Raw genomic sequence first — 451,980 nt, forward strand, 5'->3', positions numbered from 1 at the left:
GTTCGGGCCGGAGCGCGGGTACATCTACGACGTCACGATGATGGCGCACTGGCTCGAACTGCAGATGAAGCCTGGCACGGTGCTCGTGCCGTTCGCCGCTGACGAGCCGTCCGCGCCGCCCGAGATCCCGGCCCTGAACCGCGCGCAGTGGGCGGTGCTGGCCACCAGCGCGACCGTCGACGCGCTGCTCACGCGGCAGCAGATGACCGCGCAGCTCGAGCCCGCGGCCGCGCGGGCGGTGACCGCGTCCAACGCGGCCGAGCTGCAGGTGTTCACCGACGGCATGCTGGCCTCGACCGGCGGGAGGCTCGGCTCGCCGGTGGACGACGGGGTCACGCCGTACCCGGGGCGCACGATCGTCGTCGTCATCAACGGGCACGTGGTGGTCATCCCGATCCCGCCGCACTGGGAGGAGGACGCCGGCGTGCTGGACAAGGCCGGCGTGCTGGACAAGGCCGGCGTGCTGAACAAGCAGGAGTTGGTCAGCGTGGCTGTCCGGCTGCAGGCGGCGGCGCTGTCGCCGGCCGCGGGGGAGCTGCGCGAGGCGTTCGCGGCCGGCGCCGAGCGGGTGTTCGCGGAGGTCGCGGCGCGCGGGTGAATTTGCTTACCGGATGACAAACGGGGTAGTGGGCGCCGGTATGAGAGCAGACGGTTCGAGTCCACTCCAACCTCGGCGCCCCGGCTCCGCACCGCCGTCGCGGCCGCCGGTCGACCCGGCGCCCAGGAAGCCGGTCGCCGAGGAGCAGAAGCCCGACACGGTACGCACGGGCGGCTGAACCGGTCCCGTCCGCTTCGGTACCGATCTCGGCCCGCTCCCGATCCAGGGCCCGTCCGCTCCGCATCGGGTGTGGTGGCCCTTTTCCACCTCGCCCTGCGGACGGGGCCCGTTCCGGGTCGCGTCGCGTCGTTCCGGGTCGCGTCGCGTCGTTCCGGGTCGTGTCGCGTCGTTCCGGGTCGTGTCGCGTCGTTCCGGGTCGTGTCGCGTCGTTCCGGGTCGTGTCGCGTCGTTCCGGGTCGTGTCACGCAACCCCGGGACGTGTCACGCAACCCCGGCTCGTGCGGTCCGGCTCACTGGTGGGTCGTCCCCGGGCAGGTCGCGCGGAGCGCCGTCCGGGCATGGATGTTCTGTCTGCGGGTATGCGTTGTGCATGGCTGCAATCAGGAAGCGCTCCGGCACCCTCGACGCCGCCGAGCGCAACACCATGTCGGACAGCACGTTCGCGTTTCCGCGGCTGCGCAAGGAACCGCTCAACGACGCCTCGCACGTGCGCAACGCGATCGCGCGGTTCGATCAGGTGCGCGACGCCACCGATGCCGAGCGCGACGAGGCGTTCAAGCGCATCAAGCGCGCCGCGAAGCGCCACGGCGTGGAGATGACGGAAACCAGCTGGCGGGAGCTGGGCAAGCCGACCCGCACCATGAAGTCCTCCGAGAAGCCGCGCACCCCGACGAAGTCCGTGCGCAGCCAGCCGCGCGCCGAACGGTCGCGCGACGAGCTGTACGCGGAGGCAAAGCAGCGCAACATCAAGGGTCGTTCGGCAATGAACAAGTCCGAGCTGGTCCAGGCGCTCGGAGGCCGCTGACGTGGCGCGCCCCCGGATCGTCATCGTCGGCGCCGGGTTCGCCGGCTACCAGGCGGCCCGCACGCTGCTGCGCCGGTCCAGGGGCGCGGCCGAGGTCGTGGTGGTCAACCCGACCGACTACTTTCTCTACCTCCCGCTGCTGCCCGAGGTGGCCGGCGGCGCCCTCGACCCGCGCGACGTGAGCGTGCCGTTGCAGGACACGCTCCCGGGTGTACGCCTCGTGCTCGGAGAAGTCGATCGCGTCGACCCGCACGCTCGCATGGTGTCGTACACGGGCCCGGAAGGAAACACCGGAAACCTCGGGTACCACCGGCTGGTTCTCGCCGCCGGCAGCGTCACGAAACTGCTGCCCATCCCGGGTGTGGCCGACCACGCACACGGTTTCCGCGGCGTGCCCGAGGCGCTGTACCTGCGCGACCACCTCATCCGCCAGATCGAGCTCGCCGACGCGGCCATGGCCGAGCGCCGCGCGCGGATGACGTTCGTGGTGGTCGGGGCCGGCTACACCGGCACCGAGGTCGCCGCCCAGGGCCAGCTGCTCACGGCCGCGATCGCCGCCCGCCACCCGCGCCTGCGCGACACGCCGCCGTGCTGGCTGCTGCTGGACACCGCCGAGCAGGTGCTGCCCGGCATGGACGCGACCATGGCCGCCGGCGCCGACAAGGTCCTGCGCGGCCGCGGCATCGACGTGCGTCTCGGCACCTCGGTGCAGGAGGCCACGGCGGACGGCGTGACCCTGACGGACGGCCGCCAGGTGCCCTCGCGCACCCTGATTTGGTGCGTCGGCGTACGCCCGGATCCCGTCGTCGAGAACGCCGGCCTGCCGATGGACGAGGGCCGGGTTCGAGTCGACGCGCACCTGCGGGTGCCCGGATTCCCGGACGTGTACGCGTGCGGGGACGCCGCCGCCGTGCCCGACCTGCACAACCCGGGCCGCTACACCCCGATGACCGCCCAGCACGCCGTGCGGCAGGGGCGGGCGGTGGCGCACAACATCGCGGCGTCCTACGGGATCGGCGAGCTGCGCCGGTACCGCCACCGCGATCTCGGCTTCGTCGTCGACCTCGGCGGCTGGCAGGCGGTGGCCAACCCGCTGCACGTGCCGCTCTCGGGTCCGCTCGCGCGGGCGGTCACCCGCGGCTACCACCTCACGGCACTGCCGTCGAACCGCCTGCGGACGATGGCGGACTGGCTGTTCACGGCGACGACGTCGCGGCCGGGCATCTCGCTGGGGCTGGTGGACAAGAACGCGATCCCGCTGGACACGGACGCCCCGGAACTCGCCGACCGCTCGTAGGGTCGGCTCCCGGCCTTGCCCACCATCCCGGGTGAGGCCGGGGCGACCCGGGCCGAATTAGCGTCGATGGTATGTCGACGACCGCCAACACCATCGCCGTCATCGTGCTCGTGCTCATCGTCGTGGCCGCGATCGCGGTCGCGGTCGGGCGCTTCCGGCGCTCGCGGGAGCTGCGCCGGCGCTTCGGGCCGGAGTACGACCGCGCGGTCGAGGAGCAGCCCTCCCGCCGCGCTGCCGAGCGCGATCTCCGCCACCGGGAGGAACGTCACGACCGGCTGGAGCTCAAGGATCTCGACCCGGGGCAGCGCCAGGTGTACACCGAGCAGTGGCAGCAGACGCAGGCCCACTTCGCCGAGGAACCGCAGGCCGCCACCCGGGAGGCCGACCAGCTCGTGACGCGGGTGATGGCCGAGCGGGGCTACCCGACGGAGGACTTCGACACGCAGGTCCAGGACCTGAGCGTCGAGCACGCCGAGACCATCGGGCATTATCGCGAGGCGCATGAGATCAGCCAGTACAACGAGAAGGGTCTTGCTTCCACCGAGCAGCTGCGGCAGGCGCTGATGCACTATCGAGCTTTGTTCGCCGACCTGCTGGGCGACGGCGGCTCCGGGCGTGGCCGGCCCGCGACCGGGCACTGACGTCCGCTGTGGGCGGCGGCGGCTGCGGGCGCGGCTGGCCCGCGACCGGGCACTGACGTCCGCTGCGGGCGCGGCTGGCCCGCGACCGGGCACTGACGTCCGCTGCGGGCGCGGCTGGCCCGCGACCGGGCACTGACGTCCGCCGTGGGCGGCGGCGGCTCCGGGCGCGGCGGCCCGCGACCGGGTACTGATGTCCGCCGTGGGCGGCGGCCCGCGACTGGGCAGTGAACTCCCGCCTAGGTCGAATGATCTACTGGGGTGCATGAGCGACTTGCGCGGATTGGTCACCAGTTGGGAACAGGGCTGGGCGGCATCGCGCGATCTGCCCGCCGCCTTGCATGTGGGCGGCGGGTTGCGCGTTGACAGTGCGCAGTTGGGCCGTGACACGGAGTACTTCGCGCTGGACGACGACCCGGCCGTCCTGTCCGACCTGGCCGAGCGGGTGTTCGCCGAGCCGCGCGTCACCTGGCTGAGTGTGCCGACCACCGATCCGGACCGAACCGCTCTCGCGCTCACCTCGGCGGGTCTCGTGCTGCTCAGGTCGTCGGAGCAGATGATGACCATCGATCTGCGGACGCATCCCGGGAACGCCGTCCCGCCGCCGTACCGGCTGGTTCTCGAATCCGGCGACGCCTGCGTGTCGGCGGCCGTGTTCGGGCCGGGCGATGCCTGGGCCGCGCGCGGTTACGCGGGTCTGGCCGGACGTGTCGCCGTCGCCGACAAGATCCTCACCGGGCCCGACCACCGCCGGCGGGGGCTGGCCGCCGCGGTGATGGGCGCACTGACCGGCGCGGCCGTTGAGCGGGGCGCCGAGCAGGGCATTCTCGTCGCCAGCGAGGAAGGGCAGCGGTTGTACGCCATGCTGGGCTGGACCCCCGCCGCCCAGGTCCTCATCGCGGCGCGCCCGGGCACCGAGTACCCGGCCTGACACCTGCTCCAGGTGGTGTGGCCGACCGCCCGAAACACCTGATTCGCCGTGGATTGCGACCGCGCCTTCGTATATTGCGACCGAGAGGTCACTCTCGGTGGCGATGTATGGGGCGGGGGAGTCGTGAAGGTACGTCGACAGTCGGTGACGGCCCTGGTCGCCTCCGTGATGACCGGATTGGCGGCCGCGGCCGGTGTGATCTCGCCGGCCGGTGCGGTCGCGCCGGCTGCTGCGGTCACGCCGGGTGGTGCAGTCCCATCGGCTGGTGCGGTCTCGCCGGGTGGTGCAGTCTCATCGGCTGGTGTGGTCTCGCCGGCCGGTCTGGTCGATGGCGGGGCGGACGGTAGTGCGGCGACGATGGCCGCCGCATTCACGCCGGCGTCGCTCAAGAGCGGTGACGTCGCCGACCTGGTGTTCACGCTGCGCCGGAGTCCCGGCACCATCGGTGACATCGGCGTGGGGTTCACCGTCGTGCTGCCCGCTGCGGTCAAGACTGCCGGCGCGGGCACGACGTGGTACGAGAACACCTGTGGCGGCACCGTCACCCGGCCGACCGCGGGTGCGATCCAGCTTTGGGACGCGCTCATGCCGGACGTGGGCTACTGCTCAGTCACGGTGCATGCGACGGCGTTCCAGGCCGGGACGTACGCCGTGAGTTCGAGCGACGTGTCGGAGGTGACCCCTGGCCTGGTGCCGAGCTTCACGGCGACACTCAGCGTGACGGCTCGCCCCTATGTGGTGGCGTTCTATCAGCCGCCGGGCCAGACCGCGGTGAACGTACCGACGGCGCTGGGCATCGCCGTCATCAACCCGACCGGGGTGAGCGTGCCGTTCGCGTTCACCGCGACCTTGCCGCCGCACATGCGGGTGGCGGACCTGGGCCGGGAGATTCCGCAGAGCCCGTGCGTGACCGCGAGCCTGGCGCCGGCCGGCGGCGGCACCGTGAAGGCGGCGGGGACCGCACCTCCGACGCTGGGCCTCGAGGGCTGCGGCGTCCTCGTCCCGGTGGTGGTCGATGCGCCTGGTACGTACCCGGCGACCGGTGTCACCGTCAGCGACGCGACCAACGTCCCGCCCCGGGTCACGGACGTCGGCGGGATCGGCGACTGCGAGCCGTGCGCGCTGCTGGTAACTTCCCTGACGGTGTCGCCGCCCCCGACCCTGCCGGGCCATCCCGCCGGCGCTCGTCGGACCGCCGGTGGACTCGATTTCGGCGATGAGTTTCGGACGCCGCTGGACACGCTCCGTGACTGACGCCGAATTACCGGTATTACGATTATCGGTAATCCAATAATTCGATAATCGGCCGCAGTGCAGTTCGCCGCCTAACCTCGTGCCCAGGCCGGCCCCGGGCGCGGACGGCTCTCATGCGCAGGTGTCCTCCGCCTGGCCTCGTGCCCAGGCCGGCCCGGGCGCGGACGGCTCTCATGCGCAGGTGTCCTCCGCCTGGCCTCGTGCCCAGGCCGGCCCGGGCGCGGACGGCTCTCATGCACAGGTGTCCTCGTGCAGCGATCGCCGTTCGGTGCGGGACGCTCCGGCGGGGTCCGTGGGGTCGCGAAAGTGGCGGAGATCCTGGCCACCGGGCCGGGCGACGCGGCGGCCACAGGGGTTTGGGACAATCGCACGGTGTCCGCGCCTACCACACCCCAGCTCGCGCCGCCGGCAGATCCGCCGCGGCGGCGGCGACGGTGGGTACGGCTCGCGGTCATCGCCGTCATCGTGCTCGTCCTGGCCGCCATCGGGCTGCACGGCCGGCTGCCCGCGCCGCACGAGATCCTGGCCGCGCTGGGCGGGGCCGACTACGGGTGGATTGCCGTTGCCGTCCTGCTCCAGGCCGCCTCGATCGAGTCCTTCGCGCTGCAGCAGCGGCGCCTGCTCAACAGCCTCGGCGCGCACCTGACCCGCGGCCACGTCATGGCGATCACCCTTGCCGGCACCGCCCTGTCCATCTCCATGCCCGCCGGTCCGGCGGTGTCGACGGCGTTCACGATCCGGGAGTACCAGCGCGGGGGCGCCACCCGGGAAGCCTCCGCCGCCGCCGCGATCGTGTCGGGCCTGGCGTCGATCGGTGGGCTCGCGCTGCTGTACGCGGGGCTGGCCTTCGCGCTGCTCGCCCGCAATCCGGACGGGCTGCTCAACTGGCGGCCACTCGCGGTGGTCGTCGCGATGGCGCTGGTCACGACCGCGGCGATCATGGCCGGCCGCCGCTTCGCCCGGCGGCCCGCTCCGACCACCAAGCCGACCACGCTCGCGGACCCGACTCCGAGCGACGGACCGAGCGTCGGAACAAGCGTCGGAACAAGCGTCGGAACAAGCGTCGGAACAAGCGTCGGAACAAGCGTCGGAACAAGCGTCGGACCGAGCGTCGGACCGAGCGTCGGAACAAGCGTCGGCCTGAGGACCGACACGACCACGGGGCCGGGCGGCGCGGAACCGGGTGCGGAGCCGGGCGCGGTCGGTATGGCCGGTAACCGTGTGACCCGGGCGCTGCGGTCGTTGCTCCGCTCGGCCGGCGAGGCGTGGCGGTCCGGCGCGGAGCTGAAGGCCGGCGACTGGGTGTTCGCCCTCGTGTACGCCACCGTCAAATGGCTCACCGACGTCCTGTGCCTGGTCGCGGTCGGCGAGGCCCTCCATCTGCCGGTCAGCGTCGCGGGCATGGCGACCATCTACCTGAGTGTGCAGATCGTCCGCCAGGTCCCGCTGACCCCCGGCGGCGTCGGCGTCGTCGAGGCGGCCCTGATCGCCGGTCTGACCGCCGCCGGTGCCACCGCGGTCGGAGCGGCCGCGGCCGTGCTGGTGTACCGGGTGCTGTCGACGTGGATCCTGATCCCGATCGGGGGCATCGCGGCGGTGGTACTTCGCCGCCAGCGCGAACGCGCCTGAGCCGGCCACGGATCTCCGCATCGCCGGACGCGACCAGGGCAGGTTGACCGCGGCGGCAATGCACAATGCCGGCGCGCGCAAGCGAACTACCCAAGCGGCGGTTGCGACGGTGGGGGTAACGGCGGCAGCGGATCGGCGGCCAAGGTCTCCGCGATGAGCAGGCGCCCGGCGGGGATTTCGAGGACCTTGTGCCAGCCCAGCGCCCGCGCCCGGCGGATCAGGCGTTCGGCCAGGGCCGGCCGGTGCATGACGGACAGCAGCGCCTGATCCGTTCCGCGCCACGGCACGCGGACCCGGAAGAGCGAGCGTTTGTCGCCCTCCGGGTACACGGTGAAGACGAGGGTGTCGCGCGTGCAGCGAACCGAGACGTGGTACGGCGCACCGTCGACGACGACGGTCCGGCCGGGCTTGCCCACGCACTCACGGTACCGATGAAGGGGCCGGTTCGTTCGCGGGGGACGGCGCGGGCGCCGGGAGCTCGGTGCGGCGCAGCACCACCGCGGCGATCACCACCGCGGCGAACAGCAGTCCCGCGCCGAGGGTGAGGCCCAGCGCGTAGCCGTCGTTCAGCGCCGCCGGTGCGACCGAGGAGTCGGTGCGGTCGTGGGCCGCGGTGCCCAGCGCCGCCAGGCCCAGCGAGGCGCCGATCTGCCGGGAGCTGTTGAGCAGCCCCGACGCGGTGCCGGTCTCCGACGGCGCGACGCCGATCGTGGCCACCGAGACGACCGGGCCCAGGCACATGCCGAAGCCGATGCTGGTCACGATGGACGGGCCCAGGATGTCGGCCAGGAAGGTACCGTCGGCGCTGATCAGGCCGAACCACGCGAAGCCGGCCGCGGTCAGCAGGCCGCCGGCGATGAGCAGGGTGCGCGCCGGGAAGCGGTACCCGAGCCGGATCGCCAGCACCGCGCCCACCACGACGCCCAGGGCGAATGGCAGGAACTGCAATCCGGTGAGGGCGGGGCCGGTGCCGAGGACCCGCTGCAGGTACAGCGACGCGAAGTAGAACGCCGAGGCCATCGCCGCGCCGACGAGCAGGTTGTAGGCGTTGGCGCCCGCGACCGAGCGGTTCGCGAGCAGGCCGAGGCGCAGCAGGGGCTCCCGGGTCGTACGCCGCTCGACCAGCACGAACACCGCCAGGAGCAGCAGCGCCGCGGCGAGGGTGGCGAGGGTGGTCGCCGAGGTCCACGGGTGCCGGTCGGTGCGCACGATCCCGAACACCAGCGCGACCATGCCCGCCGTGGCGAGGACCGCGCCGAGCACGTCGGGGCGGCCGGTGCGCACGCCGGGTGAGGTCGCCGCCACGCCACGCCACGCCATGGCGAGTGCGATCGCGGCCATCGGGACGTTGACGAACATGACCCAGCGCCAGCTCGCGTACTCGGTGAGCAGCCCACCGGCCAGCACGCCGAGGGCGCCGCCGGCCGCGTTCATCGCGCTCCAGACGCCGAACGCGCGGATGCGGGCCTTGCCGGACGGGAACGCCGAGGTCAGCAGGGCCAGCGCGGCGGGCGCCAGGGCGGCGGCGCCGACTCCCTGGGCGGCGCGGGCGGCCACCAGCTGGCCGGGTTCCTGGGCGAAGCCGCCGAGCAGCGACGCCACGCCGAACAGGGCCAGGCCGAGCAGCAGGACGCGGCGCCGGCCGTACCGGTCGGCCGCCTTGCCGCCCAGCAACAGCAATCCGCCGAAGGTGAGCGCATATGCGTGGATCACCCACGTCACGCCAAGTGCGCTGAAGCCCAGCCCGGCCGCCATCTGCGGCAGGCCGACGTTCACCACGGACAGGTCCAGCGACACCATGAACTGCACGACGGCGACCGTGGCGAGCAGCAGCCCGGGCCGCGCGGAGGAGTTTTCGTACATGTACCGAAAGTAGCTTCCCCGCGCGCCGCTGTCCAGGCACGGCAGGATGGAGGGGTGCAGGAAGGCAACGCAGAAGGCAGCTCCACGCCGGGGAGGACCGGGCGCCCGCCGCGGACCTCGCGGGCGCAGATCCTGGCCGCCGCGCGTACGGTCATCGATCGAGACGGATGGGAGAAGCTCACCATCCGGCGGCTCGCGGCCGAGGTCGGCGTGGGGACGATGACGCTGTATCACCACGTACGGGATCGCGAGGATCTGCTGGTACAACTGCTGAATGAGCACGTCGAGAACCTGACGCGGCCCGAGCTGCCCGCCGTGCCGCGGGACCGGATCGTCGTGGCGGCATTGGCGATGCGCGAGGCCCTGGCCGCGTGGCCGTGGGGTGCCGAGGTGGTCACCACCGACGGGTTCGTGGCGCGGCTCAGCGACTCGGCACTGTGGATGGTCGAGGCGATCGTGGCCGGCGCGGCCGACCACGGCTGCACGCCGGAGCAGTCCGTCGATGTGTTCCGCCACCTCTGGTACTACACCGTCGGCGAGGTCCTCGTGCGCGCTCGGTCACGGGGCGTGACGCTCGGTACCGGCGGGCTGGCCGCCTCGCAGCACCCGCAGCTGGCTGCGATCGGTGAGCGCTGGGCTTCGATCGCCGCCCGCGACATCTACCCGGAGGGTGTGCGGGCCTTCGTGGACGGCCTGCTGGCGAAGGCCTGAAATCGACGGGAACACGGCCCGGGGGTGCGGGCAGACATCGGTATGTTGCACTTCATGGCCGACTCGCAGGAGCGCCCGCCGGACGTCGCGGACCTCTTCGAGCGGTACGGGGCCGAGCTGCGGCACTACTGCGCGAGCCGGGTCGGGGCGAGCCTCGCCGAGGACATCGTGGCCGAGACGTTCCTCATCGCCTACCAGCGCCGGGATCGGCTGCTCGACGGGCCGGTGCGGGCGTGGCTGTACGGCATCGCGTCCAACCTCCTGCGCCGCCACCGCCGCACCGAGACCCGCGGCCTGCGCCTGCTCGCGCGCACCGGCCGGGATCCTTTTGTACCCGATGTGGCCGACCGCGCCGTCGCCCGCGCCGACGCGTCCGCGGTGAGCCGGGAACTCGCCGCGGTGCTCGCCCGGTTACCGGCGCGGCAGCGGGACGTCCTGCTGCTGTACGCCCTCGCCGACCTCGACTACGACACCATCGCCCGCACGCTCGGCATTCCGCTGGGCACGGTCCAATCGGCACTGTTCCGGGCCCGCACCAAGCTGCGCGCCGCCCTGGCCGCGGCCGGCGACAACGGTGCCAAGGGGGACCGATGACCACCGACGACCGATCCGACCTCGATGCACTGCGCGCACTCGCCGGGCCACGCACCGTGACCACGCCGGAGGAGCTGGCCCGCCTCCGGTACCGCGTACTGCGTGGTGATGCCCCGCGCACGCGCAGTAACGTCCGCGCGTGGCTCGCCCCCGTCGCCGCGGCCGCCGTCGCGCTCGCGGTGCTGGCCGGCGTCGCCATCGCGCTGAACCGCGGCGGTGGCGGCCAGTCACCCGGCCTGAGCCCGGCCCCGTCGGGCAGCCCCACGTTCGGCGAGACGCTGGACCCGCAGGCCACCCTGGCCGAGCTGCAACGCGTCGCCGCCACCACCAGGCCGCTCGCCGCCGGGGACAAGGACCAGCTCCACGTCCGCGCCGACATGATCGTCCCCGCCGGCGGCCCGAACGGCGGAACCGTCCCGCAGGTGAATGACGCCTGGTACGAGGTGCAGGGCTTCATCGCCGTCCGCGCCGTCAGCGACGGCAGGCCGGACAACGCGGGCCCCAAGGGTGAGAGCCTGACCGACCTCGACCGCACGGAGTTCCGCGAGCAGGGCCCCGGCCCGCGGCACCCCACGCCGCAGTGGCTGGCTGGGCTCAAGCCGGAACCCGCCGCACTCGCCCAGCAACTTGGTGTGACCGGGCCGGGCAACGAAAACCTGTGGGGCACGTGCACCCAGCTGTGGGTGCTCGCTGACCCTCTGCTACCGGCCGATGCCCGCGTCGGGCTGCTCGGGTTGCTGGCCAGGCTCGACGGCGTGACCTTCCAGTCGGTGACGATCGGCGGCCAGGAGACCGTCGCCATCACCCACGTCATGGGGCGCGATCTCCAGGTCTTCATGCTCGACCCGAAGACGGCCCACGTGGTCGGGCTCGCCGTCCTGCAGCGCGGCGGCGCCGGACCGTCGCCCACTCCGGGCGTCATCGACACGCGTCCATCGCCCGGCACCAATCGCCTTGAAATGCAGTGGTTGTACTCGTACGAGCTCATCAAGCCATGACGTGACGCCCGGCGGCGCCGGATGGTATGTTCGGCGCCGCCGTGCAGTACTGCGATCCGAGGAGGTGAGACCCATCAACGCTGCGACCGATGACCGGGACTCCCTCCAGCGCATGGCCTAGGGAGCGCCCGGACAGGCATCCGAAAGGCCCTGATCCCCATGCGCTTCACCGATTCGACGTCACTCGAAGGCGTCACCGAGCAGTCATTCACGTGCAACGACGTCCCAGGTGTACTGTTCACGCCTGCGAACGCCACCGGCCCGCGCCCGCTCATCGTCCTGGGCCACGGCGGCGGCCAGCACAAACGAGCCCCCGGCGTCGTCGGCCCGGCCCGGCGCCTCGTCACCGCCGGCGGCTTCGCCGTCGTGGCGATGGACGCACCCGGCCACGGCGACCGCCCGCAGGACGAGACCCTGGCCCGGATGGCGGCCGAGAACCGCGCCGCCATGGCCACCGGTGCCGAGGTGGCACCGCGCCTGGCCGCCCTGCACACCTACGTCGCGACCACGAGCGTTCGCGAGTGGAAATCCGTCGTGAGTGCGGTACAAACGCAGAAAAACGTCGGCGAAGGACCGGTCGGCTATCGCGGACTGTCAATGGGCTGCGGCCTGGGCGTGCCATTCGTGGCGTCCGACCAACGGGTCCGCGCCGCGGTTCTGGGCCTGTGCGGCCCGCTCGGACTCGAGGCGGACGCCGCCCGGATCTCGGTGCCGGTGCAGTTCCTCATGCAGTGGTCGGACCGTTTCGTACCACGCGAAAGCGCCCTGGCCCTGTATGACGCCTTCGCCTCGCCGCTGAAATCCCTGCACGCCAATCAGGGCGACCACGGCGAGGTGCCGCGCGAGGAGATGGACGACGCCCTGCGCTTTTTCCAGCGCCACCTGGTGTAGGTAAGGTCGAGCCGTGATTACGTGCGTCGTCGAGTACGTCATCGACCCCGCGAAGACCGACGCCTTCGAGTCCTTCGCGCGCCGCTGGATGGCCCTCGTGGACCAGCACGGCGGGACGCACCACGGCTACTTCCTGCCCGCCGAGGGCGCCAGCGACAAGGCCCTGGCGTTGTTCAGCTTCCCGAGCCTGGCCGCGTACGAACAGTACCGCCAATTGTTCGGCGTCGATCCCGAGTTTGTGGCCGCCGACCGGATCCGCGACGAGAGCGGCTGCGTCCTGCGCTACGAACGCACGTTCATGCGCCCTCTCCTGCCGGAGCACTAGCCCGCTTCCGCGTGTACGGCAGCACGAACATGTACAGCCCCGTCGCCGCCAGGAAGAACAGCGGCGGCAGCGGCAGATAGAACACCCACGCGGGCGGCTCATCCTGCGCGATGGCCACAAAACACACGACGACGGTCACCACGAAGGTGATGGACAACCAACGATGCGCCTGCCGAATCCACTTCTTCATGCGGTCAACGTAGGTCCGCCGGCTCGCATGGAGCTTCTCGATTCCTGACCGGTTCCAGGGGGTGCCCGAAATAGCAAGGCGACCCGACAGAACGCCGCGGCAGCGATGGTTCGTCGTCCTGGCGGCAGGAGGAGCCGTGGCGATCCTGTGCGGTATCGGCGTCTACTGGGAGATCGGCCGGATCGCGGAGCGGCCTCCGGCGGCGCCCCAACACCCCGTGCTGGGTACGGCCGACGTGTGCTCGCTCTTCGATCGCACCCTGCTCGACCGGGCCGTGCCCGACCCGACCGGCCGCTCCTCGGAGCTGGACCTTTCGGGGCACCCGACGGGTAACAGCGGCCACTGTGCCGTCAGTTCGAGCGCCGGTTCGCTGCGGATCGACGTCGAGGTGGTGCTCGAGGTGGGTGCCGGGCTCGACCCGGCGGAGACGCGGGCGTCGCGTGAGCTCGACGGCTACTGCCGGGATGTCCTTGCGGGCGCCACGGTCCGGCCGGCGATCCAGTCGGCGGACGGGTCGTGCTCGCGGGAGGACGGCACCGCGGACGCCGTTACCGTGGTGCACTTCGCGGCGCGGAAGGGGACGCGCCTGCTCCGGACCGAATACCGCCTCGACCGGCCGATCGCCGGGGACGCGGCGCGCGCCGCCGGGCGGCTGATCGAGGACGTCACGGTGTCGGGCTTTCGGGCCCCGGTCACGGCTGGAAGTACTGCGCCATCACCTCGCTGACCCAGTGCGGCTGCTTGACGTTCGCCGGGAGGAACTCGGTCATCGTCGGCTTCAAATCGATGACGGGGGTGCCGGTGACCGCGTCCAGGCCGAGCACCGTCAACGATCGGCCCTGGACCGACTCGATGGCGCAGCACGTGACGCCGATGCGGTTCGGGCGGCGGGGGCCGCGGCCGGCGAAGATGCCGACCGGCGGGAGGTCCTGGCGGCCGCGGTACGGGCGGGGTTCGCGGTAGTCGCCCGCGTCCTCGAACCGGTCGAAGACGAACAGGACCTCGACGTGGGAGAAGTCCTCGAGGCCCTGCAGGCACGCGTCGCCGAAGCGCTCGTCGACGACGATCGTGCTGCGGACGGCGCCCCAGTTGTCGGTGTGCTGGATGTCCGTGCGGTCATTGTGGACGGTACCGATGGGGGTGATCTCGAAGCTCGCCATGGATGCGAGGCTATCCGCCGAAGCGGTCGGGGCGGCAACCCGCGAGCAGGGGCTCGGCGGTGCCGGTGAGCAGTTCGCGCGCGACGAGGCGGCCCACGGCGGGGGCGAGCGTGATGGCGGAGTGCAGCACCGCCACGTACAGGCCGGGCACCGCGGCGACGGGGCCGACGATCGGCTCGCCGTCGATCGGCATGGGGCGGGCGGCGGTCCGGGTGCTGAGCAGGTCGACGTTTTCGGCGCCGCGGAACGTGGACCGGATGGCGGCGAGGGTCCGTTCCGGCGAGTCGGCGGCGGCGACGAGCCGGTCCGGGGCGACCTGGCGGAGGTCGAAGTCCGCGGTGTTGACAACGGTGTGGACCAGGCCGGGCGGGGCGCCGAACCGCATGAGCGTCGCCGGTGAGGGGCCGACCGGGATGTGCACGCCCAGCTTCGCGGCCAGGGCGGCGGTGGCCACGCCGGCCGCGAGGACCACTGTCGTGCCGTCGCGGGGGATCGCGGTCACCGGCGTGTTCGAGTGCACTTCAGCTCCGTGGGCGCGGGCGCCCTCGACCAGCCGCTCGGTGACGCCGACCGGGTCGACGGCGCCGTCGCCGGGAGCCCAGATCGCCCACTCCGGCGGTTGACGCACGTTGGGTTCGAGCCGCGCCACGGTGGCCGCGTCGACGATTTCCTGGCCCGGCCCCGCTTCCGGCGCGGCGTCCGGCAGGCCCCAGGTCAGCGAGCCGGACCACGTCACCGGGAGGTTCGGCAACTCGGTTTCCAGGCGGTGGTACTCCTCGATGGCACTCGACCGCAGCGCGGCGGCCGCGCCCTTGCGTACGCCGGACGCGCCGATCCACGCGAAGGAGTTCGCGGTCACGCCGGCGCCCGGCCGGTCGGCATCGATCAGGGTCACGGCGGCACCGGCCCGCGCGGCGTGGTAGGCGATCGAGGCGCCGACGATGCCCGCGCCGACGACGGTGATCCTGCTGCGATTCGGCATGGGACCATCCTGCCCGGCGGTGGGCCGTAGAGTCCTGGTGTGGGGGAGGACGAGGAGACCGCGAAGGTACTGCGGGCGTGGAACACCCAGGCGGAGACGTACGACCGGCAGATCGCGCTGCTCGAGCGCATCTGGTTCGGCGGCGGACGCGAATGGCTCACCGGGCGGGCAACGGGGCGGATCCTCGAAGTCGCCGTGGGGACCGGGCTCAATCTGCCGCTCTACGCCGATCCGGGACATGTCACCGGAGTAGAGCTGAGTCCGGCGATGCTCGGCGTTGCGCGGCGGCGCGGTACCGGGGCGCGGCTGGTGCTGGGGAATGCCGAGGCGCTGCCGTTCGGCACCGAACAGTTCGACACCGTGGTGTGTGCGCTTTCGCTGTGCACGATTCCGCGGCCCGCGGTGGCGGTCCGGGAGATGCACCGGGTTCTGGTGCCCGGTGGGCGGTTGTTGCTGCTCGACCACATCGGCAGTTCGTGGCCGCCGGTTCGGGCCGGGCAGTGGGTGCTGGAGCGGTTCACGATCCGGGCGGCCGGCGAGCACTTCACTCGGCGGCAACTGCCGGTGGTCAAGGGCGCGGGATTCGAGATCGTCGAAGCCGAGCGGCTCAAGCTGGGGACCATCGAGCGCCTGCATGCCCGCAAGGGGAGCTGATCGCTCCGGGGAAGTCGGGCTGATGGCGGAGATCATCACGCACCACGGACTACTCAAGGACGTCAAGCTCCACGTCGACGACTACGGCGGGACCGGCCGGCCGCTGTCCGGGGCGTCCTGGGCGCCGCAGATTCCGGTGGTGCAGCAGCACGGTTACCGGCCGATCACGTACGACCGGCGGGGCTTCGGGCGCAGCGACAAGCCGCTCACCGGGTACGGCTACGACTCCCTCGCCGAGGACTTGCACAAGATCCTCAATGAGCTCGACGTGCCGGACGCGACCCTCGTCGGCTTCTCGATGGGCGGCGGCGAGGTGGCCCGGTACCTCGCGACCTACGGCCCCGAGCGGGTGCGCAGCGCGGTGTTCGCGGCCGCCGTCACGCCGTACATGATGAGGACCCCGGACAATCCCGAGGGACCGCTGCAGCCCAGCGAGGCGGCCCGGATGACCGCGGCGCTGACGGCCAACCAGGACAAGTTCTACGACGGCTTCGTCACCGAGTTCTTCTCCGCCGGCGGCCAGTTGCAGGTGTCGGAGCAGCAGCGGCAGGAGGCGCTGGCGCTGACCGGGCAGGCAGGTAAGGTGCCGGCGCTGGAGTGCATGGCCGCATTCGGCAACACCGATTTCCGGGAGGACCTGACGCAGGCTTCCGTGCCGACCCTGGTGCTGCACGGCGACGGCGATGCGACGGTGCCGTTCGAGGGCTCGGGCATGCGCACGCACGCCGCGATCCCGGGCAGCGACCTCGCCGTCCTGCCGGGCGCCCCGCACGGCTGCAACGTGAGCCACGCCGACGCGTTCAACGCCGCCCTGCTCAAGTTCCTGCGGCGCTGACCCGTTCGAACAGCGCCCGCAGTGCGTCGCCCGGCAACGCCGGATTGGCCGCGGCCGCCCCGCCGAGTTCGGGGTCCTCGAGCAACGGCAGGATCCTCGGTACCGGCAGGCGCACGCAACCCGCCATCGCCGCCCGAACCCCGGCGACGGGGTCATCCAACAGCCGCTCGACGAGCGCGGGATCGGCATTCGGATCGTGGGCGACCAGCCGCCGCAGGGCTGGGTCGGGGTCCTCCGCGAACCTGGCCAGCCCCTCGACCGGAAGACGAGGATGCCGGGCGATCAGGGCCCGCACCGCGGGGTCACCGTCCCCGGCGAGCGCCGCGACGACGGCCGCGGGCAGATCGGGTTGGCGCGCGGCCCAGCGCCGCAGCAGCGGGTCGGCCGATCGGGCCCAGCGCAGCGCGTCCTCAAGCGGAGGAACGACGTCGTCGCCGAGCCGCGCGAGCTGCTCGTCGCTGAGCCCGGCCCGCCGCGCGACCCCGTGCCGGACGGCGGCCTCGGGATGCTCCAGCAGCACCGCCACGACGTCGGGCGGCACGGTCGGATTGCGGCCCATCATCGCCATCGCGTTGAGGTCGCCACTGGACATGACGTGGTCGACCAGGGCGCGGGAGAGCGGCCGCTGCAGCACGCTCCAGAAGGCGTGGATGTGCCGCGCCGGGAGGTCCTCGGGCTGCATGATCTCCCGCTCGTACTCAACGGCGTGCTCAGCCGCCGCCCGCACCGCCGGCACCGGGTCGGCGAGCAGTGCCTTGCGGGCCGGTTCGTCGAGGGCCGACCACGACCGCGCGGCGAACTCGCGCACCGCCGGCCGCTCGTGGCCCGCCGCGATCCGCACGAGCCGCCGGTCGTACCCGGTCGACGCGTACAACTCCTCGAACAGCTCAACCGGCGTGAACCGCCACTCGGCGGGCGGCGCGTCGAACTCGGTCAGCAGCCGGTACAGCCGATCGTCGGCCAGCGGCGGCCGGACCTCAGCCGCCACGAGCCGGACCAGCGGCCGGGCGTGCCCGAGCATCACGGCCCGCACGGATGCGGACACCTGCCCGCGGCGGCGAAGTCCCCGGGCCGCCCGGATCGGCCACGCCTCCAGCAGCCGCAGCAGCATGTCGTCGGGCGTGGCCGGGTTGGCCGCCAGCCCCTCCAGCAGCGCATCGCTCATCGCGGGAAGGCTACGCGCGATCGCAGCGAGCGGAACGGAACGGGGCCGCCCCTCGGGAGAAGGGCGGCCCCGGTACTGCGAACACAGGTCAGACGAGCTGCCAGGGGCCCCACGGGTCGCCGGGGGTCTGGTTGCGCGTCCACCACTTGGCGACGTACTTCTTGCCCTGGTACACGACCACGTCACCGGCGGTGAAGACGCGCGACGGCGTCCACAGGGCGGTTCCGTCGGGCGCCGTGGCGATCTGCTGCCACGGGCCGTAGGGGTCGCCCGGCCGCTGGTTCTGGGTCCACCACATCGCCTGCCACACGGAGCCGTTGTAGGACACCGTGTCGCCGTTGTTGTACACCTTCGACGCGTTCCAGGCCGGCACCACGGGGGTCACGGGGGCGTTGATGCCCACGACGACCGGGTCGTGGTCCGAGGCCGCGAACGGGTCGGAGCCGTTGAACAGCAGCGTGGCGTTGTAGTTGTACCGGCTGTAGGAGTACGCGATCGCCTCCTGCGCGTTGATCTGCCAGACGTCGGCACCGGTCACGAGAGCGCGCGCGCCCGCGTTGGCCAGGACGTGGTCCAGCGAGCCCTGCTTGCCGTCGAAGGAGTACGTCTGCTCCGACGGGTCGAGGGCCGAGCCCAGGTCGGTGTAGCCGGCCTGGTACAGCACCTGCATGGGGTCTTCCTGGGTGTACGAGTTGAGGTCGCCGACCAGGAAGATCCGGTTCGTGCCGATGCCCGACGCCGCCGAGTTGGCGAACGCCACGGTGTCCTGCGCCTCCCGGACCCGGGTCGCGTTGTACGCGCCCTGGTCCTTCGCGGGGGACGAGGTGTCCTGGAGGTCGCCGTCGTACAGCGGGTCGCCGGCGCCCTTGGACTTCCAGTGGTTCGTGACGACCAGGAACGCGTCGGCGTCCTGGGCGCCCGCCTTCTTGAAGCCCTGAGCCAGGGGCTCGCGGGCGATCGAGAACGGCTGGCCCGGACCGGACGAGGTGAGCAGGATCTGCGACGTCCCCACGAGCGCGACATCGGCCGGCTTGTAGATGAACGCCGAACGGATCACGTCCTCGTCGCCCAGTGCGGGCAGGGCGCTCGGCGAGGGCACGTACGCCCACACGTTCGCGCCGGCCGCCGCGTTGAGGGCGTCGACGAGCTGGGCCAGGGCCGCGTCACGGCTCTGCCCGAACTTCGCCGAGTTCTCGACCTCTTCCAGCGACACGACACTCGCCCCGAGCCGGTTGATGCCGGTCACGATCTTCGCCTGCTGCCGCTGGAAGCTGACGTCGTTCGCGGCACCGCGCGGACCCGCGGCGTTGTTGGGACCGGTGCAGGTGCGCACGGCGATGTGGTTGCCGGCCCGGTCGTCGTAGTACGAGCAGGTGCCAAGACCCGCCGCGACGTACTTCTCGCCCGTCGTCGGGAAGTAGTTCTCGACGTTGAACGTGGCCAGGCGCAGGTTGCCGCCGACGTTGGCGGGCTGCGCGTTGGCCGTGCGGGTGTCGGAGAACGTCGCCACCGCGGCGCCGTCGTCGGTGACCTGGTGCTGCGGCTGGAAGTTCCACAGCGAGAAGCGGTACTCCAGGACCACCGGCTGGTGGAACGTGACCTTCGAGCCGACGCTGACCGGGTTGGTCGGCGTCAGCCACGGCAGCGGCGTGCCGGCGTTCGCGGCGGAGCTGTAGTTGACGCTGGCTCCGTCGTCGAGGGTCACCATCCGGGCGGCGTTGTCGGCCGCCGCGGCCTCCGCCTCGGCGCTGCCGGCCTTGCCGGCGTCGGTGGGCGTCCGCAGCGGCTTGTCGCCCGCCGCGAGGGTGAACGAGCCGTACCAGTTCGCGTCGTAGTTGTCGGACACGGTGAACGTGCCCTGCGGCGCGAGCAGCTCACCCTCGTGCGCCTCCTTCTCCGCGTCCGTGTCGAGGCTCGTCCACGCGAACGAGCCCGGCACGACCGCCGGAAGGGGGGTGGCGAGCTTGGTCACCGACGGCGAGGAGATCTCGGTCTCGCCCTGGAACTCCTGGACGGTGCCGCTGACCCGCACGCTGTCGCCCACGCTCACCTGCGCGGCCGAGATCGAGCCGAACACGAAGACGGCGTCGGAGGCGCCGGGCGTCCTGTCGTCCGCCTCGGTGCCGCCGGCGCCGCCGGTCTCCAGGAAGAAGCCGTTGAAGCCGCCGGTGGTGTACACCGCGGTCACAACGCCCTCGGTCGTCACGGGCTTGCCGACGTACGGCGAGGTGTCCGTGTTCGTGCCCTGGATCGCGGCGATCGCCAGCACCTCGGCCGCGGCGTTCACGGTCCAGGTGAACGTCGCCGAGGCGCTCGCCCCGCCGGCGTCGGTCGCGGTGACCGTCACCGACGACGAGCCCGCCGCGCTGGGCGTGCCCGTGATCACCCCCGCCGACGAGACCGCGAGGCCATCCGGAAGACCAGAAGCCCCCCAGGTGTACGGTGCGGTGCCTCCCGAAGCCGCCAGCGTCACCGGCGCGATCGCCACGCCCACCGTGGCGCTCTGGGCGCCCGGGTTCGTCACGGCGAGCGTGCTGGTGCCCCCGTCCGACGCCGCGTTCTGCGGGGTCGGCGTCGCCACGGTGAAGTCGGCGGCGTTGTTGTCGGAGTCAGCCCCGGCCGAGTCGCGCTGGTAGCTCAGCACCAGCGAGTTCCCGGACGTCGCGGACCCCTCGGGGGAGTTGCTGGTGCCCCAGCCGATCTTGTCGATGACCGACGCGTCGGTCGGCAGCACACCCGCGGCGCTCGCGGCGATGAACAGCGTGCCGCCGCCCGCGCCCGGGTTGATGCTGGTGCCGGTGTTGAGGTCCGCCGCCGGCAGCGGCGCACCGGGGTTGGTGCTCGCGTTGTTGCTGGGCAGCTGAATCAGGAAGTGACCCTTGGCGGCCACCGTCCCGGACAGCGCGAACACCTGCGCCCCGCTCGGCACGACGGTGCTGGTGGGCGCCCGGTACTGCAGCGTGTCCCCACTCAGCGAGATCGGGCTCGAGCTCGGGTTGTACAACTCGATGAACTTGTTCAGGAAGCTCGCACCCGACGAGCCGCCGTTGACGTATGCCTCGCTGATCACCAGGCCGGTGCCCGCGGGGTTCGCGGCCGCCGGACCGGCGACGAACGGCAGGGCAAGCCCGGCCGTGGACAACGATAATGCGACGGTGACCCGCCGGACGAGCGCACGGGACATAGACCCGGACCTCCGTTGGTCGGTTGGGATGTACCGCCGGCCCGCAGGCCGACCTGCGGACGTTAGGCGCCCGGATGCGACGGTCGGCAGACGAAGCCTGAACGGCGTGTAAACCCTATGGCAGTTCCGGGGAATCGAACCCGGTGATAGGGCTGGTGGTAGGGGTCCTAGAGCTGCCGGACGACCCGATCGGCCAGTGCGGCCGCGTATCCGGGCGTGAGCTCGCCGAGTCCGAGCAGCACCCGGACGTACATCGGCGCGAGAATGTGATCGACGAGGTCGAGTGCGTCGGGGACCGCCTCGCCGCGCGCCGCGGCCCGGTCGAGCATCTCCCGCAGCTGCCGCCCGCGCTCGGCCACGAACCGCTCCCGCGCCGCGAGCCCCTCCGGCCCGGCCGTGGACAGCGCGACGACCAGCCGCAGCACGGCGAGCCCCTCCGGCCCGCCGACGTCGCGCGCGACCCCCTCGGCGTAGGCCCGCAGGTCCCCGGCCAGGCTGCCGGTGTCGGGCATCGGCGAGTTCGCGGTCAGCCGCGTGATCGCCACCTCGGTGACGAGCGCCTCGAGGTTCCCCCAGCGCCGGTACACGCTGGTGTCCGCCACCCCCGCCCGCTCGGCGACATCGCCGACGGTGAACGCCCCGTGTCCCCGCTCGGCGATCAGCTCGGCGACGGCCCGGTGCACCGCCGCCGTGACCCGCGCGCTGCGCCCACCGGTCCGCCTGGCCGTCCCGTCGCCTGTCACACACGACACCTTATCGCAGTCTGAAGCTGCGTTATGCTCCTTAAAGCCGCCACTGACTGCGTTAGGAGTGTGCCATGAGTATCGATCGCATCGACGCCGCCCTCACCACGACCGGTACCGTCGTCGCCGCCCTGGACCCGGCGAAGCTGGACGGCCCGTCCCCCTGCCCCGGCTGGACGCTGCACACCGAGCTCAACCACCTGGTCGGCGGCATGCGCATCTTCGCGGCGGAACTGACCGGCACCGAGCCGGCGGGCGAGCACGAGTCGGACTGGCTCGGCGCCGACCCGCGGCGCGCCTGGACGGAGGCCGCCGCCCTGGACCGCGCCGCCTGGCACCGCCCCGGCGCCCTGGACGGCGTGGTCCGGCTCGGCTTCGGCCCGGTCCCGGCCGGGCTGGCCGCCCTGATCCACCTCACCGAACTCGTCGTGCACGGCGCCGACCTCGCCGTCGCCACCGGCCACGGGCACCTGCTCGACGAGCCGATGTGCGAGGCCATGCTGGCCACCATGCGCGAGGCCGGCTTCGACGCCTTCCGCCGGCCCGGCATGTTCGGCCCCGAACGCCCGGCCCCGGCCGGCGCCCCGGCCCACGCGCGCCTGCTCGCCTACACGGGTCGCGATCTCTGACCGCCGTTTGCCACACCCGTGACATTTGTCCCGCTGATTCCGCTACGGACGGGCCCATGATGAAGGCATGGGGGATGGGATCGTGGAGGGCGTGACGATGACGGCAGATGTGGTCCGGCTGCGGCCGCCCGCGAACAGGGTCAGCCCGCGGGCGCTGTGGTACTGGGCGGCCCGCGCGGTGGTGCTGTGGGTGGTGTTGCTCGTGCCGCAGGCGATCTGGTGGTTCGCCGACGATGGGGGGCGGGCGAAGCACCTGGTCGTGGCGGCGGTGTGGCTGGTGCTGGCCGCGGTGCACCTGGTGGTGATGCCGCAGTGGCGGTACCGGGTGCACCGGTGGGAGGCGACCGAGACCGCGGTGTACACGCAGACCGGGTGGATCAGCCAGGAGCGGCGGATCGCGCCGATCTCGCGGGTGCAGACCGTGGACAGCGAGCGCGGGCCGATCGAGCAGCTGTTCAAGCTGGCCAACGTCACCGTGACCACCGCGTCGGCGGCCGGGCCGATCAAGATCGACGGGCTGGCCAAGGTGGACGCCGACCAGCTGGTGGCCGACCTGACCGAGCGGGTCGGGCGGACCACCGGGGACGCGACGTGACCACGACCGTGGGACCGGCGGCGGTCGACGCCGGGGGCGGCTGGCGGCGGCTGAGTCCGCGGATGCTCGCCGTACACCCGGTGATGGAACTGCGGCGGCTGATCTTCCCGCTGGTCGCGCTGGCGGTCGGGGTGCAGAGCAACAAGGGCGGCGACGGCGGCTGGTGGGCGCTCGGCATCGGCGGCATCGGCATCGTGCTCGGGTTTCTGCGGTACTTCACCACCTCCTTCCGGATCACGCCCGAGTACGTGCAGGTGCGCCGGGGCCTGCTGCGCCGCCGGACGCTGACGGTGCCGCGGGACCGCATCCGCACCGTCGACGTCACCTCGCACGTGCTGCACCGGGTCTTCGGGCTGGCCCGGGTCACCGTCGGCACCGGGCAGACCGACAAGAAGAACGACGGCGTGAAGCTGGACGGGCTCAGCGCCGCCGCGGCCGAGAACCTGCACCGCGAGCTGCTGCACCGCCCGGCCCCCGCGCCGGTCGCCGGCGCCGAGCCGGTGGCGCCGCCGGCCGAGGTTCCCTTGGCGGTACTGGACCCCGCCTGGATCCGCTACGGCCCGTTCACGCTGTCCGGCCTGGTGGCGATCGGTGTGCTGTTCGGCATCGGCTCGCGCCTGGTCAACGAGAGCCACGTGGACCTGACCCGCGTCAGCGTCGTGCGCGCCGTGCTCGACTACCTGCGCGACCGGCCGCTGCCGATCGCGATCCTGCTGGTGGCGGCCGGGGTCATGGTGTTCACCGCGGTCGCCTCGACCATCGGCTACGTGCTGGGCTTCTGGAACTTCCGGCTGAGCCGGCACGGCAGCGGCACCCTGCACGTCCGCCGCGGCCTGCTCACCACCCGCAACACCACCATCGAGGAGCGCCGGCTGCGCGGGGTCGAGCTCAGCGAGCCGCTGCTGCTGCGCTCGGTGCGCGGGGCCCGGGTCCTGGCCATCGCCACCGGCCTGCGCGTGGGCCGCGGCGCCGACCGCGGCGGCTCGATCCTGCTGCCGCCGGCACCCCGGGCCGTCGCGGCGGACGTCGCCGGTACCGTCATCGGCACCGACGAGCCGCTGCACCTCGCCCTGACCCGGCACGGCCCGCGGGCGAGCCGCCGCCGCCTGACCCGCGCCCTGACCGTGGCCACGGTGCTGATCCTCATCGCGCTGGCGTCCGTGCTGTTCGCGGGCGCCCCGTGGTGGGCGTTCTGGACGTCCCTGGCCCTGCTGCCGATCGCCGCCCTGCTGGCCTGGGACCGCGCCCGCTCGCTGGGCCACGCCCTCACGCCGGACTGGCTGGTGACCCGGCACGGCAGCCTGGTCCGCCGCCGGTACGTCCTGCGCACCGACGCCGTCATCGGCTGGAACCTCACCGCGTCCCTGTTCCAGCGCCGTGCCGGCCTGACCACCCTGACGGCGACGACGGCGGGCGGCCGCCAGCGCTACTCCGTCCTCGACGTCCCCGACGCCGAGGCCCTGCGGGTGGCCCGCACCGCCGTCCCGGGCCTGCTGGAGCAGTTCCTGGCGAAGTGACCCTCAGACGCTCCAGATCCGCGCGGACCCGTCCTCGCCCGCCGTCGCGATCCGCTCGCCGTCCGGGCTGATCGCGACGTCGTTGACCGGTCCGTCGTGGCCCAGCCGGGCGAGCTCCTTGCCGGTCTCGACGAGCCAGGCCCGCGCCGTCGCGTCGGTCGCCCCGGACACCAGCCAGGTGCCGTCCGGGGCGAACGCGACGGCGGTGACGAGCCCGTCGTGGCGCATCGCGCCCAGCGGGTCGCCGGTCACCGCGTCCCACAGCTTGATCACGCGGTCGTCGCCGCCGGTGGCCAGGACCGCGTCGTCCGGGCTGAGGGCCACGGCGTGCACGGCCGCGCCGTGGGACACCCGCAGGAGCTCCTCGCCGGCGTCGGTGAAGACGACCGCGTCGCCGTCGGTGCCGCCCACGACCAGCCGGCGGCCGTCGCGGCCGAACGCCACGTCCAGCGCGGCCCGGCTGTTGCCCGTCAGGCTCAGCACGATCTCGGCGTCCTCGTCCACGAGATCCACGCTGCCGTCGGCGCAGGCGACCGCGTACACCGGATCGTCCGCCCGGGGCGCCCAGGCGATCCGGAGCACGTCGGCCTCGTGGTCGGTCTCCTCCTCCTCGTACATGTCGTCGGCGTCCACCCGGCAGGTCAGCTCGTCGTCGAGCGTCACGGCGATGTCGTCGCCGGCCGGGTTCCAGGCCACGGCGCCCCGGCCGCCCCGCAGGTCCAGGCGGTCGAGCTCGGCACCGCTCGCGGCGTCCCAGATCCGGGCGGTGTCGTCGTGGCTGCCGGTCAGCACCCGGGCCCCGTCGGGGCTGAAGGCGACGGCGACGACCGGGCCGTCGTGCGTGAGCCGGATGAAGTCCGGTTCCGTCTCGGACTCCGGGTGCGCCGGCGGGGCGACCGTCGCCAGCCAGTCGCCGGCGAGCACGCGGGCGCCCGGCTGCGCGTGCCGCCGCCGCAGCACCCCGTCCCCGGCCGCGGTGAGCCGCCAGATCGCGCCGTCGCCGGTGCGGACCTCGGCCAGCGCCGTGCCGCCGGAGATCGGGTCGCCGTCGCCGGCGAGCCAGCGCACGAACGTGGCCATGCCGCCGGGAAGGGCCCAGCGCAGCGGGGTCTCGCCCGGCTCGGGCGGGACCGCCGCGCAGCTGCGGGCCGGCGCGGCGGCGGCGAACGCGGCCGCGCCCTGCACGACCGAGAGCTCTCGGGAGCGGCCGAGGCGGATCGGGCGGCCCAGCGCCGCCCGCACCGCCGCCTCGACGGCCGGCATGCGGGTCACCCCGCCGGTGAGCAGCACCTCGTCGACCTCGTCGAGGCGGATCTCGCAGCGGTGCAGCAGCTGCTGGACGCAGCCGACGGTGCGCCGGACGAACGGGGCGACGACCCGGTCGACGACGGCGCGGTCGAGGGCGAGCACCACGTCGGTGTCGCCGAAGTCGTCGTCGGCCGTGGTGGCCTGGCTGAGCTGGTGCTTGAGCGCCACGACCTGGGCGTCGAGCTGCATGCGGGCCCGCGGCGAGGTGAGGTGGCCGGCGAGGCGGGCCTCGGCGTCGAGCAGGGTCTGGATCAGGGCGCGGTCGATGTCGCGGCCGCCGCAGTCCTCCAGGGCGGCGTGGCCCAGGACGCCGGCGCCGGTGCGGACGAGGGCGGTGTCGAAGGTGCCGCCGCCGAAGTCGTACACCAGCAGGAGCGAGCCGTCCGCCGGGGCCGGGCCGGCCATCGGGGCGAGGGCGGCCGCCACGGGCTCGGGCAGCAGTTCGACGGCCTCGAAGCCGGCGTCCGTACCGGCGCGGATCATCAGGGCGTGCCGCGGGTCGTGCCCGGTGTACGACGCGGGCACGGTCAGGGCGGCGCGCGTGACCGGGCGGCCCGCGGCGCGCCCGGCCTCGCGGCGCACGGCGGCGAGCATGGCGGTGACCAGTTCGAGCGGGGAGTACGAGCGCTCGCCGAGCGGGATGGGCACCGTCTCGCCCAGGTCGCGCTTGAACTCGGCCCGGTACTCGGTCGGGCGGCGGCGTTTGCGTACCTCGGCGGCGGTACCGGTGAGGAGCTCGGCACCGTCGAGGCAGACCGCCGAGGGCCAGGCCCGGCTGTGGCTGCTCGGGTCCTCGATGAACTCCTCGGCGCCGTCGGCGATGAGGATGGCCGAGGTCGTCGTCGTGCCGAAGTCGATGGCCAGGACGGGGTCCGGGTTCACCATGTGCTCACCGTGTTCAGCTCGTGGATGAGGTACTCGTAGGCGCGCACGACGATGCGGGCCGCCTCGCGGTCGGGGCCGTACAGGATGCCGGACATCCAGTGCACGCTCCACCAGGCGTGCCGCTCCCGGGCCAGTTTCTGCAGGTGCTCCGGCGGGGTGTCCGGCGGGGCGCCGAGCCGGTCGCACGGGCGCCGGCCGAACTCGCCGAGCACGCGGCGGACCTCCTCGGCCTCCGCCTCGCTGCCCGGGTTCAGGCGTCCCGTGTAGAGGTTGCGCAGTACCGTCAGCTGATCGATCCCCGGCTCGTTGAGCGACAGCCGGGTGAAGACCCCGATCGCCTCGTCCAGGGCGGTGCGCTCGCGCGGGCCGAGGCCGGCCGCCAGCTCGTGCGGCATCCGGCCGATGCGCTCGGTCGCGGCGTGGAACTTCAGCAGCGACGCCCGGTGCCCGAAGTGGTCGACGAGCTTGGCCCGCAGGTCCTCCATCCCGCTGTCGGCCAGCAGGTGCGCGCGCAGCGGCTCCAGGGTGTCGATGCCGTCGCGGATGGCGGTTGTGGCCGCGAAGAGGCCGTACGCCGCGAACTGGTCCCACAGCCGGCGCCGCTGGGCGGGCTCCAGGGGCAGCTCGGCGTTCTCGGCGGTGAACCGGTCGGCCATCACCAGGCGGCCGCGCAGCCGCTCGGGCGGGAGCGCGGCCAGCTCGCGCAGCTGCTCCAGGGCCGGCTCGTCCAGCACGCTGGCGCCGAGGCCGACCAGGCTGCACACCGGCGTGAGGTCGTAGAGGCGGCGGTGCATGTTCGGCGCCTCGCGCAGCGTGCGGTCGGCGAGCCGGCGGCCGATGACGAGCGGGTGCTCCTCGCCGTACCGCCACCGGTGCTCGCACTTCGTCAGCACCCCGAGTGCGTTGAGCGGCGTGGCGTCGGCCCGCTCGCCGCCCAGGAAGTTGTCCAGCAGCTGGGTGTCGGCCTCGGCCGGGCCGCGGATGCCGACGACGAGCAGCAGCGCGTCGGCGGTCGAGGCGTGCTGCAGCGTCGAGGTGCGGATCTCGCCGGGGACCATGCGCAGGAACTCGAGGGTGTTGAGCGAGTCGTCGCCGAACACCGCGTCGAGGCCCGGGGTGTCGATGAGCTCGAAGCTGCGCAGGTACTTCGCCGTGGTCTCCACCACCACCTCGCGGATGCCCTGCAGCTGCTCCATGTGCTCCTCGCGCCGTGCGGTGAGCGACTCCAGCGCCTCCAGGCTGTACGGGACGGGGGGCCGGTTGTCCTTGTAGTGGACCATCAGGCCGGGCTTGGTGCCGTACCGGAGACGGTTGACGTTGTAGGTGAGCTCCTGCGAGCCGGTCGCCACCCGCTGCTCGCCGATAAGCGCGTTGACCAGCGTGGATTTGCCGGAGCTGACCCGCCCGACGACGGCGACGCTCATCAGGGCCCTGGCCCGCTCGCGGATCGCGCCGAGGGCCTGGCGCAGCAGGCGGGTCCGCTCGGCGCCCGGGGCGAGGATGCGGTCGGCCTCGGCGAACGCGTCGGCCAGGCGGCGCTCCAGGGTCTCGGTCACCGGCCGTCCTCGCCGACGCTCGACAGCCGGGTGACCCGCTCGATCAGCGCGGCGCTGCCGTCGCGCAGGTCCAGCAGCGGCGCCTGCTCCACGGCCAGCTCGGCCAGGCGCGCCTCGGCCTGCTCGGCGGTCGCGGCGGCGGCCGCCCGCAGCCGCGGCAGGGTGTCGGTGATCCGCTCCTGCTCCCGGTTGATCCGGCTGTCGAGCTCGGCCGCGATGTCCTTGGTGTAGTCGCCGACCACCCGCTCGACGGCCGCCTCGATGGTGCGGGTCTGGTTGCGCCGCCCGTCGGCGACGGCCGCCCGCAGCTGGTCGCGCCGCTCCGCGAGGACGTGCGCCGGGATCTCCTCGGTCACCTCGACGGTCCAGCGCCGCTCGGCCCGCACCAGCTCCTCGCGCTCCACGACCCGCACCTTCGGCGGGACGAAGGCGTCGTAGCGCTCCTGCCCCTTCGTGCCGAACAGGAACCCGACCACCGACCGCGCGCCGCGGGAGACGACGTTGCGCTCCAGGGTGACGGTCTCGCGGACGGTCCGGTACTCGGCGGGCTCGTACCGCTCCTCCGTGCGCGTCGGGCGCTGCAGCCGGCCCAGCCCGCCGAGGTCGACCAGGCCCGGCGGCGGCAGGGCGCCGAGCGCGCTGTTGCCCAGCTCGAGGCCGATCTCGGCGGCGAGGTCGCGCTGCAGCTGGGCCGCCTGCTTGCCGCCCCACTCGCCGACCGCGGTCATCGCCATGTCCAGGTCGCCGTTGAGCCGGGCGCCGAGCCGGTCGGGGTGCTCCTGGTACTCGCGCTCGTCGACGTACTCGCCCTCGGCCCGCGTCCAGACCCGGTCGAACTCGCCCGCCGCCCGCTCGGCCAGGGTGCGGCGCAGCGCCTCGACGGACTTGTCCAGCCGCAGCCGCCAGGGTGCCGCGCCGGCCGCCAGCTCGGCCAGCCGCGCCGACTCCCGCTCGGTCTCGCGCTCCAGCTCGGCGAGGCGGTCGCGGCTGCTGTCCCGCAGGGCCGCCTCTTCGGACTGCAAGGGCTGCAGCAGTACCCGCAGTGCCGCATCGAGCTCCGCCAGCGCGCCGCCGAGGATGACCTTCGCGCGGTGCCGGGCCAGCTGCGCCCACAGGGCCGCCTCCAGCCGCGGGAACCCGCTCTGCTCGATGAGCTCGGCGTCGTCGATGGCCAGGCCCTCCTGCTTGGCCAGGCTGGACACCGGGAACACCCGCACGGCCGCCCCGTCGCGCCCCGTCGCGTCGGCCACCCGCCGGCGCACCCCGTCGACCCACACGTCGATGTCGGTGACCAGGTCGGCCTTGGTGATCGCGACGAGCAGCGCGTCGGGGTTGTCGCTGCCGCGCACCGCGTGGGCCGCCTCGGTGAGGAAGTCGACCTCGTACCTGCTCAGCGGCTCCTCGGCCGAGGCGACGAACACGATTGCGTCGGCGGCCGGCAGATAGTGCTTGGTCACCCGGGTGTGCTCGTAGAACACGCCGCCGACGCCGGGGGTGTCGACGAGCAGCATGCCGGCCGCGATCCGCTCGTCGGGCAGCGTGATCTCGACCAGCCGGGCCCGGTCGGCGTCCGGGTTGGTGGTGCCCTGGGCGGTGAACTCGCCGATCTGGTCGCGCCGGATGCGCCGCCGCTCGGCCGGGCGCGGCGGGTCCTCGTCGAGCGTGACCCACACCTCCTCGCGGTCCCCGCGCCCGATCGTGGTGACCAGCCGGGTGGCGAAGAACGCGTCGGTGGCCAGCAGGTTGGGCTGGTTCAGCAGCGCGTTGAGCAGGCTGGACTTGCCGCGGTTGAACTCGCCGCAGACGACCACGGTGAGCCGCCCGCCGAGCAGCCGCTCCTGCGCCCCGAACAGCCGGTCCACGGTGACCTCGGCGCCGCGCCCGTGGGCCAGCGGGGTGACCCGCTCGAACTGCGCCAGGATCTCCTGCCGCAGCACGTCGTACTCAGCCACCGAGCCCTCCCAGATTCCATCGCGCCACCGTCCGCTGCGTCGCGAACACGACCGCGGCGCCGTCCGCCGTGAAGGCGAGGTCCTGTGCGGGTGCCAGCGCGATCACCTGGTTCGGGCCGGCCAGTTCGGCGTTGGTGACCGCCTGGTGCAGCATCCGCTCGACCAGCGCGCCGGTGCCGAGGTCCCACACCCAGACCTGCCCTTCGTTCGCGGCCCCGGCGAGCAGGCGGCCGTCGGAACTGACGTGCAGCAGGCCGTAGGTGTGCCCGTTGCCCGGGATCTCCAGGAGCCGCTCGCCGGTGCGCACGTCCCAGATCCGGATCACACCGCTGCCGGCGACCGCCAGCCGCCGGCCGTCCGGGGTCCAGGCGAACGCGTTCACGGACTGGTCGCCGACCGACCCGACGTTCGCCCCGTTGCGCAGCTCGAACAGCTGGCGCTGCCCGTTGATCACGAGCTCGGCGCCGGGCGAGACGACCACGGGGTTGGTGTTGGCCAGGCCGTCCATGCGCCGGCCGGCCGGCGTCGCGCCGTTCACCGGTGACCAGGTCGTCATCTGCTGGTAGTGGGTCAGCGCGACCACGGTCTCCGCGTCGGTGAAGGCGAGCGGGTAGAGGGTGGCGCCGTTCGGCACGCCGAGCGGCTCGAACGCGGTCCGGTGCAGCTCGGTCCCGGACTCGGCATCGAGCACCACGGCAACGTTGCGGACGCCCTTCGCCGGGTCGTGGGCCCAGACCGCGATCCGGGACCCGTCGGGCGCGAAGGTGGCCACGTGGGGCCCCTCCACCTCGGCGCTCCACAGCGGCTCGGCCGTCTCGGCCAGCCGCAGCAGCTGCACCGTCCCGTTCGTGCGTACCACGGCCCGGTCCCCGGCCGGCGACACCCGGACCGCGCCGGACGGGACCTCGAACACCTGGTCCGGCGGGGTGAGCACCGGCCGCGGCCCGGCCGCGCGGTGCGCGGTGCGGCCGGGTGGTCCGGCGGTGACGAGCCAGTCGCCGGTGGCGATGCGCCGACCGGCCGCGGCGTGCAGGCGGTGGACGCGCAGCGGGCGGTCGCCGGTGCGCAGCTGCCACAGGCCGCCGTCGGCCAGGCGGAGCAGGGCGAGTACCGCGCCCGGGGCGACGTCGGCGCCGGGGGCGACCTCCCAGCGCAGGAGGGTACCGCTGCCGCCCGGCAGGTCCCAGGTCAGCGGGCGCAGGTCCGGGCCGGGCGGGGTGGCCACGCTGAAGCGGTCGGTGACGGTGCGGGTCCAGGCGGCGGCGCCCTGGGCGACCGCGAGCTCGGGGTCCTCGACGCGGCGGACGCGGTCGCCGAAGGCCTGGGTGACGGCGGCGAGGATGGCGGGCATCCGGGTGGTGCCGCCGGTGAGGAGCACGGCCGACAGGTCCTCGGCCCGCAGCCCGCAGCGGTCCAGCAGCTCGCGGCACAGGGTGAGGGAGCGGACCACGAGCGGGTCGACGGCCTTGCTGAGCCGGTCCCGCTCGACGTCGAGGAACAGGTCGGCCGGGGCGAAGCGGGCCTCGACCTCCTCCTCGTCGCTGAGCCAGCGCTTGACCGAGGCCGCGAACTCGCCGAACTCGACCTCGTTGCGGGCCCGGGCCGCGACCGAGCCGTCGCCGGTCAGCCAGGTGGTGAGCGGCTCGCCGGCCAGGGCCAGGAGTTCGCGGCGCATGAGCACGTCGACGTCGCGGCCGCCGCAGTCGTCGAGGGCGGCGTGGCCGAGCACCTCGTGGCGGGAGTCGGCGGCCAGCCGGACGAGCGCGGCGTCGAAGGTGCCGCCGCCGAAGTCGTACACCAGCACGGTGTCCCCGGCCGCGAGGGGCGCCCCGGCGACCGGGGCGAGGGCGGCCGCGACCGGCTCGGGCAGCAGGTCCACGACGGCGAACCCGGCCGCCTCGCCCGCCGCGATGAGCAGCTCGCGGCGCGGGTCCCCGGCGCGGTAGCTCGCCGGGCAGGTCAGCACGGCCCGGGTGATCGGCGCGCCGTGCAGCCGCTCCGCCTCGTTGCGGATCGCCGCGGCCAGGGCGGCGATCAGCTCCTCGGGCCGCCGCTCGGCGTCGCCGAGGCGCAGCGGCACGTTCGCCCCGAGGTCGCGCTTGAACTCGATCCGCGCGATGTCGGGGCGGGAGGGCCGGCGCAGCTCGGCGCGCCGGCCGACCAGCAGCTCCCGGCCGTCCCAGGCGGCCACCGACGGCCAGACCCAGGACTCGCCGGAGCGCTCCTTGACCAGCCGTACCGTGTCCCCGACGACCAGCGCCGCGGCCGACGTGGACGTGCCGATGTCGAGAACGAGAACCGCCTCGTCGTTCATGCGTTTTCCTCCACCCGCAGCTGGTCGAGCAGAACCTCGTAGGCGCGCCGGATCACGCCCGCCGCGACCCGGGTGCGTCCACTGTGGACGCGGGTCAGTTCGGTGGTGGCCCAGTGCTCGATCCTGGTCAGCGCCCGTTTCCGCAGCGCGTCCGGGTCGCTGTCCGGCGGCAGGCCGAGCCGTTCGGCCGGGGTGCGGCCGCGCTCGCCGAGCACCCGCAGCAGCTCCTCGGTCTCGGCCGTCCCGAACGCCAACCGCCCCGCGTAGTGGTCGCGCAGCACGGTCAGCTCGGCGAACGCGTGCACGGTCACCGCCAGGCCGGTCACCTCGGCCACCGCCCGGTTCACGGCCCGCCGGCTCGCCGCCTCGGCCGCGATCCCTGCCGCGCCGGCCGCTTGGCCCGACGCCGCCGCGCCGTCGTGTGGCGCACCGTCGTGTGGCGCGCCGTCGTGTGGCGCGCCGTCGTGTGGCGCGCCGCCGTGGGGCGGGGGAGTGACGGGTGTCTGCGCGGGCGGCATCGGGCGCTCGAGGGAGCGGACCTCCTGCACCACGCGGTCGAGGCCGATCACCTCCGCCCGGGCCGCGAAGTGCCCCAGCAGCAGCTCCCGGAAGCCGGTCAGGCCGCTGCGCTCCAGCAGCCCGGCCCGCAGCTCCTCGGCGCTCGTGCAGCCCGCGCGGATGAGCTCCGTGGACAGCCACACGCCCCAGCCGCCGAACCGGTCCAGCAGGGCCGCCCGCCGGTCCCGCCGCACCGGCAGCTCGGGCAGGTCGCGTCCGGCGAACGCGGGGCCGAGGCGCAGGCGGGACTGGAGCAGCTCTGGACGTACCGATGCCAAGGCTTGAAGGTCTGTGCAGTCGTCGGCGGTGAACGTGCCCGCCGCCGCGGCCACGAGGCCCGCGAGCGGGCGCAGCTCGAACAGCAGCCGGTCCGCGCCCGCGTTGCGCATCATCATGTCGGCGACGCGGCGGCCCTGGGCGATCGGGTCGGGGTGCTCCGGCCAGTAGTACTCCACCTTGGTCAGCGCGCCGACCGTCGTCACCGGGCCGGAGCCGCCGAGCCCGGCCCGCGTGAAGTCGGCCAGCAGCTCCGCGTCGGACTTGGCCAGGCCGCGGTCGAAGACCATGATGAGCGCGTCGGCGCGGCTCGCGTGGCGGGCGGACAGGTCGGTGATGTCGTCGCCGCTGCGGCCCAGCCAGCGCAGCGCGTTGGCCGAGTCGTCCTGCAGCGACGAGTCGAGGCCGGGCGTGTCGACCAGGTCGTAGTCGGCCAGCCCGGGGTTGGGCAGGCCGACCTCCAGGTGGTCGATGCGCAGCAGGAACCGGCGCAGGTCCGCGTCGCGCTCCCGGGCCCGCGCGGCCAGCCGGTCGAGGTGCCCGAGGTCGTGCCGCTCCGGCTCGGCCCCGTCGGTGAAGTGCACCGTCAGCGACGGGTGCTCGGCGTGGCGGAACCGGCTGACGTTGAACGTGAGCTCCAGGGCCCCGGTCGGCGCGAGCGGCGCCCGCAGCAGCGCGTTGGCGAGCGTGGACTTGCCGGAGCTGATCCGCCCGACGAGCGCGACGCGCAGCCGCTCGCCCAGCCGCGCCCGGACCTCGCCGAGGATCCGGCGGGCGTGCCCGGCCTCGTCGCCCGGCACCCCGTCGAGGACGGCGCCGGCGCGGGCGAAGGCCGCCTCGGCCGCACTGACGGGCTTGCGGTTCACCGGCCCGCCAGGGTGGCCGCGCTCTTGGTCAGCTCGGCGATGCGGGTCGCGGCCTTCTGCAGCGGCTCCCGCTCGGCGCGCAGCTCGCCGAGGCGGCGCTCGGCCTCCGCGACGCTGCCCTCCCGCTGGCGCTCCAGCCGCTTGACCGTGTCGTCGGCGCTCTCCAGCTCCTGCCTGATGCGGCTGCTCAGCTCGGCCGCGAGGGCCTGGGTCAGGCCGCTCTGCAGCTCGGCCAGCGCCTGCTCGAGGTGGGCCTGCTGGCCCTGGCGCAGCGCGGCCAGCTCCTGGGTGAGGCTGCGCCGGCGGGCCTCGCGGTCGGCCTTGGCCTCCTCGTTGCGGGAGTGCTGCCAGCCCATCGAGGCGCCCCAGAGCGTGCCGATGGCGCCGACGATCCAGGCCCCGAACTGCGCGCCGGCGACGGTGCCGGGCCCGGGCGCGACGAGCGTGCCGATGATCGCCCCGACCGTGTAGCCGACCGCGCCGCCGAGGGTGCCGCCGGTGCTCGACGCCCACCCCATCTCGCGCAGCCGGGCCGGCATCCGGTTGGGCCGGTCGGCCGCGCCCAGGCCGCCGGTGACGGCGAGGGTCGGCACCGGCGGGTTCGGCAGCGTGGCCAGCCGCGGCCGGGTCAGCTGCAGCTCGCTCTGGGCCGCGACCTCGGCCAGGACCCGGGACGCCTCCCGCGCCGCGAGGTCGTTGAGCCCGCCGACGACCATGGACGCGTCCGCGGTGATCTGCCCGACCAGCCGGCTGGTGTCGTCGAGGAACTCGTTGCGGTACACGTAGTCGGTCGCCACCCGCTGCCAGACCTCGTTGAGCCCGGCCGCCGCCCGCCGCTTCAGCAGCCCGCCGAGCTCGGCGACCTTGCGGTGCAGCTCGCCCGTCCACGCGCCCGAGCCCTGCCGCAGCACCTGCAGCCGGCGCTGCTTGGCCGCGATCTGCTCGCGGAGGGCGGCCAGTTCGGCGGTACCGTCCTTGCGCAGCGCCTCGATCGCGATGTCCACCGGCCCGAGCAGCGCCTGCGCGGTCAGATCGAGATCGGCCAGCGCGCCGCCGAGCAGCAGCGTCGTGCGCCGGCGGTGCAGGGTGCTCCAGATGACGGCTTCCAGCCGGTCGAACCCGGCCACCTCGCGGTCGAGCTCGTCGCCGGACTCCAGCCAGTGCAGCTGGGCCCGCGCCGACACCGGCACCACCTCGACGGACCCGGCCGGACGCCCGGTGGCCGCGGCGACCTTGGCCCGCATGTCCTGCAGGTGCGGGGTGACGTCGCCGACGGTGTCGATGCGGGTCAGCACGTACAGCTGGCCGTCGGGGTCGTCGGCGACCTGCGCGGCGGTGGTGGCGCTGCGCAGGAAGGTCAGCTCGCTCTGGGTCAGCGGCTTGGTCGTGTCGGAGACGAACAGCACCGCGTCGGCCGTCGGCAGGTACGCCATCGTGGCCGCCGTGTGCTCCTCGAACATCCCGCCGACCCCGGGCGTGTCGACCCACCGGATGCCGGAGCGCAGCCGCGGGTTCGGGGTGAGGATCTCCAGCAGCAGCGCGCGCTTGACGTTCTGCGGGTTGCCGAGCTCCGTGACGTACTCCGCGATCTGCTCCCGGGTGATCGCCCGGCGCTGCTCGGGGCCGCCGTCGACACCCTCCAGCACGACCGTGATGGACTCGGTCTCGGCGTAGGCCACGGTGGTGACGAGCCGCGTGGCGATCACGGTGTCGACCGGCAGCAGCGGCTCCTGCTCCCCGAGCAGCGCGTTGAGCAGCGTCGACTTGCCGCGCTTGAACTCGCCGCAGACGACCACGGAGAGGCGCCCCTCGGCGAGGCGCTCGCGGGCCGCGCCGAGGCGGCGGATGCTCTCCTCGGCCTTGCTCTCGGCGGCGGTCCCGGCGAGCACCTCGAACAGGCCGAGGGCCTCGTCGCGCAGCAGCTCGAACGCCTCGGCGGCATCGCTCAGCGTCACGTCGTCCGCGCGCTCGTCGTCGGTCATGGCGTTCCCCTTCAGATGAAGTCGTCGTCGGTGCCGCTGGTGGCCGGGAAGGTGACGCGGGGCGCGGGCGTCTCCCGGACGCGCGTGAGGTCCCGCCATCGAGTTGCTGCGAGCGGGCGTTCGGCCCGCAGCGGCGTCGGGGCCAGGTCGACGCTGACGATCCAGTCGCCGGAGGTGAACGCGGCGCCGGGCCGGGCCTGCTGGGCCACGATCCGGCCGGGCTCCTCCGGGCCGCGCAGCCGCCACAGCGCCCCGTCGTCGGAGCGGGCGATCCCGAGCAGCTCGCGCGCTCCGAACGCGGCGCCCTCCGCGACCAGCCAGCGCACCAGCGTCGCCGAGGACCCGTGCAGGTCCCAGCTCAGCGGCAGCCGGTTGGCGACCGGGCGCCCCGCGGTGATGTCGCGCTCGTGGGAGCGGCCGGCGAGGAGGGCTGCCCCCAGTACCACGGCCAGCTCCGGATCCTCGGCCCGGCGCAGCGGCACCCGGAACTCCGCCGCCACCGCCGCGGCGACCAGCGGCATCCGGGTCGTCCCGCCGACGAGCAGGACCGCGCCGGGATCCTCGCCGGCCCGGGCGATCAGCGTCCGGCAGCACGCCAGCGTGCGACGCAGCAGCGGCCCGGCCAGCGCCGCCAGGTCCTCGGTGCGCAGGACCACCGGCGCGGCCGTCGGCGACGGGTAGTCCTCGACCTCGTCGGACGCGCTGAGCTGGTGCTTGAGCCCGCGCGCGAAGTCGGTCAGGTGCAGCCGGGCGCGCAGCGCCGCGTCGCCGGTGAGCCCGAGGTCCTCGCCCGACTCGGTGGCGACCCGGGCCGCGATCAGCCCGTCGATGTCGCGGCCGCCGCAGTCGTCCAGGGCGGCGTGGCCGAGCACGGTGTGGTGGCCGTCGCGGCCGTACCGCACCAGCGCCGCATCGAACGTGCCGCCCCCGAAGTCGTAGACCAGCACCACGTCCCCGTCGCCGAAGGGCGGGCCGGTCAGCGGGCCCAGCCCGGCCGCGACCGGCTCGACGACCAGCTCGACCTCGGCGAAGCCCGCCGCCTCCCCGGCCGCGATCATCTCGGCGGCGCGCGGGTCGTGCCGGCCGTACGCCGCGGGCACGCTCAGCACCAGCCGCTCGACCGGCCCGCCGGCGATCTCCGCGGCCAGTTCGCCGTAGGCGCGCAGGAGGGCGGCGACGAGGTCGCCGGCGCGATAGGGGTGCTCGCCGAGCAGTACCGGCGCGCTCTGCCCCAGGTCGCGTTTGAACTCGGCCCGGAACGCGGCCGGCGCGCCCCGCTTGCGCCCGGCGGCGGCCGAGCCGACCAGGAGCCGGTCGCCCTGCCGGAACACCGCGGACGGCCACGAGTAGAGGCCGCTGGCCGGCTCCTTGATCAGCCGCAGCCGCCCGCCGCCGTCGACGAGCGCGGCCGAGGAGGCCGACGTGCCGAAGTCGACCACCAGCACCGGCCGGTTGTCCTTGTCCAAGCCTCGCTCCGTCCCGGTTCTCGTCGCGTTGTCAGCCGGTGGTGTCGACGGTGACGATCCAGTCCCCGGTGAGCACGGCGTCGCCCTGGTGCGCGTGCTGCACCTGGACCCGCCCGGCGCCGGCCGCGGCCAGGTCGATCAGCGACCCGTCGGCCGCCCGCACCCTTCCCAGGACCTGCCCCGCCGTGTACCGCTGCCCGGGCCCCACCAGCCACTCGACCACGGTCGCCGGACCGGCCGGCAGCGTCCACGACAGCGGCTGGCGCTCCGGCCGCGGCGCCTGCGCGGTGGCCGTCAGCACCGCGCCGCCCGTGGCCCACACCCCGGCGCCCTGCGAGACGGCGACCTCGACGTCCTCGGCCTGGCGGACCGGCAGCGCGAGGGTGCGGGCCAGGTGGTCGGTCACGCCCGGCAGCCGGCTCGACCCGCCGACCAGGACGACCGCCGCGACCGGGCCGGGCCGCACGTCGTCGAGCAGCCGCCGGCAGCAGTCGGTGGTGCGCTCCAGCAGCGGCTGGGCGAGCAGCCGCAGCCGCTGCTGGTCCAGGCGCAGCACCAGCCCGGCCGCGCGGAAGTAGTCGTCGGCCGCGGTCTCGGCGCTGACCCGGTGCTTGAGCTGCCGGGCGAACTCGGCGAACTCCATCGTGTCGCGGGCCGCGGACAGGCGGGCGTCGTCGTCGGCGTCCTCGGCCGCGTCCAGCACCCCGGCGAGGGTCGCGCCGCCGGCCGCGCGCAGGTGGGCGATCACGGCGGCGTCGAGGTCGCGCCCGCCGCAGTCGTCGAGGGCGGCCGCGCCGAGGACGGTGTGCGGGGCCCCGTCGCCCGCCCCGAGGCGGACGAGGGCGGCGTCGAAGGTGCCACCGCCGAAGTCGTACACGAGGACGGTCGCACCCGGCGGCAGCGGCTCGCCGGCGACCGGGGCGAGCGCGGCCGCGACCGGCTCGGCGACGAGCTCGGCGGCGGGCAGCCCGGCGTTGCGGGCCGCCTCGAGCATGTCCCGGGCGCGCAGGTCGTCGGGGCCGTACGAGGCGGGCACGGTGATGACGGCGCGGGCGACCCGGGCGCCGTGGACCCGCTCGGCCTCCTCCCGGATCGCCTGCAGGATGAGCGTGACGAGATCGACGGTGCGCAGTGGGCGCTCGGCGAGGTACAGCGGCGTGCCCTGCCCCAGGTGCCGCTTGAGCTCGTCGCGGAACCCGCCCGGCCGCAGCCGCCGCCGGCTGACCGCGGCGGTGCCGACCACCGGCTTGCGCCCGTCGAAGAAGACCGCCGACGGCCAGGTCCAGCCGCCGCTGCCCGGCTCGCGCAGCTGGACCCGGCGCACGCCGTCGGTCAGCGTCGCCGCCGAGCTGGTCGTGCCGAAGTCGATGGCGAGCACCGCGCCGCCCATGCCGCTCACTCCTCCTGGACCGCGCTGGTGATGGAGTACACGTCGACGGAGCCGCTCTCGCTGCTGCCGACCGCGAGCCGGGAGCCGTCGCGGCTGAACGCGATCGCGTCGACGGAGCCCTCCGTGGCCAGGTTCAGCACGGTCGTTCCGGCGTCGAGCGACCACACGACGATCCTGCGGCGCATGACGACCGCGAGCAGCCGGGCCCCGGGCGCGAGGGCGGACACGACGTCCGGCGCGGGCGGCGGGGTGACGTCCGGCGCCGTGACCTCGGTGACCGCGCCGGCCAGGGCGAGCCCGTCCGGCGTCGGCACGAGGACGCGGAACGCCTTGACGTCCGCGCCGCTCCCGGTGAGCAGGGTCGTGCCGTCGGCTCCGAAGGCCAGCCACTTGGCGATCCCGGCCGCGCGCACGTTCAGCCGGCCCGGCCCGGTCACCGCGAAGAGCATGCAGCCGCCCGTGCCGATGACCGCGAAGTACCGGCCGTCCGGGCTGAACGCGATGGCGCGCAGCCGGTTCGCGCCAATGGTGAACCGCCGCGGCTTGCTGCCGGCGACCAGGCGCGGGGCGGTGGCGACGGCTGACCGGGTGGTGACGAGCCAGTCGCCGCTGAGCACCCGCTGGCCGAGCAGCGCCTGCCAGTGCAGGATGCGGCCGGGGGAGCCGGCCACGAGCTGATGCAGGCTGCCGTCGGCGGCGCGCACCCGGGCCAGCGCCTCGCCGGCCGCGAAGTCGGTGCCCTCCGGGCGGCGCTCGACGACCGTGGCCCGCCCGCCGGGCAGCGTCCACGCCAGGGGGTTGACCCCGGGCCCGGGCGGCGCGCCGGCGATGGTCCGGTGCGGCGTCTGGCGGGCCCACTCGCAGGCCCCGCGCACGGCCGCGTGCTGCGGGTCCTCGGCCTGGCGCACGGGCAGCCCGAGCCCCGCGGCCACGGCGGCGGCGATGACCGGGCTGCGGGTGCTGCCCCCGACCGCGAGCACTCCCGCGATCTCGTCCGGCGCGACCTCGCAGCGCACCAGCAGGGCCCGGCAGCACTCCAAGGTGCGCTCCACCAGCGGTACCGCCAGCTTGCCCAGTTCGTCGCGGGTCATCTCGACCAGCTGGTCGTCCCGGGTGAACTCGCCGGCCGTCGGCCCGTCGGAGAGCTGGTGCTTGAGCTCGACGGCCAGGTCCATGAGGTCGAGCCGGGCCCGCAGCGCCGCGTCCCGCTCCACGTTGCCGGCCCGCAGCGGGTCGGGGCGGCCGAGCTTGTCGAGCACGGCGGCGTACACCGCGGCGTCCAGGTCCCGTCCGCCGCAGTCCTCGACCGCCTCGAACCCCACGATCTCGTGCCGCGCCGCGCCCAGCCGCACCAGCGCCGTGTCGAACGTCCCGCCGCCCAGGTCATAGACGAGGACCAGCTCGCCCGGCTTGAACCCGCTCCCGGCGGCCGGCGCGAGGGCGGCCGCGACCGGCTCGGGCAGCAGCTCGGCGATCCCCAGCCCGGCGTTGCCGCACGCGGTGAGCAGCGCGGCCCGCCGCGGGTCGTCCGGGCCGTACGACGCGGGCATGGTCATGAGCACGGCACCGACCGGCCCGCCGAGCAGCCGCTCGGCCTCGGCGCGCAACGCCCGCAGCAGCACGGTCAGCAGGTGGGTCGCGTCGAACGGCGCCCCGCCGACCACGAGCGCGGCGCTCTGCCCGAGCTCCCGCTTGAACTCGTGCCGGTACGCCCCGGGCCGCACCCGCTTGCGCTTCTCCGCCGCCCGCCCGACGAGCAGCGCGTCGTCGTCGGCGAACACGGCGGTGGGCCAGCTCGTGGAGCCGCTGGCCGGGTCGTGCAGCGGCTGCGCGCCGGCCGCCGTGACGAGGGTGGCCTGGGTGGTGCTGGTCCCGAAGTCGACACAGAGGACCGGTTCGGTCATCGGCAAGTCCCCATGTCCAAGAGGTACCGTGCCGCTGCCACCCCGGGGCACCCCCGGAGATTCCGAACTCGGTGTCCGGTTGGTGCCTTGTTTCCGGCTGTTACTCCCGTTCCACTGTGTGCAGTCCGCCTTCCGGCGTCCACCATTCGACGACGAGCAGCGTCGCCTCCGGGTTGAGATGCGTGTGCACGACCTCGGCGATGTCGGCGCGGAACCGGTCGCCCTCCCCGCCTTCCCCCTCGGCCGCCGCCGGCACGGCCCGCCCGGCGATCTTGGCCTCGCCGGGCCACTGCGCCTCGGCCCCCTCGACGGGGTCGACGGTCGCACTGTGCAACGCGAACCGCGGATCCCGTTTCAGGTCGGCCCCCTTGCGCGCGCCGCTCATCGAGCCGAACGTGAGCTCGCCGCCCTCGAAGGCCGCCTCGATCCCGGAGATGCGCGGCCCGCCGTCGGCCCGTACCGTCGCCATGGTCTTGTGCTTGTGCGCGTCGAACAACGCCTGCACGCGCTGCGCAAACTCGGGCGCCGCCCGCTCAACGTCCCGCCAAGCCGTCATGCGCCCATGATTCCATCCCGGGGGTTTGATACAACATTGACCATGAAACTCGCCGAGGCATTGGCGCTGCGGGCGGACGCGGCGCGGCAGGTGAACCAGCTGCAGGCGCGGATCACGGCGTCCGCGCGGTACCAGGAGGGCGAGGAGCCGGCCGAGGACGCGGCGGCGCTGCTGGCCGAGGCGGGCTCCCGGCTGGGCGAGCTCGAGATGCTCATGCGCCGGATCAACCGCACCAACTCGGCGACCCAGCTCGCCGGCGGCGGCACGCTCACCGACGCCCTGGCGCGCCGCGACGTGCTGCGCTTCCGGCACAAGCTGGTCACGTCGGCGGCCGGCGCGGCGGCCGGGGAGGGCCAGCGCGGGGTGCGGCAGCTGCGGTCGGAGCTGCGGATGATCGCCGCCCTGCCGGTTGCGGAACTGCGCCGCGAGGCCGACGACCTGGCGCGCGAGCTGCGCGAGGTGGACACGCTGATCCAGCGTACGAACTGGGAGGCCGACCTCCTGGACTAGAGGACGCGGAGCAGGTAGTCGTCGTTGGAGGCGCGCACCGACCCGAGGGCCGACGGGTAATTCGGCTCCCTCCTGGTGCGCCTGAGGGCAGGCGCCGGGGTTCGACTCCCCGGTTCACATCGCATGCCCAGCACGGCACACAGGTAACGGGGCACGGTGTACGCCACACAACCAGGTGCGGATCCACGACGGCGAGGGCGGGTACGGGGTACTCCGCGTCACTTCATCGCGCGACACCACGCGAGCACACGGTCGACGTCGCCGCGCCGCGCGCTCGTCCGCCCACCGCCATCCAGGCGGTCGGCCACCACAGCTCCCCGGCATCGGCGAGCTCGCGGATCCAGGCGGCGTGCTGCGGGCAGTACCGGCCGGGCTCCTCGCCCTCGAAGAAGACCCGCTCCTGGTAGCCGTCGGGGCATGCCGCCGCGCCGAAGGGATTGAGCACGCCGTCGAGGTCGAGCAGCAGCATCGGTACCGTCGAATCCACGCCCCTCACCCTGAGCGCGGCGGGATGATCGTGTGGGCCAGGATGAGGCCGTCCTCGCCGGTGTCCGGATAGTGGGCTGGTGAGCGGTACAGCTCGGCGAAGCCCCATTTGCGGTAGAACGCCAGCGCCGGGGTGTTGGTGACGCGGACCTCCAGGGTGAGCAGCTCGGCGCCCTCGTGGGCGGCGGTGTCGAGGGTGTGCCGCAGGAGCCGGTCGCCCACGTGGCGGCGGCGCCAGGCCGGGGCGACGGCGATCTTGGCGAGGTGGGCGCGAGCGTCCGGGGCCAGGAACCAGCCGACGTAACCGGCGATCGAGGACCTGTCCGCGCAGCGGGCGACCCGCCAGCGGGCGGCGGGGTCGGCGAGCACAGCACGGTACACCCGGGGAGGGAACGGTGTCGGAAAGCTCACGCGCTCGATGGCGGACACCGCGGGCACGTCGCGGCGGTGCATGGCGTCGAACACGAGCGTGCTGTCGTCCGGTCGGGGGGATCCGCGGGCCACTCGACCGAGCGTAACCGGGTCGCGCCGGTGACGGACTTCGGTGCGCGCGAGAGCTACGATCGCTGGCACGGTCCACGTCGGCCCGTGCTGGTGGATGTGGGGACCTCGTGGAGTTGTCGGTGCTGCCCGGAGCGGGCGCGACGGTGGTGACGGCGGCCGGGGACCTCGACATCGCCACCTCGGACGAGCTGCGGCGCTACCTGCACGCGGTGCTCGACGAGCACGACGCCGAGCTGTACGTCGATGTCGCGGCGGTCCAGTTCATCGACTCCAGCGGGCTCGGGGTGCTGGTCAGCATCTATCAGCGGCTGGTCGGGCGCGGGCAGCACCTCACGCTGATCAGCCCGCACGAGCGGCTGCTGCGCACGTTCCGGCTGACCGCGCTGGATCAGATCTTCACGATCCTGCCGGCGCTTCCCGCGGGGCCGGCCGCCGCCTAGCGTGCGCGGTGAGCAGGGCGATGTCGTCGTCGTGCCGGTGCGTGTCGGTGTGCGCGACCACGTGGTCGGCGATCCGCCTCGCGCCGTCGCCGGGGCGCTCGCGCAACACCTCGTGCAGCCGGGCCAGGCCCGCGTCGAGGGTGCTCGTGCGCGATTCGATGAGCCCGTCGGTGTACAGCAGAAGCGTCCCGCCCTCCGCCAGCTCCACGGTGTGATCGTGCCGCGGGGTCGCCGGGTCGACGCCGAGCAGCAGGTCGTGCTCGGCGAGCAGGCGGGGGTCCGCACCCGGGGCCAGCAGCGTCGGCGGCGGGTGGCCGGCGTTGGACCAGCGCAGCGTGAACCCGCCACCGGGCGCGGGGTCGAGGCGGGCCAGCACGACGGTGGCGAAGATCTCCTGGCGCAGCGCCCGGCAGGCCGTGTCGAGCCGGCGCAGCGTGGCCGAGGGCGGCTCGTCCCGGTCGGCGACAAAGGCCCGCAGCATGCTGCGCAGCTCGCTCATGGTGGCGGCGGCCTCCAGGCTGTGGCCGCAGACGTCGCCGATGACCAGCGCGAGCCGGCCGCCGGGCAGGACGATCGCGTCGTACCAGTCGCCGCCGACGTGGTCGTCGTCGTGGGCGGGGATGTACCGGGCCGCCAGGTGCAGCCCCGCGACCGCCGGCAGCGGCGTGAGCAGGGCCTGCTGCAGAGTGGCGGCCGCGGTGTGCTCGTGGTGGAGGTGGTCGGCGCGGTCGAGGGCCTGGGTGACGTACCCGGCGATGGTGAGGATCACCGCCTGCTCCTCCAGGTCGACGTCGCGCGGCTCGCGCCAGGCGAAGGTGAGCACGCCCAGCGCGGCGTCGCCGTGCAGCAGCGGAGCGCACGCGACCGCCTGCCAGCCGAGGCGGCCCAGGTCGGTGGCGGGCTGGGGGAAGGCGGCGCGGATCGCCTGCGGGTTCGACAGCACGTACAGCCGGCCCGCCCGCGCCGCGTTCACCGCCGGGCGCAGCGCGGACTCGGCGAACCCGGCCCACCGCACGGCCAGGTCGCCCGGCAGCGGCGCGAACGTGGCCAGCTCCGGGTCCCCGCCGAACAGCGCGATGCCGATGTCGGCGGGCTCCAGGACGCTGCTGACCAGCCGCCCGACGGCCGCGACGACGTCGTCGATCGTCGTGGTGCCCGTGAGCGCCACGCTGGCGTGCAGCAGCACCTGGCTGCGGTCGAACGCCCCGCGCAGCCGGTCGCCGCGGTCGAGCGCCGCGTCCTGCCCCGCCTCGGCCCGGCGGGTCGCGATCCGCAGGCGCAGGCTGTCGGAGCAGGCGGCGCCGAGGTCGGCCAGCAGCCCCAGCTCCGCGCCGGTCCACGCGCGCGGCACGGCGTCGATCGCACAGAGCGTGCCCAGGACGGTACCGTCGGCGTCGGTCAGCGGCACCCCCGCGTACCCGGCGATCCCGAGCCCGCCGGGCACCCGCTCGTCGAACCGCGCGTCGGCGATCGCGAGGGGTTCGTCCGCATCGGCGACGTACCCCTGGGTCCATCGCTCGGTCGCCCACGGCTCGCCGAGTCCGGCCGCGCCCGGAAACACGCGGCCGCCCGGCCCGGGCAGCGAGACGAGGGCGACGGGCGCGCGCAGGACGGTGCGGACCATCGCCGCGAACCGGTCGAACACCGGGTCGGGCGCGGCCCCCAACCCCGTGCGAGCCGCGGCGCCGGGCCCCTCTCCCATGCGGGCCGCGGCACTCGGCCGGCTGGACGAAAGACCGGATGACACGCGCGAACTGTACCGGCCGCGCCCCGCGGTCGCCACGCTTCGCTCCCGGGAGGCGGCGCGACGGCGGCCGGGGTAGCGTTGCACCGCCATGCTCACGCTGACCGGCGACACCGACGGCACCACGCTGACCATCACGGCCAACGGCGACATCGACCTGTCCAACAACCGCCGCCTGGCGGCGACCGTCGCGGAGCACGAGTCCGCCGACCTCACCACCATCGTCCTGGACCTGGCCGGCGTGGACTTCTGCGACTCGGCCGGCCTCGCGGCGATGGTCCGCCTGTACCGCGCGTCCGCCCTGGCCCACCGCACGCTGGTGATCCGCGCCCCGAGCGAGAACCTGACCCGCCTGCTGGAGATCACCGGCCTCGACCGCGTCTTCACGATCGAGCCCGCCCCCGCCTGAGCGTCAGCTCCCGAGCTCGGGGTACCGCGTGGGCGGCCGCTGGAGCACCACCCGCTCCTGCCTGGGCAGGCGCGGGCGGGTCACCAGATACGACACGGCCGCCCCGCCGACGCCGAACACCAGCGCATACGCCGCGAGCGACGGCTGGACGTTGCCGAGGTAGCCGAGGTAGCTGTTGCCCACCTCCTTGATGAGCCCCGCCGCGCTGGTGCCCCCGAGGAGAAAGGTCAGGCTGATGGGTACGCCTGGTGCGGCCCGGCAGAGTTCGCGCGCGTACTCCCGGGCGGCCGCCTGGATCGCCTCCGCTCGCCCCGTGTCGCGCTCGGGAAGCCTGTTCTCGATCCACCGGCGGCGCTTGACGAAGTACTCCTCGGCCAGGCCCGACCGGTAGACGCCCAGCACCCTGTCCGGCGGAGCTTCGAGAATGCTGCACACACTCGGGACGAGGAGCTCCAGCTCCAGGGTCGAGGGCATGAGGAACTCGCGCTCGGCGTCCGCGTCGATGGCGATGGCGATGGGTGTGAGCGCCGCGACCGAGTGGCGGCTGGCGTTGAAGGCGTCGGCCTGGCTGTTGTGGTAAGCGACGTTGACGAGGTCGACCAGGTACTGGACCTGCTCCATGGTGTCCCGGTCCCGGCGGTCCCGCATGGCCTGGAGCAGCTGCCGCGGCTTGTCGAACTTGTCCGCGGCGCCGTGGACGTCGAGCAGCCGGCCCATGACGTTCCACACCTCCCCGCGCCGGACGCCCGGCCGCCCGGACGAGTCGGCGGCCTCGGTCGCCGCCTTCGCCGCGGCAAGGATGCGGTGCCGGAAGCCGGCGGTCGCCGTCCAGAGCTCGGCCTGCCGCTCGGTGACCGGATGGGGAAGCTCGCCCAGCGCGAACAGATCGTCGAGGTACGTCGAGTACGCGGCACCCATGTCGCGCTCCCAGTACGCGCGGCGCGCGTGGGCGGAGCCGACCAGGGCGTCGTCCAATGCCTCGGCCATCTTCTGGGGTGTCGTGCCGGCGCGCTCGTACTGCGCGCGCTCCAGGCCCAGGATGTTCTGCGCGCCGATCGCCTCCAGGCCCTCGGCGAAGGTCTCGGTGGTCTCACTGCGGAAGGACGGCACGACGAGACCGTTGCGCATCGCGTGCTGCAGGAACGACCACTTGCTGTGGCGCTGCGTCACGTGCCGCAGCACGGCTTCGTTGTTGAAGAAGAAGGTGTCCGGGAGGACGATGCCGCCCTGCTGGAACAGGATGCTGTACACCAGGCTGTTGTTGAACGTCGCCGTGCTGTCGGCGATGTTGTGTTCGATGCCGCCGTCGGCCGCGGAGAAGTAATACGGCCGATTCCACGGTGTGAATTCGGTGGTCCGTACGAGCCTCATGATGCATGGGTACCGCTCGCGGGGGCCCTCCCGCATCGACCGAAGGGCCCCCGCGTTCCGCGGTCTACATGTGGGCGGCGGGCGCCGCGTCCGGGTCGACCGAGAGCGGGCCCGAGCGCAGCAGCAGGCCGCTCACCACCGCGCCGACCAGGAAGAAGGCGGCGACGCAGGTGAAGGTCGTGGTGTAGCTGTCGATGGCCGCCGCCAGGGTCGCCTGCGGGGTCGGGGTCTTGCCGGCCAGGGAGTGGGTCAGGGCGCTCGAGGCGATGGTGGACAGCACCGCCGTGCCGACCGAGCCGCCGATCTGCTGGGCGGTGTTGACCAGGGCCGAGGCCACGCCGGCGTCCGCGGCGCGGACGCCCGAGGTGCCGGCGGTCATGGCCGGGGCCATGGCCAGGCCGATGCCGACGCCCGAGACGAGCAGGGGGCCGAGGATGCTGCCCGCGTAGCCGGAGTGCACGGTCAGCTGGGTCAGCCACAGCATGCCGCCGGCGGCGATGAGGAAGCCGGCCGGGACGAGCGGGCGGGGGCCGACGCGCGGGACGACGATGCTGGTGGCGAGCGTGGCGGTGACGGCCAGGGCGCCGATCATGGGCAGGAAGGCGGCGCCGCTGCGGATCGGGCTGAAGCCGAGGTTCTGCTGCAGGTAGTAGGTCAGGAACAGGAACACGGCGAACATGCCGACGCCCAGGGTCAGGACCGTGAGCAGGGCGCCGCCGCGGGTGCGGTCGAGCAGGACGCGCAGCGGGATCAGCGGGTGGGCGACGCGGGTCTCGATGACGACGAACGCGGTCAGCAGCACCACGGCGGCCGCCAGCCAGCCCCACACCGCGGGGTTGCCCCAGGCGTGGGTCTCGGCGTTGCCGAAGCCGTACACGAGGGAGAACAGGCCGGCCGAGACCGTCACGGTGCCGGGGACGTCGAGGCGGTGGCCGGGGCCGTCGGCGCGCTGGTTGTGCAGCAGGCTCAGGGCGCCGAAGGTGGCGAGGACGGCGAAGACGATGTTGACGTACATGCACCAGCGCCAGTCGAGGTACTCGGTCAGCACGCCGCCGAGGAGCAGGCCCATCGCGCCGCCGGCGCCGGCGATCGCGCCGTAGATGCCGAAGGCCTTGGCGCGCTCCTTGGCGTCGGTGAACGTCGTGGTGAGCAGCGACAGCACGGCCGGGGCGAGCAGCGCGCCGAAGGCACCCTGCGCGGCGCGGGCGGTGACCAGCAGGCCGAAGCCCTCCGCGGCGCCGCCGATCGCGGACGCGGCGGCGAAGCCGATGAGGCCGATGAGCAGCGTCGTCTTGCGGCCGATCAGGTCGCCGACGCGGCCGCCGAGGGGGAGCAGGGCGCCGAACGCGAGCGCGTACGCGGTGACGATCCACTGCCGGTTGTCGTTGGAGAAGCCCAGCGCCCGCTGCGCCGAGGGCAGCGCGATGTTCACGATCGTGGCGTCGAGCACCACCATCAGCTGGGCGAGGCCCAGCACGCCGAGGATGGCCCACCGCCGGGCGTGGTGCGGGTGGGTCTCCTGGGCTTCCGCGATGCGGGCTCGTTCCAGGTGGGTGGTGGTCATGGCTGCCTCTCCGGGTCGCTTGCGTGCTTCGCGTCATCCGTTCGGCTGTCGTACCGCCGGAATGAGCGACAGTCCCGCCAGGCACCCGTGCGGCAACCCGATGGATCCCGTGCCCCGGAGTTGTCGAAGCAGCCCGTCGCCGCTCGACGCACAGGCAAACGAGGAAGAGGAGAACGCCATGAAGATCGTCGCCGGGCTGCACGTGTCGCTCGACGGTGTCGTCGAGTCCCCGGAGCGCTGGAGCTTCGACTACTTCTGCCCGGAGGTCGGGGCGTCGATCAAGGCCCGCCGCGACGCCACCGAGCTCCTGCTGCTCGGGCGGAACACCTACCGGGAGTTCGCGGCGATCTGGCCGGGGCAGCAGGGGGAGGTCGCCGACTTCATGAACGGCACCCCGAAGCTCGTGGCCTCCACGACGCTGACCGACCTCGGCTGGGGCGAGGCGGCGCTGACCGACCTCGCCGACCTGCGGGCCCGCAAGGACAAGCCCGGCGGCAACATCACGGTCACCGGCAGCGCCACCCTGGTCCGGTCGCTGGTCCTGGCCGGGCTGGCCGACGAGCTGCACCTGATGGTCTGCCCGGTCGTGCTCGGCGCCGGCAAGCGCCTCTTCGACGACGTGGGCGGCCGGGCGCCGCTGCGGCTGCTCGCGTCGGAGACGTTCCCGACCGGCGTCGCCCACCTCACCTACGGCCCGGCCTGACGCCCCGTCGTGCGGACGCTGAGCAGCGTCGCGCCGAGGTCGCGGAGTCCGGCGAGGATGCCGTACAACTGGGCCTGATCGACGACGGGACCGGCGAGCCTGCTGGTCCCGTCGGGGTCGTGGGCGATGCTGAGCCCGCCGAGCCGCTCCGACCAGTGCCGGTCGAGGTGCCCCGCGACCCGGATCTCGTAAACGTCGCTCATGAGCGCCGCACCACGTACTCGGCGACGGCCAGGTTGATGACCCAGCCCGCGCCCTTCGCCAGGTCGCCGACCAGCACGCCGGGGCCGAGGAGCGCGCCCGCGAACCCCTCGGTGAAGGCCTGCGTACCGGCGGCCAGCCCGATCGCGTACGCCCGGGTCATCCAGGCGCGGTGGGCGGCGACGTCCCCGCGGCGGATCGCGGCCAGGCCCAGGACCAGGCTCGCGGCCATCGCGGTCCCGAACACCAGCCGCAGCGCGAAGAGCAGCGCGCCGGTGCCGGGCTTGGCCGTGTACAGGATCGTCATCCACAGCGCCGACCCGGCCACGAGCAGCCCGGCGGCGGCGAGGACCCGCCCGGCGCGGCGGTGCCAGGCCGGGTGGGTCCGCCGCAGCCGCGGGACGAACTGGAAGGCGCCGGCGAGCGCGTACCCGGCCGCCCCGACGATGTGCACCACCAGCGGGACGGCCAGCAGCGACGGCCGCTGCGCGAGGTCGAGGAGCCGGATCGTCCCGGCGGCGAGCGGGATCGCGCTCAGCGCGACCAGCGCCGCCGGGACCGGCCAGGAGGCGGTCATCGACCGGCGGGCTGCAGGACCGGCGGCGCGTCTTCGAGCGCACTCGAAGCGTGGTTGCGCCACAGCGACACGCCCAGCCCGACGAGCGCGACGCCGACCGGCACGGCGATCGGCCGGTTGAACGACTCCGGCAGCACGGCCAGGGAGGCGGTCCCGGCGGTGCCGGCGGCCAGCAGCGCCGAGGCCCACCGCGCCAGCACCCCGGACCGGAACAGGGCGATGCCGAACAGCAGGCCGCCGAGCATGTAGCCGGCCCCGCTCAGGTTGAACAGCATCTGCAGGCCGCCGATGTCGCCGGCCGGGTGGCCGCCGGCCGCGGCGACGATGACGTCGTTGACGTACGCGGGGTTGGTGCGGGCCAGGCCGGGCAGCACCGTGGCGGCCATGATCTCCACGCCGACCATGCTCAGGTACCCGGCGGCGAAGATCAGGTACCCGGCCAGCCCGAGCAGCCCGACCCGCCGGTACTGGCGCAGGTACATCCCGGTGATGCCGGCCAGCGCGAGCGCCGCCATGACGGCCTTGGCGCAGCTGCGGACGGTCCACTCGGTCAGTTCGGCCGAGGCGGCCACCATCGGCGGGTGGTTGATCTGGACGGCGACGAAGATCGTCCCGGCGGTGGCCGCGGCGAGGGCGGCGGCCCGGAACAGTGCGGAAACTGTGATGGTCATGCCGGAAAATCTAGGAAACCGGCTGGTCGCCGCACATCATCAAGCGATGCGATCCGGGTTGATGATGCCGAGCTCGCGGGCCCGTCGCACCGCCGCCGGCCGGGTCGTCACGTCGAGCTTGGTGAAGATGTGCCGGGTGTGGGTGCGCAGCGTGTTGACCGAGACGAACAGCCGCCGCGCGATGTCCGGGCCGTTCAGGTCGGTCGCGAGCAGGCGCAGCACCTCCACCTCGCGGGCGCTCAGACCATGCTCGGGCCCGGCCTCGGCCAGCAGCTCCCGCACGGCGAGCGCGTCGGCCACACTCGCGCCGCGATCGCCCGCCCGGGCCGCGGCGATGAGAGCATCCAGACCCGGCACGTGTACGGCCTGATCCCCGTCGATCCGCCCCTGCGCCACCAGCAGCCGCGCCAGGGTGAGCTGGTTGAACTCCTGCAGATAGGTCGGCTCGGCGACGGCGCGGACCTGGTGCTCGGCGGCCCAGTCCCAGGCGTCGGCGAGCCGGCCGAGCGCGATGTGCAGGCGGGCCTTGAGCGCGGGAACCGGCCGTACGTCCGGGAAGTAGCCGGGCAGGAAGAGCTCCCCGGCCCGGTCCAGCGCCGCGAGCGCCCCGCCGGCGTCGCCGCGGGCGTGCAGGAGGGCGGCGCTCGTGACGTACCAGCGATGGCGGTTCTCCAGCAGCGAGGCCGCGTCGCCGAGACTTCGAGCGAGCTCCAGGTGCTCGGCCGCGCCGCCGGGGTCGCCCTGCGCGAGCAGCACCTCGGCCAGCCCGACGTGCAGGTCGCCGGTGATCGGCAGGACGCCGGGCCGGCGGTGGGCGTCGGCGAGCGCCCGCTCGTACAGCCGCCGCGCTTCGACGGGTCGGCCGCGGGCCAGCCACATGGCGCCGAGGACCACGGTCATGCCCAGTTCGTCGGCGACGTTGCCGGCCGCGTGCAGGCTGCGCCGCGCCTCGGTGAAGACGGCGATCGCCTCGGGCAGGTCGCCGGCGGCCCAGGTCGCGAGGCCGAGGAACCCGGCGGCCCCGGCGCGGGTCAGGTGATGCCCGGGGCCGGTGAGCTCCAGGGCGCGGCGGGCGTGCGCGGCGGTCCCGGCGAGGTCGCCGTGGGCCTGCGCGAGGGCCGCCCGATACATCTCGATCGTCCCCGGCAGGTCACCGTCGGGCCCGGCGGAGGCGGGCAGCGCGGCCTCGGCGGCGTCGAGCCAGGCGGCCACCCCGGTCAGGTCGCCCTCGGAGAGCCGGGTCCAGGCCAGCCCGGTCGCGAGGGCCGCGCGGCGGCGCACGACGTCCGGCGGCAACGCCTGCAGCCACGCGCGCAACGTGCGGTCCTGGCGCTGCCGGCGCAGGTCGTCCTGGGCCAGCTCGAGCAGCTCGGCCGCGTGCTCGCCGTCGCCGCCGGCCAGGGCGTGCGGGATGGCGTCGGTGCGGCGGGAGCGGCCGGCGTACCAGTGCGCGGCCGCGCGGTGCAGGGTGCGCGCCCGCGCCGGGTCGAGCTGGGCCCGCAGCGCGTCGGCGAACAGGTGGTGGTACCGGTAGCGCGAGCGGCGGTCGTCGAGCGGCACCACGAACAGGTTCGCGCGCTCCAGCCGTTCCAGCGTCGCCTGGCCGTCCGTGCGGCCGGTGATGGCGTCGCACAGCGGGCCGGTCAGCTCGTCGAGCACCGAGGTGTCGAGCAGGAACGCGCGCACGTCGGCCGGCTGGTGGGCGAGCACGTCCTCGACGAGGTAGTCGAGCACGAACCGGTGGCTGCCCGAGAACGCGTCGACGAACGTCTCCACGTCGTCGCCCGCCCGCCCGCGCGCGGCCAGGGCGGCCAGCTGCAGTCCCGCCGCCCAGCCCTCGGTCCGCGTCTCCAGGGCGGCCACCTGCCCCGGCTCCAGGCGAAGGCCCATGATCTGGTTGAGGAACGCGTCCGCCTCGGCGGGCGTGAAGCGCAGGTCGGCCGCGCGCAGCTCGGCCAGCTCGCCCCGGGCCCGCATCCGGGCGAGCGGCAGCGGCGGGTCGGCGCGGGTGGTGATCGCCATGGTGACGTGCGCCGGCAGCCGGTCGAGCAGGAACGTCACCACGTCGTGCACGGCCGCCGTGTCGATCACGTGGTAGTCGTCCAGGGCGATGACGGTCGGCTCGGCGGCCGCCGCGTCGAGCAGCGCCTGGCGGTCGTCGTCCGGTCCGGCGCCGAGGGCCGCGGCGAGGTCGGCCGTGAAGCGGCGCGGGTCGGCGTGGCCCGCGTGCAGCGCCAGCCAGGCGACCCGCGCGGGCGAGCCGGCCAGCCACTGGGTCACGACCGTGGTCTTGCCGAAGCCGGCCGGGGCCGAGACCAGGACCAGCCGCGGCGGCTCGGGGCCGAGCGCGTCGAGGAGCCGCTCGCGCGGGACGAGGGCCCGGCGCGGGCGCGGCCGGTCACCCGGCGTGGGGGTCACGGTGCTCCTCGTCGGCGCGCAGCAGCATCCGCTCGCCGGGCCGGCCGAAGATGCTCAGCACCTCCGCGGGTTCCTCGCCGGTGCTGCCGAACCAGTGCGGCACCCGGGTGTCGAACTCGGCCGCCTCGCCCGCCCCGAGGACCAGGTCGCGGTCGCCGAGGACGAGCCGCATCCGGCCGCTGAGCACGTACAGCCACTCGAACCCGCCGTGCGCCCGCGGGTTCGGGGCCGACTGCGCAGCCGGGATGACGATCTTCCAGGCCTGCACGCCGCCCGGGCGGGTCAGCGGCAGGACCGTGCGCCCGTTGACCCGGCGCGGCTTGATCCGGATGCGGGGATCGCCGACCTCGGGTGCGCCGACGAGGTCGTCCAGCGGCACGCGGTACACCTGAGCCAGGGGAAACAGCAGTTCGAGGCTCGGCCGCCGCTGACCGTTCTCCAGCCGCGACAGGGTGCTCTTGGAGATGCCCGCCTGCTCCGCGGCCACCGTCAGGGTCAGGCCCCGCTGCTCGCGGATCTGCCGCAGCCGCGGTCCGACCAGGTCGAGCAGCTCCTTCATGACGACCATTGCAGCGCCGTTTCCCAGAAATGGCAACGAACGTTGTGGCCGGGCGGGCCGCGGGGGAGATTGCAGGTATGAACGAATTCGACGTGGTCATCATCGGCGGGGGAGCCGCCGGACTGTCCGCCGCGCTGGTCCTGAGCCGGGCCCGGCGCCGGGTCGCGGTGGTCGACGCGGGCCGCCCGCGCAACGCCCCGGCCGCGCACATGCACGGCTTCCTCGGCTCCGACGGCCTGCCGCCCGGCGAGCTGCTGGCGGCGGGGCGCAAGGAGGTCGAGGGGTACGGCGGCGTCATCATCCCCGGCACGGTGCAAGCGGTGTCGGGGGCGGCCCCGGCCTTCACCGTCGGCCTGGCCGACGGGGAGCTGCGCGCCCGGCGGGTGCTCGTCACCACCGGGCTGACCGACGTGATCCCGGACCTCCCCGGCGCCCGCGAGCGGTGGGGCCGGGACCTGCTGCACTGCCCGTACTGCCACGGCTACGAGGTCCGCGACCGCCCGCTCGGCGTGCTCGGCGGCAATCCCGAGGCCGTCGCCCACGCGCTGCTCATCCGGGAGTGGTCGGCCGACCTCGTGTTCTTCACCCACGGCACGGTCCTGGACGAGGCGCAGCGCGAGCGGTTGCGGTCCCGCGGCGTCGCCGTCGTCGACCACGCCGTGACCGACCTGGTCGTGACCGGCGACGAGCTGACCGGCGTGCGGCTCGACACCGGCGAGGTCGTGCCCCGCGCGGCCGTGTTCGTCCGGCCCCGGTTCGTCGCCAACTCCGGCCTGCTCACCGGCCTCGGCTGCGCCACCGACGGCAACGGCTGGGTGACCGTCGACGGCACCGGGCAGACCAGCGTCCCGGGCGTCTTCGCGGCCGGCAACGCGGTCAACCCGCGGGCCACCGTCATCACCGCGGCCGGCGAGGGATCCGCGGCCGCCATCGCCGTCAACACATCACTCGTGGAGGAATCGCTGTGAACCGACCGCCCTCGAAGCACCAGCTGGCCGTCATGATCTGGCTCGCGGTCTTCCCGACGCTCACCGTGCTCAACCTGGCCCTCGGGCCGTGGCTCGCCCACCTCGGGCCGGTCCTGCGCACGTTCGTCCTCGCCACCATCGCCGTGCCCATCGTCATGTACGGCCTGATGCCCCGCCTCCACCAGCTGCGCGCCCGCCTGCTCGCCCGGCGCGCTCTCGCCCGGCGCGCATAGAGCTCGCCAGGCGCGCTCTCGCCAGGCGCGCTCTCGCCAGGCGCGCTCTCGCCAGGCGCGCTCTCGCCAGGCGCGCTCTCGCCAGGCGCGCTCTCGCCCGGCGCGCATGGAGCTCGCTCAGCGCCCGCTGCGCTTGAGCACGCGCATGGTGTGGCTGAAGCCCACCAGCTCGTGCCCGACCACCTCGACGACGGCCGACAGCGCTACTGACGCGATCGCGGCCACAAGTGCGGCCAGGCTCGACGAATCCGCGAGATCGACCGGCCCGGTCGCACCGAGCACGAACGGCACCGCGACCGCCGCCGCCAGGGGCACAAGAGCACAAGCCAGCAGTGGTACGTGCGTCAGGTCGTACGCGTGCAGCAGGACGCTCCAGGTCGCGAAGATGAGCACGAGCAGGACCGCCACCGGAACGGCGAGGGCGAGCGCGACCCGCAGCACCGACAGCTCCTGCTCCTCGACGGCGGTCGTGGCGACGCGCAGCCCGGCCCCGACGGCCGCCACGGCGCCGAAGATCGGCAGGTGGGCGTACCGCCACGCGAACGTACGCCGGGGGAAGCGCTCGAGAATCGACCGGGCGGGGATCAGGAAGTACGTCCACCAGAGCCCCGCCACCAGCACGAGCCCGGACGCGACGATCACCACCGCGGCCGGGCTCCAGCCCCGGGCGTGAATCAGCGCGGCGACGGCGCTGACGGTCGCCGCGATCACCTCGCCCAGCGCGATCAGGGTCAGCAGGCCGAACCGCTCCGCGATGTGCCCGGCGTTCCAGGGCGGGGCCCCCAGCCGCCGCTCCAGGACGACGGGCGCCGCCATCTCCCCGCACGCGAGGACGGCGAGCACCGCGATGGTGACGCCGACCGGCAGCGGCAGGAGCGCGGACAGGACCCACCCGGTCTGGACGACGGCGATCGTGACCGCGTAGGCGCGGGCGATCCGCCGGTGCGCCGGGTCCTGCCGGGCCGCGCGCAGCCACAGCCCGATCTGCGGGACGCGCATGACGACGTACCCGGCGACCAGGAGCAGGTTGTTCGGGCTGTGCCCCGTGGCGGCCGCCGCGAAGCTGACCGGCAGCCCGAAAACCAGGATGACGACCCCGATCATCTGCACCAGCGTGGCCACCCGGAACAGCGCGTCGTCGTTGTCGTAGGCCGAGGCGAACCACGTGAAGTTCAGCCAGGCCCACGACACCGAGAAGATCGCGAAGACGTACGCCCCGAGCCCCGATCCGACCCGCCCGCCGGCGATCGCCTCGGCGAGCTGGTCGGCGGCGGCCGCGAACGCGATGACGTACGTCAGGTCATAGAGCAGCTCGACCGGGGTAGTCGAGCGTCCGCGCTCGCCGGGGTCGCGCCCGGTCATCGGCCGCAGCCGGTGCTCGAGGTCGCTTCGCAGCCGCGCGGCATCCTGACCCACGGCGAGATCCTACGGAGCGCGCGGGTGAGGCCCCGGGGTGAGGCGTGTGGCGGCGCTCACGGCCTGGAATGCATGACATGTCACGTAAGTTGCACCGGCCGGAAGGTACGGCAGCACGAGCAAGGAGCGACGACATGGAACGGCTGCAGGGCAAGACGGCACTGGTCACGGGCGGCACCTCGGGCATCGGCCTGGCGGTCGCCCGCCGCTTCGCCGACGAGGGCGCGCACGTCTTCGTGACCGGGCGGCGCCAGGAGGCCGTCGACGAGGCGGCCGCGCTGATCGGCCATGCCGCCACGGGCGTGGCCGGCGACATCGCCGACCCGGCGGACCTCGACCGGCTGTTCGCGGCGATCGAGCGGCGCGGGGCCGGCCTCGACGTGCTGATGGCCAACGCGGGCGGCGGCTCGTTCGCGACGCTGGAGGAGATCACGCCCGAGGACTACCGGGCCACGTTCGACCGCAACGTCGGCGGCACCCTGTTCACCGTGCAGCGCGCGGTGCCGCTGCTGCGGCCCGGCGCCTCGATCATCCTGACCGGGTCGACGGCGGCATCGAACGGTACCCCCGCGTTCGGGCTCTATGCGGCGACCAAGGCGGCCATCCGCTCCTTCGGGCGCACCTGGGCGGCCGAGCTCGTCGGGCGGGGCGTGCGGGTGAACACGCTGGTGCCGGGGCCGGTGGAGACGCCGGGGCTGGCCGGGCTGGCCGGCGACCCGGCCGGGGTCGAGCCGCTGTTCGCGCAGCTCGTGGCCGGGGTGCCGCTGGGGCGGCTGGGCCGTCCGGAGGAGATCGCGGGGGCCGCGGTGTTCCTGGCCTCGGACGACAGCAGCTTCGTGACCGGCGCCGAGCTGTTCGTGGACGGCGGGGCCGAGCAGCTCTGATTCCGTGACGCTTCACGTAACTCAGCGTTGCGTGCGGCCTTGACGCCTCGCACGGCTGGCACCATGGCGGTATGACCCCCAAGCGGCCCGCCCGGGGCTGGCTCGACGGCGACCAGCAGCGCACCTGGCTCGCGTACATCCGGCTCCAACTCCGGCTCACGTACGAGATCAACCGGCAGTTGCAGGCCGAGCACGACCTCTCGATGCCCGACTACGACGTGCTGACCGCGCTGAGCGTCGCGCCGGCGTCGTGCCTGACGATCACCGCGCTGGCCACCCAGATCGGCTGGGAGCGCAGCCGGGTGTCGCACCACGCCAAACGGATGGCCCAGCGCGGCCTGGTCAGCCTCGATCCGGCCGCACACGACCGGCGGGTGACGGAGGTGTCGCTCGCCCCGGCCGGCCGCCACGCCCTCGAGGCGGCCGCGCCGGGGCACGTCGACCTGATCCACGACCTGTTCTTCGACGGGCTGCCGGCCGAGCTCCAGGAGCCGTTGCGCGCGGCCCTGGAGCACGTCTACGAGAACGTCCTGAACCGTGGCACCCTGCCCCGGCCGTAGCGAAAGGTGCGCGCCGGGGCACGAATGGGTATCAAGGACGGATGCGAGGACACGCCGCTCTGCTGGTCGTGGCCGGGCTCACCGCGGTGAGCGGCTGCGGTACCACCGCGAACCCCATCGCCGAGAGCCCGTCGGCCCCGGCGGCCACCAGTGCCGCCCCGCCGCCGCCCGCCTCGGAACCCGCGTCGGCCGCACCCCGGCCGTCGGTGACCGGGCCCGACGCGCCGATGCTGCTGGGCCAGCGCCGGCTCGTGATCCGCCCCGCCGAGGCCGGCGAGTCGATCCTGGCCGTGGACGACACCGGCCGCCTCAACCTCACCGACGGTCCCACCGACAAGGGCCTGTTCGTGTTGGTACCGCAGGGTGCCCGCCACCAGATCCGCACCGCCACCGGCGACCAGGCCTGTCTCGGGCTGAAGAACAACGGAAGCCGGCCCCTCACCATCGCCGCCACCCAGTGCGACCCGGCGCGCGACGGCCAGCTGTTCACGATCCAGCCGCCGGCGAGCGGCGACCCGGCGACCTACACGATCAGCGTGAGCGGCGCGTACCTGCTGGTGTCCAGGACAAACGGGGTGATCGCCGAGGAGCCGGGCGACGCCACCGCGCTGACCGCCTTCGTCCTGGTCGACAACGGCCCCGTTTGAGGTTGACCGGCCGCAATCGGGGCAGTGCCAGGCCGTGCGCACCCGCCTCGCGGCCCTGTCGCTCGTCCTCCTCGCCGGGCTGATCCACCCCGCGGACGACACGATCCGGGCGCGCCGGCTGCCGGCCGACGGCTTCTATGTGCGGGACGGCCGCCTGTACGACGCCGACCACCACGAGTTCGTCATCCGGGGCGTCGGCCAGAACCACGCCGTGTACCCGGACCGCACGCCGCAGATGTTCCGCGACGTGAAGGCGATGGGCGCGAATGCGGTACGAGTGGAGTTGTCCACAGGCGTGGTCGCCGCGCGCAACGACGCGGCCGACGTCGCCCGGGTGATCGGCCTGTGCCGGCAGAACCGCCTGATCTGCGTGCTGGTCGTGAACGACACCACCGGATGGGGGTACCGCCCGGAGGCCATCCCGCAGGCGAAGGCGGTCGACTACTGGATCAGCATCCGCAAGGCGCTGATCGGCCAGGAGAAGTACGCGATCATCGACGTCGCCAACGAACCGTATGTGCTGGACAACTTCGCCGGCTGGCCCGCCGGCACGAAGGAGTCGATCGCCCGCCTGCGCCGGGCCGGCATCCGGCACACCCTCATGGTCGACGCCCCGGATTGGGGCCAAGATGTGTCCTTCACGATGCGTGACAACGCCGCCTCGGTCTTCGCCGCCGACCCGCAGCACAACACGGTCTTCTCGATCCACGTGTACGGCGCCTTCAGCCGGGCCACCACCGTCCACGACTACCTCGGCCGCTTCCTGCGCGCCCGCCTGCCGATCGCGGTGACCGAGTTCGCGTACACCCACCAGGACGGCGAGGTCGACGAGGACGCCCTGATGTCCGAGGCGCGGACCGACAACGTCGGCTACCTGGCCTGGTCCTGGAGCGGCAACAGCGGCGACGTCAGCAACCTCGACATGGTCCGCGAGTTCGACGCCGCCGCGCTGACGTGGTGGGGCCGGCGGGTGTTCGACGGCCCGGACGGCATCCGCCAGACCTCCCGCCAGGCCACCGTCTACAACTGAACCTCGACGTACGCCGCGACCTTGCGCCCCATGGCGGTCGCCGCCTCGCAGGCGAAGCGGAAGTGGATGCCGCCGAAGACCCGCGCGTCGCTCGTCTGCGCGACGCCGGCGGAGAAGCTGGGTAGCGTCCGCGTGACGCCGGGCATGCCGGGGGACGTCAGCGTGTACCGCGTCCGATCCCCGAACCGGTGCGCCAGCATGGCCGCCGCGGCCTGGCTCACCGCGGGATGCCCGGCCGGATACTCCTGAAATGTTGGCGTGTCCAGCAACGGCCGCCACGCGGGGTCGGCGGCCTGGATCGCGGTGACCGGCCGCCACGTGTCGAAGAAGTTCTTGGCGTTCCAGACCGCGATCACCGTGTCCGCCATGGCCACGTTGACCTTCATCAGCAGCCGCGCCGCCTCGGTCAGCCCCAGGCGGTGCCGGACGATGAGCGCGTCGGCGACCGGGTCCCACAGCGCGATCGGCGTCGCGGACTGCCAGAACTGGGCCGTCTGCGTGTCGAACGCGCCGCGGGTGGCGCTCGTCAGCTGCCCGGCCGCCCGCACCTCGGCGAGGTCCCGCGCGTAGCGGGCGCTGTCCAGGGCCGGCGGTGGCGGCGGCCGGAACTGCGCCGGCGAGCGCAGCGTCCACGGCGTCATGCCCGCGAACTGCCGGAACGAGGGTGCGGCCGGGAACGCCGGCGGGGTGGGCCGCCACCGGCCGGGTGCCGGATCGGGCACGTACGGCGGCAGTACCGCGGAAAAGCCGTCATCGGCCCGTCGCGCGAGCACGCCGTCGGCGACCGACGCGCCCCACGCCACCCCGCGGCCCACGGACCCGCCGCGGTCCGGAAGCCCGGCCAGGGTCGCCGCGAGCCGCGCGTCGAACGCGGCCCGCTGAGCCGGGAACAGCCCGGCGAGGGTCCGGTGCGCGGCTCCGGCGGCGGCGGCCGGCGCGGACGTGCCGCGCGGCCGCTCGAGCGCGACCGCCTGGTACACCGAGACCGCCACGATCGCCCCGGCCCGCATCGCCGGCGGCGGGGGCAGCTGGGCGGCGGTGATGGCCTCGACGAGCGCGCGGTTCCACCCCACGACCACGTCGGCGGGGTGCGCGGCCACCGGCACGCCCGCCGCCATGAGCAGCGGCGCGACGGCGGTCACCACGGTGAGCGAAACATGCGTGAGTCTGGACATGCGCCCACCGTGCGCGCGGTGGCCGTGCGCGCATAGTGCAGCTTCTGCACGCCGGTCGGGGTTCAGAAACAGCACTTGTCGGGTACCGCCCGGCAGGCCGACGATGGCCGCGTGCACACCACGTACGGCCAGTTCTGTCCCGTGGCGCTCGGCGCGGAGATGTTCGCCGAGCGCTGGACCCCGCTGATCCTGCGCGAGCTGCTCGCCGGCAGCCACCGCTTCAACGACCTGCACCGGGGCGTGCCGCGGATCTCGCGGGCGCTGCTCTCCCAGCGCCTGGCCGGCCTCGAGCACATAGGCCTGCTGGAGCGGCGAGCCGGCCCCGAGTACCACCTCACCGCGGCCGGTCTGGCGCTGCGCCCGGTGATCGAGGCCCTGGGCCGCTGGGGCTACGAGTACGCCGCGACCGAGCTGCACGCCGAGCACCTCGACGCGGGCCTGCTCATGTGGTTCCTGCGCCGCCGCCTGCGGGTGGAGCACCTCCCGGCGGGGCGGACCGTGCTGCACTTCCGCTTCCGGCCCCGCAGCCGGCCGCCGGCGTTCTGGCTGGTCGTACAGCCGCCGCTGTGTGATCTTTGCACGTCCGACCCGGGGCACGACGTCGACCTGTTCGTCGAGGCCGACCTGCGCGCGCTGGCGGAGGTGTTCCTCGGCCGGCTCGACGCACGGGCGGCCCTGCGCGACGGCCGCATCGACCTGACCGGCCCGGCTCCGCTGCGCGCCGCGTTTCCGAGCTGGATCGGCCTCAGCCCGTTCGCCCCGGTTGCGTGAACGCGGCCCTGAATGCGGCGATGGCGCTGGTGTCGAGCTGCACGGCGATGCGCACGGCGCCCATGGCCGCGAGCAGCGGATCGGGATCGTGGGTGATGTCGGCCCTCCCGCGGCAGAACTGCGCCGCCCACGCCACCATCGCGCGCTGGCCGTCCGGTCCGGCCTCGGCGATCCGGTCGATCAGATCGCGGCCGTACGGCAGCAGCCCCAGCGCGTTCGCCTGCACCTCGGGCTCGAACAGCCGCCGATCCGCCGGGACCCGCCCGCCCCAGGTCCGCTCGAGATCCTCCCGGCGGTACCGCTCCGTCTCCCGCTGCAACGCCTCCAGCTTGCGCCGGATGTCGGGCCGCTCCGACAGCGGGGGAGCGGGCCCGACGGCGACGGCGTCGAGCTCCGGAAACGCCCGCCGCAGCCCGGCCGCCGGGTGCTGTCCCAGCCAGCTCACGACCCGCTCGCGCAGTTCCCCGGGCGCACAAGCCACCCGCAAAGCCAGAACCCCGTCGTACTGGTGGATGCGCCGACCGGCCTCGCCGAGCGCCATGACCCGCCGATCGAAGATCCCGAAGTCGAACCAGCGCATGGTCCGCTGCCCGTTCCAGTCCTCGGGATCGCCGACCGACGCGGCGAGGGTGTCCCGCACCTCGGCGTGCCAGGGCTCGAACGGCACGCCGGGCCCGGCCACGGCCGCACACCGGAACGCCGCGCGGGCGAGGAAGCCGGCGTCCCACCGTACGCCGGTGAGCCGCTCCAGCAGCGCGAGCGTCCGCTGCAGGTACTCCTCGTCCCCGTCGTGGAACCCCAGCTCCCGCAGCGGCGCGTCGAGGCGGCCGGGGTCGCTGCCCCAGCGCTGCTCGTCCGGGTACCCCGGGTCGAAGCTGACCAGGATCTCGCCCCGGCGCGCCCAGACGAACTGCGGATCGGAGTGCTCGCCGGCGAAGAACGCGAACAGTTCCGCGTCGAGGGCCCGGATCCACTCGGGCCGCGTACAGCCGAATCCGTTGGGCTCGACGACCATCGCCCACTCGCCGGCCTGCGTCACCGCCACGTAGCCGAGCCGGCTGGGCTGGGCAGCTCCGTGCTCGTCGATGCGCTGCTGCACGACCTGCTGCGCCGCGAACGCCTCCGGCCCCGACGCGATCGACACCGGCCGCCCCCCGCCGAGCCGCGCGATGACCTCGTCCGGCGTCCGCCCGCGCACGAAGGTGAAACAGGAGTTGGGCGGCAGCGCATGATCCACGTTCCCAGCCTCCCCCAACCCGCCCGGCCCCGAGATGGCTTTGGCGTACCGGCAGTTTGCCCCTATGCGGCGCGCTGCAGCACGGGGGCGTCGCTGAGCTGGCGGTGGAAGGCGCGGCGCAGCGTCGTGACGTTCTCGCCCTCCTCGGCCAGGGCTCGGGGCAGGGCCTCGGCGAGGGTGTCGACGATGCCGGTGATGTCGGCGTCGGTGTGGTGGGCGGTCAGGGCGATGCGGGCGCCCGAGCGCTTCGGCGGGACGGCCGGGGCCGTGGCGACGTCGGTGAAGTAGCCGGCCTCGCGGAGCTGGGCGGTGAGGTTGTACGCGACCTGCGGGCTCCCGGCGCCCACGCACCTGATCGGGGCCTCGCTGCGGCTGACGACCGGGAGGCCTCGTTCGGCGGCGCGGTGGTTGAAGAGGCGGATGAGGTACGAGAGACGGCTTTGCAGCGTGGCGATCTCGGGGGTGCGGTGCAGGTGGACGGAGGCGAGCACCGCGCCGAGCATGGGGGGCTGGACGGGGCCGGAGAAGATGAGCGGGCCGCCGACGGCGAAGACCAGGCGGCGGGTCTCGGGGTCGGGGAAGGTCAGGGCGCCACCGGCGGCGGCGAAGGACTTGTTGAGGGAGCCGGCCACGATGCTGCGCGACTTGGCCAGGGGGCTGAGCTCCTCCAGCGCGCGGCCGCGGCCGTGGTGGCCGGTCCAGGAGAACGAGTGGGCGTCGTCGACGTACAGCCACAGTTGCTCGTACTCGGCCATGAGCTCGTTGAGTGCCTCGAACGGGGCGAAGTCGGCGTACATGCTGTAGAGGCCGTCGAGGGCGTACCAGATGCGGCGGTGTGAGCGGCCCAGCTCCTCGAGGCGGCGGCGCAGGGTGCGCAGGTCGCTGTGCGGGAGCAGGTCGACCCGGGTGCCCTGGGCCTGCACGAGCTTGGCGGCGGTCTGCACGCTGTGGTGCACCTGGACGTCGAGCAGCAGCACGTCGTCGGCGCCGATGGCGACCGGCATGGCGGCGAGGTGGCCCATGCTGGTGCTGGGCGCGAGAATCGTGGGACGCTCGAACAGGTCGGTGAGCGCGTCCTCGACGAGCGGGTAGGCGGGCGCGGACAGGTACGCGCGGGACGAGGAGAACTGCGTGCCGAACCGCTCGACGGCGTCGATCACGCCGGCCCGCAGCGCCGGGTGGGTCTCCAGGCCGAGGTAGCTGCACGACCCGAAGTTCACCATCGGCCGGCCGCCCACGGTGATCGTGCGCCCGTCGAGGCGGTCGTCCTCGGCGGTGTTGTGCACGAGCCCCCGGCGTACGCCGTCGGAGATGAGCTCGTCGAGCGTCTGCAGCAGATCGTCGGCCTTCGCCACTGGTGCGGCCCCTTTCGTGGATGTCTTGCCGCCGTCAATCGGTACACGACCGAGGCTTGTGAGGCTTTGTGACGTGAGCCGGAACACCGGCCGAATGCTCAGAATCGGTGTGGTGCGGCCCTGGGCCGGTTTGTGGCGCACGCCCGGGTGCCCGGGTGCTCGCGGCGGCGGACTGCTCGGCCGGCCTGTCGGCGTCTGGGCTGTTCGCGAAGTGGGTCGGTTGCTGCCAATCTCCGCGTTTCACCCACAGGTTGGTAGCTGTGCGCTTATGTTCGTGAACACATTGTGAGCGTCTGCGGGGGTTGACGTGGTTGGTGCATTCAGGTTTCGCGGTCGGCACCGGCGGCGGGAGCCGTGGCGCGGCGGTGTGGGGCTGGCGATGGTCCTGGGGCTGCTGTTCGGCCTGATCGGCGCGCCGGCCATCGCGGTTGCGGCCGGGCCGGGCATCCTGGAGAGCGGCGGGCCGACCATCGACTCGATCTACTCGAGCAAGATTGCGACGTCCAACCCAGGGCCGGAGTTCATTCTGCGCGGGTCGAATCTCGCGAGCGTCACCGAAGTGCGCTCGAACGGCGTCGCGATCGCGGGCAACACCTGGGCCATCCAGTCGGGCGAGATTGTCGTGACGCCGACCGGCGCTCAGCCGGCCGGTACCGACGAGGTCTACACGGTGGCCGACGGCAGCAACACGACGGTCGGCAGCGCGGCGTCGACCGTGCACTGGCTGGCCGCACCGGTCGTGAGTGCGGTCAGTCCCTCCAGCGGGTCGGAGCTGGGCGGTACCAGCGTCACGATCACCGGCACCGGCTTCACGCTGGTCGACGACGTCACCTTCGGCGCCGTCTCGGGTTCGAACATCAGCGTCGACAGCAGCACCCAGATCACCGTCACGGCACCGGCCGGCGCCGCGGGCAACGTCGATGTGGTCGTGTCGATCAGCGACGTCAACATGGGTGCCAGCTTCGAGAAGCTGGAGTCGGCGACCTCGCCGGCCAGTCAGTACACGTACGTCGCGGCGCCGACCGTGACCAGCCTGGCGCCCACCAGCGGCACGGACGCCGGCGGCGCGACCGTGATCATCACGGGCAGCGGCTTCACCGGCGTGTCGGGCCCGTCGGGTGTGACCTTCGGCGGCACCAACGCGACGGGGTACACGGTCGACAGTGACACGCAGATCACGGCCACCGCGCCGGCGCACGCGGCCGGGGCGGTGCCGGTGGTCGTGACGTCGTCCGGCGGCGGGTCGAACACGACGGTCCAGTTCACGTACGTCGCCTCGAACACGGCGCCCGCGGTGACCACGCAGCCGCAGTCGCAGACGAAGACCGACGGCCAGCCGGTGAGCTTCACGGCGGCGGCGAGCGGGACCCCGACGCCGACGGTGCAGTGGCAGTCGAAGACGCCCGCCGGCAGCTGGACCAACATCGGCGGCGCGACCAGCACGACCTACATGTCCACCGCGGCGCTGGGCGACGACGGCACGCAGTACCGTGCCGTGTTCAGCAACTCCGTCAGCAGCGCGACGAGCAACGCGGCGACCCTGACCGTGCAGACGCTGCCGAGCGTCACGACGGACCCGCAGTCACAGACGAAGAACGACGGCGACACCGTGACGTTCACGGCGGCGGCGAGCGGCAACCCGGCACCGACCGTGGAGTGGTTCTCGAAGCAGGGCAACAACGCGTGGACCGTCATGCCCGCGGAAACGAGCACGACACTTTCCTTCACGGTTTCCGCGAGCGACGACGGCATGCAGTACCGCGCCGAGTTCACCAACGCCGCCGGCAGCGTGCAGAGCAACGCGGCGACCCTGACCGTGACCGCGGCCCCGGCGGTGGTGCTGCAGCCGCAGGCGCAGACCAAGAACGCCGGCCAGTCGGTGACGTTCACCGCCGCGGCGAGCGGAACGCCGGCGCCGACGGTGAAGTGGCAGTCGAAGGCGGGCACCGGCGCGTGGACCGACATCGCCGGCGCGACGAGCGACAGCTACACGTTCACCACGGCCGCCGCGGACGACGCGAAGCAGTACCGGGCCGTGTACTCCAACGGCATCGGCACCGCGGCGACGAGCAACGCGGTCACCCTGACCGTCCACTTCGCACCGACCGTCACGACCGCCCCGCAGTCGCAGACGAAGAACGCCGGTCAGTCCGCGACCTTCACGGCGGCCGCGACCGGCAACCCGGCGCCGACCGTACAGTGGCAGTCCAAGACGACCGGCGGCAACTGGGCCGACATCAACGGCGAGACCGGCCTCAGCTACACGTTGGCGACGCCGGCCGCGGGTGACGACGGCACGCAATTCAGGGCCGTGTTCACCAACACCGTCGGCACCATCCAGAGCGCCGCGGCCACGCTGACGATCACCGACGCGCCGGTGGTGTCGACCCAGCCGCAGGCGCAGACGGCGAACGCCGGCGACCCGGTGACGTTCACCGCGGCGGCGAGCGGGACCCCGACGCCCACGGTGCAGTGGCAGTCGAAGGTGGGCACGGGAAGCTGGACGAACATCAACGGCGCGACGAACGCGACCTACACGTTCACGGCGGCGGCCGGGGACGACGGCAAGCAGTACCGGGCGACGTTCGACAACGGCATCGGCACCGCGGCGACGACCAGCGCGGTCACCCTGACCGTCCACTTCGGACCGGCCGTGACGACCGACCCGCAGCCGCAGTCGAAGAACGTGGGCCAGCAGGCGAGCTTCACGGCGGCGGCGAGCGGCAACCCGGCACCGACCGTGCAGTGGGAGTCGAAGACCGGCAACGGCGCGTGGACGGCCATCAGCGGCGCGACGAGCCTCACCTACGCGTTCACGGTGACGGCCGGCGACGACGCGAAGCAGTACCGGGCCGTGTTCACCAACACCGTCACGGCCGTCAACAGCGCCGCGGCGACGCTGACCGTGGCCGCCCCGCCGACCGCGCCCGCCTCGGTGAGCGTCGTCGCCGGCACGTCGTCTATCACGGTCAGCTGGCCCGCGGCGACGGCCAACGGCTCGCCAGTGACCGGGTACGTCGCCACCGCCGTCCCCGGCCCCGCCACCTGCACCACCGACGGCGCGCTCACGTGCGTCCTGGGTGCGACGGCCGGCACGACGTACACGGTGACCGTGGTAGCCAAGTCCGCCGCCGGTGACTCGGCCCCGAGCGCGCCCTCGGCCGAGGCGACCCCGACCGCGCCGGAGCCGCCGGCCGCGCCGCCGCAGACCAACCTGCAGCTGACGACCGACCAGGGCGCCATCAGCAGCGCCAGCCCCGGCCAGGAGATCACCTTCATCGGTACCGGCTTCGCGCCCTACTCCACCGCGATCATCACGATCTACTCGACGCCGACCGTGCTCGGCACCGCGGTGACCGACGCGACCGGCAGCTTCAGCAAGCTCGTCACCATCCCGCCGGGCCTGGACACCGGCGACCACACCGCGGTCGCGCAGGGCGTGGCACCCGACGGCACCGTCCGCGCGATGTCGCTCGCCATCACCGTCGCCCCGTCCGTGGGCGGTGACAGCAGCCTGCCGGTCACCGGCCCGGCGTTCGCGATGATGCTGGCGACCGGCCTGGGCCTGACGACGAGCGGCGCCGCCCTGATCGCCGCCACCACCCGCCGCCGTCGCCGCGCATAAGACGCAAACACGCGCGGCGCCCCTGACGCGGGCGCCGCGCGTTCACGCACAGCGCAAGCACGCGCGGTGCCGCCGGACGCGGGCGCCGCGCGGAAACGCACAGCGCGAACACGCGTGGCGCCACCGGACGCGGGCGCCGCGCGTTCACGCAAAGCGCAACAACGCGCGGCGCCGCCTGCAGCCGGCGCCGCGCGTGCAAGCGAAGCGTTCAAGCGCGGAACGCGCCTAGCCCTCAAGCTCCGCGCCGGCACGGAGAATCCACGTGCGGAACTCCACCGCGAAGTGCTCGAGGTGCTGCGAGACCAGCGAGGAGCACGTCGACGGCAGCGTGACCGAGAGCTCCGCGACGAGCCCGTCGGCGGCGTCGGAGAAGGCGGTGGAGACGGAGCCCACGACCGTACCGTCGGCCAGGACGATGTGCGAACTGCGCACGTTCGAAGCCGAGGCCGAAGCCCACGGTCGCATGTAGAACGAGCACACGTACTCGCCGAGGGTCTCGACGATGTTGACGTCGCGGCCGGGCGCCTGGTGGATCGAGTAGTGCTCCGGGTGCCCGGCGAGCAGCACGTCCTCCCGCCCGAACGCCCGCGCGAGCCACCCGCCGAACGCGGCCGCCGTGATGCCGTTCGCCCGCAGCACCGTCGTCCCGGTCAGTTCGGCGCCCGCGGATTGCGTGACCGCGTCACGCAAGTAGGTGTCGCCGGCCTCGATCTCCTCGGCCAGCAGCGCAAGGATCCGCTCCCGGCCGAGCTTGCCCTTCAACAGCGCCAAGGCCCGCCGAGCTGAGAAAAGCTCAAAGCCGTCGATGGTACCGTCGGTGCCCTCGCCATCCAGCCGGACCCACCGCTCCGCTCGCACCGGCGTCCGCACCGGCAGCTGCAGGTACGAGGGCGTCGACCCGCCGGTGTGGATGACGTGCCGCCCGCTGTTCGCACCGCGATACGGGGCGACCCCCGGCATCATCGGCCCGAGCAGGTTGCTGGAGCTCACGACGAACCGCAGCTGCTCGCCCGCCGCGAACCGCAGCCCGACCGGCAGCAGGTCGATCTCGACCTCGACGATCTGCCCCGGCGACAGCTTCTCGACGCGGTCGAACGTGTGCGCCGGCACGTCCTCTGTGGACAGGTCCGGGTCGAGGTGCCGGGCCGAGACGCGCAGCCGCCCGTCGGATCCCTTGTACCGCAGGATGCTCGCCCCGTGATCCGTCACGTCGTGGGCCATCGCGCCGCGGTTGGGGACGGTGAACGCGGACAGCGGCGTGCCGTGCGCGTCGAGCTTCTGCACCAGCACGAACAGGTCCATGTCGTCGGCGTCGCGGGCCTCGACGAACAGGTGCGCCTTGGGGTAGCCGACGAGGACGGTCTCGGTGTCGAAGCGCACGATGAAGGAGACGGCGCTCGGGTTACCGTCCACCGAATACTCCGCTTCGGCCGCTTCCGAAGGCGCCGTCGGGGTGAGCGTGCGGGTGCGGGAGCACAGGAAGTACCGTTGCGGCAGGAAATTCTCGGGTGGGAAGGTGCTCGCGGCGACGTTGGTTTCGTCCCCGCCCCGCAGGTCGAGGACCGAGTAGCGCACGCGCGGGGTCTGCTGCCAGCCGTTGTCGGCGCCCTTGAGGAAGTGGTCGAAGAAGCGGCGGAGGTCCTCGACGTTCGCCGGGTCGTAGTAGTCGGGCCACTCCTGGGTGTTGTGCACGCGCAGCCACTTCTCGGCCGAGGCGATGCGCCGCCAGCCGCGGAACGTTCCGGCCGTGTGCAGCGTGTTGGAGTAGCTCGCGACGATGTAGGCGGGCACGGTGATCCGGTCGAACGCCGGGATCTTCTCCGCCCACAGCTCGTCCATGAGCGGGTGCTGCTCGGCCTCGGCGAGGATGTCCTCCTTGCCGTTGCGGCCGAAGAAGCTGCCGTGCTGGAGAAGTCCCGCAAACCCGGTGTCGGGCATCCCGCCGCGGCGGACCAGGTCGCGGTAGACGTCGCTGACGCCCTCCCACGGGTTGATCGCGGCCAGGTGCGGCGGCTGCTCGGCGGCGGTGAACCACTGCGCGGCCGCGAGGTACGAGGTGCCGCTCATCCCGACCTTGCCGGTGCACCACGGCTGCCCGGCCAGCCATTCGATGAGGTCGTGGCAGTCGCGGCCCTCCTGGCGGTCCCACAGCACGCTGTCGCCCTCGGAGTCGACGACCCCGCGCACGTCGGGGTTGCAGATCGCGTAGCCCTGCGCGCACCAGTACGCCGGGTCGGGCCCCTCGAACTTCGCCAGCCCGGACACGACCTGGTTGGACAGGCCGACCATGCCGAAGACGCCCATGACGCTGGCGGAGGTGCCCTGCCCCTTGCCGTACGGGCTCCAGGCCACGATCACCGGCACCGGTTCGCTGCCGGCCGGGCGGAACACGTCCACGTGGATCGTGACGCCGTCACGCAATCGGACCGCGACGTCCTTTTCCAGGACGATGTCGACCGGCAGCGCCCGGAACGGCGGGGCGATCTGGAAGCCGGCGGGCAGCGTCCGGGTGCCGGGGTCGAACCCGGTCAGCACCCCGGTGCGGGCGGGCGGCAGCGGCTGGGACGGGGTGGAGATGCGCATGGCCCCGACCGTACACCTTTTTCTCAACGTGTGTTGAGAAAAATTTCGGTGCGTTATCGTCGGGCCGTGACCGAACCGCCCAAGGCCGCCCGGCGCGGCCGCCGCTCGGGCCCCGAGACCACGCGGCAGGCCGTGCTGGACGCGGCGCGGGTCCGCTTCGCCACCGACGGTTTCGGCGCGACCACGATCCGCCGCATCGCCGCCGACGCCGGGGTCGACGCCTCCCAGGTGATGCAGTTCTTCGGTTCGAAGGACGACCTCTTCGCCGCGGTACGGGCGATTCCGTCCTCCGCGATCCGCCGGTTCGACACCGCGTTCGAGGGCCCCGACGAGCACCTGGGGGAGCGGGTGGTCCGCGCCTTCCTGGCCGCGTGGGAGGGCCCGGCGGAGGAGTCGGACCCGCTGATGGCGATGCTGCGCGGGGCGATCGTCAACGAGGACGCCGCGGCGCAGCTGCGCGAGTTCATCCAGTCGCGGCTGCTGCACGGTACGGCGGGCCGGGCCGGGGAACAGGACGCGATGCTGCGTGTCGGCCTGGCCGCGGCCATGCTGGTCGGCATCGTGACGAGCCGCCGCATCATCGGCGTGCCGGCCCTTGTCGACGCCGACACCGAGCAGATCGTGGCCACCGTGGGGCCCGCGATCCAGCAGGTCCTGGTCGGGTCCTGAGGCTCAGCCGTCGAGCCGCGCGGCGAGGTACTTCGGGGCCATCTCGCGGTAGCTGTCGGTGAGTAGCTCGCCGATCTCGGCCCAGTCGGTGTCCTCGCCCAGGATGGCGGCGGCGACGTTGTCCCCCCACGGGGCGCGGAAGAACGGGAAGCCGCGCACGGTCAGCCCGTGCAGATCCTCGAGCGGCACCCGGAACGTGATGACCGTCGGCGGCTCGCCGTCGACGACGTACTGGGCGTACACCTCGAAGCGCTCCGGGTCCGGCGTGTAGACGTGCGCGACCGTCCGGGCCCGGATGCGCCAGCGGACACCGATCCAGGCCGATTCCTCGTACACTTCGGGCAGCCGCCGGCAGATCGCGCGCAGCCTTTCGAGCACGTCGGGCGGCACGTCACCAGGATCGGACACCTCCTGACCATACCGGCGGCAGCCGGGAGCGGCTCGTGCGCGGATACGTGACAAGTCTCGTAGGTGCGGCCGTATTGCTGGCCGCCTCGTTCGGCAACCTGTTCGCGACCGTCGACGGCCCGCCCGACGGCTGCTCGGCGTGGACGGGTTGCCGGAGTTGCTGGGTCGTACCACCGCGGGCGCTTTGATGGCCTTTCCGCACAAGGCCGGGGTGACGGCGATCCAGGGCACGTCGTGGGATACCGCGGTGCCGATCGGATCGGGCCGGAACGTCTACACCCTGCTCGACTGACCTGGAGTGACGCCGCCCGTGCCGGTCTCGGTGCGGGCGGCGTTCGGCAGCATGGCCCAGGCGCTGATGCCGCCGTTGTGCTCGCCCGCGACCAGGAGGCCCCGCCCGTCGGGGAGCCGGCCCGTGGCCAGCGCGGTGAACGGGAAGCGCAGCTCGACCGGCGGGTCGCCGGCGCGGCCGGGGTCCCACACGCAGAGGTGGCCGTGGTTGTCGCCACTGATCAGCCGGCCGTCGGGCAGGGCCGCCAGCATGTGGATCCAGTGGGGATGGCGGCCCAGGATGACGGGTGCGCCGCCCGGCCGGGCCGGGTCCCAGACGGCCACCCGCCGGCCGCTTCCGCCGCTGGCCACCCGCCCGTCCGGCAACGCCGCCACGGCCCGCAGCCTGCCCTTGTGCGCACCGACCTCGACGGCAGCGGTGCCCGGCCGGGCCGGATCCCACACGAGGACCCGGCCGTCCTCGCCGCCGCTGACCAGCCGGCCGTCGGGCAGCACGGCCATGGCCCGGACGGCGCCGCCGTGCTCGCCGAGTGCGGTGTCCCCGATGAGGATTCGGCCGTCTTCCCCGCCGCTGACCAGCCGGCCGTCGGGCAGGACGGCCATGGCCCGGACGGCGGCGCGGGGCTCGCCGATTGCCTCGTCCCCGATGACGATGCGCCCGTCTTCGCCGCCGCTGGCCACGCGGCCGTCGGGCAGGACCGCCACGGCCCGGACCGCGCCACGGTGCTCGCCGACCATGACGGGCCGCGCGTCGTCCCAGATGAGCACCCTTCCGTCCGCGCCGCCGCTGGCCACGCGGCCGTCGGGCAGGACCGCCACGGCCTGCACGGCGCCGAGGTGTTCGCCGAGGGGGGCGGGCCGGGCGGCGTCCCACACGAGGATCCGGCCGTCATCGCCCCCGCTCGCCAGCCGCCCGTCCGGCAGGAGCACCAGCGCTCGCACCGGGAAGGCGTGCTTGCCCAGCTCGACGGGCGGCGCCGCCGGCGTACTCGGGTCGCGCAGGAGCACCCGGCCGTCACCGTCACCGCTCGCGACGCGGCCGTCCGGCAGGACCGCGACCGCGCGCGGCGGTGGAACGGGCCCGTCCGACTCGACCGGCGGCGCGGCCGGCCGGCGCGGATCCCGGATCAGCGCCCGTCCGTCACCGCCACTGCTGGCCACCCGCCCGTCGGGCAGGACCGCGAGCGCGGTCACCACGCCGGCGTGCTCACCCAGCCGCACCGGCGGGGCGTGCGGCTCGGCCGGGTCCCACACCAGCACCCGGCCGTCGCCGCCGCCGCTGACCACCCGGCCGTCCGGCAGCACCGCGACCGCCTCGATCGACCCGCCGTGGCGGCCGACGGTGACCGGCTGGGCTCCCGGCCGGGCCAGGTCCCAGACCCGCAGCCAGCCGAGCTCGCCGCCGCTGACCAGCCGGCCGTCGGGCAGCACCGCCATCGTGCGGATGGCGCCGACCTCGTCCCCGAGCTGCCCCGCGAAGGCCCGCCCGGTCGCGCTCGTCGTCCACAGTGGAACGACGGCGGCCCCCGGTTCGGCCAGGAGCCGCGCCTGCAGGACCCGCCACGTGTGCACCTCGCCGAGCTCCGCGGCGTGCTGGCAGAGCTGCGCGGTGACGTACCCCGGCTGGTGGACCGGTGCGGGCGGCCGCAGGTTGTGCGCCTGCCCGACGACGACGTCCAGCAACGCCGCCGGTTCGGCCCGGGCGGGTGCGAGCGCTCGCGCCAGCCCCAGGCCGGCCAGCACCTGGTCGACGCCGACGGTCCTGATCGCCGTGTCCACCCAGGCCGGATCGCCGACAAGTCCGGCGAGCCGGTCCGGTTCCCCGGTCAGCGTGGATGGGTACTCGTCGACCAGGTACCTCGGTGTGCTCGATGGCCATCCGGCCGCCTGGTACCGCCCGGCCCATTGATGGATGCGCTCCCGGTACGCGTGGTCGGCCAGGTCCCCGTCGTCCTCGGCGTGCCGGAGCAGCGTCTCGTGCGCGAACTGGTACCGCCGGCCCTGCTTCGGACCGATCGCCTGCAGGCTGCGCGCCGCCTTCTTCTGCAGCAGCATGCGGATGTCGCGACGTTGCTTGGGCGTGTCGGCTCCGACCAGCTCGGCCAGGTCCTGTTCGGACAGACCGGCCGCCGCCGCCGTCAGCAGGCCGAGCACGGCCACGCCGACGTCGTCGTCGCGGGCGAGCTGGTCGATCTCGCGGAGGGCGGCCGCCGCGATCTTGTCCGCATCGTCGTACGCGACCAGGTCCTCCCGCTCGCCCTGCAACGGGTGGCCCGCCGGCGGCCCCAGATCCGGGCGGCTGCTGACCAACACGTGAACATTGCGCTGGTCAACGGTCGGCAGTAGCTCGGCAACACCGGACTCAGGGACCTCCTCGTCCAGTCCATCGACCACGAGCAGCAGATGGCGGCCCAGATGCTCCGCGCGGCGGGCCGCTTTCTGCCACAGGTGCCGGAACGCGACCGGGTCGGGCGTCGGTGACGGTTCCCCCAGCAGGTACGCCAGCTGCGGTACCACCTCCGTCAGGAACAGCCGGGCGCTCGCGTTCGCCTCGCGGCGCGACAGGAAGTAGCTGATCACGTCCGTCTCGGGCGGCATCGCCGACACCACCAGCTCGGCCAGCAGCGCCGTCTTGCCGGCGAACGGCCCGGCGACCAGCCACCGGTAGGCCGCATCGCCGGTGGCGAACGACCGCAGCTGCTCCAGCTTCTCCTCGCGCCCGACGAGCAGCGGCGTCCGGGCCCGGATCTCCCGGACGGTCGCCAGGTAGCGCGGCACCTCCACGCGCGGCACGGCCGGCAGGATCGTCAGGTCGCCCGGTCCGGACACCCCCAGCCGGCGCCACCAGGCCGCCGGCTCGGCGACCCCGGCGCCCCAGCCCGCGCGGCGCGGATCGGCCTCGATCGCCGTCAGCGGCGTCACCGTGATCGTCGACGGCCCCGCCCGCGGCGCATGCTCGGTCACCACGCCCAGCAACAGTCCGTCGGCGAACACCGGCGCCCCGGACATCCCGGCCCACGGCGACCCGTCGAGGCTGCCGTCCGGCAGGTCGCGCGGAGCACTGGACACCTGCACCGACAACAGCCCGGACGCCAGCCCCGACAGCACCGGCACGTGCCCGTACGCCGCCGCCGTGTCGCGGACGACGTGGTTGCCGGGCGCCGGGCGTTCCATGAACAGCGGGTACCCGACCGCGCTGCACCGCTCCACGGGCGCCCCGGTCGTGCTGTCCCGGTCCACCGCCGCCAGCCCGATCGGCGGCACCCCGGCCCAGCCGCCCCCGACCTCCAGCAATGCCAGGTCCGGCCGCTGCTCGCCCGCCTCGGCGACCACCACCACCGCCGGGTACCCGACCTTGTCGACGTCCCGGACCAGCACCGTGACGGCACCGACCACCGTGTGCGCGGCGGTCAGCACCACGCGACCGGCGACCGCGCAGCCGGACCCGTAGCGGTACCGAGGCGACGCACCCGCACCGCGGTCCGCGACCACCTCGACGACCCGAGACGCCAACGGCAGCCCGGGCAACGGCTCAGCCCTTCACCACATCGCCGGCCGACGCGACCCGCACGGGATTGCCGTCCCGGTCCACAGGCCCGCCGAACACCACCGTCACCGACTGGTCGGTCCCGCGCTCCCGGCTCGCCCCGCCGCCCAGCTCGACCTCCACGAGCGGCACCTTGAACCCGGCCTTGCCGTCCACCGACCGCGTCGCGCGAACCGTCAGCTGCACCGTCATCGATTCCACCGGCAGCTGCACGCCGGAGCCGGCGCCGGCCTGCCGAGCCTTCAACAACTCATCCCGAAGTGCCGAGATCGCTTCCGCCAGACCAAGATCGTCCATTGTCGTCGCCCTCCAGCGGCCGATTGCCGGACACCATACCGCCGACGGGACGGCCGCCACTGCGGAAATCGGACTCGCACTGGGATTCGCGACCATGCATCGGCGACGCTTCGCGGTTCTGGGTCGGGCGCGGGTTCCGGCCGCGTGTGCCGGGCTGTGCCTCGGGGCGTTCAAGGCCGGCGAGGCCCACAACGCCGGCCGGTACCGTCCCGAGGGGGTCGCGGCCGTACGGAAGTACGTGGAGTTCCTGCGCGCCGGGGACGTCGACGGGGCGTACGGGATGCTCTGCCCGAAGATCGTGGCCCGTGGCGGCTACACCGTCGCCGACCATCGGGCCTACCTGCGCGGCCGGCCCGCCATCGGGACCGTCGGCGCGGTGGAGGGCGGCCGCTACTCCTCGTCGATGGACCCGGACCGTGACGTACGTGCGTTCGAGGAGGACTTCGAGGCAGTGTTCTACGCGCTGGGCGCGCGGGTGTGCGACGCCCGGGGGTGGGCGGCGGACTGAGCCGCCCGCGCCGAGGACCGGCGCGGGCGGCGTTGTGGAAACTAGGCGCAGTCCTGCGCGCGGGCGACGTACAGGCCGTGGTTCAGGAAGGCCAGGAAGACGTCCCTGGTCCCGTCGTCGAGGGCGACCTGGGCGGCCGCCTTGACGTTGGGGCCGCCGGCGGCCATGGCCTGGTTCACGGCCACCCGCAGGTCGATCTGCCAGGGGACCTGCCAGCCGGACTTGAGGAACGTGCGCAGGCCTTCAGCGGTACCGTCGAGGGCCGTCTGCAGGCGGCCGGGCAGGGTGGTCAGCTTCTCGGCCTTGGCCTCGGCCTGGAGCTGGTTGGCCAGCAGCCGCACCTCGACGTCGGACGCGGTGTCGAGGTCGATGGTGACGAGCGAGCGGAGGTCCGCGAACAGCTTGAGATTGCCGTTGTCCGCGGCGCGAGCCAGGTAGCGGCCGTCGTTCTGGAAGGCCAGGAAGGCTTCGACGGTACCGTTGTCGAGCACGACCTGCGCCGCCGCCTTGACGTTCGGGCCGCCGGCGGCCATGGTCTGGTTCACCGCGACGCGCAGGTCGATGCGCCAGGAGCCCTGCCAGCCGGACTTGAGGTAGGTGCGGAGGTTCTCGGGCGTGCCGTCGAGGGCCGTCTGGAAACGGCCGGGCGAGGTGGTCAGCTTCTCGGCCTTGGCTTCCGCCTGCAGCTGGTTGGCCAGCAGCCGGACCTCAGTGTCGGAGGCGGTGTCGAGGTCGATGGTGACGAGTGAGCGGAAGTCCGCGTACACGAACACCGTCGGGCAGGTGGTCGCCGCGCTCGCAGCGGACGGAGCCGCTGCGGCCGGGGCCAGGAGGGCCAGGGTCAGAACGACGCCGGCCGGGATCTTCCATCGCATGTGATCGTCTCCCCGTTCGTTCACGTGTGCGATTGCCGCCGCGAAGCATACAAGCCCTTCGACGGTACCGACGACCATAAATTTCAATGCGGAAATGGCACGGCGGGGCGCGGGGTGATCTCGTCGCGGAAACGCTTGATCCCGTGGTACGCGTCCACGCCGAAGCCGATCGACGCCACCAGCGCCTGCCAGCAGTACACGATGAGCATCTTGAAGTGCGTCGAAGAACGGCGGGCGCAGCACCGGGCCAGGATCCGCGCCCGGCCCGGTGTGCGCATCCGATTAACGGGCGGCGGCGGTCACGCCGGCTCGACGGGCAGCCACAGCTCGCAGGTCGCGGTGCTGAAGTCCGCGGCGCGCTCCAGGATCGCGACGATCGACGGGCCCGGGCGCAGCCGCCACGGGTTGGACGGGAACCATTCGGTGGCGGTCGCGGCCCAGGCCTGCTGCAGGGTCTGCGGGAACGGCCCGGCGGTGCGGAAGACCGCCCACCGGCCGGCCGGCACCTCGATGGCGTCGAGGTCGTCCGGGGCCGGGGTGCCCGCGCCGACCGCGACCCCGTGCATGTACGTGAGCTCGGTGCCCTCGGCGGCGTCCTGGTCGACGTCGTCGCTGATCTGCAGCAACCCCGCCGGTTCGGTACTGCTGAGCGCCTTCAGCCGCGCGTGCGCCTCGGCCGGCAGCGCGGCGACGAACTGCTGGATGTGCGGGTTGACACCGTGGTGGATCAGCGGCACGCGGGTGGCGTGCCCGACGAGCCGGAACGCGGGCCGTTCGGCGATGCGGGTGTCCATGGGGATGCTCCCTTCGACGGTCAGGCGGAACCTGATCTGCGGTTGTGTGCGAAGGGGTCCTCCGTCGCGGCGCACCTCACCCGGCCCGGCGCCGTGCACCGCCCGGAACGCGCGGCCGAACGCCTCGGTGGAGCCGTACCCGAAGCGGACCGCGATGCCGAGCAGGTCGTCCTCGCCCCGCACGACGTCCGCCGCCGCCACCGTCATGCGCCGCCGGCGCACGTACTCCGACAGCGGCATGCCCGCGAGCGACGAGAACATCCGGCGCAGGTGGTACTCCGTCGTGCCCGCCGCCTTGGCCACTGCGGTGACGTCCAGCTCCGCCTCTTCGACCAGGTCGACGAGCCGGTTGAGTGCCGAGATCATGAGGCCCTCCCTTCACGGACAAGCCTCGCCGGGCGGTGGGCTCTCGCGCCCGACCGCGGCGGTCCGATTCGATCAGGCCTCGGTCGTGACGGTACGCCCGTTGATGTGCTCGAACCCGTCGCGGATCAGCCCGCGGAGCACCTCGAGGTCCACGTCGGCGAGCCGCTTGATGTAGAGGCAGGACCGCCCCGTCGAATGCGGGCCGAGGCGCGCGAGTTGTTCGGCGTACCGCTCGTACCCGTCGGACAGATAGAGCGTCAACGCCTGCTTGCGCGGCGACAGGCCCACCGCCGGCCAGTCGGCCTCGCGTCCGGTGGCGTAGCGGTAGTGGTACTGGCCGAAGCCCACGATGCTCGGCCCCCACATCGCCGGCTCCAGCCCCGTCACCTCACGCATGAGCGCGCAGACCGCCTCGGCATCGGCCCGGCGCTTCGGATCGGCCACGCCCGCGAGGAACTCGTCGACGCTCGCCCCGGTCCTGGTCGTCTTCGGCTCGCTCGCCATGGGGGTCAGCCTAACCCGCACGGGGGTGGTACAACGAGCGCATGCTGAGGGCCCGCCTGACACTGGTGCTCGGTCTCGTGCTCATCGCGGCCGGCGTGCTCGGATTCGCGACGGCGGATCGTGGACTGCGCATCGAGTCGGCGCACGCCGGAACGGTACCGCTGCAGCTGTTTCGTCCGGTGGATGACGCGCACGGCGCCGCGCGTCCGGTGGTGGTGGTCGTGCACGGGTACGCCGGTTCGGGGCGCCTCATGCGGCCGTTCGCCGACACGCTGGCGAGGCGGGGCTACCTGGTCGCGCTGCCGGACCTGGCCGGCCACGGCGCCAACCCGGAGCGTCTCACCGAGGAGGCCCTCGACCGCGAACTGGCTGAGGTGGTGCGCTTCGTGCGCGCGCTCCCGGACGCCGACCCGGCCCGCGTGGCGCTGGTCGGGCACTCGATGGGCGCGGCCGCCGTGGTGCGCGCCGGCGCCGCCGACCAGACCATCGCGGCGACCGTGGCAATCTCCATCGGCGACGACGCGTCGGCGGCCATCCGGCCCGGCCCGCGGCACCTGCTGGGGCTCTACGGTGCGTTCGAGCCCGCCGGGATCGGCGTGTCCGAGCGGGCGATGGACGCCGACCGGGTGGTCCCGGTGCCGCTGGTCGAGCACATCGGGGTGCTCTTCGCCGACCGTACCCACCACGAGACCGCGCAGTGGCTGGACCGCGCCCTCGGCCATGCGCCCGAGCGGCCCGTCATCGCCGCCAAGGGCCGCCTGATCCCGGGCGCCCTGAGCCTGCTCGGCGGGTTGCTGGTCGTCATCGGTGCGCTGCTGCTGCGCCGGACCGCGGCCGCCCGGGCGCCGCTGGACCGGGACCGGCTCGGCCTGCGGCTCGGGGCCGTGCTGGTGGCCCCGATCCCGGGTGGGCTGGCGGGCGTGGCGCTGACCTACGCGTTGCCGAACACGGTGACCGGCTACCTGACCGGCTACCTGGCCGGGTGCGGGTCCGCGCTCGCCGTCGCGGCGCTGCTCATCCGCCGTCCACCCCGCCCCGCCCGGCCGTCCCTCAGGTCCGCCGGCGGCGCCGCACTCCTCGCGGTCGCCACCCTCGCCGCCGTGGTGCTGCCCGTCCACATCGGACTGACGGACGTCGCCCCGCACGGGCCGGACTGGTGGGTCGTCGCCGTGCTCGCCCTGGCCGTCGCGGCCCTGCTCGCCGGGGCGCACGCGCTGCTCCCGCCGCCGTGGAGCTACGGCGCGGTGCTCGCCCTGTGCCTGCCGATGCCGGCGGCGTCGTTGATCGGCGCCGCACCGGGCTTCCTGGCGCTCATCTCACCGCTGATCATGGTACTGGTCGTCCTGCACCTCGCGGTGTGCGCGGCGGCGGGCCGACCGTGGTCGCGCACCATCGCGGCCGGCGCCCTGACCATTGCCTGGCCGGTCGCGGTGGTACTGCCGGTGCTCGCCCGCTGACGGCCGCAGGCGCATCGCAGCACCGGTGCGAGTTCGCCAGCGCGTTCGTGCCGGATGGCGTGGGCGCGGTCGTCGAGGCCGCGCAGCTCGGCCAGCCGCCGCACTTACACGCGGAACGCCGGCGGGTTCATCACCGTCGCACTCCCACGCACGGACCGCGGCATGTCCGCGCGGCGCCTGACCCGTGAGCAGGTCAGGCCTGGACTTGCGCGCCGGGTGCCGGACTGAGCGGGCGTCCGCAATGCACGCAGCCCCGAAATGCCCGGGTTCGCACACCGGTACCCTCGCCGGGTGACCTCCAACGACGATCCGGCCGCCGGGCACGCCCGATTCCACCAGCTCAGCGCCGCTGTACGGGACAGCCGGCCCGACGACGACCCGGCGCTGCTCCAAGCTCTGCTCGCCGAGCCCGACCGGATCATGGCGGAGTCGGTACTGACGTTGCTTGTGGACAGCCGGGCCGAAGGGCCGGGCGCGGCGACATCGTTCGGCGCGTGGGCGGAGCCGATGCTGGACGCGGTGGGCGCAGACGGTTTCGTCGCGCGGCGGGTGCACGAGTGGTCCCTGTTCAAGGCGCTGCAGTCCGGCGCGCCGGTGGATCGCGAGGCCCTGGCGGCCGCGTCCAACTGGCTCCAGCGCAAACTGGTCGAGGAGGCCGACTCGGCGGCGGTGCTGGCAGTGCTGGGGGAGGCCGGCCGCACGAAGCGGCTCCGCAACCTTGCGAAGACACGCGCGGGACGCCTGCGATCCCCGGGCCGGTGACCGCTGCCCTGCAGGACCCCGGGCCGAGCATCTCACGTCGTCCTTGAGGATTCCGGCGTCTGCCTTCGTCCTCACCGGCGGCGGGATCGAAGCAGCGTCCGCCACCACGGACGGCCGGTGTGCGATGGCGGCGGATCGGCCGGATGGAACATGCGCTCGATCAGTTCGCGTCCGGGCATGCTGAGCTGACCGCCGTCGGAGTCCAGGCCCGGGGCGGGAATGTGGTGCCAGCCGGCAATCTGCTCCGCCGCGCCGCCGGCCACGCTTGCCCACACCTCCGTGTCGGCGGGTCGCCAAATGATCACTTTGTCGGGCCGATGGGTGAACTCGGCCCGCATCGCGTCAGGACCCCGGAAGGACAGGACGAGCTGTGCGGTCTCGGGCAGTTCGTAGTACATCCCCTCCGGCTCCACCCAGACCTCGAAGCGATGGCCGCCGTCAGGCGCGGAAACCGAAAGCTGGAACTCCATCCGCGCAGTCTGCCCCCTCGCCACACCGATGTCAGGGGCGAGGTCGCATCGGTTCGGCCAGGCTCCGTCGACAGGCGACCCCGACCTCGCCCAGCCGGCCCCGCGCTGGTGATCGGTCGAGCGGCGTCACTCCAGGGCCGCTCGCGCCTCGGTCAGGACGGACGGTGCGGTGGCGCTGGCCAGGACGTGCTGCAGGGCCATCCGGTACGCGACGTCGAAAGCCTCTTGGGCGGTCACGGCCACGTCGGGCTGTACGCCGGTGCCTTCCCAATTGGTGCCGGTGACCGGGTTGACGGCGCGGGCCACCGGAACCGTGATCTCGAAGGTCGGCGTGATCGGGAAGGCGTCCGTCGGATGAGCGCCGCCCTTGGTCGTCTCCCCGACCAGAACCGCCCGTCCCTGCGCCTGCAGGTTGTAGCAGATCTCCTCGCCGCCGGAGAAGGTGGATGCGCTGGTCAGCAGGTACACGGGCCGGTCGAGGTACCGCTCGCCGGGCAGCCACGCAAGGCTCCAGAACTGCTTGGTCTGCCCGGTCGCACCCTCGTAGATGCTGTTGAGGTGGGTCTCCCCGTCCGGGAAGAAGTAGCTCGACCAGAACACGGCGCCGTCGGGCGACCCACCCCGGTTCTTGCGAAGGTCGACGATCAGGGCATCCGTCTGTGACACCAGCTCCATGGCCGCGGCGATCGCGCGCCCGCCGACGTCGGCCGAGGCGACGAACCGCAGGTCCAGCAGCCCGACGTTGCCGTCCAGCCGCTCCACCCGCGCGATGCCGTAGTTGGTGAGGCGCTGCTGCTCGGCCCAGACCGCCTCCATCTCGGCCTTGGTGAGCGCCTCGCGCGCGTCCTCCGTGCGCGTCCGCACCCGTAGATGCTTGTCCTGACAGACCTCGAACAGCTCCGCCGTCAGCCGCCGGCCGAGGGCCTCCTCGTCCAGCTGGTCGTACTCACCGGCGGCCAGCCGCCTGCGGATGCCGTCGGCCGCCACCTGCGCCCGGTCGGGAAAAATGTAGTTGCCGCACATCAGTTCCAGAGCTTGTTCCACGAGCTTCGCCGACATCGGCGCACCATATCGAAGACTCACCCCCGCCGGGGCCCCGTGTCACGGCAGGAACGACCACGGCATCCCCGGGCCGGTCTGCGGTTCCTCGGCCCGGAGCAGGGCCGCCTTCAGCTCCTCGTCGAGGACGTAGGCGTTACCGTCGGCGGGCGGCATGATCAGGTACAGCGCTCCGGTGCTGATCGGGACGGGGAACACGGGCCAGCCCGCCGGGTCCTCGTAGCGGTCCAGGAGCGGCTCCAGGTCCGCGGGGTCGTCGACGTCGAAGGCGGCCAGGACGGTCTCGGCCGAAGCGAACTGGAGGAGGAACGCGGGCCAAACAGCTCGTCGTCGGACCAAGGGGTGGCGTCGGAGAGGCCCAGGCCAGCGCGGCTGGGGGCCGGCGGGGTGGCGGGCGCGGAGGGGCGGGAGGCAGGATGTCGGCCGTGGACGTCGAAGATCGACTCGAGGAGTTCGTGCTCGAGCACTGGAGCAAGGGCACGGTGCCGCTTGGTTGGGGCACGGCGTTTCTGTACAACGAACTCCTTGACCGCGAGGCCGAGGACGAGCCGGTCCGGGTGTGGCTGGTGACGGCCGGTCGGCTCATGAAAGGCACGGGGACCTGGTCGCGGCGGGGCGGGGTGGCCGTGGCGCCGGTGGGGTTGTTGCACGAGTTCGCGCAGCACCAGGGCGCGCAGGTGACCGACGGCGTGGCGGCCACGGCCGAGCATGTGCGGGCGGTCGGGGAGGAGCGGCGGGCGTACGCGCTGGGGTACGTGCACGAGGCCGGCGACCGTCGGCCCCTCGCCATCGCGACCTCCAACGTGGCCCGGGACCCCGACGGCGTCGTGCGGTGGCGGGGTGCGCTGCCCGACGGGTTCGTCGGCAGCCCGGTCTTCATCTTCGAGCACCAGAAGGGCCGTGAGTTCATCGTGCTGTGCCTCGGGCTCATCGCGTCCGCCGAGCGCAACCCGGACGTGGCGACGTTCGACGTGATCCGGTCGGTGATCGGGAAGGCCACGCAGCCGCCGAAGCGGCGGTGGTTCCGCTGAGGGCGGAGCAGCGCGACGCGGTGCGGGCGCTGCTCGGCGGCGAAGCCACCGTGGTGGGCGAGGAGAAGCTCGGGCACCCCGCCGCGCCGGTGACGCGGCTGACGTTCGGCCGGGAGGTCGAAGGGGTCGGGCGGACCGTGGTGGTCAAGACGCGCCGGGTCGAGGGGGACGGGCACGGCGGGCCCGCGTACCTGCGGCGGGAGGAGGCGGCGCTGCGCGCGGTCGCGGAGCTCGGGGTCGCCCCGCGGTTGATCGCGGCCGACCAGGACGCGGGCGTCGTGGTCACCAGCGACCTCGGTACCTGGCCGACGCTGGAGGACCTGCTGCTCGGCGACGACGCCGAGGCCGCCGCGCAGGCGCTCGTCGCGTTCGGTACGACCGTCGGGCGGCTGCACGCCGGGACCGCGACCGACGTCGGCTCCCCGCTGCCCTGGCCCGGGGCGGAGCGGTGGGAGGACGTCGAGGCCGCCTGCAAGGAATTGGGGCTGCCTGACGCGCGAGTCGCGGCCGAGGACGCGGCGTTCATCGCCGCGCAGTTCGCCGCGCCGGGGGCGTACGGGGTGCTCGCGCACAACGATCTCAACCCGGGCAACGCGGTCGTCACGCCGGACGGGGTGCGGCTCGTGGACTTCGAGGGGGCGGGCCACGGGCACCTCGGGTTCGACGCGTCGTTCCTGCACTTTCCGTTCCCGACGTACAGCGCGCATTGGGCGACAATTCCGGGACACGTCACGCATGAGGCCGACCGGGCGTACCGCGCCGCCCTGGCGGGTGAGGGGCTCGGCCGGGCGATCGCGGTCGGTGCGGCGGCGGCGCTCGCGGTTCGGGTACAACGGCTGTATGTGCTGGCGTCCGGCGATCAGCCTGCGCTGACCCGTTGGCGCCGCCGGGCGCAGCTGGTGCAGCAGATCGGGGTGTTCACCCGGCTCGCCGGCGAGGCCGGGATGCTGGCGGGCATGGCCGGCTGGTTCGAGCGGCTCGCCGGCGCGATGGCGAAGCGCTGGCCGGACGCGACCGACCCGGCGCCCGCCGTGTTCCCGGCGTTCCAGAAACGCACAAACAGCTGAGTTGGTACCGTCGGATCGATGTTCACGGAGCTGATGGACCACACCGCGCAGGGTTTCGATGTGCTCGGGGCCGCGGTGCTCGTCGTCGGGCTGGTGTGGTCGGTCGTGCTGGCGGCGGGGGCCTGGCGGCGCGGTGGCGGGCGGCGGGCCTATCAGGCGCTGCGCGAGTCGTTCGGCGGGGTGCTGCTGCTGAGCCTGGAGGTGCTGGTCGCCGCGGACCTCATCCGGACGGTGGCCGTCGCGCCGACCATCACCAATGTCGCCGTGCTCGGCCTCATCGTGCTCATCCGGACGTTCCTGAGCTTCTCGCTGCAGATCGAGATCGACGGCGCGCCGCCGTGGCGGCGGGCGCTCACGAGTGGTGCGAGCGTCGTGGCCAGGGCGGCGCGGTCATCCCGGGAGGGTGAGCGCTAGTCCAGCAGGGTGTGGACGCTCCAGCCGGAGCCGATCCGCACCGCCGATCAGCTCCGGGCGGCCGTCGCCGTTGAGGTCGATGGGGAGACGATCACCGGAGGCCGCTGCAGACTCGCTTCACGTCCGCCGCGGGCCCGAAATCCGGAGGCGCGCGGGGCGGCGGCCCGGCCATACTGCGGCGGTGCTGCTCACGATCACCACCACCGCGACCCCCGCCACCGACCTCGGATTCCTGCTGCACAAGCATCCGGGCAAGGTGCAGGAGTTCGACGTGACGGTCGGGCGGGCGCACGTGTTCTATCCAGAAGCGACAGACCTCGCGTGTACCGCCGTGCTGCTGGTCGAGGTCGATCCCGTCGAACTGGTCCGGGGCCGGCGGCCGGGCGGGGCCGAGGGGTTCTCGCTGGCGCAGTACGTGAACGACCGGCCGTACGCGGCGTCGTCGATGCTCGCCGTCGCCATGTCCCGGGTGTTCCGCAGCGCGATGGCCGGTCGCTGTGCCGCCCGGCCCGAGCTGCCCGGCCGGGCGCTGCCGCTGGAGATCCACATCCCGGCGCTGCCGTGCGCGGGCGGGCCCGGCGTCGCCGAGCGGGTGTTCGGGCCGCTCGGCTGGCAGGTGCGGGCGACGCCGGTGCCGCTCGATCCGGCCGTACCCGACTGGGGCGACTCCCGCTACGTCGACCTGCGCCTCACGGGGGAGCTGCGGCTCGCCGACGCCCTGAACCACCTCTACGTCCTGCTGCCGGTGCTGGACAACGCCAAGCACTACTGGGTCGGCATCGACGAGGTGGAGAAGCTGATCCGGGCCGGCGAGGGCTGGCTCGGCACCCACCCGGAGCGGGAGCTCATCACCCGCCGGTACCTCGCCCACCGGCGCGAGCTGGTGGCCACCGCCGTCGGCCGGCTCAACGAACTCGACGACCGTGCCGAGGAGGAGGAGCCCGACGAGCCGCGGCCCCGGCCCCTTGCGCAGCAGCGGATCGCGGCCGTGCTCGACGCACTGCGGGAGGCCGGCGCGGCCCGCGTGGTCGACCTCGGCTGCGGCGAGGGGGCGCTGATCCGGGCGCTGCTCGCCGACCCGGCGTTCCGCGAGGTGCTCGGGGTCGACGTGGCCCACCGCGCGCTGGAGATCGCGGCCCGCCGGCTGCGGCTGGAGCGGATGGGGGAGCGGCAGCGGGAGCGGGTGCGGCTGGTGCAGTCGTCGCTGACGTACCGGGACGAGCGGATCGCCGGGTTCGACGCGGCGGTGCTCATGGAGGTCGTCGAGCATGTGGATCCGCCTCGCCTGCCGGCGCTGGAGCGCGCGGTGTTCGGCGCGGCGCGACCGTCCACTGTGGTCGTGACGACGCCCAACGTGGAGTACAACGGCCGCTTTGAAGGTTTGCAGGCCGGGGCGATGCGCCATCGCGACCATCGCTTCGAGTGGACCCGGGACGAGTTCCGCGCGTGGGCCGGCGGGGTGGCGGCCGCGCACGGCTATCGGGTGCGGTATGCGCCAGTCGGGCCCGACGACCCCGAGGTCGGCCCGCCCACCCAGATGGCCGTGTTCGCTTTGGAGGCGTCGTGACCGAGCTCGCCGTTCCCCAGCTGAGCCTCGTCGTGCTCGTCGGCGCGTCCGGCTCGGGCAAGTCGACGTTCGCCCGCCGGCACTTCGGCCCGTTCGAGGTGGTCTCCAGCGACTTCTGCCGGGGCCTGGTCAGCGACGACGAGAACGACCAGGCGGCCACCGCCGACGCGTTCGACGTGCTGCACTACATCGCCGGCAAGCGGCTGGCCGCGGGCCGGCTCACCGTCGTCGACGCGACCAACGTGCAGCCGGACGCCCGCCGCAAGCTCGTCGAGCTGGCCCGGGCCCACGACGTGCTGCCGGTCGCGATCGTGCTCGACCTGCCCGAGAAGCTCTGCCTCGAACGCAATGCGAACCGCGCCGATCGTACGTTCGGTGCCCACGTCATCCGCCGCCAGCGCGACCAGCTGCGCCGTTCCCTGCGCGGGCTGGCCCGGGAGGGATTCCGCAAGGTTCACGTCCTGGCCGGCCCCGAGGAGGTCGACGCCGCGCACATCGTGCGGGAGCGGCTGCTCAACGACCTCCGGCACGAGACCGGCCCGTTCGATGTCATCGGCGACATTCACGGCTGCCGGGCCGAACTGGAGGTGCTGCTGGACCGGCTCGGGTACGCGATCGCCCGCGACGACGCCGGCCGGCCCGTCGACGCCGCCCACCCGGACGGCCGCAAGGTCGTGTTCGCCGGCGACCTGGTCGACCGCGGCCCCGACTCGCCCGGCGTGCTGCGCCTGGCGATGGGCATGGTCGCCGCCGGGCACGCCCTCGCGGTGCCCGGCAACCACGAGAACAAGCTGGTCCGCGCGCTGTCCGGGCGCAACGTCCAGGTCACCCACGGGCTCGCCGAGACCCTCGAACAGCTCGCCGGGGAGAGCGCGGAGTTCCGCAAGCAGGTCGAGGTGTTCGCCCGCGACCTGGTCTCGCACCTGGTCCTCGACGAGGGCCGGCTCGTCGTCGCGCACGCCGGGCTCAAGGAGGCCTACCACGGGCGCGCGTCGGGCCGGGTGCGCAGCTTCGCGCTCTACGGCGACACCACCGGCGAGACCGACGAGTTCGGGCTGCCGGTGCGCTACCCGTGGGCCCAGGACTACCGCGGCAAGGCGATGGTGTTGTACGGCCACACGCCCGTCCCGCGGCCCGAATGGGTCAACAACACCATGTGCCTGGACACCGGGTGCGTGTTCGGCGGCAGTCTCACGGCGCTGCGGTACCCCTCGAAGGAAATCGTGGCGGTGCCGGCTTCGCGGGTCTGGTACACGCCGGTGGTGCCGTTGGATTCGGCCCCGCCGGCCCGGGCCGACGACGGGCTCGACATCACCGACGTGCTGGGCAAGCGCATCGTCGAGACCCGCCACCACGGGCGGGTGACGGTCGGCGAGGAGCAGGCGGCCGGGGCGCTGGAGGTGATGAGCCGGTTCGCGCTCGACCCGGCGCGGCTGCCGTACCTGCCGCCGACGATGGCTCCGTGCGCCACCTCGTCGCTTCCGGACGTGCTGGAGCACCCCGTGGAGGCGTTCGCCTCCTACCGCTCCGACGGCATCGCGGAGGTCATCTGCGAGGAGAAGCACATGGGGTCGCGGGCCGTCGTGCTCGTCGACGCCGGGGCGGGCGGCGCCGTGTACACGCGGACCGGCCGGCCGTTCTTCGACGCGCAGCGCACCGAGCAGTTGCTGGACCGCGTCCGTTCATCCGTGACCGCGGCCGGACTGTGGGACCTCGCCGGCGACCGGTTGCTGCTCGACTGTGAGCTGCTGCCGTGGTCGGCGAAGGCCGAGGAGCTGCTGCGGACGCAGTACGCCGCCGTCGGAGCCGCCGCCCGCGCGACGCTCTCCGCGGCCGTGCGTTCCTTGGCGGCCGCGCGGGGTGCAACGGGTCTGCTGGAGCGCACCCGGGCGCGGGCGGCGAACGCGGACGCCTTCACCGAGGCGTACCGGCGCTACTGCTGGCCGACCGACGGTCTCGACGGCGTGCGGCTGGCGCCGTTCCAGCTGCTGGCCGGTAGTTCGGTGACATTTCACGAACGGGACCACGGCTGGCACCTGGCGATCGCCGACCGGCTCGCCGCGGCGGCCCCGGACCTGATCCGGACCACCCGGCGGCTGCGCGTGGACACCACCGACCCGGAGTCGGTCGCGGCGGGCGTGGCGTGGTGGGAGGAGCTGACCGCGGCCGGCGGCGAGGGCATGGTCGTCAAGCCGTACGCGAACCTGCTGCACACCGACCGCGGCCTGGCCCAGCCGGGGATCAAGGTGCGCGGCCGCGAGTACCTGCGGATCATCTACGGCCCCGACTACACCGAACCGGCCAACCTCGACCGGCTGCGCCAGCGCAACCTGGGCCGGAAGCGGTCGCTGGCGCTGCGGGAGTACGCGCTGGGCCTCGAGGCCCTCGAACGCGCCGCCGCGGGCGAACCGCTGTGGCGCGTCCACGAGGCGGTCTTCGCGGTGCTGGCCCTGGAGTCGGAGCCGGTCGACCCGCGACTGTAGCGGTTTCCTCTCAGGTGCCGTGCCCGGGTGCCGAATGGGGTACGACGGCAACGGTCGAGGATGGCGATGGCGATGGATACCGGCGTGTCCGGGCGGCGCAGCACCTGGCGCTGGTTCGGCGACCGCAGCGTCGCCGCGAAGGTCGGCCTCGTGCTCGCGGTCAGCTTCCTCACCACCATCGCCGTGGCGGTGACCGCCCTGGTGCAGCTGGGCCAGGTCCGCGACAACGCCCGGGAGCTGCAGCGGGGCAGCATCGCCCGGCTGACCGCCGCCTCGGAGATGCAGCAGGCGTTCAGCCGCATGCTCCTCGCCGCCCTCACCCGCAACGCCGCCCAGGACCAGGCGCTGGTCGCCCAGGCCACCACCGACTACCAGACGGCGATCGACGACATCACGAAGGCCGCGAAGACCTACGCCGAGGTGCCGGGGGCCAACGCGCAGCAGCAGACGTACGCGAAGACCTTCGACGAGACCTGGTCCGGCTTCCAGTCGCTGCTGGCCCAGATGCTGAGGCTGCCGCCCAACGACCCGCAGATCCAGCAGCTCGGGCTGCAGGCCAACCAGGCGACCGACAAGGCTCAGGCGATCATCGCCGAGCTCAGCGACTACGAGGCCACCACGGCGCGGACGGTCTCGCAGGACGCGGAGGCGACGTACCGTACCGCGCGGAATGTCCTGGTCGTGGTCCTGCTGGCGGGACTGCTGCTCGCGGCCCTGGTGGCGGCCGGCGCGATCCGCATCATCGCCCGCCCGCTGCGCGAGATGCGCCGCGTCGCCATCGCCCTGGCCGACGGCGACCTGACCCAGCACCTGACCGTCCGGTACCGCGACGAGGTCGGCGACACCGCGCTCGCCCTGAACCGGGGCACCGAGCACATCCGCAGCGCGGTACAGTCCCTGAGCGTCAGCGCCAGGCAGCTGGCGGACAGCGGCGCCCAGGTGGCGTCGACCTCGGCCGGCATCTCGGTCAGCGCCGAGGAGGCCTCCCGCCAGGCGGCAACGGTGGCCGACGGCGCCGGCCAGGTCTCCCAGAACATCCAGACGGTCGCGGACGGCGCCCACAACATGCGCACGTCGATCGAGGACATCGCCCACAGCGCCACCGAGGGCGTGACGGTCGCCGCCGAGGCCGTCACGATGGCCAACACCACGAACCAGATCGTCACGAACCTGGGCGCGTCCTCGGCCCAGATCGGCAACGTCATCAAGACCATCACGGCGATCGCCGAGCAGACCAACCTCCTCGCGCTGAACGCCACCATCGAGGCGGCCCGCGCGGGCGAGTCCGGCAAGGGCTTCGCCGTCGTCGCCGGCGAGGTGAAGGACCTGGCCCAGGAGACGGCCCGCGCCACCGAGGACATCGCCCGCCAGGTCGAGGCCATCCAGTCGGACACGCGGGGCGCCGTGGACGCGATCGCCCGCATCGGCGACATCATCGGGCGCATCAACGACCTGCAGCTGTCGGTCGCGTCGGCGGTGGAGGAGCAGCGCGCCACCACCGACGACATGTCGCGCAGCGTGTCCTCGGCGGCGGAGGGGAGCGCGGCGATCGCGGGGAGCATCGCGACGGTGGCCCAGGCCGCCGGCCGCACGACGGACGGCGCGGGCGACAACTCCCAGTCGGCCCAGCACCTCGCCCAGATGTCCCGCGACCTACAGGCCGTCGTGGATCGGTTCCGCTTCTAGGCACTAGGCTCACTCGTGTGGGTCTTACCGCCGGAGGCGCCGAACTGGCGCTTCGCCTGCTGGAACCGATCTGCGAGCTCTACGACACGGTGTTCTCCGAACCCCAGTTCGTCTGGCGCGCCGAGGAGTCGGGGCTGCACCGGGAACGACTCGTCGAACTGACGAACGATCCGACGTTTGGCATCGTGGTCGCTGAGCTCGATGGCGCACTGCTCGGGTTCGCGTACGGGTACACCCTCCCACACACCACGACGCGGTGGTCGCGACTGATCGGCACCCTGCCACCGGAGACGTCGGCGGAATGGCCGGGACGCACGTTCGTCCTGTTCGACTACGCCGTGGCGGCCGCGCATCGGGGATCGCGCATCGGCCGGGCGCTGCACCACCGCCTGCTCGCCGGGCGCACCGAGCAACGCGCCACGCTGACGGTGCAGCCGTCGGCGCTCGCCACGCAACAGATCTACGTGCACTGGGGCTGGCGCAAGATCGGCCAACTCGAGGGCGGCGACGACTCGGCGGCTCCGGTGTTCGACGTCTACCTGCGCGACTCGCTCGCCGATCTGACCGATCGCTAGCCGACGCCGTACGCCGAGATCTGCTCGCGAGCGTTCCGCACCTCTGGGGCATCGGCCCACTGCGCGAGTTCGCCCCACGCCCGGTGGAGGCGTTGATTGAGCCTGGCGGATCGATTGTGCGCCGACAGGCGGGCTGCGTTGACGATCGCGGCGACACCGCGGTCCACGTCGGGGCGGACGTCGCGCAAGTGGCAGATGCCAAGGCGCAACGAGGCCAGGGCAAGGTTGCGGACGAACGACCCCTCGATGGTTTCGAGTGCCTGCTCACCGATGCGCGCTCCCTCGGATGCCCTCCCGAGGTAGAGGTAGCAGATGCTTTCGGTGCTGGCGAGCTGGCCAGGACTGTAGAAGTACGTGTGCGTGGAGCCGCCGACCTGGCTCGAGTTCAGCGCCCGTTTCGCGCGTTCGATGGCTCGCAACGCCGCTGTCTCCTGACGGTCCATCGCGTAAGCACGGGCGGCGACATCGAATGCGTAGGCCTGCAGGGACGCGTCAGGTGTCTGGGATGCCCATCCGACCGCCGCCACAGCATGGTCGATGCCAATGCGTGGCTGGCCTTGCCACGTCGCAAGATGGCTCATGTTGCACAGGACGAACGCCCCGAGTTCGGTGTCGTGGGCCTCGTGCGCCGCAGCGCGCGCCGACTCGTAGTACTCGGCCGCGGCGCGTGGGTTGTTCAGGTCGAATGCGAGCCAGCCGGCGAAGCGCGAGAGATTCGCATAGAGCGACAGCATCCTGCCGCTGAGAGGGTCGGGTGTTGCTGCCAGCAGGTTCTGCACCAGGCGCCGCTGGGCCAAGGCCGTATCGAGTGCGGCGTGGGGCCCGAGCGTGTCGTCCTGCCGCATGCAGCGCCACAGCACCGCATCCACGTGATCGATCACCGTTGCGTCCACCCTTGCGGGATCGGCCAGGGCGCCGAGCGTTCGTTCGCACTCCGGCTGGTCGAGGCCATCGAGCACGGGTGAGACGGCCGCCGCTGACGCCGCCCAGCTCAGCCAGTGCAACACGTCTCGTCGCCTCATGCGTCCTGCCCACTCGGTGAGGTCTTGCACCAGGCGATCGAAGGTCTGATCCGGATCAAGTCGTTCGGCATCAGCGGCCGCGACGAATGCGCCGATGCGCGCGACGACATCAAGTGGTTGACGGTCACCCAGCGCGACGGCATTTGGTGACGGTGGCTGGCCGGTCCAAATCTCCTCCGAATGATCTTTGCTGTCGATCAGGTCGGCGGCGGCGCATTGGTAGATACGAGCGAGCCGGTCGAGCACCTCGAGCGACGGTTGCCGGCCGGTCTCGGCGGGCCAGGTCTCCCAGTACGAGATGTTCTTGTGGGTGATGGCGGCCGTGCCGTCCGACGCCGGCCAGAGTTCGTTCCAACGTTCGGCTACCTGTTGCTGCGTGAGCCCGTGTGCGAAGCGGTAGGCGACGCGTGCGTTGACGTTGAATCGGATGGCCATGGCGTGGGCGATCTGCCGCGTTGTCGCACCCTGGCCGAGGTGGGCAGCACGGCAGCTCGCAAGTTCGGCTCGTCTCGATCGGAACTGCTTCTCCACCATCGATCCAATCCGACATGGGCCGGGGTTGATGTTCACGATCGTACGACCGCCGGCTGCGCGCAATGCACAACCCGTCGCCGCCCAGCGGAAGTTCCCGTTCTCTGGGGAATTCCTGCGGCAAGCTCAGCGCAGATGGGGTGTGACGCCGCGTGGGTGCCGACCACAGTAAGTCGATAGGTGCCGACCTCTGGATATTGGAGAGGAACCGATGTGGTAGCTGCACGGGTCGGCGTCGATGCGGTTCTTGAGGCGGCGCAACGTCTCATCGACGAGCATCGGACGTCCTGCGAGGAATTCGGCCGCTGTCTGCGCTGCGACTCCCCATGGCCCTGCGTTCGGCGCGAGCAAGCGATCCGGGCGTTCTACGAGGCGGGCCGGCTTCCGATGCGGAATCCGGCTTCGCCGGCGGATCGGTTGCGAATCCGGTTCACGCCGGTCGACTGGTTCGGCAATGGACAAGTGACGAGATCTGGATGGGGCGAGTCGGCACCGCGGGCATGGAGGTGGAGGACGCAATGACAACGGTGCGGCGTCGCCATTCGTTCAGGAGTCCGGCATGGCAGTGCGAGGTGTGCGACGTTCCGTGGCCGTGCCCCGACCGCCGCGCGCGGCTGCTGGCCTGCTACGTCCGTGATGGTAGGGTCCCCTACCTGCGGAAGATGCTCAGAGCCTTCATGGTTCGGGCGAAGCGGGATCTGGATCTGAGCGAGGACGAGCTACTTGCCCGCTTCGTCGGGTGGACGTTCGCCGCGGCGTACCCGGTGCCGGATGCGAGAGCCGGCACCGGGAAGGCCTTGGACGGTTAGCGGGAGAAGGCCTGGAACTCGGCGATGCGGACCTGCGGGGCGAACGGGCTCGCCGTGGCGCAGTCGGTGGCCGTGGCCGGGTCGTTGTCCTGCTCGCCGGCGTACCGCGGGTTGCCCGTGCACTGGCTCGTGAGGACCTGAATGCGCAGGTGCGTCGCGCGCACCGGGTTGAAGTGGAAGGTGCGGAGGTTCAGCTGCGAGGCGACGGGGCGGAATGCCGTGGCCGGGAAGGCGTCCGACGGGCTGCGGTACACCTCGCGGTAGCCGGCGTCCGAGGAGCAGTCGGCGGTCGTGGCGTCGCAGGCCAGGACGCGGAACTGGCGCAGGGCGGAGAAGCGGTTCTGGCCCAGCGGGTCCACGTCGCCGTCGATGGCCGGGCGGAGCAGGGCGCTCACGTTGACCGTGTTGACCGAGACGGGGCGGTCGCCGGCCAGGTCGACCGTGACCTTCTTGCCCGAAACGCCGTCCAGGGAGGCCCAGTCCGTCGCCTCGGTGTCGTCGCCGAGTTTGTCGATGTTGACGCCGTCGCCGGTCAGGACCGCGCCGGAGGAGACCGAGGCCAGGTTGCGGGGGAGGTTCAGCTTCAGGTCCTGGGCCCGGCCCGGGAGGAACAGGGAGCTGAACTTCTTGTGGCCGTAGCCGGCGCCCACCGCCGTGAAGTTGAACGAGGTTCCGGGCACGATCTGGAAGGTGTCCGGGATGGCGGTCTCCGGGTCGGTGTCGGCCACCGGGACCGCGCGGGCCTCGTAGTCGCCCACGTACAGGCGGATGACCGCGCCCGCCGCGTCGCCGGTGGGCTGGAGGGTGACGGTGGCGTTGTTGGCGTACGGGGAGGCGAAGCTCGGGGTCGGGTCGGTGTCGGCCGGGTCGTTGGACGCGTCGATGCCGAGGCCCGACTGGGCGAAGGCGTTCCAGATCAGGTCCTGGTTCGCCCCGCCGAAGCGGACCAGGTCGGCGGCGAGCATGTTGTCGCGCATGTCGGCCATGCTGACCTGGCTGTCGGCCTGGAGCAGGAACGAGTCGAAGGTGAGCTGGGCCCAGCGGCGGTTGCCGGGGCAGGCGTCGACGGTGACCTCGCCGTCGGCGCAGCGCTGCTGGAGCGACGGGGTGGCCGTACCGTAGCGCTGCAGGAACGCCTGGCGGACCCGCAGGTTGGTGGCGACCCAGATCTCGCCGTCGGCGTGGACCTCCGGGCCGGTCAGGTCGAAGCCGATGTCGGAGTAGTTCAGCGGGCTCTTGCTGCCGTCGTAGTCGCGGATGCCGGTCGTCGTGTTGCCGGTGGCGTAGGCGCCGGTGACGAACGGGGTGTCGCCCAGCGGCTTGAGGTTGTTCTCGAACAGGTACTCGGCGGCCATCAGGTCGCCCCACGCCTCGCCCATCGAGCCGCCCTGGAACGAGCCGATGCCGGTGTCGGGACCGGCGATCATGCGGTTGGTGATGGCGTGGGTGTACTCGTGGCCGATCACGGTCATGTCGTAGTCGCCGTCGACGCAGGGCGGGTAGGCCGCGCCCGCGACGGGCTGCCAGAGGAACATGTTCGTGGTCGGGGGCAGGCCGTCGCGCGGGGTGCCCTGGTTGGCGTTGTTGCGGCTGCCGCCCAGCGCGTTGGACTGGGCCCGGCCCTGTTCCGCGTCGGCGCCCAGGCCGTCGGGGCTGAGATTCACGACCTGCATGTTCCAGGCGGATTCGGTGAAGCCGAGGTTGTACGCCCAGTCGTGCATCCGGTTGTGCATGGCGAACAGGTTGCTCACCGCGGCGTCGCCGTCATTGCGCTGCGCCGAGGTGAACACCGACGGGTTGCAGCGGGCCGCCCGCCACTGGTCGGTGAACGGGTACACGTAGTTGCGGTCGGGCTTCGCGGTCGCCAGGGCGGGCGCGGTGCCGCCGCCCCACTGGACCACGTCGTTCGTCGAGTTGCCGGTGGAGGTGAAGGTCGGCTGCCCGGTGGCCAGGTTGACGTCCCACGCCTGGCCGCTGTTGGGGTCGCGGACCGTGCGCACGCAGGAGCGCATCGGGCTGAAGCACCAGCGCTGCCGCGAGTCGAGGCCGACGGTGTTCGTGGGGCTGGCCGGGAAGACCGCCCAGCTCGGGTTGTCCGCGTCGAAGTCGACCAGGTCCTCGCGGACGAGCACGCCGCCGGTGCGGGCATCGACGTACGTGGTGAACGCCACCGGCCGGTTGGCGTCGGCGCCGTTCAGGGTCACCGCGTACGCGGCCCGCGGCCCGTCGGTCGGCGTCGGCACGGCGACGGTGTCGACGTCCACGTGCGCGACCTGGGCCGTGGTCAGCCCGGCGTCGCGGACGGCGACGGAGACCGCGTCGGCAGACGGGATGGTGGCCGGCTGCGGGGCCCGGGTGTCGCGCGACAGCGACGACGTCACCCGCACGACCGTGCCGTCCTGCACGAGGATCGACACCAGGCCGTCGTGTCCGGCGGGCAGGGCGCCGAAGCGCTGCCTGAGCAGTACCACGGAAGCCTTGCCGATGGGCTGGATGAGGACCTTGTCCATGGCGGCGACCGACGCCTCGTCGATGCCGAAGAGCGCCTGGTTCTGCACGAGGAACTGGCGGGCCGCCGTCTCCGGGTTGCTCGCGAGACCGGCGGTGAGCGCGGCCTTCCCGGGCGCGGCCGGGCCGAGCGAGCGCGGGGTGCCGAGCGCGTTGAACCGCACGGCGCCGTACTTGCCGGCGAGCGAGCGCTGCTGGCCGCTCGGCGCGGCGGTGCCCTTGCGGTTGTCGATGTCCCGGGCGCCGTGTCCCTCGCCGAGGAAGTCGTTGGCGCTCGCCGCGTTGACCGGGTCCCGCGGGGGTGCCGCGTGCGCTTGACCCGCCGCCGCCACCGTCAGGCCCGCGACCACCGCGACGGTGATCAGGGCGGCGCTCGTCCTTCGAGGTCTGTCCACGATCGGTTCCTCCCTCTGCCGTGGACGTGCATCAATTCAAATGTGTGGATACTACTTGCCGGTGGCGGGGGCAAGGGCGTGCCTCGATGCGAGGGGCGTGGTGAGGGGGTCCGGAACCGGCGCGGGGTGCCGCGCGTCCAAGTGCCATGGGACGGATCGCACCGCTGGCGCTGGGCCTGCTCGTGTTGATCGCGGCGAGCTGCGGCGGGCGGAGCACACCCCCGGCGTCCGCGCCGTCGCTCATCGCGTTCGTCATGGTGCAGGACGCCGGTACCGGCGGCGCACTGGAGATATCCACGCCCGACCAGATCGATCTGCTCGCGCCCGGCCCTCCGGCGGCGATCGAGACCGCGCGGACGGCGGTCGCCCGCACCAGGAGCCCGGACGTGCGGATCTTCGCGTTCGTCCGGGCCGGCTGCCAGAACGACGGCGCCACCATCGCCGTGGAATCGACGCGGATCACCGCGACGCTCACCGGCGGGGAGGGGGCGGCGTGTTATGTCCCCGAGTGGTACCTCGCGGTGTTCGCCGTTCCGGCCCCGCTGGTCCGGCCGGGCGCGAGCGCTGGGTGACCGGGGCCCCACGCATTGACGTTTGCCGGTATGTTGTCGGCGGGCGCCGAGACACGGGGGTGGCATGGTCGCGCAGGTGCTGCGTTGGGCAGGCATGATCGGCACGGTCGTGTGCGGCTACGTGCTGGTCAGGCTGCAGGCGGCCGACTGGATCGGCGGGCCGGACGTGATCTGGGCCGAACCCGAGGCGATGCTGCAGTACACGGACCAGCTCCCGGCGGACGCCGGCGAGTTCGTGCGCTTCTTCATGGTCTCGGCGCTGCCGTGGGGAGCGGTCGTCGCCTCGACGGCGGTCACGGTCGGGCTGCGGGGCCCTTCCTCCCGGTTGTACGGTGCGCTGCTGCCCCTGATCGCCGGATCCGCGCTGGCCGGAGCGGCGGACGACAACGTCGGCCGCCGCCTGTTCAACGTCGGCGACGCCCGCGACGTGGCCGTCCTGCACCAGACCACGACCGTCGCGGCGGTGGTCTTCGGCTACCTCGCGATCGCCGCGATCCTGCTGCTGTTCCGGCTGCACACCGTGTACTCGGCGCTGCTGGCCCTGCTCTACGTGGCCATCGCGGTGTTCTCCGTCGCCGGGTCCGGGGCGCTGTCGGGGACGTTCAAACCCGGGGACCAGGTGTACCCCACGGGCGTGCCGCGGACCTTCGCGCTCGTCTGCGTGGCCGCCGCCGTCTGCGCGATCGTCTCCACGGTGGGAACGGCGATGCTGCCGCGGCTCCCGCGCCGGCGCCCCGTGCTGGTGGTGCGGGCGGCGAAGGGCGCGCGGCGGGCGGTACACGAGTTCGGGCAGAGCGTCGCCGTCGGGCTGTCCCCGGGCCGGCCGGAGTTCCGGATCCTGCTCGTGGGCGGCCTGCTCGGGGCGCTGATGTGCGGCGGGGCGCTGGTGCTGGGCTTCGGCACCGGCCATCCGCCCGTCGACGTCCCGGCGCCGACCCGGAGCGCGCGGTGAGCGCCCAGGCGTGGCAGCGGGTGCTGCGCATCGCGATCGTGATCGCCGGCGGGTGCACGGCCGCCGTGGTGGTGTACTTCCTCGCCCCCGGCCCGGGCCCGTTCCTCGCCGAGGAGCCGCCCGTCGCGCGGCTGCTGATCGTGGTCCTGCCGGCCGTGTGGCTCGGGCTGCTGCTGATCCGGCAGGTGCACCGCGAGCAGTACCCCGGCCGCCTCCTGCCCGCCGGCCTGTCCATCGCGGGCGCGGCGGCGGTCCTCGTCCCGCTCGCGATCCAGCCGCTGATCAACCTCGGCTCCCAGCCGCTGCTGCTGCTCGCGTGCGTGCCGACCACCGCGTTCGGCCTGTGGACCATGTTCGGCGTGCAGCGCTACCGGCGGTTGCCGATGTGGCTGTACCTCGCGGTCTTCGCCTGGGGCGCGCTCGTCGCCGCGGGGCTCTCCGGCGTGCTCAACGAGCTGTTCCTGCACTATGCCGCCCCGTACGCCGGGCTGTTCACCGACAACCCGTTCGACGCCGCGCTGGCGGCGCGCTCGCTGCGGGGCATGCACGCCGGGATCGTCGAGGAGCTCGCCAAGGGGGCCGGGGTCGCCGTCGCCTGCCTGCTCCTGCGCCGCCGCATCGACGGCGCCGTCTCCGGGGCGGTCCTCGGCGCGGCGGTCGGGCTCGGCTTCAACCTCAACGAGACGGTCGTCTACATGACCGGCGCCGGCTCGGGGGCGGGCGCGCAGTACTGGGGACGGCAGATCCTCGGCCTGCTCGCCGCGCACACGACGTTCTCGGCGGTGCTGGGCGCCGCGATCGGCGCCGCCGCGCAGTTGCGCGACCCGAGGCTGCGTCGCACCGCCATCCTGTGCGGCGTACTGGCGGCGGCGAGCGGGCATGCGCTGTACAACACCTATTCCGCCGTCCAGGGCTCACTCCTGCCGGCCGTCAGCGACACGGTGCAGCTGTTCGTCGTGCTGCCGCTGTCGATCGTCGTGCTGCAGGGCCCGCTGATCGTGCTGCAGGCGTGGCTGCTGCGGCGCGGGCTGCGCACGCAGGCCGAGGGGCTGGCCGCCGAGCTGCTGGCCGAGACCGCCGACCCGTCCGGCGCGATCACCCCGCCGGAGGTGCCCATCCTGCTCGACCCCCGCCGGCGACGGGCGCTGCGGGTCGCGGCGCTGCGGCGGTACGGCATCGCGGCCTACCGCAACCTCCGCCGCCTGCACGCCGCGGAGTTCGACCTGGCCGCCGAACGCGGGCACCGCTCCCCGGGCGCCGACCTCGCGCTTGTCCGCCGCCGGATCCGGCACCACAAACAGCAGCTCGCCGCCCTGACGGCAGGAGCGCCCCGATGACCTGGCGCGGCGCGGCCCGTACGGTGCTCGCGACCGGCTGGCTCGCCCTGCTCCTGCCCCTGCAGACCGGCGCGACCTGCGGCGGCGTCAGCTACGAGACGGGCGGCGAGGGCGGCGGCTGCCAGTCGGCCGCCCTGATCGCGGCCGCGGTGGTGGGCGGGCTGGCCGTCGCCGTCACGGCGGGGGTGCTCGCCTACCGGTACTTCGCGGCCATCAAGACGATCACCGACCTGTCCGTCGGGCTCTCCACCCATCTGCCCACCCCCGGCGGCGCAGGCGGTCGCCAGGCAGCCGACGGCCGTGTAGAGATCACTGCCCACGATGACAGCTACTCCATCTCCCACGCCGCAAGCGGCAGCGGTGTCATCGCGACGCTGGACGGCGACGGTGAGCTCATGTTGATGATGGCGCGCAACGAGGGCTCGCCAATATCCGGCCGTCAGATGTTCGATCGTGTCATGGAGCACTTTGGTGGCCGTGTCGAAGTGATTCGGGGTTACTGGGTGTACGGCGACAACCTGGCGGCCTTCAGCGCCGCGATGAGGGATGGAGGTACCTTGCGTGAGGCGGCTCGGGGCACGTGGACCGGACGTCAGGCGGCCCGGCATGGCTTCACGCGCGTGAAGGTCCCGATCGCCGACGAGGGTGTCAATGGGTACACGAAGGTCTCTGCACTGTTCAGGCGAGAGCGAGGATAAGTGGCCGACGCCGAAGTCCGACTGGATGCGGCAGTCATGAAGATGCACGGGGACGGCGTGGATGCGATCGATGCGGTCGTCCGCCTGAAGGAAGAAGCACTGGTGCCCGCCGGCCGAGAGTTCGTTGCGGCGCAGGCCCTGCGGGCGAGCTACGGGCTGTCGGTGATCCAGTTGCATGAGGTCGTCGGATGGCTCAAGGGCGAACGCACGATCGACCACCTGCGGGAGGCGTTACCCGGCACGGGATCGTGACGCGGCCGTGGCGGCTCGGGCGAGGGCGGCCACGGACGGGGACGTGCAGTGGGCGGGCCAGGCGAGGACCAGGGCGACCGGCGGTACGTCCGCCATCGGCACGGCGACGAGGTCCTCGCGCAGCGGCCTGGTCAGCACCCGGGGCAGCACGGCGACCTTCCGCCCGAGCGCGATCACGTGCATCAGCTCGCTCAGGCTGCGCATCTCAGCGGGGTCGGCCGGGCGCTGGTGCAGGTCCTCGCCCGCCAGGTCCGCCATGCGCAGCGTCGCGCGATCGGCCAGCGGATGGGACCGGGGCAGCACGGCGACCGGTGCCTCGGTCAGCAACGGCTCGGTGTCGAAGCCGCGCAGCTCGTCCGGCGGCGCGTACAGCAGGGCCGCGTCCACCTGCCCCGCGCGCAGCAGGCGGGCGCAGTCGGCGTCGAAGACCACCTCGATCGGCGGGTCGCCCTCGTATGCGGCCAGGACCGCCGGCAGCAGGCCGCCGTCGCCGCCGGGCTTCATGGCCAGCAGGAGGCGCGGGTCCGGGGTCGCGGCGCGGCGGGTGCGCTGGGCCGCGGCCGTGACCGCGTCCAGGGCGACGGTGGCCTCGAGGGTCAGGACCCGGCCGGCGGGCGTCAGGGCGACGGCGCGGCTGGTCCGGTCGAACAGGGTGGCGCCCAGGCGGCGTTCCAGCCGGCGGATCGCCTTGGACAGGGCCGGCTGCGCGATGCCGAGGCGGGTGGCGGCGCGGCCGAAGTGCAGCTCCTCGGCGACGGCCAGGAAGTACGCGAGCTCGCGGGTCTCCAGCCGGTCCATGCCTCCAGGTTATCGATCGCGGCCGGGCCGGTCTTGGACGGTTCGCCGGTACCGCTGGTGAGCTGGACCCATGCCCACCATCGCGCTTGTCGCCGCCGGGGATCGCCTCGGACTGTCCCTCGCCAAGACCTTCGGCCGCCGCGGCTTCGACGTCGCTCTGATCGGCCGGTCACCGGACCGCCTTGACGCGCTGGCCGGGAAGCTGGCCGCCGAAAGGGTGACGGCGGCCGGGTTCGCGGCCGACGTCACGGATCGGCCGGGGCTGACCGCGGCCCTGGAACGAGCCGCGGCGCGGTTCGGGGGCATCGACGTGCTGCACTACGCGGCGCCCGCGGCCGGGGGTGGCGCGGCGGCGCACCGGACCGGAGCGCTCGACGTCACCGTGGACGCCGTGGCGCCGCAGCTGGAGAGCATCTGCTTCGGGGCGATCGCCGCCACCCGTGCCGTACTGCCGGGGATGCTGGCGGCGAATGCGGGCACATTGCTGTACACGACGGGGGCTTCGTCAGTTGCTCCGGTGCCGGTGTTCGTCAGCACGGGCATGGCGGGTGCGGCGCTGCGCAAGTGGGTGCTGACGCTGCACGACGCGCTGGCCGGCCGGGGGATCTACGCCGGGCACGTCGCGATCGGGGCGTGGATCGCCGGCACGCCGGGCGCCCCGGACGGTGCGGTGCTCCGGGACCCCGACGACCTGGCCCGCCTGTACTGGGAGCTGCACGTCAACCGTGCGCCCGCCGAGCACGTCATCTCGGCCTGAGGCCGTCCATGAGGAGGTTCAGCAGGCGGTCCGCCCTCGCCGCGTGCTGCGGGGCGGGGGCGACCGTGAAGACGCCGATGAGCGCGGCGGCGATGTCCTCGGCGGTGACGTCGGGGCGCAGCTCGCCGGTCGCGCGGCCGGCGTCGAGGATCGCGTCGATCGCGCCGAGCAGGGCGGTCTGGGTCTGGGCGTGGGGGAGCTCGCCGGAGTCGATCATCGCGAGCAGCGTGTCGAGCATGCCGTTCTTGGTGGCGATCCAGGTGCCGAACAGGTCCATCCAGCGGCGCAGGGCCGCGGGTGGGGCAAGCTGGGCGAGGAGCTCGCGGGCGCCGTCGGTGAGGCGGGTGACCTGGTCGCGGTAGACCGCGTCGACGAGCGACTCGCGGGTCGGGAAGTGCCGGTACAGCGTGGCGATGCCGACCCCGGCCTCGCGGGCGATGGCGCGCATCGACGGCTCGGCCCCGGCGGACGCGAACACGCGGGTCGCGACCTCGAGGAGCTGGCTGCGGTTGCGGGTGGCGTCCGCGCGCAGCCCGCGCGCTGCTGGGTCGGTCAAAAGCGGATCACGCTCCGTTTGTGGTACGGTGGCCTCAATAAGCGGAGCATAGTCCGTTTTGGTGGAGGAGACACATGAGCCGTGCGGTCCAGTTCGAGTCGTTCGGCGGGGCGCTCGTCGTGCGCGAGGTACCCGAACCGCAGGCCGGCCCCGGGCAGATCCGCGTGCGGGTCACCGCGGCCGGGCTCAACCCGATGGACTGGTTCATGACGTCCGACGCGGCGACCGCCGCCCGGTTCGGGCTGAGCCTGCCGTGCGGGTTCGGGACCGACTACGCCGGGGTCGTGGACCAGGTCGGCGACGGCGTGACCGGGTTCGCGACCGGCGAGCGGGTGTTCGGCGGGGCGATGTCCCGGGCCGTCGCCGATCACGTCCTCATCGACGTGGACGGGACGATCGCCAAGGGCGGCGACGCGCACCGGACGCCGGAGGGCATCGATGACCGTACCGCTGCGGTCCTGACCATCGGCGGGTGCACGGCCGCCGCCGCCCTCGCCGTGGTCAGGCCCGGGCCCGGCGACACGGTGCTGATCGGCGGCGCGGGCGGCGGGGTCGGGGTGTTCGCCGTGCAGCTGGCGCGGCGCGCGGGCGCGCGGGTGATCGGGACCGGGTCGGCGTCGTCGGCCGATGCCCTGCGGGTCCTGGGGGCCGAGCCGGTCACGTACGGCGACGGGCTGGCCGACCGCGTCCGCGCCCTGGCCCCCGGCGGGATCACGGCGGCCATGGACCTGCACGGCACCGACACGGCCCACACCGCCCGCGCGCTCGGCGTGCCGGACGCGCGGATCACCACCATCGCCGCCGTGGTACCCGGCATCACCCCGGCCAACGGCGCCAGCGCGGCCCCCGGCGCCATCGAGGAGATCGCCAGCCTGATCGCGGCGGGCGAGCTGCGGGTGCCGATCGCCGCGAGCTTCCCGGTCGAGGAGGTCGGCGCCGGGCTCGAGCTGCAGGCCGGCCGGCACGTGCACGGGAAGGTCGTCATCGAGCTCTGAGCGGGTCGGCGATGATGGACGGCGTGATCGAGGACAGCGCCGGGCTCATCGGCCGCCAGGACGCCACTCGTACCGCCGGTGCGCTGGTCCGGCGGGTCCGGTCCGGCCACGGCGGCGCGATCGTGGTGCGGGGCGACGCCGGCATCGGCAAGTCGGCCGTCCTGGACTGGACCGCCCGGCAGGCGGTGGCGGCGGGCCTGCGGGTGCTGAGCACCACCGGCGTCGAGTCCGAGGCCCAGGTCGCGTTCGCCGGGCTGCACCAGCTGCTCGGGCCGGTGCTGGGGGAGGTCGATCCCCTGCCGGACGCGCTGCTGGCCGCGTTCGGCCGGGCCGGGGCCGTCGCGTCCGACCCGGCGCGGCTCGCCCTGGCCACGCTCGACCTGGTGGGCGAGGTCGCCGCGCGGCAGCCGGTGCTGCTGCTCGTGGAGGACGTGCACTGGCTCGACCGGGCCAGCGCCGACGTGCTCGCCTTCGTCGCCCGGCGCCTCGATTTCGAGCCCATCGCTCTGGTACTGGCCGTGCGCGCCGGATTCCACGGCCCGTTCGACGACGCCGGGCTGCCGCAGCTCACCCTGGAGCCGCTGGACCCGGACGACGCGGCGGCCCTGCTGCACGCGCGGGCGCCCCGGCTCGAACCGGCCGTGCGCCGCCGCATCCTCGACGAGGCGGCCGGCAACCCCCTCGCCCTGGTGGAGCTGCCGGCCGCGGTGGACGCCGGTCCCACCGGGGTCGGGGACCTGCTGCCGCTGCCCAGCCGCCTCGAGCGGGCGTTCGCGGCCCGGGTGAGCGGCCTGCCGGCGGCGACCCGGACCGTGCTGCTGGTCGCCGCGCTCAACGACGGCGGCTCGCTCGCCGAGACCCTCGCCGCCGCCGGAGCGGCCGAGCGGGATCTCCGGCCCGCGATCGACGCCGAGCTCGTCGACGTGGTGGCCGGGTCGGCGCGCTTCCGCCACCCGCTCATGCGCTCGGCGATCCACCAGCGGGCGAGCCTGGACGAGCGGCGGGCGGCGCATCGGGCGCTGGCGGAAGAGCTTGCTTCGGTACCGCAGCGGCGTCCTTGGCATCGCGCGTCCGCCGCGCCCGGGCCGGACGAGGACGTCGCCGCGGACCTGGAGGAGGCGGCCGCGCTGGCCCTGCAGCGCGGAGGTGTCGAGACGGCGGCCGCGGCGCTGGAGCGGGCCGCCGGCCTGACCCCGGACCCGGCGCGGCGGGTCGACCGGCTGCTGCGAGCCGCCGACCTGGCCGGCGACCTGGGCCGCTGGGCGGTCGTGAACGAGCTGCTGAGCCGGGCCGGCCAGGGCGAGCTCTCCGACGAGCAGCGGGTCCGCCTGCGCTCGATCCGCGAGGTCTTCCACGACGGCGTCGGCCCGGTCGCCACCGGTACGGTCACGCTGGCCCGCCTCGCCGAGGGCGTGGCGATCGCCGGCCGGCGCGAGCTGGCCGTGAAGCTGCTGGCCAACGCGGCCGCCCGGTGCTACTTCACGCAGCCCGCCCCCACGGAGCGCGAGGACGTCATCGCCGTCGCCGAGCGCATCTTCGACGACGAGCACGACCCGCGGCTGCTGGGCCTGCTGGGCTTCGCCTCCCCGGTCGAGCGCGGCGCGGCCATCCTGGCGCGGCTGCCCTTGTCGATCGAACGGCTCGACGGCGACCCGGCCCGGGCCCGCCAGCTGGGCAACGCGGCGCTGGCGGTGGGGGCGTACGACGTGGCGGTACGGCTGCAGACGGCCGGTATTGCCGTGGCCCGGGCCCAGGGCCGGCTGGCGCTGCTGGCCCGGCTCGTCGGCGCGCGGGCCTGGTGCGCCATGAACCTGGGCGACCTGGCGATGGCGGTCCCCGACGCCGAGGAGGCGGTGTGGCTGGCGGAGGAGACGGCGCAGCCCACCCTGCGCTCGCTGGTGCGGGCCCACCAGGCCTCGACGACGGCCCTGCTGGGCGACCACGACGCCGCGGAGCGCATCGCCGCCGAGGTCGAGCGCGAGGGCCTGGCCAACGACGCGCGGATCGTGCTGGCGGGCGCGCAGATGGCCCGCGGGCTGTCGGCCCTGGGCGGCGGCCGGTACGCCGACGCGTACGAGCACCTGCGGCGCGTCTACGACCCGGCGGACCCGGCCCACCACCTGTCGCTGTGCTACGGCCTGGCGAGCTACGTGGTCGAGGCGGCGGTACGCAGCGGGGCGGTCGACGCGGCTCAGGAGCTGATGGGCGATCTGGAACTCTTGGCGGCCTCGGTTCCGTCGCCGGCGCTGCACATCGGCCTGCGCCACGCCCGCGCACTGCTCGCCGACGACGAGAGCCTGTACCGTACGGCGCTCGCGACGGACTCGAGCGGCTGGCCGTTCGCCGGCGCCCGGATGCTGCTGGCGTACGGCGAGTGGCTGCGCCGGGCCCGGCGGATGGCCGACTCCCGCACGCCGCTGCGGGCCGCGCGGGACCGGTTCGACGCGCTGGGGATCGGTCCGTGGAGCGATCGGGCCCGCGCGGAGCTGGCGGCCTCGGGGGAGCGGAGCGAGATTCGCGCACCTGGGGTACACGACCTGCTGACGCCGCAGGAGCTGCAGATCGCCCAGCTGGCGGCGGAGGGCCTGACCAACCGCGAGATCGGGCAGCGGCTGTACGTGTCGCACCGGACCGTGAGCACGCACCTGCAGCGCATCTTCCCGAAACTCGGCGTCGCCACCCGCGCGGCCCTTCGCGACGCGCTGTCCGGCCATTAACATCATCGATGCGATGTCGGGCTGCCGAACGCCGGGAGGTTCCGGATGAGACCCACCGAGCTGCCGACCGGGGCCGTGTTGCGACCGCTGGATCCGGCTGACGTGCCCGCGTTGCTCGAGGCGAAGCTGCGGACCAGGCATCTGATGCTCCGCGCGGTGCCCGACCGGCCCGCGTCCTTCTGGACGGTCGAAGGCCAGCGCGAGTGGGTCGAGCAGGAGCTGCGCCGCGACGCGGCCGGGGAGTCGCTGACCTGCGTGATCGCCCGCGGCCAGGCGGTCCTGGGCATGCTCGGCCTGAGCGGCATCGTGCGCGGCCCGCTCCGCAATGCGGAGATCAGCTACTGGCTCGACCCGGCCGAACACGGCAAGGGCCTGGCCAGCGCCGCGGTCGCCGTCATCTGCGCCGCCGCCGAGGCCGAGCTGGACCTGCACCGTATCGAGGCCGGCACCATGGCGGACAACGTCGCCTCACAGCGAGTCCTGCTCAAGAACGACTTCGAGCGGCTCGGCCGCGCCCGCGACTACGTCTACAGCGACGGCGCATGGCGGGACGTCCTGCTGTTCCAGCGCATCCTGCACGACCGCCCCCTGCCGGCCGAGCAGTCGTGAGTGTCCGGGCGCGAGGCGCATGGGGCTAGGGTTCGAGTCCGGCCAGGTAGGCGTGGACGGCGGAGATCACCACGGAACCCTCGCCCACGGCCGAGGCGACGCGTTTGACGGAGCCCGCGCGCACGTCGCCGACCGCGAACAGGCCGGGCTGCGAGGTCGCGTAGCCGTCGTGGGTGACGACGAAGCCCTTGTCGTCGAGTTCGACGCCCGCGCCCGGCAGCGCGGTGGTGCACGGCTCCGCGCCGATGAGCAGGAAGACGGCGGCCGCGTCGAGGTGCACGTCACGGTCGTCGGCGTGATCGCGCCAGACCAGGCCGGTGAGCCGGTCGGTGCCGTGCACCGAGGTCAGCTCGCAGCGCGGATGGACGGTGATGCGCTCGTGGTGGGCGAGGCGCTGCAGCAGGTAGTTCGACATGGTGGCGCTCGGGTCGTCGCGGCGGATCAGGACGTGGACGTGGCTCGCCTGCCGGGCGAGGAACAGGGCCGCCTGGCCGGCCGAGTTCGCCCCGCCGACGACCACCGCGTTGCGCCCGGCCACCAGCGGGGCCTCGAGCTGGCTCGCGGCGTAGTACACGCCGCGCCCCTCCAGGTCCGCCAGGCCGGGCAGCGCCAGGCGCCGGTAGCGGACGCCGCCGGCGACGACCACGGCGGCGGCGAGGACGTCCAGCTCGTCGTCGAGGGTGACGCGGAACCGGCCGTCGGCGTCCCGCTTCAACGCGGTGACCGCGCGGGGTGAGGCCAGCCGGGTGCCGAACTTGACGGCCTGCAGCATCGCCGACCGCGCGAGCTCGGCGCCGGACACCCCGCGGGGGAAGCCGAGGTAGTTCTCGATCCGCGAGGAGCTGCCCGCCTGCCCGCCGATGGCGACGTCCTCGACGACCACCACGTCCAGTCCCTCGGAGGCGCCGTACACGGCCGCGGCCAGGCCCGCCGGGCCGGCCCCCACCACCAGCAGGTCGCACTGGGAGCCGTCGGCGACGCTCCACAGGTCGATGCCCAGCGCGGTTGCCAGGTCGCGGGTCGTCGGGGCGGCCAGCACCCGGCGCTGCCCGGTGACCACGGCCGCGCCCGCCTCGGGCAGGTCGCAGGTCTGCGCCAGCTCGGCCCACGCCTCCGCATCGGTGCGCAGCACCGTCCGGTAGGGGATCTGGTTGCGCTCCGCGAAGTCCCGCAGCTGGTGCAGGTCCCGGTCGTCGTCGCCGGCCAGCACCAGGCCGCCCTCGCCCAGGCGCGTCAGCAGCCGCCGCCGGGCGTCCAACGCCGTGAGCAGGACGTCGCTGAACTCGCCCGAGATCTCCACCAGGCGGCGCAGTTCGCCGACCGGCACGCGCAGCAGCGTCGTGCCCGGCATGGCGATGCCGGGCAGGAAGGCCCGCTGTCCCATCAGCATGCCCAGCTCGCCGACGAAGTCGCCCGCCTCGACCACGAACACGACCCGGTCGTCGCGCCGGTCGACGAGCAGCACGCCGCCGGTGAGCACCAGGTTCAGGTCGTAGGGGTCACCGGCGTCCCACAGCAGCTCGCCCGGGCGCGGGTGCAGCGTCGCACCGGCCGTCCGCAGCAGGCCCATGACGTGCTCGCTGAGCACCGGCCACGCCAGGTCGTCGCCGACACCGTCGTCGCGGCGCGACGAGTAGATCGTACGAGCGTCGGGCACGGGCATCGGCGCAGTCACGCGGAGATCGTATTACAGCAGGAGTCCGCCCAGGTCAGCCCGGGATGTCACGTCCAGGCGGGGGAAGACGCGGTGCAGGACCGTACTGACCGTGCGGTGCGACAGGTACAGCCGCGCGCCGATCTCGCGGTTGGTCAGGCCCTCCGCCGCCAGCTGCACGATCTGCAGCTCCTGCGGGCTGAGCTGGTCCCGCGCCGCCGGCACCCGGCTGCGGCTCGACTCGCCGGAGGCGCGCAGCTCCTGGCGGGCCCGGTCGCCCCAGGCGCCGGTGCCCAGGGCGTCGAACAGTTCCCGAGCGGTCCGCAGCCGGGTGCGTGACTCGGCGACCCGGCGCTGGCGGCGCAGCCACTCGCCGTACGAGAGCAACGCCCGCGCCCGGACGAACGGCCAGCCGGGCGGGCCGGCCCGCAGCGCCTCCTCGTAGCGCGCCTCGGCCGTGTCGTCGGGGGCGAGCACCGCCCGGGCGTGGCGCAGGCCGGTGTGCAGCGACTCGGCCGGCGTCAGCAGCGCCCGCCGCTCCATGGTCGCGAGGATGGCGGCGATCGCGTCGCCCTGGCCGCTGCGGGCCGCCGCCTCGGCGAGGTCACCGATCGCCGCGCACCCGTGCATGACGTGGTGGGCGGGGTCGGCGGGGTCGTAGAGGCGGCGCAGTACCGGAAAAGCATCGGCAGGCCGCCCGTCGGCCAGCGCGGCGAGGCCACGGGCGTGCACCACCACTGACAGCGTGGCCCGCAGGTTCTCCCGTTCCGCCGTGCCGGCCAGGCGCTCGAGGCGGTCCGGCTCCCCGCGCAGCGCGGCGATCCTGGCCTCGAAGGCGAGGGCGAGGGCGGACAGGTGCGGCTGGGCGGTCTCGTCGGCGCGGCGGCCGGCCTCCTCGGCGGCCGGGATGGCCACGCCGAGGTTGGCCAGGTGGGAGGCCGCGTTGGCCTGGACGATCAGGGCCCGGGCGGCGAACCCGAGGCGGCCCTGGGCCCGCAGCGGGCCGAGCGCGGCCGTGGCGAACTGCAGGCTCAGGTCGTACGCCCCCACGGCGGCGCCCGCGTTGCCCAGCAGCCGGGCCGCGAGGGGGTCGCCGCCGGCGTCGGGCGCCCACCGGCGCAGGTTGATGATGACGGCCGCGCCGCGGTCGATGGGGGCCGCGTAGGCCAGGATGCCGATGATCCGGGGGTCGGCCGCGTCGACCGGCACCTCCTCGGCGGCCGCCACCACGTCGCCGCGCACGTCCGGGCCCGGGTCGTGCCAGAACGAGGCCGAGCCGGCCGCGCCGAGCAGCGTCAGGGCCAGGTCGCCGTCGCCGTCGGCGAGCACGGTGCGGGCGTAGCCGACCAGCGAACGGACCCCGCGGGCGCCGTCGCCGGAGTGCTCCTCGAACCCGCCGCGGACCCAGACGAGCCGGGCCCGTTCGGCCGGGGTGAGGCCGGCCGGGTCGACGCCGGCCAGCAGCCGGTCCACCAGGTCCGCCCGGCCGAGCTCGAAGGCGATCTCGGCGGCCCGCAGGCGCCGGGCGGTCGCCGCGCCGCCGTCCGCGCTGAGCTCCGCCGCGCGCTGCAGGGCCTCGACCGCCGCCACCACGGCGCCCTGCTGATAGGCGCGGTCGGCGGCGGTGTCGAGGTCCGCCGCGATGCGCTCGTCCGGCCCGGCGGTCGCGGCGGCCCGGTGCCACACCTGCCGGTTGGGCCGTCCGGTCAGCACATCGACCAGCGCCGCGTGTACCGCCGACCGCTCGCCCCCCGCCGCCCGCTGCCGCAGCGCGGAGCGCATCAGCGGGTGCCGCAGCCGCACCCGCCCGCCCTGCACGTCGACGAGGCAGGCCTCGACGGCCGGGGCCAGGTCCTCGACGGTGCAGGCCCGCCCGGCCACGGCGCTGCCGGCGGCCAGGATCTCGGCGAGCGGGTCGGCGTCGTTGAGCGCCGTGACGAGCAGCAGCGTGCGGGTGACGTCGGGCAGCGCGGCGACCCGGGCCCCGAACGCCTGCTCGAGGCGGGCGGTCAGCGGCGCCCACGCCGCGGGGAACGCCCCGGCGGCGACCGGGGCGAGGGGCAGCTCGACCAGCGCGAGGGGGTTGCCGGCCGCCTCGGCCAGCAGCCGGCGGCGGACCCCGGGCCGCAGGCCGGGCGCGCCGGCGTCGAGCAGTTCGCCGGCCGCCGGCCCGGCCAGCCGCGCCAGCCGCAGCTCGGCGAGGGCGGACGCGTCGAACGGGGTGTCGAAGCCGTCGCGGATCGCGGCGAGCAGCACGACCGGCTCCGCCTCCAGCCGCCGCGCGACGAAGGCGAGGACCTCGGCGCTGGCCCGGTCGAGCCAGTGGGCGTCCTCGACGACGATCAGGAGCGGAGCCGCGTCGGCGAGCAGGTCGAGCGTCGCCAGGGCGGTGAGGAACAGGTCGCCCGCGGTACCGCCGAAGCCGAGCGCCCCGCGCAGGGCGTCGCGCTGCGGGCCCGGCAGGTCCTCGACCCCGTCCAGCACCGGCCGCAGCAGCTCGTGCAGCCCGGCGAACGGCAGCTGGGGCGTGGACTCGAGACCGGTCGTGCTCAGCACCCGCAGCCCGCGCCGGGCCGCCGCCCTGGTGGCGGCGCCCAGCATGGCCGACTTGCCGATGCCCGGTTCGCCGCGCACGAGCACCGCGGTGCCGTGCGCGGCGATGCCGTCGAGCAGCGCGTCGAGGCGTTCCAGCTCTGAACCCCGCCCGAACAGGATGACCACGCTGGCATTCTGCCCGAGCCGGGCTACCTCACCGCAGGAACGTCAGCAGCGCGCGGGTCATCTCGGCCGGGTGCTCCTCGTAGATCCAGTGCCCGGAGTCCTCGACGACCAGCTCGGTGACGTTCGTCGCGTAGCCGCGCACCTGCGCCGCGACCCCCGGGCCGAGGCTGCCGCGGGCGCCGACCGCCAGCACCGGCATCGTGAGCTGCCGCTGGTTGAGCCGCGCGTTGTCGTCGATGTCCTGCGGGAAGGTCCGGAACCACTCGAAGCCGGCCCGCAGGTGGCCGGGGTCGCGCAGGTACGACGCGAACTCCCGCACGTCGGCCGGGGTGACCGCGCCCTTGCGAACCTCCAGCGCGTCGATGAAACCGTCGACCCACTGCACCTCGCGCCCGGCGACCATCCGCTCGGGGAGGCCGTTGCGCACGTTGAAATAGCCGAAGTTCCACACCCCGGGCCCGTTCGCGGTCAGCGCCGGGAACTGGTACAGCCCGAGGTCCGGGATCGGCGCCTCGCTGAGCACGAGCCGGGTGACGTCGCGGCGGTAGGTGGCGGCGTAGGAGTACGCGACCATCGTGCCGATGTCGTGCCCGACCAGCCGGATGTCGCGGTCCAGGCCGAGCTTCACCAGCAGCCCGTGCACGTCGGCGGCCATCGTCGCCTTGTCGTACCCGCCGGCCGGGGCGTCGCTGCGCCCGGCGCCGCGCAGGTCCGGGGCGATGACCGTGTAGTGCTTGGCGAGCTCGGGCAGGATGCCGTGCCACTCGTACCAGGTCTGCGGGTAGCCGTGCACGAGCACCAGCGTCGGCCCGTGGCCGCCGCGCACATAGTTCAGCGAGATGGAGCCGACCCGGGTCCGCTGCTCGGTGAACCCGGCCGGCACGCGGCGGTCGTCGGGGCTCGCGGCGGCCCCGGTGCCGACCGCCAGCACCAGGGCGAGGACGGTCAGCAGGAACGTGAGTGGTCGACGGGCCATAGGTGCTCCTCAAAGGCTTCCGGACGGTACCGAATGAGGCTCATCGATTCTCGCGACAAGGGCATCCGTCATGTGACTGTCCCGGCCCCTGCGGCACCGCCCGTCGGCTTACGGATGCCCGGGCGGCGGGCGCGTCGGCAGACTGGCGCCGTGGATGATCCGTATCAGCTGAAGCCGCTGGAAGGCCGCCCGTCGTTCTGGTTCCTGGGCGGGCGGGTGCATGTGAAGGTACCGGGGGAGCGCACCGACGGGCACCTCAGCCAGCTCGAGTTCGACGACCCGCTGGGCCAGGCCCCGCCCCTGCACGTGCATGAGGGCGAGGACGAGGTGTGGTTCGTGCTCGACGGGAGGATCACGTTCTTCGTCGGCGAGCGCGCGTTCGACCTGGAGGCGGGTGCGATGGCGTTCGGGCCGCGCGGGGTGCCGCACAGCTACCTCGTGCGCTCGGCGCGCTCGCGGATGCTGGTGAGCTACGGGCCGGCCGGGATCGAGCAGTGGTTCGCCGAGAACGGCTCGCCGATCGCCGCCATCGACGACGCCCCGGCGCCCTTCGACGTCGGCAGGATCATCGCGTCGGCGGAGCGGTACGGCCTGCGGGTCGTCGGACCGCCGCCCGCGCTCTAAAGAAAGCGCAGCTCCGCCCGGGAGTTGATGCCGAGCTTCGGGAAGATCCGGTACAGGTGCGAGCTGACGGTCCGGTGCGACAGGAACAGCTGGTCGGCGATCTCCTTGTTGGTGAACCCCTTCGCGGCCAGCCGGGCGATCTGCAGCTCCTGGCTGGTCAGCTGGGCGAGCGGGCTCTCGGCGCGGCGCGGTACGGCCAGCCCGGTCGCGCGCAGTTCGGTGCGGGCCCGCTCGGCCCACGGCCGCGCCCCGGCGACGTCGAACGCGCGCGCCGCGGCGGCGAGCTCCTCCCGGGCCTCGCCGATGCGGCGCTGCCGGCGCAGCCACTCGCCGAGGACCAGCCGGGTCCGGGCCACCTCGAGCGGGTGCGCGGCGGTGCCGGGGTCGGCGAGCGCGCGCTTGAAGTGCTGCTCCGGCTGCTCGGCGACCAGCCCGTGGGCGCGGTGCACGAGCATCCAGACCAGCGGCGAGTCGAAGGCGCGGGCGCGGGCCTCGGCCTCGTCGAGCAGCGGCGCGACCCGGGTCGTGTCCTTGGCCCGGCAGGCCGCCTCGACGAGGTCGCCAACCGCCAGAAGTGCCGTTTCCGGGTGTACCGCCAGTGCCTCCAACTCCCGCAGCCCGTCCCGGTGCCGGCCCTCGCCCAGCGCGGTCAGCCCGGCGGCCCAGTGGCGGGCGGCGGTGATCTCTGCCAGCGGTACCGCGACGAGGCTCCGGCATTGTTCGAGCAGGCTCGCGGCCCGGGCGAACTCGCCCCGCCAGGCGTGCACCCGCGCCCCGATCGCCGCGGTGTGCCCGGCGACGGTCGGCAGGTCCAGGTCCCGGGCCAGCCGGCCGGCCTGGTCGGCGTCGGCGAGCGCCTCGGCCAGCCGGCCGGACACGAGGCGGGTCAGCGCGAGGCGGCACAGCGACATGGCGTGGTCGGCCACGGCCCCGGCGCGCTGGGAGGCGTCCGCGGCCGAGGCCCAGCCGAGCTCCGCGAACTCCCACTCGTGGACCAGCTCGGCGACGTTGCTCAGGCCCATCGCGGCGGGCGGGGGCAGCGCGCCGAGGTGCGCGGTGGTGGCCCGCAGGACGGGCAGGACCCGGTCCGCGTACGCCGCCGGGTCCAGGGCGGTCAGCGCCATCACCATCCGCAGGTCGGTGACCGGCAGCCCGAGGGCCAGCACCGCCCGCTCGACGTGGGCCCGGGTCGCCGCCGGGACCCCCTCGGTCTCGCACCGGATCGAGGTCATGATGAGCAGCGTCGCGCCGGCGTCGAGGTCGATCCCGGCGGCGGCGCGGCCGATCGCGACCGCCTCCAGCACGCCGCGCAGCGGCAGGTTCGCGTGCAGCGCCATGGTGTCGCGGGTCAGCGCCAGCTCGGCGTGGACGGCGGGGTCGTCGACGAGCCGGGCGGCCGCGTCGACCAGCCGGTCCACGGCCGAGGTGAGCCCGGCCTGGCGGGCCGCCGCGGCGGCGAGGCTCAGCCGCCGGGCGCGCTGGGCCGGGTCCGGCGACAGGTCGGCGGCGCGCTCCAGGGACCGCACCGCGGGCCCGACGCCGCCGCGGGCCCGGTCCCGTCCGGCGGCGGTCTCGAGGTCGGCGGCGACCGTCTCGTCCCGGCCGACCGTGGCGGCGGCCCGGTGCCAGGCCGCGCGGACCGGATCGTCGGCGAGCGCCTCGGCCAGGGCCCGGTGCGCGGCCACCCGCCGGGCCACCGGGGCCGCGCCGTAGACCGCCGAGCGGATCAGCGGGTGGCGGAACTCCAGCCGCCGGTCGACCGAGCGCACGAGCCCGGCGTCCTCGGCCGGGCCGAGCTGCTCCAGGCCCAGCCCCAGCCGGGCGCCGGCCAGCGCCAGCTCGGCCAGCGACGACTCGGTGTTCGCGGCGGCCAGCAGCAGCAGCTCCCCGGCGGCCGGCGGCAGCGCGCCGACCTGACCCGCGAACAGGTGCTCCAGCCGCGCCCCGAGCGGCAGCCGGTCGGGCAGCACGGTGGCGTCGGTCAGGCCGCGGTGCTCGATGCCGCGGGTCAGCTCGACGAGGGCGAGCGGGTTGCCCTCGGCCTCGGCCAGCACCCGGGTCCGTGCCTCGCGGCTCAGCGCCGGGTTCAGCCCGTCGACCAGCTCGCCCGCGACGTCCTCGGGCAGCCGGGACAGCGCGATCTGGCGCATCCCGAACGGTTCGAGCGGGTCGCGCTCCCCGGTCCGGCAGGTGGCCAGCAGCACGATCCGGGTCTCGGCCAGCCGCCGGGCGACGAACCCGATCATGTGGACCGTCGGCTCGTCCATCCACTGCACGTCCTCGAGCACCAGCAGCAGCGGCCGGTCCTGGGCCACCTCCTCCAGCAGCCCCAGGACGGCCACCGAGAGCAGCAGCCGGTCCGGCGTGGCGTCCGCGCCGATGCCGAAGGCGCTGCGCAGCGCCGCCCGCTGCTGCTCCGGCAGCGCGTCGACCCGGTCCACGACGACGTGCAGCAGCTGGTGCAGCCCGGCCAGCCCGACCCGGGTCTCGCTCTGCACGCCGGAGCAGGTCAGCACCCGGAACCCGGCCGCGGCGGCGGTCCGGCGCACCTCCTCGACCAGGGTCGTCTTGCCGATGCCGACCTCGCCGTGCAGGGCGATCGCGGCGCCGTGCCGGTCCACCTCGTCCAGCACGCTGCGCAGGACGGCGAGCTCCGCGTCACGGCCGAGCATGCGGTCACCTCCCGGGATCTCTGGGCAGCCCGAACGCTACGGACCGCGCGGCGCGACCGGCATACGTCACGTGACGCCTTCAGTCAGGTGACTGAAGACCTCAGGATGCCCGCGTCGCTACGGTCGCTGCCATGTCCGATATCACGGTTGTCCTGGTCCACGGTGCGTTCGCCGAGTCGTCGAGCTGGAACGGGGTGATCGCCCGGCTGCACGCCGCCGGCCACCGCACGATCGCCGCCGCCAACCCGCTGCGCAGCCTCACCGGCGACGCCGCCGCCGTCTCCAGCGTCGTCGGGTCGATCTCCGGCCCGGTCGTCCTGGCCGGCCACTCGTACGGCGGCGCGGTGATCACCAACGCCGCCACCGGCCACGACAACGTGCGCGGCCTGGTCTTCGTGGCCGCGTTCGCCCCCGAGCGGGGCGAGAGCATCGCCGCCCTGACCGGCCTGCGCCCCGGCAGCACCCTCGGCGAGTCGCTGCAGCCGGTCCCGCTGCCGGACGGCAGCACCGACCTGTACATCCGCCAGGACCTCTTCCCGGCCCAGTTCGCCGCCGACGTCCCGGCGGGCGAGGCGGCCCTGCTCGCGGTGACCCAGCGCCCGCTCAGCGACGTGGCGCTGCACGAGGGCTCCGGCGCCCCCGCCTGGCGCTCGCTGCCCTCCTGGTTCGTCGTGCCCGGCCTGGACCGCAACATCCCGGTCGAGACCCAGCGCTGGATGGCCGAGCGCGCCGGCGCAACCGGCGTCGTCGAGCTCGACGGCGCCTCCCACGCGGTGACGGTGTCCCGCCCGGCCGAGGTCGCCGACGCCATCACCAAGGCGATCGCCGCGATCGGCTGAGTCCGCCGGACATTCACCCGGCGCCCTCACCCGGGGCGTGACTAGCGTGCCGCCATGCTCACGCGCCGAGCCCCGTGGCTCGTCCTCTGCGGCGCCTACGCGCTCCTCGTGCAGGAGCTGGTCCGCATCTCCGTCAGCGGCCGCCTGCACAGCATGGACAACCTGCTGGTCGTCGATGCCGTGCGGCGGCTGTCGGACGGCGGTTCGCCGTACGAGTCGGCCCGGTTCCTCTATCCTCCGTCGAGCGTGCTGTTCGCGCTGCCGCTGACCGCGCTGTCGGACCTGCAGCTGGAGCGGCTGTTCCCGTGGGGGCTGGCGGCGCTGCTGCTGGCCGGCTGGTGGGCGTCGCTGCGGCTGTTCGGGGTCGGCCTGCGCTCCTGGCTCGGGGTCGCCGGCGTCGCCGCGTTCGCGCTGTTCAACCCGGCCGTCAGCGTGGTCGAGCTGGGCAACTGGACGGCGCCGGTGGCCGCCGGCATGGCCGTCGCGCTGCTGCTCATGGGGCGGGGCCGCTGGCTCGCCGCGGGCGTGGTGATCGGCGTCACGATCGCGGTCAAGCCCATGCTGGTCCCGATCGGGCTGGTGTTCCTGCTGGCCCGGCAGTGGCGGGGACTGGCTCTGGCGGCCGGCATCCCGGTCGCGGTCTGCGCGGTCGTAACGCCGCTGCTGCCGGAGCCGGGGCTGTTCTTCACCCGGACGCTGCCGTTCCTGCTCGGCGGCCAGGACGAGTTCGCCCGCCCGTACGACTCGTCCCTGCCCTCCATGCTGCCCCGCATCGGCATCGACGGCGCCCCGCTGGCGGTGCTGCGGGCCGCGGTCCTCGTCATCGCGGTCGCCACGGCGGTGTGGCGCTGGCGCACCGGCGGCGACGAGCGCCTGCGCCTCGTCGACACCTCGGCGATCCTGATGATCGGCACGTTCCTGGTCAGCACGCCCGCGTTCGGCTACTACCCGCTGGTGGTGCTGCCCCCGCTGGTGGCGAGCGCGCTGGTCCGGGGCTCGACGGCCCGTTCGGTCTGGTTCTGGATCGCGTTGGTACCGCTGGTGCGCCCGTTGCAGTTCATCGGCGTCGACTTCCTGGACGGCGGGCACGCGGGGTACCGGCAGTCGGTGAAGCCCCTCGCCTGGATGGTCGTCGCGGGCACCCTGCTGCTGGTCCGCACCTGGCGCGGCGAGCCGGCCGCGTCCGTACCGGCCGGGCCCGAACCGGCGGCCCTGCCCACCGCGCCGGTCGCTCGCGAGCTGGAACGCGTCGCGGCCCCGTCGTCCCCGGGCTGACCGAGGACGGCCGGGCCGCGCCGGCGGTGGTTCAGGCGAGCGGGGCCCGGGCCCGTTGCCGGCGTGCAGGCCGTCGGTTCAGGCCGTGCGGGCCTCGTCCAGCGCGGCCACCGCGGCGCGGGCGTCCGGCACGGTGACCGTGACCCGGCGGCCGCCGCGCAGGGTCAGGCGCAGCGCGGGGCCGGAGCGCACGGTGCAGTACGTGTGGCGCGGCGTCCACCAGAAGCCGAACGCCACCTGCCACGGCTGCACGTCGACCACCTCGGCCGACGCGATGGCGTCCAGCGCGTACGTGCAGCGCGGCCAGGCCAGCACCCCGAAGCGGATCGCGACCCCGTTCGGCCCGGCCGAGGTGCGGATGCTGGTCCCGGTCAGCACGTTGCCGACCACCGCCGCGACGGCGATGAGCAGCGGCAGGACGAGGTCGCGGGCCGGCCCGTCGGACATGCCGCCGGCGATCAGCAGCGGCACCGCGAGCGCGATGCTGGTCACGACGATCGGCCAGTTGGTGACCCGGCCGGTGTAGATCGAAAAGGTCGTCACGGCGTTCCTTCCCTCGGGCTCAGGCGAGTTTTTCGACGAGTCGGACGAGCTCGGTGCGGGTCAGGCCGTGCGCCCGGGCCACCGCGACCAGCGCGCGGGCCGCCTCGAGCACCGGCGGCGGCTCGGTGACCGCGGACGCCACCCGGGCCCCGCGCCCGCGCCGGAACTCCAGCAGCCCGTCGTCGCGCAGCTGCCGGTACGCGGCCAGCACCGTGTTGCGGTCGACCGACAACGCCGCGGCGAGCTCGGCCGCGGGCGGCAGCTGCTCCCCGACGGCCAGCTCCCCGGACGCCACCCCGCGGCGCACCGAGGCGGCGATCTGGTCCGGCAGCAGCTCGCGCGAGGCGTGATCGACTGTCCATCTCATGATACTAGTATTATTAGCACCATCGGGCGATGGGCGCCAGCCCCGCCCGGCACCGCCGCCGACCGGCTACCGGCGGTCGGTCACGTCCACCGAGACGCCGACGTGCCCGAGGTACGACCCGTCGGCGGCGAACAGCGGCGTCGCGTAGTTGTCGAAGGTGCGCCAGGCCCCGTCGCGGCGGCGCAGCCGGTTGCGGCGGCGCCAGTCCGTGCGTTCGCGGACGCTGCGCAGGTAGGCCGCGACGTAGGCGCCCGCCTCGTCGGGGTGCACGAGCGACTGCCAGCGCTCGCCGCCGATCTGCGCGTCGGTCAGGCCGGTGTAGTCGCGGAAGCCGCGGTTGACGAAGACGTTGCCGCCCTCGGCGTCGTTCTGCCAGATCAGGGCGGGTACGGCGTCGGCGACGGTCCGGAAGCGCTCCTCGGACTGCCGCAGCTCCTGCTCCGCCCGGACCCGCTCGACGTAGGCCCACGTCCGTTCGGCCGTCTCCTCGATGAGCGCGATCTCCTCGCCGGTCCAGTCCCGCGGCTCGGCGCTGGTGATGCCCAGCGCCGCGACGCACACGCCCGATCGCATGTTCGGGGCGGCCACGCCCGCGCGCACGGACAGTGCGGCCCAGGAGGCGGCGGCCTTGGGGTCGAGTTTCGCGGCGTCGGGCACGACCAGGGTCCGGCCGGTGCGGTGCGACTCGTCGACGGGCTCGTCGCTGTAGTCCGCCAGGCTGTAGGTGCCCGCCAGGGACGGCAGCCCGTCGGTGTAATTGCGGTGGACGGTGAACGTGCCGGCGGAGCGGTCGAACTCCTGGTAGTAGGCGCGGCTCGCGCCGAGGTGCCGGCCGAGCAGCGCGGCCGCGCGGGCCTGGACCTCCACCGGGTCCGCGATGCTGCGCAGCGTGTCGGTGAGGGCGACCCGGAACGCGTCGAGCTCGACCTGGCGGCGCCGCATCAGCGTCAGCTCCAGCTGGGCGCCGATGCGCGCGACGAGCTCGCGGGCCGTGAACGGCTTGACGATGTAGTCGTCCGCGCCGGCGAGCAGCCCCTCGATGCCGGCCTCCTCACCGGCCCGGGCGGTGACGAGCACGACGGGCACGTCCGCGAGCGCCGGGTCGGCGCGCAGCGCGGAGAGCAGGGCGAAGCCGTCGATCCCGGGCATCATCACGTCGCTGAGCACGAGGTCGGGCGGGTCGAGCCGGGCGAACTCGAGCGCCTCGACCCCGTCGTGGGCCAGCCGGACCGTCCAGTGGGCGGCCAGCAGGCGGTACAGATAGTCACGCATGTCCTGGTTGTCGTCGACGACCAGGAGACTGGCGCCGGGCACGTGGATGCCCGCCGAGCCGCCGGCCCGGGCGTCGCCGGCCCAGGCGTGCGCCTCCTCGTGCGCACCGGCCCAGCGGCCCGCCTCCTCGGCCAGGCCGGCGGCGACGGCCGAGGCGACGGCCGCCCCTGGCGTCTCGTCGGCGGCCGCGCGCACCGGGCGGCGGCCGAACGGGATCCACACGGTGATCGCCGTCCCCGCGCCGACCGCGCTGACGGCCCGGACCCGGCCGTGATGACGGCGGACCAGCTCGTCGACGAGCGCCAGGCCGATCCCGACGCCCTCCTGCGTGCGGCCCCGCACACCGTGCACCCGGTGGAAGCGCTTGAAGATGTGCGGCAGCTCCGCCTCGGGAATGCCCACGCCGGTGTCGCGGACCACGAGCTCGGCGTGCTTGGGCCGGCCGTGCAGCTCCACCTCGACCGAGCCGGCGAGCGTGTACTTGAGCGCGTTGGACAGCAGGTTGGCGAGGATCTTCTCCCACATCTCCGGGTCGACCCACACCGGCTGGCCGACCGGCTCGATCGCCGTGCGCAACGTCAGCCCGGCCCGCGCGGCCGCGCCGTCGAACTGCGCCACGATCTCCCGGGTCCGCGCGGCCAGGTCCGTCGCCTCCGGGTGCGCCCGCAGCCGACCGGCCTCGGCCTGCGAGAAGTCCAGCAGCGCGCCGGTCAGCCGCAGTAGCCGCTGTGCGTTGCGCCGCGCCACCTCGAGCTCGGCCACGAGCGCGGCCGGCAGCGAGTCCGTCCGGTCGAGCGCCGCGTCGAGGGGCCCGAGCATCAGGGTCAGCGGCGTGCGGAACTCGTGCGAGACGTTCGAGAAGAACTCGGTCTTGGCCCGGTCGAGGTCGGCCAGCCGCTCGAGGCGCTCCCGTTCCCGGTGGCGGGCATGCGCCTCGGCCATCCTGGCGGCGACGGTGTCCGCCGTGAGCGCGAGGAAGTCCCGGTAGCGCTCGTCGAAGGAGAGGTACGGGTCGGCGCCGACGATGAGCACGCCGGCGATGCGGTCCTCGGCGTCGTCGCGCAGCGGATGCACCACGGCGCAGTGCGGCATCACCCGGTCGGCGCCCGCGAGATGTCCCCGGAACCGGGCGGCGATGTCGTCCGCCACCACCGGGAGGCCGGTCGTCACGGCCGCGTGCACGGGCCAGGCCCCGTCCGGCGTCACGTGCAGCTCGCGCGGGGCCATGACCCCGCCCTCGTCGAGGCCAGTCGCCGCCACCAGGCGGGCCCGCTGGGACGGCGGGTCGAGGAGGTAGGCCGCCGCGAACGGCACGTCGGCGGCCTCGCTCAGCACCTGCACGGCGGCGCCGAGCGCCTCCCGCCGGCTGCTCGCCCGCGCCTTGCGGCCGAGCGCGTTGAGCGTCGTGAGCCGCCGGGCCGAGAGGATCTCCGCCGTGCGTTCGTGGGCGACGCGGCAGATCCCGACGACCCGGCCGTCCTGGTCCTTGATCGGCGTGTCGGTGAGGTCCGTCCACATGTCCTGCAGGCGACCGTCGCGGACATAGCGCAACGGGACCGCGGTGTAGCGGGCGGAATGCCCCCGTTGCGCGCGCTCGATGGCCGGCGCGACCTGGTCCCAGACGTCGGCGAAGGTCTCGCGGTACGGCTGGGCGAACGCCGTCCGCTCGCGCCCGCCGAGGACCGTCACCGCGGCGTCGTTGGTGAAGAACAGCAGGTCGTCGCCCCACCACAGGCTGGCCACGTCCGGGCAGGCCATGACGATGCCGACCGCCGTGCGCAGCACGGGCGACCAGCCCGCCACCCGGCCGACGGCCGTGCGGCTCCAGTCGATCTCGGCCGCCATCGAGGCCGTGACGCCCTCGGTGCCGAAGACGTCGCGGATCGCCTGCAGCTCGGCGGCGGGCAGCGGGAGCCGGCGGCCCAGGACCGCGTCGGCGAGCGTGGCCCCGATCTCGTGCAGCGGCAGCACGAGGTCGACGCCGCCCGCGTCGACCGCCGCCCGCGGCATGGCCGGGTGCTCCGCCGTGTCGGGGCTCTGCGCGATGACCAGTCCGCCCGCCTCGTGCAGCGCCTTCGCACCGTGCGCGCCGTCCTTGAGCATCCCGGTGAGCACGACGCCCGCGGCGGCCTCGCCCACGCTCTCGGCCAGGGACTGCAGCAGGGCGTCGAGCGGCCGCTCGTCGATGCCGGGGTCACGGGCCGCCACCGCGCACGTCAGGTCGGGCAGCACCTCCAGGCGCGACCTGGGCGGGCACACCGTCACGCAGCCGGGCGTCAGGGGTGCGCCGGGCTCCGCCCACCGCACGGGCAGACCGGTGCGGCGGCCCAGGATGCTCACGAGCACGCTGCCCTGCCCGCCGAGGTGCTGCGCGATCACCACCGCCGCGGGCAGATCCTCCGGCAGCGCCCGCAGGACGCTGCTGAGCGCGTCCAGGCCCCCGGCCGAGGTCACGAGGGCGATGACCTTCGTCCGCCTGGTGCCTTCCTCGTCCGACGCCGGCATCGCCCACCTCGCTCACCGATTGGGTCTCAGCGTAAGGCTCTCCGGCGTGACGTCCACCGTCAGCGCGCGCAGGTCAGGGATCGCCGCGTCGGCCGCGGTGAGTTCGGCCAGGTCGTGCGAGGTGCCGACGGCCAGCGTCGAGGCCGGGGCCGCACGACCGGCGGCCAGCCCGGCCGGCGCGTCCTCGACGACCAGGCATCGCCGCACGTCGAAGCCGAGCGCGGCGGCCGCCATCCGGTAGCCCTGCGGGTCCGGCTTGCCCGCGGTGACGTCCTCGGCGGCGATCAGCACCTTCGGCACCGGCAGCCCGGCCGCGGCGAGGCGGGCCCGCATCAGCGGCTGCGTCCCGGAGGTGACGGCCGCCCACCGCTCCGCCGGCAGCGCGCGCAGCAGCGACCCGGCCGCGGGCAGCGCGACGACTCCGTCGAAGTCGTGCCGCTCCAGCTCCTCGAGCTCGGCGACCGCGGCGTCCCGCGCGTCCGCCGGCAGGAACAGCGCGACGGTGTCCCGCGTCCGCCGCCCGTGACACACGCGCAGGATCTCGTCGGCGTCGTACCCGTGCCGCCCGGCCCACGTGCGCCAGGTCCGCTCCACCACCGGCGTCGAGTCGACGAGGGTGCCGTCGATGTCGAACAGGATCGCGTCCACAGAGAAGATCACGATCGACAGCCTAATAATCCGGTGCGCCCGCGCCGCACGGTTGCTACGGTGCGGGCTCCAGTTCGACAGAGAAGGCGATGCCATGGTGTCCCGCCCGGCCGGCCCGGGGCGGACGAACCCGGGCCTCGTCATGCCTTCCTGCGAATCCTGGAGACAAACCATGAGTCACTGGTACGACACGTTCTTCACCGAGCTGCCCAACGCCTTCTGGCGGGCCGCGGTGACCGACGACTACACCACCGCCGAGGTCGGCTTCCTGGTCCGGGCCACCGGCCTGACCCCCGGCGCCCGCGTGCTGGACCTGCCCTGCGGCAGCGGCCGGCACAGCCTGGCCCTGTCCCGCCGCGGCTACCGCGTGACCGGCATCGACGTCTCGACCGAGGCGATCGCGTTCGCGCGCCGGCTCTCCCTTGCCGAGAACGTCGACTTCCGGGTCGGCGACATGGCCGCGGTACCGCACGACCTGCGGGTGGATCTCGCCATCTGCATGGGCAACTCGTTCGGCTACCTGGACCACGAGGGGACCAGGCGGTACCTCGCCGACATCGCCACCGTGGTCCAGCCCGGCGGCCACCTCGTCCTCGACTACGGCTTCGTGGCGGAGTCCCTGCTGCCGGGCCTGCAGCTCGAGGAACCTCCGATGACCATCGGCGGGATCGAGGCCACGTCGGTCAACGAGTACGACGCCGTGCACAGCCGCTGGCTGACCAGCTTCACGTTCCGCCGCGGCGCCGAGGAGCACCGCGGCACGTCGGTCCAGCACGTCTACACCGCCGCCGAGGTCGTCCGGCTGGTCGGGGAGGCCGGGTTCACCGGCACCGACCTGTACGGCGACCCCGACGGCACGCCGTTCCGGCTGGGCAGCCCGCGCCTGCTGCTGGTCGCCCGCCGCTGACCGCAGCGCCCCGGGCGGCATGACACCGCCCGGGGCGTTCGCGGATGCGCCCGTTATGCGTGGCGCCCGCGCGGATGCGCCTGTTATGCGTGGCGCCCGCGGTGGCGTCGCCGCCTGGCCAGCAGGAGCAGCAGGGCGCCGGCGCCGACCAGGCCCGACCCGGCCAGCACCATCCCGCCGAGCGCCACGCCGGTGACGGCGAGGGGGCCGCCGGGTCCCGGTGTCGTGCTCGCGGGCGTCGGCGCGACCGTCGTCGCCGTCGTGGACGGTGCCGGGCCGGCGCTGGTGGGTGTCGGGGCCGGGGTGCCGCCCGCGCCGGTGAGCGTGAGGTCCTCCGCCGTGCTGCTCGGCAGATAGTGCCCGGTGGGCCTGGCGTCGGCCGCCACCGAGTAGTCCCCGGCCGCCTGCGACGGCACGAGCTTGCACTCGGCCAGGCCGGCGGCGTTCGTCGTACCGGAGCACGACTGCGTGCCGAGGGTGAACGTGACCGGCGCACCGGCGATCGCCGCGCCGCCCGGGTCGGTCAGCGTCGCCCGCAGGCTCAGCTGCTTGCCGACCACGCCCGTGCGGTCCCCGGAGTACTTGAGCGTCGTCGGGACGAGGATCTCGAGCGGCGCGCTCGCGGTCGCGGTCTGCGGCTTCGCCCCGTCCGTCGTGATGCGCACGCCGACCACGCCCGAGTACGGTGCCGTGAACACGTGGCTGACGCTCGGCAGCGCCGTCGTCTCGTCATACGTGTTGTCGCCGTTGAAGTCCCACTGGTACTGCGCGATCGACGCCCCCGTCGCGCCCGAGGCGCTGGCGTCGAACGTGACCGGCTCGCCGACGGCGCCGCGGTACGGGCCGCCCGCGTCCGCGATCACCGTGGTGATCGACGTGATGGCGTCGGTGATCTGGTCGACCGCGGTGCTCGGGTCCTCGGCGACGTACACCTGCCCGTCGTTCTGCGCCGCGAGGTCGTCGAAGAACGGCGACGCCGCGCCGTTGATGTTGATGGCGTAGATCGTGGCCGGGTCGACGGCCTTGGCGGCCGCGGTGACCTTCGCGAGCGTCAGCCCGGTGACCGGCTCCGGGTCGTGCGGCGGCGCGTCGCCCATCAGGATGATCGCCTTCTTGACCCCGTCGCGCCACGGCAGCCCGATGGCCGCCATAAGCCCGGAGTAGATCGACTCGGGGGTGTCGCAGCCGCCCTCCGCGGTCAGCTTGCCGACCGCCGTGTCGAAGGCGGCCGGGTCGGTCGCGAAGGGCAGGTCCACCCGGGCCGCGTAGCCGTCGGATGCGCAGGCGTGCAGGTCCTTGTAGTCCACCAGCGCCACCCGCGCGTCGGCCTTGGAGAACAGGCCCGCGGTGATGGACCGCGCCGAGGCCGACACGCCGCCGATGTACGGGCCCATGCTGCCCGTGGTGTCGATCGCGAAGACCAGGTCCACCTTCGGCTTGCCGGTCCCGCCGCCGGGCGCCCCCGCGCACGCGGTGCCGTCGCTGGTCGCGGTGAACTTGTGCCCCGGCAGCCCCTGCCAGCTCGCCGCCCCGAACTCCTGTGGATAGGTGACCAGCTTCGCGCCCTTGCAGGCCTTCAGCGGACCGGGGTCGACCGATTTGCCGGACGCACTCGGCCGCCGCTCGAAATGCAGATGCGGAAACGACGGCGTGGTGTAGCCGCTGACGCCGGCCGCCCCGATCGGCGTGTTCTCGTCGACGTCCTTGCCCTTGTCCACCGCCACCGACTGGAGGTGCTCGTAGAAGCTGAACACCCCGCCGCCGTGATCGATGAGCACGAAGTTTCCCTTCGCGCCGTCCGGACAACTGGTGTATGAGTCATGCGTCTTGGGGTTGCAGTTGTCGCCCTGGTTTCGCACGACCTGGAAGACCGTGCCCTTCCCGGCGGCGTAGACGGTTTCCCCGACGGTGGCCCCGATGTCGATGGCCCAGTTCAGGTGGTAGTTCCCCCTGCATATCGCGTTTGCGGGGTTGCCGTCGGGGCTGAGATAGGAGCAGCCGATCAGGTGGTTGCCGCGCAGGGGAACCAATTCGGCACACCGGTGACGGCCGCCGAAGCCGCGTTCGGCGCGAGCACCACGAACGGAATCGTCGCGGCCGCCAGCACCATTCCGAGCAGACTGAGCAATGTTCGACGCGCTGCCATATCAATGGCCCTTCGGACGTCGCAATGGGAAGAGGAAAGGGGGGTTCTCTACCCGAGACATCGAAGCACCGACGGCATTCGGACTCGCACGTCCGAACAGTCACGGACCTCAGCTGATCAGCTGCCGGTAACGACCCGTTCACGACCGGCGGCGAAGTCTTTCGGTTGCGATGGCGTCGGTCAGGGTGTCGAGGTCCTGCAGGGCGCCGCCGGTGAAGTCGATCGTCACGCCGTACTGCAGCTCGACCGCGTCGACCAGGCGAACGGTGGCCAGGGACGAGACGCCCATGGCGACGAACGAGCAGCCCGCGTTCGCCACGTCCGCCGGGTTCAGCAGGCCGTCCGAGGCCTCCGCGATCGCCGAGGTCAGCCAGGTGCGGATGCGGGTGCGGGCCGGGGTCTGGTCGGTCCACACCCGCTCGATGTGGTCCAGGCACTCGTCGCGGGTGCCCGACGTACCTTCGGCCACCCAGCCGGGCGGCAGGTCGTCGGCGGTGGCCCAGACCGAGTACTGCTCGTCGGCGTTGAGCACGACGCGATGGCTCATGAGGTCCTCCTGATGGCGAGGGCGGCGGCGTCCAGGCCGTCGTCTGTGGCGGTCGGGGTCTCCAGTACGGCCAGGCCGACCAGGTCGTCGGCGAGGCCGTCGGCGACCTCGTCGTCGAAGCGGCGCAGGACCCGCAGGCCGGCGAGCGCGATGACGGCGATGGCCAGCGCGAACGCGGCGAACATGAGGCCCAGGCCGCGGTCCGGGCCGGTGCCGAAGATCGGGCCGAGCGGGCCGGCGAGCGGGGCGCCCTCGTGCAGCAGGGGGCGGAACAGCTCGGCGCCGAACGGGGCGACGACGCCGAAGCCCAGCGGCATCGTGGACCAGGCGATCAGGGTGTTGAGGGAGAAGACCCGGCCGTGCAGGCGCTGGGGGACCTTGACCTGGATGATCGTCGTGTACACGCCGTTGAGCAACGTCAGCGCCAGCGCCATGCCCAGCGCGCCGGTGCCGATCAGGATCAGGTTCTCGCGCAGGCCCGTCAGCAGGGCGCAGGCGGCCAGGGCCAGGGTCGCGATGAGGACGCCGAACATGCGGCGGTGCCGCGGGCCGCCCCACGCCGCCATGATCAGGCCGCCCAGGAAGACGCCGAGGGCGGAGACGAACGAGATCTGGCCGACCTGGCGCAGGGTGGCGAACGACAGGACGAGCGGGGAGAGCATCAGGAACACGGCGGAGAGCGGGATGTTCAGCACCGCGAACCACAGGAGCATGCGGCGGAAGTTGCGGTTGCCCCACACGTACCGGAACCCGCCCGCGATCTCCGCCCGCAGGGTCTCGTGGCGGCGCCACGGCATGGTGGACGGGAAGCGGACGGCGAGGACGATCGCCACGGCGACGAGGTAGCTGACCACGTCGAGGGTGAGGATGCCGCGCAGGCCGATGGTGGCGAGCAGGCCGGCGCCGAGCAGCGGGGCGAGCAGCTGGGCCAGGCCGGCGCCGAGCTGGCCGATGCCGGCCGCGTGACCCAGCAACCGTTTGGGGACGAGCTGCGGGATCGCCGACGTGTACGCGATGCGCTGGAACGCCAGGGCGATCGACAGCGCCACGGTCGCCGGGTACAGCACACCCACGCTCAGGTGGCCGGACCACAGCAGCGCGGCGAGGACACCCTGGACGCCGCCGGCCGCGAGGTCGCCGGCGAGCACGATGCGGCGGCGGTCGTAGCGGTCGACGATGGCGCCGGCGATCGGGAGGGTCAGCAGGCCGGGGACGAGGCCGAGCACGGCGAACAGCGCGAACTGGGCGACCGAGCCGGTGGTCAGGTAGATCCAGACCGGGATGGCGAACTCGGTGAGGGCCGAGCCGAGCATCGAGGCGAGCTGGCCCGCGGAGACGGTGGCGAACCGGCCGAGGCTGGGCTGCGGTCCGGTGCGGACCTCCCGGCCGTGCGAGACCGCGTGCCGATACCAGCTGTCAGCGACAGGCGCGTCGCCGGCGAACTGCGGTGTGTCGATGATCTGCGCGATCTCGGCGGCGCGGTACTTCAGGAAGAAGTGCCCCGCCTCCTGCAGCACCACCACCGCGCTGTCGTCGGAGAGGAAGTGCCACTCCCGGAAGCGCTCCTCGTAGAACTCCGTGGCCGGGTCGCGGGTGCCGACGATGGTGACGAAGGACGCCTTCAGACGCTCGGCGCCGGCGGCGTACATCTCGGTGTAGTACCGCTCGGCGTCCACGGAGTCGCGGCGCAAATTGCGGACGATGTGCCGGGCCTCGTCCGGGTCGAGGCCGCCGAGGTCGGCGCCGATCGACGTGAGCCAGTTGTGGTAGACGCGGTCGCCGCGCAGGCCCTCCATCCGGGCGATCCGGGACAGGGTGCGGGCGAGGCGGCCGCGTGGCTCGGCGAACGGGAACATCGCGCCGATGTAGACGGTCCGCACCTCGCGGCCGGCCGCCTCCAGCCGCCGGGCGAGGGCGATGGCGAGCGCGGAGCCGACGGCGCAATGGCCGTACAAACTCAGGGGCCCTTGGACGTTGGCGAGGATCTCGTCGACGCAGCGGTCGATGAGCGCGTCGAAGTCGAGCCGGTCCTCGATGACCCCCACGTCGTGGCCGGGGATGGCGACCGACCACAGCGCATAGCGCTCGGGCAGGGCGTCGGCGAGCGGCTGGTACACCACGGCGCTGCCCCCGCCGAACGGCACGCACACCAGCGACAGGTCGGTGGGCCGGTCGGGGGTGAGGCGGCGGACCACGGACCGCGGCTCGGTGGACGGGCGGTCGATCAGCGCGGCCAGCTCGCGCACCGTCTTGTGCTGGAACAGGTCCACCACGCCGACCGCGGCGCCGGCCTTGCGCAGCCGGGCCGCCACCTGGGTGGCCAGCAGCGAGTGGCCGCCGAGGTCGAAGAAATCGTCCTCGGCGCCGACCGTCGGGATTTCCAGGACGGCGGCCCAAATGCCGGCGACGAGCCGCTCGGTCGGGGTAGCGGGCGCGGTGCCGCCGCCCGCCGCGCGGACCGGGGCCGGCAGAGCGCGTCGGTCGAGCTTGCCGTTGGCCGACAGCGGCAACGTGTCGAGGGCCACGAACGCGGCCGGCATCATGTAATCGGGCAGCAGCCGCTTGAGCGCGGCGCGGTCCGGGGTCTCGCCCACCACGTAGGCGACGAGGCGCTGATCCCCGGGGCGGTCCTCGCGGACGATGACCGCCGCCTCGCGCACGCCGGGCTGCTCGCGCAGGACCGATTCGATCTCGCCGAGCTCGATGCGCTGGCCGCGCAGCTTGACCTGCCCGTCGATGCGGCCGAGGAACTCCAGGGTGCCGTCGGGGCGGCGGCGGGCGAGGTCGCCGGTGCGGTACAGCCGGGTGCCGGGCGGTCCGAAGGGGTCGGGGATGAACCGTTCCGCGGTCAGCCGGGGCCGGCCGAGATAGCCCTCGGCGACCTGGACGCCGCCGATGTGCAGCTCGCCGGGGACGCCCACCGGCTGCGGGCGGAGCCGGTCGTCGAGCACGTGCAGGGCGGTGTTGGCGACGGCGGCGCCGATCGGCACCCGGGCCGCGTCGCCGAGCGCCGCCGCGGTGACGTGCCAGGCGCTGACGTCGATCGCGGCCTCGGTCGGGCCGTACAGATTGTGCAGCTCGGCCGGGAGCGCGGCCAGGCAGCGGCGGGCCAGGTCGGCCGGCAGCTCCTCGCCGGAGCAGACGATCGCGCGCAGGGCGGCCGCGCCGTACGGGGTCTCGTCGGCCAGGAACACCGCCAGCATCGACGGCACGAAGTGCACGACGGTGACGCCCTCGCGGTCCATCAGCGCCCGCAGGTAGGCGGCGTCGCGGTGCCCGCCCGGCTTGGCGAGGACGAGCCGGGCGCCGGTGACGAGCGGCCAGAAGAACTCCCAGACCGACACGTCGAAGCCGGCCGGGGTCTTCTGCAGCACCACGTCGCCGGGGCCGAGCCTGAACCGCTCCTGCATCCAGGTGAGCCGGTTGACGACGCCGCGGTGGCCGTTGGGCACGCCCTTGGGCCGGCCGGTGGAGCCGGAGGTGTAGATGACGTACGCGGTGTCGCCGGCCGTGGCACCGACCGGCTGCGACCCGCCCGGCGCGGCGGCGACCGGCTGCGGTCCGGCCGGTGTGGCGGTGGCTGGCTGCGGTCCGGCGGGCGTGGCGCCGACCGGCTGCGTTTCGGCCGTTTCGGCCGTTTCGGTGGGCAGGTCCTCGTCGAGGGTCAGCACGGTCAGCAGGTCGGCATCGGCGGCCATGAACGCCAGCCGCTCCTCGGGGTAGTCCGGGTCGAGCGGCACGTACGCGGCGCCGGTGCGCAGCACGCCGAGCAGCGCGCCCGGCAGTCGCAGCGAGCGCGGCGCGCACACGCCGATCCGGGTGCCCGGCCCGGCGCCGAGCGCGCGCAGCGCGGCGGTGACCCGCTCGGCGTACCGGTCGAGCTCGGCGTAGCTCCAGGTGTCACCCTCGAACGTCACGGCGGGCGCGTCCGGGGTGGCGGCGGCCTGCGCGGCGAACAGCCCGGGGAGGGTGGCCTCGGCGTCAAATGGGGCCGCGGTCACGTTCCAGCCGGCCGCGGCCGCGCGCTCGGCGTCGTCGCGCAGGTCGAGCGCGGCCACCGGGGTCAGCGGGGCGGCGACCGCCCCGCGCAGCAGGGCGATGAGCCGTTCGATCAGCCGGTGCACCGTCGCCGCGTCGAACAGCGCGCTGCTGTAGATGCACTGGCCCCACAGGCCGCCGCCGGCGCTGTCGCTGACGTACAGCTCGAGGTCGTACCGGGTCGCCCAGGCGCTGATCTCGTAGCCGTCGAGCCCGTCGCCGGTACCCCCGGATCCGTAGTTCTGCACCGCGAGCAGCGCCTGGAACAGCGGAGAGCGTGACACGTCACGGGAAAGGTTGAGCTCGGCCACGACCTGCTCGAAGGGCGTGTCGGCCTCGGCCAGCCCGTTCAGCGCGGTCTCCCGCACGCGCAGCAGCAGGTCGGTGAAGGTCGGGTCGCCGCTCAGGTCGACCCGCATGACGAGCGTGTTGACGAAGCAGCCGATGACCCGTTCGAGCTCCGGGGCGCCGCGGCCGGCGACGGGGGAGCCGATCGTGAGGTCGCTCTGGTGCGCGTGCCGGCCGAGGAGCGCGGCGTAGGCGGCCAGCATCGTCATGTACAGCGACGCGCCGTGATTGTCGGCCAGCGCCCGGATCCCGCCCGCGAGCTCGGCGTCGATGGCGAACTCGATGCTGCCGCCGTCGTAGCTGAGCTCGGGCGGGCGGGGCCGGTCGGTGGGCAGGGCGAGCGGCTCGACCCCGTCGAGGCGGCTGGCCCAGCGGTCGATGTCGGGCGCGGGCCGGTCGCGCTGCCAGGCCGCGTAGTCGCCGTACTGGACGGGGAGCTCGGGCAGTGAGCCGCCGTCGTACGCGGTCATGAGTTCCGAGAGCAGCAGCGGCACCGACCACCCGTCGATGGCGATGTGGTGGACGGTCAGCGCCAGGACCGCGTCGTCGGGTGCGAGCCGGACGAGCGCGGCCCGCAGCGGCTGCTCGCGCGCCAGGTCGAACCCGCGGGCGTGCAGGGCCTCGACGGCGGTCCGTGCCGCGGCCTCGCCGCCGGCCTCGACGACGTCCAGGTCGACGGCCGGCTCGTCATCGACGACCAGCGTCGGTACCCCGTCATCCCGCGCCGGGAACCGCGTGCGCAACGCCTCGTGGCGTCCGACGACGGTGCGCAGCGCGGCCGCCAGCCGGTCGGCGTCGATGGCGCGCCGGATCCGCCGCGCCACGGGGACGAGATAGGCGCGATTCCCGGGCGCGTACTGCTCCATGAACCACAGCCGCTCCTGCGCGAACGACAGCGGCGGCACCGTCCCGGCCGGACGGTTCGGCACGGTCCGGGTCGCGGTGCGCCGGCGCAGGCGCTGGGCGAGCAGCGCCTGGCGGGCGTCGTCCACGGTCATCGAGCGCCTCCGTTTCGCGACTCGAGCGGCGGCTGCCGGTCGGCGGTGGCGGCGGTGGCGTCCGGGGCGGCCGGGGCGGCGAAGTGCAGTCGGCGGGCGTTGTTGACGGTCATCGGGCGTCTCCGTTTCGCGGCTCGGGCGGCGGCTGCCGGTCGGCGGTGGCGGCGGTGGCGTCCGGGGCGGCGATATGCGGTGGGCGGGCGTCGTCGACGGTCATCGAGCGTCTCCGTTTCGCGGCTCGGGCGGCGGCTGCCGGTCGGCGGTGGCGGCGGTGGCGTCCGGGGCGGCGAAGTGCAGTCGGCGGGCGTTGTTGACGGTCATCGGGCGCCTCCCGTTTCGCGGCTCGGGCGGCGGCTGCCGGTCGGCGGTGGCGTCCGGGGCGGCCACGCGCGGCCGGCGGGCGTCGTGCGGGTTCATCGAGCCTCCGCTTCCAGCAGGGTGGCGACCTCGTCGTCGCTGAGGGCGGTCAGGTCGTCCAGGAGCCGCTGCTCGACCGCCACGGCCAGGTCGGCCAGCCGGCGGTGCGTGAACAGCAGGCGGATCGGCAGGTCGAGGTCGGTCAGCGCGCGCAGCCGGGCGGCCACCCGCACGGCCAGCAGGGAGTGCCCGCCGAGGGTGAAGAAGTCGTCGTCGACGCCGAGCCCGGTCAGGCCCAGCACCTCGCCCCAGACGTCGGCGACCAGGTGCTCGGCGTCGGTGCGCGGCGGCGCCGACGGTCCGGTGCGGGCGTCGCCGGGCGGGGGCAGGGCCCGGCGGTCGACCTTGCCGTTCGGGGTGAGCGGCAGCGCGTCGAGCGCGATCCAGCGGTCCGGCACAAGATGGGCTGGGAGCCGGGCGGCGAGCCGGGTGCGCAGCTCGTCGGCGGGCACGGCGCCGGCCACGTAGGCGACCAGGGCGCCGTTGTGGGCGGTGACGGCCGCGCCGGTGACCCCCGGGACGGCGAGCAGGGCGTGCTCGACCTCGGCCGGTTCGATCCGGAACCCGCGCACCTTCAGCTGGTCGTCGAGCCGGCCCGCGAAGGCGAGGCGGCCGTCGGGCTGGAGGCGGACGCGGTCGCCCGTGCGGTACCAACGCGTGCTTTGGCTTGTGATGAAACGGTCCCGGGTGAGGTCGTCGCGGCCGAGGTAGCCGCGGGCCAGGCCGGTGCCGCCGAGCAGCAGTTCGCCGTAGGCGCCGGGCGGGACCGGCCGCAGCGCGGTGTCGACGATCGCGGCGCGGACACCGGGCAGGGGCACGCCGATCGGCGGCGGGGCGTCGGAGGCGGGCGGAGCGTCGGAGGCGGGCGGAGCGTCGGAGGCGGGCGGGGCTTCGGTGGCGGGCGGAGTGAGGTCGGTCGAGGTGGCGATGATGGTGGCCTCGGTGGGGCCGTAGGTGTTGATCAGGCGGACGGTGCCGCCGAACCGCTCGTGCCAGCGGGCCACCGCCGCCGCGTGGACCGCCTCGCCGCCGAGGATAACCAGCCGCAGGCCGCGCGGCCAGGCGATGGTGTCGATCGAGGTGACGAGGTCGTGCCAGTACGCCGTGGGCAGGTCCAGCACGGTGACGCCGGCGAGCGTCTCGGTGAGCGTGAGCGGGCCGTCCGGGAGCAGCCGCACCGTGGCGCCGGACGCGAGGGCGGGCCACAGCTCCTCGGCGTGCGTGTCGAACCCGAGCGGCGCGAACTGCACGATGGTGTCGCCCGGGCCGAGTTCGTAGTCGCGCCGCATAAACGTGACGCGGGCCGCAAGTGCCTCGTGGCCGACGACGACGCCCTTCGGCTCGCCGGTGCTTCCCGAGGTGTACAGCACGTACGCCGCCCCGTCGACGCGCGCCCCCTCGGCCCCGGCGGTACGCCCGGCCGGCTGGGCGGGGTCGACCGGCAGATAGGCCCCGCCGGCCCGCCAGATCGCCAGCATCGTCACGATGGTGTCGATGCTCCGGTGGGCGGCGAAGGGCACGACCCGCCCGTCCGCATCCAGCGTGGCGGCCAGGGCGTCGGCGCGGTCGTTGAGTTCGCGGTAGGTCAGCGACTCGGCCCCGCACCGCAGCGCGACCGCATCCGGATCGGGGAGCCGCAGCAACTCAGCCACGGGCGGCGCCGGTTCATCGCTTGACGGTTCACCCAAATCGTTGACAACGGCCTCGTCGTCCGGCGTCAGCAGCGGCAGGTCACCGACGGCGGCGGTGGGGTCGGCGGCGATGCCCGCGCACAGCACCGCGAACCGCGCGGCCCACGCCTCGACGGTCGCCGCGTCGAACAGGTCGGTGTCGTAGCCGAAGACGAGCGTCAGCCCGCCGCCGGTCCGCCACGCCTCCAGCATCAGGTCGAACTTCGACTGCTGGTAGCCGGACTCGAAGAAGGACGCGTCCAGGCCGGCGAAGACCGGGGCGCCGCCCTCGTCCTGGGTGTGCAGGATGCACATGGTCTGGAACTTCGGCACCGGCGCGTCGGGGTGGGTGAGCGCGTCGAGCACCGACTCGCGGGCCCGGCCGAGCAGCCCCGTGAACGGCTCGGCCGGCTCGATCTGGTTGCGCAGCACGACGGTACGCGCGAAGTACCCGACGGCCCGCTCCAGCTCCACCCGGTCCCGGGCGGCCATCGTCGAGCCGACCAGGATGTCGGTCTGCCCCGTGTGCCGGGCGAGCAGGACCTGATAGGCCGCGAGCAGCACCGCGAACAGGCTCGTCCGCTGCCGCCCGGCCAGCTCGTCGAGGCGGGCGAGGACGCCGGCGGGCAGGCTCATGCCGTGGAACGCGCCGCGATGCGTGGGCGCGGCCGGGCGGGGCCGGTCGGTGGGCAGGTCGAGGACGGTCGGGTCGTCGAGCTCGGGCCCGGCCGCGTGGGGCACGGCCGGCACGGGCGGCAGCGGCGGCAGGGACTCGCCGGCGTACAGGGCGGCGAGGTCCTCCCGCAGCACGTTGAGCGACCAGCCGTCCCCGGCGATGTGGTGGATGATGACGCACAGCACGTGGTCGCCGTCCCCGAGCCGCAGCAGCGACGCCCGCACCGGGGCGCCGGCCCGCAGGTCGAACGGCGCGTTGGTGCGCTCCGCGACGGCCGCCCGCGCCGCCGCCTCCGAGCCGGCGGCGAGCTCCTCGACCGGCACCCGCGCCGGGCCGAGCGTCACCGCCGGTTCGCCGTCGACCTCCGGATAGGAGCAGCGCAGCGCCGGGTGCCGGGCGGCGAGCGCGTCCAGGGCCGCACCCAGCCGGTCCCGGTCGAGCTCGCCGCGCAGGCGCAGGACCAGGAACATGTTGTACGACGCGTCGTGCGGATCGAGGCGCTGCAGGAACCACAGACGGCGCTGGGCCTCCGTCAACGGTGGCGGGCCGTCGGGCGCAAGGCCGGGTCCGGCATCCGCGACGTCCGGGAGGCGCGCGGCCAGGGCCTCGACGGTCGGGTGGTCGAACAGGTCGCGGACGGTCAGGCCGGGCAGCCGCGCCGCGACCTTCACGGCCAGCAGGGAGTGCCCGCCGAGCGCGAAGAAGTCGTCGCCGGTACCGACCTGAGGCGCCCCGAACACCTCCGCGAACACGTGGGCGACGCGGGTCTCGGCCTCGGTGCGCGGCGGCACGTACGCGGCGGCGGTCTGCGGCCGCGGGTCGGGCAGGGCGTTGCGGTCGACCTTGCCGTTCGGGGTGAGCGGCAGCGCGTCGAGCACGGTGATGGTGCCCGGCACCGCGTACGCCGGCAGCGCCGCCCGGGCCGCGTCGCGCAACGCCGCGGGGTCGAGGCCGGCGCCGGGGCGGGCGGTGACGTACGCGGCGAGGGCGTCGTCCCGGACCGCGGCGACGGCGGCGGCGACCCCGGGGCAGCCGGCCAGCACCGTCTCGACCTCGCCCAGCTCGACTCGGTGCCCGCGCACCTTGACCTGCGTGTCGAGCCGGCCGAGGAACTCCAGGACGCCGTCGGGGCGGCGGCGGACGCGGTCGCCGGTGCGGTACAGGCGGGAACCTTGTCCCCAGGGGTCGGGGACGAACCGGTCGGCGGTCAGGCGCGGCCGGCGCAGGTAGCCGAGGGCCACGCCGGCGCCGGCGATGACAAGCTCGCCGGGGACGCCGGCCGGGACGGGCCGCAGCCGGTCGTCGACCACGTAGACGCGGGTGCCGGGAATAGGGCCGCCGACCGCGATTGCGGCCGGGGTCACCGGGACGGGCCAGAACGTGGACCAGATGGTGGTCTCGGTCGGGCCGTACACGTTGGTGAGGCGGCCGACCTTGCCGCGCAGCTCCGCGGCGAGCCGCGCCGGGAGCGCCTCGCCGCCGACGAGCGCGGACGGCACGTCTTGGTTGAAACCGGCCGCAAGCAGCATCCGCCAGCCGGACGGGGTGGCCTGCACGTCGGTGACGCCGTGGGCGGCGATGAGCGCGCGCAGGGCGGCGCCGTCGCCGGTCTGCGCGTCGCCGGCGACGACGACGCGGCCCCCGCGGCTGAGTGGCAGGAACAGTTCGAGGCCGGAGATGTCGAACGACAGCGACGTGAGCGCGAGCCAGGTGCGGCCCTCCTGCGGCCCGAGGATGTCGGCCATGGCGGCGACGAAGGCGGCGAGCGCTCCGTGCGGCACCATGACGCCCTTCGGCTTTCCGGTGCTCCCCGAGGTGTACAGCACGTAGGCCGCTTCGGTCCTTTCGAAGGCGGGCCCGGCGTCGTGGTGGTCGTCGCCGTGGATGAGCAGCGCCGCCGGCCCGAACCGGTCGGCGAACGCGGGTTCGGTCAGCACGGTGGTGACTCCGGCGTCGGCGATGACGAACGCGATCCGGTCCGCCGGATAGGCGGGGTCGAGCGGCAGGTACGCCGCCCCCGCGCGCCACACGGCGAGGAGCGCGACCACCATCGCGGGGCCGCGGGACAGGGCGACGCCGACCAGCGGACCGCGCCCGCGCAGCCGCGACGCGAGCCGGTCGACGGCGGCGTCGAGCTGCCCGTAGGTGAGCTCGGACCCGTCGGCGCCGGTGACCGCGACGGCGTCGGGGGTGGCCCGGGCCCGATCCTGGAACAGGTCGGCGACGTGCGGCGTGGGCTGCCCGGGGCCGGTGTCGTTCCAGCGGGTCACGGCCTCGTCGCGCTCGCCGTCGTCGAACCAGGCCAGGTCGCCGATCGCGGTGTCGGGCCGGTCGGCGGCGTCTTCGAGGAGGACGAGCAGGCGGCGGACGAGCCGCTCGGCGGTGTCCGTGTCGAACAGGTCCCGGTCGACGGTCAGCACCCCGAGCGCCGCCTCCGGGCCCTGGACGACGTCGAGGGAGAGGTCGGTGCGGGCCACGTCGAACGGGTGGTCGAGCAGGGCGGCGTCGAGGTCGCCGAGGCGCGGGCGGTCGTGGTCCTGCCGCAGGTACATGAGCATGGCCTGAAACAGTGGCGTGCGGCTGCGATCGCGGGGCGCGCCGACCGCCGACACCACCCGCTCGAACGGCGCCGGGTGGGTGAGCGCGCCGAGGACGGTCCGGCGGGCGGTCCGCAGCAGCGCCCGGAACGTGGGGTCGCCGGACAGGTCGGTGCGCAGGACGAGGGTCTCGGCGTAGCAGCCGACGCGGTCGTTGAGGTCCGGGTCGTCGCGGCCGAGGACCGGCGTGCCGAGGCAGACGTCGGACTGGCCGCTCATCCGGCCGAGCAGCAGCGAGAACGCGGCGACGAGGGCGGTGTAGACGGTGGTCCGCTCGGCCCGCGCCACGGTCTCGAGGCGGCGCAGCAGGTCGACGGGCAGGTCGAAGACGATGGAGGTGCCGTGGCCGCGGCGGACCGGCGGGCGGGGCCGGTCGGTCGACAGGTCGAGCACGGGGGCGCCGGCGAGGCGCTCGGTCCAGTACCCGAGGCTGGCCTCGTCGCCGCCCGCGCCCGGCGGTGGTGGCAGGTTGGGCTTGGTGCCGGCCGCGTCCGGCGGTGGCGGCAGGTCGGCGAGTTCGCCGCCCCGGTACAGCACGTCCAGGTCCCGGCGCAGCACCTGCAGGGACCAGCCGTCGGCGGCGAAGTGGTGGGTGACCAGCGCGAGGACGTGCTCGCCGGGGCCGAGGTCGATGAGCAGCCCGCGCAGCAGCGGGCCGGCGGCCAGGTCGAACGGCCGGGTGACGAACGCGGCGACCCGGGCGCGGGCGTCCTCGAGGCCGTCCGCGGCGGTGGTCTCCAGCGTGACGGCGCGCAGGGTTTCGTGACGTTTCACCAACGCGTCCAGGGCCCGCGTGAGGGCCGCGCGGTCCAGCGGGCCGCGCAGGTGCAGGACGATCGGCAGGTGGTAGGAGGCGTCGGCCGGATCCAGCTGGTGCAGGAACCAGAGCCGTTCCTGGGCGGGGTTCATCGCGGCTCCAGGGCGGTCGCGAGGGCGGTCAGGAAGCGGGCCGCCTCGCGGCCGTTGATGACCCGGTGGTCGTAGGCCAGGCCGGCCTGCACCACGGTTCTCGTGGCCGGGCGGCCCTCGCCGTCGAGGTACAGCTCCGGGCGCGGGGCGGTGACGGCTACCGCGCAGGTCTGGCCGGGGAAGACGATCGGGACGGCCAGGCTCACGTGCGCGTCGAGGTGCAGGGTCAGGGTGATGTTGGCGCCGTCGAGGTCGGCCTCGCGGAACGTGCCGCCGGCCGCCGCCACCCGGTGCCTCGTGAGCGTGCGGGCGATGTCGGCGAGGGTGGCGGTACCGGCGTCGCGGACCACCGGCACGTAGAGGCCCTCGCCGGCGTCGACGGTGACGCCGACGTGCGCGGCCGCGGCCGGGTGCAGGGTCACGCCGTCGTCGTCGAGCCGGGCGAAGCACATCGGCTCCTGCGCGTGGACCCTGCCGATCGCGGCGACGAACAGCTCGGCCAGGCCGACCGGGCGCCGCACCGCGCGGGCCAGCTCCGGCGCCCCCGCCAGGGCGGCGCCGACGTCGACGGTCATCGCCGTGTAGGCGGCCGGGACGGTGGCGGCCGAGCGGGTCACCGTCCGCGCCACGGCCCGCTGGTTGCGGGACAGCACGTTCTTCGCTGTGACTGTTCCGGTGAGCGCCTCGACGTCGGCCCGGCGGACGATCGCCAGCCCGAGCGCGGCGACCTGCTCGCCGGTGATGCCGAGCTCGGCCATGGCTGCCCGGGCCGGCGCGGTGATGGTCGGGCCGGCGTCATCCTGTTGCGTGACGGGGGCCGCGATCGCGGTGCCGATGACGGCGATGACCTGGCCGGGTTCGATATCGGCGCCGGTCGCCGCGCGGTGGTGCAGCACGCCGCCCTCCGCCGCCGTCAGCTCCTCGACCGCCTTGGACGTCTCGACCTCGGCGACCGCGGTGCCGGCGGCGACCGGCTCGCCGTCCGGGGCCAGCCAGGCCAGCAGCAGGTAGCGGTCGTCGTTGGAGTTCAGCTTCGGTACCGCGATCTCAGCCACGAACCGTCCTCACCAGCGCGTCGTAGATGGAGCCGGCGCTCACCAGCACCTGGCGCTCCAGGTGCGGCGCCGCCGGGACCACGGTGTCGGCGGCGTGCACGAGCGTCACCGGGGCCGCGACGTGCCGGGCCACCTCGGCGCCCCACGTCCCGCCGGCGGTCCCGTCCTCCGCCACCACCACGGGCACGCCGGGCGGCAGGTCGAGGCTCACGGGGTACAACCGTGAAGGGACCACCAGCAGGCCGGCGATCTCGTCCTCGATGAGCAGCGTCCGCAACGCGGTCAGGGCGCGCTCGGCCATCCCGCCGGGCGCGACGACGACCACGGCCGGCCGCTCGCCGGTGCCGACGTGGGCCACGCCGTCGCGCACGCCGACCGAGAACGGCGCCGGAACCGCGTGCATCCGGCGGGTGTACAGGATTTTGTCCTCGATGAAGACGCAGGGCCGCGCGAGGGCGAGCATCTCGGCGAAGACCTCGGCCGCGTCCCGGAAGGGCGTCATCTCGTACAGGCTGAGGCCGGGCACCCCGATCAGGTGCTTGGTGAGCGTCTGGCTGTGCGTCGGCCCGTAGCCCCGCCCGCCGCCGCTGGGGCAGCGCACGATGAGGCGCATCGGGAGGCGCTCGCCGTACATGGAGACGGATTTGGCCGCGAAGTTGACCAGCGGGTCGAGGCCGAGGGTCAGGAAGTCGGCGAACATGTACTCGACGATCGCGGTGTCCCCGGCCAGGGCCAGGCCGGCGGCGATGCCGGTGATGGCCGACTCGCTGATCGGGGTGGACAGCACCCGGTCCGGGAAGGCGGTGGACAGGCCCTTGGCGACCTTGAACGCGCCGCCGTACGGGTCGAGGAGGTCCTCGCCGATCAGGTACGCGCGCTCGTCGCCGGCGAGGACGGTGTGCAGCGCGGCGTTGATGTTCTCGGCGACCCTCATCCCTGGTCCCACTCGGCCATCGGCCGGGCCGTGACCTCGGCGACGACGCTCGCGACGCGGTCCCGCTGGGCGCGGTCGAGCCCGGGGTCGGCGGCGGCGACGGCCGGGTACCAGTCGTCCAGGGCGGCGACCTGCTCGGCGGTACGGGTGTCGTCGCCCTTGCTGTGCGGGCCGAGGCGGGGCACGCGGAACTCGGCGATCAGCGGCTCGCCGTGCCGGACGCGGGCGACGAGCGGGGCCAGCCCGGCCCGGATCCGCGCCGGGTCGGTGGCGGTGACGAGCGTGTGGGCGATGCCGAACGCGGCCGCGCGCCCGGCGATGGTGCCGGCCATGGCCCGCGCGGTCGGCGTGGACTGGGCGATGCCGTTGTGCTCGACGACGACCAGCAGCGGCAGGTGCCACAGGGCGGCGATGTTGAGCGCCTCGTACACCGCGCCCTCGCCCCAGGTGCCGTCGCCGATGTACGCGCAGGCGAGCGCCCCCGGCCGCCGGCGCCGCAGGTGCAGCGCGAGGCCGGCCGCCACCGGGAGGCTCTCGCCCTGCACGCCGGTGGAGAGGTAGCCGGGGCGGTACAGGTGCTGGCTTCCGCCGACGCCCTGGCAGAGGGCGCCCTTGCGGCCCATGATCTCGGCGAGCAGGCCCTCCGGGTCGTCGAACCGCGCGAGGTAGTGGCCGTGGCCGCGGTGGTTGCTCAGCACGTGGTCGTCGGGTTCGAGCAGGCCGCTGACGGCGACGGGGACGTGCTCCTGGCCGAGGCAGGTGTGCGTGGTCCCGGACAGCTCGCCCCGCGCGAACAGCTCCAGCAGCGCGGTCTCGAAGTGCCGGATGAGCAGCATCGCGGTCGCGTCAGCCGGCGGCTGTGGCATGCACGACTCCGTTCACCGTGGGGTGGTCGAAGAACGTGTCGATGTCGACGTCGATCCCGAGGTGCTTGCGCATGCGGGCGATGATCTGGGTCGCGGTGAGCGAGTCGCCGCCGAGGTCGAACAGGTCGTCGTCGGGGCCGATCTCCGGACTGTTGAAGACCTCGCGCCAGATGGCCAGCACCGCGGTCCGGGTCAGGTGTGCACACAGGTCCTGGGCGAACCGCTCGGCGACCGGTGCGGCGGCGGGGGAGTAGCGCAGGCTCGCGGTGACGGTCGTGCCGTCGTCGACCGCCTGCAGCTGCAGGTCGCCGCGGACGCCGCCGGCGAACGCCAGCCAGTCGACCTCGACCAGCTCGCCGTCGAACAGCGGGGTCTCGCCGAGGCGGCGGTAGCTGACCGAGACCGGGGCCAGGGCGGCGTGCGGCCTGATCCGGCGGACGGCCCGCGCGAGGGGGACCGCGCGGTGCGGGTACAGCTCGCGCAGGTGCCGGCGCAATTCGGTGAGATCGGCGCCGGACTCGGAGCCGACGGGGAGCTCCGTCGCGTACGGGCCGATGACGCCGGCCGGGCCGCGCTCCCTTGTGGACAGATCGACGCCGGTGGTGACGCGCGGGTTGCCGTACGCGGCGAGCGTGGCGTGCACCGCGGCGAGGAGCGTCTCGAACCTCGTCAGGCCCGGCAGGTCCGGGACGGGCGGGGTGAACGGATGGACCTGCCCGGGGCCGTGGTCGCGGCCGGTGAGCTCCAGGCCGGCGACGACGAGGGGCGGCGGCTCGGACCAGCGGCCGGTCCAGAACTCCTCGGCCGCGCCGCGCCGCTCGGCCAGGCGGGCCGCGTCGGCCGCGAGGTCGTCGGCGGCGGTGGTGGGCAGCGGCTCGGGGATGGCGCCGGAGTACAGGGCGGCCAGGTCCCGCAGCAGCACCTCCTTGGACTGCCCGTCGAAGACCAGGTGGTGCGCGGTGACGACGAGGGTCCGGCCGAACAGCGCGAACCGGATCAGCGGGCCCTCGGCGAGGTTGAACGGCCGCGCGATCTCCTCGGCGATACTCTCGTCCGGGCCGGCGACTCTCAGGGCCGCCGGGAATGCGGCCGGGACCACGTACGTGATGCCGTCGCGCTCGATGATGGCGCTGGACAGCAGCCCGTGCCGTTCGGCGACCGCGGCGCAGGACTTGGCCAGGAGCCCGGTGTCCGGGTCGCGGGCGAACGTGACGACCAGCGGCATGTGGTACGCGGCGGGGGCGACACGGGCGGCGGCGAGCCACATGCCGTGCTGTACCGCGGACGCCTGGATCATGTCAGGCTCCTTCGCAGGGATCGTTTGTCGACCTTCCCGCCCCGGTTGCGCGGCAGCTGGTCGACGGCGTGGACGCGGGCGGGGATCTCGTGCGGCGCGAGGCGCTCGGCCAGGAACGCGCGCAGCGCCGGCGGGGACAGCGGGGCGTCGCCGCGGACCACGATGACCGCGGCCAGCTCGACGCCGAGCACCTCGTGCGGCACCCCGACGACGGCGGCGTCGGCGATCGCCGGGTGCTCGTGGATGGCCGCCTCGACCTGCAGCGTCGACACCCGGTGGGCGCCGGTCTTGACCACGTCGGAGTCGCGCTCGACGAGGTACAGGTAGCCGTCGCCGTCGACGTAGCCGGCGTCACCCATTCGCACCCACCCGTCCCGGAACGTGGCGCTCGCCGAGTCGTGCAGGTACGAGCGGGCCGGGGCGGGGGAGTGCATCCAGACCGCGCCGACCTCGCCCGGGTCGCAGGCCCGCCCGCCGTCGTCGAGCACGCGGACCCCGCCGCCGGCGATCGGGCGGCCGACGCTGCCGGGGCGCTCCGGGTCGTACGCCATCGCGGTCTGCGCCGGCGCGGCCTCGGTCGACGTGTAGTAGTTGACGATCGTCGCGTTGGGCAGCGCGCTCGCGAGCCGGGCGGCCACGGGACCGGGCAGCGGCGCGGCCGCCGACCCGAGCAGCCGCACGCACCCGAGATCGATCCCGTCGGCCACGGCGAGCAGTTCCATGGCCATGGCGGGGACGACGAAGACGGTACCGGCGGCGTAATGCTTGATGGCGCGGGCGAACCGCAGCGGCGTGAACACCGGCAGCGTCACCACGGCCGGGTGGGCCAGCAGCGCGTTCATGAGCATGACCTGCGCCGCGTTGGTCCCGATGGCGAACGCGTGCAGCAGGTGCCGCGAGTGCCGGAACGGCCGGTGCCGGGCGCCCGCCCCGAACGTCACGTTGGCATGGCTGGCCGCGACCCCCTTGGGCCTTGCCGTGGTACCGGAGGTGTACAGGATCTGGGCAAGTCCGTTCGGCGCCGAACGGTCGGCGGGGGTTTCGGTGCTTGCTTCTTCGGCCCCTTCTTGCAGGAGGCGGACCGCTCCGCAGTCGGCGAGCACGTGCTCCACCTCGGCCGGCGCCGCGTCGGCGGCGATCGGCACCGCGACGGCCCCCAGCCGCTGCACCGCCACGTAGGCGACGGCGTAGCCGAGCCACTCCGCGGCGCCGAACCGCAGCCCGACCCGATCGCCCGGCCCGACGCCGTCCTCGTGCAGCCGTCCCGCGAGGCCCGATGCCCGGCGCTGCCACTCGCCGAAGGTCAGCGCCCCGACCCCGTCCACGACCAGGGCCTCGCGGTCCGGCTCCGATAAGGCCCGGTCAGCGAGGAGACGTGGAACCGTCGTGGGCACCCCGTGCAAAACCACGGCGCCAGGGTTGCACGGCGCACTCATGTCTTGCAATATTTCACTCCATCGACTTTAGAAACATGACGGGACCACGAATGAACTCGACTCGCCACGGGCCGCTCACGTGCGCGCAACGTGAGTGGTTCCTGGACGTCGGCATCGACGCGGACACCCCGTGGTCCCACGCATCGAACTTCACCGGCGTCCTGCACGGCTCCGGCGCCCGCGTCGACGACGTCCGGGCCGCGATCGCCGCCGTGCTGTCGCGCCACGAGGGCCTGCGCACGCTGCTGCCCGTGGGCTCGGACGGCGCCCGTGAGCAGCACGTCCTTGCGGCCGCGGAGGTGGTCCGCCTCGCCCCGCCCGGCCCCGAGGCCCTCGCCGAGGCGGCGGCGACCCCGTTCCGCCTCGCTTCGCAGCCGCCGATCCTGTTCGTCCTGGAGACCACGGCCGGCACCGTCGGGCGGATCGGCATCGTCATCGACCACGCCGCGGTGGACGGCTGGGGCATGCGGGTGCTGCGGACCGACTTCTTGCAAGCCTTGCGCGGGGGCGCGGCGTTTGCCGATCGGCCGGTACCGGAGCAGCCTCTGGAAACCGTATCGTGGGAGGCATCGGCACCGGGCCGCGCGTACGCGGAGCGCGCGGAGGCGCACTGGCGCCGCCAGTTGACCGCGTTGCGCGACGGGTTGTCGGGCTGGCGGCCGCCTGGTACTCCTGCTGCTGTTGCACCGGTGCTGCAGTCCCGTTGGCTGGCGTCGGCGCGCGCGGCCCGGTCCGCGGAGGCCGCGGCGAAGCGAGCGGGCGTGCCGGTTGCGGCGGCTTACCTCACCGCGTTCGGCTCGGCGATCGCAGCGGTGGAGGGCGCGCCGTGCGTCGGCATTCGGGCGCTGGCGGCGAACCGGCTGTCGGCGGGGACCCAGGCCTCGGTGCGCAAGGCGGTGATGCCGGTGCCGGTCCTGGTGGGCGACCTGGCCGCGACCGCCGGGCACCAGTTGCACGGGCATCGGTTCGCGAACCTCGACCCGTACCGGGCCGCTGCGCTGGACGCCGAGATTCTGGGGGAGTTGGCGTTTACGGGGGCCACCGCCGCCCGCTTCAACTTCATCGACGCTTCGATCGTGGGGAGTGCCGCGAACAGCCGGTCATTGGGTGCCGAGGCCATTCCCTTCACGGATCCCTCGGTGCAGGACCGGATCATGGAGCAGCCGGACCGGCCCGGGGGTTCGCGGTACATCCTGAACGTCCAGCACCGCCCGGGCGCGGCGCTGCTGACCCTCGCCTGCCACCGGGACACGGCATGGGCGCCGGCGGCGGGCGACATGCTCCGCCACGTCGAGGACGCCCTGACCCGCGCGGCTATGCCCGTTTGAGCTCCGCGCTGGGCAGCAGGACGGTCGTCCCGCCGACGTGCAGTTCCATGTACACGTGGGTGGCGTCCGCGCCGTCGTCGATGTCCGCGCCGGTGACGAGCCGGACGGTCTGTCCTGGAGGCACGTACATGCCGGCTGCGCCGCCGAATGTGCGCTCGAGCACCGACTCCGGCGGGTTGCAGGTGCCGCGCCAGAGGTCGCGTCCGCGAGCGTCGCTGATCGCGCACACATGGTGCGTCGAAATCAACTCGGTCTTGTCGTGGCTGTTCTGCACGGTGAAGGTGACGTCGAGCCGGGTGCGTGAGAGGGTGACCCGCTCCAGCGTCACCGTGGTGGTCTCGACGGTCGCCTCGACCGGCGCCGCGAGATCGGCCACGATCCGCTCGTTCCACCAGTAGTACGCGCGAAGGCTGCCCATGCAGATGCCGACGACCGCAAGGCACGTCAGGATCATCCCGGTCCGGAACGAGATCGACGGGAGTGTCCACCGCCAGGAAACCCGGGCCCGGTACGGGTCGTGGCTGCGCTCGACGGTCGCGACGACCACGCCCAGGACGACGGCGACGGCCAGTCCCGTCCAGGCGACGGCCGGCGGGATCCGGACCTGATCCTCCAGCGATCCGGTGAGCAACGTGATTGCCACCGCGATGAGCGCACCCGCCACCGTCAGCCCGAGACGCCGCATGCCGCCAGTGTCGCAGCGGCCCGCCACGTCCGGGATGCGCCGGGCGCGGCCGTGCGGCAGCTGTCTTCGTCGAATCGTACCAACCTGGCGCGCCCTCTTTGTGCGGGAAGACAACTCCGGGTCCCGGGGGCTCGCCTACAGTTGCTCGGCATGACGAACGCGGAGCGGCTGGCGGCGCTGATCGAGCGGCACAAGGTGGCCGGGGCCGGCCTGGCCGTGCTGCACCGGGGTGAGGTGGTGGCCGACGCCGCCGCCGGGTTTGCGCACATCGGGGCGGGCATCGAGGCGACGACCGAGACGGTGTTCCAGATCGGGTCGATCACGAAGGCCTGGACGGGTACCGTCGCGATGCAGCTGGTCGAAGAGGGCCGGCTGGACCTCGACGCGCCGATCCGGGCGGTGCTGCCGGAGCTGCGGCTCTCGACCGCGGAGCTGACCGAGGGCCTGACCCTGCGCCACCTGCTGTCGCACACCTCGGGCATCGACGGGGACTTCTTCGCCGAGACCGGGCGCGGGGACGACAACCTGGAGAAGTTCGCCGCGCTGCTGGAGGGCGTGGCGGCGAACCATCCGCTGGGCGCCACCCAGTCGTACTGCAACGCCGGGTTCTCGCTGCTCGGCCGGGTTCTCGAGGTCGCCACCGGGACGCAGTGGGACCAGCTCATGCGCGAGCGGCTCTTCCGGCCGCTCGGGCTGGCCCGCACCGGCACGCTGCCCGAGGAGGCGCTGCTGCACCGCGCCGCGATCGGGCACGGCGGGGACCCGCTCACGCCGATGCCGATCTGGGGGCTGATGCGCTCCGCCGGACCGGCCGGGCTCATCACGTCCACCGCGCGCGAGGTGCTGAAGTTCGCCGAGCTGCACCTCAACCGGGGCGTGACCGCGGACGGCACGCGCATCCTCGGCGATGCGGCCGCCGACCAGATGTTGCAGCCGCAGGTCGAGATGCCGGACCCGTGGGTGCTGGGCAAGCAGTGGGGGCTCGCGTGGTTCCTCGACGAATGGGCCGGGACGCGGGTGTACGGCCACGACGGCGGCACCATCGGCCAGTCCGCCTTCCTCCGGGTCCTGCCCGAGCACGACCTCGCCATCGCCCTGCTGACCAACGGCGGCGGCGCGCAGACGCTCGCCAACGAGCTCATCGCCGAGATCGTGCAGGAGCTCGCCGGGGTCACGATGCGCCCGCCGGTCACGCCGTCGGCGGAGCCGCTGCCATTCGACCCGGCCGCGTACGTGGGCCGCTACGAGCGCGCCGGCAACCACCTCGAGGTCGTCGAGCGCGACGGCGGATTGGTGCTGATTTCACGCAATGTCGGCCACCTGGCCGCACTCGCCGGCGAGCAGCTCATGGAGCTGCCGATGCAGACCTTCCAGCCCGGCGCGTTCGTGGTGATGCGCCCCGAGCTCGGCGTGTACTTCCCGGTGGTCTTCTACGACCTGCCCGACGGCTCCCGCTACCTGCACCACGGTGTCCGTGCGACCCCGAAGGTCGGCGCGTAGCGGTTACCGTACGGGGATGATCACGCCGCGGGCCGTGCTGGGCCGCATCCTCACCGACCTGGGCTCGACCCTGGTCGAGGTGGTGGCGGGACCGGCCGACCCGGCGCGGGCGGTCACCGGCGTGCTCATCCACGACCCGGGCGACCCGTCCGCGCGGCTGCCCGGCGCGGTCCTGCTCGGCGTCGGCGTGTACGGGGCCGAGGGCGTGGCCGCGCTCGTCGGCCAGGCCCGGGCCATGGACGCCGCCGCCGTGGTGGTCCGCTCGCCGGTGCCGTCCGAGGGGCCGGTCGCCGAGGCGGCCGAGCGCGCCGACCTGCCCGTGCTGGGGCTGACCCCGGGTGCGTCCTGGGCCCAGGTCGCCGCGCTGCTGGGGGCGCTGCTGGCCACCGACGAACTCGGCACCGTCGGCCGGCCCGGCGAACCCGGCGGCGACGACCCGCTCTCCGGCGACCTGTTCGCGCTGGCCAACGCGGCCGCCGAGCTGGTCGGCGGGCCGGTGACCGTGGAGGACCGCAGCGGGCGGGTGCTGGCGTTCTCCAGCCGGCAGGAGGAGGGCGACGAGGCCCGGATCGCCACCATCCTCGACCGCCAGGTGCCGGCCGACAAGCTGCGGGCGCTCGAGCGGCACGGGTACTTCCACGACCTGTACCGCAGCGATGGCCCGATCTACATCGACGGGATCGCCGGGAAGCCCCGCGCGGCCATCGCGGTCCGGGCGGGCGGGGAGATCCTCGGCTCCGTCTGGGTCGTGGTCGCCGGACCGCTGTCGGAGGTGCAGGACCGGGCCCTGCGCGAGTCGGCCAAGGTCGCCGCGCTGCATCTGCTGCGACGGCGCGGTACCGCGGACGCAGAACGCCGTCTGCGCGCGGATCTGCTGGCCACGGTGCTGGAGGGTGGCCCGGGCGCACCCGGGGCGGCGACCCGGCTCGGGCTGGCCGGGGAGCCCGCCTGCGTCCTGGCCGTGACGGCGGTGGAGACCGGCACCCCGGACCGGGTCGCGGCGGGGGAGCTGCTCGCCGGGGCGCTCGCCCTGCACCTGAGCGCGATCCATCCGCGGGCGGCGGTGGCCGGTCTCGGCGGGGTCACCTATGCCGTCCTGCCGACCGCGTCCGCCGCGCGGGCCCGGCGCATCGCCGAGGAGTTCCACGGCCGCATTTCCGGCCGGGTGCCCGCATTGATCGGCATCGGCCGGGTCGCGGCCCGCCCGGCCGATCTGCGCCAGTCCCGGGCCGACGGCGACCGGGTGCTGCGGGTGCTGGCCGGCGGCCGCTCCCGCCGGCAGGTCGCGGAGCTTTCCGAGGTGTACGTCGCGACGCTGCTCGACGCGCTCGCCGACCAGATCGCCGCGGAGCCCGACATCCCCGACGGCCCGGTCGTCCGCCTCCGCGCGCACGACGCCGAGCACCACACCGCCTTCACCGAGACCCTCGCCGCCTGGCTCGACAGCTTCGGCGACGTCATCGCGGCCGCGGCGGCCGTGCACGTGCATCCCAACACGTTCCGGTACCGCCTCAAGCGCATCGCCGAGCTCTCCGGCATCGACCTCGCCGACCCCGGCGACCGCTTCGAGGCCATGCTCCAGCTGCGTCTCGGCCTCTGACGTTCACTCACGGGCATTCAATCGATACCCATCGTAGTCTTCGGGTATGGCTGGACGCATGCTTGCCGCGGCCCTGCTCGTCGCCGCCCTGGTGGTCTGCCCACTGGAGCCCGCAGCCGCCGTGGCGCCCTTCACCGTCGGCGCCACCACCTCCGTCAGCGACACCGTCGGCAGCGGCAACACCTGCGCCGGCTTCCTCGACGAACGGGCCCACCTCGGCCCCCTCGCCATCCGCCGGGTCTTCACCGCGAACGGCTCGCCCCCGCCGGCCGACGCCGTCAACTGCCAGCTGCTGCAGGGCGGCAAACTCTGGTACTCCTTCAAGACCAGCTGCACCCCGCCCGGCGTCGCGGCCGGCCTGTGCGACGGCGAGATCGCGACCATCGCCGCCGCCATGCCGCCGGGCAGCTACCTCACGTACTTCCACGAGCCCGAGGACGACATGACCGGCGTCCAGTTCGTGGCCGCCTTCACCCGCGTCTACCTGCTGGCCAAGCTCACCAACCCGGCCGTCAGTGTCGTCCCGGTCTACATGTCCTACCAGTGGCGCCCCGGCTCGACCAAGGTCACCAACAACGGCACCGGCGGCGACCGCGAGGTGCAGGACTGGATCGTCCCGTCAACCTACGCCGACGCATACGGCTTCGACTTGTACTGGCAGGCCAGCACCCGCGGCAGCGAGCCCGACGACCCGGTCAGCGTGGCCCTCGACCCGCGCATGATCCGCTGGTACTCCGCATTCGGCGCCCAGGGCCGCCCGCTCGCCCTCGCGGAGTGGGGCATCGACGACGACCAGGGCGTCCGAGCCTCCCGTGGCCCGGCGATCCGCGCCTCGAGGACCTGGCTGGCCACCCACGGCTTCACGATCATCTGCTACTGGCAGCACGACAACTGGTACCTCGGCACGTCGACGCTCCCGCCCGGCGCCTACGCGGACCCGGACGGCGTGGCGGCCTACAACGAGCTGACAGCGCCCTAGTTTGGTGTACCCGGTCGCGCGCGGGGCATCACCAAGGTGCAAGGGATGGCCCCGAAGGAGGACGCGATGCCGGCCGGATCGAACGCCAAGCGCGAACGGCAGTACGAACACATCAAGGACAGCGTCAAACAGCGCGGCAAGTCCACCAAGCTGGCCGAGGAGATCGCCGCCCGAACCGTGAACAAGGAGCGAGCGCGGGCGGGGGAGTCGCGTACGGCCAGCCGCTCGTCACTGCAGGACGTGTCATCCTCGCACCGCGGCGGCAAGCGGTCGCACAGCGGGGCACAGGGGCGTACCAAGGAACAGCTCTACAACGAGGCCAGGCAGCGCAACATCAAGGGCCGCTCCAGCATGAGCAAGGCCGAGCTGGAGCGGGCCCTGTCCCGCTGAGCTCAGGCGTTCGGGATGTGGCTGACCGCGCTCTTGAGCAGCACGCCGGCCGCGGCCACCGGGTCCTTGGCCGAGGACTTGACCCGGATCTCGACGTAGCAGCCGCGCGCCCACGTGTCACCGAAGCCGACGCCCGCCTGCTCCTTTGCCACGAACGCGGCATCGCCGACGCCCGGCAGGTCGGTCGGCGGCGAGTCCAGGGCGGCCTTGGCGGCGTCGAGCGAGGCCTTCGTGTACGGCGCCCGCACCACGCTGATGTCGACCGCCTGGGTGCCCTTCTGGTAGCTGCAGAAGGCGGCCGAGCTCTCCTGCTTCGACAGGCCGCTGAGACCGCTGGCGGCGGCCGCCTCGTCCAGGCTCACGAGGACGCAGGCGTCCTTGATCTCCCCGCCCCCGGCCGCCGCCGGGGTGGCCGGGGCGGTCGTCGCCGTGGAGCCGCCGGTCTGCGCGGGCGCCGACGACCCGCCGCAGCCGGCCAGCGCAAGGGTGACGGCGACGAGGGCGATACCCGGACGCAGCTTCATGCGGATCAAGGTATCGACGCCGGCGAACACGGTCCGGTCTCGGTCGAGAACCGGACTCTCCGTTCGCCCACGCCCGGCGGCGGAGCGACCCTGGGCCGGATCAGGCGGCCTCGAGCCGCCAGACCGGGATTCGGTCCTGCTCCAGCCGGCACACGAGGAGCGCGCCCGTGGTGAGGCACTCCGGCGGGCCGGACCAGCGCCCGGCCTGCCCGAGTGCCGTGACCGCGCCGGTCTCGACGTCGAGGCGCGCGACCAGCGTGATGCCGGCGGCGCCGCGGCCCGCGACCAGCAGGCTGGTGCCCGCCGGGGCGCCGGCGGGCTCCCAGCCGTCGATACGGCGAACGACCCGGCCGGTGGCCGCGTCGAGCACGAGGTGCCGGCCGTCGGGCGGGGACGGCGTGGCCAGCAGGTACCGGTCGGTGATGGCGCCCATGTCCGCCCACCCGTCCAGGCGCCACCGCTCGCGGCCGGTGTCCGGGTCCAGCACCAGGATCGGCCCCTCGTTCGCCCGCTCACAGAGCGATCGGGCGCACCACCAGAGGCGCTCGCCGTAGGGCTCGGCCGTCCGTTGCCACAGTCGCCGCCCGGTGGCCAGGTCGAACACGGCGCCGGCGACGATGTTCCGCAGCCCGTAGCGGTACACCAGCAGCCGGTCTCCGGAGATGGCGAGCCCCTCGACCGGTCCGGGATGCTGCAGGCCGACCGTCGACACGAGCTCGGCGGTGCCGGCGCGGTAGAGCCGCAGCGTGCCGCCGGCGTCGAGTATCGCGATCCGGACCGGCTCGCCGGGTTCGAGCACGACTTCCCGCCGGCCGCCCGGTGGCGTGCCGAGCGACCAGCGCACCGCGCCGGTGCGGACGTCGATGCCGGCCAGATCGGGGGTCGCAGGCCGGTCGCCGCCCGGCGCATAGTGCTCGGCGACCACGACCCCGTCCCCGCACGCACAGCCGTACACCGCCGGCACGTACCCCGTCCGCCGCCACGCCGGCGCGCCCGTGGCGGCGTCGAACCCGGTCAGCACCGCCGCCGCCCGGTTCGTGCCGTCGTCGAACCCCAGGACCACCCGCGCCTCGTCGACGGCCAGCAGTTGCGCGCCCGCCGCGAGCTGCACCGACCACCGCCGGGCGCCGCCGGGCATCCGGTACGACGCCAGGGAATCCCTCGACAGCACGTAGATCGCGGAGTCCTCGCCGCCGACCTCGCTCAGCCCGGCGCCGCGCAGCACCACCGCCGGGTCCAGCGGCATTCCCGGCGCGCCACCACCGGCCAGCCCCGACAGCACAGCGAGGAGCAGGACGAATTCCCGCCAGGGCCGGGCCGGCCGCCGCGGCACGCCACGCGGGCTCGCATCAAGATCGATGACCGTGGACCGAGGATACCAAACGCGCCGGGCCGTCCGGCTCGTCTCGATCGACCTGGGCCCCGGCCGGTGACTGCCGGCCGGGGATTCGGGGCCGTGCGGTCCTCGGCTCAGGAGTTGGTGAGGTCCGTGGACTCGCCGGTGGCGGGGTCGACGGTCTCCTCGTAGACGCCGTCACCGTCGGCGTCGATCGCGATGAGGTCGACCTCGCCGTCGCCGTCCGTATCGGCCTCCAGCACGTTGGCGCCGTCGTCGAGCGTGTAGATCTTGGCCTGGTCGACGACGCCGTCGCCGTCGAGGTCCTTGTCGTCGAGGGTTACGTATTCTTCGCTCATAGATGCGGTCCTCCGGTCGCAGGTGCGGTGAAGCGTAGCGGCCACGAAGGGCCCTGTTGCTTCGGGTCCGGGCTACCCCTTGGCGAGGACGTTCTTGGCGAGGTCGATGTGTACGATCGTCCGCTCAGTGTACGGTCGTACGCATGACGCAGCTCGATCCCGCCGCGGGGGATTCGCGGTCCATGCGTGAGCGGATGCTCGCCGGCGATCTGTACCGCGGCGCTGATCCCGAACTCGAAGCCGAGATGCGCCAGGCCATGGTGCTCACCAAGGCGTTCAACGACAGCGACCCGACCGACCCGGCCCGGCGGCGCGAGCTGCTGGAGCAGTTGCTCGGCTCGATCGGCGAGGACGTGGAGATCCGGCCGCCGCTGCACGTCGACTACGGCAGCCACCTGCACGTCGGGGCGCGGACGTTCGTCAATTTCGGGCTGATGGCCTTGGATGTGGCCACGATCCGGATCGGCGAGGACGTGCTCATGGGCCCGAACGTGCAGCTGCTCACGCCGACCCATCCGATCGACCCCGAGCCGCGCCGCGCCAAGTGGGAGGCGGCGCTGCCGATCACCATCGGCGACAACGTGTGGATCGGCGGCATGGCGGTCATCTGCCCGGGCGTCACCATCGGGGCGAACTCGGTGATCGGGGCCGGCGCGGTCGTCACCAGGGACATCCCGGCCGACGTCGTCGCCGTGGGCAATCCGGCCCGCGTCGTGCGCTCCGTGCACGGCACGTGAATCCCGGGCCGGAACGGCAGAGAAGACGGTACGAGCCCGACCGGCGGCAGCGGCTCGTCGAGGTGACGCTCGACGTCATCGCACAGCGCGGCGTGGCCGGCACCACCCACCGGCAGGTCGCACGAGCGGCGGACGTTCCGCTGGGCTCGGTGACGTACCACTTCGGCAGTCTCGGCGAACTGCTTGCGGCCGCTTTCACGCATTTGGCGCTGACGGCCGCAAACGCGTTCGAGGCGCGGATGGCCGCCATCGAGCCCGGGGCCGACGCCCCCGCGCGGGTGGTCGAGGCGATGCTGGCCGACCTGGCCGGCAACCAGCGCAGCGCGGTGCTCACCTACGAGCTGTACGCCGCGGCCGCCCGTGACCCGGCACTGCGCATCATCACGCAGGGCTGGATGGACCGGACCCGGCGCTCGCTGCGGCGGCATTTCGACGCCGACACCGCCGAGACGCTCGACGCGCTCATGGAGGGGCTCATCCTGCACGCCACGCTGTCCACCGAGCCGGTCGACCCGGCGCGGATCCGGCGGGCGGTCGCCCGGTTGGTCCCGCCACCGGACGGCAACCTCGGCGCGCCCGGGTCAACAGCACCGTAGGGCGATCCTGGGACGCATGGCGCGCCACCGTGCCCCGCGGCAGCACCGCCGGGTCCTCGCTCCCGCCGCGGTTGCCGTGCTCGGCGCCGGTGCGGTGCTGGCGGCCGTCCCGGTGGTGTGGCAGGACAGCACGGCGGCGTTCTCGGCCACCAGCGGCAACGCCGGGAACGGGTGGAGCAGCGGGTCGGTCGTGCTCGGCGACGACGACACCGGGACCGCGCTGTTCACCGCGGCCGGGCTCGTGCCGGGCAGCACCGACCAGCGGTGCATCGCCGTGCAGTACACCGGGACCCTCGCCGCGACCGTGAAGCTCTACGCCTCCTCGACGAGCGGAACGCTGGCGCCGTACCTCGACCTGACCGTCGAGGAGGGCAGCGGCGGCGGGTACGGCAGCTGCACCGGCTTCACCCCCGCCACCACCCTGTCGACCGGGACGCTTGCCGCATTCGGGGCCGCCCGCACGGGATTCGGCACCGGCGTGGGCACGTTCGCGCCGAGCGGCACGGCCACCAAGGTGTACCGGTTCACGTACCAGGTGCAGTTCGCCACGCCCGACAGCGCGGCCGGCACCAGCGCCACGGCCGCGTTCACGTGGGAAGCGCAAAACACGTGATTGTGGGCAGCGCTCAACACGTGAAGGCGGCCCTTCTGGTCGTGCTGCTGGCCGCGCTCGCCGCCATGGTGCCGGGGGCGTTCGCGGCGTTCTCCGCGCAGACCGGCAACACCGGCAACAGCTTCACCGCCGCGGCCACATTCCCCACGTACAGCCAGGCCGTGCTCGCCGACGCGCCGCTGTTCTACCACCGGCTCGCCGACTCGACGGGCACCACGTCGCTCGCCGACTCCAGCGGCAACGCGCGGGCCGCGACGGCGAGCGTGGCCACTGCGAACACGACGTACACGATGATCGCCGGTCCTTCCGTCGGCGGCAGCGGGATCTATCTCGACGGCGGCGGCATCGTGTCGACCGACACGCCGATCGCCGGGCCCAACGTGTTCTCCCTCGAGCTGTGGTTCCGCACCAGCGGCGGCGGGAAGCTCATCGGCTTCGGCAACCAGCCCGCCGCGCCGTCCACCAGCTACGACCGGCACGTCTACGTCGACAGCGGCGGCCAGCTCACGTTCGGCATCTACGAGGGCGGCGCCGCGAACACCATCCGCACCGCCAGCGCGTACAACAACGGCTCCTGGCACCAGGTGGTGGCCACCATCGGCGGCGGGACGATGAACCTGTACGTCGACGGCGCCCTGCAGGCCACCGGCGCCGGCGCGACACCGGCCGCCCTCACCGGCTACTGGCGGGTCGGCGGCGACGCGCTGTACAACAGCACCTGGCCGAACGTGCCCGCCGGCGGCTTCATCACCGCGACCGTCGACGAGGTCGCGATCTACCCCGTCGCGCTGAGCGCCGCCCAGGTCAGCGCGCACTACAGCGCCGCCTCCGCCGCCGCGTACACCGCGGCCGTGCAGGGCGACGCGCCGTACTCCTACTGGAAGTTCGGCGAGGGCAACCCGACGAACTTCACCGACAGCAGCGGCAACGGCCACACCGCCGAGAACCACCTCGGCCCGGCGCTGACCCCGAACCAGGCGGGCGCGCTGCCGGCCCCGGACGCCGCGAACCCCTCGATGCGCTTCGACGGGCGGCGGGCGCAGGTCTACAACGCGTACCAGATGACGACCCCGGCCGCGTTCACGGAGGAGGTCTGGTTCAAGACCACCACGAAGATCGGCGGCAAGCTGATGGGCTTCGGCAACGCCACGATCGGCGCGTCCAGCAACTACGACCGGCACGTGTACATCCGCAACGACGGCAAGCTCGGCTTCGGCATCTACAACGGCGGCTACCAGACCGTCACGTCCGCCGCCGCCTACAACGACGGCGCCTGGCACTACGTCGCCGCGTCGATGGGCGCGGGCGGCCAGCGGCTGTACGTCGACGGCGTCCTCGTCGGGCAGAACACCGCCGCCTACGCCCCGTCCGCCATCACCGGCTACTGGCACCTGGGCTACGACGCCCTCGCCACGGCATGGACGAGCCAGGTCACGTCGCCCTGGTACACCGGCTGGCTCGACGAGTGGGCCGTCTACGACACCCAGCTCACGACGAGCCAGATCGCGGTGCACTACGCGGCGACGAAGTAGGGCGCGTCGGCAAACCCGTCGGGGCGGACACGGACCGGTCCGGCCGGGGTGTCCACAGTGTGCCGGCGCCCGTCGTGCAGCAGCTTGAGGTCGAGACCGGGAAGCCGGTGGCCGTGGTCGAGGCCGGCCACCCGCGCGGCCAGGGCCCCGTGGTCAACGAATTCGGTGAAAACGTCCCGAAGCGCGTGCACGTCCTCGTCCGGCACGTACAGCACGCCCTGGGCGCGGGTCGACTGCAGGACGCGCGCGGCGACCGGGTGGCGCTCGGCGTGGTACGTGTCGAGCAGCTCGTCGCCGGACTCGCCCCGGATCACCTCGGCGAGCTTCCAGCCGAGATTGAACGCGTCCTGCAGGCCGAGGTTCAGGCCCTGGCCGCCGGAGGGGGAGTGGATGTGCGCGGCGTCGCCGGCGAGGAACGCCCGGCCCATCCGATACCGGACGGCCTGGCGGGTGGCGTCGGTGAAGCGGCTGGCCCAGCGGACCTCGCCGAGGCGCAGCCCGTCGCCCGCGAGCGCCTCCGCGATCTCCGCGTCCGGCACGGGCGTGTCCCGGCCCGCCGTCATCTGGACCGGGCCGGCGGCGAGCACCCGGTAGACGCCGTCGCCGAGGGGCAGCACGGTGAGCATGCCGTCGCCTCGCGGCGCGGGCAGCTCCCAGGTGGACGGGCCGTCCCCGGCGAGCGTGACGTCGGCGACGAAAGCACACATCCGGCCGTCACGGCCGGCGAACTCGATGCCGGCGGCCTTGCGCACGGCGCTGTGCGCCCCGTCGCACCCGGCGAGATAGCGGGCCCGCCGCCCGTTGACGGTGACCCCGTCCGCGTCCTGGCCGAACTCCGTGACGGCCTCGCCATGGCGGATGTCCACGCCGAGCCCGCGCGCCCACTCGGCGAGCCGCTGCTCCACCTTGGCCTGCGGAATGCCGATCTGGTACGGGTACGGCGTGCGCAACCCCGCGTAGTCCAGCGGGATGCCGGCGAAGTGCCCGCGCGGCAGCAGCGCCGGCGCGACGGCGAGCAGGTCGTCGAGCAGCCCGCGGGACGCGAGCACCTCGGCCGAGCGGGGCTGCAGGTTGAGGGCCTTGGACTGGCCGCTGCGGGCGGGCAGGCGCTCCAGGACGGTGACCCGGGCGCCGCCGAGGGCCAGCTCCCCGGCCAGCATCAGCCCGGTCGGCCCGGCCCCGGCGACGATCACATCGGTCTGCACGGTGCACTCCTGTTCGAGGACGGAGATCAGGCGCGCAGGTTGCGGCGCTTGGTGTACCAGAGGTGGAAGATCCCGGTCGGCACGACGATCACCGGCCAGCTCGCGTTGAGGACGGCCGGCGCGAGGTCGAGCGGCAGCAGGTACGCGCCGATCAGCGTGACGATCACGTTGAGCAGCCCGGCGCAGCCCCAGACGAAGGTGAGGACCCGCATGCCGTGGCGGAACTCCCGGTCGGTGTCCCACTTGGACTCCCACGCCCGCAGCCCGTCCGGGCCGACCTTGGCCAGGACGAAGGCGCGGTAGATGTACATCGGGGCGGGCCGGCCGATCCAGACCGAGCCGAGCAGCCAGAGCGCGACGAGCCCGAAGACCATGCCGAGCCAGGCGTCGCGGATCAGCATGGTGCGGGCGTCGCCGGTCATCACGGAGATGACGAGGCTGAGCGCGACGATGGAGATGACGAAGACGGCGAGCAGGTCCAGGGTGCGGGTGCGGGCGAACTTCACCAGCACGGAGATCACCGGCACGACGCCCGACAGCAGCAGCGACCACCACTGGTCGACGCCGGCGGCGCGCAGGCCGTAGTACACGATGAGCGGCAGCGCGAGGTCCAGGAACAGCTGCCTGGCCAGACCGCTGCGGGTCGGGGTGGCGGTGGCGGTCACGGCTGCTCCTTGCGGGTGGCGAGGGTGAACAGGGCGACCAGCTCGGCCGCGTAGGCGTGCGGGTCGAGGTCGGGGACGGATGCGGCGGCGTCGATGGCGGCGCGGATCGTCACGGCCATCACGGCCGGGTCGAAGTCGCGGAAGTCCCCGGCCTGCTGGCCCTCGCGGAACATCGCGACGAGCCGGGTGGTCGGGTCGTCGACGTCGGCCGGGCGTACCAGCGGCGTCCCGTCCTCGGCCCGCGCGTTCGCCGCGATCTCGATGACCGCGCGGATGGCGGTCGGGTGCTCGGCGATGAACGCGAGGTTCGACTCGATGTAGACCTTGAGGAGCTCCGGGCGCCCCTCGGCGGCGCCGAGCCGCTTGCCCATGTACTCGGCCGCCTCGCTGAGCACGGCGGCGACGACGGCCCGGACCAGCTCGGCCTTGTCGTCGAAGTGGTAGGAGATGAGCCGGGTGCTGCTGATCCCGGCCCGCTTGGCGATCCGGGCGAACGAGGCGTTGCCGTAGCCCAGTTCCGCGATCGTGTCGATCGCGGCGGTCACGATCTGCGCCCGCCGCGCCCCGGCCGTGACGGTGTCGTTTACTCGCATGAGTAATTTTTTACTCGTCCAGGTAACGCCTGTCAAGCAGTGCCTTGGCGGCCGGCCACGCGGCCCGCGGCATGGTGTAGACCAGCAGGTCCGGCTCGCGGCCGGTCAGGGTCGCGCCGACGCGCACGATCGCCCGCCGCGAGCGGACGTTGTCCGGGGCGATGCGCCACACGACGGCGTCGTAGGCGAGGGTGTCGAAGGCGTGGCCCAGCGTCAGGAGCTTCGTCTCGGTGTTCGCCCAGTGCGCCACCACCGGCGGCCGAACCACGTGCCGCCGATCTCGATCCGCCCGTCGCCGCGGTGCCAGCTGTGCAGGTTCGTGACGCCGATCGCCGCGCCCTCGTCGCGGGCCAGCACGGCGAACGCCACGCGCCGGCCCGCCTCCACGTCCGCGACGCGCCCGGACACGATCGCCCGCAACTCCGCCTCGGTCCGCGGCGTCGGCGCGCTCAGGAACCGCCACACCTCGTCGTCCCCGCCGCCCGCCGCGAACAGGGCGGGCACGTGCGACTCGGCGAGCGGTTCGAGCCGCACGCGGCGGCCCTCCAGGACGGTCGGCCGGGGCGTCAGGGGCATGGACGGGACGCTATCCAGCCTCGCTCGCCCGGGCCGCGCGGGACTCCAGGTACTGCTGCTCGGGCCGGCTCAGGGTGCGCCGGGCGGCCAGCCGGTACTGCTCCCGCGCACCTTCCCGGTCGCCCGTGAGCTCCAGCAGGTGGGCGCGCACGGCGGCGGTGCGGTGGTGGCGGGCGAGCGCCGGGTCGGCGGCGATGGACTCCAGCTCCGCCAGCCCGGCCGCGGGGCCGTCGGCCATCGCGCGCGCGACGATGCGGTTGAGCGTGACCATCGGGCTGGGGGCGAGGTGGTCCAGCAGGCCGTACAGGATCAGGATCTGCCGCCAGTCGGTGTCCTCGGCGCGCGGGGCCTCGTCGTGGATCGCGGCGATCGCGGCCTGCAGCTGGAACGGGCCGATCGGGGCGCTGGTCAGGGTGCGGGTGATGAGCGCGACGCCCTCGGCGACGGCCCCGGCGTCCCACCGGCTGCGGTCCTGCTCGGCGAGCGGCACGAGGGTGCCGTCCGGCCTCGTCCGCGCGGGCCGGCGGGCGTCGGTGAGCAGCATCAGCGCCAGCAGCCCGGCCACCTCGCCGTCGTCGGGCAGCCGCCGGTGCAGCTGCCGGGTCAGGCGGATCGCCTCGCGGGTCAGCTCGACCCGGTTCAGCGCGTCGCCGGAGCTGGCCGTGTAGCCCTCGTTGAAGATCAGATAGAGCACCTGTCGTACCGCCATGAGCCGCTCGGCCGACGCCGGCAGGTCGAACCGGCTGCCGGTGTCGCGGATGCGCTGCTTGGCGCGGCTGATCCGCTGCCCGACGGTGGCCTCCGGCAGCAGCAGCGCACGCGCGATCTCGGCGGTGCTGAGCCCGCCGACGGCCCGCAGGGTGAGCGTGACCTGGGCCGGCACGCTCAACGCGGGATGGCAGCAGAGCAGCAGCAGCGCCAGCTCGTCGTCGCCGCGGGGCTCCGGCGGGGGCTCGTGCCCGGCCGACTCCTCGCGGCGGCGGCGGGCCGTCTCGTTGCGCAGCAGCTCGACGCGCCGGCGGCCGGCGACGGTGATCAGCCAGGACACGGGCTGGGCCGGGACGCCGGTGGCGGGCCACTGCTGGGCGGCCGCGAGCAGCGCCTCCTGCACCGCGTCCTCGCAGGCCTCGAAGTCGCCGTAGCGGCGGAAGACGGCCGCCAGGGCCCGCGGCGCGGACTCCCGCAGGAGTTGCGGGAGGTCGCTCACAGGTCCCACGTGCTCATGTCGAGGACCGGGCGCACCTCGACCCGGGTGTACGCGGCGTCCGGCGCCTTCGCGGCCCACGCGACCGCCTCGTCGAGGTCGGCCACGTCGATCAGGTAGAGCCCGGCGAGGTGCTCCTTGACCTCGGCGTACGGGCCGTCGGAGGTGATCGTCCGGCCGTCGCGCACCGAGACCTGGGTGGCCAGGGCCGGGTCGCCGAGGCCCTCGCTGACCACCAGCACGCCGGCCTCGCGCATCTCCTCGGTCAGCCGCAGGTGGCCGAGGCCGAAGTCGGTGCGCTGCTGGTCGCTCAGCGTCTCCCACACGGCCAGGGACTCCGGGTTGGACTGGATCAGGATCAGGTACTTCACGATGTTCTCCTTCGCGCTCGCCCTGATGTCGAAACCGCCCGGCCCGGCTTCGACATCCCGGGCAGACCGAGCGAGAGGAACTTCTGTCATGGACGAGATCCGGGACGTCATCGAACGCAAGGCCGCGCTGCAGGAGCAGGGCGACGCCAAGGCCATCCTGGCGCACTACGCGCCGCGCTACGTGGAATTCAACCTCGCCCCGCCGCTGCGCCAGGCCGGCGACGGGGAGGACCCGGCCGCGCTGGAGGCGTGGATGGCCACCTTCGAGGCGCCGCCCCGCCACGAGGTCACCCAGCTGGAGATCACGACCGACGGCGACGTGGCCTTCGCGACCAGCCTCGACCGCCTCAGCGCCGTGCCGCGCGGTGGTGCAGAAGCATTCAGCCTCTGGTACCGCGTGACGCTCGGCCTCCGCCGCATCGACGGCCAGTGGCTGGTGACGCACGAGCACGAGTCGGTGCCGTTCGAGATGGACGGCTCGTTCCGGGCGTGCACCGGCCTCACCCCCGGCGACTGAGCGGCCCGGGCGTTCGGCGGAACGGCCGCGCCCGGGGTTCGGCGGGTCGGCCGCGCGCGGGGTTCGGCGGAACGGCCGCGCGCGGGGTTCGGCGGGTCGGCCGCGCGCGGTGTGTGGCGGGTCGGCCGCGTGGCGTTTCGGCGGGTCAGGTGACGGCGGCGAGGTGGACCGCGGCGACCGTCACCAGGCCCGCGCCGAACAGCGTGATGCCACCGGCGGCCAGGACGGGGGTCAGCCGGCTTGCGAGGCGCAGCGCGGTGAACGAACGGGCGCTGCGGGTGACCAGGGAGGTGCCGGCCACCGCGAGGACGCCGACGGCGAAGAGCACGACGGCCATGCCGAGGCCGAACGTGAGGACCAGCAGCAGGGCGAAGCCGGCGCGCCCGAGGAACAGGCCGGTCGCGAGCACGAGGAACGCGGACGGCGAGGGGACCAGGCCGCCCGAGATGCCCAGCAGCAGCAGGCCGGGCCGCTTCGCCGGCTCGTGCTCGTGGTGCTCGTGCTCGTGCTCGTGGTGCTCGTGCTCGTGGTGCTCGTGGTCGTGGTGCTCGTGGTCGGGACTGTGGCCGTGGTCGGGACTGTGGCCGTGGTCGGGACTGTGGCCGTGGTCGGGACTGTGGCCGTGGTCGGGACTGTGGCCGTGGTCGGGACTGTGGCCGTGACTGTGGCCGTGGTGGTGGTCGTGACTGTGGCCGCCGCGCAGGTGGCGGCGCAGCATCCAGACACCGGTGGCCACGACGAGCACGCCCGCGGCGATCTGCAGCCAGGTCGTGAGCGCCGCCATGCGGATCACGCCGCTCAGCGAGAGGAACGTCCAGGCCACGCCGATCACCAGGACCGAGACGGTGTGCATCGCCGCGACCGACCCGCCGAGCCAGGCGGCGTCGCGGATGCGGCCCCTGGAACCGGCCAGGTACGCGGCCGCGAGGGTCTTGCCGTGACCGGGGGTGACGGCGTGGCCGGCGCCGGCCACGAACGCGAGGCCGAAGGCGACCGGGGCGATGCCCGGGGTGTTGATGAGGTCCTGCAGCCGCTCGCCGGCCGAGGTGATCCAGTTCATGCCAGCGCCCACTCCTGCCTCTGCCCGGCCGTCCAGTCTGCCGACCGGCCCGCTCCGGGGCAGGGCCCGGCCGGTGATCATCAGCGGTCGCCCGCGTGAACACTTCGGCCGGGGCCGGTCAGGCGCCGGGTTTCGTCCGCACGGCGGCCCGCTCGTGGATGAGGTTGGCCGACAGCAGCAGGGCGTGGTCGGCCAGGACGTCGGCGGTGGGGGCGTCGGCGACGACGCGGTGCTGCTCGCTGAAGACGACGCAGCGGTCGGCGAGGTCCGGCAGGGTGTCCAGGTCGTGGGTGGCCAGGACGATGGTCTTGCCGGCCGCGCGCAGCTGTTCGAGCAGCTCGATGAGCCAGAACTGGGTGCGCGGGTCCAGCGCGGCGGTCGGCTCGTCGAAGAGCAGCACCTCGGGGTTCATCACCAGCACGGAGGCGATGGCGACGCGCTTCTTCTGGCCGCCGGAGAGCTGGAACGGGGCCCGGTCGGCGAGGTCGGCGATGCCGAGCATGGCCAGCACGTCGTCGACGCGCCCGGCCGCCGTGTGCCGGTCCAGGCCGAGCTGCAGGCAGCCGAACGCGATCTCCTCGCGGACCGAGGGGGAGAAGACCTGGGCGTCGGAGTTCTGGAACACGAAGCCGACCCGGCCGCGGAAGCCGTGGTTGAACTGCTCGTCCTCGAGCTTGTCCTCGGTGACCTCCTCGCCGAACGCGCTGAACGTGCCGGAGTCGGCGAACAGCAGCCCGTCGAGGAGCTTGAGCAGGGTCGACTTGCCGCAGCCGTTCGCGCCGAGCAGGGCGACCGTCTCGCCGGCGCCGACCCGCAGGCTCACCCCGTCCAGGGCCGGGAACCGCCCGAGATAGCTGTACCGCAGGTCGGTGCACTCGAAGACGCTCATCAGCGGACCTGGTGGTCGGCGACGAGCAGCGCGACCGCGAAGGCGAGCACGGCGACCGCCCACACGGCGTCGGCGCGGCGCAGCCGGAAGCCGGTCAGGGTGCTGGCGTTGCCGGTGTACCCACGCGCGGTCATCGCCTGGTGCACCTCCTCGGAGAGCTGGTGGGCCTTGCCGAAGAGGGTACCGGCGCCGGCCGCGACGAACTTGCGGCCCTCGGCGACCTGCCGCCGGCCGGCGTCGTTGGTGAGGGTGCGGGCCTTGCGGGCGGTGTACATGTCGTCGACGGCGTCCAGGAGCAGGAACAGGTAGCGGTAGGCCATGCCGATGATGAGCACGAAGATCTTCGGTACGCCGAGCGCCCGCAGCGCCGCGAGCAGCCGGACCCACGGCGTGGTCAGGGTCAGCAGGACCACGAGCGAGATGGACGTGGCGACCCGGGCGACGATGATCCCGGCGCCGTGCAGGCCCTGCTCGGTGACCCCGTGGGTGTGGCCGTGCCAGTGCCACAGCGGCAGCAGGATCTCACCCGGCGTGACGACCGACAGCGTCGCCGGCAGCACCACGATGCCGGTGAAGATCGGGATGAACAGCCAGACGCGCTTGATGAAGAAGCCCAGCGACAGCCCGGAGGCCACCGCCAGGGCGACGGTGGCCACGTAGGCGCCGGCCAGCAGCGGCAGCGAGTGCACGAGGGCCACCGCGACGAGCAGGCCGATCATCGTGACCAGCTTGACCCGCGGGTCGAGCCGCTGCAGCAGGCCCTTGGCGGCGGCGACGTCCTCGGAGAACATCGCCTGGCGCAGGACTCCCGAGGCGCCCTCGAGGGTCTTGCCGACGAAGCTGCCCTTGCGCCGCTTGCCGATGCACCCGCACGGGCACAGGCCCAGCTCCGGCCGCAGCAGCCAGTCCGGCGTCGGGGCGGGAGCGGTCATGACTGCGGCGCGGTGGAGGCGACCGGCGGCTGGTCGAGGTCCGCGGCCTCGCGTTCGCCGCCGCGCAGCCGGCCGATGAGCCAGGTGATGCCGAACACGAGGGCGGCCACCACGACGATGCCGATCAGGGCGCTGAGGATGTACTGCCACCAGCTGCCGCCGCCGTAGTCGGGCAGCAGCGTGCTGCCCCAGAAGTCGGTGTACCTGGACAGGCCCTCCGGCACCGCGCTGAGTCCGTACTTGCCCAGGTCGAGGTCCTCGGGCGCGTCCTCGCCGAACGCGCCGCCGGGGGCGAGCAGGCCCAGCGGGCTGACGACGGCCATGATGCCCAGCGTCACGAGCGCGGCCCGCAGCGGGCTGACCGGCTTGCGCTGCACCTCGGCCTCGGTCAGCGGTACCTCCGGGGCGTTGATGCGCAGCAGCGGCACGTTCGCGCGCTGCAGGTAGGCGACCACGCCGCCGGTGAGCACGCCCTCGACGACTCCGGCGATGATCAGGTGCGCGAACAGCATCGCGGGGATCGTCTGCGACAGGTGGAACGGCGCGTAGAGCGGGGTGCCGTCGGCCTTGTGGAACAGGTCGGGCTGGATGCCGAACTCGATCGCCGCCGCCAGCGCGGAGACGTTCAGCCCGACGTACGCGCCGACCGCGCCGGCCCAGATCCGCCGGCCGGAGGTGAGCGCGGTGTTGCGGGTGAGGAGCCGGTACACGCCGTAGCTCACGAACGGCAGGACCACCGCCATGTTGAAGGCGTTGGCCGGGAACGCGAGGATGCCGCCGTCCCCGAAGAACAGGGCCTGGATGAGCAGGGCGATGGACACGGCTATGCACGCCGCCCAGGGCCCCAGCAGGATCGCGATCAGCCCGCCGCCGACCGCGTGGGCCGTGGTGCCGTCGGGGATCGGGATGTTGAACATCATGACGACGAAGGAGAAGGCGGCACCGAGCGCGACGAGCGGCACGTACCGGCTCTTGACCACCTTCTTCACCTGACGGGCCGACTGCCACCACAGCGGCAGCATCGCCAGGCCGAACACGGCGCTGGTCTGGGGACTGAGGTACCCGTCCGGAATGTGCATGATGTCCTCCCCACACCGGGTACCGCCCGCCACGGCACCTCTTGGCAGTCTGCTGCTATCGCAAGTTCTTGGCAAGAACAGAGGGGATGCAGGTGTTGTGACGGAGGCGACCGGCGGGCGAACAGTAGAGGTCGACACGCTGTGCGGGTCGCCGTCGCGGGCGCCGCCGATCTCCCGCCGGACGCTGATCCGCGCCGCGCGACGCGGCGCCGACCGGGACGGCAGTGCGGCGGGCCACCGCCCGGCATTGGTCCACAGTGGACAGGGTTCGGTCCGGCGTGCGTGCGGCGGTGCCCTTTGCGCCCGCCGCCGATCAGCAGGGCCCGGAAACGGGCAGGGTGAAGCGCATCGAGCGGTCTCCGTACTGTGTGGACAGTCATCGTGATAGTCGCCGCCGGATGGCCTAAAGTTCCCGGCATGCGACTGCGTTCGACAATCGGCGGTGTCCTCGCCGCGGCGGTGCTGGTGCTGTTCGTTCCCGGGCCGGCGTGGGCCCATTCGACGCTGCTGCGCACCGATCCGGCCGACGGCGCCACGGTGAGCACGCCGCTGACGGCCGTGGCCCTGACGTTCAACGAGCCCGTGAAGCAACAGTTCAGCACGATCGTGGTGACCGGGGCGGACGGGAAGTCCTATGTGGACGGCAAGCCGCACGCCGTCGACAGGACGCTGAGCCAGGCGGTGCGGCCGTTGCCGGCCGGTGCGGTGACGGTCGCCTGGCGCACCGTCTCCGCCGACGGGCACCCGATCGAGGGCAGGTTCGCCTTCACGAACAGCGCCGCCGCGGCGCCGTCCACGGACGCGCAGGCTCCCCCGACGCCGGGTCCCACGACGCAGGCTCCCACGACGCAGGCGGCCGCGCCCACGCCTGCGGCGGCGGCCGGCGACGGCTCGAGCGGGCTGCCCTGGGCCGTCGCCGGCGGCGTCGTGGTCGTGGTCCTCGCCGGTGGTGCGGTGCTGTGGCGGCGGCGGTCAGGCGCCGGCCGGAGCGGGTGACGTCGGCACCGGCGGTTTGCGCCGCCGCCGCCGGACCAGCCCGGCCGCCGTGTCGAGGACGAGGAACGCAAGCAGGGTGACCCCGAAGGCCGGCAGCGCCCAGCCGATCGCCGCCGTGGCCAGCACGCCGGCGATGAGCAGCGGAAGGCGCAGCCGCCGCCACGCGCCGCGGGCCGGCGGGGGGCCCACGACGGCCCGGCGGCCGGCGCGGGTCGGGCGGCGCTGCCACCACATGCGGTAGCCCCACACGATGACGCAGAGCAGGCCGACGGCGAGCGCGGCGAGCAGGAGCTGGTTCGCGAGGCCGAAGAGGTACCCCATGTGGGCCTGGATCCCCAGCGCGCTCAGCTTGGCCAGGAACGGCCAGTCGGCGTAGTCGGTCCGGTGCACGACCGTGCCGGCCACCGGGTCGACGGCGAGCTTGTCGAAGTGGACCGGCCACACGTTGTCGTTCTCGACCACCGACCAGGCCGAGTTGGCGTCGGCCGGCGGGTACAGCTCCATCGGCCCGCTGATGCCGTGCTCACGGGCGATGTGCAGCACCGCGTCGACCTGGGCCGGATCGGCGGCGCCCGCGGCCGGGGCCGCGCCGTGGTGGGCCGTGGCGGCGGGCGCCGCGCCGCCGGTCAGGGACGTGTCCAGGGCGGGGCGGCGGGCGTCGAGCCGGTCCAGCGCCGCGCTGAAGTTGCCGCCCGCGTACGTGGACCAGGTGAGGCCCGTGGCGGACAGGAACAGCAGGCCCACGACGAGCCAGACGCCGGTGGCGGCGTGGAAGCCGCGGGTGCGGCGTACCCCCTTGGCCGCCTTGAGGTCGTAGAACACCGTCGCGTCGACGCGGCCGCGGCCCCGGCGGGTGTCGGCGCGCCGCTGCCACTGCCGGTTGCACCACAGGATCAGCCCGCCGAGGACGAGCACCCACAGCCAGCTGGCGGCGGTCTCGGAGTACAGCGTGCCCGTCTCGCCCAGGTGCAGGCCCGTGTGCAGGTCGTCCAGCCAGGTCATGAGCGGCGTCTCGCCGAACCAGGTGGTCAGCTGGCCGCGCACTTCGCCTGTGTACGGGTCGACGTACACCGTGTGCTGCTGCTCGCCGAGCTCCGGCACGGAGAACACGACGCGGGTGGTGGCGTCGGGCGCCGCGGCCGGGAGCACCGACGCGAGCGTGCCGCCGGGATGCGCGGCGATCGCCGCGGCGACCTGCTCCGACAGCGGCTTCGGCAGGCCGGGGCCGACCTGCTCGACGTGCAGTTCCCGGTCGTAGACCAGGCCGTCGAGCTGCGGGGTGAACGCGAACAGCAGCCCGGTCAGCGCGGCCGTGGCCAGCAGCGGGGCGACGAGGATGCCGCCGTAGAAGTGCAGGCGGGTCAGCAGGGGGACGATCGACCAGGTGCGGCCCGTGGCGGCGGGCCGGTCCGGCGAGGCTTCGGCCGGCGGCGAGACATCGGTGGCGATGGACATGCCGGGTAGTCGCCACGCGGCCCGGCCGAGTTCCGTCTGACCTTTCAGTGGCGCTCGGCGGTCTCCGCTGCACGGCGCAGGAAGGCGTTGTACCGCGCGAGCTCGTCCTCCTCGCCCGTCGCCTCCGCGCGGTCGGCGGCCCGGTCGAGGCGGCGCTGCTCCCGCTCGTCGGCGCGGATCCAGCGCACGACGAGCAGCAGCAGGATCGCCACGGCCGGGATCTCGCCGAAGCCCCACGCCAGGCCCGCGCCGACGTGCTGGTCGCTCAGCAGACCGGCGGCCCAGGCCGGGTGGACGGAGCCGTACCAGTCCGGCGCGATCACCGTCCGCGACTGCATGAGCGCGATGCCGAGGAAGGCGTGGAAGGCCATCCCCGCGAAGTGCACGAGGACCAGGATCGGCGGGGCGACCGGGCGGCGGCCGGGGTCCACGCCGATGAGGACCCAGAAGAACAGGTACCCGGACAGCACGAAGTGCACGAGCATCGCCAGATGCCCGATGTGGTACCGCATGAGGACGCCGAGCAGGTCCGAGAAGTACAACCCGTAGAGGCTGACGACGTAGATCCCGAGGGCCACCACCGGATGTGACAGCGTGCGCAGGACCCGGCTGTGCACGGCCAGCAGCAGCCAGTCCCGGGCCCCGCGCACCCGCGGGTCGCGCGGCGGGCGCAGGGTCCGCAGCGCGAGGGTGACCGGGGCGCCGCCGACGAGCAGGATCGGCACCAGCATGGCCAGGACGAGGTGCTGGGCCATGTGGGCGGAGAACAGCACGTACGCGTAGCGCGCGAAGCCCGACAGCGTGAACGCGGCCAGCAGGGCCACGCCGCCGAGCCAGCTCGCCGTGCGCGCCGGGGGCCAGCGGTGGCCCGCCCGGTGCAGGCGGTACACGGCGGCGAGGTAGGCGGCTGCCAGCAGTACCACGGAAGCCAGGAAGAAGCCGTCGAGCAGGGGCGGCCAGAGGACCCGCGCGGCCGACAGCGGCGGGGGAGCGGTGAAGCCGAGCAGGTCGGTGACGGGGTCGGTCTCGACGGGGTTGGACGGGACCGGGGTGGGCGTGCGGGACAGGGCGACGGCGAGGCCGACGGTGGCGGCGAGCAGGATCAGCTCCCCGGCGGCGAGCCGGCGGAACGCGCCCGGGCGGCCCGCGTCGAGGGCGGGCAGCGTCCGGCGGCGGTGCAGCGCGCCGAGCACCCCGGCGGCTCCCAGGGCGGCGGTCTTGGCGAGGACCAGCAGGCCGTACCGGGAAAGCCAGAGCTCTTCGAGGGCGCCGAGGCGCACGGCGGCGTTGGCGACCCCGCTGGCCGCGACGGCGACCCAGCAGCCCGCGGCGAGCCGGCTGAAGCCGCGGGCGGCGACGGCGAGGGTCGTGTCGTTGCGAAGAACGAGCAGCGCGGCCAGGCCGCCGAGCCAGAGCGCGGCGGCGAGGATGTGCACGGCCAGGCTGGTGACCGCGAGCTGGTGGTTGCCGGCGCCCGCGGAGTGCCCGGTCAGCGCCGGCGGCACCAGCGCCGCGCAGGCCAGCACGGCGACGACGGCGGCGCCGGTGCGGGTGAGCACGAACCGGGACGCGACCGCCACGACGAGGGCGAGCCCGGCCTGGGCGAGCGCGGACTGGCCCTGCGACACCGACCAGGCCAGGCTGCGCACGCCGCCGAACGTGACCTGCCCGAGTGGCTGGCCGAGCAGGTCGGAGAGCGTCAGCGGCAGCAGGGCCAGGGCGGCGAGGGCCCAGCCGGCGGCCCACCAGCCGGCCTTGCGCAGCAGCCGGTACCCGGCCGGGCCGAGCAGCTGCCCGGCGCCGTGCCGGCCGGTGTCGCCGGTGCCGGGCAGCAGGAATGCGGCGGTGACGCACCAGCCGGCGCACAGCACGCCGCACAGGTCGGCCGCCGCCCGGGCCAGCGGCAGGCCCCACGAGGTGAGCGGGCCGGCGTCGGGCAGGCCGGCGATCGTGCGGCCGGAGATGCCGCCGCCGAGGCGCAGCGCGACGACGAGGGCCGCCACCAGGGCGAGCAGGCCGCCGAGTACGGTCAGAAGCCGCCGGACGGATATGTCAGAAAAAATCATGACTGGTAGGCATTACGCTTCGGCATCACTGAGTTGGTCGGTGGAACCGCCCCGGAAGTTCCCACTGCTCGTCGCGAAAGGAATCGCACCCATGCGCCTGACCCCCGTCCTGCGCGCCGGCGTCGCGCTCGCCGCCGCCGCCGTCGCGGCCCTCGCCTTCCCGGCCGCCGCCGGCGCCCACGTCACCGTGAACCCGAACACGGCCACCCAGGGCGGCTACACCAAGGTGACGTTCCGGGTCCCGAACGAGAAGGACGCCGCGAGCACCACGAAGCTCGAGGTCGCCATCCCGACCGACAAGCCGATCGCCTCGGTGTCGCTCAAGCCCGTGCCGGGCTGGACCGCCGCCACCGAGGTCTCGAAGCTCGCCACCCCGGTGAAGACCGACGACGGCGACATCACCGAGGCCGTCTCCAAGGTCACGTGGACCGCCGGCCCGGGCGCGGAGATCAAGCCGCACCAGTTCCAGGAGTTCGACGTCTCCCTCGGCCCGCTGCCGGAGACGGACCAGATCGTCTTCAAGGCCCTGCAGACGTACTCCGACGGCGACGTCGTGCGCTGGATCGACGAACCGGCCGCCGGGGCGGAGGCCGAGCACCCGGCCCCGGTGCTGAAGCTCGCCAAGGCGGGCAGCGCCGGCCAGGGCACCGCGACGAGCACCGCGGCACAGGACGCGGCGGGCGCGGCGCAGGACGCGAGTGACAACACCGACGGCACGGCGATCACCCTCGGCGTCGCCGGTGCGGTCCTCGGCCTGGCGGGTCTCGTGGTGGGCGTGCTCGCGTACCGCCGCGCTCAGTAGCCGCTTGTGTCGGCGGCTCTGCTCGGGGCCGGGCGCTCGCCGCGCTCGCGGGCGGCGAAGTCGTCGAGGATGGTCTCGGTGGCGGTCGCGCCGAAGCGGGTGGCGCCGGCCTCGTGCAGGGTGAGCAGGGTGTCCAGGGTGCGGACCCCGCCGGCCGCCTTGACCTGGATCGACGGCGACACCGCGGCCCGCATGAGCCGGATGTCGTCCAGGGTGGCGCCGCCGCCCGCGAACCCGGTGCTGGTCTTCACGAAGTGGGCGCCGGCCGCCTCGGCCACGTGGCAGCCGGTGACCTTCTGCTCGTCGGTGAGGTAGGCGTTCTCGAGGATCACCTTCACGACCCGGCCCTGCGCGGCGGCGACGACGGCGGCGATGTCGTCGTGCACGTACGCGGTGTCGCCGCCCCGCAGCCGCCCGATGTGCAGGACCATGTCCACCTCGTCGGCGCCGGCCTCGACGAGGGCCCGGGCCTCGGCCGCCTTGATGGCCGTGGTGGTGTCGCCGTGCGGGAAGCCGGCCACGGTGCCGACGAGCACGCCGGTGCCGGCGAGCGCGGCCACCGCGAACGGCACGTCGGACGGCCGCACGCAGACGGAGGCGACCGCCCGGCGGGCCGCGATCTCACAGCCGCGGGCGACGTCGTCGAGCGTCAGCTCGGGGCGCAGCAGGGAGTGGTCGATCATCTTGGCGACGTTCATGCGGGCGCTCCGGTCCTGGGTGGCTGGATGCTCATCACAGCACGTCCCAGGCGGCCATGGCGCAGGTGATGACCGTCTCCAGGTCCTCGCGGGTGGCGCCGTCGCGGGCCTGGATGGACAGGCCCTGGACGATCGTCGTGTAGTAGCGGGCGACCGCGTCCAGCCGGGCCGGGTCCGCCCGCAGGTCGCGGGCGAGGCGGTCGCGGATCGTGGCGTACTGGTCGCGGCGGCGCTCGGCCAGGAACTCGCGGATCTCGTGGTTCTCCACGGCGCCGGTGGGGGCGGCCAGGACGAGCATGCAGTAGTGCGGGGTGTCCGGGCCGGTGACCTGGTCGGCGGTCGCGCGCAGCATGGCGTGGACGGCCTCCCGCGCGCCCGGCACCTCGCGCAGGGCGCGCCGGGGCGGTTCGCCGAAGGTCGCGCCGTACAGCCGCATGACCTGCTTGAAGAGGTCGGCCTTGCTGCCGAAGCAGGCGTAGATGCTCGCCGAGGCGATGCCCATGGCCTGGGCCAGGTCGTTGAGGGAGGTGCCCTCGTAGCCGCGCTCCCAGAACACGTCCAGGGCCTGGCGCAGGGCGGTGTCCGGGTCGAAGGTGCGTGGGCGGCCGCGGGGTGGCATCGGGTCTCCGTACTTGTTTAGCGATCGACCAAGTTTACCTTGACGGGCCCGCCGCGCGCGTGGGGTAATTGTTGGGCGATCGACAAACAAACGACACCGAGGGGGACCTTCATGCGGGCGCTGCGGCAGACATCCCTGGCCGGGCCGGCCGACCTGCGGCTGGTCACCGACGCGCCGGAGCCGATCCCGGGGCCGGGCGAGGTGCTGATCCGGGTCACCGCCGCCGGGGTCAACTTCGTCGACGTCTCGCAGGCGCGCGGGACGTTCGCGGGCGGGCCGAAGCCGCCGTACATCGCCGGCATCGAGGCCGCCGGCGAGGTGCTGACCGGCCCAAGCGCCGGCCCAGACGGCGGTCCTACGGCCGGCACGCACGTCGTCGGCGTCAGCGTCGCCGGCGGGGCGTTCGCCGAGCGCATGGTGCTGCCCGCCGCCGCGGTCGTGCCCGTGCCGGCGGGCTGGGCCGGCGAGGAGGCGCTCGGCCTGCTGGTGAACTGGCCGACCGCCCTCGCCGCGCTCCGGCCGATCGGCGGCCTGACCGCCGGGCAGACCGTGCTCATCCACGCCGCCGCCGGCGGGACCGGGCAGGCGGCGGTGCGCATGGCCAAGCACTACGGCGCGACGGTGATCGCCGCCGCCTCCCCGGCCAAGCACGACACCGTGCGGGCCCTGGGCGCCGACCACGTCCTCGACTCCCGCGACCCCGGCCTCGCCGCCGCGGTGCTCGACCTGACCGGCGGCGGCACCGACCTGGTGCTCGAGTCCGTGGGCGGCGCCACCCTCGAGGCGAGCCTGTCCGCGGCCAAGCGGGTCACCGGCCGGGTCGTCCTGTTCGGCCTGGCCGGGGGAGCGGCCTCGATCACGAACTGGGATCTCGTGTACCGCCATCAGGTCCAGATCGCCGGCCTGAACATCGGCACCCTGATCCAGGCCGCCCCGCAGCTCTTCGGCGAGCTGATGGGCGAGCTGTTCGGGCTGATCGCGGCCGGCGTGCTCGGACCGGCGAAGCCCACCGTGTTCGGGCTGGCCGACGGGCCCAAGGCCCTCGCGGAGCTGGAGGCCCGGGCCACCGTCGGCAAGCTGGCGCTGCGGCCCGGTCAGTAGACGGCGGCCATCCGCCGCCGGACCGCGATGTCGGCCAGCCGGGACAGCATCTCGGCGCTGCGCGGGCCGAGCAGTGCCGCCTGGACCCGGCGCGGGATGTACTTGGCGATCCCGGCGGTCAGCTCGTAGGTCATCGTCACCCGGGTGCCGGCCTCGACGGGTTCGAGGTCGAGCCGTACCGTCGCGGCACCCAGCGGCCAGGCCCGGGCGTGCAGCTCGAGCATCCGGCCCGGGACGACCGACTCGACCGTGGTCACGTCGCTGATGTGCAGCGGCCACGGGCCGACCTGGTGGTGCAGGCTGGTCCCGGCCGCGGGCCAGGCCTCGTCGACGTCGCGGATGTGGGACGCGCCGACCACCCAGCCGGCGTACGTCCAGCCGTCGGCCAGAACCGCGAACACGCGATCGGGTGAGGTGCGCACGAGCTTGCGTCGCTTGGCCACTGCCGTCTCCCTTCGACGCTGGGGCAGGACAGTCTTCCCGGTCCGGGCCGGATCAACCGCGCCGAAACCGCCGCGCGCCGACCCGAACGGGTGAACGACGCACAGGGTGTGCGGGCGGCGCGCCCTCCGCGGTCGCTGAATGCCCCGGTGACCACGACGGACATGTTCGCCCACGGCGCGCTCAACCCCGCGTTCGCCTTCGGTCTCGCGTTCCTGGCCAGCGGGCTGGCGCTGACCTGCGCGGCGCGCGGGCGGGCGGCCGGCTCCCGGCACCGCAAGCGCTGGCTGACCCTGGCCGCGATGACCCTCGGCGGCGGCATCTGGCTCATGCACTTCACCGCGATGCTGGGCTTCGACGTGCCGGCCTCGCCGCTGCGGTACGACGTGCGCCTCACCGCCGCCAGCGCGCTCCTCGCCGGCGGGGTGGTGTGCGTCGGGCTGTTCGTGGCCGGCACGGGCCGCCCGCGCCCGCTGCGGGTCATCTCCGGCGGCGTGTTCACCGGCCTCGGCGTGTCGGCGATGCACTACACCGGGATGGCGGCCGTGCGCATCAACGGGCACCTGACGTACCAGGCCAACCTGGTCCTCGCCTCCGTGCTGGTCGCGATCGTCGCCGCCATCGTCGCGCTGTGGCTGTCCGTCGTCGTCCGCGGCCGCGCGCAGGTCCTCGTGGCCGGGGCGGTGATGGCCGTCGCGGTGTGCGCGATGCACTACACCGCGATGACCGCCGTGCGGGTGCACCTCGACGACGCCTGGCTCGGCCCGGTGGAGGGCGTCACGCCGATCAGCCTGGAGCTGCCGATCACCCTGGCCGCCTCGGCCGCCGTCATCGTGCTGGCCTTCGTGGCCATGCACACCGTGTCCGCCGAGGAGCGCGACGCGCCGGCGGTCCGGCCGGCGCCGAGACCCCGGCGCCGGCCGTTGCCGAAGCACGCGGGCGTGGGCTAGCCGCAGGCCGCGCCGTTGAGGGTGAAGCCGCTCGGGGCGGAGGTGTTGCCCGAGTGGTTGGCCTGGAAGCCGATGGTGGTCGAGCCGCCCGGCGGGATCGCGCCGTTGTAGCTCATGTTCGTGGCGGTGACCGCGCCGCTCGACGGGGAGTAGGTGGCGTTCCAGCCGGACGTGATGCTCTGGCCCGCCGCCAGGTTGAACTTGAGCTGCCAGCCGTTGACGGCCGTGCTGCCGGTGTTCTTGATGGTGATGTTGTCCGTGAGGCCGGTGTTCCACGGGCTGACGGAGTTGGTCACCTGGCAGGCGCCGGAGCCGCCGGTGGGGCCGGGGGTGGTCGGGCCGGGCGTCGTCGGGCGCGGCGACGTCGTGGTCGGGCCGGGGCCGGGGCCCTCGGTGACCGTGATGCTGGAGCTGACGTTGCTCTGGTACCCCTCGGTGGCCAGGATCTGGTAGTCGTGCGAGCCGAGCTGCAGGCCCAGCGACGCCCAGGCGTTGAAGTGGTTGGCGGTGGTGATGGTGCCGCCGGTGCGCTTGCTCTGCCGGACGCTCCAGTACTGGTAGAACGTGGCGGTGCCGATGATGGAGGGCTGGTTGACCCGCTGGGTGCGGTAGATGTCGTACGTCGAGCCGTCGGTGGTCACGGAGCCGAGCCGTTGCGCGCCGGTGCTCGGGTTGTAGTTGCCGTAGTTCTCCACGACGTAGTACTCGATGAGCGGGTTGGTGGTCCAGCCGTACAGCGCGAGGTAGCAGTTGCCGCCGCAGTTGAACGAGCCGGAGTAGTTCACCGTGTGGCTCGAGCCCGGCTTCCAGCCCTTGCCGACGACGGAGTTGTTGATGCCGTTCATCTGGACGCTGTAGCTGCCACCGGAACCGAGGTTCATGGTGACGTTGCCGCTGTCCTTCCAGTACGAGAAGAAGTAGCCGTTGTGCGTGCCGGTCGTGTTGGACGTGACGGTCCGGTCGGCCTCGGCGTGGGCGGTGCCGGTCAGCGCCAGCGAGCCGGCGGCCAGCACGGCGGCGCACGCGGCCCCGATGACCAGCCTCATACGGTTCATGGAGTCTCCCTTCCGTGGGTCGACGCTCATCGATCTAGCCGGCGATTGTCAACGCTTCCGGAAGGGCGCACACCGCGCTGAACAGGCCGTAAGCGCTGGGCCTGGGACGACGCGGCCGAAAGTACCGGATGGGGCATGAAACTTCCGGGGACGCTGTGACCTGCGTCCAACCCCTTGATCCGGGCCCCGCGCGGCCGATCTGTCCGTTCGTGACCGCCGACCAACGAGCCCCGCTGCGCTACATCGCGGCCACCGGTGTGGTCGCGGTCGTCAGCACCCTGTGGTTCGCCGGCTGGCAGATCACCGGCATCGGCCCCGCCGCGGTCTCGTTCGTGTCGCTGCCGATGGGCGCCGCGATCACCGCCGCCGCCGCGTTCGACCTGCTGCGCCGGGCGCCGCTGTCGAAGCCGGCCCGCCGGTTCTGGCGCGCGATGCTGCTCGCCTTCGCCGGGGTCGCGATCGGCTACGCGATCCTCGCCGCCGCCGGGTTCCGCGACACGTCCATCCTGCCGGTGATGCCGACCGCCGCGGCGGTGTTCGCCGGGATCGGGTTCCTGGCCGCGATGTGGGCGATGGGCCGGGTGCCGCTGGGCATCGGCAGCGCCGGTGAGCGCTGGCGGCAGCTGCTGGACCGGGCCATCGCCTTCCTCGGCGGCAGCACCGTGCTGTTCCACTTCGGCCTGGCCCCGATGATCAGCGGGAACCAGATCTGGAGCACCCAGGCGCTCGTGCTGCTCGGGCTGTCGTTCACCCTCGCGGTCGGCGGCATCACCAAGGTCTCCTACATCCGCGGCGGCCCCATCGACCGCACCGCGCTGCGCCTGATCGGCCTCATGGGCTCGGTCGGGGCGGCCGTGGCCCTGCTCATGGTGCTCGGCGGCGACCAGGGCACGATCCCGGCGCAGGCCGTGGCCATGCCGATCGCGCCGGTGCTGGGCACGCTGGCCGTGTACCGGCAGTGGCGCTTCACCGGCGCGGCCGCGCGGCGGGCCAACACGTGGCTGCCGTACCTCGCCGTGGTCGCCGTCGACGTCCCGCTCATCGCCGTCATCCCGGGCGCGCTCACCTGGACCGACAAGCTCGTCATCGTCGCCTCGGTGCTCGTCACCGGCCTGGTCACGGTCCGCCAGTTCGTCGTGTTCCGGGAGAACGCCCGGCTGCTGCGGGAGAAGCGCGCCTCCGAGGAGCGGCTGCAGCACGAGGCCACCCACGACGGGCTCACCGGCCTGGCCAACCGCGCGCTGTTCCGCCGGCGCCTCGGCGAGCAGCTCGAGCGGGGCGGCGCCACCGTCCTGCTGGTCGACCTCGACGACTTCAAGACCGTCAACGACTCCCTCGGCCACGACGTCGGCGACGACCTGCTGATGGCGGTCGCCTCCGTCCTGCGCGAGTCGACCGGCGCCGACGGCCTCCCGGTGCGCCTCGGCGGCGACGAGTTCGCGGTGCTCATCAGCGAGCCCACGGTCCTCGGCGAGACCCTCGCCCAGCGCATCCTCGACGCGTTCGCCGGCCCGCTGAGCACCCACCGGCTGCTCGTGCACGCCAGCATCGGCATCGCCACCGCCCCGGCCGGCACCACGCTCGACCGCCTCCTGCGCGACGCCGACGTCGCCATGTACGCGGCGAAGCAGCGGGGGAAGGCGAACTGGGTGCGGTACCACGACGGCATGGAACAGCCGGTGGCCGACCACGCCCAGCTGGGCGGGGAGCTGCTGCGCGCCCTCGACGCGGGCGAGTTCACCGTGCACTACCAGCCGATCGTGGCCCTGCACACCGGGCGCATCGTCGGCGTGGAGGCGCTGGCCCGCTGGATGCACCCGACCCGCGGCACGGTGTCCCCGGCCGAGTTCATCCCGGCCGCCGAGAGCACCGGCCTGATCGTCCCGCTCGGCCGCTTCGTGCTGCGCGAGGCGTGCCGGCAGGCGGCGGCCTGGCTGGCCGAGTTCGGCCCCGACGCGCTGCAGAAGTTCGGCCCCAACGTCTCCGCCCGCCAGCTGCACGACCCCGACTTCGTCACCGACGTGCAGGCCGCCCTGGCCGAGTCCGGGCTGCCCGCGGACCGGCTCGTGCTGGAGCTGACCGAGTCCGCCGTCCTGCGCGGCCAGCAGGTCTCCCGCGCCCTGTACCAGCTGCACGAACTCGGCGTCCGGATGGCCCTCGACGACTTCGGCACCGGCGAGTCGTCGCTGAGCCTGCTGCGCTCCTTCCCGGCCGCGATCATCAAGCTCGACAAGTCGTTCGTGGACGGCATCGAGCTCGATGAGCCGGGCTCCCCGGAGGCCGACGCCCGCCAGGCCGTGGCCCGCGCGGTCATGCAGCTGGCCCTGGCGCTCGGGCTGGACACCGTCGCGGAGGGCATCGAGAACCGGGCGCAGGTCGACCGGCTCCTCGAGCTCGGGTACTCCCTGGGCCAGGGCTACCACCTCGCCCGCCCGATGCCGGCCGAGGCGATGACCCGCCTGCTGGCCGACCAGCGGGACTTCGCCTCGGCCTGAACCGGGCTTTTCTCGGCAACGGGTGACGTCACCCGGGAATGAGGCCACCGTCACGCCATAGATGGTCTTGCTCGCAGGGCCGGGTGCGACCCACAATCTGAACGTGTTCAAGAAGCAGTTGATCCCCGCGGCGCTGGGGGTCGCGGCGACGGGAGTCGTCGCCGCCTGTTGTGCGGTCCTGGCCTGTTGTGCCGGGGGGTGGGTGCTGTTCGGGCCGGTGAACTACTTCGGCTGTGGCGCCGACCGCCCCGACCACATCGCCGAGGCCGATCTCATCGGCACCTACGTGACGCCGGACGGGGCCCGCCTGGAGCTGCAGGCCGGCGACGCGCTCGTGGCCACCGCGCTCAGCACGGACTTCATGGACGGCCCCGTGGATCTGTCCGGCCCGGGCGAGTGGCACCTGCAGCCGGAGACCGGAAGCCAGGGCGACATCACGCTGTCGCTGACCTCCGACGGGCGGCCCGGCTTCTTCGGCACCTCCCTGTACATCTCGGGCACCGCGCAGGAGCCGTGGCTGTACTGGTACGACGGCGACCCGGACAGCTGTGAGCTGTACCGCTTCGACCGGACCGCGTGACGCTTCACCGGACCGCGTGACGCCTCGACCGGACCGCGTGACGCCTCGACCGGATCGCGTGACGCTTCACCGGATCGCGTGACGCTTCACCCGCCGGCGTGGGCGAGGTACGCCTCCCGCATCGCCAGGAGCCGGTCGCGGCCGGGCTCGTCGCCGGCGTCCGCGTAGGCCTGGGCGGCCCGGCCCGCGCTGTCGGCGGCGTCGGCGAACCGCTCGGCCTCGGCCTGGCGCAGCGTGAGATTCTCCAGTTCCCAGCCGCCGCCGTGCGCCTCGACGGCCTGCCCGGTGACGGCGATGGCCTGGTCGTGCTCGCCGGCGTGGGACAGCGCGCCGCCCTGGTACACGAGGTTGCGCGCGGTGCTGACGAGGTCGCCGTCCGCCCGGTAGACGGCGGCGGCGTCCGCGCCGGCGGTGGCGGAGTCGCGGTAGTGTCCGGCCGCGCTCAGCCGCAGGCACAGGTTCTCCAGCTCCCACCCGCCGCGGTGGGTCTCGACGGCGTCCCGGGTCGCGGCGATGGCCTGGTCGTGCTCGCCGGCCTGGGACAGCGCGGCGCCCTGGTACACGAGGTTGCGCGCGGTGCTGACGAGGTCGCCGTCCGCCCGGTAGACGGCGGCGGCGTCCGCGCCGGCGGTGGCGGACTCGCGGTAGCGTCCGGCCGCGCTCAGCCGCAGGCACAGGTTCTCCAGCTCCCACCCGCCGCGGTGGGTCTCGACGGCGTCCCGGGTCGCGGCGATCGCTTGGTCGTGCTCGCCGGCCTGGGACAGCGCGGCGCCCTGGTACACGAGGTTGCGCGCGGTGCTGACGAGGTCGCCCGCGGCCCGGTAGACGGCGGCGGCGTCCGCACCGGCGGTGGCCGAGTCGCGGTACCGTCCGGCCGCGCTCAGCCGCAGGCACAGGTTCTCCAGCTCCCAGCCCCCGCGGTGCAGGTCGACCGCGCGCTGGGTCACCGCGATCGCCTCGTCGTGCTGGCCCGCCTGGGACAGCGCCGCGCCCTGGTAGATCAGCAGCCGTACCTGCCCGTCCCCGTTGCCGAGCGCGGCGTACAGGTCGGCGGCGCGGGCGGCATTCGCGGCCGCGGTCACGTATTCGCGGCCGGCGGACTGCAGCAGCACCAGGTTCTCCAGCTCCGCGGCGAGCTGCGCCCGGGCCTCGGGCCCGGCCGCCTCCAGCGATCGGATCTTGTTCTGCGCGCAGCGGATCCGGGCCTCGCGCTCCTGCGACGGAGTCGGCGCCGGCGGCGGTCCGGTGACGATGGTGTACTTCACGAGCCCCGCACTGGAATGCACGTACAGCGCGCCGTCGACCGCCGTGTCCAGTACCCGCGACGGCTGGATGGTGACCTTCGCCGGGTCGAACGGCGGGCCGGACAGCTCGGGACTGTTCTGCCAGATGACGCCGAAGGTGTCCGGCGGGGTGGCGGTGGTGGTGGGAAAGATCCACACCGGGACGTCGGTGCGGAACCGGCCGGCGATGACCGCCTCGTCGGCGACCTCGATCGGGCGCAGCAGCCGGTAGCTCGGCTCCCACACGCCGGTCTCGCAGTTGAGGTCGCCGTTGAGCCACAGGCCGGGCAGCGGGCCGACCCGCGGCGTGTACTCCACCTCGTGGACGGCCGGCAGGATCAGGTTCTTGCCGGTCATGATGAGGCCGTCGGCGTCGACCGCGATCTCGACGTTCGGGTCCAGGCCCTCGATCGCAGGCAGGTCGATCGCGCCGCGGAAGATGGTGCCGTTGTCGCCGGTGGACTCCTGGGTGAACCCGTCCGGCGGGTCGTCCCGCACGTCGCCGCGGGCCCGGCCGGCGACGACGCGGCCCAGGCCGATCAGCGACTCGATGCCGGCGAACGCGCCCAGGCCGACGAGCGCGAGCGGCCCCGCGCTCGCCCCGCCGAGCAGCAGCGGCCCGACACCTCCGGAGCCGGCCCAGCAGCGGAACACGTCCCAGTCCGAGACGTCGGTGCTCAGCCACAGCCGCAGCCCGAGCCGATCACCGGGAGGAGCCGGCAGCGGTACCGGCGGCGGCGCCAACCGCAGCGCGGCGGTCACCGCGACGGAGAGGTCGACGTCGCCGAACAGGCCCGGGCAGGCGTCCTTGCGGCGGATCCCGAAGTTGGCCACCGCCTCCCAGCCGATCTCCTCGCCGGGCCACACGCCGGGCATCCACTGCACCGCCGGGTACTGCTCCACGGCCGTGTCGGACCCGAGCCGCCCGAGATAGTCCAGGACGGCGGCGAGCAGCAGCTCCGCCACGGCCTCACCGGAGACGCGGATGAGCCAGTCGCCGTCCCGGTCCGCGATCCGGTTCGCCGGCGCGGCCAGGATGTCCGTGAACGCGTCGGTGCGCAGCCGGATGGTCACCACCCGGTCCCCGCCGGCCCCGGTCTGCAGCACGGCGCCGTTGTACACGGTGAGGCCGGGCGTCGCCGGCACGTCGAGGTGCACCAGCGGCCAGGTGACGGCCTGCGGCACCCCGGCGATGTCGATCCGGTCGGCGTCCACGGCGATCCGCGGCCCGAGCGCCGACACCCGCAGCCGCACCGCCGCCGCGGTCGCGTGCGCCTCGGTGCCGGCGTCGAACTCGGCCAGGCTCAGGTGCCGCACGGATACGGGGGCCGTCACGACGAGCACGCCGTTGGGCGCGCTCGCCAGTTCCTGGGGCACGCCCCACTCCAGCCCGGTGACCAGCTGCCCGGCCGGCAGCGCGTCCAGCGCCGGCACCGGGATCCGGGTCTGACTCAGCAGTGTCTGCAGCACTCGCGGGAACAGCGCCCCGGCGAACTCGACCTCGACCACGCCCATGCCGACCAGCCTGACCCCGCGCGGCCCGGATGTCGTCAGTACTGGCACGGGCCCCTCGCCGCGGCTCAGCCGTAGCGCAGGTCGCGGGCCAGGCGGCGGTACTCGGCCGCCAGCTCGGCGTCCACGTCCGCGGCGACTCCGGACAGTGACGGTTTCTGGGGCGGCTGCGCCTCCAGCATCCGGACACGCTCGGTGACCGGTGGGTGGCCCTCGACGGGCGGCAGGTCGGCGGTCGTCGCGTGGCCGCGGATCTCGCGCGCCAGGGCCTGCCAGGCGGCCGGGTCGGGCGCGTCGGAGCGGGTCGAGCGGATGTGCCGGCGCAGGACCGTGACCACCGGCTCGCCCAGCGCGAGCATGTCGAGCATCTCCAGGGTCGCGGCCGAGCCGGCGATCCGGGCGGCCACCGCGTCGGCGGCGAACTCGGCGCGCTCGACGTCCGGGCGGGCCAGGGTCACCAGGGCGCGGCGGCCCAGCGCGGAGATCTGCTGCAGGACCCAGAGGAACGGGCGGATGAGCATTTCGGCGTACCAGACGGTGCCGGCGTTCCCGCCCGTCCGGATGCCGCCGGCGCCGGCGGAGTTCAGCGCCGCCTTGACGATCTGCTCGTTCTGGAACGCGCGCAGCGCGGTGTCGGAGCGCGGCTCGAAGATGGCGGCCAGGTTGGACAGGCTGAGGTCGGCGCTGCCCGCGAGGCCGCTGCGCAGCGGGTTGCCGGTGGTGAAGTGGGCCAGCTGGTGCGCGACCAGCGCGGTGCGCTGCCCCGGGTCGAGGACGGCGAAGAGCGGGGCGCCGAGCCGCAGGTACCGCCGCCGCAGCACGCCGGTCGTCGCGCCGTCGGCGTCGAAGCGATCGTCGAACACGATCAGCGAAGGGCACGGCACGCCGACCGCGCCCGCGACGGCGTCCACGAACGCGAACAGGTGCGGGGCCTCGTTGCGGCGCAGCCGGGTCGCGTAGCGGGGGAGCCTGGGCGGGCGGGGGAGCAGCAGCGCGCCGAAGGCGAGCAGGACGACGCCGGGCAGGAGCGTGAAGCTCGGGAAGTCGCGGATGACCATCCACGCGCCGAACCCGAGGGCGGCGATCGCGACGAGGTGGATCAGGACGGCGATCGCCGCGACGGTGAACCGGGCGAGCCTCCTGCGATCGATCGGCATGACTTCACTGTCGACCTTCGGCGCAACCCCGGCAAACGGATCAACCCAATCGAGATCGCAGGGCGGCGGCGATGTCCCCGGCCGCGGCGAGCTGCTCGGGCGTCAGGGCGTCGACGAACAGCTCCCGCACGGCGGTGAGGTGCGGCATCGTGGCGTCACGGAACGTGTCGGCGCCGGTCCGGTCCAGCACCACCTCGGCGCCGCGACTGTCCGTGACGCACTCCTCACGGCGGATGAGTCCCCGGCGTTCCATGCGGGCCAGGTGGTGCGACAGCCGGCTGCGCTCCCAGCCGCACGCCGCCGCCAGGTCGGACGAGCGCAGCCGGTGACCGTCGGCCTCACTCAGCGCCAGCAGTACCGCATAATCGCTCGGCGACAGGCCGGTGTCGCGCTGCAACCGGGCGGCCAGCTCGGTCCGCAGCGCCTCGACCGTCTCCAGGAACTCACGCCACGTGCGCAACTCGTCACGGTATGGCAGCCGTCGGGGCATGACCGGCGTCACCTCCAAGCTGATTGACGTGTCAATCATATCGACGGCATGATTGACGCGTCAATCAACGTGAGGGAGTGCACCATGAGCGACCTCGTCCTCGGTCTCGACACCTTCGGCGACGTCCCGGTCGACCACACCGGCGCGCCGCTGTCCTACGCCGCCGCGATCCGCCAGGTCGTCGAGGAGGCCGTCCTCGCCGACGAGCTCGGGGTGGACGCGATCGCGCTGGGCGAGCACCACCGCCCGGAGTACTCGATCTCGACCCCGGAGACCGTCCTCGCGGGCATCGCCGGCCGCACCAACCGGATCAGGCTCGGCTCCGGCGTGACCGTGCTCAGCTCCGACGATCCGGTCCGGGTGTTCCAGCGCTTCGCCACCGTCGACGCGATCTCCGGCGGTCGGGCCGAGGTGATCCTGGGCCGCGGCTCGTTCACCGAGTCCTTCCCGCTGTTCGGCTACGACCTGGCCGACTACGACAAGCTGTTCGAGGAGAAGCTCGAGCTGTTCGTGAAGCTGCTCGACGAGCGGCCGGTCACCTGGAACGGCACCGTGCGCGCCCCGCTGCGGGACGCCGACGTGTTCCCGAAGACGGAATCGGGCCGGCTCGCCACCTGGGTCGGCGTCGGCGGCTCCCCGCAGTCGGTCGTGCGCACCGCCCGGCACGGCCTGCCGCTCATGCTGGCGATCATCGGCGGCAACCCCGAGCGGTTCAAGCCCTACATCGACCTGTACCGCCGGGCCGCCGACCAGCTCGGCACGCCCGCCCATCCGGTGGGCATGCACTCGCCCGGGTTCGTCGCGGACACCGACGAGCAGGCGAAGGAGGTGTACTACGCGCCGTACAAGGTGATCCGGGACCGCATCGGTGCACTGCGCGGCTGGCCCCCGCTGCGCCGCAACGAGTTCGAGGCGGAGGTGGCGCACGGCTCGATGTACATCGGCAGCCCGGAAACCGTGGCCCGCAAGATTGCCGCGACGGTCAAGGCGCTCGGCGTCGGCCGGTTCGACCTGATCTACTCGTCCGGGGCCCAGCCGGTCGCGGCCCGGATGCGCAGCGTCGAGCTGTTCGGGGCCAAGGTCGCGCCGATGGTCCGCGACATCCTGGCGGGCTGAGCCGTGGTCATCGGCATCCTCGGCGCCGGCAAGGTGGGCACGGTCCTGGCCCGCCTCGCCGTCGCCGCCGGCTACGAGGTGCTGCTCGCCGGCTCCGGCGACCCGGCGAAGATCGCGCTCATCGTCGAGGTCCTCGCCCCGGGCGCGGTCACCGTCACCGCGGCCGAGGCGGCGGCCCGCGCCGACGTCGTCATCCTGGCGCTGCCGCTGGGCAGGCACCGCACGGTACCGGCGAAGGAACTGCGGGGAAAGCTCGTCATCGACGCCATGAACTACTGGTGGGAGGTCGACGGGGTGCGCGACGACCTCGGCAACTCCAGCGCCGTCGTGCAGGCGTTCCTGCCGGAGTCGCAGGTGGTGAAGGCGTTCAACCACATGGGGTACCACGACCTCGAGGACGGCGCGGCCCCGCCCGGCAGCCCGGGGCGGCGCGCGATCGCCATCGCCGGCGACGACCCCGCCGGCGTGGCCACGGTCGCCGCGATCGTGGACGCGCTCGGCTTCGACCCGGTGCTCGCCGGACCGCTCGCCGAGGGCGTGCGGATGGAGCCCGGGACCGCGTTGTTCGGGGCGAACGAGGACGCACAGACGGTACGAGCGATGCTTGGTTAGTTTCTTGTTCTGCCGCTCCCGGCGTGGGTAACAGCCCGGCATGCGAATCGGGTATTTCCTGTCGTGCGAGGAGTACACGCCGGCGCAGCTCATCGAGCAGGCGCGGCTGGCCCAGGAGGCCGGCTTCCAGGGGCTGTGGATCTCCGACCACTACCATCCGTGGAACGACGAGCAGGGCCAGAGCCCGTTCGTCTGGTCGATGATCGGCGCGCTGAGCCAGGTCGTCACCATCCCCGTCACGACCGCGGTCACGTGCCCGATCCAGCGCATCCACCCCGCCGTCACCGCCCAGGCCGCCGCGACCAGCGCCGTGCTGCACGACGGCCGGTTCGTGCTCGGCGTGGGCACCGGCGAGGCGCTCAACGAGCACGTCACCGGCGAGCGCTGGCCCTCGGCGGCCGAGCGGCTGGAGATGCTCGAGGAGTCCGTGGCCGTCATGCGCGAGCTGTGGGACGGCGGGTTCGTCAACCATCGCGGCCGCTACTTCAACGTCGAGCAGGCGCAGGTGTACACGCGGCCGGCCCAGCCGCCGAAGGTGTACGTCTCCGCGTTCGGGCCCAAGGCGGTCGACCTGGCCGGCCGGATCGCCGACGGCTACATCCTGACGATGCCCGACGGCGACCTGGTGCGGGCCTTCCGCGAGGCGGGCGGCGGCGACAAGCCGGTGCAGGGCGGCTTCAAGGCCTCGTGGGCGCCGACCGAGGACGAGGCCGTCACGACCGCGCACCGCATCTGGCCGAACTCCGGCGTACCCGGCGAGCTGTCGCAGGTGCTGCCCTCGCCGAAGCACTTCGAGCAGGCGTCCCAGCTCGTCACGCCGGACCAGGTCGCGAAGGCGGTCGCCTGCGGCCCGGACCCGGCCAGGCAGGCCGAGCAGTTGAAGGCCTACGAGGACGCCGGCTTCGACGAGGTGTACGTGGCCAACATCGGCCCGCACTACGCCGAGCTCATCGACCTGTACCGCAAGGAATTTCTGTAGGGAGAACGCGTTTTGCGCGCACTGGTGCTCGTCTGCTCGCTCAAGAAGTCGCCCGCCCCGTCCAGTTCGGAGCTGCTCGGCCGCGAGGTCCTGGCCGCCCTGTCCGACCACGACGTCGACGGCGAGGTCGTCCGCGTCGCCGACCACGACGTGAAGTTCGGCGTCTCCACCGACGAGGGCGACGGCGACGCCTGGCCGGAACTGCGCCGCAAACTCCTGGCCGCCGACATCCTGGTCATCGCCACCCCGATCTGGATGGGCCAGCCGGCGTCGGTGTGCAAGGTGGTCCTCGAACGCCTGGACGCCGAACTGTCCGAAATGGACGATCAAGGGCGGCCGCTGGTGTACGGCAAGGTCGCCGTCGTAGCGGTCGTGGGCAACGAGGACGGCGCCCACCACGTGACCGCCGAGGTCTTCCAGGCCCTGAACGACGTGGGCTTCACGGTGCCGGCGGCCGGCGGCACGTACTGGGTCGGCGAGGCCATGCAGAAGGTCGACTACAGCGACGCCGGCCCGAAGCCCGACACCACCGGCGCGGCGACCAAGACCCTGGCCACCAACGCCGTGCATCTGGCGAAGCTGCTCGCGGACAGCCCGTACCCGCCGAGCAAGTAGCCGCTCCGACCCCGAGGCCCGGCCCCGTGTCCCTGGCGCGACGAAGATCTGCTTGCGCGGTGCCTGATCGGTCTTCCCGCAACACCTCGCGGGCCCCTCAGCGTTCGCTGCTGAAGAACCGTAGCAACAGCGGGCCGACGGTCCGTGGGTCGACGACGTGATCCGGCCCCTCGAGGGTCTCCCGTTGAGCGTGGGGTAGTAGGTCTGCGAGCTCGTCGGCCGCGCGGTCGAAGAAGTCCGAGGGCAGGCCTGCCATGTAGGGGACCGTGATCGGTCCTCCGGTGGTGACCAGGACCGGTTGGGTGACCGTTGCCAGTCGATCGGCCGGCAATTGGTAGCGGTTGAGGAAGACGCTGTCGTGGACCAGCGTGGGCGCGAGGGCGACCGAATCCGCCCAATGCGCCGTCTGCTTGCCTGCCGCTTTCCTGGCCGCGATGTTGTCGTCGGAGGCGCCGGTCATGCGCATGAACAGTTCGAGAACCTCCTCGTCTCGCCCGGCGTCGAAGGCGCGTCGGGTGTCTGCGATGTACTCCTCGAATCGCGGGCGTATATCGTCCCCGACCGCGTAGGGCACCTCCCAGACGGCGATCGTGTCGATGGCTGACCCGGCCGCGGCGGCTTCCAGCGCCAGCGCGCCGCCTGAGGACGCCCCGAACAGGTGTGCCGAGCCGCCCGCCTCCGCGATCAACGCATCCAGGTCCTCGATCTCCCTTTCCACGGCGTACGGCTCGGTGAAGCCGCTCGCGCCGCGTCCCCGACGGGCATAGTTGTAAACCGTGAAGTGCTCGGCGAGAGCAGGCGCCAAGGGAGCGTTCTCCACCCCCTCGTCGAGTGCCCCGCCCACCAGAATGACGGCCGGACCCCTTCCTTCCCTGTCGTAGGCGATGGTGGTGCCATCGTTTGATGTCACGCGAAAGGCCATCTCGTGCATCTCACATCTCCGTTCGAGAGGTTTGTCTCAGCGCCTGAGCAGCGTGCCGACGACGGCCTCGGTGCGCGACCACCGCGTCCTTGCGATCACGCCCGCCGCCGGTGATGACGTTGGCCGAGTGGGCCGGGTTGTCGGAGTTGATTTCGACCAAGTGCTCGCGGTAGCGGGACCTATTTCTTGTTGCGGTAGAGGACCATGGTGATGGGACCGAAGACCGCGACGAGAAGTACGGACGAGACGAGCACCCGGCCGATTTCTCCGGCGGGCACCGAGCCGTGCATCAGGCCGCGTACCACGGTCGCCAGGTGGGTGATCGGGTTGACCTCGACGACCGCCTGAAGCCATCCGGGCATCGTCTTCGGGTCCACGAAGATGTTGCTCACGAACGTCAGCGGGAACATCACCATCATGCTGACCCCCGCCACCGAGTTCGGCGTGCGCAGGATCAGGCTGAGCATCGTCCACAGCCACGACAGGCAGAACGAGAACACCAGCAGCAGCGCGACCGACAGCACCACGCCGACGGCGCCACCCTCCGGCCGGAACCCCAGGACCAGGCCGAGCATGACGACGATCGCCGACCCGATCGAGTAGCGCACCAGATCGCCGAGCAGGGCGCCGACCAGCGGGGACGGTCCCCACACCGGGAGCGACCTGAACCTGTCGAAAACGCCTTGCTGAATGTCGGTGTTCAGCGTGATACCGGTGTTCATGGTGATCATGACGTTCGCCTGCACCAGGATGCCGGGCAGCAGGAACTGTAGGTACGCCTGTGTCGACCCGGCGAGCGCGCCGCCGAACAGGTAGGTGAACATCAGCGTGAACATGATCGGGAACAGGGTCACGTCGACGAGCTGCTCGGGCACGTGTTTGATCTTCAGCAGCGCCCGCCAGCCGAATGTCAACGAGGTGAGCACCGGGCCGGGGCGAGACGGCCGCTCACCGGCCAACAGCACACTGCGCAGCGCGTCCTCGGTGACCGGCGCCGACGCCTGCTCCGCGGTCGTGGCATTCATGCGGCATCCTCCTCGGGTGTCTCCTCGGCGGCGTGTCCGGTCAGGGTGAGGAACACCTCGTCCAGGCTCGGCTGACCGAGCGCGAACTCGGTGACGTCGATGCCGCTGCGGGACAGCTCGGCCAGGGCGCGGGCGACCCGCTCGGGGTCGGAGATCCGCGCGGACAGCGCGGCCGGGTCGGCGGACGGCTCGGCCGGCACCTCGAGGACGCCGGCGAGGACCCGTTCGGCCTCGGCCCGCTGCTCGGGCGCACGTAGCCGTACGTGCAGCGAGCCGGCGCCGACCGATGCCTTGAGCTCGCCGCTCGAGCCCTCGGCGATCACCTTCCCGTGGTCGATCACCGCTATCCGGTCGGCCAGCTGGTCGGCCTCGTCGAGGTACTGCGTGGTCAGCAACACGGTGGCGCCCTCGGCGACCATGCCCCTGACGATTTCCCAGACCTGGTTCCTGCTGCGCGGGTCGAGCCCGGTCGTGGGCTCGTCGAGGAAGATCAGTTCGGGGGTGAGGACCAGGCTCGCCGCGATGTCGATGCGCCGGCGCATCCCGCCGGAGTACTTCTTCACCTGCCGGTCGGCCGCCTCGGCAAGACCGAACGCGTCGAGCAGGTCCTTCGCCCGCTGCCTGCCTCGGCGGCGTGAGTAGCCGAGCAGCCTGGCGAGCAGCAACAGGTTCTCCACCCCGGTGAGGTCCTCGTCGACCGACGCGAACTGCCCGGTGAGCCCCACCCTGCTCCGCACCGCCTGGGCGTCACGCACGACGTCGTAGCCGAGCACTTGCGCCTCTCCGGCGTCGGGGCGCAGGAGCGTGGCCAGCATGCGGATCGTGGTGGTCTTGCCCGCCCCGTTCGGACCGAGCACGCCGTACACGCCACCGGCGCTCACGGCCAGATCCACACCGGCGACCGCGTGGGTCTTGCCGAAGCTCTTCTGCAACCCTCTCGTCTCGATCGCGAGCTTTCCCATGGGTTCGAGTCCTTCTCTCGGTGTTGCGAACGGATTGGTTGAGCTAGTCAAGTTTGACTACTTGGCCAGAGTGCACGTGGAGGAAGCGTCTAGTCAAGGTTGATTAGAAGCGCATCTTGAGGGGATCGTGGACCGTTCGCCACGAACCCGGATCATCGGCCATGGTGTAGGCGCCCTCAGACAGTCGTTTGCTCAGGCTCTTCGCCCACTCCAGTTCGGTGCGTGCGCGTCCCGCCCACAGTTCGGCCTGATCGCGGACGTGCTCGGGAATGTCGGGGTTCGGGTTCTCCCACCCCTTGGCCTGCCCTACGAGCTCCGCTTCCAGGCGCGCGACCCGCTCGTTCACCTGCGCGATGGCATCTGTCCTGGTCAGCATGGGCAACATGGCGATGGCCGCGTCGAGCATGGTGGGGTCATGGGTGCGCCGCAGACCGTCGCGGACCAGTTCGACCATCTCGTCACGTCCCCGAGCTGTCGCGCGGTACAGAACGCGCTCCGGCCCGGAGTTGCCCGGCTCGGCGTGTTCGGTGAGGAGGCCATCAGCCGCCGCCTTCTTCAGCGCGTGATAAATCGAGCCGGGCTTGATCTTGGCCCAAATCTCCGCACCCCAGCTCTGCAGTTCGGACCGCACCTGGTAGCCATGCGCGCCGCCGGAGAGGTGCACGATACCGAGTACCAGGAGCTTCGTCGCCGACACGCGCCCACCTCCGCTCAACCCACTCGTCTCGATCGCGAGCTTTCCCATGGGTTCGAGTCCTTCTCTCGGTGTTGCGAACGGATTGGTAAAGACTAGTCCAGTTTGACTACTTGGCCAGGGTGCACGAGGAGGAGACGTCTAGTCAAGGTTGATGAGAAGCGCATCTTGAGGTGACCGTGGACCGTTCGCCACGAACCTGACCCGGCTCGCGAGCTCGCCGACCTTCGCGCCCGCCCGTCGAGTGACATCCGCTCATGCCGCGCCGGAAAAGCGCGTAGGCGCATCGCCGGTCAGGGCAACGCCGTTCGAGCACGCCTCGCTGGCGGCGCGGATGTTGAAGATGTGCACGCGGGAAGGGCCGGATGGGCTCACCTACGCCGATCTGACGCGCAACGGCCAGCCGATCGCCGGCGATCTCCTGCCGGCGATGGCCGGATCGAGGGGTTCGCTGACGGCGTCACCACTGGCCGCCGCGGCACCGCTTGTGGTCGGAGGCGATGCTGTGGCGGCGATGACGGATTACCTCGGCGGGTCGCAATCCGTCGTTGCCTCCGCCGTGGAGCACCTGGGTTCGGACCCCTTGATCGATCCCACCGATGACGGGCTTCGGCGGTTTCGTGACGTGCATGACGCCGCCGTACGCCTTGGTGACGCGTTTCGGCAGGAGTGCTCGACCGTCCGCAGATGCACGCATCTGCCGATGAGCGCGTATCTGGATCATGCTCCGCGAACGCCGGCAAGGTCACCGGGTTCGATCGCAAAGTCCACAGCGACGGCCACATCCTCATCGCCGGCGGCAAGACCGAGGCCAGGAGGACACGGACACCGGTTCTCACCAGTGGCGTTGCACCAGCTTCATCGCGCGACGTCCGGCGTGTACCGACGCTGAGGACGGCGGAGGGGGAACAACGGCCGCCGCGAACTGCCGGACGTGTCCGCACCGTGCCGACCGGAGCGAACCACGGACGCGAGCGGAGAAGGCCGACCTATCTGGACGCCTGCCCGACGACGTCATCCTCGTCCGGCTGCATTGCAAGGGTCTGAACAGCCGCTCAGCTGGGTTCGTCAGTGTCCGGCTCGTCCTGGTGCCGGGGCGCCAGGGTTGCTGCACGCAGCTGCGTCAAAACGGCAGCGGTTTCGTGCCGAGGCCCTTGATCGAGGCGTGGACCTTCTTGCCCGGGTGGAACAGGGCGAAGCAGCGCACGTAGCGGTCACCGGCGTCCCACTGGAACTTGGTGATGCCGTCCCAGACGAGCCCGATGCCGTCGCGGGCGTCGAACTGGGCCTGGGTGAGGCCCATGAACTTGGCCACGACCGGATAGCAGCGGTCGATCGTCCACTTCCTCAGCACGTCGTCGGCGGGCAATGTGCTGCCGCCGTCGCTGATCTGGATGGTGCCGACGAACTCGGCCTCGTGCGGCTGCGCGCAGCCGATCGGGGTCAGGTCGCTCAGGTCGTCCCACCATCCGTCGGATCTCTTGGTACCTCGCACGTCCAGGCACTGGATCGCCTTCGGCGCATCCCCGGCCAGCGCCCCCTTCAGCGAACCGGAGTTGACCGACATATGGCTGTACACGTTGCTCAGCGCGAAGACCGAGCAGACGTAGGAGCGCAGACCGCCCTGCCACGGCGCCGGCAGCGGCATCTGCACGTTGATGCCGAGCATGCCGTTGTGCCAGTCACCGCCGACGTAGTCGTTGACCGCCGCGCTGCAGGCGGTGTACGCCGCTTGGAACCCCTCGGAGCCCGCTGCCGGAGGGGCGGACGCCTGCCCCGCGCCGCCCTCGACGGTGCCGACCAGGACGACCTCGAGCGTGTGCCCGCGCTCGCACTCGATCGGAGCGGCCGGCACGAACGCGGGATCGAAGGCCGCCTTCGTCGGGCTGTCCAGGCACATCCCGACGCTCGGCACGTCGAACTTCGGCGCCGCCATCGGCTGCCAGTCGTCGAGCAGGTTTCCGTCGGTGCCGGCGGCGGGTGTGCCGCAGCCCGAGACCCCGAGCAGCACCCCGGCGAGCACGGTGGCGATCGCCGCCCGGACAGTCGATGTCATCGTCGTGTTCCCCCGTGAAACCACCGGGCGACTTTCCGCGACCCGCCCGGCGTTGTCAACACTCGGACGGTCCGTCCAACCCATCCGAACGGACCGGGCCAGGCCTGGCACGGGTGGGATGTGTGCCCGGTCGAGGCGACCTTCGATGCTGGCGATCACGTCCCGTTCTGGCCGTTCGTGGCCGCGGTCGGGGTGGCCACCGGGGCCAAGGCGGCCGGGGTGGCGGCCCGCAGCCCGCTCATCCGCCGCTTCGGGGGCGAGCGGCCGCAGGAGTTCCGCGCGTACCTGCGGGCGGTCACCAACGTCGGCGTCTCCCTCGGTGCCGGAGGGGGCGACCGGGCAGTACCTCGGCGTGTTCGGGCTCGGTGCCGGCCTTGCCGAGGTGTTCGGGCCGGCGCTGCTCATCGCGCTGTGCATCACGTGGGGCGGGCCGGCGGTACGTCGTCGGCACCCTGTTCCTGGCGACCGGCCTGGCCGTGCCGCTCGCGGTGCGCCGGGCGCGCGCCCCGGTCCTCGCGCCGGCGGCGGCCTGAGCGGTCGGCCTGAGCGGGGCTGTACGAGGTACTGACAGAACCTCCCACACCGCGCCCGGCGGTCGTAGCGTCGGAGGCGTGGAAAGCCGAACCGAGATCCGCGACTTCTTCACCACCCGCCGGGCCAAGGTGACGCCGGGCCAGGCCGGGCTGCCGGACTACGGCGGCCACCGCCGGGTCGCGGGGCTGCGCCGCGAGGAGGTGGCGCTGCTGGCCGGCGTCAGCGTCGACTACTACACGCGCCTCGAGCGCGGGAACCTCGCCGGTGTCTCCGACGGTGTGCTGGAGGCGCTCGCCCGCGCGCTGCGGCTGGACGAGGCCGAGCGGGCGCACCTGTTCGACCTGGCCCGCACGGCCAACACCACCGCGGCGGGCGCGCGGAGCCGGCGGCGGCCGAGCTCGCGGCTGCGCCCGGCGGTGCAGCGGCTGCTGGACACGATGACGATGGCCCCGGCCTACGTGCGCAACGGGCGGCTCGACGTGCTCGGCGCCAACGCGCTCGGGCGGGCGGTGTTCGCCCCGCTGTTCGCCACGGCGGCGGCGACACCCAACATCGCCCGGTTCATCTACCTCGATCCGGCCAGTCAGGAGTTCTACCGGGACTGGGAGGTGCTGGCCGGCGACACGGTGGCGCTGCTGCGCGCGCAGGCGGGCCGCGACCCGTACGACCGGGCGCTGAGCGACCTGATCGGCGAGCTGTCCACCCGCAGCGAGGTGTTCCGCACCTGGTGGGCGGCGCACGACGTGCGGCTGCACCGGTCCGGGACCAAGCTCCTGCACCACCCCGAGGTCGGCGACCTCACCCTGGCCTACGAGTCCCTCGACCTGACGAGCGACGTGGGGTTGCGGCTCAACGCGTACACGGCCGAGCCGGGCTCGTCCTCGCAGGAGGCGCTGCACCTGCTGGCGAGCTGGACCGCCGCCCCGGCGCCGGTTGGACGGACCGCGCAGGGGTAGTCGGGGCCCGTCGAACCGGACAATTCGGAGGAGAAGACTGTGCGGGCAACGCTGATCTACGGAGCGGGTGACGTCCGGGTGGAGGACGTGCCGGACCCGGTGCTGCGGGAGCCGACCGATGCGCTGGTCCGTGTGGTGCGCTCGTGCATCTGCGGCAGCGACCTGTGGCCGTACGGCTCGCGGCCGGCCTCCGCGCAGGGCGACCGGATCGGCCACGAGTTCCTCGGCGTGGTCGAGGAACTCGGCGCCGACGTGTCCGGCCTGCGCCGCGGCGACCTGGTCGTGGCCCCGTTCGTGTGGGCCGACAACACCTGCGACTTCTGCCGGGAGGGACTGCACACCTCCTGCCGGCACGGCGGCTCGTGGGCGCGCGACGGGATCGACGGCGGCCAGGGCGAGGCGGTACGGGTACCACAGGCGCAGGGAACGCTCGTCAAACTGCCCGCCGCCGCGGACCCGGCCCTGCTGCCGTCGCTGCTCGCGCTGTCCGACGTGTTTCCCACCGGGCACCACAGCGCGGTCCGGGCCGGGGTCGGTCCGCGGACCACGGTCACCGTCATCGGCGACGGCGCGGTCGGGCTGTCCGCGGTGCTCGCGGCGAAGCGCCTCGGCGCCGAGCGGATCATCCTCATGGGGCGGCACAAGGACCGCACGGACCTCGGCCGCGAGTTCGGCGCCACCGACATCGTCGCCGCGCGCGGCGAGGAGGGCATCGCGCACGTCCGCGACCTGACCGGCGGCGACGGCACCCACACCGTCCTGGAATGCGTGGGGCTGCGCCCGGCGATCGAGACCGCCCTGGGCGTGGTCCGCGACGGCGGCGTGATCAGCCGGGTCGGCGCGCCGCAGTACCCGGAGGTGCCGTTCGACTTCGGCGTGTTCTTCCGCAACGTCACGCTGACCGGCGGCGTGGCGCCGGCTCGGGCGTACATCGACGAGCTTCTGCCCGACGTGCTCGAGGGCCGCTGCGAGCCGGGCAAGGTCTTCGACCGGACCGTCGGCCTCAGCGAGGTTCCCGACGGGTACCGCGCGATGGCCGACCGGTCCGCGCTCAAAGTGATGATCCAACCGTGAAGGGGACCACAGTGCAGGAACGCATGCTCGGCGACGGGTTGAACGTGTCGGAGATCGGCTACGGGTGCATGAGTCTCACCGGGGCCTACGGGCAGCGCGGGGGGGCCGCGCGGGAGGACGCGGTCGCGCTGATCCGCCAGGCCGTGGAGCTCGGGGTGACGTTGTTCGATACCGCCGAGGTGTACGGCCCGTTCGCCAACGAGGACATCGCCGGCGAGGCGCTCGAGCCGGTGCGGGACCGGGTGAGGATCGCCACCAAGTTCGGGTTCGCCTTCGCCGAGAACGGGGTGGAGCCCGGCGGCCTGTGCAGCCGTCCGGAGAGCATCCGGCGGGCGGTCGAGCACTCGCTGCGCCGGCTGCGCACGGACCGGATCGACCTCTACTACCAGCACCGGGTCGATCCCGAGGTGCCTATTGAAGACGTCGCCGGTACCGTCCGGGAGCTCATCGAAGCCGGGAAGGTCCTGCACTTCGGGCTGTCCGAGGCGGCCGCCGGCACCATCAGGCGGGCGCACGCGGTGCAGCCGGTGGCGGCGGTGCAGAGCGAGTACTCGATGTGGTGGCGCGACCGCGAGCAGGACACGATTCCGGTGCTGGCGGAGCTGGGGATCGGGCTGGTGCCGTATAGCCCGCTCGGCAAGGGGTTCCTGACCGGCGCGATCGACGCCACGACGACCTTCGCCGACAGCGACTTCCGCGGCCAGACGCCGCGCTTCCAGGGTGAGGCGCTCGCGGCCAACCTGGCGCTGGTCGACCTGCTCAAGCGGATCGCCGCCGACACCGGGGCCACGCCGGCCCAGCTGGCCCTCGCGTGGCTGCTCGGCCAGGGACCGTCGATCGTGCCCATCCCGGGCACCAAGAACCCGCAGCGGATGGCGGAGAACACCGGCGCCGCGGACGTGGAGCTCAGCGAGGAGCAGCTGGCCGAGCTGCGCGCCGCGGCGGACCAGATCCAGATCGTCGGGGCGCGGTACCCCGCCGCCCAGGACGCCATGACCAACCGCGAGGCCCCGCTGCCGACCGGGGCGGACCGTTGATCACCCGCGGCGGCTCGCAGCCGTCCAGCCGGGGCCCGGCGGAGAACTTCACCGGGGAGGTGCTGGTGCAGCCGCTGTTCGGGGCGGAACCGGCGGCGCAGTACACCGGGGCCTATGTCACCTTCCAGCCCGGCGCGCGCTCGGCCTGGCACACCCATCCGGCCGGGCAGCGGCTCGTCGTGACCGACGGCGTCGGCCGCACGCAGCGGGAGGGCGGTCCGGTCGAGGAGATCCGGGCCGGCGACGTGGTCTGGTGCCCGCCGGGGGTCCGGCACTGGCACGGCGCCGCGCCCGGGACGGCGATGACCCACCTGGCGCTGAGCGGGATGCACGGCGGGCGGGCGGTGGACTGGCTGGAGCAGGTGACCGACGAGGAGTACACCGCGCGATAACATCAACCGGCATGAGGACGTGGCGGGTCCGGCGGTACCTGACGCACGCCCTCGACCTGATGGAGTCAAGTGCGCTGTTCCGGGCCGAGCTGGACTGGCCGGCCGTGCGCGCCGACGCCGCTTCCCGCTGTGCCGGCGCCCGCACCTTCGCCGACACCCACGCGGTGCTGTCCGAGGTGCTGCGCCGCGCGGGCGGGGCGCACAGCGGGCTGCGGGCGCCCGGCCGGCCATCGACGATGCCCGACCCGCAACCGCCGGCCGGCGGGCTCGTCGACGGCACCGTCGCGTGGGTGCGGTTGCCGGGCAGCGGGCACAAGGAGTACAAGAGGATCGGCTCTTCGCTCGTGCGTGACCTGGCCGCGGCCGCACCCACCGGGTGGATCGTGGATCTGCGCGGCAACCGCGGCGGCAACATGTGGCCGATGCTGGCCGTGCTCGCGCCGCTGTTGCCCGAGGGCGTGCTGGGCTACTTCGTGCCGCCGGGCGGCGCCGAGCAGGCCTGGACCCTCGACGCGGGACGGATCAGGCTCGCGGGCCGCGAGCTGGCGCGCGCCCAGCGCCCACCGGTCCGCACGCCCGGGCGGCCGCTGGCGGTGCTCACCGACGGGAAGACCGCAAGCTCCGGCGAGGCCGTGGCGGTGGCGCTGCGCGGGCGGCCGGACGTGCGCGTGTTCGGGGCCCCGACGGAGGGCTTCACCAGCGCGAACGAGACCCATCGCCTGCGTGACGGGGCCCGGCTGTACCTCACGGTGGCCTGGTTCGCCGACCACCGCCGCACCGTCTACCGGGGTCCACTCCCGGTCGACGATCCCGGCGGCGCCGATCCACTGACGGCCGCGGCCGCCTGGCTCGCCGCGGCATGAACGGGCTGCGCGCCGGATCGATCGGCGCCGGCGGGCAGCACGAACGCCTGGACCGCGCGCCACACGGCGTCGGCCGTCGCGCGCGGCAGGTACAGCGCGCGGATCGGCTCGCGCAGATGCCAGGGCTGACCGGTCGTCCGGCAGTCCAGCGCGGCGATCTCGACGTACTCGTCCGTTCCGTCGGCGTCGGCGCCCTTGTGCACGTAGAGCTGCACGTGCGGATCGTCGGTCGTGATCACGACCGGCGACGAGCGGTGATATCCGTCGGCGTCATGGCCGTAGGCGGTGCAGTAGCCGCACCACCAGAAGTGCTCGTTCACGCTGCCTCGTCTCCCTCCCGGCTGTGGAGGGGCCTGCCGCCGGCGGCTCGCAGTCCGGGCCGGCGGCATGCCCACGGGCCACCTTGGGCCGTGGGGGAGGCGAGGCGAGGTACGGTTTGTACCCCTACGCCGGCAGGCCCAGGTTCGCGGCCAGTCGCCGGGCGGCGGGCCGGACCTGTGGCGGACCCTCGAGCAGGTCGAGGGTCATCCGGCGGGCGTAGCCGTTGAAGCGGGCGGTCTCCGGCGCGGCCGCGAACGCCTCGGCGAGGGTCGCGACCGTGCTCTCCTGGTCCCGGCGCAGGTGGTGGCCGCGGGCGACCTCGACCAGGTGCCGGGCGCGGCGCGGGCGGGACGGGATCGACTCGGCCGGGGTCCGGCGAGCCGCGCGGAGGGCCTCGCCGGGCTGGCGCAGTTCGACGGCGACGGTCACCGCGTGCGCGCCCATGATGATCCGGGAGAACGAGGTCCACGGCTGGTAGTGCGACGGCGGCAGCTGCTCGGCGACCCGCCCGGCCTCGGCGAGGTAGCGCAGGGCGGTGCCCGACTCGCCGCTGCGGGCAGCGGTGAAGGCCGCCTCGAACCGCAGGGCGCCGTAGAGCGACAGCAGCTCGTCGTCCGCGTCGTCCAGGTGGTGCTCGACCAGGTCGAGGCCCTCCAGGTTGACCCGCATGGCGGCGTCCCAGTCGCCCGTGTCGCGGTGTGCCTGCGCGTGGGCCCACGTGGCGCCGGCGATGGCGCGCGGGTCGCCCGATTCCTGGGCCGCGACCATCGCCCGGTCGGCGGAGCGCCAGAGCAGGTCGGCCGCCGGGAGCTGGTACGCCAGGTACATCTGGGCCAGCACATGGACCTCGGCCAGCAGCGCCAGGGCCCGGCGCCGCTCCTCGCCGCCGAGCGCACGGGCCGCGTGCTGCGTGTCGCGCAGCAGACCTGGGAGCAGCCCGGCGAGCACCGTGCGGTGGTCGGGGGAGCCGTGCCGGGCCCGCCAGGCCGTCGCGAGGCGCGCCGCGAGATGCTCCAGCGGCGGCGCCGGGGCGTCCGGCGTGGCGAAGGAGTTCATCGCGTCGCGGACGGCGGGCAGACCGGCGTGCCCCGGCCCGGTGAGCACCTCGCCGGGAGCGTCGGCGTCGTCGAGCAGTTCGGCGACGGTGACGTTCACGGCGGTCGCGAGGCGGTTCAGCATCGACAGGCGGGGCGGCAGGAGGCGGCCGGTCTCGACGGCCTTGACCCATTCGGCGGAGCGCCCGACGAGCCCGGCGACGACCGTCCGGGACTTGCCGGCGCGCTGCCGGTGGAACTTGAGCTTTTCGCCGACGGAGAGATCGGGCTGTGCCTGCACGGGTGCCTCCCGCGGAAGTGGCCCTCTTGACGCACGTCGCGTCGATCGTACCGCCGGACGCGATCGGCCGGGGTTGCCCGGCCGACCGCGGTCCTGGCGTGCGTCAGGCGGCGGCCTTCTCCGCGGCGGGTTCGACGCGGATCGGGCGGTTGCCCAGCAGGCGCTCGGCCAGCGGGGCGAAGATCAGGCCGATGACCGCCCATAGCAGGCCCTGCGCCGCCAGGGAGTAGACCCGGAAGTCGTAGAGCAGGTCGGCGTCGAAGCCGGGGTAGATGATGTCGCCGGCCTCGTTGCGCAGGGGGAGCGGGGTCTCGGTGGCGTGCTTGCCGTACTCGGCGACGTTGGTGGACAGCTCGCCGAAGGATGGCAGCAGGGCCATGAGCACGCCGGTCACCACGACGAAGGCGGCCGCGGCGAGCAGCGTCGCGTTCCAGGTGCCGAAGCGGGGCTTGAGGCGCTGGCCCAGGATGACGGCCAGGATCAGGAACAGGACCGAGGCCAGGACCATGATGAGGTAGTACGCGCTGCGCTGGCCGATGGTCTCCTCGTGACCGACCGCCGGCGGGCTGGCGGGGTACTTGAGGAAGGGCACGAAGTACAGCGTCAGGAACCCGGCGCCGGCCAGCAGCAGGGCCAGGGTGCGCGGGCGCAGGTTGCCGACGCGGCCCAGGCAGATCATGTAGGCGACGGCGAACAGGGCGCCCATGGCCAGGCCGAACAGGACCATGCCGAGGCCGATGCCGAGGTTGCCCTGCACGGCGCGGCTGAACAGCTCGTGCTCGTGGTCGTCGGTGGCCAGGCCGGCCGCCCGGTCCAGGGCCGCCTGGGCCGAGCCGCGGCCGCCCTCGTAGTCGATGGCCTGCTGGATCAGCGGCTCGGCGAAGATGCGGGCGAAGACGAACGCGACGAGCCCGGCCGCGGCGCCGGCGAGGGCGCCGCGGAGGATGATGCGCTTCTCCATGTCAGCCTCCCGCTCAGTGGCAGGGGAAGCCGAGGAAGTGGCGGCCGTCGTGCACGAACTCGTGCACGTGGGTGTCGCTGCCGAAGACCGACACGGCGCCCTGGTCGATGCCGATGAAGTAGTAGAGCAGCGCGGCCAGTGCGGCGGTGCCGACGAGCCAGACCAGCGAGCGGGACAGCGGGATGACGACCGGCGTCGCGACCGCGGCGGGGTTGGACGACGAAGACACGCTCACGTGGAGCCTCCTTCAGGGATCGGGCGTCCCTCTTGTAGTGGCGGCTGACGGCGGAGGGTCTGACTCGCCGGTCTCCCGGCTCACAGTGGCGCGACCGTGCCGGACTTGCACCGGCTTCCTGTCACCATCATTCGCGCTGACGCTACGACCAGCGGCGGTACCACGTCAAACGTGATCGACATTGCCCGGCGTGTTTGTTTCCTCACCCGGCGCTCGGGTAGCCGCCAAACGGTAGCAATTCGCCGCGAAGGGGGACCCGCCGCATGACGTCCGAGCTACCGGCGTCGGCTCGGCGCGGTCACGGTGTCCTCGACGGCGGCCAGGTGCAGCCGCATGGCCTGGGCCGCGCCCTCGGCGTCGCGCTTGGAGATCGCGGCCAGGATCGCGTCGTGCTCGTCGGCCGCCTGCACCGCCCGCCCCGAGACGGCCGCCGCCGCGATCGCCTGTTCCTGCAGGACCGAGCGCAGCTCCGAGACCAGCCGGGGGAACAGCGGGTTGGCGGTCGCGGTGGCGATGGCCACGTGGAAATCGGCGTCGATGCCGACCCGGATCGTGGGGTCCTGCTCCTCGCGGAAGCGCACCAGCAGCGCGGTCATCGTCTTGAGGTCGGTCCGGGAGCGGCGCTCGGCGGCGAGGGCGGCCAGCGGCACCTCGAGGGTGCGGCGCACCTCGTGCAGGTCGCGCGGCAGGTACTGCCCGGTCAGCAGCTGTGACGGTGCGAACTGGGCGTCGACGAAGGTGCCCTTGCCGGCGTAGGAGCGGGTGAGGCCGAGCGCGCTCACGCTCTGCAGCGCCTCGCGGATCACCGAGCGGCTCACTTCGAACGACTTGGCCAGCTCGGCCTCGGAGGGCAGGCGCTGGCCCACCGCGAACTCGCCGGACTCGATGAGTTCGATGAGTTGCGATCGCACGTGTTCCGCGGCGGTGCGCTGCGCGACGGGGACAACCTTCACGGCTGCCAGGTTAACAGCCTGTCGGGCAGGCGGTCGGTCAGAACGAGGCATCGACGCGCACCGGTTCCGACCACGCCGACTCGCACGGGCTGCCGGCCGCGAGGACCATCGAGCGATCGGCGAGGTCCAGCACGACCCCGGCGATGGTGCAGGTGCGCTCGGCGTCCGGCTGGGCCGCGTCCGGGTGCTGGCACACGCTGAACGGGGCGTCGGCGTGGTCGGCCAGCGCCGCCTGCAGGCTCGCCACCGTGTGCGTGTCGTGCTCGCGGACCCGCTCGGTCAGGTGGTGCAGCCGGTTGCGGGTGTGCGCCTTGCGCTCCAGGTACTTGTCCACGCCGGTGAGCCCGTCGACCAGGAAGTGGTTGGCGTGGGTGACCGCGCCGCCCTCCGGTGCGATGACGCCGCACGGGCCGTCGCCGGGGCCGGTCTCCAGGTCGGCGCAGAAGCCGGTGGTGTCGGCGATGAGGTAGTTGGCCGAGTTGGCCCGGGACGCGGACTGGATCCGCCGCACCGCCTCGGCGCCGCCGTCGCTGTCGAGGACCGAGCGCAGCAGCACGTGGTACGGCACGCCGAACCGGCCCTCGTCGCCGTCCGAGATGAGGGTGTTGGTGCACAGGCCGACGCCGCTGGAGTTCACGCCGACCTTCGCGAGCATGCCGGCCTCGACCACGGTGACGAAGTCCGGGCCGTCGTCGCGGAGCACACGCAGTACCAGAGCGGTGTTTCTGGCTCCTTCGATCCAGTCCCAGTTCTGCCCCATCAGCGGGGTCCGGGTCGTGGTGCGCTCCGGGGTGAGCGCGAACGACGTGCACTCGGTGGAGGCGACGGCCCGGGCCCGTCCCGGTGCGGCGAACATGATCTCGCTGCGGGTGTTGAGGGCCAGGATGTCGGCCACCTCGACGCCGGCGCCGCGGGCGATGCCCCGGATCTCCCGCGCGGAGGCGGGGGAGAAGTCCTCGATGGGGGCGGCGAAGCGCAACCCGTGCCGCTGCACGGTGGCCCAGTCCCACCCGGCGTAGTGCCGGAAGACGCCGGCGTAGGTCCGCAGCGCGTGCTCGATCCGGGTTCTCGCGGCGAGCCCGTACCGGTAGCCCCGCTCCTCGGGGTCACCGGAGACGGTCACGATGTCGTACCGCGCCATGCCCGCACCTCCACTTCCTCGCGCCTGGCATTGCCCGCCTGGCAGGCTATCAGGTTGCATGACAAGTTGTTAGACTCCTGTCGGGCTGTCGGACAGGAGTGGTGCGGATGCGGGTGGACCTTCCCCTCGGGCAACTGGAGCGGTACGAGTACCCGCATCCCGAGCCGGCGGACTTCGACGCCTTCTGGAGCCGGACCCTGCGCGAGCAGGCCGGCCACCCCCTCGAGCCGCGGTTCGAACCCGTGGACGCTTGCATCACCACCCTCGACGTGTACGACCTGAGCTTCCGCGGCTACGCCGGCGACGAGGTGCGCGGATGGCTGCTGCTCCCGCGCGAGCGCACCGGCCCGCTGCCGCTCGTGGTGGAGTACCTCGGCTACGGCAGCGGCCGCGGGCACCCGATCGAGTCCCTCGCCTACGCCAGCGCCGGGTTCGCCCACGCCGTCATGGACTCCCGCGGCCAGGGCAGCTCGGGGCGGGCCGGGCACACCGCGGACCCGCACGGCGCCGGTCCGTCCGCGCCGGGCTTCATGACCCGCGACCTGCTCGACCCCGAGCGGTACTACTACCGCCGGCTCTACACCGACGCGTACCGGTTCGTCGACGCCGTGGCGGGCCACGAGGCCGTGGCGGGCGGCCGGATCGCGGTCACCGGGCGCAGCCAGGGCGGGGCCCTCGCGCTCGTGGCGGCCGGCCTGCGGGACGACGTCCGGCTGGCGATGCCGCACGTGCCGTTCCTGTCCGCGTTCCGGCGCGCGCTGGAGGTGACGGACCACAGCCCGCACGGGGAACTCGTCAAGTGGCTGGCCGCCCACCGCGGCTCGGCCGACGACGCCTTCGCGACCCTCGCCTACTTCGACGCCGTCGCCTTCGCCCGCCGGGCCACCTGTCCGGGCCGGTTCTGCGTCGCGCTGCACGACGTCGTGAGCCCGCCCTCGACCGTGTTCGCCGCCTACAATGCCTACGCCGGGCCGAAAGACATGACCGTCTGGCAGTACAACGGCCACGAGGCGGGCGGGCCCGAGGACCTCTTGCGCACCATCCGCGCCGTACGAGAGCTGGTGTCATGACGATCGTCGACTTCCACCACCACGCGCCCCTGGCCTCCTACGTCCGCCGGCTGACGGCGCTGGGCATCCAGGCGCAGCCGGGCGCGCCGTTCCCGGTGTGGGAACCGGCGGACTCGCTCGCGATGATGGAGCGGCTCGGCATCGACCTGGCCGTGCTGTCGGTCGCCTCGCCCGGGTTCTGGTTCGGCGACCAGGCGTTCACGACGCAGCTGTGCCGGGACACCAACGACGAGCTGACCGAGGTGGTCCGGGACGGCGGCGGGCGGTTCACGGCGGTCGCCTGCCTGCCGCTGCCGTCGGTCGAGGCCGCCCTCGCGGAGGTCGAGCGGGTCTACGACCGGCCCGAGTTCTCCGGCGTCGGGCTGCTCACGAGCTACTCCGGCGCGTACGTCGGGCATTCCAAGTTCGACGCGCTCCTGGAGATCCTGAACGAGCGGGGCGCGTTCGTCCACGTCCACCCGGTGCTGCCCGCGTGGTGGCCGGAGGGCGAGATCCCGCTGCGGCCGTCGGTGCTGGAGTACCTGTTCGACTCGACCCGGCTCATCACCAACCTGTTGCTCACCGACGTGCCGCGGCGCTTCCCGCGGATCCGCTGGGTCTTCTCGCACTGCGGCGGGGCGATGCCGGTCGTCGCGCCGCGGATGGCCCTGGCCGAGGGCATGCCGCAGCTGGCGGCCGTGGTCGAGCAGGGCGGCGTGCTGGAGGCGCTGGCGGCGTTCGGGTACGACACCGCCCTGTCGCACACCGCGGCCGACCTCGGCGCGCTGCTGACCTACCTCGACGACTCGCGGATCGTGCTGGGCACCGACTTCCCGTTCTCCTCGCTGGACGAGGTGGCGGAACGGTACGAGCTGCTGCGCGCGTACCTGGGCGACACCCCGCGGCGCGAGGCCGTCCTCAGCGGGAACGCCCGCGCGGTACTGGGGCTGTGATCCGGGGCGGCGGCGCGATGTCCAGGGCCCGGTAGACGGCCGCCTGCTCGGGGCAGAGCGGCGTGGTCTGGGTGACGGTGCCGGCCGGTCCGGTCAGCGTCACCTGGGCCACCCGCCCGAGCCGCCGGCTGATGGCCGGCCAGTCCTCCCCGCAACCGCGCTCGGCCGTGCGGGTCAGCCGCCCGGCCAGCGATCCGATCAGGTCGTCCGCGAGGAGATCCGACACCCGGCGGGCCTGTACATCGTCCACTGTGGATAGCCCAGGGACCGCGGCCTCCGTGCGCACCCATTCCGCCGCCGTCCCTCCGCCGCGCGGGGCCACCGCCCGGTGCGCGACCAGCGCGAACGACACCCGTTCCAGCCCGGCCGTGAAGCGCCGCGCGCCGACCGCGGTGCGCACCGCCGCGCCCGCGCCGAGCCGGTGCCACAACCCGTCGAGCAGCCAGGTGGCGCCGATGGCGCGCACGTCCACGACCTCCGCCGAGGGCAGGCCGAAGTGCCGGCCGATGGACGCGGCGAGGCGGTGCAGCGCGGCCACGTCGACCTGGTCGGCCCGGCCCAGGCTCATCAGCACGTCCGGCTTCACCCGGCCGTCCACGCGCCGGTTGTGGGCCAGCGCGACATAGCGCACCACCGCGCCGTCGGCGTTGGTCCGCGACGTGAACCGCAGGAACATGCCTGCGACCAAACCATCCTTGACCTCTCGGCGCAAGGTCAACATACTGCGTCGTGTTACTACAACTAACGCCCCTTCCAAGCCCCTGACCAGCACGATCCCGGACCTACTGCTCACGCGTGTGTACCAAACGGCGGTACCGGCGCGCAAGGATTCTTCGTAACGAACCGAGCGGAGACCCTTGCGGTCCAACCGGCCACGGTGCACCCTGAGGGGCAACCTATAGGGCTGTCAGACAGCCGGGCAGGTGGACAGGTCCGGAGGCACCCGCGTACCCCGCGCTTGGCCGGTCTTCGGTCCCCAGCAGAGGAGAAAAGCGATGCGTGCAAGGAACTTATGGCGCGGCCGTGTCGCCGTGGCCATCGGGCTGGCCGGGGTCCTCGCCCTCGCCGCCTGTGGCGGGTCGGACGACTCGGGGGCGAACAGTTCGGGCGAGATCAAGGGAACCATCGACTTCTGGATGGGCGACCCCATCGGGGACGCCCAGCAGCCGATCATGCAGAAGCTGGCGGACGACTACGCCGCCGCCCACCCGGGGACCAAGGTGAACCTGCGGTTCCTCGGCAAGGACGCACACCAGACCTACCTCACCTCGATCGCGGGCGGCAGCGTGCCGTGCGTCGCGCTGATCGGCAACACCTGGACCCCGGAGTTCGCGGCGCTCAACGCGCTCGACGTGTACGCCGCCGACCCCAAGACGATGAACGGCACCTACGTGCCGGGCATGATCGAGTCGACCATCTTCAAGGGCAAGTCCTACGCGGTGCCCTACGACACCGGCGTGCGCGCCCTCATCTACCGCAAGGACATGCTCACCGCGATCGGCAAGTCCGCGGCCCCGGCCACGTGGGACGAGCTGCGCGAGGACGCCATCGCCATCCAGGGCAAGAACCAGGGCGTCAACGGCTTCGGCATCATCGGCGGCGCGCACTGGTACTACCTGCCGCTGATCTGGAACTGGGGCGGCGAGATCGCCAAGCAGAACGGCGACAAGTGGGTCTCCGAGGCCGGCTCCGCGCAGTCCGTGCAGGCCTTCCAGTTCTACTCGGACCTGCTGACCAAGGACAAGCTCTCGCCGGCCGGCGCCTCGGCGTGGTCCGCGGCCGACGTCGACAAGTCGATGGGCCTGGGCCAGACGGCGATGATGGTCGGCGGCTCGTGGGACCTGCGCACCATCCTCAAGCAGAGCCCCGACCTGGAGGGCAAGCTCGGCACGGCCGTGCTGCCCAAGGGCCCGGGCGGCAACAACGACACGTTCGCGGGCGGCAGCAACCTCGCCGTGTTCCGCGAGTGCAACAACAAGGCGGTCGCGAACGACTTCGTGAAGTTCGCGATGAGCAAGGAGAACCTGGTGCCGGTCACCTCGAACCTGGGGCTGCTGCCGGCGACCAACGACGCGCTCGCCCAGGAGAAGGCCTCCGGCTCGTTCTCCGCCCCGCTGTTCAAGGCCTTCGCCGACCAGGCCGACCACACCCGCTCCATCCCGCCGGTGGCGAGCTGGGGCAAGGTCGAGGGGGCCAACTCCATCGTGAACGCCATGCAATCGATCATGAGCGGCAAGAAGACGGCCGACGCCGCCATGAAGGAACTCGCGGACCAGGTGAACCAGGCAATTGGTTGAGAACGTGAAGACCACGAACCGCCGCGCAGCGTCCTCGGTCACCCCGAGGGCGCTGCAAGGCTTCGAGAAACGATTCCTGCCGTGGGCCTTCCTGGCCCCGCTGCTCGCGGTGCTGGCCGGGGTGGTCGGCTACCCGGTGGTGCGCACCATCTGGCTGTCGTTCCACGAGGGCGAGTACCTGCAGAGCGGCCCGTTCGTCGGCGTGCAGAACTACCGTGACATCTTCGCCGACCCGAACTACGTCGCCGCCCTCGTGCGCACGACGGTGTTCGCGGTCGCGGTGGTCGTCACCACGATCCTGCTGAGCCTGGCCATCGCGCTGGTGCTCGACGCCGCCCCGCGCGCGGCCAAGGTGCTCAGCGTCATCGTGCTGCTGCCCTGGGCCATGCCGCGGGTCGCGTCCGGCATCGTCTGGAAGTGGATGTTCGACGACCAGTACGGGGTGGTCAACTGGCTGCTCGTGCACTGGTTCGGGCTCGAACGGTTCAACGGCTACTCGTGGTTCAGCACCGGCACCCCGGCGATGGTGGCCATCACGGTGGCGGTGGTGTGGCATTCGGTACCGTTCGTCGCCGTCTCCCTGTTCGCCGGCCTGCGCGGCACGCACGGCGAGGTGGTCGAGGCGGCCCGGGTCGACGGGGCGAGCGCGTGGCAGATCCTGCGGCGCGTCCGGCTGCCGATGATCCGGCCGCTGCTGGTCGTGATGACCACGATCTCGACGATCTGGGCGTACCAGTCGTTCGACCACTTCCTGGTCATGACCACCCCGCCCGGCGGCCCGGACCACTCGACCGAGGTGCTGTCCCTGCTGACCTGGCTGGAGGCGTTCGCCCAGCTCGACCAGGGCTCCGCCGCGGCGATGGCCGTGGTGCTGTTCCTCATGCTGGGCGCGGTCAGCGTGCTCTACGTCCGGCTCAACCGAGAGGACGTCCGATGACGTCGCTGCTGCGCCGTGGCGCGCTGGTCCTGCTCGTCGCCGTCATCGTGGTGAGCGCCCTGTTCCCGTTCTTCTGGATGCTGGTCACGTCGATCAAGCCGGACAGCGAGCTGTTCACCCGCACCCCGCGGTTCATCGTCACGTCGCCGACCGCGCAGCGGTACACGCACCTGCTCGACGGCAACATCCCCACCCAGTTCCGCAACTCGCTCATCGTGGCGATCGCCACCACGGTGCTCACCGGGCTCATCGCGCTGCTGGCGGGGTATGCGCTGGCGCGGTACCGGCTGCGGACCCGGCACATCCTCACCGTCGTCATCCTCGTCACGCAGCTGCTGCCGCAGACCATCCTCGTCATCCCGCTGTTCACGCTGTTCCGCAACGCCGGCCTGCTCAACACGTTCCAGGGCCTGACGCTGAGCCACCTGGCCCTGACCGTCGGCCTGTGCACGTTCATGCTGCGCTCGTTCGTGGTGGAGATCCCGTTCGAGCTGGAGGAGGCGGCACTGGTCGACGGGGCGAGCCGGCTGCGGGCGGTCTGGTCGATCGTGTTCCCCCTCGCCTGGCCGGGGCTGGCGGCCAGCTCCGTGTACGCGTTCATCACCTCGTGGAACGAGCTGATGTTCTCGGCGACGTACATGCAGCGGCCGGCCATCGAGACGCTGCCGGTCGCGCTGCAGCAGTACTTCTCCAGCTACTACACCGACTGGGGCGGCGTGATGGCGGCGAGCGTGGTGTTCACGATCCCGGTCGTCATCTTCTTCCTGGTCGTGCAGAAGCGCCTGATGCAGGGCATGGCGTCCGGCGCCATGAAGGGTTAGAAACGGAAGAGCGAGGCCTGGAAACGGTACGAGTCGCCGCGGTACAGCTGCCGGCCCACGTCGAAGCACTGGTCGTGCTGGTCGAAGGTGCGCTGGTAGCCCACCAGCACCGGATCGCCCGCCGCCAGGCCGAGCAGCTTGGCCTCGCGCGCCTTCACCGCCTCCGCCGCCAGCTCGTAGTCGCACCGGCTGGCCGCGATGTCGTAGCGGTCGCGCAGCACGTCGTAGAGCGACAGCCCGGCGAAGTCGACGTCCTCGAGGCCGGGCACCCGCGCGGCGTCGAGGCACGACTGGTCGATGCTCAGCGGGGAGCCGTCCAGGAGCCGGACCCGGCGCAGGTCGACCACCGGCGCGTCGGTGCCGATGCCCAGCACCTCGGCCTCGGCCAGGGTGGCCGGGCGGACGGTGGCCTTCATGACCCGCGAGGTGGCCTCCATGCCGCGCTCGCGGGCGACCTCGCTGAGCCCGCGCAGCCGGTTCGGCTCGTGCACGAGCCGGTTCTCGGCCACGAACCAGCCGCGCTGCGGCGACGGCACGATCCGGCCGGCCTCCGCCAGGGCGCTGAGCACCGCGCGCAGCGTGGCCCGGCTGACGCCCAGATCCGCGGCGAGGGTGCGCTCGCCCGGCAGCCGCGTGCCGGCCGGGAACTGCCCGACGGTCAGCGCCTCCTGCAGCGCGCGGTAGGCCTCGACGGCGTTGTTGCGGCCCTCCACCCGGGCCGGGGAGACCTTCAGGTCGAGTGCCTTCACCATGCGCAGCATCCTAATGCCTTGACTGTCCTCGCCCGGGTCGGCCAGACTGGTTCATATTACAGACCAGTTAGTGCCACGAGAGGTCGACATGACAGACGAGAGCAACCGTGAGCCGCAGGTCCTTCGCTACCGGGACCTGGAGCGGCGCACGTGGGGCGACGAGACCACCGGACGGCTCTGCGACTGGTTCTACGCCGACGACGCGACGATGAACCTGAACATCGTCGGCATGCCGCCGAACGGCTCGGCGATCTCCTCGCCGGCCAACCCGACCGTCTTCGGCGCGGACGAGCTCTTCTACGTGCTCGAGGGGCGCATGGTCCAGAGCAACCCGGTCACCGGCGAGGTGTTCGTCGTCAATCCGGGCGAGGCCATCTTCTTCCGCAAGGACACCTGGCACTACCAGTGGAACCACAGCAACGTACAGCTGCGGATGCTGGAGTTCTTCCAGCCGGCGCCGAAGTCCGGCACGGGCGGGGCGTATGCCCGCGCGCAGCCGCCGCTCGCCGGGCCGCCGAAGCAGGGCCAGGACGAGCTGATCGGCAACTGGCCGATGGCCCGCGACACCCCGCGCGAGCAGACCACCTGGATGATCCGGGAGGCCGACATCCTGTGGCGGATGGAGGGCGAGACCCGGGGCCGCGAGATCCTGGTCGGCATCCTGGCCAGCACCGAGCACCTCACCGCCGGCAAGATGTCCTTCCTGGGCGGGCAGCGCAGCGACGTGTACACCCACAGCGCCGACAAGGTGATCTTCGTGGAGTCGGGGAACCTGCACGTCGAGCTCACCGGCACCAAGAAGTGGGTCGAGCTGGACGCCTGGGACGGCGTGCGCATCCCGGCCGGCACCCCGCACTCGTTCTACAACATGAGCCACGAGGCCGCCACGTGCCTGTTCTCGGTGGCCGGCGACTACCTGCCGGGCCCGAGTGCCTGACGTGACGGTTGCCGCCGTCGACTGGGGCGGCACCTGGATCCGCGCGGCCGCCGTGACGGGCGGCCGCATCGTGGCCCGGGACCGTCTGGCCAAGCCGCCGAGCCTGGACGAGCAATACGCCGCGGTTGCTGACCTGGTCCGGGGGGTCACCGCGGGGCTGGAGCCGGTCGCGGTCGGCGTCGGGCTCGCGGGCGTGGTGCAGAACGGCATCGTCGGTACCGCGGCCAATCTCGGCTTCACCGACGGCACCGACGTCGCCGGGGCGCTGCCGCTGGACCTGCCGGTCGCGCTGCTGAACGACGTGCAGGCGACCGCGCTGGGGGTGGCCGCGCAATGGCCGGACGGGACGACCGCCGTCCTCGCCATGGGTACGGGCATCGGCGGCGCGGTGATCCGGGACGGCTCGCTCGACCCGGGGCTCGGCGGGGCCGGCGACTTCGGGCACATGATCGTCGACCTCGGCGGCCCGCGGTGTCCCTGTGGCGGTACCGGCTGCCTGGAGGCTTTGGTCTCCGGCCGGGTCTTGGCCGCGGCCGCGAGCGCGCTCGGCCTGCCGGACGCCCGGGCCCTGGTGGATGCCGCCGAGCGCGGGGACGACCGGGCGGCCGGCGTGCTCGACCGGTGCGCGCTGGCCCTGGCCGCCGGCGTGCGCTCGATCGTCGCCACCCACGACCCGCACCGCATCGTCCTGGCCGGTGCGCCCCTCGCCCCGGACACCTGGCTCGGCCGGGCGGTGCGGGCGCACTGGGACTCGATCCGGCCGCACTGGGCCCGCACGCGGCTGCACCACGCCGCCGACGACGAGGACGCGGCGCTGCTCGGGGCCGCGGCGCACGCGCTCGACCGGCTGTAGCGGTTCGGCCGCAGCTGTGACAGACTCCAACTGGTCTGCTTTGTAGACCAGTTTCCCATGAGAGGTCCTCATGACGTTGTCCAACCGTTCGATCGTGGTCCTCGCCTTCGAGGGCTACCAGGAGCTCGAGTTCTGGTACCCGGTGCTGCGCGCCCGCGAGGAGGGTGCGGAGGTGAAGGTCGTCGGCCCCGGGGAGGGGCCGTGCGAGAGCCACCTCGGCTACCCGGTCCTCGGCGACACGGTCGCGGCCGAGGTCGTCTCCGAGGACGTGGACGCCCTCGTCGTGCCGGGTACGGTGGCCGGCCGCCCGGCGATCAGCGCCGAGCAGGTCGCGCTCCTGCGCCGGCTGCGCGCCGCGGACGTGCCGATCTTCGCCAGCGGCTCCGGCGCCCACCTGGTCCGGGAGCTCGTGCTCGACGTCGACCCCGATCACGTCGCGGCCGACGCCGACGCCCTCCCGTCCCTGTTCACCCGGTTAAGGAGCGTGCTGCATGCAGATCTTTCGCACCGTTCTCGGTGACGTCCCGGCCGAGGAGTCGGGCCGCATCCTGACCCACGAGCACCTGCTGTACGGCTACCCGGGCGCCGAGCTCGACCACCGCACGGTCTTCGACCACCCGGCGGCCGTCGAGCGGGTCAGCGCGCAGATCGTCGACGGGATGATCCCCAACGGGTACCGCACGCTGATCGACATGACCCCGCCGGAGGTCGGCCGCCACCCGCAGTTCATGGTGGACTGCGCCCGCCGCACCGGCATCAACGTCGTGGCGATCACCGGCTTCTTCCCCGAGCGCATGGGCGTGCCGTACTACTGGCGCCGGCAGACCATCGAGGAGCTCACCGAGTTCTTCGTCAAGGACCTCACCGAGGGCATGGTCTTCGCCTGGCAGCAGACGCCCTACAAGGCCGGCGCCATCAAGATCGCCACCGGCCAGGAGAGCGTCTTCCCGAAGCCGAGCCCCGTCGGCGCGTACGGCCGGCACGTCCACGAGGTCGAGGACCGCGTCATCCGCGCCGCCGGCCGGGCGGCCATGCAGGTCGGCTGCGGCATCAACACGCACATCGACCCGATGGACTTCGAGGTCACCAACCCGGGCCGCGAGCAGCTGGAGATCCTCGACGAGGTCGGCATGGACCTGTCCAAGGTGATCATCGGCCACGCCTTCGTCCCGCCGCAGGTCAACATGATGCGCGAGATCCTCAAGATGGGCGCCAACGTCCAGCTCGACCACATCGGCATCCCGTGGCGGGTCGGCAGCGCGGAGGAGCTCGACGAGGCGATGGCCGACGCCCTCATCGAGCTGATCGAGGACGGCTACCTGGACCGCATCGTGCTCTCCTTCGACCGCTGGTTCTTCAACCCCCGGGCGGCCGTCACCGACGCCGACCCGCAGCTGGAGAACGAGAAGGTCAACCTGAACTACATGTTCACCAGCTGGGTGCCCCGCCTGAAGTCCAAGGGCGTCACCGGCGAGCAGCTCGACCAGATCATGATTCACAACCCCCGCCGCATCCTGTCGATCGCGGTCTGACGGAGGACTGGATGGAACTGCAGAACGCGAGAGTCGCCGTCCTGGCCGAGAACCTCTACCAGGAACTGGAGCTCTGGTACCCCGTACTGCGCCTGCGCGAGGCCGGCGTGCGCGTCACGATCGTGGGCGCCCGCGCCGGCGAGGTGTACGCCAGCAAGCTCGGCTACCCCGCGGTGGCCGAGGTCGGCATCGGCGACGTCACGCCCGACGACTTCGACGCCGTCATCGTGCCGGGCGGCTTCTCGCCCGAGTACCTGCGCCGGGAGCCGCGCTTCGTCGACTTCGTCCGCGCCCTGAACGACCGCGCCGCCCCGGTCGCGGCGATCTGCCACGCGGGCTGGCTCCTCGCGACCGCGGACATCGTGAAGGGCCGGGCCGTCACGTCGGTCCCGGTCATCAAGGACGACGTCATCCACGCCGGCGGCGACTGGCGCAACGAGGCGGTGGTGGTCGACGGCAACCTGATCACCTCGCAGCTGCCGAACGACCTGCCGTTCTTCCTCGCCCGAATCCTGGAGGCCCTGGCCGCCAGCTCGTCCCCCGGTGGTCCGGTTGCGGCCGTCGTCAACGATTCGAAGCCGAGTTCCGCGGTGTACCGCGCGGCGGCCGTCGTGAAGAACCGCGCGGCCGGACCGGGCTCGGCGAACTACCGGGCGTACGCGGTGGCCGGCGAGTGACCGTCGCCCTGGTCGCCGGCGGCGCGACCGGCATCGGACGGGCGACCGTCCGGATGCTGCGGGCCGCCGGCACCGACGTCTACCTGGCCGACGTCAAGGACCCGGCCGCCGCACCGGACGGGCCGGGGCGGCTCGTCGCGGGCCACCACGACCTGACGTTGCGGGACGCGCCGCGCGCCGCCGTGGAGGCCGCGCTGGCGGCGTTCGGCCGGCTCGACCACGTCGTCGTGACGGCGGGGCTGCACGTCGTGGCGCCCCTGGAGTCGTTCGCCGTGGACGCGTGGGAGGCGACCATGGCGCTGAACGTCCGCGCGCCGTTCCTGCTGGCCCAGGCGGCGGTCGCGGCCCTGGCGGAGACCCGCGGCAGCATCGTGTTCACCGGCTCGACGGCCGCCCACCGCGGGAGCGCGGGGACGTTCGCCTACGCGGCGTCCAAGGGGGCCCTCATCAGCCTGACCCGCTCCCTCGCCGTCGAGCTGGCGGGGCGAGGTGTGCGCGTCAACAGCGTGTGCCCGGGGTGGATCGACACCCCGTTCAACGACCCGTACTGGAACGCCCAGGCCGACACCGAGGCGGCCCGCCGCGGCATCGAGGCCCGGGTGCCGCTGGGCCGGCAGGGCGACCCGGACGAGGTGGCCGCGCTCATCGTGTACCTGCTCGGCCCGGGCGCGGCCTACGTGACCGGCCAGTCGATCACCGTCGACGGCGGCCTGCTTTCCGCCTGAGCTCGACGTTAGTCGATCTCTCGGCGGGGAAGTGGGCGGTGCATGCGCTCGCCGTTGCTCGCCGCCGTGCTGGTCCTGGTCCTGCTCGCCGTGACGCCGGCGGTGGCCTTCGCCGCCGGCGGGGCACCGGGCGGGCCCGGCGTCCCGGAGCAGTTCCTGCCCGCCGACAAGTCCGGCCTCGGTACCGCCCGTGCCGCCACCAGCCCCGTCTGGTTCACGGTGCAGCGGGAGGGCGGGCTGGGCGAGATCTACTACCCGGACCTGGGCACGCCGAGCGCCCGGGCCCTGCAGTTCGCGGTGGCCGACCGGCACGGGCACGCCACCCGCGCGCAGGACGCGATCGTGGAGACTTCGGTCGACGACGCGCTCACGTTCCGCCAGACGTTCCGCGACCGGGGCGGCCGCTGGCGCCTCGCCGTCACCTACGTCACCGACCCGGCGCGGGCCACGGTGCTGCTCGACGTGCGGTTCACGGGCCCCGGCCACGACCTCTTCGCGATCTACGACCCGGCGCTCGGCGACACCCGCGACGACGACAGTGGTTCGGTTGACGGCGACGCGCTCGTCGCGCGCGACGCGAGCACCGCCAGCGCCCTCGCCGCCGAGCCGGGCTTCGCGGTGACGTCGAACGGCTTCCGCGGTACCAGTGACGGCTGGACGGACCTCGCCCGCGACGGCCGCCTCGACTGGCACTATCCCTCCGCCGCGGCCGGGAACCTCGTGCAGACGGGCCGCCTCGCCGCCGGGCACACCACGATCGCGCTCGGCTTCGGCGCGACCGGGCCGGCGGCGCTGGGGGCCGCCCGGGCCTCGCTGCGGGCCGGGTTCGACCGGACCGCCCGCGCCTATGCCCAGGGCTGGCGGGCCTACCTGGCCGGCCTGCACCCTGCCCCGGCCGTCGCCGACCGGCGGCTGTACCAGGTGTCGGCGATGGTGCTCGCCGCGAGCGAGGACAAGGCGCATCCGGGGGCCTACGTCGCCGCGCCGAACATGCCGTGGATCTGGGGGTCGGAGGCGCCTTCAGGGCCGTACCATCTGGTCTGGTCCCGGGATCTGTATCAGATCGCCACGGGACTCATCGCGGCCGGTGACACCGCGGGCGCCGGCCGCGCGCTGGACTTCCTGTTCACCGTGCAGCAGCGCCCGGACGGCTCGTTCCCGCAGAACTCCTCCGTGGCGGGCGTGCCGGTGTGGACCGGCCTGCAGCTGGACGAGGTCGCGCTGCCGATCGTCCTGGCGTACCAGCTGGGCCGCACCGACCCCGCCACCTGGACCCACGTGCGGGCGGCGGCCGAGTTCCTGCTGTCCTTCGAGGGCGCCCCGGCCACGCCTCAGGAGCGCTGGGAGAACCAGTCCGGCTACTCCCCGGCCACGATCGCGGCGGAGATCGCGGGTCTGGTGTGCGCGGCGTCGCTGGCCCCGGATGCGGCCACGGCTGCGCGCTATCGACGCGCCGCCGACGAGTGGGCCGCGCGGGTCAAGGGCTGGACGGTGACCACGACCGGCCCGTACTCGCGGGACCCGTACTTCCTGCGCCTGACCAAGGACGGCAACCCGGACGCGGGCACCACGTACAGCATCGGCGACAGCGGCCCGTCGGCCGTGGATCAGCGGCGCGTTGTCGATCCGAGCTTCCTCGAACTGGTCCGGCTCGGGGTGTTGCCGGCGGACGATGCGGCGGTGGTCAACTCGCTGTCGGTCGTCGATGCGCAACTCGGGACCGGGGCGTACTGGCACCGCGCCTCCTTCGACGGGTACGGCGAGGAGCGCAGCGGCGCCGCGTGGTCGTTCCCGCTGCCGGCCGACTCGTACCAGACCCTGGGGCGCGCCTGGCCGCTGCTCAACGGGGAGCGGGGCGAGTATCTTGTTGCGGCCGGCGATCTGCGGGGGGCACGGGCGCAGCTTGCGGCGATGGGCCGGGCCGCGGGTCCGGGGCTGATGCTGCCGGAGCAGGTGTGGGACGACCGCCCGCCGGCTGGGACGCCCGGGTTCGTGCCGGGGACGCCGACGTTCTCGGCGACGCCGCTGGCTTGGACGCATGCGCAGTACATCCGGCTGGCCTGGGGCATCGCGAGCGGACGGGTCGTCGAACAGCCCGCCGCGGTGGCCGACCGCTACCTGGGGTGATCTACGATGCCGTCGTGCTCCGGGACTGGCGGGTCGGTGTGGTGCTCGGCGTGGCCGTCGTGCTCGGGACGGCGGCCTGCACATCGAGCCCGCCGAACTCGTCGGCCGGGGCGCAGCCTTCGGCCCCGGCTGAGTCCGGCGCGGCCTATCTGGGCCCCGCCGCGGCCGGCGCCGCACCGAGCCGGACGGCCCGCCCTTCCCCGGCGGCGGCCGCCACCACGGCGACCGCGAAGACCACCAAGCCGCCGGCCACGGTAGCGACGACGCCCGGCGCGCGCGTGACGTCGCTGCGCATGCAGCCCGAATACCCCGGCTGGGCGGGCCTCTGCCAGCCGATCACCGTGACGCTGTTCGTGCCGATCACCTTCAGCGACGGCGACGCGCTGTTCAGGACGTCGGTCCAGCTGCACTCGACCGACGGCAACGACCCGGCCCCGCGGGCGTTGGGGGCACCGGGCCACGACGGCTCGACCACGGCGCGCCTGACGTACGACCTCAAGCTCGACCCGGCCAACCCGAAGCGCACCATCGAGTTCTGGGCCGAAACCCTCGAGCCGAACCGGATGACCTCGAACCGCGCTCGGTTCGACGTCAAGTGCATGCCGTCCTGAGCGTGCTCGCCTGTAGCAGCCCGTTCAGGCGCGGTCGTGGAGCGTGATCTGGTAGCCGTCCGGGTCGGCGAAGGTGAAGGTCCGGCCGAAGGGCCCGTCGATCGGCGCCGACACGATCGTGTGCCCGTCGGCGGCGAGCGCGTCGTGGATGGCCTGGACGTCCGTGGCGTGCAACCAGATCGCGGCGCCGATCCCGGGCTGCGCCGCGGACGCGAGGTCGGTGCCGGGAAGCACGTCGCGGAGCGCGAAGGCGATCGGCTTGGTGTCGAACACGACGGCGTGCGGCGGGCCGGCGGGGGAGCGGACGAGGCCGAGGTACCGCTCGTAGAACGCCTGCGACGCCGCGAGGTCGCGGGCCTGCAGTGAGATGAAGTCGGGTCCGGTGACGGGCATGGCGAATCCTCCTCGAGTAGGTGTCAGTTAACTGACACGTCCAACCGTATGTCAGAATGCTGACATGAGTCAAGACGGCGTCGACCTCGAGACCTCGCTGGGGTACCTGCTGAAGGAGGCGTCGAGCGCGCTGCGCCTGGCGATGGAGGACGTGTTGCGGCCGCTCGGGATGAACGTGACGAAGTACTCGTGCCTCGAACTGCTGGCGCAGCGGCCCGGGCTGTCGAACTCCGACCTGGCCCGGGGCGCGTTCGTGACCCGCCAGTCGATGAACGTGCTGCTGCAGGCCCTGGAGCGGGAGGGCCTGGTGACCAGGCCGGCGGAGGCCCCGGTCGGGAAGGTGCTGCCGACGCGGCTGACACCCCGCGGGCGGCGGGCGCTCGACAAGGCGACGGTGGCGGTCCGGTCGGTCGAGGTGCGGATGCTGGCGGGGCTGACCGAGCCCGAGCAGGCGACGGCGTTCCGCCTGCTGCGCAGCATGACCCGTTCCCTGCGCGCCGATGATGGGCCCGCTTAGACCGCCCTGGTGAAGGTGCACAGGGCGGCGGTGGCGTCGTCGTGGCGTTTCCAGCGGGTCGTGGGGCCGGTGTGGGCGTACTCGACCCGGCGGACCTCCTCGATCAGCGCCGCCGGGCCCGAGCGCGTGAGGGTGTCGAGCAGCGTCGGCCAGTCCATCCGGCGGTACAGGTCCACGAGCGCCGAGACGCCGTCGGTCAGCAGCGCCGCCCGCCGTACCCCGTCCGCGCCGCCGGTCGGGAAGCTTCCGGTCAAGGCCTGGTACGCCGCCTCCGGCACGCTGTTCGCCACCCAGTAGCCGCCGGGCTGGTTCGTGCGCTCGTACTTGCGGGCGAAGTAGTCGGCCCGCACAACCGGAAGGTCGAGGCGCGCGAAGCGGTCGTCGGTGAGGGCGAGCACCTCGTCGCCGCGGTCGACCACCAGCGTGGTGTCGGACAGGATCAGGTAGTCGAAGCCGCGGTCCGTGGCGCGCACGAGGCAGACGGTGGCCGCCGGGGTCGCCGGGTTGCTGAGGTCGCACTGCCCGCCGTGGTCCTCGCGTGCCAGTGAGATGGCCGTGGCCAGGCAGTCGGGCAGCGAAGCGGCATCAGCCGACAGGTGGGACACGAGCCGCCGCACGTACCAGGCGGGCGTGTGCACGCACCCGGTGGCGACGCCGACCGGGGCGGTGACGCCGTCCAGCACGCCCACCAAAGGGCCGGCCTGGAAAACGGCGTCCTCGTTCTCGGGGCGGCCCGGGGCCGGCGACGAGGCGAACGTGACCCTCACGCGGGAGCGGGGCCCTGCAGCAGGCCGGCGGCGTCGCGGGCCAGGCTGGCCAGGACGCGCAGGTCCGTGTCGGAGAAGGCGCCGACGAACTCGTGGAGGACGCACAACGTACCGATGGAGCGGCCCAACGGCAGGGAGAGCGGCACGCCCGCGTAGGAGCGCAACGGGCCGCCGCGCAGCAGGGGGCCCTCGCCCGCAGGGTGCTCGCGCAGGTCGTCGATGCGGGTCGGGGCGTTGCCGGTGTTGACGGTGTGGCAGGGGAGCCATTCAGTGGGGACGCCCGCGCGGCCGGCTGGAGAGTCGCCGAGGCCGTGGGCGGCCACCTGGACGGTGGTGCCCTCGACGATGACGTTGACGGCCGCGATCGGGGCGCCCAGGACCTCGGCCGTGTGCTTGGCCAGCGCGGCCAGGGCCTCGTGGTCGAGCTGGGCGTAGTTCGACAGCACGTCACGCGCGGGGGCGGTCCGCCAGGATCCAGCGTCGGCGCGTGTCATGGGCGGTACGTCCCTCCAGGTCTCTCGACTGCGTGTCAGCCAAGCGTAGGAACCTGCGGAACCGAAGCGGTGGGCACCCGGGTGCGGCCCGGGTGCCCACCACACTACTTGGCCAAAACCCGCAGGCGGCCCAGGCCCTCGCGGACCTTCGGGAACCACTCCTGCTGCTCTTCCTCGATGTGGTGCGTCACGTTCTCGATGAGCAGGTACGGACCTTCCTACGATCGCGTACCTGTCGCGGAGCTGGGCAAACGGCCGAACGTGCTGCGGTGGAAGACCAGCGGTGCGGCGTCCGGGTCGGCGTCGAGGTCGTGGATGCGCAGGAGCACGATCTCGTGGTCGCCGGCCGGGACCTCCCGCTCGATGCTGCAGTCCAGCCACGCGCAGGCGCCGTCGAGCAGGATCTCGCCGTCGCGGCTGGCCCGCCAGGTCGCCCCGGCGAACCGGTCGCCGCCGCGCTGGGCGAGCTGCCGGCCGAGGCGCTCCTGGTCGGCCGCGAGCACGCTGACGCCGAGCCGGCCGGCCCGGCGCAGGACGGGCCAGGTGCTGGAGGTGCGGGCGATGCACACCGAGGCCAGGGGCGGGTCCAGCGAGACCGACGTGAACGAGCTGGCGGCGAGGCCGACCGGGACGCCGTCGACGATGGCGGCGATCGCGGTGACGCCGGTCGGGAACGCCCCGAAGACGCGGCGCAGGTCGGTGGGGGAGAGCAATGCGGGAGCGGTCATCGGTTCGGCCCTGCCTTCCGCGGGTGTATCGGTCATGGTCAGTTTAACCTAAGCCCTACTAATCCGATAGGGATAGTTGAAGCCGTCGACCACGCCGTCGCGCAGGTAGCGGCCCCATTCCTCGGCGATCTGACCGGGGGTACCGACGAAGCTCTCATGACCCGGGCTGACCGCGATCACGAGCTCCCGGATGGACAGGTCGCGCTCGGCCGCCAGCTCGCGCCACGCGGCGATGCGGGCGAGCTTGCCGGTGCGGAACTCGATCGGGAGCGTGCCGCGGGACGGGTCCAGCTGTTCCAGGTACGCCAGCGCGCGCGGCCCCGTGGTCTGCTCCCGCCTGATCCAGTCGGCCTTCTCGCGCGCCTCGGCCGCCGTGTCGCCGAGCACGACCGAGGCGCCGGGCAGGATGCGCACCGCGTCCGGGGCCCGGCCGTGCGCGGCGAGGCGGCGGCGCAGATCGGCCGCATATGCGGCCGCCTTCACGCAACTCGTGTTGGCCGAGAACACCACGTCGGCGTGGCGGGCGGCGAGCTCGCGGCCGCCGGGGGAGTCGCCGGCCTGGAACAACACCGGGCGCGCGGGAATCGCCCCGGTCGCGTCCAGGGTCAGCAGGTCGGTCGCGGCCACGACCCGCTCGCCGCGCCACAGCGCCTTGGCCGCCTCGACGAACGCGGTGGCCCGCTCGTAGCGCCGCTCGTGCGGCAGCCACCCGCCGTGCCGGAAGTTCTCGCCGGTCCAGGCGTTGTCGGTGGTGACGATGTTCCAGCCGGCCCGGCCGCCGGAGACCGTGTTCAGGCTCGCGAGGCGGCGGGCCAGGTCGGCCGGGTAGTTGTACGTGGTGTTCTGGGTCGCGACCAGCCCGATGTGGGTCGTCTCGGCGGCCAGCGCGGCCAGCTGCGTGATCGCGTCGGGGCGGCCGGCGACGTCCGGGTCGTACACCGTGCCGCGGTTCTCCCGCACCCGCAGGCCCTCGCCGAGGAAGAACGCGTCGAACAGGCCACGTTCGAGGGTCCGGGCGACGTGGATGAACGTGTCGATGTGGGTGTGGTCGGCGAAGTCCGGCCGGGTCCACAGCAGGTTCGGCCCGGCGCCGGTGAAGAAGACACCCAGGTGCAGCGAAGCGGTTCGCGGGGCGGGGCAGGCCGAGGGACTCCCGCAGGGTCGGCCCGGCCGCGCGGCGCTCGACGGGCGGCAGGTCGTCGCCGGCGCCGAGCAGATGCACCCGTCGAAGCCGGGCGGCACGTCGCCGACGTCGTGCACCGAGGCGAACACGAGCGGCGCGCCCGCGGGCCGGCCCTGCGCGGGGTCGGCCAGCACGACGTCGAGCTGGTCGGTGATCCCGAGTGCGGCCGAGCCGATGACGACGACCTGGCCCTGCGGCGGGCGCGGCGTGATGAGCGGGCCGATCACCGAGAACCGCGGGCTCTCGAAGTGCACGTGGTGGACGCGGGACGGGTCGAGGAACCGGCCGGTGGCCACGTCCTTGATGACCGCGTCGTCCTCCCACGAGTCCCACAGCCCGCGCGCGACCTCGACGACGTCGGCGACCTCGGCCGGGTCGACCGCGGCGCGCCCGACGGTGGCGAGGGCGGCCGGGTCGGCGGTCGCCCCGACGACCCAGCCGGCCCGGCCCAGCGACGCGTGGTCGAGGCCGGCCAGCTGGGTGGCGAGGTGGAACGGCTCGGTGGTGCTGGTGTGCAGCGTCGGGGCGAGGCCGATCCGCGCGGTCCGCCGGGCCAGGAACGCGGCGAGGACGCCGGCCTCCACGCCGCCGCGCAGCGGATCGTCCGGCAGCGTGACGAAGGCGTACCCCGCGTCCTCCTCCGCCCGCACCCGCCGCTCCAGGGTGGCGAGGTCCGGCGCGCTGACCTCGGCGGCGAACAGCAGCCCGGTCACCGCGCACCGACCTCGACGACCCGGAAGCTGGTCCGGCGCCGCAGTTCGAAGCCCATCGTCTCGTACAGCCTGATCGCACCCACATTCGTCGCCGCCGCGTGCAGCAGCGGCGTCTCCCCGCGCTCGCGAATCCCGAAGGCGACCGCCCGCACGAGCCGGGTCGCGAGGCCCTGCCCGCGGTACGCCGGATCGGTGCATACCGCCGAGATCTCCGTCCAGCCGTCGAGGTGCAGCCGCTCCCCGGCCATCGCGACCAGCCGCCCCTCGCGCCGGAGGCCCAGGTAGGTGCCCAGCTCGATGGTTCGCTGCTTGAACGGCCCGGGCCTGGTGCACGCGACCAGATCCAACATGGCAGGAACATCGTCGGCGGTGAGCACGACGGCCTCCGGCTCCGGCCGGGCTGAAACACCGCGATCGACCAGTTGCACGCCGTCCGCGTCCTCGACGAGCCGCCAGTGCGGCGGGGGCGGCGGGCCGTCGCCGGTGACCGCGATGACGGCGCCCGGTCCGGCCAGCGCGGCGACGTCCGCCCAGACCTCCGGTCCGGCGCCGGGGTGGACGGTCAGGAACGGGGCCACGTCGACCTGGTACCGCACCGCGTCGCCGACGGCCTCCGCGAAGCGCTTGTGCGGGCCGTGCAGGGCGTGCCAGGCGGGGTTGTCCAGCGGGTGCTTCGTCATCGGGCGGCCTCTGGTTCGAGGGTCGGCACCGAGGCCAGCAGGGCCTTGGTGTAGTCGTGGGCCGGGCGGTGGAACACGTCGCCGACGGGGCCCTGCTCGACGATGCGGCCCTCGTGCAGTACCAGAACACGGTCGGCGAGATGGTGGACCACACCGAGGTCGTGGGAGATGAACAGCAGCGCCGTGCCGTCGGCGGCCTGCAGGTCGGCGAGCAGGTCGAGGACCTGGGCCTGGATGGACACGTCGAGCGCGGAGACCGGCTCGTCGCAGACCAGCACGTCCGGGCGGGGGCCGACGGCGCGGGCGATCGCCACGCGCTGGCGCTGGCCGCCGGAGAGCGCGCGCGGGTGGCGGCGCAGGTGGGCGGGGCCGAGGCCGACGCGCTCCAGCAGTTCCACGACCCGGTCGCGCCGCTCGTTCCCGCGCAGCGCGAGCGGTTCGGCGACGAGCTTCTCCACGGTGTACCGCGGGTCGAAGGAGCTCAGCGGGTCCTGGGCGATGACCTGGATGCGCGGGCGCAGCGGCCGCCGGTGCCGCTCGCGGACCCCGCTCCAGCGCGCGTCGCCGAGGTGGACGGCGCCGGCCTCGGGCTCGACCAGGCCGAGCGCGATGCGGGCGACGGTGGTCTTGCCGGAGCCGGACTCGCCGACGATGCCGAGGGTCTCGCCGCGGCCGAGCGTGAAGCTCACGCCGTCGACGACGTGCCGGGCGCCGTAGTGCTTGTGCAGCCCCTCGGCGCGCAGCACGATCCGCTCCGGCTCCGACCTCCGCGGCGGCAGCGGCTCGCGCTCGGTGCTGCTCAGCCGCAGACCCCGGGACGCGGCGGTCGGGACGGCGGCCAGCAGCAGCCTGGTGTACGCGTGCCGCGGCTCCCGCAGCACCTCCCGGGTCGGCCCCTGCTCGACGATCACCCCGTCGTGCATGACCAGCACCCGGTCGGCGATGGACGACACGACGGCCAGGTCGTGACTCACCAGCAACAGCGCCGACCCGGCCGCCTTGCGCTCCTGCAGAAGCCTCAGAAGCTGCTCTTGTACCGTCACGTCGAGCGCCGTCGTCGGCTCGTCGGCGATGAGCAGCGGCGGGTCGGCGGCGATGGCCGAGGCGATGAGCGCGCGCTGGCGCAGGCCGCCGGAGAGCTGGTGCGGGTACTGCCGCGCCCGCTCCGCCGGTTCGGGCACGTGCACCGCGTCGAGCAGCGCGGCGACCCGCGCGGGGCGGTCGCGGGCGGTGCCGATGCCGTGCACCCGCAGTACCTCGCCGATCTCCTGCCCGACGGTGTTGAGCGGATCGAGCGACACGAGGGCGTCCTGCAGCACCAGCCCGGCGACCCGGCCGCGCAGCCGCCGCCAGTCCCGGTCGGTGAACCCGGCCGTGTCGCGCCCGTCGAGGCGCAGGGCGTCCGCCTGCACGTGGGCGGTGGGCCCGGCCAGGCCGACCAGGGTGCGCGCGGTGACGCTCTTGCCCGAGCCGCTCTCGCCGACGATCGCGACGCACTCGCCGCGCTCGACGGTGAAGCCGATCCCGCGCACGGCGTGCACCGGCCCGGGGAACGTGACGCGGAGGTTCTCCACCTCGACCAGGGGCGCCATGTCAGTGCCTGCCTTCGAACGAGCGCTGCAGCCGCCGGCCGAGGGCGGTGAGCGAGATGACGGTGAGGGTCAGCGTGGCGCCCGGCAGGATCGCCGACCACCAGGCCACGCGCAGGTAGTTGCGGCTCTCGGCGAGCATCGCGCCCCACTCCGGCGCGGGTGGCTGCGGTCCCATGCCGAGGAACGACAGCGCCGAGGCGTTCACGATCGCCGTGCCGAGGCCGATGGTGGCCAGGATCGGCAGCGGCCCGAGGACGTTGGGCAGGATGTGCCGCCACGCCAGCCGTACCCGGGAAAGCCCGACCGTCACCGCCTGCTCGACGTAGCCGGAGCGCCGCACGAGCAGCGTCTGCGCCCGCACGATCCGGCCGTAGCGGGGCGCGAACGCGAGCGCGATGGCCAGCACGAGGCTGGGCGTGCCCGGCTCGGTGAAGGCGATGAACAGCAGCGCCAGCAGCACCTCCGGGAACGCCGACAGCACGTCGAGGGCCCGGCTGAGGATCTCGTCGAGCCGGCGCGGCGCGAGCCCGGCCAGCAGCCCGACGAGCCCGCCGGCCAGCAGCGACAGCAGTGTCGAGGCGGCCCCGATGGCCAGGGAGTAGCGGGCGCCGTACACGGTGCGGGTGAACACGTCCCGCCCGAGCTGGTCGGTGCCGAACCAGTGCGCCGCGCTCGGCTGCTGCAGGGCGGCGAAAGGATCGGCGGCGAGCGGGTCGGCGCCGGTCAGCAGGCCGGGGACGAGCGCGGCCAGCAGCACGAACAGCAACACCAGCCCGGCGGCGACGAGGCCCGGGGCGACCCACCGGCGCCGGCGGCGAGGTGCGTCCGCGGGGGCGGGCGGGGCCGTCGCGGTGGCGGTGGACCCGGTCGCGGAGAGCGTGATGGACATGGTCAGCCTTTCCGCAGCCGGGGGTCGACGGCGAGATAGGTCAGGTCGGCCGCGGTGCTCAGGGCGACGTAGATGGCGGCGGACAGCATGACCACGGCCAGTACGACGGGAATGTCCTTGGCACTGACCGCGTCGGTGGCGACCTGGCCGAGGCCGGGCCGGCCGAAGACCCGCTCGACCACGACCGCCGCGCTGAGCAGGAAGCCGATCAGCGTCCCGGCCAGGGTGACCGCGGGCAGCAGGGCGTGGCGCAGCGCGTGCCGCCACAGCAGCGCCTGCCGGGTCAGGCCCCGCGACCGCGCGGTCACCGCGAACGGCTCGTCCAGGGCCCGCTCGAGCCCCTCCCGGATGACCTGGCTGAGCAGCCCGCCGATCGGCAGCGCGAGGGCCAGGGCGGGCAGGACGAGCGCGGACAGGTCGCGATCGCCGGAGACCGGGAACCAGCCGAGCCGGAACGAGAACACGCTCAGCAGCAGGATGCCGATCAGGAAGCCCGGCGCCGAGACGACCGACAGCTCCAGGGTCGAGGTGAGCCCGCGCACCCAGCGGCCGCGGCCGGTGCTGGCCAGGGCCAGCCCGACCGCGATGACGACGCTGAACGCGGACGCGGCCAGGGTCAGCTTCACCGTCGGCCAGACCTGGCTGCCGATGATGTCCAGGACCGGCCGCTGCAGCACGTACGAGCGGCCGAAGTCGCCGTGCAGCAGCCGCCACAGGTAGTCGACGTACTGGATCGCGGCCGGCCGGTCCAGGCCGAGGTCGGCGGCGATCTGGGCGCGGATCTGCGGGGTGTCCGGGCCGTCGCCGACGAGGGTGTCGACGGTGTCGCCGGGCGCCAGGTGCAGCGCCAGGTAGGCGGCGGTGGCGGCGGCCCAGAGGACCACCGCCCCGCTGCCGAGGCGCCGGAGGACGGCTCGCCACATGGCTACTTGCCGATCCAGACGTTGTACGCGCTGCCGGGCACGCCCGCGGTCGGTTCGAAGCCGAGGCCGCCGATCTTCTTCTGGGCCGCGATCTGGTCGGCCGGGGCGTAGAGCGGCAGCAGCGTCGCGTTGCCGGTGAGCTCGCGCTGCAGGCCCGTGTAGATCTCCTTGCGCTTGGCCGGGTCGGCGGTGGCCGCGCCCGCCGCGACCTGCGCGTCGAGTTCCGGGCTGCTGTACCCGTGCCGGTTGATCGGGGCGCCCTTGGGCACGATCAGGGTGAGCGCGGCGCCGGCGTCGGTGTCGGCGCGGGAGTTGTCGAAGACCTCGAACTCGTTCCTGGCCAGGGCGTCGTTCGCGGTGCCCTGGTCGACCACCTTGACCTGCAGGTCGATGCCGGCCGACTGCTTCACCGCGGCCTGCACGGCCTGGGCCAGGATGTCGCGCTTGTCCCGCACGAACGGGGCCGAGAGCACGATGCGCACGGTGAGCCGCTTGCCGTCCCTGGTCCGGAACCCCTCGGTGTCCTTGGTGGCCCAGCCGGCCTCGTCGAGCAGCGTGTTCGCCTCGGCCGGGTCGTTGCCGTAGGTCTTCTCCAGCGACGGGTCGTAGTACGGGCCGGACGGGCTGAGGATGCTCCAGGCCCGGGTGGCGGTGCCGCGGTACACGCCCTGCAGCACGCCGTCGACGTCCACCGCGTCGCGGAAGGCCTTGCGCACCTTGATGTCGTCGAAGGGGGCGCGGGTCTGGTTGAAGTAGTAGTTGTACGCCGTGCCGCTGTTGAGGTGCTGCGCGAACTGCAGGTTCGGGTCGGCCTTGACCAGACCCTGCTCGGTCGCGGGGACGCCCTCGATGACGTCGACCTGGCCGGAGCTCAGCGCGCCGACGCGCACCGAGGACTCCTTCAGGAACCGGTACGTGATCTCGTCGAGGTACGCCGCGCCCTGGTGCCCCGCGTTGGCCGGCGCCCAGTTGTACGCGGGGTTGCGCTTGTAGTGCACCTCCTGGCCTTTGTCGTAGCGGTCCAGGATGAACGGCCCGGTGCCGGCCACGTCCGGGCCGCCGGCCTTGAGGTTCGGGCTCTTCAGCGACTTCGGCGAGATCTGCGCGCCCTGCGGCGAGGCGAAGAAGTCCAGGATCTGCACGTCGGGCTGCTTGAGGTCGACCTCGATCGTGTACGGGTCGACGACCTTCGCCGCCGCGAAGTTCTTGAGCTGCGTCGAGGTCACGCCGGGCGCGTAGCCGGGCACGAACAGCTGGTCGAGGTTCGCCTTGACCGCCGCGGCGTCGAACTTGTCGCCGTCGTGGAACGTGACGTCGTCGCGCAGCTTGAACGTGTACTGCTTGCCGTCCGCCGAGGCCTCGTAGGACCGCGCCAGCCAGGGCAGGTAGCCGCCCTTGTCGTCGTGCGTGAGCAGCGCCTCGAAGCTGTTCCAGACCAGCAGCCGGGCCTTCGCCTGGGCGTACTGGTGCGGGTTGAAGGTGACCGGCTCGGTCTCCACGGCCCAGGTGAGCCGGCCGCCGGCGACGGGCCCTCCGGCGGCCGCCCCGGGATCGTCGGCCGCGGCCCCACCGCAGCCGGCCGCCAGCAGCGTCGCGGCGGACAGGGACAGCATGAATCTACGCATGAGGATGCCTCGATTTTGAGTGGGGAAAACCCGGTGCGGGACAACCGATTCGGCCCGGGTGGTGTCGGCCAGTGCAGCAGCGGCCGAGCACGGCTGTCAACGTTCGACGGGCCTCGCTGTCGGCCATGTCACTGGGGTCTCGCCAAAACCATATCTTGCACGTAGGATTAGTCGGCTATTGCTCTCCGGCACGACGGAGGTCCCATGTCCAAGCTGCCCCGCTCCAGCCGTCTGGCCAGTCCGGTCGACACCGCGGCCCACGGCGAGTACCGCATAGTCAGAGCCCCCGATGACCCCCGGCCGCTTTACCGGTTCACCGGCCGCGTCGACGACGACCCCCAGCCAGGCAGGTACCACCTCTACGCGGGCTGGTTCTGCCCGTGGTCGCAGCGCGTCACCATCGCCCACGCCCTGGCCGGGCTGGGGGACGTGGTGACGGTCTCGTTCGTCGACAACGCCCGCGACGGTCGCGGCTGGGCGTTCCGCGAGCGCTACGGCCCCGACCCGGTCAACGGCTTCACCCTGCTGCGCCACGCGTACGAGGCGACCGAGGAGGGCTTCGACGGGCACGTCAGCGTCCCGGCGCTGTGGGACCGCGACCAGGCCCGCGTGGTCAGCAACGACTTCGCCGGCATCGGCATCGACCTGGCCACGAAGTTCGGCAAGGTGGCCACGCCGGTGGTCGAGACCTATCCCGAGCAGCTCCGCGCGGAGATCGAGGCCACCGACGTCACCATCGACACCGCCGCCAAGCTGACCGCCCTCGACCAGCGGCTGGCCGGGCGGGCATACCTCGTCGGCGGGGTGCTCACCGAGGCCGACATCCGGCTGTGGGTGCACCTGGCCCGGCTCGGGCCCCGCCTCGCCGAGTACCCGAACCTGCACCGCTACGCCCGGAACCTGTACCGGATCCCGGCGTTCCGCGACACGACGGACTTCAGCACGTACCCCCACCCGGATTGGTCCCTGGCATGAGCGAAACCCTGCATCTCGCCGTCGCGCTGGACGGCGCCGGCTGGCACCCCGCGGCCTGGCGCGACCCGTCCGCGCGGACCGAGGAGCTGTTCACCGCCGGGTACTGGGTGCGGCTGGTGCGCCGGGCCGAGGCCGGAACCCTGGACTTCGTCACCGTCGAGGACTCGCACGGCCTGGCCGCGGGTGGCGTGCGCGGGCACCTCGACGCGCTGCTCATCGCCACCCGGGTCGCCCCGCTGACCTCGCACATCGGGCTGGTCCCGACCGTGCTGACCGACACCACCGAGCCGTTCCACGTGTCCACGCAGCTCGCCACGCTGGACTACGTGAGCGGCGGGCGGGCCGGGTGGCGGGCCCGGGTGTCCACTGTGGAGGGAATGGCCGAGATCGCCGACCACGTCGGGGTGGTCCGGCGGCTCTGGGACAGCTGGGAGGACGACGCCGTCATCCGCGACGCCGCCACGGGACGGTTCGTGGACCGGGACCGGCTGCACTACATCGACTTCGTGGGGGAGCACTTCAGCGTCAAGGGGCCCTCGATCACGCCCCGGCCGCCGCAGGGACAGCCGCTCGTGACCGCGCTCGCGCACGCCCGGCCGGTCTACGAGTTCGCGGCGTCCTCGGCCGACCTGGTGTACGTGACGCCCGCCGACCTCGACGACGCCCGGGCCGTCGTCGCTGAGGTCCGCTCGCTCTCGGCGGACATCCTGATCTTCGCGGACCTGAACGTGTTCCTGGACCCGGAACGCAAGCAACGCCTGGACGCGCTGGCCGCGTTCGACAGCGACGCGGCGGTCTACACAGGGGATACCGAAGGTCTCGCCGACCTGCTGCTCGCGTGGCGGGGCGCGGGGATCGACGGGTTCCGGCTGCGGCCCGGGGTGCTGCCGGCCGACCTCGACGCCATTGTGGACGGTCTCGTGCCCGAGCTGCGGGCCCGGGGCGCGTTCCGCGACGCCTACACCGCGACGACCCTGCGCGGGCATCTCGGGCTGGCCCGGCCGGCCAACCGCTACGCGGAGGCCGCGGCATGAGCCGGCAGGTGATCCTCGGCGCGCACTTCCCCGGCGTCAACAACACCACGGTGTGGAGCGACCCGGCGGCCGGCAGCCAGATCGCGTTCGAGTCGTTCCGCCGCCTCGCGCAGACCGCCGAGCGCGGCCGGTTCGACTTCTTCTTCCTGGCCGAGGGGCTGCGCCTGCGCGAGCAGCGGGGCCGCATCCACGACCTCGACGTCGTCGGGCGGCCCGACAACCTGACCGTGCTGGCCGGACTTGCGGCCGTCACCACCCACCTCGGGCTGACCGGCACCTTCAACTCGACGTTCAACGAACCCTTCGAGCTGGCCCGCAAGCTCGCCTCGTTCGACCACCTGTCCGGCGGGCGGGCCGGGTGGAACGTGGTCACCTCCTGGGACGCGTTCACCGGCGAGAACTTCCGGCGCGGGGGGTACCTGGACCGCGCCGACCGCTACTCCCGCGCCGCCGAGGTGCTGGAGACGGTCCGCGAGCTGTTCGGCACCTGGGCGGCCGACGAGATCGTGGCCGACCGGGCCGGTGGAGTGTGGTCCCGGCATGCCGAGCCGGGCGCGTTCGTCCACAGGGGACGGCACGTCGACATCGCCGGGCACTTCCCGATCCCGCGCAGCCCGCAGGGCCGGCCGGTCATCCTGCAGGCCGGCGACTCCGACGCCGGCCGCGAGTTCGCCGCCCGCGACGCCGACGCGATCTTCTCCCGGCACGGCACCCTCGGGGAGGGCAAGGCCTTCTACGCCGACGTGAAGGGCCGCCTCGCCCGGCACGGCCGCAAGCCGGACGACCTGAAGATCCTGCCGGCCAGCACCTTCGTCCTCGGCTCGTCCGAGTCCGACGCCCGCGAGAAGGCCCGCCACATCCGCCGCCTGCAGGTCAGCCCGCAGACCGCGATCCTGCTGGCCGAGCAGCTGTGGAACAAGGACCTCAGCGACCACGACCCGGACGGCCCGCTGCCGGTCTTCGACCCGGTCCCGGACCAGGACTCCATCATCAAGGGCCGGGCCGGGATGTTCGCCGACCCGGTGGCCACCGCCCGGCAGTGGCGCGCCCTCGCGGAGGAGCAGGGGCTGAGTCTCCGCGACGTCGTGATCGAGGTGACCGGCCGGCAGACCTTCGTCGGTACCGCGGAAACCATCGCCGCCACCATCGACGACTTCGTGCAGCAGGGCGCGGCCGACGGCTTCATCCTCGTCCCGCACATCGTGCCCGGCGGCCTCGACGAGTTCGTCGACACCGTCGTGCCGCTGCTGCAGGAGCGCGGCGTCCTGCGTACCGAGTACGAGACCACGACGCTGCGCGGACATTTGGGGCTGACGTCATGAAATTCCTGGCCATCACCCTCATCGTCCACGACGGCCGGAAGTCGCCGCGGGACCGGCTGCGCGAGGTCGTCGACAACGCCGTCCTCGCCGAGCAGCTGGGCTTCGACGGGTTCGGCGTCGGCGAGCGGCACGAGCGGCCGTTCATCTCCTCGTCGCCGCCGGTCGTGCTCAGCCACATCGCGGCCCGCACCAGCACCATCCGGCTGTTCACCGCCGTCACCACGCTGAGCCTGCTCGACCCGGTCCGCGCCTACGAGGACTACGCGACCCTCGACAGCCTCTCCGACGGGCGGCTGGAGCTCATCGTCGGCAAGGGCAACGGCGCCGCGCAGGCCCAGCTGTTCCACGTGACCGCCGACGACCAGTGGGACCGCAACCGGGAGGGCTACGAGCTGTTCACCCGGCTGTGGCGGGAGGACAGGGTCACCTGGTCGGGCCGGTTCCGCCCGCCGCTGACCGACGCCGAGGTGCTGCCCCGCCCGCTGCAGCGGCCGATCCGGATCTGGCACGGCAGCGCGACCAGCAAGGCGTCGGTGGAGCTGGCCGCACAGTACGGCGATCCGCTGTTCTCGGCCAACGTCACCAACCCGGTCGAGCCGTATGAGGAACTCGTGAACTACTACCGTTCTCGCCTCGCGTTCCACGGCCACGACCCGGCCGCCGCGCTCGTCGGCGCGGGGTCGGCGGGCCTGTACGTGGCGGAGCGCTCGCAGGACGCGATCGAGGCCTACCGGCCGGTGTTCGAGGCGCGCCGCCGGTTCGGTCCGTCGGTCTTCTCGTCGCTGGAGGACGCGATCGAGCGCGGTTCCACGCTCGTCGGGAGCCCGCGGCAGATCGTCGACAAGGTCATGCGGTACCACGGCCGCCTCGGTCATGAGGTGATGCACGTGCAGGCCGACGCCGACGGGCTCACCGACAAGCAGCACCGCGCCTCCCTGGAGCTGTTCCAGGCCGAGGTCGCCCCGGTGCTGCGCCGCGAGATCCCCAGCCGTCCGTTCCCCGCCCCGGTGGTGCCCGCATGAGCGTTCCACTGTCCATTCTGGACCTCGCCCCGATCAGCTCCGGCTCCGACGCCGGGGCGGCCCTGCGCGCGAGCGTCGCCGTCGCGCAGCGGGCCGAGACCCTCGGCTACCACCGGTACTGGGTCGCCGAGCACCACTTCGCGCCCGGCGTCGCCAGCGCCGCCCCGGCCGTGCTCATCGCGCTCGTCGCCGCCGCGACCGGCCGCATCCGGGTCGGCTCCGGGGCCGTGCAGGTCGGCTACCAGACGCCGCTGTCGGTGGTCGAGCAGTTCGGGCTCGTCGACGCGGTCTACCCGGGCCGCGTCGACCTGGGCCTCGGCCGCTCGGGTGGCAAGCCGACCCCGGTGACCGAGACCGCCGACCGGGTCGTGGACGGGCTGCTGATCCCGGCCCCGTTCGACTTCTCGAAGCTGGCCGCCGGTCCCCGGTTCGCCGCCTACGCGGGACTGCTGCGCCAGCCGGGGGCCGCGCCGGCGCCGTTCGCCGAGATCGTCGACGACATCCAGGCCCTCATCGCCGGTACGCTCACCCGCGACGGACTCGACCTGCACGCGACCCCGGGCGAAGGTGCCAAGACCGAGCTGTGGATCCTCGGCTCCAGCGGCGGGGAGAGCGCGCGGGTGGCGGGGGAGCGGGGCCTGCCGTTCGCGGCCAACTACCACGTGGCCCCGTCGAACGTGCTGGAGGCGGTGGAGTCCTACCGTGCCGCGTTCCGGCCCTCGGCGGTGCTCGACCGGCCGTACGTGCTCGTCTCCGCCGACGTCCTCGCCGCCCCGACCGAGGAGCGGGCCCGGTATCTGGCGTCGCCGTACCGGCACTGGGTGCGCAGCATCCGCACGGGCACGGGCGCGATCCCGTATCCGACCCCGGCCGAGGCGGCGGCGCTGCCGTGGAGCGACGAGGACCAGGCCCTGGTCCGCGACCGGCTCGACACGCAGTTCGTCGGGACGCCCGCGCAGGTGGCCGCGCGGCTGGAGACACTGCGCCGGGTCACGGCGGCGGACGAGCTGCTCGTCACCACCATCGCCCACGACCCGGCGGACCGCATCCGCTCCTTCGAGCTCCTGGCCGGCGCCTGGTTCTAGAGGTCGCCGTGGAAGAGCACGCCGTGCAGCAGGGTGGAGAGCTCGCCGGCGTCGCCGACCGGGGCGGGAAAGTCGACGCGATGCCAGACGCCCGCCCCGGTGGCCACCGTGAACCCGTACCGGTCCAGCCGCATCGGCACCGCCCGCTTCACGGGAGTGCCGGCCGCGGCGAGCCGGGTCCGCAGGTACGCCCCGATCTCGGCCGCGTGGTGCCCGGCCAGGTCGGCGAGCAGGTGCTGCTCGTCCTCGTGCAGCGGGTCGGGCTCGCCGGCGGCGTAGCCGGCGTTGTCGAGCACGTGCCAGGTGTGCTGGTGGCGGACGCGGACCTGCTGGACCTCGACGCGGTACAGCGCCGCGCTCACCCCCACGTCGAGCAGGTCGGCGACGGGGTTGGCCCGCGCGAACGCGTGCGCGGCGGCCCGGCCGGCGACCGGGTCGAGCCGCACGGGCAGCCCGGTGACGCGGACCCGCCCGAGGCTCGGCGAGCCCGGCAGCGGCGGATGGTCGTCGACGGTCAGCACCACGGGCACCTGCCGCCGGGCCAGCCCGGCCAGGTCCCGGTCGACGCCGCTGCCGGTGCGGGCCAGCAGCAGCGGCCGCCCCTGCTCGTCGGCGGCGTGCGGCACGGGCAGCGCGTCGAACGAGGCGGCCGCCTTGACCGTCCCGGCCACGCGCCCGAACGCCAGCGTCCGCGCAATCTCAAACAGCGTCGGCCCCACGGCGGCCACCCCCAGTCGGTCGAGTAAGGGCAGCCTAACCTAAGCCGTCGGCTTCAGTCGAGGAGCCGCTCGCTCACATCCCACAGGCGGCGGGCGTCGGCCGGGTCGAGCATGGCCGAGTTCGCGTCGGACGGGATGCTGTCCGCGGTCAGCGGCCGCACCTCGTCGTCGAGCACGGCCACGTCGCTGTCCTTGAGGTACACCCCGCCCATGCCGGCGAGCAGCGGGCTGGCCGCGCCGAACACGAGCGTCGCCGCGCCCTGCTCGATGGTCTTCTTGCCGGCCGCCGGGTCGATGACCGTCGTGCCGTGCTCGTCGACGAGGCCCTGCGCGCGCAGGGACTCCAGCCGCTCCCCGGTGTGCGGGCCGGGGCCGACCACCACGCCGGGGTGGGCCGCGAAGGCGCGGATGCCCTCGCCGGCGAAGCGGCGGTCCAGCTCGACGGTGAACAGCACGTTGGCCCGCTTGGCCTGCGCGTACGCGACCACCGGGTCGTAGCCGGACGCGAAGTCCAGGTCGTCCCAGCGGATCTCGCCGAACCGGGCCGCCCCCGAGGTCACGTTGAGCACGCGTGCGCCGCCCGCCGCGCGCAGGGCCGGCAGCAGCGCCAGGGTGAGCTGGAAGTGCCCGAGGTGCGCGGTCGAGAACTGCAGCTCGTGGCCGCGGGCGTCCAGCCGCAGCGCCGGATGGAACTGCAACGCCGCGTTGTTGACGAGGATCTGCAGCGGGCGGCCGGCGTCGTTCCAGCGGGCGGCGAACGCGTCGACCGAGGCCGGGTCGGTGAGGTCGAGCCGCTCGACCCGCACGCCGGGGATGCCGCCGACGGCCGCCGCCGCCCGCTCGGGGTCGCGCGACGCGACGGTCACGGTGGCGCCGGCCGCGGCGAGGGCGCGGCTGACCTCCCGGCCGAGCCGGCCGTGCCCGCCGGTGACGATCGCCTCCCGCCCGCCGAGGTCGACGCCGTCCAGGACGTCGGCCGCGGTGGAGGCGGCGGTGAACGGGGTGGGCAGCGGTGCCTGGGAAGTCGTCATATGTCCAGTCTTATCGCCGGCACCCGGACGCGGAATCATTGTGAGTCCCGATTTCATGCGTCAGAGTACGAAGCATGCTCACCACCGACGCCCTGTCCGACGTCTTCGAACAGGTCGAGGTCCGCGGCGTGATCACCGGCGGGTTCGCGGTGCGCGGGCCGTGGGCCTCCCGCCACGCCATCAACCGGCCGCTGAAGCTCGCCGCGCTCGTCGCGGGATCCGCGCGGCTCAGCGTCGACGGCCCGGGCGGCCCCGGCGGGCCGGTCGACCTCGCGCCCGGCGACGTCGTGCTGCTCAACCACCGCACCTTCCTGGACATTCGCGGCGGCCGGGGCGACGGCCCGCCGGCCGACCTCGTCCCGGAGCTGGGCTTCGACTCGATGGCGCTGGCCGCGGCCGACCTGGCCACCGACGACGTGCTCGTCGGCGGGTGGGTCGAGGTCAACCCGGCCGGGCTGGAACTGCTGCGGACCGCGCTGCCCGGGCTCGTCCACGTCCGCGCCCGGACCCCGGCGGCGTCCCGGCTGGCCGCCCTCGTCGGGCAGCACTTCGTCGAGGCCTCCAGCGGGCGGCTCGGCTCCGCGTTCGCGATCCGGCAGAACGGCCAGCTGATCCTCCTCGAAGTCCTGCGCGCGTACCTCGAGCAGGAGCAGCCGCCGACCGGGTGGCTGCGGCTGCTGGCCGACGAGCCGCTCGCGCCGGCGCTGCGGCTCATGCACGAGCAGCCGGGCCGGGCCTGGGAGCTGGCCGAGCTCGCCCGGGCCGCCGGCATGTCCCGGACCAGCTTCGCCGCGCGGTTCCGCACCGTCGCCGGCACGCCGCCGCTGACGTACCTGGCGCGGTGGCGGATGGTGCTCGCCCAACGGGCCCTGCGCAACCCCGACGTGCGGGTCGGAGCGCTCGCCGCCGAGCTCGGCTACGGCTCCGAGAGCGCCTTCAGCACCGCGTTCAAGCGCGAGATCGGTGAATCCCCGCTGCGGTACCGCCAACGCCTGAGCACCCCCCGCCCTGCGTAGACTGCCCCGTCGTGACCATCACTCCCACGCCGTTCGACGCCGCCGTCGCGCTGTTGCAGGACGGCCGGCTCGTCGAGGCCGAGGCGCTCATGGTGCGCGAGGTGCAGGCGGTGACCGCCCGGCACGGCGCCGGTACCCCGGCATGGGCCTCGGTGCAGTGCGACCTCGGCAACGTGCTCATCAATGCCGACCAGGTGCCCCGCGCCATCGAGTGCTACCGCGCCGCGGTGTCGGTGTCGCCGCGCGACTTCCCGGAGTTCCACAAGGACCACCTGACCTACGTGAGCAACCTCGGCGGGGCGCTGCGGATGGCCGGGCGGCTCGACGAGGCCGAGGCGGAGCTGCGCCGCGGCGCCGAGGAGCGGGCCGCCTTCTACGGGCGCGACCACGCGGGGTACGGATTCGGCCTGGAACCCCTCGCCGAACTGCTGCTGGACCGCGGCGACCTCGCCGGCGCCCGCGCGGTCGCCGGGGAGATGGTGGCCAACCTCGACGCCGCCCGGCACCCGCGGGTCGTGGTCGCGATGGCGCTGCGGGCCGAGATCGTGCGCGCCCAGGGCCCGGCGGAGCCCGCGTTCGCCGGCGCCGAGCGGCTGCCCGCCGAGCTGGTCGAGGAGCTCGCCGGGGCCGTGCTGGCCCGCTCCGGCGCCGGGCGGCCGCTGCTGAGCGAGCTCGTCGCGCTGCTCGAGGCCCGGCTCGGCCCCGACCACCGGGCCACCCTCGCGACCCTGTCCCGCATCGCGAACCTCGGCCGGGACAGCGGCGACCAGACCGGCCGGATCGAGGCGATCCAGCGGGTCCTGGCCTCGCACGACCGCCAGGGCCAGGCCGAGGCGGCGCTCCAGGTCGCGCTGGGCCTGGCCCTGGCGCACGGCGACGCCGGCGACAAGGAGGCGGGCCTGCGCGCGTACTCCGGGGCGTACGAGCGCGCCACCCGCCTCGGCCGCCCCGAGCTGGTCAGCCAGGTCCTGCGCAACTGGGGGCTGGCCCTGCAGGACGCCGACCGCCCCGCCGACGCCGAGCGCGCCCTGGCCGACGCCGTGCGGGCCGCCGAGACCGGCGCCGACTACGAACTGCTCGGCCGCGGCCGGATCGCGCTCGGGCTGTTCCTGCAGCACCAGAACCGCCTCGGCGAGGCCCGCGGCGTGATCGAGCAGGGCCTGGCCGTGCTCGACCCGGTCCACCCCGACGCGATGATCGGCCGCAGCCACCTCGGCGCCGTGCTGGAGGGCCGCACCTGCGGCTGCGGCGACATGCCGGACACGATCGCCCGGGCGTACCGCGAGTTCGTGCTGAGCAAGGTGCCGCGCGGCCTGCTGGCCGACGTCCACGTCGAGGTGACCGGCGGCGACTTCCGGGTCAACGTCGAGCTGTCCCGGGAGCCGCAGCAGGCGGAGCTGGAGCGGCTCAACGAGGTCATGCAGTCCGCGTACGCCGAGTTCCGCCGCCGTCTCGTGGCGTCCTGACCGGCAGCGGGCCGGCGGCGCGGTGCACGAAGGCCGGCGGCAGGTTGCGCCACACCAGCCGGCTCGTCGCCGTGACCGCGAAGCGCCGCCCCAGCTCGCCGGCGAACCGGCGGGCGGGCGGCGTCCAGGCGGCGTGCGCGTAGGCGAACGTGGCGAACATGCCGTCCGGGGCGAGCACGGCCGTGACGGCGTCGAGGATGCGCGCCCGCACCGGCGCGGCCATCACCGTCCACGGCAGCCCCGAGACCACCACGTCGACCGGGTCCAGGGCCAGTCCGGTCAGGTCGGCGGCGGAGCCGGGCACGATCTCGACGGGCTCCCGTTCGTACCGCCGGGTCAGCCGCTCCGCCAGCCGCCCGTTCAGCTCGACGGCGACGACCCGGGTGCCGGGCGCGACCCGGCGCAGGATCTCGTCGGTGACCACGCCGGTGCCGGGACCCAGCTCGACGACGGTGCGGGCCCGCTCGAGGCCGAGGCCGCCGGTCATGCGCCGGGCCAGCGCGGGTGAGCTGGCGGCGATCGCGCCGGTCGTCAGCGGGCGGCGCAGGAACTCGGTGAGGATGGACATGGCGGCGACGCTAGGAGCGGCGGCCGTCACCGGTCGTCGTCCCGGCCGGCCGTCCACGTCCTCCCGCGGGAGTACCGTCGACGCCGTGCTCGCCGTCCTGCTCGCGCTGCCCGCGCTGCTGAACCCGCCGGCCGGAAGGGCACTCTGGGTGCAGGCCGTCATCCTGGCCGGCCTCGTGCTGCCGCTGCTCTGGCGCCGGCGCCGCCCGGGCGCGATGACCGCCGTCGTGCTCGTCGCCGCCTGGGCCGGGCTGCTCAGCCACGCGTGGGCCGAGCGGTTGCCCCTGGCGCACCTATCGATGCAGATCATGTTGTACACCCTGATCGTGCGCGGCCGCCGCCGGACCGGTGCCGCCGCCGCAGCCGCCGCGGGCGCCTTCTTCACCGTCTGGGCCCTCGGCACCGGGGCGGACGCCGGGTGGAGCGTGCTGACCTACGCGCTGTCGCTGGCCACGGTCTGGCTGCTGGCCGAGCTGGTGCGCGCCCGCCGGGCGTACGTCGGCGCCGAGCGGCGGGCCCTCGTGCGGGCGGCGGCGGCCCAGGAACGCGCCCGCATCGCGCGGGAGCTGCACGACGTGCTCTCGCACAGCGTGAGCGTGATGGTCGTCAACGCCGAGGGGGCCCGGCTGATGCGCCACACCGACCCGGCCGTGGTGGACCGCACGCTCGACCTGGTGAGCACCACCGGCCGGGCGGCACTGGCCGACCTGCGGCGGCTCCTGACGGTCATGGACGGGGACGCTCGTGCCCCGCAGGACCTGCACCGGCTGACGGACGGCATCCCGGGCGCCACGCTGCGGATCACCGGCAGCGCGTCGGGCGTGCCGGCCGAGGTGGTCGAGCAGGCGTACCGGATCGTCCAGGAGGCCCTGACCAATGCGGTGAAGTACGCCGGGGCCACCGCCGACGCGCTGGTCGACCTCGGCGAACCCGGGCCGGGCCGGGTGCTGCGGATCGAGGTCCGCGACGCCGGTGCCCGCGGTGGCGAGCCGCGGCTGCCGTCGTCGGGGCGCGGCCTCGCCGGGATGCGCGAGCGGGTCTCGGCGCTCGGCGGCACGCTCGACGCGGGGCCGCTGCCGGAGGGCGGCTTCCGGGTGCTCGCCGTGCTGCCGCTCGTCACAGCGGATCCACAGGTGGGTGCCGACAGGATGGGCTGATGACCGACCGTGCGCCGTCCCGCGTCCTCGTCTGCGACGACCAGGAGCTGATGCGGATGGGGCTGCGCATGGTGGTGGACAGCCAGCCCGACCTGAGCGTCGTCGGCGAGGCGGCGGACGGGCCGGCCGCGGTCGCCGCCGCGGTCGAGCACCGGCCGGATGTGGTGCTGCTGGACGTACGGATGCCGGGTCTTGACGGGGTGAGCGCGGCGGCCCGGATTCGCGCCGCGGTGCCCGCCACCCGGATCCTGATGATTACGACGTTCGATCTGGACGAGTACGCGTTCGGGTCCCTGCGCGCGGGCGCCGACGGCTTCCTGGTGAAGGACGCGCCCGCCGCCGAGATGCTGGTCGCGATCCGCGGCGTCCTGCGCGGCGACACGATCCTCGCGCCGTCGGTCACCCGCCGCCTGCTGGACCGGCACGTCGCTGATCCGCCGCCGGACGCCCGGCTGTCGCGGCTGACCGAGCGCGAGCGGGAGGTGCTCGGCCTCGTCGGGCGGGGCCTGAGCAACACCGAGATCGCCGACCGGCTCTTCCTCGGCGAGACGACGGTGAAGACCCACGTCCGCCGGATCCTCGGCAAGCTGCAGGTCCGCGACCGCATCGGCGCCGTCGTCCTGGCCCACGAGCACCGGCTCCTATGATCGTGCCGTGCCAGTGCCCGCCCGCCAGATCCGCGCCGCCTACACGGACCGGACCATCACGGTGTACCAGGCCTACTCGCCGGAGATCGCCGAGCCCGCGGTCGCGGCCGGGCGGTTCGTGGCCCCGTTCCGGCGGGAGCGGATGACCTGGATCAAACCGTCGTTCCTGTGGATGATGTACCGCTGCGGCTGGGCCGCCAAGCCCGGGCAGGAGCGGGTGCTGGCGATCGAGCTCACCCGGGAGGGCTTCGAGTGGGCCCTCGCCAACGCCGCGCTCAGCCACTACGACCGCGACCTGCACCCGGACCGCGCGGCGTGGTCCCGCCAGCTCAAGACCAGCCCCGTGCGGGTGCAGTGGGACCCGGAGCGCTCGCTGCGGTTGCAGCCGCTGCCGTACCGCTCGCTGCAGGTCGGCCTGTCCGGCGCGGCGGTCCACCGGTACGTGGACGAGTGGACCGCCGCCATCACGGACGTCACGGGAACCGTCCGAGAGATCCGGGCGCTGCTCGACGCCGGGCACGACGACGAGGCGGCGGCCCGGCTGCCGGTCGAGCGCCCCTACGAGCTGCCGCCGGGGGTCGGGGCGCGGATCAGTACCGGCGAGGCCTGAGGGTCTGGTCCATCTTCCGGCGGCGCGCGGCGGCGCTGACGTGGAAAATGATCCCGACGATGAGCAGGAACCCGCCGACCCCGGCGATCGCGAACCCGATGATGCCGAGCGGCACCCCGCCCGCATCCGGCCCGAACGGCGAGGGCACCTCCGACTGCGGCGTGTCGATGGTGACGTCGGGGATGGCCTGGATGAAGCCGATCACCCCGTACGCGAACATCCCGAAGCCGACCACGTTGGCCAGGATGCCGAGCCAGACCAGCGCCCGCCCCCAGCTCTTGCGGGCCGCGATCTCGGCCAGGAAGCTCTCCCGCTGCACCTCGTAGTTGTTGTACTGGTTGCCGGCGACGTTGTGGATGCTCCCGCCGGCGTGCTGGTCCCGCACGTTGTACACGGGCGCCGCCGTCGTCACCAGCTGCGTCTCGACCTGCCCGAAGGCCACGATGTCGCCCTCGCCGACCGGCACCGGCCCGGTGATCCGCCGCCCGTTGACGTACGTGCCGTTGCTGGAGTTCAGGTCCCGCACGACGAGCCGCCCGCCGTGCACCTCGATCGCCGCGTGCACCCGGCTCACCGACGGGTCGTTGAGCACGCTCGCCCGCCCGATCGTCGTGGGCCCGCCCCCGACCGGAATCCGCAGCCCGTTCCCGCCGTGCCCCATCACCTCGAGAAACACGGCACTCACCGCAACAACGCCAGCAGCGCGGACCCGGCCGGCCCGAGCCACTGTCCCAGCGTCGTGAGCGGCCCGACCAGCCCGGCCCCGGCCGCGGCGAACGCCCCGGCGTGCGCCAACGCCCGCGTGACCCGCTCGAGCCGGCCGGCCACTTCGGGCTTGTCCGCGGTACCGGCGACAACCGCCCGCTCCACGGCCGCCGCGTCCCGCAACAGGTGCCCGCGCAGGTCCTCCGGCACCGCGAGCCGCTGCACGGCCGCCTGCAACGCCCGCACCGCGGCATGCGCCTCGCCGATCGTCACGGTGGCGTACTGACCCCCGGCGTTGTACTGGTTGCCGGCAACGTTGTTGATATTGGCCGCTTGCTGATTCCCGATGTTGAACGTCATCGCTGCCCCCCAGCAGATGGTCCGGACACAGGGAAGATGTCCGAGGCGGCGATCTGATACATCGCCCGTCAGTGCAGCAGCCGCTCCGCCCGGTCGAGCGCCCCGTCCGTCCCGGCGACGACCCGATCGGGCCGCGCGGAGTTCACGGCGAGGAACGCGGGCATGCGATGACGCCGCCGGGGCGGCACCACGATGCGCAGCGAGTCCCCGTCCCGCGGTGCCGGCGCAGTAGGCTGGGGGATTCCAGGCCTGTGGAGATTTCGCAGTACAGCAGCGCAAGTATCCGCGAACTGGAAGGACAGTCCAGTGATGCGCCATGGAGATGCTGGGGATGATCTGATTCTGGTCACCGGGGCGGCGGGCAAGTCCGGCGCACCCACCGTGACGGCTCTGCTCGAGCGGGGCATGCGGGTCCGCGCCCTCGTCCGCAAGGTGGACGAGCGGTCGGCGAGGCTGGCGGAACAGGGCGCCGAGGTCGTCGAGGGCGATCTTCTCGACCTCACGTCGGTACGGGCCGCGACGCCGGGTGTCACCGCGGCGTACTTCAACTATCCGCCCAGCCGGGGGTACGTCGAGGCGGCGGTGAACTTCGCGCAGGCGGCCACCGACGACGGGGTGGCGGCGGTCGTCGAGCTCTCGCAGATCGGGGTGCGGCCCGACACCACCGCCATCGGGCAGCGGCACTGGATCGTGGAGCGGCTGTTCGACCGGGCGCCGCTGATGACCACGCACCTGCGCCCGACGCTGTTCACCGACTGGCTCAACAAGTTCTGGTTCCGCACCAGCCGCGGCGAGGGCTTCCTGCGCATGCCGCTCGCCGACGTCCGCTGTGCGCCGATCACCACCACCGACATCGCGAACGTCGTCGCCGGGATCCTGCAGGAGCCCAAGCCGCACGACCGCAAGACCTACGACCTGTTCGGCCCCGAGGAGCTCGACTGGGCCACCATCGCCGAGCGGGTGGGGACGGTGCTCGGGGTGCCGGTGCGCTACGAGTCCGTCGACATCGCGACGATGGTCCGGGCGCTGCTCGCCGGCGGCGTCGAACCCGACTGGGCGCACCACCTCGCCAATGTGGCGCAGGACTACCTCGACGGGTACTACTCCGGCTTCAACACCTACGTCGAGTCCATCGGCGGGTCGGCGCCGACGACGGTCGAGCGGTACGTCGCCGACAACCGGGCCGTCTTCGACGCGGACGGGAAGCTGGCCCTGACCGACGAGCGGCTCGCCCTGGCCGGGGTGGGGGGCTAGCGATGGAACTCGGTGCCTTCGGCATGTGGGTCAACCACCGGTCCACGCCCGTCGAGGACCTCGTCGCGTCGGCGCGGCTCGCGGAGGAGCTGGGCTTCGGCACCTTCTGGTGCAGCGGCTCGCCGGAGCCGGAGCAGCTCCGGCCGGTCCTCGACGCGACGACGACGGTCGTCGTGGCGGCCGCGATGGTGAACATGTGGAGCAGCGACCCGGCGGACGTGGCCCGGCAGGCGGCCGCGCTGGAGCGCGAGCATCCCGGGCGGGTGCTGATCGGCGTCGGGGCCGGGCATCCGGAGGGCGACGCCGACTACTCGCGGCCGTTCGAGCACCTGACCGGGTTCCTCGACGGGCTCGACGCCGCCGCGGAGCCGCTGCCGGCCGACCGGCGGGTGCTCGGCGCGCTGCGGCCCCGCACGCTGCGACTGGCCGGAGAGCGCAGCCGCGGTACCGTCCCCTACTTCACGGTCCCCGCCCACACCCGCTTCGCCCGCGAGCGGCTCGGGCAAGGGCCCATCGTGGCGCCCGGCGTGTCGTTCGTGCTCGACGCCGACCCGCAGCGCGCCCGCGAGACGGCGCGCGAGTTCGTCCACTGGTACCTCGGCCTCGCGAACTACACCGGCAACCTGAAGGCGTTCGGGTACACCGACGGGGACTTCGCCGGCCGCGGCTCCGACCGTCTCGTCGACGCGGTCGTCCCGCACGGCTCCGCCGCGCAGGTCGCCGCCGGGGCGCGGGAACACCTCGACGCCGGCGCCACGCACGTCGGGCTGGAGCTGGTCGGCGGGGGCGGCCGCGCCGCGTGGGCGGCCCTCGCCGACGCGCTCGGCCTGCGGGTCCCGGCGCGGGGAGCGTCCCGGTGAGGGCGCTGCAGCTCGCCGCCCGCGGCGACCCGTCCGAGGTGGTCCGGCTCGTCGACGTGCCCGACGTCGGCCCGCCCCGGCCCGGCGAGGTCGTCATCGACGTGGAGGCATCGCCGGTCGAGCCGACCGACCTGGCCATCATCGCCGGCACCTACGGCTACCTGCCGCCGCTGCCGCACCTGCTCGGCGCCCAGGGCGTCGGCCGGGTCGCAGCCGTCGGGCGGGACGTCGACTACGTGCGCGAGGGGGACCGGACCCTGGTGCCGCTGCTGAGCAACGCGTGGGCCGAGCGGGTCAGGACGGACGTGCCCTGGCTGCGGCCGCTGCCGAAGGGCGACGTCGGCCAGCTGTCGATGCTCGGGATCGACCCGCCGACCGCGTGCCTGCTGCTGACGGAGTTCGTCCGGCCGCGGGCGGGGGAGTGGGTGATCCAGAACGCGGCGAACTCGGGCGTCGGCCGGTCCGTGATCGCCCTCGCCCGCTCGCGCGGCCTGCGGACGGTCAACGTGGTCCGCCGCCCCGAACTGCTCGGCGAGCTCACCGCGCTCGGCGGCGACGTGGTGCTGGTCGACGGCCCGGAGCTGGCGGCCGACATCGCCGCGGCGACGGACGGGGCGCCGATCGCGCTCGCCCTGGACGGCGTCGGCGGCGCGTCGACCCAGCGGCTGCTCGACGCGATCGCACCCTGCGGCACGGTCGTCGTCTACGCCGGCATGAGCGGCGAGCCGGCCCGGGTGTCCAACCCGAGCCTGGTCTACGCCGGCCAGACCCTGCGCGGGTTCTGGGTGGTGAACTGGCTGCGGGAGCAGACCAGCGTCGAGAAGGTGGCCTCGTTGTACCGCGAGTGCGCCGCCGCCACCACCCCGTACCCGATCGCCGGGGAGTTCGGGCTGGGCGAGCACGCCGAGGCGCTCACGGTCGCGGCGAAGTTCCGCGGCAAGGCCATCTTCCGGCCCAACGGTTAGGCGATCGCCTGGTACACCGCGGTCCAGAAGTCGCGCGCGTGCGGCAGCTGCTGGTCGCCCGCGTGCGCGCGCTGGATCATGAGGATGGTCGTGAGGTCCTCGGCCGGATCGGTGTACCAGGCGGTGCCGTAGAACCCGTGCCACCCGTAGCTGCCCACGGACGGGCCGAGGTCGGTGCGGCGGGTGCGGACCGCCAGGCCGAAGCCCCAGCCGATCGCCGCCAGGTACCCGGGCCCGAACCCGCCGTTCGCCTTCTGCAGCGGCGTCAGCTGGTCGCTGGTCATCAGCGTCACCGAGGCGCGGGACAGCACGCTGTACGACCGCAGCGAGGACGCGAAGGTGAGCCAGTCCGCGGCCGTCGACACGACCCCGCCGCCGCCGGACTCGAACGCGGGCGGGCGGCTGAACCGGCCGTCGGGGCCGTCCTCGACGCCGGGCCCGCTGACCGGGACGTACGCCGTGGCCAGCCGGTCCAGGTCCGCCCCGGCGACGCTGAACCCGGTGTCGGACATCCCCAGCGGCTCGCAGATCCGCGCCCGCAGCGCGTCGCCGAACGACATGCCGGTCGCGCGGGCGACGAGCACCCCGGTCACGTCGGCGGCCGTGTCGTACAGCCACGCCTCACCCGGCTGCCGCATGAGCGGAAGGGCCCCGAGGCGCCGCAGGTACTCGTCCGGCTCCGGCTGACCGACCGCGTAGAGGGCGTCGGCGATCGGCACCGTCCCCGGTTCGGCGGGCACCATGCCGATGCCGAGGGTGTACGTCAGCAGGTCCCGGATCAGGATCGGCCGGTGCGCGGGCACCGTGTCGTCCAGCGGCCCGCCCGGATCGGCGAGGACCCGCCGGTCCGCCAGCTCCGGCAGCAGGTCGTCGACCGGGTCGTCGAGGCGCAGGGTGCCGTCCTCGACGAGGGTCATCACGCAGGCGGCGGCGATCGGCTTTCCCATCGAGCCCAGCCGGACGATCGTGCCGGTCCCCATCGCGGTCGACGATCCGGGCCCGGCGAAGGCGAGGGTGCCTGACGCCTCCACGTGTACCGTGCCGTGCCTGGCCAGCACCGCCACCGCCCCGGGCACGAAGCCGGCCTCCACCCAGCGCTCGAGCAGGTTCCGCAGTCTGGTCAGCCGGCGCGCCGAGAAGCCACCCGAGGTCATCCGTCGCACCCTACATGCTGCATCATCGGCTCGTGGAGGAGCGGATTCTGGAGAGCTTCGGCCGGCAGGGCCTGATGCGCCACCTCGGCGCCCGGATCACCCACGTCGGGGCGGGCACGGTGCACATCCGCCTCGACGCGCGCGAGGAGCTGACCCAGCAGCACGGGTACTTCCACGCCGGCGCGACGAGCGCGATCGCCGACAGCGCCGGAGGGTACGCGGCGCTGACGGTCTTTCCGGCGGGGACCGATGTGCTGACGGTGGAGTACAAGATGAATCTGCTGGCGCCCGCGGACGGGGAGTTCCTGGAGGCGGTCGGCACGGTCCTGCGCTCCGGGCGGACGCTCACGGTGTGCCGGCTGGACGTCTTCGCCGGGCGGGGCGAACGGCGGACCCTCGTCGCGGCCGGCCAGCAGACGCTCATCCGGATCGACGCCCGGTAGCGGTCGCACGGACGATCCCGTCCGGTTGGGCGCGCCGCTAGCGTGCCTGCATGTCCAATCTGCACCTGCACGTGAGCCGCGTGGGGGACGCCGACGTGCTCACCGTGCGGGGGCCGATGGTCGCCGCGCAGGCGATGACGTTGCACGCGGCCCTGGAGGGGCTGCTGCAGAACCGGGGCGCGGTGATCGTGGTCGACCTGGGCGAGGCGCGCCCGTGCGACCTGACCGCGCTGACCGTCCTGCGCGCGGCGGCGGCCGTGGCGGTCACCGGCGGCGGCGCGGTACGGCTGGCGGCGCCGTCCGCGGAGGCCCGGGCGGTGCTGGAGGCGGCTCGGGCGGCCAAGTATCTGCCGACCTTCCCGAGCGTGGCGGACGCGGTCTCAGCGTAGGCCGCGCCGGGCTCGCATCCGAGCGTCTAGGACGCGGCCTCAGCCTGGGCCGCGCCGGGCTCGCATCCGAGCGTCGAGGGCGCGGTCTCAGCCTGGGCCGCGCCGGGCTCGCATCCGAGCGTCGGGGACGCGGTCTCAGCCTGGGCCGCGCCGGAACCGCATCAGCAGCGTCGCGGCGACCGCGGAGACGCACGACGCGAGGAGGATGGCCAGCCGGGCGTGGTCGTTGGCGGCGGACACGCCGAACGCGAGCTCGGCGATGAGCAGCGACACGGTGAACCCGATCCCGGCCAGCAGCCCGCCGGCGGTCAGGTCGCGCCAGGTGAGGCCCTCCGGCAGGCCGGTGCGGGCGGCGCGGGCGGTGATCCAGGACGTGGCCAGGACCCCGATCGGCTTGCCCAGGACGAGCCCGGCGAGCACCCCGACGGTGACCGGGTCGCGCAGGGCGGGTGCGAGGGCGGCGCCTGCCAGCGGTACACCGGCGGCGAAGAACGCGAAGACGGGCACGGCGAACCCGGCGGACACCGGCCGCCACCAGTGTTCCAGGCGCCCGGCGGCGTCGTCCCCGCCGGACGGGTCGACGGGCACGGTGAAGGCGAGCGCGACGCCGGCGACGGTCGCGTGTACCCCCGAGGCGTGCACCAGCACCCACACCGCCAGGGCGAGGGGGGCGAGCAGCCAGCGGGTGCCCCGGCCGCCGCGGCGCACCACCCACGCGAACGCGGCGAGCGGGACGGCCGCGCCGAGCAGGGGCAGCACGGCCAGGCCGGCGGTGTAGGCGACGGCGATGACGAGGATGGCCAGCAGGTCGTCGACGACGGCGAGGGTGAGCAGGAACGTGCGCAGCGCGGGCGGGGTCCGCGAGCCGGCGACGGCCAGCACGGCCAGCGCGAACGCGATGTCGGTGGCGCTCGGCACCGCCCACCCGCGCAGCCGCCCGTCCGGCATGATCACGTTGACCAGGGTGTACAGCAACGCCGGCACGACCATCCCGCCGACCGCCGCGGCCACGGGCAGCGCGGCCCGCCGCGGTTCGCGCAGGTCCCCGGCGACGAACTCGCGCTTGAGCTCGAGCCCGGCCACGAAGAAGAAGATCGCGAGCAGCCCGTCGGCCGCCCACTCGGCGAGCGTCAGGCCGCCGAGGTGCAGCCCGCCGAGCGTCTTGTAGGCGGCCGCCCAGGGTGAGTTCGCCCAGGCGAAGGCGGCCAGGGCGGCGATGAGCAGCAGGACCCCGCCGGCGGTCTCAGTGCGCAGGATCTCGGCGATGCGGCGGGTCATGCCTCTATTGGACGAGCTCCGTGCGCAGCTCGTGGGCGCCGTCCGCGCGGGTCATCTCGTAGTAGACCCGGTGCCGGCCGTCCGGCAGGGCGACGACGCTGAGGTAGCGCAGGCCGCCGGGGGCGTGCGGGGAGGTGAGCGGCGCGCCGCCGGTGGCGGTGAGGGCGGCGAAGGTGCCGGTGGCCACCCCGGTGCGCTCCTCCCAGTTCTCCTCCGCCGTGGCCCGCCCGTCGTAGGTGGCCACGATCCCGTCCGCGGTCGGCAGGATCGCCGAGACCCGCACGCCGCGGGCGTCCCAGGCACCCGGACGCCCGGCCAGCGCCACCCCCTGCCATTGCCAGGCGAGGCCGTCGGGGCTGGTGGCGTACCAGGTGGACATGCGGTCGGCGTGCTCGTCGGTCTCCAGCGGGTGGCAGGAGGCCCACAGGTGCCATCGGGCGCCGTCGCAGTACACGACCGGGTCCTTGACGCCGACCGTGTGATCGCCGGGCAGGACCGTCTTGGCCGGCGCGTCGGTGAGCTCGTCCGGCGAACCGGCCTCGAGGACGTCGACCCGCCAGTGCTTGGTGCCGGGGGTGGCGACGCTGACGTAGAGCCGCCAGCGGCCCTCCGGGGTGCGCACGAGGGCGGGCCGCTCCAGGGAGGCGCCGCCGAAGCGGTCCTTGTGCACCTCGGCGACCGGGGTGAACCGCACGCCGTCGGCGGAGCGGGCGACCACGTTGGCGTAGCCGCGGCCCTCGCCGATGGGACGGCGCAGCCGGTACGCGAGGTAGATGTCCTCGCCGTGCCGCCACGCGCTCGGGGCGCCCGCCCAGGTGCCGGTGCCGCCGTCGGGCGGGGCGACCGCCACGGCGGAGTCGTGCAGGCGGGGCAGCGGCGGCACGTTCACGAGGTGGCTCCCTTCGGCGTGTACCGGCTGGCGTGCTCCAGGCTGAGCCAGTCGGCGTACGACTCTCCGCTGACATCCTCCAGCCTGCGGATCTCGTCGGTGAAACGGGGGAGGAGCGCCGCGCGTTGCGCCGGGGGCACCCGCGGGCGGCTGCCGTGCCGGCGGTGCAGCAGGTTCAGCAGCGGCGTGCGGGCCGCGACCCGCACCGGCACCGGGAAGTGGTGCCCGATCCGCCCGCCGGTGCGCAGCGCGAGCCGGATGACGGCGTTCGCGGGCGTGTCGGCGACGAACCGCCGCACGTTCTCCGGCGGCGCCTCGGCCAGCAGCCCGGTTGCCACCCCCAGGAACGCGCACACCCGGTCGAGCGTGGCCGCCGGGGCGTCGCGCAGATCGCGATAGCGCAGCAGCAGGACCCGCTCCCGCTCGACGTGCTCCAACAAGCTTTTTACCTGCGTTCCGTACTGGCCGAGGCCGGTGTACTGCCAGAACGCGGCCCACCCGGCGGCCGTCCGCCGCGGCTCCAGCTCCACCGCGCGCAGGAAGTCGGACTCCGACTCCAGTCCCGCCCCGTACAGGTGCGCCCAGTTCGAGTGCGCCCGGTCGACCGGGTCCCGCAGTACCAGGATGATCTTCACCTCGGGCAGCAGCTTGGCGATCCGGGCGTGCGCGTCCAGGTCGTGCAGGTAGAACGGGGTCGCCTCGCCGCGCAGGGCCCCGGGCGGCGCGGGGTCGAACAGCGCCTCGTAGTCGGCCCGCCGCCACACGTGCTCCTGGTAGGTCTGCACGTCGCCGGGCCCGCCGCGGCGGGGCGGCGGCCCGTCGGTGAGGAAGAACTTGGGCTCCTTGACGGCGGAGAGGTACAGGCCGGGGTGCGGCGCCAGCGCGGCGTGCAGCGCGGAGGTGCCGGCCTTCGGTACCCCGGCGATCAGGAAGTCGGGGAGGGCCATGCGGCCACGGTAGGCAGTCCCCGGCTTAGTCGTCAATACCGATCGACTGAATGGGTTATTGCCGTCCTCAGTGGACGGAGGCGCGGCGGGTGAACAGCGCCACCCGGCTGCGGGCCGTCTCCGCGCGGGCGATCGCGCCGGCGTGCTGGCGGTGCCGGTCGGTGGCGGTCGCGGCGCGCACGGTCAGCCCGTCCGCGGTGCGCCAGATGTCGAGGTCGTCGCAGGCCTGCCGGGCCAGCCACAGCCCGGCGCCGGCGCGGGTGGGGCTCGGCCGCGGGCGGTACCCGGCGGTCGGGTCCGGCTGGCCGTCGCCGCGGTCGCTGACGCGGCACTCGACCACGCCGTCGCCGGCCCACAGCGTCAGGTCGACCGGCGGCCGCCCGTGCAGGTACGCGTTGGTGAGGATCTCGTTGACGGCGGCCGCGAAGTCGGTGCGCACCAGCGTGGCCACGTCGTCGAGGGCGGCGACGACCCGGCGGCGGATCGGGTCGAGGTCGCGGATCGTGGCCGAGCCGCGCAGGTGCAGCCGCGGCTCGCCGGGCGGGGCCGCGGTCGGGCGGTGCGGGCCCAGCTCGCCCAGCACGCCGGCCGGGTCGGTGTGGCCGGGGTTGAGCGCCCGCCCGGAGCGGGTGAGCAGGAACGGGTGGGTGGCCAGCAGGAAGCCGAGCAGCGGCTCCGGCGTCGCGGCCGGATAGGCGCACACGGCGGTCAGGTCGCTGCCGGGCACGGTCAGGTCGAGCGCGGCCTCGAACCGCGCGGCCCGCGCCCAGTCCTCCTCCTCGGCGCCCGCGTCGGGCTCCAGGACGGCGACGACGGGGCCGCCCGTCTCGGCGTCCGGCCGGTCCGCCCGGGCCTCGGGGCGGGTCAGCCGGTGGCAGGCGGCCAGCGCCGCGGCGGGGCGGGTGTGGACGTCGGGGCGGGCGAGGCGGCGCAGCGGGGGATCGCCGAGCCGGGCGCCGACGACCGCCGCGTGCGCGGGGTCGCAGGCGAGCACGAGCCGCCCGCCGCTCGCGCCGGCCGCCGCGAGGCGATCGGCCAGGTCGAGCGGATCGTCGTACAGCAGCGCGGCGTGCCCGATCACGGCGACCGGCCGATGTCCGGGCAGCGGCCCGCAGCCCGGGCTCGCCGTGCGCTCGCCCAGGCCGGTGGCCGCGCGTCTCGTCGATCGATGGTGACCCGTCTGCCCCGGCCCGCGCGCGGCCAAACAATTCCGCGTACCCGCGTCCGGCCGTCCGGACCGGGAGGTGCATGCCGTGGACGATGCCGGCGAGGCCGAGGCGGAGCGGCGCTGCCCGGGGTCCACATCGCCGCCCGCCACCCGCCCGCCTGCCGGCCACCTGCCCGCCGGCCATCCGCCCGCCGGCTCCGACGGGCGGCTGAGCCGCGGCGGGGGTGGCGCGCCGTGCCTGTTCGCGCCGCGCGGCACCCCCGCCCCGACGGTCAGGACGCCGGTGCGGGCTCGCGTTGCGTGGGCGGCGCCGCCGGCGGGGCGGTGTCGTCGTCGCCCGGGTCGCGCGGGGCGTGGTCGTCGACCATGGTGCGCTCGTCGAACGGCAGGCGCCCCGCGAGGACCTCGTCGCAGCGCTCGCGGTCGAAGTCGTTGGTCCACTTGCCGACCAGGATCGTGGCGACCGCGTTGCCGGCGAAGTTGGTCAGCGCCCGCGCCTCGGACATGAACCGGTCGATGCCGACGATCAGGCCGACGCCGTCCACCAGCTCCGGCCGGTGCGCCTGCAGCCCGCCCGCGAGGGTCGACAGCCCGGCGCCGGTGACGCCCGCCGCGCCCTTCGAGGCGATGATCATGAACAGCAGCAGGGAGATCTGCTGCCCGATGCTCAGCGGCTGGCCCAGGGCGTCGGCGATGAACAGCGACGCCATCGTCAGGTAGATCGCGGTGCCGTCGAGGTTGAAGGAGTACCCGGTCGGCACGGTCAGCCCGACGACCGTGCGGGAGACGCCGGCGTGCTCCATCTTGGCGATCAGCCGGGGCAGCGCCGACTCCGACGACGAGGTGCCGAGGATCAGCAGGAACTCCCGCGCCAGGTACTTGAGCAGCAGCAGGATGTTCACGCCCGCGACCGTGCGCAGGAGGACGCCCAGCACCAGGAAGACGAAGATCGCGCAGGTCAGGTAGAAGCCGGCCATGATCTGCAGCAGGCTCTCGATCGCGCTCCAGCCGCCCGCGCCGACGACCGCCGCGATCGCGCCGAACGCACCGATCGGGGCCAGCCACATGATCATGGCCAGGACGCGGAAGACGAGCTTCTGGAGGTACGAGATGCCGACCAGGATCTTCTGACCGGCCTCCCCGATGGAGTGCAGCGCGAAGCCGGCCAGCAACGCCACGAGCAGCGCCTGCAGCACCTGCCCCGAGGTCAGCGAGGAGAAGAACGTGGTCGGGATGATCCCCAGCAGGAAGTCGGTCGTGGAGCCGGAGCCGCTGGCCGCCTGCTTCTCCGCCGCCGCCTTGGCCGCGTCGGTCAGGTGCATGTTCGCGCCGGGCTGCAGGATGTTGCCCACGACCAGCCCGATCGCGAGCGCCACGGTCGACATGACCAGGAAGTAGCCCAGCGCCAGGCCGCCGACCTTGCCGACCCGGGCGAGCCTGCGCACCGAGCCGATGCCCAGCACGATCGTGCAGAAGATGATCGGACTGATCATCATCCGGATCAGGTTGACGAAGCCGGTGCCGAGCGGCTTCATCTCCAGCGCCGTCTTGGGGAACAGCAGGCCGAACGCGGCGCCGAGGACCACCGCCACGATCACGGCCAGATACAGCAGATGGGTGCGGTCGCGCCGCGGGGCGGGCGCGGTGTCGGGGGGTGTCATATCCCTGAGCATGGGAGTCACAGTGACCTGGGTCACTGTTCTGTACATTGCGTACATGTCGCCGCGCCGTTGGAGCCTCGCCCGTCAGCTGCTCGGCCTGCAGCTGACGGTCATCACGGTACTGGTGGCCGGGACCCTCGTCGGCGCGTACGTCCAGGCCGACCGGGCCAGCCTCGACGCCGCCCGGCAGAAGGTGCTCGGCATCGCCTGGAGCGTCGCCGACTCCCCAGCGGTGCGCGACGGGCTCGCCGGCCCCGACCCGACGGCCGTCCTGCAGCCGCTCGCCGAGCAGCTCAACCGGGACGCCCAGACCGACTTCGTGGTCATCATGACGCCGGGCGGCATCCGGTACACCCATCCGGACCCCCGCCAGATCGGCGGGCACTTCCTGGGCACGATCGACCCCGCCGTGCAAGGCCGCCCGCTCACCGAGACCTACACCGGCACCCTCGGCCCCTCGATGCGGGCCGTGGTCCCGGTGCGGGCGGGGGAGCGGATCGTCGGCCTGGTCTCGGTCGGCATCCGGCTCACCTCGGTCGCCCGCGAGGTCCGCGCCCGCATCCCGTCGCTGCTGGTGACCGCCGCCCTGGCCATGCTGCTGGCCGGCGTCGGCTCCTGGCTGGTGAGCCGCTGGCTGCGCCGCCGCACCCACGACCTGGGCCCGGAGGAGCTCGCCCGGATGTACGAGTTCTACGACGCCGTCCTGCACGCCGTCCGCGAGGGCCTGCTCCTGCTCGACCGGCACGGCCGCCTGCTGCTCGCCAACGACGAGGCCCGCCGCCTGCTCGCCCTGGACGAGTCGGCGCTGGGCCGCCCGATCGGCGAGGCCGGCCTGCCTGCCGCGCTCGGCGGCGCCCTGGCCGAGGGCCGCTCCCGCACCGACGAGATCCACCTCGCCGGCGACCGCGTCCTCGTCATCAACCAGGCCCCGGCCGCCGCGGGCGGCAACGGCGCCCCGCTCGGCACGGTGGTGACCCTGCGCGACCACACCGACCTGCAGGCCCTCACCGGCGAGCTGGACTCGGTCCGCGGCTTCGCCGAGTCGCTGCGGGCCCAGGCCCACGAGGCCGCCAACCGCCTGCACACGGTCCTGTCGCTGATCGAGCTCGGCCGCTCCGACGACGCGATCGACTTCGCCGGCAAGGAGCTCGCGGTGGCCCAGCGCCTCACCGACCGCGTCGTCGGCGCCGTGCGCGAACCGGTCCTGGCCGCGCTGCTGCTGGCCAAGGCGTCGCAGGCGGCGGAGCGCGGGGTGGAGCTCGAGGTGGCCCCGGACGCGGAGGTCCCGGAGGCCGCCCTGCCGCCCGGCGACCTCGTCACGATCGTGGGCAACCTGCTGGACAACGCCATCGACGCCGCGGTCGCGGCCCCGCCCCCGCGCCGCGTCGAGTTCGCCGCGGTCCGCCGTTCCGGTGAACTGTTGTTGTGCGTAGCCGACAGCGGGCCGGGCCTCGACCCCGCCGACGTGACGCACGCGTTCGAGCGCGGCTGGTCGACGAAGCCGGCCTCGGGGAATCTCGCCGGGCGGGGACTCGGCCTGGCGCTCGTGGGGCAGGCGGTGCACCGGCACGGGGGCGCGATCGACGTCGCCGGCGCGGCGTTCACCGTGCGGCTGCCGCTGGCTTCCCCGTCTCCGGTGGGTGCCTCGTGATCCCCGTTCTGGTCGCTTCCGGGGGTGCCTCGTGATCCGGGTTCTGGTGGCTTCGGGGGGTGCCTCGTGATCCGCGTTCTTGTGGTCGAGGATGAGCCGATCGCCGCGGATGCGCACGTGCTGTACGTCTCGCGGGTGGCCGGCTTCTCGGTCACGGCGCAGGCGACGACCGCCGCGGAGGCGCTGCGCGTGCTCACCAGCCAGCCGGTGGACCTCGTGCTGCTGGACATGAACCTGCCCGACATGCACGGCATGGACCTGGTGCGGGCGATGCGCGCGGCCGGGCACCCCGCGGACGTGATGGCCGTGACGTCGGCCCGGGACCTGGACGTGGTCCGCGCGGCCGTGTCGCAGGGGATCGTGCACTACCTGCTCAAGCCGTTCGCGTTCCCGGCGCTGCGGGACAAGCTGGAGCGGTACCGGCAGTACCGCACCCAACTGGAACGCTCGGCCTCGGTCGCCGACCAGGGCGAGGTCGACGGGCTGCTCGCCACCCTGCGCGGGCAGTCCCCGACCCACCTGCCGAAGGGCATGAGCCCCGAGTCGCTGGCCGCGGTCGCCGACCTGATCCGCTCGGCCACCGGCGGCCTGTCGGCGGCGGAGGTGGCGCAGTCGCTGCAGGCCTCCCGGGTCACCGCGCGCCGCTACCTGGAGTACCTGGCGGAGCGGGGCGCGGCCGGGCGGCACCTGCGCTACGGCAACACCGGGCGCCCGGAGGTCGAGTACCGCTGGATTCCGTGATGCCTACTGTTGACACATGGACTCGCTGCGAGCGGAACTTCGGCGCCTCCGCGCCGAGGCGGCGGCCGAGGTACTGGCCCTCGAATCGGATCTGCGCGCGGTCTTCGAGGCGTCCCGCGAGTCCAACGCCGACGACGAGCACGATCCCGAGGGCAGCACCATCGCGTACGAACGGGCGCAGCTCACCGCGGTGCTGGACGCGACCCGCCGCCGGCTGGCCGACCTGGACGACGCGCTGGCCCGGGTCGACGCCGGGACCTACGGGGTGTGTACGCGCTGCGGGCGCCCGATCCCGGCCGAGCGGCTGCTGGCCCGCCCGTCGGCCCGCACCTGCGTGACATGCGCGTGAACCGGCCGCCGTGCCGCTCGGCGCCGCCCTCGCCGCCCGCTGCTGCGGCGTTCCGCGTGGGGCGATTGCTGGATTATCGAATTACCGGTAATCGTAATTACGGTAATTCGGCGGCGGTCACGGAGCGTGTCCGGACACGCAGCACGGCCGGTCACCCCTCCACAGGAGACCGGCCGTGCTGCTGTCCGTGGGGGCTCAGTTCGCGGCCTCGAGCTGGGCGTCGGAGCCGCTGAACACGGTGCCGCGCTCGAAGGCGGTGGCGAAGCGCTCCTGCAGGGCGTCGAGCTCGGAGAACTCGGCCTGGTGGACGGACTCCGACCCCTGCGCCGCGAAGACGTGGTCGTCCTCGGAGGCGTCGTGGCTGTAGTTGGTGTAGTCGGTGGACTCGTAGTGCACGGCCCCCGGCGCGTCGTACTCGACGTGCTGCCCGGTCGAGAAGTCGGTCGACTCCTGCGCGTGGTGGTCCTGCTCGTACACCCCGAACTGCGACTGGGCGTCGTACTCCGAGCCCTCCGCCTGGTGCAGCTGGTCCAGCTCGCCGCTCTCCTGGCCGGCCTCGTACTGTCCGTAGTCGACGTCGCTCATGGTCTCTATCTCCCTCAAACGTTGTTTGCCTGTTGGCAAGAACGTTAGGGCGACGGCGACCCGCACAAATCCCGGAAACGTGCCACCCGCCTGACCGCCCGCTCTACGAGTCGGTGGGCGACGGTCAGCTCCTGGGTTCACCTTCCGCCGGCGGCAGTGTGAGGCCGACGAGCTTGGCCAGGAATCGGTTGGCCTGCTCCGGGAAGGGCGGCCAGGGCAGCTCGGGCTCATTGATCCGCATCGACAGCATCCCGATGACGGCCGTCCGGAGGTCGAGCGCGACGGTGGCGGCGTCGCCGGGCGCGGCCACCCCGGCGTCCATACAGCGCTGCACCGCCGCCGTGGTGCGCGTGAACATGACCTCCTTGAAGGGCATGCCGACCTTGCTCTCGTGCATCACCTTGTACAGGCCGGGATGCTCCTGCACCCAGCCCGCCTGCGCCAGGATCCGGGCGCGCAGGCCGAGCGCGGGGTCCCGATGGGCGGCCTCGGCACCGTCGGAAGCCTGCAGCATCTCCGCATGGCAGCGCTCCATGGCCGCCGCGACGAGCGCGTCGCGATCCGGGAAGTACAGGTACACCGAGTTGGGGGAGATCGACACCGCCCGGGCGACCGCGCGCAGCGACAACGCCTCGTCGTCGGCCAGCTCGCCGAGCATCCGCACGGCGGCGGCAATAATCTCGTCCCGCAGCCGCTCGCCCTGCCCGCGGGCGTTCGGGCGGCGCGGGCCCGCCGAGCTGGTGTCGTCCATCGCCCGATCATTCTAGGTTCGCGCCCTTGCGCTGCGGTCACCCCTGACAATACGCTCGTCCATGCAAGGACACCTGTCCTCATAACGCGGGGAGATCGCCATGCCGCTCACACTCCAAGAGGCCCAGACCGTCATCGCCGGCGCCCACGAGCGCGCCGGTGCGATCGCCGCACAGGTCACCGTCGCGGTCGTCGACGAGGGCGGCCACCTGCAGGCCCTCGGCCGCATGGACGGCGCACCGCCCCTCTCGGCCCAGATCGCCGAGACCAAGGCGGCCAGCGTCGCCCTCTTCCGCCGCGACGGCGCCGCCCTGCGCCAGATGCAGGAGGCCAACCCCGGCTTCTTCGCCCAGCTGGACCGCATTGCCCCGATGCCGATCCTGGCGGGCGCCGGCGCGGCCCTCATCCGGCGCGGCGACACCGTCGTCGGCGCCCTCGCGGTCAGCGGCGGCACGGCCCCGGGCCAGGACGACGAATGCGCGGAAGCCGCGCTTGCGGTCCTCGCCCCCTAGCCAAGCCCCGGCGCCCATCGAGGTGGCAATCGCCGGAGTGGTCAAAGCTTTGCTGATCCTGTCCGATGCCGGGGTCTGCGGTGCTTCTGGGAAGATGCGGCTCGATGTGCCGCGGCGCGGGGTCGGCGGCGTCGCAAGAAATGCTGCGGGGTGGCGGATGGCGACAGAGAAGATGTTGGTCGAGTGGGAAGATGGGGCGCGTCTGACCCAATCGGCGAAGAAGCCCGGTTCATTCAGTGCTTTGACCCGTAACGGCGCCACGAACGACCTGGGTCAGGTTACTTTTCGCGCAATAGACGGGGAACGCACCGCACTCGGGAACTTCGTGCACGACGTTGCCGTCCAGGTCGCTGCCCAGGTCGCTGTCGCGTTGGCGGAGAAGGCCTGGGAAACGGCCAAGCCGCACGTCGATACCTGGGTGACCGAAACCGCCGTCCCGGCCGCCACGTCGGCGGTGGCGTCGGCTGGCTCTGCCGTTGGCTCGGCCGCGGTATCGATCGGGTCGGCGGTGGCGTCGGTCGGCTCCGTTGTCGGTACGGCTGCCGTGCAGGCTGGCTCCGCAGTGGGCTCGGCTGCCGTATCGGCCGGCTCCGCCGTGGGTTCGGCCGCAGTGGCGGCCGGCTCCGCGGTGGCGGCGGCCGGCTCGGCTGTCGGGTCGACCGCGTCATCAGCGTGGAACTGGCTGACCCGCAACGAGGGCAAGCCGGTCGTCGAGCTCGAGTCGTACACCGCGGTGGAGGCCGGTGTGGTGGTGGAGGTTACGCCGGTGGATGCATCGCATGACGTGGCCGCGGCTGTCGAGGCGTACCGGGCTGGTATGAGCCGGGCGGAAGCGCAGCAGCGCATCGTCGCGGCGCTGGCTGCCCGGCTGTTCAGCGAGCAGCAGATCGCGATCGTCCGCAACGCGCGGATCACAGACGGCGGCGACACACCGGAGCTGGACAGCGCAGCCCTGGCATCGACGCAGCAGCAGATCGGCGAGAGCCTCCAGCTGATTCTGGAGACCGCCACCACGCTGCTCGGCGAAGACGCGATGGCGGACCTGCGCAACATGCTCGGCTCTGCGCTCGCCGAGGAAGACGGGCAACTCGAACGACGCATATGAAGCGTCTCGCTCCCGTCAGTTGCGTTACACGCGCGGTTGTGGCAGTCGCGCAGCCGGCCGGCCGCGCTTGCCCGGCGGGGTGGTCGATGGTCGTGGTCAACCGGCCGGTGCATACTCACTGCCCATGACGTACGACCTCGCAGTCTGGGAAGGCGATCGCCCGGAGGAATCGGATGCGGCGGGGGTGTTCTCCGCGCTGTACGACCGGTACATGGCGGGAGGCGACTCGCCACCCACGCCGGCGATCAGCGCGTACGTGGAGGCGCTGCTGGACAGGTGGTTCGAGATGGGCGACCCGCGGGATGTCGACGACGTGAGCCCGTGGTCAAGCGCACCCCTGATGGACAACGCGTCAGGTCCGATCATCTACTTCACGATGCGGTACAGCATGGCCGACGAGGTATCCGCCGCCTGCGCCCGTATGGCCGCCGAACGGGGACTGGTCTGCTTCGACGTGCAATGGAACCAACTCCGGCCAACTGCCGACGAGTCCTGACCTGCGAAGTTTGGATCGGCATCCTCGTCTGCCGCGGCAGGGCCTCGGCGTTCATGGTGGCTGGTGACGCAACGCAATGCATGGCTGCGTCTCCCGTCCTGAGTTCCCGGGTGAGCTTGTCCTGCGGGCTGCGGTGGCGGCCTATCGCGTCTCGGCGGCGGTCGTCGGGGACCGGCTGGGCTGGTCGGTCTCGTCCGTGTGTCACGGGTACGGCAAGCGGCTCGAAAGCTGTGGATCAGTCCTGACCTGCACTGTGGTTCGGCAACCGCTGCAGCGCGGTGACGACCGTATGCAGCCGGCTTTCGAGCGGCCCGCTCAACTCCAGCACCGGCGTGTCCGGCCAGGCGTCCAACGGGTCGTCGTAGACCAGATCCAATATCGCGGCGTTCGCCTTCGAACGAAGGCCGGGCATGTCCGAAGGCGGCAGTATCTGCTCCGTCTCGGGTGTGATCACCAGGATGACCAGGAGATCCAGGCCTGCGAACACCGGCCGTAGCCAGGCACCGTCCGCCTCGTCAGCGGGGTCCGCGCCGGACGCGGCCAGGTATGCGAGAAAGTCCAGCGGCGTCCGGTCGAAGATCACGCCGGACGACGACGGCGGAGCCCGCGCGGGACGGCGCGGGCTCCAAGAGGTTCGGTCAGCTGTTGGACTTGGGCAGGCCCGGCGGGTTGACCGCGGAGGTGGGCACGGCCTCGGTGTCGAGGTTGTACGCGGCCAGCCACGCCTGGTACTGACCGTTCTGGATCAGGTAGTTGATCGCGTCGGCGATGGCTTTGATGAGGCCGTTGTCCTTCTTGGTGGTCGCGGCGATCAGGCCCTGCAGCGACTCGCCGGCGCCGGAGTAGACGCCGGCGTTGCGTACCGCGTCGGGGGTGCCCTGGGTCTGGCTGATCTGGAAGGCGATGCCGGGGTTCGGGCCGAAGTAGCCGTCGATCTGGCCCGAGACGATGGCCTTGAAGGTGCTGGGCGTGTCGGCGAAGTACTTGATGTCCAGGGTCTTGCCCTCGGCCTTGAGCTTCTCCTGCCAGGCGACCAGGATCTTCTCCTGGTTGGTGCCGGCGCCGACGGCGACCTTGAGGCCGGCGAGGTTGCGGTAGTCCTTGCCGAAGTTCCAGGAGCTGCCCTGCTTCACCGCGAAGCCGAGGTTGTCCTGGCGGTAGGAGGCGAAGTCGTACTTCTCCTTGCGCTGCTCGGTGTCGGTGATGTTGGAGAAGCCGACCTCGTTCTTGCCCGAGTCGATGCCGACGAACAGGTTGTCCCACGTGTCGTTGTTGAACTCGGGCTTCAGGCCCAGCACCGCGGCGACGAGCCGGCCCAGGTCGGGCTCGGCGCCGGTCGGGGTCCTGTCGTCGTCGCCGATGAAGGCGAGCGGCGGGAACCCGGTCGGCAGGGCGCCCAGGCCGATGGTGAGTTTTCCGTCGGCCTTTATCTTCTCCGGTACCGCATCCGCGATGCTCTGCTGCCGCTCGACCTTCAGTTCGGCGGGGCGGCCGATGCCCTTCGCCTGCGCGCCGATGCTCACACTGCCGGCCGGGGCGCCGGCGTCCGCCGCGGCGTCGGTGCCGCAGCCGGCGAGGAGGGTGAGCACAAGCAGTACCAACGCGGGCTTTTGCATGGTTTCTCCAAAGCGGTGTCAGAGGACCTTCGAGAGGAACTCGCGGGTGCGGGCCTGGTGCGGGCGGTCGAGGACGTCGGCGGGCGGGCCCTGCTCGACGATCGCGCCGCCGTCGATGAACACGACGGTGTCGGCGACCTCGCGGGCGAAGCCGATCTCGTGGGTGACGATCACGAGCGTCGTGCCGGTCGCGGCCAGCCGGCGGATCGCCGCGAGCACCTCGCCGACCAGCTCGGGGTCGAGCGCGGAGGTCGGCTCGTCGAACAGGATCACGCTCGGTTCGAGGGCCAGGGCGCGGGCGATCGCGACGCGCTGCTGCTGCCCGCCGGAGAGCCGGCGCGGGTAGGCGTCGCCGCGCTCGCCCAGCCCGACCTCGCCCAGCAGCTCGATCGCCCGCTCGCGGGCGGCCGCGCGGGGCAGCCGCCGGTGCGCGATGAGCGGCTCGGCCACGTTGTCGCGCGCGGTCAGGTTCGGGAACAGGTTGAAGCTCTGCGCGACGAACCCGATGCGCGTCCGCTGCCGTCGTACGGCACGTTCGGGCAGCTCGTGCAGGCGCGCGCCGCGGACCTCGACGCCGATCAGCTCGCCGTGCACCGCGACATAGCCGAGGTCGGGGCGTTCGAGGTGGTTGATGGTGCGCAGCAGGGTCGACTTGCCGGAGCCGGACGGGCCGAGGATCGCGACCGCCTCGCCGGCTTGGACGGTGAGGTCGACGCCCTTGAGTACCTCGTGCGGGCCGAACGCCTTGTGCACGTTGCGGATCTCCAAGGCCGGCGCGCTCATCGCGGGCCCCCGGCGGCGGCGCGCACCGTGCCGCGGGCGAAGTACCGCTCGACCCAGAACTGCACGACCGACAGCGCCGCGGTCATCAGCAGGTACCAGGCCGCGCCGACGATGAGGATCGGCACGATCGACTCGGGGTGGCGCGACTCCAGCACGAACACCGCGCCGAACAGGTCCAGCAGCGACACGTAGTAGACCAGCGAGCTCGCCTTGACGAGGCCGACGAGCTGGTTGCCGTACGCCGGGACGATCGAACGCAGCGCCTGGGGCAGCACCACCCGGCGCAGCTGCCGCGCCTTGGACAGTCCGAGCGCGGTGGCCGCCTCGATCTGCCCGTGCTCGACCGAGAGGATGCCGCCGCGGATCACCTCGGCCGCGTACGCCGCCTCGTTCAGACTCAGCGCGATGACCCCGATGGCCAGGGGCGTCAGGCTGCTCGTCCGCACCTCGGCGAACACCGGGCCCCAGGGGATGCCGACGCCGAGCCGCGGATAGAAGTACGAGAAGTTGAACGTGATGATCAGCAGCAACGGCAGCGGCAGGGCCCGGAAGAACCAGACGTACGCCCAGGCCAGCCCGCCGATCAGCGGATTGCTCGACAGCCGCCCGAGCGCGACCACCACCCCGAGCAGCAGCCCGAGGACCGCGCTCAGCGCGACCACCTTCAGCGTGACCACGACGCCGTCGAGGATCGACTCGCGGGTGAAGAACGGCCAGAACTTCTGCCACTCGTAGTGCGTGTTGGTGAACACGCCGATGACAAACTGGGCGAGCACCACCAGCACGACGGCACTCACGGCCCAGCGCCACGGCCGCAGGCGCGGCGTGACCCGCCGCTCGGCGATGCGCGGGTCGAGCCCGCCGACTTGGGGTGACTCCAGGGTCGCGGTCATGGGATCGACTCCATCCGGACGGCCGCAGGCACCCGCCACCGCGGGCGGGGCCTCATGCTGGATCGGGATCTTCTTGCTGTGCCCGCCGTACGGACGGCGCGCTCCTCGCCGCCGACGTTCTCGGGGGCGATCTCCTTGGCGGCGATCTCCTTGGCGGCGATCTCCTTGGCGGCGATCTCCTTGGCGGCGATCTCGACGATTCGGCGTCGGTCAGAACGAGGTGGCGCAACACTGCGCGCTGCCGACGCGGACGAGATCGATGTGCCGGCGCGCGAAGAAGTACCCGGTCGCGGGTACGCGCGCGCTGCTCATCGGATCGCCCTCCGCCGACGCGGATGGCGCTGACCGCATCCGCTTATAGGGCAACTTAGGGAGACGGCGGTAACTTGTCAATCCCTATCGGAAAACTAGTATTTAGCCACGACGGGTCGGCCGGGTCGCGTTGTTCTCGACGCGCCGGTCAGCCGCCGGGGCAGTTGTTGGACCCGCCGCTGTACGCCACACAGTGCGTCGGCGGAGTCCAAGGCGTGGACGGCTCAGCGTGGCGCGGATGCATGTCGTTCCAGCTGAGCCAGGACCCATAGATCGCGGGCAGGACGAGCACGACGGCGATCGCGAGGTACGCCCGGCGCACCCCATTCAGACGCATCACCCACGCCGCGAGCGCGATGACGAGCGGCCCCCCGACGAGCACCGCGACGGCGCTGAACCCGAGCCACCCGAGCTCCGGGTCCGGCGGCCGGTTCTCGTTGGGGCCGAGGATCAGGCGCGTGAAGTACGTCAACGCCAGCACCACAAGCGCGGCCAGCCACACCGACGTCAGCCCGGCCACCGCGAGACCGCCCCACACCATCCGCCGTACCGGCACGTCGTCCACATCGCAAACCTACGGACGCGCTTGTCGCCGGCCATCCGTGCACGTACTCAACCGCACCTGAGTACGGCCGCCGCCGGAGTCCGGTTGCTGCCGCTTCCCGCCGTGGCGACCTGGGCGGGGACTCGGCCGCTTGTCGTATGCAGGCGGGCCGGCGCCGTCCCCGATCGAGTTGCCCGGCGGCGGATCATGATTGCGTCCCGCGCGGATGGGTATGCAACGGGTGTTCGAATTAGGATTCCGTTGAGGAGCTGGCCGTGACTGACCGCAATCCGGAGAAGGACCCCGCCGACTGGGTGACCGGCGACGAGCCGATGACGGGCCCGCAGGAGTCCTACCTCGGCACCCTGGCCCGAGAGGCCGGACAGGACGTCCCGGAGGACCTCACCAAGGCCGAGGCGTCCGAGCTGATCGACGAACTGCAGCAGGAGACCGGCCGCGGCTGATCCGCCGCGCGGACTCCGGCCTCTGCGACTGGCCTCTGCGATTGGCTTCCGCGGCTGGGCTCCCGCAGCCGGAAGCCGACGCGGTTTGCGGCGGCCCAGGACCCAGCCGAACCGGCCCAGGGCCCGCCCGACCATCCGCCTTCTCCACCTTGGCCACCCCGCTGGGAACCGCAGCGGCCAGTTCCAGCAGCGCGCCGAGAACCGCCGACACGTGCCGCCTGGAAGTGGCCGAGCCCGCCCCTGCCTGGGCCCATATGAGGCACGCTGCCGGTGTCACCGGCGAGGGCAGGAAACCCCGACGGTGATCTCACCGGCCACGAGTCGTGGCCAAGGCACCTCGTGCGGCCAGGATCAAATCATTGTCCTTCCTCCCTTGGAGACGAAGCTTGTCGCTCTTCGACCGACGCTTCGTAAGACTGTCGGCCGCCACAACCACTCTCTGCCCACGCACGCTCGAGGGACTGTTCGGTGCCGGGTCGGCCCGAGCGGGGGCCACGGATCCGCACGTAGTGGTTCAGCAGCGTGCCGTCCCAGCGGGTCATGGTCCTTTGACCCGGACGGACGCCACGGCGTGCCGCGGTTTGCAGTCATGCGAAGCGGACCGCGTAGCGGTGGTACCCGGAGTGCGGTGCCCTCGCTGATCGGCGCGCCCGCCCCCGCTCCTCACACGGCCGCGGTCACGTTCGCCTCCGCCCGGCTCCCCACGTGACCGGGCTCGCGGAGGCCTTTCACGAGCAGCCACACCGCGAAGACCATCTCCTCGAGTCCGATCGGCGCGGCGAGGACGGCCTGGACGGCGGCGGGCAGGGTCATCCCGAACGTTTCCAGGGCTCCGCGCAGCACCAGCAGCCCGCCGCCGATGAGACCCCACCAGCCGAGCCACGGCGGGACCAGTCGACCACGGAGCAGCAGGGCGTTGAGCATGACCGCACTCGCGCCGAACACGACCAGGGTCCCGATGCGGACCGCCCAGTCGCGGCCGCTGAGCAGCGCGTCACCGGTGGCCGGCGGGGCATGCGAACCGGCCAGCGAGGTCATGACCAGCGCGGCGAGGGTGCCGGCGGCGATCAGCGCACCCTCCAGCGTCCGCGTCGCCACATACAGCGCCGCGACCGGTTCACTGACCCGGCGCAGGACCGGCCACAGCATGGCGGCGATGGCGGCGACGCTCAGCGCGAGCGCGATCTCCAGCAGCGCGCCCGAGGCCAGCTGCGCCCGATTGCCGCCGGTGGCCAGGAACTGGGAATCGGTGATCGGCAGCAGCAGGGATCCGCCGGCGATGGCGGTGGCCGAGGCCACGATGAACAGGATGCCGGCCGCTCGGGCCGGTGCGTTCGGGGTTCTCATGGCCGATGAGCCTCGTCGGTCGGCGGGGTTCGGACATCGGCCTGCGAGCCGGCGTTTTCCTCGGTCTGCGGACCGGTCCGCCGCTCGTTCTTTCGGCCGATGACGGGCGCCCCGCGGTGGCCGAGGCTTGACCCGTGTTCCGAGACGACCTGCGGCGGCTGTGGACCGAGCCGCGAGCGACCGACCCACCGGTGAGAGTGTGGCGGGACTGGGTCCTGCTCGCCGCCGGCCTGGCCGCCGCAGGACTCGAAACGGCCCTGCGCGGCGACGTGGTGCTGTGGCCCGTCTCGCTGCTCGTGACGATCGTCCTCTACGCGGCAACCCTGTGGCGCCGCACGCAACCGCTGGCGATGGTCGCCCTCGCGTTCGGCACCGGCATCGTGCTCACCCTCGTCGACGCGGCTGCCGCCCATGATCGCCCGCTCGGCCTCTACTCCGGCATGGTCGTCCTCATCTTCGTGTACGCCCTGACAAGATGGGGCTCCGGCCGCGAGATCGTCCTCGGCGGAGCGGTGACCCTCGCATCGTTCGCACTGTCGCTGGCCGTCAACGAGGTACCGGCGTCGGACGTCCTCGGCAGCCTGGTGTTCCTGGCCCTACCCGCGATCGCCGGGATTTCGGTACGGATGTGGGCGACCTCGCGCGAGCGCAACCTGGAACGCATGCGGGCCCGCGAACGGACGGCGCTCGCACGGGAACTGCACGACACCGTGGCGCACCATGTCGCCGCCATCGTCGTACGAGCCCAGGCGGGCAGGGTCCAGGCCGCAACCAGCGGCACCACGGAGATGCGGGAGACCCTGGAAGGCGTCGAGGAGGAGGGGGCAAGGACGCTCGAGGCGATGCGGGCCATGGTCGCGGCGCTGCGGGACGAGGACACCAGGGCCGAAATGGCGCCGACGGCCGGCGTGGCCGATCTGCAGCGCCTGACCCGCGGCCCGGCCGGACAGCGGCTGGCGGTCGACCTGTGGATCTCCCCGTCGGCGCATCGCCTGCCGGCGGCGGTGGATGCGGCCGTGTACCGGATCGTGCAGGAGTCGCTGACCAACGCGACCCGGCACGCGGTGGACGCGACCCGGGTCGAGGTCCGGGTCGACTCGGCCGCGGCGGATCGGGTCCGGGTAACGGTTCGCGACGACGGCGCAGCGGTCCGTCGGAGCCGAGGCCGAGGGCGGGACGGCTACGGCCTCACCGGCCTGCGGGAACGGGCGTCGCTGCTGGGCGGGAGTTTGAGCGCAGGACCCTGCCCTGGCCACGGCTGGCTGGTCGAGGCCGAGCTGCCGCGGTCGGTAGGGCAGGGGCGACGTTCGGCCCTCGTCGAGCAGGGGCCCGTGGGCCGGAGCCCGGAGCACCATCCGTCCAGCGGCGGAGACCGTCGTTTCGGCGACGTCCAGGGTGTGCCGGGCGAGGAGCAAGGTCCACCGGGCGAAGGTCAGCGTATGTCGGGCGAGAGACAAGGTGCGCCGGGCGACGTCCAGGGTGTGCCAGGTGCCGGGCAAGGTCCGCCGGCCGACGGCCAGTGTGCGTCGGGCGAGGGGCAAGGTGCGCTGGGCGACGGCCAGCGCGTGTTGGGCGAGGGGCAAGGTGCGCTGGGCGGCGGCCAGCGCGTGTCGGGCGAGGAGCAGCGTGTCCCGGGCGGCGGCCAGCGCGTGTCGGGCGAGGAGCAGCGTGTCCCGGGCGACGGCCAGCGCGTGTCGGGCGAGGGGCAAGGTGCGCTGGGCGGCGGCCAGCGCGTGTCGGGCGAGGAGCAGCGTGTGCCGGGCGACGGCCAGCCGGCTTCGAGCGGGGAGCAGCGCGCGGCGGGGGAGGGTCCGCGTTTGTCGAGCGCTGGGCATCCTGCGCTGTGCGAGGGGCAGCGGCCGCCGAGCGGCGGGACGTCTTCGGTGGACGAGGGGCGGTGAGCTGTGGCGATTCGGGTGCTGATTGCCGATGACCAGGCGATCATGCGCAACGGGCTGCGGATCATGTTGGATGCGCAGCCGGACATTGAAGTGGTTGCGGTGGCGGAGGACGGTGCCGAGGCGGTTCGGCTGGCGCGGGAGTTGCGGCCGGATGTGTGCCTGTTCGACATTCGCATGCCTGAGCTGGACGGGCTGGAGGCGACGCGGATGCTGGCCGGGCCCGGGGTTGCCGAGCCGATGGTCGTCGTGGTGATCACGCTGTTCGATCTGGACGAGTACGTGTATGGGGCGCTGCGGGCCGGGGCGCGCGGGTTTCTGTTGAAGGACGCCGGGCCTGAGTTGCTGGCGCAGGCGGTGCGGGCGGCGGCGGACGGGCAGGCGCTCATCGCGCCGAGTGTGACGGTGCGGCTGCTGGAGGCGTTCGCGAGTGTGCCGGCCGGGCGGACCGCGGTGCAGCCGGTGGATCCGTTGACGCCGCGGGAGGAGGAGGTCCTGATCGCGGTGGCGCAGGGGCTGTCGAACCATGACATCGCGGGTTCGTTGTTCATCAGCCTCAGTACGACCAAGACGCATCTGGCGAGTCTGATGGCCAAGCTCGGGGCGCGGAACCGGGTTGAGATCGCGATGTGGGCGTACGAGACCGGGCGGATCGTGCCCACCGGGAAGGGGGCCGCCGGCTGAATGAGGCTCGGACCGATCGGCTCGTCACCGCGGGGAAGTCAGTGATCTCCACACCTCGGCGACATATGCCGGTTGCTCTATGCACCGCTTCGTTTCACTGGACGATGGCAGGATTGATCGTCGACCTTCGATTTGTGGAGAAGCGATGCGCAGACTTCTGCCCGTGGTGCTTGCCCTGCTGGTTGGGGCCTTGAGTGCCGTCGTGCCGGTGCAGGCGGCCCTCGCCGCCGCCGACGGCACGCTCACCGCCTCGTCCGTTGCCGTGGGGAGCGACCTGCGGTTCACGTACTCGACGCCCCGGCCGAACGCCAAGAACTGGGTCGGGCTCTACACCGACCCCGGCAACGGGCCGGTGAACCAGGTCTACGTCGGCGCGTCGACCAAATGGGCGTACGCGACCGCCGCCAGCGGCTCCGGCACGCTGCCCACCAGCGGGCTCGCCGCGGGCAACTACATCCTGTACTTCCTGTACAACGACGGGTACACGTGGCTCGCCCAGCCCGTCAAGCTGCAGCTCACCAGCGCATCCTCCGGAAGCCTGAAGATCGCCTCCGCCACCGTGGCCGCCGGCACGCCGATCCAGGCGACCTACACCACGTCGAAGGTGAGCAGCACCAACTGGCTCGGCCTGTACCACAGCCCGGGCAACGGGCCGGTGAACCAGGCGTTCGTCGGCGCCTCCGAGAAGTGGGCCTACGCGACCGGCGGAAGCGGCACCGTCGCGGTCCCCACCGACGGGCTCGCCGCGGGCGACTACATCCTGTACTACCTGTACAACGACGGGTACACCTGGCTCGCGCAACCCGTCACGCTGCGCATCACCGGCAGCGGCGCCCCGCACTTCCCGACCGGCTCGTTCACGCTGCGCAACGCCAAGGTCGGCGCGGCCTACTCGGCGTCGGTCGGCGGGCTGGTGCAGGGCAACACGGCCGGACTGACCTTCGCCAAGACGTCCGGGCCCTCCTGGGTCTCGGTGTCGGCCAGCGGCGCGGTCGCCGGCACGCCCACCGCCGGCGGCACCGCGACCGTCGGGATCCGGGCCACGACCAGCACCGGAACCGCCGACGCCACGGTCAGCATCAGGATCCAAACCGCCGCACTTGTACCGCAAGTGCGCGCGATGAGCTGGAACCTGTGGCACGGCGGGACCGTGGTCAGCAACGGGCTGGAGAAGGAGCTCAAGTTCCTGCTCGACCAGGACGTCGACGTCGTCGGCATCCAGGAGAACTCGGGGGCGGCGGCGCAGCTCGCGGGCGCGCTCGGCTGGTCGTACTACCAGAACAGCGACGTCGCCGTGCTGAGCCGGTACCCGATCACCGCCACGACGCCGACCACCGCCGGTGTCGCCGTCGCGGCGAAGATCGACCTCGGGTCGCGGAGCCTGAAGCTGTGGAGCGCGCACCTCGGGTACACCCCCTATGGCCCCTATGACGCGTGCTTCGGGCACCTCTCGGTGCAGCAGCTGCTCGACCGGGAGTCCTCGTCGGGGCGGACCGGGCAGATCAACGGGATCATCTCCGCGATGGCGTCGGACCTGGCCGCGTCGGCGAGCACGCCGGTGCTGCTCACCGGGGACTTCAACGCGCCGTCGCACCTGGACTGGACGGCCTCGAACTCGCGGTGCGGGTACGGCGCGGTGCCCTGGCCGTCCTCGACCGCGCCGGCGAACGCGGGGCTCACCGACTCGTACCGGGCGGCGCACCCCAACCCGGCGCAGAGCCCGGGCAACACCTGGTCGCCGGTCGACAAGACGTTCGCCGGCGGGTACGGGTACGACTCGCACACCGGCGAGGCCGAGCCGCAGGACCGGATCGACTTCGTGCACTACCGCGGGCCGCTGACCGTCGTGTCGTCGGACGCGCTGTGGGTCGGGACGCCGTCGCAGAGCAACCCGGCCGGCAACGCGTGGCCGTCGGATCACGCCGCCGTCTTGACGGTGTTTCAAATGAACTGAAAATGCTCCTTAAGTCGGCGCGAGCGTTTGACAGGTGACGAACGCGCATCTTCGATGATGCATGTCCGAGGTGTGGGGCGGTCCGCCAGCCGCCCCACACCCGCGTCACCGGGTGGAGGCCCCTGCATGCGCGCAAGGTTCGTTCTCGGCGGTGCGGCGCTGGCCGCGGCCGTCGTCGGAGCCGGGGCCGCCGTGCTGGTGCCCGCCGAGGCCGCCAGCGGCGCCACGATCGTCAGCGTGGCGTCCGGGCGGTGCCTCGACGTGACAGGACGGTCGCACGCCGACAAGACCGCGATCAACATCTACGACTGCAACGGGCAGGACAACCAGGCCTGGACCTACACCCCGGCCGGTGAGCTCCGGGTGTACGACCAGCCGAAGTGCCTCGACGTCGCCGGTCAGGACACCACGTCGCCGGCCACCGCGCAGCTCTACACCTGCAACGGCGGGGCCAACCAGCAGTGGCGCCTCAACGTCGACGGCAGCATCGTGGGCGTGCAGTCCGGGCTCTGCCTCGACGTCACCGGCGCCACGACGGCCAACAGCACGCCCGTCAACCTGTGGACCTGCAACGGGCAGAGCAACCAGCAGTGGCGGAGCACGCTGGGCAGCGGCGACACGCAGGCCCCGACCGTTCCCGGCAACCCGCGGGTCAGCGACCTCGTCTGCGACGCGGCCACGTTCGCCTGGGACGCGTCCACCGACAACGTCGGCGTCGCGTTCTACGACGTGTACCACGACGGGCAGCTCATGACGTCCGTCCCCGGCAACACGCTGTCCACCAGCCTGACCGTCGTCGGCGGGGCCGCCTGGGGCCTGTACGTCAACGCCCGCGACGCCGCCGGCAACGTCTCCCAGGCCAGCACCACCGTGCCGATCACGCCGCCGCAGTGCCAGCCCGACAACCAGGCGCCGACCGCGCCGGGCGGGCTGACCGCGAGCGCCTCCGGCACCACGGTCAGCCTCGCCTGGAGCGCCGCCACCGACAACATCGGCGTGCGCGCCTACGACGTCTACCGCAACGACGCCAAGGTGGGCACCATCACCGGCACCGCGACCAGCGCCCCGGCGACCACGTTCATCGACAGCGCCCTCGCGGCGAGCACCACCTACCGGTACTACGTCGTGGCCCGCGACGCCCAGGCCAACGTCTCGCCGCACAGCGGCACGGCGACCGTGACCACCGGCGCGTCCTGCGGCAGCCCGGTGTGCGCGGTGACCCAGATCGGCACCGACACCGACATCCCGTGGGGGCTCGCCACGCTCCCGGACGGCAGCATCCTCTACACCCGCCGCGACGCCCACGACATCGTCAAGCTCAACCCGGCCACGGGCGCGCGGACCGTCGTCGGCACGGTCCCCAACGTGCAGAGCACCGACGGCGAGGGCGGGCTCATGGGCCTCGCGATCAGCGGCGGCTTCGCGACCGACCACTGGCTGTACATCATGCACACCTCGCCCTCCGACAACCGGATCGTGCGGATCAAGCTCGAGGGCGACCGGCTCGACACGGCCGGCGAGCAGGTGCTGCTCTCGGGCATCCTGCGCAACAAGTTCCACGACGGCGGGCGGCTGCGCTTCGGCCCCGACGGCAAGCTCTACGCGGCCACCGGCGACGCCCAGAACGGCGCCAACGCGCAGAACACCGGCAACCTCAACGGCAAGATCCTGCGGCTGAACCCCGACGGCTCGGTGCCCTCCGACAACCCGTTCGGCAACTACGTGTGGAGCTTCGGGCACCGCAACCCGCAGGGCCTGGCCTTCGACTCGCAGGGCCGGCTGTGGGAGCAGGAGTTCGGCAACTCCGTCATGGACGAGACGAACCTGATCACCCGCGGCGGCAACTACGGCTGGCCCGCCTGCGAGGGCACCAGCGGCACCTGCGGGACCGCCGGCTACATCGCGCCGAAGCGCACCTACCCGACGGCCGACGGCTCCTGCTCGGGCCTCGCCGTCGTCCGGGACGTCGTCTACATCGCCTGCCAGCGCGGCACCCGCCTCTACCGCGCCCAGATCAGCGGCTCGGCCCTGCAGACCCCGCAGGTGTACTTCAACGGCACCTACGGCCGCCTGCGCACCGTCGAACCGGCCCCGGACGGCGGGCTGTGGCTCACCACGTCCAACGTCGGCGACAAGGACAGCGTCCCGAACAACAGCGACGAAAAGCTCTTCCACGTGACCCTCAGCTGACCTTCCGCCGCACCCACCAGAGCCCGAACCCGGCCAGCAGCACGCTGAGCACCAGGTACGCCGAGGTCTCGATCCACTGGAACGGCCAGTAGCGGCTGCCGGGCTGGTAGGTGTAGGTGAAGTGCAGGTTCCTCGTGGCCAGGCAGTCGAAGTCCTTGTCGATGCTGCCCGTCATGCACGAACGGTTCTGCTCGGACGTGTAGGGCGTGCCGTCGGCGTTGTAGATCTGGTGGATCGAGTCCGACGGCCAGGTGCCCGCCATCGTGTACCCGATGATGCGCGCCGAGCTCTGGTTGAGCCCGAAGCCGTTGGCGTGGGCGAGCACGTCCTGGGTGAGCGCCACGTCCGTGGTCACCGGCGGCAGCAGATGCGAGCGGATCGCGTTGGGCACCAGGATCTGCAGCGCGGCGTACACCGCGACGACGATCGCCATGCTCGCCACCGTGCGGCGCACGAGCAGGCCCACGACGACGCCGAGGACGAACGCGAACAGCGCGTAGCCCAGTGGCACCACGTTGCGGGCGCCGAAGTTCGGCGCGGCGAACCGGTTGCCGACGTACTGGTCGTAGTCGCTCGCGCTCCAGGTGACCAGCAGGCTGAGCAGCCCGGCGGCGGCGAGCGCGGCCAGTCCCAGCACGGCGAGCTTCACACCCAGCCAGCGCCCGCGGGTCACACTCTGGTTCCACACCAGCCGATCGGTCTTCGTCTCCAGCTCGCGGGCGACCAGCGGGGCGCCCCAGAACACGCCGATCAGGCCGGGCACGGCCATCAGCAGCAGGCTCACGATGCCGACCGGCGCCTCGTACCGGTTGAGGAACTCCCGCTTCGTCACGAGGCAGTCCTCGGGCACACAGCCGAGCACCTGCGAGGTGTAGTCGTGGCGGATCTGCACGCCGATGTAGAGCAGGTAGGCGGCCAGCGCCGCCAGCGCGACCGCCGCCACGATCGCCTGCGTGCGGAACTGCCGCCAGGTCAGCCAGATCATCGCGCCGCCTCCGCCGCCATCATGTACGCCATCCCGACGTCCTCCAGATCCGTGTGCTCGGCGCCGTCCGGCGGCTCCGCGGCATGCACCACCGACGGGCCGTTGCGCTCGGTGAACACGACCCGCGCGCCGGGCGGCAGCGCGCCCGCGCCGGCCGGGATCCGGTGGTGCACCGCGAGCAGGTCGGCGACGTCCCCGGCCACCTGCACCCGGCCGCCGGCCAGCACGATCAGGTGGTCGCAGACCTGGGTCAGGTCGCCCAGCAGGTGCGAGGAGAGCACGACCGTCACCCCGAGCTCGGTGACGAAGTCGAGCAGGTCGTAGAGGAACGTGCGGCGCGCGATCGGGTCCAGCGAGGCCACCGGCTCGTCGAGGATCAGCAGCTCGCCGCGCTTGGCCGCGGCGATCGTCAGGGCCAGCTGGGCCCGCTGCCCGCCGGAGAGCCGCCCGGCCTTCTGCGCGGGGTCCAGGCCGAGCCGCTCGATGCGCCGCCTGGCCAGGCCGTCGTCCCACCCCGGGTTGAGCCGCGCGCCGAGGCGCAGGTGGTCGGCGACGGACAGCCCGGAATACACCGGAGCGTCCTGCGCCACGAACCCCACCCGGGCCAGTTGCGCGGCGTCGGCGGCCGGGGCGTTGCCCAGCACCGTGATCCGCCCCTCGCTCGGCGCGATCAGCCCGCAGGTGAGCGCGAGCAGCGTCGACTTGCCGGCGCCGTTGGGCCCGACCAGGCCGACGATCCGTCCCGCCGGCACGGTGAGCGTGCAGTCGGTCAGGGCCGGGCGCCGGCCGTACCGTTTGCTGAGCCGTTCTGTCTCGATGACCGTTGTCGTCATGGGGCTGTTTGTAGTCCTCGGCCGGTGTCAGCCAGGTGTCAATCGTTGTGACCTGGTTGTCACCGGGCGGGGTCTAGGGTCGGCCGCATGAGGGTGCTGGTGGTGGAGGATCAGCGGCAGCTCGCCGACTCGGTCGCGCGGGTGCTGCGCCGCGAGGGGCTGGCGGTCGACGTGGCCTACGACGGGGGTGCGGCGCTGGAACGGACGGACGTCGTGGAGTACGACGTGGTGGTCCTCGACCGCGACCTGCCCGGCGTGCACGGCGACGACGTGTGCCGGGCCCTCGTCGCCCGCGAGGCGCCGAGCCGGGTGCTCATGCTCACCGCCTCCGGCACCATCGCCCAGCGGGTCGAGGGGCTGGGCCTGGGCGCCGACGACTACCTGCCCAAGCCGTTCGCCTACGCCGAGCTCGTCGCCCGCATCCGCGCCCTCGGCCGCCGGTCCCGCCCGGCCGTCCCGCCGATCCTCGTCCACGGCGACCTGCGCCTCGACCCGGCCCAGCGGGTCGCCACCCGCGACGGCGCCCGGCTGGCGCTGAGCCCGAAGGAGTTCGCCGTGCTCGAGCACCTGCTGGCCGGGCGCGGCCGGGTGGTGTCCGCGGAGGAGCTGCTCGACCGGGTCTGGGACGAGGCCGCCGACCCGTTCACGACCACCGTTAAGGCGACCATCAACCGGCTGCGCACCAAGCTCGGCGAACCGCCGCTGATCGAGACCGTCGCCCGCGCCGGGTACCGGATCTAGGCCATGCCCGCGTCCAACCGGCTGCGATGGCGGCTCACCCTGCTGTACAGCCTCGCCACCCTCGTCTCCGGCGCGGTGCTGATCCTGATCGTGATCAGCCTGTCGGCCGGGCTGCCGCCGACCGACGTCGCCCAGACGCCGCGCTCGATGGGCCTGCCCCGCCCGCCCCGCGTCGAGACCGGGGTGCGGATCGGCAGCGCCGACAGCGAGACCCAGAACTTCAAGGAGCGGGTGCTCATCACCCCCGGGCTCGCCCTGCTCATCATGGTGCCGATCTCACTGGGCGTCGGCTGGCTGATCGCCGGGCGGATGCTGCGCCCGGTCCGCACGATGACCGGCCGCCTGCAGCGCATATCGGGGCGCAACGTGCACGAGCGGCTGGCCGTGGAGGGGCCGCGCGACGAGTTCAAGGAGCTCGCCGACACCATCGACGCGCTGCTCGGGCGGCTGGAGACGGCGCTGGACGGGCACAAGCGGTTCGTCGCCAACGCCGCCCACGAGCTGCGCACCCCGCTCACCGTCGAGCACGCCCTGCTGGAGGAGCCGCTGATCGACCCGGAGGCGGGCGTCGAGGAGTACCGGGCCAGCTTCGAGCGATTACTCGCGGTCAACCGGCAGCGCGGGGCCCTGCTCGAGTCGCTGCTCACCCTGGCCGGCAGCGAGTCGGCCCGGGAGACCGGCGTGCCCGTCGACCTCGACGCCGTGGTCCGCGACGCCCTGCACGGCCTCGCGGGCGAAACCACGGGCGGCGTCACGGGCGGAACGGCGGGCGGAACCCCGGTCAGCGTCGCGGGCGGGCTGACCGTGACGGCGACCATCCGCCCGGCCCGCATCCTGGGCGACCCGACGCTGCTGGCCCGGCTCGTCGCCAACCTGCTCGACAACGCGATCCACTACAACACGCCCGGCGGCACCGTCGAGGTGGGCACCCGCCAGCTGGACGGGTACGCTCGGCTGATCATCACCAACACCGGCCCCGAGGTGCCGCCCGACCAGGTCGAGCGGCTGTTCGAGCCGTTCCAGCGGCTGCGCCGGGTCGCCGACGACGGCCACCACGGGCTCGGCCTGTCGATCGTGCGGGCCATCGCGACCGTGCACGGCGCGACCCTGCAGGCCCGGCCGCGCCCGGGCGGCGGGCTGAGCGTGCAGGTCCTGTTCCCGGTGGACCACGTTGGCTGAGCGCACCCCGCGCGCCGAGGGCACGCCGCGCGCTCAGGGCACTCCGCGCGCCGAGGGCACGCCGAGCGCTCAGGGCACGCCGCGCGGACAGCGCACCCCGCGCGGGATCGTCGACACCCTCGCCGACACGCGGCACTGGCGGCTGCCCGCGGCGGCCTGGATCCTGCTCGACGGGCTCGCCACCCGCGTCGACCGGGCCCTGCGCGACGACGACCCGGCCGCGCTGCAGGACGCCCACCAGCGACTCGAACTGCTGCGTCCCGGCCCGACGCCGTCCATCGGCGGCCATGGTACGTCGCTGTGCCCGCCCGCCCTCGCCGAGAAGATCGACACGCTCATCCGCCGCGTGCACACGGGCATCTCCTAAGCCGGCGCCCCTCGTCGACCCCCTCGCCGCGCATCTGTACATGCGGATGTATCAAGATCCGGGCCTAGGGTCGCCTCATGATGCGTCGACGCGGGTACCGATGGCTGGCGGCCATGACCGCCGGCACCCTGATCGCGACGATGGCGGGGACCAGCGCGCACGCCGCTCCGGCCGTGCCCGACGGACTGCGCCAGCTCCAGGTGCGCGAGTCGCTGACCGGCACGCACACGTGGTACCAGCAGCTGTACCACGGCCTGCCCGTCCTCGGCGGCTGGTACGCGACCCACACCGACAGCGCGACCGGCGCGGTCACGGTCCAGGACGGCCGGCTCGACGTGCGCGGCCTGGCCACCGAGACGCCGGCCGTCGCGCCCGACCACGCCCGCGCCTCGGTCACCGGGCGCACCGGCGGCCAGGTCGCCCGCTCCGAGCTGGTGATCGTGCCGGGCGCCACCGCCAAGCTCGCCTGGCTGCTGGCCACGCGCACCGGCCGCGGCACCGTCCGCACCGTGCTCGACGCCGGCACCGGCGCCACCCTGCAGGAGAAGAACCTGGCGCGGGAGGCGACCGGCAGCGGTACCGTCTTCGACCCCAACCCGGTCGTGCGGCTGCAGAACGAGTCGCTCACCGATCGCGACGACGCCGACTATCCGGCGCTGCGGGCCGCGTACCGCGAGGTGACCCTCACCCACCTCGACGCCCACAAGACCACGCTGCAGGGCGACTTCGCGAACAACATCAGCGCCGACGCGGTCCGCTCACCCCGCCGGGTCTACGACTACAACCGCTCGCAGGCCGGATTCGAGCAGGTCATGGGGTACCACAGCATCACCTCGGCGCAGGAGTACATCCGCCAGCTCGGGTTCCGCGACGTCAACAACGAGCCGCAGGACTACCAGACGACCGGCTTCACCGACGACAACTCCTTCTACGACCCGGACGTCGACGGCATCACCTTCGGCACCGGCGGCGTGGACGACGCCGAGGACAACGAGGTCATCTGGCACGAGTACGGCCACGCCATCCAGGACGACCAGATCCCCGGCTTCGGCGAGGAGATCGAGGCCGGCTCCATCGGCGAGGGCTTCGGCGACTACTGGGCGTTCACCATGTCCCAGGCGACCAGCCCGGACACCAAGCGCACCCCGCTGGCCTGCATCGCCGACTGGGACTCGACCTCCTACACCGACGACCAGCCGCACTGCCTGCGCCGCGTCGACGGCACCAAGATGTACCCGGCCGACCTCGAGGGCGAGGTGCACGCCGACGGGGAGATCTGGTCCCGCGCGCTGTTCGACATCAACGGAGCGCTCGGCCGTACCAAGGCGAACCGGGTGATCCTGGAGGCGCAGTTCCGCTTCGACCCCAACACCACGATGCCGGCCGCCGCGAAGGCGACCGTCAACACGGCCCGCGTCCTCTACGGCAACGCGGCCGCCGACAAGGTCCGCGCCGCCTTCCACGCCCGCGGCATCCTCTGACCCGTGCGCCTCGGGGCCCGTCGCGTCGTGCGGCGGGCCCGCATTGTCCCCGCCTGCCCGGGTCGGCAAAATGCAACGCATGAAGCGTTCCAGTGTGGTGGTCGCCGCCCTCGCCGCCGTGCTCGGTGGCCTCAGCGGCATCGCGCTCGGTTCGTGGCTCGCGTGGCAGGCCGTCGACCCGGTGCTGCCCGGCGAGGCGACCACGCTCGGCCTGGCGCACACGGTGCTGCCGGAGCCGTTCGACGAGCAGGTCGGCTACTACATCCACAAGACCTTCTGGAATCCGTACAGCGAGGACTCCCTGCACGGCGGCACCGGCGTGCGGGCGGGGCGGGCCGGCGTCGGCGGTACCGTGCCCAAGGACACCACCTTCGAGCAGTACGCCGCGGCCGTCGAGGACAAGATGCGCGCGCACGGCTGGCAGGACGTGCGGACCACGGTGGTGCGCTACGGGCCGAACACCTCGCCGGCGGCGTATGCGGAGGTGACCGGCACCCGGGACGGGATGCTCGCCGCGATGCAGGTCACCGAGGGCGACGCCTACAACCCGACCGCGGCGCAGCTGAGCCTGATGTGGGACGAGCCGCCCGGACACGTGCGCGACACCGTGCTCGGCGGCCTGGCCGGCGCGCTGCTCGGGGCGGCGCTCGGCTGGTACACCGCGCAGCGCGTCCACGGGCAGGAGCGCGGGAGGCGGCGGGCGTACTGGATCCTCTGCGTGGTCACGCTGGTCATGCTCGCCCCGGCCTGCCTGGGCAACATCCCCACCTCGACCGGGTCCCTGCTGGCCAACACCGGCCGCAACGGCACGGGTCCCGCGGTGTACTGGGGCGGCTTCGTGATCTACGGGGCCGAGCCGCTCGCCATCCTGTCGCTGGTGCCGCTCGTGGCCGCCGTGCTCGTCGCCTGCTGGCCGAGGCCCGCGGCCGCGCGCGAGCCGGTGGCGTGACGTCAGCAGAGCAGGCAGAACTCGTTGCCCTCCGGGTCGCGCAGGACGATGAAGCCCTCGTCGCCCTGCTGGCCGACGTCCGCCTGGGTCGCGCCGAGGGCGAGCAGGCGCTCGATCTCCGCGTGCACGTCGCCGTCGGCCACGAGGTCGGGGTGGTCGCGGTTCTTGCCCACCTTGGGCGCGTCGGTCGGCTGCAGCCAGACGCTCGGGCGGCGCGCACCGTCGCGCGGCCGCAGATGCGCACCTTCGCCGTCGTCGTCCGGTTCGATGTCGTACCCGAGCACCTGTGACCAGAATCCGGCCATCCTGTGCACGTCGTGCACATCGAGCGTCCACTGCGCGAAGCTGCTCACCATTGGCGTCACCTGCCCGGCGTTGGAAGGATGAAACGCGTGGACCTGTCCGGTGTGGTGGCGGTGGCCCGGCCGGGCGCGCCGGTGCGCGTGTCGAGCGGCGGGGGCTGCACGACGGCGACCCGGTTCCAGGTCGCGTCGGTGACGAAGAACCTGGCCGCGGTACTGGCGATGCTGCTGGTCGAGGACGGCCGGCTGGACCTGCACGAGCCGATCGCGCGCCGGTTGCCCGAGGCGCCGCCTGAGTGGGCCGGCATCACGCTGCACCACCTGCTCAGCAACACGTCCGGCATCGGGCACTGGCCGGAGATCGCGGGCGTGGACCCGCTCGAACCGTCCACCCGGGACGCTCGTTTCGCGTCGGTACTGCACGAGCCGCGCACAACCGCGCCAGGCCGCTTCCACTACTCGAGCCCCGGCTTCCTGGTCGCCGGCGTCGTCATGGAGCGGGCGGCGGGGCGGCCGTATGCGCGGCTGCTCGCCGAACGCGTCCTGGAGCCGCTCGGGCTGACCGCGACGGTGAGCGGCCGCCGACCGTCCGATGTGGTCGCGGGCCACCGCAACGGCGTGGCTGTTCCGTCATGGTCGGTCGCGTCGATGGTGGCGGCGGGCGATGTCTGTTCGACCGTCGCCGACCTGCTCGTGTACGCCGAAGCGCTCGACGCCGGCCGCCTGGTCTCGCCCGAGTCGCTCGCGATGATGCGCACCGCGCACACGACGTTCGACGAGCCGGACCTCGGCTGCGACGGCCGGCTCGCGGTGACCGGCTACGGCTACGGCCATTTCGTGGGCACCTTCGACGGCCGCCCGGCGGCGATGCACACCGGCGACAACCCCGGCTACCGCGCGATGCTCGGCTGGTTCCCCGGCGGCGTCCACGTGGTCGCCGCGGCCAACGACGACGCCCTCGACTGGGACGAAGTCCTGCAAGAAGCGCTCAGCGGAGCTTGAGCGGATACGGCACGAACGTGCTGCGGTTCTCGTCCAGATCGAGCTGCCGGCTGATCGGCGCCGCCGCCCGCTGCGGACAGGTCGCCCGCTCGCACGTCTTGCAGCCCGGCCCGATCGGCATCGCCGCGTCCGCGTCGTGCAGGTCCATGCCGGTCGAGTACACCAGCCGCGCCGCGTGCCGGATCTCGCAGCCCAGCCCGATCGCGTACACCTTCCCGGGCTGCCCGTAGCCGCCGTGGTGCCGCGTGATCGTGCGCGCGATCCACAGGTACCGCTGCCCGTCCGGCATCGCCGCGACCTGCGTCACCGGCCGGCCGGGGGAGGAGAACGCCTCGTACACGTTCCACAGTGGACACGTCCCGCCGGTGCGCGAGAACGGGAAGCCCGTCGCGGACTGCCGTTTGGACATGTTCCCGGCCCGGTCGACGCGCACGAACGAGAACGGCACCCCGCGGGCGCGCGGGCGCTGCAGCGTGGACAGCCGGTGGCACACCGTCTCCCAGCCCATCGCGAAGTGCTCGGTCAGCAGGTCGATGTCGTAGCGGCGGGCCTCGGCCGCGGTCAGGAACTGCTCGTAGGGCAGGATCAGCGCCGCCGCGAAGTAGTTGGCCAGCCCGACCCGGGTCAGGATCTGGGTCTGCACGTCCTCGAAGTGCTCCTCCTCGACGATCTCGTCGATCACGTCCGCGTACTCGAGCAACGCGAGCTGCGCGGCCATGCGCATCGCCTCCTGCCCGGCGCGCAGCGAGGTGGACAGGTGCAGCGTCTGCGTCCGCGGCTCGTACCGGTGCAGCTCCCCGTAGGCCTCCTCGCGCACGATCCGCACGCCGTGCCGTTCGCTGAGCCGATCGCGCAGGGCGGGGCGGACCTCGCCGCGGCGCAGGTTCATCCGCACCGCGAGGGCCTCGGCCGCCTCGTCGAGCAGCGGCACGTAGTTCTGGCGGCGGTAGAAGAACTCGGTCACCTGGTCGTGCGGGCTGCGCCCGAGCTGGCCCCGGTCGCCGACGAGCTCGGTGAGCTGGTCGGAGACCTGACGGTACCGGCGATGCAGGTCGATGATCGACTCCGCGAGCTCCGGCAGGCGGGAGGCCAGCTCGCTCAGGTCCGCGATGCTCCCGGCTCCGGCGAGGGCCTCGCGCAGTCCCGCCACCAGCTGCGGGGTGTCGTGCTGGGCGAAGACGGCCGGGTCGATGCCGAACAGCTCGGTCGCGCGAATGAGCACGGGCGCGGTGAGCGGCCGCACGTCGTGCTCGATCTGGTTGAGATAGCTCGGCGAGATGGCCAGGTGCCGGGCGAGGTCGGTCTGGCTCAGGCCGTGCTCCTCGCGCAGCCGCCGCAGCCGGGCGCCCGCGAACACTTTCGCCATCACTAAGAAATAGCACCAATGTCAAATTGTGTTTTCGCAAGTTAGCAAAACCGCTCGGAAAATTGGCAAGATTTGGCTTTTTCCGCCCCTCGACCGGCCCATTCACCCCGTGTGACCGTTTGCGGAGAGGCACGGCACACAAGGGAGCGAACGATGAGCGACGCAGTCGAGCAGTTGCGGCAGGAATGGGACACCGACCCGCGCTGGCAGGGGGTGCGGCGCGACTACGACGCTTCGGACGTGGTGCGGCTGCGCGGGGCGATCCAGGAGGAGCACACCCTGGCCCGCCGGGGCGCCGACCGGTTGTGGCAGTTGTTGCACGACGAGGACTACGTGCACGCGCTCGGCGCGCTCACCGGCAACCAGGCCGTGCAGATGGTCCGGGCCGGGCTGAAGGCCATCTACCTGTCCGGGTGGCAGGTGGCCGCCGACGCCAACCTGTCCGGCCACACGTACCCGGACCAGAGCCTCTACCCGGCCAACTCGGTGCCCGCGGTGGTGCGGCGGATCAACAACGCGCTGCTGCGCGCCGCCCAGATCACCACCGCCGAGGGTGACACGGACACGGAGTGGCTCGCCCCGATCGTCGCCGACGCGGAGGCCGGCTTCGGCGGGGTCCTCAACGCGTACGAGCTGATGACCGGCATGATCGTCGCGGGTGCGGCCGGCGTGCACTGGGAGGACCAGCTCGCGTCGGAGAAGAAGTGCGGCCACCTCGGCGGCAAGGTCCTCATCCCGACCGGCCAGCACATCCGCACCCTGCAGGCGGCCCGGCTCGCGGCCGACGTCGCCGGTGTCCGTTCGCTCATCGTGGCGCGCACGGACGCGCAGGCGGCGACGCTGCTCACCACGGACATCGACGAGCGGGATGCGCCGTTCGTGACCGGTGAGCGTACCGGCGAGGGCTTCTACCGCTTCCGCAACGGCGTCGACGCGTGCATCGCCCGCGGTGTCGCCTACGCGCCGTACAGCGACCTGCTCTGGATGGAGACCAGCACCCCGGACCTCGAGGTCGCCCGCCGCTTCGCCGAGGCCGTCAAGCGCGAGCACCCCGAGCAGATGCTCGCGTACAACTGCTCGCCGTCGTTCAACTGGCGCAAGCACCTCGACGACGCGACGATCGCGAAGTTCCAGCGCGAGCTCGGCCACATGGGCTACAAGTTCCAGTTCATCACCCTGGCCGGCTTCCACGCGCTCAACTACTCGATGTTCGACCTGGCGCGCGGCTACGCCAACGAGGGCATGACCGCGTACGTGGCGCTGCAGGAGCGCGAGTTCGCGGCCGAGGCGCAGGGCTACACCGCGGTCAAGCACCAGCGGGAGGTCGGCACCGGGTACTTCGACCTGATCAGCACCGTGCTCAACCCCGCGGGGGAGACCACCGCGCTGCGCGGCTCGACGGAGACGGAGCAGTTCGCATGAGGTACAAAATCATCGGCGAGATGCACGAGCGCTTCGACGAGGTCCTCACGCCCGGCGCCCTCGACTTCCTGGTCGCGCTGGACGACCGGTTCGCCGCCCGCCGGGTGGCCGTCCTGGACACCCGCCGCGCGCGCCGGGCCCGCTTCGCCGGCGGCCAGATGCCCGACTTCCGGCCCGACACCGCGGCCATCCGCGCGGACCCGGACTGGCGGGTCGCGCCGCCCGCGCCGGGCCTGCAGGACCGCCGGGTCGAGATCACCGGCCCGCCCGAGCGCAAGATGACGATCAACGCCCTGAACTCCGGGGCCAAGGTCTGGCTGGCCGACTTCGAGGACGCCACCGCGCCGACCTGGGAGAACGTCGTCGGCGGGCAGCTCAACCTGATCGACGCGCTGGACCGCAACCTCGACTTCACCGACGAGCGCGGCAAGCGCTACGAGCTGGGCGAGGAGCTGGCGACCATCGTGGTCCGGCCGCGCGGCTGGCACCTGGTCGAGAAGTGGATCGTCGTCGACGGCCGGCCGATCTCCGCCAGTCTCGTCGATTTCGGCCTGTACCTCTACCACTGCGCGTTCCGCCAGCTCGACACCGGCTCGGGGCCGTACTTCTACCTGCCCAAGCTGGAGGACCACCGCGAGGCGCGGCTGTGGAACGACGTGTTCGTGTTCGCGCAGCAGTACCTCGGCCTGCCGCAGGGCACCATCCGCGCGACGACGCTGATCGAGACGATCACGGCCGCGTTCGAGATGGAGGAGATCCTCTACGAGCTGCGCGAGCACTCGGCCGGGCTGAACGCGGGCCGGTGGGACTACATCTTCAGCATCATCAAGAACTTCGGCCAGTGGTCGGACTTCGTCCTGCCCGACCGCGCCGAGGTCACGATGACCGTGCCGTTCATGCGCGCCTACACCGAACTGCTCGTCCGCACCTGTCACAAGCGCGGCGCGCACGCGATCGGCGGCATGGCGGCGTTCATCCCGAGCCGGGACGCGGACATCAACGCGGCCGCCGTGGCCAAGGTCGAGGCCGACAAGCAGCGCGAGGCCGGCGACGGCTTCGACGGCTCCTGGGTCGCCCACCCGGGCCTCGTGCCGGTCTGCCGCGACGTGTTCGACGGCGTGCTCGGCGAGCGGCCGAACCAGCTCGACCGGCTGCGCGAGGACGTCGAGGTGACCGCCACCGATCTGCTCGCGGTGGACAAGACCCCGGGCCAGGTGACGGCGGCCGGGCTGCGCGCGAACATCTCGGTGGCGCTGCGGTACATCGACGCGTGGCTCGGCGGCACCGGCGCCGTGGCGCTGTCGAACCTCATGGAGGACGCGGCCACCGCCGAGATCGCGCGCTGCCAGGTGTGGCAGTGGCTGCACCACCGCACCCCGCTCGCGGGCGGCGGCACGGTCACCGAGGCGACGGTGCGCGCCCTGCTCGCCGAGGAACTGGCCGCCCTGAGCGAGACGCGCACGGGTGAGCAGCTCGAACGCGCGGTCGCGGCGGCCGGCGTGGTCGAACGCGCCATGCTGGACGAGCACCTGCCGCCGTTCTTCACCACGGATGCCTATGCCCACCTGGCTCCGTCGGCCTGACGTCATCGACAATCGACCGCGTGAGAATCCTCGTGGTCGGTGGAAGCGGATTGATCGGCGCGCACGTCGTGGCGGTGCTGCGCGAGCGGGGACACGAGGTGACCTCGCTCGCGCGCACCGCGCGGGAGGGCGTCGACCACGTGCTCGAGCTCGGCACGGCGACGGTGGACGAGCTCGCGGCCGTCCTCGAAGGACACGACGGCATCGTGTACGCCGCGCGCACCGACGAGCAGCGCCCGCTGCGCAAGCCGATCCTGCCGGCGTTCCGCCGCGACATGGTCGAACCGGTCGCGCGCCTGTTCACCGCCGCGCGCACGGCGGGGCTCACCCGCGGCGTCGTGATGGGCTCCTACTACACGTACTTCGAGCGCCTGCACCCCGAGTGGCGCCTCGCCGAGCGGCACACGTACATCCGCTGCCGGGTCGAGCAGGCCGCGCAGGCGCGCACCGCGGCCGGCCCGGACCTGCCCGTCGCCGTGATCGAGCTGCCGTTCGTGTTCGGTTCGGCCGGCGACCGCCTCCCGAACTGGGCGCCGGCGCTGGACCGCTGGGCCCGCTCGGCCGCACCGATGGTGGCACCGGCCGGCGGGACCGCGGTCGTCTCGGTGCGTACCGTGGCCGACATGGCCGCCGACGCGCTCGACTGCGCGGACGGCTCCGACCTCCCGGCCGCCGACGAGAACCTGACCTGGCGCGACATGCTCGCCCGGATCGCCCTGGCCGCCGGTCGCCCGCGGCCCGTGCGGCACCTGCCCGGCGGGGTCGTGCGCGCCGCCACCGGGCTCGGCGGGGCGCTGCAGGCGTTGGGCGGCAAGGAGTCCGGCGTCAACGTGCGCCACGCCGCCGGGGTGTTCCTCGCCGAGCTGTACGTCGAGCCGGTCACCGGCCGGGAACTGGACGGCGCGATCCGCGAGACGTTCAGCCCTCGATGACCCAGGGGTGCTTGCTCGGGCCGCCGCGGTCGATGACGTCGCTGCGCAGCCGGATCGTGGTGGGCTTGGAGAGACCCGGGGTGGCGTCGACGGCCAGCTCGACGGCGGTCGCCCGCGGGTGGCCCACGGAGATCTCCCAGTAGTCGATGCGGATCGCGGCCAGGCCCTGGTACGTGTCGAGCAGCAGGGTGACGCTGCCGTCGCGGTCGGCGCCGTCGTAGAGGTAGGCGCGTCGGTCGAGGACCCTGCAGCTGCTCACCCTGCCCCAGGGGTTGTCCTGGTCGTACAGCCGGGAGCCGGTGTCGCAGATGCGGTCCGACCGGGAGTTGACGCTCGCCCAGTGCCAGCCGAACCACAGGCCGTTGCACGCCAGGAACAGCGTCACGCCGAAGAGGGCGATCGCGACGAGCATCCCACCGGTCGGCCGCTTCCTGGTCACCTGCACGCGACAGAGAATAGCGTGAATACGCTAGGCCCCGCCGAGGCCGGCCTGGCGGGCCTTGACGATCGCCTGTGCGCGTTCGGACACCTGCAGCTTGGTGAAGATGTTCGACACGTGGTTGCGCACCGTCTTGAGGCTGATCATCAGCTCGTGCGCGATCGCCGCGTTGCCCTTGCCCGCGGCGACCAGTTCGAGCACCTCGCGCTCGCGTTCGGTCAGCGACGGGAACGCCGCCGCCGCCGAGCCGCTGCCGGTGGCGAAGTGGGCGATGACCCGTTGCGCGATCTGCGGCCCGAAGATCGCCTCGCCGGCCGCCGCGGCCCGGATCGCGCGCTCGATCTCGGCCTGGTCGGCCCCCTTGAGCAGGTACCCGCGGGCACCGGCGCGCATGGCGGCGAAGACCGAGTCGTCGTCCTCGAACATCGTCAGCACGACGACCGCGGCGGCCGAGCCGGCGTGCGCGAGCCGGCGGGTCGCCTCGATGCCGTCGAGCTCGGGCATGCGGATGTCCATGAGGATCACGTCCGGGCCGAGCGAGCGCGCGAGTTCGACCGCGTGCTCGCCGGTCGCGGCCTCGCCGACGATCGCGATGTCGGGGCTGCCGTCGAGCATGAGCTGCAGCCCGCGCCGGTACGCGGGGTGATCGTCGGCGACGAGAAGCCTGATCACGCGGTACCTCCGACGGCGAGCGGGAGTTCGGCACGCACCAGTGTGCCCCCCTCGGGGCGGGGTGCGACGGTGCACGTACCGCCGAGCTCGGCCGCGCGTTCGCGCATGGAGGTCCAGCCGACGCCCGGTGCCGCGGCTCCGGGGCCGCGGCCGTTGTCCTCGACGCTCAGGTGCAGCGCGCCGCCGGTGACGTCGATGCGCACCCGGCAGCGCGCGGCGGCGGCGTGGCGTACCACGTTCGTCATCGCCTCGGACGCGATGCGGTAGGCGGCGACCTCCACCGCCGCCGGCAGCGCCGGGACGTCGCCGGGGCCGGTCACCTCGAACGCCACGGGGCCGGAGAGCGAGGCGGCCCGCTGGCGCAGCGCGTCGAGCAGGCCGACCTCGTCGATCGCGGGCGGGCGGAGGTCGTCGACGAGGCGGCGTACCTCGGCGATGGCCGCCCGCACCTCGTCGCGCGTCTCGGCGATGAGGGCGTTGCGCTGCTGCGCGTCCGGGCGGGACTGGGTGGCGTCGAGCTTGAGCACGACCGCGGCCAGTGCCGGGCCGACGCCGTCGTGCAGGTCGCGACGCAGGCGCCGGCGCTCCTCCTCGCGGCCGGCGACGATCCGGGCGCGCGAGTCGCGCAGGTCGTCGTTGAGCTGCTCGGCGCGTACGAGGATGGCCGCGTACCGGGCCAGGTCGCCCAGCAGGTCGAGGGCCTCCCGGTCGAGTGGCGCCGCGACCTCGAGCACGCCGACGCCCGCGCCCCGATGCACCATCGGCACCCGCACGACGTGGCCGCCGTCTCCGGGCGGTGCGGCGTCCCCGGGCGGTGCGGTGCCTTCGGATGGTGCGGTGTCTCCGGGCCGTGCGGTGTCCACGATGCGCACGCCGTCGACGCGCAGGGCGTCGGCCACCGCCTCCGCGACCGCGACGCGCAGACCGTCCGGATCGGCGGCCTCGGCCCGCGCCGCGAGCAGTTGCAGGGCCGCGCGGGGGTCGGCGCGCAGACCGTACACCCAGCGTTCGATCCTGCCCCGCAGCACCGACTGCGCGGGGTGCACGGCGACCGCCACCACGCCCACCGCGAGCAGTCCGCCCGCGGTGCCGTTGCCCACGAGGCGGTCGGTGCCGAAGAGCAGCAGCGCGTAGACGGCCACGACCGCGGCCACCAGCGGCAGGTAGGTGAGCGTGCGGGACAGCACGAGCCGGATGTCGAACAGGCGGTGGCGCAGGACCGCGATCCCGATCGTGACCGGCAGCCCGGCCGCGACCAGCCCCAGCGCCGCGGCGAACAGCCGCGTCCCGCCGAGCAGGAAGTGGTCGACCCACCCGGTCAGCAGCGTCACCGGGATCGTCAGCGCGCCCCAGACCAGCCACAGCAGCTGGAGCCGCTCGTCGTCGCGGGCCCGGCGCAGCCGCCACCAGACCGCCGCGACGCTGCCGAACACGAGCAGCGCCACCAGCACCAGGCCGGCCACCCCGAGCAGGCCCGACACCGGCGCGGGCAGCCACGGCAGCGGCGGCGCGGCACCGGCGTGCCCGTCCGCGTACCCCTCGCGGTCGCCGGCCGCCCCGACGACGAACGCGACCACGCCGGCCAGCCCGACGCGCACCCACCAGCGCCAGAACCGGCTGCCGAACCGCCCGTCGGGCAGCAGGTACGCGACGAGCACCAGGAACACGAACAGCAGCACCCACAGCCCCTGCCCGAGCTGGTCGGCGACGCGGCCGGCGGGGGTGGTGGCGGTACCGGGGAAGGCGAGCAGCGCGAAGAACGCCACACCGTGCGCGATCAGCAGCCACCCGGCCGGGTGCCGCGCGCGCCCGCGCACCACGAGCGCGCCGATCACGATCGGGACGGCGGCACCGGCGGCGACGAGCACTGGCTGCATGGCCGCCATTGTGTGCGCGCGGCGACGGTCCTGTCAGCACGCCCGGGAACGGTTCCCGGCCCGCCCGGGACGCCGGGATCGTGCGGCCGGGGCGCCGGGACGCGTCCGCTGAAGCCCCACATCGAGAGGAGCACAGCCATGCAGAAGTTCCTGCCCTGGTCCGGGGTACTGGCCGCGGCCGCCTGGGCGGTGCAGCTGTTCGCCGCCACGACCCCCGACGACCCCGCCGACCCGCGGGCGGTGACGATGATCGGCGACGCCGTCGTCGCCAACTACGCCGCCGGGTTCGCCCTCCTGGCCGGGGTCCTGTTCCTGGTACTGTTCGCCGCCGCCACCCGCCACGCCCTGCGCTCCCGGGAGGCGGCCGAGTCGACGTACTCCTCCGTCGCGCACGGCGGCCTGCTCGTCGCGGCCGGCGGCTTCGGCGCGCTCGGCGTCGTGCAGATCGCGCTCACCAACGCGGCCCGCGCGCACGACGCCGCCGCGACCGCCACACTCGGGCAGCTCGCCCTGATCGGCTGGCTGCCCGCACTGGCCGGGCTGATCGCGGCGTTCCTCGCCGTGGGGCTGGGCGGACTGCGCACGGCCGCGCTGCCGAGGTGGTTCGCGCTCGCCACGGTGGCGCTCGCGGTCGTGGGCGTGCTCGGGCCGCTGGCGATCATCGTGTACCTCGTGCTGCCCCTGTGGCTCGCGACCGCCTCGGTGCTGCTGGCGGTCCGCCGGTCGACCGCCCCGGACCGCGCCGCCGAGGCCGTGGTCTGACCTCGCGCGCGGCGGTGGTCTGACCTCGTGCGCTGCGGCGCGGTCGACCGCTTCCGACTGGGCCGCCGCGGCCGTGGCTGATCGTGCGCGCTGCGGCGGATTGCGCCGTGGCGGTGGTCTGACCTCGTGTGCGGCGGCGCGGTCGACCGCTTCCGGCCGGGCCGCCGAGGTCGTGGTCTGAGCGGGCGCGTTACGCCGTGGTCTGGTCGAGCAGGCCACGGCGGCGCGCGACCGTGGCCGCTTCGGCGCGCGAATGGACACCGAGCTTGGCCAGAATGCTCGTGATGTGCACACCCGCCGTCTTGACGGCGATCGCGAGTTCGTCCGAGATCTGCTGGTTCGTTCGTCCATCCGCCAGCAGCCGCAGCACCTCCAGCTCGCGCTCGGTCAGCCGGCCCGCGCCCGGTTCCAGCCGCCCGGTCCGCTGCAGCGCCGCCGCCTCCTCCGCGAGGGGCCGGGCGCCGAGCCGGTTGGCGAGCGCGGCGGCCTCGCGGGCCCGGACCACCGCCGTGGACTTGTCGCGGGCGGCGCGCCCGGCCCGCAGCAGGGTCCGGGCCAGCCGGTACGGGTGCCCGACCGCCCGCCACGCCGCGATCGCCTCGTCCCACCGGCGCGCCACCGTCAGACTCGCCGCCCGCTGCGCCGGACCGTTCACGGGCAGCCGCAGCGCGAACCGCCGGTCCGGTTCCGGCTGCGCGAGCAGCAGCGACCACGCCAGCGCGGGATACGCCGGCAGCTCCCGATCGTCCAGCGGCACCGCCTCACCGAGCAACGTGCGCAGCTCCCACAGCGGAATCAGCAACTGCCCGCTCGTGTACCGCCCAATCATCGCCTCCCCACCCGCCCGCACAGCGTCCACGGCGCGCTCGCGGTGCCCTTCGAGCGCGTCGAGCCGCCCGGCGGCAATCGTGAGGGCTGCGCGGTACACCGGCGGGGGCTGCAAATCGAGCGCCTCCTCAATGAGCGAACGCGCACGGTTCCACTCGCCGAGCGCCGTGAGCGAACGCGCATGCGTGGCCGCGAGCATGGCGTTTCGCGCAGCGCCCGGATCGGTCCGCCGCGCGACGGCCCGCCCCGCCTCCGCCGCCTCGACCGCGGCCCGCGACTCGCCGGCCGCCTCGAACGCGCCCGCCTCCACGACCCGCGCGAGCAGCTCGGTGCCGTCGTCGCCGCCCTCGCGGGCCAGCGCGACCGCCTCGCGGGCCCGGCCAACGGCGACCCGCGCCCCGCTGGCCTGCGGATTGGCGCCCGGCCCGGGATCGGCAGCCTCGGCGGCGAGCGTGACCAGCGCAAGCGCGCGGACGGCCGGATCGCGATCGCCGGCCGCCTCCTGGGCGAGCGCGTACGCCTCGGGGGAGCGGGCCAGCACCTCGAGCCGGCCGGCCAGGATCGCCCGGACCCGGTTGCTGTGCGGCTGCAACGCCAGAGCGGCCCGCAGATCCTCGATCCCGTCCTCGCCGGCGCGGTGCCGAAGCTGGGCCCGGGTCTCCAGCAGCAGCGCCGTACGCACCGGATCGCGCGTCAGCCGCAACCCCTCCTCGATCAGCGCCAGCCCCCGCCCGACCAACCCAGCGACGGCGTCCCCGAGCGTCGCCGGCGCGGCGTGCGGCGTGGCGACGGCGGTGGCGTCACCGGGTGTTGCCGGTGCGGCGTGCAGTGCAGCGACGGCGGTGGTGTGTGGCGCGGTCACGGGGGCGGCGTCACCGGGTGTTGCTGGCGTTGCGTGCGGCGCGGCGACGGCGGTGGCGTGACTGGGCGTTGTTGGCGTTGGGTGCGGTGCGGTCACGGCGGTGGCGTCACCGGGTGTTGCCGGTGCGGCGTGCAGCGCGGCGACGGCTGCGGCGGTGAACACCGCGAGCCGGTCGGTGCGCGTGCGGAACTCGGGATCGAACACCTGCGGCCAGGTCCGGACGACGCGTTCGAGCAGCCGCAACTGTCCACTGTGCGCGAAACGCGCAGCCGCAGCCGCGCGCCAGGCGGCGTCGAATGCGCGATCGACGTCGCCGGCGGCGTGCCAGTGCTCGGCCAGTTCGACCAGCGCACCGGCCGGGGGCCGGAACCCGAGTGTGGCGGTGATCGCCTCGGCGGCCAGCCGGTGCAGCCGCGCGCGTTCGTCCGCGGTCAGGTCGTCGTGCACGGCCCCGCGGATCAGCGCATGCCGGAACCGGTACCCGTCCCCGACCGCCGCCAGCACGCCGCCCTCGACCGCGGCTCGCAGGTGCTCGTCCTCCACCGGCCCGGCGATCCTGTGCAGCAGCGCGAGGTCGACGTCCTGCCCGAGCACGGACGCGACGCGCACGACGGCGCGCGACTGCGGCGGCAACGCCCGGAACCCGGCCAGCAGCGGCTCGTTCGCTTCCGGTGCAACGGCGAGCAGTTCGGCCAGCAGCGGGTTGCCCGCGGCCCTGCGCACCGTGGCCGGATCGGGTTGCTCGTGTGCGCGTTCGCTCATCAAGCGCGCAATGTCCGCATCGCTCAGCCGTTCGAGCGCGATTCGGTCCACTTCGCGCGGCAGCCGGACAGCCTCGCGGGCGGTGGCGAGCACCAGCACCCCGCCCCGGCGCAGCGAGGTGATCAGGTAGCCGAGCAGGTCGAGGCTGGCCTGGTCGGCCCGGTGCAGGTCCTCGAGCACGAGTACGACCGGTGCGGCCGCCTCGATGCGCGCGAGTGCGTCGGCGAACAGCGCGGCGCGGGGCCGGGCCGGGTCCAGCTCACCCAGGGCGGTGACAAACGGTGCGAACGGCCGCGCGTCACCGCCGAGGTCGGGGGCGGCACCGGACAGTACCGTGGCGGCGGTTTTGGCGGTGAAATGCGCGGCGAGCGCGGACTTGCCGAGGCCGGCCCCGCCCTCGACGAACACGGCGCCGGGCCGGTGTGCGGCGGCCCGCCACGCCCGGTCGAGGTGAGCGAGTTCGGCGCCACGGCCCACGAGATGCACGCCATCAATCTAAAGTCCACCCGGCGTCCCGCTCGTGCGCGGGGTGAGCGCTTCGAGCAGCGCACGTTCGAGCACCGCCGCGTGCGCAGCGTGGTGCGCGGTTGTGAGCGCTTCGAACAGGGCGGGTTCGTGCACCGCCCCCTACGCCGCGTCGTGCGCGGTTGTGAGCGCTTCGAACAGTGCGCGATCGAGCACCGCCGCGTACGCCGGATCGGGTTCCGCGCCGACGGCGGCGATCACGGTGCTGAAGAAGCACCGCGCGGCCGCGGCCAGGGCGACGTCGAGGATCTCGGGATCGCTCAGCCCGTGCTCGCGCAGCACGGCGACGTCCTCGGCGGTGATGCCGTTGGGGTCGCCGGCCACCCGCTCGGCGAAGTCCATGATCGCGGCGTCGGCCGGGTCCAGGCCCGCATCGCGATGGTCGGTGGCGATGCGGGCCAGGGTCCCGGCGTCGTAGAACCGTTCGCGCAGCAGCCGGCCGTGCGCGAGGCTGCAGTAGGCGGACCCGAGGCGTCGGGCGGCTGCGAGGGTGATCAGCTCGTACCGGCGCAGGTCCATCGTGGACCGGATCGCGCCGTTGAGGCCGGTCCAGGCATCGACGGCGGCGGGGCGCCAGGCGAGGGCGCGGGTGTAGTTGGCCACGTACCCGAGCCGGTCGCGATCGGCTTCGTAGAGCCGTTCGACGTCGGGGTCGGGCTCGGGCGGGTCGGCAAGGAACGACATAGCGGGCACGCTAGGCCCGCCGCGGCCCCACCTACATGGGTGAAGTTGCCCAAGTTGGGAGGCGGGCCGCGCGTTCGCGCATGGTGACCTTCAGCCGTATTGCTCGGGTTTGGGGGAATCTTACGGAGTTCTTGTGAGTCGCTGCCGGGCGGACCTGCCCGGGTTGCCTGAGCAGTGACATGCGTTAGCGTGGTCGCGTGCGGGTCTTGATGGTGGCGCCGCCCGGCGCGGGAAAAGGTACGCAGGGTGCCGTGATCGCCGAGCACTTCCACATCCAGCGCGTGGCCATCGGCGACCTGTTACGGCGCAACGTGTCCGAGGGCACCGATCTCGGCCGGCGCGTCGAACCGCTCCTGCAGCGCGGCGATCTGGTACCCGACGATGTCGTACTCGACCTGCTGCGCCAGGGGCTGCTGGAGGCGAAGGCGGCGGGCGGCGGCTACGTGCTGGACGGCATTCCGCGCACGGTCTCGCAGGCCCTGGCCGCGTACCGGGTGGCCCGCTCGATCAACATGACCGTCGACGTCGCCCTGCACCTCGAGGCCGACGACGACGAGCTGATGCGCCGGCTGCTCAAACGCGCGGACATCGAACACCGCCCGGACGACACCGAGCCGGTGATCCGGGAGCGGCTCAAGCTGTACCGCGAGGTCACCCAGCCGGTGCTCGCCTTCTACGCGCGCCGCGGCATCCTGCTCAGTGTCGACGCCATGCGACCGGTCGAGGTGGTCAGCGCCGACGTGCTGTCCGCCCTGGAGGCCCGCGCCGCGGTGTGACGCCGGCGAGCGGCTCAGCCGTCGCCGCGGACGGCTAGCGCGCCTGCTCACGGCCACCGCGTCAGCCGTCGCCGCGGACGGGTAGGCCGGCCGCGCGGTACACGGCGTCGATCACCGACATGGTGCGCACCGAGTCCTCCGGCGGCGTGAGGTTCGGCCCGCCCTCGAGCACGGCGGCCGCGAACGCGCGCAACTGGTGCACATAAGTGCGCTCGCCCGCGACGCGTTCGTGCGTGGTGCGGCCGGCGCGCGTGACGGACAGCCGGTGGTACACATTCGGCATGAGGTAGTTGAAGATCTTGAGCGAGCCGTCCGTTCCGACGTAGCGCGCGCTCAGCTTGAGCGCCGGCCAGCCCCACAAGCTTGCGGCGGTACGGCCGGTCGCCCCGCCGGGAAAGCGGTACTCGGCGACCATGGCGCGGTCGATGCTCGGCTTCTGCAGCTTCGCGCGCGCGGATGTCACCTCCGGCTCCGCCCCGGCGAGCGTCCGCAGCGCGTGCACGGCGTAGCAGCCGGTGTCCATCATCGCCCCGCCGGCCAGCGCGAAGTCGTACCGGATGTCGCCGAACTTCGGCAACGGAATGCACATGGACGTCTCGATGTGCCGCGGCTCGCCCAGGGTCGGGATGAGCGAACGGACATGTTCGATCAGCGGGTGGTACCGGTAATGGAACGCCTCCATCACCACCAGGCCCGTCCGCCGCGCGCATTCTGACACCTCGCGCGCCTCGGCGGCGTTCGCGGTCAGCGGCTTCTCGCACAGCACGTGCTTGCCCGCATTGAGCGCGGCGAGCGTCCATTCGTGGTGCAGTCCGTTCGGCAGCGGGTTGTACACGGCGTCGATGGACGGATCGGCGATCAGCTCCGCGTACCCGCCGTGCACGACGCCGATCCCGTGCTTGCCCGCGAACGCCGAAGCGCGCGCCCGATCCCGGGCGGCGACGGCGGCGACCGTCACCGCGGGCACCGAGCGGGCGGGCCCGATGAGCGCGGTCGGCGCGATCCGGGCCGCGCCGAGGATGCCGATGCGCAGCGGCTCGGTCACGCGCGCTGCTCCACCAGGCCGACGAGGTTGCCCTCGCTGTCCACCACGAACGCCTGCCACTCCTGCGTCCCGGCCGGCCCGAGCGTGTCGTCCGGATGCGCGAAGATGACGTGCGGTTCTGATCGGATTTCGGTACCCGCACCGCGCAACCGCGCAACCGTGCCCTCGATGTCGGCGACCGCCAGGTACAGCAGCGCCGTCGGAGCACCCTGTTCGAGCAGCAGCCGCGTGCCGCCCAGATCGAAGAAGACCAGCCCGGGCGGGTCGAAGGTGGCGAGCGGTTCAGCCCCGAGCAGATCCGCATACCAGCGGGCGGCCCGGCCGAGATCCTCGGCGTGCTGTGCGACTTGCACCAGCCTCATGCGGGCAGTATCACACGCTCCGGAATCGTCACACGCTTCGGAAGCGGCCCACGAGGTGCTGCAGTTCGGAGGAGAGCGACGCGAGCTCGCCGCTGGCCTGGCGCCCGGCCTCCACGCTGCGGCTGGTCTCCTCCGCGGCCGCCGCGACCTCGGCGACCGTGTCGGCGATCGAGCGGGTCCCGTCCGCCGCCTCGCCCACGTTGCGGGTCATCTCGCCGGTCGTCGCCGTCTGCTCGTCCACGGCCGACGCGATCGTCGTCTGGTACTGGCTGATCTGCCCGATGATCCCGCTGATCTGCTCGATCGCGGCCACCGCGCCCGCCGTATCGCTCTGAATCGTGCGCACCCGCGCGGCGATGTCCTCGGTCGCCCGCGCGGTCTCCTGCGCGAGCTCCTTCACCTCGCCGGCCACGACCGCGAACCCCTTGCCCGCCTCACCCGCGCGCGCCGCCTCGATCGTGGCGTTCAGCGCGAGCAGGTTCGTCTGCTCGGCGATGGACGTGATGACCTGCACGACGTTGCCGATCTCGGCCGAGGACTCGCCGAGCTTGGTGACCGTCTGGTTCGTCGTGGTCACCACGACCACGGCCTGCTCGGCCACCCGCGCGCCCTCGCTCGCACTGCGCGCGATCTCGCGGATCGACGCGGACATCTCCTCGGACGCGGCCGCGACGGTCTGCACGTTCCCGGACACCTGCCCGGCCGTCGCGTCGGCCGTCCGCGCACGTTCGAACACCGACATCGCGCTCCCGGCGACGCTCGCGGTCACCGCGTCCAGCTGCCCGGAACTGCGCGCGACGAGGTCCGCGCTGCGCGCCAGCGCCCCGACGGTCTCGCGCACCCCGGCCGTGGCCCGCTCCACCGCGTGCGCCATCGCCCCGATCTCGTCGCTGCCCCCGACCTCGGCCGAGACGCTCAGATCCCCCTCGGCCATGGCGTCCATCGCGGCGACGACGGGCCGCAGCCGCCGCGTGATCGACGCCGCCACCGCGAGCGCCAGCGCTGTCGCAATGACCAGTCCGACGATGAGCGCGATGAGCACCTGCAGCCGCGCGGTATCGAGCTGGCCGTGCGCACCGCTCACCGCCGCGTCGACCGCGGTGGACTGCAGCCCGGCGAGCTTGGCCATCGCCGCCTCCATGCCGGGCACGACGACATTGAAGTCGATCGTCGGCGCCCGCCCCGCCGCGATGTCCCCCATCGCCGTGGTGAACTGCTTCCACAGGTCCGAGAACGTGCTCGCGGTCTGCTCGGCCTCGCTCGTCATCGGCTGCTGCTGCAACTTCGCGAGCGCCGCATTGAGCGCATCCGACGCGGTGGCGGTGTCCTGCTGCGCACTCGCGATCTCGGTCAGATTCCCGCCGGCATTGCCCATTCGCGCAGCATTGTGCGCAATCATCGCCAGGTCCCCGCGAATGTCGCTGATGAGCGAAAGCGAGCGCACGTACTCGGTCTTGATCTGCTCGACCGTCTTGTCCATGGAGCTCATCCGGGCCAGCGCCAGACCCCCGGTGACGATCGCGGTGAGCGCCATCGCCACGAGGCCCACCAGCATCTTCGTCCGCATCCGCCGGTTGGCGAGCCATCCGCTACCCATGGTCAACTCCAGTTCCAGACGCCTCGGTCACCCCGCTATCGGCCCCTGGAACGGCAACTTGAGCGCACCCGATCCGCACTCGTTTCAAACAATTCGCAACGGTACTTTCCGTGCTCACTCCCCACCCGCCGGCGCCCCGATCACCGTCGCGAGGCGCGCGAACTCCTCATGGGTACCGATGGCCGCGCGATGCTCGGGGTGGTCGCGAAGCCCCCCATGGCTGGAACCTTCGCCACCCCGCACCGTCAGCGGCGCGCGCCCCGCACGAGCAGGAACAGCCCCACGATGGCCACGATCGGGCCGACGATCGCCCACACGGTCGCCCCGCTCATGGCGCTGCCGCCGAGCACGTTCAGCCCCTGCAGCGTCCATACGACGCCGGCGAGCACCAGCAGGACGCCCACGATGACGAAGACCCAGCGCATGGGTCGAGCCTCCTCCTGCCGCGGCCGACCGGTCAATGGCCGTTCGCGCCCCGTAAGGATTCGTAGCGCGCGGCGACGGCGAGCGCCGCTTCGCGCATCGCGGCGCGCACGGACGGAGGTTCGAGCACCTCGAGCCGCGCCCCCAACCCGAGCAGGCTCCCCACCGCGTGCTCGACACCGTTGAACGACAGCTCGAGCCGCTCCCCGTCCGATCCGGTGAGGTGGCGGGCGAGCACCCGCCGGGCCAGCGGCGCCGCCGACGGCTCGACCAGCGCGACCACCCGCAGCTCGCGCGGGCGCGACTCGACGCCCGAGCGCAGCGTTGCCCACGCCGCGGCCAGGTCGAACCCGTCCGGGCGGGCGCTCGCTTCAGGAAGCACCGTGCACGACTCGACCCGCGCGACCCGCAGCAGCGCCGGTTCGGCCGTCACCAGGTACCAGACGCCCGCCTTGGCCACCAGCCCGGCCGGGTCGAGGGCGCGGCGGGCGCGGATGCCGGAGCTGTCGCGGTACGACACCTCGATCCGGCGGCCCTGCAGGAGCGCCTCGTGCAGGGCCGGCAGGTGGGGGACCGGCTCGCCGGAGCGCATCCACGGGTCGACGTCGACGAGCACGTGGCTGCGGCCCTCGGTCAGGCCGCCGCGCAGCGCCCCGCCGCCCGCGCCGGTGAGCTTCTCCAGCGCGGTGTCGAGCGCGTCGCCGAGGCCGAGGTCGCCCGCGAGGCGCGCCTGGCCGACCGCCAGCCCGGCGCCCTCGGCCCGGCTCAGGTGGGCCAGGCCCGCCCGGTACGTGTCGAGCAGCCGGATCCCGCCCTTCCGCCCGCGCTCGGTGTAGACGGGAATGCCCGCGCCGCTGAGTGCTTCGACATCGCGCAGCACCGTGCGCACGGAAACGCCCAAACGCTCAGCCAGGTCGGGTGCGACCGCCCCGGGCCGGGCCTGGAGCAGCAGCACGAGGGACAGGAGCCGATCGCCGCGCATGCCTCCGACGGTACCGCCAAAAACATGACAACAGGTGTCCTGTTTCCCCGCGCATGCTCGTTCGCATGCAGACACGCATCTCGGGGCCCTACGACATGGCCCGCCAGGCGGAGTTCTTCGGCGGCTGGGTACGCCCCGCCGACGACCCCCGCTCGATCCTCATGGCCTTCCCGGTCGAGGGCGGGAAGGAATCGGCCGCGGTCCTGCTCCGCCAGGAGGGCGACACGGTCACCGGCGAGGTCACCGGCCCGCCCGAGGCCTGGGACCAGGCCCTGGCCACCCTCTCGCTGGACGAGGACGGCACCGGCTGGCCCGAGGTCGGCGAGCGTGACCCGGTCATCGGCGCCCTGCAACGCGAGCACGCGTACCTGCGGCCGGTCCTGTTCCATTCCGCGTACGAGGCGGCCTGCGCGTTCGTGATCGGTCACCGCCTGCGCATCACGCAACAGCGCGCGATCCGCGCACGCATCGCGCGCACCCACGGCGCGGCGATCGAGTCCGGCGGCCAGGTCGTCCACGCGTTCCCGTCGCCGCGGGTCCTGCGCGGCCTCGGCGAGCTGCCGGGCCTCGACGCGGAGAAGCTCACGCGCCTGCACGGCATCGCCGACGCGGCCCTCGACGGCCGCCTGGACCGCGCACGTCTGCGCGCGATGCCGCTCGAGGAGGCCTACGCGGACGTCAAACGCCTGCGCGGTGTCGGCGACTTCTTCGCCACCGGCATCGTCCTGCGCGGCGCCGGCCGCCGCGACGCCATCCCGGCCGAGGGGTTCACCCGCCAGGGCCTTCAGCGTTTGTACCGTCTGCGCCACGAACCCACCGACGCCGACATGACCCGGATCGCCGAACCGTGGCGCCCCTTCCGCATGTGGTGCTCGGTGCTCGTGCACGCCAGCGAACGCCGCGCCCAATCCCGCACCACGTGACAGCAGCACCCGTTCGCACATACCCGCGCACTCGAACGAGCGCCGCCCACGCCCCGCGAAACTCGAACGAACGCCGGTGACGAGCGCACACGAACGAACGCCGGTGACGAGCGCACACGAACGAGCGCACACGAGCGAGCGCACGGACGAGCGCGCACGGACGAGCGCGCACGACGGGGGCGCGCGCAAAACGAGCGCGCGATCGCGCACGGAGGGGGCCGTGCGAGATCGCGCGCTCGGAGAAAACGACGGGGAGCGGACGCCGCTGTCCGCCCCCCGTCACCACCCGCGCAGAGGCTTAACGCAGCAGCGACAGCACGTTCTGCGGCGCCTGGTTGGCCTGGGCCAGCATGCTCGTGCCGGCCTGGGTCAGGATCTGCGAGCGGGTGTACGACACCATCTCCTGGGCCATGTCGGTGTCGCGGATGCGCGACTCCGACGCGGACAGGTTCTCCACCGCCACATTGAGGTTGTTGATGGTGTGCTCGAAACGGTTCTGGTAGGCACCGAGCGTGGCCCGCGCGGTCGAGACGCCCTTGATGGCCTTGTCGATCGCGTCGATCGCGGCGGTGCCGGAGCTGGTCAGGTCCAGCGAGCCGAGGCCGAGGCCGGTCGAGTCGAAACCGGACAGGCCGGAGCCGCTGCCGAACGCGGAGGAGCCCAGGCTGACGGCGATCTGGTCGGACGACGACCCGTTCGCGCCGACCTGGAAGGTGCCGGTGTACGCCGTGGTGCTGTCCAGCAGCTTCTGGCCGCCGAACGCGGTGGTCGACGCGATCCGGTCGAGCTCCTTGCCCAGCTGCGAGAACTCGGTCTGGGCGGCGGAGCGCGCGTCGGAGTCCTGCGAACCCGTGGAGGACGCCTGCACGGACAGGTCACGCATGCGCTGCAGGATCGAGTGGGTCTCGGTCAGCGCACCTTCAGCGGTCTGCACGACGGAGATGCCGTCCTGCGCGTTGCGAACTGCCACCTTCAGGCCGCCGATCTGCGAGCGCAGACCCTCGGAGATGGACAGGCCGGCCGCGTCGTCGGCGGCCCGGTTGATCCGGTAACCGGACGACAGCTTCTCGAGCGACTTGCTCATCTGGCTGTCGGTCACCGAAAGGTTCCGGTACGCGTTCTGGGCGGCGATGTTGTTGTTGATGCGAAGACCCATGATGTCCTCCTTGGAAGGGCTCCGACCGGCGTCCGTCCTTGGCGCCGTTGCCTCAGACATCGCCCGCCCGGAGCCCGGGATGAGGACTGCCGGGTCACGAAACCGTTGCCGTCAGGGTCGCCTCGGCAACGTGCAGGGTCTCCTCGACGAGCCGCAGCGCCCGCGCGTCCATGAGCCCGCGCCGGACCGGGTCGGCCGGGGTCGTGGTGCGGTACAGCACGACCGAGCACGACCCGGAATCGCTCACCCCGTTGCACGTCGCGGTGCCCGGCACGTCCCCGGGGTGCGACCAGAACCCGCCGGACGCCGTCGGCACCCGGAACGCACCCAGCCCGAACCCGAGCCCGGCGCGCACGTCCTGGTACGTCCCGGCGGGCACCGTACGGTCGAGTTCGGCCATCTGCGCCGGAGCGAGCAGTTCGCCGCCGCGCAGCGCGCACCAGAACCGGGTCAGGTCCGCCGTCGTGCTGACCAGGCCGCCCGCCGCGTCCAGCGCCGTCGGGTTGAGCTCGGTGACGTCCAGCAGCGGGCCGCCGGGGACGAGCTGCTGGTACGCGCGCGCCGAGGACCGGGGCAGCGACGGGTGGTCGTACGGGAAGTACGTGTCGCGCAACCCGAGCGGCCGGGCGATCCGGTTGCGCACCTGCTCGGCCCACGACCGTCCGGTGACCGCGCGCACGATCAGGCCGGCGACGAGCGCGTTGGTGTTCGAGTATGTCCATTCGCGCAGTGCGGGCTCGTCGCGCACGAGACGCACCAGGTCCGCGGGTTCGTGGCGCGCACCGAGCGCACCGCCGGGCAGACGACCCAAGTAGTCGGGCAGGCCGCTGGTGTGCTGGAGCACGGACCGTACCGAATAAGGGGCATCGGGCAGCAGGTCGGGCAGCAGCGACCCGACGGGGTCGCGCAGCGAGAGGCGGCCCTCGCCCGCGAGCTGCAGGACGACCGTGGCGGTGAAGGCGGCGGTCGTGCAGCCGATCCGGAAGCGCCCCGCGGCCGGCATGCCCGCCCCGGACCCGGCGGTGATGTCCCGCCCACCGGCGCGCACCTGGCCCTGCGCCCCGCCGGCCCCGAGCCGGACCAGGTCGTCGAGGGCCTCCTGCAGCATGTCCCGTGCCGTGCCGATGGTGTACTCCCGCATGCTGACCAGCGTCGCAACTCGCGCGCGCGGAATCGATCCCGCCAGCTTGCCGCCCGATGGCATGGCCAGCAGTAGTGACATCATGGGCCGATGTCCGAATTGACGTTCCGCGCGGCCGACGCCGCCGACGTGCCGGCGCTGGTGGAGCTCGTGCAGTCGGCGTACCGCGGCGACCGCAGCCGCGCCGGCTGGACCACCGAGGCCGACCTGCTCGACGGCCAGCGCACCGACCCGGCGATGGTGTCCGAAGCGATCACCGCCGAGGACAGCGTCGTGCTCGTCGCCCAGTCCGGCGCCGGCCTGGTGGCGTGCTGCCAGCTCGAACGCCACGACGGGTACGCGTACTTCGGCATGTTCGCCGTCGACCCGTCCCGCCAGCGCGGCGGTTTCGGCGCGGCCCTGCTCGCCGAGGCCGAACGCTATGCGCGTTTCGAGTGGGACGCGGCCGAGGTGCGCATGACGGTCATCGTGCAGCGCGAGGAACTGATCGCCTGGTACGAGCGGCACGGCTACACCCGCACGGGCGAGATCAGTCCGTTCCCGTACGGCGACGAGCGTTTCGGCGTGCCCCGCCGCCCCGACCTGGCGTTCGAGACGCTCGTCAAAAAGGTCGCATGAGCCGCTTCACGGGCGCGGCCGAGCACTACGCCGCGGGCCGCCGCCCCTATCCGCCGCAGTTCACGCAGGCTTTGCGAGAAGAACTGGGCCTCGACGGTACGGGCAGGCTGCTGGACGTCGGCTGCGGCCCCGGCTCGCTCACGGCGCTCCTCGCCCCGCTGTTCGAACGCGCAGTGGGCATAGACGCGGACCCGGACATGATCGCGCAAGCGCGCAAACAGTTCCCGGCCCTCGAGTGGCACGTCCTGCGCGGCGAGGACCTCCCCGCCGGCCTGGGCATGTTCGACGTGGTCACCTTCGCGCAGTCGTTCCACTGGATGGATCAGCCCCTCGTGGCCGAACGCGTCCGCGCCATGATCGAGCCGGGCGGCGCCTGGGTCCACGTGGGCGGCAACACCCACCGCGGCGTCGACGACCCCGGGCCCCTGCCGCTGCCCCGCCCGCCCTGGCCCGAGATCGACGAGCTCGTCCGCACCTACCTCGGCCGCGACCGCCCCGCCACGAAGTCGGGGGAGGAGGACGTGATGCGCGCCGCTGGCTACCGGGGCCCGGTCCGCCTGGTCCCGTGGCCGGGCGAGGTGGTCGAGCGCTCCGCCGACGAGGTGGTCTCCTCCGTGTACTCCATGTCGTACTCGACCCCGCACTTGTTCGCCGAACGCCGCGCCGTGTTCGAGTCGGACCTGCGCCGCCTGCTGCACGACGCCTCGCCGACGGGCCGCTTCGCCGAGCGCATGGGCCCACCGCAACTACTCGTCTGGCGCCCCTAAAGCGCCGACACCGCGTGCGCAATCGTGGTCGGTTTGCGGCCCAGCAGGGTTTCGAGGTCGCTCGTCTGGTGCTCGAGCGCGCCGGTGGCCGCGAGGTGGTGCAGGTAGGACATGGGGCCGGGTGGGGGCTGCTCGCGGTACGAGATGGGCGTTCGAAAATGCGCGGCGAGCACCTCGGCGAGCTCCGGGAACGTCCACAGTGGACCGGTGAGGTCGTAGGCGCGGCCCTCGTGGCCGGGGGTGGTCAGGACGGTGGCGGCGGCGCCGGCGAGGTCTGTGCGGGTCGCGGTGTTGAGGCCGCGGCCGGCGGTGCCGCTCGTCAGCTCGCCCGTTTCGGCCGAAGCGCGCAGTCCGGCGTGGACGAAGGCGTCGGTGTAGAACGGGTTGCGCAGGAACACGTGCGGGCGGCCGGTCGCGCGGATCGCGGCCTCCGTGGCGTGGTGGGCCTCGGTGACGCCCGGACCCGGACGGTCCGCGCCGAGGAAGCTGGTGTAGACGAGCAGGTCGGCGCCAATTGCGGCCGCGGTCACGTTTTGGTGCTGGGCCACGCGGCGTGCGGTGTCCAGCTCGGGTGACGAGATCAGCAGGAGCGTGGCGACGTTCGCGAAGGCGCGTTCAAGGGTGGGCGGTTGGTCGTAGTCGCCGTGGCGGACCTGCACGCCGCGCGCGGTCAGGTCGGCGAGCTTGGCCGGGTCGCGCACCACGGCGACGATCCGGTGCGGCGGGACGAGGTGCAGGAGCCGGTCGACGACTTGGCGGCCCAGCGCGCCGGAGGCGCCGGTGACGGCGATGAGATCCGAGGTCACGCGCCAAGATTCACATGGCTGTCAACGGCATTTCGCAGCAGCCGGCGCAGTTCGCCGACGCACATCATGTAGCCGGTCGGGGTGGGCAGGTGTGCGACATAGTGCTCGAGGTCGGCGGCGAGTGCGAACACGCGCGTCGGGGTCGAGGTGCGCTCGGCGTCCTCGACCGCCTTGCGCAGGCCGTCGAGGACCGCCGGGTGGCGGGTCCGGTAGGACTCGGCGACCAGGTGATTGCTCCGGTCGGCGGCGAGGTAGAACTGCACGAGGTCCTTGGTACCGACGAACAGCTCGTCCGCGCCGGCGGCGCAGATGGCCGACGTGGCGTGTACCGCGGCGGGGGTTTCGATGAAGGCCGACAGGGGCGTGTCCGGGGGCAGTCCGAGGTGCGGGCGGAGCTTGGCGAACTCCTCGGCGTCGTTGAGGAACGGGGCGGACAGGCTGATCCGGCCGGCCTCGGCGCCGAGGCGGGTGTGCAGGGCGTCCAGAACGACGTGCAGTGCGTGCGGGTACGCGTCCGAGCGCAGCAGCCACCGCGTGCCGTGCAGGCCCATGTCCGGGTTGGGCTCGGTGTGGATCGGGGTGCGCTCGGTGATGCGCGCGGCGTCGTCGGAGCGCAGGTCGAGCATGCGCAGGATGAGGCGCTGGCCGGGGGCGAGCAGCTCGACGTACGTCTGCAGGCGCTCGGCCACCGCCCGCCCGTAGGCGTCGACGCCGGCCGGGCCGCCGTGCAGGGAGTCGATCGGGCTCAGGCCGGCGGCGAGGCACAGGAACTCCTCGCGCAGGAAGAACGACTCGACACGCTCCGGCGCGACGGCGTTCAGCGAGCGGATGTCGTCCGCGTCGGCGATGACCGCGCAGGCCGAACCGAGCACGTCCGGCGACGGTGTCGCAGCGCGCGAATGCGCATCGGGCGCGGCGGGGGTGCCGAGCACGATCGTCTGTGCGTGCAGGTCGAGCGTGACGTCGCCGAAGAGGCGGTCGAGGTCGGCCGGGTCGACGCGCAGGACCGGGATGCTCTTCGCGCGGCACAGCGACTGCATGTGCCCGGTGGCGCCGCCGCGGCTGCACACGATCGCGCGGGCGGCGAGCATCGCGTCGTACAAGTTGGGGCTCAGGACGGGTGTGACGAGGATGGAGCCTTCGATCGGCTGCCCGGTGCGATTGCACGCCCCGCTCACCGCCGGCGCGGTTCCGGGGGTGAGCAGGACGCCGCGGATCGGTCCGTCGGTCACGTGATCTCCGCTTCTTCGGTTGTGATGCGCAGCTGGTGGCGCAGCTGGCGCGGTGTCACCGAAATGTCCGTGAGCCGCTCGACCGCCGCCTGGTTCACGGCCGCCCGCACGAGGTGGGCCCGGCCGTCGCTCAGCGGCTCGCGGAAACCGGCGGTGGCGCGCAGGTGCGCATCCAGCCGGTCGTCGAGGCGGCGGCGTTCGTTGCGCGAACGCGCGGCCAGGCGCCGCACCTCGAGCGCGACCGCCTCCTCGAACGCCGAGGCGGTCGACTCGTCCTGCGCGAACGTGGCGCCGAGGTCGGCCGCGGCCAGCCGGGCCTCGCCGTCGCATTGCAGCTCGAAGCGCTCGATCACGTGCGCGGCGACGACGATCGAGTGGTTCTTGATCGCGGCCAGGTTGAACGCGAACGCACCCGAGCGTCCGTTGCGCACGATCTCGTCGCCCTCGCGCATCACGCCGATCGCCGACAGCGGGGTGATCGGCTCGCCGCCGGGGCGCAGCGGGGTGCCCTGCTCGTCGATCTCGATCCCGCGGCCGGTCCGGCGGTGGGCCGTGACCAGGTGCTTGCCGAGCAGATTCTTCCACAGCGGCGAGCCGACCTGGGTGTAGTCCGCCTCCCGGCCGAAGTTGCACACGACCAGGTCGGCCAGGATCACCCGCCGGGTCGCGGGGGCGGCCACGGTCACCGCGAGCTGCACCGGCCCGACCGGCTCGACCTGCTGGACCTTGCCCAGCACGACCTCGACGTGCTCGGAGGTCATCGCGTCCTCGACGATCGCGGTCGTGTACGGCACCGCGCCGACCCGCAGCGCGGCGATCTGCGTGCCGTACTCGTCGAGCAGCTGGCGCAGTTCGTACGTCGGGATCAGGTCGATGATCTCCGGGAGGTACGGCTCCCACGCCTTCGCCGTCCGCTCGGTCACGACCGTTTCGGCCATCCCGGGGTGCTCGGCGCGCACCGTCGCGCACGCGCTCTCCCACTCCGTGCGCACTCGGGCGAGGAACTCGTCGCGGTTGCGGTACGGCTCGAGCAGCCGCTCCGGCGCGGGCAGCTGGATGACGCCGTGCTGGTGGTCGTCGGGGTACGTGCGCGGGGTCGTGCCGGACCGGGAAACGAGGTGAATGGCGCCGGTGTGGCCCTGGCGCAGCAGCAGCGCCGCCGAGTCGAATGCGCTGAGCACGGTACCGACGATGACGACGCTCGATTGCGCCGGAATGGACAGGAGGCGCCGCACGCCGTCGGTCGAGTACGGCTGGCGGATGAACGCGTCGTGCGCGAGCACCTCGGCGGCGAAGGCGGGCGATTTCAGTTCCAGACCCGTCGCCAGTACCACATGATCGGCCGTCAGCGTCGAAGTGTGCCCGGTCGCGTGGCGGACCGTCGCCTCCGCCTGCTCCCCGCGGATGGCCAGATCGACCGCCTCGCCCTCGGCCTCAATCAGATCGACGTCCGGATATGCCTCGCGGCGTGCATCGGCGATCCTTGCCGTCAGGTAATCGTGGTAGATGCGCCGCGGGGCCGGGCCGTGCTCGACGAAGTCGAAGTCCGTCCACGGCGCCGGCCAGTGCCGCCGGTCCGCCTCGTCGTTCGCCCAGCGCACGAAGTCGTCGACGTCCTCGCGGAACGCGGACATCCGGCCGGCCTGGATGTTGAAGACGTGATCCCACGGATTGCCGTCGCGGTGGTACGCCACGCCGGCGTACCGGTAATCCGGACGGCGCTCGAGTAACACGATTTCCAGCGGGGCGCGTGCGAACCGTAGCAGCCGGATCGCCGTGGCGGTGCCGGCCAGGCCGGAGCCGATGATGAGGATTCGCGGTCGGCGCATTGCTGGAGTCTCGCGGGTGTCGCGGGGCGCGTTCAACTTCATCAGTGCGGATGTAGCAATATCGCGGGTGAAACGGCGTGGCGCGCAATGGGAGACTGGCGGGCATGGATGAGCTGACCGTCACGCTGGAGCAGTCGGGCCGCACGGCGACCGTGGCCGGGATTCGCGCGCACACCATCGTGATGGACCGTCCCGAGGCGCAGGGCGGAACCGACGCCGGGCCGATGGGCGGCGAGACGCTGCTCGCCGCGGTCGGGGGCTGCTTCATGAGCACCCTCTATGCGGCGGCGGGCGCTCGATCCATCGACGTCAAAGACGCGACATGCACGGTCGTCGGTACGTTTGCCGCCTCCCCGCGCCGATTCGGTGCCCTTCGCATCGAGGTGGCGTGCTCGTCCGTGCCGGCCTCGGAACTGGCGCATCTGGTCGAGGTCGCGTCGCGGGGCTGCCTGGTGGTGGCGACGTTGCGGCAGGGAATGGACGTCACTGTGGGTACAAGCGAGGCCTAAGGCTTCTTGGCCACAGCTCCCAGGACCGAACGCTGCTCGTTTTCGGCCGGGTCGTCCGGGTCCGGGTGCCAGCTCGTGATCGGCACGATGCCCGGTTCGATCAGGTCGAGCCCGGCGAGGATCGCGGCCACCTGCTCGGGTGTGCGCGTTCGCACCGTGGTGGGTGTCCGGCCGTACAACTTGGTGACCTGCTCGTGCTCCTGCCCGAGGTCCTCGACGGCGGTGAAGTGCGAGACGGCCACGAAACTGCCTGGTGCGAGCGCTGCCGTGAGCTCGCGGACGAGCGCCGGCGGGTCGTCCTCGTCGCTCAGGAAATGCAGCACCGCGACGAGCAGGACGGCGACCGGCTGCTCGAAATCGAGCAGAGCGCGCACCCGCTCGTGGCCGATGATGCGCGCCGGAGTGCGCAGATCGCCACCGATGGCCGCGGCGTGCGCATTGCCCGCGAGAATCGCCTGGCCGTGCGAGACGGCGACGTCGTCGATGTCGACATACACCACGCGCGCCTCGGGGTCGATCGCCTGCACGACCTCGTGCACATTGCCGCGCGTGGGAATGCCGGAGCCGATGTCGAGAAATTGACGCACACCCTGCGCCGCGAGCCGGCGCACGACCCGGCCGAGGAACGCTCGATTGGTGTGCGCGACCTGGAGAATGCCGGGCCAGGCGGAGATCAGCTGCTCGGCGAACTCCCGGTCGACGGCGAAGTTGTGGTACCCGCCGAGTCCGTAGTCGTAGACCCGGGCGGCATTGGGAACGGTCACATCGACGCCGTCGGGCGCCCACTCGGGCAGGCTCACGGATCGAGGGTAACCGCCGACTGTAAATATGACGATCTGATGTCAGGCTACTGGAACGTGGCACGTTGTCCTTACCGTTGTTGGCGTGACCGAGCCTTCCTTCACCGTTCCCGCTGCTCCTGCGCCGTTGCCTGGTGCGCCTGACTCGCCTTTGGCGCCTTCGGCTCCTCCGGTGGCTCCCTCGGTTTCGTCGGTTTCTTCGGCTTCGTCGGCTTTCTCCGTAGAGCCGCAGGCCTCGATCGCCGGCGGGCCGGCTGATCCTTCGGTTCTGGATGGGCAGGGCGATCCCGGGGCGCCGAAGGTTGAGGGGCCGCCGCCCGGGCTGTGGGCGAAGATGAAGGCCGACCCGGAGTACGCGCCGGAGCACCTCGCCCTCGAGGCGGTCACGCGTCTTGGCCCGCGCATGGCCAACGAGCTGGAGAAGCTCAAGGGCCAGAACCCCGGCGCCCCGGCCGATGCGCTCGCCGACATGATCATTTATCGGTACGTCAACCAGTCCCGCCTCTCCGGCGCCGTCGGCGGCGCCGTGCCGGTCGCCGGTGCGCTGCTCGACGTGGGCGTACTGGCCTGGACGCAGGCGCGGATGGTGCTGATGCTCGCCGCGAACTACGGCCTCGACCCGGCGCATCCCGACCGGGCCGTGGACCTGCTCGTGCTGCAGGGGATTCACAAGTACACCCAGACCGCCCGCACGGCGCTGGCCGTTGCCCGGGGGCGGGAGAGCATCGACGCGCTGATGCCGGCGGACCGTCCCGAGGTGCGCAAGGTGCTGATGCGGCTCGGTTTGAAGCTCGCGCAGATGGCCGGCGTACGGGCGGTCAAGAAGATGGCGGCGAAGGTCATTCCGGGCCTGGCGATCATCCTGGGCGGGGTCACGAACGGGAACGCGACGCGGGCGCTCGGGGGGCGGGCGATCGGGCTGTACCGGCGGCCGCCGATGCCGTACCACGCGCCGCTGGCCTTCCACCCGCCGCGCCAGCTGCCGCCTGGCCGGTGATGCTGCGTCGCTTTCTCGGCTCCGGCTGATTTTCGCTTTCTCGCTTTCTCGCTTTCTCGCTTTCTCGCTTTCTCGCTTCTCGCTTTCTCGCTTTCTCGCTTCTCGCTTTCGCGTCGCTGTGTCGACGTTGCGCTTGGCCGGCAGCCGGGCGCCGCTTGCGCTGGCGTTTTGGCGCTCGGCCTGGCGTGGCGTGTGGTCGTGCGGTCGGCCCAGCGTGGCTGGCGGTCGTGCGGTCGGCCCGGCGTGGCTGGCTTCTACAGTCGTGCGATCGGCCGGGCGTGACTGATTCCTGCGCTCGTGCGCTCAACCCGGCGTGACTGATTCCTGCGCTCGTGCGCTCAACCCGGCGTGACTGACTTCTGCGCTCGGGCGATTGCCCGGGGCGACTGCTGCTGACCGCCGACGTCGGCCGGGTGTGGCGACAGGTGATGCTCGGCGGGCTCCTGGGGCCGGCGAGGTTGACCAAGTTGCGTTACCAACGGTAGAGATTCGGCCACGATGGGGTGATGGGGCGCGGACCGGCCGGATGGAGCCTGCGGACCAAACTGCTCGCCGCGGTGCTGGCCATGGTCGCGCTCGCCCTGGCCGGGATTTGCGTCGCGACCACGTTGGCGCTGCGGCAGTACCTCATGAAGCGCATCGACGGCCAGGTGACCGACACGGCCCGCCTCACCGCCGCCCGGATTGACGACTACGGCAATCTGGACGCCGCGCCGCGCGGACCGAACCGAGGACCGGAGCTGGCCAACGCGTTCTACGTGCGGTACATGCCGAAAAGCGGAACGGCGCAGGTGCTCTTCGAGCGCAACGGCGCCGCGGCCGACCAGGCCCGCCCGCACCTCGCCGCGGCCGGGAAGACTCCCGTGGGCCGGCTGTTCGACGTCGACTCCGATGGCGGCGGGAGCGGCTGGCGGGCGATGACGGTGCGCGACACCGCCGGCGAGATCACGGTCGCGGTCAGCCTCAACGAGGTCGACGGCACGGTGGATCGGCTCGTGACCCTGGAGTCGGCGATCGCCGGCGCGCTGCTGCTCGTGCTGGTCGCCGTCGCCCTGGTCCTGATCCGCTCGAGCCTGCGCGGGCTGGTCCAGGTCGAGCGTACGGCGGCCGGCATCGCGGCGGGCACCCTGTCCACACGCATCCCCGTGCCGCACCCGGACACCGAGGTGGGCCGCCTGTCCACGGCCCTGAACACCATGCTCGGCCGCCTCGAGGACGCCTTCGCCGCCCAGCAGGACTCGGAGGCCGACGCGCGCGACTCGGAGCTGCGCATGCGCCGCTTCGTCGGCGACGCCTCGCACGAGCTGCGCACGCCGCTGACGGCGATCCGCGGCTTCGCCGAGCTCTACCGGCAGCGCGGCGGCTCCGACGAGGCGGCCACCGCGGTCCTGGCCCGCATCGAGCAGCACGCGGCACGGATGGGCCTGCTGGTCGAGGAATTGCTGTTACTGGCCCGCCTCGATCAGGAGCGGCCGCTGGAGCTGCAGTCGGTCGACCTGCTGGGCCTGGCCACCGACGCGGTACTCGACGCCCGGGTCACCGCCCCCGCCCACACCGTCCGCCTGCACGTCGGCGACACGTCTGCGGCCGCGGACCAGTCCGACACCGCGGAGGCCGAGGCGCCGATCGTACTGGGCGACGACACCAAGCTCCGCCAGGTCCTCACGAACCTCCTGGCCAACGCGTACACCCACACCCCGGCGGGCACCCGCGTCACGGTCTCGGTGGCGGTACACGACTCGGGCGTGGTGCTGGCGGTCACCGACAACGGCCCGGGCATGACGCCGGAGGACGCGGAACGGGTCTTCGAACGTTTCTACCGCACCGACCCGTCCCGCACCCGGGCCGCCGGCGGCTCAGGACTGGGCCTGGCGATCGTGGCCTCGATCGTCCAGGCGCACGGCGGCCGCGTGACGCTGGAGACGGCGCTGGGGGAGGGCGCCCGGTTCGAGGTACACCTGCCCCTGCACCGAACGGATCTCCCCACCCCGTCGCCGGTCGCCTCGCAGTGACCGCCGCGCCGCCGTGCTGTACTCGTTGCGAGGCTGCTATCGCTGCTCAGGCCGCTGCGGTGGAATGTGGCACCGAAGACTTGTCGGCCCGCCGGTCACGCGGTGTGACCGGCCCCGAATTACCGCAATGCCGATTACGGTAATCCAATAATCGGTAATTGCAGCCGAGGCCGCCGCCCCGCCCTCCTACCGAACGCCGCCCGAACCGACGATCGATCTTCGGTGCGCCGGCGTCAGGTGGTCTGAGTGGGACGTGGGCTGGCCTGCCGCTGCCCGTTCCCGCCGTTCCCGTTGCCGCCGCCGCGGTTTCCGTTGCCTTGGCGCATCAGGGCGGTGTCCGTGATCGTAGTGGCCGTGGCGGTGTCGCCGGAGACCAAACCGATCACCGTGACCGTGTCCCCGGTCTTCACGTCACCAATCTTCGACGCCCCGTTGTCGACCTTGGTATCGGCCCCCACCACAAACGTCGTGGCGTGCCCGTCCTCGCTCTTGGCCGTGATCGAGGTGGCACTGACCGCGGTGACGGTACCGGTCTGCAGCCGCTGCGTGACGTACTGCCCGTCGCTGCCCTTCACGACGAAGTCACCGTGCAGGGCCCCGCTGATCACGTTGCCGCCGCGGGCGAACCCGCCGCCGGGGAAGCCGCCTTGACCGGCCTGGCCACCCTGCGCGTTCTGGCCGTTCTGGCCGTTCTGTGCACCGGGCGCGCCCTGACCGCCGCCGGGGAAACCCTGTCCGCCTCCACGCCCGCCGCCCGGTCCGCCGCTCTGGCTCTGCCCGGACCCGCTGTCACTGGCCGCCTGCGCCACCGCCACGCCGCCACCGATCACGATGACGGCGGACACGGCCGCGACGATGCCGAGCTTCAACCGCGACGAGCCCGCGGGGGCGGCGGGTTGCCCACCGTCGATGCCGCCGGTCGGCCCGGACGGCGCGCCAGCAGCCCAGATCGGCGTGGTCACAGCCCCGGGCGGCCCAGAAACCGGCTGCGGCGCACCCAGATTCGGCGCACCCAGGTTCGGCACACCCGCGTTCGGCGCGGTCGCGGACTCTGAAGCCCCGGCGGCCGTCGCGGCCTGTTGCGACGTCGGCGGCAGCGGCGCACCCACGTTCGGCACACCCTGGCTCGGCGCGGTCGCGGACTCTGACGCCCCGACGACCGGCTGTGGCGCGGTGTGTTGCGACGCCGACGGTTGCGAAATCGGCGGCTGCGAATCCCCCAAGACAGACGCCGGGTCCGACGCCGACCCCGACGCCGGGTCCGAAGCTGACCCCGACGCCGGGTCCGACGCTGACGCCGCCGGCGCCGACGCTTGCGGGGCCGCCCACTCCGAGGCCGGCGATTGCGGTACCACCGGCTGAGCCGCGGCCGGATTCGATGAAGGCGCGGGCGGGCCGGCAACCGGCTGCGGCGCGGTCGGGTCGTCGTGGGGCGAGCTCATCGGGCGCACTCCTGCGGAGAGGTCGGTCCTGTCCAGACGACCGTGCACGCGATAACTGGCACCGCAATCCCACAGACCTGTCAGGTGACTGTGAATCGCACGATGCCAGGTAACGGCCCATTCACAGATCCTCGATAGGCTGACGATCATGAGCGAGGTCGTCGAACTGGCGCAGGCCCTGATCCGGTACGACACCACGAACACCAGCGACGACGGTGCCACCGGCGACGAGCGCGCCGCGGCGGAGTTCGTGGCCGAAAGGCTCGCCGACGCCGGTTTCCAGCCGGTGTACCTCGAATCCGCCCCCAAACGCGGCAACGTCGTCGTCCGCCTGCCCGGCGCCGACCCGACCCGCGGCGCCCTGCTCATCCACGGCCATCTCGACGTCGTGCCCGCCGACGCCTCCGAGTGGTCGGTCCCCCCGTTCGCCGGCGAGATCCGCGACGGATACCTCTGGGGACGCGGCGCGATCGACATGAAACACATGGTGGCGATGGCGCTGTCGGTCGCCCGTCGTTTCAAGCGTGACAATGTGGTACCGCCACGTGACATCGTGTTCGCCTTCGTCGCCGACGAGGAGGCAGGCGGCCGGCAGGGCGCGGGCTTCCTGGTCGACCAGCACCGGGACCTGTTCGACGGCGTGACCGAGGCGATCAGCGAGGTCGGCGGCTTCTCGTACACCGTGCGTGACGACGTGCGCGCCTACCTCGTCGAGACGGCCGAGAAGGGCGTCATGTGGCTGCGCCTGAAGGTTCGCGGCACCCCCGGCCACGGCTCGATGCTGCACACCGACAACCCGGTCGCCAAGCTCACCAAGGCGTTGACCCGCCTCGAGGAGCACCAGTTCCCGCTGGTCCTGCACCCGGCGACGCGCGAGTTCCTGGCCGGCGTCAGCGACCTGACCGGCATCCCGTTCGACCCCGACGACCCGGAACAGACGGTCGCCCGCCTCGGCTCACTCTCCCGCATGATCGGCGCCACGCTGCGTGACACGGCCAACACGACAATGCTCAAAGCCGGATACAAAGCCAATGTCGTACCGTCCGTAGCCGAAGCCACCGTCGACGGCCGCATGCTGCCGGGCCGCGAGCGAGCCTTCGAGCGCGAACTGGCCGAGGTCCTCGGCCCCGACGTCGAGCTCGACTGGGACCTGCTGCCCCCGGTCGCCACGACCTTCGACGGCCACCTGGTCGACGCCATGGCCACCGCCATCGAGTCCGAGGACCCGGGCGCCCGCCTCCTGCCCTACATGCTCTCGGCCGGCACCGACGCAAAGTCCTTCCAGCGCCTCGGAATCCGCCACTTCGGCTTCGCCCCACTCCGCCTGCCGAAGGACCTCGACTTCACCGCCCTCTTCCACGGCATCGACGAGCGCGTACCCCTCGACGGCCTGGAATTCGGCGAACGCGTCCTCGACCGCCTCCTTCGCACCTGCTGAACCGCCCGGGCCCGCCACACGCCCAAGAATGCCGAAGCGCGCCAGACGGCCGAGGACGCCGAAGGCCGGCGCGTCACGCGCTCGGGACGCTCAAGCCATCGCAGTCGACTGGGACGCCGAAGCCGCGGCCCGAACGCGACAACGCCGGCCCGGCGGCAGAAAACCCGCGGAGCCGGCGTGATGTCAGCGATTCTTCAGATCCGGAACGACAGCCGGGTCGTCCCGATGACGATCTCGTCGCCCGGCGCCAGAATCACCGTGTCGACCCGCCGCCCGTTGACCATCGACCCGTTCGCGGAACCGAGGTCGGTGAGCACCGCGCGATGCCCGTCATAGTCGACCCGGGCGTGCTGCCGCGAGGCCCCCACATCGGCGAGGCGCAACGAGGCCTGCTCCCCGCGGCCGATGATCACGGCGCCCTGCGTGAGCGGGTAGTTCTGCCCGTCCTCGGTCACCAGGCGTACGCCGCTGCCCTCACCGGGTGCAACCTGCCCGCCCGTGTACACCTGAGCCGACACCCGGAACAGTCCGGTGTCCAGGTCGTCACCGCGCGTGATTTCGACCACGATGTCGCCGTAGACGGCCCAGCCCTGTTCGCCGACGTACTCCGCCTGCGACTGCGCCAGCTCCTGCGCCAGCGCCGCCGCGAACGGGGCGAGGCGGGAGTGGTCGGCCGGCGCGAGCGCGATCAGGTACCGGTTGGGCACCAGAATCCGCCCGCCCGTCATCTGCGTCTGGTTGGCGTTCGCCTCGCCCTGCATCGCGTTGAGGATCTCGACGGGGTGCACGACGCCCTTGAAGACCTTGGCGAAGGTGCCCTCCACCATGCCTTCCAGCCGCTTCTCGAACCGCTGCAGCGCGCCCAACTCGTCCCCCTCCAACTGATCCGGCACAGACTGTGTATCACGACGGTTGTACCCCCGCAGTCGTGACCGCGACGCCCCGCCGCAACCGTCCGTGACCAGCGCCACTACAGATCGACACCGCCGTGCTGCGAACCGTCCGCTCCCAACCTCGCGGACGGAACGCCGGCGGCCCGCTCGTAGCGTTCGACGTGGGTGCGCCAGACCTTGGCGAGGTCGAATCCGAACGGGCGCAGGGTCATCTAGGCCACGGACGTCCTCGGCGTTTCGGCGGTGTGCTGCGCCAGGCGACCCGGCTGGGTCGCCACGACCTGCCGCATCACCGGCCCGGTCAGCACGGCCCCGATCACGAACAGCGCCGCCACGATCGCCCAGCCCGCACCGTCACCGTGCATGGCCAGAAACGTCAGCGACGCCGGCCCCAACATCCCCTGCAGCCCGAACGACATGCGGGCCGCCCCGACGTACTCGCCCCGCGCCGCCGGCGGCGGCAGCTCGGTGGTCACGCCCCAGTACCCGGCCGACTGCCACAGCTCACCCACCGTTACCAGCGCGGCGCCGACCAGCAGCAGCGCGACGGTGACCCAACCCGTAGTCGCGCCAGACACGGAGAGTGGCAGGCATGCCACCGCGACCACCAGCCCGCTACGGCGCAGCAGCCGCGTGATCCCCGCCGGAGTGTCGGCGCCGCGGCTGGCCGGCACCTGCAGAGCCACGCACATCACGGTGTTGACCGCGAAGAGTACAGCCAGCACTACGTTCGGTGCATCAGTCCGCGCCGCCAGCCAGAGCGGAATCACATCGGTCGTCAGTGACGAGTACCCACTGAGGAGGCTACACAGCGCAACCAACGCGAGGAACGGCCGATCGCGCCACACGGCACCCCGGTGCACCGGGGATTCCGCCCGCGCAACCCGCACCGACTCCGGCGGCTCGGGCATCCGCGCGATCAGCAGCGCATTGACGAGCAACCCGAAGACGCAACCCAAAACCATGCTCCGGTACGCCCAGTGCGTCCCCACCGCCAGCGGGATCGCCGCCAACCCGCCACCGGCGAAGAAGCCGATGTTCGTCGCCGAGCGCACGAACGCCAGGCTCCGAATCCGGTCCTCACGCGGCAGAACCTCGGCCTGGTAGACGCTGCGACCGGAGCCGGCCACCGCCTCCGCGAGTGCGACCAGTGGCACCAGGGCGAGGAACGCGACGAACCCATGGATCAACGGGTACAGCGCCAGGACGCCGGCCTCCGCCAGCACCCCGACCACCCAGGCGCGCCGCCCCCCGATCCGATCCGCGATCCGGCCCAGCGGCACGGCGAGCACCAGAGCCAGTGCTCCGGCAACGGACAGCCCGATACCGACCTGGACCGGCGTGAGCCCGGTGACGTTGAGGAAGAAGACGGCACTGCCCGTAGCGAACACGCCGGTGCCCGCGGCCCACACGAGTGACTGTACGCACAGTGACCGGGCCACTCCCCGAGGTGGCAGGAGATTCATGGATGACAGTTCACCGGCTGATGCGCCGGCGACGCGAAAGTTTTAGACTCCGCCAAAACGTCGCATGTGGACAGACCGACGCCGGACTCGCGGGAGCAACGACCCGCAAAGTTCGAAGACAGGTCCGCGGATGGTCACGGTCCCGAGAGGTCAGAAACAGGCGCGCGGATCGGCGACGGTCCCGTCAGGTCGCAGGCACGGTCGCAGGGTGACGACGGTCCCCGTGAGGTCAGAGACAGGTGCGCGGATCGGCGACGGTCCCGCGAGGTCGGAGGCGTTGTCGCGGGGCTGGCGACGGTCCCGTGAGGTCGGAGGCAGGGTCGCAGGGTGGCGACGGTCCCGTGAGGTCGGAGGCGTTGTCGCGGGGCCGGCGACGGTCCCGCGAGCTCGGAGACAGGGTCGCGGGATGGCCGCGGTCCCACGAGGTCGGCAACGGGCTGTGCGCGAAGGGCGGGAAGGAGCGCGATGTCGGAGGTGCGGTTCGAGGTCGCCGACGTGGCGGAGATTCGCTTCTGCGTCTCGCCGCTGTGGGAGACCGTGGCCAGTCTGTGGGCGCTCGCGCTGCCGGGCCGGCATGCGCTGCACCTGCCGTGGATCAAGGGAGCGCAGCCCCTCGCGCGGCGGAAGGAGTTGGCTGGGCATGTGCGGTTGCTGACGGCGTTTGCCCGGCCGCAGTCCTGGCTTCCCGACTTTCTGACGCCGCCGCCCGGGTCGCCGTTGGTGGCAATCGGTGACGAGCTCGCCACTGTGCGGGCCACGCCGGGGGAGGAGGTACGGCGGGACGTGCTCGTCACCGCTGCGTCACGGCCGCTTGACCCATTGGCGCAGCGGGTGGCCGACGAGCCCGACGTCATGCTGCCGCGGCTCGTCGAGGCGGTGCAGGCCTGGCACGACGCGGCGATCGCGCCGCACTGGGCGCGGATGCGGGCGTTGCTGGAGGCGGACATCGCGTACCGGGCGCGGCAGCTGGCCGGCGGCGGCGCCCGGCTGCTGTTCGACACGCTTCACCCGGCGGCGCGGTGGGAGGGGGACCGCCTCGTGATCGCCGATCGATGGGCGCAGTCACTGTCCGTAAGCGGGCGTGGCTTTCCGCTCATGCCGTCGGTGTTCGCGGACAAGGCGCCGCTGGTCTCGTGCTCCAACGACTCCGCGCCCGGGGCCGTCTATCCCGCGCGAGCCGTCGGGACGCTGTGGGAGGGGCGGCGGACGGGAACCGCCGGGCGCAATCCGCTCGGGGCCGTGCTCGGGCCGGCGCGGGCGCAGCTGCTCGAGCTGCTGCGGGCGCCGGGGACGACCTCCGATCTCGCGCACCGCACCGGGCTGTCGCTCGGCGCGGTCAGCCAGCAGCTCGGCCTGCTGCATGACGCCCGGCTGGTCGATCGCAACCGCCAAGGCCGCGCCGTGTACTACCTGTGCACCGACCTCGGACTCGCGCTCCTCGACGGCGACTCCTGACCAAGCGCACAGAAGGCGGCCACCCGCCGCAACTCCGAGCGCACGCGAACAGCAAGCCGCGGGTGCACAACCAACGAGCCGCGCAGATGCGCAACGAGCGAGCCGCGCGGGTGCGCAACGAGCGAGCCGCGCGGGTGCGCAACGAGCGAGCCGCGCGGGTGCGCAACGAGCGAGCCGCGCGGGTGCGCAACGAGCGAGCCGCGCGGGTGCGCAACGAGCGAGCCGTCGGTGCACAACCGGCAAGCCGCGGTGCACGACGACGGCGAGACGCGGGATGCGGCGAGTCGCGGGCGTCGCTGTGTGTTGCGTGGATCACGCCCGGGATGTGAGCACGGTGGGTGAAGCTGCGGCGCCGAGGCGAGGCGCGGAAATCGGACCCGCGGGAGGGTGCGGAAATCGGACACACGGTGACAGGGCGACCGCAAGCGGCAAGGAAAGGGCGGATCTGCCAGAAATTCTGAGAAGAGCCTGAATCTGCAACCATCCGCTGTCCTGCATCCGTCTTCAGGTACGAAACGCGGACGCACACTTCGGGGGGATATTGTGGCCCGCCGAGGGTCTGTTGGTGCCGGGGAGTGGTATGGCGAAGAAGCGTGGGAAGAAAGACCCGTTGTGGGCGCGGTTGTCCCTGATCGGAGGGGCCTTCCTGCTGCTGCTCAGCGGGGGCTCGCTCGTCGGTGGCAACCTGTTGCTGAACCACTACAGCGACCAGATCACCCACGAGGGCGGCCTCGGCGACGCGGCGGCCTCGGGCGCGACCATCGACGGGCCGATCAACCTGCTCCTCGTCGGTATTGACGAGCGTGCCCAGAAGGAGGAGATGGGGGCGCGGGCCGACTCGATCATTGTCGCGCACGTGCCGGCGTCGCACGACGCCGTGTACCTCATGTCGATTCCCCGGGACACGAAGGCCGCGATCCCGCCGAGCAAGAAGACGAAGTACAACGGCGGGACTGACAAGATCAATGCTGCGTTCCAGTTCGGGTACCAGAACGGGGGCGGGCGCGACGGCGGGCTCGCGCTGCTGGCGGAGACCGTGAGTGGTCTGGCGGGCGGCGGGCTCAAGTTCAACGGCGCCGCGATCGTGAACTTCGACGGGTTCGCCGGGCTGGTGAAGGCCCTGGACGGCGTGTACATGTGCGTCGACGAGAAGACCACGTCGATCCACACGGGGTGGAACACGAAGACGGGGGCGGAGGGCGTGCCGTACAACTTCAACGCGGACGGCATCCCGACCAGCCTCAAGCCGGGCATGCGCCCGATGGTCTACGAGGTCGGGTGCCGCGACTTCGCCGCGTGGGAGGCGCTGGACTACGTGCGTCAGCGCGACAAGCTCGCCAACAACGACGGTGACTACGGCCGGCAGCGCCACCAGCAGCAGTTCATCAAGGCCATGGCCAAGAAGGCGATGAGCGCGGGCGTGCTGGCCAACCCGATCAAGGTCAACGAGATGCTCAACTCGGTGGGCAAGGCGGTGTCGTTCTACAACAACGACGTGTCGCTCGCCGACTGGATCTTCACGCTCAAGGGCGTCAACCCCGACGGCATGATGACCCTGCGCACGAACAACGGGCAGTTCAAGACCGAGATCATCAACGGGCAGTCGTTCGAGGTGCTCGACCAGACGGCGGTCGACCTGCTCAAGGCGTACAGCACGGACACGGTCGGGCCGTTCGTCGCCGCCCATCCGGAGATGGTGGCCAACGACGCCGCCACGCCGGCGACGTCGCCCTCGACCAAGTAGCAGGACCTCCCAAGCGCAACCGCAGCGTGCCGCGGCCCACAAGGGTCGCGGCACGTTTGCGTCCGGGACCCTAAATCATGTATTACCTATCTCATTAGCAGAGAATAATTCTGTCGGAGTGTTGACGGAAAAATTCGCCGATGCCTACCGTGTCAACGTGTCCATTCAGGGAGTCCACGCGCTGGTCAGGCGCACGCACGAGGCGCGCGTCCTGCGCGTCCTGCGTGAGCACGGCGCCCTGAGCCGCGGCCAGATCGCGACCAAGGTCGGGCTGTCCCGGACCACGCTGTCGGAGATCACCGGTGACCTGCTGTCCCGCGGCGCGGTGGTGGTCGTCGATACCGACGCCGCCAAGCGGGCCGGCAGCGGCCGCCCGGCGGAGCTGCTGACCCTCGATCCCAGCTCCGGGCAGTTCCTCGGCGTCGACCTCGGGCACACCCGGGTCCGCATCGCCGTGGCCGACGCCGCGCACGACATCATCGCGTCCGGGCACGCCGCCTATCCGGCCGAGACCGGCTGGGAGGAGCGGGTGGCGGCCGCGTTCGCGCTGATCGACCGGGTCGGCGCGCGTACCGGCGTGAGTTTCCGGGCCCTGCAGGGCGTCGGCGTCGGGGTGGCCGGTCCGCGGGCCGCCGCGCCGGAGCTCGCGCAGCCGTTCGGGGAGCGGTTCGCGGCGCCGGTCGTCGTGGACAACAACACGCGCTTCGCCGGGCTGGCCGAGGCGATGACCGACGGGCCGGACGTGCACGACGTGCTCTACATAAGACTCTCGGACGGCATCGGCGGCGGTCTCGTCGTCGGCGGGCGGCTCGTCGCCGGGGCGAGCGGCCTGGCCGGCGAGTTCGGGCACGTCACCGCCCAGCCCGGCGGGGAGCCGTGCCGCTGCGGCAAGCGCGGCTGCCTCGAAACGGTGGCTTCCATCCCGGCGGTACTCCGCAGCTGCACCACCCGCGGCCTCCCCACCGCCACGATCGACGAATTCGAGTCCGCTCTAAGTCGCGGCGAGCCGGTCGCGGTGCAGGTCATCGACGAGGTCGCGGCCGCCGTCGGGCGGGTCGTGGCCAGCGCCGCCGTCGTGCTCGATCCCGCCCAGATCGTGATCGGCGGGGGGCTGCCCCGCAGTGCGCCCGCGTTCGTGCGCCGGGTCGAGGAGATCCTCGCCGGCGAGCTCTGTCCCGTCGGCGGCGCCCGGCCCGCCATCCGAGCCGCCCGCCTGGGCGACGACGACGGGGCGCTGGGCGCCATCGCCGCCCTGTTCCGCCAATCGCCGTTACTGGACGGCTACCCCGAACCCGCCCGCTGAACGGCCGCGGCGCAGGCCAGGGGAGCCGCGGCAACAAGACGGAAAACCGCGGCAAGAGCCTGGAGCGCCGCGGCAACGAGACGGAAACCGCGGCAACAACCGCTGAGCGCCGCGGCAACGAGACGGAAAGTCGCGGCAACAAGCCCCAAGTGCCGCGGCAAGGAGATGGAAGCCGCGGCAAGTGCCTGGACCGCCGCGGCAACGAGACGGAAACCGCGGCAACAACCGCCGAGCGCCGCGGCAACGAGACGGAAAGTCGCGGCAACGAACCCGGGAAACGCGGCAACGACAGGGAAAGCTTCGGCAACAACACCGGCAAGCCGCGGAAAGCCCAAGGAAAGCCAGAAGGAAAGCCAAAAGGAAAGCCAAGGAAAGCGCGCACCAGCCAAGGAAAGCCAAGAAAGCCAAGGAAAGCCGCGGCAACGTCGCGGAAACCGACACCCCCCCGCAAGGAGTCAGATGAGCGCAGTACAAGCGCTGCCGCGCACCAGAAGGCGCGGCCGCCTGCTCGCGCTGAACATAGCGTCCGCACTGGCCGGCCTCGGCGTGTGGTGGTTGTGGTCCGCGACGGCCGAGAACGTCCCCACCCCCGTCGAGGTGGCCAAGCGGATGGGGGAGCTGTTCGCCGACGGCACCCTCGAGGCCGACATCCTCGCCAGCCTCCAGCGCGTCCTCATCGGCTTCGCGCTCGGCTGCGCCGTGGCGATCCCGGTCGGCTTCCTCATGGGCTGGTACGCCACCGCGCGGGCGGTGTTCGAGCCGTGGGTGCAGTTCTTCCGCACCGTACCGCCGCTGGCGTTGATCCCGCTCGTCGTGGTGCTGCTCGGCATCGGCGAGGAACCGAAGATCTTCGTCATCTACGTGGCCGCGTTCCTGTCCTGCGTCATCGCCACGTTCCAGGGCGTCGTCGACGTGGACAAGACGCTCATCAACGCGGCCCGGGTGCTCGGCGCGCCGACCCGGACGATCTTCGCGCGGGTCGTGGTGCCGGCGTCGATGCCGTACATCCTCGTGGGCATGCGGGTCGGCCTCGGCTCGGCCTGGGGCACCCTCGTCGCCGCCGAGCTGGTCGCCGCGCAGGAGGGCCTCGGCTACCGGATGCAGAACGCCCAGATCTACGTCGACCGGCCCACGATCTTCGCCGCCCTGATCTGCATCGGCGTGCTCGGCCTCCTCATGGACCGCGTGCTCCTGCTGGTCGAACGCCGCGCAACGTCCTGGCAGGAGCGCCGATGAGCAGCGTCAGCCCGAAAAACCAGGAGCGCCGATGAGCAGCGTCAGCCTGAAAAACCAGGAGCGCCGATGAGCAGCGCCATCTCGATCCGCGAAGTCGGAAAGGTGTTTCCGCTCAAGGAAACCACGTTCACCGCATTAGGAAACGTCGATCTGGAGGTTGCCGAGAGCGAGTTCGTAGCCATCGTCGGCCCGTCCGGCTGCGGCAAGAGCACTCTGCTCAACATCGTCGCCGGCCTGGAGCACCCCACCACCGGCGAAGCGAAAGTCGGCGGAAAACCGGTGCAGGGCCCGGGACCGGACCGGGGCGTGATCTTCCAGCAGTTCGCCCTGTTCCCCTGGCTCACCGTCCGCAAGAACGTCGAGTTCGGCCTGCGCACCGCCGGCGTCCCGAAGCAGGAACGCCGGAAGAAGGCCGAGCACTTCATCGAGCTCGTAGGCCTCAGCCAATTCGCCGACGCGCTGCCCAAGACGCTGTCCGGCGGCATGAAGCAGCGCTGCGCGATCGCCCGCGCGTACGCCGTGGACCCGCAGATCCTGCTCATGGACGAACCGTTCGGCGCCCTCGACTCGCTCACCCGCGTCCGCCTGCAGGAGCAGCTCCTGCAGACCTGGAGCCGCGACAAGCGCACCGTCATGTTCGTCACCCACGACGTCGACGAGGCCGTCTTCCTCGCCAACCGCGTCGTGGTCATGGCGGCCAACCCCGGCCGCATCGTCGAGATCGTCGACGTCGCCCTGCCGTACCCGCGCACCGAGGACGTCCGGCTCGGCCCGGAGTTCGCCGCCCTGCGCAACCGCGTCTGGAGCGCGGTCCACCACCAGGAAGGAACCCCCTCATGACGTCCCGTCGCGCATTCATAGGCCTCCTCGCCGGCACCGCCGTCGCCACGCTCGCCGGCTGTGGGGACGACAAGAACGAGACCGGCGGCAGCACAGCCAAAATCACGTTCGGCTACATCGGCGACTACAACGGCAGCAGCCTCCCCGCGATCGCCAACAAGCTCAAGCTCTGGGAGAAGCACGGCCTCGAGGCCACGCTGAAGGTGTTCACCACCGGCCCGGTGCAGATCCAGGCGATGCAGACCGGCGACCTCGACTTCGGCTACATCGGCCCCGGCGCGTTCTGGCTCCCCGCCTCCGGCCAGGCGAAGATCATCGCGATCAACACCCTCGGCGGCGCCGACCGGGTCATCGCCCAGCCCGGCATCACCTCGATCGAGCAGCTGCGGGGCAAGAAGGTCGGCGTGCCCGAGGGCACGTCCGGGGACATGATCCTGACCCTCGCCCTGCAGGCGGCCGGCATGACGAACAAGGACATCCAGCGCACCCCGATGGACGCGGCCACCCTCGCCTCGGCGTTCTCGGCCAAGCAGATCGACGGCGCCGGCTTCTGGTACCCGGCGATCGCCACCATCAAGAAGTCCGTCCCGAACCTCGTCGAGCTGGCCGACGACGACACGTTCAAGGACAAGGTGCAGTTCCCGAACGCCTACATCGCCGGGAACAAGGCGGTCAGCGACAGGGCCGACGTGGTCAAGAAGGTCACCCAGGTGCTGCGGGAGGCAACCGATTACCGCGCCGCCCACCAGGACGAGGTCATCGCCGCGGTTGCCGAGCTGACCAAGCAGCCGGTCGACGCGGTGAAGGCCGACGCCCAGCTCAGCAAGGCGATGACGACCCAGGAGCTCGACCAGCAGACCACCGACGGCTCCGTCGGCAAGTGGCTGGATGCGATGGGCGACTTCTTCGTCAGCGCCGGAAAACTGAAGGAAAAGGTGGACTCGAAGGCGTACTACCTGGGCGACCAGTGGACGGCCGCGAAGTGAGTCCCCGCAACATCCTGTTCCTGATGACCGACCAGCACCGGGTGGACACGCTCGGCGCCTACGGCAACCCGCTCGCGCGGACCCCGGTGCTGGACGAGCTCGCCCGCACCGGGACCCGTTTCGACCGCTGGTACACCCCGACCGCCATCTGCACCCCGGCCCGCGCGAGCCTGCTCACCGGGCAGGCCCCGTTCCGGCACAAGCTGCTGGCGAACCAGGAGCGCAACGTCGGGTACTCCGAGGACCTCCCCGACGGCACGTGGACGTTCCCGCGGGCGTTGCGCGACCGGGGGTACAACTGCGGGCTCGTCGGAAAGTGGCATGCGGGCACGGCGAAGACCCCCGCCGACTACGGCCTGGACGGCGTGCACCTGCCCGGCTGGCACAACCCGGTGGACCACCCCGACTACCTGGCCTATCTCGCGGAGCGGGGCCTGCCGCCCTACGAGATCAGCGACCGCATCCGCGGCACCCTGCCCAACGGCCAGCCCGGGAACCTGCTCGCGGCGCGGCTGCACCAGCCGGTCGAGGCGACGTTCGAGCACTACCTCGCCACCAGAACGATCGAGATGCTGCATCGGTACCGCGACGAAGGCGCCCCCTTCTTCCTCGCCCTGCACTTCTTCGGCCCCCACCTGCCCTACATCGTGCCGGACGCCTACTTCGACCTGGTGGATCCGTCCACCGTGGAGCTTCCGCGCTCGATCGCCGAGACGTTCCAGGGCAAGCCGCCGGTGCAGCGCAACTACAGTGCACATTGGACGTTCGACACCATGCCGATCGAGGTGACGCGCAAGCTCATCGCGGTCTACTGGGGATATGTCACGCTCATCGACGAGCAGCTCGGCCGGGTCCTCGGCGCGCTGCAGGAACTGGGGCTGACCGACGACACCTCGGTCTTCTTCACCTGCGACCACGGCGAGTTCACCGGCGCGCACCGGCTGCACGACAAGGGCCCGGCGATGTACGAGGACATCTACCGCACGCCGGGCCTGATCCGGGTGCCGGGCGCGCCGGCGGGGCAGGTCCGCGACGAGTTCGTGTCGCTGACCGACTGCACCGCGACCATCATGCAGCTGGCCGGGATTGCGGCCGACGAGCCGGTCGACTCCCGCTCGCTGCTGCCGCTGGTGCAAGGGGAGTCCCCGGACTGGCAGCCGGACGTCGTGGCGGAGTTCCACGGCCACCACTTCCCGTACCCGCAGCGGATGTTGCGCACCGAGCGGTACAAGCTGGTGGTGAATCCGGACTCGACCAACGAGCTCTACGACTTCACGATCGACCCCGACGAGCTGCTGAACCTCTACAGCCTGCCCGAGATGGCGGGGGTCAAGAGCGCGCTGCTGCGCCGGCTGTACACGCTGCTGCGCGACCGGGGGGACAACTTCCACCACTGGATGGCCTCGATGTACGACGTCGGCGAGCTCGACCACGACCCGACGCTGAGCGGCCTGGACGAGTCGACGTATGCCGGCAATGCGTGAACCGTCACCGGATATCGTGATGATCCTGACCGACGACCACGCCGCGCACGCGATCGGCGCGTACGGCTCGGTCGTCAACACCACCCCGCGCATCGACGAGATCGCCCGGCTCGGCTGGCGGTTCGAGCACTGCTTCGCCACCAACGCCCTGTGCTCGCCGAGCCGGGCGTCGATCCTGACGGGGACGTACAGTCACGTCAACGGCGTCACGACGCTGGTCACGCCGATCGACGCGAGCCAGCCGACGTTCGTGTCGCTGCTGCGGGCGGCGGGCTACCGCACGGCCATGGTGGGCAAGTGGCACATGGGCGACGGGCCCGGGCACGACCCCCAGGACTTCGACTACTGGGACGTGTTCATCGAGCAGGGGGAGTACCACAATCCGCGGTTGCTCTCCGAGGACGGCCTGCGCACCGTCGAGGGCTATGCCACGGACATCGTCACGGACCTGGCCCTGGACTGGATGTCCACGGTGGACGACGGCCCCATTTGCGTGCTGATCTACCACAAGGCCCCGCACCGTCCCTGGGAGCCGCCCGGGGCCGTCGATACCAGTAGAAAGGCCGTTCCGGGTACGTTCTTCGACGACTACGCCACCCGCTCGTCGTCGGCGCGGCGGGCGGCGATGCGCATCGCCGAGCACCTGAGCCGCGAGGACCTCAAGGCCGACCCGCCGCCCGGACTGTCCTATGAGGACGAGGCGCTGTGGAAGTACCAGCGGTTCATGGAGGACTACCTCGCCTGCGTCGCCTCGGTGGACGACAACGTCGGCCGGGTCGTCGACTGGCTGCGCGAGCGCGGGCGGTTCGAGGACACGCTGCTCATGTACGCCTCCGACCAGGGGTTCTTCCTGGGGGAGCACGGCTGGTTCGACAAGCGGTTCATGTACGAGGAGTCGCTGCGGATGCCGCTCGTGCTGTCCTACCCGCGCAGGCTGGCCGCCGGCCGGGTGTTCGGCGACATCGTGACCAATGTGGACTGGGCGCAGACCATCCTCGACGCGGCGGGCGTCGGCCACCACCCGCGGATGCAGGGCCGCAGCTTCTGGCCGGACCTGCTCGGCACGCAACAGGAGCCGCCGTCCACCGGCGTCTACTACCGTTACTGGGAGCACGACGACGTCTTCCACAAGGCGCCGGCGCACTACGGCTACCGCACCGCCACGCACAAGCTCATCTACTTCTACAACGACGGCCTCGGGCTCCCCGGTACGGGACCGTTCACCTATCCGCCGGAGTGGGAGTTGTACGACCTGGTCGCCGACCCCGCCGAGACGCGCAACGTGTACCACGACCCCGCGTATCACCCCGTGCGCGAGGAACTGCAGGCGGCGATGTGGCGCGAGCAGGCCCGCCTCGGCGACACCCCGCACCCGTCCCAGCCCAGGCCGGCGGGCACATGAGCGAGCCCTGCCGCCAGCCGCCGGAGCCGGCCCGCGAGTCGCGGGCGGGCGAGTCCTGCTGTCAGCCGGCCGGACCGGCCCGGGAGTCGCGGGCGGGCGAGTCCTGCTGCCAGCCGGCCGAGCCGGCCCGGGAGTCGCGGGCGACGATCGGCCCGAACAACGGGACGCACCTGATCGAGCAGGTCACGGTACCGGCGCAGACTTTTGCCATGGGCGACGCGCACGGCGACGGCGCACGGCCCGACGGCGAGACGCCGGTGCACGAGGTCCGCCTCGACGCGTTCAGCATCGACGCCACGGCCGTGACCGTGGCCGACTTCACGCGTTTCGTGGCGGCGACCGGCTACCGGACCGAGGCCGAGACGTTCGGGTACTCCGCCGTCTTCCACCTCTTCCTCGCCGCCGACGACGCCGACGTGCTCGGCCGCCCGCCCCAGACCCCGTGGTGGCTCGGCGTCCGCGGCGCCGACTGGGCCCACCCGTTCGGCCCGCGGTCCACCGTGGACGGTGCCGAGGACCACCCCGTCGTCCACGTCTCCTGGAACGACGCCCGCGCCTACTGCGCGTGGACCGGCCGCCGCCTGCCCACCGAGGCCGAGTGGGAGTGCGCCGCCCGCGGGGGACTGCCCGGCCGCCGCTACCCGTGGGGCGACGACCTCGACGCGGGCCGGTGCAACATCTGGCAGGGCACGTTCCCGGCGGTGAACACCAGGGAGGACGGGTACGCCGCCACCGCCCCGGTGCGCACCTACGCCCCGAACGCCTACGGCCTGTGGCAGCCGGTCGGCAACGTGTGGGAGTGGTGCGCCGACTGGTTCGACCCCGGCTGGTACGCGCGGTCCCCAGTGGACAATCCGACCGGCCCCGGCAGCGGACCGGGCCGGGTGCTCCGCGGCGGGTCCTACCTGTGCCACGACTCCTACTGCAACCGGTACCGCAACAGCGCCCGCTCCTCGAACACCCCCGACTCCTCGATGGGCAACGCCGGCTTCCGCACGGTGGCATGATGCCCGGATGGACCGCTTCCTCGCCCACCTGCCCATCGGCGCCGAGCCCGTCCCGTTCGACGGCAGCGGCATCCCCGGCTGGGAGATCTTCCCCTTCGAAGGCGACCTGAGGATCAAGACCCTGGAGCCTCCGGTACTGCCCGAGCCCCCACGAGACGGCGAGGAGGGCCCGGACACCTGCCGCACCTGTGCCGACCCGGAACGCGGCGCGATCTGGTCCGACGAGCGCTGGGTCCTGCGCCACGCCGGCGGCCCGACCGCCGTCCCGGCCGTCCTGCTGCTCTGGCCGCGCGCCCACCACGACTTCGCCGACCTCCCGCCCGACCTGGCCGCCGAACTGGTCCCGCTGCAGCAGCGCGTCGAGAAGGCCATCCACGCCCTCGGCGGCATCGCCCGCGTCCACATCACGAAGGTCGGCGACGGCGCCAGCCACATGCACTGGTGGTTCGTGGCCCGCCCGGAGGGCCTGATGCAGCTGCGCGGCTCCTGCCTGGTGCTGTGGGACGACATCCTGCCCCGCCAGCCCGAGGACACCTGGCGCGCCGTCCTGCACGCGGTCGCGGAGACCATGGCCGCCGGCGGCGGAACGGCGCATGCCTGAGCTCGAGCTGATCGCCGCCCCGTGGTGCATCGGCCTGCGCCCGGGGCGCGGTGGCGTCGAACCCGGCACGTGGCGGGCCCCGTCGGTACTGCTGGAGGCCGGCCTGGCCGCGCGGCTCGGGGCGGCCGTGGTGACGGAGCTGCCCCGGCCGCCCTACGACCCCGAGCCGCAGCCGGGCACCCGCATCCGCAACGGCCTCACGATCCGTGAACACGCGCTGCTCCTCGCGGCCGCCGTCGAGGCGGCGCTGGGGGCGGCCCGGGTGCCGCTGGTGCTCGGCGGCGACTGCTCGGTGCTGCTGGGCGGGCTGGCCGGGGCGCGCCGGCGCGGTACGACCGGATTGGTGCACATCGACGGGCACACCGACTTCAAGCACCCCGGGAACGCCGATTTCACCGAGCTCGGCAACGCGGTCGGCATGGACCTGGCCCTGGCCACCGGCCGCGGCGAGCTGCTGCTCACCGACTGGCCCGGCCCGCTGGTCGCCGACCGCGACGCGGTGCAGCTCGGCGACCGCACCGGCCGCCCGATCGAGCCGCTCGTCGTCGGCATCGCCGAGCTGCTCGCCGGCGGGATGGCGGCCGCCGCCGAGCGGGCCGCGCGCCACCTCGAACCGCCGCCGATCTGGGTCCACGTCGACCTCGACGTCCTCGACGGGGCCGTGCTGCCCGCCGTCGACACCCCCGGCTCGCCCGGCCTCACGTTCGCCCAGCTGACCGAGCTGCTCGGCGCCCTGTGGCGGACCGGCCGGGTGGCCGGGCTCGACGTCGCCGTCTACGACCCCGACCTCGACCCGGAACTGGCCCACGCGCCGTCCATCGTCGGCTGCCTCGCGGAGGCCCTGGTGTGACATTTCGCGGGGTGGGAGCGGTACCAGCTCGTTGCTGCCCGGCAAAGGCCCGAAGGTCGCATCCACCGAACGGGCAGACCCGTGACCGGCACCACGCCAGGCCTGGCGGGCTGGCATATCGTGGCAGCGCTAACATCATCATCGGGGGTGACATGAGGGCAACCAGCCACAATCGGGCCGCCGTGATGAATGATGTCGCGCGGCTCGCGGGCGTCTCGCATCAGACGGTGTCGCGCGTCCTCAACGACCACCCCAGTGTCAGCCCGGCCACCCGGGAACGGGTCCTCGAGGCCGTCCGGCAGCTCAACTACCGCCCCAACGCGATGGCCCGCGGCCTGGCCGGGCGGCGGTCGCGGGTGGTCGGCGTGGTCTCCTTCGACACGATCCTCTACGGGCCGGCCTCCACACTGCTGGGCATCGAGCACGCCGCCCGCGCGGCCGGCTACGGGGTCAGCATCGTGACCCTCGAGCGGGTCGACCACACCGGGATGGTGTCGGCGCTCAGCGCGCTCGCCGACCAGTCGGTCGCCGGGGTCGTGGTGATCGCGCCGCAGACCGCGGCCGCCGCGGCGCTGCACAACATGCCGCTCGGGATGGCCGCGGTCGCCGTCGAGTCCGACGTGGGCGGGGAGATCCCGGCGATCTCCGTGGACCAGGTGACCGGGGCCCGGATGGCGGTGCGGCACCTGCTGGAGCTCGGGCACCGCAAGGTCTGGCACCTGTCGGGCCCGCGGGACTGGCTGGAGACGCACGGGCGCATCGAGGGCTGGCGCACGACGCTGGAGGAGGCGGGGCTGGCCGCGCCGCCGCTCATGACGGGCGACTGGAGTGCGCGCTCGGGGTACAACGCGGGCCTGGAACTCGCCGGGCGGGACGACGTGACGGCGGTGTTCGCCGGCAACGACCAGATGGCGCTGGGCATGATGCGGGCCTTCCACGAGCGCGGGATCCGGGTCCCGGACGACATCAGCATCGTGGGCTTCGACGACATCCCCGAGGCCGAGTTCCTGTCGCCGCCGCTGACCACGATCCGGCAGGACTTCGACGAGGTCGGCCGGCGGTGCATCGCCGCGCTGTTGCGCGTGATCGAGGCCGACCTGCGCGAGGGCCCGGACCGCCCGTCCCCGGACCCGCGCGTGGCCCCGACCCTGATCGTCCGGGCCAGCACCGCCCCGCCCAGCGCCTGAACGACCGGGGCGCCGCGTTCGCGAACGGCGCGCACGTCCGGGCCGGCACCGCCCCGCCGAGCTCCTGAACGACCGGGGCGCCGCGTTCGCGAACGGCGCGCACGTCCGGGCCGGCACCGCCCCGCCGAGCTCCTGAACGACCGGGGCGCCGCGTTCGCGAACGGCGCGCACGTCCGGGCCGGCACCGCCCCGCCCAGCTCCTGAACGACCGGGGCGCCGCGTTCGCGAACGGCGCGCACGTCCGGGCCGGCACCGCCCCGCCCAGCTCCTGAAAAAGCTAAGGCGCCGCGTTCGCGGAGGCGCGCACGACCAGGTGCGGTGAAAGGTGCACGGGGCCGTGGTCCGGCGCCGGCTCCCCGGTCAGCCCGGCCACGAGCAGCTCCACGCTGCGCCGCCCGAGCTCCGCGAAGTCCTGGTGGATCGTGGTGAGCGGCGGCAGGAAGAACCCCGACTCGGGGGTGTCGTCGAAGCCGACCACGCTGACCCGCGCGGGGACCGGTCGCCCGGCCTCGTGGAACGCGCGCAGCACGCCGAGCGCGATGTGGTCGTTGCCGCAGAACACCGCCGTGACCCGGGTGTCGGCCGCCAGGTGCTGGCCGCGCAGGTACCCCGACCGCGCGCTCCAGTCGCCCGGCTCGATCGGCGGCACCGGCGCGCCGGCCGCGTGCAGGGTCTGCCGCCAGCCGTCGATGCGGTCGCGGGCCTCCGGCCAGTCCGCCGGGCCGGGGACGTGGTGCACCGTCCCGTGGCCGAGTTCGAGCAGGTGGCGGGTGGCCAGGCAGGCGCCGCGGACGTTGTCGACGCGCAGCATCGGCACGTACCCGTCGTCGGCGCCGCCCACCCCGACGGCCGGGGTCCCGGCCGGGACCTGGGTCAGCGCGTCGGCGACGGAGTTCTTCGGGGCGATGGCGATGATGCCCTCCACGGCCTGCGCGCACAGCTGCTCGACGGCGTCGAGGACCGCGTGGCGCTCCAGGGAGCGCACGGTGGCGATGCTGACGTAGTACCCGGCCTCGCGGGCCGCCTTCTCGATGCCGTAGATCATGGAGGCCGGGCCGGCCAGGGTGGTCTCGAAGCCGATCAGCCCGATGGTCCGGGAGCGGGACGTGACCAGGGTGCGGGCGGCGAGGTTGCGGCGGTAGTTGAGCACCCGCACCGCGTCCAGCACCCGCTCCCGCGTGGACGCGCTCACGTTCGGCAGGTCGTTGAGGACCCGCGACACGGTCTGGTGCGAGACGCCGGCCAGCCGGGCCACGTCGCGCATGCCGACCTTGCGCAGCCGTGGGTCGACGGCGTCCAGGTCAGGGCCGGTGCCAGCATGCGCGACGGGACCCGGCCGTCCGCGGTCCGGCCCGATGACTGCTGCAGCCACGGAGTGTCTCCTTCCGGCAACATCTCGGCCGCCGCTACTTGACGCCCGGGATGAGAACGCTAACACTCCTGAAATACAACCGCGACGGCCAATGCATTGGGGCCGCACGCGGGATCAGGTCACCGCCTCACACCCCAGGCGTGTGGCCATCGGCTTGTAGATGTGAACGTTAACGCTATCTCCGAAGGGACAGACGCAGTGCTGAAGAGATGGTCCGCTGCCGTGCTCGGCGGCGTGCTCCTGCTCGGCGCGCTCGGCGCGTGCGGTGGGGAGAAGGAGGGCGACTCCGCTCCCGGGGCCGCCAAGGACGACGGCAAGATCACCATGGGCTTCGCGCAGGTCGGCGCCGAGAGCGGATGGCGCACCGCGAACACGAAGTCGATCCAGGACGCCGCCGCGGCCGCCGGCATCGACCTGAAGTTCTCCGACGCGCAGCAGAAGCAGGAGAACCAGATCAAGGCCATCCGCAACTACATCGCGCAGAAGGTGGACGTCATCGCCTTCTCGCCGGTCGTGGAGTCGGGCTGGGACACCGTGCTCAAGGAGGCCAAGGACGCGAAGATCCCGGTCATCCTGACCGACCGCGCGGTGGACTCCAAGGACACCACGCTGTACAAGACGTTCCTCGGCTCCGACTTCGTGGTCGAGGGCAAGAAGGCCGGCGACTGGCTGGTCAAGGAGTACGCGGGCAAGACCGACCCGGTGAACATCGTCGAGCTGCAGGGCACCACCGGCTCCGCCCCGGCCAACGACCGCAAGTCGGGCTTCGCCGACGCGATCAAGGCCAGCCCGAACCTGAAGATCATCGCGTCGCAGACCGGTGACTTCACCCGGGCCAAGGGCAAGGAGGTCATGGAGGCCTTCCTGAAGGCCAACCCGAAGATCGACGTGCTCTACGCGCACAACGACGACATGGGCCTGGGTGCGATCGAGGCGATCGAGGCGGCCGGCAAGAAGCCGGGCGTCGACATCAAGATCATCACGGTCGACGCGGTCAAGGACGGCATGACCGCGCTGTCGGTCGGCAAGATCAACTACATCGTCGAGTGCAGCCCGCTGCTCGGCCCTCAGCTCATGGACCTGGCCAAGAAGGTCGTCAAGGGCGAGACGGTCGAGCCCCGCATCCTCACCGTGGAGACCACCTTCACGCAGGAGCAGGCCAAGGCCGCGCTGCCGGACCGCAAGTACTGATCGGGCAGGCCTGAAGAGAGCCGACTGAACCATGCTGACCATGACCGGCATCACCAAGCAGTTCCCGGGTGTCATGGCCCTGCAGGACGTGGACTTCCGCCTGTCGCCAGGCGAGGTCCACGCCCTCATGGGCGAGAACGGCGCCGGGAAGTCCACCCTGATCAAGGTGCTCACGGGCGTCTACAGCAACGACGCGGGCGAGATCGTCCTCGACGGCACCCCGGTGAGCTTCACCGGGCCGCTGCAGGCCACCCAGGCCGGCATCAGCACGGTCTACCAGGAGGTCAACCTCTGCGCGAACCTCTCGGTCGCCGAGAACATCTTCATCGGCCGGGAACCGCGCTCCTTCGGGCACATCCGCTGGGGCACCATGCGCAAGCGGGCCACCGAGCTGCTGCACCGCCTCGAGCTCGACCTCGACGTCTCGGCGCCGCTGGCCGAGTACTCGATCGCGGTGCAGCAGATGGTGGCCATCGCCCGCGCCATCGACGTGGAGGCCAAGGTCCTCGTCCTGGACGAGCCGACCTCCAGCCTCGACGCCGGCGAGGTGACCCAGCTGTTCCGGGTCATGCGCCAGCTCAAGGGCGAGGGCATGGCCATCCTGTTCGTCTCGCACTTCCTGGACCAGGTCTACGAGATCTGCGACCGGATGACGATCCTGCGCAACGGCCGGCTGGTCGGCGAGCACGCCGTGGCCGACCTGCCGCAGCTCGAGCTGATCAGCCTCATGATCGGCAAGGAGCTGGCGATCCTCGAGCGCCTCGACGACCAGCCCAAGCGCCGGCTGGACAACGCGGAGCCGGTGGTCGCCGCCGAGGACCTGGGCCGCAGCGGGGCCATCGCGCCGTTCAGCCTGACCATCCACAAGGGAGAGGTCGTCGGGCTGGCGGGACTGCTGGGCTCAGGGCGTACCGAGGCGGCGCGGTTGTTCTTCGGCGCGGACCGCGCGGACAGCGGGACCATCGCGGTCGACGGGAAGCCGATCGCGATGCACGGCCCGCGCTCGGCGATGCAGCACGACATCGCCTTCTGCTCGGAGAACCGGCGCACCGAGGGACTCGTCGAGGAGCTGTCGGTGCGCGAGAACATCGTGCTCGCGCTGCAGGCGGCCCGCGGCTGGTCCCGGCCGCTGGCCCGGCAACGGCAGGACGAGCTCGTCGAGAAGTACGTCAAGGCCCTCGACATCCGCCCGGCCAACCCCGACCTGCCCGTGCGGAACCTCTCCGGCGGCAACCAGCAGAAGGTGCTGCTGGCCCGCTGGCTCATCACCGAACCGCGGCTGCTCATCCTCGACGAGCCCACCCGCGGCATCGACGTCGGTGCCAAGGCCGAGATCCAGCGGCTGGTCACCGAGCTCTCCGACGGGGGCATGGCGGTGCTGTTCATCTCGGCCGAGCTCGAGGAGGTGCTGCGGCTCAGCCACAAGATCGCGGTGCTGCGGGACCGCCGCATCGTCGCCGAGCTGCCCAACACCGACGACGTCGACACCGACCGGCTCCTGGCCGCCATCGCCAAGGGAGGTGACCCGGCATGAAGCGCTTCGTCTGGCCGCTCGCCGTCCTGGTGATCCTGCTCGTCACGAACGTCTTCCGGTCGCACGGCTTCTTCAGCATCGAGCTGCGCGACGGCCACCTGTACGGCAGCCTCATCGACATCCTGCGCGCCTCCGCGCCGCTGGCCCTGGTCGCGCTGGGCATGACGCTCGTCATCGCCACCGGCGGCATCGACCTCTCGGTCGGCGCGGTGGTGGCGATCGCGGGCGCCATCGCCTGCCTGCGCATCAGCGACCTGGGCGACCAGGCCAGCGTCGGCGGCGTCCTCGGCGCCGTCGGGCTGGCCATCGTGCTGGCGCTGGTGCTGGGGGCGTGGAACGGGTTCCTGGTCGCGACCGTCGGCATCCAGCCCATCATCGCGACCCTGATCCTCATGGTGGCCGGGCGCGGGCTGGCCCAGCTCATCACCGACGGGCAGATCATCACGGTGAACAGCGGGCCGTACAAGATGATCGGGGCCGGCTACTGGCTCTCGCTCCCGCTGTGCGTGCTCATCGCGGCCGCCGTCATCGTCCTGGCCGCCCTGTTCGTGCGCCGCTCGGCGCTGGGCATGCTGCTGGAGGCGGTCGGCGGCAACGCGGAGGCGTCGCGGCTCGCGGGCATCAAGTCGCGCTGGCTGATCCTCGGCGTCTACGTGTTCGCCGCGGTCTGTGCCGCCGTCGCCGGGCTGATGATCAGCTCGAACGTGTCCAGCGCCGACGGCAACAACGCCGGCCTGCTCATCGAGCTCGACGCGATCCTGGCCGTGGTCATCGGCGGCACGTCGCTGTCGGGCGGCCGGTTCTCCATCGCCGGCACCGTGCTTGGGGCCGTCATCATCAAAACGCTGGACATCACCATCTACACGGTCGGCGTACCGCCCGAGGTGACCCTGCTGTTCAAGGCGATCGTCGTCATCGTGCTGTGCCTGGCCCAGTCGGCGAAGTTCCGGGCCATGTTCGCGCGGCGCCGGCCGGTGCCGGCCGCGGCCCGGACCGACGAGAAGGTGCAGGTGCGCGCGTGACCACAGTGGACACTCCGCCGCAGGCGCGGGCCCGGTCGTGGCAGCAGGTGGCCGTCAACTGGCTGCGCAAGCCGGTGATGGCGACCGGAATCCTGCTCGTCATCATGTACAGCGTCGGCGTCGTGCGCTACGAGGGCTTCGACGACACGCAGATCGTGCTGAACGTCTTCATCGACAACGCGTTCCTGCTCGTCGTCGCGGTCGGCATGACCTTCGTGATCCTCACCGGCGGCATCGACCTGTCGGTGGGCGCGGTGGTCGCCCTGACCACGATGATCGCGGCGACGATGCTGGAAAAGGGCTTCAATCCCGGCCTGGTCATCCTGGTGGTGCTGGCCGTCGGCGGGATCATCGGCCTGGGCATGGGCGCGATCATCCACTTCTTCGACATCCAGCCGTTCATCGCCACCCTGGCCGGGATGTTCCTGGCCCGCGGCACCTGCTACGTCATCAGCACCGACTCGATCCCCATCACCAACGAGTGGTGGAACGGCGTCGCCTCGGACAAGCTGCGCTTCGGCGGCTTCCACATCGGCTGGAGCGTCGTCATCAGCGCGGTGGTCGTGGCGGCGGCGGCGTACGTGCTCGCGTACACCCGCTTCGGGCGCAACGTCTACGCCCTCGGCGGCAACCAGCAGTCGGCGCTGCTCATGGGCCTGCCGGTGGGGCGCACGAAGATCGGTGTCTACACCATCAGCGGCCTGTGCTCCGCCCTCGGCGGGGTGCTGCTGACCTTCTACACGCCGTCGGGCTACGGCCTCAACGCGCTGGGCATGGAGCTCGACGCGATCGCGGCCGTCGTCATCGGCGGCACGGTGCTCACCGGCGGCTCCGGCTTCGTGCTCGGCACCGTCCTCGGCGTCGGCGTGCTCGGCCTCATCCAGACCATCATCACGTTCCAGGGCACCCTCAGCTCCTGGTGGACCAAGATCGTCATCGGCGCGCTGCTGTTCGTCTTCATCGTGCTGCAGCGGACGGTGACCAGGAAACAGACCGCGCGGAGAACCAGATGACGCAATACGTAGTCGGCGTCGACTTCGGCACCCTGTCCGGCCGCGCCCTCGTGGTCCGGGCGGACGACGGGGCCGAGGTCGCCACGGCCGTCCACGAGTACCGGCACGGCGCCGTCGAGCGCACGCTGCCGGCGACCGGGGACCCCCTCCCTCCACATTGGGCACTGCAGATCCCGTCCGACTGGATCGACGTGCTGCGCACCGCGGTCCCGCAGGCGGTGGCGCAGGCCGGCATCGACCCCGGCGACGTCGTGGGCATCGCCACCGACTTCACCGCGTGCACCTTCCTGCCCGTCCTGGCCGACGGCACGCCGCTCTGCGAGCTGTCGCCGGCCGAGAAGCACGCCTACCCGAAGCTGTGGAAACACCACGCGGCGCAGGGCCAGGCCGACCGCATCAACGGGCTCGCGGCTGCAAGACAAGAGCCCTGGCTGCAACGGTACGGCGGGAAGCTCTCCTCGGAATGGCAGCTCGCCAAGGCCCTGCAGGTGCTGGAGGAGGCGCCCGACGTCTACGCCCGCGCCGAGCGGTTCATCGAGGCGGCCGACTGGATCGTCTGGCAGCTGGCCGGCGTGGAGACGCGGATGGCCGGGCTGGCCGGCTACAAGGGCGTCCACCAGGACGGCGGCTACCCGTCGAAGGCGTTCCTCGAGGCGTTGGACCCCGGCTTCGGCGACTGGGTGTCCAAGGTGGACGGTCCGCTCGCCCCGCTCGGCGGGCGGGCCGGTTCGCTCACCGAGCAGGCGGCGGCCTGGACCGGGCTGCCGGCCGGGATCGCCGTCGCGGTCGGCAACGTCGACGCGCACGTCACCGCGCCGGCCGCCAAGGCGGTCGAGCCGGGGCAGCTGGTGGCCATCATGGGCACCTCGACCTGCCACGTGATGAGCGGCGCCGAGCTCGCCGACGTGCCCGGCATGTGCGGCGTCGTGCAGGACGGCATCATCCCCGGCCTGTGGGGCTACGAGGCCGGGCAGTCCGGCGTCGGCGACATCTTCGCGTGGTACGTCGAGACCCTCCTCGGCGGCGCCGTGACCCACGAGCAGCTGACCGAGCTCGCCGCCGCCCAGCGCCCCGGCGCGCACGGGCTCGTGGCCCTCGACTGGCACAACGGCAACCGCTCGGTGCTCGTCGACCACGGCCTGTCCGGGGTCATCGTCGGGCAGACGCTGCACACCCGGCCCGAGGACGTCTACCGGGCGCTCGTGGAGGCCACGGCGTTCGGCACGCGCACCATCATCGCCGCGCTGGAGGCGTCGGGGGTGCCGGTGACGGAGTTCATCGCCGCCGGCGGGCTGCTCAAGAACCGTTTCCTGATGCAGGTGTACGCCGACGTGCTCCGCCGCCCCATCTCGGTCATCGGCTCGGAGCAGGGCCCGGCGCTCGGGTCCGCGATGCACGCCGCCGTCGCCGCGGGCGTCTACCCCGACATCCGGGCCGCGGCGGCCGCGATGGGCCGGGTCGAGCGGGACGTGTACGTGCCCGACGGGGCCGCGGCCGACGTCTACGACCGGCTGTACGCCGAGTACTCGGCCCTGCACGACTACTTCGGAAGGGGCGCGAACGACGTGCTGCACCGGCTGCGGACGCTGCGCGAAGAGGTCGCCCGGTGATCAGGCGCCTGCGCGAGGAGGTCTGCGCCCTGCACGGGGAGCTCATCCGCTGGGGCCTGGTGACGTGGACGGCGGGGAACGTCTCGGCCCGGGTGCCGGGCGAGGACCTGCTCGTCATCAAGCCCTCGGGGGTGGGCTACCACGAGCTCACGCCGGAGACCATGGTGGTGTGCGACCTCGAGGGCAAGCTCGTGGAGGGCGAGCACGCGCCGTCCAGCGACACCGAGGCGCACGCCTACGTGTACCGCCACATGCCCGAGGTCGGCGGCGTCGTGCACACCCACAGCCCGTACGCCACCGCCTGGGCCGCGCGCGGCGAGCCGATCCCATGCTCGATCACGGCCATGGCCGACGAGTTCGGCGGGGACATCCCGGTCGGCCCGTTCGCGCTGATCGGCTCCGACGCGATCGGCCGCGGGATCGTCGAGACGCTGGCCGGGCACCGCTCGCCCGCGGTCCTCATGCGCCAGCACGGGCCGTTCACCATCGGCAAGTCCGCCAAGGCCGCCGTCAAGGCGGCCGTCATGTGCGAGGACGTGGCCCGCACCATGCACCTCGCCCGCCAGCTCGGCCCCGTGGAGCGGCTGCCCGGCGGGGCCGTCGACTCCCTGTTCGACCGGTATCAGAACGTATACGGGCAGCAGCCCGCCAGTAAGAAGGGCGCACGATGACGTCGCACGAGATTTGGTTCCTCACCGGTAGCCAGGGGCTCTACGGACCGGAGACCCTGGAGCAGGTGGCGTCGCAGTCGCGCCAGATCGCGGCGGCCCTCGACGAGTCGCCGGCCGTCGTACCCCGGGTGGTGTGGAAGCCGGTGCTCACCTCGGCCGGCGACATCCTCAAGGTGTGCCTGGAGGCCAACGCGGACCCGGGCGTGGTCGGCGTCGTGGCCTGGATGCACACGTTCTCCCCGGCCAAGATGTGGATCGCCGGCCTCGACGCGCTGCGCACTCCGCTGCTGCACCTGCACACGCAGGCCAACGTGGCGCTGCCGTGGGCGGACATCGACATGGACTTCATGAACCTGAACCAGGCCGCGCACGGCGACCGGGAGTTCGGCTACATCCAGTCCCGCCTCGGCGTGGCCCGCAAGACGGTGGCCGGGCACGTCACCGACCCCCGCGTGGCCCAGCGGATCGGGGCCTGGGCCCGGGCCGCCGCCGGCTACAGCGAGATGCGCTCGCTGAAGCTGGTCCGCTTCGGCGACAACATGCGCGACGTGGCCGTGACCGAGGGCGACAAGGTCGAGGCCCAGCTGCGCTTCGGCGTCTCGGTCAACACGTACGGCGTGAACGACCTCGTCACGGCGGTCGACGCGGCCCTGGACGCGGACGTCGACCGGCTGGTCAAGGAGTACGCCGACACCTACCGGGTCGCGGCCGCGCTGCTGGGCGAGCGCGCGGACTCCCTGCGCTACGCGGCCCGCATCGAGCTCGGCCTGCGCTCCTTCCTGGAGGCGGGCGGCTACAAGGCGTTCACCACGAACTTCGAGGACCTCGGCGGGCTGCGGCAGCTGCCGGGCCTGGCCGTGCAGCGGCTGATGGCCGACGGCTACGGCTTCGGCGGCGAGGGCGACTGGAAGACCTCGGTCCTCGTGCGCACGCTCAAGGCCATGGCCCCGGGCGGCGGGACGTCGTTCATGGAGGACTACACCTACGACCTGACCCCCGGCAACGAGGTCATCCTGGGCGCGCACATGCTCGAGGTGTGCCCGTCGATCGCGGCCGACACCCCGTCCTGCGAGATCCACCCGCTGGGCATCGGCGGCCGCGAGGACCCGGTCCGGCTCGTGTTCGACGCCGCGCCCGGCCGCGCCGTGGTGCTCGGCCTGGCCGACCTGGGGGAGCGGTTCCGCCTCGTCGCCAACGAGATCGATGTCGTACCGCCCTCCGCCCCGCTGCCCAGGCTCCCCGTCGCCCGCGCGGTGTGGAAGCCGGCCCCCGACCTCGCCACGTCCGCGGAGTCGTGGCTGACCGCGGGCGGGCCGCACCACACGGTGCTGTCCTCGGCGGTCGGCGTGGAGGAGCTGCACGACCTGGCCGAGATGGTCGGCACCGAGCTGCTCGTCATCGACGCCGACACCACCACGCGCGAGTTCGCCAAGGAGGTCCGCTGGAACGCGGCCTACTACCGGCTGGCCCGCGGGTTCTGATCTGTTGCGGCCGGTGTCCCGCGTTCAGGGGACACCGGCCGCTTTTCATGAGACGGCGGCCAGGCGCTCGGCGATCCACGGGGCGAACAGCGCCCGCGGCGGGTCGACCAGGGACGTGACCCGGATGAACGCCTCCGCCAGGTCGCCGTCCTCGACCGCGGCGAGCTGGATGGCCCGGATCGTCGCGGCCGGACCGCCCGTCGACTTGCCGTCCAGGGCCAGGTCGGCCCCCACGGCCAGGGTCCACGGCGCCTCGTGCAGCTCGGCCTGCCCGGCGTGGAACGCCGCCGGGTCGTCGTCCGCGCGCAGCAGCTCCGCGGACATGGCCGCGGTGGACATGCCCTGCCCGTAGACGGGGTTGAACGCGCACGCCGCGTCGCCGATCACGAGCACGCCGGGCGGGAGCTCGGCCTGCTCGTACCGCCGCCGCACGTACGACGGGAAGTGGTACGTCGACGCGTCCCCGATCGGGGTGCCGCCCGCGATGACCTTCGCCGTGTCCGGGACCGGGAGACTGCCCGCGTACGCGGCGAAGCCCTCCAGGTCGGCGGGGGGCCGCTCGCCGTGCACGCCGGCCAGGGTCACCAGGACCCGGCCCCCCTCCAGCTGCTGCATCACGGAGCTGCGCCGCAGGCCCGGGTAACGGGCGGTGATCACGACCCGGTCGTCGCCGAGCAGGTCGCCGGCGAAGACCCGCGACGCGTACCGCACGTCGATCGGCACCACGTCCTCGGCCGGCGGCGCGACGCCGAGCTCGGCGAGCCACTGCGGCATCCGCGACCCGCGCCCGGTGGCGTCGACGACGAGCGCGGCCGGGACGACGCGGGAGCCGTGCCCGTACCGGCTGGTGACGCGCACCGCCCGGACACTCTGCGCCTGCGCACTCAGCCCGACGATGTCGTGCCCGTCGGTGATGGTGACGTTGCCGAGCCGCCGGACCGCGGCCCGGATCGTGTGCTCGATCAGCGGCCGGCTCGCGGTGAGCGCCTCCAGGCCGATGCTCCGGCGGACCAGGGGCTGGCCGTTGAGGTACCAGCGGGCGTTGCCGAGCACGTCGCCGGGCAGCGCCCCGGCGGCCAGGAGCCGGTCGGTCAGTCCGGGCAGCAGGCCCTCGGCGGCCTGCAGCCCGCGGGGGAGCAGCGCGTGCACGTGCCGCCCCTGGGGCGCTCCCCGGCGGGCGTCGGGCCCGGCCGGGAGGTCGTCCCGCTCGATGATCTCGATGGTGTCGTAGCGCGGCGCGAGTGCGGCCGCCGCGAGGAGCCCGGCGACGCTGCCGCCGAGGACGACTGCGTTCTGCTTCATGCACGCAGCGTCGTCGTGCCGGCCGCCGCGGTCTGCGTCGAAAGACGTACGCGTTCGGACGCCTATGCGTCACTCGCGGTCACGGCTGGCGCATCGGCGACAGGGGATGGCGGGCGGCGGATCTTGTCGCGGGCCGCCGATCGGCCTAGGTTCGTTAGGCAAGGCTTACCTGACACGTGAAGGGCGAACGGAACCACATGCGCGCCGTCCGGGCGGCCGGCCTGGCCGCCGCCCTCGCCCTGCTGCTGCTCGTCGTCCTCGCCAGCCTCGCGGTCGGCGTCAAGGCGATCCCACTCGGCCAGGTCCTCGACGCGCTGCTGCACGGCCGCGGGCCCGACGCCGGCGTCATCCTCGACCTGCGCCTGCCCCGCACCCTGCTCGGCGTGGCCGCCGGGGCGTCCCTCGCCGCGGCGGGCGTGCTCATGCAGGCGCTGACCCGCAACCCGCTCGCCGACCCGGGCATCCTCGGGGTCAACGCCGGGGCCGCGTTCGCGGTCGTCGTCGCCATCTGGATCTGGCGCTTCGCCGACCTGACCGCGTACGTCTGGTTCGCGTTCCTCGGCGCCGGGATCGCCTCGGTGCTGGTGTACCTGCTCGGCTCGCGCGGCCGCTCCGGCGCCACGCCGGTGCGGCTGGCCCTCGCCGGCACCGCGATCAGCGCCGTGCTCGGCGCGCTCATCAACCTCATCACGCTGCTCGACCCGAAGGTCTTCGACGGGTTCCGGTTCTGGGGCGTCGGCTCCCTCGCCGGCGTCGACCGGGCCGTCGTCTGGCAGGTGCTGCCGTTTCTCGCCGCCGGCGCCGTCCTCGCCGTGAGTCTCTCCGGGGCGCTCAACACCCTGGCCCTCGGCGACGAGACGGCCCGGGCGCTGGGCAACCGGGTCGGGCGGACCCGCGTGCTCGGCGCGATCGCGGTCACCCTGCTGTGCGGGGCCGCGACCGCCGCCGTCGGGCCGATCGCGTTCGTCGGGCTCACCGTGCCGCACATCGCCCGCGCGGTGACCGGGCCGGACCATCGGTGGCTCATGCCGTACGCGCTGGTGCTGGGACCGGTCCTGGTGCTCGGCAGCGACATCCTGGGCCGGCTGGCCGCCCGCCCGGCCGAGATCCAGGCCGGCATCGTGACCGCGTTCCTCGGCGCGCCGGTGTTCATCGCGCTGGTCCGCCGGCGCCGGGTGCCCGAGCTGTGAGCGTCGTGTCCGGCCGGGTGCTGCGCAGCCGCGCCGACCGCTACTCGGTGCGCTGGCACCCGCGCACCCTGGCCGTGTGCGGGGTGCTGCTCGCGATCGTCGTCGCGGTCGGGGCGCTGAGCCTCACCACCGGCACGTACCCGGTCGGGCCGGATCGGGTCTGGGCCACGCTGCTCGGGCACGGGACGCGGATCGAGCACTTCATCGTGGTACAACTGCGGCTTCCCAGGGTCTTGACGGCGATCCTCGCGGGCTGGGCGCTGGGCATGAGCGGGGCCGTGTTCCAGGGCCTGTCGCGCAATCCGCTGGGCAGCCCGGACATCATCGGCTTCACGGCCGGCGCCGCCTGCAGCGCGGTGCTGGAGATCGTGCTCCTGCGCGGCGGCCCGACCGAGATCGCGGTCGCGGCGGTCGGCGGCGGGCTCGTCACCGCGGTCGTGGTCACGCTGCTGTCGGCCAAGCACCGCCGCCTCACCGGCTACCGGCTCATCCTGATCGGCATCGGGATCGGCGCGATGCTGCAGTCGGTGACCACCTATCTGCTCACCAAGGCCACCCTCCCCGACGCGCAGAGCGCCGCCGTGTGGCTCATCGGCAGCCTCAACGCGGTCGGCTGGGGCACCGTCACGCCGCTCGCGGTGTCCGTGGCCCTGCTCACGCCCCTGGCGATCCTCGGCGGGCGGGCGCTGGGGTGGCTGGCCCTGGGCGACGAGACCGCGAAGGGCCTCGGGCTTCCCGTGCAGCGCAGCCGGTACCTCCTGATCTTCACCGGCACCGCCCTGGCCGCCGTCACCGTCGCCGCCGCGGGCCCGATCACGTTCGTCGCGCTGGCCGCGCCGCAGCTGTGCCGCCCGCTGACCCGCGGCTCCGGCGCGCAGATCGTGCCGGCTGGGGCGATGGGCGCCGCGCTGCTGCTCGCCGCCGACTTCGCCGCCCAGCGGGTGATCCCCTCCGGCCAGCTGCCCGTGGGCGTGCTGACCGGGGCGCTCGGCGGGCTGTACCTGTGCTGGCTGCTGGCCCGCGAGTGGAGGTCCGGACGCTCATGAACCCGCCCGCCCGGCTGCACGCCGACGATCTGACCCTCGCCTACGACGAGCGGATCATCAGCACGGCCCTCGACGTCGTCATCCCCGACCGCTCGTTCACGGTCATCGTCGGCGCGAACGGCTGCGGCAAGTCGACGCTGCTGCGCGCCCTGTCCCGGATGATCAGACCCGCTCGGGGCACGGCGTACCTCGACGGCCGCGACATCACCCGGATGCCCGCCAAGCAGCTGGCCCGGCAGCTCGGCCTGCTGCCCCAGTCGCCGACCGCGCCCGACGGCATCACCGTGGCCGACCTGGTCGCCCGGGGCCGCTACCCGCACCAGCGCCTGCTGCGCCAGTGGTCGCGCGACGACGAGCGCATCGTCACCGAGTCGATGACCGCCACGGGTGTACTCGAACTCGCCGACCGCTACGTCGACGAGCTCTCCGGCGGGCAGCGCCAGCGCGTCTGGGTGGCGATGGCGCTCGCCCAGCAGACCGGCATCCTGCTGCTCGACGAGCCGATCACGTTCCTGGACATCGCGCACCAGATGGACGTACTGGACCTGTGCGCGGAGCTGCACGAGCAGCAGGGGTACACCCTCGTGGCCGTGCTGCACGACCTGAACCACGCGTGCCGGTACGCGACCCATCTCATCGCGATGCGGGACGGGGCGATCGCGGCGCAGGGCCCGCCGGCCGAGATCGTCACCGCCGCGCTGGTTGAGGACGTGTTCGGCCTGCCCTGCGAGATCATCACCGATCCGCAGAGCGGGACTCCGCTGATCGTGCCCATGCATCGCGCTTCGCCCACAGGTCGGCGTAGGTCCGCCGGTTCCTGATCAGCTCGTCGTGCGTGCCCTGCTCGACGATCCGGCCCTCGTCCATGACCACGATGGTGTCGGCGCCCACCGCCTGTTCGAGGCGGTGGGCGATGGTCACGGCGGTGCGCCCTTGTTGGACGGCGGCCGCGGCCCGGTCGAGGCTTTTCGCGGCGTCGCTGCCGGCCTCGGCGGTGGCCTCGTCGAGCACCACGATGTCCGGGTCGAGCAGCATGACCCGGGCCAGGGCGAGGTGCTGGGCCTGACTCGCCGTCAGCGGCCCGTGCTCCGGCAGGGTCGCCCCGACCGCGCGCAGGGCGTTCTCGAGCTCCTCGTCCGTGGCGCCGGGCCGGGCCAGGCGCAGGTTGTCGGCGACGGTACCGGCGAAGACGTGCGTCTCCTGCGTCACGAGCACGCCGCCGGGGTGGATCGCGCCCTGGCGGGGCTGCCGGAGGCCGGTGAGCAGGGCGGCGAGGGTGGACTTGCCGGAGCCGCTGGCGCCGACGATCGCGACGTGGTGCCCCGGCGGGACGTACAGGCTGACGTCGTGCAGCACGTCGGGGGCGTCGCCGTACCCGAACCGGAGCCGCTCGGCCCTCAACTCCCCGCCGTCCCGGCGGGTTCGCGGCGGCTCCGGCTCGGCCCGGGTGATGCCGACCAGGCGGGCCAGGCCGGCGCCCGCCTGCTGGATCTCGTCGAACACCCCGAGCGCGGCGTTGACCGGATCGAACAGCCCGGCGAAGAACAGCGCCGCGGTGGTGGCGGCGCCGATGCCGGCCCGGCCGTCGCGGACCAGGACGTACGCGACCAGCAGGATCGCCCCCAGCCCGACGAACTCGGCCACGTTGAGCCGCCCGTAGAAGCGGGTCGCCGCCCGGGTCGCCCGGAACTCGTACTCCATCGACTCCCGCGACGCCTTGTCGATCGCGTCCCGCTGCCGCTGCCCCAACCCGAGGGCGCGCAGCGTGGGCAGGGCCGTGAACCCGGCGAGCAGCGCGGCGGCCCTCCTGCCGTCGGCGGCGCGCCCGGCCGCGTAGATCGGCCGGGAGGTGCGCAGATACCACCGCAGTGTCAGAGCCTGCACCGGTACCGCCAGCAGCCCCGCCACCGCGAACCGCCAGTCGAGGACGGCCAGCCCGGCGAGGGTGGCGGCGATCGTCATGGCGGCGCTGAGGAAGCGGCCGAGGACGCCCTGGGCGACGTCGCCGACCTGCTCGACGTCGCCGGCGAGGCGGGCGACGAGATCGCCGGTGCCGCCCCGCTCGACCGCCTCGAGCGGGAGCCTGACCGCCGAACCGAGGGCCTGTTCCCGCAGCCGCCCGAGCGCGGGCAGCACGACCCAGGCCAGGAGCGCGGTGCCGGCCCAGGTGGTGACGGCGGCGGCCAGCGCGGCGGCGGCGAGCAGCGCGACGGGTCCGGCGAGCGCCCGTGTCCCGCGGTGGTCGGCGATGGCCTGGGTGATGGCGCCGATCGCGGCGGGCCCGGCGAGCCGCACCGCACTCCCGGCGAGGAGCACGACCATGGCCGCGGCGAGCGTGGCGCGATGGCCCTTGAGGAGTCCTCGGAGCTCGCGCCGGACCTCGGCCCCGGTGGCGACGGGAAGGATCGTGTTGCCGCTGCTCATGGCGCCGGCTGCACGGTGATGATGTGGTCGCAGCGGGTGAGCCACGCGGGGCTGTTCGTCACCACGATCGTCGGTCGCGCTCCGCGCAGCTCCCGGACGCGCTCGGCAATGCGGTCCTCGGTGACGGCGTCGACAGCGGTGGTCGGATCGTGGAGGACGAGGATCGGGGGATCGGCGGCGAGCGCCCGGGCCAGGGCGACGCGCTGGCGCTGGCCGCCGGAGAGCGCCTCGCCGCGGTCGCCGACATCGGTTCGCGCCCCGTACGCGGTTCCCTCGATGACCTGATCGGCGCCGGCCGCCCGGACCGCGTGCTCTGCTTGCTTGAGTGCCGCGAGGTTGTCGTCTTTCTTGAGTGCCGCGAGGTTGTCGTCTTTCTTGAGTGCCGCGAGGTTGTCGTCGACGGTGCCCGGTAGCAGGACCGCGTCGTGCGGCGACACCAGGATGTGCCTCCGGAGTTCGGTGAGTCCGGCGTCCCTGATGTCCCGGCCGCCGAGCAGGATGCGGCCCTCAGCGGGGTCGTGTTCGCGGGCCAGCAGTGCCGGTATCGCGGCCGCTGCCGCCGGGTCGTCACACGTGATGCCGGTGAGCCCGCTCGGTGCGGTCTCGGTGCTGATCAGCGTCTTTCGGCGTGCGGGAAGGCGGACATTCTCGAAGCGCACCGTCGTGCCCGCTGTGCCGCTCGTGCCGTCCTCGACCGCCGGGGGTTGGGTGAGCACCTCGTGGACGCGGGCGGCGGAGGCGGCGGCGCGGGCATGGGCCACGGCGGCCCCGGCCAGCGTCTGCATCGGCCCGACCACGAACTGTGCCAGCCCGAGCGCCGACACCAGCGCCCCGAGACCGATGCGGTCCGTGAGCGCCAGGTAGCCGCCCGTACCGGCGACGACGGTGAGGTACGCCCCGCTCAGCAGCGCCCCGGCCGCCGCGAGCGCCGCCCCGGACGAGGTCGCCTGCCGGGCGGCGGCGATGGCCTGGCGGCTGGCCTTCGCGTACTCGGTCACCGCCCCGTCCTCGGCCCCGATCCCCTTCAGCACCCGCAGGCCGCGCACGGTGTCCTCGGCGAGCGCGGTCGCCCGGGCCTGCGCGTGCTGCTCGGTGAGGCTGCGCGCGTGCACGAACCGTCCCACGACATGCTGCGCCGCGAGCAGCGCCGCGGCCCCGGCCAGGCTGATCACCCCGAGCAGCACCGAGAACCGCAGCAGCAGCACGACGGAGACGAGCAGCACCACGGCGGCGGCGACGGCACTGGCCGCCTGCCCCGCGTACGCCCCGACCCGCGAGGTGTCGCTGCTCGCCCGGCTCAGCAGGTCACCGGGCGAGTTGCGCACCCCGCCGGCGGGCTGGACCACACGCTCGGTCAGCCACATGCGCACGGTGTGACCGGTGTGTTGCTTGGCGCGCACACTGGCTCGAGCGCCGAACCGGTACGACGTGGAAAGCAGGAGAAAATCGGCCCCGAGCACCCCGAGCCACAGCGCGATGCCGGCCGGACTCCCGTGGTCGACGGCCTCGCTCACGGCCGCCCCGATGATCACCGGCACCATGGCCTCACCGAGCTGGTGGCTGCTGTACAGCACCGTGGCGAGCACGAGGTCCCGCCGCCGCGCCCACAACGCCGCGCGCAGCAGGTGACCAGGGGCAATCATCATGATCGCTACGTTAGGCTGGCCTAAGTTTGACGTAAACGGCGTAGCCCGCCAACCGGTGTCGCTTGTTCGCCACGGTCGGCCGGGATCAGGGTTGGAGGGCTCGTGGCGATCCAGACCGCGGCGATCGGGCTGGCCCGGTTCGACATGATGCGGGGCGAGCGGTTCGAGCACCACGCGCACCGCGAGCACCAGCTGGTCTGGGCCCCGGCCGGCGTCCTGATGGTCGACGTCGACGACCGGTACTGGGTGCTGCCGCCCGCCCTGGCGCTGTGGATCCCCGGCGGCGTCCGGCACGCGACGATCGCCCTGCGCACCTCCGTCATGCAGGGCATCTACCTGGACCCCGACAACTGCCCGGTGGCGTGGCGGGACCCCACGGTGATGGCGGTGTCCCCGCTGGCCCGCAACCTGATCGAGTACCTGGCGGGCACCCTCGCCGACGATCACCGCCTGCACGCCGAGACCGTGCTCCTGGAGGTGCTGCGCCCGGTCGTGAAGGCCACGATCGAACTGCCGCTGCCGGTCGACGAGCGCGCCCGGGACGTCGCCCGTCTGCTGCTGTCCGACCCGACCGACCACCGCAGCCTCGACGAGTTGGCGCGGGTGGCGCGTTCGAGCCCGCGTACGCTGCTGCGGCTCTTCCTGACCGAGACCGGCCTGACCTTCACGCAGTGGCGCGCCCACGCGCGGCTGCAGGCATCGATCGCGCTGCTGGCCGAGGGGCAGCCGGTGGCGCGGGTCGCGCCGCAGGTCGGGTACGCGACGGCCAGCGCGTTCGTGGCCGCCTTCCGCCGCGTGACGGGCCACACGCCGGCGGCCTACTTCTCCCGCCTGCCCACGCTCTGACCCGCTGCGCGCGGTGCGTTTGCCTCCCGCTCCCGCTCTCGCTCCCGCTTCCCGGCCGGCCGCGTTGGTCTTTCGGTGCTTGCGCATCTCCTGCGTCGGTCGTCGGTGTTTGCGCAGCTGAGCGCGGCGCGTTGCCGACCGCTCCCGCTTCCCGGGCGGCCGCGTTGGTCTTTCGGTGCTTGCGCATCTCCCGCGTCGGACGTGGGCGTTGCGCATCTTCCGCGTCGGTCGTGGGCGTTGCGCATCTTCCGCGTCGGTCGTCGGTTTTGCGCAGCTGAGTCGGTGGCGTCGGCCGGCGGTGCTCGCTGGATTGCCGGCAATGGTCCGCACCCGACGGCTCGTGGCGGATCGGCGCGACGGCGGCGAGTAGGCGACATCACCTGGCGCGGCCCGGCCTTGTCCCGCCAACGGGCCGGCTCCTAGCCTGGCGATCGTTAGGCAAGCCTAAGCTAAACGCCACCAGCAGGAGTCCCGTCGCATGAGCGTCCCGCAGAGTCCCGTTGCCAGCAATACGCCCTCGAACCGCACGGTGTCCCGCCGCGGTCTGCTCGCCGGTGGCCTCGGCGTGGCCGCGCTGTTCGGGCTCGCCGCCTGCGGCGCGGACGACGACGGCCCGTCGGCGGGCGGCGGGTCCCAGGCGGCGTCCGGTACCCGGAAGATCGACACCGCGAAGGGCTCGATCGAGATCCCGGCCCAACCCGCCCGCGTGGTCACCATCCAGCCGTCGGCCTCGGCGACACTGTACGACCTCGGCGTGGTACCGGTGGGCGTGTACGACCAGGGCGAGGAGTACATCTCCCCGCGGTACAAGGACCGCTGGACCCCGGCCACGAAGATCGGCACCGCGGGCCAGATCGACCTCGAGAAGGTCGCCGCGCTGAAGCCCGACGTCATCATCGGCGTCGACTACCCGTGGAACACCGACGTGTACGACAAGCTGTCCGCCCTGGCCCCGACCGTCATCGCCACCGCGGACACCTGGCAGGCGACGGCCAGGACCACCGCCGACGCCGCCGGCAAGCTCGACCGGATCGCGGACCTCGAGCGGCAGATCACCGAGCGCTCCAACGCCATCAAGTCCACCTACGCCGCGGTGCTGGGCCGCTACAAGTGGAACATCCTGCAGGGCGGCTTCGACCAGGGCCAGTACTGGGTGTACGGCCCGGGCTCCGACGTCGGCACGATCCTCGCCGCCGCGGGCATCCAGTTCGCCCCGGCCAGCGCCGCCGTCTCGGGCCCCGGCAACCAGGCCCTGTCCTACGAGCGCATCGACGCCCTCGCCGACGGTGACGTGATCGGCTTCTACGCCGGGTACGACGGCAAGCCGAACAACGAGGGCCCGAAGCTCTGGGCGCAGCCGGCGTTCACCAACCTGGCGGCCGCGAAGAACAACCGCCTGGTCCCGATCCCCGACTTCCTGCCCGGCGGCTACGGCGACGCCCTGGCCGTGCTGGACCAGGTCGAGGCCGGATTGAAGACCCTGCAGTCCGCGGGCTGACCTCCGCCCGACCGGCCCCTGCCGAACCCTCGCCGTCGCGCCGGTCCCGTTCGCGGACCGGCGCGCGACCGCACCGATGAGCGCGTCCAGCTCGGGCCCGGCCTCAGCGAATGTCGACCTTCTTGGTCGCGGTTGAGGCGACTCCCGCCATGTTGGCGACGGTAACGACGATCTTGTAGGTCCGCTTCGCCGCGTAGGTGTGGTCCACGGCCAGGCAGCCCCCGTAGGTATCTCGCTGCTCGACCGCGCTCCCGTCGCCGAAGTCGATCGAGCAGGTCATGCGCTTGGCGGTCGCGTCGTCGACGTGCACGTGCAGCTCGATCTCCGAGCCGAGGCCGGGGACGGGATACGAGATGGAGAGCGTGACCGCTGGTGGTGTCTGGGCGGCCGCGAAAGCCGACTGGCTGGCCGCGGCCGCCGCCTTGGCCCGGGCCGCTGTCACGTCCGGGTCCTCAACGACGACCCGACCGTCGACGGCGAGAGACCGCAGCTGCGGCCGGCCGTCCAAGGCCACGTTGCAGTCAAACGACGTCCGGATCAGAGCGCCGAAACTGTTCTGCGCGTCAACGGCACCTGACACCCGGAACGTCCGATTCTCGGCGGTGTCGACCTGACCGGGCACGAACCGGGCGGTCGCCGGAGCCTTCAGGTTCTGCAGCACCGCCCTCTGGCAGACCTCAACCGCCAAGGACCGGTCCGGCACGGCAGCGGCCGGAACGTCCGGATGTTCGGTCTGGGGCGAGCCGCAGCCGGCGATGACGAACAGTGTCAGCAGCGAACAGCCGGCGAGCAGCCGCAGCCCTCGCATTCGAACCCCCTCCATGAGCACGCGTGCTGAAGGGTAATCGCGGGGATAGGCCCGGATTGTCGGTCAAGAGCACGATTCCTCCGCCCGACCGGGCGGCGCGGGGTCAGCGCCGGCCGTGCCACCGGCCATATCGCCGACGTCTGCCCTATCCCGGCATCCCGCAGCGGCCTCAACCTGACGCACTCCGGCCACCCACCTCGCATCGCGACGGCCGACGAGCGCCGACAAGCGATGGCGGCCCTCACGTCGTGAGGGGCGCGTGCGGGCCGGATTGGTGTTACGAGCTTCCGGTGAAGGAGTACCAGCCGCCGCCGAGGGGCACGAACCGCGGGCCCTCGAACACGCCGGTGTCGAGCTCCGCGCTCGGCCCACCCGGCAGGTACGCGAAGCCGCCGTCGTCCATGAATCCGGCGCCGTTCGCCTCGAAGAAGACCGCGCCGCCGGGCACCCATTCGGCGCGCGGGATGGTGTACGTCCCGATCCGCTTCGGCACCGTGAACGGCTCCGGCGCGCTGCCCGCCGGCGGGATCGGATGGCCGGCGACGACGGCGTCGAACGCGCCGTGAACGGCTGCCCAGCGGACCTTCAGCGGTACGTCGGCGACGAGCAGCGCCACCGTCAAGGCCCCGATGGCCGGTGTGATCGCGAGCCACCAGTGCAGCCTGCGCGTGGTGACCGCGGCGATGACCAGCCAGGCGAGCCAGCAGACGCCGACGGCGAGCACCGCGACTGCTGCGAGCGCGACCTGCCAGATGTCGCTGCCCGGGTAGCTCATGGACCACAGCACGAACCCGGCCACGGCCACGACGACGGCGTGGAAGCCGATGATGAGCGGCCGCAACGGGCTGCGCGCCGTGGGAGCCGTACCGCGCGCGGCGAGCTGCGTCATGCCGACATTCTCAAATACCGGATTACTGGATTACCGATTATCTGCAATCACCCGACGACAATTCTGACGTAGGTCACGCTCGGTGGTCGCCGCCGGCGCAGCCGGGAGACGCGAGCGCTCAGCTCTCCTCCATCTCCGCGACCTCGGTGATCCAGGTGCGGGCGGCGGTCGGGAGCTGGGAGGCGCCCTTCGCGTACGTGGCGATGCCCGTCATCAGGCCCGGCCACAGCGACCCGCGCCACCGGCCGCCGAACGGGGTCAGCAGCACCAGGCGGCGGCCGTTCCACCAGCCGTGGGTCTCGGTGCCCGCCGCGCCGCGGACGGTCACGTGCGTGTCGGGGAAGTCGCGCAGCAGGTCCAGGACGAGCAGCGTGGTGCGCCGGGGGTCCTTCGAGGTGTCGACGAGCACGCCGCCGTGGTCGGAGCGCTGGACGGTACCGACGGAATCGGGAATCGCGTCGACGGCGTCGTCGAACGGCGAGCGCACGAGCAGCTCCCCGGCGTCGGCGGCAATGCCCTCGGCCTGGAAGTCGGTGCCGAGGATGTCGCCCGCGAGGCCGTTCGCGAACCGGGCGACCAGGTCGGCCGGCGGGGCCGCGTCGAGGCGGACCTGCGCGCGGAGGTCCTCGAAGCCGCCCAGCGGTGACAGAACGTGACCGTGGTGTACCGCGGCGATGCCGACCGTGGCCAGGGCCGCCTGCTCCTCCGCGAAGGCCTCGTCGTCGGCCGCGATGAGGGCGTCCAGGCCGGCGGCGAGCAGCGGCGTCCAGTCCTGCGGGGCGGGCCACAGGCCGGCGGCGGCGAGCACGAGCACGATGCGGAACGCGGCCAGCCGGGCGGGCAGCGGCCAGCCCGAGGCCGCGCCGCCGAGGCGGAGGACCTGCTGGCGCAGGCGCTCGATCTGGCCGGCGTCCATGCTGACCACGGCGAGGCCCAGGCCGTCGGCGGCGTCGACGGCCGTACGCCCGAACGCGAAGTCGAGCAGCGCCGGGCCGACGATCGCGCGCAGCCGCTCCTCCTCGGCGGCGCGCCGCTCGGCCACCGGGACGCCGTGGCGCGCGGTCCGGCCGGAGGCCAGCGCCGAGACCGCCGCGAACAGCGCCTCGAGGTCACCGGCGTCGCCGAACACGTCGCCGAGCTCGCGGACCTCCAGCGGCGACGGCCGGGTGTAGCGGGTCACGGCCACGGCGACGTCGCTGATCACGGCCGCGCCGAGCTGCGTGCCGTCGGCCGCGCGGACCTGGGCCGAGCGGCCGCCGAGCCGTGCGCCCTCCGCCACGTACGTGTGCAGCCGCCCCTCCGCCCCCGTCCACGGCAGCTTCAGCGACGTCTCGCCGGCGGTCGCGACCAGGCCGTCGGGCGCGCTCGAACCGGCCGCGACCAGGTTCGCCTCGACGCGGTCGGCGTGGACACGCAGCGTGAGCACCCGGGCGGCGGAGGTCGGCACGGACTCGGGGGTACGAATGGTGAGGGACGGGTCACTGAGCGCGACATCGCGCCCGTCGACCGGGTCCAGCAGCGACGCCGTCACCTCCTGCAGCAGCGCCAGCTCGCAGTTGCCGCCCGGGTCGGCGCTCGTCACCAGCAGGGACTCGGGCGTGCAGTCGAGGCCACCGGTCACGAGCACGCCGGCGTCACCGTTCCACCACTCGATGACCCCGGCGCCGCGGTACCGCCCGTCGCTCGCGGTTTGCACCAGCACCTCGCCGGTCTCGTCGAAGCCGCCGACCTCGTCCAGCGCGGCGGTCAGTCCGGCCGCGTCGCAGCGCACCCCGGACGGCACCAGCAGCCGCACCTGCAGCGCCCGCACCGCGCGGGCGATCTCGCCGAAGGCGCGCCCGGCCGGGTCGAACGCGGGCGCGGCGACGCTGAGCCGGTCCGCGCCGGGGGAGAACGGCAGCTGCTCGAGGATCGGCACCTGGTCGTTCGCGAGCAGCATCGGCTCGTCGTGCTCGCCCTCGTGCGGGCGGGCGGTGAGCAGCGCCGCGACCGCCTCGAGGCGCTCCGCCCCGATCGGCTCGATCCACAGCTGGCCGGGCAGCCGCCGCAGCCACTCCGCGAGGTCGGTGATCAGCGTCGGTACCGTCGGGCCGTCCGCGGTCAGGTGCGTCCACACCTCCGCGTCGCGGCCCCATCCGCCGGGCGTGGCGTCGCCGGAGCCGATCGACACCGTGGCCGCGGTGGGTGACACGGCGATCACCACGCGTGCCCGGAACGCACCGCCGGAACGGCACACCACCGGTACCGGCAGCACATCGCGCACCGCCGTCGCGCCGTCACCGAGCGCCGCCTCGTAGCGCGCGTCGAACAGCACGGTGGTCCGCGCCCCAGCCGCGCGCGCCTGGCGCAGGCAGGCCTCGGCGAAGCCGAGATCCGCGCGGCCGGTCAGGACGAGCACCTCTTCGGCGCCGCTCAGCAGCGGCGCGGGAGTCTGCGGGCTGTCGGCCGAAGCCGTCCACGCCGGGCCAGCTGTCAGCAACCTTCGGCTCCCTTCGGCGGCAACACCGTTGTCACATATACCTTGAGGCAATGACCGTCCGCATCAGGCACATCACGATCGACTGCGCCGATCCGTACCGCTTGTCCCTCTTCTGGAGTGCGGTGACCGGCTACCAGGAAGCGCCGAACGATCCCAACCTGCCAACGCATGATCAGGCGCTCATCCTGGCCCCGGACGGCTCTGCCGGCCTGCTGTTCATCCGCGTCCCCGAGCCCAAGAGCGTGAAGAACCGCGTGCACTTCGACGTGCAGCCGCTGGACGCGACGCGCGACGAGGAGCTGAAGCGGGTGCTCGCCCTGGGCGCCTCTCAAGTCGACGATTTCAGACGACCAGACGGTACCGGCTGGGTTGTCGTCGCCGATCCCGAGGGCAACGAGTTCTGCATCGAACGGTCGCAGGGCGAACGCACAGCGTGACCGTTTCGTGCCGCCGTGCCCCGCGCCGCCCGCCGAACGCATACGGTGACCGAATCGCGCACTCCGGTGACCGTCCCAACAGCGCCGCTCCGTGATCTCGGCCGCACCCGGCGCCTGACCGATGCGGTCCGCAAACCGGGCCGCGCTCGGCGGTGGGTCGACGCCCGCGGTGGGCCCGGCCGCGCTCGGCGGTGGGTCGCGGCGCGCGGCGAGCTCGTCCGCCCTCAGGGGTGAACCGATGCGCGCGGTGAGGCCGGTGGCGCCTGGCGATGGACCGGTAAGACCAGCGGCGCTCGGCGGTGGACCGATGCGCGCGGTGAGGTCGGCGGCGCTCGGCGGTGGACCGATGCGCGCGGTGAGGTCGGCGGCGCTCGGCGGTGGACCGATGCGCGCGGTAAGACCGGCGGCGCTCGGCGGTGGACCGATGGGCGCGGTGGGCCCGGCGGCCGTCGGGGATGGGCCGGGGCGCTCCGCGGTGGCGGAGGTGTGGGTTGCGTGACGGATGCGCTGCGTGGGGCAGGCGGCGCGCGGGATGTGGCCGTCTGCCCGGGAGCGGTGCCGAACGCGTAGCGTGACCATGACGTCACGAGTATGCCGGGTGATGCTTGCGCGGCGCGGGCGGTCGGCGGACCATGCTGCCATGCAGCGCGATGAACTCGCCCTCACCGGCGGTGGCGGCGTCCGGATCGTGTACGACGCGTGGGTGCCCGAGTCCGGCGCGACCGGCTACGCCGTGTTGTCGCACGGCATGGGGGAGCATGCCCGGCGCTATGACCACGTTGTGCGACGGCTCGGTGACATAGGGCTCGCGGTGTACGCGCCCGACCACCGGGGGCACGGACGGTCGGAGGGCAAGCGGTTGCTTGCGCGGAGCATCAGGGAGTACACGAGCGATCTGCAGTTGCTTTTTGCTGCGACAAAGGAACGGCATGCGGGACAGTCGCCGTTCCTGATCGGGCACAGCATGGGGGCCATGATCGCGCTCGCGTATGCCCTGGATCACCAGGCTGAGCTGCGCGGACTGGTGCTGTCGGGCACGCCCGTGCTGCCCGGCAAGGGTATTCCGAAGCCGGCGATCGCGGTGGCCAAGGTGCTCGGCCGGATCGCGCCCGGCGCGCCGGTGCAGACGCTGCCGTCGCGGCTGATCTCGAAGGACCCGGCGGTGGTGGCGAAGTACGACGCGGACCCGCTGGTGCACCACGGCAAGGTGCCGGCCGGGCTCGGCGGCGCGATGCTCACGCAGATGGCCGAGTTCCAGCGCCGGCTGCCGGAGCTGACGCTGCCCACGCTCGTGCTGCACGGGTCGGAGGACGGCCTGGTCGACGCCGAGTCGAGCCGCATGATCGCCGATCGTGCGGGTTCGGACGACCTTACGCTGCACATTTACGACGGTCTGCACCACGAGGTCTACAACGAGCCCGAGCAGGAGCGCGTGCTCGATGACCTGATCGGGTGGCTGCAAAAGCATTAGGGAAGCATTTGTACCGTCCGTGCGTTATCGCTGACCATGAACGACGCCATCGCCGAGTACCGCAGGGGAGTCCTCTACTTCGACGCCGGTGATCCCATCGAGGCTGCCAAGATCCTGTCCACAGTGTTGGACGAGGAGCCGGGCAACGCCGAGGTGCGGCTGTGGCTGGCGCGCGCGTACTTCGCCTCCGCGCAGCTCAACCGCGCCGAGACGCATCTGCGCACGCTCGTCGACCGGGACCCGAGCGATCATTACGCCTGCCACCTGTTGGGACGGACACTGGAGCGGCAGAACCGGCCCAAGGACGCGCTGCCGTTCCTGCGCCTGGCCGCGGCCATGTCGGCGGTGCCGGACTACGCGACGGCCGTCGAACGGGTGGAGGGCAAGATCTGAGCAGGTGAGCGGATTGGTGCCAACCCGGGGGCAGCGCTTCGCGCGGTGATCGCCTACGGTGCTCACTCGTGAGGCACTATCCGTGGCGCGCACTGCTCAAGGGCATCTGGCGAACGCTGCTCGCACTCATCGTGACGACAGCGTTCGTCATTGTGTGCGGCATCCTGGCCGGCGGTCCGAGCTTCAAGTGGCTCGCCGCCGGCCTGATCCTGTCGCTGTTCGCGGCCGTGCCCGGCTACCTGCTGTACCGGCTCGGCGCGCCCGACCACTCGGCCGGCAACCGCGTGGTGATGCTGCTGGCGCTGATCGCCGGCTCGGTGCTCGGCACGCTGCTCGTCCTGCCGGTGTACATGTCGCGCGAGGGCGTGCCCACCGACGCGCAGGTCACGCAGGTCGTGCGGGCGATCAGCAAGGTCTCGGAGCAGCGCTTCCCCGCCTATCAGGTCGCCGACCGCACGACGGGCGAGAACCTGGGCCGGCTGCGGTTCCTCAACAGCGAGCCGAAGGTCGGCGACGTGGTCCGCGTGCGCAAGGACCCGCGCGGCTGGTTCAACGTCACGGTCGCCGACCCGACCGGCCTGTTCACGAAGCTGGCCGCACTCATCGTAGCGGTGCTGGGACTGTCCGCATTCTTCCTGGGTGCGGGCGGGCACATGCCCGAGGACTGACGCTCAGAGGTGCACGGGGAGCGCTACCGGTCCGTGGATGAGCACGCCGGTGCGCCACTGCACCTCCGGCGCCGGGACCGCGAGGCGCATGTCCGGGAACGCGGTGAGCAGGTCGGTGAACGCGATCTGCGCCTCGAGGCGGGCCAGCGGCGCGCCGAGGCAGTAGTGGATGCCGTACCCGAAGGCCAGGTGCTGGTTGTCGGCGCGGTCCAGGTCGAACGTGTCCGGAGCGGGGAAACGCTCCGGGTCTCGATCCGCTGCGAGGAGTGAGATCGCCACCATCGCGCCGGCCGGAATCGTGACGTCGCCGTACGTGACCGGCTCCATGGCGGTGCGTGACGTCGCCGTCTCGACCGGGCTCTCCAGCCGCAGGAACTCCTCGATCGCGGCCGGAATCAGCGCGGCATCCTCCCGCAGGCGGCGGTGCGCGTCCGGATGGGTCATCAGGGTGTACATCCCGTTGCCGATCAGGTTGACCGTCGTCTCGTGCCCGGCGAGCAGCAGCAGGAACGCCATCGACGTGAGTTCGTCCTCGCTGAGCCGGTCGCCCTCGTCCCGGGTCGCGATGAGCGCGCTCAGCAGGTCACCCGCCGGAGCCGAACGCTTACGGTCGATGAGTCCGAGCAGGTAGCCAACGAACGCCGCGGCCGCCTCGGGCACGCCGGGCCCGCCGGCCGACGCCGACACCATGACGGAGGTCCACCGCCGGAAGTCGGCCTGATCCTCGACCGGCACGCCGAGCAGTTCACAGATGACCTGAATCGGCAGGTGTACCGCGTAGTCCTCGACCAGTTCCGCATGCTCCTTGCCGCGCAGCGACCCGACCAGTGCGGCGCTCAACTCGCCGACCCGGGGCCCCAACTCCTCGACCCGGCGCGCCGTGAACACCTTCGACACCAGTTTGCGCAACCGGGTGTGATCGGGCGGATCGTTGGCGAGCAGGTGCCTGGTCAGCGGCGTACTCACCGGCCGCGCCAGCGACTTCGCGTTGTCCCCGGCCCCTTGCCGCTTTGACAGCCGTGGATCGGCGAGCGCCACTTTGCAGTCGGCGTACCGGGTCACCAGCCAGACCTCGATGCCGTTGGGCAGCGTCACCGGATGGACCGGCGCTTCCTGCCGCAGGTGCGCGTACACGGGATGGGGGTTGTTCCAGAATTCCGGCGTGAACTGCAGCTGCGACGTCACGCATCAACGGTAACGAATCGGCATGACGGGCCGGTATCACCAACTCGAACGTGGCAGGATCATCGGCGTGGCGAGCGAGTCGAAACACATCAGCGTCCACATCGAGCGCACCCCGGCCGAGGTCTACGAATACGCCGCCGATCCGGCGCACCTGCCCGAATGGGCGGCCGGGCTGTGCAGCGGCGTCGAGCGTCAGGGCGAGCGCTGGTTCGCCGTATCGGGCGACGACCGCATCGAGCTCACATTCGCCGCGGACAATCCGTTCGGCGTGCTCGACCACAACGTCCACCTGCCCACCGGCGAGGTCTTCCGCAACCCGATCCGCGTCGTGGCGCACGACGAGGGCAGCGAGCTGACGTTCACGCTGCGCCGGCAGCCGGCGATGACGGACGCCGATTTCGCGCGCGACAGTGGACTGGTGCTGGCCGACCTCGAGGCGTTGAAGCGCATCGTTGAATCCCGCTGACCGCCCGGCGGGGTGGGGCCGGCGGCGCCAAGCGGCTGTTAAGTGCCCGCCAACCGTTGCCGCGTCTGCTGTACGGCATGAAGAACTCCGCACCCAACCTGCTCGGCATCACCATCAACCACCGCTCGATGCGCGGCGACGCCCGCCGGTTCGCCGACGTCACCCGGGCCATCGCCGACGGCCTGATTCCCGCCACGCCCGCCCGCGCCAAGGCGATTCACCGCTATCTCACCAGCCTCTGCGACGGCATTCACCACCATCACCAGGCCGAGGACGACGTCCTGTGGCCGGTCCTGCAGGCGACCGCGGGCGCCGAGGTGGATCTGGCCGAGCTGACCGACGACCACGCGCAGCTCGACCCGCTGCTCGACCGCATCCGGCAACAGTCCGCCGCCCTCGCGAACACGCCGAGTGACCCCGCCGCGGCCGCGCGGCTCGCCGATTCGCTGACCACGCTGCGTGACCTCCTCGACGAACACATCGACGACGAGGAGCGCACCGTCTTTCCGGTGATCGTCCGGTACGTGTCCGGCGAGCAGTGGCAGAAGGTCGAGGACGCGGTGCGCAAGGGCGGCAAGATGAGCTTCGAGCTGCCGCGCATCGAGCGCTATGCGACGCCGGAGGAACTCGTCGAGCTCTACCGGCAGGCCGGTCCGGTGCTGCGCCTGATCCTGGCCGCGGTCCGGCCCGGGTTCCTGCGCCGCGAACAGCTCATCTTCGGCTGATTTTCCAATGCCGCTTGTGTACTCGCCGTGCTCATTTCGCGACGCTCACATCCAGGGCGTGGCGCCGGTACGGGCGGCCAATTCCTTCGCCGCCGCGAAATGGGCATCGGCGGGCCGGCCGAGTGCGACGGCCAGCTTTCCCAGGACCAGGTCGACGGGGGGACCGGGGACCGTACCGCTGGCCAGTCCGACGAACTGTCCGGCCCACGGCAGCAGCAACTCGTAGCATTCGGCCGCCACGGCGACGTCGCCGAGCGCGGCCGCGTTCTCGCCGCGCAGTCCCATCATCGCCAGCCAGTAGTAGTCCTCGCGGATCGGCACGCCGGGCTTCCAGGCCGCGCGGGCCTCGTCGAGCCGGCCCGCGTCGACGTGTGCGCGGGCGATGAACTCCCCGGCCTCCGCCTCGGCGGTCGACAGCGTCCGCAGCGGCTCCAGCACCGGCAGGCACGTGTGCCCGAGCCCCTGCGTGAGCCGGACGAAGAACACGCCGACGAGGCTGACGAGGTTGGCGTTGGGCTGCCCGGCGGCCTCGATGCGCCGGCCGAGCTCGGTGTAGATACGCTCCGCGGTCGCGTGGTCACCGGCGAACACCGCGCGGATCGCGCCGAGGATCGCCATCACGGAGAGCGTCACCCCGAGCTGGCCGGCGGTGGACCGTTCGAGCGCGCGGTCGAGGTGCCCCTGGGCCAGCCGCAGGTCGTTCCGCTCCAGCGCCGCCTGGTACAGCATGTGGTGCGCCTGCGCCTGGAACCCCAGCGACTTGGCCCGCTCGGCCACTTCGAGCAGTTCGGCGCCGACCACGGGGAGCTCATGGCGGCGCTGCGGGTTGAGGACCGCGAAGTATCGTGCGTTGAGTGCCTGGCACAGCAACAGGGCGTCACCCTCGGCGCGGGCGATGCGCAGGGCCTCCGCGCTGGCGTCGTCGCACCGGGCCAGGTCGTCGCCCTCGAGCTCGTACACGAGGGCCACGAGCATCCGCACGCGCAGGCGGGCCGGGAGGTCGGTGCGGGCGAGGGTCTGTTCGAGCAGCCCGACGAGGGGCTGGTCGATGACCCGTGCCACGCGGATCGACCAGGCGACCGGCGCGTCGAACGCGGCGAGGGCCCGCGCCAGCGGTTCGACGTCCTCAGCTCCGGCCAGCCCGGGAACCGCCGCACGGCCTGCACCGACGCTGGTCGAGAGGGCGCCGGTCGTGAGCGCGCCGGTCGTGAGCGCGCCGGTTGCGGGTGTGCCGGTCCAAGGTGCGCCGGTCGAGGGTGCGCCGGTCGAGGGTGCGCCGGTCGAGGGTGTGCCGGTCGAGGGCGCGCCGGTTGCGGGTGTGTCAGTCCAGGGTGCGCCGGTTGAGGTCGGCGGGCCGGATGAGCCGGTGTTCGGAGCCGGCGCAGTGGTGGTGCTCATCGAGTGCACCGGGCCGCCGGGTGCCGGCGCTTCCAGGTTGCTGAGGGAGAGGCCGGTGAGTTCGGCGGCGGCGCGTACGGCGTCCCATCGCGCTCCGCGGGCGGCGAGCATGTCGCCGGAGTTCGCGCGGGCCGACGTCAGGCCGCACAGCAGGTCGAGACGCAGCGTCACCGGGTTCTCGCCCGGGTCGGCCGAGGCCGGGCGGCGCAGGGCGAGGGCGTCGAGGGCCCCCGCGTACAGCTGCGCCGCCTCGCTGTGCGCGAACAGTCCGGCCGCCTGCCGGGCCGCCGCCGCCGCGTGGCCGGCCGCCCGCATCGCCGTCGCCGGGGTCGCGGCCGCGAGGGCGTGATGGCCGAGGGCGGCCACGTCGTCGGGGCTGGTGCGCTCCAGCACGGTGAGTACGCGCTCGTGCAACCGTCGGCGACGGAGTTGCGGCATGTCGTCGTACAGGACATCGCGTAGCAGTGCGTGACCGAACCGTACCCGTCCGGGGGCGGGCTCCTCCAGCAGCCCGGCCAGCACGCCGGCTTCGAGGCCGTCGAGCACCGCGTCCTCGTCCTCGGTGAACGCCTCGGCGAGCACGTCGATGTCGACGTCCCGGCCGAGGATCGAGGCGTGGCGCAGGACCGTCTGCGCGGCCGCCGGCAGCCGGGCGAGCCGCCGGCGCAGGACGTGGCCGATGCCGGCCGGGATCGCGCGGACCGCGCTGCCCGCGCCCTCGGCGGAGATCAGCCGGGCGGTCTCGGCCAGGAACAGCGGGTTGCCGCCCGTGCGCTCGTGGACGACCGCGGCGACCTCGGCGTCGACCGGGGCCCCGAGGTGCCCGGCCAGCACCCGCGCCGCCGCCTCCGGTCCGAGGCCGTCGAGCACCAGCTCGAGCGAGCGGGGCCCGGCCAGCGCCGCCTGCGCGGCCGCGAGCTGCGGACGATCCTCGCCGGTACGGAACGTCGCCACCACCAGCACCGGCCGTCCCACCAACGCCACGGCGACGTGCCGCAGGACCTGGAGGGTCTCGCCGTCGGCACGGTGTACGTCGTCGAGCACGACGAGCAGCGGCCCGCCCGACCCGAGCCGCTCGCCGACGGCCTGGGCGAGCTGAAACTGGTCTCCCGCCGCGAGGGCCACCGATGAGCCTCGGCTCGCGACGGTCTGAGCGGGCGATTGCAGATGATCCGGCACCTGACCGGACTGCACAGATCCGGCCTGGGGTGCGGCGTGCTGTCCGGCCTGGGGCCCGGTGTGCGGTGCGGTCTGGGGTGCGGCATGCGGGCCGGCGTTGAAGACGCCGTGGATTCCGCTGTGGAGCAGCGGTTCGTCGGCCAGGACCTCGGTCCAGGCCCAGGCCGGTGGCGCGCCGTCGACCTCGGGGCAGCGGCCCCAGGCGACCTGCCAGCCACGGTCCGCCATCGCCGTCGAGAACGCACGCACCAGGGTCGACTTGCCTGCGCCCGCCTCGCCGCCGACCCAGACGATGCGCAGGCCATCCCGGTGTACCGCGGCGGCGACCTCGGTCAGCGCGGCCAGCTCGGATTCGCGTCCCACCGCCTCGACGCCACGGGTCCCGGCGGTCCAAGCCGCCGGCCGGGTGCGCACGCCGGCCGCAGGCTGATTCCCGGGAGAAGCTGCGGGTCGACGTCCGGGAGCACCGGCGGCGCCGGGTTCCGGTGCGGCCGTGCCGAGGGTCGCCGCACCGTCGCTGCCGGTGACTGCCGGCGCGGCATGCGACGAGGGCGGCGGTGGTGGCGGAGCGTCAGCGGAGAGGTGCTCGGCGTGGGCGAGGACGTCGGCCTCCAGCGTGCGCAGCGCCGGGCCCGGGTCGACGCCCAGCTCGTCGGCGAGGCGCTCGCGGGCCTGGCGGAGCGCGGCGAGGGCGTCGGCCTGCCGTCCCGCCCGGTACAGCGCCGAGGCCAGCACGTGCACGGCCTCCTCGCGCAGCGGGTGCTCCTGCACGTGCCGGTCCAGCTCGGGTACGACCAGCGCCGCCCGCCCCAGCCGCAGCGCGACCCGCCCGGCCGCCTCCACGCAGGCCAGGCGCAGCTCCTCGAGGCGGGCCGCCTCCGGGGTGGCCCAGGCCTCGTCGGCGAACTCCGCGTACGCGGGACCGGCCCACGCGTCGAGCGCCGCCCGCAGCAGGCGGTCGGCGGTGCGCGGGTCGGACTCGGCGAGGTCGCTGCCCTGCCGCAGCAGCGCCTCGAACCGCCAGGCGTCGACCTGCTCGTCCGGCAGGCGCAGCGCGTACCCGGGTGCCACGGACACGACGACCGTCGCGGGCGTGCGGGGCGCGCGGCCCGGTTCGAGCGCGCGGCGGAGGTTGGAGATGTACACCTGCAGGGCGGCGAGCGCCTTCGGCGGCGGCTCGCCCTGCCACAGGTCGTCGATGAAGCGGTCCGTGGGCACGACGTGACCGCCCGCGGCGACGAGCCGGGCCAGGACCGCCCGCTGCCGTGGCCCACCGGCGTCGGCCGGTGTCCCGCCGACCGTGGTCCGCAGCGGCCCCAGGACCCCGACGCGCACGGTCGCCGGATCGTCACCGGCCGTCACTGCTCGGACTCCGTATTCGGATGGCCGCCGCCGGCACCGGAGCGTGCGGTGTCAGGCACGGGAGGTCACGAACATCGGGGCTCACTCACATCAGGACCGGGGCCGGGAACAGGGTGTCTCTCCGGCATCTGATCATGAACGGGGAGTGCGGACAACCGCGATGCGGACATCGGACAGCAGTGTTGACTGAGCGTGCGTGCCCGGCCGATCCCGACGGGGCCACGGGCGCGCGGGGGTGGGCGCTCACCGTCCGTACCGACGGAAACGGGCCGCGAACGAAAGACGCTCGCGGCCCGGTTTCACCCGTCGGTGAGCGGGCCGTCACCCATTGGTGAGCGCGGCCCGTCAGTGGAAGAGCGAGCTGACCGACTCGCCGTTGTGGATGCGGCGCATCGCCTCGGCCATGGCCGGCGCGATCGACAGCACGCGCAGCTTCGGCACCCACTTGTCCTTCGGGAGCGGAACGCTGTTCGTGCACACGATCTCGAGAACGTCGTCCTGGTCCTGCAGCCGTCGCAGCGCGTCACCGGTGAAGAGACCGTGCGTGCACGCCACGCGGATGCTCGCCACGCCCCGCTCGCGGAGCCGGTCGATGAGCTCGAAGACCGTGCTGCCGCGGGCGATCTCGTCGTCGAGCACGATGACGTCGCGGCCTTCGATGTCGCCGATGACCGTGCTGATGACGACCCGGTCGTCGGAGAAGCGCTGCTTGGCGCCGGCTGCAACCGGTACCGACAACATGCGCGCGAAGGCCGAGGCGGGTTTCGCGTTGCCCAGGTCCGGCGACACGACGACGGCGTTGGACAGGTCGGTGCCGTGGAAGTGCCCGGCGAGCTCGCGCAGCGCGTGCAGGTGGTCGACCGGCACCGAGAAGAAGCCGTGCACCTGCGGCGAGTGCAGGGTCAGCGTGAGCACGCGGCTGGCCCCGGCGGCGGTGAGCAGGTCGGCGACGAGCCGCCCGCCGATCGAGATGCGCGGCTCGTCCTTCTTGTCGGAGCGCGCGTACGCGTAGTGCGACATGACCACGGTGGTCCGCGCGGCCGACGCGCCGCGGGCCGCATCGAGCATGAGCAGCAGTTCCACGAGGTGTTCCTGCACCGGCGGCACGAGCGGCTGGATCAGGAACACATCGCGTTCACGGCAGTTGGCCTGCAGTTGTACCTCAAGGCAGTCGTTGGCGAACCGATCCACCCGCACGGGGAGGAGCGGCACCTCGAGCTGCGCGCAGATCTCCTCCGCCAGCGCGGGATGCGCACTACCACTGAACACGGCGATGTCGCGCACGAGCGGGACTCCTCGAAGCCGGGGTCTGGTCACCCCGTTGATACCACACGCATTCGGCGAGCTCGCTCCTGCGGCGCGTCGTCCGCCGGGCACCGTCCGCGCAGAACGTAGCGGTCGACGAACTGCGCCACGGCATCACGTACCGTGAGCGGCGCGTCGCTGCGCGCGAGCACCGCCTGCGCCGCGGTGAAGCAGGCGAGCGCGGCGGCGGCGGTGGCCGGGTCCCCGAGCCCGTCGCGCGCGGCGGCGAGCCAGTCGCGGTGCCGGCGCAGGGGCGAGCGCAGGTGCTCGGTGGCGTCGGCGGCGGCCTGGGCGCCCTCGGGGTCGTCGAGCAGCGCCGTGACCACGGCCGCGGGCACCACCCAGTCGTCGCCGGCCTGCTGGTCGATCATCCGCAACTCCAGGTAGCCGCGCGGTCGCACGGGCGGTACCAGGGTGCCGAGGTGCCGTTCGAGGTCGGTGAGGGTCACCGGGCGCGGACCGTACCCGCGCAGCCAGTCACGCATCGTCAGCCCGTGCGGGACGTGCCAGCGCTCACCCTGGCCGGCGACCGGGTCGTCCTCGGGCGGCGCGACCATCGCGACCTTCGCGGCGAGCGCGTAGCGGGCCCACGCCTGGCGCGGGTCCTCGGTCCGCTTCGGGGCGCGGGTGCGGCTGGCGTCGGTGCCGAAGCGCAGCGCCTGTCGGTAGGAGGCCCAGCGGCGCCCGGCCCGCGTTACGTGCGGCGAGTTGGCGAACGCGGCCATCATCACCGGGCCGATGGCGTCGGCGAGCCACCAGCGCCGCGTGAAGTGCGACCAGTCGCCGGCGTCCGCCTCGTCGGTACCGGAGTCGAGGCACACCTGGATCGACGCCGAGTTCGTCATCACGGTGCGTCCCCGGTTGCCCGACCGGTCGTGGTACTCCGCCAGCGCGACATAGCGTGGGTGATCGGTCACCAGCCGTGGGCGGCGGAGCATGTCGAGGCCGGTCCCGTCGAGGTACAGCCCGTGCTCGGCCAGCGTCGCCCGCACCAGCGCCAGATCGCTCGCCACGGCCGTGAGGCACTCCGCCAGCGACCCGCCCACGGAGCTGGACAGCTCCAGCTGGCCGCCCGGCTCGATCGTCACCGCGCAGCCGCCCGGCAACGGGTTGCCCAGGTGCGCCACCAGGCTGAGCAGCCGGCCCGGCGCCGGGCGATGCAGCGGCCGGCGCGGATCGCGCACGCAATACTCCAGCTCCACCCCGACGCGACCCACCGGCCCGACCCGGAACCCGGCGGCGGCCACGTACGCGGAAGCGGTGGTCTCCGTGAGGAGGATGGCGGATGTCGTGTCGTTCACGGCGGCCTCCCGGAAGAAGGGTGCGTGCTACCCAGGGTGGTGTTGCGGATGGGAAAAGTGATCGTTCAGGTGCGTCGTGCTCGGCGGCGGGGTGGTGCACGGTGCGGCGGCGGGGTGCCGGGCGAGGTGCATTCAATTAGGCGGTCAGCGGGGCGTTCTGTCCAGCGTCAGAGGACAACGCGCGGTGAACTCTGGATGGGAAGCCGCTGGAAGTCAACAAGGTCAGTGGCCCCGTGCGCCCGCCGAGTCACCTTTGGCACCAGCCGCGAAATCGCGCTCCAAAGGTCGTCAAGATCGATGTTTATCGGTCTCCGGAAGCGTTTTCCGGCCCATCCATGAAAGCGTTTTCTCTGGTACGGCCGCTGCCGCCCGCGCTCGCCGAACGCACTCCGGAACGATCACGGAAAATGCCGCGGCGGTGTACCCGGGCGCGCTTTCCGCGGCGATTCTTCGCGGCGGACAGCGGAGTGTGTCGGCCGCGTGACGCAAACGTATGAGGAATGGGTGACGCCGGGCCGTGCGGTGCCGATACCGTGCGCGACGCGGTGGTGGCGCTGCGCATTTCGTCCGCTGCCGCCCGGCGGGTGACCCGCAGCGGCCGATGGTCGTGGGTTCCATGGAGTAGTCAACGAACTACTGAGAGTGCCCAGTCTGGAATCGCCCGGCAAATCGCCGGCGCGTTTCCGGCGCGTACTTCCTGGCTACACTCCGTCGACACATTCTGGAACCGGAAATTTCGGTGACGCCGCCCGGCTCCGCGGGGTGGCCGTCCGCGGAGCCGGGCTTGTGGGTGTCACCAGGGACTGGCGAAGTCCTGGGTCCAGTAGGGCACTCCGCGCGAGTTGTACGCGACGGCGACGCCCATGTTGCGGAACCGGCAGTTGAGGATGTTGGCCCGGTGGCCGGGGCTGTTCATCCACGCGTTCATGACGGTCCGCGCATCCGGCTGGCCCCAGGCGATGTTCTCGCCGTAGGAGGACCAGTGGTACCCGGTGGCCCTGACGCGGCTACCGGGGGAGCCGCCACTCGGCGACCCGTGCGAGAAATAGCCGCGACCGGCCATGTCCCTCGAGTGCTGCCACGCGGCGACACTGAGCCGCGGACTGGCTGTGACCGGCCCGCAGCCGGCGCGTGCGCGCACGCTGTTGGTCAGGGCGACGACGCCGCGAATCATGCCTGACTCGGCCGCGAACGCCGGGCCGCCCTGAACCGCCGCGCCCGCCGCAACCGCACCGGCGACGAGCGTCACGGCGAGACCCTTTCGGAATCCCATCTCACCTCCACGAAGTAGGGCAGATGGCCTGAAAGTACGGCGCGCTCGGCTTTCCGTACCGAATCTCCACAAAACCGCGTGTTTGCACCGTTCGCGTGCTACGGAGCGCTCGCGCCACCCATGAAGACCGTCCGAAGTTCACCCACAAGAGTGACGACATCGTCACGCTGAGTGTCATGAAGGTCGGATTCACGCGGTCGCCGAACGGATGGCGACGACATGACAGAGGGTTGCCTTGCGGCAGCGCTGTGTCGCCGAGGCCGCTTGGGTGGGCCGGGTGTCGTTCGTCAATCAGCCGATGCTGGCGATGACGGTGCGCTCCGCGGGGATGCCGGCCTCGAGGGCGTGGGCCGCGTCGGCGGTGGTCGTAGCCGCGGTGCCGGCGATGTACGCACAGTGCTCGGACCAGTCGCGCCCCTCGGTGGTGAGGCGGTCGCGCCTGCCGGTGGTGGAGGGGTCGCGCCCGCCGGTGGTGGAACGGTCGTGGCGGCCGGCGGTCGAGCGGTCGCGGCCGTCGGTGGTGAGGCGTTCCTGGATGTCGGCGGTGAAGCGGTCGCGGATCACGAGGGCGCCGGGCGGGGCGAGCTCGGCGAGCTGCAACGCGTCGCGTTCGGTGGGCGCGGGCCAGTACACGGTGATGGAGCGCTCGGCATTGTTGCGCTCGGTGGTCGCGGTGGCGGCGGAGCGTAGCTCGTCGAGGATCGCCCGGATCGGCGCGATGGCATCACGGTCGGCGACCAGCAGTAGCGGACGGTTGTCGGCCAGCGGTGCCGGGTCGCCGACGGGGAGGTGTAGCTGGATGCGGTCGCCGACCTTGGTGCGTTCGACCAGCGCCGCGCCGATCGGGTCGTCGTGCTGGACGGCGACGTGCAGTTCGACCCCGCGATCCGTCAGCGGCCGGTTGCCCACCCAGCACCCCCGACGGCGGCCGGGAACGCCGGCAAAGGTATTTGGCAGCTCGACTACAGCGCGTGCGCCTGGCGGGCACGGATATGGCAGGTAGGTCCGCAGGTGGAGTACGGCCATGTCGGCGCGGCGGCGGTCATGCTGCGTGACGAGGGCACTCCAGCGAGTCGGCTCGTGGGCTGATGCCTCCGCGCCGGCTGTGGTCCAGCGGGCGATCAGGCGGCCGGCGTCGCGCAGGGCCGCCTCCTCGTCGGCTCGCAGGGGTGGCGACGGGGGATTGGCGCGCAGGGCGTCGATCAGCAGGATGGCCAGGGTTTCGAGGCGCTGCGGTGGTACACCCAGGCCGGTGATCGCCGGTGACAGTTCGGCACAGCGGGCGGCCACCACGCGCGGGTCGCCGAGGTTGTTGATCAGCCACGTCACGGCCTCGCGGATCGTCTCGCGGGCGGCGGCCGGGCTGGTCGGCAGGAGGTTGCGGAGGTCGTCGAGAGCGTGACGCTCCGTTGGGGCCGCCAGGCCGCCGATGCCCTCCCAGCCGCGAATGCTGCGAGTCACGGACTGGCTACCTTCGGTGCTCAGTGGGCGTTGTGCGGTCGCGGAGGTGGGATCGGCCGAACGACCGGGCGCGCCGATGCCCACCCAGGGTGCCGACAGCCGCGTCAGCCGGGGATTGGCCGCATCGGGCACAGGAGGTGTCGATGGCGCCACGCTGGGTGATGGTGGCTGCGCCACGGTTGGTGTGGGTTCCGCGGGCACAGGGGGCGCCGTGGGTAGGCGACTCGGTGCGGAGGGTGACGGTGGTGGACCGGAGAGCGGCGGAAGTCGAGGCTCAGCCATCTGATCCGGGGATGCGGCCGCTGGTGCGGCGGGCGGTGCGGGAGGTGGTGCAGTAGACGGACCTGCCGCAGGCTGTTGAGGACCGATCGGCGGAGGCTGAGGTGCGGCAGACGATGGATCGCGCGACGGCCCAGGCTGCGTCACCCCGGGCCCGGCTGATCCCGGCCGCGCCGCTCCACCAGTCCCAGGCGACCCCGGCGCGGCAGGCGCACCACCCGAGCCGCCGCCTCCCGCAGGACCGTCCGACGGAATCCCAGGAAGGACAGTCGCGGGAACGGGAACCTCAGGAAGGGGAACCTCGGGGAGGGAAATCGAAGGGAGAGGAGTCGCAGGAAGAGGAGTCGCAGGAAGAGGAGTCGCAGGAAGAGGAGTCGCAGGAAGAGGAGTCGCAGGAAGAGGAATCGCAGGAAAGGCCACCAGAAGAGACCCCGCACCCGGCGCCGCCCCAAGACGAGGACCCGCGACCCGGGACAGAATCTGCGCCAGCGCCGCATCCAGCGCCACTCCCGACCGGGCCACCAACCCCGCCAACACCCGCTGCAACCCGGCAGCCGAACCAGCCGATCCAGGCCGAGGCCCATCCGTCGATCCCACCGGCCCCAAAGGCGCAGCCGCGGCCGGCGAACCCGGAGCAACCGGCGAGGGGCGGATCGGCACCGAATCCCCAGATCCAGAAGCCGGCCCGATCGCAGTCACCCATTGAGTGTGGAACGACACCCGGCGTGACGTCAGGAGGTTGCCGGAGTCAGCGCCGCCGCCCCCGTGACCCCCAGCAACGCGTCAAGCCCGGTCCGCGTCCCGTACCGGTACGCGCAGGCGAAGTCCGCCGAAGGCAACGCCGCCCGCAGCAGCGACTCCGTCGAGGACCGCGCCGGCCGCTCGCACAACGGCGTCGGCGCCGAAATCTCCCGCCGTACCACGTCCGCCGCCCCGAGCAGCGCCGCCGCGTGCGCGGGATCGCCCAGCCGGCGGCGGCACTCCGCGAAGGCCTCCAGCACGCTCGCCGTACGCCAGCGATCGCCGACCCGCCGGTGCAGCGACAGACTCGCCCGCAACCGTTCCGCCGCCGACGGCAGCAGGTCCGACGCCAGATCGACCCGCGCCAGCATCTCCTGCGCCCATGCCACGCCCTCCGGGAACGCCAGCTCCGTGAACCCGTCCAGCGCGTCCTCCAGATGGGCACGGGCCGCCACCTGGTCCCCCCGGTAGTGCGCCACCGCCCCCAGGTGCGTCAGCGACGACGCCGCGGACTCCGCGTCGGCCAGGTCCCGGAACGCGGTCAGCGACGCCGCCAGCAGGGCGTCCGCGCCGTCCAGGTCGCCCGACAACCAGGCCGTCGCGCCGGCGAGCTGGGTGGCCCGCCCCTCGCCCCAGGCGTTATCCGACGAGCGGTACAGCTCCCGAGCCTCCTGTAGGTACGCCCGCGACTCGGCGTACCGGGCCCGCTCCCGCTCCACGCACCCCAGCAGCGTCAGCAACGGCCCCCGCGCCTCCGCGAAGGGCAGCGCCTGGTGCGCCAGCGCATGAGCGGTGCCGTAGTCGCAGGCGAGCATGGCCAGGGTCGCCGCCGCCGAGGCAGCCGCCGCGCGGGCGGGGGCCGGCGCGGAAGGGCGGCGGGCGAGGGCGGCGGCGAGCCAGTCGCGGCCCAGGGAGTACCCACCGATGAAATGCTGGAAGGGCGCCATCGCGGTGGCCATGCGCAGGTCCGCGTCCTCGGTGCCGCCGGGACGGGCGGCGAGCGTGGCCAGCGCCGCCCGCAGGTTCTCCTGCTCCAGCGTCAGCGTCCGCAGCCACGCCCGCTGCTCCGGGCCGCGGACGCCGGCCGCCGCCTGCTCGGCCAGGGCGAGGAAGAACGCGGCGTGCGCCTCGGCGGCGGCGGCCTGCTCGGACGGGAGCTCGGCCAGCCGGGCGGCCGCATAGGCGGTGACGGTCTGCAGCATCCGGCCCCGCCCCGGCGACGACGTCAGCAGCGAGCGCTCGGCGAGGGCGTCCAGCAGCTCCGGCCGGTACCCGGGCAGCATCGCAACGGCCGGCGAGCTCCAGCCGCCCTGGAACACCGCGAGCTGCCGCAGCAGGGCCTGCTTGTCCGGCGACAGCAGCTGGTACGACCAGTCCAGGGCCGCGCGCAACGTGCGGTGGTGCGAGGGGCCGGGCGCCTTCGCGTCGGCGAGCACGCGGAAGCGGTCGGCCAGCAGCCGGCGTACCTCCGGCACCGACAGCAGCGCCGCCCGCGCCGCCGCCAGCTCGATCGCGAGGGGCAGGCCGTCCAGGGCGGCGCAGATCGCGGCGGCCGCGGCCGTGTGCTCGGGCGGCAGGGCGCGGCCGGTGCGCTCGAACATGCGCGTGGCGAACAGGCGCAGCGCCGTGTCGGGGTCGAGCGGCGGCACCGCGAGGACCGTCTCGGCGGCCAGTCCGAGCGGCTGCCGGCTGGTCGCGAGGATCCGCAGGTCCGGCCGTACCTCCAGCAGCCGCCCCACCAGCGCCCCCACCTCGGCCGCGGCGTGCTCGCAGTTGTCCAGCACGAGCAGCGCGGCGTCCAGGGCCTGCACCAGCGTGTCGAACGCGTCCAGGTCCGGCCGCCGGGTCACGCCGAGCGCGTCCAGCAGGAAGCCCGCCACGTCGGAACACTCCATCGTGGACAGATCGACGAAGTGCACCGGCCCGGGGAACGAGGCGACGACGGCGATCGCGATGCGCGTCTTGCCGCTGCCGGCCGCACCCACCAGGGTGACGGGGCCGGAGGCGAGCAGGCGGGCCGCGAGACGCACCTCGGCATCCCGCCCCACCAGCGACGCCGCGGCATCCATCCGGCGACTGTACCGCCAAGCCGCCCACCGGCGCGGGTAGCGTGGAACGCATGAAGATCGGGATCATCGGGTCGGGGAACATCGGCGGAACGCTCACCCGGCGGCTGCGCGAGCTCGGGCACGACGTCACCGTCGCGAACTCGCGCGGGCCTGGTTCGCTGGCGGGTCTCGCGGCCGAGACGGGCGCGTCGGCGGGCACCGTGCAGGAGGCGGCGCGGGGGGAGATCGTCTTCATCGCGGTACCGATGAAGGCCGTTCCTGATCTTCCGGCCGAGGACCTCGCGGGGCGCGTGGTGGCCGACGCCGGCAACTATTATCCGGCGCGCGACGGGCAGATCGAGGCCATCGACGGCGGCACCACGTCGAGCCGGTGGACCGCCGAGCACCTGCCCGGGGCCCGGGTCGTCAAGATCTTCAACACCATCCGCGCGGACCACCTGCTCACCCACGGGCGACCGGCGGGCGGCGACGGGCGCGTCGCGCTGCCGCTCGCGGGCGACGACGGGGCGGCCAAGGAGCTGATCATGGGCCTGGTCGACGAGCTCGGCTTCGACCCCATCGACGCGGGCGGCCTCGACGACAGCTGGCGTCAGGAGCCCGGCACGCCGGTGTACGGCGCCGACCTCGACGCCGCCCGCCTGCGCGCGGGCCTGGCCGGCGCGGCCCGCTGAGGCGCGACGGTGGCGTTTCTGGTGGAGATGCCGGACGGCGGGTACCTCGAGGTCGAGGAGCGCGACGACATCGCCGATCCGCGGGTCGTCGGCATCCTCGGCGGCTCGCCGCTGGAGGGCACCGGCCTCATCACGTTCGGCGCCGCGGTGCGCACCGGGCTGTCCGTCGACGAGCAGGACGACTTCGCCGACTGGCTGTACGACCGCGTGGTGATGTTCGCGGAACTCGGCGGCGAGATCGACGGTTGGTCACAGCGGGACGACGGCACGTGGGAGATTCGGGCGATCCGCGAGGACGGAAGCGACGAACGTCACTGATCGGCGCTGAACGGTGGATGAATACGGGGCCACCCGGCCAGCCGGGCAACGGCTACCCTTGCCGTCGATGGCGATGACGATCGAGGTCCAGGGCGCGGGGCGGCTGCTCAGCGTCGGGGCCGCCACGGACATCGGCCGGCGCTATCCGGCCAACTTCGACGTGCTGCACGCCGCCGAGCTGCAGCGCCGTCCCGGTCTGTGCGCGGTCGTGGCCGACGGGATGGGCGCCGGCGAGGGCAGCCGGACCGCCGGGCGGATGGCCGTCGACGTCTTCACCACCGCCGTGCAGGACCACCGCGGCCCGTTCGAGCCGACCCCGCTGTTCGCCGCGATCGCCGACGCCCAGCGCCGGGTCCGCGCGGCCGGGCAGGAGCTGCGCGAGCTCACCGGCTGCACGCTGACCGCCCTCGTCGCCGACGCCACCGGCGCCTGGGTCACGCAGATCGGAGACAGCCGGGTGTACCGCCTGCGCGGCGGACTCCTCGAGCTGCTCACCGTCGACCACACGGCGGCGTGGCTGGGCGCGGTGCACGGCTGGTACCCGGCCGACTCGCCGCAGGCGGCCGCCGCGCGCTACCAGCTGCACCGCTTCATCGGCCACCCCGGGCTGCCCGAGCCCGACGTGCTGAGCGTGACGATGTTCCCCGGCGACGTGTACTGCCTGTGCACCGACGGGATCGCGGAGCAGGTGCCGTACCAGTTCATGGAGCGCACCCTGGGCTCCGGCGCGGCCCCCGACGTCATGGCGTCGGCCCTGGTCGCCGCGTCCCTGGAGGCGGGCGGCCGGGACAACGCCACGACGGTCGTGGTGAAGGTCGCCTAGATCTTGCGGTGACCACGGCATGGTCACCGCCCCCGTTGCCGATCTTGGCGCAAATCCACCCTAGTGGGGACGGGTCCGTCTCACACGAGCCGTTCGGCCCACCCATTCCGGCTCTTTCACGCGGCGATGGTGCGGGGTCTTCCGGCCAGCACGGAGAACACGGCGATCAGTCCGGAGACACCGCACAACGCCGCCACCGGTACCGTCCATGCCCCCGTCACGTCCCGCAGCGCCCCGATGAGCACCGGGCCCGCCGCGGCCAGCAGATACCCCACCGACTGCGCCATCGCGGACAGGGCGGCGGTCTGCGCGTCGTCGCGGGTACGCAGGCTGAACAACGACAGGCACAGCACCAGCGCCATCCCGGCGCCGAACCCGTTGACCAGCACCGCGACCAGGGCCCAGCCCGCCGTCCACGGCAGCCACTGCAGGCCCGCGATCCCGGCGCCGATGAGCACCGCGCACACGACCCCGACGAGGCGCTGGTCCGGCAGGCGGCGAATGAGCACCGGCACGGTCAGGTTGGCCACGACCGACGCGGCTAGGCTCGCGAACAGGTGCCAGCCGGCGATGCCCGGGGCGATGCCGTGCTCGCGTTCCAGCGTCGGCATCCACGCGACCAGCACGTAGAAGGCCAGCGACTGCAGCCCCATGAACAGCGTGACCTGCCAGGCCAGGGCGCTGCGCCAGGGCAGCGGCGCGCGGCGGGGCGGCGCGGCGGCGTCCGGGCCGCCGCGCAGCTGCGGCAGCCAGACCACGATCGCGACCAGGACGAGCAGGACCCAGGCCCCCATCGCGTACCGCCAGCCGCCGATCGCCGCCGCCAGCGGTACCGCGATCCCGGACGCCACCGCCGCCACCACCGCCTGCGCGGCCGAATAGCCACCGGTCAGCTGCGCGACCCGGTCCGGGAAGTCGCGCTTGACGATGCCGGGCAGCAGCACGTTGAAGCAGGCGATGGCGGCGCCGACGGCGAGCGTGCCGGTCCACAGCTGGGTCGGCACCGACCGCACCACGATCCCGCCCGCGAGCAGCACGAGCGCCAGGGCCAGGCTGCGTTCCAGCCCGATCCGCCCGGCGATGCGCGGCGCGACGAGCGAAAACACCCCGAAGGCCAGCAGGGGTACCGCCGTGAGCAGCCCGGTCGCCGCGGAGCTCAGCCCCAGGTCGTGGCGGATGTCGGCGACCAGCGGCCCGACCGACGTGATCGGGGCGCGGCCGACCGCCCCGATGAGCAGCACACCGGCCACCAGCCCGCGGCTTTTCACAAGCCTGCGGCGACGAAGCGCACGGCGGCGCTGAGGTCCTGCGCGGTCGGCGCGTCGTCCTCGTTGATGAGCACCTGGGTCAGCACGCCGCTGACCAGGGCCTGGTAGAACGAGCCGACCTGGGCCGCGCGGGCCGGTTCGACCTCGGGGTCGATGCCGTGGAACACCTGGGCCCACAGCAGCCGGGCGTCGCGCATGCCCTCCACGAGCATGCGCCGGACCTCGTCGTTCTGGTCCAGCTGCACGAACGCGTCGTACGTGGCCATCAGCAGCCGGCGGTGGGTGCGGACGCTGTCGATCATGTACTCCCAGTACCGCTCGAAGCGCTCGGTCCCGGTCAGCCCCTCGGCCCCGGCGTTGCCGATCGCCTCCGCGAGCGACAGGCCCCAGTTCTCCATGGCCCGTTCGAGGGCGGCCGTCATCAGGTTGGCCATGCCGCCGTAGTGGTAGCCGATCGAGCCCAGGTTCGTGCCCGACGCCTCGACGATGTCGCGCGCCGTCGTGCGCGCGAACCCCTTCTCGTAGATGCAGCGAACCGCGCCCTCGAGCAGGTCCTCGCGATGTCCCATGACCCCGGATCTTACTATACGGACGTTTTATACGACCGTTCTATACAAACGTGTAGCACAGGCGTATGGTTCCCGGCATGGACATCCTGATTTCGGGGGCGAGCGTCGCGGGACCGGCCCTGGCGCTCTGTCTCAGCCGCTACGGGCACGACGTCACGGTCGTGGAGAAGGCGCCCGCACTGCGCGGGGGCGGGTATGCGGTCGACTTCCGCGGCCCGGTCCACCTGGCGACCCTGGACCGCATGGGCCTGCGCGCCGGCCTGGAGGCCAGGGCCGCCCACATGCGCGACACCACGATCGTCGATGCCGCCGGCGAGCGGGTGGCGGCCCTGCCCGCGTCGATCTTCAGCGGCGACCTGGAGATCCCGCGCGGCGACCTGGCCGAGGTGCTGTACGCGGCGACGAGGGAGCGCGTGCGGTACCGCTTCGGCGACCAGATCACGGCCGTGGACCAGGACGAGGACGGCGTCGACGTCCGGTTCGCCGGCGGCCCGGCACAGCGCTTCGACCTGCTGGTGGGCTGCGACGGGGTGCACTCCGGCGTCCGCCGCCTGGTCTTCGGCGAAGACCCCAAAAACGAGAAGCCCCTCGGCGTGTACGGTGCGATCTTCACCATGCCCGGCACGCTCGCCCTCGACCGCGCCGGCATCATGTACTCCGAACCCGGCCGCTCCGTCACCGTCATGGCCCCGCACGACGGCACCCAGATCGTGTCGCTGAGCTTCTACGAGCCCGGCCTCGAGTACGACTACCGCGACACCGCCCAGCAGCGCCGCATCATCGCCGACCGCTTCGCCGGCGCCGGCTGGCGGACGGCGGAGCTCCTGGCGGCGATGGAGCAGGCCGACGACTTCTGGTTCGACGCGACGACGCAGATCCACCTGGACCGCTGGTCCCACGGCCGCGTCGCGCTGCTCGGCGACGCGGGGTTCGCGGGCGGCCCGGGCGGCAACGGCACCGGCCTGGCCGTGGTGGGGGCGCACGTGCTGGCGGGGGAGCTGGACCGGGCGCGGGGCGACCACCGGGTCGCGTTCCGCCGCTACGAGGAGCTGATGCGGCCTTACGTGGCGACGTGCCAGAAGCAGGCGGACGGTGGGCCGGACTTCCTGGTGCCGCTGACGTGGAAGAAGATCGCGCAGCGGAACCGGATGTTCAAGATGATGCGGTACATGCCGATCGCGCCTTGGGTGATCAAGCGGATGGCTACTCGGACGGCGGCGGCGTTTGAGCTGCCGGGGTATGAGTTGCCGGCGCTTCGCTGACGGCGGCGGGGCTGGGGGCAGGGCAGGGGGGGCGGGGGGGCCGGGGGGAGGTCATCCCAAGTGCCAAACCACCACCGCCTCGGTCCAGTGCCGTCGTGCCGTTGCCTTGGCGCACATCTGCGGCCCGCCTCGGTTGTTCCCCGCCGTCGTCAGTCGTGCCGTTGGCTGGACCCGCCGTGGTCGTTGGTGCCGCCGTCGCCCGCCGTCGCCCGCCGTCGCCCGCCGGCGTCTGCGCTGTCACGGTCGGGCCCGTCGTCGTTCGGGCTCGTTCTGGCCGTTGGGCCGCTGCCGTCCTGTGCGGCGCACTCGAGGCTCGGGTGGGCTGAGGTGGGGTGGAGTGGCCTGGGTCACACGTCAGGTGCTGGTGGGAACAAGGGGCACCGTTTGTAACTTAAGCCTGACACGCTCAACCTACTGATGGCAGGTGTGTCCTGATGGCAACGCTTCCAGTTCTACCCCTCAACGACGACGTCCTGCTTCCTGGCATGGTTATTCCCGTGACGCTCGACGCCTCCACGCAGGCGGCTGTCGACGCGGCTCGGTCTGCCGGTGACAAGCGGGTGCTCGCTGTCCCGCGGGTTGACGGTGCATATGGGTCGTTCGGTGTTGTCGCTGTGCTTGAGAAGGTCGGGCGGCTGCCCAGTGGGGAGCCGGCGGCCGTGATCCGGGGCCTGGACCGGGCTCGCATCGGGGCCGGGGTGCCTGGGCCCGGTGCCGCCTTGTGGGTCGAGGCCACCGAGGTCAGCGAGCCTGTTCCGGCCGGCAAGGCGCGGGAGCTTGCCCGCGCGTACAAGGCTCTGGTCATCGGCGTGCTGCAGGAGCGCGGTGCGTGGCAGGTGATCGACACCGTTGAGAAGATCAGCGACCTGTCCGAGCTGGCGGACTCCGCCGGGTATGCGCCGTGGCTGACGCTGGAGCAGAAGATTCAGCTGCTGGAGGCGCCCGACGTCACCGCGCGGCTGGAGCTGCTCGTCGAATGGGCTCGGGCGCACGCGGCCGAGCAGCAGGTCAACGAGAAGATCAACCATGACGTGCGCGAGGGGTTGGAGAAGACCCAGCGCGAGTTCCTGTTGCGCCAGCAGCTGGCCGCGATCCGCAAGGAGCTCGGCGAGGACGAGCCCGACGGGTCGGCGGACTACCGGGCCCGGGTCGAGGCGGCGGAACTGCCGGACAACGTCCGGGAGGCGGCGCTGCGCGAGGTCGGGCGGCTCGAGCGGGCCAGCGACCAGTCGCCGGAGGCCGGGTGGATTCGGACCTGGCTCGACACGGTGCTGGAGATGCCGTGGAGCGAGCGGACCGAGGACAACACGGACCTCGCGGCCGCGCGGGCGGTGCTCGATGCCGATCACGCGGGGCTGGCGGACGTGAAGGACCGGATCCTCGAGTACCTCGCGGTGCGCAACCGGCGTGCGGAGAAGAACCTGCAGGTCGTCGGCGGGCGCGGGTCCGGTGCGGTGCTGGCCCTCGCCGGTCCTCCCGGGGTCGGCAAGACCAGCCTCGGCGAGTCCGTCGCGCGGGCGCTCGGGCGGAAGTTCGTCCGGGTGTCGCTCGGCGGTGTGCGGGACGAGGCGGAGATCCGGGGGCACCGGCGCACGTACGTCGGGGCGCTGCCCGGCCGCATCGTGCGCGCCCTGCGGGAGGCCGGGTCGATGAACCCGGTCGTGCTGCTCGACGAGGTCGACAAGCTGGCCGTGGGCTACGCGGGTGACCCGGCGGCGGCGCTGCTCGAGGTGCTCGACCCGGCGCAGAACCACACGTTCCGCGACCACTACCTCGAGGTCGACCTGGACCTGTCCGACGTGCTGTTCCTGGCCACCGCGAACGTGGTGGAGACCATCCCCGGGCCGCTGCTGGACCGGATGGAGCTGGTGCAGCTGGACGGGTACACCGAGCAGGAGAAGGTCGCCATCGCCCGCGACCACCTGCTGCCGCGGCAGCTGCAGCGGGCCGGGCTGGAGGCGTCCGAGGTGAGCATCACCGACGAGGCGCTGGGCCGCATCGCCGGCGAGCACACCCGTGAGGCGGGCGTGCGGCAGCTGGAGCGGGCCCTGGCCAAGATCCTGCGCAAGGTCGCCGTCGCGCTGGCGAGCGACCCGGCGCCGGTCGAGGTGGGGGTGGACGAGGTCGCGAAGTACCTGGGTCGGGCGCGGTTCACGCCCGAGTCGGCCGAGCGCACCGCCGTCCCCGGCGTGGCGACCGGCCTGGCGGTGACCGGGGCGGGCGGCGACGTGCTGTTCATCGAGGCCACCTCGATGGAGGGCGAGCCCGGCCTGACCCTGACCGGCCAGCTCGGCGACGTGATGAAGGAGTCGGCGCACATCGCGCTGTCGTACCTGCGCTCGAACGGGCGCCGGCTCGGCATCGACCCCAACCAGCTCGCCGGGCGGCGCATCCACCTGCACGTCCCGGCGGGTGCGGTGCCCAAGGACGGCCCGAGTGCCGGCATCACCATGGTCACGGCGCTGGCGTCGCTGGCCACCGGCCGCCCGGTCCGCCCGGAGTTCGGGATGACCGGCGAGGTCACCCTGGCCGGCCGGGTCCTGCCGATCGGCGGCGTGAAGCAGAAGCTGCTCGCCGCCCACCGCGCGGGCCTGACCGAGGTCATCATCCCGAAGCGCAACGAGCCCGACCTGGACGACCTGCCGCAGGAGGTGCGCGACCAGCTGACCGTGCACGCCCTGGCCGACGTCGCCGACGTCCTCGCCCTGGCCCTGCGCCCGGCCGAGGACGCCACCGACCCGGCCGCGACCGCCGAGACCGCCGAGACCGGCGCGACCGGCAACGGCGAGGGCAGCAACGGCGCGGGCAGCGACGGGGCCGATGGCCCGGCCGTGCCCGACTACGTCCCGGCCGGGATCTAAGACCGCACCGCGGGTTCGGCAAGGCGCCTGGCGGGGCGCGCCGAACCCGGGGCGTGGGGGTGGTAGGGGAGACACGGCGCCGCATCCGGCAACACCGGGTGCGGCGCCGCGTCGTGTTCGGCAACGTCGGGTGCCCACCGCGCGCCGTCGTGTGGTGGGCGATGGTCGGGTGCGGCGCCGCGTCGTGTTCGGCAACGTCGGGTGCCCACCGCGCGCCGTCGTGTGGTGGGCGATGGTCGGGTGCGGCGCCGCGTCGTGTTCGGCAACGTCGGATGCCCCACCCCGCGCGCCGTCGTGTCGCGGGCAGTGGTCGGGTGGGGCGTTGCGGCGCGGGCGGCGCCGGTAGCGTGGCGGGCGTGACGCTCTCGTTGAGCTGGGACGACGTGCTGCACTGGCGGTGCCGGCAGCAGTGGCTGCACCGCCCCGCCGAGGCCGCCGATCCGGTGGCCGTGGTCGAGCGGCTCGCCGGGGTGCAGGCGCAGGTCGCGTCGTGTGCCGAGCAGGCCGTCGCCGCGCGGCAGGGTGAGCCTGATCCCGGGTCGGTGCGTCAGGCGGTACAAGAGCAGAGGCTTGTCAAAACGTGGTCGGTGCGCGGCACCCTGCATCTGCTCGAACCGAAGCAGGCCCCCGCCCAGCTCGCGCTGATCGGGGCGGCGCGGACGTGGGAGAAGGGGGTGTGGCAGAAGACGTTCGTGACCGTGGCGCAGATGGACGCGATGGCCGCGGCCGCGCAGGAGGCGCTCGACGGGCACGTGCTCACCCGGGAGCAGCTCACGGCGGCGATCGTCGAGCACGCCAAGGACCCGTCGCTCGAGGAGCATCTCAGGTCCGGGTGGGGTGCGGTGCTCAAGCCGCTCTCCTGGCAGGGGCTGCTGATCTACGGGCCGAACAGCGACGACAACCGGGTCACGTTCACGCGGCCGTCGTTCCGAAGCATGCAGCCCGATGAGGCGGCGAGCATCGTGGTGCCCGCGTACCTCGGGGCGTACGGGCCGGCGTCGCGCGACACGTTCGACCAGTGGCTGATCCGCGGGCAGTCGAAGAAGGCGATGCTCCGCCAGTGGTTCGCCGGCCTGCACGAGGACGGCCTGATCACCGAGGTGGACGTCGAGGGCGAGCGGCTCTGGGCCCGCACCGAGGACCTCGAGAGCCTTGCCGCAAAACCCAGGTTCGACGAGGTGCGGCTGCTGCCGGCGTTCGACCAGTTCGTGCTCGGGCCCGGGACCGCCGACACCCGGACGCTGCCGAAGCAGCACCGCGCCGAGGTGAGCCGGGCGGGCGGCTGGATCTCGCCCGTCGTGGCGTACCGGGGAAGGATCGCCGGCATCTGGGGCGAGGACGGCGAGACGCTGTGGGACAAGGTCCCGGCGGCCAAGCTCGCGAAAGAGCGCAAGCGCGTCACTTGAGCAGCGCGCGGGCCTTCTCCGGGTCCTGCTCGCCCAGGGCCGACGACGGGCACTCCTTGGCCAGTGGGCACGCGCCGCAGGCCGGCTTGCGGGAGTGGCAGGTCCGCCGGCCGTGCAGGATCAGCAGCTGGTTGACGGTGACCCAGTCCTTCTTGTCGTACCGCGCCTGGACCGCCGCCTCCGCCGCGTCCACGTCCTTCTCCGGGGACCAGCCGAGGCGGTGCGCGACGCGGCTGGTGTGCGTGTCGACGGAGATGGCGGGGACGGCGAAGGCGTTGCCCAGCACCATGTTCGCGGTCTTGCGGCCGACCCAGGGCAGTGCGACGAGCTCGTCCAGGGTGGCGGGGACCTCGCCCGCGTGCCGCTCGACGAGGGTCGCGGCGAGCTTGATGACGTTGCGGGTCTTCTGCCGGTAGTAGCCCACCGGCACCAGGATCTGCTCCATCTCCTCCTGCTCGGCGCCGGCGAGGTCGGCGGCGGCCGGGTAGCGGCGGAAGAGGATCGGCGTCACGGCGTTGACCCGCTCGTCCAGGGTCTGCGCGGCCAGGGTCGCGGCGACCAGCAGCTGCAGCGGGGAGGCGAAGTCGAGCTCGAGGCGGTGGTCGGGGTAGCGGGCGAGCAGCAGCTTGAGGATGCGCCGGGCCCGTCTGGTCTCCGCGAGAGGCAGAGCCGTTGCCGCTGGAGTCACGCCGGAAAGCGTACTGCGGACAAACGCAGGGGGGCGGCCCGAAACCGGACCGCCCCCCGTTCGTCACGAACTAGATGAGCCCGAGGCGGGAGACCGCGTCGCGCTCCTCCTCGAGCTCGGCGACCGAGGCGTCGATGCGGGCGCGGGAGAACTCGTCGATGTCCAGGCCCTGCACGATCTCCCACTTGCCGCCGGCCGAGGTGACCGGGAAGGAGGAGATGAGGCCGGCGGGCACGCCGTAGGAGCCGTCGGAGACGATGCCGGCGGAGGTCCAGTCGCCCTCGGCGGTGCCGTTCACCCAGTCGTAGACGTGGTCGATGGCGGCCGAGGCGGCGGACGCGGCGGAGGAGGCGCCGCGAACCTCGATGATCTCGGCGCCGCGCTTGGCCACCCGCGGGATGAACTCGTCGGCCAGCCACTGCTGGTCGCCGACAGCCTCGGCGGCGTTGCGGCCGGAGACCTCGGCGTGGAACAGGTCCGGGTACTGCGTGGCGGAGTGGTTGCCCCAGATGGTGACCTTGCGGATCTCGGAGACCGGCACGGAGAGCTTGCGCGACAGCTGGGAGATCGCCCGGTTGTGGTCGAGGCGGGTCATGGCGGTGAAGCGCTCGGCCGGCACGTCGGGGGCGTGGCGCTGGGCGATGAGGGCGTTGGTGTTGGCCGGGTTGCCCACGACGAGGACCTTGATGTCGTCGGCGGCACCGGCGTTGATCGCCTCGCCCTGCGGCTTGAAGATGCCGCCGTTGGCCTCGAGCAGGTCGCCGCGCTCCATGCCCTTGGTGCGGGGGCGGGCGCCGACGAGCAGGGCCACGTTGGCGCCGGAGAAGGCGGCCTTCGGGTCGTCGAACACGTCGACGCCGGCGAGCAGCGGGTACGCGCCGTCCTCCAGCTCCAGGGCCGTGCCCTCGGCGGCGCGTACGGCCTGCGGGATCTCCAGCAGCCGCAGCTTGACCCGCGTGTTCGCGCCGAGCAGTTGCCCGGAGGCGATGCGGAACAGCAGCGCGTAGCCGATCTGGCCGGCCGCGCCGGTCACGGTGACGTTGACGGACGAATCGCTCATGAGAAGTCTCCTGGCAGCAACGGCGGGTGTGCTTCTGCCCCCAAACTATCCTCGCCGCCCGATCGGCCGTTCACCTTCCGTCCACTCCGTGTGGCTTACGGCACTCGATCAGGTACCGGGCCACCGTCGCGGTGAACGGGCCCTCCCGCTCGATGCGCTCGTGCAGCTCGGCGAGCTTGTCGCGGTACCGCTGGATCGTGAAGCCCGGCACGATCCAGATCACCTTGCGCAGGTACACCGCGACCGCCGCCACGTCGAGGAACTCCAGGCGCAGCGTCGCCTCCCGCACGTCCACGACGTCGAGCCCGGCGGCCGCGGCCCCGGCGCGGGCGCGGGCGACGCTGCGGCCGTCGCCGACCGGCTGCGGGCCCATCATGAAGTCGGTCAGGGCGGTGGCGGTGCCGACGCCGACGTGCTGCGCGAGGTACGTGCCGCCGGGGGCCAGGACGCGGCCGATCTCACCCCAGCCGACGACGACGGGGTGGCGGCTGGAGACGAGGTCGAACGCGCCGTCGGCGAAGGGCAGGGGCGCGTCGTCCTCGACCTGTTCGACGCTCGCCCCGAACTCGTCCAGCGCGGCGCGGGCGAGGGCGGCGTTGGGCGGCCACGACTCCGTGGCGGCCACGGTGGCGGGGCAGGCGCCGGCGGTACACGCGGAGGAGAGCGCCTCGCGGAAGACCTCGCCGCCGCCGGTCTGCACGTCCAGGGCGGCGGCCGCCGTGCGCAACCGCTCGCCGAGGCGGCGGGCATAGCCCCACGGCGGGCGCTCCTCGGTGGCGCGCCCGGCGAACCAGGAGAAGTCCCAGCCCTCGACCGGGGCGGCGGCGGCCTCGTCGAGCAGGTCGTCGAGCCTGTCCATGGTTGTACCCTCCGTTGCCGGGGCATCACCCTGGCATGACGATCATTCCGCAGAACACGCCGCTGTGGCTGGCCACCACGGCGGAGCACGAGGTTGTTCAGGCCGGTCGGGTGATCGGGTGGCAGACCGAGCACCTCGAACCGGTGCCGCTGGTGGCGTGGACCGACGAGACCGGTCAGCTGATCCGGGTCGGGCACCCGGTCGGCCCGGTCTCGTGGCTCGGCGACACCCGCGGCGAGGCGCTTGAGTCTGCCCAGCGCGAGACCCGCCTCGCAACGCTATAACGCCTTCGTCGGCAGACTTACCGATGTGTCCTCACCCCCGGCTCGGCGAGGCTTGTCCGCAGCGGGGTGCGGAGCGTGCCCCGGATCGCAAGGGGGACGGACGATGGCCAAGTTCATGGATGTGCACGACGGGTTCGCCGGGGTGACGGCGGAACAGCTGGCGGCCGCGCACGAGGCCGACCTCGCCGTCGAGGGCGAGGAGGGGGTGCACTTCGAGCGGGCCTGGCTGGACCCGGAGGCGGGCAAGGTGTTCTGCCTGTCGACGGGGCCGAGCAAGGAGGCCGTCATGCGGGTGCACGAGAAGGCCGGCCACCCCACCACCGAGGTGTACGAGCTCCCGGTGGAGGTCTGAGTCATAACCTAGTTTCCTAGGATGCGGAATAGGGTGTGAGCCGGGTCCCCAGCGGCGCCGCGCCGCTGGGGACGAAACAGAGCCGCATGTGTGAAATTTGTCCGACGGCAAAGAGGTGTCCGCGTTCGCTTGGGTGAGCGGCGGGCGGTACCGTCCACTCCGAATCGCGAAACGCGTTGTAGGGGGAGTGGACGGGTGAAGGTGAACGCCGAGGCCAGGCAGCGGCTCAGTGCGCTCCTGCGGTCGCACGAGGACGAGGTCCTGAAGCGCTGGTCGGAGATCGCGGCCCGCTCGCTGCGGGGCCGGCTCACCGAGGCCGAGCTGACCCGTCAGGTGCGCGAGGTCTACGCCGCGCTGCTGGGCATGCTCGGGGAGGGCGGCGACGGCGAGCTGACCGGGTCGCACGGCGGGGAGTCCCGCGCGGCGCTGGGCGAGCTGTCCAAGGAGTGGGCGCGGCAGGGATTCACCCCGACCGAGACGGCGAACCTGGTGTTCACCGTCAAGGAGGTCGTGCTCGGGCTGTCGGAGGCCGCCGACGCCGACTCGGTGCCCGCCGACTTCCTGGTGCTCTCGCTGCTCGTCGACGAGATGGGCCTGTACACGTTCGAGGCCTACGCCAAGGCCCGCGAGGCGATCATCGCCGACCAGACCGAGCAGCTGCTGGAGCTGTCCACGCCGGTGGTGAAGCTGTGGGACGGCGTGGTGGCGGTCCCGCTGGTCGGCACCCTGGACTCGGCCCGCGCCCAGGTGGTGATGGAGAAGCTGCTGCAGACCCTGGTCGACACCGGGTCGGGTTACGCGATCGTGGACATCACGGGTGTACCGGCGGTTGACACCCAGGTCGCGCAGCACATCCTCAAGACCGTGGTGGCGGCGCGGCTGATGGGCGCGGAGTGCATCATCTCCGGCATCCGGCCGCAGATCGCCCAGACGGTGGTGGCGCTGGGCATCGAGTTCGGCGACATCGCCACGAAGGCGACGCTCGCCGACGCGCTCGTGCACGCGCTGCGGGCCAGTGGCGTCGAGCTCAAGCGGGGCAAGGCTTCCTGATGGACCGGGTACCCGTCCTGAAGATCGGCGACATCCTGCTGGTGTCGATCCAGATCGACCTCGACGACCAGTCGGCGATGCAGCTGCAGGAGGACCTGTCCGACCAGATCGTCGTCACCGGCGCGCACGGGGTGGTCATCGACATCTCGGCGCTGGAGATCGTCGACTCGTTCATCGGGCGGATGCTGTCCACGATCGCGGCCGTGTCGCGGGTCCTGGACGCCGAGACGGTGGTGGTCGGGATGCGTCCGGCGGTCGCGATCACGCTGGTCGAGCTGGGGCTGTCGCTCAACGGGGTCCGTACCGCGCTCAACGTGGACAAGGCGCTGGAGATCCTGGCCGCGGCGAAGCACATCCACGGTGTCGGCATCCTCACGGCGGCCGAGGACGACGGTGCCTGACTCCGGCCCCGGGCAGGAGCCGCAGCGCCTGGACATCGGCGACGACAAGGACGTCGTGCGGGTCCGGCAGGCGGTCCGCGTCCTGGCCGTGGAGGCCAAGCTGCCGCTGGTGGACCAGACGAAGCTGGTGACGGCGGCCAGTGAGCTGGCCCGCAACACGCTGATCCACGGCGGTGGCGGGTACGCGACGATCGCGGCGGTGCACAACGGCCGGCGGGCCGGGGTGCGGGCCGAGTTCATCGACACCGGCCCGGGGATCGCGGACCTGGGGCTGGCGTTCACCGACGGGTACACCACCGGCAGCGGGCTGGGGCTGGGCCTGTCCGGGTCGCGGCGGCTGGTGGACGAGTTCGAGATCGATTCGACGCCCGGTGCGGGTACGCGCATCGCGGTGACGAAGTGGGCCCGGTGACGGCCGCTGCGGTTCCGCCGACGGTCGAGGAGCTGGGCTGGGTCGCGGTCGAGGACGCGGGGGCGGCGGGGGTCGCCCGCCGGGTCGCGGTCGACTGTGCCCACCGGCTGGGGTTCAGTGAGTCGCGGGCCGGTGAGGTGGCGATCGTCGCCGCCGAGCTGGTGTCGAACCTGCACCGGCACGCCGAAAACGGTGCGCTGTCGGTGCGCTGCCTGCGCCGCGGCGAGGCGGGCGGGGTGGAACTGGTCGCGGTCGACGGCGGGCCGGGGATGCGGGACCTGCCGTTCAGCTCGCTGGACGGGAATTCGACGGCCGGTACCCTCGGCATCGGTCTCGGCGCGGTCCAGCGGCTGTCGGACGTGGCGACCGGCTACTCCCTGCCGGGCAGGGGCACGGTGCTGACGGCGCAGTTGTGGCCGGGGGAGCGGCGCGGGGTTGCGCCGGCGCGGGTCGCGGGGTTGTCGCGGCCGATCACCGGGGAGAAGGTGTGCGGGGACCGGTACGCGGCGCGGGCGACCGGTGACGGGGGCCTGCTGGTGCTGGTCGCCGACGGGCTGGGGCACGGGTCCCTGGCCGCGGCGGCGTCGGCGGCGGTCGTGGACGCGTTTCTGGGTACGGCGATCGAGGCGCCCGGGGCGATCGTGGAGCACGTGCACCGGGTGGTGTCGCACACCCGGGGGGCGGCGGTGTCGGTGGCGCGGCTCGGCGGCGGGTCGGCGGTGTTCGCGGGGCTGGGCAATGTCGCGGGGACGATCGCGTTTCCCGATGGGGATCGGCGGGGCATGGTGAGCATGCCGGGCATCGTCGGGCACCAGGCGCGCGGTGTCCGCGAGTTCACCTATGAGCTGCCGCCGGAGGCGATCGTGGTCATGCACTCCGACGGGGTGTCGGATCGGTGGAACCTGCGCGACTACCCGGGGTTGTCGCGGCAGGACCCGCTGCTGGTGGCGGCGACCTTGCTGCGCGATGCCGGGGTGCGGCGGGATGATGCCTGTGTGGCGGTCGCTCGTGCGGTTGGCTGGCCGGCGTGACCGGCCCTGAGCCGGTTCTTCTGAGGATGGTGCTGCGCGAGGAGCACGACGTGTTCGTGCTGCGCCAGCGCGGCCGGGAGGTGGCGGCCGCGCTCGGCATGGAGCACCAGGACCAGGTGCGCGTGGCGACGGCCCTGAGCGAGGTCGGGCGGGACGTCGCCGACGGGGAGGTGACCTTCGCGACGGCGGTTGAACCCCGCCCCCACCTGGTCATTGTTGTGACATCAGCGGCCCTGGGTACCAGAAACCTCGAGGGAGTCCGGGCGGCCGGACGGCTGATGGATGAGGTGCGGGTGGACGACGAGCGGATCGTGCTGACGCGGCGGTTACCGGGGCAGATCGACCCGGAGCGGCTTGAGCAGGCGCGCCGTGAGCTCGCCGCGAGTGCGCCGACGACCGCGCTGGACGAGCTGAGCGTGCAGAACCGCCAGCTCGTCGCGGCGCTGGAGGACGTGCAGGCGCACCGCGACGAGCTGCTGCGGCTCAACGCGGAACTCGAGGAGACGAACAAGGGCGTCATGGCCCTGTACACGCAGCTGTCCGAGGAGCTGGAGCAGACCAACCAGGGCGTGGTCGCCCTGTACGCGGAGCTCGACGAGCGCTCGGCGCAGCTGCGGGAGGCGAACGAGGCCAAGAGCCGGTTCCTGGCCAACGTGTCGCATGAGCTGCGGGCGCCGGTGACGGCGATCATCGGGCTGACCCGGCTGCTGCTGGACCCGCGCTCGGAGCCGCTGACCGGGGAGCAGACGCATCAGCTGGAGCTGGTGCAGGGGTCGGCGGCCGACCTGCTGGCGCGGGTCAACGACCTGCTGGACCTCGCGAAGGCGGAGTCGGGGCGGATCGAGCCGAACTGGGCGCCGGTCGACCTGACCGCGGTGTTCGGGCAGCTGCGCGGGACGCTGCGGCCCCTCGCACGGCCGGAGGTGGACCTCGAGGTCGAGGAGCCGCCGGCCGGTGCGCTGGTCAGCGACGAGCTGCTGCTGACGCAGATCCTGCGCAACCTGCTCACGAACGCGCTGAAGTTCACCGACCGGGGCTCGGTCGGGATGAGCGGCTGGGTCGACGGGGACCGGCTGTACATCGCGGTCGCCGACACCGGCATCGGCATCCCGTTCGCCGAGCAGTCCCGCGTGTTCGAGGAATTCCACCAGGTCCGCGGGGCGCGGCAGGCGGGCGGGACCGGGCTCGGGCTGCCGTACGCGCGAAGGCTGGCGACCCTGCTCGGCGGGGCTTTGACGATGGTCAGCGAGCCGGGGGAGGGCAGCACGTTCACGCTGTCGCTGCCGACCCGCCCGGCGGTGCCCGACGACGCGCACGAGGGCGAGGGGCCGCTGCCGCAGGTCGCGCGGGCCCTGGTGGTCGACGACGACCCGGCCGCGCGGCACCTGCTGCGCCAGCTCCTCGCGGGGATCGCCGACCAGGTCAGCGAGGCCGCGGACGTGCGGTCCGGGCTGGCGATCGCGGTCCGCGAGCACCCGTCGGTGATCTTTCTGGATCTGCGGATGCCGGGCGGGGACGGCACCCAGATGCTCGCCGACCTGGCCGCGCTGCCCGACGTGGCCGGGATTCCGGTGTTCGTGGTGACGGCCGCGGACGTGTCCGACTTCGCCCCGCACGAGCTGGCGCACGCCCGTTCGGTGCTGGCCAAGGAGGCGGTGACCCGCCGGGCCGTGGTCGAGCTCGTCGCGGGACTGGAGCCGTGACGACCATCGCGGCGGCGGACATCCTCGTCGTCGACGACAGCCCCTCCAAACGCTATGTGATCACCAGCTGGCTGCGCCGGGAGGGCCACCGGGTCATCGAGGCGGCGACCGGCGAGGACGCCCTGGCGCTGCTGCACGACGGGGCGTCGGGGACCGAGCTGGTGGTGCTCGACGTGCGGCTGCCCGACATCGACGGGTTCGAGGTCGCCGAGCGGATCAAGGACGACCCGGCCACGGCCGCGATCCCGGTCATCCACATCTCGGCGACGGCGATCCACGCGGTGGACCGCACCCAGGGGCTGATCCGCGGCGCCGACGCCTACCTGGCCGAGCCGATCGACCCCGACGAGCTGCTCGCGACGGTGGGGGCGCTGCTGCGGTACTCCCGGGCCCGGCACCGCGCCGAGCGGCTCGCCGGGCGGCTGACCCGCCTCGTGGAGACGACGCAGGCGATCAACTCGGCGACGAGCCTGCCGGAGTTGCTGCGCCTGGCCGCGGTCGGCGCGTCGCGGGTGTTCGGCGGGGCGGCGGCGGTCGCGGCGGCGTCGCCGGAGACCGGGGCCCTGGCGGTGGAGGTCGACGCGGCCGGGGCGGTGCCGCTGATGCGGACCGCGTACCGGGAGCACTTCGAGACGGACCCGCTCGACGGCGCGGTCGGGGCGTCGCTGTTCGGGCAGGACGACGGGCCGTGGTGGGACGGCCGGCCGGTGTTCCGGGTGGTGGCCCGGGCCAAGGCGGGCCGGGAGCCGCTGCACATCGCGGTGCCGGCCGACGGGTTCACCGACGACGACCACGACGTGCTGCGCCAGCTCGGGCAGGCGATCGCCCTGGCGGTGGAGGCGCTGCGCTCCTACGACGAGGAGCGCCGCACGGCGCTGACGCTGCAGCAGAGCATGCTGCCGGCGTCGTTGCCGCCGGTGCCCGGCTACGACGTCGCCGTGCGCTACCGCCCGGCCAGCGACCACGCGTACGTCGGCGGGGACTTCTACGAGATCGTCGCGGTGCCGGGGCACGTGGTGGCGGCGATCGGCGACGTGGCCGGGCACTCGCTGCGCGCGGCGACGATCATGGCGGAGGTGCGGCACGCGCTGCGGGCGTACCTGGCCGAGGACCACGCGCCGGGGCTGACGCTGGAGCGGCTGAACCGGATGATGCTGCGGTTCCTGCCCGAGGAGATCGTGACGATGTGCCTGCTGCGCATCGAGCTGGAGTCGGGGGAGATCCGCCTGGCGAACGCCGGGCATCCGCCGCCGCTGCGGGTCGCGGCGGGGCGGGCGGTGCCGGTGGAGGGCCGGGTGGCGCTGCTGGGGGTGCCGACCGTCCACGACGCCGAGACGGTGTTCACCCTGGAGCCCGGCGAGTCGCTGGTGATGGTCACCGACGGGCTGATCGAGCGGCGCGGGTCGACGTTCAACGACGGCATGGAGCGGCTGCAGCTGGCCCTGGCGGCCGGGCTGGGCGCCGACGGCGGCGACGGGGACCTGGAGGCGTTCTGCGACGCGCTGCTGCTGGGACTGGGCGACGAGTCGGATGACGACCAGGCGATGCTGGTGATCCGGCGGGGGATTTAAGCCCGAACCGGTGGCGGCGGGCTTGCCGGTGGGCCATCCTTCGGGGTTATGGCTGTCTGTGTGACCTGCGGAAACGACTACTACATGGCGTTCGAGGTGCGGACCGTCGGCGGCGGTTCGTACACCTTCGACTCCTTCGAGTGCGCGATCCAGAAGCTGGCGCCGGTGTGCGAGCACTGCGGGACCCGGATCGTCGGGCACGGGGCGGAGGTGTCGGGCCGGTTCTACTGCTGCGCCCACTGCGCCCGCACCGCCGACGCGCCGATCGGGCTCGAGGTGCGCGACGCGGTGGGCGCCTATCCGGGGTGATCGCGTTCCCCCGGTGATCATCGCGTTCGGCCGTCATGATTGGGTAACCCGCAGGCAATGTGTGGGAGCCCCGCGCGTGAAGGAGCAGCTGTGGTCGTCCTGGGAATCGACATTGGTGGATCCGGCATCAAGGGGGCTCCGGTCGACCTGGCCACCGGCGCGTTCACCAGCGAACGGGTCCGCATCGAGACCCCGCAGCCGGCCGACGTGGCCAGCGTGGTGAAGACCGTCGTGGCGGTCGCGGGCTCCTTCCCGGCCGCGGACGCCATCGGGATCACGTTTCCCGCCGTGGTACTGCACGGTGTCACCAAGACCGCCGCGAACGTCGACGCGTCGTGGGTCGACGCGCCGGCCGAGAAGCTGTTCTCCGAGGCGCTGGGCCGGCCGGTGACGGTCCTCAACGACGCCGACGCGGCGGGTGTGGCGGAGCTGGAGTACGGGGCGGGCCGCGGCGTGCCGGGTCTCGTCGTGATGGTCACCTTCGGCACCGGCATCGGCACCGCCCTGTTCAACGACGGCGTGCTGGTCCCGAACACCGAGTTCGGCCACCTGCAGATGAGCGGCCTGCACCTGCACGGCGGCGACGCCGAGGACTACGCCTCCGACCGCATCCGCGAGGCGCAGGAGCTGAGCTGGCAGGACTGGGCCGAGCGGGTCCAGACGTACCTGCGGCATCTGCACTCGCTGCTGTGGCCCGACCTGATCATGATCGGCGGCGGGGTGAGCAAGAAGGCCGACAAGTGGCTGCACATGGTCGACGTCCCGACCAAGGTCGTCCCGGCCACCCTGCTCAACAACGCCGGCATCGCGGGCGCGGCCCTGCTCGCCGCCCGCAACGCCAAGGTGATCTGAGCCGCTACCCGGCCGTGGTGCAGTCGATCGTGAACTTGACGCGGCTGGACTGCACCCGGTTCGGCGAGGTCGTCTGAATCCAGTACTCCACCGTCCGCCTGGGATGCGCCTTGTCCCAGGTGACGGTGTGCCGCCGGCTGCCCGCGAGCAGCCCGTTCTCCACGACGTACTCGATGTTCTCGCTGCCCACCAGCAGCCCGTCGGTCGACTGGATGTCCATCCGCACGGGCGTGCGCGCGTCGGAGTCGACCTTCACCACCCAGCGCAGCTCGGCCTGCACCCCGTCGGTGGCGCAGAACCCGCTCTGCCCCGGCTGGGCGAGGGACACCGTCACGCTGCTGACCTTGCCCCCGTTCCCGCCCGGCACCGGCTTCGCGGTCGGCCGCGCCGGGGACACCAGCGGGTACGCGGACGGATAGGCCGTGACCTTGGTGGAGTCGACGGGGGCGGGCTGCCCGTTGGCGGCCGCCGCGCCCGGCCCAGGCGACTGGTAGGGCCCGACCCACTTCGTGGTCACCCCGCTGCAGCCGGCGAGCGCGAACGCCGCGAGCAGGGCCGCAGCCCGGAAGATCCTCCGCACCCGCGGCAGCATAGCCGCCCGCCGCCCGCTCAGGTGGACGGCCGTCGCTCCCGCCGCAGCCGCTCCGCCTCGCGTGAGCCCGGACCCTGCAGGGTGCCGTCCACCCCGAGCACGTGCGGGACGGCCTCGAACAGCTCGTACAGGTAGTCGTGGAACGGCTCGTCGACCGGCGCGGTCACGTTGAGCGGCACCACCCCGAACGCGATGTAGTGCAACGTCTTGCGCATCAGCTGCGACGGGGAGCAGACGCTGTACAGGCGGCCGAACCCGGCGTCGAGGAAGTAGCGGGCGGCCACGAAGCACTCGTCGGCCGAGCCGAAGACGCCCTCGGCGCCCTTGTACCGCGCGTTGAGGTCGTCGCCGTGCAGGTCCGCGGCGGGCAGGCCGGCCTCGCGCAGGTAGCGGGTGCCGGCCGCGCTGAGCGACACGGCGTCGTCGACCTCGCCGGCCCGGTGGCGGCTGCCGGGCACGTACACCTCGACCCGCTCGCCGCCCGCCCGCAGCTGCCGGTACAGCTCGGCCCCCCGCTCCAGCCGCGCCGCGAACTCCACACCCGGCGTGACCCCACCGGCGAGCGGGTGCTGCGCGGCGACCTCGATCAGCGCCCCGGGCGTGCCGCGGCGGGCCCGCATCGCCGCCCGGGCCGCCTCGTAGCGCTCCCGCCACTGCTCCTGCTGCGCAGACACGGCCGGACCCCTATTCGATCGTCGTGGCGTCGCCGCGCGCCTCGACGACCTCCCACACCCGGTCGAAGTGGTGCACGCAGTCGTCGAGCAGCGCCTTCGACGACCCGTCGACGAGCTCGAAGGAGGCGGTCTCGGCGGCCCGCAGCGGCGGGAGCGTCACGGTCAGCCAGCCCCACGACTCGTCGCAGAGCACCAGGGTCGAGCGCAGGTGCGTGCTGAAGAAGCCTAAGCGGACCCGGCCCAGCGGCGCGTCCCGGCCCCGGTTGAGCCGGCGGGCGTCGGCGAGGACCTCCCGCAGCCGCCGGCTCGCCTGGGCGACCTCGGTCGCGATCGGGTCGGCCGGGTCCCGGTCCTCCATCTCGTCGACGTCGAGCAGGAACATCGACTCGGCCGCCGGGACGAGGACCCGCACGTCGGCGCCGTGCAGCAGGGCCCGGGCCAGGTACGGCTTCTGGATGTCCAGCAGCCGGGTGGCGCTCGTCGACATGATCCGGACCGTGCGGGCGGCCTCGATGGTCGCGCTCATCGCCGCCCCGGCCTGGCCGTTGGCGCTGATCCGGCTGATGCCGAGGGTCTGCGCGGGCTCCACGACGTCGGCGAACACCCGCTCCAGCGGGGCGCCGATCGTGTTGGCCCGCACCCAGCCGATCTGCGGCCGGTCGTGCACCGCCCGGTTCAGCGCGGTGACGACGTGCAGCGCCAGGTCGTCGGCGCTGTCCCAGTACTTGCAGGTCAGCTCCCCCTCGAGCCGGTCGCGGAACGCCCGCACCTTGCGCTGGTGCTCCACATCCTCATCGGAGCTGGGGCCGGGGTCGCGGCGCAGGAACGCGAGGACGGGTTTTCCGAGGTGGCGGGCGAACTCGTACTCGGACTCGGTGAAGCTCAGCCCGTTGGGCCGCACCGAGCCGTACCGCCCGGCCACGATGACGACGTAGTAGTCGCACGGCTCGATGATCCGCTCGATCGTCGGCCAGGCCTGCTCGGCGAAGGCGTTGAACAGCTCCATGCCGACGGGGATGAACGACGACTCGAGCAGCGCCTCGATCACCCTGCGCCGCTCGACCTCCAGGTCGCGGCTGGTCGAGCTCACGAACACCTGGTACTTCACCTCGGTCGCCACGCCCCAGGCTGGCACGGTTTGCAGCCGGTATGCACCGTCCGTCCCGCCAATGGGCGATCGGGCAGTACGGTATCGGTTGCGGTTGTGTCCCGGAATGTCGGGATATCCGGGGTTCGTTTCGGGTGGTGTGCGCGGGTGAGGCACCATGGCTGGCATGGGGGATTCGCCCGCGCCGCTGCGTGCCGGCGATCCGGCGTCGGTCGGGTCGTACGTGCTGCGTGGTGTGCTGGGCGTCGGCGGGATGGGGACCGTCTACCTGGCCGAGGCGCGGGACGGGCGGAAGGTCGCGCTGAAGGTCATCAATCCGGCGTTCTACCACGACCCGATGTTCCGGCACCGGTTCGCGGCCGAGGCGGCCGCCGCGTCGCGGGTCGCCGGATTCTGCACCGCGCGGGTGCTCGACGTGGCGCTCGACGGGGATGTCCCGCACCTGGTGACCGAGTACGTGGCGGGGCCCTCGCTGCACGAGTACGCGACCGAGCACGGGCCGCTCGCCGGGCACGTCGAGGCGGTCGCGGTCGGGGTCGCGGCGGCGCTCACCGCGATCCACGCCGTCGGGCTCGTGCACGCCGACCTCAGCCCGCGCAACGTGCTGCTGTCGCCGTTCGGGCCCAAGGTCATCGACTTCGGGGTGGCGCGGCTGCTCGGGCAGGCCGCGGCGCACGGGCCGAACTTCGGCACGCCCGGCTGGCTGGCGCCCGAGCAGGTGCGGGGCTGGCCGCCGTCGCAGGCCTCCGACGTGTACGCGTGGGGGCTGCTCGTCGCCTGGGCCGGCACCGGCCGCATGCCCGTGGGCGACGACCCCGCCGCCGAGCCGGACCTCGCCGGGCTCGACCCCGGGCTGGCCAAGGTGGTCCGGCAGGCGCTCAAGGCCGACCCCGCGGCCCGTCCCACCGCGCGGCAGGTGCTCCTGGCCCAGGTCGGGCAGGACGATCCCGCCGCCGCCCAGGTCGCCGCCACCGTGCGGGCGACCGCCTCGCCCCGGCCCCGGCGGCAGTCCACGGCCGCGTTTTCCAAGGGCGCGGCATCGGTACCGTCGAAGCCTCCACCGACCCAGCCCGTCCATCCGATGCCGGGAACCCGCGTCGACCCCCACGGGCCGCCCAGGTTCTCGCGGCCGCTGCCACCCCCGCCGCCGCCACCGCGCCGCCGGCCCCGCCGGGTCGGGCGCGCGATCACGACCGGGATCGCGCTCGTCGCGCTGCTCGGGTGCCTGCTGGGTGGGCTGAGACTGGCCGAGAAGGCCGGCAAGGGCGGGGCCGGGGCGCAGCCGGGCGAGCCGACGAAGTCTCCGACGCCCTCGCCGACGCCGAAGCGCAGCCCGGTCGCCGGGGACGGCAAGATGCGCTTCACGCTGGCCGGGTTCAGCTGCGGCAAGCAGGAGCTGGGGGACTGGCCGCTGACCCGCAAGGCCGGCGGGCAGTACTGCCTGGCCGAGCTCAAGGTGGAGAACACCAGCGACAGCAAGGGCCGCATCTGGGTCGGCAACCAGAAGCTGCGCGACAGCGACGGCCACGAGTACGGGCCGGACGAGCTGGCGTGGGTCTGGTACGAGGACGCGCGGCCGCTGTTCAACGAGATCGGGCCGGGGGACTCGGTCACCGGCACGCTCGTCTTCGATGTGCCGGAGGGGCTCACGTTCACGGAGCTGCGGGTGAAGTCGGGGCTCGTCGGCGGCGACAGCTCCGCGATCAAACTGCGCTGAGCGTTCCGGGCCGGACTTCTCGGCCGAACTGCTCGAGCATTTCCGTGAGAGCGCTCCATGGGAGCGGTCCCGCGCGGGTCGTGCTGGGGTGGCCGGTGACATCGACGGTGATCCCGAGCAAACACCATGGGCAGCCCGTTGGCAAGGGTTGCGGCCACGTTAAGTTTCGTTACCACCGTGTTATTGACACCACAGTCCGCGATCGGATTTAGTGTGCCGGAACCGGTTGCGGAACCGGTTCCAGAACACGCTCTCTTGCCAGAAAGCGCTCTCACCGGAAGGATGCGGCGTGCCGATCACCATCGCCGATGTGGCGGCCCGGGCGGGGGTCAGCAAGACCACCGTCTCGCGGGTGCTCAACGGCAAAGGCGAGGTCGACGAGGCGACCGCGGCACGGGTGCGCACGGTGATCGACGAGCTGGGCTACGTGCCCAGCGCGCGGGCGGTGAATCTGGCCCGGGGGCACACCCGGGTCATCGGCATGCTGGTGCCGTCGCTGACCTGGCCGTGGATGGGCGAGGTCGTGCAGGGCGCGGTGGACGTCGTGGAGTCGGAGGGGTACGGGTTGCTGCTGTTCACGTGCAACCGCGGCGCCGAGTCCATGCGCCAGTTCTCCGCCCAGGTCTCCGGCAAATCCTTCGACGGGCTCCTCGCGATCGAGCCCGAGGGCACCCTGGACTACCTCGCCGACCTCTACGCCGGCGGGCTGCCGGTGGTGCTCATCGACGACCGCGGCGACAAGCCGCTCATGCCGTCGGTGGCCACCACCAACCGGGCCGGCGGCTCCCTCGCGGCCCGGCACCTCGTGGAGATCGGCCGGCGCCGCCCGCTGGTGATAACCGGCTCGGAGAAGTTCGGCTGCACCCAGGACCGCCTCGGCGGCTTCGCCGACGTGTTTGCCGCGGCCGGCGCGCCCATCGACCCCCGCCTCGTCATCGAGGGGGACTTCACCTACGAGTGCGGCATCCTGTCGATCCAGCGGGCCCTCGCCGAGGGGCTGCAGTTCGACGCCGTGTTCGCCCACAACGACCTGTCGGCCTCCGGCGCCCTCCAGGCGCTGCGGCTGGCGGGCAAGTCCGTTCCGCAGGACGTCGCCCTCGTCGGGTTCGACGACATCCTGCACGCGGCCCACACCGAGCCGCCGCTGACCACCGTCCGCCAGCCCATGCGCCAGATGGGCGAGATGGCGGCGCGGAGGCTCATCGCGCATTTCGACGGCACGCCGTTGACGGCGGAGCCGAACATCCTGTCCACCACGCTCGTCGTGCGCGGTTCCACCGTCACGGCGCAGCCCGAGCGCACCACCTGACGCCTCACGCACCACGGGCGGCGCCCCTGCCGAACTTCGGGCGCCGTCGTCATACCGCAGAAATGTTCCTGTCCGCCCCACCTGTCGATCCAGGTACCAAAGGAGACACCCCCGTGTTGACCAGACGCTCCGTTCTGCTCGGCATGGCCGGCTTGCTGGCCACGGCGCCCGCCCTCGCGGCGTGCGGCAACTCGCCGAACGAAGACAAGACCGGCGCCAAGACCACGGTCCTGACCGTCGGTATGCCCAACGGTCCGCTGACCGAGAACGAGAACCCGTTCCTGACCACCTCGGCCGGGGCCAAGGACGGCTACCGCTGGGTTCTCTACGAGCCGCTGATGATGTGGAACCCGGTCAAGCCGGCCGACCCCATGAAGCCGTGGCTCGCGACCAAGGCGGAGTGGAACAAGGACTACACCTCGGTCAAGCTCAACATCCGTGACAACGCCACCTGGTCCGACGGCGAGAAGCTCACCGCCAACGACGTCGTCTACACCTACAAGCTGGTGCGCGACAACGAGGCCCTGAACTCCGGCGGTGTGCCGATCACCGACGCCACCGCGACCGGCGCGGACGTGACCATCACGTTCAAGTCCTCGCAGTACGTCAGCCAGCAGAAGGCGATCGCGCAGATCCCGATCGTGCCCGAGCACATCTGGTCGAAGTTCTCGGACCCCAAGACCGAGGCGAACAAGAACCCGATCGGCTCCGGCCCGTACACGCTGAAGTCCTTCACCCCGCAGACCACGACCCTCACGGTCCGCGACAAGGGCTACTGGCAGACGCTGCCGCAGGTCAAGGAGCTGCGGTACACGTCGTACAACGACAACAACGCGCAGACCACGGCCCTGGCCAACGGCGAGTGCGAGTGGAGCTTCGTCTTCATCCCCAACGTGAAGACGGTCTTCATCGACAAGGACGCGGCCAGCCACAAGATCTGGGCGCCGCCGGTGCTCGGTATCCACGGCCTGTACATCAACACCACCAAGGCCCCGTTCAACGACGCGAAGCTCCGCCAGGCCATGGGCATGGTCATCAACCGCGATGACATCTTCACCACCGCCGAGGCCGGCTACTTCCACCCGCTCGTCAAGAGCGTGACGGGCCTGCCCTCGCCGGCCGGTGACGCGTTCATCTCCGACGAGTACAAGGGCAAGGACTACAAGGTCGACGTCGAGGGCGCCAAGACGCTGCTCGCCGGCGCCGGCTACAAGCTGGAGGGCACCACCCTCAAGGACCCGTCGGGCAAGCCGGTCACGCTGACCCTGACCGACCCGGCCGGTTGGTCGGACTACCAGACCTCGCTGGAGATCGTGAAGGCCAACCTGGCCACGATCGGCATCGCGGCCACGGTCGACAAGGCCAACCAGGACGCGTGGTTCAAGAACGTCGAGGCCGGTGACTTCGACGCGACGTTCCGCTGGACCGACGGCGGCTCGACCCCGTACGACATCTACCGCACGGTGATGGACGGCGACCAGCTCAAGCCGATCGGCACCGCGTCCCCGGCCGCGAACTTCGGCCGCTTCGACAACAAGGACGCCACGGCCGCCCTGCGCGCCTACGCCTCCGCCACCGACGACGCGGCCCGCAAGACCGCGCTCGCCACGCTGCAGAAGATCTTCGTCGAGCAGGCCCCGATGATCCCGGTCGGCGCCGACAACGTGGGTGCGGCCTACAGCGCCAAGAACTGGACGGGCTGGCCGGACGACGCCAACCCGTACGGTGCCGCGCAGCCGACCCAGGCCAACGCGCTGGACGTCATCCTGCACCTCAAGCCGGCCGGCTCCTGACGACCGGATCGTACTGACACCGCTCCCCGGGTGGCGCGATACTGGCCACCCGGGGAGCGGTACCCCGTGACGACACCGACACCCCCAAGACAGGACCATTCGGCATGACGTTGAGCGAAAGCCCGGCGGCTCCGGTCGGCGAGGTGGTGCTGGAGGCCGAGGGCCTGACCAAGCATTTCCCCGTCCGGCGGAAGCTGAGCGACATCTTCACCGGCAAGCGGGCGGTCGTCCACGCCGTGGACGACGTGTCCCTCACCCTGCGCCGCGGCAGGGTCACCGCACTGGTCGGCGAGTCCGGCTCCGGCAAGTCCACCGTCGCCCGGCTGTTCGCGCAGCTCTACCCGCGCACCGGCGGCGACCTGCGACTGCACGGCGAGAGCACGCGAGTGGGCGGCGGGCGCCGGTTCCGCGAATACGTCAGCCGGGTCCAGCTCATCTTCCAGGACCCGTTCGGCTCGCTCAACCCGGTGCACACGGTGCGGTACCACCTGACCCGGGCCCTGAAGATCCACGGCAACGCCGGGCGGACCTCCGAGGAGCTCGAGGCGGCCCTGGCCAACCTGCTCACCCGGGTCGCGCTGACCCCGCCCGAGCGCTACATCGACAAGTTCCCGCACGAGCTGTCCGGCGGCCAGCGCCAGCGCGTGGCCATCGCCCGCGCCCTGGGCGCCGACCCGGAGGCCCTGCTCGCCGACGAGCCGGTGTCGATGCTGGACGTGTCGATCCGCCTCGGCATCCTCAACCTGCTGCGCGACCTCAAGGAGCGCCTCAACCTCGCGATCCTGTACATCACGCACGACATCGCCTCGGCGCGGTACTTCGCCGACGAGACGATGGTGATGTACGCCGGACGGATGGTCGAGGGCGGCGACAGCGAGTCGGTCACGCAGAACCCCGCGCACCCGTACACCCGGCTGCTCATCGAGTCGGCGCCGGACCCGGACCGCATCGCAGGCATCGCCGACGCGACCGCGAAGGACCGCGGCAACGGCGAGCCGCCGAGCCTGATCCGGCCCCCGCAGGGCTGCCGGTTCCACCCGCGCTGCCCGCACGCCATGCAGCGCTGCACCGTGGACCTGCCGCCGCGCCTCGAGGTCGGCGGCGAGCCCGGGCACTGGGCCGCCTGCTGGCTGTACGACGCCGACACCGTCGCCAAGGAGGGCGTCGGCTCGGTCGCCGATCCGTCGATCCCCACGCCGCCGGCCCTGCACGCGCCGGAGGAGGCATCATGAAGTTCCTGCTGCAACGCCTCGCCTTCTACCTGTTCACGGCCTGGGCCGCGATCACCATCAACTTCTTCATCCCGCGGATGATCCCCGGCGACCCGATCAGCTCGTTCCTGGCCCGCAACCAGGGCGCGGTGTCCTCGGACTCGATCCACTCGCTGGAGGTGCTGTTCGGGCTCGACAAGAAGCAGAGCCTGTGGCAGCAGTACCTGGACTACTGGGGCCAGCTGTTCCACGGCGACCTCGGGCTGTCCTTCACGTTCTTCCCGTCCACGGTCAGCGAGGTCATCTCCTCCAGCCTGCCGTGGACGATCGGCCTGGTCGGCGTCACCACGATCCTGAGCTTCATGATCGGCACGACGCTGGGCATCGGCGCGGGCTGGCGGCGCGGCACCTGGATCGACGGGCTGCTGCCGGCGACCACCTTCCTGTCCTCCATCCCGTACTTCTGGCTCGGGCTGGTCTTCATCGCCCTGTTCACCGGCAACGGCAGCTACTTCCCGTCCTCGGGCGGCTACACGCCGGGCCTGGTGCCGTACTGGGACGGGACCTTCATCGGCTCGGCGATCAACCACAGCGTGCTGCCGGCCTGCACGATCCTGCTGTCGTCGATGAGCGGCTGGATCCTCGGCATGCGCAACATGATGGTGACGGTGTCCGCCGAGGACTACATCACCGTCGCGCACGCCAAGGGCCTCTCGGAGCGGCGGGTCGCGTTCAGCTACGCCGCCCGCAACGCGCTGCTGCCCAACATCTCGGCGTTCGCGCTGTCGCTGGGCTTCATCGTCGGCGGCACCCTGCTGGTGGAGATCGTGTTCTCCTACCCGGGCGTGGGCTTCCAGCTCTTCCAGGCCGTCGGCGCGCACGACTACCCGCTGATGCAGGGCATCTTCCTGGTCATCACGATCTCGGTGCTGGTGGCGAACCTGTTCGCCGACGTGGCGTACACGCTGCTCGACCCGCGCACCCGAAAGGCCGGCTGACATGACCGTCACGCCCTCCAGCATCGAGCAGGTCATCCCCGGACAGGGCGCGATGGCCCAGCCGGACCCGGCCACGGCGAAGAAGGCCAAGCGCAAGCGGTTCCGGTTCGTCGCCAACGGCAAGGCCGCGACCGGCCTGATCATCCTCGCGATCTACGTGCTGTTCGCGATCATCGGCCCGTGGGTCGCCCCGTACGACCCGGACGCGATCACCAAGGACGCGATCCAGCCGCCGTCGGCGCAGCACTGGTTCGGCACCACCCACCTCGGCCAGGACATCTTCAGCCAGATCCTGGCCGGCACCCGCAGCGTCGTGTTCGTCGGCGCGGTCGCCGGGATCGTCGCCACGGTCCTGTCGATCCTCGTCGGGGTCACCGCCGGCTACCTGGGCGGCATCGCCGACGAGATCCTCTCGGTGCTGTCCAACGTGTTCCTGGTGATCCCCGGCCTGCTGCTGGTCATCATCATCTGCACGTCGCTGCCCCGGGTGAACGACCTGACGGTGGCGCTGGTGATCGGCCTGACCAGCTGGTCGTGGGGCTCCCGGGTGCTGCGGGCCCAGACGCTGTCGCTGCGGCGGCGGGACTACGTCGACGCGGCCCGGGCCACCGGCGAGAAGACCTGGCGGATCATCTTCTTCGAGATCATGCCGAACCTCACGGCGATCATCGCGTCCGGTTTCGTCGGCACCGTCATCTTCGCGGTGCTCTCGGAGATCACGCTCGCCTTCATCGGGATCTCCTCGGTGTCGTCGTGGAACTGGGGCACCATCCTGTTCTGGGCCCAGGGGCAGCAGGCCCTCGCCCAGGGCGCCTGGTGGTGGTTCGTCCCGGCCGGCCTCGCGATCGCGATCCTCGGCACCGCGCTGAGCCTGGTGAACTTCGGCATCGACGAGTTCGTCAGCCCGCGGCTGCGCACCTCCGGCGCCGGCAACACCAAGGGCCCGGACGGGCGCAAGGTGCGGATGAAGGTCGGCTTCACGCCCGTGACGCGCCCGGTCGAGCCGGCGGCGAAGATCGAGATGGACGGTACCGCGCGATGACCCAGGTCCTCACCCGGCCCCTGCTGGAGATCAAGAACCTCAACGTCGACTACGGCCTCGGCGACGACGCGGTGCACGCGGTGCGCGAGGTCAACCTGACGATCCACCGCGGCGAGGTCGTCGGCCTCGCCGGGGAGAGCGGCAGCGGCAAGTCGACCCTCGCCTACGGCGTGACCCGGCTGCTGCCCCCGCCCGGGGTGGTGTCCGGCGGCTCCGTCACGTACCACCCGCCGACCGGCGACCCGTACGACGTGCTGAGCCTGTCCCACTCGGAGCTGCGCAAGTTCCGCTGGGCCGAGACGTCGATCGTGTTCCAGGGCGCGATGAACTCGCTGAACCCGGTGCACAAGATCGACGTGCAGATGATGGACGCGATCAAGGCGCACGAGCCGGGGCTGTCCAAGGCGGCGCGGGTCGACCGGGCCAAGGAGATGCTGCGGCTCGTCGGGATCGCCGAGGACCGCATGGAGGCCTACCCGCACCAGCTCTCCGGCGGCATGCGCCAGCGCGTCATGATCGGCATGGCGCTGGCCCTGCAGCCGCAGCTGGTCATCATGGACGAGCCGACGACCGCGCTCGACGTGGTCATGCAGCGGCAGATCCTCGGCCAGCTCGTCGAGCTGCGCGAGCGGCTCGGCTTCTCGGTGCTGTTCATCACCCACGACCTGTCGCTGCTGGTGGAGTTCAGCGACCGGATCGCGATCATGTACGGCGGCCGGATCGTCGAGGAGGCGCCGTCCGCCGACATCTACCGGGAGCCGCTGCACCCGTACAGCAGCGGCCTGCTGCGCTCGTTCCCCGCCCTGCGCGGCGAGCGGCGCGAGCTGGCCGGCATCCCCGGCTCCCCGCCGGACCTGCGCGGCATGCCGTCCGGCTGCTCGTTCCACCCGCGCTGCCCGAAGCGTTTCGAGCCGTGCGACACCGTGCTGCCGATCCTGGGCAAGCCCGACGACCACGTCGGGCGGGCCCGCACGGTCGCCTGTCACCTGCACCCGGTCACCGCCGGCTAGCCGCAGCAGGCCTCCGACACACAACCGCTGAACATCCCAGGAGAACCATGGACACGACCGTGACACCCCTCGATCGAGCCAACCCGATCGCCACGCTTCCACCCTCGTTCCGCTGGGGTGTGGCGACCTCGGCCTACCAGATCGAGGGCGCGGTCGACGAGGGCGGGCGCACCCGGTCCATCTGGGACACGTTCTGCGAGGTGCCGGACGCGATCGACAAGGGCGACACCGGTGAGGTCGCCTGCGACCACTACCACCGCATGCCGCAGGACGTGGCGCTGATCCGCGACCTCGGCGTCGACCTGTACCGCTTCTCCGTGGCCTGGCCGCGCGTGCAGCCGCGCGGCCGGGGCCCGGTGAACCCGGAGGGCCTCGGCTTCTACGACCGGCTCACCGACGAGCTGCTGGCCAACGGCGTCGAGCCGTGGCTGACGCTGTACCACTGGGACCTGCCGCAGGAGCTCGAGGACGCGGGCGGCTGGCCGAACCGCGACACCGCGTACCGGTTCGCCGACTACAGCATGATCGTCTTCGAGGCGCTGCAGGACCGGATCACCACCTGGACGACGCTGAACGAGCCCTGGTGCTCGGCGATGCTCGGGTACGCCTACGGTGCCCACGCCCCCGGCCGGCGCGACTTCGCGGCGAGCATGTCGGCGGTACACCATCTGCTGCTCGGTCACGGCCTGGCCACGCAGCGCATGCGCGAGGCGTCCGAAGGCGCCGGCGGCCGGCACACGTTCGGGATCACGCTGAACATGGGCGTGCCGACCCCGCAGACCGACTCCGCGGCCGACATCGACGCCGCCCGCCGCTCGGACGCCCTGAGCACCCGCATCTACCTCGACCCGCTGGTGCACGGCCGCTACCCGGCCGACCTCGTCGAGGACCTGGCGAAGCAGAACATCACGCTGCCGGTCCAGGACGGCGACCTCGAGGTCATCAAGACCCCGCTGGACGTGCTCGGCGTCAACTACTACTTCTCCGAGACGGTCTCCGGCGTCGACGAGGACGGCAACACCACCGACGCCGCCGGGCTGCCGGTCAGCCGGGTCATCCCGACCGGCCGGCCGATCACGGCCATGGGCTGGGAGATCGTCCCCGAGGGCTTCACCCAGCTGCTGGTGCGCCTCTACACCGACTACCGGCTGCCGATCTACGTGACCGAGAACGGCGCGGCGTTCGACGACGTGCCCGACGAGACCGGCTACGTCGACGACGCCGACCGGGTCGCCTACTTCGACTCGCACATCGGCGCCGTGGCCTTGGCCCGCCAGCAGGGCGCCGACATCCGCGGCTACTTCGCCTGGTCGCTGATGGACAACTTCGAGTGGGCGTACGGCTACGACAAGCGCTTCGGCATCGTCCGCGTCGACTACGACACCCAGGAGCGCACCCCGAAGCGCTCCGCCCACTGGTACCGCGACACCATCCGGGCCCTTCGCGCGTAAGTTCTTCCTGGCCGCCCCGTCCTGTGCGAACATATGTTCGTGTCGGACGGGGCTTCCATCTTGCACGCTGACCTCGACGCGTTCTACGCCTCGGTGGAGCAGCGCGACGACCCCCGCCTGCGCGGCAGGCCCGTGATCGTCGGCGGCGGCGTGGTCCTGGCCTGCAGCTACGAGGCGAAGCGGCGCGGGGTGCGCACCGCGATGGGCGGGCGGCAGGCGCGGGCGCTGTGCCCGGAGGCGATCGTCGTCCCGCCGCGGATGCGCGCGTACTCCGAGGCGTCCAAGGCCGTGTTCGCGGTCTTCCGGGACACCACGCCGATGGTCGAGGGGCTCTCGATCGACGAGGCGTTCCTCGACGTCGCCGGGCTGTTCCGGATCGCCGGGCCGCCGCTGGGGATCGCCGAGCGGCTGCGGGCCCGGGTGAAGGCCGAGGTCGGCCTGGCGATCACCGTCGGCGTGGCGCGGACCAAGTTCCTGGCCAAGGTCGCGTCCGGGGTCGCCAAACCCGACGGGCTGCTGGTGGTGCCGCCCGACGACGAGCTGACGTTCCTGCACAAGCTGCCGGTCGAAAGACTCTGGGGCGTCGGTACCGTCACCGCCGCCAAACTCCACGCGCACCGCGTTTCCACCGTCGGGCAGGTGGCCAGGCTCGGCGAGGCCACGCTGATCTCGATGCTCGGCGAGGGCCAGGGCCGCCACCTGCACGCCCTGGCCCACAACCGCGACCCGCGCCCGGTCGTCGTCGGGCAGCGCCGGCGCTCGATCGGGGCGCAGCGGGCCCTGGGGCGCGGCCCGCACCCGCTGCCGTTCCAGCAGGCGGTCCTGGCCGAGCTCACCGACCGGGTGACCCGGCGGATGCGGGCGGCCGGCCGGTCGGGGCGCACGGTGGTGCTGCGGCTGCGCTTCGCCGACTTCACCCGGGTCACGCGCTCGCACACGATGCCGCGGGCGACCTCGCACACGCAGACGATCCTGGATGCGGTACTGCGGCTGCACACCGCCGCCGTCTCGGACATCGCCAACCGGGGCCTGACGCTGGTGGGGCTGGCGGTGACCAACCTCGACGGGGAGGGGACGGCGCAGCTGGAGCTGCCGTTCGACGTGACCTCCGGCGACGGCCTCGACACGGCGATGGACAAGGTGCGCGACCGGTTCGGCTCGTCCGCCCTGATGCGGGCCTCGCTGATCGGGCGGCGGCAAGGTCCGACGGTACCGTTGCTGCCCGACTAAGATCCTCCGCATGCTCCGGGCGCTGCGGCATCCCACGCGGCTGCTGCCGGCCGCCTTCGTCGCCGCCCTGATCGTCGGGACCGGCCTGTTGCTGCTGCCCGCCGCGCGCACCGCCGGGCAGTCCGCGCCGCCGCTGACCGCGCTGTTCACCGCCGCGTCGTCGGTGTTCATCACCGGCATGAGCACCGTGGACACCGCCACCTACTGGTCGCCGCTGGGCCAGGGCATCATCCTCGCCCTGATCCAGGTCGGCGGCTTCGGGATCATGACGTTCGCGACGGTGCTGGGCCTGATGGTGTCGCGGCGGCTCGCGCTGCAGACCCGCCTCGTCGCGCAGGCCGAGACCCGGGCGATCAACCTCGGCGAGGTCCGCAACCTGCTGCTGCGGGTCCTGGCCATGATGGCCGGCTTCGAGCTGCTCATCGCCGTCGTGCTGACCGTGCGGTTCCGCATCGCCTACGACGAGTCCCTGGCCACCGCGGCCTGGCACGGCGTGTTCCACGCGGTGAGCGCCTTCAACAACGCCGGCACCACCCTGTTCTCCGACAGCTTCATGCGCTTCGTCGCCGACCCGTGGATCTGCGGCACGGTCGCCGTCGCCGTCGTCCTCGGCGGTCTGGGTTTCCCGGTCGTACTGGAGCTCTCCCGCGAATGGCGCACCCCCCGCCTGTGGTCGATCCACACCCGGCTCACGGTGTGGGGCACGGCGCTGCTGCTCGTGGTCGGCGTCGCCGTCGTCACCGCCCTGGAGTGGTCGAACCCGGCGACGCTGGGCCCGCTGGACTGGCCGGGCTCGCTGGTCGGCGGCATGTTCGCCGGCGTGAACCCGCGCACCGCCGGCTTCAACAGCATCGACTACGCCGCGGTACGCCCGGAGACGCTCGCCTTCACCGACGTGCTGATGTTCATCGGCGGCGGCAGCGCGGGCACCTCCGGCGGCATCAAGGTCACGACGTTCTTCCTCCTCGCGTACGTCATCTGGGCCGAGGTCCGCGGCGAGGACGACGTGAACATCGCCGCCCGCCGCGTCTCCCCGCACACCCTGCGCCAGGCGGTGACGGTGGCCCTGCTGGGCGTGGCGGCGGTCGCGGCCGGGACGATGGTGCTGCTGCTGGTCACGGACCTGCCGTTCGACCGGGTGCTGTTCGAGGCGACGGCCGCGTTCTCCACGGCGGGCCTCTCGACCGGCGTGACCGCCTCGCTGCCCGCGGCGGGCCAGGTGGTCCTCGTCGCGCTGATGTTCGTCGGCCGCGTCGGTACCATCACGGTGGCCTCGGCCCTGGCGCTGCGGCACCGCAAGCTGCGCTTCCGCCGCCCCGAGGAACGCCCGATCATCGGCTGACGCTCGCTGCCCTTTGGAGTTCGCTGTGGGAAAGAAGGACGCTTCGGCGCGCGGGGTCGTGGTCATCGGCCTGGGCCGCTTCGGCGGGCAGGTCGCGGAGTCGCTGACCGAGCTCGGCCACGAGGTGCTCGGCATCGACGAGAACGCCGAGATCGTGCAGAAGCTCGCCGACGTGCTGACCCACGTGGTGGAGGCGGACTCCACCGACGAGGAGGCGCTGCGCCAGATCGGCGTGGCCGAGTTCAACCGCGCCGTGGTCGGCATCGGCACCGACATCGAGGCCAGCGTCCTGACCGTGCTGGCGCTGACGGAGCTCGGCGTCGAGGAGATCTGGGCCAAGGCGATCTCGGCGAAGCACGCCCGCATCCTGGAGCGGGTCGGCGCCCGGCACGTGGTCCTGCCGGAGGCCGACATGGGCGCCCGGGTGGCGCACCTCGTCACCGGGAAGCTGCTGGACTTCATCGAGCTCGACGACGGGTACGCGATCGCCAAGGTCTGCCCGCCCGACGAGCTCGTCGGCTCGACGCTGGCGCAGCTGGGGTTGCGCAGCCGGCACGGGATCACGGTGGTCGCGGTGAAGCGGCCGGGCCAGGAGGCGGAGACCGCTTTGCCGGAGACGGTGATCGGCTCCGGCGACATGCTGATCGTCTCCGGGCCTACGGACAAGGTCGAGCGGCTGGGCCAGCAGGGTGGCTTCCCCCGCGCCTGAGCCCCCGCGCCTGAGCCCCCGCGCCTGAGCCCCCGCGCCTGAGCCCCCGCGCGCGGCGGCCGGCGCCGCCCGGCTGGGCCAGCGGGGCGGCTTGCCCCGCTCCTGACCTTCCCCGCCCTTGACCTCCGCGCGCGGCCGGTGCCGCCGCCCGGATTACCGATTATCGGATTACCGGTAATCGCAATGCCGGTAATTCGGGGTCGGTCACAGGGCGTGGTGGTGGGCCGTGTTCGCCCGGCGCGAAGTCCATGCCTAGTATCCTAGGACGCCGTAGCGGACGGGGCCGGGTCAGCCCGGGTGCAAACCCCGCAGCCAGCGTTCGGCGCGGGCATGCCCGGCCGTCCAGAGCTGGCAGCGCGGCCCGAGGTCGCGGTCGTGCGGCAGCAGGGACAGGTACAGCTTCGCGGCGGTGTCCTGGGCGCCCGGCCGGGCCAGCCGGCCGTTGCGCAGCGTGCGGACGATCTGGGGTTCGACGAGGTGCAGCGCGACGTACAGCAGGGCGTTGAACCCGGCCTCGGGCCGCTGCAGGGCCAGGGTCGCCCGCCGCCCGGCCCGCAGCACGAGCTCGGCGGTCTCGGGCGGTTCGGTGGTGTTCAGCACGGCGACCGCCTCGGCGATGTCGTCGGCGGCCGGTGCCTGGGTGACGGCATCGTGCAGGGCGTAGCGGCGGGCCAGGTGCTGCAGCGGGTGGGGCAGGCCCCCGGCCCGGATGCCGAGCAACCGGACGTGGTGCGGCCAGGAGGCGGCGCGCTCGCCGGTGCCGATGACGCCGAGGTAGTCGTGCCAGGCCCGCCCGGCCGGCCCCAGGTCGGCGCGGACGATCTCGAGCAGGCCGCAGCGGGGGGCGCGGGCGTCGGCGAGCTCGTGGCCGAGCCGGCGGCGCAGGGCCTGGTCGCGCAGCGCCGGCCAGCCGGTGCCCTGGCAGGCGCCGGCGATCGACGCGGCCCGCCAGGCGTCGGCGTCGCTGAGGCGGGCCGCGAGCCGGGCGGCGAGGTCGATGCCGGCGTCGGCGCGGTCGGGCGACACCCACCGGGACAGGGTCAGCAGCGCCTCGGCCGGGGCCAGCGTGTCCAGGAGGCCGCGCAGGTGCTGGGCGGGCACGGCGGCGGCGACGGCCCGGGCGAGGGTCTCGTGCGCGGCGACGGCCCGGGCCGCGCGGCCGGCGTCGACGGCGCGGGTGTTCAGGGCCTGGGTGAGCATCGCGGCCCACAGGTCGCCCGGCATGCCCGGGTCGGCGGCGAGCTGCAGCACGGTGCGGGTGCCGGCGGCGATGACGGCCGTGCGCAGCGCCGGGGTCGCCGGCACCTCGGGGTGGCGGGCGGCGTCGGGGAGCATCGCGGCGGGCCAGTGCCGGACCCGGGCGGGGTCGGCGGCGGCGAGCTGGACGAGCCGGGCGGTGAACGCGGCGGCGCCGTCGGGCGTGACCGGTTTGAGCAGCCGCCAGGCCGCCGCCAAGCCGTCGGCGGTGGTGGCCGCGTCGGCGGTCAGGGTGCCGAGGGCGGTCCAGATCTCGGTGCCGAGGCGGTGGCCGGCGCCGCGCAGGGCGTCGACGGTGCGCGCGTCGCCGGCGCCGAGGCCGCGGGCGACGACGGTGCGGGCGCGGGCCTCGTCGAGCAGGTCGGCGGCGGTCCGCGGGTCGCGCAGGGCGGGCAGCAGCTCGTCGGGGCGGGGGTCGGCGGGGCCGCGCAGGGTCAGGTAGGCGTGGCCGGCGGCGAGGAAGCCGTGGCGGTACGCGGGGCCGGCGGTGCGGGTGGCGTCCCAGGCGTGGCTGACGTAGGTGCGGGAGGTGAGGGCCGGTTCCAGGGCGAGGCGGGCGATGCGGCGGGGCAGGCCGACGCCTGGGTCGGCGAGGAGGGCGCCGACGGGGATCGCCATCGGGTCGTCGTCCGGGGGGCTGGTGGCGGCGAGGTCGTAGCCGGTGCGGGTCGCGGGCGGCTCGTAGGTGGAGATGCTGAGCTCGTCGAGGGCGCCGGGCAGCAGCGGGGCGATCCGGCGCAGCGCAGCGACGAGCGCGGTGGTGCCGATCGCGAGCAGGACGGGCCGGCCGGTGTGGGCCAGGACGGCGGTGAGCACGGCGGCGGTGACGTCGTCGCCGGCCTGCGGCGCGGGGGCGGGGCCGGCCGGCTTGAACTCGTCGAGGGACACGGGCGGCAGCCAGTCGCCGGTGGCGGGGGAGCCGTCCCACCAGGTCGGCGAGTCCGGGCCGGCCCGCTCCAGCAGGGCGGCGGCGGGCAGTCGTTCGGGCCGGTCGACGAGGATGTGGGCGGCGAACACGCCGGGCCGGCCGAACGCGTCGGTGCCGGTGTAGCGGCGGCGGAAGGCGTAGCGCAGGCCGTCGAGGTCGCGCCAGCCGTAGGAGACGGGGGCGGTGGCCGGGTCGCGCCACGGCGACGGGTAGGAGAACGTGGTGCACAGCTCGCGGGCCTGCCGGCGGACGGTCGGCAGGTGCTCGTAGAGCCGTTCGGTCGCGTTGACGATCTGGGCCATGCCGCGGCCTTCGAGCCCGCGGTCGGCCCACGTGAACAGCAGCTGCTCGGCCACGGTTACCGCAGCGCCGCGGACAGCCGCCACAGCACGACGGCCAGCGGGTCCAGGACGCGCTGCGGCCGGGGTACGGTCTCGCCGTCCTGGCCGAGGCGCCCGCCGAGGGCGGACACGGCGTGGAAGGTGATCCGGCCGTACTCCTCGGCGGTGCGGACCAGCCGCTGCTGGCCGAGGTGCAGCAGCGTGTCGCGGACGGCGCCGCTGTTCTGCTGCATGTCGTGCAGCCACTGCTGCTCGGTGCGGGCCCGGGAGCGGGCCGGCAGCGGTGTCAGGAACCGGGCGATGAGGTCGGCCTTGGAGACGACGACGGCCACCGGGACCTTCTGCCGGCCCGGCTCGTACTCCAGTTCGCGCAGGGTCGCCGAGAGCAGGTCGCGCTGGTTGATGTTGCGGACCCGCTGCAGCTCGTCGGCGGGCATGCTGTCGCGGACGGCGTCGAACTCGACCGGGTCGACGAGGAAGATGACGCCGGAGGCGCGGCGCAGGAACCCGGCGTCGCGGGCCCGCCACTCGTGGTTGACGAGGGTCTCCCCGGCGATGTCGTGGGTCATGACGAGCATCGGCCGGCCGCCGTCGATGCGGGCCCGGAAGTTCAGCGGCCGCAGCTCGGACCGCCGGCGCTCGGGGGTCTGCTCCAGGCGCCGCCGGTCGCGGTAGACCTTGGCGTAGTAGTCCTGGTGGAAGCGGGAGGCGGTCTCGTCGTCGAGTTCGAACTCGCGGAAGCCGGCGGCGTCGAGGCCGTCGCCGTTGACGGCCTCGCTGAAGGCGGTGGCGATGTAGTAGGTCTTGCCGGCGCCGTTGAGCCCGACGATGGCGATGATGTGGGCCTGGCGCTCGTCGAGGTCCAGGGGCAGGGCCCGGTCGCAGGCGGGGTTGCTGCAGAAGCGGCGGGCCAGCCGTTGCGGCGGGAACTGTTGCAGCGGGATCAGCGGCGCCTCGCCGGCCGGGGCGGCGGGCGACTGGGTGAACCAGCGGCCGCGGCTGACGGGTTCGGGTGCCTGCCGCGGGCGCGGGGACCACAGCAGGTCGCGGCCGTGCTCCGGGGTGTGGCGGGCGGCCGGCCGGGTTCGCGCGGGCGGTGCGGTCCGGGGCAGGTCGTCGGGGCCATCGAACTCGGCGAGGGCGGCCAGGCCGGGGGCGCGGCGGGCGGCCGCGGCGGCGAGCCGGTCGGGCTGGACGGGCGGTTCGGGTGCGGTCTCGCGCGCCTCGGTGGCGTAGATGGAGCAGCGGTTGAGCAGGATGGTGACGCCGCAGAACGGGCAGACGCGCCGCACGGAGTGGTCCATGGTCCGGCCGCCGCTCAGATGTTGAAGGGGTCGCGGCGGACCTGGGTGGGCGGCGGGTCGAGCGGGCCGCTGCGGGCGGCGGCGCCGCGGGGGGCCGAGCCGCCGCCGAGGAGCCGGCGCAGCTGCGAGGCGCGGCCGCCGGAGCCGGCCGGGAGGTCGGGGTCGAACGCGAAGACGATGGTGAGGATGACGCCGACGACGAAGGAGACGTTCGGCAGGGCGGCGGCGCCGAGGATGACGCCGCGGGTGTGGGTCGCCTCGGCGTAGATGCCGACGAACGCGGTGGCGGCGAGCATGCCGACGAAGCCGAGGACGCGGGCGCCGATGCGGGTGCTGCGTTTGTAGGTGCGTACGAGGAAGAAGCCGAGCCCGGCGCCGGCGAGGGCGGGGATGAGCGCGGCGGCGACGGCGGCGGCGGCGCTCGGGCCGCGGGCGCCGGCCAGGGCGTCGACGACGAAGGCGGCGTAGGTGACGCCGGCGGACTGGGCGCCGAGCACGACGAGCGCGCCGGCGGCGAGGGCGGCGATGCGCAGGACGCGTTCGCGGCGGTCGGGGTCGGCGATGGCGTCGGCCACGATGGCGAGCACGAAGGCGCCCATGGAGCCGATGAGCAGCACGTGCAGCACGAGATTGAAGACGACGGCCACGTGGACCTCCCGCAGGTCGGGACGTTGATGTCACCGAGCGTAAGCAGGTCGGAGGCGGACTGGTTCCATTGATCAGCTGCAGTCGGGGCGCGGATCATCGGGTGCCGTGCTCGATCGTTCGGGGGTCCCCGACCGGGCGCGACCTCATATCCTAGCGTCCTAGGACGCCTTAGAGGACGTGGCTCCGCCACGTCAGGAAAAACGCAGTTCCTAGCCGCTGCGCGGCTGACTTAGGTTTTTGGGTTCCGGCCCGCCCGCAGGTCTATGAGGGACTGGCGTTGGGGGCGGTACTGGGTGCGGTGGACCGGCGTACCTGGGCCTGGCAGGCGACGACGGCGTCGAGGTGCCAGCCGAGGGACTTGTCGGAGCGCAGGAAGGTGAGCACGGCGACGGTCTGCGCCTTGCGGTCGAAGCCGATGTCGATGCGGTCGTCGCTGTCGAAGACCCGGTGCTTGCCGGCCATCAGCTCGGGGTTGCGGGCGTTGGCCCAGGCCTCGGCGAGCTGGTCGGGGGAGCGGGTCTCGCGGCGGGTCGGTTCGGCGGTGGCCTGGGCGCCGGCGATCTCGGTGCCGCGGGCGCAGTGCAGCTGGGCGGCCGGGTCGAACTGGGTGCCGCGGGCGCCGGCCCAGTTGATGTAGGAGATCAGCGCCGCGGCGGCGATGGCGATGCCCAGGAGGCGGAGGATGTTGCGGCGGCGCACTCCTTCAGGGTGCGTCACCCGGGCGGGCCGGGTGACGGTTTCGCGGCATCAGACGGCGGCGTGTTCCTTGCGCCACCAGTCGGCGCCGGTCTTGGGCAGGGTGTCGATCGGGTCGTAGTAGGGGTAGGTGCGGTCGAGCTGGGTGGCGTCGTCCTCGATGCTGGTGCGGTAGTTCTTGGTCCAGTAGCTGATGCCGCGTTCGCGGTCGTACTCGGTGACCATGTGGACCCAGCGTTTGCCGACGAAGGGGACGTCGCAGACGATGCGCGGGGTGGCGTAGCCGGGCAGGTAGCCCATGATGTCGTGCTGGAGCTGCTGGGCCTGCCAGACGGCGACGCGCCAGTGTTCGGCGTTGGGGATCATGTCGCACATGTAGAAGTAGTACGGCAGGATGCCGGCCTCGCCTTGCAGGGCGAAGCAGAGGTCGAGCAGGTCGGGGGCGGTGGCGTTGACGCCGCGCAGGAGGACGCCCTGGTTGCGCACGTCGCGGACGCCGACTTCGAGGGCGGTGTGGGCGGCCTTCGCGACGAGCGGGGTGAGGGACTGGGCGTGGTTGACGTGGGTGTGGATGGCGAGGTTGACGCCGCGGCGGGCGGCGGTGCGGGCGACGCGTTCGAGGCCTTCGACGAGGGTGGGTTGCAGCCAGTGCTGGGGGAGTCCGGCGAGGGCTTTGGTGGCGAGGCGGATGTCGCGGATGGTGTCGATGCCGAGCAGCGCCATGAGGAACGTCTCGAGCTGATGCCAGGGCAGGTTGGCGACGTCGCCGCCGGAGACGACGACGTCGCGGACGCCGGGGTGGGTGCGCAGGTAGTCGAGGATGGCGGTGTGGCGGTCGGCGGGTTTGCTGGCGAGTTTGAGTTTGGTGACGGTGGGGGTGTTGTTGCCGACGAGGTCCATGCGGGTGCAGTGGCCGCAGTACTGCGGGCAGGTGGGCAGGAGCTCGGCGAGGACTTTGGTGGGGTAGCGGTGGGTGAGTCCTTCGGCGACCCACATGTCGTGTTCGTGGAGGGAGTCGCGGGTGGCGTAGGGGTGTGAGGGGAAGTCGGGGCGGCGGTCGGTGGCGATGGGGAGCATGTAGGCGCGGATGGGGTCGGCGCGCAGGGTGTCGTCGGTGGGGACGGCGCCGGGGACCATGGTGTTGATCATCTGGGGTGGGATGAGCATGGACATGGTGGCGTGGTGGGCCTGGTCCTCGGCGAGGTCGTCGTAGAAGGCGTCGGTGACGGTGGGGCCGAGGACGGCGCGCAGCTGGGGGATGGTCTTGACGCAGTGGGCGCGTTGCCATTGGGCGCTTTCCCACTGTTCGCGGGTGACGTCGTGCCAGCCGGGGTAGCGGCGCCAGTCCGGTTCGTGGAGTGCGTGGCGCTGGTAGACGTATGGCTGCACGGCGGCGCTCCTCAAGGTTTTGTGTCCTGAGGGCAGATTATCGGGAAATTATCCGGCGAGCGATCCCCCGGCCGGAAGGTTTCTTGAGATGCCGGGAATGGGCGGTTTGCGCGGGAGATCCTGTACAAGCCGCTGAGCAGGGAAAACCCACCCATTCGACCGACGTCGGTGGGGATCTTGCTGCATACGGTGGCTGAGCTGGGCGGCAACCTGCCCGCAACCGTTCTGCACCCTGTCACCCCACTGCCCCTGAGGAACGATGAAGAGCTGGTCCGTACGCGCCAAGATCACCGCGATGATGACCGTCCCGCTGGTCATGCTCGTGGCGCTGTGGCTGTTCGCGGTGAGTATCACGCTGCCGTCCGCCCTCGACCTGCGCGGCGCGTCGACGATCTCCGACCGGGTCGGGGAGCCGGCCGAGGCGATGGTGACGGCGCTGCAGTCGGAGCGGCAGCTGACCGGCGCCTACCTCGCGTCGGGGCGCAAGTCGGGGCAGGCGCTGATGGTCGAGGCGCGGCAGAAGACCGACCTGGCGGTGCTGAACTTCCAGCGCCAGGCCTCCAGCACCGCCGCCCAGGACGCCGCGTCCGACGAGCTGAAGGTGGCCCTGGAGACGACGGCGAAGGCGCTGACGAGCCTGGCGCCGATCCGCGCGGCCGCGGACGGCGGCGGCGAGCCCGACGACGCCCGCAACGGCATCAGCCTGATCATCAACACGACGTACGGGCTGTTCGAGGCGGCGTCGAACCACTCCGACGCCGACGTGGCGGCCGAGGCCCGCGGGGTGTTCGTCCTGTCGATGGTGCGTGAGCTGCTGTCGGAGGAGGACGCACTCGTCGGGGACTTCACGACCGAGGGCGACTACACCGTCGAGGACTACGCGCAGATGGTGACGCTCGTCGGGCAGGCGCGGCTGCTGCTGCCGTACGCGGCGACGCAGCTGCGGGCCGAGCAGCAGGCGCAGTATCAGCAGCAGCTGGGCGGTACACCCGCGCTGAAGGCTCTGCAGGATCTCGAGAACCGGCTCATCGGCACCACGCCCGGCAAGGCGTCGGGGATCGACCTGGGGCAGTGGCGGGCGGCGTTCGACCCGGTGAACACGGCCCTGGCCAAGTTCCGCTCCGACGTGCAGAAGATCAACGTGCAGCACGCCTCGGACGCGTCGAACCGGATCGTGTGGCAGCTGATCGGCGCCGGGTTCGTGGGTCTGCTCGCGGTGGCGGCGTCGGTGCTGCTGTCGGTGCGGATCGGCCGGTCGGTGGCGCGCCGCCTCGACGGCCTCGCCCGGGCGGCCCGGGACCTGGCGGAGACGCGGCTGCCGTCGGTGGTGGCCCGGCTGCGGCAGGGCGACCAGGTCGACGTGTCGGCGGAGGCGCCGCCGCTGCGCCTGGGTGTGGACGAGATCGGGCAGGTGGCGGAGGCGTTCAACTCGGTGCGGCGCACGGCTGTGGCGTCGGCGGTCGAGGAGGCGTCGGTCCGGCAGGGCATGAACGAGGTGTTCCTGAACATCGCCCGCCGCTCGCAGACGCTGCTGCACCGGCAGCTGTCGCTGCTGGACGGCATGGAGCGGCGCACCCACGAGCCGGACGACCTCGCGGACCTGTTCCGGGTCGACCATCTCGCGACGCGGATGCGCCGCCACGCGGAGGACCTGGTGATCCTGGCCGGGTCGACGCCGGGCCGCGGCTGGCGCAACCCGGTGCCGATGATCGACGTGGTGCGGGGTGCGGTGTCGGAGGTCGAGGACTACGCGCGGGTGCAGGTCCTGGCGATCGGCGACGGCGCCGTCACGGGCCGGGCCGTCGGCGACGTCATCCACCTCCTGGCGGAGTTGTTGGAGAACGCCACGTCGTACTCCCCGCCGCACACGAAGGTGCAGGTGACCGGGCAGTCGGTGCCGAACGGGTTCGTGGTGGAGATCGAGGACCGGGGTCTGGGGATGACCGCGGAGGCGCTCGAGGCCGCGAACCGGCGGCTGGCGGAGCCTCCCGTGTTCGACCCGGGCAACAGCGCGCAGCTGGGGCTGTTCGTGGTCGCGCAGCTGGCGGCCCGGCACCGGGTGCGGGTGGTGCTGCGCCCGTCGCCGTACGGGGGTGTGACCGCGGTCGTGCTGCTGCCCGCCGATCTGGTGGTGGCGGCGCCGGAGCTGCCGGCGCAGCCGCAGCCGAAGCTGGAACTGCCGGCGACCCGCGAACCGGAACCGAGGCCCGAACCAAGGCCAGAACCAAGGCCAGAACCGGAGCCGGTGCCGCTGCGGCCCGCGGAGCGTCCCAGGGTCGAGGAGCCGAGGACGACGACGCAGGGTGGCCTGCCGAAGCGGGTCCGGCAGCAGGCCCTCGCGCCGCAGCTGCACCACGACGAGACCGTGGTCATGGAGGCGCCGGCGGGCCGGTCGCCGGAGCAGCTGCGGCGGATGATGACGTCGTTCCAGGCCGGTACGGCCCGCGGCCGCCACGAGGCCCGCGCCGACGAGGACGGGGACCAGCGGTGAGCGCGCCCGGCGGGAACAGCAGTGCCCTGGCGTGGCTGCTGGATGATCTGGTGGCGCGGGTGCCGTCGGTGCAGCGCACGGTGGTGCTGTCCGTCGACGGGCTGCTGCTGGGGGCGTCGGCGGGGTTGACGCAGGAGGACGCGGAGCATCTGTCGGCGGTCGCGGCCGGGTTCCAGTCCCTGGCCCGCGGGGCGGGGCGGCATTTCGGTGGCGGCGCGGTCCGGCAGACGATCATCGAGATGGATGAGGCGTTCCTGTTCGTGACGGCGGCGGGCCGCGGTGCGTGCCTGGCGGTGCTGGCGGCGGCGGACGCGGACATCGGGCTGATCGCCTACGAGATGGCGATGCTGGTGCAGCGGGTCGGGGCGAACCTGACGGCGTCGGCGCGGCCGGCGGAGGACGGGACATGACCGAGCCGGGCCGGCACGCGTGGCAGGACGAGCACGGCCGGCAGGAGTCGTGGCGGGACGAGCCGGACGGCGGCACGTACCGGTGGCCGGAGCCGCCGCGGGAGGATCTGCGCCCGCCGGAGGGGCCGTGGGCGGAGTACACGTGGGCGGACCGGGACGCGGGTCCGGTCGTGCGGCCGTACGCGATGACGGGCGGGCGGGTCGTGCCGGCGTCGGACAAGTTCGACGTGGTCGCGATGGTGGTCGCCGCGGCGGGTGCCGCCGGTGGTGCGGGCGGGTGGGGGTTGCAGCCGGAGCACCGGGCGATCCTGGCCGCGTGCCGGGAGCCCCTGGCGGTGGCGGAGCTGGCGTCGCATCTGGATCTGGCCCTCGGGGTGGTCCGGGTGCTGCTGGGTGACCTGCTGGGGCAGGGACTGATCGAGCTGTACGAGCCGCAGAGCACCGGCGGGCTGCCGAGCGCGAGTGTGTTGAAGGCGGTGATCCATGGACTCCGGGCGCTCTGAGCAGCAGCCGTACGGGCAGCCGGTGGTGCCGACGGCGGTGAAGATTCTCGTCGCGGGCGGGTTCGGGGCCGGTAAGACGACCCTGGTCGGTGCGGTGAGTGAGATCCGGCCGCTGACGACGGAGGAGTCGCTGACGTCGGCGGGGGTCGGCACGGATGATGTGACGGGGGTGGAGCGCAAGTCGACGACGACGGTCGCGATGGACTTCGGCCGGATCACGATCGGGCCGGAGGTGGTGCTGTACCTGTTCGGCACGCCGGGGCAGGACCGGTTCTGGTTCCTGTGGGACGAGCTGGCGCTGGGGGCGATCGGGGCGGTGGTCCTCGCGGACACGCGGCGGCTGGCGGACTGTTTCCCGTCGATCGACTATTTCGAGCGGCGGGGCACGCCGTTCGTGGTGGCGGTGAACTGTTTCGACGACTCGGTGACGTATTCGGAGGCGGAGGTGCGGGAGGCCCTGGACCTGGACGGTCATGTGCCGCTGCTGTTGTGTGACGCCCGGGACCGGGAGTCGTCGAAGGCGGTGCTGATCGGCCTGGTGGAGCATGTCCTCACCCTGACCCGGTCTTGAAAGATATCCTGCAATCGCGTTACTGTGCCGGAAAATCTTCGGTCAACGGTGGGGTGGTGCGGGAAAATGGACTCTCCGATCGGGTTGCACCGGGTCGTCGCCCCGGCCGGGGTGCTGCCCCAGGCCGCGCAGCGCCTTGACGCGTCCCCGGCGATCGGGGCCGGCGAGGTGCGGGTGCGGGTCGAGCGGCTGAACCTCGACGCCGCCTCGTACCGGCAGCTGGCGGAGGCGCACGGCGGGGACGGGGCGGCGATCCGGGCCGCGGTCCTGGAGATCGTGGCGGCGCGGGGGAAGATGCACAACCCGGTCACCGGGTCGGGCGGGATGCTCATCGGCACCGTCGACGAGGTCGGGCCGGGCTCACCGCTGGGCCTCAATGAGGGCGACCGGATCGCCACCCTGGTGTCGCTGACCCTGACGCCCCTGGCGATCACCGACGGCCTGCGCGACTGGGACGGGCTGAGCGAGCAGGTGCCGTGCGAGGGCCACGCGATCCTGTTCGCCCGCTCGATCGCCGCCGTCCTGCCCGGCGACCTGTCCCCGGAGCTGGCCCTCGCGGTCCTCGACGTCTGCGGCGCACCCGCCCTGGTAAAACGGCATATTTCGACAGATGTCCGAAAAGTCGCGGTGATTGGTGCCGCCGGCAAATCGGGCAGTCTCGCCCTGGCCGCGGCAAGGGGAACCCACACGGTCGGCGTGGTCAAGGACGAGCAGGAACGCGCACAGCTCGCCGCATCCGGCCTCGCGACCGAGGTGGTGGTCGCCGACGCGAGAGACGCCGTCGGACTCATCCAGAAACTCCAGGACCCGGCCGACCTGACGGTCGTGTGCGTCGACGTCCCCGGCTGCGAGCACGCGGCGATCCTGGCGACCAGGCCCGGCGGTACCGTCATCTTCTTCTCGATGGCCACCTCGTTCCCGGCCGCCGCGCTCGGCGCCGAAGGCCTCGCCGCCGATGTGACGATGCTCATCGGCAACGGCTACGTCCCCGGCCACGCCGAGTACGCGCTCGGCCTGCTGCGCTCCGAGCCCGCCGTCCGGGCCGTCTTCGAAGCGCGCCTCGCACCCCGGTTGGCAGACTGGGCGGCATGAGAACCCTGTACCGCGGTGGCCGCGTCCACACCCCGGCCGACCCCTCCGCCACCGCGCTGCTCACCGACGGCGACCGCATCGCCTGGCTCGGCCCCGACGCCGACGCCCCGGCCGGCGCCGACCGGGTCGTCGACCTCGCCGGCGGCCTGCTCACCCCGGCGTTCGTCGACGCGCACGTGCACACCACCGCGACCGGCATCACCCTGCAGGGCCTCGACCTCACCGCCACCCGGTCCGCGGCCGACGTCCTCGACGCCGTCGCCGCCCACGCCGGACGCCTCCCCGCCGACGCCGTCGTGATCGGGCACGGCTGGGACGAGTCCGGGTGGGCCGACCAGACCACGCCGAGCGCCGAGCAGCTCGACCGGGCCGGCGGCGGCCGCGCCGTGTACCTGTCCCGCGCCTGCGTCCACGCCGCCCTCGTGTCGAGCAGGTTGCTGACCGCGGAGGCGAAGGCCGCGCCCGGCTACGACGGCGGCGGATGGCTGCGCCGCGACGCCCACCACGTGGTGCGGGCCGCCGCGTTCGCGTCCATCACCCCCGCCCAGACGAAGGCGGCGCAGGAGGCGACGCTGCGGCATGCGGCGTCGCTGGGCATCGCGTCGATCCACGAGTGCGGCGGGCCGGGCACGTCCGGCGAGGACGACTTCACCGCCGCCCTGGGCCACGGGCCGCAGTTTCCGAAGGTGTACGGACTGTGGGGCGAAGCCGGCGCCGCCGCGAAAGCGCGGGAGCTCGGGGCGCGGGGCGCGGCCGGGGACCTGTACGCCGACGGGGCGCTGGGTGCCCGCACCGCGCACCTGTCCCACGACTACCTTGACGATCACGGCTCCGCCGGGCACGGCTACCTGAGCGCCGAGCAGATCGGTGAGCACCTCGTCGGCTGCGCGGCACACGGCGTGCAGGGCGGGTTCCACGCCATCGGCGACGCCGCCATCCGGACCGTGCTGGCCGGGTTCGGGCACGCCGCCCGCACCGTCGGCGTCGAACGGCTCCGCGCCGGGCGGCACCGCATCGAACACGCCGAGCTGCTCGACAAGGCGGCGATTGCGAAGTTCGTCGAGTACGGCATCGTCGCCTCGATCCAGCCGGCGTTCGACCGGCTGTGGGGCGGCGAGAACGGCATGTACGCGCAGCGTCTCGGCCGGGAGCGGGCGCTGTCGGCGAACCCGATCGGGTCCATGGCCGGCGTCGGTGTCCTGCTCGCGTTCGGCTCCGACAGCCCCGTGACGCCCCTGGACCCGTGGGGGTCGTGCCGGGCGGCGATGCGTCACCACAACCCCGTGCAGCGGATCGGGCCGAAGGCCGCGTTCGCCGCCCACACCCGCGGTGGCTGGCGGGCCGTCGGCGACGACGACGAGGGTGTGCTCAACCCCGGCGGGACGGCCACGTTCACCGTCTGGGACACCACCGCGACCCTCACCGCCGTCCTGACCGGCGACGACACCCCGGCCGCCCGGACGACGGTCCTGGCCGGTACCGACATCTGGACCACCTGAGTGAAGGAGGCGGTGGTGTGACCGGGAAACTCGCCCTCGACCCGGCGGTGATCGCGCACGCCCGGACCCTTGCCGCGGCGGCCGGCCGGCCCGTCGTCGACCTGGCCCGGACCCACACCACCGTCGCCGTCGAACGGGCCACGCTGCGCCTGGCCGGGATCGAGGGCGCCGACCCCGACGGCATCCCGTGGGTGAACCGGCTCGTCGACGCCGTCGTCGCCGACATCGGCCTCGGCCACGGCGTGCTGCAGCCCGTGTATGACGCGCTGCTCCGCGACGGGCACGCCGACCTGACCCTCCTCGCGCAGAAGGCGGCGGCGGGCAGCGTGCATTTCGCGGTACCGGCGGGGAAGGCCTCGAGGCGCAGCGCGGCCGCGGCCGTGAAAAAAGGCGTCGCCCGCATCGACCGGCGGCGGCGGGAACGGGACCGGCTCATCGCCCGCCACGGCGACCCGCAACAGCGGCCGTGGATCTATCTGATCGTCGCGACCGGCGACATCTACGAGGACATCCCCCAGGCCCAGGCGGCGGCGCGGGCCGGTGCGGACGTCATCGCCGTCATCCGCTCCACCGGCCAGTCGCTGCTGGACTACGTCCCCGAGGGCGCCACCCGCGAAGGGTTCGCCGGCACCTACGCCACCCAGGAGAACTTCCGGCTGATGCGGGCCGCCCTGGACGAGACGTCGCGGGAGGTGGGGCGGTATGTGCGGCTGACCAACTACGCGTCCGGGCTGTGCATGCCGGAGATCGCGGCGCTGGCCGGGCTGGAACGGCTCGACATGATGCTCAACGACTCCATGTACGGCATCCTGTTCCGCGACATCAACCCCATCCGTACGTTCGTCGACCAGCGGTTCTCCCGCCAGATCCACGCCCGCGCCGGGATCGTCATCAACACCGGCGAGGACAACTACCTCACCACCGCCGACGCCGTCGACGCCGCCCACACCGTCACCGTCTCGCAGCTGCTCAACGAGTACTTCGCCCACGAAGCCGGCCTGGCCACGTGGCAGCTCGGCCTCGGCCACGCCTTCGAGATCAACCCCGACCTGCCCGAGTCGTTCCGCCTCGAACTCGCCCACGCCCTCCTGGCCCGCGAACTGTTCCCCGGCGCCCCGCTGAAATGGATGCCGCCGACCCGGCACATGACCGGCGACGTGTTCCGCGGCAACCTCCTCGACGGGTTCTTCAACCTCGCCGGAGCGTTGACCGGCCAGGGCATCCTGCTCGTCGGGATGATGACCGAGGCCGTCGTCACCCCGTGGCTGTCCGACCGGGACATCGCCCTGCAGAACGTCCGCTACGTCCTGCGCGCCGCCGGGAACCTGCACGAGGACTTCACCCCCGGCACCTTCATCAGAACCAGGGCTGCTTTGGTACTGCACGAAGCAGTCGAACTCCTCGAGCACATCGGGCAGCGGGGGCTCCTGCAGGCGATCGCCGACGGCACGTTCGGGATCATGCGCCGCCCCGCCGACCGCGGCAAAGGCCTCGACGGCGTCGCCCGCCGCGAGGACACCTACTGGAACCCGGCCGAGCAGCTGCTCACCGGGGCGGCGTCATGAGCAGCGAGCCGCAGGTCGTCCGGCCGTACGGGGACACCACCGGCGACGGCATGATCCAGCTGTCGTTCACGCTGCCGCTGCCCGCCGGGAAACGCGGCGAGGGCGCCGCGCTGCAGCTCGCCGGGAAGATGGGCGTCGACCCGGCGATGGTCGTGCACGCCCGGCCGATCGGCGACGGGCACACGTTCTACGTCGTCTACGGCCGGGTGCACCATCTCGTCGAACCCGGGAAGGTCGTCGTCGCCGAACGCGACTACCCGCTGCTGTCCCCGAAGGACGTCAACACCGCCATCCGCGACCGGCTGCGCCGCAAGATGGTCGTCGTCGGCGCCTGCATCGGCACCGACGCCCACACCGTCGGCATCGACGCGATCTTGAACGTCAAGGGGATCGCGGGGGAGAAGGGCCTCGAGTACTACCGGGAACTGCGGGTCGTGAACCTCGGCGCCCAGGTCGCCGTCGCCGACCTCGTCCAGGCCGCCGCCGACGAGAAGGCCGACGCCGTCCTCGTCTCCCAGGTCGTCACCCAGCGCGACGCCCACCTGCACAACGTCAAAGCCATGTCGGCGGCGTTCCGTGAGGCGTTCCCCGCCGCGCGGCGGCCGCTGCTCGTCGCCGGCGGGCCCCGCTTCGACGAGCTGATGACCGGGGAGCTCGGCGTCGACCGGATCTTCGGCCGCGGCACCACCCCCCGCGAGGTCGCCTCGTATCTCGCCCACACCCTCGGGAGCCGCACGTGAGCAGCCTGGAAGGCACGACCGTCATCCACCGCCGGTACGTGCCGTACGCGCACGCCCACTACGGCGGGAACCTCGTCGACGGCGCCTACAGCCTCGCCCTGTTCGGCGACGCCGCCACCGAACTGTGCATCCGCACCGACGCCGACGAGGGCCTCTTCGCCGGGTACTCCACCGTCACCTTCCACGCCCCCGTCCACGCCGGCGACGTCGTCGAGGTCACCGCGACGGTCACCCGGCAGGGGAACCGGTCCCGGTCCGTCGAGTTCACCTGCCACGTCACCTGCCGCGCCGACCCTGCCCGCGGCCCGTCGGCGGCGTCCGTCCTCGCCGAGCCGATCCTGGCCGTGTCGGCGACCGGGACCGTCGTCGTCCCATGATCGCCGCCTGTGTCGACGTCGGGTCCACCGACACGAAACTCGCCGTCGTCGACACCGGCACCGGCGAGCTGCTGTTCACCGGCACCCACCCGACGACCCTCGGCACCGACGTCCTGCACGGCGTCGACGCGCTCCTCGCCGCGGCCGGGCCCGTCGACCACGTCTACTGCTGCTCCTCCGCCGGTGGCGGGCTGCGCCTCGCCGTGATCGGGTTCGAGGCCCTCGTGTCCGCCGACGCCGCCCACCGCGTCGCCCTGTCCGCCGGCGCCCGCGTCGTCCACATCACCACCGGGGCCCTGACCGGCGCCGCCGTCGCCGCGATCAAGAGCGCCGAGCCGGATGTGGTACTGCTGGCAGGCGGTACCGACGGCGGAGAGGCCGACACCATCCTGCACAACGCCCGCCGCCTCGCCACCGCCCGGTGGAAGGTGCCGGTCGTCGTGGCGGGGAACGCGGACACCCGGGACGAGATCGTCGCCCTCCTCGCGGGCCGGGGGCTGCACGTGGCTGCCGCCGGGAACGTGCTGCCCCGCATCGGCGTCACCGACCCCGCCCCGGCCCGGGCCGCGATCCGGGACCAGTTCATCCGGCACGTCATCGGCGGCAAACGGCTGTCGAGGGGACCGCGGTTCGCGCGGCTCGTCACCGCCGCCACCCCCGACGCGGTCCTCACCGGCGTCGGGGTCCTCGCCCGGGCCGCCGGCGGGGACCTGCTCGTCGTCGACGTCGGCGGGGCGACCACCGACGTGTACTCGGCGCTGCAGCCCGGTGAGACGCCCCAGGACGCCGTCGCCGGGGTGCTGTGGCACGCCAGGACCGTCGAGGGGGATCTCGGCGTGCGGTGGAACGTGGACGGCATCCGCGACGCCGCCGCCCGGGAGAGGCTCCCGATCGGCGACGGGCCGCTGGGGCTCGCGGCCGCCGCCGTCACCGTCGCCGTGCGGCGGCACACCAGGGGCGGACGGGATCTGCGACACGTCGCCACGGTCGTGGCATCCGGCGGCGTCTTCCGGCATGCTGAACCAGCCGCGGCCCGCGCGGCCCTGACCCCGGCGCTGACCGATCACGCCGGCGGCTGGGCCCTGCCCCGCGCACCCCGCACCACGATCGACACCACCTACATCCTCGCCGCCGCCGGCCTCCTCGCCGGCGACCACCCCCACGCCGCCCTCACGCTCTGTAGAACACTCACAGCGTGATCGGGCCGCGACACAGCGTGTGTCTGGGGGTGAATGCGGCCCGACACGCCCGCGCGACACGCCGCCCCGCCCAAATCCATCCCCGGAGGCGGTTGACAGGCACCCCGCGGCGGCGCGTACCGTCTTTGCGTCCTACCTCGGGAAGGATGACCGCGGTTCGCTACCTCCCAACGCCGGTTCGGCCGGACGTCTGCGTCAACCGACGAGACGACCCCGACCACAGCCGGCGGGGGTCGGCGGGGGCAGCGAACGGGCATCCACCGGTGTCAGGGCAGGGGGGATCACGCGACCAGTAGACAACGGCACGCGCACGGGCAGCCAGCACCGTGCCGGGCTGGAACGAAGGCCGCGCACGAACGTCACTGCCGCACCGGCCGGACACAGGGCCTGGGAGCGCGGGGCGCGACTGACGACAGTCGCGCCCCCATTTCAGCCCCGGCACCTGTCGGCCACGGCCCACCGTCACGCCCGCTTGGACTCGCCGCGGCCGCAGCCAGCGGCCTCGCCGGCGCGTGCGCCTCACGGGTGCGGGGGCGCCTCCCGGGAGCACACTTCATGATCATTGGGTGATGCGGCGCACACGGATCGACGCGACAAACCGGCATCGACCCCGCGATTCCACGATCGGGCGACCCACCCCGCATAATGGGCGCCGCAGGCTCGCACGCACGGCGACGACACGGGGATGGCGCAGGTGACATTGGTCGAACCAGACACCGCCGCCGCACCCGCGGCGCCGCCCGGCGACGGCCCCCCGCTGCCGCTGTGGGCGGCGCTGCTCACCGCCGCCGTCGCGGGCGGCGCGATGCTCGTCGCGTTCCCGCCGTACGGGCTGTGGTGGGCCGCGCCCGCCGCCGTCGCCCTGCTCGCGATCGCCGTGCACGGACGCAGGCTCAAGTCCGGGTTCTGGCTCGGCGCCGCCACCGGCGCCCTGTTCTTCACCCCGCTGCTGGCGTGGACGAACCTGCACACCGGCATGGTCCCGTGGCTGCTGCTGTCCGTGCTGCAGGCGCTGTACTTCGGGCTGCTCGGCGCCGCCGGTGCCGGGATCAGCCCGCTGCTGCGCGGGCACCGGCCCTGGAACCGCGGCGGCTGGGCGTGGCCCGTCGCCGTCGCCGCCCTCTGGGTCGCGCAGGAGGCGCTGCGGGACCGGACCCCGTTCGGCGGGTTCCCGTGGGGCCGGCTCGCGTTCAGCCAGGACACCTCCCCGCTGCTGCGCCTCGCCGCCGCCGGCGGGGCCCCGCTCGTCACGTTCGCCGTCGCACTGCTCGGCGGGCTGCTCGGCTACGCCGTCCTGCGCGGCATCAGCGCCGGCACCGACGCCCGCCGCGCCGTGCCGTCCCTCGCCGCGGTCCTCGCGGGGGCGGCGGTCGTGGGGGCGGCCCAGGCGGTACCGGCGGCGGAACCCGGCGGGCAAGCCGTCTACGTCGCCGTCGTGCAGGGCAACGTGCCCCGCCTCGGCCTGGACTTCAACGCCCAGCGCCGCGCCGTGCTCGACAACCACGTCAAGGCCACCATCGCCCTCGGCGACCAGGTCAAGGCCGGGGCGCGGCGGCCCGACCTCGTCGTGTGGCCGGAGAACTCCAGCGACATCGACCCGCTGCGCAACGCCGACGCCGGGCTGCTCATCGACCAGGCCGCCGACGCCGTCGGCGCGCCCATCCTCGTCGGCGGCGTCCTCTACAGCCCCGAGACCGGCGTCGAGAACGCCGGGCTGGTGTTCAACCCCGGCCGCAGCCTCGGCGACCCCGTCCAGAAATACGTGAAACGGCACCCGGTGCCGTTCGCCGAGACCATCCCGCTGCGCGGCATCGCCCGGCTCGTGTCCAGCGAGGTCGACCGGGTCACCGACATGACCGCCGGGACCAGCCCCGGCGTGCTGCAGGTCGGCCCGGCCACCGTCGGCGACGTCATCTGCTTCGAGGTCGCCTACGACGGGCTCGTCCGCGACACCGTCACCGGCGGCGGGCAGCTCATCGCCGTGCAGACGAACAACGCCACGTTCAACGAGGCCGAGGCCCGCCAGCAGCTGGCGATGGTCCGGCTCCGCGCCGTCGAACACGGCCGCGACGCGCTCATGGCCTCCACCGTCGGGATCTCCGCGTTCGCCGGCACCACCGGCGCCACCAGCGGCGAAACCGCGTTCGACCAGCCGGCCGTCATCCTCGCCGAGCTGCACCTGGGCACAGAACGTACGCTTGCAACACGGCTGGGAGCGATCCCCGAATACCTGATCGTGGTCCTCGCCCTCGCCGGGCTGGCCGCCGCACGGCTGCGCCGGCGGGCTGTACTGTCCACCGTTGTCGAAATTTCGCAAAGCACCCAGACCGCCGAACCAGGCATCGAACCAGGCATGAAGCCGGGCATCAAGGAGGACCTGTGAGTACACCCGACCGAGGCGTGAACCAATACCCCGGAGTCGGCAGGGTCCTCGTCATCATCCCCACGTACAACGAGGCCGACAACATCCGGATCATCGTCGACCGGGTCCGTAAGGCCACCCCGGCCGTCGACGTCCTCATCGCCGACGACAACAGCCCGGACGGCACCGGCGCCATCGCCGACGAGCTCGCCGCCGACCCGGCCGTGCACGTCATGCACCGCGCCGGCAAGCAGGGCCTCGGCGCCGCCTACATCGCCGGGTTCGCGTGGGGCGCCGAACACGGCTACGACGCCGTCGTGGAGATGGACGCCGACGGCTCCCACGCGCCCGAGGAACTGCCGAAGCTGCTCGACGCGCTCGCCGACAACGACGTCGTCCTCGGCTCCCGGTACGTCAAGGGCGGCAAGACCGTCAACTGGCCCTTCCACCGCCAGGCGATCTCCCGCACCGGCAACGTGTACGTCCGCCTCGCCCTCGGCATGCCGCTGCGCGACGCGACCGGCGGCTACCGCGCCTACCGCATCCCCGTGCTCAGCAAGCTCGAGCTCGACACGATCGCCTCGCACGGGTACTGCTTCCAGGTCGACCTCGCGTGGCGCTCCCACAAGGACGGCTTCCGCGTCGCCGAGGTGCCGATCACGTTCACCGAACGCGAACGCGGCCAGTCGAAGATGAGCTCCTCCATCGTTCGTGAGGCACTGTGGAAGGTGACAGTGTGGGGCACCGCCGCCCGCTGGAACGCCCTCAAGAAGGCCGTCGCCGGTAACGGCCCGGCCAAGGGCGGCCAGGGGCGCTGACAGGAGAGGGCGGAACAATGCGAGGGCTCGGCTGGGCCGCGATCGGCGCGTTCCTGCTGGTGATCGCCGAAATCACCGTGTTCGTGCTGGTCGCCGGCCAGATCGGCTGGGGCTGGGCGATCCTCATCGGCCTGGCCACCATGGCCCTCGGGTTCATGCTCGTCAAACGCGAAGGGGTCCGCGCCTGGCGGCGGTTCCGCACCGCCCTCGGCGAAGGCCGCCCGGCCGGCGGTGAGGTCTCCGACGGCCTCACCGGCCTGCTCGGCGCCCTGCTGCTCATCGTCCCCGGCTTCCTCACCGACGCCGCCGGGCTGCTGCTGCTCGCCCCGCCGGTCCGCGCCTTCGCGGGCCGGCAGGTCCGCCGCGTCGCCGAACGCCGCATCTCCCCGGCCGCCGCCGGCGACCTCTTCGGCCCCCGGGTCGTGCGCGCCGAACGCGGCGCGCCCGTCGCCGAACCCACCGACAGCACCAGCCAGCCCGGTGAGATCGTCGAAGGCGAGATCATCGACCCGCCGGCCCGGTGAAGGCCGTCCCCGTCACCGTCGACGCGCTCGCCGCGGACCTCGCCGAACGGGCCCGGGCCGCTGCGGGTGCGCACCCGGCGCGGGTGGCGGTCGACGGCGCCCCGACCGCCGGAACGTCCGATCTGGCTGAGGCGCTTTCGTCGGTACTGCGTGATGCCGGCATCCCCGTCCTGCACGCCCCCGCCGAAGGGTTCTACCGGGCGGCGTCGCTGCGGCTCGAACGGGGCCGTACCAACCCGGACGCCTACTACGAGGACTGGCTCGACCTGCGGGCGGTGACCCGCGAAGTGCTGGGGCCGGCGGGGCCTGGCGGCACCGGGCGGGTGCTGCCGTCGTTGTGGGATGCGGCGACGGACCGGGCGACCCGGGCCGCGTATGTGACGCTGCCGCCGCACGGGGTGCTCGTCGTGTCCGGGGTGTTCCTGCTCGGGGCGGGGCTGGAGTTCGATGTTGCCGTACACCTGATGCAGAGCGACGCGGCCTTGACCCGGCGGCTGCCCGAGGACCTTGCCTGGACGCTGCCCGCGTACGGGCGGTACCGGGACGAAGTGATGCCCGAATATCAGGCCGATCTGGTCGTGCGGGCCGATGACCCTGGGCATCCGGCGTTGGTCACGGCGCTCTGAGCTTGTCGCTTTGCTTTTCGCCTTGAGCCGGTCGTTGTGCTGTGGGCGGACGGGGCGGGCGGGGCGGTGATCACGGGCTAGCGTGGGGGCGGTGAAGACGTTCTGGGTGGACCGCGATCACGACCGGTACGAGCACCTCGTCCGCGCCCACGCCGGCGGCTTCGCGTACACCCTCGGCGACATCGCACCCGTCGCGTTCGCCTGCGCCGCCTGGACGTTCGCCACCCCGCCGATCCTCGACCCCGGCTACGTGCGCTGGCACCGGCGGGTCCTGTCCGCGACCTGCAGCCGCAACCCGTTCGACGGCGGCCTCACCGCCCGCGTCGAACTCGTCTCCCCGCTGCCCGCCGAACTGACCAGCACCCGCGCCTGGTGGCGCGACCGCGGCTGGCGCGGCTGGCCCGAACTGTTCGGCCAGTTCGTCCAGCCGACCGAACGGGACCTGAGCCGCAACCCGCACCTGCGGACCACGCTGCTGCTCGAGGCGCCGCTGCCGCTCGACGGCCTGCCGGAGGCGCCGGAGCCCGACACCGGCCCCGACGACCTGGCCGCGGCCGCCTCCCGGGCCGTCACCGTGCTGGTCCGGGACCTGTCGGAACTCGTCGGCCCGGTCGTGCAGCAGCTCGACAGTGATCGGGCGCTTTCGTAGGGCTGTTCCCTCTTGCCCTTCGGCGGGCGTTTTGGGAACGTTCCTCCCGTGGAGGTACGCCCGCTGTCCGGCGACGAATGGTCCCTGAAACGCGACCTTCGCCTCGCCGCACTGCGGGACAGCCCGCACGCCTTCGCCAGCACGTACGCGCGGGAAGTCAAACGCACCGAGACCGACTGGCGCACCTGGCCCGCCGGTGGCGCGTTCTTCACCGTCTTCGCCGAGGGCGCGCCCCTCGGCATCGCCGGCGCCTGGGTCGCCGCGAGCGCTCCCGACACGACGCACCTGATCAGCATGTGGGTCGTACCGTCATCCCGCGGCCGCGGCATCGCGGTCCTGCTCGCCGACGCCGTCACCGGCTGGGCCCGCGCCCGCGGCCACGACACCGTCGAGCTGGAGATCGCCTGCGGCAACACCGCCGCCATGCACGCCTACCTGCGCTGCGGCTTCACCCCCACCAGCCGCACCCCGTTCACCGCCGGCGGGACCGTTCTGGTGCGTTCTGTCTGACTTTTAGGCTGGACATTTCGCCTAGAACCCGCCACACCGGTCGGCGTCGTCAGGGAGCCACATGTCCGTCAGCCTTTGGCTGAACGGTTGACGCGTTTTGCGAGATTTATGGCTTTCAGCTACATAGTGTAATCGCGTCATCACGACACGAGGGGGAGTCAAGATGCGAAACGCACAGCGAATCCTGGCCCTGAGCGCCATGACCCTGACCGCCGGTGCGGTCCTCGGCATGACCGCCACGGCCGCGTCCGCGTCCACGGGGCAGGGCGGCCAGGCCACCGCCGCGCAGCCCGGGCCGCACGACCGCCACGACGATCACAACGGCAACTGGGACGGCCGCAACAACGACCGCGACCGCACCTGGATCGCGGGCCGCTACGACAGCCGCCGGGCCTGCCAGTTCTTCGCCTGGGTCGGCGAGCAGCGCGGCCGCTTCGACGACGGCCGCTGCGTCCCGGCATTCAACGGCCGCCGCGGCACGTGGCTGCTGATCGCGCACGACTACGGCCGGCGCGGTCACCGCTAGGACGAGCTTGCACCGTACGGGCGACCACCCACACCCAGGGTGGCCGCCCGTACGGCTTTTTCGTGCCCCTGGGTCCGTGTTCGTTCCTTGGGTCCGCGCTTGCTTCTTGGGTTGGTGCTTATCGCTGGCTGCTCGCGGCCTTTCTCGGCCGGCGCACGGCGAGCAGCACCACACCCACCGCGGCGGCCGCGACCTGGGTCGCTCCGAGCCCGACGACGAGCACCCACAGCGGCCACCCGACCACACTCGCGAACACCGCCGCCCCGGCCGCCGCCGCAGTGAGCTTCACCCCCGACCCGAGCGTGAACACCTGCGTCCGCACCCGCGCGGGCGCCTCACTCGACCGCACCAGCAGTACCGACGTGAACAGCGGCCCCTCGAACACCCCCACGACCGCGAACAGCACCACGACCCCGGCCCAGCCCGGCACCAGCGGCGCCGCCGCCAGCAGCACCCCCGTCACGACGAAGCACGCGAACACGACCCGGTGCGGCGGCTGGGCGATCGGACGGCGCGCCATCAGCAACGACCCGGCCAGGGAGCCGAGCCCGACCGCCCCCACCAGCAGCCCGCCACCGGCCGGACGACCGTGCGCAACGCCGAGCAGCACCGCGATGGACGCCATCATCCCGGTACCGAACGTCCCCACAACCGTCGCCACCGTCACCGCGAACAGCCGCGGCGACACGACGATCGCCCGGAACCCGTCACGCAGATCCTCACCGAACGACCCGCGCTCTGCCGACCCGCCCCCGCCGGCCCGCAGGTCCCCGCCAGTCCCACCACCAACATCGGCCGTCACGGGCCCGTGCCCGGCATTGGCAGCCACTGCGCAGCCGCCCGGATCCGCCGGCCACGCCGCAGCGCCCGCCGCCCCCGACGGTTGCGGGACCAGATCGCCGGTGGGCAGCGGCGCGTTCGTTGCATCGCGCTGATGCCCTGCGGTGTCCGCTCGATGCCCTGCGGTGTCCTCCTCGTGTCCTGCGGTGTCCGCCAAGGGCCGCACCGTCAGCAACAGCACCGCCGCGGACAGGCACACCGCCACGATCACCGCCGCCGCGGCCTGTACCCCGATCGACACCGCCAGCGCCGCCCCGGCCGCCGGCCCGAAGATGTCCGCGACGTTGTATGTGGCGGCGTCTAAACCCCGGTACCGGGCCCGGTTCGGCTCCGCGACGACATCATCGAGCCGCCCCGACAGGCCACCGAAGATCATCGACCCGCAACAGCCCGCGACCAGCGCCAGTCCCAACACCAACGGCTGCGGAACGTGACCGAGCAGCGACAGAATGCCACCGATCGCGGCCCCGAACCCGGCGACGAACCCCGCATGCACCAGCGCAGGCCGCCGCGCACGGTCAGTCACCAACCCGACCAGCGGACCGGCCAGCAGATGCGGAACCAGGAGCACGGCGAGCACCAGTGAGCCCTGTGCCGGCCCCCCGAACTGCCGGATCGAGGCCAGCACCAGCACCACCCCGGCCCCCGCGTCGGCCATGCGGGCCAGCACCGCCGCGGCCAGGAGTCGCAGCGCGCTCACTGCCCGTCACCCGATCGGGTGCCTGCCAGGCTGCGGAACGCAGAGATCAAGGGCAGGATTTGGGCATGCATGTTGCAGTGACCAACCGTGACGGTGACATCGCCCTCGTGAGCATCCACGGCGCGATCGACATCAACACGGCCCCAGCCCTCCGCGACACGATGCACCAGCTCCTCGACGCCGGCCGCGTCCGCATCGTGGTCGACCTCGCCGGAGTCGACTTCTGCGACTCCATCGGCCTGGGCACGTTCGCCTACACCCGCAATCACTGCGCCGCCGCCGGAGGCTTCTTACGCCTGGCCGCGCCGTCCCCATTCCTGTCCCGCTTATTAACCACGGTCGGTCTCACCGGCCCAATCCCCGTACACCCGACGGTCACCGACGCCCTCCACGAGGCCTCCGCCGCCTGACCGGCCTCCACCAGGCGCCGCCGCCAAATGCGCTGCGAGCGAGTCCACCGCACGCCTCCAGCGCACGCCGCGGTCGAGCCCGACACAGCTGCACCGCGCCCCTCCGTCGAGCGCACGCCGAGATCGAGCCGGCACCGCTCCGCTTCACGTCGCTCGACCGTGCGCCGGGGCTGAGGGTGCGCCGAAATCGCTCTCGACACCGCTCGATCGCGCCGTTGCCGAGAGTTCGCCGATCGTGGGCCGTGAGCAGGTCCGGCACAGCTCGACCGCATGCCGGTGCTGATTGCATGCCGTGAGCGCGCTGGGTTCTGCGATCTGTCCGGCGGCGGCCGGTCATCGGCTGGTGGGCCAGTGCGCCGGTCGGTGCAGTCGCGGCGGCAGTCTCGTCGAGGCGTCGCCCACGGCCGCGTCGAGCTGGGACTGGATCAGGAACAGCGTGCTGCTGAGGTCTGCGCCGGACAGGTCCGCGCCGCGCAGGTCAGCACCGATCACGTCGGCGTTGCGCAGGTCCGCGCCGGACAGGTCCGCCCCGATCAGCAGGCCTCCGCGGAGGTCGGCGTTGCGCAGGTCGGCACCGCGCAACCGTGCCCCGATCAACTGCCTGCCGAGCGTCACCGGCACCTTCGAGCGTCTGCCGGGCGCCGTCTGCCGCCGAGTCTTGCCGCGGCCTCGAGTTCCTGCGGAACTGTCCGGGCGCATGTGATCGTCCTGCCGTGGACTGTCGACACCCTCGCCGCCCTGCCGCCCGACGGTCCGAGCGGCGAGATCGGTATGAGCAGCTGTGCCGGTGTCAGCGGTTGTGCCGGTGTCAGCGGTTGTGCCGGTGTGAGCCGTTGTGTCGGTTTGAGCGGCTGTGCCGGTGCGAGCGGCTGTGTCGATCTCTGCGGGAGTGGGCCGGTTCCGCGGCTGGGAGGGTTCGGGACGGGGGTTGGTGCGGGCCAGGTGGCTGGCTGCTCGGAGTAGTGGGGCGATCTGCTCTCGGTGACGTTCCGCGATGGCGGGGGTCAGGTCGTCGGAGGCGTCCCTGAGTGAGCGGGTGGTCGACAGAGCGTCGTCGAGATCCTGGTGGAGGGGGTGGGACTGGGGGAGGGAACGGGCTTCAGTGAGGTACCAGAGAAGCTCGTGGAGAATTCGGACGGCGGCGAAGACCTCGAACATGCGCGGGGCGGTCGCGGGGGCCTGGCGCCAGTCGCGGCCTTCGGCGATGACCTGGGCGACGTGCTGGCCGGCGCCGAAGCAGTCGTAGACGGTGCAGCCGGTGAAGCCGCGGTCGCGCAGGCGGGTGTGGATGCCGCAGCGGAAGTCGTCGCGCAGGTTCGGGCAGGGGTGGCCAGCGGGCTTGTCGATGGCGAAGTCGGACGAGCGGGCGAACGCCGGGGCCACGCAGCACAGGCCGAAACACTTGGAGCAATCGGCTCGTAGCTCTGTGTCCATGATCCCTTCCCGGTCCGCGGACGACGGTACTCCACCGGGCGGCCCGGGCTGTTCGGTGGACGGCGAAAAGCCCCGGCCGGGTGGGCCGGGGCTTTTCGACAAGCCGGTGCGCGCCTAGGCGGAGCGGCCGCGGCGCAGGCGAACCTCTTCGAGGCGCTCGTTGAGGATGTCCTCGAGCTCGGCGATGGTGCGCCGCTCGAGGAGCATGTCCCAGTGCGTACGCGGCGGCTTGGCCTTCTTCTGCTCGGGCTCGCTGCCGTCGACCAGCCGCGCCACGCTGCCGTCGAACTTGCACTCCCAGGTCATCGGAACCTCGGCATCGACGGCGAACGGTACCTCGAACTGGTGCCCCTTCGCGCACAGGTATTCGCGGGTCTGACGCGGAGCCAGCTCGGTGTTGCGGTCGGACTCGTAGCTGACGGCTCCGAGACGGCTGCCGCGCAGCATGCGCTCGCCCATGGTCGGTCTTCCCCTTCGAATCGTGTTGCGCTTCGCTGTAATCAACGACGCCACGTGGTCTGACGATTCCCACCGCGGGCGGGCAGATTACACGACCTACCCGGGACTGCGGTAGGTTCGTCGCCGGGTCGGTACCCTGATTTTACGTTGGGTTTCAATCATCGACCACATCGTGCGATGCGTCGCGCGGCTCACCGATGGTAGTTTCGGCAGGTCACCCTGCAGGTTGACGGTTCTCACCCGCCGTGTGGTGGCACATTTCCCGACACCGTGAGCCGGGTGAGAGCCGACGTGAGCTGGGTCACCTGGTCGCGGAGATCGTCCGCCCAGGCGTGCGCACGATCCGCCTCGGCGCGCAACCGTACCAGCTCCTCACGTGCGGAAATGAGCGCCGCCTCGGCTCCGGCGGCCCGGGATCCCTCCGCGTCCAGGCGCCGCCGCAGCCGGCTTTCGGTCTCCGCACCCTCCCGCAGGGCCCGTTCGACGGCGGTGTGCGCGATGTCACGCTCCCGCAGCGCGTTCCCGGCCAGATCGCGGGCCGCGTCACGCTCCCGGTAGGACTCCGCCCGCAGCGCCGCCTCCGTCGCGGCCTCACGCCGGGCCGCGTCACGCTCCGCGGCGACCGTGTCGGCCGCCTCGCGGTACTGCGCGATCGACTGCTGCGCCGCCGCCCGCGCCGCGGCGACCGTCTCCTCGGCGGCCGCCTGCACCTCGGCGACCCGGCGGTCACCGTCCGCACGCGCGTCCTGCACGGAGCGTTCGGCTCGGGCGCGGACGTCGGCGATGGTGCGCTCCATCGCCGATCGTGCTTCCGTGACCGTCGCCTCCGCGTCCGCCTGCGCCGCGACCATCGCCTGCTCGGCCGACGACTTCAGCTCCGCGATCCGGGCCGCGGCCAGCGCGTTGGCGTCGGCGATGCGCCGCTCCGCCTCCTCCCGGGCCGCGGCGACCCGGGCGTCGGCCTCCGCCGCCACCCGCCGGCCGTGCTCGGCGGCCTCCTCGGCGGTACGGCGGGCCTTCGCCTCGACGGCGTCGATGCGCTGCTGTGCCTCGGCGAGGCGCGCGTTGGTCTCGCCGTGTACGAACGCGAGCTCGTCCTCGGCCGCCAGCCGCCGCGCCGCCTCCTCGAGCAGCTCGCCCTGCTTGGCCATGGCCAGGTTGTGCGAGGCGTCGGCCTCGGACCGTTGCCGGGCCGTCTCCGCCCGGGCGTCCTCCATCGCCGCCCGGGCCCGGCGCGCCTCGTCGCGGGCGTCGTCGCGCTCGGCGTGCGCCGTGACGAGTCCGGCGGCCGCCTCGGCGCGGGCCTCGGCGACCTGGCGCTCGATCCCGGACGTGGACACCTCGGCGTGCAGGGCCTCGACGAGATCGGCCAGGGACTGGTCGAGCCGTTCGGCGATCTCGAACGCCCGGGCGACCTGGCCGGTGAGCCCCGGTGACGTGCGCTGGCGCATCCGGGCGTTGCGGGCGTTGCGCTGGCACTCGCCGTCGTTGTCGCGGCAGTACCGGAACGGGCGCCCGGCGGCGCTGCGCTGGGGGACGGGGCGCCCGCAGTACGCGCACGGGCGTTCCTCGCCGCCAAGCTCATCCACGACCCACTCGCCGGCCGCGGCGCCGTCGCCGTCGAGCCGTACGTCGATCCGAGACTCTGTCACGGCGCACAGCGTAGGGGAGAGTTTCGCGCTGGTCAGCCCGACACGCCGAATTATCGAATTGCTATTACCAATAATTCGATAATTCGGCGTGAGGGGCGCCGGGAGCGTCGGGACGGCCGCCGGAGGCGGTACACCATAATGTCAGTTATGTGGTACACCACACGGCGGCGTATGTTGCGTACGCTGTCGGCGGTCGATCTCGGAGGTGCCGAGCGTCGCGGCTGGCGAAGTCCGCCCACCCCGAGGTCCTACGACGACGCCGAGTGCCCCGGACCCCGCGCGGCGTGGCCTGGATCAGGACTGCTGGGACCCGTCGGGCTCGCACGGACGTCACGTAAGACGGTCCGTTTTCAGCGCTGTCGGGCGGGCGACGCGTGCGCGAAGGCGAGGGCGGTGGCTGCGGTGACGGCGGCCGCGGCGAGCATCGGCCACGCCGGGCCGGCTGACAGTGCGGCGCCCATGGTGACGACGCCGGCTGAGGCGCCTGCCTGGCGGGACGCGTTGAGGACGGCGGCCGCGGCGCCTGTCGTGCCCGGCGGGGCCGCGTTCACGATTGCCGTGGCCAGCGCCGGCAGGGCGAACGACACTCCAGAACCGGCGGCGAGCAGCCCCGTTGCCAGCAACGGCAATCCACCGGCGACGGCGAGCGAGAAGGCCAGCACTCCTGCGCCGCAGGTGAGCAGGGCCAGGCCGGTGAGGATCGGACGGTACGGGCCGACGCGCGCCACGATCCGGCCGGTCAGCGGTGGGCCGGCCACAAACGGGATCGTCAGCGGGAGGAACGCCAGGCCGGTCTGCAGGGGCGTGAAGTGGTGGGCGCGGTGGAGGTACAACGGCAGGACGAAGAGGATTCCGGCCAGGACGAAGTTGACCGTCGCGCCTGCCAGCAGGGCGGCTCGCACACGGTGTTCGCGCAGTAGCGGACGGTTGAAGACCGGCGTGGGGCTGCGGCGTTCCAGGGCGGCGAACAGGGCCAGCGCCACGGCGGTGGCGAGGGCGGCGAAGAAGGTGTGCGGCCACTGGTGAGCGCCGGCCGCGATCAGCGTGTCGGTGGCCAGCGCGAGGGTCGCGGTGGCTGCCAGGTGTGCGCACCAGTCGATCCGGGCCGTGATCGGTGCCGGGAGCGCTGGCGAGCCCGGCATCGAGCCCGGTGTCGGGGCTGACGTCGAGCCCGGCGTCGCGGTCCGCGCTGCTACCGCTGCTGAGGCTGGTGCCGCGCCTGGTGTCGTGGCCCGCGCTGGGGTGGGGGCGGCGGCGGTCAGGAGCAGGACCAGGGCGCCGATCGGGACGTTGATCAGGAAGACGGCGCGCCAGCCGGCCGTGGCGACCAGGGCGCCGCCGGCGATCGGGCCCGCCGCGACCGCCGCGCCGCTGGTGGCGGCCCAGGTGGCGATGGCCTTCGCGCGGGCGGCCGGGGCCGGGTACAGGGCGGCGATCATCGACATGGATGCCGGTACACAGGCGGCGGCCGCGACACCCATCACTGCCCGCAAGGCGACGAGCGGCCACAGCGCCGGGGCCAGGGCGCTGAGCAGGGACGCGGCGGTGAAGACGGCGATGCCGGTGCGGAAGAGGCGGGGTGCGCCGTAGCGGTCGGTGGCCGCGCCCGCGGACAGGAGCAGGGCGGCGAACGTGACCGTGTACGCGGTGGTCGCCCACTGCAGGCCCGCTGTCGACGCGGACAGGGAGCGGGCCAGGTCCGGCTCGGCGACCGCGAGGACGGTCATGTCGAGCAGGACCATGAAATAGCCGAGCGAGATACCGGTCAGGGCGCGGCGGGGCCGGGCCGGGGCGGGGATGGTCAAAGTGGTCACGGTCATCACCGTCGCCGTTGCGGCCGTGGCGAGACACCGGCTGGGACGCAGGCCGCGTTCGGGAAAACCGAATGCGCGGGCGGTGAGAATGGGCGCGTGGAACTTCGGCAGTTGCGGACGTTCGAGGCGGTCGTGCGGCACCGGACGGTCACCGACGCCGCCGTCGCATTGGAGCTGGCGCCGTCGTCGGTGTCGCAGCAGATCCGGACGCTGGAGACCTCGCTCGGGGTGGCGCTGTTCGTGCGCGGGCCGCGCGGGATGGAGCTCACGGCCGGCGGGCGGCGGCTGGCCGACTGGGCGCGGACGCTGCTTGAGCAGGCCGACGCCGCGGTCCGGGACGTGCGCGGTGAGCGGCCGGTACTGCGGCTCGGGGCGCTGGAGACGATCGCCGGCGCGTACGTGCCGCGGGTGCTGGAGCGGCTCGCGCGGCGGCGGCCCGGGATCGACGTCGACGTGCACGCCGACCGGGCCCGCGACGGGCTGCTGCGCGGCGTGGCCGGCGGGCAGCTCGACGCCGCGCTGCTGCTCGACGCCGGCGACGGTATCGGCGGGCTGGGGTTCACGCCGCCGACGGACGGGCTGACGTACGTCGACCTCGAACCGGTTCCGCTCGCGCTCGTCGCCGCGCCCGGGCATCCGCTTGCCGGGCGGGAACAGCTATCCGCCGGGGACCTGCGCGGGGAGCGGCTGCTCGTCAACGTTCCGCAGTGCTCGTTCTGGCTCGCCGGGCAGCGGCTGTTCGGGGACGGGCCGCGGCGGGTCAGGGCTGGGGGAGTACCGGTGATGCGGGCCTGGGCCGAGCACGGCCTCGGGGTCACGCTCCTGCCGGAGTTCGCCGTCGCCGCCGGGCTGCGCGAGGGACGGCTCGCGCGGCTGCCGCTCGCGGTGCCCGACCTGCACCTACGGCTCGTGTGGCGGCGGGACCGGGAGCGGGAGGCCGGGATGCGGGACGTGCTGTACGCGGCGTCAGCGGGCGGTGGCCGAGACCTCGGGCACGAGGACCCCGAATAGCCGTCGGCAGGGTCGCTTCAGCAGGTCGTCGCGAAGCCCTCGAGCAGGTTCTTGTCGTACACGAAGATCACGTAGAGGTCGAAGTCGCGGCGGGTGACCGGGGTGCCGTACTGGGCCAGGACGTCGGCGGGGGTGCCGTACATCGGGCGCTGCTTTTCGAGGAGCACGAAGCGGGCGTCGTGGGTGGCCGGGTCGTACATGTCCGTGTGGGTCTGCCAGCACATGCCGACCAGGCGGCCGGGCGCACTCAGCGTCGGCACCACGGTTACCCGGCGTGAGGTGCCGACGGTGATATTGTTCGATACCCAGTACGAGCCGAGACCGTATTGCAGGCCACGGCTTTCCAGCCAGTCCGCGGCCTCCTGGCCCTCGACCGGCTCGGCGCGGGGCGGGGCGTAGGCGACGAGCGAGACCAGCAGGACCGCGAGGACTGCGGCGGTCAGCGCCCGGATGGCCTGGCCGGTTCGCTCGGCTCGCCGTCCTCGCAGCCAGCGGGCGGTCGTTCGGCCCGCGAGGACGGCGGCCATCGGCAGGACCGGGGCCACTTCCCGGGTGGCGAGGAGATCGATCGGGAGCGTCGAGACGATCTCCGCGGCGATGTCGGCGACGATGGCCACGGCCAGGATCGCGTCGAGCCGGTCGGCGGTGCCGCGGAGCATTGCGACCACGGTGAGCAACAGCGCGGCGATCGCCAGCACCAACCCCGGCACTCGTACTGCCTGTAGCGCAGTTTCTACCCAGGGTGACTGGACGCCGGGGCGGGTGACGCCGAACAGGATGCCGACCATGCGCGTCACCATCTGCGTGCGGTCCGGCCACTGTTCGATCGGTGAGAGCTGGATCGGCGGCTTCGGGGCGCGGAACCCGTCGAGGCGCTCGATCAGCCACAGCGCGGCGTGGGAGGCGACGATCGAGGCCAGGCCGGCCGCGGCGAGCCGGGCGTCGGTGCCACGGAAGGAGCGTGCCCGAATTGCCCGGTACACGCCGACAGCCACGAGCGGCGCCGCACCGACGAACGTGATGAGCGGGTCACCCATCGCACCCCAGGCGAGGACCGCCGCGACCGCGAACGGCAGCCACGCACGGTCACGGGCCCGGGCCACGAGCAGCCAGGCGATGAGCAGCGGCACCGCGGAGCCGGTGTGGTTCGGCGAGGACAGCAGCGTCTGGTACCCCACGCCCGGCGCCGGCACGAGCAGGATCGCCACCGCGATTGCCGCCGCCAGCCAGCCAGATTGCCCCGCCACGAGGCCGTTGCGCGCCGCTGGCCAGCCAAGCCGCGCCGTGGCCGGTCTGCCACTGCGCCCCGCCCGCCAGCCGCGTCCCGCCGGCCGGTCACGGCGTGTCGTCGGCCCGCCGTCCGCCGTGTCGTCCGGCGTGTCGTCGGTCCGATGAACCGGTGTGTCGTCGGCACGGTCGGTCGGTGTCCCGTCGTCCGGCGTGCCGTCCGGTGTGTCGTCGGCCCGGTCGGTCGGTGTGTCGATGGCCTGGCCGGCCGGTGCGGTGGGCGTGCTGCGATCCCAGGCCAGCCAGGCGGCGAGGAGCACCGCCAGGGTCCAGGACAGGGCCGCGGCGATGTGGATCTGGTCCGTCGTGACGCCGGTGACGAGCTGGATCAGGCCGTACTGCACCAGTTCCGTCGGATAGAACGACACGTCCGAAAGCGTCCAGCCGCGCAGCAGCACGTTGCCGTGGAACAGGTCCCACGCCTGCAGCGCGTTGCTCGCCCCGTCGCTGTTGACCGTCACCGCGCAGGCCATCCGCAGGTACGCCAGGAACAACCCGATCGCGGCCGCCGCCACCAGCAGCGGCGGCCAGGCCCGGCGCAGCCTCACGCGACGCCCCACTCCGCCAGGACCTCGGCGGTGTGCTGCCCCGGCAGCGGCGGCTCACCCAGCGTGACGGGCCGCGGCGACGCCGAGAACCGCGGCGCCGGTGCCGGTTGCGTCACGACATCGTCACCCGTGGTGATGAACGTGTGGCGGGCGGCGAGGTGCGGGTCCGACGGGGCTTCCGTGAGCGAGAGGACCGGGGCCACGCACGCATCGGTACCGTCGAACAGCGCCGCCCAGTCGTCGCGGGACCTCGTCGCGAACGTCTCCGCCAGCCGGGCCCGCAGCTGCGGCCAGCGGGCGACGTCGAACTGCTCGGGCGCGTCGTCGAGGCCGAGGCGGGCGATCAGCTCGGCGTAGAACTGGGGTTCCAGGGCGCCGACGGCGACGTACCGGTCGTCGGCCGTGCGGTACACGTCGTAGAACGGCGCGCCGGTATCGATGAGGTTCACGCCCCGCTGGTCGCGCCACAGCCCGGTGGCGAGCAGGCTGTGCAGGATCATGGACAGGTGGGCGGCGCCGTCGACGATCGCCGCGTCGACGACCTGACCACGCCCTGTAGTCTCGGCGGAACGCAGCGCAGCGAGGATGCCCACGACCAGGTACAGCGCGCCGCCGCCGTAGTCGCCGAGCAGGTTCACCGGCACCTGCGGCGGCCCGCCGGCCCGGCCGACCGCGTGCAGGGCACCGGTGCGCGCCAGGTACGTGATGTCGTGGCCGGCCCGCGCGGCGAGCGGACCGTCCTGGCCCCAGCCGGTCATCCGCCCGTACACCAGGGCCGGATTGCGGGCCATGACCTGCTCCGGGCCGACCCCGAGCCGCTCGGCAACTCCCGGTCGGAAACCCTCGATGAGCACCTGAGCACGCTCCGTGAGGGCGAGGACGACCTCGACACCCTCCGGCGTTTTCAGGTCCGCCGCTACGGAGCGTTTCCCACGGTTCGTCAGATCGCCGGCGGGGGGCGGCGCGATCGGCGAGCCCGGCCCGACCCGGTCGACGCGGACCACGTCGGCGCCGAGATCGGCCAGCAGCATCGCGGCGAACGGGCCGGGACCGATGCCCGCCAGCTCGACCACGCGCAGGCCCCGCAGCGGTCCTTCGCTCATGCGAGCAAGTTACCGGTCGATCACCTGACAGACGAAAACGCCCCAACCCAAATACCGTCGCTGGTACTGCAAGTGCGTTCGACGCGCCGTAACCAAGTACTCACGCATCGCCGGGGCGTCGGGGGAGTCCGGATGCGCGCGCAGCCATTCGGCGACCGTCCACCACTGCGAGGCCACGTACCGGTCCCAGCTGTCACCGTCGGCGAGCACCATCTCGACCAGCTCCAGGCCGGCCTCCTCGAGCCGGTCACCGGTCCCCGCCAGCGTGGTGAACGCTCCGCGCGGCATCGACAGCGCCTCGTACGCCTCGTCCGGGGTGTCGTCGGCCCAGTACGGCTCGCCGATCAGCAGCAACCCGCCGGGGCGCAGCGCGCGGCGCATCAGGTCCGCGGTGCCGGCCAGGCCGCCGCCGATCCAGGTCGCGCCGATGCACGCCACAACGTCGTACTCCAAGTGCTCGCCCGACTCTACAGCGTCATTGACGGACTGGGCGGCCTCGCCGAGCACGAACGTCACGCGATCAGCCACCCCCAGCTCCGCCGCGCGTTCGCGGGCGGCCGGGACGAACACGGTACTGATGTCGACACCCCGGCCCTCGATCCCGAACGCGTCCGCCCAGCGGCACAGCATCTCGCCCTTGCCGCTGGCCAGGTCGAGCATCCGCCGGCCGGGGCGCAGGCGGCAGATCTCGCCGAGGAGCATGAGCTTCTCCTCGGTGAGCGGGTTCAGGATCCGATGCCCGGCCTCGGCGATCTCGTGCGCGCGTAGAACGTCCATGCCGGTGACCGTGGCAGTGCGGTACACGTGCTGTCTATGGCTTTAGCCTCGCGTCCGCGGGAACCGTGGCCTTCTGGCTCGTGCCGGCTCATCGTTTCCGCTCGGGCCCGCGCGGAGTTGGCTCCCGATCGTGGCGGCTCAGGGCTTGTGGCCCGTGCCCGCGCGGACCAGCGAGAACGCCAGGCCGGTCAGCGTCGATCGGGCCTCGGGGGACAGGTGCGCGGTCAGCTCCAGGACGCGGCGGCCGATCTCCCGCTCACCCTCCGTGACCAGGCGGCGACCCTCGTCGGTGAGCGAGACGAGTACGGCCCGGCCGTCGTGCGGTGACGGTGAGCGACGGACCAGGCCGCGCTTCTCGGCCCGGGAGACCAGGCCGGTGATCGACGACTTGTCCAGGCCCAGGTGGCCGCCGAGCTCGAGCATGCCGACCTGGCGGTCGCGCAGGATGCCCAGCAGCCGGATCTGCACGACCGACATGTCGTGCGGCGCGCCGGCCGCGGCCAGGATGCGCTGGATCTGGAAGGACAGCTGCACCAGCGCGTCCACGGTGTCGTCGTCGGTGGTCATCCGTCCAGCGTACGGCATGTAGTACGTGCCACAAACTACCGCAACGCGGCTCAGGTCGGCGACGAGGCCGGAGATCCGTCGGCGGGGCCGGGTATTAGCGACGTTGGGCGCTAGCGGCGACCGGGTCCTCCGCGGCGGGCCCGGTCCCGGTAGCGCTGCGCGAACTCACGATTACGCGGCGACAGCCGGTCGAAGCCGGGCGGCAGCGGGTGGTCCGGCTGCGGACCGTCGGGACCCGGCGACTGCGGCGGGCCGCCCGGGCCCGGCAGATGTGGCGGGCCGTCGGGGCGCGGGGGCTGGGGTGGCTGGTCGGTACCCTCCGTCTCCTCGCGGGTCAGGTGGGTCTCCGCCGCCTGGTGCAGGTCGACGTCGTGGACCAGGATGCGCGCGGTGTCGTCGTCGAGCTCGCCGCGCACGACGCCGCCGACGACCGCGGCGCGCTGCTTGTCGAAGTCGTCCGGGGTCGGCGGGCCACTGTGGGTGACTGTCTCCCAGATCATCGACTCGCCGCGCTCTAGCAACTGATTGGCGCTTTCACGCTCACCGTGCGTGTCGATGTTGAGGCGGCGGACCAGGGTACGGATCGTGGTGCCCTGTAGCAGCAGCGTGCCGAGCGTGACGAACAGGGCGATCGCCTGGATCGCGTCGCGGCCCGGGAACGGCTCGCCGTCGTGCAGGGTGGGCGGGATCGCCGCGGCCGCGGCCAGGGTCAGGATGCCGCGCATGCCGGTCCAGCCGACGATCAGCGACTCCCGCGGCGTCGGCGCGCCCAGCGGGCCCCGCCACTCGCCGGCCGACTGCTGCATGCGGCGGCGCGCCATCCGGGACTCCGCCCGGCGCTTGACCCGCTCACGGAATCGGGCGTCCTGGTCCATCTTGCGTACGAACGCTCTGCGGCGCAGGTCCCACCACCAGAACATCAGCCACACCGCGACCAGGCGGAACACGATGACGGTGACTAGGAGTACCGCTGCGGCTACTAATGTGATGGTGAGGCCGGGCTTTGCGGTGGTGTGCGACAGGTCCGACACCACGAAGCGGAGTTGCAACCCGATGTAGGCGAACACGAACGTCTCGAGCAGGAAGTCGAAGACCGGCCAGACCGCGTCCTCCTGCAGGCGGGTGCGGTACGCCGTCGGGTACTGGAACTTCGGGTCCATCAGCGTGTTCGCGCTGAACATGAACGCGCAGCTCACCACGGCCAGGATGCCGGAGGCGTGGATCTGCTCGGCGGTCAGGAACGCGGTGAACGGCAGCAGCAGCGCAAGCGACGTCTCCAGCACCGGATTGTGCAGCCGCGGCCGCAGCCACAGCGCGACGATCGAGAACACGCCGCCGACGAACACGCCGAGGACCGCGGTGTACAGGAACAGCAGGAACGGGTTGTCGATCATCGTCTCCTCGGCGCCCGCCGCGGCCGCCGCCACCCCGAACAGCGTCAGCGCCGTCGCGTCGTTGACCAGGCTCTCGCCGGTGAGGATCGCCGACACCCGCCGCGGCAGCCCCAGTTCGTCACCGTGCGACACCGTCGTGATCGTGTCCGGCGGCGCCAGGACCGCACCGAGCAGCAGCGCCGCCGGCAACCCGATCGCGGGCATCAACCAGCTCCCGACCAGCCCGACCGCGCCCATGGTGAGCACCACGAGCGTTACGCCAAGGGTCAGGATCGGCCGCAAATTCTGCGAGAACCCCGAGAACGAAGCGTTACGGGTCGCCGAGTAGAGCAGCGGCGGCACCACGACGGCCAGAATGAGCTCCGAGTCCAGTTCCAGCCGTGGTACCCCGGGCAGGAACGACGCCGCGGCCGCCAGCACGACGACCACCAGCCCCGGCTGCACCCCTCTGCGGTGCGCGACCGCCGATACCGCGATTCCGCCGACGATGATCAGGAGCAGCTGGACACCGTTCACGAAAGATCACCCTAATTCGGTACCGCACTCGCGCGCATGAATTCGTACGCGCCACGCAACCGCGTGTGCAGCATTTTGCTCGCCAAACCGATATCGAGCCGGATGTCACCAGGCCGTCCCGACCCGGACGCGGAGCGTAGTTTCCCCTTGTCGAGCCCGTCCCGTTCGGCGACGAGCACCCCGAGGTCGTACCGGCTCACCGCATCGGCCCCGGCCACGTTGATCACCCCGCTGAAGTTTCCGGCCCCGATCTCCAGCAGCGCGTCCGCGAGATCGTCGGCGTGCACCGGCTTGCGGATCTCGTCGGTGAACAGCGCGCCGTCGATCCGCCCCGCGACCAGGTCGTACGTCAGCTGCTCATGCCCACCGCCACCGTTGGCGATGATCAGCGACGTGCGCACGATCGCCGCCCCGGGCGCGATGGCCCGCACCGCGGTCTCGGCCGCCGCCTTCGCCGCCCCGTACGGGTAGATCGGGTCCGGCAGGTCGCCCTCCGTGTACTCGCGCCCGGCCCGCCCGGAGAAGATCGCGTCGCTGGACACGTGCACCAGCCGGACCCGATCACCACAGGCCAGGGCTATGTTGGCGGCCCCGTCGGCGTTGGTCACCCAGTCGTTGCGGTTGCGGCCGGCGGCGGTGTGGATGACGAGATCGGGCCGGATCGCCTCGATGGCGTCGGCGACGGCCTCCCGGTCGCGGATGTCGAGCCGGACGGGGCTGATCGCCGCCGCGAACTCGGCGCCGATCCCCGCAGTGATCCCCGCGCCGGCACCGTGAGTGGCTCCGTGACCGGCACGGTGGTCAGCGCCTTGGTCAGCACGGTGGTCAGCGCCCCGGCCAGTGCCCTGGTCGTGACCCCGGCCGGCGCCTCGGTCAGCGCCGCTGCCAACGCCCTGGCCAGCACCGTCGCCGGCGCCGGGCTCGGCTGCGGGGCCGCCGGGACGGGGGCCGGCGGTGGCTTGGACCGCCTCGATCCACGGCCGTACGTGGGTGCCCAGCACGGTGTGCCCCGCCGCTTTGGCCAACAACGCCACGCGCCGGCCGAGCGAGCCGGTCGCTCCGGTGATCAGGATTCGCGCCATGGGCATCAGTAGTACCGCAGAGCTAGCCGCAGATCGCTCCGTGGTGGGACGTGACGGTGCGTGTCGCGCTCGTACGGTCCCGCCATGAGCTCAGGACCATCAGCGGAACGTGACCGCGCCGTCGACGCCCTGCGAGCGATCGCGATCTGTGGCGTGGTGCTCGGGCACTGGCTCGTCACCGCTGTCGTCGTCAGCGGCGACACGATCCGGGTGGCCAGTCCGCTGCGCGCGGTGCCCTGGCTCGCCCCGGCGTCGTGGCTGTTCCAGACCCTCGCCCTGTTCTTCTTCGTCGGTGGCCTCGTCGCCACCCGCCCGCGCCCCGGGAAGGCGGGCCTCGCCGCGACCGGCGCCCGGCCCGAGGTGCGCCAGGCGGGGGCGGTTGCGAATCGAGGGTCGCGTGATGTGGCGATCGGTGCCCTCAAGGTCGCGGACGGTGCCGCAGGTGACCAAGGCGGGCCGGGTGACCAAAGCGGCCGAAGTGGTCGGGATGACCGAGGTGGACGCAACGAGCGGGGTGGTCGGGATGACCGGGGTGGCGAGAACGGGCGGGGCAGGCAAGGTGCGCGGCGGGGCTACGGGCGGTGGCTGACGGGGCGGCTGGAACGGCTGTTCCGGCCGGTACTGGTGCTCGTCGCCGTCTGGAGCGGTCTGGTCATCGCCGCGACAGTGTGGACGTACGTGACTGCGGCGTCACCGAGCGTCGATGATTCGGCGAGTGGGTGGGCCGGGTTCGTCGATCACCTCGCGGTGGCGGTCCGGTCGCACACCGTGTTGAAGCTGGTCGCGTCGCCGCTGTGGTTCCTGCTCGTGTTCGCGGCGCTCACGATGGCCCGGCCGCTCGTCGCGCGGTTGCATCCCGGGTGGCCGCTCGCCGTCGTCGCGGCCGTGGACCTCGGGCGGTTCGGACTCGGGGCGCCCGCCTGGATCGGGTGGGTGAACCTGGCGGCCGGCTGGCTCGTGCCGTTCTGCCTCGGCGCCGCCTGGTCGAAGGGGCGGTTCCGGGCCCGGGGGAGCGCCTGGTTCATGCTGCTCGGCGGGGCCGGGGCGACGGTGGTGCTGACACGCTGGTTCGGCTACCCGGTGTCGATGGTCGGCGTGCCTGGGCAGGGCATCTCCAACCTGAATCCGCCGACCCTCGCCGCGGTCACGTTCGGTATCGCACAGTGTGGCGCAGCATTGCTGCTGATGCCGGTGTTGCATCGCCTCATGCGCCGGGACCGGCCGTGGCGGATGGTGACCGCGGTCAACCTCTCCGCGATGACGATCTTTCTGTGGCATCAGACGTCGCTGCTGGCCGTCACGCTGCTGACGCCCGCGCCGCTGTCTGGGCTGCACACCGCGCCGGAAGGGCCGTCGTGGCTGTTTGCGCGGCTGTTGTGGCTGCCGGTGTTCGCTGTCGTGCTCTCGGGCTGCTGGGTGCTGTTCCGCCGACACGAGCGACGCCGCCCAGCCGGCCGTCCGGCGCGGGACACCCCGATTGACGCACCATCGGATCGACGCGCCCGGAACAAGCACCGCGGGGAGGAACACTGCAGCGAGGACCACTGCGGGGACGACCACTGCGGGGACGACCACTGCGGGAACGACCACTGCGGGGACGACCACTGCGGGAACGACCACTGCGGGGACGACCAGTGTGGAGATGAACGCGGCAGTGGCCACGCCAAAGAGCTCCGGCCGCTGGCCGACGCCTCGCCAGGCATCCGTCCATGACGTCGGCTGTCAGTTGAGGGTTGTGCTGGCGACGCATGACCCGGCACCTGCGCCTGACCGCAGTCGGCGTGACGCCGGGCAAGCGCGCCATCGCACCCGGTGGTGGCTACGCGGTTGGGCCGAACCACTTCTGGAGGTGGTCGGTCAGTGACTGCTGGTCGTCGCCGAGCCACGCCACGTGACCGTCCGGGCGGAGCAGCACTGCTGGGTGCTCGAGGTCCTTTGTCGCCTCCACGACGTGGTCGACGCGGTCCGTCCAACCCGCGACCGACAGCCGGCCCGTCTGGTCGAGGAGCAGGCCGCGGCCGGTGCGCAACAGCTCGTACAAGCGGCCGTGTTGCAGGGGAAGGTCGCGCAACCGGCGGCCGAGCAGTGACGGGCCGGGGCCGAAGTCGTAGCGGATGCCGATCGCGGTGATCTTCTCGATGAGGTGGCGGCGGACGTCCTCGAACTGGGCCAGCTCGGTGCCCAGGCGCCGGACCGCCTGGGCGCCCGGCTCCAGGGACATGAGTTCCATCTGGGCGCGGGTGTTGTCCAGGACCGCGGCGGCGACCGGGCGGCGCTCGGGCTCGTACGTGTCCAGCAGATCCGGCGGGGCCCAGCCGGCGATCGCGGCGGCGAGTTTCCAGCCGAGGTTGAACGCGTCCTGGATGCCGAGGTTCAGGCCCTGGCCGCCGGCCGGCGGGTGGGTGTGCGCGGCGTCGCCGGCGAGGAAGACCCGGCCTGACCGGTACTGATCAGCCAGCCGGGTCGCGTCGCCGAAGCGGGACAGCCAGCGGGGCGAGTGGGCGCCGAAGTCGGTGCCGGCGGTCGCCATCAGTTGTTGCCGGAATTCCTCGAGCGTCGGCGGTACGTCACGATCCTCGGCCAGCCCCGCCGCCGGCACCACCACCCGGTACACGCCGTCGCCGATCGGGCCCGCGCCGAACCGCAGCTGCGTCTTGCGTACCTCCGTCATCACCGCCAGGACCTCCTCCGGCGGCGTGGTCAGTTCCAGCTCGCCGAGCAGGGTCTCGGCGCGGCTCGGCTCGCCGGGGAAGCCGATGCCGAGCAGTTTGCGCACGGTACTGCGGCCGCCGTCGCAGCCGACCAGGTACCGCGACCGCAGGGTCGTGCCGTCCGCCAGCTCCACCGTGACGATCTCGGTGTCCTGGTGCAGGCCGGTCACCGTGCGGCCGCGGCGGATCTCCGCGCCGACCTCCACGGCGTGTTCGTAGAGCAACTGGTCGGTGACGTTCTGTGGGATTCCGAGGACGTACCCGTGGGCCGTGTCCAGGTCGTCCGGCCATGACGCTGCGATACCGGCGAAGAACCCGCCGTTCTCGTGGCGCCTGCCGTGCTCCAGGAAGCGCTCGAGCAGGCCGCGCTGGTCCATCAGCTCGATGCTGCGCACGTGCAGGCCCAGCGAGCGCACGACCCTCGTCAGCTCGAGGTCCCGCTCCAGGACCACCACTGTCACGCCGCGCAGCCGCAGCTCCGCGGCCAGCATCAGGCCGGTCGGCCCGCCGCCGGCGACGATCACGTCGATCACGTGCAATCCCCCTGCCAAAAGCGCCCGTACGCCACGAATTGCGTACGTTCCGGCTCCGGCCGATGATTCTGCGTGACCACCCGGGTCTTGCCGCAAGCCCCCGGTACTGATATACGTTGAGTACGGCGAGGGAATACCCCTCGTCATTTTTTGTGCCCGGATCAGTCGGCTCGCGGGCAAGCAGCGCCGCGGAGTGGTCAGCGGACTGGTCTGCTCGACGGCAAGCGAAGCGCAGGAGCGGTGCGCGAGAGCGGTGCGCGAGAGCGGCTGGTCAGCTCGGGCGGGCGGCGGTCGCGTACGACGCCAGGGTGAACCACGCGGGCAGGGCGCGGCGCAGATGCTCCGGGCCGCGCACCCGCAGGGCCTCATCGCGCTGGGCGTGCTGCCAGGTGACGTCGCCGCGCCAGACCTCGGTGAGGCGGCGTAGGGAGCCGTGCACCGTCACCGACACGTCGAAGCCCGGGTCGGCGTCGCACACGTCGGCCTCGCGGGCGGCGATGACCAGCCACCAGCGCCGCTGCGGGGACGGGACGTCGGTGAACTCGAACGCCACGACCGACCTTCCCGGCGGTACGGCGTCGTGGTCGACCCGGCGGTGCATGTCCCAGAGCAGCAGCTTCGGGTCGAGGTCCGCGTCGCCGAGTTCGCCGATCCAGCGCACGCCCCAGACGCCGATCGCCTCCAGGATCGGGGCGAGCTCGAGGCCGGCGGCGGTGAGCACGTACCGGCCGTCGTCGTTGCGGACCAGGCCCGCCACGGTGAGTGAGTGCAACCGCTTCGACAGCAGCGCCGGGGACATCCGCGGCAGGCCGCGGCGCAGGTCGTTGAAGCGGCCGTTGCCCATCATCAGCTCGCGCAGGACCAGCATCGTCCAGCGCTCGTCGAGCAGCTCCATCGCCTTCGCGACCGGGCAGAACTGAAAGTAGCCCGCACCCATGCCGGAAGGGTAAAGCCGGGGTTACCCAGCGCTCCAGTACAGATCGTGTACTAGTTGCCGACAGTTGCCCGAACCTAGCGTGCTGGCATGACCACACCACTGAAGGACAAACACCGCGCCATCTGGGCGTCGGGCGACTATGCGGCCGTTGCCGCCGACATCATTCCGAGCCTCGGGCCGGTGCTCGTCGAGGCCTGCGGGATCGGGCCGGGGCAGCGGGTGCTCGACGTCGCCGCCGGGACCGGCAATGCCGCCATTCCGGCCGCGCTGACCGGGGCTGACGTCACCGCTAGTGACCTCACGCCGCGGCTGCTCGACATCGGCCGGCGGCTCGCCGACGAGCGGGACGCCAAGCTGACCTGGGCCGAGGCCGACGCCGAGGCGTTGCCGTTCGGTGACGGCGAGTACGACTGCGTGATCTCCTGCGTCGGGGTCATGTTCGCGCCGTTCCACCAGGCGGCCGCCGGCGAGCTCGTCCGCGTCTGCCGGCCCGGCGGGACGATCGGCCTGATCAACTGGACGCCGACCGGATTCATCGGGCAGCTGTTCGCCACCTTGAAGCCGTTCGCCGCGCCGCCGCCACCCGGTGCGCAGCCGGCGCCACTGTGGGGTGACGAGTCGCATGTCCGCGCGCTGCTCGGCGATCATGTCACCAGCGTGAGCGCGCAGACACGGACGGTGCGCGTCGAGCGGTTCGCGGCGGCGGACGGGTTCCGGGAGTACTTCAAGCACAACTACGGGCCGACGCTCGCCGTGTACCGGCTGCACGCCGACGACCCGCAGCGCACCGCCGAGCTCGACGCCGCCCTGGACGAGCTGGCCGGACGGTTCCGGGCCGCCGACGGCTCGATGGAGTGGGAATACCTGCTGCTGACCGCCCGCCGCTCCGAAGTGTGAGCCGGATACTACGCAGCGACACGGATGTCGGAGGGCGGCGCCGGGCAAAACGCCGTGCCGCAGCGTGGAGCCGAAGAAGTGCGAGCCGTGGAAGTGCGAGCCGTGGAAGTGCGAGCCGTGGAAGTGCGAGCCGTGGAAGTGCGAGCCGTGGAAGTGGAGAGCGTGCGCCTCCGGAGCGCGTGGCCGAGGGGAAGGCGTGGCCGAGGGGAAGGCGCGGTGCGTCGCGCGGGGAAGCCGGGAGCGCGCAGTTCCGGAGCGTGTGGCCGACGAACGCGCGGTGCCGCAGCGTGAGGGCCAGGCGAGCCGCAGCGTGAGGCCGGGGAGTCGCAGCGTGAGCGGTTCCGGCGCGCGTGGACGAGGACCGTGCGGTGTCGCTGCGTGAGGGCGAAGAATACGCAGCGGCGCGGCAGGGCGGTCTGGTGGAGGCCCGACCCCGTTGGTTACTCTTCGGTAGGTGAGCACTGAGGCTTTCGTTTTCGATGCCATTCGCACGCCGCGCGGCCGCGGTAAGAAGAACGGCTCGCTGCACGGCGTCAAACCCATCTCGCTGGTCGTCGGGCTGATCGACGAAGTGCGGCGCCGCAATCCTGGACTTGATCCCGAGCGGATCGACGACGTGGTGCTGGGTGTCGTCTCGCCGATCGGCGATCAGGGTTCCGACATCGCCCGCATCGCCGCCATCGCCGCTGGGCTCGGGGAGACAGCGGCCGGGGTACAGCTGAACCGGTTCTGTGCTTCTGGGCTGGAAGCGGTGAACATCGCGGCGCAGAAGGTGCGGGCCGGCTGGGAGGACGTCGTCCTCGCGGGCGGGGTCGAGTCCATGTCCCGCGTCGCGATGGGATCCGACGGCGGAGCGTGGGCGATGGACCCCGAGACCAACCTGGCCACCGGGTTCGTGCCGCAGGGCATCGGGGCCGACCTGATCGCGACCATGGACGGGTACGGCCGCGAGGACGTCGACGCCTACGCGCTGGAGTCGCAGACGCGGGCGGCGAAGGCGTGGGCCGGCGGGTACTTCAACCGCTCCGTCGTGCCCGTGCGGGACCGCAACGGGCTCGTCGTGCTCGACCGGGACGAGCACATCCGGGAGTCGAGCATGGACGGGCTCGGCGCGCTGCCCGCCTCGTTCGCGATGATCGGCGAGCTGGGCGGGTTCGACGCCGTGGCGCTGCAGAAGTACCACTGGGTGGAGCGCATCGACCACGTGCACACGGCCGGCAACTCCTCCGGGATCGTGGACGGGGCGTCGCTGGTGCTCGTCGGCAGCGAGGCGGCCGGGCGCGAGCACGGGCTCACCCCGCGCGCCCGGATCGTGTCCGCGGCCGTGAGCGGGGCCGACCCGCTGATCATGCTCACCGGGCCGGCGCCCGCCAGCCGCAAGGCCCTCGCGAAGGCCGGGCTGACCGTCGACGACATCGCGCTGGTCGAGATGAACGAGGCGTTCGCCGCCGTCGTGCTGCACTTCGCCAAGGACATGGGCTTCGACCTGGACCAGGTCAACGTCAACGGCGGCGCGATCGCCATGGGCCACCCGCTCGGCGCGACCGGCGGCATGCTGCTCGGCACCCTCGTCGACGAACTGGAACGCCGCGGCGAGCGATACGGGCTGGCCACCATGTGCGTCGGCGGCGGCATGGGCATCGCAACGATCGTCGAACGACTGTGAACCGGGGGAACGACGTGGAGATCATCCGTTATGAGCGCGGCGAGGACGGCGTCGTGCTGCTCACGATGGACGACCCGGCCCGGTCCGCCAACACCATGAACGCCGCGTTCACCGAGGCGTTCGGCGCCGTGGTCGACCGGCTGTACGCGGAGAAGGCCGACATCACCGGCGTCATCCTGGCCTCGGCCAAGAAGACCTGGTTCGCCGGCGGCGACCTGGACCTGCTCGGCAGCATCGGCCCCGACCAGGCCGCCGACATCATGGCGTCCACCACGCACCTCAAGTCGCTGCTGCGCCGGCTGGAGACGCTCGGCCGGCCGGTCGTCGCCGCGATCAGCGGATCCGCGCTCGGCGGCGGGCTCGAACTCGCCCTGGCCTGCCACCGGCGGATCGTCGCCGACGACGGCCGGATCGAGATCGGCTTCCCCGAGGTGACCCTCGGCCTGCTGCCCGGCGCCGGTGGCGTGGTGCGCACCGTCCGGCTGCTCGGGATCACCGAGGCCCTGATGCAGGTACTGCTGAAAGGCCAGCGCCACCGCCCCGCCAAAGCCCTCGACGTCGGCCTGGTCCACGAGCTCGCGCCCGCCGCAGAACTCGTCGACCGGGCCCGCGAGTGGATCGCCGCGAACGCGAACGCGGTGCAGCCGTGGGACGTCGCGGGGTACAAGATCCCCGGCGGCACGCCGACGAACCCCAAGTTCGCCGCGAACCTCCCCGCCTTCCCGGCCACGCTGCGCAAGGAGCTCAAGGGCGCCCCGTACCCGGCGCCGCGCAACATCCTCTGCGCCGCCGTCGAGGGCGCGCAGGTCGACCTCGACACCGCGTTCGTCATCGAGGGGCGGTACTTCGCCGAGCTCGCGACCAGCCAGACCGCCAAGAACATGATCAAGGCGCTGTTCTTCGACCTGCAGGCCGCGAACTCGCGCGGCAGCGGGAAGGTCACGTTCACCAAGGTGGCGGTGCTCGGGGCCGGCATGATGGGCGCCGCGATCGCGTACGTGTGCGCGAAGAACGGCCTCGACGTGGTGCTCAAGGACGTCACCCTCGAGGGCGCGCGGAAGGGCAAGGCGTACGCGGAGAGCCGCCGCCACGACCAGGCCCTGCTGGACCGGATCACCCCGACCGCGGACGTCGCCGACCTCGCCGGCGCCGACCTGGTCATCGAGGCCGTGTTCGAGGACCCGGGCCTGAAGCACAAGGTGTTCGCGGAGATCGAGGACGTCGTCGCCCCGGGCGCGCTGCTGTGCTCCAACACCTCGACGCTGCCGATCTCGATGCTCGCCGAGGGGGTCCGCCGCCGCGCCGACTTCATCGGGCTGCACTTCTTCTCCCCGGTCGACAAGATGCCGCTCGTCGAGGTCATCCGCGGCGCCGACACCTCCGACGAGACCCTGGACAAGGCCCTGGCGGTGGTACGGCTGCTGAAGAAGACTCCGATCGTGGTCAACGACAGCCGCGGCTTCTTCACCAGCCGGGTCATCGGCACGTTCACCATGGAGGGCCTGCGGATGCTCGCCGAGGGCGTCCCGGCCCCGTCGATCGAGCAGGCGTCCCTGCAGGCCGGCTATCCCGCTCCGGTACTGCAGCTGATGGACGAACTCACGCTCACCCTGCCGCAGAAGATCCGCAACGCGACGGCGGCGGCGATCGTCGCGGGCGGC

At 72.9% G+C, this 451,980-nt stretch carries 414 protein-coding genes, 2 pseudogenes and 1 riboswitch (2 of these 417 only partly in view); of the genes and pseudogenes, 220 read left to right on the plus strand and 196 right to left on the minus strand.

The window, feature by feature from the left end; genetic code table 11:
- From ACQPZ4_RS22790 to ACQPZ4_RS22820, 7 genes are all read left to right on the plus strand, one after another.
- On the plus strand, window positions 1–598 hold the 3' portion of the coding sequence (locus ACQPZ4_RS22790; RefSeq protein WP_433064623.1) for a hypothetical protein. It extends 56 nt beyond the left edge of the window; the window shows 598 of its 654 coding nt (coding positions 57–654); its start codon lies off the left edge, out of view; it ends in the stop codon at window positions 596–598.
- Window positions 599–1,148: 550 nt separating this feature from the next.
- Window positions 1,149–1,583, plus strand: coding sequence for a DUF6582 domain-containing protein (locus ACQPZ4_RS22795; RefSeq protein WP_433064625.1), 435 nt, complete (start codon window positions 1,149–1,151; stop codon window positions 1,581–1,583).
- 1 nt (window position 1,584) lies between these two features.
- Window positions 1,585–2,880: an NAD(P)/FAD-dependent oxidoreductase gene (locus tag ACQPZ4_RS22800; RefSeq protein ID WP_433064627.1), complete on the plus strand. Its 1,296-nt coding sequence runs from the start codon at window positions 1,585–1,587 to the stop codon at window positions 2,878–2,880.
- Window positions 2,881–2,951: 71 nt separating this feature from the next.
- The gene (locus ACQPZ4_RS22805; protein ID WP_433064630.1) at window positions 2,952–3,521 is read left to right on the plus strand and encodes a hypothetical protein; all 570 of its coding nucleotides are present in this window, start codon (window positions 2,952–2,954) and stop codon (window positions 3,519–3,521) included.
- A gap of 262 nt (window positions 3,522–3,783) precedes the next feature.
- A complete protein-coding gene (locus ACQPZ4_RS22810; RefSeq protein WP_433064633.1) occupies window positions 3,784–4,449 on the plus strand; it encodes a GNAT family N-acetyltransferase in 666 nt (221 codons plus the stop codon).
- Window positions 4,450–4,593: 144 nt separating this feature from the next.
- Window positions 4,594–5,703, plus strand: coding sequence for a hypothetical protein (locus ACQPZ4_RS22815; protein ID WP_433064636.1), 1,110 nt, complete (start codon window positions 4,594–4,596; stop codon window positions 5,701–5,703).
- A gap of 372 nt (window positions 5,704–6,075) precedes the next feature.
- The gene (locus ACQPZ4_RS22820) at window positions 6,076–7,332 is read left to right on the plus strand and encodes a flippase-like domain-containing protein (protein WP_433064639.1); all 1,257 of its coding nucleotides are present in this window, start codon (window positions 6,076–6,078) and stop codon (window positions 7,330–7,332) included.
- Window positions 7,333–7,418: 86 nt separating this feature from the next.
- On the opposite strand, the gene ACQPZ4_RS22825 is transcribed toward ACQPZ4_RS22820, so the two are convergent.
- The gene (locus ACQPZ4_RS22825) at window positions 7,419–7,748 is read right to left on the minus strand and encodes a hypothetical protein (protein WP_433064642.1); all 330 of its coding nucleotides are present in this window, start codon (window positions 7,746–7,748) and stop codon (window positions 7,419–7,421) included.
- Between the two features lie 4 nt (window positions 7,749–7,752).
- Window positions 7,753–9,195: an MFS transporter gene (locus ACQPZ4_RS22830; protein ID WP_433064645.1), complete on the minus strand. Its 1,443-nt coding sequence runs from the start codon at window positions 9,193–9,195 to the stop codon at window positions 7,753–7,755.
- A gap of 54 nt (window positions 9,196–9,249) precedes the next feature.
- On the opposite strand from ACQPZ4_RS22830, the gene ACQPZ4_RS22835 reads away from it, so the two are divergent.
- The 5 genes from ACQPZ4_RS22835 to ACQPZ4_RS22855 all read left to right on the plus strand — a co-directional run bounded on the left by ACQPZ4_RS22835 (window position 9,250) and on the right by ACQPZ4_RS22855 (window position 12,714).
- The gene (locus ACQPZ4_RS22835) at window positions 9,250–9,906 is read left to right on the plus strand and encodes a TetR/AcrR family transcriptional regulator (protein WP_433064648.1); all 657 of its coding nucleotides are present in this window, start codon (window positions 9,250–9,252) and stop codon (window positions 9,904–9,906) included.
- A 54-nt stretch (window positions 9,907–9,960) separates the two neighbouring features.
- Window positions 9,961–10,500: an RNA polymerase sigma factor gene (locus tag ACQPZ4_RS22840; RefSeq protein WP_433064650.1), complete on the plus strand. Its 540-nt coding sequence runs from the start codon at window positions 9,961–9,963 to the stop codon at window positions 10,498–10,500.
- Window positions 10,497–11,498 carry a hypothetical protein gene (locus ACQPZ4_RS22845; protein WP_433064652.1) on the plus strand — a complete coding sequence of 334 codons (1,002 nt, stop codon included), beginning with the start codon at window positions 10,497–10,499 and terminating at the stop codon, window positions 11,496–11,498. The genes ACQPZ4_RS22840 and ACQPZ4_RS22845 overlap by 4 nt, the downstream gene beginning before the upstream one ends.
- A gap of 159 nt (window positions 11,499–11,657) precedes the next feature.
- Entirely contained in the window at window positions 11,658–12,389 is a 732-nt protein-coding gene (locus ACQPZ4_RS22850; protein ID WP_433064655.1) for an alpha/beta hydrolase, read from the plus strand.
- Between the two features lie 13 nt (window positions 12,390–12,402).
- On the plus strand, window positions 12,403–12,714 hold the full coding sequence (locus ACQPZ4_RS22855; protein ID WP_433064658.1) for an NIPSNAP family protein: 312 nt from the start codon (window positions 12,403–12,405) through the stop codon (window positions 12,712–12,714).
- Here the strand turns inward: ACQPZ4_RS22855 and ACQPZ4_RS22860 are convergent.
- On the minus strand, window positions 12,686–12,904 hold the full coding sequence (locus ACQPZ4_RS22860) for a hypothetical protein (RefSeq protein WP_433064660.1): 219 nt from the start codon (window positions 12,902–12,904) through the stop codon (window positions 12,686–12,688). The genes ACQPZ4_RS22855 and ACQPZ4_RS22860 overlap by 29 nt on opposite strands.
- Window positions 12,905–13,040: 136 nt before the next feature.
- On the opposite strand from ACQPZ4_RS22860, the gene ACQPZ4_RS22865 reads away from it, so the two are divergent.
- Entirely contained in the window at window positions 13,041–13,631 is a 591-nt protein-coding gene (locus tag ACQPZ4_RS22865; RefSeq protein ID WP_433064663.1) for a hypothetical protein, read from the plus strand.
- Here the strand turns inward: ACQPZ4_RS22865 and ACQPZ4_RS22870 are convergent.
- Window positions 13,597–14,064: an SAM-dependent methyltransferase gene (locus ACQPZ4_RS22870; protein ID WP_433064666.1), complete on the minus strand. Its 468-nt coding sequence runs from the start codon at window positions 14,062–14,064 to the stop codon at window positions 13,597–13,599. The two genes, ACQPZ4_RS22865 and ACQPZ4_RS22870, sit on opposite strands and share 35 nt — an antisense overlap.
- 10 nt (window positions 14,065–14,074) lie before the next feature.
- A complete protein-coding gene (locus ACQPZ4_RS22875) occupies window positions 14,075–15,046 on the minus strand; it encodes an NAD(P)/FAD-dependent oxidoreductase (protein ID WP_433064669.1) in 972 nt (323 codons plus the stop codon).
- 39 nt (window positions 15,047–15,085) lie between these two features.
- Here ACQPZ4_RS22875 and ACQPZ4_RS22880 point away from each other — a divergent pair, with 39 nt between their 5' ends.
- Both ACQPZ4_RS22880 and ACQPZ4_RS22885 read left to right on the plus strand, forming a co-directional pair.
- A complete protein-coding gene (locus ACQPZ4_RS22880) occupies window positions 15,086–15,700 on the plus strand; it encodes a class I SAM-dependent methyltransferase (RefSeq protein WP_433064672.1) in 615 nt (204 codons plus the stop codon).
- A gap of 22 nt (window positions 15,701–15,722) precedes the next feature.
- The gene (locus tag ACQPZ4_RS22885; RefSeq protein WP_433064674.1) at window positions 15,723–16,535 is read left to right on the plus strand and encodes an alpha/beta fold hydrolase; all 813 of its coding nucleotides are present in this window, start codon (window positions 15,723–15,725) and stop codon (window positions 16,533–16,535) included.
- On the opposite strand, the gene ACQPZ4_RS22890 is transcribed toward ACQPZ4_RS22885, so the two are convergent.
- The 3 genes from ACQPZ4_RS22890 to ACQPZ4_RS22900 all read right to left on the minus strand — a co-directional run bounded on the left by ACQPZ4_RS22890 (window position 16,516) and on the right by ACQPZ4_RS22900 (window position 21,627).
- Window positions 16,516–17,700, minus strand: a complete 1,185-nt coding sequence (locus tag ACQPZ4_RS22890; RefSeq protein WP_433064677.1) for a hypothetical protein — start codon at window positions 17,698–17,700, stop codon at window positions 16,516–16,518. The two genes, ACQPZ4_RS22885 and ACQPZ4_RS22890, sit on opposite strands and share 20 nt — an antisense overlap.
- An 88-nt stretch (window positions 17,701–17,788) precedes the next feature.
- Window positions 17,789–20,842, minus strand: coding sequence for an ExeM/NucH family extracellular endonuclease (locus ACQPZ4_RS22895; RefSeq protein WP_433064680.1), 3,054 nt, complete (start codon window positions 20,840–20,842; stop codon window positions 17,789–17,791).
- 209 nt (window positions 20,843–21,051) lie between these two features.
- Entirely contained in the window at window positions 21,052–21,627 is a 576-nt protein-coding gene (locus ACQPZ4_RS22900) for a TetR/AcrR family transcriptional regulator (protein WP_433064683.1), read from the minus strand.
- A 74-nt stretch (window positions 21,628–21,701) separates the two neighbouring features.
- On the opposite strand from ACQPZ4_RS22900, the gene ACQPZ4_RS22905 reads away from it, so the two are divergent.
- The 3 genes from ACQPZ4_RS22905 to ACQPZ4_RS22915 all read left to right on the plus strand — a co-directional run bounded on the left by ACQPZ4_RS22905 (window position 21,702) and on the right by ACQPZ4_RS22915 (window position 24,368).
- Window positions 21,702–22,256 carry a TIGR03086 family metal-binding protein gene (locus tag ACQPZ4_RS22905; RefSeq protein WP_433064685.1) on the plus strand — a complete coding sequence of 185 codons (555 nt, stop codon included), beginning with the start codon at window positions 21,702–21,704 and terminating at the stop codon, window positions 22,254–22,256.
- Window positions 22,257–22,323: 67 nt separating this feature from the next.
- Window positions 22,324–22,851: a PH domain-containing protein gene (locus tag ACQPZ4_RS22910; RefSeq protein ID WP_433064688.1), complete on the plus strand. Its 528-nt coding sequence runs from the start codon at window positions 22,324–22,326 to the stop codon at window positions 22,849–22,851.
- Window positions 22,848–24,368 (plus strand): PH domain-containing protein, encoded by a 1,521-nt coding sequence (locus tag ACQPZ4_RS22915; RefSeq protein ID WP_433064691.1) that lies wholly within the window; start codon window positions 22,848–22,850, stop codon window positions 24,366–24,368. The genes ACQPZ4_RS22910 and ACQPZ4_RS22915 overlap by 4 nt, the downstream gene beginning before the upstream one ends.
- Window positions 24,369–24,371: 3 nt before the next feature.
- Here the strand turns inward: ACQPZ4_RS22915 and ACQPZ4_RS22920 are convergent, their stop codons facing one another.
- From ACQPZ4_RS22920 to ACQPZ4_RS22965, 10 genes are all read right to left on the minus strand, one after another.
- Window positions 24,372–26,561 carry an Hsp70 family protein gene (locus ACQPZ4_RS22920; RefSeq protein WP_433064695.1) on the minus strand — a complete coding sequence of 730 codons (2,190 nt, stop codon included), beginning with the start codon at window positions 26,559–26,561 and terminating at the stop codon, window positions 24,372–24,374.
- On the minus strand, window positions 26,555–28,117 hold the full coding sequence (locus tag ACQPZ4_RS22925) for a dynamin family protein (protein WP_433064698.1): 1,563 nt from the start codon (window positions 28,115–28,117) through the stop codon (window positions 26,555–26,557). The genes ACQPZ4_RS22920 and ACQPZ4_RS22925 overlap by 7 nt, the downstream gene beginning before the upstream one ends.
- Window positions 28,114–30,069: a dynamin family protein gene (locus tag ACQPZ4_RS22930; protein WP_433064701.1), complete on the minus strand. Its 1,956-nt coding sequence runs from the start codon at window positions 30,067–30,069 to the stop codon at window positions 28,114–28,116. The genes ACQPZ4_RS22925 and ACQPZ4_RS22930 overlap by 4 nt, the downstream gene beginning before the upstream one ends.
- Complete coding sequence (locus ACQPZ4_RS22935) at window positions 30,062–32,383, minus strand: Hsp70 family protein (RefSeq protein ID WP_433064704.1); 2,322 nt, start codon at window positions 32,381–32,383, stop codon at window positions 30,062–30,064. The genes ACQPZ4_RS22930 and ACQPZ4_RS22935 overlap by 8 nt, the downstream gene beginning before the upstream one ends.
- Complete coding sequence (locus ACQPZ4_RS22940) at window positions 32,380–34,083, minus strand: dynamin family protein (protein WP_433064706.1); 1,704 nt, start codon at window positions 34,081–34,083, stop codon at window positions 32,380–32,382. Before ACQPZ4_RS22940 ends, ACQPZ4_RS22935 begins: the two co-directional genes overlap by 4 nt.
- Complete coding sequence (locus tag ACQPZ4_RS22945; RefSeq protein ID WP_433064709.1) at window positions 34,080–36,065, minus strand: dynamin family protein; 1,986 nt, start codon at window positions 36,063–36,065, stop codon at window positions 34,080–34,082. The genes ACQPZ4_RS22940 and ACQPZ4_RS22945 overlap by 4 nt, the downstream gene beginning before the upstream one ends.
- An 11-nt stretch (window positions 36,066–36,076) precedes the next feature.
- Window positions 36,077–37,531, minus strand: a complete 1,455-nt coding sequence (locus ACQPZ4_RS22950) for an Hsp70 family protein (RefSeq protein WP_433064712.1) — start codon at window positions 37,529–37,531, stop codon at window positions 36,077–36,079.
- Window positions 37,532–37,562: 31 nt separating this feature from the next.
- Window positions 37,563–38,921: an Hsp70 family protein gene (locus tag ACQPZ4_RS22955; protein ID WP_433064715.1), complete on the minus strand. Its 1,359-nt coding sequence runs from the start codon at window positions 38,919–38,921 to the stop codon at window positions 37,563–37,565.
- 5 nt (window positions 38,922–38,926) lie between these two features.
- Window positions 38,927–40,825, minus strand: a complete 1,899-nt coding sequence (locus tag ACQPZ4_RS22960) for an Hsp70 family protein (RefSeq protein WP_433064718.1) — start codon at window positions 40,823–40,825, stop codon at window positions 38,927–38,929.
- A gap of 100 nt (window positions 40,826–40,925) precedes the next feature.
- Window positions 40,926–41,381 carry a pyridoxamine 5'-phosphate oxidase family protein gene (locus tag ACQPZ4_RS22965; RefSeq protein ID WP_433064721.1) on the minus strand — a complete coding sequence of 152 codons (456 nt, stop codon included), beginning with the start codon at window positions 41,379–41,381 and terminating at the stop codon, window positions 40,926–40,928.
- A gap of 42 nt (window positions 41,382–41,423) precedes the next feature.
- On the opposite strand from ACQPZ4_RS22965, the gene ACQPZ4_RS22970 reads away from it, so the two are divergent.
- A complete protein-coding gene (locus ACQPZ4_RS22970) occupies window positions 41,424–41,891 on the plus strand; it encodes a DIP1984 family protein (protein ID WP_433064724.1) in 468 nt (155 codons plus the stop codon).
- A gap of 223 nt (window positions 41,892–42,114) precedes the next feature.
- Here ACQPZ4_RS22970 and ACQPZ4_RS22975 read toward each other — a convergent pair whose 3' ends face one another.
- A complete protein-coding gene (locus tag ACQPZ4_RS22975; RefSeq protein WP_433064727.1) occupies window positions 42,115–42,378 on the minus strand; it encodes a hypothetical protein in 264 nt (87 codons plus the stop codon).
- Window positions 42,379–42,383: 5 nt separating this feature from the next.
- Window positions 42,384–42,881, minus strand: a complete 498-nt coding sequence (locus ACQPZ4_RS22980) for a GNAT family N-acetyltransferase (protein WP_433064730.1) — start codon at window positions 42,879–42,881, stop codon at window positions 42,384–42,386.
- A gap of 107 nt (window positions 42,882–42,988) precedes the next feature.
- Here ACQPZ4_RS22980 and ACQPZ4_RS22985 point away from each other — a divergent pair, with 107 nt between their 5' ends.
- Window positions 42,989–43,321, plus strand: a complete 333-nt coding sequence (locus ACQPZ4_RS22985; protein ID WP_433064732.1) for an STAS domain-containing protein — start codon at window positions 42,989–42,991, stop codon at window positions 43,319–43,321.
- On the opposite strand, the gene ACQPZ4_RS22990 is transcribed toward ACQPZ4_RS22985, so the two are convergent.
- The gene (locus tag ACQPZ4_RS22990) at window positions 43,278–45,068 is read right to left on the minus strand and encodes a SpoIIE family protein phosphatase (protein WP_433064735.1); all 1,791 of its coding nucleotides are present in this window, start codon (window positions 45,066–45,068) and stop codon (window positions 43,278–43,280) included. The two genes, ACQPZ4_RS22985 and ACQPZ4_RS22990, sit on opposite strands and share 44 nt — an antisense overlap.
- 88 nt (window positions 45,069–45,156) lie before the next feature.
- Here ACQPZ4_RS22990 and ACQPZ4_RS22995 point away from each other — a divergent pair, with 88 nt between their 5' ends.
- Window positions 45,157–45,474 (plus strand): STAS domain-containing protein, encoded by a 318-nt coding sequence (locus tag ACQPZ4_RS22995; RefSeq protein ID WP_433064737.1) that lies wholly within the window; start codon window positions 45,157–45,159, stop codon window positions 45,472–45,474.
- Between the two features lie 3 nt (window positions 45,475–45,477).
- Here ACQPZ4_RS22995 and ACQPZ4_RS23000 read toward each other — a convergent pair whose 3' ends face one another.
- On the minus strand, window positions 45,478–46,845 hold the full coding sequence (locus tag ACQPZ4_RS23000; RefSeq protein WP_433064740.1) for a hypothetical protein: 1,368 nt from the start codon (window positions 46,843–46,845) through the stop codon (window positions 45,478–45,480).
- Window positions 46,846–46,909: 64 nt separating this feature from the next.
- On the minus strand, window positions 46,910–48,409 hold the full coding sequence (locus tag ACQPZ4_RS23005; protein ID WP_433064743.1) for an MFS transporter: 1,500 nt from the start codon (window positions 48,407–48,409) through the stop codon (window positions 46,910–46,912).
- A gap of 178 nt (window positions 48,410–48,587) precedes the next feature.
- Here ACQPZ4_RS23005 and ACQPZ4_RS23010 point away from each other — a divergent pair, with 178 nt between their 5' ends.
- Complete coding sequence (locus tag ACQPZ4_RS23010; RefSeq protein ID WP_433064746.1) at window positions 48,588–49,112, plus strand: dihydrofolate reductase family protein; 525 nt, start codon at window positions 48,588–48,590, stop codon at window positions 49,110–49,112.
- Here the strand turns inward: ACQPZ4_RS23010 and ACQPZ4_RS23015 are convergent.
- Genes ACQPZ4_RS23015 through ACQPZ4_RS23035 form a run of 5 tightly spaced genes read right to left on the minus strand, consistent with a single transcriptional unit; the run spans window position 49,097 to window position 53,538 of the window.
- Complete coding sequence (locus ACQPZ4_RS23015) at window positions 49,097–49,315, minus strand: hypothetical protein (protein WP_433064749.1); 219 nt, start codon at window positions 49,313–49,315, stop codon at window positions 49,097–49,099. The genes ACQPZ4_RS23010 and ACQPZ4_RS23015 overlap by 16 nt on opposite strands.
- Window positions 49,312–49,890 carry a DUF2306 domain-containing protein gene (locus ACQPZ4_RS23020; RefSeq protein WP_433064752.1) on the minus strand — a complete coding sequence of 193 codons (579 nt, stop codon included), beginning with the start codon at window positions 49,888–49,890 and terminating at the stop codon, window positions 49,312–49,314. The genes ACQPZ4_RS23015 and ACQPZ4_RS23020 overlap by 4 nt, the downstream gene beginning before the upstream one ends.
- On the minus strand, window positions 49,887–50,561 hold the full coding sequence (locus tag ACQPZ4_RS23025; protein WP_433064755.1) for a hypothetical protein: 675 nt from the start codon (window positions 50,559–50,561) through the stop codon (window positions 49,887–49,889). The genes ACQPZ4_RS23020 and ACQPZ4_RS23025 overlap by 4 nt, the downstream gene beginning before the upstream one ends.
- Before the next feature lie 39 nt (window positions 50,562–50,600).
- Window positions 50,601–52,979, minus strand: a complete 2,379-nt coding sequence (locus tag ACQPZ4_RS23030) for a LuxR C-terminal-related transcriptional regulator (protein ID WP_433064757.1) — start codon at window positions 52,977–52,979, stop codon at window positions 50,601–50,603.
- Complete coding sequence (locus tag ACQPZ4_RS23035; protein ID WP_433064759.1) at window positions 52,960–53,538, minus strand: helix-turn-helix domain-containing protein; 579 nt, start codon at window positions 53,536–53,538, stop codon at window positions 52,960–52,962. The genes ACQPZ4_RS23030 and ACQPZ4_RS23035 overlap by 20 nt, the downstream gene beginning before the upstream one ends.
- 77 nt (window positions 53,539–53,615) lie before the next feature.
- Here ACQPZ4_RS23035 and ACQPZ4_RS23040 point away from each other — a divergent pair, with 77 nt between their 5' ends.
- Both ACQPZ4_RS23040 and ACQPZ4_RS23045 read left to right on the plus strand, forming a co-directional pair.
- Window positions 53,616–54,506 (plus strand): NAD(P)/FAD-dependent oxidoreductase, encoded by an 891-nt coding sequence (locus ACQPZ4_RS23040; protein WP_433064762.1) that lies wholly within the window; start codon window positions 53,616–53,618, stop codon window positions 54,504–54,506.
- Window positions 54,503–54,739: a hypothetical protein gene (locus tag ACQPZ4_RS23045; protein ID WP_433064765.1), complete on the plus strand. Its 237-nt coding sequence runs from the start codon at window positions 54,503–54,505 to the stop codon at window positions 54,737–54,739. Before ACQPZ4_RS23040 ends, ACQPZ4_RS23045 begins: the two co-directional genes overlap by 4 nt.
- A 117-nt stretch (window positions 54,740–54,856) precedes the next feature.
- Here ACQPZ4_RS23045 and ACQPZ4_RS23050 read toward each other — a convergent pair whose 3' ends face one another.
- Window positions 54,857–56,155 carry a low temperature requirement protein A gene (locus ACQPZ4_RS23050; RefSeq protein WP_433064768.1) on the minus strand — a complete coding sequence of 433 codons (1,299 nt, stop codon included), beginning with the start codon at window positions 56,153–56,155 and terminating at the stop codon, window positions 54,857–54,859.
- A 134-nt stretch (window positions 56,156–56,289) separates the two neighbouring features.
- Here ACQPZ4_RS23050 and ACQPZ4_RS23055 point away from each other — a divergent pair, with 134 nt between their 5' ends.
- The 4 genes from ACQPZ4_RS23055 (at window position 56,290) to ACQPZ4_RS23070 (ending at window position 59,276) form a co-directional block, all read left to right on the plus strand.
- A complete protein-coding gene (locus ACQPZ4_RS23055) occupies window positions 56,290–57,039 on the plus strand; it encodes an SDR family NAD(P)-dependent oxidoreductase (protein WP_433064771.1) in 750 nt (249 codons plus the stop codon).
- 71 nt (window positions 57,040–57,110) lie between these two features.
- Entirely contained in the window at window positions 57,111–57,599 is a 489-nt protein-coding gene (locus ACQPZ4_RS23060; protein ID WP_433064774.1) for a MarR family winged helix-turn-helix transcriptional regulator, read from the plus strand.
- 41 nt (window positions 57,600–57,640) lie between these two features.
- A complete protein-coding gene (locus ACQPZ4_RS23065; protein WP_433064777.1) occupies window positions 57,641–58,246 on the plus strand; it encodes a hypothetical protein in 606 nt (201 codons plus the stop codon).
- Between the two features lie 34 nt (window positions 58,247–58,280).
- Entirely contained in the window at window positions 58,281–59,276 is a 996-nt protein-coding gene (locus ACQPZ4_RS23070) for a cellulase family glycosylhydrolase (RefSeq protein WP_433064779.1), read from the plus strand.
- Here the strand turns inward: ACQPZ4_RS23070 and ACQPZ4_RS23075 are convergent.
- Window positions 59,267–60,451, minus strand: a complete 1,185-nt coding sequence (locus ACQPZ4_RS23075; protein ID WP_433064782.1) for a vanadium-dependent haloperoxidase — start codon at window positions 60,449–60,451, stop codon at window positions 59,267–59,269. The genes ACQPZ4_RS23070 and ACQPZ4_RS23075 overlap by 10 nt on opposite strands.
- A gap of 111 nt (window positions 60,452–60,562) precedes the next feature.
- Here ACQPZ4_RS23075 and ACQPZ4_RS23080 point away from each other — a divergent pair, with 111 nt between their 5' ends.
- The gene (locus ACQPZ4_RS23080; protein ID WP_433064785.1) at window positions 60,563–61,222 is read left to right on the plus strand and encodes a winged helix-turn-helix transcriptional regulator; all 660 of its coding nucleotides are present in this window, start codon (window positions 60,563–60,565) and stop codon (window positions 61,220–61,222) included.
- Here ACQPZ4_RS23080 and ACQPZ4_RS23085 read toward each other — a convergent pair.
- Entirely contained in the window at window positions 61,197–62,459 is a 1,263-nt protein-coding gene (locus tag ACQPZ4_RS23085) for a DUF6461 domain-containing protein (protein WP_433064788.1), read from the minus strand. The genes ACQPZ4_RS23080 and ACQPZ4_RS23085 overlap by 26 nt on opposite strands.
- Before the next feature lie 62 nt (window positions 62,460–62,521).
- Entirely contained in the window at window positions 62,522–63,814 is a 1,293-nt protein-coding gene (locus ACQPZ4_RS23090) for an aminotransferase class I/II-fold pyridoxal phosphate-dependent enzyme (RefSeq protein WP_433064791.1), read from the minus strand.
- A gap of 379 nt (window positions 63,815–64,193) precedes the next feature.
- Between ACQPZ4_RS23090 and ACQPZ4_RS23095 the strand changes: the two genes are divergently transcribed.
- Window positions 64,194–67,439 (plus strand): beta strand repeat-containing protein, encoded by a 3,246-nt coding sequence (locus ACQPZ4_RS23095; protein ID WP_433064794.1) that lies wholly within the window; start codon window positions 64,194–64,196, stop codon window positions 67,437–67,439.
- Window positions 67,440–67,664: 225 nt separating this feature from the next.
- On the opposite strand, the gene ACQPZ4_RS23100 is transcribed toward ACQPZ4_RS23095, so the two are convergent.
- Window positions 67,665–70,022 (minus strand): CocE/NonD family hydrolase, encoded by a 2,358-nt coding sequence (locus tag ACQPZ4_RS23100; protein WP_433064797.1) that lies wholly within the window; start codon window positions 70,020–70,022, stop codon window positions 67,665–67,667.
- A gap of 66 nt (window positions 70,023–70,088) precedes the next feature.
- Here ACQPZ4_RS23100 and ACQPZ4_RS23105 point away from each other — a divergent pair, with 66 nt between their 5' ends.
- Window positions 70,089–70,691 carry a TetR family transcriptional regulator gene (locus tag ACQPZ4_RS23105; protein ID WP_433064800.1) on the plus strand — a complete coding sequence of 201 codons (603 nt, stop codon included), beginning with the start codon at window positions 70,089–70,091 and terminating at the stop codon, window positions 70,689–70,691.
- A 3-nt stretch (window positions 70,692–70,694) separates the two neighbouring features.
- Here ACQPZ4_RS23105 and ACQPZ4_RS23110 read toward each other — a convergent pair whose 3' ends face one another.
- On the minus strand, window positions 70,695–71,099 hold the full coding sequence (locus ACQPZ4_RS23110; RefSeq protein ID WP_433064803.1) for an MmcQ/YjbR family DNA-binding protein: 405 nt from the start codon (window positions 71,097–71,099) through the stop codon (window positions 70,695–70,697).
- A gap of 139 nt (window positions 71,100–71,238) precedes the next feature.
- Between ACQPZ4_RS23110 and ACQPZ4_RS23115 the strand changes: the two genes are divergently transcribed.
- A complete protein-coding gene (locus ACQPZ4_RS23115) occupies window positions 71,239–71,391 on the plus strand; it encodes a hypothetical protein (RefSeq protein ID WP_433064806.1) in 153 nt (50 codons plus the stop codon).
- Here ACQPZ4_RS23115 and ACQPZ4_RS23120 read toward each other — a convergent pair.
- Both ACQPZ4_RS23120 and ACQPZ4_RS23125 read right to left on the minus strand, forming a co-directional pair.
- A complete protein-coding gene (locus ACQPZ4_RS23120; RefSeq protein WP_433064808.1) occupies window positions 71,373–74,882 on the minus strand; it encodes a trypsin-like peptidase domain-containing protein in 3,510 nt (1,169 codons plus the stop codon). The genes ACQPZ4_RS23115 and ACQPZ4_RS23120 overlap by 19 nt on opposite strands.
- Window positions 74,883–74,922: 40 nt before the next feature.
- Window positions 74,923–75,183 (minus strand): trypco2 family protein, encoded by a 261-nt coding sequence (locus ACQPZ4_RS23125; protein WP_433064811.1) that lies wholly within the window; start codon window positions 75,181–75,183, stop codon window positions 74,923–74,925.
- Window positions 75,184–75,328: 145 nt separating this feature from the next.
- Here ACQPZ4_RS23125 and ACQPZ4_RS23130 point away from each other — a divergent pair, with 145 nt between their 5' ends.
- Window positions 75,329–75,742, plus strand: coding sequence for a hypothetical protein (locus tag ACQPZ4_RS23130; RefSeq protein ID WP_433064814.1), 414 nt, complete (start codon window positions 75,329–75,331; stop codon window positions 75,740–75,742).
- 41 nt (window positions 75,743–75,783) lie between these two features.
- Here the strand turns inward: ACQPZ4_RS23130 and ACQPZ4_RS23135 are convergent, their stop codons facing one another.
- From ACQPZ4_RS23135 to ACQPZ4_RS23150, 4 genes are all read right to left on the minus strand, one after another.
- Window positions 75,784–76,617: an ALF repeat-containing protein gene (locus ACQPZ4_RS23135; RefSeq protein WP_433064817.1), complete on the minus strand. Its 834-nt coding sequence runs from the start codon at window positions 76,615–76,617 to the stop codon at window positions 75,784–75,786.
- Between the two features lie 83 nt (window positions 76,618–76,700).
- Window positions 76,701–76,895, minus strand: coding sequence for a hypothetical protein (locus ACQPZ4_RS23140; RefSeq protein WP_433064820.1), 195 nt, complete (start codon window positions 76,893–76,895; stop codon window positions 76,701–76,703).
- Window positions 76,896–76,916: 21 nt separating this feature from the next.
- A complete protein-coding gene (locus ACQPZ4_RS23145; RefSeq protein ID WP_433064823.1) occupies window positions 76,917–77,777 on the minus strand; it encodes an AraC family transcriptional regulator in 861 nt (286 codons plus the stop codon).
- Between the two features lie 72 nt (window positions 77,778–77,849).
- On the minus strand, window positions 77,850–78,281 hold the full coding sequence (locus tag ACQPZ4_RS23150; RefSeq protein ID WP_433064826.1) for a DUF1801 domain-containing protein: 432 nt from the start codon (window positions 78,279–78,281) through the stop codon (window positions 77,850–77,852).
- Window positions 78,282–78,322: 41 nt separating this feature from the next.
- Here ACQPZ4_RS23150 and ACQPZ4_RS23155 point away from each other — a divergent pair, with 41 nt between their 5' ends.
- Both ACQPZ4_RS23155 and ACQPZ4_RS23160 read left to right on the plus strand, forming a co-directional pair.
- The gene (locus ACQPZ4_RS23155; protein ID WP_433064828.1) at window positions 78,323–79,738 is read left to right on the plus strand and encodes an alpha/beta hydrolase family protein; all 1,416 of its coding nucleotides are present in this window, start codon (window positions 78,323–78,325) and stop codon (window positions 79,736–79,738) included.
- 291 nt (window positions 79,739–80,029) lie between these two features.
- On the plus strand, window positions 80,030–80,500 hold the full coding sequence (locus ACQPZ4_RS23160) for a hypothetical protein (RefSeq protein WP_433064831.1): 471 nt from the start codon (window positions 80,030–80,032) through the stop codon (window positions 80,498–80,500).
- 71 nt (window positions 80,501–80,571) lie between these two features.
- On the opposite strand, the gene ACQPZ4_RS23165 is transcribed toward ACQPZ4_RS23160, so the two are convergent.
- The 3 genes from ACQPZ4_RS23165 to ACQPZ4_RS23175 form a co-directional block, all read right to left on the minus strand.
- Window positions 80,572–80,970, minus strand: coding sequence for a hypothetical protein (locus ACQPZ4_RS23165; protein ID WP_433064834.1), 399 nt, complete (start codon window positions 80,968–80,970; stop codon window positions 80,572–80,574).
- A 126-nt stretch (window positions 80,971–81,096) separates the two neighbouring features.
- Window positions 81,097–82,029 carry a S41 family peptidase gene (locus ACQPZ4_RS23170; protein WP_433064837.1) on the minus strand — a complete coding sequence of 311 codons (933 nt, stop codon included), beginning with the start codon at window positions 82,027–82,029 and terminating at the stop codon, window positions 81,097–81,099.
- Window positions 82,030–82,071: 42 nt separating this feature from the next.
- Complete coding sequence (locus tag ACQPZ4_RS23175; protein ID WP_433064840.1) at window positions 82,072–82,368, minus strand: hypothetical protein; 297 nt, start codon at window positions 82,366–82,368, stop codon at window positions 82,072–82,074.
- Window positions 82,369–82,454: 86 nt separating this feature from the next.
- On the opposite strand from ACQPZ4_RS23175, the gene ACQPZ4_RS23180 reads away from it, so the two are divergent.
- The 7 genes from ACQPZ4_RS23180 to ACQPZ4_RS23210 all read left to right on the plus strand — a co-directional run bounded on the left by ACQPZ4_RS23180 (window position 82,455) and on the right by ACQPZ4_RS23210 (window position 90,852).
- Window positions 82,455–83,060 carry a hypothetical protein gene (locus tag ACQPZ4_RS23180; protein ID WP_433064843.1) on the plus strand — a complete coding sequence of 202 codons (606 nt, stop codon included), beginning with the start codon at window positions 82,455–82,457 and terminating at the stop codon, window positions 83,058–83,060.
- Window positions 83,048–84,127, plus strand: a complete 1,080-nt coding sequence (locus ACQPZ4_RS23185) for a hypothetical protein (RefSeq protein ID WP_433064846.1) — start codon at window positions 83,048–83,050, stop codon at window positions 84,125–84,127. Before ACQPZ4_RS23180 ends, ACQPZ4_RS23185 begins: the two co-directional genes overlap by 13 nt.
- 18 nt (window positions 84,128–84,145) lie before the next feature.
- Window positions 84,146–84,541 (plus strand): DUF1622 domain-containing protein, encoded by a 396-nt coding sequence (locus tag ACQPZ4_RS23190; RefSeq protein ID WP_433064849.1) that lies wholly within the window; start codon window positions 84,146–84,148, stop codon window positions 84,539–84,541.
- A gap of 181 nt (window positions 84,542–84,722) precedes the next feature.
- Entirely contained in the window at window positions 84,723–86,108 is a 1,386-nt protein-coding gene (locus ACQPZ4_RS23195) for a 3' terminal RNA ribose 2'-O-methyltransferase Hen1 (RefSeq protein ID WP_433064852.1), read from the plus strand.
- Window positions 86,105–88,591: a polynucleotide kinase-phosphatase gene (locus tag ACQPZ4_RS23200; protein WP_433064855.1), complete on the plus strand. Its 2,487-nt coding sequence runs from the start codon at window positions 86,105–86,107 to the stop codon at window positions 88,589–88,591. The genes ACQPZ4_RS23195 and ACQPZ4_RS23200 overlap by 4 nt, the downstream gene beginning before the upstream one ends.
- Window positions 88,592–88,663: 72 nt before the next feature.
- On the plus strand, window positions 88,664–90,277 hold the full coding sequence (locus ACQPZ4_RS23205) for a methyl-accepting chemotaxis protein (RefSeq protein ID WP_433064858.1): 1,614 nt from the start codon (window positions 88,664–88,666) through the stop codon (window positions 90,275–90,277).
- Between the two features lie 17 nt (window positions 90,278–90,294).
- On the plus strand, window positions 90,295–90,852 hold the full coding sequence (locus ACQPZ4_RS23210; RefSeq protein WP_433064861.1) for an N-acetyltransferase family protein: 558 nt from the start codon (window positions 90,295–90,297) through the stop codon (window positions 90,850–90,852).
- On the opposite strand, the gene ACQPZ4_RS23215 is transcribed toward ACQPZ4_RS23210, so the two are convergent.
- Window positions 90,849–92,408: a helix-turn-helix transcriptional regulator gene (locus ACQPZ4_RS23215; protein ID WP_433064864.1), complete on the minus strand. Its 1,560-nt coding sequence runs from the start codon at window positions 92,406–92,408 to the stop codon at window positions 90,849–90,851. The genes ACQPZ4_RS23210 and ACQPZ4_RS23215 overlap by 4 nt on opposite strands.
- A 674-nt stretch (window positions 92,409–93,082) precedes the next feature.
- Here ACQPZ4_RS23215 and ACQPZ4_RS23220 point away from each other — a divergent pair.
- On the plus strand, window positions 93,083–93,214 hold the full coding sequence (locus ACQPZ4_RS23220) for a hypothetical protein (protein ID WP_433064867.1): 132 nt from the start codon (window positions 93,083–93,085) through the stop codon (window positions 93,212–93,214).
- Here ACQPZ4_RS23220 and ACQPZ4_RS23225 read toward each other — a convergent pair.
- On the minus strand, window positions 93,211–96,117 hold the full coding sequence (locus tag ACQPZ4_RS23225; protein ID WP_433064869.1) for a M36 family metallopeptidase: 2,907 nt from the start codon (window positions 96,115–96,117) through the stop codon (window positions 93,211–93,213). The two genes, ACQPZ4_RS23220 and ACQPZ4_RS23225, sit on opposite strands and share 4 nt — an antisense overlap.
- A gap of 146 nt (window positions 96,118–96,263) precedes the next feature.
- On the opposite strand from ACQPZ4_RS23225, the gene ACQPZ4_RS23230 reads away from it, so the two are divergent.
- The 5 genes from ACQPZ4_RS23230 to ACQPZ4_RS23250 all read left to right on the plus strand — a co-directional run bounded on the left by ACQPZ4_RS23230 (window position 96,264) and on the right by ACQPZ4_RS23250 (window position 99,928).
- Window positions 96,264–96,689, plus strand: coding sequence for a hypothetical protein (locus ACQPZ4_RS23230; protein ID WP_433064872.1), 426 nt, complete (start codon window positions 96,264–96,266; stop codon window positions 96,687–96,689).
- A 76-nt stretch (window positions 96,690–96,765) separates the two neighbouring features.
- A complete protein-coding gene (locus ACQPZ4_RS23235; RefSeq protein WP_433064874.1) occupies window positions 96,766–97,641 on the plus strand; it encodes a hypothetical protein in 876 nt (291 codons plus the stop codon).
- The gene (locus tag ACQPZ4_RS23240; RefSeq protein ID WP_433064877.1) at window positions 97,638–98,978 is read left to right on the plus strand and encodes a PrsW family intramembrane metalloprotease; all 1,341 of its coding nucleotides are present in this window, start codon (window positions 97,638–97,640) and stop codon (window positions 98,976–98,978) included. Before ACQPZ4_RS23235 ends, ACQPZ4_RS23240 begins: the two co-directional genes overlap by 4 nt.
- Entirely contained in the window at window positions 98,975–99,676 is a 702-nt protein-coding gene (locus ACQPZ4_RS23245) for a hypothetical protein (protein WP_433064879.1), read from the plus strand. The genes ACQPZ4_RS23240 and ACQPZ4_RS23245 overlap by 4 nt, the downstream gene beginning before the upstream one ends.
- Window positions 99,677–99,928 carry a hypothetical protein gene (locus ACQPZ4_RS23250; RefSeq protein ID WP_433064882.1) on the plus strand — a complete coding sequence of 84 codons (252 nt, stop codon included), beginning with the start codon at window positions 99,677–99,679 and terminating at the stop codon, window positions 99,926–99,928.
- Here the strand turns inward: ACQPZ4_RS23250 and ACQPZ4_RS23255 are convergent.
- Entirely contained in the window at window positions 99,908–100,726 is an 819-nt protein-coding gene (locus ACQPZ4_RS23255; RefSeq protein ID WP_433064884.1) for a LysR family transcriptional regulator, read from the minus strand. The two genes, ACQPZ4_RS23250 and ACQPZ4_RS23255, sit on opposite strands and share 21 nt — an antisense overlap.
- Before the next feature lie 70 nt (window positions 100,727–100,796).
- Here ACQPZ4_RS23255 and ACQPZ4_RS23260 point away from each other — a divergent pair, with 70 nt between their 5' ends.
- Entirely contained in the window at window positions 100,797–101,483 is a 687-nt protein-coding gene (locus ACQPZ4_RS23260) for an SDR family NAD(P)-dependent oxidoreductase (protein ID WP_433064887.1), read from the plus strand.
- On the opposite strand, the gene ACQPZ4_RS23265 is transcribed toward ACQPZ4_RS23260, so the two are convergent.
- Window positions 101,470–102,039 carry a TetR/AcrR family transcriptional regulator gene (locus tag ACQPZ4_RS23265; RefSeq protein WP_433064889.1) on the minus strand — a complete coding sequence of 190 codons (570 nt, stop codon included), beginning with the start codon at window positions 102,037–102,039 and terminating at the stop codon, window positions 101,470–101,472. The two genes, ACQPZ4_RS23260 and ACQPZ4_RS23265, sit on opposite strands and share 14 nt — an antisense overlap.
- Window positions 102,040–102,113: 74 nt before the next feature.
- Here ACQPZ4_RS23265 and ACQPZ4_RS23270 point away from each other — a divergent pair, with 74 nt between their 5' ends.
- Genes ACQPZ4_RS23270 through ACQPZ4_RS23280 form a run of 3 tightly spaced genes read left to right on the plus strand, consistent with a single transcriptional unit; the run spans window position 102,114 to window position 106,360 of the window.
- Window positions 102,114–103,034, plus strand: coding sequence for an NADP-dependent oxidoreductase (locus ACQPZ4_RS23270; RefSeq protein ID WP_433064892.1), 921 nt, complete (start codon window positions 102,114–102,116; stop codon window positions 103,032–103,034).
- A 23-nt stretch (window positions 103,035–103,057) separates the two neighbouring features.
- On the plus strand, window positions 103,058–105,751 hold the full coding sequence (locus tag ACQPZ4_RS23275) for an ATP-binding protein (protein WP_433064895.1): 2,694 nt from the start codon (window positions 103,058–103,060) through the stop codon (window positions 105,749–105,751).
- Window positions 105,752–105,796: 45 nt separating this feature from the next.
- Complete coding sequence (locus ACQPZ4_RS23280; RefSeq protein WP_433064898.1) at window positions 105,797–106,360, plus strand: GNAT family N-acetyltransferase; 564 nt, start codon at window positions 105,797–105,799, stop codon at window positions 106,358–106,360.
- A gap of 25 nt (window positions 106,361–106,385) precedes the next feature.
- Here the strand turns inward: ACQPZ4_RS23280 and ACQPZ4_RS23285 are convergent, their stop codons facing one another.
- From ACQPZ4_RS23285 to ACQPZ4_RS23295, 3 genes are read right to left on the minus strand one after another with little or no spacing between them, the layout of a single operon-like run.
- Window positions 106,386–108,035 carry an FAD-dependent oxidoreductase gene (locus tag ACQPZ4_RS23285; protein WP_433064901.1) on the minus strand — a complete coding sequence of 550 codons (1,650 nt, stop codon included), beginning with the start codon at window positions 108,033–108,035 and terminating at the stop codon, window positions 106,386–106,388.
- Between the two features lie 12 nt (window positions 108,036–108,047).
- A complete protein-coding gene (locus ACQPZ4_RS23290; RefSeq protein ID WP_433064904.1) occupies window positions 108,048–110,735 on the minus strand; it encodes an ATP-binding protein in 2,688 nt (895 codons plus the stop codon).
- 28 nt (window positions 110,736–110,763) lie between these two features.
- The gene (locus tag ACQPZ4_RS23295; protein ID WP_433064907.1) at window positions 110,764–111,711 is read right to left on the minus strand and encodes an alpha/beta fold hydrolase; all 948 of its coding nucleotides are present in this window, start codon (window positions 111,709–111,711) and stop codon (window positions 110,764–110,766) included.
- A gap of 150 nt (window positions 111,712–111,861) precedes the next feature.
- Here ACQPZ4_RS23295 and ACQPZ4_RS23300 point away from each other — a divergent pair, with 150 nt between their 5' ends.
- Window positions 111,862–112,335: a cupin domain-containing protein gene (locus ACQPZ4_RS23300; protein ID WP_433064909.1), complete on the plus strand. Its 474-nt coding sequence runs from the start codon at window positions 111,862–111,864 to the stop codon at window positions 112,333–112,335.
- Here the strand turns inward: ACQPZ4_RS23300 and ACQPZ4_RS23305 are convergent.
- Complete coding sequence (locus ACQPZ4_RS23305; protein WP_433064912.1) at window positions 112,332–115,007, minus strand: helix-turn-helix transcriptional regulator; 2,676 nt, start codon at window positions 115,005–115,007, stop codon at window positions 112,332–112,334. The genes ACQPZ4_RS23300 and ACQPZ4_RS23305 overlap by 4 nt on opposite strands.
- A 131-nt stretch (window positions 115,008–115,138) precedes the next feature.
- Between ACQPZ4_RS23305 and ACQPZ4_RS23310 the strand changes: the two genes are divergently transcribed.
- Window positions 115,139–115,846, plus strand: a complete 708-nt coding sequence (locus tag ACQPZ4_RS23310) for an alpha/beta fold hydrolase (protein ID WP_433064915.1) — start codon at window positions 115,139–115,141, stop codon at window positions 115,844–115,846.
- Between the two features lie 54 nt (window positions 115,847–115,900).
- Entirely contained in the window at window positions 115,901–117,121 is a 1,221-nt protein-coding gene (locus ACQPZ4_RS23315) for a glycosyltransferase family 87 protein (RefSeq protein WP_433064918.1), read from the plus strand.
- A gap of 78 nt (window positions 117,122–117,199) precedes the next feature.
- Here ACQPZ4_RS23315 and ACQPZ4_RS23320 read toward each other — a convergent pair whose 3' ends face one another.
- From ACQPZ4_RS23320 to ACQPZ4_RS23335, 4 genes are all read right to left on the minus strand, one after another.
- Entirely contained in the window at window positions 117,200–117,664 is a 465-nt protein-coding gene (locus ACQPZ4_RS23320; RefSeq protein ID WP_433064921.1) for a hypothetical protein, read from the minus strand.
- 19 nt (window positions 117,665–117,683) lie between these two features.
- The gene (locus tag ACQPZ4_RS23325; protein ID WP_433064923.1) at window positions 117,684–118,031 is read right to left on the minus strand and encodes a GntR family transcriptional regulator; all 348 of its coding nucleotides are present in this window, start codon (window positions 118,029–118,031) and stop codon (window positions 117,684–117,686) included.
- Window positions 118,032–118,097: 66 nt separating this feature from the next.
- Window positions 118,098–121,808: a chemotaxis protein CheB gene (locus ACQPZ4_RS23330; RefSeq protein WP_433064926.1), complete on the minus strand. Its 3,711-nt coding sequence runs from the start codon at window positions 121,806–121,808 to the stop codon at window positions 118,098–118,100.
- A gap of 12 nt (window positions 121,809–121,820) precedes the next feature.
- A complete protein-coding gene (locus ACQPZ4_RS23335; protein ID WP_433064929.1) occupies window positions 121,821–122,468 on the minus strand; it encodes an HAD family hydrolase in 648 nt (215 codons plus the stop codon).
- Between the two features lie 160 nt (window positions 122,469–122,628).
- Here ACQPZ4_RS23335 and ACQPZ4_RS23340 point away from each other — a divergent pair, with 160 nt between their 5' ends.
- Entirely contained in the window at window positions 122,629–123,363 is a 735-nt protein-coding gene (locus tag ACQPZ4_RS23340) for a class I SAM-dependent methyltransferase (RefSeq protein ID WP_433064931.1), read from the plus strand.
- An 83-nt stretch (window positions 123,364–123,446) separates the two neighbouring features.
- On the opposite strand, the gene ACQPZ4_RS23345 is transcribed toward ACQPZ4_RS23340, so the two are convergent.
- The 10 genes from ACQPZ4_RS23345 to ACQPZ4_RS23390 all read right to left on the minus strand — a co-directional run bounded on the left by ACQPZ4_RS23345 (window position 123,447) and on the right by ACQPZ4_RS23390 (window position 143,270).
- Window positions 123,447–125,393 (minus strand): peptidoglycan DD-metalloendopeptidase family protein, encoded by a 1,947-nt coding sequence (locus ACQPZ4_RS23345; RefSeq protein ID WP_433064934.1) that lies wholly within the window; start codon window positions 125,391–125,393, stop codon window positions 123,447–123,449.
- Window positions 125,394–125,648: 255 nt separating this feature from the next.
- Window positions 125,649–126,056, minus strand: coding sequence for an MbtH family protein (locus tag ACQPZ4_RS23350; RefSeq protein ID WP_433064937.1), 408 nt, complete (start codon window positions 126,054–126,056; stop codon window positions 125,649–125,651).
- Window positions 126,053–131,440: a non-ribosomal peptide synthetase/MFS transporter gene (locus tag ACQPZ4_RS23355; RefSeq protein ID WP_433064940.1), complete on the minus strand. Its 5,388-nt coding sequence runs from the start codon at window positions 131,438–131,440 to the stop codon at window positions 126,053–126,055. Before ACQPZ4_RS23355 ends, ACQPZ4_RS23350 begins: the two co-directional genes overlap by 4 nt.
- Window positions 131,441–131,653: 213 nt before the next feature.
- Complete coding sequence (locus tag ACQPZ4_RS23360) at window positions 131,654–131,857, minus strand: hypothetical protein (protein WP_433064942.1); 204 nt, start codon at window positions 131,855–131,857, stop codon at window positions 131,654–131,656.
- Window positions 131,854–137,709 (minus strand): amino acid adenylation domain-containing protein, encoded by a 5,856-nt coding sequence (locus tag ACQPZ4_RS23365; RefSeq protein WP_433064945.1) that lies wholly within the window; start codon window positions 137,707–137,709, stop codon window positions 131,854–131,856. The genes ACQPZ4_RS23360 and ACQPZ4_RS23365 overlap by 4 nt, the downstream gene beginning before the upstream one ends.
- Complete coding sequence (locus tag ACQPZ4_RS23370) at window positions 137,706–138,764, minus strand: 2-oxo acid dehydrogenase subunit E2 (protein ID WP_433064948.1); 1,059 nt, start codon at window positions 138,762–138,764, stop codon at window positions 137,706–137,708. The genes ACQPZ4_RS23365 and ACQPZ4_RS23370 overlap by 4 nt, the downstream gene beginning before the upstream one ends.
- Window positions 138,757–139,698 (minus strand): alpha-ketoacid dehydrogenase subunit beta, encoded by a 942-nt coding sequence (locus ACQPZ4_RS23375; RefSeq protein ID WP_433064950.1) that lies wholly within the window; start codon window positions 139,696–139,698, stop codon window positions 138,757–138,759. Before ACQPZ4_RS23375 ends, ACQPZ4_RS23370 begins: the two co-directional genes overlap by 8 nt.
- Window positions 139,695–140,564, minus strand: a complete 870-nt coding sequence (locus ACQPZ4_RS23380) for a thiamine pyrophosphate-dependent dehydrogenase E1 component subunit alpha (RefSeq protein ID WP_433064953.1) — start codon at window positions 140,562–140,564, stop codon at window positions 139,695–139,697. Before ACQPZ4_RS23380 ends, ACQPZ4_RS23375 begins: the two co-directional genes overlap by 4 nt.
- A complete protein-coding gene (locus ACQPZ4_RS23385) occupies window positions 140,545–141,861 on the minus strand; it encodes a phosphopantetheine-binding protein (protein WP_433064955.1) in 1,317 nt (438 codons plus the stop codon). Before ACQPZ4_RS23385 ends, ACQPZ4_RS23380 begins: the two co-directional genes overlap by 20 nt.
- Window positions 141,858–143,270, minus strand: a complete 1,413-nt coding sequence (locus ACQPZ4_RS23390; protein ID WP_433064958.1) for a class I adenylate-forming enzyme family protein — start codon at window positions 143,268–143,270, stop codon at window positions 141,858–141,860. Before ACQPZ4_RS23390 ends, ACQPZ4_RS23385 begins: the two co-directional genes overlap by 4 nt.
- A 77-nt stretch (window positions 143,271–143,347) precedes the next feature.
- On the opposite strand from ACQPZ4_RS23390, the gene ACQPZ4_RS23395 reads away from it, so the two are divergent.
- Window positions 143,348–144,625, plus strand: coding sequence for a condensation domain-containing protein (locus ACQPZ4_RS23395; protein ID WP_433064960.1), 1,278 nt, complete (start codon window positions 143,348–143,350; stop codon window positions 144,623–144,625).
- Here the strand turns inward: ACQPZ4_RS23395 and ACQPZ4_RS23400 are convergent.
- Window positions 144,612–145,310 carry a hypothetical protein gene (locus ACQPZ4_RS23400; protein WP_433064963.1) on the minus strand — a complete coding sequence of 233 codons (699 nt, stop codon included), beginning with the start codon at window positions 145,308–145,310 and terminating at the stop codon, window positions 144,612–144,614. The two genes, ACQPZ4_RS23395 and ACQPZ4_RS23400, sit on opposite strands and share 14 nt — an antisense overlap.
- A 150-nt stretch (window positions 145,311–145,460) precedes the next feature.
- Between ACQPZ4_RS23400 and ACQPZ4_RS23405 the strand changes: the two genes are divergently transcribed.
- Genes ACQPZ4_RS23405 through ACQPZ4_RS23420 form a run of 4 tightly spaced genes read left to right on the plus strand, consistent with a single transcriptional unit; the run spans window position 145,461 to window position 149,779 of the window.
- The gene (locus ACQPZ4_RS23405; RefSeq protein ID WP_433064966.1) at window positions 145,461–146,810 is read left to right on the plus strand and encodes a serine hydrolase domain-containing protein; all 1,350 of its coding nucleotides are present in this window, start codon (window positions 145,461–145,463) and stop codon (window positions 146,808–146,810) included.
- A gap of 16 nt (window positions 146,811–146,826) precedes the next feature.
- Window positions 146,827–148,410: a PucR family transcriptional regulator gene (locus tag ACQPZ4_RS23410; protein WP_433064969.1), complete on the plus strand. Its 1,584-nt coding sequence runs from the start codon at window positions 146,827–146,829 to the stop codon at window positions 148,408–148,410.
- A 46-nt stretch (window positions 148,411–148,456) separates the two neighbouring features.
- Window positions 148,457–149,389, plus strand: a complete 933-nt coding sequence (locus tag ACQPZ4_RS23415) for a hypothetical protein (protein WP_433064971.1) — start codon at window positions 148,457–148,459, stop codon at window positions 149,387–149,389.
- 45 nt (window positions 149,390–149,434) lie between these two features.
- Entirely contained in the window at window positions 149,435–149,779 is a 345-nt protein-coding gene (locus ACQPZ4_RS23420) for a plasmid stabilization protein (protein ID WP_433064974.1), read from the plus strand.
- A 2-nt stretch (window positions 149,780–149,781) separates the two neighbouring features.
- On the opposite strand, the gene ACQPZ4_RS23425 is transcribed toward ACQPZ4_RS23420, so the two are convergent.
- The 3 genes from ACQPZ4_RS23425 to ACQPZ4_RS23435 all read right to left on the minus strand — a co-directional run bounded on the left by ACQPZ4_RS23425 (window position 149,782) and on the right by ACQPZ4_RS23435 (window position 151,998).
- A complete protein-coding gene (locus ACQPZ4_RS23425; protein WP_433064977.1) occupies window positions 149,782–150,303 on the minus strand; it encodes a DUF3558 family protein in 522 nt (173 codons plus the stop codon).
- A 100-nt stretch (window positions 150,304–150,403) separates the two neighbouring features.
- Complete coding sequence (locus tag ACQPZ4_RS23430) at window positions 150,404–151,636, minus strand: PQQ-binding-like beta-propeller repeat protein (protein WP_433064979.1); 1,233 nt, start codon at window positions 151,634–151,636, stop codon at window positions 150,404–150,406.
- 137 nt (window positions 151,637–151,773) lie between these two features.
- Window positions 151,774–151,998 carry a hypothetical protein gene (locus ACQPZ4_RS23435; RefSeq protein ID WP_433064981.1) on the minus strand — a complete coding sequence of 75 codons (225 nt, stop codon included), beginning with the start codon at window positions 151,996–151,998 and terminating at the stop codon, window positions 151,774–151,776.
- Between the two features lie 143 nt (window positions 151,999–152,141).
- Here ACQPZ4_RS23435 and ACQPZ4_RS23440 point away from each other — a divergent pair, with 143 nt between their 5' ends.
- Genes ACQPZ4_RS23440 through ACQPZ4_RS23455 form a run of 4 tightly spaced genes read left to right on the plus strand, consistent with a single transcriptional unit; the run spans window position 152,142 to window position 155,476 of the window.
- Window positions 152,142–152,735, plus strand: a complete 594-nt coding sequence (locus ACQPZ4_RS23440) for a sugar O-acetyltransferase (RefSeq protein WP_433064984.1) — start codon at window positions 152,142–152,144, stop codon at window positions 152,733–152,735.
- A complete protein-coding gene (locus tag ACQPZ4_RS23445) occupies window positions 152,732–153,331 on the plus strand; it encodes a TetR/AcrR family transcriptional regulator (RefSeq protein WP_433064987.1) in 600 nt (199 codons plus the stop codon). The genes ACQPZ4_RS23440 and ACQPZ4_RS23445 overlap by 4 nt, the downstream gene beginning before the upstream one ends.
- Window positions 153,332–153,347: 16 nt before the next feature.
- Window positions 153,348–153,944 (plus strand): hypothetical protein, encoded by a 597-nt coding sequence (locus ACQPZ4_RS23450; protein WP_433064989.1) that lies wholly within the window; start codon window positions 153,348–153,350, stop codon window positions 153,942–153,944.
- A 20-nt stretch (window positions 153,945–153,964) separates the two neighbouring features.
- Window positions 153,965–155,476: a LamG domain-containing protein gene (locus tag ACQPZ4_RS23455; protein WP_433064992.1), complete on the plus strand. Its 1,512-nt coding sequence runs from the start codon at window positions 153,965–153,967 to the stop codon at window positions 155,474–155,476.
- Here ACQPZ4_RS23455 and ACQPZ4_RS23460 read toward each other — a convergent pair.
- From ACQPZ4_RS23460 to ACQPZ4_RS23490, 7 genes are read right to left on the minus strand one after another with little or no spacing between them, the layout of a single operon-like run.
- The gene (locus tag ACQPZ4_RS23460; RefSeq protein WP_433064994.1) at window positions 155,458–156,681 is read right to left on the minus strand and encodes an FAD-dependent monooxygenase; all 1,224 of its coding nucleotides are present in this window, start codon (window positions 156,679–156,681) and stop codon (window positions 155,458–155,460) included. The genes ACQPZ4_RS23455 and ACQPZ4_RS23460 overlap by 19 nt on opposite strands.
- A gap of 26 nt (window positions 156,682–156,707) precedes the next feature.
- Window positions 156,708–157,346 carry a VC0807 family protein gene (locus ACQPZ4_RS23465; protein ID WP_433064997.1) on the minus strand — a complete coding sequence of 213 codons (639 nt, stop codon included), beginning with the start codon at window positions 157,344–157,346 and terminating at the stop codon, window positions 156,708–156,710.
- The gene (locus ACQPZ4_RS23470; RefSeq protein WP_433065000.1) at window positions 157,343–157,939 is read right to left on the minus strand and encodes a TetR/AcrR family transcriptional regulator; all 597 of its coding nucleotides are present in this window, start codon (window positions 157,937–157,939) and stop codon (window positions 157,343–157,345) included. Before ACQPZ4_RS23470 ends, ACQPZ4_RS23465 begins: the two co-directional genes overlap by 4 nt.
- Window positions 157,940–157,949: 10 nt before the next feature.
- Window positions 157,950–158,192 (minus strand): GNAT family N-acetyltransferase, encoded by a 243-nt coding sequence (locus ACQPZ4_RS23475; protein WP_433065003.1) that lies wholly within the window; start codon window positions 158,190–158,192, stop codon window positions 157,950–157,952.
- Window positions 158,153–158,515, minus strand: a complete 363-nt coding sequence (locus tag ACQPZ4_RS23480) for a GNAT family N-acetyltransferase (protein ID WP_433065005.1) — start codon at window positions 158,513–158,515, stop codon at window positions 158,153–158,155. Before ACQPZ4_RS23480 ends, ACQPZ4_RS23475 begins: the two co-directional genes overlap by 40 nt.
- 10 nt (window positions 158,516–158,525) lie before the next feature.
- Window positions 158,526–159,731, minus strand: coding sequence for an RNA polymerase sigma factor (locus ACQPZ4_RS23485; RefSeq protein WP_433065008.1), 1,206 nt, complete (start codon window positions 159,729–159,731; stop codon window positions 158,526–158,528).
- Entirely contained in the window at window positions 159,719–160,090 is a 372-nt protein-coding gene (locus tag ACQPZ4_RS23490; protein ID WP_433065011.1) for a YciI family protein, read from the minus strand. The genes ACQPZ4_RS23485 and ACQPZ4_RS23490 overlap by 13 nt, the downstream gene beginning before the upstream one ends.
- 88 nt (window positions 160,091–160,178) lie before the next feature.
- Here ACQPZ4_RS23490 and ACQPZ4_RS23495 point away from each other — a divergent pair, with 88 nt between their 5' ends.
- Window positions 160,179–160,607: a YybH family protein gene (locus ACQPZ4_RS23495; RefSeq protein ID WP_433065013.1), complete on the plus strand. Its 429-nt coding sequence runs from the start codon at window positions 160,179–160,181 to the stop codon at window positions 160,605–160,607.
- 145 nt (window positions 160,608–160,752) lie between these two features.
- On the opposite strand, the gene ACQPZ4_RS23500 is transcribed toward ACQPZ4_RS23495, so the two are convergent.
- The 4 genes from ACQPZ4_RS23500 to cbiM all read right to left on the minus strand — a co-directional run bounded on the left by ACQPZ4_RS23500 (window position 160,753) and on the right by cbiM (window position 164,567).
- On the minus strand, window positions 160,753–161,667 hold the full coding sequence (locus tag ACQPZ4_RS23500; RefSeq protein WP_433065016.1) for a cobalt transporter: 915 nt from the start codon (window positions 161,665–161,667) through the stop codon (window positions 160,753–160,755).
- A gap of 118 nt (window positions 161,668–161,785) precedes the next feature.
- Window positions 161,786–162,556: an energy-coupling factor ABC transporter ATP-binding protein gene (locus ACQPZ4_RS23505; RefSeq protein ID WP_433065019.1), complete on the minus strand. Its 771-nt coding sequence runs from the start codon at window positions 162,554–162,556 to the stop codon at window positions 161,786–161,788.
- Window positions 162,556–163,488, minus strand: coding sequence for a cobalt ECF transporter T component CbiQ (gene cbiQ, locus ACQPZ4_RS23510; RefSeq protein WP_433065021.1), 933 nt, complete (start codon window positions 163,486–163,488; stop codon window positions 162,556–162,558). The genes ACQPZ4_RS23505 and cbiQ overlap by 1 nt, the downstream gene beginning before the upstream one ends.
- Window positions 163,485–164,567 carry a cobalt transporter CbiM gene (cbiM, locus tag ACQPZ4_RS23515; RefSeq protein ID WP_433065024.1) on the minus strand — a complete coding sequence of 361 codons (1,083 nt, stop codon included), beginning with the start codon at window positions 164,565–164,567 and terminating at the stop codon, window positions 163,485–163,487. Before cbiM ends, cbiQ begins: the two co-directional genes overlap by 4 nt.
- A gap of 417 nt (window positions 164,568–164,984) precedes the next feature.
- Here cbiM and ACQPZ4_RS23520 point away from each other — a divergent pair, with 417 nt between their 5' ends.
- Window positions 164,985–165,563: a copper resistance CopC family protein gene (locus ACQPZ4_RS23520; RefSeq protein WP_433065027.1), complete on the plus strand. Its 579-nt coding sequence runs from the start codon at window positions 164,985–164,987 to the stop codon at window positions 165,561–165,563.
- Here ACQPZ4_RS23520 and ACQPZ4_RS23525 read toward each other — a convergent pair.
- Window positions 165,540–167,018, minus strand: a complete 1,479-nt coding sequence (locus tag ACQPZ4_RS23525) for a PepSY-associated TM helix domain-containing protein (protein ID WP_433065029.1) — start codon at window positions 167,016–167,018, stop codon at window positions 165,540–165,542. The genes ACQPZ4_RS23520 and ACQPZ4_RS23525 overlap by 24 nt on opposite strands.
- Before the next feature lie 44 nt (window positions 167,019–167,062).
- On the minus strand, window positions 167,063–169,084 hold the full coding sequence (locus ACQPZ4_RS23530; RefSeq protein WP_433065032.1) for a cytochrome c oxidase assembly protein: 2,022 nt from the start codon (window positions 169,082–169,084) through the stop codon (window positions 167,063–167,065).
- 91 nt (window positions 169,085–169,175) lie between these two features.
- Here ACQPZ4_RS23530 and ACQPZ4_RS23535 point away from each other — a divergent pair, with 91 nt between their 5' ends.
- The gene (locus tag ACQPZ4_RS23535) at window positions 169,176–169,886 is read left to right on the plus strand and encodes a YcnI family protein (protein ID WP_433065034.1); all 711 of its coding nucleotides are present in this window, start codon (window positions 169,176–169,178) and stop codon (window positions 169,884–169,886) included.
- On the opposite strand, the gene deoC is transcribed toward ACQPZ4_RS23535, so the two are convergent.
- Both deoC and ACQPZ4_RS23545 read right to left on the minus strand, forming a co-directional pair.
- Complete coding sequence (gene deoC / locus ACQPZ4_RS23540; protein ID WP_433065037.1) at window positions 169,880–170,584, minus strand: deoxyribose-phosphate aldolase; 705 nt, start codon at window positions 170,582–170,584, stop codon at window positions 169,880–169,882. The genes ACQPZ4_RS23535 and deoC overlap by 7 nt on opposite strands.
- 34 nt (window positions 170,585–170,618) lie before the next feature.
- Window positions 170,619–171,203, minus strand: coding sequence for a TetR/AcrR family transcriptional regulator (locus ACQPZ4_RS23545; protein WP_433065039.1), 585 nt, complete (start codon window positions 171,201–171,203; stop codon window positions 170,619–170,621).
- Between the two features lie 111 nt (window positions 171,204–171,314).
- Here ACQPZ4_RS23545 and ACQPZ4_RS23550 point away from each other — a divergent pair, with 111 nt between their 5' ends.
- Window positions 171,315–172,304: a zinc-binding dehydrogenase gene (locus ACQPZ4_RS23550; protein WP_433065042.1), complete on the plus strand. Its 990-nt coding sequence runs from the start codon at window positions 171,315–171,317 to the stop codon at window positions 172,302–172,304.
- Here the strand turns inward: ACQPZ4_RS23550 and ACQPZ4_RS23555 are convergent.
- Window positions 172,298–172,747 (minus strand): SRPBCC family protein, encoded by a 450-nt coding sequence (locus ACQPZ4_RS23555; protein ID WP_433065045.1) that lies wholly within the window; start codon window positions 172,745–172,747, stop codon window positions 172,298–172,300. The two genes, ACQPZ4_RS23550 and ACQPZ4_RS23555, sit on opposite strands and share 7 nt — an antisense overlap.
- Window positions 172,748–172,894: 147 nt before the next feature.
- On the opposite strand from ACQPZ4_RS23555, the gene ACQPZ4_RS23560 reads away from it, so the two are divergent.
- The gene (locus ACQPZ4_RS23560) at window positions 172,895–173,695 is read left to right on the plus strand and encodes an MHYT domain-containing protein (RefSeq protein ID WP_433065048.1); all 801 of its coding nucleotides are present in this window, start codon (window positions 172,895–172,897) and stop codon (window positions 173,693–173,695) included.
- On the opposite strand, the gene ACQPZ4_RS23565 is transcribed toward ACQPZ4_RS23560, so the two are convergent.
- Complete coding sequence (locus ACQPZ4_RS23565; protein WP_433066617.1) at window positions 173,692–174,741, minus strand: glycoside hydrolase family 11 protein; 1,050 nt, start codon at window positions 174,739–174,741, stop codon at window positions 173,692–173,694. The genes ACQPZ4_RS23560 and ACQPZ4_RS23565 overlap by 4 nt on opposite strands.
- A 218-nt stretch (window positions 174,742–174,959) precedes the next feature.
- Between ACQPZ4_RS23565 and ACQPZ4_RS23570 the strand changes: the two genes are divergently transcribed.
- The gene (locus tag ACQPZ4_RS23570; RefSeq protein WP_433065051.1) at window positions 174,960–177,245 is read left to right on the plus strand and encodes a putative bifunctional diguanylate cyclase/phosphodiesterase; all 2,286 of its coding nucleotides are present in this window, start codon (window positions 174,960–174,962) and stop codon (window positions 177,243–177,245) included.
- 103 nt (window positions 177,246–177,348) lie between these two features.
- On the plus strand, window positions 177,349–177,825 hold the full coding sequence (locus ACQPZ4_RS23575) for a hypothetical protein (protein ID WP_433065053.1): 477 nt from the start codon (window positions 177,349–177,351) through the stop codon (window positions 177,823–177,825).
- An 86-nt stretch (window positions 177,826–177,911) separates the two neighbouring features.
- Here ACQPZ4_RS23575 and ACQPZ4_RS23580 read toward each other — a convergent pair whose 3' ends face one another.
- From ACQPZ4_RS23580 to ACQPZ4_RS23590, 3 genes are all read right to left on the minus strand, one after another.
- Window positions 177,912–180,623 carry a tetratricopeptide repeat protein gene (locus ACQPZ4_RS23580; RefSeq protein ID WP_433065056.1) on the minus strand — a complete coding sequence of 904 codons (2,712 nt, stop codon included), beginning with the start codon at window positions 180,621–180,623 and terminating at the stop codon, window positions 177,912–177,914.
- Window positions 180,624–180,688: 65 nt separating this feature from the next.
- Window positions 180,689–181,777: a M48 family metallopeptidase gene (locus tag ACQPZ4_RS23585; protein WP_433065059.1), complete on the minus strand. Its 1,089-nt coding sequence runs from the start codon at window positions 181,775–181,777 to the stop codon at window positions 180,689–180,691.
- A gap of 40 nt (window positions 181,778–181,817) precedes the next feature.
- A complete protein-coding gene (locus ACQPZ4_RS23590) occupies window positions 181,818–182,237 on the minus strand; it encodes a MarR family winged helix-turn-helix transcriptional regulator (RefSeq protein WP_433065062.1) in 420 nt (139 codons plus the stop codon).
- Between the two features lie 114 nt (window positions 182,238–182,351).
- Here ACQPZ4_RS23590 and ACQPZ4_RS23595 point away from each other — a divergent pair, with 114 nt between their 5' ends.
- The 4 genes from ACQPZ4_RS23595 to ACQPZ4_RS23610 are packed head-to-tail and all read left to right on the plus strand — an operon-like array spanning window position 182,352 to window position 185,589.
- A complete protein-coding gene (locus ACQPZ4_RS23595; protein WP_433065065.1) occupies window positions 182,352–183,383 on the plus strand; it encodes an LLM class flavin-dependent oxidoreductase in 1,032 nt (343 codons plus the stop codon).
- Between the two features lie 3 nt (window positions 183,384–183,386).
- Window positions 183,387–183,995 (plus strand): NADPH-dependent F420 reductase, encoded by a 609-nt coding sequence (locus tag ACQPZ4_RS23600; protein ID WP_433065068.1) that lies wholly within the window; start codon window positions 183,387–183,389, stop codon window positions 183,993–183,995.
- Window positions 183,996–184,035: 40 nt separating this feature from the next.
- Window positions 184,036–184,974, plus strand: a complete 939-nt coding sequence (locus tag ACQPZ4_RS23605; protein ID WP_433065070.1) for a TIGR03557 family F420-dependent LLM class oxidoreductase — start codon at window positions 184,036–184,038, stop codon at window positions 184,972–184,974.
- Window positions 184,975–184,986: 12 nt separating this feature from the next.
- Window positions 184,987–185,589, plus strand: coding sequence for a flavodoxin family protein (locus ACQPZ4_RS23610; protein WP_433065073.1), 603 nt, complete (start codon window positions 184,987–184,989; stop codon window positions 185,587–185,589).
- 97 nt (window positions 185,590–185,686) lie between these two features.
- Here the strand turns inward: ACQPZ4_RS23610 and ACQPZ4_RS23615 are convergent, their stop codons facing one another.
- The 6 genes from ACQPZ4_RS23615 to ACQPZ4_RS23640 form a co-directional block, all read right to left on the minus strand.
- Entirely contained in the window at window positions 185,687–186,520 is an 834-nt protein-coding gene (locus ACQPZ4_RS23615) for an alpha/beta fold hydrolase (RefSeq protein ID WP_433065076.1), read from the minus strand.
- A 170-nt stretch (window positions 186,521–186,690) separates the two neighbouring features.
- Window positions 186,691–187,536 (minus strand): ABC transporter permease, encoded by an 846-nt coding sequence (locus ACQPZ4_RS23620; RefSeq protein ID WP_433065079.1) that lies wholly within the window; start codon window positions 187,534–187,536, stop codon window positions 186,691–186,693.
- Window positions 187,533–188,498 carry an ATP-binding cassette domain-containing protein gene (locus ACQPZ4_RS23625; protein WP_433065081.1) on the minus strand — a complete coding sequence of 322 codons (966 nt, stop codon included), beginning with the start codon at window positions 188,496–188,498 and terminating at the stop codon, window positions 187,533–187,535. The genes ACQPZ4_RS23620 and ACQPZ4_RS23625 overlap by 4 nt, the downstream gene beginning before the upstream one ends.
- Window positions 188,499–188,601: 103 nt before the next feature.
- Entirely contained in the window at window positions 188,602–189,243 is a 642-nt protein-coding gene (locus ACQPZ4_RS23630) for a PadR family transcriptional regulator (protein ID WP_433065084.1), read from the minus strand.
- Between the two features lie 1,072 nt (window positions 189,244–190,315).
- The gene (locus ACQPZ4_RS23635) at window positions 190,316–191,248 is read right to left on the minus strand and encodes a septum formation family protein (RefSeq protein ID WP_433065086.1); all 933 of its coding nucleotides are present in this window, start codon (window positions 191,246–191,248) and stop codon (window positions 190,316–190,318) included.
- Window positions 191,249–191,403: 155 nt separating this feature from the next.
- Window positions 191,404–191,547, minus strand: coding sequence for a hypothetical protein (locus tag ACQPZ4_RS23640; RefSeq protein WP_433065089.1), 144 nt, complete (start codon window positions 191,545–191,547; stop codon window positions 191,404–191,406).
- Window positions 191,548–191,859: 312 nt separating this feature from the next.
- On the opposite strand from ACQPZ4_RS23640, the gene ACQPZ4_RS23645 reads away from it, so the two are divergent.
- From ACQPZ4_RS23645 to ACQPZ4_RS23665, 5 genes are read left to right on the plus strand one after another with little or no spacing between them, the layout of a single operon-like run.
- Complete coding sequence (locus ACQPZ4_RS23645; protein ID WP_433065092.1) at window positions 191,860–192,738, plus strand: helix-turn-helix transcriptional regulator; 879 nt, start codon at window positions 191,860–191,862, stop codon at window positions 192,736–192,738.
- Window positions 192,739–192,777: 39 nt separating this feature from the next.
- Window positions 192,778–193,812, plus strand: coding sequence for a zinc-binding dehydrogenase (locus tag ACQPZ4_RS23650; RefSeq protein ID WP_433065095.1), 1,035 nt, complete (start codon window positions 192,778–192,780; stop codon window positions 193,810–193,812).
- Complete coding sequence (locus ACQPZ4_RS23655) at window positions 193,809–194,849, plus strand: aldo/keto reductase (protein WP_433065097.1); 1,041 nt, start codon at window positions 193,809–193,811, stop codon at window positions 194,847–194,849. The genes ACQPZ4_RS23650 and ACQPZ4_RS23655 overlap by 4 nt, the downstream gene beginning before the upstream one ends.
- The gene (locus tag ACQPZ4_RS23660) at window positions 194,846–195,241 is read left to right on the plus strand and encodes a (R)-mandelonitrile lyase (RefSeq protein WP_433065100.1); all 396 of its coding nucleotides are present in this window, start codon (window positions 194,846–194,848) and stop codon (window positions 195,239–195,241) included. The genes ACQPZ4_RS23655 and ACQPZ4_RS23660 overlap by 4 nt, the downstream gene beginning before the upstream one ends.
- An 11-nt stretch (window positions 195,242–195,252) precedes the next feature.
- Window positions 195,253–196,104 (plus strand): S41 family peptidase, encoded by an 852-nt coding sequence (locus ACQPZ4_RS23665; protein WP_433065103.1) that lies wholly within the window; start codon window positions 195,253–195,255, stop codon window positions 196,102–196,104.
- On the opposite strand, the gene ACQPZ4_RS23670 is transcribed toward ACQPZ4_RS23665, so the two are convergent.
- From ACQPZ4_RS23670 to ACQPZ4_RS23695, 6 genes are all read right to left on the minus strand, one after another.
- Window positions 196,023–196,424, minus strand: coding sequence for a hypothetical protein (locus ACQPZ4_RS23670; protein WP_433065106.1), 402 nt, complete (start codon window positions 196,422–196,424; stop codon window positions 196,023–196,025). The genes ACQPZ4_RS23665 and ACQPZ4_RS23670 overlap by 82 nt on opposite strands.
- A gap of 124 nt (window positions 196,425–196,548) precedes the next feature.
- On the minus strand, window positions 196,549–197,760 hold the full coding sequence (locus ACQPZ4_RS23675; RefSeq protein ID WP_433065109.1) for a helix-turn-helix domain-containing protein: 1,212 nt from the start codon (window positions 197,758–197,760) through the stop codon (window positions 196,549–196,551).
- 103 nt (window positions 197,761–197,863) lie between these two features.
- Complete coding sequence (locus ACQPZ4_RS23680) at window positions 197,864–198,721, minus strand: CbtA family protein (RefSeq protein WP_433065112.1); 858 nt, start codon at window positions 198,719–198,721, stop codon at window positions 197,864–197,866.
- Between the two features lie 13 nt (window positions 198,722–198,734).
- A complete protein-coding gene (locus ACQPZ4_RS23685) occupies window positions 198,735–198,956 on the minus strand; it encodes a CbtB domain-containing protein (RefSeq protein ID WP_433065114.1) in 222 nt (73 codons plus the stop codon).
- Between the two features lie 47 nt (window positions 198,957–199,003).
- Window positions 199,004–199,121, minus strand: a riboswitch (cobalamin riboswitch).
- Between the two features lie 110 nt (window positions 199,122–199,231).
- Window positions 199,232–199,909 (minus strand): FadR/GntR family transcriptional regulator, encoded by a 678-nt coding sequence (locus ACQPZ4_RS23690; protein WP_433065116.1) that lies wholly within the window; start codon window positions 199,907–199,909, stop codon window positions 199,232–199,234.
- A gap of 37 nt (window positions 199,910–199,946) precedes the next feature.
- Window positions 199,947–201,050: a C45 family autoproteolytic acyltransferase/hydolase gene (locus tag ACQPZ4_RS23695; RefSeq protein ID WP_433065119.1), complete on the minus strand. Its 1,104-nt coding sequence runs from the start codon at window positions 201,048–201,050 to the stop codon at window positions 199,947–199,949.
- A gap of 107 nt (window positions 201,051–201,157) precedes the next feature.
- Between ACQPZ4_RS23695 and ACQPZ4_RS23700 the strand changes: the two genes are divergently transcribed.
- A complete protein-coding gene (locus ACQPZ4_RS23700) occupies window positions 201,158–202,120 on the plus strand; it encodes an acetylxylan esterase (protein WP_433065121.1) in 963 nt (320 codons plus the stop codon).
- A complete protein-coding gene (locus ACQPZ4_RS23705) occupies window positions 202,117–203,052 on the plus strand; it encodes an amidohydrolase family protein (protein ID WP_433065124.1) in 936 nt (311 codons plus the stop codon). The genes ACQPZ4_RS23700 and ACQPZ4_RS23705 overlap by 4 nt, the downstream gene beginning before the upstream one ends.
- Window positions 203,053–203,263: 211 nt before the next feature.
- On the opposite strand, the pseudogene ACQPZ4_RS23710 reads toward ACQPZ4_RS23705, so the two are convergent.
- Window positions 203,264–203,728: pseudogene (locus ACQPZ4_RS23710) on the minus strand (IS1634 family transposase); the annotation flags it as partial.
- 355 nt (window positions 203,729–204,083) lie between these two features.
- On the opposite strand from ACQPZ4_RS23710, the gene ACQPZ4_RS23715 reads away from it, so the two are divergent.
- Genes ACQPZ4_RS23715 through ACQPZ4_RS23725 form a run of 3 tightly spaced genes read left to right on the plus strand, consistent with a single transcriptional unit; the run spans window position 204,084 to window position 207,107 of the window.
- The gene (locus ACQPZ4_RS23715) at window positions 204,084–205,349 is read left to right on the plus strand and encodes an extracellular solute-binding protein (protein WP_433065127.1); all 1,266 of its coding nucleotides are present in this window, start codon (window positions 204,084–204,086) and stop codon (window positions 205,347–205,349) included.
- Window positions 205,350–205,353: 4 nt separating this feature from the next.
- Window positions 205,354–206,286, plus strand: a complete 933-nt coding sequence (locus tag ACQPZ4_RS23720; RefSeq protein WP_433065130.1) for a carbohydrate ABC transporter permease — start codon at window positions 205,354–205,356, stop codon at window positions 206,284–206,286.
- On the plus strand, window positions 206,283–207,107 hold the full coding sequence (locus tag ACQPZ4_RS23725; RefSeq protein ID WP_433065133.1) for a carbohydrate ABC transporter permease: 825 nt from the start codon (window positions 206,283–206,285) through the stop codon (window positions 207,105–207,107). Before ACQPZ4_RS23720 ends, ACQPZ4_RS23725 begins: the two co-directional genes overlap by 4 nt.
- Here the strand turns inward: ACQPZ4_RS23725 and ACQPZ4_RS23730 are convergent.
- On the minus strand, window positions 207,104–207,859 hold the full coding sequence (locus ACQPZ4_RS23730; protein ID WP_433065136.1) for a GntR family transcriptional regulator: 756 nt from the start codon (window positions 207,857–207,859) through the stop codon (window positions 207,104–207,106). The genes ACQPZ4_RS23725 and ACQPZ4_RS23730 overlap by 4 nt on opposite strands.
- Before the next feature lie 88 nt (window positions 207,860–207,947).
- Here ACQPZ4_RS23730 and ACQPZ4_RS23735 point away from each other — a divergent pair, with 88 nt between their 5' ends.
- The 8 genes from ACQPZ4_RS23735 (at window position 207,948) to ACQPZ4_RS23770 (ending at window position 215,321) form a co-directional block, all read left to right on the plus strand.
- Complete coding sequence (locus ACQPZ4_RS23735; protein WP_433065139.1) at window positions 207,948–208,796, plus strand: cupin domain-containing protein; 849 nt, start codon at window positions 207,948–207,950, stop codon at window positions 208,794–208,796.
- Window position 208,797: 1 nt separating this feature from the next.
- Window positions 208,798–209,649, plus strand: a complete 852-nt coding sequence (locus ACQPZ4_RS23740) for an ROK family protein (RefSeq protein WP_433065142.1) — start codon at window positions 208,798–208,800, stop codon at window positions 209,647–209,649.
- A 70-nt stretch (window positions 209,650–209,719) separates the two neighbouring features.
- On the plus strand, window positions 209,720–210,169 hold the full coding sequence (locus ACQPZ4_RS23745) for a DJ-1/PfpI family protein (protein WP_433065145.1): 450 nt from the start codon (window positions 209,720–209,722) through the stop codon (window positions 210,167–210,169).
- The gene (locus ACQPZ4_RS23750) at window positions 210,141–211,181 is read left to right on the plus strand and encodes a phosphotriesterase family protein (RefSeq protein ID WP_433065147.1); all 1,041 of its coding nucleotides are present in this window, start codon (window positions 210,141–210,143) and stop codon (window positions 211,179–211,181) included. The genes ACQPZ4_RS23745 and ACQPZ4_RS23750 overlap by 29 nt, the downstream gene beginning before the upstream one ends.
- An 11-nt stretch (window positions 211,182–211,192) precedes the next feature.
- Window positions 211,193–211,858 (plus strand): type 1 glutamine amidotransferase domain-containing protein, encoded by a 666-nt coding sequence (locus ACQPZ4_RS23755; RefSeq protein ID WP_433065150.1) that lies wholly within the window; start codon window positions 211,193–211,195, stop codon window positions 211,856–211,858.
- Window positions 211,855–212,583 carry an SDR family NAD(P)-dependent oxidoreductase gene (locus tag ACQPZ4_RS23760; RefSeq protein WP_433065153.1) on the plus strand — a complete coding sequence of 243 codons (729 nt, stop codon included), beginning with the start codon at window positions 211,855–211,857 and terminating at the stop codon, window positions 212,581–212,583. The genes ACQPZ4_RS23755 and ACQPZ4_RS23760 overlap by 4 nt, the downstream gene beginning before the upstream one ends.
- A gap of 42 nt (window positions 212,584–212,625) precedes the next feature.
- Window positions 212,626–214,710 carry a glycoside hydrolase family 15 protein gene (locus ACQPZ4_RS23765; RefSeq protein WP_433065155.1) on the plus strand — a complete coding sequence of 695 codons (2,085 nt, stop codon included), beginning with the start codon at window positions 212,626–212,628 and terminating at the stop codon, window positions 214,708–214,710.
- A gap of 14 nt (window positions 214,711–214,724) precedes the next feature.
- Window positions 214,725–215,321, plus strand: coding sequence for a hypothetical protein (locus ACQPZ4_RS23770; protein ID WP_433065157.1), 597 nt, complete (start codon window positions 214,725–214,727; stop codon window positions 215,319–215,321).
- Window positions 215,322–215,345: 24 nt separating this feature from the next.
- Here ACQPZ4_RS23770 and ACQPZ4_RS23775 read toward each other — a convergent pair whose 3' ends face one another.
- Window positions 215,346–215,714, minus strand: coding sequence for a VOC family protein (locus ACQPZ4_RS23775; RefSeq protein ID WP_433065160.1), 369 nt, complete (start codon window positions 215,712–215,714; stop codon window positions 215,346–215,348).
- A gap of 64 nt (window positions 215,715–215,778) precedes the next feature.
- Between ACQPZ4_RS23775 and ACQPZ4_RS23780 the strand changes: the two genes are divergently transcribed.
- On the plus strand, window positions 215,779–216,231 hold the full coding sequence (locus ACQPZ4_RS23780; protein ID WP_433065163.1) for a MarR family winged helix-turn-helix transcriptional regulator: 453 nt from the start codon (window positions 215,779–215,781) through the stop codon (window positions 216,229–216,231).
- Here the strand turns inward: ACQPZ4_RS23780 and ACQPZ4_RS23785 are convergent.
- From ACQPZ4_RS23785 to ACQPZ4_RS23825, 9 genes are all read right to left on the minus strand, one after another.
- Complete coding sequence (locus tag ACQPZ4_RS23785) at window positions 216,228–216,998, minus strand: hypothetical protein (RefSeq protein WP_433065166.1); 771 nt, start codon at window positions 216,996–216,998, stop codon at window positions 216,228–216,230. The two genes, ACQPZ4_RS23780 and ACQPZ4_RS23785, sit on opposite strands and share 4 nt — an antisense overlap.
- The gene (locus ACQPZ4_RS23790) at window positions 216,995–217,492 is read right to left on the minus strand and encodes a GAF domain-containing protein (RefSeq protein ID WP_433065168.1); all 498 of its coding nucleotides are present in this window, start codon (window positions 217,490–217,492) and stop codon (window positions 216,995–216,997) included. The genes ACQPZ4_RS23785 and ACQPZ4_RS23790 overlap by 4 nt, the downstream gene beginning before the upstream one ends.
- Before the next feature lie 218 nt (window positions 217,493–217,710).
- On the minus strand, window positions 217,711–218,220 hold the full coding sequence (locus ACQPZ4_RS23795) for a flavin reductase family protein (protein ID WP_433065171.1): 510 nt from the start codon (window positions 218,218–218,220) through the stop codon (window positions 217,711–217,713).
- A gap of 48 nt (window positions 218,221–218,268) precedes the next feature.
- Window positions 218,269–220,116, minus strand: a complete 1,848-nt coding sequence (locus ACQPZ4_RS23800; RefSeq protein WP_433065173.1) for an LLM class flavin-dependent oxidoreductase — start codon at window positions 220,114–220,116, stop codon at window positions 218,269–218,271.
- Window positions 220,113–220,796, minus strand: a complete 684-nt coding sequence (locus ACQPZ4_RS23805) for a GNAT family N-acetyltransferase (protein ID WP_433065176.1) — start codon at window positions 220,794–220,796, stop codon at window positions 220,113–220,115. The genes ACQPZ4_RS23800 and ACQPZ4_RS23805 overlap by 4 nt, the downstream gene beginning before the upstream one ends.
- Complete coding sequence (locus tag ACQPZ4_RS23810) at window positions 220,793–222,388, minus strand: dipeptide ABC transporter ATP-binding protein (RefSeq protein WP_433065179.1); 1,596 nt, start codon at window positions 222,386–222,388, stop codon at window positions 220,793–220,795. Before ACQPZ4_RS23810 ends, ACQPZ4_RS23805 begins: the two co-directional genes overlap by 4 nt.
- A gap of 1 nt (window position 222,389) precedes the next feature.
- Entirely contained in the window at window positions 222,390–223,277 is an 888-nt protein-coding gene (locus ACQPZ4_RS23815; protein WP_433065181.1) for an ABC transporter permease, read from the minus strand.
- A gap of 2 nt (window positions 223,278–223,279) precedes the next feature.
- Window positions 223,280–224,200: an ABC transporter permease gene (locus ACQPZ4_RS23820; protein WP_433065184.1), complete on the minus strand. Its 921-nt coding sequence runs from the start codon at window positions 224,198–224,200 to the stop codon at window positions 223,280–223,282.
- Window positions 224,201–224,202: 2 nt separating this feature from the next.
- Window positions 224,203–225,825: an ABC transporter substrate-binding protein gene (locus tag ACQPZ4_RS23825; protein WP_433065186.1), complete on the minus strand. Its 1,623-nt coding sequence runs from the start codon at window positions 225,823–225,825 to the stop codon at window positions 224,203–224,205.
- Between the two features lie 204 nt (window positions 225,826–226,029).
- Between ACQPZ4_RS23825 and ACQPZ4_RS23830 the strand changes: the two genes are divergently transcribed.
- From ACQPZ4_RS23830 to ACQPZ4_RS23850, 5 genes are read left to right on the plus strand one after another with little or no spacing between them, the layout of a single operon-like run.
- The gene (locus tag ACQPZ4_RS23830; RefSeq protein ID WP_433065189.1) at window positions 226,030–226,800 is read left to right on the plus strand and encodes a glutathione S-transferase C-terminal domain-containing protein; all 771 of its coding nucleotides are present in this window, start codon (window positions 226,030–226,032) and stop codon (window positions 226,798–226,800) included.
- A complete protein-coding gene (locus ACQPZ4_RS23835) occupies window positions 226,797–227,834 on the plus strand; it encodes an LLM class flavin-dependent oxidoreductase (RefSeq protein WP_433065192.1) in 1,038 nt (345 codons plus the stop codon). The genes ACQPZ4_RS23830 and ACQPZ4_RS23835 overlap by 4 nt, the downstream gene beginning before the upstream one ends.
- Window positions 227,831–229,156: an NtaA/DmoA family FMN-dependent monooxygenase gene (locus tag ACQPZ4_RS23840; protein WP_433065195.1), complete on the plus strand. Its 1,326-nt coding sequence runs from the start codon at window positions 227,831–227,833 to the stop codon at window positions 229,154–229,156. The genes ACQPZ4_RS23835 and ACQPZ4_RS23840 overlap by 4 nt, the downstream gene beginning before the upstream one ends.
- Window positions 229,153–230,178, plus strand: a complete 1,026-nt coding sequence (locus ACQPZ4_RS23845; protein WP_433065197.1) for an LLM class flavin-dependent oxidoreductase — start codon at window positions 229,153–229,155, stop codon at window positions 230,176–230,178. Before ACQPZ4_RS23840 ends, ACQPZ4_RS23845 begins: the two co-directional genes overlap by 4 nt.
- Window positions 230,175–231,263: an LLM class flavin-dependent oxidoreductase gene (locus ACQPZ4_RS23850; RefSeq protein WP_433065200.1), complete on the plus strand. Its 1,089-nt coding sequence runs from the start codon at window positions 230,175–230,177 to the stop codon at window positions 231,261–231,263. Before ACQPZ4_RS23845 ends, ACQPZ4_RS23850 begins: the two co-directional genes overlap by 4 nt.
- Here ACQPZ4_RS23850 and ACQPZ4_RS23855 read toward each other — a convergent pair.
- The gene (locus ACQPZ4_RS23855; protein WP_433065203.1) at window positions 231,260–231,982 is read right to left on the minus strand and encodes a DUF2470 domain-containing protein; all 723 of its coding nucleotides are present in this window, start codon (window positions 231,980–231,982) and stop codon (window positions 231,260–231,262) included. The genes ACQPZ4_RS23850 and ACQPZ4_RS23855 overlap by 4 nt on opposite strands.
- A 53-nt stretch (window positions 231,983–232,035) precedes the next feature.
- Window positions 232,036–233,013 (minus strand): SDR family NAD(P)-dependent oxidoreductase, encoded by a 978-nt coding sequence (locus tag ACQPZ4_RS23860; RefSeq protein WP_433065206.1) that lies wholly within the window; start codon window positions 233,011–233,013, stop codon window positions 232,036–232,038.
- A 74-nt stretch (window positions 233,014–233,087) separates the two neighbouring features.
- Here ACQPZ4_RS23860 and ACQPZ4_RS23865 point away from each other — a divergent pair, with 74 nt between their 5' ends.
- Window positions 233,088–234,029: an AraC family transcriptional regulator gene (locus ACQPZ4_RS23865; protein ID WP_433065208.1), complete on the plus strand. Its 942-nt coding sequence runs from the start codon at window positions 233,088–233,090 to the stop codon at window positions 234,027–234,029.
- Window positions 234,030–234,040: 11 nt separating this feature from the next.
- The gene (locus tag ACQPZ4_RS23870; RefSeq protein WP_433065211.1) at window positions 234,041–235,495 is read left to right on the plus strand and encodes a tetratricopeptide repeat protein; all 1,455 of its coding nucleotides are present in this window, start codon (window positions 234,041–234,043) and stop codon (window positions 235,493–235,495) included.
- On the opposite strand, the gene ACQPZ4_RS23875 is transcribed toward ACQPZ4_RS23870, so the two are convergent.
- Window positions 235,446–236,063 (minus strand): class I SAM-dependent methyltransferase, encoded by a 618-nt coding sequence (locus ACQPZ4_RS23875; protein ID WP_433065214.1) that lies wholly within the window; start codon window positions 236,061–236,063, stop codon window positions 235,446–235,448. The genes ACQPZ4_RS23870 and ACQPZ4_RS23875 overlap by 50 nt on opposite strands.
- Here ACQPZ4_RS23875 and ACQPZ4_RS23880 point away from each other — a divergent pair.
- Genes ACQPZ4_RS23880 through ACQPZ4_RS23890 form a run of 3 tightly spaced genes read left to right on the plus strand, consistent with a single transcriptional unit; the run spans window position 236,062 to window position 238,476 of the window.
- On the plus strand, window positions 236,062–237,219 hold the full coding sequence (locus ACQPZ4_RS23880) for a sensor histidine kinase (RefSeq protein WP_433065217.1): 1,158 nt from the start codon (window positions 236,062–236,064) through the stop codon (window positions 237,217–237,219). The two genes, ACQPZ4_RS23875 and ACQPZ4_RS23880, sit on opposite strands and share 2 nt — an antisense overlap.
- Entirely contained in the window at window positions 237,219–237,866 is a 648-nt protein-coding gene (locus ACQPZ4_RS23885; protein ID WP_433065219.1) for a response regulator, read from the plus strand. Before ACQPZ4_RS23880 ends, ACQPZ4_RS23885 begins: the two co-directional genes overlap by 1 nt.
- Window positions 237,867–237,873: 7 nt before the next feature.
- Entirely contained in the window at window positions 237,874–238,476 is a 603-nt protein-coding gene (locus tag ACQPZ4_RS23890) for a DUF4291 domain-containing protein (RefSeq protein WP_433065221.1), read from the plus strand.
- Here the strand turns inward: ACQPZ4_RS23890 and ACQPZ4_RS23895 are convergent.
- Together ACQPZ4_RS23895 and ACQPZ4_RS23900 are read right to left on the minus strand one after the other, a co-directional pair.
- Window positions 238,457–239,161, minus strand: a complete 705-nt coding sequence (locus tag ACQPZ4_RS23895) for an FHA domain-containing protein (RefSeq protein ID WP_433065223.1) — start codon at window positions 239,159–239,161, stop codon at window positions 238,457–238,459. The genes ACQPZ4_RS23890 and ACQPZ4_RS23895 overlap by 20 nt on opposite strands.
- Window positions 239,158–239,541: a hypothetical protein gene (locus tag ACQPZ4_RS23900; RefSeq protein WP_433065226.1), complete on the minus strand. Its 384-nt coding sequence runs from the start codon at window positions 239,539–239,541 to the stop codon at window positions 239,158–239,160. The genes ACQPZ4_RS23895 and ACQPZ4_RS23900 overlap by 4 nt, the downstream gene beginning before the upstream one ends.
- Before the next feature lie 309 nt (window positions 239,542–239,850).
- On the opposite strand from ACQPZ4_RS23900, the gene ACQPZ4_RS23905 reads away from it, so the two are divergent.
- Genes ACQPZ4_RS23905 through ACQPZ4_RS23915 form a run of 3 tightly spaced genes read left to right on the plus strand, consistent with a single transcriptional unit; the run spans window position 239,851 to window position 242,620 of the window.
- Window positions 239,851–240,795 (plus strand): NmrA family NAD(P)-binding protein, encoded by a 945-nt coding sequence (locus tag ACQPZ4_RS23905; RefSeq protein ID WP_433065229.1) that lies wholly within the window; start codon window positions 239,851–239,853, stop codon window positions 240,793–240,795.
- A 2-nt stretch (window positions 240,796–240,797) separates the two neighbouring features.
- On the plus strand, window positions 240,798–241,655 hold the full coding sequence (locus ACQPZ4_RS23910) for a TIGR03620 family F420-dependent LLM class oxidoreductase (protein WP_433065232.1): 858 nt from the start codon (window positions 240,798–240,800) through the stop codon (window positions 241,653–241,655).
- Entirely contained in the window at window positions 241,652–242,620 is a 969-nt protein-coding gene (locus ACQPZ4_RS23915; RefSeq protein ID WP_433065235.1) for a zinc-dependent alcohol dehydrogenase family protein, read from the plus strand. The genes ACQPZ4_RS23910 and ACQPZ4_RS23915 overlap by 4 nt, the downstream gene beginning before the upstream one ends.
- Here ACQPZ4_RS23915 and ACQPZ4_RS23920 read toward each other — a convergent pair.
- Complete coding sequence (locus ACQPZ4_RS23920; RefSeq protein WP_433065238.1) at window positions 242,617–243,774, minus strand: serine hydrolase domain-containing protein; 1,158 nt, start codon at window positions 243,772–243,774, stop codon at window positions 242,617–242,619. The two genes, ACQPZ4_RS23915 and ACQPZ4_RS23920, sit on opposite strands and share 4 nt — an antisense overlap.
- A gap of 32 nt (window positions 243,775–243,806) precedes the next feature.
- On the opposite strand from ACQPZ4_RS23920, the gene ACQPZ4_RS23925 reads away from it, so the two are divergent.
- Together ACQPZ4_RS23925 and ACQPZ4_RS23930 are read left to right on the plus strand one after the other, a co-directional pair.
- Window positions 243,807–244,217, plus strand: a complete 411-nt coding sequence (locus ACQPZ4_RS23925; protein WP_433065241.1) for a PaaI family thioesterase — start codon at window positions 243,807–243,809, stop codon at window positions 244,215–244,217.
- A gap of 50 nt (window positions 244,218–244,267) precedes the next feature.
- A complete protein-coding gene (locus tag ACQPZ4_RS23930) occupies window positions 244,268–244,606 on the plus strand; it encodes an STAS domain-containing protein (protein WP_433065244.1) in 339 nt (112 codons plus the stop codon).
- A 135-nt stretch (window positions 244,607–244,741) separates the two neighbouring features.
- Here the strand turns inward: ACQPZ4_RS23930 and nhaA are convergent, their stop codons facing one another.
- The 5 genes from nhaA to ACQPZ4_RS23955 form a co-directional block, all read right to left on the minus strand.
- Window positions 244,742–245,884, minus strand: a complete 1,143-nt coding sequence (gene nhaA / locus ACQPZ4_RS23935) for a Na+/H+ antiporter NhaA (protein ID WP_433065246.1) — start codon at window positions 245,882–245,884, stop codon at window positions 244,742–244,744.
- Window positions 245,885–245,888: 4 nt separating this feature from the next.
- Window positions 245,889–246,773 carry a hypothetical protein gene (locus ACQPZ4_RS23940; protein WP_433065249.1) on the minus strand — a complete coding sequence of 295 codons (885 nt, stop codon included), beginning with the start codon at window positions 246,771–246,773 and terminating at the stop codon, window positions 245,889–245,891.
- The gene (locus ACQPZ4_RS23945) at window positions 246,770–247,720 is read right to left on the minus strand and encodes a sulfotransferase family protein (protein ID WP_433065252.1); all 951 of its coding nucleotides are present in this window, start codon (window positions 247,718–247,720) and stop codon (window positions 246,770–246,772) included. The genes ACQPZ4_RS23940 and ACQPZ4_RS23945 overlap by 4 nt, the downstream gene beginning before the upstream one ends.
- A 67-nt stretch (window positions 247,721–247,787) precedes the next feature.
- Complete coding sequence (locus ACQPZ4_RS23950) at window positions 247,788–248,924, minus strand: ATP-binding protein (RefSeq protein WP_433065254.1); 1,137 nt, start codon at window positions 248,922–248,924, stop codon at window positions 247,788–247,790.
- A gap of 236 nt (window positions 248,925–249,160) precedes the next feature.
- Entirely contained in the window at window positions 249,161–250,549 is a 1,389-nt protein-coding gene (locus tag ACQPZ4_RS23955; protein WP_433065257.1) for a cation:dicarboxylate symporter family transporter, read from the minus strand.
- A 55-nt stretch (window positions 250,550–250,604) separates the two neighbouring features.
- Between ACQPZ4_RS23955 and ACQPZ4_RS23960 the strand changes: the two genes are divergently transcribed.
- The 3 genes from ACQPZ4_RS23960 (at window position 250,605) to ACQPZ4_RS23970 (ending at window position 253,290) form a co-directional block, all read left to right on the plus strand.
- Entirely contained in the window at window positions 250,605–252,200 is a 1,596-nt protein-coding gene (locus ACQPZ4_RS23960; RefSeq protein WP_433065260.1) for an ATP-binding protein, read from the plus strand.
- A 66-nt stretch (window positions 252,201–252,266) separates the two neighbouring features.
- Window positions 252,267–252,941, plus strand: coding sequence for a response regulator (locus ACQPZ4_RS23965; protein WP_433065263.1), 675 nt, complete (start codon window positions 252,267–252,269; stop codon window positions 252,939–252,941).
- Window positions 252,942–252,957: 16 nt separating this feature from the next.
- Window positions 252,958–253,290: a TraR/DksA family transcriptional regulator gene (locus tag ACQPZ4_RS23970; RefSeq protein ID WP_433065266.1), complete on the plus strand. Its 333-nt coding sequence runs from the start codon at window positions 252,958–252,960 to the stop codon at window positions 253,288–253,290.
- Window positions 253,291–253,485: 195 nt separating this feature from the next.
- Here the strand turns inward: ACQPZ4_RS23970 and ACQPZ4_RS23975 are convergent, their stop codons facing one another.
- The gene (locus ACQPZ4_RS23975; RefSeq protein ID WP_433065268.1) at window positions 253,486–253,875 is read right to left on the minus strand and encodes a hypothetical protein; all 390 of its coding nucleotides are present in this window, start codon (window positions 253,873–253,875) and stop codon (window positions 253,486–253,488) included.
- Between the two features lie 124 nt (window positions 253,876–253,999).
- A complete protein-coding gene (locus ACQPZ4_RS23980) occupies window positions 254,000–254,626 on the minus strand; it encodes a TetR/AcrR family transcriptional regulator (RefSeq protein WP_433065271.1) in 627 nt (208 codons plus the stop codon).
- Between the two features lie 100 nt (window positions 254,627–254,726).
- Here ACQPZ4_RS23980 and ACQPZ4_RS23985 point away from each other — a divergent pair, with 100 nt between their 5' ends.
- The 3 genes from ACQPZ4_RS23985 to ACQPZ4_RS23995 all read left to right on the plus strand — a co-directional run bounded on the left by ACQPZ4_RS23985 (window position 254,727) and on the right by ACQPZ4_RS23995 (window position 256,738).
- Window positions 254,727–255,137 carry a GlcG/HbpS family heme-binding protein gene (locus ACQPZ4_RS23985; protein ID WP_433065274.1) on the plus strand — a complete coding sequence of 137 codons (411 nt, stop codon included), beginning with the start codon at window positions 254,727–254,729 and terminating at the stop codon, window positions 255,135–255,137.
- Window positions 255,138–255,186: 49 nt separating this feature from the next.
- A complete protein-coding gene (locus tag ACQPZ4_RS23990; protein ID WP_433065277.1) occupies window positions 255,187–256,242 on the plus strand; it encodes a hypothetical protein in 1,056 nt (351 codons plus the stop codon).
- 124 nt (window positions 256,243–256,366) lie between these two features.
- Window positions 256,367–256,738, plus strand: a complete 372-nt coding sequence (locus tag ACQPZ4_RS23995) for a hypothetical protein (RefSeq protein WP_433065280.1) — start codon at window positions 256,367–256,369, stop codon at window positions 256,736–256,738.
- A gap of 235 nt (window positions 256,739–256,973) precedes the next feature.
- On the opposite strand, the gene ACQPZ4_RS24000 is transcribed toward ACQPZ4_RS23995, so the two are convergent.
- The 5 genes from ACQPZ4_RS24000 to ACQPZ4_RS24020 all read right to left on the minus strand — a co-directional run bounded on the left by ACQPZ4_RS24000 (window position 256,974) and on the right by ACQPZ4_RS24020 (window position 260,907).
- Entirely contained in the window at window positions 256,974–257,321 is a 348-nt protein-coding gene (locus ACQPZ4_RS24000; RefSeq protein ID WP_433065282.1) for a hypothetical protein, read from the minus strand.
- Between the two features lie 55 nt (window positions 257,322–257,376).
- Window positions 257,377–258,354 (minus strand): ABC transporter substrate-binding protein, encoded by a 978-nt coding sequence (locus ACQPZ4_RS24005; protein WP_433065285.1) that lies wholly within the window; start codon window positions 258,352–258,354, stop codon window positions 257,377–257,379.
- A gap of 18 nt (window positions 258,355–258,372) precedes the next feature.
- Window positions 258,373–259,137, minus strand: a complete 765-nt coding sequence (locus ACQPZ4_RS24010; RefSeq protein WP_433065288.1) for an amino acid ABC transporter ATP-binding protein — start codon at window positions 259,135–259,137, stop codon at window positions 258,373–258,375.
- A complete protein-coding gene (locus tag ACQPZ4_RS24015; RefSeq protein ID WP_433065291.1) occupies window positions 259,134–260,030 on the minus strand; it encodes an amino acid ABC transporter permease in 897 nt (298 codons plus the stop codon). Before ACQPZ4_RS24015 ends, ACQPZ4_RS24010 begins: the two co-directional genes overlap by 4 nt.
- 460 nt (window positions 260,031–260,490) lie before the next feature.
- On the minus strand, window positions 260,491–260,907 hold the full coding sequence (locus tag ACQPZ4_RS24020) for a DUF6234 family protein (protein ID WP_433065293.1): 417 nt from the start codon (window positions 260,905–260,907) through the stop codon (window positions 260,491–260,493).
- Between the two features lie 254 nt (window positions 260,908–261,161).
- Between ACQPZ4_RS24020 and ACQPZ4_RS24025 the strand changes: the two genes are divergently transcribed.
- Window positions 261,162–261,350 carry a DUF3072 domain-containing protein gene (locus ACQPZ4_RS24025; RefSeq protein WP_433065296.1) on the plus strand — a complete coding sequence of 63 codons (189 nt, stop codon included), beginning with the start codon at window positions 261,162–261,164 and terminating at the stop codon, window positions 261,348–261,350.
- Between the two features lie 663 nt (window positions 261,351–262,013).
- Here ACQPZ4_RS24025 and ACQPZ4_RS24030 read toward each other — a convergent pair.
- The gene (locus tag ACQPZ4_RS24030; RefSeq protein WP_433065299.1) at window positions 262,014–262,697 is read right to left on the minus strand and encodes a DUF4386 domain-containing protein; all 684 of its coding nucleotides are present in this window, start codon (window positions 262,695–262,697) and stop codon (window positions 262,014–262,016) included.
- Window positions 262,698–262,894: 197 nt separating this feature from the next.
- On the opposite strand from ACQPZ4_RS24030, the gene ACQPZ4_RS24035 reads away from it, so the two are divergent.
- The 4 genes from ACQPZ4_RS24035 (at window position 262,895) to ACQPZ4_RS24050 (ending at window position 269,423) form a co-directional block, all read left to right on the plus strand.
- Window positions 262,895–264,598, plus strand: coding sequence for a sensor histidine kinase (locus tag ACQPZ4_RS24035; RefSeq protein ID WP_433065302.1), 1,704 nt, complete (start codon window positions 262,895–262,897; stop codon window positions 264,596–264,598).
- Window positions 264,599–264,601: 3 nt separating this feature from the next.
- On the plus strand, window positions 264,602–265,279 hold the full coding sequence (locus ACQPZ4_RS24040) for a response regulator (RefSeq protein ID WP_433065305.1): 678 nt from the start codon (window positions 264,602–264,604) through the stop codon (window positions 265,277–265,279).
- Window positions 265,280–265,424: 145 nt separating this feature from the next.
- Complete coding sequence (locus tag ACQPZ4_RS24045) at window positions 265,425–267,233, plus strand: endonuclease/exonuclease/phosphatase family protein (protein WP_433065308.1); 1,809 nt, start codon at window positions 265,425–265,427, stop codon at window positions 267,231–267,233.
- 126 nt (window positions 267,234–267,359) lie between these two features.
- Entirely contained in the window at window positions 267,360–269,423 is a 2,064-nt protein-coding gene (locus tag ACQPZ4_RS24050; protein WP_433065311.1) for a PQQ-dependent sugar dehydrogenase, read from the plus strand.
- On the opposite strand, the gene ACQPZ4_RS24055 is transcribed toward ACQPZ4_RS24050, so the two are convergent.
- Window positions 269,416–270,408 carry an ABC transporter permease subunit gene (locus ACQPZ4_RS24055; protein ID WP_433065313.1) on the minus strand — a complete coding sequence of 331 codons (993 nt, stop codon included), beginning with the start codon at window positions 270,406–270,408 and terminating at the stop codon, window positions 269,416–269,418. The genes ACQPZ4_RS24050 and ACQPZ4_RS24055 overlap by 8 nt on opposite strands.
- The gene (locus ACQPZ4_RS24060) at window positions 270,405–271,241 is read right to left on the minus strand and encodes an ABC transporter ATP-binding protein (RefSeq protein WP_433065316.1); all 837 of its coding nucleotides are present in this window, start codon (window positions 271,239–271,241) and stop codon (window positions 270,405–270,407) included. The genes ACQPZ4_RS24055 and ACQPZ4_RS24060 overlap by 4 nt, the downstream gene beginning before the upstream one ends.
- Window positions 271,242–271,328: 87 nt before the next feature.
- On the opposite strand from ACQPZ4_RS24060, the gene ACQPZ4_RS24065 reads away from it, so the two are divergent.
- The 5 genes from ACQPZ4_RS24065 to ACQPZ4_RS24085 all read left to right on the plus strand — a co-directional run bounded on the left by ACQPZ4_RS24065 (window position 271,329) and on the right by ACQPZ4_RS24085 (window position 275,958).
- A complete protein-coding gene (locus ACQPZ4_RS24065) occupies window positions 271,329–271,982 on the plus strand; it encodes a response regulator transcription factor (RefSeq protein ID WP_433065319.1) in 654 nt (217 codons plus the stop codon).
- 3 nt (window positions 271,983–271,985) lie between these two features.
- Window positions 271,986–273,161: a sensor histidine kinase gene (locus ACQPZ4_RS24070; protein WP_433065321.1), complete on the plus strand. Its 1,176-nt coding sequence runs from the start codon at window positions 271,986–271,988 to the stop codon at window positions 273,159–273,161.
- Window positions 273,154–273,528 (plus strand): CATRA system-associated protein, encoded by a 375-nt coding sequence (locus ACQPZ4_RS24075; protein ID WP_433065323.1) that lies wholly within the window; start codon window positions 273,154–273,156, stop codon window positions 273,526–273,528. The genes ACQPZ4_RS24070 and ACQPZ4_RS24075 overlap by 8 nt, the downstream gene beginning before the upstream one ends.
- A 77-nt stretch (window positions 273,529–273,605) precedes the next feature.
- Window positions 273,606–275,009: a M36 family metallopeptidase gene (locus ACQPZ4_RS24080; RefSeq protein ID WP_433065325.1), complete on the plus strand. Its 1,404-nt coding sequence runs from the start codon at window positions 273,606–273,608 to the stop codon at window positions 275,007–275,009.
- Between the two features lie 79 nt (window positions 275,010–275,088).
- Complete coding sequence (locus tag ACQPZ4_RS24085) at window positions 275,089–275,958, plus strand: hypothetical protein (protein WP_433065328.1); 870 nt, start codon at window positions 275,089–275,091, stop codon at window positions 275,956–275,958.
- 2 nt (window positions 275,959–275,960) lie between these two features.
- Here the strand turns inward: ACQPZ4_RS24085 and ACQPZ4_RS24090 are convergent, their stop codons facing one another.
- On the minus strand, window positions 275,961–276,314 hold the full coding sequence (locus tag ACQPZ4_RS24090; RefSeq protein ID WP_433065331.1) for a VOC family protein: 354 nt from the start codon (window positions 276,312–276,314) through the stop codon (window positions 275,961–275,963).
- Window positions 276,315–276,350: 36 nt separating this feature from the next.
- On the opposite strand from ACQPZ4_RS24090, the gene ACQPZ4_RS24095 reads away from it, so the two are divergent.
- Entirely contained in the window at window positions 276,351–277,262 is a 912-nt protein-coding gene (locus tag ACQPZ4_RS24095) for a serine hydrolase domain-containing protein (RefSeq protein WP_433065334.1), read from the plus strand.
- Here the strand turns inward: ACQPZ4_RS24095 and ACQPZ4_RS24100 are convergent.
- The gene (locus tag ACQPZ4_RS24100) at window positions 277,249–278,628 is read right to left on the minus strand and encodes a short-chain fatty acyl-CoA regulator family protein (RefSeq protein ID WP_433065337.1); all 1,380 of its coding nucleotides are present in this window, start codon (window positions 278,626–278,628) and stop codon (window positions 277,249–277,251) included. The genes ACQPZ4_RS24095 and ACQPZ4_RS24100 overlap by 14 nt on opposite strands.
- Window positions 278,629–278,781: 153 nt before the next feature.
- On the opposite strand from ACQPZ4_RS24100, the gene aceA reads away from it, so the two are divergent.
- The 3 genes from aceA to ACQPZ4_RS24115 are packed head-to-tail and all read left to right on the plus strand — an operon-like array spanning window position 278,782 to window position 282,565.
- Window positions 278,782–280,050 carry an isocitrate lyase gene (aceA, locus tag ACQPZ4_RS24105; RefSeq protein ID WP_433065340.1) on the plus strand — a complete coding sequence of 423 codons (1,269 nt, stop codon included), beginning with the start codon at window positions 278,782–278,784 and terminating at the stop codon, window positions 280,048–280,050.
- Window positions 280,047–281,633, plus strand: coding sequence for a malate synthase A (aceB, locus tag ACQPZ4_RS24110; protein ID WP_433065343.1), 1,587 nt, complete (start codon window positions 280,047–280,049; stop codon window positions 281,631–281,633). The genes aceA and aceB overlap by 4 nt, the downstream gene beginning before the upstream one ends.
- Before the next feature lie 20 nt (window positions 281,634–281,653).
- A complete protein-coding gene (locus tag ACQPZ4_RS24115; protein WP_433065346.1) occupies window positions 281,654–282,565 on the plus strand; it encodes an NAD-dependent epimerase/dehydratase family protein in 912 nt (303 codons plus the stop codon).
- Here the strand turns inward: ACQPZ4_RS24115 and ACQPZ4_RS24120 are convergent.
- Genes ACQPZ4_RS24120 through ACQPZ4_RS24130 form a run of 3 tightly spaced genes read right to left on the minus strand, consistent with a single transcriptional unit; the run spans window position 282,552 to window position 285,553 of the window.
- Complete coding sequence (locus tag ACQPZ4_RS24120) at window positions 282,552–283,010, minus strand: hypothetical protein (protein ID WP_433065348.1); 459 nt, start codon at window positions 283,008–283,010, stop codon at window positions 282,552–282,554. The genes ACQPZ4_RS24115 and ACQPZ4_RS24120 overlap by 14 nt on opposite strands.
- 24 nt (window positions 283,011–283,034) lie before the next feature.
- The gene (locus ACQPZ4_RS24125) at window positions 283,035–283,676 is read right to left on the minus strand and encodes a response regulator transcription factor (protein WP_433065351.1); all 642 of its coding nucleotides are present in this window, start codon (window positions 283,674–283,676) and stop codon (window positions 283,035–283,037) included.
- The gene (locus ACQPZ4_RS24130; protein ID WP_433065354.1) at window positions 283,673–285,553 is read right to left on the minus strand and encodes a sensor histidine kinase; all 1,881 of its coding nucleotides are present in this window, start codon (window positions 285,551–285,553) and stop codon (window positions 283,673–283,675) included. The genes ACQPZ4_RS24125 and ACQPZ4_RS24130 overlap by 4 nt, the downstream gene beginning before the upstream one ends.
- 138 nt (window positions 285,554–285,691) lie before the next feature.
- On the opposite strand from ACQPZ4_RS24130, the gene ACQPZ4_RS24135 reads away from it, so the two are divergent.
- Window positions 285,692–286,315 carry a hypothetical protein gene (locus ACQPZ4_RS24135; protein ID WP_433065357.1) on the plus strand — a complete coding sequence of 208 codons (624 nt, stop codon included), beginning with the start codon at window positions 285,692–285,694 and terminating at the stop codon, window positions 286,313–286,315.
- Between the two features lie 190 nt (window positions 286,316–286,505).
- Here the strand turns inward: ACQPZ4_RS24135 and ACQPZ4_RS24140 are convergent, their stop codons facing one another.
- Both ACQPZ4_RS24140 and ACQPZ4_RS24145 read right to left on the minus strand, forming a co-directional pair.
- Window positions 286,506–289,253 carry a helix-turn-helix transcriptional regulator gene (locus ACQPZ4_RS24140; RefSeq protein WP_433065360.1) on the minus strand — a complete coding sequence of 916 codons (2,748 nt, stop codon included), beginning with the start codon at window positions 289,251–289,253 and terminating at the stop codon, window positions 286,506–286,508.
- A gap of 141 nt (window positions 289,254–289,394) precedes the next feature.
- A complete protein-coding gene (locus ACQPZ4_RS24145; RefSeq protein ID WP_433065363.1) occupies window positions 289,395–289,976 on the minus strand; it encodes a carboxymuconolactone decarboxylase family protein in 582 nt (193 codons plus the stop codon).
- A gap of 197 nt (window positions 289,977–290,173) precedes the next feature.
- Here ACQPZ4_RS24145 and ACQPZ4_RS24150 point away from each other — a divergent pair, with 197 nt between their 5' ends.
- Window positions 290,174–290,752, plus strand: a complete 579-nt coding sequence (locus ACQPZ4_RS24150) for an adenylate kinase (protein ID WP_433065366.1) — start codon at window positions 290,174–290,176, stop codon at window positions 290,750–290,752.
- 61 nt (window positions 290,753–290,813) lie between these two features.
- On the opposite strand, the gene ACQPZ4_RS24155 is transcribed toward ACQPZ4_RS24150, so the two are convergent.
- From ACQPZ4_RS24155 to ACQPZ4_RS24175, 5 genes are all read right to left on the minus strand, one after another.
- Entirely contained in the window at window positions 290,814–291,797 is a 984-nt protein-coding gene (locus tag ACQPZ4_RS24155) for a Gfo/Idh/MocA family protein (RefSeq protein WP_433065369.1), read from the minus strand.
- Window positions 291,794–292,159: a VOC family protein gene (locus ACQPZ4_RS24160; RefSeq protein ID WP_433065372.1), complete on the minus strand. Its 366-nt coding sequence runs from the start codon at window positions 292,157–292,159 to the stop codon at window positions 291,794–291,796. The genes ACQPZ4_RS24155 and ACQPZ4_RS24160 overlap by 4 nt, the downstream gene beginning before the upstream one ends.
- Before the next feature lie 28 nt (window positions 292,160–292,187).
- Entirely contained in the window at window positions 292,188–293,756 is a 1,569-nt protein-coding gene (locus ACQPZ4_RS24165; protein ID WP_433065375.1) for a methyl-accepting chemotaxis protein, read from the minus strand.
- A 245-nt stretch (window positions 293,757–294,001) separates the two neighbouring features.
- Complete coding sequence (locus ACQPZ4_RS24170; RefSeq protein WP_433065377.1) at window positions 294,002–294,181, minus strand: hypothetical protein; 180 nt, start codon at window positions 294,179–294,181, stop codon at window positions 294,002–294,004.
- A 32-nt stretch (window positions 294,182–294,213) separates the two neighbouring features.
- Entirely contained in the window at window positions 294,214–295,161 is a 948-nt protein-coding gene (locus ACQPZ4_RS24175; protein ID WP_433065380.1) for a helix-turn-helix transcriptional regulator, read from the minus strand.
- 65 nt (window positions 295,162–295,226) lie between these two features.
- On the opposite strand from ACQPZ4_RS24175, the gene ACQPZ4_RS24180 reads away from it, so the two are divergent.
- Window positions 295,227–296,084: a DNA-3-methyladenine glycosylase family protein gene (locus ACQPZ4_RS24180; RefSeq protein ID WP_433065382.1), complete on the plus strand. Its 858-nt coding sequence runs from the start codon at window positions 295,227–295,229 to the stop codon at window positions 296,082–296,084.
- 298 nt (window positions 296,085–296,382) lie between these two features.
- On the opposite strand, the gene ACQPZ4_RS24185 is transcribed toward ACQPZ4_RS24180, so the two are convergent.
- Window positions 296,383–297,240, minus strand: a complete 858-nt coding sequence (locus ACQPZ4_RS24185; RefSeq protein ID WP_433065385.1) for a flagellin — start codon at window positions 297,238–297,240, stop codon at window positions 296,383–296,385.
- Window positions 297,241–297,334: 94 nt separating this feature from the next.
- Entirely contained in the window at window positions 297,335–298,381 is a 1,047-nt protein-coding gene (locus ACQPZ4_RS24190) for a serine hydrolase domain-containing protein (RefSeq protein WP_433065388.1), read from the minus strand.
- A gap of 90 nt (window positions 298,382–298,471) precedes the next feature.
- Here ACQPZ4_RS24190 and ACQPZ4_RS24195 point away from each other — a divergent pair, with 90 nt between their 5' ends.
- Together ACQPZ4_RS24195 and ACQPZ4_RS24200 are read left to right on the plus strand one after the other, a co-directional pair.
- Window positions 298,472–298,999, plus strand: coding sequence for a GNAT family N-acetyltransferase (locus ACQPZ4_RS24195; protein WP_433065390.1), 528 nt, complete (start codon window positions 298,472–298,474; stop codon window positions 298,997–298,999).
- Window positions 298,996–299,766, plus strand: a complete 771-nt coding sequence (locus ACQPZ4_RS24200) for a class I SAM-dependent methyltransferase (RefSeq protein WP_433065393.1) — start codon at window positions 298,996–298,998, stop codon at window positions 299,764–299,766. The genes ACQPZ4_RS24195 and ACQPZ4_RS24200 overlap by 4 nt, the downstream gene beginning before the upstream one ends.
- Here ACQPZ4_RS24200 and ACQPZ4_RS24205 read toward each other — a convergent pair.
- From ACQPZ4_RS24205 to ACQPZ4_RS24215, 3 genes are read right to left on the minus strand one after another with little or no spacing between them, the layout of a single operon-like run.
- Complete coding sequence (locus tag ACQPZ4_RS24205; RefSeq protein WP_433065396.1) at window positions 299,763–300,572, minus strand: NAD(P)H-binding protein; 810 nt, start codon at window positions 300,570–300,572, stop codon at window positions 299,763–299,765. The genes ACQPZ4_RS24200 and ACQPZ4_RS24205 overlap by 4 nt on opposite strands.
- Window positions 300,569–301,804 (minus strand): putative PEP-binding protein, encoded by a 1,236-nt coding sequence (locus ACQPZ4_RS24210; protein WP_433065399.1) that lies wholly within the window; start codon window positions 301,802–301,804, stop codon window positions 300,569–300,571. Before ACQPZ4_RS24210 ends, ACQPZ4_RS24205 begins: the two co-directional genes overlap by 4 nt.
- A complete protein-coding gene (locus ACQPZ4_RS24215; protein ID WP_433065402.1) occupies window positions 301,801–303,633 on the minus strand; it encodes an FAD/NAD(P)-binding protein in 1,833 nt (610 codons plus the stop codon). Before ACQPZ4_RS24215 ends, ACQPZ4_RS24210 begins: the two co-directional genes overlap by 4 nt.
- Window positions 303,634–303,737: 104 nt before the next feature.
- Here ACQPZ4_RS24215 and ACQPZ4_RS24220 point away from each other — a divergent pair, with 104 nt between their 5' ends.
- On the plus strand, window positions 303,738–304,142 hold the full coding sequence (locus ACQPZ4_RS24220) for an OsmC family protein (RefSeq protein WP_433065405.1): 405 nt from the start codon (window positions 303,738–303,740) through the stop codon (window positions 304,140–304,142).
- On the opposite strand, the gene ACQPZ4_RS24225 is transcribed toward ACQPZ4_RS24220, so the two are convergent.
- Window positions 304,139–304,942 carry an SAM-dependent methyltransferase gene (locus ACQPZ4_RS24225; protein ID WP_433065408.1) on the minus strand — a complete coding sequence of 268 codons (804 nt, stop codon included), beginning with the start codon at window positions 304,940–304,942 and terminating at the stop codon, window positions 304,139–304,141. The genes ACQPZ4_RS24220 and ACQPZ4_RS24225 overlap by 4 nt on opposite strands.
- Window positions 304,943–305,276: 334 nt before the next feature.
- Between ACQPZ4_RS24225 and ACQPZ4_RS24230 the strand changes: the two genes are divergently transcribed.
- Entirely contained in the window at window positions 305,277–305,939 is a 663-nt protein-coding gene (locus ACQPZ4_RS24230; RefSeq protein WP_433065411.1) for an EcsC family protein, read from the plus strand.
- A 506-nt stretch (window positions 305,940–306,445) separates the two neighbouring features.
- Window positions 306,446–307,951, plus strand: a complete 1,506-nt coding sequence (locus tag ACQPZ4_RS24235) for a sensor histidine kinase (RefSeq protein ID WP_433065413.1) — start codon at window positions 306,446–306,448, stop codon at window positions 307,949–307,951.
- 233 nt (window positions 307,952–308,184) lie between these two features.
- Here ACQPZ4_RS24235 and ACQPZ4_RS24240 read toward each other — a convergent pair whose 3' ends face one another.
- Window positions 308,185–309,060, minus strand: a complete 876-nt coding sequence (locus ACQPZ4_RS24240; protein ID WP_433065415.1) for a hypothetical protein — start codon at window positions 309,058–309,060, stop codon at window positions 308,185–308,187.
- Window positions 309,061–309,541: 481 nt separating this feature from the next.
- Between ACQPZ4_RS24240 and ACQPZ4_RS24245 the strand changes: the two genes are divergently transcribed.
- Window positions 309,542–310,831 carry a M20/M25/M40 family metallo-hydrolase gene (locus tag ACQPZ4_RS24245; RefSeq protein ID WP_433065418.1) on the plus strand — a complete coding sequence of 430 codons (1,290 nt, stop codon included), beginning with the start codon at window positions 309,542–309,544 and terminating at the stop codon, window positions 310,829–310,831.
- Window positions 310,832–311,025: 194 nt separating this feature from the next.
- Here the strand turns inward: ACQPZ4_RS24245 and ACQPZ4_RS24250 are convergent, their stop codons facing one another.
- The 3 genes from ACQPZ4_RS24250 to ACQPZ4_RS24260 form a co-directional block, all read right to left on the minus strand.
- Window positions 311,026–311,658 carry an FhaA domain-containing protein gene (locus ACQPZ4_RS24250; RefSeq protein ID WP_433066620.1) on the minus strand — a complete coding sequence of 211 codons (633 nt, stop codon included), beginning with the start codon at window positions 311,656–311,658 and terminating at the stop codon, window positions 311,026–311,028.
- Between the two features lie 143 nt (window positions 311,659–311,801).
- Complete coding sequence (locus ACQPZ4_RS24255; RefSeq protein WP_433065420.1) at window positions 311,802–311,936, minus strand: hypothetical protein; 135 nt, start codon at window positions 311,934–311,936, stop codon at window positions 311,802–311,804.
- Entirely contained in the window at window positions 311,937–313,136 is a 1,200-nt protein-coding gene (locus tag ACQPZ4_RS24260; protein WP_433065422.1) for an MFS transporter, read from the minus strand.
- A gap of 519 nt (window positions 313,137–313,655) precedes the next feature.
- Here ACQPZ4_RS24260 and ACQPZ4_RS24265 point away from each other — a divergent pair.
- The 12 genes from ACQPZ4_RS24265 to ACQPZ4_RS24320 all read left to right on the plus strand — a co-directional run bounded on the left by ACQPZ4_RS24265 (window position 313,656) and on the right by ACQPZ4_RS24320 (window position 327,285).
- Window positions 313,656–314,645, plus strand: coding sequence for an ArsR family transcriptional regulator (locus ACQPZ4_RS24265; RefSeq protein ID WP_433065425.1), 990 nt, complete (start codon window positions 313,656–313,658; stop codon window positions 314,643–314,645).
- 580 nt (window positions 314,646–315,225) lie between these two features.
- Complete coding sequence (locus ACQPZ4_RS24270) at window positions 315,226–316,389, plus strand: LCP family protein (RefSeq protein ID WP_433065427.1); 1,164 nt, start codon at window positions 315,226–315,228, stop codon at window positions 316,387–316,389.
- 157 nt (window positions 316,390–316,546) lie between these two features.
- On the plus strand, window positions 316,547–317,692 hold the full coding sequence (locus ACQPZ4_RS24275; protein ID WP_433065430.1) for an ROK family transcriptional regulator: 1,146 nt from the start codon (window positions 316,547–316,549) through the stop codon (window positions 317,690–317,692).
- A gap of 459 nt (window positions 317,693–318,151) precedes the next feature.
- Window positions 318,152–318,928 (plus strand): ABC transporter permease, encoded by a 777-nt coding sequence (locus ACQPZ4_RS24280; RefSeq protein ID WP_433065433.1) that lies wholly within the window; start codon window positions 318,152–318,154, stop codon window positions 318,926–318,928.
- 66 nt (window positions 318,929–318,994) lie between these two features.
- On the plus strand, window positions 318,995–319,768 hold the full coding sequence (locus tag ACQPZ4_RS24285) for an ABC transporter ATP-binding protein (protein ID WP_433065436.1): 774 nt from the start codon (window positions 318,995–318,997) through the stop codon (window positions 319,766–319,768).
- Window positions 319,765–320,754, plus strand: a complete 990-nt coding sequence (locus ACQPZ4_RS24290; RefSeq protein ID WP_433065439.1) for an aliphatic sulfonate ABC transporter substrate-binding protein — start codon at window positions 319,765–319,767, stop codon at window positions 320,752–320,754. The genes ACQPZ4_RS24285 and ACQPZ4_RS24290 overlap by 4 nt, the downstream gene beginning before the upstream one ends.
- A complete protein-coding gene (locus tag ACQPZ4_RS24295) occupies window positions 320,751–322,238 on the plus strand; it encodes a sulfatase-like hydrolase/transferase (protein WP_433065441.1) in 1,488 nt (495 codons plus the stop codon). The genes ACQPZ4_RS24290 and ACQPZ4_RS24295 overlap by 4 nt, the downstream gene beginning before the upstream one ends.
- A 19-nt stretch (window positions 322,239–322,257) precedes the next feature.
- The gene (locus ACQPZ4_RS24300; RefSeq protein ID WP_433065444.1) at window positions 322,258–323,640 is read left to right on the plus strand and encodes a sulfatase family protein; all 1,383 of its coding nucleotides are present in this window, start codon (window positions 322,258–322,260) and stop codon (window positions 323,638–323,640) included.
- Window positions 323,637–324,647, plus strand: coding sequence for a formylglycine-generating enzyme family protein (locus ACQPZ4_RS24305; protein WP_433065446.1), 1,011 nt, complete (start codon window positions 323,637–323,639; stop codon window positions 324,645–324,647). The genes ACQPZ4_RS24300 and ACQPZ4_RS24305 overlap by 4 nt, the downstream gene beginning before the upstream one ends.
- Before the next feature lie 7 nt (window positions 324,648–324,654).
- Window positions 324,655–325,248 (plus strand): HIT family protein, encoded by a 594-nt coding sequence (locus ACQPZ4_RS24310; protein ID WP_433065449.1) that lies wholly within the window; start codon window positions 324,655–324,657, stop codon window positions 325,246–325,248.
- On the plus strand, window positions 325,241–326,098 hold the full coding sequence (locus ACQPZ4_RS24315) for an arginase family protein (RefSeq protein ID WP_433065452.1): 858 nt from the start codon (window positions 325,241–325,243) through the stop codon (window positions 326,096–326,098). Before ACQPZ4_RS24310 ends, ACQPZ4_RS24315 begins: the two co-directional genes overlap by 8 nt.
- A gap of 185 nt (window positions 326,099–326,283) precedes the next feature.
- The gene (locus ACQPZ4_RS24320) at window positions 326,284–327,285 is read left to right on the plus strand and encodes a LacI family DNA-binding transcriptional regulator (RefSeq protein ID WP_433066623.1); all 1,002 of its coding nucleotides are present in this window, start codon (window positions 326,284–326,286) and stop codon (window positions 327,283–327,285) included.
- A gap of 277 nt (window positions 327,286–327,562) precedes the next feature.
- Here the strand turns inward: ACQPZ4_RS24320 and ACQPZ4_RS24325 are convergent, their stop codons facing one another.
- On the minus strand, window positions 327,563–328,549 hold the full coding sequence (locus ACQPZ4_RS24325; RefSeq protein WP_433066626.1) for a LacI family DNA-binding transcriptional regulator: 987 nt from the start codon (window positions 328,547–328,549) through the stop codon (window positions 327,563–327,565).
- 306 nt (window positions 328,550–328,855) lie between these two features.
- Here ACQPZ4_RS24325 and ACQPZ4_RS24330 point away from each other — a divergent pair, with 306 nt between their 5' ends.
- Genes ACQPZ4_RS24330 through araA form a run of 7 tightly spaced genes read left to right on the plus strand, consistent with a single transcriptional unit; the run spans window position 328,856 to window position 337,179 of the window.
- On the plus strand, window positions 328,856–329,848 hold the full coding sequence (locus tag ACQPZ4_RS24330) for an ABC transporter substrate-binding protein (RefSeq protein WP_433065454.1): 993 nt from the start codon (window positions 328,856–328,858) through the stop codon (window positions 329,846–329,848).
- A gap of 31 nt (window positions 329,849–329,879) precedes the next feature.
- Window positions 329,880–331,382 carry a sugar ABC transporter ATP-binding protein gene (locus ACQPZ4_RS24335; RefSeq protein WP_433065456.1) on the plus strand — a complete coding sequence of 501 codons (1,503 nt, stop codon included), beginning with the start codon at window positions 329,880–329,882 and terminating at the stop codon, window positions 331,380–331,382.
- Window positions 331,379–332,404: an ABC transporter permease gene (locus tag ACQPZ4_RS24340; RefSeq protein WP_433065459.1), complete on the plus strand. Its 1,026-nt coding sequence runs from the start codon at window positions 331,379–331,381 to the stop codon at window positions 332,402–332,404. The genes ACQPZ4_RS24335 and ACQPZ4_RS24340 overlap by 4 nt, the downstream gene beginning before the upstream one ends.
- Entirely contained in the window at window positions 332,401–333,417 is a 1,017-nt protein-coding gene (gene yjfF / locus ACQPZ4_RS24345) for a galactofuranose ABC transporter, permease protein YjfF (RefSeq protein WP_433065461.1), read from the plus strand. Before ACQPZ4_RS24340 ends, yjfF begins: the two co-directional genes overlap by 4 nt.
- Window positions 333,414–335,027, plus strand: a complete 1,614-nt coding sequence (locus ACQPZ4_RS24350; protein ID WP_433065464.1) for a ribulokinase — start codon at window positions 333,414–333,416, stop codon at window positions 335,025–335,027. Before yjfF ends, ACQPZ4_RS24350 begins: the two co-directional genes overlap by 4 nt.
- Entirely contained in the window at window positions 335,024–335,698 is a 675-nt protein-coding gene (locus ACQPZ4_RS24355; RefSeq protein WP_433065467.1) for an L-ribulose-5-phosphate 4-epimerase, read from the plus strand. Before ACQPZ4_RS24350 ends, ACQPZ4_RS24355 begins: the two co-directional genes overlap by 4 nt.
- Window positions 335,695–337,179, plus strand: coding sequence for an L-arabinose isomerase (gene araA, locus ACQPZ4_RS24360; protein WP_433065469.1), 1,485 nt, complete (start codon window positions 335,695–335,697; stop codon window positions 337,177–337,179). The genes ACQPZ4_RS24355 and araA overlap by 4 nt, the downstream gene beginning before the upstream one ends.
- A 45-nt stretch (window positions 337,180–337,224) precedes the next feature.
- Here araA and ACQPZ4_RS24365 read toward each other — a convergent pair whose 3' ends face one another.
- A complete protein-coding gene (locus ACQPZ4_RS24365) occupies window positions 337,225–338,481 on the minus strand; it encodes an FAD-dependent oxidoreductase (protein ID WP_433065472.1) in 1,257 nt (418 codons plus the stop codon).
- A gap of 176 nt (window positions 338,482–338,657) precedes the next feature.
- On the opposite strand from ACQPZ4_RS24365, the gene ACQPZ4_RS24370 reads away from it, so the two are divergent.
- The 3 genes from ACQPZ4_RS24370 to ACQPZ4_RS24380 are packed head-to-tail and all read left to right on the plus strand — an operon-like array spanning window position 338,658 to window position 341,538.
- Window positions 338,658–339,671, plus strand: a complete 1,014-nt coding sequence (locus ACQPZ4_RS24370) for a FecCD family ABC transporter permease (RefSeq protein ID WP_433065475.1) — start codon at window positions 338,658–338,660, stop codon at window positions 339,669–339,671.
- Window positions 339,668–340,717 (plus strand): FecCD family ABC transporter permease, encoded by a 1,050-nt coding sequence (locus ACQPZ4_RS24375; RefSeq protein WP_433065477.1) that lies wholly within the window; start codon window positions 339,668–339,670, stop codon window positions 340,715–340,717. The genes ACQPZ4_RS24370 and ACQPZ4_RS24375 overlap by 4 nt, the downstream gene beginning before the upstream one ends.
- The gene (locus ACQPZ4_RS24380; RefSeq protein ID WP_433065480.1) at window positions 340,714–341,538 is read left to right on the plus strand and encodes an ABC transporter ATP-binding protein; all 825 of its coding nucleotides are present in this window, start codon (window positions 340,714–340,716) and stop codon (window positions 341,536–341,538) included. Before ACQPZ4_RS24375 ends, ACQPZ4_RS24380 begins: the two co-directional genes overlap by 4 nt.
- Here the strand turns inward: ACQPZ4_RS24380 and ACQPZ4_RS24385 are convergent.
- Together ACQPZ4_RS24385 and ACQPZ4_RS24390 are read right to left on the minus strand one after the other, a co-directional pair.
- The gene (locus ACQPZ4_RS24385; protein ID WP_433065483.1) at window positions 341,453–343,141 is read right to left on the minus strand and encodes an ABC transporter ATP-binding protein; all 1,689 of its coding nucleotides are present in this window, start codon (window positions 343,139–343,141) and stop codon (window positions 341,453–341,455) included. The genes ACQPZ4_RS24380 and ACQPZ4_RS24385 overlap by 86 nt on opposite strands.
- A complete protein-coding gene (locus tag ACQPZ4_RS24390; protein ID WP_433065486.1) occupies window positions 343,138–344,787 on the minus strand; it encodes an ABC transporter transmembrane domain-containing protein in 1,650 nt (549 codons plus the stop codon). The genes ACQPZ4_RS24385 and ACQPZ4_RS24390 overlap by 4 nt, the downstream gene beginning before the upstream one ends.
- A gap of 102 nt (window positions 344,788–344,889) precedes the next feature.
- Here ACQPZ4_RS24390 and ACQPZ4_RS24395 point away from each other — a divergent pair, with 102 nt between their 5' ends.
- On the plus strand, window positions 344,890–345,633 hold the full coding sequence (locus tag ACQPZ4_RS24395; protein WP_433065488.1) for an AraC family transcriptional regulator: 744 nt from the start codon (window positions 344,890–344,892) through the stop codon (window positions 345,631–345,633).
- A gap of 478 nt (window positions 345,634–346,111) precedes the next feature.
- A complete protein-coding gene (locus ACQPZ4_RS24400) occupies window positions 346,112–347,131 on the plus strand; it encodes an ABC transporter substrate-binding protein (protein WP_433065491.1) in 1,020 nt (339 codons plus the stop codon).
- Window positions 347,132–347,234: 103 nt separating this feature from the next.
- Here the strand turns inward: ACQPZ4_RS24400 and ACQPZ4_RS24405 are convergent, their stop codons facing one another.
- The 3 genes from ACQPZ4_RS24405 to ACQPZ4_RS24415 all read right to left on the minus strand — a co-directional run bounded on the left by ACQPZ4_RS24405 (window position 347,235) and on the right by ACQPZ4_RS24415 (window position 351,307).
- Window positions 347,235–347,939 (minus strand): PKD domain-containing protein, encoded by a 705-nt coding sequence (locus ACQPZ4_RS24405; protein ID WP_433065494.1) that lies wholly within the window; start codon window positions 347,937–347,939, stop codon window positions 347,235–347,237.
- 277 nt (window positions 347,940–348,216) lie between these two features.
- The gene (locus ACQPZ4_RS24410) at window positions 348,217–348,828 is read right to left on the minus strand and encodes a hypothetical protein (protein WP_433065497.1); all 612 of its coding nucleotides are present in this window, start codon (window positions 348,826–348,828) and stop codon (window positions 348,217–348,219) included.
- A 118-nt stretch (window positions 348,829–348,946) separates the two neighbouring features.
- Window positions 348,947–351,307 carry a hypothetical protein gene (locus ACQPZ4_RS24415; protein ID WP_433065500.1) on the minus strand — a complete coding sequence of 787 codons (2,361 nt, stop codon included), beginning with the start codon at window positions 351,305–351,307 and terminating at the stop codon, window positions 348,947–348,949.
- Between the two features lie 50 nt (window positions 351,308–351,357).
- Here ACQPZ4_RS24415 and ACQPZ4_RS24420 point away from each other — a divergent pair, with 50 nt between their 5' ends.
- The 4 genes from ACQPZ4_RS24420 to ACQPZ4_RS24435 all read left to right on the plus strand — a co-directional run bounded on the left by ACQPZ4_RS24420 (window position 351,358) and on the right by ACQPZ4_RS24435 (window position 354,276).
- Window positions 351,358–351,744 carry a VOC family protein gene (locus ACQPZ4_RS24420; protein ID WP_433065503.1) on the plus strand — a complete coding sequence of 129 codons (387 nt, stop codon included), beginning with the start codon at window positions 351,358–351,360 and terminating at the stop codon, window positions 351,742–351,744.
- Between the two features lie 640 nt (window positions 351,745–352,384).
- Window positions 352,385–353,215, plus strand: coding sequence for an alpha/beta hydrolase (locus tag ACQPZ4_RS24425; RefSeq protein WP_433065506.1), 831 nt, complete (start codon window positions 352,385–352,387; stop codon window positions 353,213–353,215).
- Window positions 353,216–353,251: 36 nt separating this feature from the next.
- Entirely contained in the window at window positions 353,252–353,608 is a 357-nt protein-coding gene (locus ACQPZ4_RS24430; RefSeq protein WP_433065509.1) for a tetratricopeptide repeat protein, read from the plus strand.
- Window positions 353,609–353,676: 68 nt separating this feature from the next.
- Window positions 353,677–354,276, plus strand: a complete 600-nt coding sequence (locus ACQPZ4_RS24435) for a hypothetical protein (RefSeq protein ID WP_433065512.1) — start codon at window positions 353,677–353,679, stop codon at window positions 354,274–354,276.
- A 3-nt stretch (window positions 354,277–354,279) separates the two neighbouring features.
- On the opposite strand, the gene ACQPZ4_RS24440 is transcribed toward ACQPZ4_RS24435, so the two are convergent.
- Window positions 354,280–355,461 carry a cytochrome P450 family protein gene (locus ACQPZ4_RS24440; protein ID WP_433065515.1) on the minus strand — a complete coding sequence of 394 codons (1,182 nt, stop codon included), beginning with the start codon at window positions 355,459–355,461 and terminating at the stop codon, window positions 354,280–354,282.
- A 67-nt stretch (window positions 355,462–355,528) separates the two neighbouring features.
- Between ACQPZ4_RS24440 and ACQPZ4_RS24445 the strand changes: the two genes are divergently transcribed.
- Entirely contained in the window at window positions 355,529–355,927 is a 399-nt protein-coding gene (locus tag ACQPZ4_RS24445; protein ID WP_433065518.1) for an SRPBCC family protein, read from the plus strand.
- A 77-nt stretch (window positions 355,928–356,004) separates the two neighbouring features.
- Window positions 356,005–356,652: a hemerythrin domain-containing protein gene (locus tag ACQPZ4_RS24450; RefSeq protein ID WP_433065521.1), complete on the plus strand. Its 648-nt coding sequence runs from the start codon at window positions 356,005–356,007 to the stop codon at window positions 356,650–356,652.
- 45 nt (window positions 356,653–356,697) lie between these two features.
- Here ACQPZ4_RS24450 and ACQPZ4_RS24455 read toward each other — a convergent pair whose 3' ends face one another.
- The 6 genes from ACQPZ4_RS24455 to ACQPZ4_RS24480 all read right to left on the minus strand — a co-directional run bounded on the left by ACQPZ4_RS24455 (window position 356,698) and on the right by ACQPZ4_RS24480 (window position 369,020).
- Window positions 356,698–360,591 carry a BTAD domain-containing putative transcriptional regulator gene (locus tag ACQPZ4_RS24455; protein ID WP_433065524.1) on the minus strand — a complete coding sequence of 1,298 codons (3,894 nt, stop codon included), beginning with the start codon at window positions 360,589–360,591 and terminating at the stop codon, window positions 356,698–356,700.
- 345 nt (window positions 360,592–360,936) lie between these two features.
- Window positions 360,937–361,875: a ribose-phosphate diphosphokinase gene (locus ACQPZ4_RS24460; protein WP_433065527.1), complete on the minus strand. Its 939-nt coding sequence runs from the start codon at window positions 361,873–361,875 to the stop codon at window positions 360,937–360,939.
- A 29-nt stretch (window positions 361,876–361,904) separates the two neighbouring features.
- Window positions 361,905–363,197, minus strand: coding sequence for a glutamate-cysteine ligase family protein (locus ACQPZ4_RS24465; protein WP_433065534.1), 1,293 nt, complete (start codon window positions 363,195–363,197; stop codon window positions 361,905–361,907).
- 793 nt (window positions 363,198–363,990) lie between these two features.
- Entirely contained in the window at window positions 363,991–364,446 is a 456-nt protein-coding gene (locus tag ACQPZ4_RS24470) for a CAP domain-containing protein (protein ID WP_433065537.1), read from the minus strand.
- Between the two features lie 315 nt (window positions 364,447–364,761).
- Entirely contained in the window at window positions 364,762–365,931 is a 1,170-nt protein-coding gene (locus tag ACQPZ4_RS24475; RefSeq protein WP_433065540.1) for a hypothetical protein, read from the minus strand.
- 1,010 nt (window positions 365,932–366,941) lie between these two features.
- A complete protein-coding gene (locus ACQPZ4_RS24480) occupies window positions 366,942–369,020 on the minus strand; it encodes an ATP-binding protein (protein ID WP_433065542.1) in 2,079 nt (692 codons plus the stop codon).
- Window positions 369,021–369,070: 50 nt separating this feature from the next.
- Here ACQPZ4_RS24480 and ACQPZ4_RS24485 point away from each other — a divergent pair, with 50 nt between their 5' ends.
- The 3 genes from ACQPZ4_RS24485 to ACQPZ4_RS24495 all read left to right on the plus strand — a co-directional run bounded on the left by ACQPZ4_RS24485 (window position 369,071) and on the right by ACQPZ4_RS24495 (window position 370,832).
- Window positions 369,071–369,691, plus strand: a complete 621-nt coding sequence (locus ACQPZ4_RS24485) for an NADPH-dependent F420 reductase (RefSeq protein ID WP_433065545.1) — start codon at window positions 369,071–369,073, stop codon at window positions 369,689–369,691.
- A 9-nt stretch (window positions 369,692–369,700) separates the two neighbouring features.
- Entirely contained in the window at window positions 369,701–370,009 is a 309-nt protein-coding gene (locus tag ACQPZ4_RS24490; RefSeq protein WP_433065548.1) for a hypothetical protein, read from the plus strand.
- Window positions 370,010–370,076: 67 nt separating this feature from the next.
- Window positions 370,077–370,832 carry a PP2C family protein-serine/threonine phosphatase gene (locus ACQPZ4_RS24495; protein WP_433065551.1) on the plus strand — a complete coding sequence of 252 codons (756 nt, stop codon included), beginning with the start codon at window positions 370,077–370,079 and terminating at the stop codon, window positions 370,830–370,832.
- Window positions 370,833–370,948: 116 nt separating this feature from the next.
- On the opposite strand, the gene ACQPZ4_RS24500 is transcribed toward ACQPZ4_RS24495, so the two are convergent.
- Together ACQPZ4_RS24500 and ACQPZ4_RS24505 are read right to left on the minus strand one after the other, a co-directional pair.
- Window positions 370,949–372,073, minus strand: a complete 1,125-nt coding sequence (locus ACQPZ4_RS24500; protein ID WP_433065554.1) for an MFS transporter — start codon at window positions 372,071–372,073, stop codon at window positions 370,949–370,951.
- Window positions 372,074–372,096: 23 nt separating this feature from the next.
- On the minus strand, window positions 372,097–372,669 hold the full coding sequence (locus ACQPZ4_RS24505; protein ID WP_433065557.1) for a TetR/AcrR family transcriptional regulator: 573 nt from the start codon (window positions 372,667–372,669) through the stop codon (window positions 372,097–372,099).
- A gap of 77 nt (window positions 372,670–372,746) precedes the next feature.
- Between ACQPZ4_RS24505 and ACQPZ4_RS24510 the strand changes: the two genes are divergently transcribed.
- The 3 genes and pseudogenes from ACQPZ4_RS24510 to ACQPZ4_RS24520 all read left to right on the plus strand — a co-directional run bounded on the left by ACQPZ4_RS24510 (window position 372,747) and on the right by ACQPZ4_RS24520 (window position 378,198).
- Window positions 372,747–373,931, plus strand: a complete 1,185-nt coding sequence (locus ACQPZ4_RS24510; protein ID WP_433065560.1) for an FAD-dependent monooxygenase — start codon at window positions 372,747–372,749, stop codon at window positions 373,929–373,931.
- Between the two features lie 434 nt (window positions 373,932–374,365).
- Window positions 374,366–376,657: pseudogene (lon, locus tag ACQPZ4_RS24515) on the plus strand (endopeptidase La); the annotation flags it as partial.
- Window positions 376,658–377,148: 491 nt separating this feature from the next.
- Complete coding sequence (locus ACQPZ4_RS24520) at window positions 377,149–378,198, plus strand: DNA glycosylase AlkZ-like family protein (protein ID WP_433065563.1); 1,050 nt, start codon at window positions 377,149–377,151, stop codon at window positions 378,196–378,198.
- Here ACQPZ4_RS24520 and nth read toward each other — a convergent pair.
- The 3 genes from nth to ACQPZ4_RS24535 all read right to left on the minus strand — a co-directional run bounded on the left by nth (window position 378,191) and on the right by ACQPZ4_RS24535 (window position 380,805).
- On the minus strand, window positions 378,191–378,886 hold the full coding sequence (gene nth, locus ACQPZ4_RS24525) for an endonuclease III (RefSeq protein ID WP_433065565.1): 696 nt from the start codon (window positions 378,884–378,886) through the stop codon (window positions 378,191–378,193). The genes ACQPZ4_RS24520 and nth overlap by 8 nt on opposite strands.
- Before the next feature lie 70 nt (window positions 378,887–378,956).
- Window positions 378,957–379,946: a malate dehydrogenase gene (locus tag ACQPZ4_RS24530; protein WP_433065568.1), complete on the minus strand. Its 990-nt coding sequence runs from the start codon at window positions 379,944–379,946 to the stop codon at window positions 378,957–378,959.
- 70 nt (window positions 379,947–380,016) lie between these two features.
- Window positions 380,017–380,805: a methyltransferase domain-containing protein gene (locus ACQPZ4_RS24535; protein ID WP_433065571.1), complete on the minus strand. Its 789-nt coding sequence runs from the start codon at window positions 380,803–380,805 to the stop codon at window positions 380,017–380,019.
- 35 nt (window positions 380,806–380,840) lie between these two features.
- Here ACQPZ4_RS24535 and ACQPZ4_RS24540 point away from each other — a divergent pair, with 35 nt between their 5' ends.
- The 10 genes from ACQPZ4_RS24540 (at window position 380,841) to ppgK (ending at window position 388,770) form a co-directional block, all read left to right on the plus strand.
- Window positions 380,841–381,089 (plus strand): hypothetical protein, encoded by a 249-nt coding sequence (locus tag ACQPZ4_RS24540; RefSeq protein WP_433065574.1) that lies wholly within the window; start codon window positions 380,841–380,843, stop codon window positions 381,087–381,089.
- Between the two features lie 103 nt (window positions 381,090–381,192).
- Window positions 381,193–381,441 carry an SCO4226 family nickel-binding protein gene (locus tag ACQPZ4_RS24545; RefSeq protein ID WP_433065576.1) on the plus strand — a complete coding sequence of 83 codons (249 nt, stop codon included), beginning with the start codon at window positions 381,193–381,195 and terminating at the stop codon, window positions 381,439–381,441.
- Window positions 381,442–381,636: 195 nt separating this feature from the next.
- Window positions 381,637–382,491, plus strand: coding sequence for an STAS domain-containing protein (locus tag ACQPZ4_RS24550; protein ID WP_433065579.1), 855 nt, complete (start codon window positions 381,637–381,639; stop codon window positions 382,489–382,491).
- Window positions 382,491–382,892, plus strand: coding sequence for an STAS domain-containing protein (locus ACQPZ4_RS24555; protein ID WP_433065582.1), 402 nt, complete (start codon window positions 382,491–382,493; stop codon window positions 382,890–382,892). Before ACQPZ4_RS24550 ends, ACQPZ4_RS24555 begins: the two co-directional genes overlap by 1 nt.
- Window positions 382,885–383,304: an ATP-binding protein gene (locus tag ACQPZ4_RS24560; RefSeq protein ID WP_433065585.1), complete on the plus strand. Its 420-nt coding sequence runs from the start codon at window positions 382,885–382,887 to the stop codon at window positions 383,302–383,304. The genes ACQPZ4_RS24555 and ACQPZ4_RS24560 overlap by 8 nt, the downstream gene beginning before the upstream one ends.
- Complete coding sequence (locus ACQPZ4_RS24565) at window positions 383,301–384,335, plus strand: ATP-binding protein (protein WP_433065587.1); 1,035 nt, start codon at window positions 383,301–383,303, stop codon at window positions 384,333–384,335. Before ACQPZ4_RS24560 ends, ACQPZ4_RS24565 begins: the two co-directional genes overlap by 4 nt.
- The gene (locus ACQPZ4_RS24570; protein WP_433065590.1) at window positions 384,332–386,038 is read left to right on the plus strand and encodes an ATP-binding protein; all 1,707 of its coding nucleotides are present in this window, start codon (window positions 384,332–384,334) and stop codon (window positions 386,036–386,038) included. Before ACQPZ4_RS24565 ends, ACQPZ4_RS24570 begins: the two co-directional genes overlap by 4 nt.
- A complete protein-coding gene (locus ACQPZ4_RS24575; RefSeq protein ID WP_433065592.1) occupies window positions 386,035–387,609 on the plus strand; it encodes a SpoIIE family protein phosphatase in 1,575 nt (524 codons plus the stop codon). The genes ACQPZ4_RS24570 and ACQPZ4_RS24575 overlap by 4 nt, the downstream gene beginning before the upstream one ends.
- A 48-nt stretch (window positions 387,610–387,657) precedes the next feature.
- Window positions 387,658–387,918, plus strand: a complete 261-nt coding sequence (locus tag ACQPZ4_RS24580; RefSeq protein ID WP_433065595.1) for a Prokaryotic metallothionein — start codon at window positions 387,658–387,660, stop codon at window positions 387,916–387,918.
- Between the two features lie 90 nt (window positions 387,919–388,008).
- On the plus strand, window positions 388,009–388,770 hold the full coding sequence (ppgK, locus tag ACQPZ4_RS24585) for a polyphosphate--glucose phosphotransferase (protein WP_433065598.1): 762 nt from the start codon (window positions 388,009–388,011) through the stop codon (window positions 388,768–388,770).
- A gap of 4 nt (window positions 388,771–388,774) precedes the next feature.
- On the opposite strand, the gene ACQPZ4_RS24590 is transcribed toward ppgK, so the two are convergent.
- From ACQPZ4_RS24590 to ACQPZ4_RS24600, 3 genes are read right to left on the minus strand one after another with little or no spacing between them, the layout of a single operon-like run.
- Window positions 388,775–389,350: a hypothetical protein gene (locus tag ACQPZ4_RS24590; RefSeq protein ID WP_433065601.1), complete on the minus strand. Its 576-nt coding sequence runs from the start codon at window positions 389,348–389,350 to the stop codon at window positions 388,775–388,777.
- A gap of 29 nt (window positions 389,351–389,379) precedes the next feature.
- Entirely contained in the window at window positions 389,380–390,036 is a 657-nt protein-coding gene (locus tag ACQPZ4_RS24595; protein ID WP_433065604.1) for a hypothetical protein, read from the minus strand.
- Window positions 390,037–390,046: 10 nt separating this feature from the next.
- Entirely contained in the window at window positions 390,047–391,156 is a 1,110-nt protein-coding gene (locus ACQPZ4_RS24600) for a DUF4062 domain-containing protein (protein ID WP_433065607.1), read from the minus strand.
- A 154-nt stretch (window positions 391,157–391,310) separates the two neighbouring features.
- Between ACQPZ4_RS24600 and ACQPZ4_RS24605 the strand changes: the two genes are divergently transcribed.
- The 11 genes from ACQPZ4_RS24605 to ACQPZ4_RS24655 all read left to right on the plus strand — a co-directional run bounded on the left by ACQPZ4_RS24605 (window position 391,311) and on the right by ACQPZ4_RS24655 (window position 404,956).
- The gene (locus tag ACQPZ4_RS24605; RefSeq protein WP_433065610.1) at window positions 391,311–392,861 is read left to right on the plus strand and encodes a protein kinase domain-containing protein; all 1,551 of its coding nucleotides are present in this window, start codon (window positions 391,311–391,313) and stop codon (window positions 392,859–392,861) included.
- A gap of 289 nt (window positions 392,862–393,150) precedes the next feature.
- Complete coding sequence (locus ACQPZ4_RS24610) at window positions 393,151–394,170, plus strand: LacI family DNA-binding transcriptional regulator (protein WP_433065613.1); 1,020 nt, start codon at window positions 393,151–393,153, stop codon at window positions 394,168–394,170.
- A 143-nt stretch (window positions 394,171–394,313) separates the two neighbouring features.
- Window positions 394,314–395,963 (plus strand): ABC transporter substrate-binding protein, encoded by a 1,650-nt coding sequence (locus tag ACQPZ4_RS24615; RefSeq protein ID WP_433066629.1) that lies wholly within the window; start codon window positions 394,314–394,316, stop codon window positions 395,961–395,963.
- 104 nt (window positions 395,964–396,067) lie between these two features.
- Window positions 396,068–397,195 (plus strand): ABC transporter ATP-binding protein, encoded by a 1,128-nt coding sequence (locus tag ACQPZ4_RS24620; RefSeq protein WP_433065615.1) that lies wholly within the window; start codon window positions 396,068–396,070, stop codon window positions 397,193–397,195.
- Entirely contained in the window at window positions 397,192–398,172 is a 981-nt protein-coding gene (locus tag ACQPZ4_RS24625) for an ABC transporter permease (protein WP_433065618.1), read from the plus strand. The genes ACQPZ4_RS24620 and ACQPZ4_RS24625 overlap by 4 nt, the downstream gene beginning before the upstream one ends.
- 1 nt (window position 398,173) lies before the next feature.
- Window positions 398,174–399,214 (plus strand): ABC transporter permease, encoded by a 1,041-nt coding sequence (locus ACQPZ4_RS24630; protein ID WP_433065621.1) that lies wholly within the window; start codon window positions 398,174–398,176, stop codon window positions 399,212–399,214.
- A complete protein-coding gene (locus ACQPZ4_RS24635; RefSeq protein WP_433065623.1) occupies window positions 399,211–400,224 on the plus strand; it encodes an ABC transporter ATP-binding protein in 1,014 nt (337 codons plus the stop codon). Before ACQPZ4_RS24630 ends, ACQPZ4_RS24635 begins: the two co-directional genes overlap by 4 nt.
- 47 nt (window positions 400,225–400,271) lie before the next feature.
- Window positions 400,272–401,675, plus strand: coding sequence for a GH1 family beta-glucosidase (locus ACQPZ4_RS24640; RefSeq protein ID WP_433065626.1), 1,404 nt, complete (start codon window positions 400,272–400,274; stop codon window positions 401,673–401,675).
- Window positions 401,676–401,714: 39 nt separating this feature from the next.
- Window positions 401,715–402,905 (plus strand): DNA polymerase IV, encoded by a 1,191-nt coding sequence (gene dinB / locus ACQPZ4_RS24645; protein WP_433065629.1) that lies wholly within the window; start codon window positions 401,715–401,717, stop codon window positions 402,903–402,905.
- A gap of 10 nt (window positions 402,906–402,915) precedes the next feature.
- The gene (locus tag ACQPZ4_RS24650) at window positions 402,916–404,247 is read left to right on the plus strand and encodes a TrkH family potassium uptake protein (RefSeq protein ID WP_433065631.1); all 1,332 of its coding nucleotides are present in this window, start codon (window positions 402,916–402,918) and stop codon (window positions 404,245–404,247) included.
- A 25-nt stretch (window positions 404,248–404,272) separates the two neighbouring features.
- Window positions 404,273–404,956, plus strand: coding sequence for a potassium channel family protein (locus ACQPZ4_RS24655; RefSeq protein ID WP_433065634.1), 684 nt, complete (start codon window positions 404,273–404,275; stop codon window positions 404,954–404,956).
- Between the two features lie 288 nt (window positions 404,957–405,244).
- Here the strand turns inward: ACQPZ4_RS24655 and ACQPZ4_RS24660 are convergent, their stop codons facing one another.
- The 5 genes from ACQPZ4_RS24660 to ACQPZ4_RS24680 form a co-directional block, all read right to left on the minus strand.
- On the minus strand, window positions 405,245–407,497 hold the full coding sequence (locus tag ACQPZ4_RS24660; protein WP_433065636.1) for a hypothetical protein: 2,253 nt from the start codon (window positions 407,495–407,497) through the stop codon (window positions 405,245–405,247).
- Window positions 407,498–407,499: 2 nt separating this feature from the next.
- Complete coding sequence (locus ACQPZ4_RS24665; RefSeq protein ID WP_433065639.1) at window positions 407,500–408,774, minus strand: TRAFAC clade GTPase domain-containing protein; 1,275 nt, start codon at window positions 408,772–408,774, stop codon at window positions 407,500–407,502.
- A gap of 26 nt (window positions 408,775–408,800) precedes the next feature.
- The gene (locus tag ACQPZ4_RS24670; RefSeq protein WP_433065642.1) at window positions 408,801–409,433 is read right to left on the minus strand and encodes a hypothetical protein; all 633 of its coding nucleotides are present in this window, start codon (window positions 409,431–409,433) and stop codon (window positions 408,801–408,803) included.
- Window positions 409,434–409,695: 262 nt separating this feature from the next.
- Window positions 409,696–410,133 carry a hypothetical protein gene (locus ACQPZ4_RS24675; RefSeq protein ID WP_433065645.1) on the minus strand — a complete coding sequence of 146 codons (438 nt, stop codon included), beginning with the start codon at window positions 410,131–410,133 and terminating at the stop codon, window positions 409,696–409,698.
- Between the two features lie 48 nt (window positions 410,134–410,181).
- Window positions 410,182–411,555 (minus strand): KamA family radical SAM protein, encoded by a 1,374-nt coding sequence (locus tag ACQPZ4_RS24680; protein WP_433066632.1) that lies wholly within the window; start codon window positions 411,553–411,555, stop codon window positions 410,182–410,184.
- A gap of 223 nt (window positions 411,556–411,778) precedes the next feature.
- On the opposite strand from ACQPZ4_RS24680, the gene ACQPZ4_RS24685 reads away from it, so the two are divergent.
- The 17 genes from ACQPZ4_RS24685 to ACQPZ4_RS24765 all read left to right on the plus strand — a co-directional run bounded on the left by ACQPZ4_RS24685 (window position 411,779) and on the right by ACQPZ4_RS24765 (window position 427,981).
- Entirely contained in the window at window positions 411,779–414,010 is a 2,232-nt protein-coding gene (locus tag ACQPZ4_RS24685) for a nitrate- and nitrite sensing domain-containing protein (protein ID WP_433065648.1), read from the plus strand.
- Window positions 414,007–414,420 carry a roadblock/LC7 domain-containing protein gene (locus ACQPZ4_RS24690; protein ID WP_433065651.1) on the plus strand — a complete coding sequence of 138 codons (414 nt, stop codon included), beginning with the start codon at window positions 414,007–414,009 and terminating at the stop codon, window positions 414,418–414,420. The genes ACQPZ4_RS24685 and ACQPZ4_RS24690 overlap by 4 nt, the downstream gene beginning before the upstream one ends.
- Window positions 414,417–414,923 (plus strand): DUF742 domain-containing protein, encoded by a 507-nt coding sequence (locus ACQPZ4_RS24695; RefSeq protein ID WP_433065652.1) that lies wholly within the window; start codon window positions 414,417–414,419, stop codon window positions 414,921–414,923. The genes ACQPZ4_RS24690 and ACQPZ4_RS24695 overlap by 4 nt, the downstream gene beginning before the upstream one ends.
- Window positions 414,904–415,494: a GTP-binding protein gene (locus ACQPZ4_RS24700; RefSeq protein ID WP_433065655.1), complete on the plus strand. Its 591-nt coding sequence runs from the start codon at window positions 414,904–414,906 to the stop codon at window positions 415,492–415,494. The genes ACQPZ4_RS24695 and ACQPZ4_RS24700 overlap by 20 nt, the downstream gene beginning before the upstream one ends.
- A 66-nt stretch (window positions 415,495–415,560) precedes the next feature.
- Window positions 415,561–416,586 (plus strand): L-erythro-3,5-diaminohexanoate dehydrogenase, encoded by a 1,026-nt coding sequence (locus ACQPZ4_RS24705; RefSeq protein WP_433065658.1) that lies wholly within the window; start codon window positions 415,561–415,563, stop codon window positions 416,584–416,586.
- Window positions 416,583–418,085, plus strand: a complete 1,503-nt coding sequence (locus ACQPZ4_RS24710; protein ID WP_433065660.1) for an amidohydrolase — start codon at window positions 416,583–416,585, stop codon at window positions 418,083–418,085. Before ACQPZ4_RS24705 ends, ACQPZ4_RS24710 begins: the two co-directional genes overlap by 4 nt.
- A gap of 17 nt (window positions 418,086–418,102) precedes the next feature.
- Window positions 418,103–419,650, plus strand: coding sequence for a lysine 5,6-aminomutase subunit alpha TIM-barrel domain-containing protein (locus ACQPZ4_RS24715; protein WP_433065663.1), 1,548 nt, complete (start codon window positions 418,103–418,105; stop codon window positions 419,648–419,650).
- On the plus strand, window positions 419,647–420,390 hold the full coding sequence (locus ACQPZ4_RS24720; protein ID WP_433065666.1) for an OAM dimerization domain-containing protein: 744 nt from the start codon (window positions 419,647–419,649) through the stop codon (window positions 420,388–420,390). Before ACQPZ4_RS24715 ends, ACQPZ4_RS24720 begins: the two co-directional genes overlap by 4 nt.
- A complete protein-coding gene (locus ACQPZ4_RS24725; RefSeq protein WP_433065669.1) occupies window positions 420,387–420,767 on the plus strand; it encodes a hotdog domain-containing protein in 381 nt (126 codons plus the stop codon). Before ACQPZ4_RS24720 ends, ACQPZ4_RS24725 begins: the two co-directional genes overlap by 4 nt.
- Window positions 420,764–421,966 carry a glutamate mutase L gene (locus ACQPZ4_RS24730; RefSeq protein WP_433065671.1) on the plus strand — a complete coding sequence of 401 codons (1,203 nt, stop codon included), beginning with the start codon at window positions 420,764–420,766 and terminating at the stop codon, window positions 421,964–421,966. Before ACQPZ4_RS24725 ends, ACQPZ4_RS24730 begins: the two co-directional genes overlap by 4 nt.
- 700 nt (window positions 421,967–422,666) lie before the next feature.
- On the plus strand, window positions 422,667–424,349 hold the full coding sequence (lnt, locus tag ACQPZ4_RS24735; protein ID WP_433066635.1) for an apolipoprotein N-acyltransferase: 1,683 nt from the start codon (window positions 422,667–422,669) through the stop codon (window positions 424,347–424,349).
- The gene (locus ACQPZ4_RS24740; protein ID WP_433065674.1) at window positions 424,346–425,146 is read left to right on the plus strand and encodes a polyprenol monophosphomannose synthase; all 801 of its coding nucleotides are present in this window, start codon (window positions 424,346–424,348) and stop codon (window positions 425,144–425,146) included. Before lnt ends, ACQPZ4_RS24740 begins: the two co-directional genes overlap by 4 nt.
- 17 nt (window positions 425,147–425,163) lie before the next feature.
- Window positions 425,164–425,670: an FxsA family protein gene (locus tag ACQPZ4_RS24745; protein WP_433065676.1), complete on the plus strand. Its 507-nt coding sequence runs from the start codon at window positions 425,164–425,166 to the stop codon at window positions 425,668–425,670.
- On the plus strand, window positions 425,667–426,296 hold the full coding sequence (locus ACQPZ4_RS24750; RefSeq protein ID WP_433065679.1) for a uridine kinase: 630 nt from the start codon (window positions 425,667–425,669) through the stop codon (window positions 426,294–426,296). The genes ACQPZ4_RS24745 and ACQPZ4_RS24750 overlap by 4 nt, the downstream gene beginning before the upstream one ends.
- 91 nt (window positions 426,297–426,387) lie before the next feature.
- On the plus strand, window positions 426,388–426,945 hold the full coding sequence (locus tag ACQPZ4_RS24755; RefSeq protein ID WP_433065682.1) for a hypothetical protein: 558 nt from the start codon (window positions 426,388–426,390) through the stop codon (window positions 426,943–426,945).
- 48 nt (window positions 426,946–426,993) lie between these two features.
- The gene (locus ACQPZ4_RS24760; protein WP_433065685.1) at window positions 426,994–427,455 is read left to right on the plus strand and encodes a GNAT family N-acetyltransferase; all 462 of its coding nucleotides are present in this window, start codon (window positions 426,994–426,996) and stop codon (window positions 427,453–427,455) included.
- 163 nt (window positions 427,456–427,618) lie between these two features.
- Window positions 427,619–427,981, plus strand: a complete 363-nt coding sequence (locus tag ACQPZ4_RS24765) for a hypothetical protein (RefSeq protein WP_433065687.1) — start codon at window positions 427,619–427,621, stop codon at window positions 427,979–427,981.
- A gap of 118 nt (window positions 427,982–428,099) precedes the next feature.
- Here the strand turns inward: ACQPZ4_RS24765 and ACQPZ4_RS24770 are convergent, their stop codons facing one another.
- Window positions 428,100–429,521, minus strand: a complete 1,422-nt coding sequence (locus ACQPZ4_RS24770) for an MFS transporter (RefSeq protein ID WP_433065690.1) — start codon at window positions 429,519–429,521, stop codon at window positions 428,100–428,102.
- A 65-nt stretch (window positions 429,522–429,586) separates the two neighbouring features.
- On the opposite strand from ACQPZ4_RS24770, the gene ACQPZ4_RS24775 reads away from it, so the two are divergent.
- On the plus strand, window positions 429,587–429,931 hold the full coding sequence (locus ACQPZ4_RS24775) for an STAS domain-containing protein (protein WP_433065693.1): 345 nt from the start codon (window positions 429,587–429,589) through the stop codon (window positions 429,929–429,931).
- A 333-nt stretch (window positions 429,932–430,264) separates the two neighbouring features.
- On the opposite strand, the gene ACQPZ4_RS24780 is transcribed toward ACQPZ4_RS24775, so the two are convergent.
- From ACQPZ4_RS24780 to ACQPZ4_RS24795, 4 genes are all read right to left on the minus strand, one after another.
- Window positions 430,265–431,365, minus strand: a complete 1,101-nt coding sequence (locus tag ACQPZ4_RS24780; protein WP_433065696.1) for a pentapeptide repeat-containing protein — start codon at window positions 431,363–431,365, stop codon at window positions 430,265–430,267.
- A 114-nt stretch (window positions 431,366–431,479) separates the two neighbouring features.
- The gene (locus ACQPZ4_RS24785) at window positions 431,480–431,824 is read right to left on the minus strand and encodes an RNA polymerase-binding protein RbpA (RefSeq protein WP_223092257.1); all 345 of its coding nucleotides are present in this window, start codon (window positions 431,822–431,824) and stop codon (window positions 431,480–431,482) included.
- Between the two features lie 236 nt (window positions 431,825–432,060).
- A complete protein-coding gene (locus ACQPZ4_RS24790) occupies window positions 432,061–433,476 on the minus strand; it encodes a serine/threonine protein kinase (protein ID WP_433065699.1) in 1,416 nt (471 codons plus the stop codon).
- Between the two features lie 350 nt (window positions 433,477–433,826).
- A complete protein-coding gene (locus tag ACQPZ4_RS24795) occupies window positions 433,827–435,290 on the minus strand; it encodes an MFS transporter (protein ID WP_433065702.1) in 1,464 nt (487 codons plus the stop codon).
- A gap of 96 nt (window positions 435,291–435,386) precedes the next feature.
- Between ACQPZ4_RS24795 and ACQPZ4_RS24800 the strand changes: the two genes are divergently transcribed.
- Window positions 435,387–436,301: a LysR family transcriptional regulator gene (locus ACQPZ4_RS24800; protein WP_433065704.1), complete on the plus strand. Its 915-nt coding sequence runs from the start codon at window positions 435,387–435,389 to the stop codon at window positions 436,299–436,301.
- A gap of 17 nt (window positions 436,302–436,318) precedes the next feature.
- Here ACQPZ4_RS24800 and ACQPZ4_RS24805 read toward each other — a convergent pair whose 3' ends face one another.
- The 6 genes from ACQPZ4_RS24805 to ACQPZ4_RS24830 form a co-directional block, all read right to left on the minus strand.
- Window positions 436,319–438,136: a hypothetical protein gene (locus ACQPZ4_RS24805; protein ID WP_433065707.1), complete on the minus strand. Its 1,818-nt coding sequence runs from the start codon at window positions 438,134–438,136 to the stop codon at window positions 436,319–436,321.
- A complete protein-coding gene (locus ACQPZ4_RS24810; RefSeq protein ID WP_433065710.1) occupies window positions 438,133–439,239 on the minus strand; it encodes a CaiB/BaiF CoA transferase family protein in 1,107 nt (368 codons plus the stop codon). Before ACQPZ4_RS24810 ends, ACQPZ4_RS24805 begins: the two co-directional genes overlap by 4 nt.
- Window positions 439,240–439,248: 9 nt before the next feature.
- Complete coding sequence (locus tag ACQPZ4_RS24815) at window positions 439,249–440,016, minus strand: SAM-dependent methyltransferase (protein WP_433065713.1); 768 nt, start codon at window positions 440,014–440,016, stop codon at window positions 439,249–439,251.
- Window positions 440,017–440,154: 138 nt separating this feature from the next.
- A complete protein-coding gene (locus ACQPZ4_RS24820; RefSeq protein ID WP_433065715.1) occupies window positions 440,155–440,583 on the minus strand; it encodes a MarR family winged helix-turn-helix transcriptional regulator in 429 nt (142 codons plus the stop codon).
- Between the two features lie 110 nt (window positions 440,584–440,693).
- A complete protein-coding gene (locus ACQPZ4_RS24825; protein WP_433065718.1) occupies window positions 440,694–442,493 on the minus strand; it encodes a cation:proton antiporter in 1,800 nt (599 codons plus the stop codon).
- Window positions 442,494–442,504: 11 nt separating this feature from the next.
- Window positions 442,505–443,251: an SDR family oxidoreductase gene (locus ACQPZ4_RS24830; protein WP_433066638.1), complete on the minus strand. Its 747-nt coding sequence runs from the start codon at window positions 443,249–443,251 to the stop codon at window positions 442,505–442,507.
- Here ACQPZ4_RS24830 and ACQPZ4_RS24835 point away from each other — a divergent pair.
- Window positions 443,132–443,587 carry a hypothetical protein gene (locus ACQPZ4_RS24835; RefSeq protein WP_433067169.1) on the plus strand — a complete coding sequence of 152 codons (456 nt, stop codon included), beginning with the start codon at window positions 443,132–443,134 and terminating at the stop codon, window positions 443,585–443,587. The two genes, ACQPZ4_RS24830 and ACQPZ4_RS24835, sit on opposite strands and share 120 nt — an antisense overlap.
- Before the next feature lie 72 nt (window positions 443,588–443,659).
- Window positions 443,660–445,288: an acyltransferase family protein gene (locus tag ACQPZ4_RS24840; protein ID WP_433065721.1), complete on the plus strand. Its 1,629-nt coding sequence runs from the start codon at window positions 443,660–443,662 to the stop codon at window positions 445,286–445,288.
- Between the two features lie 106 nt (window positions 445,289–445,394).
- Here the strand turns inward: ACQPZ4_RS24840 and rox are convergent, their stop codons facing one another.
- Window positions 445,395–446,819: a rifampin monooxygenase gene (rox, locus tag ACQPZ4_RS24845; RefSeq protein WP_433065723.1), complete on the minus strand. Its 1,425-nt coding sequence runs from the start codon at window positions 446,817–446,819 to the stop codon at window positions 445,395–445,397.
- Window positions 446,820–447,090: 271 nt separating this feature from the next.
- On the minus strand, window positions 447,091–447,756 hold the full coding sequence (locus ACQPZ4_RS24850) for a winged helix-turn-helix transcriptional regulator (RefSeq protein ID WP_433065726.1): 666 nt from the start codon (window positions 447,754–447,756) through the stop codon (window positions 447,091–447,093).
- An 87-nt stretch (window positions 447,757–447,843) separates the two neighbouring features.
- Here ACQPZ4_RS24850 and ACQPZ4_RS24855 point away from each other — a divergent pair, with 87 nt between their 5' ends.
- The 3 genes from ACQPZ4_RS24855 to ACQPZ4_RS24865 form a co-directional block, all read left to right on the plus strand.
- The gene (locus ACQPZ4_RS24855; protein WP_433065728.1) at window positions 447,844–448,653 is read left to right on the plus strand and encodes a class I SAM-dependent methyltransferase; all 810 of its coding nucleotides are present in this window, start codon (window positions 447,844–447,846) and stop codon (window positions 448,651–448,653) included.
- Between the two features lie 454 nt (window positions 448,654–449,107).
- On the plus strand, window positions 449,108–450,319 hold the full coding sequence (locus ACQPZ4_RS24860) for an acetyl-CoA C-acetyltransferase (RefSeq protein ID WP_433065731.1): 1,212 nt from the start codon (window positions 449,108–449,110) through the stop codon (window positions 450,317–450,319).
- 65 nt (window positions 450,320–450,384) lie between these two features.
- Window positions 450,385–451,980 carry the 5' portion of a 3-hydroxyacyl-CoA dehydrogenase NAD-binding domain-containing protein gene (locus ACQPZ4_RS24865; protein ID WP_433066640.1) on the plus strand. It continues 453 nt past the right edge of the window, so the window shows 1,596 of its 2,049 coding nt (coding positions 1–1,596); its start codon is at window positions 450,385–450,387; its stop codon lies off the right edge, out of view.

It is taken from the genome of Dactylosporangium sp. CS-033363, from assembly GCF_050942475.1.
Classification (GTDB): domain Bacteria; phylum Actinomycetota; class Actinomycetes; order Mycobacteriales; family Micromonosporaceae; genus Dactylosporangium.

Coding starts and splice junctions, on each gene's coding strand:
- ACQPZ4_RS22795 (WP_433064625.1), top strand. CDS start 1,149: ATGGCTGCAATCAGGAAGCGCTCCGGCACCCTCGACGCCGCCGAGCGC.
- ACQPZ4_RS22805 (WP_433064630.1), top strand. CDS start 2,952: ATGTCGACGACCGCCAACACCATCGCCGTCATCGTGCTCGTGCTCATC.
- ACQPZ4_RS22810 (WP_433064633.1), top strand. CDS start 3,784: ATGAGCGACTTGCGCGGATTGGTCACCAGTTGGGAACAGGGCTGGGCG.
- ACQPZ4_RS22830 (WP_433064645.1), bottom strand. CDS start 9,195: ATGTACGAAAACTCCTCCGCGCGGCCCGGGCTGCTGCTCGCCACGGTC.
- ACQPZ4_RS22840 (WP_433064650.1), top strand. CDS start 9,961: ATGGCCGACTCGCAGGAGCGCCCGCCGGACGTCGCGGACCTCTTCGAG.
- ACQPZ4_RS22845 (WP_433064652.1), top strand. CDS start 10,497: ATGACCACCGACGACCGATCCGACCTCGATGCACTGCGCGCACTCGCC.
- ACQPZ4_RS22850 (WP_433064655.1), top strand. CDS start 11,658: ATGCGCTTCACCGATTCGACGTCACTCGAAGGCGTCACCGAGCAGTCA.
- ACQPZ4_RS22860 (WP_433064660.1), bottom strand. CDS start 12,904: ATGAAGAAGTGGATTCGGCAGGCGCATCGTTGGTTGTCCATCACCTTC.
- ACQPZ4_RS22870 (WP_433064666.1), bottom strand. CDS start 14,064: ATGGCGAGCTTCGAGATCACCCCCATCGGTACCGTCCACAATGACCGC.
- ACQPZ4_RS22875 (WP_433064669.1), bottom strand. CDS start 15,046: ATGCCGAATCGCAGCAGGATCACCGTCGTCGGCGCGGGCATCGTCGGC.
- ACQPZ4_RS22885 (WP_433064674.1), top strand. CDS start 15,723: ATGGCGGAGATCATCACGCACCACGGACTACTCAAGGACGTCAAGCTC.
- ACQPZ4_RS22890 (WP_433064677.1), bottom strand. CDS start 17,700: ATGAGCGATGCGCTGCTGGAGGGGCTGGCGGCCAACCCGGCCACGCCC.
- ACQPZ4_RS22905 (WP_433064685.1), top strand. CDS start 21,702: ATGAGTATCGATCGCATCGACGCCGCCCTCACCACGACCGGTACCGTC.
- ACQPZ4_RS22910 (WP_433064688.1), top strand. CDS start 22,324: ATGGGGGATGGGATCGTGGAGGGCGTGACGATGACGGCAGATGTGGTC.
- ACQPZ4_RS22920 (WP_433064695.1), bottom strand. CDS start 26,561: ATGGTGAACCCGGACCCCGTCCTGGCCATCGACTTCGGCACGACGACG.
- ACQPZ4_RS22935 (WP_433064704.1), bottom strand. CDS start 32,383: ATGAACGACGAGGCGGTTCTCGTTCTCGACATCGGCACGTCCACGTCG.
- ACQPZ4_RS22945 (WP_433064709.1), bottom strand. CDS start 36,065: ATGACCGACGACGAGCGCGCGGACGACGTGACGCTGAGCGATGCCGCC.
- ACQPZ4_RS22955 (WP_433064715.1), bottom strand. CDS start 38,921: ATGGGCGGCGCGGTGCTCGCCATCGACTTCGGCACGACCAGCTCGGCG.
- ACQPZ4_RS22960 (WP_433064718.1), bottom strand. CDS start 40,825: ATGACCGAACCGGTCCTCTGTGTCGACTTCGGGACCAGCACCACCCAG.
- ACQPZ4_RS22965 (WP_433064721.1), bottom strand. CDS start 41,381: ATGACGGCTTGGCGGGACGTTGAGCGGGCGGCGCCCGAGTTTGCGCAG.
- ACQPZ4_RS22970 (WP_433064724.1), top strand. CDS start 41,424: ATGAAACTCGCCGAGGCATTGGCGCTGCGGGCGGACGCGGCGCGGCAG.
- ACQPZ4_RS22995 (WP_433064737.1), top strand. CDS start 45,157: ATGCTCACGCTGACCGGCGACACCGACGGCACCACGCTGACCATCACG.
- ACQPZ4_RS23000 (WP_433064740.1), bottom strand. CDS start 46,845: ATGAGGCTCGTACGGACCACCGAATTCACACCGTGGAATCGGCCGTAT.
- ACQPZ4_RS23005 (WP_433064743.1), bottom strand. CDS start 48,409: ATGACCACCACCCACCTGGAACGAGCCCGCATCGCGGAAGCCCAGGAG.
- ACQPZ4_RS23010 (WP_433064746.1), top strand. CDS start 48,588: ATGAAGATCGTCGCCGGGCTGCACGTGTCGCTCGACGGTGTCGTCGAG.
- ACQPZ4_RS23015 (WP_433064749.1), bottom strand. CDS start 49,315: ATGAGCGACGTTTACGAGATCCGGGTCGCGGGGCACCTCGACCGGCAC.
- ACQPZ4_RS23020 (WP_433064752.1), bottom strand. CDS start 49,890: ATGACCGCCTCCTGGCCGGTCCCGGCGGCGCTGGTCGCGCTGAGCGCG.
- ACQPZ4_RS23025 (WP_433064755.1), bottom strand. CDS start 50,561: ATGACCATCACAGTTTCCGCACTGTTCCGGGCCGCCGCCCTCGCCGCG.
- ACQPZ4_RS23035 (WP_433064759.1), bottom strand. CDS start 53,538: ATGAAGGAGCTGCTCGACCTGGTCGGACCGCGGCTGCGGCAGATCCGC.
- ACQPZ4_RS23040 (WP_433064762.1), top strand. CDS start 53,616: ATGAACGAATTCGACGTGGTCATCATCGGCGGGGGAGCCGCCGGACTG.
- ACQPZ4_RS23055 (WP_433064771.1), top strand. CDS start 56,290: ATGGAACGGCTGCAGGGCAAGACGGCACTGGTCACGGGCGGCACCTCG.
- ACQPZ4_RS23060 (WP_433064774.1), top strand. CDS start 57,111: ATGACCCCCAAGCGGCCCGCCCGGGGCTGGCTCGACGGCGACCAGCAG.
- ACQPZ4_RS23065 (WP_433064777.1), top strand. CDS start 57,641: ATGCGAGGACACGCCGCTCTGCTGGTCGTGGCCGGGCTCACCGCGGTG.
- ACQPZ4_RS23075 (WP_433064782.1), bottom strand. CDS start 60,451: ATGTCCAGACTCACGCATGTTTCGCTCACCGTGGTGACCGCCGTCGCG.
- ACQPZ4_RS23095 (WP_433064794.1), top strand. CDS start 64,194: ATGGTCCTGGGGCTGCTGTTCGGCCTGATCGGCGCGCCGGCCATCGCG.
- ACQPZ4_RS23100 (WP_433064797.1), bottom strand. CDS start 70,022: ATGCGCATCTCCACCCCGTCCCAGCCGCTGCCGCCCGCCCGCACCGGG.
- ACQPZ4_RS23130 (WP_433064814.1), top strand. CDS start 75,329: ATGCATCGGCGACGCTTCGCGGTTCTGGGTCGGGCGCGGGTTCCGGCC.
- ACQPZ4_RS23135 (WP_433064817.1), bottom strand. CDS start 76,617: ATGCGATGGAAGATCCCGGCCGGCGTCGTTCTGACCCTGGCCCTCCTG.
- ACQPZ4_RS23140 (WP_433064820.1), bottom strand. CDS start 76,895: ATGCGCACACCGGGCCGGGCGCGGATCCTGGCCCGGTGCTGCGCCCGC.
- ACQPZ4_RS23145 (WP_433064823.1), bottom strand. CDS start 77,777: ATGATCTCGGCACTCAACCGGCTCGTCGACCTGGTCGAAGAGGCGGAG.
- ACQPZ4_RS23150 (WP_433064826.1), bottom strand. CDS start 78,281: ATGGCGAGCGAGCCGAAGACGACCAGGACCGGGGCGAGCGTCGACGAG.
- ACQPZ4_RS23155 (WP_433064828.1), top strand. CDS start 78,323: ATGCTGAGGGCCCGCCTGACACTGGTGCTCGGTCTCGTGCTCATCGCG.
- ACQPZ4_RS23165 (WP_433064834.1), bottom strand. CDS start 80,970: ATGGAGTTCCAGCTTTCGGTTTCCGCGCCTGACGGCGGCCATCGCTTC.
- ACQPZ4_RS23170 (WP_433064837.1), bottom strand. CDS start 82,029: ATGTCGGCGAAGCTCGTGGAACAAGCTCTGGAACTGATGTGCGGCAAC.
- ACQPZ4_RS23190 (WP_433064849.1), top strand. CDS start 84,146: ATGTTCACGGAGCTGATGGACCACACCGCGCAGGGTTTCGATGTGCTC.
- ACQPZ4_RS23205 (WP_433064858.1), top strand. CDS start 88,664: ATGGATACCGGCGTGTCCGGGCGGCGCAGCACCTGGCGCTGGTTCGGC.
- ACQPZ4_RS23215 (WP_433064864.1), bottom strand. CDS start 92,408: ATGGTGGAGAAGCAGTTCCGATCGAGACGAGCCGAACTTGCGAGCTGC.
- ACQPZ4_RS23220 (WP_433064867.1), top strand. CDS start 93,083: ATGGTTCGGGCGAAGCGGGATCTGGATCTGAGCGAGGACGAGCTACTT.
- ACQPZ4_RS23230 (WP_433064872.1), top strand. CDS start 96,264: ATGGGACGGATCGCACCGCTGGCGCTGGGCCTGCTCGTGTTGATCGCG.
- ACQPZ4_RS23245 (WP_433064879.1), top strand. CDS start 98,975: ATGACCTGGCGCGGCGCGGCCCGTACGGTGCTCGCGACCGGCTGGCTC.
- ACQPZ4_RS23255 (WP_433064884.1), bottom strand. CDS start 100,726: ATGGACCGGCTGGAGACCCGCGAGCTCGCGTACTTCCTGGCCGTCGCC.
- ACQPZ4_RS23260 (WP_433064887.1), top strand. CDS start 100,797: ATGCCCACCATCGCGCTTGTCGCCGCCGGGGATCGCCTCGGACTGTCC.
- ACQPZ4_RS23270 (WP_433064892.1), top strand. CDS start 102,114: ATGAGCCGTGCGGTCCAGTTCGAGTCGTTCGGCGGGGCGCTCGTCGTG.
- ACQPZ4_RS23280 (WP_433064898.1), top strand. CDS start 105,797: ATGAGACCCACCGAGCTGCCGACCGGGGCCGTGTTGCGACCGCTGGAT.
- ACQPZ4_RS23295 (WP_433064907.1), bottom strand. CDS start 111,711: ATGGCCCGTCGACCACTCACGTTCCTGCTGACCGTCCTCGCCCTGGTG.
- ACQPZ4_RS23305 (WP_433064912.1), bottom strand. CDS start 115,007: ATGCTCGGCCGTGACGCGGAGCTCGCCGTCCTGCGCAGCGTGCTGGAC.
- ACQPZ4_RS23310 (WP_433064915.1), top strand. CDS start 115,139: ATGTCCGATATCACGGTTGTCCTGGTCCACGGTGCGTTCGCCGAGTCG.
- ACQPZ4_RS23315 (WP_433064918.1), top strand. CDS start 115,901: ATGCTCACGCGCCGAGCCCCGTGGCTCGTCCTCTGCGGCGCCTACGCG.
- ACQPZ4_RS23325 (WP_433064923.1), bottom strand. CDS start 118,031: ATGAGATGGACAGTCGATCACGCCTCGCGCGAGCTGCTGCCGGACCAG.
- ACQPZ4_RS23330 (WP_433064926.1), bottom strand. CDS start 121,808: ATGCCGGCGTCGGACGAGGAAGGCACCAGGCGGACGAAGGTCATCGCC.
- ACQPZ4_RS23340 (WP_433064931.1), top strand. CDS start 122,629: ATGAGTCACTGGTACGACACGTTCTTCACCGAGCTGCCCAACGCCTTC.
- ACQPZ4_RS23350 (WP_433064937.1), bottom strand. CDS start 126,056: ATGAGCCATCGCGTCGTGCTCAACGCCGACGAGCAGTACTCGGTCTGG.
- ACQPZ4_RS23355 (WP_433064940.1), bottom strand. CDS start 131,440: ATGACCGTGGACGACGCCCGCCAGGCGCTGCTCGCCCAGCGCCTGCGC.
- ACQPZ4_RS23360 (WP_433064942.1), bottom strand. CDS start 131,857: ATGAACCCGCACGACGCCCGCCGGCCGCGCGTGGCCGCCCCGGACGCC.
- ACQPZ4_RS23365 (WP_433064945.1), bottom strand. CDS start 137,709: ATGAACCCCGCCCAGGAACGGCTCTGGTTCCTGCACCAGCTGGATCCG.
- ACQPZ4_RS23375 (WP_433064950.1), bottom strand. CDS start 139,698: ATGAGGGTCGCCGAGAACATCAACGCCGCGCTGCACACCGTCCTCGCC.
- ACQPZ4_RS23380 (WP_433064953.1), bottom strand. CDS start 140,564: ATGCCACAGCCGCCGGCTGACGCGACCGCGATGCTGCTCATCCGGCAC.
- ACQPZ4_RS23385 (WP_433064955.1), bottom strand. CDS start 141,861: ATGATCCAGGCGTCCGCGGTACAGCACGGCATGTGGCTCGCCGCCGCC.
- ACQPZ4_RS23395 (WP_433064960.1), top strand. CDS start 143,348: ATGAACTCGACTCGCCACGGGCCGCTCACGTGCGCGCAACGTGAGTGG.
- ACQPZ4_RS23400 (WP_433064963.1), bottom strand. CDS start 145,310: ATGCGGCGTCTCGGGCTGACGGTGGCGGGTGCGCTCATCGCGGTGGCA.
- ACQPZ4_RS23405 (WP_433064966.1), top strand. CDS start 145,461: ATGACGAACGCGGAGCGGCTGGCGGCGCTGATCGAGCGGCACAAGGTG.
- ACQPZ4_RS23410 (WP_433064969.1), top strand. CDS start 146,827: ATGATCACGCCGCGGGCCGTGCTGGGCCGCATCCTCACCGACCTGGGC.
- ACQPZ4_RS23415 (WP_433064971.1), top strand. CDS start 148,457: ATGGCTGGACGCATGCTTGCCGCGGCCCTGCTCGTCGCCGCCCTGGTG.
- ACQPZ4_RS23420 (WP_433064974.1), top strand. CDS start 149,435: ATGGCCCCGAAGGAGGACGCGATGCCGGCCGGATCGAACGCCAAGCGC.
- ACQPZ4_RS23425 (WP_433064977.1), bottom strand. CDS start 150,303: ATGAAGCTGCGTCCGGGTATCGCCCTCGTCGCCGTCACCCTTGCGCTG.
- ACQPZ4_RS23435 (WP_433064981.1), bottom strand. CDS start 151,998: ATGAGCGAAGAATACGTAACCCTCGACGACAAGGACCTCGACGGCGAC.
- ACQPZ4_RS23440 (WP_433064984.1), top strand. CDS start 152,142: ATGACGCAGCTCGATCCCGCCGCGGGGGATTCGCGGTCCATGCGTGAG.
- ACQPZ4_RS23450 (WP_433064989.1), top strand. CDS start 153,348: ATGGCGCGCCACCGTGCCCCGCGGCAGCACCGCCGGGTCCTCGCTCCC.
- ACQPZ4_RS23470 (WP_433065000.1), bottom strand. CDS start 157,939: ATGCGAGTAAACGACACCGTCACGGCCGGGGCGCGGCGGGCGCAGATC.
- ACQPZ4_RS23480 (WP_433065005.1), bottom strand. CDS start 158,515: ATGCCCCTGACGCCCCGGCCGACCGTCCTGGAGGGCCGCCGCGTGCGG.
- ACQPZ4_RS23495 (WP_433065013.1), top strand. CDS start 160,179: ATGGACGAGATCCGGGACGTCATCGAACGCAAGGCCGCGCTGCAGGAG.
- ACQPZ4_RS23500 (WP_433065016.1), bottom strand. CDS start 161,667: ATGAACTGGATCACCTCGGCCGGCGAGCGGCTGCAGGACCTCATCAAC.
- ACQPZ4_RS23505 (WP_433065019.1), bottom strand. CDS start 162,556: ATGAGCGTCTTCGAGTGCACCGACCTGCGGTACAGCTATCTCGGGCGG.
- cbiQ (WP_433065021.1), bottom strand. CDS start 163,488: ATGACCGCTCCCGCCCCGACGCCGGACTGGCTGCTGCGGCCGGAGCTG.
- cbiM (WP_433065024.1), bottom strand. CDS start 164,567: ATGCACATTCCGGACGGGTACCTCAGTCCCCAGACCAGCGCCGTGTTC.
- ACQPZ4_RS23520 (WP_433065027.1), top strand. CDS start 164,985: ATGCGACTGCGTTCGACAATCGGCGGTGTCCTCGCCGCGGCGGTGCTG.
- ACQPZ4_RS23525 (WP_433065029.1), bottom strand. CDS start 167,018: ATGTCCATCGCCACCGATGTCTCGCCGCCGGCCGAAGCCTCGCCGGAC.
- ACQPZ4_RS23530 (WP_433065032.1), bottom strand. CDS start 169,084: ATGATTTTTTCTGACATATCCGTCCGGCGGCTTCTGACCGTACTCGGC.
- ACQPZ4_RS23535 (WP_433065034.1), top strand. CDS start 169,176: ATGCGCCTGACCCCCGTCCTGCGCGCCGGCGTCGCGCTCGCCGCCGCC.
- deoC (WP_433065037.1), bottom strand. CDS start 170,584: ATGAACGTCGCCAAGATGATCGACCACTCCCTGCTGCGCCCCGAGCTG.
- ACQPZ4_RS23545 (WP_433065039.1), bottom strand. CDS start 171,203: ATGCCACCCCGCGGCCGCCCACGCACCTTCGACCCGGACACCGCCCTG.
- ACQPZ4_RS23550 (WP_433065042.1), top strand. CDS start 171,315: ATGCGGGCGCTGCGGCAGACATCCCTGGCCGGGCCGGCCGACCTGCGG.
- ACQPZ4_RS23565 (WP_433066617.1), bottom strand. CDS start 174,741: ATGAGGCTGGTCATCGGGGCCGCGTGCGCCGCCGTGCTGGCCGCCGGC.
- ACQPZ4_RS23580 (WP_433065056.1), bottom strand. CDS start 180,623: ATGGGCGTGGTCGAGGTCGAGTTCGCCGGGGCGCTGTTCCCGCGAGTG.
- ACQPZ4_RS23585 (WP_433065059.1), bottom strand. CDS start 181,777: ATGCCGATCGATCGCAGGAGGCTCGCCCGGTTCACCGTCGCGGCGATC.
- ACQPZ4_RS23595 (WP_433065065.1), top strand. CDS start 182,352: ATGAGCGACCTCGTCCTCGGTCTCGACACCTTCGGCGACGTCCCGGTC.
- ACQPZ4_RS23605 (WP_433065070.1), top strand. CDS start 184,036: ATGCGAATCGGGTATTTCCTGTCGTGCGAGGAGTACACGCCGGCGCAG.
- ACQPZ4_RS23615 (WP_433065076.1), bottom strand. CDS start 186,520: ATGCACGAGATGGCCTTTCGCGTGACATCAAACGATGGCACCACCATC.
- ACQPZ4_RS23620 (WP_433065079.1), bottom strand. CDS start 187,536: ATGAATGCCACGACCGCGGAGCAGGCGTCGGCGCCGGTCACCGAGGAC.
- ACQPZ4_RS23625 (WP_433065081.1), bottom strand. CDS start 188,498: ATGGGAAAGCTCGCGATCGAGACGAGAGGGTTGCAGAAGAGCTTCGGC.
- ACQPZ4_RS23630 (WP_433065084.1), bottom strand. CDS start 189,243: ATGGGAAAGCTCGCGATCGAGACGAGTGGGTTGAGCGGAGGTGGGCGC.
- ACQPZ4_RS23635 (WP_433065086.1), bottom strand. CDS start 191,248: ATGACATCGACTGTCCGGGCGGCGATCGCCACCGTGCTCGCCGGGGTG.
- ACQPZ4_RS23665 (WP_433065103.1), top strand. CDS start 195,253: ATGAGGACGTGGCGGGTCCGGCGGTACCTGACGCACGCCCTCGACCTG.
- ACQPZ4_RS23680 (WP_433065112.1), bottom strand. CDS start 198,721: ATGGAGAAGCGCATCATCCTCCGCGGCGCCCTCGCCGGCGCCGCGGCC.
- ACQPZ4_RS23695 (WP_433065119.1), bottom strand. CDS start 201,050: ATGGCGCGGTACGACATCGTGACCGTCTCCGGTGACCCCGAGGAGCGG.
- ACQPZ4_RS23700 (WP_433065121.1), top strand. CDS start 201,158: ATGCGGGTGGACCTTCCCCTCGGGCAACTGGAGCGGTACGAGTACCCG.
- ACQPZ4_RS23705 (WP_433065124.1), top strand. CDS start 202,117: ATGACGATCGTCGACTTCCACCACCACGCGCCCCTGGCCTCCTACGTC.
- ACQPZ4_RS23725 (WP_433065133.1), top strand. CDS start 206,283: ATGACGTCGCTGCTGCGCCGTGGCGCGCTGGTCCTGCTCGTCGCCGTC.
- ACQPZ4_RS23730 (WP_433065136.1), bottom strand. CDS start 207,859: ATGGTGAAGGCACTCGACCTGAAGGTCTCCCCGGCCCGGGTGGAGGGC.
- ACQPZ4_RS23735 (WP_433065139.1), top strand. CDS start 207,948: ATGACAGACGAGAGCAACCGTGAGCCGCAGGTCCTTCGCTACCGGGAC.
- ACQPZ4_RS23745 (WP_433065145.1), top strand. CDS start 209,720: ATGACGTTGTCCAACCGTTCGATCGTGGTCCTCGCCTTCGAGGGCTAC.
- ACQPZ4_RS23750 (WP_433065147.1), top strand. CDS start 210,141: ATGCAGATCTTTCGCACCGTTCTCGGTGACGTCCCGGCCGAGGAGTCG.
- ACQPZ4_RS23755 (WP_433065150.1), top strand. CDS start 211,193: ATGGAACTGCAGAACGCGAGAGTCGCCGTCCTGGCCGAGAACCTCTAC.
- ACQPZ4_RS23765 (WP_433065155.1), top strand. CDS start 212,626: ATGCGCTCGCCGTTGCTCGCCGCCGTGCTGGTCCTGGTCCTGCTCGCC.
- ACQPZ4_RS23775 (WP_433065160.1), bottom strand. CDS start 215,714: ATGCCCGTCACCGGACCCGACTTCATCTCACTGCAGGCCCGCGACCTC.
- ACQPZ4_RS23780 (WP_433065163.1), top strand. CDS start 215,779: ATGAGTCAAGACGGCGTCGACCTCGAGACCTCGCTGGGGTACCTGCTG.
- ACQPZ4_RS23790 (WP_433065168.1), bottom strand. CDS start 217,492: ATGACACGCGCCGACGCTGGATCCTGGCGGACCGCCCCCGCGCGTGAC.
- ACQPZ4_RS23795 (WP_433065171.1), bottom strand. CDS start 218,220: ATGACCGCTCCCGCATTGCTCTCCCCCACCGACCTGCGCCGCGTCTTC.
- ACQPZ4_RS23805 (WP_433065176.1), bottom strand. CDS start 220,796: ATGACGAAGCACCCGCTGGACAACCCCGCCTGGCACGCCCTGCACGGC.
- ACQPZ4_RS23810 (WP_433065179.1), bottom strand. CDS start 222,388: ATGGCGCCCCTGGTCGAGGTGGAGAACCTCCGCGTCACGTTCCCCGGG.
- ACQPZ4_RS23815 (WP_433065181.1), bottom strand. CDS start 223,277: ATGTCCATCACGCTCTCCGCGACCGGGTCCACCGCCACCGCGACGGCC.
- ACQPZ4_RS23820 (WP_433065184.1), bottom strand. CDS start 224,200: ATGTGGCGAGCCGTCCTCCGGCGCCTCGGCAGCGGGGCGGTGGTCCTC.
- ACQPZ4_RS23825 (WP_433065186.1), bottom strand. CDS start 225,825: ATGCGTAGATTCATGCTGTCCCTGTCCGCCGCGACGCTGCTGGCGGCC.
- ACQPZ4_RS23830 (WP_433065189.1), top strand. CDS start 226,030: ATGTCCAAGCTGCCCCGCTCCAGCCGTCTGGCCAGTCCGGTCGACACC.
- ACQPZ4_RS23835 (WP_433065192.1), top strand. CDS start 226,797: ATGAGCGAAACCCTGCATCTCGCCGTCGCGCTGGACGGCGCCGGCTGG.
- ACQPZ4_RS23840 (WP_433065195.1), top strand. CDS start 227,831: ATGAGCCGGCAGGTGATCCTCGGCGCGCACTTCCCCGGCGTCAACAAC.
- ACQPZ4_RS23845 (WP_433065197.1), top strand. CDS start 229,153: ATGAAATTCCTGGCCATCACCCTCATCGTCCACGACGGCCGGAAGTCG.
- ACQPZ4_RS23850 (WP_433065200.1), top strand. CDS start 230,175: ATGAGCGTTCCACTGTCCATTCTGGACCTCGCCCCGATCAGCTCCGGC.
- ACQPZ4_RS23860 (WP_433065206.1), bottom strand. CDS start 233,013: ATGACGACTTCCCAGGCACCGCTGCCCACCCCGTTCACCGCCGCCTCC.
- ACQPZ4_RS23865 (WP_433065208.1), top strand. CDS start 233,088: ATGCTCACCACCGACGCCCTGTCCGACGTCTTCGAACAGGTCGAGGTC.
- ACQPZ4_RS23880 (WP_433065217.1), top strand. CDS start 236,062: ATGGCGGCGACGCTAGGAGCGGCGGCCGTCACCGGTCGTCGTCCCGGC.
- ACQPZ4_RS23875 (WP_433065214.1), bottom strand. CDS start 236,063: ATGTCCATCCTCACCGAGTTCCTGCGCCGCCCGCTGACGACCGGCGCG.
- ACQPZ4_RS23885 (WP_433065219.1), top strand. CDS start 237,219: ATGACCGACCGTGCGCCGTCCCGCGTCCTCGTCTGCGACGACCAGGAG.
- ACQPZ4_RS23900 (WP_433065226.1), bottom strand. CDS start 239,541: ATGACGTTCAACATCGGGAATCAGCAAGCGGCCAATATCAACAACGTT.
- ACQPZ4_RS23905 (WP_433065229.1), top strand. CDS start 239,851: ATGCGCCATGGAGATGCTGGGGATGATCTGATTCTGGTCACCGGGGCG.
- ACQPZ4_RS23910 (WP_433065232.1), top strand. CDS start 240,798: ATGGAACTCGGTGCCTTCGGCATGTGGGTCAACCACCGGTCCACGCCC.
- ACQPZ4_RS23920 (WP_433065238.1), bottom strand. CDS start 243,774: ATGACCTCGGGTGGCTTCTCGGCGCGCCGGCTGACCAGACTGCGGAAC.
- ACQPZ4_RS23930 (WP_433065244.1), top strand. CDS start 244,268: ATGTCCAATCTGCACCTGCACGTGAGCCGCGTGGGGGACGCCGACGTG.
- nhaA (WP_433065246.1), bottom strand. CDS start 245,884: ATGACCCGCCGCATCGCCGAGATCCTGCGCACTGAGACCGCCGGCGGG.
- ACQPZ4_RS23945 (WP_433065252.1), bottom strand. CDS start 247,720: ATGGCCCTCCCCGACTTCCTGATCGCCGGGGTACCGAAGGCCGGCACC.
- ACQPZ4_RS23955 (WP_433065257.1), bottom strand. CDS start 250,549: ATGACACCCCCCGACACCGCGCCCGCCCCGCGGCGCGACCGCACCCAT.
- ACQPZ4_RS23960 (WP_433065260.1), top strand. CDS start 250,605: ATGTCGCCGCGCCGTTGGAGCCTCGCCCGTCAGCTGCTCGGCCTGCAG.
- ACQPZ4_RS23970 (WP_433065266.1), top strand. CDS start 252,958: ATGGACTCGCTGCGAGCGGAACTTCGGCGCCTCCGCGCCGAGGCGGCG.
- ACQPZ4_RS23975 (WP_433065268.1), bottom strand. CDS start 253,875: ATGAGCGACGTCGACTACGGACAGTACGAGGCCGGCCAGGAGAGCGGC.
- ACQPZ4_RS23980 (WP_433065271.1), bottom strand. CDS start 254,626: ATGGACGACACCAGCTCGGCGGGCCCGCGCCGCCCGAACGCCCGCGGG.
- ACQPZ4_RS23985 (WP_433065274.1), top strand. CDS start 254,727: ATGCCGCTCACACTCCAAGAGGCCCAGACCGTCATCGCCGGCGCCCAC.
- ACQPZ4_RS23995 (WP_433065280.1), top strand. CDS start 256,367: ATGACGTACGACCTCGCAGTCTGGGAAGGCGATCGCCCGGAGGAATCG.
- ACQPZ4_RS24005 (WP_433065285.1), bottom strand. CDS start 258,354: ATGCAAAAGCCCGCGTTGGTACTGCTTGTGCTCACCCTCCTCGCCGGC.
- ACQPZ4_RS24010 (WP_433065288.1), bottom strand. CDS start 259,137: ATGAGCGCGCCGGCCTTGGAGATCCGCAACGTGCACAAGGCGTTCGGC.
- ACQPZ4_RS24015 (WP_433065291.1), bottom strand. CDS start 260,030: ATGACCGCGACCCTGGAGTCACCCCAAGTCGGCGGGCTCGACCCGCGC.
- ACQPZ4_RS24030 (WP_433065299.1), bottom strand. CDS start 262,697: ATGAGAACCCCGAACGCACCGGCCCGAGCGGCCGGCATCCTGTTCATC.
- ACQPZ4_RS24045 (WP_433065308.1), top strand. CDS start 265,425: ATGCGCAGACTTCTGCCCGTGGTGCTTGCCCTGCTGGTTGGGGCCTTG.
- ACQPZ4_RS24050 (WP_433065311.1), top strand. CDS start 267,360: ATGCGCGCAAGGTTCGTTCTCGGCGGTGCGGCGCTGGCCGCGGCCGTC.
- ACQPZ4_RS24055 (WP_433065313.1), bottom strand. CDS start 270,408: ATGATCTGGCTGACCTGGCGGCAGTTCCGCACGCAGGCGATCGTGGCG.
- ACQPZ4_RS24060 (WP_433065316.1), bottom strand. CDS start 271,241: ATGACGACAACGGTCATCGAGACAGAACGGCTCAGCAAACGGTACGGC.
- ACQPZ4_RS24065 (WP_433065319.1), top strand. CDS start 271,329: ATGAGGGTGCTGGTGGTGGAGGATCAGCGGCAGCTCGCCGACTCGGTC.
- ACQPZ4_RS24070 (WP_433065321.1), top strand. CDS start 271,986: ATGCCCGCGTCCAACCGGCTGCGATGGCGGCTCACCCTGCTGTACAGC.
- ACQPZ4_RS24080 (WP_433065325.1), top strand. CDS start 273,606: ATGATGCGTCGACGCGGGTACCGATGGCTGGCGGCCATGACCGCCGGC.
- ACQPZ4_RS24085 (WP_433065328.1), top strand. CDS start 275,089: ATGAAGCGTTCCAGTGTGGTGGTCGCCGCCCTCGCCGCCGTGCTCGGT.
- ACQPZ4_RS24090 (WP_433065331.1), bottom strand. CDS start 276,314: ATGGTGAGCAGCTTCGCGCAGTGGACGCTCGATGTGCACGACGTGCAC.
- ACQPZ4_RS24100 (WP_433065337.1), bottom strand. CDS start 278,628: ATGGCGAAAGTGTTCGCGGGCGCCCGGCTGCGGCGGCTGCGCGAGGAG.
- aceA (WP_433065340.1), top strand. CDS start 278,782: ATGAGCGACGCAGTCGAGCAGTTGCGGCAGGAATGGGACACCGACCCG.
- aceB (WP_433065343.1), top strand. CDS start 280,047: ATGAGGTACAAAATCATCGGCGAGATGCACGAGCGCTTCGACGAGGTC.
- ACQPZ4_RS24130 (WP_433065354.1), bottom strand. CDS start 285,553: ATGCAGCCAGTGCTCGTCGCCGCCGGTGCCGCCGTCCCGATCGTGATC.
- ACQPZ4_RS24135 (WP_433065357.1), top strand. CDS start 285,692: ATGCAGAAGTTCCTGCCCTGGTCCGGGGTACTGGCCGCGGCCGCCTGG.
- ACQPZ4_RS24145 (WP_433065363.1), bottom strand. CDS start 289,976: ATGTCGTTCCTTGCCGACCCGCCCGAGCCCGACCCCGACGTCGAACGG.
- ACQPZ4_RS24160 (WP_433065372.1), bottom strand. CDS start 292,159: ATGAGGCTGGTGCAAGTCGCACAGCACGCCGAGGATCTCGGCCGGGCC.
- ACQPZ4_RS24165 (WP_433065375.1), bottom strand. CDS start 293,756: ATGGGTAGCGGATGGCTCGCCAACCGGCGGATGCGGACGAAGATGCTG.
- ACQPZ4_RS24170 (WP_433065377.1), bottom strand. CDS start 294,181: ATGCGCTGGGTCTTCGTCATCGTGGGCGTCCTGCTGGTGCTCGCCGGC.
- ACQPZ4_RS24175 (WP_433065380.1), bottom strand. CDS start 295,161: ATGCGCGGCGATCGGCTCCTGTCCCTCGTGCTGCTGCTCCAGGCCCGG.
- ACQPZ4_RS24180 (WP_433065382.1), top strand. CDS start 295,227: ATGCAGACACGCATCTCGGGGCCCTACGACATGGCCCGCCAGGCGGAG.
- ACQPZ4_RS24185 (WP_433065385.1), bottom strand. CDS start 297,240: ATGGGTCTTCGCATCAACAACAACATCGCCGCCCAGAACGCGTACCGG.
- ACQPZ4_RS24190 (WP_433065388.1), bottom strand. CDS start 298,381: ATGCGGGAGTACACCATCGGCACGGCACGGGACATGCTGCAGGAGGCC.
- ACQPZ4_RS24195 (WP_433065390.1), top strand. CDS start 298,472: ATGTCCGAATTGACGTTCCGCGCGGCCGACGCCGCCGACGTGCCGGCG.
- ACQPZ4_RS24200 (WP_433065393.1), top strand. CDS start 298,996: ATGAGCCGCTTCACGGGCGCGGCCGAGCACTACGCCGCGGGCCGCCGC.
- ACQPZ4_RS24215 (WP_433065402.1), bottom strand. CDS start 303,633: ATGCGCCGACCGCGAATCCTCATCATCGGCTCCGGCCTGGCCGGCACC.
- ACQPZ4_RS24220 (WP_433065405.1), top strand. CDS start 303,738: ATGGATGAGCTGACCGTCACGCTGGAGCAGTCGGGCCGCACGGCGACC.
- ACQPZ4_RS24230 (WP_433065411.1), top strand. CDS start 305,277: ATGAAGGCCGACCCGGAGTACGCGCCGGAGCACCTCGCCCTCGAGGCG.
- ACQPZ4_RS24235 (WP_433065413.1), top strand. CDS start 306,446: ATGGGGCGCGGACCGGCCGGATGGAGCCTGCGGACCAAACTGCTCGCC.
- ACQPZ4_RS24245 (WP_433065418.1), top strand. CDS start 309,542: ATGAGCGAGGTCGTCGAACTGGCGCAGGCCCTGATCCGGTACGACACC.
- ACQPZ4_RS24250 (WP_433066620.1), bottom strand. CDS start 311,658: ATGGTGGAGGGCACCTTCGCCAAGGTCTTCAAGGGCGTCGTGCACCCC.
- ACQPZ4_RS24255 (WP_433065420.1), bottom strand. CDS start 311,936: ATGACCCTGCGCCCGTTCGGATTCGACCTCGCCAAGGTCTGGCGCACC.
- ACQPZ4_RS24265 (WP_433065425.1), top strand. CDS start 313,656: ATGTCGGAGGTGCGGTTCGAGGTCGCCGACGTGGCGGAGATTCGCTTC.
- ACQPZ4_RS24270 (WP_433065427.1), top strand. CDS start 315,226: ATGGCGAAGAAGCGTGGGAAGAAAGACCCGTTGTGGGCGCGGTTGTCC.
- ACQPZ4_RS24280 (WP_433065433.1), top strand. CDS start 318,152: ATGAGCGCAGTACAAGCGCTGCCGCGCACCAGAAGGCGCGGCCGCCTG.
- ACQPZ4_RS24285 (WP_433065436.1), top strand. CDS start 318,995: ATGAGCAGCGCCATCTCGATCCGCGAAGTCGGAAAGGTGTTTCCGCTC.
- ACQPZ4_RS24290 (WP_433065439.1), top strand. CDS start 319,765: ATGACGTCCCGTCGCGCATTCATAGGCCTCCTCGCCGGCACCGCCGTC.
- ACQPZ4_RS24300 (WP_433065444.1), top strand. CDS start 322,258: ATGATCCTGACCGACGACCACGCCGCGCACGCGATCGGCGCGTACGGC.
- ACQPZ4_RS24305 (WP_433065446.1), top strand. CDS start 323,637: ATGAGCGAGCCCTGCCGCCAGCCGCCGGAGCCGGCCCGCGAGTCGCGG.
- ACQPZ4_RS24310 (WP_433065449.1), top strand. CDS start 324,655: ATGGACCGCTTCCTCGCCCACCTGCCCATCGGCGCCGAGCCCGTCCCG.
- ACQPZ4_RS24315 (WP_433065452.1), top strand. CDS start 325,241: ATGCCTGAGCTCGAGCTGATCGCCGCCCCGTGGTGCATCGGCCTGCGC.
- ACQPZ4_RS24320 (WP_433066623.1), top strand. CDS start 326,284: ATGAATGATGTCGCGCGGCTCGCGGGCGTCTCGCATCAGACGGTGTCG.
- ACQPZ4_RS24325 (WP_433066626.1), bottom strand. CDS start 328,549: ATGCGCGACGTGGCCCGGCTGGCCGGCGTCTCGCACCAGACCGTGTCG.
- ACQPZ4_RS24335 (WP_433065456.1), top strand. CDS start 329,880: ATGCTGACCATGACCGGCATCACCAAGCAGTTCCCGGGTGTCATGGCC.
- ACQPZ4_RS24340 (WP_433065459.1), top strand. CDS start 331,379: ATGAAGCGCTTCGTCTGGCCGCTCGCCGTCCTGGTGATCCTGCTCGTC.
- ACQPZ4_RS24350 (WP_433065464.1), top strand. CDS start 333,414: ATGACGCAATACGTAGTCGGCGTCGACTTCGGCACCCTGTCCGGCCGC.
- araA (WP_433065469.1), top strand. CDS start 335,695: ATGACGTCGCACGAGATTTGGTTCCTCACCGGTAGCCAGGGGCTCTAC.
- ACQPZ4_RS24365 (WP_433065472.1), bottom strand. CDS start 338,481: ATGAAGCAGAACGCAGTCGTCCTCGGCGGCAGCGTCGCCGGGCTCCTC.
- ACQPZ4_RS24380 (WP_433065480.1), top strand. CDS start 340,714: ATGAACCCGCCCGCCCGGCTGCACGCCGACGATCTGACCCTCGCCTAC.
- ACQPZ4_RS24385 (WP_433065483.1), bottom strand. CDS start 343,141: ATGAGCAGCGGCAACACGATCCTTCCCGTCGCCACCGGGGCCGAGGTC.
- ACQPZ4_RS24390 (WP_433065486.1), bottom strand. CDS start 344,787: ATGATGATTGCCCCTGGTCACCTGCTGCGCGCGGCGTTGTGGGCGCGG.
- ACQPZ4_RS24400 (WP_433065491.1), top strand. CDS start 346,112: ATGAGCGTCCCGCAGAGTCCCGTTGCCAGCAATACGCCCTCGAACCGC.
- ACQPZ4_RS24405 (WP_433065494.1), bottom strand. CDS start 347,939: ATGCGAGGGCTGCGGCTGCTCGCCGGCTGTTCGCTGCTGACACTGTTC.
- ACQPZ4_RS24410 (WP_433065497.1), bottom strand. CDS start 348,828: ATGACGCAGCTCGCCGCGCGCGGTACGGCTCCCACGGCGCGCAGCCCG.
- ACQPZ4_RS24420 (WP_433065503.1), top strand. CDS start 351,358: ATGACCGTCCGCATCAGGCACATCACGATCGACTGCGCCGATCCGTAC.
- ACQPZ4_RS24425 (WP_433065506.1), top strand. CDS start 352,385: ATGCAGCGCGATGAACTCGCCCTCACCGGCGGTGGCGGCGTCCGGATC.
- ACQPZ4_RS24430 (WP_433065509.1), top strand. CDS start 353,252: ATGAACGACGCCATCGCCGAGTACCGCAGGGGAGTCCTCTACTTCGAC.
- ACQPZ4_RS24450 (WP_433065521.1), top strand. CDS start 356,005: ATGAAGAACTCCGCACCCAACCTGCTCGGCATCACCATCAACCACCGC.
- ACQPZ4_RS24480 (WP_433065542.1), bottom strand. CDS start 369,020: ATGGATGCCGCGGCGTCGCTGGTGGGGCGGGATGCCGAGGTGCGTCTC.
- ACQPZ4_RS24485 (WP_433065545.1), top strand. CDS start 369,071: ATGAAGATCGGGATCATCGGGTCGGGGAACATCGGCGGAACGCTCACC.
- ACQPZ4_RS24495 (WP_433065551.1), top strand. CDS start 370,077: ATGGCGATGACGATCGAGGTCCAGGGCGCGGGGCGGCTGCTCAGCGTC.
- ACQPZ4_RS24505 (WP_433065557.1), bottom strand. CDS start 372,669: ATGGGACATCGCGAGGACCTGCTCGAGGGCGCGGTTCGCTGCATCTAC.
- ACQPZ4_RS24510 (WP_433065560.1), top strand. CDS start 372,747: ATGGACATCCTGATTTCGGGGGCGAGCGTCGCGGGACCGGCCCTGGCG.
- ACQPZ4_RS24530 (WP_433065568.1), bottom strand. CDS start 379,946: ATGAGCGATTCGTCCGTCAACGTCACCGTGACCGGCGCGGCCGGCCAG.
- ACQPZ4_RS24535 (WP_433065571.1), bottom strand. CDS start 380,805: ATGGACAGGCTCGACGACCTGCTCGACGAGGCCGCCGCCGCCCCGGTC.
- ACQPZ4_RS24540 (WP_433065574.1), top strand. CDS start 380,841: ATGACGATCATTCCGCAGAACACGCCGCTGTGGCTGGCCACCACGGCG.
- ACQPZ4_RS24545 (WP_433065576.1), top strand. CDS start 381,193: ATGGCCAAGTTCATGGATGTGCACGACGGGTTCGCCGGGGTGACGGCG.
- ACQPZ4_RS24555 (WP_433065582.1), top strand. CDS start 382,491: ATGGACCGGGTACCCGTCCTGAAGATCGGCGACATCCTGCTGGTGTCG.
- ACQPZ4_RS24580 (WP_433065595.1), top strand. CDS start 387,658: ATGGCTGTCTGTGTGACCTGCGGAAACGACTACTACATGGCGTTCGAG.
- ACQPZ4_RS24605 (WP_433065610.1), top strand. CDS start 391,311: ATGGGGGATTCGCCCGCGCCGCTGCGTGCCGGCGATCCGGCGTCGGTC.
- ACQPZ4_RS24615 (WP_433066629.1), top strand. CDS start 394,314: ATGGCCGGCTTGCTGGCCACGGCGCCCGCCCTCGCGGCGTGCGGCAAC.
- ACQPZ4_RS24620 (WP_433065615.1), top strand. CDS start 396,068: ATGACGTTGAGCGAAAGCCCGGCGGCTCCGGTCGGCGAGGTGGTGCTG.
- ACQPZ4_RS24625 (WP_433065618.1), top strand. CDS start 397,192: ATGAAGTTCCTGCTGCAACGCCTCGCCTTCTACCTGTTCACGGCCTGG.
- ACQPZ4_RS24630 (WP_433065621.1), top strand. CDS start 398,174: ATGACCGTCACGCCCTCCAGCATCGAGCAGGTCATCCCCGGACAGGGC.
- ACQPZ4_RS24635 (WP_433065623.1), top strand. CDS start 399,211: ATGACCCAGGTCCTCACCCGGCCCCTGCTGGAGATCAAGAACCTCAAC.
- ACQPZ4_RS24640 (WP_433065626.1), top strand. CDS start 400,272: ATGGACACGACCGTGACACCCCTCGATCGAGCCAACCCGATCGCCACG.
- ACQPZ4_RS24650 (WP_433065631.1), top strand. CDS start 402,916: ATGCTCCGGGCGCTGCGGCATCCCACGCGGCTGCTGCCGGCCGCCTTC.
- ACQPZ4_RS24685 (WP_433065648.1), top strand. CDS start 411,779: ATGAAGAGCTGGTCCGTACGCGCCAAGATCACCGCGATGATGACCGTC.
- ACQPZ4_RS24695 (WP_433065652.1), top strand. CDS start 414,417: ATGACCGAGCCGGGCCGGCACGCGTGGCAGGACGAGCACGGCCGGCAG.
- ACQPZ4_RS24700 (WP_433065655.1), top strand. CDS start 414,904: ATGGACTCCGGGCGCTCTGAGCAGCAGCCGTACGGGCAGCCGGTGGTG.
- ACQPZ4_RS24705 (WP_433065658.1), top strand. CDS start 415,561: ATGGACTCTCCGATCGGGTTGCACCGGGTCGTCGCCCCGGCCGGGGTG.
- ACQPZ4_RS24710 (WP_433065660.1), top strand. CDS start 416,583: ATGAGAACCCTGTACCGCGGTGGCCGCGTCCACACCCCGGCCGACCCC.
- ACQPZ4_RS24720 (WP_433065666.1), top strand. CDS start 419,647: ATGAGCAGCGAGCCGCAGGTCGTCCGGCCGTACGGGGACACCACCGGC.
- ACQPZ4_RS24730 (WP_433065671.1), top strand. CDS start 420,764: ATGATCGCCGCCTGTGTCGACGTCGGGTCCACCGACACGAAACTCGCC.
- ACQPZ4_RS24745 (WP_433065676.1), top strand. CDS start 425,164: ATGCGAGGGCTCGGCTGGGCCGCGATCGGCGCGTTCCTGCTGGTGATC.
- ACQPZ4_RS24765 (WP_433065687.1), top strand. CDS start 427,619: ATGCGAAACGCACAGCGAATCCTGGCCCTGAGCGCCATGACCCTGACC.
- ACQPZ4_RS24775 (WP_433065693.1), top strand. CDS start 429,587: ATGCATGTTGCAGTGACCAACCGTGACGGTGACATCGCCCTCGTGAGC.
- ACQPZ4_RS24780 (WP_433065696.1), bottom strand. CDS start 431,365: ATGGACACAGAGCTACGAGCCGATTGCTCCAAGTGTTTCGGCCTGTGC.
- ACQPZ4_RS24785 (WP_223092257.1), bottom strand. CDS start 431,824: ATGGGCGAGCGCATGCTGCGCGGCAGCCGTCTCGGAGCCGTCAGCTAC.
- ACQPZ4_RS24810 (WP_433065710.1), bottom strand. CDS start 439,239: ATGAGCGAAGGACCGCTGCGGGGCCTGCGCGTGGTCGAGCTGGCGGGC.
- ACQPZ4_RS24815 (WP_433065713.1), bottom strand. CDS start 440,016: ATGGACGTTCTACGCGCGCACGAGATCGCCGAGGCCGGGCATCGGATC.
- ACQPZ4_RS24820 (WP_433065715.1), bottom strand. CDS start 440,583: ATGACCACCGACGACGACACCGTGGACGCGCTGGTGCAGCTGTCCTTC.
- ACQPZ4_RS24840 (WP_433065721.1), top strand. CDS start 443,660: ATGAGCTCAGGACCATCAGCGGAACGTGACCGCGCCGTCGACGCCCTG.
- ACQPZ4_RS24850 (WP_433065726.1), bottom strand. CDS start 447,756: ATGGGTGCGGGCTACTTTCAGTTCTGCCCGGTCGCGAAGGCGATGGAG.
- ACQPZ4_RS24855 (WP_433065728.1), top strand. CDS start 447,844: ATGACCACACCACTGAAGGACAAACACCGCGCCATCTGGGCGTCGGGC.